The 461,373-nt window shown below is 63.3% G+C and carries 406 protein-coding genes, 2 tRNA genes, 1 other RNA gene, 1 pseudogene and 1 riboswitch (2 of these 411 cut by a window edge); of the genes and pseudogenes, 211 read left to right on the top strand and 199 right to left on the bottom strand.

Going from position 1 to position 461,373, the window contains the following annotated elements; translation table 11 throughout:
* The 3 genes from fabB to AC1DX6_RS04850 form a co-directional block, all read left to right on the top strand.
* On the top strand, positions 1-159 hold the 3' end of the coding sequence (fabB, locus tag AC1DX6_RS04860) for a beta-ketoacyl-ACP synthase I (protein ID WP_477311586.1). The gene continues 1,062 nt to the left of window position 1, outside the view; the window shows 159 of its 1,221 coding nt (coding positions 1,063-1,221); the start codon falls outside the window, past its left edge; it ends in the stop codon at positions 157-159.
* Between the two features lie 31 nt (positions 160-190).
* Positions 191-1,003, top strand: a complete 813-nt coding sequence (fabI, locus tag AC1DX6_RS04855; protein ID WP_477311585.1) for an enoyl-ACP reductase FabI — start codon at positions 191-193, stop codon at positions 1,001-1,003.
* A gap of 91 nt (positions 1,004-1,094) precedes the next feature.
* Positions 1,095-2,645 carry a putative bifunctional diguanylate cyclase/phosphodiesterase gene (locus AC1DX6_RS04850; RefSeq protein ID WP_477311584.1) on the top strand — a complete coding sequence of 517 codons (1,551 nt, stop codon included), beginning with the start codon at positions 1,095-1,097 and terminating at the stop codon, positions 2,643-2,645.
* Positions 2,646-2,665: 20 nt separating this feature from the next.
* Here the strand turns inward: AC1DX6_RS04850 and AC1DX6_RS04845 are convergent, their stop codons facing one another.
* The 10 genes from AC1DX6_RS04845 to rimP all read right to left on the bottom strand — a co-directional run bounded on the left by AC1DX6_RS04845 (position 2,666) and on the right by rimP (position 14,874).
* Positions 2,666-3,679 carry a class I SAM-dependent methyltransferase gene (locus AC1DX6_RS04845; RefSeq protein WP_477311583.1) on the bottom strand — a complete coding sequence of 338 codons (1,014 nt, stop codon included), beginning with the start codon at positions 3,677-3,679 and terminating at the stop codon, positions 2,666-2,668.
* Positions 3,680-3,757: 78 nt separating this feature from the next.
* The gene (pnp, locus tag AC1DX6_RS04840; RefSeq protein WP_477311582.1) at positions 3,758-5,905 is read right to left on the bottom strand and encodes a polyribonucleotide nucleotidyltransferase; all 2,148 of its coding nucleotides are present in this window, start codon (positions 5,903-5,905) and stop codon (positions 3,758-3,760) included.
* A gap of 279 nt (positions 5,906-6,184) precedes the next feature.
* On the bottom strand, positions 6,185-6,496 hold the full coding sequence (gene rpsO / locus AC1DX6_RS04835; protein WP_269470859.1) for a 30S ribosomal protein S15: 312 nt from the start codon (positions 6,494-6,496) through the stop codon (positions 6,185-6,187).
* Positions 6,497-6,648: 152 nt separating this feature from the next.
* Positions 6,649-7,743, bottom strand: a complete 1,095-nt coding sequence (corA, locus tag AC1DX6_RS04830; RefSeq protein WP_477311581.1) for a magnesium/cobalt transporter CorA — start codon at positions 7,741-7,743, stop codon at positions 6,649-6,651.
* Positions 7,744-7,786: 43 nt separating this feature from the next.
* Positions 7,787-8,764 (bottom strand): tRNA pseudouridine(55) synthase TruB, encoded by a 978-nt coding sequence (gene truB / locus AC1DX6_RS04825; protein ID WP_477311580.1) that lies wholly within the window; start codon positions 8,762-8,764, stop codon positions 7,787-7,789.
* Positions 8,764-9,201, bottom strand: coding sequence for a 30S ribosome-binding factor RbfA (gene rbfA, locus AC1DX6_RS04820; RefSeq protein ID WP_477311579.1), 438 nt, complete (start codon positions 9,199-9,201; stop codon positions 8,764-8,766). The genes truB and rbfA overlap by 1 nt, the downstream gene beginning before the upstream one ends.
* Before the next feature lie 127 nt (positions 9,202-9,328).
* Positions 9,329-11,899 carry a translation initiation factor IF-2 gene (gene infB / locus AC1DX6_RS04815; RefSeq protein ID WP_477311578.1) on the bottom strand — a complete coding sequence of 857 codons (2,571 nt, stop codon included), beginning with the start codon at positions 11,897-11,899 and terminating at the stop codon, positions 9,329-9,331.
* The gene (locus tag AC1DX6_RS04810; protein WP_477311577.1) at positions 11,896-12,546 is read right to left on the bottom strand and encodes an RNA-binding protein; all 651 of its coding nucleotides are present in this window, start codon (positions 12,544-12,546) and stop codon (positions 11,896-11,898) included. The genes infB and AC1DX6_RS04810 overlap by 4 nt, the downstream gene beginning before the upstream one ends.
* 38 nt (positions 12,547-12,584) lie before the next feature.
* Positions 12,585-14,180 (bottom strand): transcription termination factor NusA, encoded by a 1,596-nt coding sequence (gene nusA, locus AC1DX6_RS04805; protein ID WP_477311576.1) that lies wholly within the window; start codon positions 14,178-14,180, stop codon positions 12,585-12,587.
* 49 nt (positions 14,181-14,229) lie between these two features.
* The gene (rimP, locus tag AC1DX6_RS04800; protein ID WP_477311575.1) at positions 14,230-14,874 is read right to left on the bottom strand and encodes a ribosome maturation factor RimP; all 645 of its coding nucleotides are present in this window, start codon (positions 14,872-14,874) and stop codon (positions 14,230-14,232) included.
* A 282-nt stretch (positions 14,875-15,156) separates the two neighbouring features.
* On the opposite strand from rimP, the gene AC1DX6_RS04795 reads away from it, so the two are divergent.
* Complete coding sequence (locus AC1DX6_RS04795) at positions 15,157-15,321, top strand: hypothetical protein (protein ID WP_477311574.1); 165 nt, start codon at positions 15,157-15,159, stop codon at positions 15,319-15,321.
* Positions 15,322-15,418: 97 nt separating this feature from the next.
* Here AC1DX6_RS04795 and AC1DX6_RS04790 read toward each other — a convergent pair whose 3' ends face one another.
* From AC1DX6_RS04790 to AC1DX6_RS04775, 4 genes are all read right to left on the bottom strand, one after another.
* A complete protein-coding gene (locus AC1DX6_RS04790; protein ID WP_477311573.1) occupies positions 15,419-16,975 on the bottom strand; it encodes a tripartite tricarboxylate transporter permease in 1,557 nt (518 codons plus the stop codon).
* 27 nt (positions 16,976-17,002) lie between these two features.
* Complete coding sequence (locus tag AC1DX6_RS04785; RefSeq protein ID WP_477311572.1) at positions 17,003-17,488, bottom strand: tripartite tricarboxylate transporter TctB family protein; 486 nt, start codon at positions 17,486-17,488, stop codon at positions 17,003-17,005.
* Positions 17,485-18,429, bottom strand: coding sequence for a Bug family tripartite tricarboxylate transporter substrate binding protein (locus AC1DX6_RS04780; protein WP_477311571.1), 945 nt, complete (start codon positions 18,427-18,429; stop codon positions 17,485-17,487). The genes AC1DX6_RS04785 and AC1DX6_RS04780 overlap by 4 nt, the downstream gene beginning before the upstream one ends.
* Positions 18,430-18,738: 309 nt before the next feature.
* The gene (locus tag AC1DX6_RS04775) at positions 18,739-19,803 is read right to left on the bottom strand and encodes an ABC transporter substrate-binding protein (protein WP_477311570.1); all 1,065 of its coding nucleotides are present in this window, start codon (positions 19,801-19,803) and stop codon (positions 18,739-18,741) included.
* Positions 19,804-19,923: 120 nt separating this feature from the next.
* Between AC1DX6_RS04775 and AC1DX6_RS04770 the strand changes: the two genes are divergently transcribed.
* A complete protein-coding gene (locus AC1DX6_RS04770; protein ID WP_477311569.1) occupies positions 19,924-20,598 on the top strand; it encodes a response regulator transcription factor in 675 nt (224 codons plus the stop codon).
* The gene (locus AC1DX6_RS04765; protein ID WP_477311568.1) at positions 20,598-22,010 is read left to right on the top strand and encodes a sensor histidine kinase N-terminal domain-containing protein; all 1,413 of its coding nucleotides are present in this window, start codon (positions 20,598-20,600) and stop codon (positions 22,008-22,010) included. The genes AC1DX6_RS04770 and AC1DX6_RS04765 overlap by 1 nt, the downstream gene beginning before the upstream one ends.
* Here AC1DX6_RS04765 and trmB read toward each other — a convergent pair.
* The 18 genes from trmB to AC1DX6_RS04675 form a co-directional block, all read right to left on the bottom strand.
* A complete protein-coding gene (gene trmB / locus AC1DX6_RS04760) occupies positions 21,986-22,687 on the bottom strand; it encodes a tRNA (guanine(46)-N(7))-methyltransferase TrmB (RefSeq protein WP_477311567.1) in 702 nt (233 codons plus the stop codon). The genes AC1DX6_RS04765 and trmB overlap by 25 nt on opposite strands.
* A gap of 24 nt (positions 22,688-22,711) precedes the next feature.
* Complete coding sequence (gene metK / locus AC1DX6_RS04755; protein ID WP_477311566.1) at positions 22,712-23,977, bottom strand: methionine adenosyltransferase; 1,266 nt, start codon at positions 23,975-23,977, stop codon at positions 22,712-22,714.
* Positions 23,978-24,148: 171 nt separating this feature from the next.
* Positions 24,149-24,568 carry a helix-turn-helix domain-containing protein gene (locus AC1DX6_RS04750; protein WP_477241592.1) on the bottom strand — a complete coding sequence of 140 codons (420 nt, stop codon included), beginning with the start codon at positions 24,566-24,568 and terminating at the stop codon, positions 24,149-24,151.
* A gap of 138 nt (positions 24,569-24,706) precedes the next feature.
* Entirely contained in the window at positions 24,707-26,299 is a 1,593-nt protein-coding gene (gene lnt, locus AC1DX6_RS04745) for an apolipoprotein N-acyltransferase (protein WP_477311565.1), read from the bottom strand.
* A gap of 78 nt (positions 26,300-26,377) precedes the next feature.
* Complete coding sequence (locus AC1DX6_RS04740) at positions 26,378-26,848, bottom strand: VOC family protein (RefSeq protein WP_477311564.1); 471 nt, start codon at positions 26,846-26,848, stop codon at positions 26,378-26,380.
* Positions 26,849-26,862: 14 nt separating this feature from the next.
* Positions 26,863-27,951 carry a hemolysin family protein gene (locus AC1DX6_RS04735; protein ID WP_477311563.1) on the bottom strand — a complete coding sequence of 363 codons (1,089 nt, stop codon included), beginning with the start codon at positions 27,949-27,951 and terminating at the stop codon, positions 26,863-26,865.
* Between the two features lie 28 nt (positions 27,952-27,979).
* A complete protein-coding gene (gene ybeY / locus AC1DX6_RS04730) occupies positions 27,980-28,486 on the bottom strand; it encodes an rRNA maturation RNase YbeY (RefSeq protein WP_477311562.1) in 507 nt (168 codons plus the stop codon).
* A gap of 17 nt (positions 28,487-28,503) precedes the next feature.
* Positions 28,504-29,496: a PhoH family protein gene (locus AC1DX6_RS04725; protein ID WP_477311561.1), complete on the bottom strand. Its 993-nt coding sequence runs from the start codon at positions 29,494-29,496 to the stop codon at positions 28,504-28,506.
* Between the two features lie 83 nt (positions 29,497-29,579).
* Positions 29,580-30,989 (bottom strand): tRNA (N6-isopentenyl adenosine(37)-C2)-methylthiotransferase MiaB, encoded by a 1,410-nt coding sequence (gene miaB, locus AC1DX6_RS04720; protein ID WP_477311560.1) that lies wholly within the window; start codon positions 30,987-30,989, stop codon positions 29,580-29,582.
* A gap of 64 nt (positions 30,990-31,053) precedes the next feature.
* On the bottom strand, positions 31,054-31,854 hold the full coding sequence (gene olsA, locus AC1DX6_RS04715) for a lyso-ornithine lipid O-acyltransferase (protein ID WP_477311559.1): 801 nt from the start codon (positions 31,852-31,854) through the stop codon (positions 31,054-31,056).
* A 26-nt stretch (positions 31,855-31,880) separates the two neighbouring features.
* A complete protein-coding gene (gene rimI / locus AC1DX6_RS04710) occupies positions 31,881-32,375 on the bottom strand; it encodes a ribosomal protein S18-alanine N-acetyltransferase (RefSeq protein ID WP_477241576.1) in 495 nt (164 codons plus the stop codon).
* Positions 32,376-33,053 carry a tRNA (adenosine(37)-N6)-threonylcarbamoyltransferase complex dimerization subunit type 1 TsaB gene (tsaB, locus tag AC1DX6_RS04705; protein ID WP_477311558.1) on the bottom strand — a complete coding sequence of 226 codons (678 nt, stop codon included), beginning with the start codon at positions 33,051-33,053 and terminating at the stop codon, positions 32,376-32,378.
* Positions 33,054-33,194: 141 nt separating this feature from the next.
* Positions 33,195-34,301, bottom strand: a complete 1,107-nt coding sequence (locus AC1DX6_RS04700; RefSeq protein WP_477311557.1) for a DUF1513 domain-containing protein — start codon at positions 34,299-34,301, stop codon at positions 33,195-33,197.
* A 2-nt stretch (positions 34,302-34,303) separates the two neighbouring features.
* Complete coding sequence (locus tag AC1DX6_RS04695; RefSeq protein ID WP_477311556.1) at positions 34,304-35,383, bottom strand: imelysin family protein; 1,080 nt, start codon at positions 35,381-35,383, stop codon at positions 34,304-34,306.
* The gene (locus tag AC1DX6_RS04690; protein WP_477311555.1) at positions 35,383-36,987 is read right to left on the bottom strand and encodes a di-heme oxidoreductase family protein; all 1,605 of its coding nucleotides are present in this window, start codon (positions 36,985-36,987) and stop codon (positions 35,383-35,385) included. Before AC1DX6_RS04690 ends, AC1DX6_RS04695 begins: the two co-directional genes overlap by 1 nt.
* Before the next feature lie 12 nt (positions 36,988-36,999).
* Positions 37,000-37,485: a bacterioferritin gene (gene bfr, locus AC1DX6_RS04685; RefSeq protein WP_477311554.1), complete on the bottom strand. Its 486-nt coding sequence runs from the start codon at positions 37,483-37,485 to the stop codon at positions 37,000-37,002.
* A complete protein-coding gene (locus AC1DX6_RS04680) occupies positions 37,451-37,762 on the bottom strand; it encodes a (2Fe-2S)-binding protein (protein WP_477311553.1) in 312 nt (103 codons plus the stop codon). Before AC1DX6_RS04680 ends, bfr begins: the two co-directional genes overlap by 35 nt.
* Positions 37,763-37,817: 55 nt before the next feature.
* Positions 37,818-39,107, bottom strand: coding sequence for an imelysin family protein (locus AC1DX6_RS04675; RefSeq protein ID WP_477311903.1), 1,290 nt, complete (start codon positions 39,105-39,107; stop codon positions 37,818-37,820).
* 464 nt (positions 39,108-39,571) lie between these two features.
* Between AC1DX6_RS04675 and AC1DX6_RS04670 the strand changes: the two genes are divergently transcribed.
* Positions 39,572-40,825: an NAD(P)/FAD-dependent oxidoreductase gene (locus AC1DX6_RS04670; RefSeq protein ID WP_477311552.1), complete on the top strand. Its 1,254-nt coding sequence runs from the start codon at positions 39,572-39,574 to the stop codon at positions 40,823-40,825.
* A 103-nt stretch (positions 40,826-40,928) separates the two neighbouring features.
* On the opposite strand, the gene AC1DX6_RS04665 is transcribed toward AC1DX6_RS04670, so the two are convergent.
* Positions 40,929-42,206: a 4-aminobutyrate--2-oxoglutarate transaminase gene (locus AC1DX6_RS04665; RefSeq protein WP_477311551.1), complete on the bottom strand. Its 1,278-nt coding sequence runs from the start codon at positions 42,204-42,206 to the stop codon at positions 40,929-40,931.
* Positions 42,207-42,535: 329 nt separating this feature from the next.
* Between AC1DX6_RS04665 and AC1DX6_RS04660 the strand changes: the two genes are divergently transcribed.
* From AC1DX6_RS04660 to AC1DX6_RS04650, 3 genes are read left to right on the top strand one after another with little or no spacing between them, the layout of a single operon-like run.
* The gene (locus tag AC1DX6_RS04660) at positions 42,536-43,579 is read left to right on the top strand and encodes an efflux RND transporter periplasmic adaptor subunit (protein ID WP_477311550.1); all 1,044 of its coding nucleotides are present in this window, start codon (positions 42,536-42,538) and stop codon (positions 43,577-43,579) included.
* Positions 43,576-44,679 (top strand): efflux RND transporter periplasmic adaptor subunit, encoded by a 1,104-nt coding sequence (locus tag AC1DX6_RS04655; protein WP_477311549.1) that lies wholly within the window; start codon positions 43,576-43,578, stop codon positions 44,677-44,679. The genes AC1DX6_RS04660 and AC1DX6_RS04655 overlap by 4 nt, the downstream gene beginning before the upstream one ends.
* Positions 44,676-47,720: an efflux RND transporter permease subunit gene (locus tag AC1DX6_RS04650; RefSeq protein ID WP_477311548.1), complete on the top strand. Its 3,045-nt coding sequence runs from the start codon at positions 44,676-44,678 to the stop codon at positions 47,718-47,720. Before AC1DX6_RS04655 ends, AC1DX6_RS04650 begins: the two co-directional genes overlap by 4 nt.
* Before the next feature lie 243 nt (positions 47,721-47,963).
* Here the strand turns inward: AC1DX6_RS04650 and AC1DX6_RS04645 are convergent, their stop codons facing one another.
* The 11 genes from AC1DX6_RS04645 to ffs form a co-directional block, all read right to left on the bottom strand.
* Entirely contained in the window at positions 47,964-48,710 is a 747-nt protein-coding gene (locus AC1DX6_RS04645) for an ABC transporter ATP-binding protein (RefSeq protein ID WP_477311547.1), read from the bottom strand.
* Positions 48,707-49,549 carry an ABC transporter ATP-binding protein gene (locus AC1DX6_RS04640; protein WP_477311546.1) on the bottom strand — a complete coding sequence of 281 codons (843 nt, stop codon included), beginning with the start codon at positions 49,547-49,549 and terminating at the stop codon, positions 48,707-48,709. The genes AC1DX6_RS04645 and AC1DX6_RS04640 overlap by 4 nt, the downstream gene beginning before the upstream one ends.
* Positions 49,546-50,466 carry a nickel transporter permease gene (nikC, locus tag AC1DX6_RS04635; protein ID WP_477311545.1) on the bottom strand — a complete coding sequence of 307 codons (921 nt, stop codon included), beginning with the start codon at positions 50,464-50,466 and terminating at the stop codon, positions 49,546-49,548. Before nikC ends, AC1DX6_RS04640 begins: the two co-directional genes overlap by 4 nt.
* Entirely contained in the window at positions 50,463-51,530 is a 1,068-nt protein-coding gene (locus AC1DX6_RS04630) for an ABC transporter permease (RefSeq protein WP_477311544.1), read from the bottom strand. The genes nikC and AC1DX6_RS04630 overlap by 4 nt, the downstream gene beginning before the upstream one ends.
* 18 nt (positions 51,531-51,548) lie before the next feature.
* A complete protein-coding gene (locus tag AC1DX6_RS04625) occupies positions 51,549-53,192 on the bottom strand; it encodes an ABC transporter substrate-binding protein (protein WP_477311543.1) in 1,644 nt (547 codons plus the stop codon).
* Between the two features lie 261 nt (positions 53,193-53,453).
* Positions 53,454-54,653 (bottom strand): lytic murein transglycosylase, encoded by a 1,200-nt coding sequence (locus AC1DX6_RS04620; RefSeq protein ID WP_477311902.1) that lies wholly within the window; start codon positions 54,651-54,653, stop codon positions 53,454-53,456.
* Between the two features lie 76 nt (positions 54,654-54,729).
* Positions 54,730-55,335: a recombination mediator RecR gene (recR, locus tag AC1DX6_RS04615; protein ID WP_477241542.1), complete on the bottom strand. Its 606-nt coding sequence runs from the start codon at positions 55,333-55,335 to the stop codon at positions 54,730-54,732.
* A gap of 76 nt (positions 55,336-55,411) precedes the next feature.
* Positions 55,412-56,359 carry a cell wall hydrolase gene (locus tag AC1DX6_RS04610; RefSeq protein WP_477311542.1) on the bottom strand — a complete coding sequence of 316 codons (948 nt, stop codon included), beginning with the start codon at positions 56,357-56,359 and terminating at the stop codon, positions 55,412-55,414.
* A gap of 217 nt (positions 56,360-56,576) precedes the next feature.
* Positions 56,577-56,900: a YbaB/EbfC family nucleoid-associated protein gene (locus AC1DX6_RS04605; protein WP_477311541.1), complete on the bottom strand. Its 324-nt coding sequence runs from the start codon at positions 56,898-56,900 to the stop codon at positions 56,577-56,579.
* Between the two features lie 31 nt (positions 56,901-56,931).
* Positions 56,932-58,749: a DNA polymerase III subunit gamma/tau gene (locus tag AC1DX6_RS04600; protein ID WP_477311540.1), complete on the bottom strand. Its 1,818-nt coding sequence runs from the start codon at positions 58,747-58,749 to the stop codon at positions 56,932-56,934.
* Positions 58,750-58,954: 205 nt separating this feature from the next.
* Positions 58,955-59,051, bottom strand: an RNA gene (ffs, locus tag AC1DX6_RS04595) — signal recognition particle sRNA small type.
* Between the two features lie 154 nt (positions 59,052-59,205).
* Between ffs and AC1DX6_RS04590 the strand changes: the two genes are divergently transcribed.
* From AC1DX6_RS04590 to AC1DX6_RS04580, 3 genes are read left to right on the top strand one after another with little or no spacing between them, the layout of a single operon-like run.
* Positions 59,206-59,625 carry an HIT domain-containing protein gene (locus AC1DX6_RS04590; protein ID WP_477311539.1) on the top strand — a complete coding sequence of 140 codons (420 nt, stop codon included), beginning with the start codon at positions 59,206-59,208 and terminating at the stop codon, positions 59,623-59,625.
* 37 nt (positions 59,626-59,662) lie between these two features.
* Positions 59,663-60,631 carry an NAD(+) diphosphatase gene (gene nudC / locus AC1DX6_RS04585; protein ID WP_477311538.1) on the top strand — a complete coding sequence of 323 codons (969 nt, stop codon included), beginning with the start codon at positions 59,663-59,665 and terminating at the stop codon, positions 60,629-60,631.
* The gene (locus AC1DX6_RS04580; protein ID WP_477311537.1) at positions 60,628-60,933 is read left to right on the top strand and encodes a Dabb family protein; all 306 of its coding nucleotides are present in this window, start codon (positions 60,628-60,630) and stop codon (positions 60,931-60,933) included. Before nudC ends, AC1DX6_RS04580 begins: the two co-directional genes overlap by 4 nt.
* A 98-nt stretch (positions 60,934-61,031) precedes the next feature.
* Here AC1DX6_RS04580 and AC1DX6_RS04575 read toward each other — a convergent pair whose 3' ends face one another.
* Both AC1DX6_RS04575 and AC1DX6_RS04570 read right to left on the bottom strand, forming a co-directional pair.
* The gene (locus tag AC1DX6_RS04575) at positions 61,032-61,895 is read right to left on the bottom strand and encodes a prephenate dehydratase (protein WP_477311536.1); all 864 of its coding nucleotides are present in this window, start codon (positions 61,893-61,895) and stop codon (positions 61,032-61,034) included.
* 10 nt (positions 61,896-61,905) lie between these two features.
* On the bottom strand, positions 61,906-62,634 hold the full coding sequence (locus AC1DX6_RS04570; protein WP_477311535.1) for a 3-deoxy-manno-octulosonate cytidylyltransferase: 729 nt from the start codon (positions 62,632-62,634) through the stop codon (positions 61,906-61,908).
* A gap of 191 nt (positions 62,635-62,825) precedes the next feature.
* Here AC1DX6_RS04570 and AC1DX6_RS04565 point away from each other — a divergent pair, with 191 nt between their 5' ends.
* The 7 genes from AC1DX6_RS04565 (at position 62,826) to AC1DX6_RS04535 (ending at position 72,226) form a co-directional block, all read left to right on the top strand.
* Positions 62,826-63,473 (top strand): c-type cytochrome, encoded by a 648-nt coding sequence (locus tag AC1DX6_RS04565; protein WP_477311534.1) that lies wholly within the window; start codon positions 62,826-62,828, stop codon positions 63,471-63,473.
* 158 nt (positions 63,474-63,631) lie between these two features.
* Positions 63,632-65,506, top strand: a complete 1,875-nt coding sequence (locus AC1DX6_RS04560) for an extracellular solute-binding protein (protein ID WP_477311533.1) — start codon at positions 63,632-63,634, stop codon at positions 65,504-65,506.
* On the top strand, positions 65,506-67,368 hold the full coding sequence (locus AC1DX6_RS04555; protein ID WP_477311532.1) for an extracellular solute-binding protein: 1,863 nt from the start codon (positions 65,506-65,508) through the stop codon (positions 67,366-67,368). The genes AC1DX6_RS04560 and AC1DX6_RS04555 overlap by 1 nt, the downstream gene beginning before the upstream one ends.
* A gap of 30 nt (positions 67,369-67,398) precedes the next feature.
* On the top strand, positions 67,399-68,493 hold the full coding sequence (locus tag AC1DX6_RS04550) for a microcin C ABC transporter permease YejB (RefSeq protein ID WP_477311531.1): 1,095 nt from the start codon (positions 67,399-67,401) through the stop codon (positions 68,491-68,493).
* Positions 68,493-69,632, top strand: coding sequence for an ABC transporter permease (locus AC1DX6_RS04545; protein WP_477311530.1), 1,140 nt, complete (start codon positions 68,493-68,495; stop codon positions 69,630-69,632). The genes AC1DX6_RS04550 and AC1DX6_RS04545 overlap by 1 nt, the downstream gene beginning before the upstream one ends.
* Complete coding sequence (locus AC1DX6_RS04540) at positions 69,629-71,257, top strand: ABC transporter ATP-binding protein (protein ID WP_477311529.1); 1,629 nt, start codon at positions 69,629-69,631, stop codon at positions 71,255-71,257. The genes AC1DX6_RS04545 and AC1DX6_RS04540 overlap by 4 nt, the downstream gene beginning before the upstream one ends.
* 27 nt (positions 71,258-71,284) lie before the next feature.
* Positions 71,285-72,226, top strand: coding sequence for a 2-hydroxyacid dehydrogenase (locus AC1DX6_RS04535; protein ID WP_477311528.1), 942 nt, complete (start codon positions 71,285-71,287; stop codon positions 72,224-72,226).
* A 12-nt stretch (positions 72,227-72,238) separates the two neighbouring features.
* Here AC1DX6_RS04535 and AC1DX6_RS04530 read toward each other — a convergent pair whose 3' ends face one another.
* Together AC1DX6_RS04530 and AC1DX6_RS04525 are read right to left on the bottom strand one after the other, a co-directional pair.
* Positions 72,239-72,598 carry a hypothetical protein gene (locus AC1DX6_RS04530; RefSeq protein ID WP_477311527.1) on the bottom strand — a complete coding sequence of 120 codons (360 nt, stop codon included), beginning with the start codon at positions 72,596-72,598 and terminating at the stop codon, positions 72,239-72,241.
* A 112-nt stretch (positions 72,599-72,710) separates the two neighbouring features.
* Complete coding sequence (locus AC1DX6_RS04525) at positions 72,711-73,631, bottom strand: class I SAM-dependent DNA methyltransferase (RefSeq protein WP_477311526.1); 921 nt, start codon at positions 73,629-73,631, stop codon at positions 72,711-72,713.
* A gap of 107 nt (positions 73,632-73,738) precedes the next feature.
* Between AC1DX6_RS04525 and AC1DX6_RS04520 the strand changes: the two genes are divergently transcribed.
* Both AC1DX6_RS04520 and AC1DX6_RS04515 read left to right on the top strand, forming a co-directional pair.
* Entirely contained in the window at positions 73,739-74,746 is a 1,008-nt protein-coding gene (locus AC1DX6_RS04520) for a ligase-associated DNA damage response exonuclease (protein ID WP_477311525.1), read from the top strand.
* A gap of 3 nt (positions 74,747-74,749) precedes the next feature.
* Positions 74,750-76,345: a cisplatin damage response ATP-dependent DNA ligase gene (locus AC1DX6_RS04515; protein WP_477311524.1), complete on the top strand. Its 1,596-nt coding sequence runs from the start codon at positions 74,750-74,752 to the stop codon at positions 76,343-76,345.
* On the opposite strand, the gene AC1DX6_RS04510 is transcribed toward AC1DX6_RS04515, so the two are convergent.
* Positions 76,342-77,520: a hypothetical protein gene (locus tag AC1DX6_RS04510; protein ID WP_477311523.1), complete on the bottom strand. Its 1,179-nt coding sequence runs from the start codon at positions 77,518-77,520 to the stop codon at positions 76,342-76,344. The genes AC1DX6_RS04515 and AC1DX6_RS04510 overlap by 4 nt on opposite strands.
* A 333-nt stretch (positions 77,521-77,853) precedes the next feature.
* Here AC1DX6_RS04510 and AC1DX6_RS04505 point away from each other — a divergent pair.
* Positions 77,854-77,929 (top strand) — tRNA-Thr (locus tag AC1DX6_RS04505).
* Between the two features lie 945 nt (positions 77,930-78,874).
* Here the strand turns inward: AC1DX6_RS04505 and AC1DX6_RS04500 are convergent.
* The 6 genes from AC1DX6_RS04500 to AC1DX6_RS04475 all read right to left on the bottom strand — a co-directional run bounded on the left by AC1DX6_RS04500 (position 78,875) and on the right by AC1DX6_RS04475 (position 86,014).
* Positions 78,875-79,168, bottom strand: a complete 294-nt coding sequence (locus AC1DX6_RS04500; protein ID WP_477311522.1) for a GYD domain-containing protein — start codon at positions 79,166-79,168, stop codon at positions 78,875-78,877.
* Positions 79,169-79,327: 159 nt separating this feature from the next.
* A complete protein-coding gene (locus AC1DX6_RS04495; RefSeq protein WP_477311521.1) occupies positions 79,328-80,887 on the bottom strand; it encodes an indolepyruvate oxidoreductase subunit beta family protein in 1,560 nt (519 codons plus the stop codon).
* Positions 80,880-83,033: a thiamine pyrophosphate-dependent enzyme gene (locus tag AC1DX6_RS04490; protein WP_477311520.1), complete on the bottom strand. Its 2,154-nt coding sequence runs from the start codon at positions 83,031-83,033 to the stop codon at positions 80,880-80,882. Before AC1DX6_RS04490 ends, AC1DX6_RS04495 begins: the two co-directional genes overlap by 8 nt.
* A gap of 119 nt (positions 83,034-83,152) precedes the next feature.
* Complete coding sequence (locus AC1DX6_RS04485) at positions 83,153-83,635, bottom strand: MarR family winged helix-turn-helix transcriptional regulator (protein WP_477311519.1); 483 nt, start codon at positions 83,633-83,635, stop codon at positions 83,153-83,155.
* Positions 83,635-85,206, bottom strand: coding sequence for a phytoene desaturase family protein (locus tag AC1DX6_RS04480; protein ID WP_477311518.1), 1,572 nt, complete (start codon positions 85,204-85,206; stop codon positions 83,635-83,637). Before AC1DX6_RS04480 ends, AC1DX6_RS04485 begins: the two co-directional genes overlap by 1 nt.
* 16 nt (positions 85,207-85,222) lie before the next feature.
* Entirely contained in the window at positions 85,223-86,014 is a 792-nt protein-coding gene (locus AC1DX6_RS04475; RefSeq protein WP_477311517.1) for a cyclase family protein, read from the bottom strand.
* 121 nt (positions 86,015-86,135) lie between these two features.
* Here AC1DX6_RS04475 and AC1DX6_RS04470 point away from each other — a divergent pair, with 121 nt between their 5' ends.
* The 13 genes from AC1DX6_RS04470 (at position 86,136) to AC1DX6_RS04410 (ending at position 100,022) form a co-directional block, all read left to right on the top strand.
* On the top strand, positions 86,136-87,710 hold the full coding sequence (locus AC1DX6_RS04470) for a phytoene desaturase family protein (RefSeq protein WP_477311516.1): 1,575 nt from the start codon (positions 86,136-86,138) through the stop codon (positions 87,708-87,710).
* A gap of 112 nt (positions 87,711-87,822) precedes the next feature.
* The gene (locus tag AC1DX6_RS04465; protein ID WP_477311515.1) at positions 87,823-89,349 is read left to right on the top strand and encodes an ABC transporter substrate-binding protein; all 1,527 of its coding nucleotides are present in this window, start codon (positions 87,823-87,825) and stop codon (positions 89,347-89,349) included.
* A gap of 71 nt (positions 89,350-89,420) precedes the next feature.
* A complete protein-coding gene (locus AC1DX6_RS04460; protein ID WP_477311514.1) occupies positions 89,421-90,428 on the top strand; it encodes an ABC transporter permease in 1,008 nt (335 codons plus the stop codon).
* Entirely contained in the window at positions 90,421-91,269 is an 849-nt protein-coding gene (locus AC1DX6_RS04455; RefSeq protein WP_477311513.1) for an ABC transporter permease, read from the top strand. The genes AC1DX6_RS04460 and AC1DX6_RS04455 overlap by 8 nt, the downstream gene beginning before the upstream one ends.
* Positions 91,266-92,147: an ABC transporter ATP-binding protein gene (locus AC1DX6_RS04450; RefSeq protein ID WP_477311512.1), complete on the top strand. Its 882-nt coding sequence runs from the start codon at positions 91,266-91,268 to the stop codon at positions 92,145-92,147. The genes AC1DX6_RS04455 and AC1DX6_RS04450 overlap by 4 nt, the downstream gene beginning before the upstream one ends.
* Complete coding sequence (locus AC1DX6_RS04445) at positions 92,140-92,976, top strand: ATP-binding cassette domain-containing protein (RefSeq protein WP_477311511.1); 837 nt, start codon at positions 92,140-92,142, stop codon at positions 92,974-92,976. Before AC1DX6_RS04450 ends, AC1DX6_RS04445 begins: the two co-directional genes overlap by 8 nt.
* A 78-nt stretch (positions 92,977-93,054) precedes the next feature.
* Positions 93,055-93,654, top strand: a complete 600-nt coding sequence (locus tag AC1DX6_RS04440) for a VOC family protein (RefSeq protein WP_477311510.1) — start codon at positions 93,055-93,057, stop codon at positions 93,652-93,654.
* Positions 93,655-93,823: 169 nt separating this feature from the next.
* The gene (locus AC1DX6_RS04435; protein ID WP_477311509.1) at positions 93,824-96,118 is read left to right on the top strand and encodes a bifunctional salicylyl-CoA 5-hydroxylase/oxidoreductase; all 2,295 of its coding nucleotides are present in this window, start codon (positions 93,824-93,826) and stop codon (positions 96,116-96,118) included.
* Positions 96,115-96,888, top strand: a complete 774-nt coding sequence (locus AC1DX6_RS04430; protein ID WP_477311508.1) for an SDR family NAD(P)-dependent oxidoreductase — start codon at positions 96,115-96,117, stop codon at positions 96,886-96,888. Before AC1DX6_RS04435 ends, AC1DX6_RS04430 begins: the two co-directional genes overlap by 4 nt.
* On the top strand, positions 96,882-97,352 hold the full coding sequence (locus AC1DX6_RS04425) for a MarR family winged helix-turn-helix transcriptional regulator (protein WP_477311507.1): 471 nt from the start codon (positions 96,882-96,884) through the stop codon (positions 97,350-97,352). The genes AC1DX6_RS04430 and AC1DX6_RS04425 overlap by 7 nt, the downstream gene beginning before the upstream one ends.
* Positions 97,349-98,161 (top strand): enoyl-CoA hydratase family protein, encoded by an 813-nt coding sequence (locus AC1DX6_RS04420; RefSeq protein ID WP_477311506.1) that lies wholly within the window; start codon positions 97,349-97,351, stop codon positions 98,159-98,161. The genes AC1DX6_RS04425 and AC1DX6_RS04420 overlap by 4 nt, the downstream gene beginning before the upstream one ends.
* 228 nt (positions 98,162-98,389) lie before the next feature.
* Positions 98,390-99,538, top strand: a complete 1,149-nt coding sequence (locus tag AC1DX6_RS04415) for an acyl-CoA dehydrogenase family protein (protein WP_477311505.1) — start codon at positions 98,390-98,392, stop codon at positions 99,536-99,538.
* A gap of 88 nt (positions 99,539-99,626) precedes the next feature.
* Positions 99,627-100,022, top strand: a complete 396-nt coding sequence (locus AC1DX6_RS04410; protein WP_477311504.1) for a RidA family protein — start codon at positions 99,627-99,629, stop codon at positions 100,020-100,022.
* 1 nt (position 100,023) lies between these two features.
* Here AC1DX6_RS04410 and AC1DX6_RS04405 read toward each other — a convergent pair whose 3' ends face one another.
* Positions 100,024-101,115 carry an LLM class flavin-dependent oxidoreductase gene (locus tag AC1DX6_RS04405; protein WP_477311503.1) on the bottom strand — a complete coding sequence of 364 codons (1,092 nt, stop codon included), beginning with the start codon at positions 101,113-101,115 and terminating at the stop codon, positions 100,024-100,026.
* Between the two features lie 124 nt (positions 101,116-101,239).
* On the opposite strand from AC1DX6_RS04405, the gene AC1DX6_RS04400 reads away from it, so the two are divergent.
* From AC1DX6_RS04400 to AC1DX6_RS04375, 6 genes are all read left to right on the top strand, one after another.
* Positions 101,240-102,001: an HpcH/HpaI aldolase family protein gene (locus tag AC1DX6_RS04400; RefSeq protein WP_477311502.1), complete on the top strand. Its 762-nt coding sequence runs from the start codon at positions 101,240-101,242 to the stop codon at positions 101,999-102,001.
* Positions 102,002-102,148: 147 nt separating this feature from the next.
* Positions 102,149-103,345, top strand: coding sequence for a pyridoxal phosphate-dependent aminotransferase (locus tag AC1DX6_RS04395; RefSeq protein ID WP_477311901.1), 1,197 nt, complete (start codon positions 102,149-102,151; stop codon positions 103,343-103,345).
* 75 nt (positions 103,346-103,420) lie between these two features.
* Positions 103,421-104,218 carry an ABC transporter substrate-binding protein gene (locus AC1DX6_RS04390; protein ID WP_477311501.1) on the top strand — a complete coding sequence of 266 codons (798 nt, stop codon included), beginning with the start codon at positions 103,421-103,423 and terminating at the stop codon, positions 104,216-104,218.
* 155 nt (positions 104,219-104,373) lie between these two features.
* Positions 104,374-105,048 (top strand): amino acid ABC transporter permease, encoded by a 675-nt coding sequence (locus tag AC1DX6_RS04385; RefSeq protein WP_477311500.1) that lies wholly within the window; start codon positions 104,374-104,376, stop codon positions 105,046-105,048.
* Positions 105,049-105,093: 45 nt separating this feature from the next.
* Entirely contained in the window at positions 105,094-106,374 is a 1,281-nt protein-coding gene (locus tag AC1DX6_RS04380; protein WP_477311499.1) for a cysteine desulfurase-like protein, read from the top strand.
* A 1-nt stretch (position 106,375) separates the two neighbouring features.
* Positions 106,376-106,849, top strand: a complete 474-nt coding sequence (locus AC1DX6_RS04375; RefSeq protein WP_477311498.1) for a GNAT family N-acetyltransferase — start codon at positions 106,376-106,378, stop codon at positions 106,847-106,849.
* A 23-nt stretch (positions 106,850-106,872) separates the two neighbouring features.
* Here AC1DX6_RS04375 and AC1DX6_RS04370 read toward each other — a convergent pair whose 3' ends face one another.
* Genes AC1DX6_RS04370 through AC1DX6_RS04350 form a run of 5 tightly spaced genes read right to left on the bottom strand, consistent with a single transcriptional unit; the run spans position 106,873 to position 112,109 of the window.
* A complete protein-coding gene (locus AC1DX6_RS04370; RefSeq protein ID WP_477311497.1) occupies positions 106,873-107,703 on the bottom strand; it encodes a dipeptide ABC transporter ATP-binding protein in 831 nt (276 codons plus the stop codon).
* The gene (locus AC1DX6_RS04365; RefSeq protein WP_477311496.1) at positions 107,703-108,548 is read right to left on the bottom strand and encodes an ABC transporter ATP-binding protein; all 846 of its coding nucleotides are present in this window, start codon (positions 108,546-108,548) and stop codon (positions 107,703-107,705) included. The genes AC1DX6_RS04370 and AC1DX6_RS04365 overlap by 1 nt, the downstream gene beginning before the upstream one ends.
* Positions 108,548-109,432, bottom strand: a complete 885-nt coding sequence (locus tag AC1DX6_RS04360) for an ABC transporter permease subunit (RefSeq protein WP_477311900.1) — start codon at positions 109,430-109,432, stop codon at positions 108,548-108,550. The genes AC1DX6_RS04365 and AC1DX6_RS04360 overlap by 1 nt, the downstream gene beginning before the upstream one ends.
* 26 nt (positions 109,433-109,458) lie before the next feature.
* On the bottom strand, positions 109,459-110,466 hold the full coding sequence (locus AC1DX6_RS04355) for an ABC transporter permease subunit (RefSeq protein ID WP_477311495.1): 1,008 nt from the start codon (positions 110,464-110,466) through the stop codon (positions 109,459-109,461).
* Positions 110,467-110,510: 44 nt separating this feature from the next.
* Positions 110,511-112,109 (bottom strand): ABC transporter substrate-binding protein, encoded by a 1,599-nt coding sequence (locus AC1DX6_RS04350; protein WP_477311494.1) that lies wholly within the window; start codon positions 112,107-112,109, stop codon positions 110,511-110,513.
* A gap of 479 nt (positions 112,110-112,588) precedes the next feature.
* Here AC1DX6_RS04350 and AC1DX6_RS04345 point away from each other — a divergent pair, with 479 nt between their 5' ends.
* A complete protein-coding gene (locus AC1DX6_RS04345) occupies positions 112,589-114,571 on the top strand; it encodes a long-chain-fatty-acid--CoA ligase (RefSeq protein ID WP_477311493.1) in 1,983 nt (660 codons plus the stop codon).
* A 32-nt stretch (positions 114,572-114,603) separates the two neighbouring features.
* Positions 114,604-115,314: a class I SAM-dependent methyltransferase gene (locus AC1DX6_RS04340; protein WP_477311492.1), complete on the top strand. Its 711-nt coding sequence runs from the start codon at positions 114,604-114,606 to the stop codon at positions 115,312-115,314.
* A gap of 128 nt (positions 115,315-115,442) precedes the next feature.
* On the opposite strand, the gene AC1DX6_RS04335 is transcribed toward AC1DX6_RS04340, so the two are convergent.
* Positions 115,443-117,305: a TPR end-of-group domain-containing protein gene (locus AC1DX6_RS04335; RefSeq protein WP_477311491.1), complete on the bottom strand. Its 1,863-nt coding sequence runs from the start codon at positions 117,303-117,305 to the stop codon at positions 115,443-115,445.
* 256 nt (positions 117,306-117,561) lie between these two features.
* Positions 117,562-118,332 carry an alpha/beta hydrolase gene (locus AC1DX6_RS04330; protein WP_477311490.1) on the bottom strand — a complete coding sequence of 257 codons (771 nt, stop codon included), beginning with the start codon at positions 118,330-118,332 and terminating at the stop codon, positions 117,562-117,564.
* A gap of 210 nt (positions 118,333-118,542) precedes the next feature.
* Here AC1DX6_RS04330 and AC1DX6_RS04325 point away from each other — a divergent pair, with 210 nt between their 5' ends.
* Positions 118,543-119,505, top strand: coding sequence for a cupin domain-containing protein (locus AC1DX6_RS04325; RefSeq protein ID WP_477311489.1), 963 nt, complete (start codon positions 118,543-118,545; stop codon positions 119,503-119,505).
* 190 nt (positions 119,506-119,695) lie between these two features.
* On the opposite strand, the gene AC1DX6_RS04320 is transcribed toward AC1DX6_RS04325, so the two are convergent.
* The 3 genes from AC1DX6_RS04320 to pgi are packed head-to-tail and all read right to left on the bottom strand — an operon-like array spanning position 119,696 to position 122,703.
* Positions 119,696-120,289: a dienelactone hydrolase family protein gene (locus AC1DX6_RS04320; protein WP_477311488.1), complete on the bottom strand. Its 594-nt coding sequence runs from the start codon at positions 120,287-120,289 to the stop codon at positions 119,696-119,698.
* 42 nt (positions 120,290-120,331) lie between these two features.
* Positions 120,332-121,054 carry an HAD family hydrolase gene (locus AC1DX6_RS04315; protein WP_477241398.1) on the bottom strand — a complete coding sequence of 241 codons (723 nt, stop codon included), beginning with the start codon at positions 121,052-121,054 and terminating at the stop codon, positions 120,332-120,334.
* Between the two features lie 5 nt (positions 121,055-121,059).
* Positions 121,060-122,703, bottom strand: a complete 1,644-nt coding sequence (gene pgi, locus AC1DX6_RS04310; RefSeq protein WP_477311487.1) for a glucose-6-phosphate isomerase — start codon at positions 122,701-122,703, stop codon at positions 121,060-121,062.
* Between the two features lie 376 nt (positions 122,704-123,079).
* Between pgi and pdxR the strand changes: the two genes are divergently transcribed.
* Together pdxR and AC1DX6_RS04300 are read left to right on the top strand one after the other, a co-directional pair.
* Positions 123,080-124,573, top strand: coding sequence for a MocR-like pyridoxine biosynthesis transcription factor PdxR (gene pdxR / locus AC1DX6_RS04305; protein WP_477241394.1), 1,494 nt, complete (start codon positions 123,080-123,082; stop codon positions 124,571-124,573).
* 190 nt (positions 124,574-124,763) lie between these two features.
* Positions 124,764-126,353, top strand: a complete 1,590-nt coding sequence (locus AC1DX6_RS04300) for a trimethylamine methyltransferase family protein (protein ID WP_477311486.1) — start codon at positions 124,764-124,766, stop codon at positions 126,351-126,353.
* Positions 126,354-126,371: 18 nt separating this feature from the next.
* On the opposite strand, the gene AC1DX6_RS04295 is transcribed toward AC1DX6_RS04300, so the two are convergent.
* The 3 genes from AC1DX6_RS04295 to AC1DX6_RS04285 form a co-directional block, all read right to left on the bottom strand.
* Entirely contained in the window at positions 126,372-126,770 is a 399-nt protein-coding gene (locus tag AC1DX6_RS04295; protein ID WP_477311485.1) for a hypothetical protein, read from the bottom strand.
* Positions 126,771-126,834: 64 nt separating this feature from the next.
* Positions 126,835-127,263, bottom strand: a complete 429-nt coding sequence (locus AC1DX6_RS04290) for a hypothetical protein (protein ID WP_477311484.1) — start codon at positions 127,261-127,263, stop codon at positions 126,835-126,837.
* Between the two features lie 104 nt (positions 127,264-127,367).
* Entirely contained in the window at positions 127,368-129,173 is a 1,806-nt protein-coding gene (locus AC1DX6_RS04285; RefSeq protein WP_477311483.1) for an IlvD/Edd family dehydratase, read from the bottom strand.
* A 149-nt stretch (positions 129,174-129,322) separates the two neighbouring features.
* Here AC1DX6_RS04285 and AC1DX6_RS04280 point away from each other — a divergent pair, with 149 nt between their 5' ends.
* Complete coding sequence (locus AC1DX6_RS04280; RefSeq protein WP_477311482.1) at positions 129,323-129,775, top strand: SRPBCC family protein; 453 nt, start codon at positions 129,323-129,325, stop codon at positions 129,773-129,775.
* An 11-nt stretch (positions 129,776-129,786) separates the two neighbouring features.
* Here the strand turns inward: AC1DX6_RS04280 and AC1DX6_RS04275 are convergent, their stop codons facing one another.
* Positions 129,787-130,953: an Mrp/NBP35 family ATP-binding protein gene (locus AC1DX6_RS04275; RefSeq protein ID WP_477311481.1), complete on the bottom strand. Its 1,167-nt coding sequence runs from the start codon at positions 130,951-130,953 to the stop codon at positions 129,787-129,789.
* A gap of 244 nt (positions 130,954-131,197) precedes the next feature.
* On the opposite strand from AC1DX6_RS04275, the gene AC1DX6_RS04270 reads away from it, so the two are divergent.
* The 11 genes from AC1DX6_RS04270 (at position 131,198) to AC1DX6_RS04220 (ending at position 141,866) form a co-directional block, all read left to right on the top strand.
* The gene (locus tag AC1DX6_RS04270) at positions 131,198-131,575 is read left to right on the top strand and encodes a VOC family protein (RefSeq protein WP_477311480.1); all 378 of its coding nucleotides are present in this window, start codon (positions 131,198-131,200) and stop codon (positions 131,573-131,575) included.
* Between the two features lie 94 nt (positions 131,576-131,669).
* The gene (locus AC1DX6_RS04265; RefSeq protein ID WP_477311479.1) at positions 131,670-132,569 is read left to right on the top strand and encodes a LysR family transcriptional regulator; all 900 of its coding nucleotides are present in this window, start codon (positions 131,670-131,672) and stop codon (positions 132,567-132,569) included.
* Between the two features lie 133 nt (positions 132,570-132,702).
* A complete protein-coding gene (locus AC1DX6_RS04260; protein WP_477311478.1) occupies positions 132,703-133,182 on the top strand; it encodes a formate dehydrogenase subunit gamma in 480 nt (159 codons plus the stop codon).
* Positions 133,179-134,735 carry a formate dehydrogenase beta subunit gene (locus tag AC1DX6_RS04255; protein ID WP_477311477.1) on the top strand — a complete coding sequence of 519 codons (1,557 nt, stop codon included), beginning with the start codon at positions 133,179-133,181 and terminating at the stop codon, positions 134,733-134,735. The genes AC1DX6_RS04260 and AC1DX6_RS04255 overlap by 4 nt, the downstream gene beginning before the upstream one ends.
* A 10-nt stretch (positions 134,736-134,745) precedes the next feature.
* Positions 134,746-137,655 (top strand): formate dehydrogenase subunit alpha, encoded by a 2,910-nt coding sequence (fdhF, locus tag AC1DX6_RS04250; protein ID WP_477311476.1) that lies wholly within the window; start codon positions 134,746-134,748, stop codon positions 137,653-137,655.
* 3 nt (positions 137,656-137,658) lie between these two features.
* Positions 137,659-138,489 (top strand): formate dehydrogenase accessory sulfurtransferase FdhD, encoded by an 831-nt coding sequence (fdhD, locus tag AC1DX6_RS04245; RefSeq protein ID WP_477311475.1) that lies wholly within the window; start codon positions 137,659-137,661, stop codon positions 138,487-138,489.
* Positions 138,479-138,799 (top strand): formate dehydrogenase subunit delta, encoded by a 321-nt coding sequence (locus tag AC1DX6_RS04240; RefSeq protein WP_477311474.1) that lies wholly within the window; start codon positions 138,479-138,481, stop codon positions 138,797-138,799. The genes fdhD and AC1DX6_RS04240 overlap by 11 nt, the downstream gene beginning before the upstream one ends.
* A 122-nt stretch (positions 138,800-138,921) precedes the next feature.
* On the top strand, positions 138,922-140,475 hold the full coding sequence (locus AC1DX6_RS04235) for an alpha/beta fold hydrolase (protein ID WP_477311473.1): 1,554 nt from the start codon (positions 138,922-138,924) through the stop codon (positions 140,473-140,475).
* Positions 140,476-140,585: 110 nt separating this feature from the next.
* Complete coding sequence (locus AC1DX6_RS04230) at positions 140,586-141,065, top strand: carboxymuconolactone decarboxylase family protein (RefSeq protein WP_477311472.1); 480 nt, start codon at positions 140,586-140,588, stop codon at positions 141,063-141,065.
* 83 nt (positions 141,066-141,148) lie between these two features.
* Positions 141,149-141,511, top strand: a complete 363-nt coding sequence (locus tag AC1DX6_RS04225; RefSeq protein WP_477311471.1) for a nuclear transport factor 2 family protein — start codon at positions 141,149-141,151, stop codon at positions 141,509-141,511.
* Between the two features lie 40 nt (positions 141,512-141,551).
* Complete coding sequence (locus tag AC1DX6_RS04220; protein ID WP_477311470.1) at positions 141,552-141,866, top strand: hypothetical protein; 315 nt, start codon at positions 141,552-141,554, stop codon at positions 141,864-141,866.
* A 30-nt stretch (positions 141,867-141,896) separates the two neighbouring features.
* On the opposite strand, the gene AC1DX6_RS04215 is transcribed toward AC1DX6_RS04220, so the two are convergent.
* From AC1DX6_RS04215 to AC1DX6_RS04170, 10 genes are all read right to left on the bottom strand, one after another.
* On the bottom strand, positions 141,897-142,607 hold the full coding sequence (locus AC1DX6_RS04215; RefSeq protein ID WP_477311469.1) for a hypothetical protein: 711 nt from the start codon (positions 142,605-142,607) through the stop codon (positions 141,897-141,899).
* Positions 142,608-142,782: 175 nt separating this feature from the next.
* Positions 142,783-144,210 carry a gamma-aminobutyraldehyde dehydrogenase gene (locus AC1DX6_RS04210; RefSeq protein WP_477311468.1) on the bottom strand — a complete coding sequence of 476 codons (1,428 nt, stop codon included), beginning with the start codon at positions 144,208-144,210 and terminating at the stop codon, positions 142,783-142,785.
* A gap of 30 nt (positions 144,211-144,240) precedes the next feature.
* Positions 144,241-145,056 carry an ABC transporter permease gene (locus AC1DX6_RS04205; protein ID WP_477311467.1) on the bottom strand — a complete coding sequence of 272 codons (816 nt, stop codon included), beginning with the start codon at positions 145,054-145,056 and terminating at the stop codon, positions 144,241-144,243.
* Positions 145,046-146,014, bottom strand: coding sequence for an ABC transporter permease (locus AC1DX6_RS04200; RefSeq protein WP_477311466.1), 969 nt, complete (start codon positions 146,012-146,014; stop codon positions 145,046-145,048). Before AC1DX6_RS04200 ends, AC1DX6_RS04205 begins: the two co-directional genes overlap by 11 nt.
* Positions 146,011-147,009 carry an ABC transporter ATP-binding protein gene (locus AC1DX6_RS04195; RefSeq protein ID WP_477311465.1) on the bottom strand — a complete coding sequence of 333 codons (999 nt, stop codon included), beginning with the start codon at positions 147,007-147,009 and terminating at the stop codon, positions 146,011-146,013. Before AC1DX6_RS04195 ends, AC1DX6_RS04200 begins: the two co-directional genes overlap by 4 nt.
* Positions 147,010-147,205: 196 nt before the next feature.
* Positions 147,206-148,360: an ABC transporter substrate-binding protein gene (locus AC1DX6_RS04190; RefSeq protein ID WP_477311899.1), complete on the bottom strand. Its 1,155-nt coding sequence runs from the start codon at positions 148,358-148,360 to the stop codon at positions 147,206-147,208.
* Positions 148,361-148,562: 202 nt separating this feature from the next.
* Entirely contained in the window at positions 148,563-149,489 is a 927-nt protein-coding gene (locus AC1DX6_RS04185) for a LysR family transcriptional regulator (RefSeq protein WP_477311464.1), read from the bottom strand.
* Positions 149,490-149,568: 79 nt separating this feature from the next.
* Positions 149,569-150,180, bottom strand: coding sequence for a DedA family protein (locus AC1DX6_RS04180; protein WP_477311463.1), 612 nt, complete (start codon positions 150,178-150,180; stop codon positions 149,569-149,571).
* Complete coding sequence (locus AC1DX6_RS04175; RefSeq protein WP_477311462.1) at positions 150,177-150,776, bottom strand: class I SAM-dependent methyltransferase; 600 nt, start codon at positions 150,774-150,776, stop codon at positions 150,177-150,179. Before AC1DX6_RS04175 ends, AC1DX6_RS04180 begins: the two co-directional genes overlap by 4 nt.
* Before the next feature lie 149 nt (positions 150,777-150,925).
* Positions 150,926-151,690 carry a DeoR/GlpR family DNA-binding transcription regulator gene (locus tag AC1DX6_RS04170; RefSeq protein ID WP_477311461.1) on the bottom strand — a complete coding sequence of 255 codons (765 nt, stop codon included), beginning with the start codon at positions 151,688-151,690 and terminating at the stop codon, positions 150,926-150,928.
* Between the two features lie 411 nt (positions 151,691-152,101).
* On the opposite strand from AC1DX6_RS04170, the gene AC1DX6_RS04165 reads away from it, so the two are divergent.
* From AC1DX6_RS04165 to AC1DX6_RS04150, 4 genes are read left to right on the top strand one after another with little or no spacing between them, the layout of a single operon-like run.
* Positions 152,102-152,986: a phosphotransferase gene (locus AC1DX6_RS04165; RefSeq protein ID WP_477311460.1), complete on the top strand. Its 885-nt coding sequence runs from the start codon at positions 152,102-152,104 to the stop codon at positions 152,984-152,986.
* Positions 152,983-155,424 (top strand): GcvT family protein, encoded by a 2,442-nt coding sequence (locus AC1DX6_RS04160; RefSeq protein WP_477311459.1) that lies wholly within the window; start codon positions 152,983-152,985, stop codon positions 155,422-155,424. The genes AC1DX6_RS04165 and AC1DX6_RS04160 overlap by 4 nt, the downstream gene beginning before the upstream one ends.
* Before the next feature lie 10 nt (positions 155,425-155,434).
* Positions 155,435-157,852, top strand: a complete 2,418-nt coding sequence (locus tag AC1DX6_RS04155; RefSeq protein ID WP_477311458.1) for a GcvT family protein — start codon at positions 155,435-155,437, stop codon at positions 157,850-157,852.
* The gene (locus AC1DX6_RS04150; protein ID WP_477311457.1) at positions 157,849-158,757 is read left to right on the top strand and encodes a choline/ethanolamine kinase family protein; all 909 of its coding nucleotides are present in this window, start codon (positions 157,849-157,851) and stop codon (positions 158,755-158,757) included. Before AC1DX6_RS04155 ends, AC1DX6_RS04150 begins: the two co-directional genes overlap by 4 nt.
* Positions 158,758-158,774: 17 nt before the next feature.
* Here the strand turns inward: AC1DX6_RS04150 and AC1DX6_RS04145 are convergent, their stop codons facing one another.
* Together AC1DX6_RS04145 and AC1DX6_RS04140 are read right to left on the bottom strand one after the other, a co-directional pair.
* Positions 158,775-159,698: a DMT family transporter gene (locus AC1DX6_RS04145; RefSeq protein ID WP_477311456.1), complete on the bottom strand. Its 924-nt coding sequence runs from the start codon at positions 159,696-159,698 to the stop codon at positions 158,775-158,777.
* 112 nt (positions 159,699-159,810) lie between these two features.
* Complete coding sequence (locus AC1DX6_RS04140) at positions 159,811-161,091, bottom strand: amidohydrolase family protein (RefSeq protein ID WP_477311455.1); 1,281 nt, start codon at positions 161,089-161,091, stop codon at positions 159,811-159,813.
* 236 nt (positions 161,092-161,327) lie between these two features.
* Here AC1DX6_RS04140 and AC1DX6_RS04135 point away from each other — a divergent pair, with 236 nt between their 5' ends.
* Both AC1DX6_RS04135 and AC1DX6_RS04130 read left to right on the top strand, forming a co-directional pair.
* Complete coding sequence (locus AC1DX6_RS04135) at positions 161,328-163,082, top strand: ABC transporter ATP-binding protein (protein WP_477311898.1); 1,755 nt, start codon at positions 161,328-161,330, stop codon at positions 163,080-163,082.
* A 54-nt stretch (positions 163,083-163,136) separates the two neighbouring features.
* Positions 163,137-163,607: a hypothetical protein gene (locus AC1DX6_RS04130; protein WP_477311454.1), complete on the top strand. Its 471-nt coding sequence runs from the start codon at positions 163,137-163,139 to the stop codon at positions 163,605-163,607.
* Positions 163,608-163,618: 11 nt separating this feature from the next.
* Here the strand turns inward: AC1DX6_RS04130 and ilvD are convergent, their stop codons facing one another.
* Positions 163,619-165,463 carry a dihydroxy-acid dehydratase gene (gene ilvD / locus AC1DX6_RS04125; RefSeq protein WP_477311453.1) on the bottom strand — a complete coding sequence of 615 codons (1,845 nt, stop codon included), beginning with the start codon at positions 165,461-165,463 and terminating at the stop codon, positions 163,619-163,621.
* A gap of 197 nt (positions 165,464-165,660) precedes the next feature.
* Here ilvD and AC1DX6_RS04120 point away from each other — a divergent pair, with 197 nt between their 5' ends.
* The 3 genes from AC1DX6_RS04120 to AC1DX6_RS04110 all read left to right on the top strand — a co-directional run bounded on the left by AC1DX6_RS04120 (position 165,661) and on the right by AC1DX6_RS04110 (position 167,132).
* Positions 165,661-166,005 (top strand): ArsR/SmtB family transcription factor, encoded by a 345-nt coding sequence (locus AC1DX6_RS04120; protein ID WP_477311452.1) that lies wholly within the window; start codon positions 165,661-165,663, stop codon positions 166,003-166,005.
* 81 nt (positions 166,006-166,086) lie between these two features.
* A complete protein-coding gene (locus AC1DX6_RS04115; protein ID WP_477311451.1) occupies positions 166,087-166,614 on the top strand; it encodes an SRPBCC family protein in 528 nt (175 codons plus the stop codon).
* A 50-nt stretch (positions 166,615-166,664) separates the two neighbouring features.
* Positions 166,665-167,132 (top strand): VOC family protein, encoded by a 468-nt coding sequence (locus AC1DX6_RS04110; RefSeq protein ID WP_477311450.1) that lies wholly within the window; start codon positions 166,665-166,667, stop codon positions 167,130-167,132.
* 243 nt (positions 167,133-167,375) lie between these two features.
* On the opposite strand, the gene AC1DX6_RS04105 is transcribed toward AC1DX6_RS04110, so the two are convergent.
* Positions 167,376-168,968, bottom strand: a complete 1,593-nt coding sequence (locus tag AC1DX6_RS04105) for a peptide chain release factor 3 (RefSeq protein WP_477311449.1) — start codon at positions 168,966-168,968, stop codon at positions 167,376-167,378.
* A 139-nt stretch (positions 168,969-169,107) separates the two neighbouring features.
* On the opposite strand from AC1DX6_RS04105, the gene AC1DX6_RS04100 reads away from it, so the two are divergent.
* Complete coding sequence (locus AC1DX6_RS04100; protein WP_477311448.1) at positions 169,108-170,181, top strand: NAD(P)/FAD-dependent oxidoreductase; 1,074 nt, start codon at positions 169,108-169,110, stop codon at positions 170,179-170,181.
* Here the strand turns inward: AC1DX6_RS04100 and AC1DX6_RS04095 are convergent.
* The 3 genes from AC1DX6_RS04095 to AC1DX6_RS04085 form a co-directional block, all read right to left on the bottom strand.
* Positions 170,175-171,548 carry an amidase gene (locus AC1DX6_RS04095; RefSeq protein ID WP_477311447.1) on the bottom strand — a complete coding sequence of 458 codons (1,374 nt, stop codon included), beginning with the start codon at positions 171,546-171,548 and terminating at the stop codon, positions 170,175-170,177. The genes AC1DX6_RS04100 and AC1DX6_RS04095 overlap by 7 nt on opposite strands.
* Positions 171,549-171,722: 174 nt before the next feature.
* On the bottom strand, positions 171,723-172,523 hold the full coding sequence (locus tag AC1DX6_RS04090; protein WP_477311446.1) for a class II glutamine amidotransferase: 801 nt from the start codon (positions 172,521-172,523) through the stop codon (positions 171,723-171,725).
* Between the two features lie 14 nt (positions 172,524-172,537).
* Entirely contained in the window at positions 172,538-172,789 is a 252-nt protein-coding gene (locus AC1DX6_RS04085) for a DUF6356 family protein (RefSeq protein WP_477311445.1), read from the bottom strand.
* A 115-nt stretch (positions 172,790-172,904) separates the two neighbouring features.
* Here AC1DX6_RS04085 and AC1DX6_RS04080 point away from each other — a divergent pair, with 115 nt between their 5' ends.
* From AC1DX6_RS04080 to AC1DX6_RS04060, 5 genes are all read left to right on the top strand, one after another.
* The gene (locus AC1DX6_RS04080; protein ID WP_477311444.1) at positions 172,905-173,375 is read left to right on the top strand and encodes an Lrp/AsnC family transcriptional regulator; all 471 of its coding nucleotides are present in this window, start codon (positions 172,905-172,907) and stop codon (positions 173,373-173,375) included.
* A gap of 83 nt (positions 173,376-173,458) precedes the next feature.
* A complete protein-coding gene (gene dut / locus AC1DX6_RS04075) occupies positions 173,459-173,944 on the top strand; it encodes a dUTP diphosphatase (RefSeq protein WP_477311443.1) in 486 nt (161 codons plus the stop codon).
* The gene (locus AC1DX6_RS04070) at positions 173,944-174,600 is read left to right on the top strand and encodes an HAD family hydrolase (RefSeq protein WP_477311441.1); all 657 of its coding nucleotides are present in this window, start codon (positions 173,944-173,946) and stop codon (positions 174,598-174,600) included. Before dut ends, AC1DX6_RS04070 begins: the two co-directional genes overlap by 1 nt.
* 73 nt (positions 174,601-174,673) lie before the next feature.
* A complete protein-coding gene (locus AC1DX6_RS04065) occupies positions 174,674-175,528 on the top strand; it encodes a hypothetical protein (protein ID WP_477311439.1) in 855 nt (284 codons plus the stop codon).
* A gap of 79 nt (positions 175,529-175,607) precedes the next feature.
* On the top strand, positions 175,608-176,411 hold the full coding sequence (locus AC1DX6_RS04060) for an isocitrate lyase/PEP mutase family protein (protein WP_477311437.1): 804 nt from the start codon (positions 175,608-175,610) through the stop codon (positions 176,409-176,411).
* A 122-nt stretch (positions 176,412-176,533) separates the two neighbouring features.
* On the opposite strand, the gene AC1DX6_RS04055 is transcribed toward AC1DX6_RS04060, so the two are convergent.
* Positions 176,534-177,244: a sulfate transporter family protein gene (locus tag AC1DX6_RS04055; protein ID WP_477311435.1), complete on the bottom strand. Its 711-nt coding sequence runs from the start codon at positions 177,242-177,244 to the stop codon at positions 176,534-176,536.
* Between the two features lie 71 nt (positions 177,245-177,315).
* Complete coding sequence (locus AC1DX6_RS04050; protein ID WP_477311434.1) at positions 177,316-178,218, bottom strand: DMT family transporter; 903 nt, start codon at positions 178,216-178,218, stop codon at positions 177,316-177,318.
* Positions 178,219-178,421: 203 nt separating this feature from the next.
* On the opposite strand from AC1DX6_RS04050, the gene AC1DX6_RS04045 reads away from it, so the two are divergent.
* From AC1DX6_RS04045 to AC1DX6_RS04035, 3 genes are all read left to right on the top strand, one after another.
* A complete protein-coding gene (locus AC1DX6_RS04045) occupies positions 178,422-179,414 on the top strand; it encodes an adenosine kinase (protein ID WP_477311432.1) in 993 nt (330 codons plus the stop codon).
* A gap of 332 nt (positions 179,415-179,746) precedes the next feature.
* Positions 179,747-180,445, top strand: coding sequence for an antitoxin Xre/MbcA/ParS-like domain-containing protein (locus tag AC1DX6_RS04040; RefSeq protein ID WP_477311430.1), 699 nt, complete (start codon positions 179,747-179,749; stop codon positions 180,443-180,445).
* 370 nt (positions 180,446-180,815) lie between these two features.
* Positions 180,816-181,967: a porin gene (locus AC1DX6_RS04035; protein ID WP_477311428.1), complete on the top strand. Its 1,152-nt coding sequence runs from the start codon at positions 180,816-180,818 to the stop codon at positions 181,965-181,967.
* A 117-nt stretch (positions 181,968-182,084) separates the two neighbouring features.
* Here the strand turns inward: AC1DX6_RS04035 and AC1DX6_RS04030 are convergent, their stop codons facing one another.
* The 3 genes from AC1DX6_RS04030 to AC1DX6_RS04020 all read right to left on the bottom strand — a co-directional run bounded on the left by AC1DX6_RS04030 (position 182,085) and on the right by AC1DX6_RS04020 (position 187,034).
* Entirely contained in the window at positions 182,085-183,158 is a 1,074-nt protein-coding gene (locus AC1DX6_RS04030) for a PAS domain-containing protein (RefSeq protein ID WP_477311426.1), read from the bottom strand.
* A gap of 274 nt (positions 183,159-183,432) precedes the next feature.
* Positions 183,433-185,712 (bottom strand): NADP-dependent malic enzyme, encoded by a 2,280-nt coding sequence (locus AC1DX6_RS04025; RefSeq protein WP_477311424.1) that lies wholly within the window; start codon positions 185,710-185,712, stop codon positions 183,433-183,435.
* A 128-nt stretch (positions 185,713-185,840) separates the two neighbouring features.
* Positions 185,841-187,034: a glycosyltransferase family protein gene (locus AC1DX6_RS04020; RefSeq protein ID WP_477311422.1), complete on the bottom strand. Its 1,194-nt coding sequence runs from the start codon at positions 187,032-187,034 to the stop codon at positions 185,841-185,843.
* Positions 187,035-187,213: 179 nt separating this feature from the next.
* Here AC1DX6_RS04020 and mutS point away from each other — a divergent pair, with 179 nt between their 5' ends.
* The 3 genes from mutS to AC1DX6_RS04005 all read left to right on the top strand — a co-directional run bounded on the left by mutS (position 187,214) and on the right by AC1DX6_RS04005 (position 191,414).
* Positions 187,214-189,940: a DNA mismatch repair protein MutS gene (mutS, locus tag AC1DX6_RS04015; RefSeq protein WP_477311897.1), complete on the top strand. Its 2,727-nt coding sequence runs from the start codon at positions 187,214-187,216 to the stop codon at positions 189,938-189,940.
* Between the two features lie 452 nt (positions 189,941-190,392).
* Positions 190,393-190,857: a nuclear transport factor 2 family protein gene (locus AC1DX6_RS04010; protein ID WP_477311420.1), complete on the top strand. Its 465-nt coding sequence runs from the start codon at positions 190,393-190,395 to the stop codon at positions 190,855-190,857.
* Between the two features lie 2 nt (positions 190,858-190,859).
* Entirely contained in the window at positions 190,860-191,414 is a 555-nt protein-coding gene (locus AC1DX6_RS04005) for a TetR/AcrR family transcriptional regulator (RefSeq protein WP_477311418.1), read from the top strand.
* 6 nt (positions 191,415-191,420) lie between these two features.
* Here AC1DX6_RS04005 and AC1DX6_RS04000 read toward each other — a convergent pair whose 3' ends face one another.
* The 5 genes from AC1DX6_RS04000 to AC1DX6_RS03980 form a co-directional block, all read right to left on the bottom strand.
* A complete protein-coding gene (locus AC1DX6_RS04000; protein ID WP_477311416.1) occupies positions 191,421-192,230 on the bottom strand; it encodes an MBL fold metallo-hydrolase in 810 nt (269 codons plus the stop codon).
* Positions 192,231-192,266: 36 nt separating this feature from the next.
* Positions 192,267-193,112, bottom strand: coding sequence for an aldo/keto reductase (locus AC1DX6_RS03995; protein ID WP_477311414.1), 846 nt, complete (start codon positions 193,110-193,112; stop codon positions 192,267-192,269).
* Positions 193,113-193,210: 98 nt separating this feature from the next.
* Complete coding sequence (locus AC1DX6_RS03990; RefSeq protein ID WP_477311412.1) at positions 193,211-193,990, bottom strand: hypothetical protein; 780 nt, start codon at positions 193,988-193,990, stop codon at positions 193,211-193,213.
* 163 nt (positions 193,991-194,153) lie between these two features.
* Positions 194,154-194,543 (bottom strand): CopM family metallochaperone, encoded by a 390-nt coding sequence (copM, locus tag AC1DX6_RS03985; RefSeq protein ID WP_477311410.1) that lies wholly within the window; start codon positions 194,541-194,543, stop codon positions 194,154-194,156.
* Between the two features lie 44 nt (positions 194,544-194,587).
* The gene (locus tag AC1DX6_RS03980; RefSeq protein ID WP_477311408.1) at positions 194,588-196,960 is read right to left on the bottom strand and encodes a heavy metal translocating P-type ATPase; all 2,373 of its coding nucleotides are present in this window, start codon (positions 196,958-196,960) and stop codon (positions 194,588-194,590) included.
* 196 nt (positions 196,961-197,156) lie between these two features.
* Between AC1DX6_RS03980 and AC1DX6_RS03975 the strand changes: the two genes are divergently transcribed.
* The 5 genes from AC1DX6_RS03975 to AC1DX6_RS03955 all read left to right on the top strand — a co-directional run bounded on the left by AC1DX6_RS03975 (position 197,157) and on the right by AC1DX6_RS03955 (position 204,250).
* A complete protein-coding gene (locus tag AC1DX6_RS03975) occupies positions 197,157-199,958 on the top strand; it encodes a [protein-PII] uridylyltransferase (protein WP_477311406.1) in 2,802 nt (933 codons plus the stop codon).
* 46 nt (positions 199,959-200,004) lie between these two features.
* On the top strand, positions 200,005-201,612 hold the full coding sequence (gene murJ, locus AC1DX6_RS03970) for a murein biosynthesis integral membrane protein MurJ (protein ID WP_477311404.1): 1,608 nt from the start codon (positions 200,005-200,007) through the stop codon (positions 201,610-201,612).
* A 118-nt stretch (positions 201,613-201,730) separates the two neighbouring features.
* Complete coding sequence (gene trpS, locus AC1DX6_RS03965; protein ID WP_477311402.1) at positions 201,731-202,798, top strand: tryptophan--tRNA ligase; 1,068 nt, start codon at positions 201,731-201,733, stop codon at positions 202,796-202,798.
* Between the two features lie 104 nt (positions 202,799-202,902).
* Entirely contained in the window at positions 202,903-203,394 is a 492-nt protein-coding gene (locus AC1DX6_RS03960) for a universal stress protein (RefSeq protein WP_477311400.1), read from the top strand.
* Between the two features lie 286 nt (positions 203,395-203,680).
* On the top strand, positions 203,681-204,250 hold the full coding sequence (locus AC1DX6_RS03955) for a NifU family protein (RefSeq protein WP_477311398.1): 570 nt from the start codon (positions 203,681-203,683) through the stop codon (positions 204,248-204,250).
* 306 nt (positions 204,251-204,556) lie between these two features.
* Here AC1DX6_RS03955 and AC1DX6_RS03950 read toward each other — a convergent pair whose 3' ends face one another.
* On the bottom strand, positions 204,557-205,174 hold the full coding sequence (locus tag AC1DX6_RS03950; RefSeq protein ID WP_477275682.1) for a L,D-transpeptidase: 618 nt from the start codon (positions 205,172-205,174) through the stop codon (positions 204,557-204,559).
* 225 nt (positions 205,175-205,399) lie between these two features.
* Here AC1DX6_RS03950 and cueR point away from each other — a divergent pair, with 225 nt between their 5' ends.
* Entirely contained in the window at positions 205,400-205,822 is a 423-nt protein-coding gene (gene cueR, locus AC1DX6_RS03945) for a Cu(I)-responsive transcriptional regulator (RefSeq protein WP_477311396.1), read from the top strand.
* Between the two features lie 787 nt (positions 205,823-206,609).
* Positions 206,610-206,819 carry a hypothetical protein gene (locus AC1DX6_RS03940; RefSeq protein WP_477311394.1) on the top strand — a complete coding sequence of 70 codons (210 nt, stop codon included), beginning with the start codon at positions 206,610-206,612 and terminating at the stop codon, positions 206,817-206,819.
* 256 nt (positions 206,820-207,075) lie between these two features.
* Here the strand turns inward: AC1DX6_RS03940 and AC1DX6_RS03935 are convergent, their stop codons facing one another.
* Positions 207,076-207,345 carry a hypothetical protein gene (locus AC1DX6_RS03935; RefSeq protein WP_477311392.1) on the bottom strand — a complete coding sequence of 90 codons (270 nt, stop codon included), beginning with the start codon at positions 207,343-207,345 and terminating at the stop codon, positions 207,076-207,078.
* Positions 207,346-208,779: 1,434 nt separating this feature from the next.
* On the opposite strand from AC1DX6_RS03935, the gene AC1DX6_RS03930 reads away from it, so the two are divergent.
* The 3 genes from AC1DX6_RS03930 (at position 208,780) to AC1DX6_RS03920 (ending at position 211,297) form a co-directional block, all read left to right on the top strand.
* Positions 208,780-209,280, top strand: coding sequence for an MmcB family DNA repair protein (locus AC1DX6_RS03930; protein ID WP_477311390.1), 501 nt, complete (start codon positions 208,780-208,782; stop codon positions 209,278-209,280).
* Between the two features lie 184 nt (positions 209,281-209,464).
* Positions 209,465-210,211 (top strand): SDR family NAD(P)-dependent oxidoreductase, encoded by a 747-nt coding sequence (locus AC1DX6_RS03925; protein WP_477311388.1) that lies wholly within the window; start codon positions 209,465-209,467, stop codon positions 210,209-210,211.
* Positions 210,212-210,253: 42 nt separating this feature from the next.
* Positions 210,254-211,297, top strand: a complete 1,044-nt coding sequence (locus AC1DX6_RS03920) for an RNA polymerase subunit sigma-70 (RefSeq protein ID WP_477311386.1) — start codon at positions 210,254-210,256, stop codon at positions 211,295-211,297.
* Here the strand turns inward: AC1DX6_RS03920 and nhaA are convergent.
* The 5 genes from nhaA to AC1DX6_RS03895 form a co-directional block, all read right to left on the bottom strand.
* Positions 211,281-212,468, bottom strand: a complete 1,188-nt coding sequence (gene nhaA, locus AC1DX6_RS03915; RefSeq protein ID WP_477311384.1) for a Na+/H+ antiporter NhaA — start codon at positions 212,466-212,468, stop codon at positions 211,281-211,283. The two genes, AC1DX6_RS03920 and nhaA, sit on opposite strands and share 17 nt — an antisense overlap.
* A gap of 309 nt (positions 212,469-212,777) precedes the next feature.
* Positions 212,778-213,341 (bottom strand): ActR/PrrA/RegA family redox response regulator transcription factor, encoded by a 564-nt coding sequence (locus AC1DX6_RS03910; RefSeq protein WP_477311382.1) that lies wholly within the window; start codon positions 213,339-213,341, stop codon positions 212,778-212,780.
* A 64-nt stretch (positions 213,342-213,405) separates the two neighbouring features.
* Entirely contained in the window at positions 213,406-214,731 is a 1,326-nt protein-coding gene (locus tag AC1DX6_RS03905) for an ActS/PrrB/RegB family redox-sensitive histidine kinase (RefSeq protein ID WP_477311896.1), read from the bottom strand.
* Positions 214,732-215,074: 343 nt separating this feature from the next.
* Complete coding sequence (hrpB, locus tag AC1DX6_RS03900) at positions 215,075-217,537, bottom strand: ATP-dependent helicase HrpB (protein WP_477311380.1); 2,463 nt, start codon at positions 217,535-217,537, stop codon at positions 215,075-215,077.
* Between the two features lie 90 nt (positions 217,538-217,627).
* Positions 217,628-218,518, bottom strand: a complete 891-nt coding sequence (locus AC1DX6_RS03895) for a DMT family transporter (RefSeq protein WP_477311378.1) — start codon at positions 218,516-218,518, stop codon at positions 217,628-217,630.
* 26 nt (positions 218,519-218,544) lie between these two features.
* Between AC1DX6_RS03895 and AC1DX6_RS03890 the strand changes: the two genes are divergently transcribed.
* From AC1DX6_RS03890 to AC1DX6_RS03815, 16 genes are all read left to right on the top strand, one after another.
* A complete protein-coding gene (locus AC1DX6_RS03890) occupies positions 218,545-219,234 on the top strand; it encodes a PIG-L deacetylase family protein (RefSeq protein ID WP_477311376.1) in 690 nt (229 codons plus the stop codon).
* A gap of 277 nt (positions 219,235-219,511) precedes the next feature.
* A complete protein-coding gene (locus AC1DX6_RS03885) occupies positions 219,512-220,843 on the top strand; it encodes an ABC transporter substrate-binding protein (RefSeq protein WP_477311374.1) in 1,332 nt (443 codons plus the stop codon).
* A gap of 106 nt (positions 220,844-220,949) precedes the next feature.
* Positions 220,950-221,897 carry a carbohydrate ABC transporter permease gene (locus tag AC1DX6_RS03880; protein ID WP_477241872.1) on the top strand — a complete coding sequence of 316 codons (948 nt, stop codon included), beginning with the start codon at positions 220,950-220,952 and terminating at the stop codon, positions 221,895-221,897.
* Complete coding sequence (locus AC1DX6_RS03875; protein WP_477241238.1) at positions 221,894-222,844, top strand: carbohydrate ABC transporter permease; 951 nt, start codon at positions 221,894-221,896, stop codon at positions 222,842-222,844. The genes AC1DX6_RS03880 and AC1DX6_RS03875 overlap by 4 nt, the downstream gene beginning before the upstream one ends.
* Entirely contained in the window at positions 222,841-223,047 is a 207-nt protein-coding gene (locus AC1DX6_RS03870; RefSeq protein ID WP_477311372.1) for a hypothetical protein, read from the top strand. The genes AC1DX6_RS03875 and AC1DX6_RS03870 overlap by 4 nt, the downstream gene beginning before the upstream one ends.
* Positions 223,048-223,050: 3 nt before the next feature.
* Entirely contained in the window at positions 223,051-224,163 is a 1,113-nt protein-coding gene (locus AC1DX6_RS03865; RefSeq protein ID WP_477311370.1) for an ABC transporter ATP-binding protein, read from the top strand.
* Positions 224,156-225,169, top strand: a complete 1,014-nt coding sequence (locus AC1DX6_RS03860; RefSeq protein ID WP_477311368.1) for an ABC transporter ATP-binding protein — start codon at positions 224,156-224,158, stop codon at positions 225,167-225,169. Before AC1DX6_RS03865 ends, AC1DX6_RS03860 begins: the two co-directional genes overlap by 8 nt.
* A gap of 71 nt (positions 225,170-225,240) precedes the next feature.
* Entirely contained in the window at positions 225,241-226,884 is a 1,644-nt protein-coding gene (locus AC1DX6_RS03855) for a dihydroxyacetone kinase subunit DhaK (protein WP_477311366.1), read from the top strand.
* A gap of 79 nt (positions 226,885-226,963) precedes the next feature.
* On the top strand, positions 226,964-227,563 hold the full coding sequence (gene dhaL, locus AC1DX6_RS03850) for a dihydroxyacetone kinase subunit DhaL (protein WP_477311364.1): 600 nt from the start codon (positions 226,964-226,966) through the stop codon (positions 227,561-227,563).
* Positions 227,560-227,949, top strand: a complete 390-nt coding sequence (gene dhaM / locus AC1DX6_RS03845; protein ID WP_477241227.1) for a dihydroxyacetone kinase phosphoryl donor subunit DhaM — start codon at positions 227,560-227,562, stop codon at positions 227,947-227,949. The genes dhaL and dhaM overlap by 4 nt, the downstream gene beginning before the upstream one ends.
* A gap of 22 nt (positions 227,950-227,971) precedes the next feature.
* The gene (locus AC1DX6_RS03840) at positions 227,972-228,274 is read left to right on the top strand and encodes an HPr family phosphocarrier protein (RefSeq protein WP_477311362.1); all 303 of its coding nucleotides are present in this window, start codon (positions 227,972-227,974) and stop codon (positions 228,272-228,274) included.
* Positions 228,258-229,844 carry a phosphoenolpyruvate--protein phosphotransferase gene (gene ptsP / locus AC1DX6_RS03835; RefSeq protein ID WP_477311360.1) on the top strand — a complete coding sequence of 529 codons (1,587 nt, stop codon included), beginning with the start codon at positions 228,258-228,260 and terminating at the stop codon, positions 229,842-229,844. Before AC1DX6_RS03840 ends, ptsP begins: the two co-directional genes overlap by 17 nt.
* Positions 229,845-229,852: 8 nt before the next feature.
* A complete protein-coding gene (locus AC1DX6_RS03830; RefSeq protein WP_477311358.1) occupies positions 229,853-230,278 on the top strand; it encodes a hypothetical protein in 426 nt (141 codons plus the stop codon).
* A 33-nt stretch (positions 230,279-230,311) separates the two neighbouring features.
* Positions 230,312-231,298: a dihydroxyacetone kinase subunit DhaK gene (gene dhaK / locus AC1DX6_RS03825; protein ID WP_477311356.1), complete on the top strand. Its 987-nt coding sequence runs from the start codon at positions 230,312-230,314 to the stop codon at positions 231,296-231,298.
* A 274-nt stretch (positions 231,299-231,572) separates the two neighbouring features.
* Complete coding sequence (locus AC1DX6_RS03820; RefSeq protein WP_477311354.1) at positions 231,573-232,595, top strand: nucleotidyltransferase family protein; 1,023 nt, start codon at positions 231,573-231,575, stop codon at positions 232,593-232,595.
* Positions 232,592-233,539 (top strand): formyltransferase family protein, encoded by a 948-nt coding sequence (locus AC1DX6_RS03815; protein ID WP_477311352.1) that lies wholly within the window; start codon positions 232,592-232,594, stop codon positions 233,537-233,539. The genes AC1DX6_RS03820 and AC1DX6_RS03815 overlap by 4 nt, the downstream gene beginning before the upstream one ends.
* 49 nt (positions 233,540-233,588) lie before the next feature.
* On the opposite strand, the gene AC1DX6_RS03810 is transcribed toward AC1DX6_RS03815, so the two are convergent.
* The 5 genes from AC1DX6_RS03810 to AC1DX6_RS03790 form a co-directional block, all read right to left on the bottom strand.
* Positions 233,589-234,575 (bottom strand): serine kinase, encoded by a 987-nt coding sequence (locus tag AC1DX6_RS03810; protein ID WP_477311350.1) that lies wholly within the window; start codon positions 234,573-234,575, stop codon positions 233,589-233,591.
* Positions 234,572-235,006, bottom strand: coding sequence for a lasso peptide biosynthesis B2 protein (locus AC1DX6_RS03805; RefSeq protein ID WP_477311895.1), 435 nt, complete (start codon positions 235,004-235,006; stop codon positions 234,572-234,574). The genes AC1DX6_RS03810 and AC1DX6_RS03805 overlap by 4 nt, the downstream gene beginning before the upstream one ends.
* Positions 235,006-235,413, bottom strand: coding sequence for a PqqD family protein (locus AC1DX6_RS03800; RefSeq protein ID WP_477311348.1), 408 nt, complete (start codon positions 235,411-235,413; stop codon positions 235,006-235,008). Before AC1DX6_RS03800 ends, AC1DX6_RS03805 begins: the two co-directional genes overlap by 1 nt.
* 489 nt (positions 235,414-235,902) lie before the next feature.
* Positions 235,903-236,730 (bottom strand): DUF2259 domain-containing protein, encoded by an 828-nt coding sequence (locus tag AC1DX6_RS03795; protein ID WP_477311346.1) that lies wholly within the window; start codon positions 236,728-236,730, stop codon positions 235,903-235,905.
* 14 nt (positions 236,731-236,744) lie between these two features.
* Complete coding sequence (locus AC1DX6_RS03790) at positions 236,745-237,563, bottom strand: DUF2259 domain-containing protein (RefSeq protein WP_477311344.1); 819 nt, start codon at positions 237,561-237,563, stop codon at positions 236,745-236,747.
* Positions 237,564-237,709: 146 nt separating this feature from the next.
* Between AC1DX6_RS03790 and AC1DX6_RS03785 the strand changes: the two genes are divergently transcribed.
* Both AC1DX6_RS03785 and AC1DX6_RS03780 read left to right on the top strand, forming a co-directional pair.
* Entirely contained in the window at positions 237,710-239,617 is a 1,908-nt protein-coding gene (locus AC1DX6_RS03785) for a propionyl-CoA synthetase (protein WP_477311342.1), read from the top strand.
* Positions 239,618-239,836: 219 nt separating this feature from the next.
* A complete protein-coding gene (locus AC1DX6_RS03780) occupies positions 239,837-240,538 on the top strand; it encodes a metallophosphoesterase family protein (protein WP_477311340.1) in 702 nt (233 codons plus the stop codon).
* A 54-nt stretch (positions 240,539-240,592) separates the two neighbouring features.
* Here AC1DX6_RS03780 and AC1DX6_RS03775 read toward each other — a convergent pair whose 3' ends face one another.
* The 6 genes from AC1DX6_RS03775 to AC1DX6_RS03750 form a co-directional block, all read right to left on the bottom strand.
* Positions 240,593-242,971, bottom strand: a complete 2,379-nt coding sequence (locus AC1DX6_RS03775) for a polysaccharide biosynthesis tyrosine autokinase (protein ID WP_477311338.1) — start codon at positions 242,969-242,971, stop codon at positions 240,593-240,595.
* A gap of 176 nt (positions 242,972-243,147) precedes the next feature.
* Positions 243,148-244,044, bottom strand: a complete 897-nt coding sequence (gene galU, locus AC1DX6_RS03770) for a UTP--glucose-1-phosphate uridylyltransferase GalU (RefSeq protein WP_477311336.1) — start codon at positions 244,042-244,044, stop codon at positions 243,148-243,150.
* Positions 244,045-244,120: 76 nt separating this feature from the next.
* Positions 244,121-245,071 carry a glycosyltransferase family 2 protein gene (locus AC1DX6_RS03765; RefSeq protein ID WP_477311334.1) on the bottom strand — a complete coding sequence of 317 codons (951 nt, stop codon included), beginning with the start codon at positions 245,069-245,071 and terminating at the stop codon, positions 244,121-244,123.
* The gene (locus AC1DX6_RS03760; protein WP_477311332.1) at positions 245,061-246,005 is read right to left on the bottom strand and encodes a glycosyltransferase family 2 protein; all 945 of its coding nucleotides are present in this window, start codon (positions 246,003-246,005) and stop codon (positions 245,061-245,063) included. Before AC1DX6_RS03760 ends, AC1DX6_RS03765 begins: the two co-directional genes overlap by 11 nt.
* On the bottom strand, positions 246,005-246,985 hold the full coding sequence (locus AC1DX6_RS03755) for a glycosyltransferase family 2 protein (protein WP_477311330.1): 981 nt from the start codon (positions 246,983-246,985) through the stop codon (positions 246,005-246,007). The genes AC1DX6_RS03760 and AC1DX6_RS03755 overlap by 1 nt, the downstream gene beginning before the upstream one ends.
* A 13-nt stretch (positions 246,986-246,998) precedes the next feature.
* A complete protein-coding gene (locus tag AC1DX6_RS03750; protein WP_477311328.1) occupies positions 246,999-248,171 on the bottom strand; it encodes a glycosyltransferase family protein in 1,173 nt (390 codons plus the stop codon).
* Positions 248,172-248,655: 484 nt separating this feature from the next.
* Between AC1DX6_RS03750 and AC1DX6_RS03745 the strand changes: the two genes are divergently transcribed.
* From AC1DX6_RS03745 to AC1DX6_RS03735, 3 genes and pseudogenes are all read left to right on the top strand, one after another.
* Complete coding sequence (locus AC1DX6_RS03745; RefSeq protein WP_477311326.1) at positions 248,656-249,945, top strand: glycosyltransferase family 4 protein; 1,290 nt, start codon at positions 248,656-248,658, stop codon at positions 249,943-249,945.
* 285 nt (positions 249,946-250,230) lie between these two features.
* On the top strand, positions 250,231-251,025 hold the full coding sequence (locus AC1DX6_RS03740) for a family 16 glycosylhydrolase (protein ID WP_477311324.1): 795 nt from the start codon (positions 250,231-250,233) through the stop codon (positions 251,023-251,025).
* A gap of 328 nt (positions 251,026-251,353) precedes the next feature.
* Positions 251,354-252,403, top strand: a pseudogene (locus tag AC1DX6_RS03735) (polysaccharide pyruvyl transferase family protein); the annotation flags it as partial.
* A gap of 225 nt (positions 252,404-252,628) precedes the next feature.
* Here AC1DX6_RS03735 and AC1DX6_RS03730 read toward each other — a convergent pair.
* From AC1DX6_RS03730 to AC1DX6_RS03690, 9 genes are all read right to left on the bottom strand, one after another.
* A complete protein-coding gene (locus tag AC1DX6_RS03730) occupies positions 252,629-254,092 on the bottom strand; it encodes a lipopolysaccharide biosynthesis protein (RefSeq protein WP_477311322.1) in 1,464 nt (487 codons plus the stop codon).
* Positions 254,089-255,258 carry a glycosyltransferase gene (locus AC1DX6_RS03725; protein WP_477311320.1) on the bottom strand — a complete coding sequence of 390 codons (1,170 nt, stop codon included), beginning with the start codon at positions 255,256-255,258 and terminating at the stop codon, positions 254,089-254,091. Before AC1DX6_RS03725 ends, AC1DX6_RS03730 begins: the two co-directional genes overlap by 4 nt.
* Positions 255,259-255,478: 220 nt before the next feature.
* Positions 255,479-256,720, bottom strand: a complete 1,242-nt coding sequence (locus AC1DX6_RS03720; protein ID WP_477311318.1) for a glycosyltransferase — start codon at positions 256,718-256,720, stop codon at positions 255,479-255,481.
* 239 nt (positions 256,721-256,959) lie between these two features.
* Positions 256,960-258,039: a glycosyltransferase gene (locus AC1DX6_RS03715; protein ID WP_477311316.1), complete on the bottom strand. Its 1,080-nt coding sequence runs from the start codon at positions 258,037-258,039 to the stop codon at positions 256,960-256,962.
* A gap of 32 nt (positions 258,040-258,071) precedes the next feature.
* Positions 258,072-259,403 (bottom strand): UDP-glucose dehydrogenase family protein, encoded by a 1,332-nt coding sequence (locus AC1DX6_RS03710; protein ID WP_477311314.1) that lies wholly within the window; start codon positions 259,401-259,403, stop codon positions 258,072-258,074.
* Between the two features lie 60 nt (positions 259,404-259,463).
* Entirely contained in the window at positions 259,464-260,333 is an 870-nt protein-coding gene (exoK, locus tag AC1DX6_RS03705) for an endo-1,3-1,4-beta-glycanase ExoK (protein ID WP_477311312.1), read from the bottom strand.
* Between the two features lie 155 nt (positions 260,334-260,488).
* Positions 260,489-260,890, bottom strand: coding sequence for a hypothetical protein (locus tag AC1DX6_RS03700; RefSeq protein WP_477311310.1), 402 nt, complete (start codon positions 260,888-260,890; stop codon positions 260,489-260,491).
* A gap of 127 nt (positions 260,891-261,017) precedes the next feature.
* Positions 261,018-262,040, bottom strand: a complete 1,023-nt coding sequence (locus AC1DX6_RS03695) for a glycosyltransferase family 2 protein (RefSeq protein WP_477311894.1) — start codon at positions 262,038-262,040, stop codon at positions 261,018-261,020.
* Between the two features lie 65 nt (positions 262,041-262,105).
* Entirely contained in the window at positions 262,106-263,233 is a 1,128-nt protein-coding gene (locus AC1DX6_RS03690; protein WP_477311308.1) for a nucleotidyltransferase family protein, read from the bottom strand.
* A 521-nt stretch (positions 263,234-263,754) separates the two neighbouring features.
* On the opposite strand from AC1DX6_RS03690, the gene AC1DX6_RS03685 reads away from it, so the two are divergent.
* The 6 genes from AC1DX6_RS03685 to AC1DX6_RS03660 all read left to right on the top strand — a co-directional run bounded on the left by AC1DX6_RS03685 (position 263,755) and on the right by AC1DX6_RS03660 (position 269,489).
* Positions 263,755-263,907, top strand: coding sequence for a lasso peptide (locus tag AC1DX6_RS03685; protein WP_477241176.1), 153 nt, complete (start codon positions 263,755-263,757; stop codon positions 263,905-263,907).
* Between the two features lie 127 nt (positions 263,908-264,034).
* Positions 264,035-264,334, top strand: coding sequence for a PqqD family protein (locus AC1DX6_RS03680; RefSeq protein ID WP_477311306.1), 300 nt, complete (start codon positions 264,035-264,037; stop codon positions 264,332-264,334).
* Positions 264,335-264,359: 25 nt separating this feature from the next.
* Complete coding sequence (locus AC1DX6_RS03675; RefSeq protein ID WP_477311304.1) at positions 264,360-264,734, top strand: lasso peptide biosynthesis B2 protein; 375 nt, start codon at positions 264,360-264,362, stop codon at positions 264,732-264,734.
* A 3-nt stretch (positions 264,735-264,737) separates the two neighbouring features.
* Complete coding sequence (locus AC1DX6_RS03670) at positions 264,738-266,654, top strand: lasso peptide isopeptide bond-forming cyclase (RefSeq protein WP_477311302.1); 1,917 nt, start codon at positions 264,738-264,740, stop codon at positions 266,652-266,654.
* Positions 266,651-267,637: a phosphoenolpyruvate carboxykinase (ATP) gene (locus tag AC1DX6_RS03665; RefSeq protein ID WP_477311300.1), complete on the top strand. Its 987-nt coding sequence runs from the start codon at positions 266,651-266,653 to the stop codon at positions 267,635-267,637. The genes AC1DX6_RS03670 and AC1DX6_RS03665 overlap by 4 nt, the downstream gene beginning before the upstream one ends.
* A 7-nt stretch (positions 267,638-267,644) precedes the next feature.
* On the top strand, positions 267,645-269,489 hold the full coding sequence (locus AC1DX6_RS03660; protein WP_477311298.1) for an ABC transporter ATP-binding protein: 1,845 nt from the start codon (positions 267,645-267,647) through the stop codon (positions 269,487-269,489).
* A gap of 25 nt (positions 269,490-269,514) precedes the next feature.
* Here the strand turns inward: AC1DX6_RS03660 and AC1DX6_RS03655 are convergent, their stop codons facing one another.
* On the bottom strand, positions 269,515-269,862 hold the full coding sequence (locus AC1DX6_RS03655) for an exopolysaccharide production repressor protein (RefSeq protein WP_477241164.1): 348 nt from the start codon (positions 269,860-269,862) through the stop codon (positions 269,515-269,517).
* A gap of 532 nt (positions 269,863-270,394) precedes the next feature.
* Between AC1DX6_RS03655 and AC1DX6_RS03650 the strand changes: the two genes are divergently transcribed.
* The 3 genes from AC1DX6_RS03650 to AC1DX6_RS03640 all read left to right on the top strand — a co-directional run bounded on the left by AC1DX6_RS03650 (position 270,395) and on the right by AC1DX6_RS03640 (position 273,707).
* Entirely contained in the window at positions 270,395-271,072 is a 678-nt protein-coding gene (locus tag AC1DX6_RS03650) for a sugar transferase (protein WP_477311296.1), read from the top strand.
* Between the two features lie 95 nt (positions 271,073-271,167).
* Positions 271,168-272,445 (top strand): polysaccharide biosynthesis/export family protein, encoded by a 1,278-nt coding sequence (locus AC1DX6_RS03645; protein WP_477311294.1) that lies wholly within the window; start codon positions 271,168-271,170, stop codon positions 272,443-272,445.
* Between the two features lie 170 nt (positions 272,446-272,615).
* On the top strand, positions 272,616-273,707 hold the full coding sequence (locus tag AC1DX6_RS03640; RefSeq protein ID WP_477311292.1) for an acyltransferase family protein: 1,092 nt from the start codon (positions 272,616-272,618) through the stop codon (positions 273,705-273,707).
* A 67-nt stretch (positions 273,708-273,774) separates the two neighbouring features.
* Here AC1DX6_RS03640 and AC1DX6_RS03635 read toward each other — a convergent pair whose 3' ends face one another.
* Complete coding sequence (locus AC1DX6_RS03635) at positions 273,775-275,040, bottom strand: O-antigen ligase family protein (protein WP_477311290.1); 1,266 nt, start codon at positions 275,038-275,040, stop codon at positions 273,775-273,777.
* Positions 275,041-275,387: 347 nt separating this feature from the next.
* Between AC1DX6_RS03635 and AC1DX6_RS03630 the strand changes: the two genes are divergently transcribed.
* From AC1DX6_RS03630 to AC1DX6_RS03605, 6 genes are all read left to right on the top strand, one after another.
* On the top strand, positions 275,388-276,311 hold the full coding sequence (locus AC1DX6_RS03630) for a TIR domain-containing protein (RefSeq protein ID WP_477311288.1): 924 nt from the start codon (positions 275,388-275,390) through the stop codon (positions 276,309-276,311).
* A 189-nt stretch (positions 276,312-276,500) separates the two neighbouring features.
* Entirely contained in the window at positions 276,501-277,247 is a 747-nt protein-coding gene (locus AC1DX6_RS03625) for an SDR family NAD(P)-dependent oxidoreductase (protein ID WP_477311286.1), read from the top strand.
* A gap of 81 nt (positions 277,248-277,328) precedes the next feature.
* Entirely contained in the window at positions 277,329-278,639 is a 1,311-nt protein-coding gene (locus AC1DX6_RS03620) for a glucoamylase family protein (RefSeq protein WP_477311284.1), read from the top strand.
* A gap of 86 nt (positions 278,640-278,725) precedes the next feature.
* Positions 278,726-279,376: a bifunctional DNA primase/polymerase gene (locus AC1DX6_RS03615; protein ID WP_477311282.1), complete on the top strand. Its 651-nt coding sequence runs from the start codon at positions 278,726-278,728 to the stop codon at positions 279,374-279,376.
* 20 nt (positions 279,377-279,396) lie between these two features.
* Positions 279,397-281,526 carry a glycosyltransferase gene (locus AC1DX6_RS03610; RefSeq protein ID WP_477311280.1) on the top strand — a complete coding sequence of 710 codons (2,130 nt, stop codon included), beginning with the start codon at positions 279,397-279,399 and terminating at the stop codon, positions 281,524-281,526.
* A gap of 36 nt (positions 281,527-281,562) precedes the next feature.
* The gene (locus tag AC1DX6_RS03605) at positions 281,563-283,128 is read left to right on the top strand and encodes a glycosyltransferase (RefSeq protein ID WP_477311278.1); all 1,566 of its coding nucleotides are present in this window, start codon (positions 281,563-281,565) and stop codon (positions 283,126-283,128) included.
* 56 nt (positions 283,129-283,184) lie between these two features.
* On the opposite strand, the gene AC1DX6_RS03600 is transcribed toward AC1DX6_RS03605, so the two are convergent.
* The 4 genes from AC1DX6_RS03600 to AC1DX6_RS03585 all read right to left on the bottom strand — a co-directional run bounded on the left by AC1DX6_RS03600 (position 283,185) and on the right by AC1DX6_RS03585 (position 286,934).
* On the bottom strand, positions 283,185-284,177 hold the full coding sequence (locus tag AC1DX6_RS03600; protein ID WP_477311276.1) for a glycosyltransferase family 10 fucosyltransferase: 993 nt from the start codon (positions 284,175-284,177) through the stop codon (positions 283,185-283,187).
* 18 nt (positions 284,178-284,195) lie between these two features.
* On the bottom strand, positions 284,196-284,774 hold the full coding sequence (locus tag AC1DX6_RS03595; protein ID WP_477311274.1) for a DUF1349 domain-containing protein: 579 nt from the start codon (positions 284,772-284,774) through the stop codon (positions 284,196-284,198).
* Between the two features lie 41 nt (positions 284,775-284,815).
* Positions 284,816-286,255 carry an aldehyde dehydrogenase family protein gene (locus AC1DX6_RS03590; RefSeq protein ID WP_477311272.1) on the bottom strand — a complete coding sequence of 480 codons (1,440 nt, stop codon included), beginning with the start codon at positions 286,253-286,255 and terminating at the stop codon, positions 284,816-284,818.
* A gap of 193 nt (positions 286,256-286,448) precedes the next feature.
* A complete protein-coding gene (locus AC1DX6_RS03585; RefSeq protein WP_477311270.1) occupies positions 286,449-286,934 on the bottom strand; it encodes a hypothetical protein in 486 nt (161 codons plus the stop codon).
* On the opposite strand from AC1DX6_RS03585, the gene AC1DX6_RS03580 reads away from it, so the two are divergent.
* A complete protein-coding gene (locus AC1DX6_RS03580; RefSeq protein WP_477311916.1) occupies positions 286,879-287,082 on the top strand; it encodes a hypothetical protein in 204 nt (67 codons plus the stop codon). The genes AC1DX6_RS03585 and AC1DX6_RS03580 overlap by 56 nt on opposite strands.
* A 141-nt stretch (positions 287,083-287,223) precedes the next feature.
* Here AC1DX6_RS03580 and AC1DX6_RS03575 read toward each other — a convergent pair.
* Positions 287,224-287,299: transfer RNA gene (locus AC1DX6_RS03575), tRNA-Ala, on the bottom strand.
* Positions 287,300-287,471: 172 nt separating this feature from the next.
* Complete coding sequence (locus AC1DX6_RS03570) at positions 287,472-287,861, bottom strand: TIGR02300 family protein (RefSeq protein ID WP_477311268.1); 390 nt, start codon at positions 287,859-287,861, stop codon at positions 287,472-287,474.
* A gap of 194 nt (positions 287,862-288,055) precedes the next feature.
* Between AC1DX6_RS03570 and aroA the strand changes: the two genes are divergently transcribed.
* From aroA to rpsA, 3 genes are all read left to right on the top strand, one after another.
* The gene (aroA, locus tag AC1DX6_RS03565; RefSeq protein ID WP_477311266.1) at positions 288,056-289,414 is read left to right on the top strand and encodes a 3-phosphoshikimate 1-carboxyvinyltransferase; all 1,359 of its coding nucleotides are present in this window, start codon (positions 288,056-288,058) and stop codon (positions 289,412-289,414) included.
* A gap of 245 nt (positions 289,415-289,659) precedes the next feature.
* On the top strand, positions 289,660-290,310 hold the full coding sequence (gene cmk, locus AC1DX6_RS03560; protein ID WP_477311265.1) for a (d)CMP kinase: 651 nt from the start codon (positions 289,660-289,662) through the stop codon (positions 290,308-290,310).
* 205 nt (positions 290,311-290,515) lie between these two features.
* Positions 290,516-292,213, top strand: coding sequence for a 30S ribosomal protein S1 (gene rpsA / locus AC1DX6_RS03555; protein WP_127259581.1), 1,698 nt, complete (start codon positions 290,516-290,518; stop codon positions 292,211-292,213).
* Between the two features lie 99 nt (positions 292,214-292,312).
* Here the strand turns inward: rpsA and AC1DX6_RS03550 are convergent, their stop codons facing one another.
* The 4 genes from AC1DX6_RS03550 to AC1DX6_RS03535 all read right to left on the bottom strand — a co-directional run bounded on the left by AC1DX6_RS03550 (position 292,313) and on the right by AC1DX6_RS03535 (position 296,528).
* Entirely contained in the window at positions 292,313-293,020 is a 708-nt protein-coding gene (locus AC1DX6_RS03550) for an SDR family NAD(P)-dependent oxidoreductase (RefSeq protein WP_477311263.1), read from the bottom strand.
* A gap of 120 nt (positions 293,021-293,140) precedes the next feature.
* On the bottom strand, positions 293,141-293,938 hold the full coding sequence (locus tag AC1DX6_RS03545) for a capsular polysaccharide synthesis protein (RefSeq protein ID WP_477311261.1): 798 nt from the start codon (positions 293,936-293,938) through the stop codon (positions 293,141-293,143).
* 164 nt (positions 293,939-294,102) lie between these two features.
* Positions 294,103-295,683 (bottom strand): 5-guanidino-2-oxopentanoate decarboxylase, encoded by a 1,581-nt coding sequence (locus tag AC1DX6_RS03540; protein ID WP_477311259.1) that lies wholly within the window; start codon positions 295,681-295,683, stop codon positions 294,103-294,105.
* Entirely contained in the window at positions 295,680-296,528 is an 849-nt protein-coding gene (locus AC1DX6_RS03535; protein WP_477311893.1) for a dimethylarginine dimethylaminohydrolase family protein, read from the bottom strand. The genes AC1DX6_RS03540 and AC1DX6_RS03535 overlap by 4 nt, the downstream gene beginning before the upstream one ends.
* A gap of 219 nt (positions 296,529-296,747) precedes the next feature.
* Between AC1DX6_RS03535 and AC1DX6_RS03530 the strand changes: the two genes are divergently transcribed.
* The 5 genes from AC1DX6_RS03530 (at position 296,748) to AC1DX6_RS03510 (ending at position 301,193) form a co-directional block, all read left to right on the top strand.
* Complete coding sequence (locus AC1DX6_RS03530; protein ID WP_477311892.1) at positions 296,748-297,560, top strand: ABC transporter ATP-binding protein; 813 nt, start codon at positions 296,748-296,750, stop codon at positions 297,558-297,560.
* A gap of 52 nt (positions 297,561-297,612) precedes the next feature.
* The gene (locus AC1DX6_RS03525; RefSeq protein ID WP_477311257.1) at positions 297,613-298,407 is read left to right on the top strand and encodes a transporter substrate-binding domain-containing protein; all 795 of its coding nucleotides are present in this window, start codon (positions 297,613-297,615) and stop codon (positions 298,405-298,407) included.
* Between the two features lie 193 nt (positions 298,408-298,600).
* Complete coding sequence (locus AC1DX6_RS03520) at positions 298,601-299,266, top strand: ABC transporter permease (protein WP_477311891.1); 666 nt, start codon at positions 298,601-298,603, stop codon at positions 299,264-299,266.
* Positions 299,266-300,075 carry an ABC transporter permease gene (locus AC1DX6_RS03515; RefSeq protein WP_477311255.1) on the top strand — a complete coding sequence of 270 codons (810 nt, stop codon included), beginning with the start codon at positions 299,266-299,268 and terminating at the stop codon, positions 300,073-300,075. The genes AC1DX6_RS03520 and AC1DX6_RS03515 overlap by 1 nt, the downstream gene beginning before the upstream one ends.
* Positions 300,076-300,191: 116 nt before the next feature.
* Positions 300,192-301,193, top strand: a complete 1,002-nt coding sequence (locus AC1DX6_RS03510) for an Ldh family oxidoreductase (protein WP_477311253.1) — start codon at positions 300,192-300,194, stop codon at positions 301,191-301,193.
* A 57-nt stretch (positions 301,194-301,250) separates the two neighbouring features.
* On the opposite strand, the gene AC1DX6_RS03505 is transcribed toward AC1DX6_RS03510, so the two are convergent.
* A complete protein-coding gene (locus AC1DX6_RS03505) occupies positions 301,251-301,526 on the bottom strand; it encodes a hypothetical protein (RefSeq protein WP_477311251.1) in 276 nt (91 codons plus the stop codon).
* Between the two features lie 320 nt (positions 301,527-301,846).
* Here AC1DX6_RS03505 and AC1DX6_RS03500 point away from each other — a divergent pair, with 320 nt between their 5' ends.
* Both AC1DX6_RS03500 and AC1DX6_RS03495 read left to right on the top strand, forming a co-directional pair.
* Positions 301,847-302,128 (top strand): hypothetical protein, encoded by a 282-nt coding sequence (locus AC1DX6_RS03500; protein WP_477311249.1) that lies wholly within the window; start codon positions 301,847-301,849, stop codon positions 302,126-302,128.
* Between the two features lie 207 nt (positions 302,129-302,335).
* Positions 302,336-303,310: a complex I NDUFA9 subunit family protein gene (locus AC1DX6_RS03495; RefSeq protein WP_477311247.1), complete on the top strand. Its 975-nt coding sequence runs from the start codon at positions 302,336-302,338 to the stop codon at positions 303,308-303,310.
* 71 nt (positions 303,311-303,381) lie between these two features.
* Here AC1DX6_RS03495 and AC1DX6_RS03490 read toward each other — a convergent pair whose 3' ends face one another.
* Positions 303,382-304,749: a cytochrome P450 gene (locus AC1DX6_RS03490; protein ID WP_477311245.1), complete on the bottom strand. Its 1,368-nt coding sequence runs from the start codon at positions 304,747-304,749 to the stop codon at positions 303,382-303,384.
* Positions 304,750-304,928: 179 nt separating this feature from the next.
* Here AC1DX6_RS03490 and AC1DX6_RS03485 point away from each other — a divergent pair, with 179 nt between their 5' ends.
* The 3 genes from AC1DX6_RS03485 to gyrB all read left to right on the top strand — a co-directional run bounded on the left by AC1DX6_RS03485 (position 304,929) and on the right by gyrB (position 310,836).
* Positions 304,929-305,498, top strand: coding sequence for an NADPH-dependent FMN reductase (locus tag AC1DX6_RS03485; protein WP_477311243.1), 570 nt, complete (start codon positions 304,929-304,931; stop codon positions 305,496-305,498).
* 90 nt (positions 305,499-305,588) lie between these two features.
* A complete protein-coding gene (locus AC1DX6_RS03480; protein WP_477311241.1) occupies positions 305,589-308,219 on the top strand; it encodes a caspase family protein in 2,631 nt (876 codons plus the stop codon).
* A 145-nt stretch (positions 308,220-308,364) separates the two neighbouring features.
* Positions 308,365-310,836: a DNA topoisomerase (ATP-hydrolyzing) subunit B gene (gyrB, locus tag AC1DX6_RS03475; RefSeq protein ID WP_477311239.1), complete on the top strand. Its 2,472-nt coding sequence runs from the start codon at positions 308,365-308,367 to the stop codon at positions 310,834-310,836.
* A gap of 165 nt (positions 310,837-311,001) precedes the next feature.
* On the opposite strand, the gene AC1DX6_RS03470 is transcribed toward gyrB, so the two are convergent.
* The 10 genes from AC1DX6_RS03470 to AC1DX6_RS03425 all read right to left on the bottom strand — a co-directional run bounded on the left by AC1DX6_RS03470 (position 311,002) and on the right by AC1DX6_RS03425 (position 323,160).
* Positions 311,002-312,408 carry an NAD(P)(+) transhydrogenase (Re/Si-specific) subunit beta gene (locus AC1DX6_RS03470; RefSeq protein ID WP_477311237.1) on the bottom strand — a complete coding sequence of 469 codons (1,407 nt, stop codon included), beginning with the start codon at positions 312,406-312,408 and terminating at the stop codon, positions 311,002-311,004.
* A 6-nt stretch (positions 312,409-312,414) separates the two neighbouring features.
* Complete coding sequence (locus tag AC1DX6_RS03465) at positions 312,415-312,840, bottom strand: NAD(P) transhydrogenase subunit alpha part 2 (protein WP_477311235.1); 426 nt, start codon at positions 312,838-312,840, stop codon at positions 312,415-312,417.
* Complete coding sequence (locus AC1DX6_RS03460; protein WP_477311233.1) at positions 312,840-314,111, bottom strand: Re/Si-specific NAD(P)(+) transhydrogenase subunit alpha; 1,272 nt, start codon at positions 314,109-314,111, stop codon at positions 312,840-312,842. Before AC1DX6_RS03460 ends, AC1DX6_RS03465 begins: the two co-directional genes overlap by 1 nt.
* A gap of 84 nt (positions 314,112-314,195) precedes the next feature.
* Positions 314,196-314,420, bottom strand: a complete 225-nt coding sequence (locus tag AC1DX6_RS03455; protein WP_477311231.1) for an aa3-type cytochrome c oxidase subunit IV — start codon at positions 314,418-314,420, stop codon at positions 314,196-314,198.
* 181 nt (positions 314,421-314,601) lie between these two features.
* Positions 314,602-314,751: a DUF3096 domain-containing protein gene (locus AC1DX6_RS03450; protein ID WP_080680904.1), complete on the bottom strand. Its 150-nt coding sequence runs from the start codon at positions 314,749-314,751 to the stop codon at positions 314,602-314,604.
* A gap of 109 nt (positions 314,752-314,860) precedes the next feature.
* On the bottom strand, positions 314,861-315,622 hold the full coding sequence (locus AC1DX6_RS03445) for an N-acyl amino acid synthase FeeM domain-containing protein (protein ID WP_477311229.1): 762 nt from the start codon (positions 315,620-315,622) through the stop codon (positions 314,861-314,863).
* Between the two features lie 248 nt (positions 315,623-315,870).
* Positions 315,871-318,195, bottom strand: coding sequence for a putative bifunctional diguanylate cyclase/phosphodiesterase (locus AC1DX6_RS03440; RefSeq protein ID WP_477311227.1), 2,325 nt, complete (start codon positions 318,193-318,195; stop codon positions 315,871-315,873).
* 139 nt (positions 318,196-318,334) lie between these two features.
* Entirely contained in the window at positions 318,335-321,814 is a 3,480-nt protein-coding gene (locus AC1DX6_RS03435; protein WP_477311225.1) for an indolepyruvate ferredoxin oxidoreductase family protein, read from the bottom strand.
* 214 nt (positions 321,815-322,028) lie between these two features.
* Positions 322,029-322,559, bottom strand: coding sequence for a hypothetical protein (locus AC1DX6_RS03430; RefSeq protein ID WP_477311223.1), 531 nt, complete (start codon positions 322,557-322,559; stop codon positions 322,029-322,031).
* On the bottom strand, positions 322,552-323,160 hold the full coding sequence (locus AC1DX6_RS03425; protein ID WP_477311221.1) for a CGNR zinc finger domain-containing protein: 609 nt from the start codon (positions 323,158-323,160) through the stop codon (positions 322,552-322,554). The genes AC1DX6_RS03430 and AC1DX6_RS03425 overlap by 8 nt, the downstream gene beginning before the upstream one ends.
* A 149-nt stretch (positions 323,161-323,309) precedes the next feature.
* Here AC1DX6_RS03425 and AC1DX6_RS03420 point away from each other — a divergent pair, with 149 nt between their 5' ends.
* The 5 genes from AC1DX6_RS03420 (at position 323,310) to AC1DX6_RS03400 (ending at position 328,515) form a co-directional block, all read left to right on the top strand.
* The gene (locus AC1DX6_RS03420) at positions 323,310-324,215 is read left to right on the top strand and encodes a branched-chain amino acid ABC transporter permease (protein ID WP_477311219.1); all 906 of its coding nucleotides are present in this window, start codon (positions 323,310-323,312) and stop codon (positions 324,213-324,215) included.
* A gap of 174 nt (positions 324,216-324,389) precedes the next feature.
* Positions 324,390-324,995: a TRAP transporter small permease subunit gene (locus tag AC1DX6_RS03415; RefSeq protein ID WP_477311217.1), complete on the top strand. Its 606-nt coding sequence runs from the start codon at positions 324,390-324,392 to the stop codon at positions 324,993-324,995.
* Complete coding sequence (locus AC1DX6_RS03410) at positions 324,992-326,782, top strand: TRAP transporter large permease (protein WP_477311215.1); 1,791 nt, start codon at positions 324,992-324,994, stop codon at positions 326,780-326,782. The genes AC1DX6_RS03415 and AC1DX6_RS03410 overlap by 4 nt, the downstream gene beginning before the upstream one ends.
* A 19-nt stretch (positions 326,783-326,801) precedes the next feature.
* Entirely contained in the window at positions 326,802-327,830 is a 1,029-nt protein-coding gene (locus AC1DX6_RS03405) for a zinc-dependent alcohol dehydrogenase family protein (protein ID WP_477311214.1), read from the top strand.
* A 310-nt stretch (positions 327,831-328,140) separates the two neighbouring features.
* Positions 328,141-328,515, top strand: coding sequence for a VOC family protein (locus tag AC1DX6_RS03400; RefSeq protein ID WP_477311212.1), 375 nt, complete (start codon positions 328,141-328,143; stop codon positions 328,513-328,515).
* 54 nt (positions 328,516-328,569) lie between these two features.
* On the opposite strand, the gene AC1DX6_RS03395 is transcribed toward AC1DX6_RS03400, so the two are convergent.
* The gene (locus tag AC1DX6_RS03395) at positions 328,570-329,679 is read right to left on the bottom strand and encodes a TRAP transporter substrate-binding protein (protein ID WP_477311210.1); all 1,110 of its coding nucleotides are present in this window, start codon (positions 329,677-329,679) and stop codon (positions 328,570-328,572) included.
* 289 nt (positions 329,680-329,968) lie between these two features.
* Between AC1DX6_RS03395 and AC1DX6_RS03390 the strand changes: the two genes are divergently transcribed.
* Positions 329,969-330,742 (top strand): gamma-glutamyl-gamma-aminobutyrate hydrolase family protein, encoded by a 774-nt coding sequence (locus AC1DX6_RS03390; RefSeq protein ID WP_477311208.1) that lies wholly within the window; start codon positions 329,969-329,971, stop codon positions 330,740-330,742.
* A 15-nt stretch (positions 330,743-330,757) separates the two neighbouring features.
* Here AC1DX6_RS03390 and AC1DX6_RS03385 read toward each other — a convergent pair whose 3' ends face one another.
* The 6 genes from AC1DX6_RS03385 to AC1DX6_RS03360 all read right to left on the bottom strand — a co-directional run bounded on the left by AC1DX6_RS03385 (position 330,758) and on the right by AC1DX6_RS03360 (position 335,375).
* Positions 330,758-331,147, bottom strand: a complete 390-nt coding sequence (locus AC1DX6_RS03385; protein WP_477311206.1) for a hypothetical protein — start codon at positions 331,145-331,147, stop codon at positions 330,758-330,760.
* 87 nt (positions 331,148-331,234) lie between these two features.
* Positions 331,235-331,819: a hypothetical protein gene (locus tag AC1DX6_RS03380; protein WP_477311204.1), complete on the bottom strand. Its 585-nt coding sequence runs from the start codon at positions 331,817-331,819 to the stop codon at positions 331,235-331,237.
* Positions 331,820-331,848: 29 nt separating this feature from the next.
* Positions 331,849-332,832, bottom strand: a complete 984-nt coding sequence (locus AC1DX6_RS03375; protein WP_477311202.1) for a 2-hydroxyacid dehydrogenase — start codon at positions 332,830-332,832, stop codon at positions 331,849-331,851.
* A complete protein-coding gene (locus tag AC1DX6_RS03370; protein ID WP_477311890.1) occupies positions 332,829-333,851 on the bottom strand; it encodes a LacI family DNA-binding transcriptional regulator in 1,023 nt (340 codons plus the stop codon). Before AC1DX6_RS03370 ends, AC1DX6_RS03375 begins: the two co-directional genes overlap by 4 nt.
* A gap of 66 nt (positions 333,852-333,917) precedes the next feature.
* Positions 333,918-334,802, bottom strand: coding sequence for a DMT family transporter (locus AC1DX6_RS03365; protein WP_477275823.1), 885 nt, complete (start codon positions 334,800-334,802; stop codon positions 333,918-333,920).
* A 165-nt stretch (positions 334,803-334,967) separates the two neighbouring features.
* A complete protein-coding gene (locus tag AC1DX6_RS03360) occupies positions 334,968-335,375 on the bottom strand; it encodes a DUF2000 family protein (protein WP_477311200.1) in 408 nt (135 codons plus the stop codon).
* A 36-nt stretch (positions 335,376-335,411) separates the two neighbouring features.
* On the opposite strand from AC1DX6_RS03360, the gene AC1DX6_RS03355 reads away from it, so the two are divergent.
* Entirely contained in the window at positions 335,412-336,284 is an 873-nt protein-coding gene (locus AC1DX6_RS03355; RefSeq protein WP_477311198.1) for an AraC family transcriptional regulator, read from the top strand.
* 8 nt (positions 336,285-336,292) lie between these two features.
* On the opposite strand, the gene AC1DX6_RS03350 is transcribed toward AC1DX6_RS03355, so the two are convergent.
* Positions 336,293-336,763, bottom strand: coding sequence for a MarR family winged helix-turn-helix transcriptional regulator (locus AC1DX6_RS03350; RefSeq protein WP_477311196.1), 471 nt, complete (start codon positions 336,761-336,763; stop codon positions 336,293-336,295).
* A 218-nt stretch (positions 336,764-336,981) separates the two neighbouring features.
* Entirely contained in the window at positions 336,982-337,713 is a 732-nt protein-coding gene (locus AC1DX6_RS03345) for an intradiol ring-cleavage dioxygenase (RefSeq protein ID WP_477311194.1), read from the bottom strand.
* A 203-nt stretch (positions 337,714-337,916) separates the two neighbouring features.
* Here AC1DX6_RS03345 and AC1DX6_RS03340 point away from each other — a divergent pair, with 203 nt between their 5' ends.
* Together AC1DX6_RS03340 and AC1DX6_RS03335 are read left to right on the top strand one after the other, a co-directional pair.
* The gene (locus AC1DX6_RS03340; RefSeq protein WP_477311192.1) at positions 337,917-338,984 is read left to right on the top strand and encodes a CobW family GTP-binding protein; all 1,068 of its coding nucleotides are present in this window, start codon (positions 337,917-337,919) and stop codon (positions 338,982-338,984) included.
* Between the two features lie 368 nt (positions 338,985-339,352).
* Complete coding sequence (locus AC1DX6_RS03335) at positions 339,353-340,327, top strand: WD40 repeat domain-containing protein (protein WP_477311190.1); 975 nt, start codon at positions 339,353-339,355, stop codon at positions 340,325-340,327.
* 2 nt (positions 340,328-340,329) lie between these two features.
* On the opposite strand, the gene AC1DX6_RS03330 is transcribed toward AC1DX6_RS03335, so the two are convergent.
* Entirely contained in the window at positions 340,330-340,785 is a 456-nt protein-coding gene (locus AC1DX6_RS03330; protein ID WP_477311188.1) for a hypothetical protein, read from the bottom strand.
* 64 nt (positions 340,786-340,849) lie between these two features.
* On the opposite strand from AC1DX6_RS03330, the gene AC1DX6_RS03325 reads away from it, so the two are divergent.
* Positions 340,850-341,281 carry a MarR family winged helix-turn-helix transcriptional regulator gene (locus AC1DX6_RS03325; protein WP_477311186.1) on the top strand — a complete coding sequence of 144 codons (432 nt, stop codon included), beginning with the start codon at positions 340,850-340,852 and terminating at the stop codon, positions 341,279-341,281.
* 17 nt (positions 341,282-341,298) lie between these two features.
* On the opposite strand, the gene AC1DX6_RS03320 is transcribed toward AC1DX6_RS03325, so the two are convergent.
* On the bottom strand, positions 341,299-341,751 hold the full coding sequence (locus tag AC1DX6_RS03320) for a hypothetical protein (RefSeq protein WP_477311184.1): 453 nt from the start codon (positions 341,749-341,751) through the stop codon (positions 341,299-341,301).
* 167 nt (positions 341,752-341,918) lie between these two features.
* Here AC1DX6_RS03320 and AC1DX6_RS03315 point away from each other — a divergent pair, with 167 nt between their 5' ends.
* Together AC1DX6_RS03315 and AC1DX6_RS03310 are read left to right on the top strand one after the other, a co-directional pair.
* Positions 341,919-343,301 carry an aspartate aminotransferase family protein gene (locus tag AC1DX6_RS03315; protein ID WP_477311182.1) on the top strand — a complete coding sequence of 461 codons (1,383 nt, stop codon included), beginning with the start codon at positions 341,919-341,921 and terminating at the stop codon, positions 343,299-343,301.
* A gap of 11 nt (positions 343,302-343,312) precedes the next feature.
* Positions 343,313-344,713 carry a glutamine synthetase family protein gene (locus AC1DX6_RS03310; protein ID WP_477311180.1) on the top strand — a complete coding sequence of 467 codons (1,401 nt, stop codon included), beginning with the start codon at positions 343,313-343,315 and terminating at the stop codon, positions 344,711-344,713.
* Positions 344,714-344,731: 18 nt separating this feature from the next.
* Here AC1DX6_RS03310 and AC1DX6_RS03305 read toward each other — a convergent pair whose 3' ends face one another.
* The 4 genes from AC1DX6_RS03305 to AC1DX6_RS03290 form a co-directional block, all read right to left on the bottom strand.
* The gene (locus AC1DX6_RS03305) at positions 344,732-345,991 is read right to left on the bottom strand and encodes a glycerate kinase type-2 family protein (RefSeq protein WP_477311178.1); all 1,260 of its coding nucleotides are present in this window, start codon (positions 345,989-345,991) and stop codon (positions 344,732-344,734) included.
* Entirely contained in the window at positions 345,988-346,491 is a 504-nt protein-coding gene (locus tag AC1DX6_RS03300; protein ID WP_477311176.1) for a heme-degrading domain-containing protein, read from the bottom strand. The genes AC1DX6_RS03305 and AC1DX6_RS03300 overlap by 4 nt, the downstream gene beginning before the upstream one ends.
* 352 nt (positions 346,492-346,843) lie before the next feature.
* On the bottom strand, positions 346,844-348,160 hold the full coding sequence (gene guaD / locus AC1DX6_RS03295; protein ID WP_477311174.1) for a guanine deaminase: 1,317 nt from the start codon (positions 348,158-348,160) through the stop codon (positions 346,844-346,846).
* A 2-nt stretch (positions 348,161-348,162) separates the two neighbouring features.
* Positions 348,163-349,380: a urate hydroxylase PuuD gene (locus tag AC1DX6_RS03290; protein WP_477311172.1), complete on the bottom strand. Its 1,218-nt coding sequence runs from the start codon at positions 349,378-349,380 to the stop codon at positions 348,163-348,165.
* A 138-nt stretch (positions 349,381-349,518) separates the two neighbouring features.
* On the opposite strand from AC1DX6_RS03290, the gene AC1DX6_RS03285 reads away from it, so the two are divergent.
* The 3 genes from AC1DX6_RS03285 (at position 349,519) to AC1DX6_RS03275 (ending at position 352,762) form a co-directional block, all read left to right on the top strand.
* A complete protein-coding gene (locus tag AC1DX6_RS03285) occupies positions 349,519-350,439 on the top strand; it encodes a LysR family transcriptional regulator (protein WP_477311170.1) in 921 nt (306 codons plus the stop codon).
* A gap of 83 nt (positions 350,440-350,522) precedes the next feature.
* A complete protein-coding gene (locus AC1DX6_RS03280; RefSeq protein ID WP_477311168.1) occupies positions 350,523-351,515 on the top strand; it encodes an LLM class flavin-dependent oxidoreductase in 993 nt (330 codons plus the stop codon).
* Complete coding sequence (locus tag AC1DX6_RS03275; RefSeq protein ID WP_477311166.1) at positions 351,512-352,762, top strand: LLM class flavin-dependent oxidoreductase; 1,251 nt, start codon at positions 351,512-351,514, stop codon at positions 352,760-352,762. Before AC1DX6_RS03280 ends, AC1DX6_RS03275 begins: the two co-directional genes overlap by 4 nt.
* Before the next feature lie 13 nt (positions 352,763-352,775).
* Here the strand turns inward: AC1DX6_RS03275 and AC1DX6_RS03270 are convergent, their stop codons facing one another.
* From AC1DX6_RS03270 to uraH, 5 genes are all read right to left on the bottom strand, one after another.
* Positions 352,776-353,606: a PhzF family phenazine biosynthesis protein gene (locus AC1DX6_RS03270; RefSeq protein WP_477311164.1), complete on the bottom strand. Its 831-nt coding sequence runs from the start codon at positions 353,604-353,606 to the stop codon at positions 352,776-352,778.
* Positions 353,607-353,716: 110 nt separating this feature from the next.
* Positions 353,717-354,598 (bottom strand): xanthine dehydrogenase accessory protein XdhC, encoded by an 882-nt coding sequence (xdhC, locus tag AC1DX6_RS03265; RefSeq protein WP_477311889.1) that lies wholly within the window; start codon positions 354,596-354,598, stop codon positions 353,717-353,719.
* 74 nt (positions 354,599-354,672) lie between these two features.
* Positions 354,673-357,006: a xanthine dehydrogenase molybdopterin binding subunit gene (gene xdhB, locus AC1DX6_RS03260; protein WP_477311162.1), complete on the bottom strand. Its 2,334-nt coding sequence runs from the start codon at positions 357,004-357,006 to the stop codon at positions 354,673-354,675.
* Positions 357,006-358,487: a xanthine dehydrogenase small subunit gene (gene xdhA, locus AC1DX6_RS03255; protein WP_477311160.1), complete on the bottom strand. Its 1,482-nt coding sequence runs from the start codon at positions 358,485-358,487 to the stop codon at positions 357,006-357,008. The genes xdhB and xdhA overlap by 1 nt, the downstream gene beginning before the upstream one ends.
* Positions 358,488-358,490: 3 nt before the next feature.
* The gene (gene uraH, locus AC1DX6_RS03250) at positions 358,491-358,865 is read right to left on the bottom strand and encodes a hydroxyisourate hydrolase (protein WP_477311158.1); all 375 of its coding nucleotides are present in this window, start codon (positions 358,863-358,865) and stop codon (positions 358,491-358,493) included.
* Between the two features lie 174 nt (positions 358,866-359,039).
* Between uraH and puuE the strand changes: the two genes are divergently transcribed.
* The 13 genes from puuE to AC1DX6_RS03185 all read left to right on the top strand — a co-directional run bounded on the left by puuE (position 359,040) and on the right by AC1DX6_RS03185 (position 373,604).
* Positions 359,040-360,473, top strand: a complete 1,434-nt coding sequence (puuE, locus tag AC1DX6_RS03245) for an allantoinase PuuE (RefSeq protein ID WP_477311156.1) — start codon at positions 359,040-359,042, stop codon at positions 360,471-360,473.
* A 45-nt stretch (positions 360,474-360,518) separates the two neighbouring features.
* A complete protein-coding gene (locus AC1DX6_RS03240) occupies positions 360,519-361,367 on the top strand; it encodes a bifunctional allantoicase/(S)-ureidoglycine aminohydrolase (RefSeq protein ID WP_477311888.1) in 849 nt (282 codons plus the stop codon).
* Positions 361,364-361,864, top strand: a complete 501-nt coding sequence (locus tag AC1DX6_RS03235; protein ID WP_477311154.1) for an ureidoglycolate lyase — start codon at positions 361,364-361,366, stop codon at positions 361,862-361,864. Before AC1DX6_RS03240 ends, AC1DX6_RS03235 begins: the two co-directional genes overlap by 4 nt.
* 2 nt (positions 361,865-361,866) lie before the next feature.
* On the top strand, positions 361,867-362,460 hold the full coding sequence (locus tag AC1DX6_RS03230; protein ID WP_477311152.1) for a nucleoside deaminase: 594 nt from the start codon (positions 361,867-361,869) through the stop codon (positions 362,458-362,460).
* 85 nt (positions 362,461-362,545) lie between these two features.
* The gene (locus tag AC1DX6_RS03225; protein WP_477311150.1) at positions 362,546-364,531 is read left to right on the top strand and encodes a CocE/NonD family hydrolase; all 1,986 of its coding nucleotides are present in this window, start codon (positions 362,546-362,548) and stop codon (positions 364,529-364,531) included.
* A gap of 165 nt (positions 364,532-364,696) precedes the next feature.
* A complete protein-coding gene (locus tag AC1DX6_RS03220; protein ID WP_477311148.1) occupies positions 364,697-366,283 on the top strand; it encodes an ABC transporter substrate-binding protein in 1,587 nt (528 codons plus the stop codon).
* Positions 366,284-366,299: 16 nt separating this feature from the next.
* On the top strand, positions 366,300-367,259 hold the full coding sequence (locus tag AC1DX6_RS03215; protein ID WP_477311146.1) for an ABC transporter permease: 960 nt from the start codon (positions 366,300-366,302) through the stop codon (positions 367,257-367,259).
* A 9-nt stretch (positions 367,260-367,268) separates the two neighbouring features.
* Positions 367,269-368,093 carry an ABC transporter permease gene (locus tag AC1DX6_RS03210; protein ID WP_477311144.1) on the top strand — a complete coding sequence of 275 codons (825 nt, stop codon included), beginning with the start codon at positions 367,269-367,271 and terminating at the stop codon, positions 368,091-368,093.
* Positions 368,093-369,745: an ABC transporter ATP-binding protein gene (locus AC1DX6_RS03205; protein WP_477311142.1), complete on the top strand. Its 1,653-nt coding sequence runs from the start codon at positions 368,093-368,095 to the stop codon at positions 369,743-369,745. Before AC1DX6_RS03210 ends, AC1DX6_RS03205 begins: the two co-directional genes overlap by 1 nt.
* 60 nt (positions 369,746-369,805) lie before the next feature.
* Positions 369,806-370,645 (top strand): alkaline phosphatase family protein, encoded by an 840-nt coding sequence (locus tag AC1DX6_RS03200; RefSeq protein WP_477311140.1) that lies wholly within the window; start codon positions 369,806-369,808, stop codon positions 370,643-370,645.
* Between the two features lie 325 nt (positions 370,646-370,970).
* Positions 370,971-371,537, top strand: coding sequence for a sigma-70 family RNA polymerase sigma factor (locus AC1DX6_RS03195; protein ID WP_477240960.1), 567 nt, complete (start codon positions 370,971-370,973; stop codon positions 371,535-371,537).
* Positions 371,534-372,202, top strand: coding sequence for an anti-sigma factor (locus AC1DX6_RS03190; protein WP_477311138.1), 669 nt, complete (start codon positions 371,534-371,536; stop codon positions 372,200-372,202). Before AC1DX6_RS03195 ends, AC1DX6_RS03190 begins: the two co-directional genes overlap by 4 nt.
* Positions 372,192-373,604, top strand: coding sequence for a S8 family serine peptidase (locus AC1DX6_RS03185; RefSeq protein WP_477311136.1), 1,413 nt, complete (start codon positions 372,192-372,194; stop codon positions 373,602-373,604). Before AC1DX6_RS03190 ends, AC1DX6_RS03185 begins: the two co-directional genes overlap by 11 nt.
* Before the next feature lie 43 nt (positions 373,605-373,647).
* On the opposite strand, the gene AC1DX6_RS03180 is transcribed toward AC1DX6_RS03185, so the two are convergent.
* Positions 373,648-374,994 carry an NAD(P)/FAD-dependent oxidoreductase gene (locus tag AC1DX6_RS03180; protein ID WP_477311134.1) on the bottom strand — a complete coding sequence of 449 codons (1,347 nt, stop codon included), beginning with the start codon at positions 374,992-374,994 and terminating at the stop codon, positions 373,648-373,650.
* An 89-nt stretch (positions 374,995-375,083) separates the two neighbouring features.
* Complete coding sequence (locus AC1DX6_RS03175; RefSeq protein ID WP_477311132.1) at positions 375,084-376,106, bottom strand: LacI family DNA-binding transcriptional regulator; 1,023 nt, start codon at positions 376,104-376,106, stop codon at positions 375,084-375,086.
* Between the two features lie 364 nt (positions 376,107-376,470).
* Here AC1DX6_RS03175 and AC1DX6_RS03170 point away from each other — a divergent pair, with 364 nt between their 5' ends.
* The 5 genes from AC1DX6_RS03170 (at position 376,471) to AC1DX6_RS03150 (ending at position 383,045) form a co-directional block, all read left to right on the top strand.
* Entirely contained in the window at positions 376,471-377,826 is a 1,356-nt protein-coding gene (locus tag AC1DX6_RS03170; RefSeq protein ID WP_477311130.1) for an ABC transporter substrate-binding protein, read from the top strand.
* Between the two features lie 235 nt (positions 377,827-378,061).
* Positions 378,062-379,075, top strand: a complete 1,014-nt coding sequence (locus tag AC1DX6_RS03165) for a carbohydrate ABC transporter permease (RefSeq protein ID WP_477311128.1) — start codon at positions 378,062-378,064, stop codon at positions 379,073-379,075.
* A gap of 1 nt (position 379,076) precedes the next feature.
* A complete protein-coding gene (locus tag AC1DX6_RS03160) occupies positions 379,077-380,231 on the top strand; it encodes a carbohydrate ABC transporter permease (RefSeq protein WP_477311126.1) in 1,155 nt (384 codons plus the stop codon).
* Between the two features lie 4 nt (positions 380,232-380,235).
* The gene (gene bglA, locus AC1DX6_RS03155; protein ID WP_477311124.1) at positions 380,236-381,900 is read left to right on the top strand and encodes a beta-galactosidase BglA; all 1,665 of its coding nucleotides are present in this window, start codon (positions 380,236-380,238) and stop codon (positions 381,898-381,900) included.
* 32 nt (positions 381,901-381,932) lie between these two features.
* Positions 381,933-383,045 (top strand): ABC transporter ATP-binding protein, encoded by a 1,113-nt coding sequence (locus AC1DX6_RS03150; protein WP_477311122.1) that lies wholly within the window; start codon positions 381,933-381,935, stop codon positions 383,043-383,045.
* A gap of 77 nt (positions 383,046-383,122) precedes the next feature.
* Here AC1DX6_RS03150 and AC1DX6_RS03145 read toward each other — a convergent pair whose 3' ends face one another.
* The 3 genes from AC1DX6_RS03145 to AC1DX6_RS03135 form a co-directional block, all read right to left on the bottom strand.
* Complete coding sequence (locus AC1DX6_RS03145; protein WP_477311120.1) at positions 383,123-383,359, bottom strand: DUF680 domain-containing protein; 237 nt, start codon at positions 383,357-383,359, stop codon at positions 383,123-383,125.
* Between the two features lie 59 nt (positions 383,360-383,418).
* On the bottom strand, positions 383,419-383,619 hold the full coding sequence (locus tag AC1DX6_RS03140; RefSeq protein ID WP_477311118.1) for a DUF680 domain-containing protein: 201 nt from the start codon (positions 383,617-383,619) through the stop codon (positions 383,419-383,421).
* A 72-nt stretch (positions 383,620-383,691) separates the two neighbouring features.
* Complete coding sequence (locus tag AC1DX6_RS03135; protein WP_477311116.1) at positions 383,692-383,898, bottom strand: DUF680 domain-containing protein; 207 nt, start codon at positions 383,896-383,898, stop codon at positions 383,692-383,694.
* A 134-nt stretch (positions 383,899-384,032) separates the two neighbouring features.
* Here AC1DX6_RS03135 and AC1DX6_RS03130 point away from each other — a divergent pair, with 134 nt between their 5' ends.
* The 9 genes from AC1DX6_RS03130 (at position 384,033) to AC1DX6_RS03090 (ending at position 392,563) form a co-directional block, all read left to right on the top strand.
* Positions 384,033-384,410 (top strand): hypothetical protein, encoded by a 378-nt coding sequence (locus tag AC1DX6_RS03130; RefSeq protein WP_477311114.1) that lies wholly within the window; start codon positions 384,033-384,035, stop codon positions 384,408-384,410.
* Positions 384,407-384,608: riboswitch (cobalamin riboswitch) on the top strand. (Overlaps the previous gene by 4 nt.)
* 115 nt (positions 384,609-384,723) lie before the next feature.
* Positions 384,724-385,971, top strand: a complete 1,248-nt coding sequence (locus AC1DX6_RS03125; protein ID WP_477311112.1) for an aromatic ring-hydroxylating oxygenase subunit alpha — start codon at positions 384,724-384,726, stop codon at positions 385,969-385,971.
* A gap of 77 nt (positions 385,972-386,048) precedes the next feature.
* On the top strand, positions 386,049-387,149 hold the full coding sequence (locus AC1DX6_RS03120) for an FAD-binding oxidoreductase (RefSeq protein WP_477311110.1): 1,101 nt from the start codon (positions 386,049-386,051) through the stop codon (positions 387,147-387,149).
* A 158-nt stretch (positions 387,150-387,307) separates the two neighbouring features.
* The gene (locus tag AC1DX6_RS03115; RefSeq protein WP_477311108.1) at positions 387,308-387,736 is read left to right on the top strand and encodes a PqqD family protein; all 429 of its coding nucleotides are present in this window, start codon (positions 387,308-387,310) and stop codon (positions 387,734-387,736) included.
* Positions 387,737-387,781: 45 nt separating this feature from the next.
* On the top strand, positions 387,782-388,831 hold the full coding sequence (locus tag AC1DX6_RS03110) for a serine kinase (protein ID WP_477311106.1): 1,050 nt from the start codon (positions 387,782-387,784) through the stop codon (positions 388,829-388,831).
* Positions 388,828-389,580 carry a glycosyltransferase family 2 protein gene (locus AC1DX6_RS03105; RefSeq protein WP_477311104.1) on the top strand — a complete coding sequence of 251 codons (753 nt, stop codon included), beginning with the start codon at positions 388,828-388,830 and terminating at the stop codon, positions 389,578-389,580. The genes AC1DX6_RS03110 and AC1DX6_RS03105 overlap by 4 nt, the downstream gene beginning before the upstream one ends.
* An 81-nt stretch (positions 389,581-389,661) precedes the next feature.
* Positions 389,662-390,414, top strand: coding sequence for a glycosyltransferase family 2 protein (locus AC1DX6_RS03100; protein ID WP_477311102.1), 753 nt, complete (start codon positions 389,662-389,664; stop codon positions 390,412-390,414).
* Positions 390,399-391,091 carry a glycosyltransferase family 2 protein gene (locus AC1DX6_RS03095; protein ID WP_477311100.1) on the top strand — a complete coding sequence of 231 codons (693 nt, stop codon included), beginning with the start codon at positions 390,399-390,401 and terminating at the stop codon, positions 391,089-391,091. Before AC1DX6_RS03100 ends, AC1DX6_RS03095 begins: the two co-directional genes overlap by 16 nt.
* Complete coding sequence (locus tag AC1DX6_RS03090; protein WP_477311098.1) at positions 391,091-392,563, top strand: nucleotidyltransferase family protein; 1,473 nt, start codon at positions 391,091-391,093, stop codon at positions 392,561-392,563. The genes AC1DX6_RS03095 and AC1DX6_RS03090 overlap by 1 nt, the downstream gene beginning before the upstream one ends.
* Positions 392,564-392,585: 22 nt before the next feature.
* Here the strand turns inward: AC1DX6_RS03090 and AC1DX6_RS03085 are convergent, their stop codons facing one another.
* From AC1DX6_RS03085 to AC1DX6_RS03065, 5 genes are all read right to left on the bottom strand, one after another.
* Complete coding sequence (locus AC1DX6_RS03085; RefSeq protein ID WP_477311096.1) at positions 392,586-393,332, bottom strand: ferredoxin reductase; 747 nt, start codon at positions 393,330-393,332, stop codon at positions 392,586-392,588.
* The gene (locus tag AC1DX6_RS03080) at positions 393,329-393,940 is read right to left on the bottom strand and encodes a molybdopterin-dependent oxidoreductase (protein ID WP_477311094.1); all 612 of its coding nucleotides are present in this window, start codon (positions 393,938-393,940) and stop codon (positions 393,329-393,331) included. Before AC1DX6_RS03080 ends, AC1DX6_RS03085 begins: the two co-directional genes overlap by 4 nt.
* A gap of 119 nt (positions 393,941-394,059) precedes the next feature.
* The gene (locus AC1DX6_RS03075; protein WP_477311092.1) at positions 394,060-394,794 is read right to left on the bottom strand and encodes an MBL fold metallo-hydrolase; all 735 of its coding nucleotides are present in this window, start codon (positions 394,792-394,794) and stop codon (positions 394,060-394,062) included.
* On the bottom strand, positions 394,794-395,960 hold the full coding sequence (locus tag AC1DX6_RS03070; protein ID WP_477311090.1) for a diphosphate--fructose-6-phosphate 1-phosphotransferase: 1,167 nt from the start codon (positions 395,958-395,960) through the stop codon (positions 394,794-394,796). Before AC1DX6_RS03070 ends, AC1DX6_RS03075 begins: the two co-directional genes overlap by 1 nt.
* A 142-nt stretch (positions 395,961-396,102) precedes the next feature.
* Positions 396,103-396,873 carry a L,D-transpeptidase gene (locus tag AC1DX6_RS03065; protein ID WP_477311088.1) on the bottom strand — a complete coding sequence of 257 codons (771 nt, stop codon included), beginning with the start codon at positions 396,871-396,873 and terminating at the stop codon, positions 396,103-396,105.
* A 208-nt stretch (positions 396,874-397,081) separates the two neighbouring features.
* Here AC1DX6_RS03065 and AC1DX6_RS03060 point away from each other — a divergent pair, with 208 nt between their 5' ends.
* Entirely contained in the window at positions 397,082-397,705 is a 624-nt protein-coding gene (locus AC1DX6_RS03060; RefSeq protein WP_477311086.1) for a LysE family translocator, read from the top strand.
* 29 nt (positions 397,706-397,734) lie between these two features.
* Here AC1DX6_RS03060 and AC1DX6_RS03055 read toward each other — a convergent pair whose 3' ends face one another.
* The gene (locus AC1DX6_RS03055) at positions 397,735-400,581 is read right to left on the bottom strand and encodes an autotransporter family protein (protein ID WP_477311084.1); all 2,847 of its coding nucleotides are present in this window, start codon (positions 400,579-400,581) and stop codon (positions 397,735-397,737) included.
* A gap of 216 nt (positions 400,582-400,797) precedes the next feature.
* Here AC1DX6_RS03055 and AC1DX6_RS03050 point away from each other — a divergent pair, with 216 nt between their 5' ends.
* Both AC1DX6_RS03050 and xylB read left to right on the top strand, forming a co-directional pair.
* Entirely contained in the window at positions 400,798-402,120 is a 1,323-nt protein-coding gene (locus tag AC1DX6_RS03050; RefSeq protein ID WP_477311082.1) for a tetratricopeptide repeat protein, read from the top strand.
* Positions 402,121-402,202: 82 nt separating this feature from the next.
* Positions 402,203-403,657, top strand: a complete 1,455-nt coding sequence (gene xylB, locus AC1DX6_RS03045; protein ID WP_477311080.1) for a xylulokinase — start codon at positions 402,203-402,205, stop codon at positions 403,655-403,657.
* Between the two features lie 32 nt (positions 403,658-403,689).
* On the opposite strand, the gene AC1DX6_RS03040 is transcribed toward xylB, so the two are convergent.
* A complete protein-coding gene (locus AC1DX6_RS03040) occupies positions 403,690-404,052 on the bottom strand; it encodes a nuclear transport factor 2 family protein (protein WP_477311078.1) in 363 nt (120 codons plus the stop codon).
* A gap of 112 nt (positions 404,053-404,164) precedes the next feature.
* Between AC1DX6_RS03040 and xylA the strand changes: the two genes are divergently transcribed.
* The 3 genes from xylA (at position 404,165) to AC1DX6_RS03025 (ending at position 406,933) form a co-directional block, all read left to right on the top strand.
* A complete protein-coding gene (gene xylA / locus AC1DX6_RS03035) occupies positions 404,165-405,490 on the top strand; it encodes a xylose isomerase (protein ID WP_477311076.1) in 1,326 nt (441 codons plus the stop codon).
* A 213-nt stretch (positions 405,491-405,703) separates the two neighbouring features.
* Complete coding sequence (locus tag AC1DX6_RS03030; RefSeq protein ID WP_477311887.1) at positions 405,704-406,459, top strand: SDR family NAD(P)-dependent oxidoreductase; 756 nt, start codon at positions 405,704-405,706, stop codon at positions 406,457-406,459.
* 270 nt (positions 406,460-406,729) lie between these two features.
* Positions 406,730-406,933 carry a hypothetical protein gene (locus tag AC1DX6_RS03025; protein ID WP_477311074.1) on the top strand — a complete coding sequence of 68 codons (204 nt, stop codon included), beginning with the start codon at positions 406,730-406,732 and terminating at the stop codon, positions 406,931-406,933.
* Positions 406,934-406,943: 10 nt separating this feature from the next.
* Here AC1DX6_RS03025 and AC1DX6_RS03020 read toward each other — a convergent pair whose 3' ends face one another.
* Positions 406,944-407,924, bottom strand: a complete 981-nt coding sequence (locus AC1DX6_RS03020) for a GlxA family transcriptional regulator (RefSeq protein ID WP_477311072.1) — start codon at positions 407,922-407,924, stop codon at positions 406,944-406,946.
* Positions 407,925-408,002: 78 nt separating this feature from the next.
* Between AC1DX6_RS03020 and bcoG the strand changes: the two genes are divergently transcribed.
* The 7 genes from bcoG to AC1DX6_RS02985 all read left to right on the top strand — a co-directional run bounded on the left by bcoG (position 408,003) and on the right by AC1DX6_RS02985 (position 415,804).
* Complete coding sequence (bcoG, locus tag AC1DX6_RS03015; RefSeq protein ID WP_477311070.1) at positions 408,003-408,926, top strand: 3-dehydrocarnitine:acetyl-CoA trimethylamine transferase BcoG; 924 nt, start codon at positions 408,003-408,005, stop codon at positions 408,924-408,926.
* A 12-nt stretch (positions 408,927-408,938) separates the two neighbouring features.
* Positions 408,939-409,568 carry an HD domain-containing protein gene (locus tag AC1DX6_RS03010; protein ID WP_477311068.1) on the top strand — a complete coding sequence of 210 codons (630 nt, stop codon included), beginning with the start codon at positions 408,939-408,941 and terminating at the stop codon, positions 409,566-409,568.
* Positions 409,565-410,659, top strand: coding sequence for a carnitine 3-dehydrogenase (locus AC1DX6_RS03005; RefSeq protein ID WP_477311066.1), 1,095 nt, complete (start codon positions 409,565-409,567; stop codon positions 410,657-410,659). The genes AC1DX6_RS03010 and AC1DX6_RS03005 overlap by 4 nt, the downstream gene beginning before the upstream one ends.
* A gap of 4 nt (positions 410,660-410,663) precedes the next feature.
* Positions 410,664-411,827, top strand: coding sequence for an acyl-CoA dehydrogenase family protein (locus AC1DX6_RS03000; RefSeq protein ID WP_477311064.1), 1,164 nt, complete (start codon positions 410,664-410,666; stop codon positions 411,825-411,827).
* Positions 411,828-411,891: 64 nt separating this feature from the next.
* Positions 411,892-413,970, top strand: a complete 2,079-nt coding sequence (locus AC1DX6_RS02995; RefSeq protein WP_477311062.1) for an acetate--CoA ligase family protein — start codon at positions 411,892-411,894, stop codon at positions 413,968-413,970.
* The gene (locus AC1DX6_RS02990) at positions 413,963-414,745 is read left to right on the top strand and encodes a carnitinyl-CoA dehydratase (RefSeq protein WP_477311060.1); all 783 of its coding nucleotides are present in this window, start codon (positions 413,963-413,965) and stop codon (positions 414,743-414,745) included. The genes AC1DX6_RS02995 and AC1DX6_RS02990 overlap by 8 nt, the downstream gene beginning before the upstream one ends.
* A 123-nt stretch (positions 414,746-414,868) precedes the next feature.
* Positions 414,869-415,804 carry an alpha/beta hydrolase gene (locus tag AC1DX6_RS02985; protein WP_477311058.1) on the top strand — a complete coding sequence of 312 codons (936 nt, stop codon included), beginning with the start codon at positions 414,869-414,871 and terminating at the stop codon, positions 415,802-415,804.
* 12 nt (positions 415,805-415,816) lie between these two features.
* Here the strand turns inward: AC1DX6_RS02985 and AC1DX6_RS02980 are convergent, their stop codons facing one another.
* Together AC1DX6_RS02980 and AC1DX6_RS02975 are read right to left on the bottom strand one after the other, a co-directional pair.
* Positions 415,817-416,677: a hypothetical protein gene (locus tag AC1DX6_RS02980; protein WP_477311057.1), complete on the bottom strand. Its 861-nt coding sequence runs from the start codon at positions 416,675-416,677 to the stop codon at positions 415,817-415,819.
* Positions 416,678-416,687: 10 nt separating this feature from the next.
* A complete protein-coding gene (locus tag AC1DX6_RS02975) occupies positions 416,688-418,280 on the bottom strand; it encodes an ABC transporter substrate-binding protein (protein ID WP_477311055.1) in 1,593 nt (530 codons plus the stop codon).
* Between the two features lie 468 nt (positions 418,281-418,748).
* Between AC1DX6_RS02975 and AC1DX6_RS02970 the strand changes: the two genes are divergently transcribed.
* The 6 genes from AC1DX6_RS02970 to AC1DX6_RS02945 all read left to right on the top strand — a co-directional run bounded on the left by AC1DX6_RS02970 (position 418,749) and on the right by AC1DX6_RS02945 (position 430,113).
* Positions 418,749-420,716 carry a hypothetical protein gene (locus AC1DX6_RS02970; RefSeq protein ID WP_477311053.1) on the top strand — a complete coding sequence of 656 codons (1,968 nt, stop codon included), beginning with the start codon at positions 418,749-418,751 and terminating at the stop codon, positions 420,714-420,716.
* Between the two features lie 10 nt (positions 420,717-420,726).
* A complete protein-coding gene (locus AC1DX6_RS02965) occupies positions 420,727-424,572 on the top strand; it encodes a DUF7929 domain-containing protein (protein ID WP_477311051.1) in 3,846 nt (1,281 codons plus the stop codon).
* Positions 424,573-424,713: 141 nt separating this feature from the next.
* Entirely contained in the window at positions 424,714-426,672 is a 1,959-nt protein-coding gene (locus AC1DX6_RS02960; RefSeq protein WP_477311049.1) for a hypothetical protein, read from the top strand.
* 140 nt (positions 426,673-426,812) lie between these two features.
* Positions 426,813-427,490 carry a ribulose-phosphate 3-epimerase gene (rpe, locus tag AC1DX6_RS02955; RefSeq protein ID WP_477311047.1) on the top strand — a complete coding sequence of 226 codons (678 nt, stop codon included), beginning with the start codon at positions 426,813-426,815 and terminating at the stop codon, positions 427,488-427,490.
* 275 nt (positions 427,491-427,765) lie between these two features.
* Positions 427,766-428,506 (top strand): GntR family transcriptional regulator, encoded by a 741-nt coding sequence (locus AC1DX6_RS02950; protein WP_477311045.1) that lies wholly within the window; start codon positions 427,766-427,768, stop codon positions 428,504-428,506.
* An 80-nt stretch (positions 428,507-428,586) separates the two neighbouring features.
* Positions 428,587-430,113, top strand: coding sequence for a malonate--CoA ligase (locus AC1DX6_RS02945; protein ID WP_477311043.1), 1,527 nt, complete (start codon positions 428,587-428,589; stop codon positions 430,111-430,113).
* 61 nt (positions 430,114-430,174) lie between these two features.
* Here AC1DX6_RS02945 and AC1DX6_RS02940 read toward each other — a convergent pair whose 3' ends face one another.
* From AC1DX6_RS02940 to AC1DX6_RS02920, 5 genes are read right to left on the bottom strand one after another with little or no spacing between them, the layout of a single operon-like run.
* A complete protein-coding gene (locus AC1DX6_RS02940) occupies positions 430,175-431,287 on the bottom strand; it encodes an NAD(P)/FAD-dependent oxidoreductase (protein ID WP_477311041.1) in 1,113 nt (370 codons plus the stop codon).
* Between the two features lie 10 nt (positions 431,288-431,297).
* Positions 431,298-432,476: an N-acetylglucosamine-6-phosphate deacetylase gene (nagA, locus tag AC1DX6_RS02935; protein ID WP_477311039.1), complete on the bottom strand. Its 1,179-nt coding sequence runs from the start codon at positions 432,474-432,476 to the stop codon at positions 431,298-431,300.
* Positions 432,473-433,504: an SIS domain-containing protein gene (locus AC1DX6_RS02930; RefSeq protein ID WP_477311037.1), complete on the bottom strand. Its 1,032-nt coding sequence runs from the start codon at positions 433,502-433,504 to the stop codon at positions 432,473-432,475. Before AC1DX6_RS02930 ends, nagA begins: the two co-directional genes overlap by 4 nt.
* The gene (locus AC1DX6_RS02925) at positions 433,501-434,283 is read right to left on the bottom strand and encodes a GntR family transcriptional regulator (RefSeq protein ID WP_477311035.1); all 783 of its coding nucleotides are present in this window, start codon (positions 434,281-434,283) and stop codon (positions 433,501-433,503) included. The genes AC1DX6_RS02930 and AC1DX6_RS02925 overlap by 4 nt, the downstream gene beginning before the upstream one ends.
* Positions 434,280-435,161: a glucosamine kinase nucleotide-binding domain-containing protein gene (locus AC1DX6_RS02920; RefSeq protein WP_477311033.1), complete on the bottom strand. Its 882-nt coding sequence runs from the start codon at positions 435,159-435,161 to the stop codon at positions 434,280-434,282. The genes AC1DX6_RS02925 and AC1DX6_RS02920 overlap by 4 nt, the downstream gene beginning before the upstream one ends.
* Before the next feature lie 198 nt (positions 435,162-435,359).
* On the opposite strand from AC1DX6_RS02920, the gene AC1DX6_RS02915 reads away from it, so the two are divergent.
* The 6 genes from AC1DX6_RS02915 to AC1DX6_RS02890 all read left to right on the top strand — a co-directional run bounded on the left by AC1DX6_RS02915 (position 435,360) and on the right by AC1DX6_RS02890 (position 441,658).
* Entirely contained in the window at positions 435,360-436,316 is a 957-nt protein-coding gene (locus AC1DX6_RS02915) for an N-acetylmuramic acid 6-phosphate etherase (protein WP_477311031.1), read from the top strand.
* Between the two features lie 2 nt (positions 436,317-436,318).
* Positions 436,319-437,578, top strand: coding sequence for an ABC transporter substrate-binding protein (locus AC1DX6_RS02910; protein ID WP_477274452.1), 1,260 nt, complete (start codon positions 436,319-436,321; stop codon positions 437,576-437,578).
* Positions 437,579-437,805: 227 nt separating this feature from the next.
* On the top strand, positions 437,806-438,735 hold the full coding sequence (locus AC1DX6_RS02905; RefSeq protein WP_477311029.1) for a carbohydrate ABC transporter permease: 930 nt from the start codon (positions 437,806-437,808) through the stop codon (positions 438,733-438,735).
* A 10-nt stretch (positions 438,736-438,745) separates the two neighbouring features.
* Positions 438,746-439,585 (top strand): carbohydrate ABC transporter permease, encoded by an 840-nt coding sequence (locus AC1DX6_RS02900; protein WP_477311027.1) that lies wholly within the window; start codon positions 438,746-438,748, stop codon positions 439,583-439,585.
* Positions 439,582-440,643 (top strand): Gfo/Idh/MocA family protein, encoded by a 1,062-nt coding sequence (locus AC1DX6_RS02895; protein WP_477311025.1) that lies wholly within the window; start codon positions 439,582-439,584, stop codon positions 440,641-440,643. The genes AC1DX6_RS02900 and AC1DX6_RS02895 overlap by 4 nt, the downstream gene beginning before the upstream one ends.
* 16 nt (positions 440,644-440,659) lie before the next feature.
* Positions 440,660-441,658 (top strand): ABC transporter ATP-binding protein, encoded by a 999-nt coding sequence (locus AC1DX6_RS02890; protein WP_477311023.1) that lies wholly within the window; start codon positions 440,660-440,662, stop codon positions 441,656-441,658.
* Positions 441,659-441,722: 64 nt separating this feature from the next.
* Here AC1DX6_RS02890 and AC1DX6_RS02885 read toward each other — a convergent pair whose 3' ends face one another.
* The 5 genes from AC1DX6_RS02885 to AC1DX6_RS02865 form a co-directional block, all read right to left on the bottom strand.
* Positions 441,723-442,568: a fumarylacetoacetate hydrolase family protein gene (locus AC1DX6_RS02885; protein WP_477311022.1), complete on the bottom strand. Its 846-nt coding sequence runs from the start codon at positions 442,566-442,568 to the stop codon at positions 441,723-441,725.
* A 215-nt stretch (positions 442,569-442,783) separates the two neighbouring features.
* Positions 442,784-443,515, bottom strand: coding sequence for an SDR family oxidoreductase (locus AC1DX6_RS02880; protein ID WP_477311020.1), 732 nt, complete (start codon positions 443,513-443,515; stop codon positions 442,784-442,786).
* 178 nt (positions 443,516-443,693) lie between these two features.
* On the bottom strand, positions 443,694-446,066 hold the full coding sequence (locus AC1DX6_RS02875; protein WP_477311018.1) for an aldehyde dehydrogenase family protein: 2,373 nt from the start codon (positions 446,064-446,066) through the stop codon (positions 443,694-443,696).
* 101 nt (positions 446,067-446,167) lie between these two features.
* Entirely contained in the window at positions 446,168-447,217 is a 1,050-nt protein-coding gene (gene deoC, locus AC1DX6_RS02870; protein ID WP_477311016.1) for a deoxyribose-phosphate aldolase, read from the bottom strand.
* A 154-nt stretch (positions 447,218-447,371) separates the two neighbouring features.
* Entirely contained in the window at positions 447,372-448,199 is an 828-nt protein-coding gene (locus AC1DX6_RS02865) for a ferredoxin--NADP reductase (protein ID WP_477311014.1), read from the bottom strand.
* 220 nt (positions 448,200-448,419) lie between these two features.
* Between AC1DX6_RS02865 and AC1DX6_RS02860 the strand changes: the two genes are divergently transcribed.
* The 4 genes from AC1DX6_RS02860 (at position 448,420) to AC1DX6_RS02845 (ending at position 454,429) form a co-directional block, all read left to right on the top strand.
* A complete protein-coding gene (locus AC1DX6_RS02860; protein ID WP_477311012.1) occupies positions 448,420-450,504 on the top strand; it encodes a hydantoinase/oxoprolinase family protein in 2,085 nt (694 codons plus the stop codon).
* 1 nt (position 450,505) lies between these two features.
* Positions 450,506-452,248 carry a hydantoinase B/oxoprolinase family protein gene (locus tag AC1DX6_RS02855; RefSeq protein ID WP_477311010.1) on the top strand — a complete coding sequence of 581 codons (1,743 nt, stop codon included), beginning with the start codon at positions 450,506-450,508 and terminating at the stop codon, positions 452,246-452,248.
* A gap of 119 nt (positions 452,249-452,367) precedes the next feature.
* On the top strand, positions 452,368-453,144 hold the full coding sequence (locus AC1DX6_RS02850; RefSeq protein ID WP_477311008.1) for an ABC transporter substrate-binding protein: 777 nt from the start codon (positions 452,368-452,370) through the stop codon (positions 453,142-453,144).
* A gap of 169 nt (positions 453,145-453,313) precedes the next feature.
* Entirely contained in the window at positions 453,314-454,429 is a 1,116-nt protein-coding gene (locus AC1DX6_RS02845) for an aminomethyl transferase family protein (RefSeq protein ID WP_477311006.1), read from the top strand.
* A 159-nt stretch (positions 454,430-454,588) separates the two neighbouring features.
* Here AC1DX6_RS02845 and AC1DX6_RS02840 read toward each other — a convergent pair whose 3' ends face one another.
* The 6 genes in view from AC1DX6_RS02840 to AC1DX6_RS02815 are tightly spaced (each overlapping or abutting the next) and all read right to left on the bottom strand, a layout consistent with a single transcriptional unit that may run on beyond the window.
* The gene (locus AC1DX6_RS02840) at positions 454,589-455,050 is read right to left on the bottom strand and encodes a MarR family winged helix-turn-helix transcriptional regulator (protein ID WP_477311004.1); all 462 of its coding nucleotides are present in this window, start codon (positions 455,048-455,050) and stop codon (positions 454,589-454,591) included.
* Entirely contained in the window at positions 455,047-455,631 is a 585-nt protein-coding gene (locus AC1DX6_RS02835) for an amino acid synthesis family protein (protein WP_477311002.1), read from the bottom strand. Before AC1DX6_RS02835 ends, AC1DX6_RS02840 begins: the two co-directional genes overlap by 4 nt.
* The gene (locus AC1DX6_RS02830) at positions 455,624-456,508 is read right to left on the bottom strand and encodes a UPF0280 family protein (RefSeq protein WP_477311000.1); all 885 of its coding nucleotides are present in this window, start codon (positions 456,506-456,508) and stop codon (positions 455,624-455,626) included. Before AC1DX6_RS02830 ends, AC1DX6_RS02835 begins: the two co-directional genes overlap by 8 nt.
* Positions 456,508-458,049: a 6-hydroxynicotinate reductase gene (locus tag AC1DX6_RS02825; protein WP_477310998.1), complete on the bottom strand. Its 1,542-nt coding sequence runs from the start codon at positions 458,047-458,049 to the stop codon at positions 456,508-456,510. Before AC1DX6_RS02825 ends, AC1DX6_RS02830 begins: the two co-directional genes overlap by 1 nt.
* Positions 458,046-460,793, bottom strand: coding sequence for a molybdopterin-dependent oxidoreductase (locus AC1DX6_RS02820; RefSeq protein ID WP_477311886.1), 2,748 nt, complete (start codon positions 460,791-460,793; stop codon positions 458,046-458,048). The genes AC1DX6_RS02825 and AC1DX6_RS02820 overlap by 4 nt, the downstream gene beginning before the upstream one ends.
* Positions 460,793-461,373: the 3' portion of an FAD binding domain-containing protein gene (locus tag AC1DX6_RS02815; protein WP_477310996.1), read on the bottom strand. Its footprint extends 280 nt past the window's final position; the window shows 581 of its 861 coding nt (coding positions 281-861); the start codon falls outside the window, past its right edge — the gene reads right to left on this strand; the stop codon is at positions 460,793-460,795. Before AC1DX6_RS02815 ends, AC1DX6_RS02820 begins: the two co-directional genes overlap by 1 nt.

Here is a 461,373-nt window from a genome sequence, read left to right as displayed (position 1 = left end):
GGCGAAAGCGCTCATATCGAAAACCTCGATCCGGAATTCGAGGGCATGCCGATCGTGCGCAAGCGCATCGATGACGCCAAGATCGACACCGTTTTGTCCAATTCGTTCGGTTTCGGTGGCACCAACGCAACGCTCGTTTTCCAGCGCTATTCCGCATAAGACCAGCGTTTCTCTAAAAGGATTGCCTGCCATGGACGGACTGATGAAGGGCAAGCGCGGGCTTGTCATGGGTGTCGCCAACGATCATTCGATCGCCTGGGGCATCGCCAAAAAGCTGTCCGAACATGGGGCGGAACTCGCCTTTACCTATCAGGGCGATGCCTTCGGGCGCCGGGTCAAGCCGCTCGCCGAGAAGATTGGCGCGGCGCTAGTCGTGCCTTGCGATGTCGAGGACAGCGCCTCGGTCGCTGCCACATTCGAGACCCTGGGCAAGGAATGGGGCGGGCTCGACTTCATCGTCCATGCCATCGGCTTTTCCGACAAGAACGAGCTGAAGGGCCTCTACGCCGACACCAGCCGCGACAATTTCGTCCGCACCATGGTCATCTCCTGCTACTCCTTCACCGAAGTCGCCCGCCATGCCGCCGCACTGATGAAGGATGGTGGTTCGATGATCACGTTGACCTATGCCGGCTCCGTACGTGTCATGCCGAACTACAACGTCATGGGCGTCGCCAAGGCAGGACTTGAGGCCAGCGTGCGCTATCTCGCCAACGACTACGGTCCGCGCGGCATCAGGGTAAACGGCATATCGGCGGGACCGGTGCGCACGCTTGCCGGCGCCGGCATTTCGGACGCACGCCACATGTTTTCCTACCAGCAGCGCAACTCGCCGCTGCGCCGTACGGTGACCATCGACGAGGTTGGTGGTTCCGCGCTCTATCTGCTGTCCGACCTGTCGTCGGGTGTTACCGGCGAAATCCACTATGTAGATTCCGGCTATCACATCGTTTCCATGCCGACGCTGGAGGAGCTGAAGCAGACGGATGGCGGCAAGGACTAACCCTGCAATAGGTCCAGTAAAATTAGATGCATCGGCGGAAACTCATTTTAAGGAGATTTCCGCTAGAGTCCCGCAACCTGGGGACTCTGTAATGCTTGCCGTCAGCAATCCGAAGCGAACACCGGTATTCCGGCTGCTCACCGTGGCCAGCTCGGGCTTGGGGAGTTTCGTTCTCGGCCTCTGGGGCTTGAAACTCGGTTTCGGTGACCACCTTATCGGCATGCAGGCCGAAACGATGGCCGGCATCACCGCCGCGCTTTGCGCACTCGCCGCTGCGGGAGCTGCCCTGTCCTTCTTCGCCGGCGTCGATGAATCGGCGGAGTACGTCTTCACGGAAACCCATTTCGACAAGCTGACCGGACTGCTGGCTCGTCCGGCCATGGTCGGCAAGATTGCCGAAGCGGCATCGGCGACGATCCGGACCGGCGAGCCGGTGTTTCTGATCGACATCGACATCGACCGCTTCAAGCAGATCAACGACGCCATCGGCTACAGCCATGGCGACGAACTGATCCGCGCCTTCACCAGGCGGCTGAAGGCTTGCATGCCCGAGGGCACGATAATGGGGCGCATCGGCGCCGGCGAATTCGCCATTCTCCTGACGGACCGGGAGATCCAGGGGTCGATGGAAAGCCTGGTCGAGAAGCTTATCGACGAGATGATGGAGCCCTACGATCTCAATTCCCACCTGCAATCGGTGGCGCTGTCGGTGGGCATCGTGGCGATGCCCAAGGATGGCGTCGACCCTGTCCTCATTCTGCGCCGTTCCAATCTGGCGCTGCAGAATGCACGCGCCGGCGGGGTGGGCAACTGGTCGGCTTTCCATTCCGACATGGGCCGCGTCGCCGATTATCGCCAGTGGATCGAATCCGAGCTGCACATTGCCTTCGATCGCGGTGACTTCGACCTTCACTACCAGCCGCAGCTCGACCTGCCGAGCGGCCGCATCATCGGCTACGAGGCACTCATCCGCTGGAAGCATCCGGAACGCGGCATGATCCCGCCGATGGAGTTCATTCCGATCGCCGAGGAAACCGGCATGATCAACCCGATTGGCGAATGGGTGCTGCGCAAAGCCTGCAGCGATGCCCGCCATTTGCCCGAGGACTGTTTCGTTGCCGTCAACATTTCGCCGGTCCAGTTTATGACCAAGGATTTCGTCGGCATCGTGCGCGAAACGATGGCGAGCACCGGCATCAAGCCGTCACGGCTGGAGCTGGAGGTCACCGAGACGGCGATGATGCAGGACCGCGACCGCGCCGCCATCATCCTGAAGCAGCTTGCCGACATGGGGATCTCGGTGGCCGTCGACGATTTCGGCACCGGCTATTCCAATCTGAGCTACCTGATCGACTTCGCGTTCGGCAAGCTGAAGATCGACCGCTCCTTCGTCAGCCGCATCGACACCGATTCCAGCTCAGGCGCGGTGGTCTCAACCATAGTCGGGCTTTCGCGCGCGCTGGGTGTCAGCATCATCGCCGAAGGCGTCGAGACCGAGAACCAGGCGACGCTGCTCAGGGCAGCCGGCTGCGAAGTGGTGCAAGGCTATCTGTTCGGTCGGCCCGCACCGCTTAAGATGAGGCCTGGCGAAGTCCGCACCGTCGTTAGCGTGCGCGCACCGCGCCTCGCAAGCCTGCACTAAGCGGCAGCACTGCGTTTGCTTCAGCGGCGAGCCGCGAAAACCTTGAACATGCCGTCGCGGGCAATCTCGGCATGGCTGGAAAAGGCCGCGGCCAGCACCGGCTCGTAGGGAAGCTGGCGGTTCGCCACCATGAACAGCCGCCCACCCGGCTTCAGCGCCTTGCCCGCGGCGCGGATCATGCCGGCGCCGATCTCCGGCTCCGTCGCCCGGCTGCGGTGAAAGGGCGGGTTCATGACGATCGCATCGTAGCGCTGCTCGACGGCTTCGCTGAGCAGGTCGATCCAGAAGAAACGCGGTTCAACGGCGCCTTTGCCAACATTGCCTTTCGCCGCTTCGAGCGAGTCGAAGTCCGCCTCGTAGAGGTCGAGCCCGGTTACGCCGGGCGAGCGTGCTGAAACCTCGGCCGCGACATAGCCCCAGCCAGCGCAGAAATCGGCAATGTTGCCGCGCAGGTCCTTGGGCAGATTGTCCACCAGCAGCTTCGAGCCGAGATCGACCCTATCAAAGGAGAACATGCCGGGCGCGGTGTGGAAACGGCCGTCTACCAGCAAGGCGGGATTGGCGTCGCGTAGTTTCTCCGCAGCGCCGATATCCGCGGGACGGCGGAACCAGAAGGCAATGCCGTGATATTTCGGCAGATGGTCCTCAAGCGGCACAAGCTCGCCAATGCGCTTGCGCAGGCTGGCGACGCCATCGTCCTTGCTGCCGGCGACGACGATCAATCCGCCTGGTGCCACACGCTCCAGCGCTTCGGCGATGCGCAACTCGTTTCGTCCGCGATGGCGGCCGGCAAGCACGAATGCTGCATCAAAGCCGCTGTCTTGCCCCTGCGGGGTGACGGTAAATCCCGACGCCTGCAACGCACGCAGATGCGGCCGGAAGCCCTGCACCAGATCAAGCGCTGCCTCGAAGCCCTCGGGCAGGCGAAGACCCGGTTCTGCGCCCAGAAACAGCACACGCTCGCCCTTGCGCGGCAGAGGCAGGACCTCGACTTCGAAGGGGTGGAACAGCGTCTTCAGCGGCTCGGCAGACATTCTCGATCTCTCTTACCGTGAAAATGAAAACGGGCGCGACATCTGTCGCGCCCGTTTCGATTTATGACCTCAGGCCGTTCAGGCGGCGTGTTCTTCGCCTTCGGCCTTCTTGTCGCGGGCGAGTTCCTTGCCGGTGGCCTGGTCGACGACCTTCATCGACAGGCGGACCTTGCCGCGCTCGTCGAAGCCCATCAGCTTGACCCAGACCTTGTCGCCTTCCTTGACCACGTCCGAGGTCTTGGCGACCCGGTCGTTGGCAAGCTGCGAGATGTGGACGAGGCCGTCACGCGGACCGAAGAAGTTGACGAAAGCGCCGAAGTCGGCGGTCTTGACGACCGTGCCTTCGTAGATTTCGCCGACTTCCGGCTCGGCGACGATGGTGTGGATCCACTTCTTCGCCGCCTCGATCTCCTTGGCGTTGGACGAAGCGATCTTGACCGTGCCGTCGTCCTCGATGTTGATCTTGGCGCCGGTCTTTTCCACGATCTCGCGGATGACCTTGCCGCCCGAACCGATCACGTCGCGGATCTTGTCGGTCGGGATGTGCATGACCTCGATGCGCGGTGCGAATTCGCCGAGTTCGGGGCGGGCGCCGGTCAGAGCATGCGCCATCTCGCCGAGGATATGCTGGCGGCCATCCTTGGCCTGGTCCAGCGCAATCTTCATGATCTCCTCGGTGATGCCCTCGATCTTGATGTCCATCTGCAGCGAGGTGATGCCGTTGGCGGTGCCGGCGACCTTGAAGTCCATGTCGCCGAGGTGATCTTCGTCACCCAGGATGTCGGAGAGAACCGCAAAGCGCTCGCCTTCCTTGATCAGGCCCATGGCGATACCGGCGACGGGCTTGGCCAGCGGAACGCCGGCATCCATCAGCGCCAGCGAGGTGCCGCAGACAGTGGCCATCGACGACGAACCGTTGGACTCGGTGATCTCCGAGACGACGCGCAGCGTGTAGGGGAACTGGTCAGCGCTCGGCAGCATCGGACGGATGGCGCGCCAGGCGAGCTTGCCATGGCCGATTTCGCGGCGGCCCGGCGAACCCATGCGGCCGGTCTCACCGACGGAGTAGGGAGGGAAGTTGTAGTGAAGGAGGAACTTCTCCTTGTACATGCCGGTCAGCGAATCGACATACTGCTCGTCCTCGCCGGTGCCCAGGGTGGCAACGACCAGCGCCTGGGTTTCGCCGCGGGTGAACAGCGCCGAACCGTGGGTGCGCGGCAGGACGCCGACTTCGGAGACGATCTTGCGGACCGTCTTGAGGTCACGGCCGTCGATGCGCGAACCGGTGTCGAGGATGTTCCAGCGCACGACCTTGGCCTGCAGTTCCTTGAACACTGAACCGATCTGCTCGGAGGTGTACTTGGCGTCTTCGCCTTCGGCCGGGGCGAACGCTGCCTTGACCTTCGCCTTGACGGCGTCGACGGCGGCATAGCGCTTCTGCTTGTCGACGTTCTTGTAGGCATTGCTGAGTTCGTCGCCGACGATCTTCAGCATCTCGGCTTCAAGCGCGGAATAGTCCGGCGCAGTGAAATCGCGCGGCTCCTTGGCGGCAACTTCGGCCAGCTTGATGATGGCGTCGATCACCGGCTGGAAGCCCTTGTGGCCGAACATGACGGCGCCGAGCATCAGCTCTTCGCCCAATTCCTTGGCTTCGGACTCGACCATCAGCACGGCGTCGGCGGTGCCGGCGACGACCAGGTCGAGCTTGGATTCCTGCATCTCATCGACATGCGGGTTGAGCACATATTCGCCGTTGATGTAGCCGACGCGGGCGCCGCCGACCGGGCCCATGAAGGGAACGCCGGAAAGCGTCAGAGCGGCCGAGGTGGCGACGATCGACAGGATGTCCGGATCGTTCTCGAGATCGTGCTGGACGACGGTGACGACGATCTGCGTGTCGTTCTTGTAGCCGGCGGCGAAGAGCGGGCGGATCGGGCGGTCGATCAGGCGGGAAACCAGCGTTTCCTTCTCGCTCGGACGTCCCTCGCGCTTGAAATAGCCACCCGGGATCTTGCCGGCGGCGTAGGTCTTTTCCTGGTAGTTGACGGTCAGCGGGAAGAAGTCGAGGCCTGGCTTCGGCTCCTTCATCGAGACGACAGTGGCGAGAACCTTGGTTTCGCCGTAGGTGGCGAGCACGGCGCCGTCAGCCTGGCGGGCGATCTTGCCGGTTTCGAGAATGAGCGGGCGGCCGCCCCATTCGATTTCCACTTTGTGGTGATTGAACATGTCTTGTCCTTAATATGCGGAAAGGGCCGCGCCGTTTCACGGTGCGCGGATGCCCTTTCCCTGGCTTCCTTTCTCGGGCAGCCACGGGCAAGACAACGGGAAGCTCGGGAATTTCAGCGCTGGTCGAGCGCGCGAGCGTCCTGCAATCCTGCCCCATGACCGTCCATGGGCGGTTTCGAGTGGCCCTCTGCACGCTCGAAACCGGGTCTGGCCAATCGATGCGACTGGCCGAATGCGCGACCGGCGGGCTCTCCTTAAGAAAGCCCGCCGGTCAATTCGTCAACGGCGCAGACCGAGCTTCTCGATCAGCGTCTGATAGCGCGCGTCGTCCTTGCGCTTGAGATAATCAAGCAGGCTGCGGCGCTGGGAGACGAGAGCGAGCAGACCACGGCGGGAATGGTTATCCTTCTTGTGGTCCTTGAAGTGGTCGGTCAGGTTCTTGATGCGCTCGGAAAGGATGGCCACCTGGACTTCCGGAGACCCGGTATCGCCCTTGGCGGTTGCGAATTCACCCATCAATTCCTGTTTGCGCTCGGCAGTAATCGACATCGTGTTTTTCCTTATCTGTTTGAGGAAACGGGTCGCCCTCAGCCGGGATGTCGTCCAGCAGGGGCCGGTGCAAGCAAAGCGTCAGTGCGCTAAGCTGCGGCGCATATAGGGCAATTCCCCGGAAAACACCAGCCCCATTCACAAGCCGGCTTTGTCGCAGCCTTTTGCAGCAAAATCCGAGATTTTCGCTTTGGCTAGAGCCACTTCTTCCATCTGAAGAAGGCGATGAGGCCTATCGCCACCACCAGCATGAAGATGAGGGCGACGGGATAACCATAATAGGCCTTCAGCTCCGGCATGTTCCATGGCGAAGTATCAGGGTCGAAGTTCATGCCCCAGACGCCGACAAGGAAGGTCAGCGGCATGAAGATCACCGAGACGATGGTCAGATAGGAGATGACGTCGTTGGTGCGGGCCTGGCTTAGCGACAGATGCATCTCGATCAACCCGGTCAGCATGTCGCGCTGGGTTTCGACCAGCTCGATCAGCCGGAGCGAATGGTCAAGCGTGTCGTTGAGGAAGATCTTGGTCTCGGCCTTCACAAACGGCACATCGTTGCGGATCATCGTCGCCAGCGCATCGCGCATCGGCCAAAGCACGCCTTTCAGCACATTGGCATCGCGCCGCAACTCGTGCAGCTGCCGCATCTGGTGCTTGTGCGGTGTGTGCAGCATCTGGTCCTCGATGCTGTCGACCAGTTCACCGGCCGTCTCGATCGGCGGAAAATAGCTGTCGACGATGGCGTCGATCAGGGCATAGGCAAGGTAATCGGCGCCGCGCGCCCGCAGCCGGTTGGGCATCGAGCTTTCGATGCGCTTGCGCACCGGGTCGAACGGGTCGCCCTCGCGCTCCTGGAAGGTGACGACGAAATTCTTGCCGAAGAAGACGGCGATCTGTTCGTAGCGGTGCGCAGTGACGTCGTCGATCATCCTGACGACGACGAAGGCATGGTCTTCGAAGAAATCCACCTTCGGCCGCTGGCCGGTGTTGACGACGTCTTCCAGCGCCAGCGGATGCAGGCTGAAGATGCGGCCGATCTCTTCGATCAGCTCGATGTTGGCGAGACCGGTGCAGTCGAGCCAGATGACCGGCCATTGGTCGCAATTGATGGTGACGTCGTCGATGCTGGCATCTTCGATCGTCTTGAATTTGTCGGGCGAGATCAACGTCAGCCGCAGTTCGGAGCGTCGCGCCGCGGGATCGGCAATCAGCGTGCCCGGCGAGGCACCGACCGGCGGCCGCCGCGTTGTCACCGGCGCCCGCTTCTTCATCGTCCCAGTCTTTGCCATATGCCCCTCAAGCGCAAATCGAACCGAAACTAGATGAGAACCCTCACCCGGCAAAGACCCGCTTCGGCTTGAACATGCCTTGTTCGATGGCGCCGATGGCGACCAGCTTGCCGCGCGCGGTGGCGCAGGCTTCTTCGGCTTCCACCGGCGCGTCGCGGCCGCGGATGATGACCGGATTGCCAAGGCGGATCTTGGTCGCGGCGTCGTCGCTGATGGCTATCTGCGGCAAGCAGTCCAGCGCGGCCGACGTATCGACCAGCAGCGCGTCGATGGCGCTGAAGTCGACCGGCACATCCACCGCATCGGCAGCGTCCGCTTCTTCCGGCTTCTCGTCGCCCTGCTCGCCGAAACGGGCGGCTTCCAGTTCGGCGATGGTGACGAAGTCTTCCTGCGTGAACGGCTCGACCTCGATCCGGCGCAGTTCCGAAATGTGACCGAAACAGCCGAGGTCGCGGCCCATGTCGCGCGCCAGCGAGCGCACATAGGTGCCCTTACCGCATTCGACCTCGAAGATACTCCGGTCGGCACTATGCTCGACGAGGTCGAGGCGGCCGATTTCGACCTCGCGCTCGGGAATGTCGACCGTCTGGCCGTCGCGGGCAAGATCATAGGCGCGCTCGCCCGAAATCTTGATGGCCGAGAATTGCGGCGGCGTCTGCATGATGACGCCGGTATATTTCGGCATCAGCGCCCGCACATCGGCTTCCGCCGGACGCCGGTCGGAACTCTGGGTCACCGGGCCCTCGAGATCGTCGGTCGAGCGCTCGTCACCCCAGGCAACCGTGAAGCGATAGATCTTGGCGCCGTCCTGGACGTAGGGCACGGTCTTGGTGGCCTCGCCAAGCGCGATCGGCAGCATGCCGGAGGCCAGCGGATCGAGCGTGCCGGCATGGCCGGCCTTTTCCGCCTGGAACAGCCACTTGATCTTGGAGACGGCCTCGGTCGAGCCCATGCCGACGGGCTTGTCGAGCACCAGCCAGCCTGAGATCGGCCGGCCCTTCTTCTTACCGCGACGCCCCACTATTCGCTGTCCTTCTTGTCGTCCTGGTCGTTGTCTTTATCGCTATCAACGGCGCCGAGATCGCGCGCGACTTCGGGCGATTTCAGCAAATCATTGATCCTGGCGAAATTGTCGAACGAGGTGTCGAGCTTGAAGCGGAACTCAGGCATGAACTTCATCTGCCGTAGCGCGCCGGAGACACGGCCGCGCACGAATTTCGCATGCTTGTTGAGCGCGTCGATCACCGCGCCGGTATCCTTGGCTCCAAGCGGCGAAACGAAAGCGGTGGCGACCTTCAAATCGGGCGACATGCGCACTTCCGAGACCGAAACCACGGTGTTCTCGATCAGCGGATCGATGATCTCGCCGCGCTGCAAGGTTTCGGACAGCGCATGGCGCACCTGTTCGGCGACGCGCAGCATGCGCTGGGATGGACTTGATGTGGTTGGACGGGGCATGTTTTTTCAATCCTGAAATCGTGAAGCGCGGGATGGGACCGCGCCGCATGTCTCATATGGGTCATTCTCAATAGGACTGGGGCGGCGGTCTTTCGACCACCGCCCGGTCCCAACAGGATACTCGAACTCAGAGCGTCCGGGTCACCATCTCGACGCGGAAGCACTCGATGACGTCGCCGACGCGCATGTCTTCGTAGTTCTGGAAGGCCATGCCGCATTCCTGGCCGCCCGGGACTTCCGAAACTTCGTCCTTGAAGCGCTTCAGGGTCTTCAGCGTGCCTTCGTGGATGACGACGTTGTCGCGGATCAGGCGGACGCCTGCACCGCGCTCGACCTTGCCTTCGGTGACACGGCAGCCGGCGATCTTGCCGACCTTGGTGATGTCGAAGATTTCGAGGATCTCGGCATTGCCGATGAAGGTCTCGCGACGCTCCGGCGACAGCAGGCCGGAAAGAGCAGCCTTCACGTCATCGACGAGATTGTAGATGATCGAGTAGTAGCGGATCTCGATGCCAGCAGCGGCAGCAGCCGCACGCGCCTGGACATTGGCACGGACGTTGAAGCCGATGATCGCGGCACCCGAGGTTTCCGCCAGCGACACGTCGCTTTCGGTGATGCCGCCGGCACCGGCATGAACGATGCGGGCGCGCACCTCGTCGGTGCCGAGCTTGTCGAGCGCGGCATTGATCGCCTCGATCGAGCCCTGCACGTCGCCCTTGATGACCAGCGGGAATTCCTTCAGCCCGCTCGTCTGCAACTGCGACATCATCTGTTCGAGCGAGCCGCGCTGGCCGGCATGCTTGGCCACCGCCTTCTCGCGCGCCAGACGCTGGCGATATTCGGTGATCTCGCGAGCACGGGCCTCGTTGTTGACCACGGCGAAACGGTCACCGGCCTGCGGCGTGCCTTGCAGGCCAAGCACCTCGACCGGCATTGCCGGCGGGGCTTCCTTGATCTGTCCGCCACGATCGTTGACCAGCGCGCGCACCCGGCCCCATTCGTTGCCGGCGACGAGGATGTCACCCGGCATAAGGGTACCAGTCTGCACCAGCACGGTGGCAACCGGGCCGCGGCCCTTGTCGAGCTGGGCCTCGATGACGACGCCCTCGGCGGTGCGGTCCGGATTGGCCTTCAGGTCGAGGATTTCAGCCTGCAGCAGGATCGCTTCGAGCAGCTTGTCGATGTTGGTGCCCTTGGTCGCCGACACTTCGACGTCCAGCACTTCACCGCCCATCGATTCGACGAAGACCTCGTGACGCAGCAATTCCGAGCGGACCTTCTGCGGGTCGGCGTCGTGCTTGTCGATCTTGTTGATGGCCACGATGATCGGAACGCCGGCCGCCTTGGCATGGCTGATCGATTCGATCGTCTGCGGCATGACGCTGTCGTCGGCCGCCACCACCAGGATGGCGATGTCGGTGGCCTGGGCGCCGCGGGCACGCATTGCCGTGAAGGCGGCGTGGCCGGGCGTGTCGATGAAGGTGATCTTGTGACCATTCTTCTCGACTTGGTAGGCGCCGATATGCTGGGTGATGCCGCCGGCTTCGCCGGAGACTACGTTGGCATTGCGGATGGCATCGAGCAGCGAGGTCTTGCCGTGATCGACATGGCCCATGATCGTCACCACCGGCGGACGCGACTCGAGATCCTCCGCGTTGTCGGCGATGTTGAACAGGCCTTCCTCGATGTCGGACTCGGCAACGCGGCGGACCGTGTGGCCGAATTCGGTGGCAACCAGTTCGGCCGTATCGGCGTCGATGACGTCGCCCGGCTTCAGGATCTGGCCCTGCTTCATGAAGAACTTGACCACATCGACCGCGCGCTCGGACATGCGCTGCGCCAGTTCCTGGATGGTGATGGTTTCGGGCAGGATCACTTCGCGCATAACCTTCTCGCGCGGCTCATTGTGCAGCGCGCGCTTGAACTTCTCTTGACGGCGGCGCATCGACGACAGCGAGCGGGCGCGCGCGTCCTCGTCGGAAAGCGCTGTGTTGAGCGTCAGCTTGCCGCGACGGCGGTCTTCCTCGCCCTTGGTCGGCTTAGCCGGGCGCGCCACTTCGGGCGTGACCGGACGGCGCACCGGGGCACCGGCGCTGGTGCGCTTCGGCTTGGCCTCTTCTTCATCGTCGACGGTCGCCAGTTCGGCGGCCAGCGGCGCGCGACGGCGTGCCTCTTCCTCGGCGCGGCGGCGTGACTCGGCCTCGGTCTGCAACCGGGCTTCTTCCTCGGCCTGGCGACGCGCGGATTCCTCGCGCTCGCGCTTGCGGCGCTCTTCATCTTCGTTGCGGCGCTTGGCCTCGTCGATGGCGCGCTGGCGATCCTCGACATCGCGAACCTTGGAGCCTTCGAGCGCCTTGCGGCGGGCTTCCATCTCATTGCGCGACAGTTCGTTGAGCACCATGCCGCCGCGTCCGGCCGGCGGCGGAGGCGGTGGCGCCTTGGGCGCTTCCTGCACAACGGGCGCTGCCGCTACCGGCGGCTTCGGCGTGAACACTGACGCAGGGGCTGCGACCGGCTCCGGCTTGTCGCCAGGCATCGAGAACTTGCGCTTCTTGGTCTCGACCAGGACCGACTTGGTGCGGCCATGCGAGAAATTCTGGCGCACAATGCCCTGCTCCGTACCGGGGCGCTTCAGCGTCAAGGTCTTCTTGGGTGTAACACTCAACGTCTTGTCGTCGCCCGATTTCGTATCGCTCATTCCATATCCTCTGCGGCATCATCTTCGTCAGCAACGGCCGCAAGCATTGCCAGATCGTCCGGGGTACCGCCCCGATATCGGTCGAGCGCAACCATGCGCTTCTGGACCGCCTTGCCCGCGTCTCCCGCGAGAACGGCAGCATGTATCACATTTGTACCCCCCAATGCCAAGCTCAACTCGGCCTCGGAGAAAAGTTTGTAAGCAAGGATGGCAGGCCCGCCGAGATGGACGGTCGCCCGTCTCGCCTGGCTGATCTTGCGCACGCCATCGTCCGACGCTTCAGCGGCATGGAGCACGAAAAGCGCCAGCCCACCGCGCACCGCGCTCTCGACCTTGGTGGCGCCAAGGGAAATTGCGCCTGCCTTGCGGGCGAGGCCGAGCATGCCCAGAGCGGCTCTGGAAAGCAGTCCGTCGACCATGCCGCCGAGATCGGGCGGTACGGTCACTTGCGCCTTGAAGGCGCGGGCAAACAGGTTCTTCGCCGCCGCCTTGTCCATATGTAGGCGGTCGGCGGTCACCCAACAACCACGGCCGGGCAGGTTTCTCTTGATATCCGGAACGACGGCCGAATCCGGGCCGACGACGAAACGGATCAGATCATCCGGTTCGGCCTGCTTGCGGGTGACGATGCAGGTGCGATCGTTCATCTCGTCCTGGGGCGGGTTCGGTGCGATGCGGTTTCACCTCACGCACCAACGGCTTCGTCAGCCGGGACTTCTTCGGCTGCAAGCTCGTCTTCGGTGATCCAGCCGGCCTTGAGGCGGGCAGCCAGAACCATCTGCTCGGCGTCAGTGCGCGACACACCGTGATTGGCGAGCACGCCGGGGAATACCTTGGTCTCGCCGTCCTTGCGTTCCTTCCAGCCGGTCAGGTCGTCGGCGGCATAGCCGGCGAAATCCTCGATCGTCTTCACGCCGTCCTCGCCGAGCGTCACCATCATGGCGGTGGTGACACCGGGGATCTCGCGCAATTCGTCCGTCACGCCCAGCGCCTTGCGCTTGTCGTCGTGCTCGGCCTCGATCTTCTCCAGATATTCGCGGGCGCGGGTCTGGATTTCCGAAGCGGTGTCTTCGTCAAAGCCGTCGATGGATGCGATTTCGCCGGCGTCGACATAGGCGACTTCCTCGACGCTGGTGAAGCCTTCGGAGGCCAGCACCTGGCCGACCATCTCGTCGACATCGAGGGCTTCCATGAACAGCGACGAGCGTTCGACGAATTCCTTCTGGCGGCGCTCGGATTCTTCAGCCTCGGTCAGGATGTCGATGTCCCAGCCGGTCAGCTGCGAGGCGAGGCGGACGTTCTGGCCGCGACGGCCGATCGCCAGCGACAGCTGGTCGTCCGGAACCACGACTTCAATGCGCTCGGCATCCTCGTCGAGCACCACCTTGGCGACTTCGGCCGGCTGCAGCGCATTGACGATGAAGGAAGCGGCCGAGGGCGACCACGGAATGATGTCGATCTTCTCGCCCTGTAGCTCGCCGACGACCGCCTGGACGCGGCTGCCGCGCATGCCGACGCAGGCGCCGACCGGGTCGATGGAGCTATCACGCGAGATGACGGCGATCTTGGCGCGCGAGCCCGGATCGCGGGCAACCGACTTGATCTCGATGATGCCGTCGTAGATTTCCGGCACTTCCATGGTGAACAGCTTGGCCATGAACTGCGGATGGGTGCGCGACAGGAAGATCTGCGGGCCGCGCTGTTCGCGGCGCACGTCGTAGACATAGGCGCGGACGCGATCGCCATATTTGTAGTTTTCGCGCGGAATCAGCTCGTCGCGACGGATGATCGCCTCGCCACGGCCGAGATCGACGATGACGTTGCCGTATTCGACGCGCTTGACGGTGCCGTTGACGATCTCGCCGATGCGATCCTTGTATTCGTCATACTGGCGGTCACGCTCGGCCTCGCGCACCTTCTGCACGATGACCTGCTTGGCCGACTGGGCGGCGATACGGCCGAAATCCATCGGCGGCAGCTGTTCGGCAATGAAATCGCCGAGCTGGGCGTCGGGATTGCGCTCGCGGGCCGAAGAAATGGCGATCTGGGTCGCGTAATCGTCGACCTTCTCGACCACTTCCATCAGCCGCTGTAGCTTCATCTCGCCGGTGTTCGGGTTAATGTCAGCGCGGATGTTGGTTTCCTGGCCGTAGCGCGAGCGCGCCGCCTTCTGGATCGCATCGGCCATGGCGGCGATGACGATCGACTTGTCGATCGACTTTTCACGCGCGACCGCGTCGGCGATCTGCAGCAGTTCAAGTCTGTTGGCGCTTACAACCATCTTTTTTCTCCCGAGCTTGGTTGCCGAGCGTTTGGGCCCGGCTGCTCAATCATAGTTCCTGTTCGATTTCGTCTTCGGCGCCGTTTTCTGCACCCTCTGGCGCGTCGTCCGGTTCGCCGCGGCGTTTCTTGGCTTCCTTGCGCGCCCGGTTGTCCTTCGACAGCGCGTCACGGATGAGGTCGTCGGTGAGGATCAGCCGGGTCTCGGCGATCGCGTCATAAGGAATGCGCACCGTCGGCTCCTCGCCATAGGCGGCCTTGTCGCGCGCGATCACCACATCGTCTTCGCCGGCCTCAGTGATCTTGCCCTTGAAGCGTTTGCGGTCGGCGACGAGGATCGACGTCTCCAGCTTCACCAGATGACCGGTCCAGGTGACGAAATCCGACTTGCGCACCAGCGGCCGGTCAATACCCGGCGACGACACTTCGAGATGATAGGCCTTCTCGATCGGATCATCGACATCGAGCGCCGGCGACACCGCCCGGCTGACCTCTTCGCAATCCTCGACGGTCATGGTGCCGTCCTCGCGTTCGGCCATGATCTGCAAAGTGAGCCCGTTCTGGCCCGACAGATGCACCTTGACGAGACGGAAGCCGATGCCGCGCAGCACCGGCTGTACGATCAGCGCGATGCGCGCATCGATACCGCTTTCGCGGATGATGCGGTCGTCGCCTTCGCTAGCCGTTGCAGTCATTAGATCCCTGTCGTTTGATTGGTGGCTGACCGGCAGGTAATAAAAAAGAGCGGGACCGGGTGGACCCACTCTTCGTCATACCGACCAAGAATTTGAGGTTGATATAAACGAAGGTGGCCCGCCTTTCAAGTGCCGTGGCCGGCAGCGCCCGGGCGGAATTCCCAGGACGGTTGCAGCAGGCGCATGGCAAGCATGCGTCCGCACCCCTAACCGGCTGTCTTTCCAGCACCTATGTGCGTTGCGCCGCACGACTTCCTCAATGCAGCAGCAAGGACGAAAGACATGAGCACCTATAAGCCGCTTGGCGCCATTGGCGAACTGGTTCGCCTGTTTGGCAGCGCCATAACCGCATCCGCCGCTGTCGAGCGCGGTCGCCGCCCCGAGAATCAGGACCTGGTGGCGCTGGGCATCGACCCCAGCGAATTCCGCCGCATTCGGCGCTTCTAAAGCCTGTTCCATCCCGAGAAAATCGGGATGGGGTTCTCTCTTTGTTTAGGCATGATCTTTTCCGAAAAGCGGATTCCACTTTTCGGGATCATGCCTATCAGTCCTCGCTGGCGCCAAGCTGAGCCAGCACTTTGCCTCGGCCACGGGCGCGCAGATAGAGCGGCAGCAGCACGGCGGTCGCCGCAAGCAGCAACAGGACCAGTGCAATCGGCGATCCGACGAGGATAGACACATCGCCCTGGCTGATGGCCAGGGCGCGCCGCAATTGCTGCTCGGCCATCGGCCCCAGGATCAGCCCCACCACGACCGGCGCAATCGGATAGCCGAAGCGACGCAGGCCGTAGCCGAGCAGGCCGAACGCCAAAAGCATGCCCAGTTCAAAGGAAACGGGCAAGGTGAACAGCCCCAGCACATTGACCTGCGACACCGCTGCATTGGCGCCGATGGTTCCGAGCGTCGCAAACAGCAGGATGCCGGCGTAGAGCCAAGGCGTCGGTATGGTCAAAAGCTTGATCCAAACGCCGATCAACGGCAGGTTGAGCACCAGCAGCATAAGATTGGCGACGAGCAGGCTGGCGATCAAACCCCAGACAAGCTGCGGGTTCGTGGCGAAAAGCAGCGGACCGGGCTGCAATCCGAACTGCTGGAAACCGGCGAGCATGATCGCAGCCGTGGCCGTGGTCGGCAGGCCGAGCGTCAGCAACGGCACCAGCGTGCCGGCGGCCGAAGCGTTGTTGGCTGCTTCCGGGCCGGCAACGCCCTCGATCGCGCCGTGGCCGAACTCTTCCGGCTTTTCCGCCAGCTGCCTTTCCACCGAATAGGACAGGAACGTGCCGATCTCGGCGCCGCCGGCCGGCATCGCGCCGATCGGAAAGCCTATTGCCGTGCCGCGCAGCCACGGCTTCCAGGAGCGGCGCCAGTCCTCGCGGGTCATCCAGACCGAACCCTTGACCGCCTGGATGGTTGAACTGCTGCTCTTGCTGGCAGCAACGCTCAGCGCCTCGCCGATAGCAAACAGCGCCACCGCAAGCGTCGTCACCTCGATACCGTCGAGCAAATCGGGAATGCCGAAGGCAAGACGCGCCTGCCCGGTCTGCAGGTCAATGCCGATCAAGCCGAGCGCCAGCCCGACAAACAGCGCGGTCAGACCGCGCAGCGTCGAGTCGCCGAAGGCAGCCGAAACGGTCATGAAGGCGAGGATCATCAGCGCGAAATATTCGGCCGGACCGAAGGACAGCGCCATCTTGACGATGGTCGGCGCGATGAAGGCGAGGCCGATGGTGGCGATCAGGCCGGCGACGAAAGAGCCGATGGCCGCCGTTGCCAGAGCCGGCCCGCCGCGCCCGGCGCGCGCCATCTTGTTGCCTTCCAGCGCGGTGACGATCGAGGCACTTTCGCCTGGCGTGTTGAGCAGGATCGACGTCGTCGAGCCGCCATACATGCCGCCATAATAGATACCGGCAAACATGATCAGCGACCCCGCCGGGTCCAGTTTGTAGGTGACCGGCAACAGCAGCGCCACGGTGAGCGCCGGGCCGATGCCAGGAAGCACGCCGACAGCCGTGCCAAGCGTGACGCCGATGAGCGCATAGAGCATGTTCATCGGCTGGAGCGCCGTCAACAACCCGTTAGCCAGCAGACCGAACGTATCCATCTAGGGCCGAACTCCCATGAAAATCGCTCAGAACAGTCGTTCGAGCGGACCGGCCGGCAACGAAAGCTGCAGCCCCTTGGCGAAGATGATCCAGATGATGAACGACAGGACGATGCCGATGGGGACCGTCTGCCACAACGGGCCGCGGCCGAATGCGCGCGCGGTCGCGGCAAAGAGCAGCCCCGTGGCGATCCCGAAGCCCGCCACCTTCAGCAGCAGCATCTGAGCCACGAGGCCGCCGACGATCCACAGGATCGGGCTGATTTCCTGATGCTCGCGTTCGGGAAAATCGCCGCGAACGGCCTCGAAAGCCGTCCAGATGGACAGGCCGAAAAACACCGCGGCAATGAAATAGGGAAAGGTCGTCGGGCCAACACGGGCATAATTGGCGCCGGCGCCATGGCTGGCGGTGCTCCACGCAATCACCACAGCCACCACGGCCAGGATGGCGGCGATGACAAGCGCCGCCCGGTCCGGGCGGCGCTTCGCTTCGTTTTGGCCGGTCTGGCTCATTTCACCAGACCGATATCTTTCAGGATCACCGCAGTGGCTTCGGTGTCCTTCTTGAGCTGGGCGGCGAAATCGTCGCCGGCGAGATAGGTGTTGGCCCAGCCCTTGTCGGCGAGGATCTTCTTCCACGACGCCGACTGCACCATTTTGTCGACGTCAGCCAGCACGGCGGCTTTCTGGTCGGCGGAGAGGCCGGGAGCGGCAGCAACCATGCGCCAGTTCTGGATGGAAACATCCACGCCGCTCTCCTTCAGGGTCGGCGCATCGATGGTTTCGACCTTGGCATCGCTGGAGATGCCGATGATGCGCAACTGGCCGGCCTTGATCTGCGAGTCGAATTCGCCGTAGCCGGAAATGCCGACGGTCACCTGACCGCCAAGAATGGCGGCAAGTGCTTCACCGCCACCGGAGAAGGCGATGTAATTGATCTTGGTGGGATCGACGCCAACGGCTTTGGCAATAAGCCCGGCAGCAATATGGTCGGTGCCACCGGCTGAGCCGCCACCCCAGGAAACAGCGCCCGGATCGGCCTTGAGCTTGGCAACCAACCCAGCCATATCCTTGATGTCGGAAGCGGTTGGAACGACGATCGCTTCATACTCGCCGGTCAGGCGGGCGATCGGGGTGATCTGATCGAGCGTCACCGGCGAAGCGTTGGTGAGGATCGCGCCGACCATGACGTAGCCGCCGACGATGAGCTGGCTCGGATCGCCATTGGCCTGATTGACGAATTGCGCGAGGCCGATAGTGCCGCCGGCGCCTGGAACATTGTTGACCTGGACGCTGCTCGAGATCTTCTCGTCCTGGAGCGCGGTCTGCATCGAACGCGCCGTCTGGTCCCAGCCGCCGCCAGGGGCTGCGGGAGCCATGATTTTGTAGTCGGCCGCTGCGGCCGGCAGGGCGAGAGCGCCCGCGATGATGGATGCCAACACGAATTGCTTCATTGCCGTTCCTCCCTTGCGACCCGCTTGCGCGGGGCAAATGCTTGTTCAGTTTCGAAGCCCGCGTCAGGCTGCGTCTCGAAATAAACGGGGAAGGAACCGGCCGACTCAGGGTTCGGCCAATGTAGCTAAGCGTTTCCAAACCGCTCGCGCGGCGGCGGTGCCGCCGTCGGGTGGTCTTTGCGGAAACGTGTTCGAAGTCCTCCCGAACTTTCCGAGCCTCGCCGCCTCCACGGATGGGCCAAAACCTACCTAGCGCAGCAACCTGACATCAGACTGACGCCGATGCAACAGGATAGGAATATCGTACGATCAGGGACTGCGCAGCGCCGCATTCCAGCGTTCGATGAGGCGCATGCGCTTGACCTGGTCGAGATAGACCATCAGGCCCGGGCTGACCGGGACCGGGCGCAACTGTCCTCCGAGAACCTCCTGCATCCTGTTTGCCGTGTTCTCGCCCGAAACTTCCGGATTGACGGCGGCGATCTGCAGTTTGCGCGCCATCACCGTCTGTCCCTCGGCGGACATGAAATATTCGAGATAGCGGCGACCCAGGTCCGGCGAGCGGGAGGCGGTGGGCACCAGTCCGATGCGTGACATCACCACCGTGTAATCCTTGGGCAGCACGATGCCGACGTCGGGATCCCTGGCGGCCCAATCGGCGGCATAGGAGCCCAGGATGTTGTAGCCAAGTACGAAGCGGCCATCGGCAATGCGCTCGAGGATGGCGGAGCTGGTCGAGTAAAGCTTTACGCCAGACGCTCCCATGGCACGGATAACCGACCAGATGTCCGAGTACTGCTCCTGGTCGCGTGCCATGAACATGAAACCAACGCCGGATCGCTCGATGTCGTAGGTGGCGATGCGGCCATAGACCTTGTCGCCCTGAGTCTTGAGAAAATCGACGAACTGGCCGCGCGTGGCGGGCGGCGCAACGTCCTTGAAGCTCGGCTTGTGGTAGACGAACACCGCAGGCTCGAAGGTCAATGCGTAGGCCGTGTTGCGCCAGTTTGCCCAGCGCGGCCAGAGATCGGAAAGCGGCAGGCGGCTTTCCTGCGCGTAGCCGTCATTGGCGAGCTTGACCTGCAGGTCCATGGCCGAGGAAAAAGCGATGTCGGCGGTACCCTTGCCGGCGTCGGTTTCGGCAACGACGCGATCATAAATGTCGGTCGTCAACAGATCCTCGTAGCGCACGGCGACGTCGGGATTGGCTTTCTGGAAGCCGTCGATCATCGGCTTTGCCAAAGGCGCGTCCAGCGATGAATAGACGACCAGCGTGCGGGCATTTGAAGCCCCATCAAGTGCGGGAAAGAGGGTGACGTCCGCCCATGCGGGCGCCGAAAGACAAACCAGAACGGAGAGGATGGCCAGGCGCATGGTCGCGAGACCATGCCTCAACAATGGGTGCCGCACAACGGCGACACGCCACCGACGCCAAGTGACACGGCTCTGGACCTTTGCCTGTCGAATGGGCATCGTCGGAAGAGGGAGAACCCAGTGCGCATTCTGGTGGTAGAGGACAGTCAGACGTTGGCCGCCGGTCTCGCAGCGGTGCTGAAAGGCAGCGGCTATGCCGTCGACGTGGTCGGCGACGGCGCGTCGGCCGTGGCCGTCCTTGCCACCGAGCGGTTCGACCTCGTCATTCTCGACCTCAACCTGCCGCAGATGGATGGTCTGGAGGTGCTGCGCACCATGCGCGGCCGCCAGCACGACGCGGCAGTGCTGATCCTGTCGGCGCGCCACTCGCTGGACGAAAGGGTCAAGGGGCTCGACCTTGGCGCCGACGACTATATGGTCAAACCCTTCGATGTCGGCGAACTGGAAGCGCGGGTTCGCACACTGCTGCGCCGCCGCGCCGGCCTCAAGACTGCAACCGTTGCCTTTGGCGAGGTGGTTCTCGATCTCACCACGCGCAGCTTCTCTTCGCAGGGCGCAACAATCGACATTCCCGCGCGCGAACTGGCATTTCTCGAAACGCTGTTCATGCGCGCCGGGAAGGTGGTGGCCAAGCAGGCGATCATCGAATCGCTTGCCGGTTTCGACGAGGATCTGAGCGCCAACGCCATCGAGCAATATGCCAGCCGGTTGCGCAAGCGGCTGGCGCCTTACGGCCTGACGATCAGGACCGCACGCGGCATAGGCTACTACCTCGAAAAGATCCAAAGCGGCTGATGGTGCCGGCAAAGCCATATTCGCTGCGCAGGCGGTTGCTGGTCTGGCTGCTGGTGCCGCTGGTGATCATCGGTCTGATTGCGCTCGCCGACACCTATCGCGAGGCCGTGAATACGGCAAACGCCGTCTCGGACCGCGTGCTTGCCGGCTCGGCGCTGGCCATTGCCGAACGCATCGTCGTCGCCGAGAACGGCGCGCTGGAGGTCGACGTTCCCTACGTGGCGCTCGAAATGCTGACGTCGGCAGCACAGGACCGCGTGTTTTACCGCGTCGACGGCCCTGGCGGCTTCATAACCGGCTATCAGAATTTGCCGGTGATCGAAGGGCTTGCGCGCGAAGAAAGCGGCTATGCCGATGCCAGCTTTCGCGGCGAGCCCATCCGGCTGACATCGCTGTCGCGCGCCGCTTCGACCGGAGCTAGTTCGGTGCCTTTTGTCGTCACCATCGCCGAAACGACGATTGCCCGCACGCAACTGGCGCGGACTATCCTGTTGCGCTCGGCATTGCGCCTGGCCATCCTGATCGGCAGCGCGGCGGCGATCATGTGGCTCGCCGTCACCTTTTCGCTGCGGCCGCTCTATCGGCTGCGTGATGCCATTGCCGAGCGCAACCCAGAGGATTTGCACCCGATCGAACAATCGGTGCCGAAGGAGGTGCGCGGCCTGGTCGACACCGTCAATTCGTTCATGGGAAGACTTGGTTCGGCGCTTGGCGCGATGCGGCATTTCACCGGCAATGCCAGCCACCAGCTGCGCACGCCGCTGGCCATCATCCGCACGCAGCTGGCGCTTTCGGCGCGCGCGCAGTCGCTTGAAGAAGCCCGCCATGCCGCCACGGTCGGCGACGAGGCGGTCGCCCATGCCGAGCGCGTCATCGCCCAGCTGCTGCTGCTTGCCAAGGTCGACGAAGCGATGTCGGATCGGCTCAAGAGCCTTGGCGCGATCAATCTGACCGAGCTTGCGCAGACGCTGACCGCCGACTTTGTCGCCCAGGCCCACAGCGCCGGCATCGACCTCGGTTTCGAGGGCGAACAGGCGCAGTTTGTCCGCGGCGAGCCGATGCTGTTGAGCGAAATGATCCGCAATCTGATCGAAAACGTGCTCGCCTATGCCGGCAGCGGGACGGAGGCGACCGTCAAGGTTTTCGCCGACAGCGACGATGTCGTGCTGGAAGTCGAAGACAGCGGACCAGGGATCGCGGCGGACGAACTGGCAGGCGTGCGCCAGCGCTTCGTGCGCGGTCGTGCCGGCGGCAAGCCGGGAGCCGGGCTCGGCCTGCCGATCGTCGAGGAGATCGCGGCACTGTTTGGCGGACGGCTCGATCTGTCGGCGGGCAAGGACGAGCGCGGCCTGCGCGTCCGCGCCGCCTTTTCAAATGCGAACCAGGATCAGCTTCGCACGAAGGTGAGATAGGCCGGCCGCCGGCCCTCGCGAATGGCCTTCGCCTCGTAGCGCGTGCCCGGCCAACCATCGTAGGGCCGGTGCCAGTCGGTCGCTTCCCGCGCTTGCCACGCGAACGCGCCATGCGCCCGGCAGTGCCGCAGCGTCCAGTTCACATAGGTGTCGATATCGGAAGCGAAGCGGAATTTTGCGCCAGGCTTCAGAACGCGTGCAAAACGGTCGAGATTGAGCGGGCTGACGAAGCGCCGCTTCCAGTGCTTTTTCTTCGGCCACGGGTCGGGATAAAGCAGGTCGATGCCATCCAGCGAAGCCTCCGGCAACCAGTCGAGCAGGCGCGTGGCGTCGTCATCATAGACCTGAAGATTGGCAAGCGGCTTTTCCCGCACCGCCATCATCATCTTGGCCATGCCGTTGACGAACGGCTCGACGCCGACAAAACCGGTGGCAGGCGCCGCCGTCGCCCGGTGCAGCAAATGCTCGCCGCCGCCAAAGCCGATTTCCAGCTGAACCGCCGAAACATCCGCCGCGAACAGGTCACGCAGATCGGCAGGCGGTTTGGCCGTCAGGTCGAGCCTGTAGGTGCTGAAACCGCTTTCGAGTGCGGCTGCCTGCTGCGGGCGGATGGTCTTGCCGCGCCGGCGACCGAAAAAAGCTTCGGTCGCACGGCTTGGCCTGTCCTTGGGATCCATGGGCTGACGCGGGGTGGCCGCCGATCAGGCGGCAACCGCGTCCTTGAGCGCCTTGGCGAGATCGGTCTTTTCCCAGGAGAAAGAACCGTCGCGACCAGCCTTGCGGCCGAAATGGCCGTAGGACGAGGTCTTGGCGTAGATCGGCTTGTTGAGGTCGAGGTGACGGCGGATACCGGACGGCGACAAATCCATCACCGTGCGCAGCGCTTCCTCGAGCTTTGCCTCGTCAACCTTGCCGGTGCCGTGCAGGTCGACATAGACCGACAGCGGCTGGGCGACGCCGATGGCATAGGACAGCTGGATGGTGCAGCGGTCAGCGAGCTTGGCTGCCACCACATTCTTGGCGAGGTAGCGTGCCGCGTAGGCGGCGGAGCGATCGACCTTGGTGGTGTCCTTGCCGGAGAAGGCGCCGCCGCCATGCGGTGCGGCACCACCATAGGTGTCGACGATGATCTTGCGGCCGGTCAGGCCGGCGTCGCCATCAGGACCGCCGATGACGAACTTACCGGTCGGGTTGATGTACCACATGCAGTTGTCGGCGATCTTCAGATCGCCAAGCGCCTCGCGGATATAGGGCTCGACGACCTTGCGGACCTTCTTCGAATCCCAGCTTGCATCGAGATGCTGGGTCGACAGCACGATCTGCGTCGCCTCGGCGGCCTTGCCGTCGATGTAGCGGACAGTGACCTGGCTTTTGGCGTCCGGTCCGAGCTTGCCGGCCTCGCCGTTGTTTTCGTGACGGGCGGCGGCCAGCAATTCGAGGATCTTGTGGCTGTAGTAGATCGGCGCCGGCATCAGGTCCGGCGTCTCGCGGCAGGCATAACCGAACATGATGCCCTGGTCGCCGGCACCTTCTTCGCCCTGGCGGTCGGCGGCGTTGTCGACGCCCTGGCCGATGTCCGGCGACTGGCCGTGCAGCAGAACCTCGATCTTTGCCGTCTTCCAGTGGAAGCCTGCCTGCTCGTAGCCAATTTCGCGGATCGCCTTGCGGGCAACCGACTTGAACTTGGCCGGATTGATGATCGAATGTCCGGCCGCGTCCTTGAGGATATTGCCGGCCTTGTCCTTCTTCAGGAGAGTCTCGGGAACACGCACTTCGCCGGCAATGACGACGCGGTTGGTGGTTGCCAGCGTTTCGCAGGCGACACGAACCTTCCATGGGTCCATGCCGGTCTTCTTGGCTTCGCGATAGACCAGATCGACGATCTCGTCGGAGATACGGTCACAAACCTTGTCGGGATGGCCCTCGGCAACGGATTCCGAGGTGAAGAAGTAATTCTGCCGCGTCACGGGTGTCCCCTCTTGAAAAACGGATCGGCAGGGCTGCCGACTTTGGCGCGCCACGTGTTAGCGGTGCTGGGCGTCGCTCGTCAAGCGGTGCCGCAGTTCTGGCATGAATGTCGCAGCAGATAATCTTGTACCACCGGCGGCATGGCGCCGCCGGCAGTCAAGCCTCCTGGATCAGTCGGCACCTTCGGTGGAAAGAGACTTCACCAGATCTATGATCCGCCGGCGCACCTTCACATCAACGATCTTGACGAAGGCGCGGTTGAGCTGAAGCCCTTCAGGACTGCCGCAGAATTCGACGGCGAAAGCCATGGAGGCATCTTCGGCGAACCCGCGATTGCCCACGGGCTCCTGACCCGGGGCATCCTCGAAGAAGAAGGCAACGGGCACGCTGAGTATGGACGCTATTGCCTGCAGGCGGCTGGCGCCGACGCGATTCGTGCCTTTTTCATACTTCTGTATCTGTTGAAACGTGATGCCGAGATTCTCACCCAGCTTTTCCTGGCTCATCCCAAGCATATTGCGCCGAAGCCGAATGCGACTTCCGACGTGGATGTCGATCGGATTCGGTTTTTTCTTGTTTTCTTCTGTCATTTTTTCCTCGCCGAATTTTTCCGGCTTTTTCTATTTTTCTTGCCCAAACGAAGCCGGAGCCAACTGCCCCAACAGAACCTCCAACCGACTTCGAGAAATTTTAGGCGCGTACAGTATGAGTTTCTAATGTGTCGACTGTCAATTCACCCGTAGCCGTTGCCTTACGTTCAATGCGAGGGCGATCATGGCAAACAGCAACATGATCAGCATTCCGTTAATGCGCCTCTGGCCGGCGGAGACGAGAGCCTGTCCGGAGACCGGCACCCGTACGTCGATGGCGCCTCGCGCATCGACGGCCAAAGCGTCGACGATGCGTCCGTGAGCGTCGACAACAGCGGAAATGCCGTTGTTGGCGGCGCGCAACAGGGGCAATCCATTCTCGACCGCACGAATCTGAGCCTGCCTGAAGTGCTGGTACGGACCCGGCGTGTCGCCGAACCATGCGTCATTCGTGACGTTCACAATAAGCTCAGCTGACGCAGCGTCAACTGAAACCAGATCAGGAAAGATCACCTCGTAACAGATAAAGGGCAGCGCGCGGATGCCGCCTGGCAGCGCGATCGGGTGTCGTTCATTGCCGGCGGCGAAATTCATCGGCCCGGCAACGAGCTGATCGACGCCGAAACGGCCAAGCAGGTCGGCGAAAGGCAGATATTCGCCAAACGGCACCAGATGAACCTTGTCGACGGCATCGGTGATCTCACCCTTGTCGTCGATCGCCACCACGGCATTGTAATAGCGGCTGTCGGCATTCGCCGCCGAGCCGCCTTCCTCGCGCACGACGCCGGCGATCAGCACCTGCCCGGTCCCAAGCATCTCGCCCAGTGCCGTCAGCGCATCCGGGCGCTCGGTAAACAGAAACGGCACCGACGTCTCCGGCCACAGGATCAGCTGCGGCCTGCCATGGCCAGGCTCCGGCGCCTTGGCCGACAACCCCATCAGAGTGGCGAAGATACGGTCGCGCACCGAGGCGTCCCACTTCTCGCTGAGGTCGACGTCGGGCTGCACGATGCGGACACCGATGGTGCGGGTTGCAGGTTCGACCGCAGCGGTAAGCCTGACATAGCCGAAGCCGACATGGGCGCCGACAAGAACGACCAGCAGTGCGGCACCCAGGCGCAGATGCCTTTGCGCCGCAAGCAGCGCCGGCAGCGCGAAAACAAACACCGCCAGCGCGTTCATGCCGATCATGCCGGTGAGCGAGACGCTCTGCATCAGCAAGGGCACCGGCATCGCCGCATAGCCGACGGCATTCCAGGGAAAGCCGGTGAACAGGAAGCCGCGCAGCCATTCCGCCAGGGCAAAACCGAAGGCGAGCGCGGCGATGCGGCCGATGTCATTGCTCCACAGCAGCCGGGCGACGACCGTGGCGAAACCATAGAAAAAGGCGAGCGCGAAGGGGATGCCGATAACGGCGAACGGCAAGGCCCAGGCGAAACTGTCTGCCTCGACCAGAAGTGCCGAGCCGATCCACCACAGGCCGGCGAGAAAATAACCGAAACCGAACCACCAGCCGATGGCAAAGGCCGGCCGCAGGCGCCGCAGCCAGCCGTCCGAGGCTTCACCGGTGGCGCCATCGAGAAGCCAGACCAGCAGCGGGAACGAAACGAAACAGACAGCGAAAAAATCGTAGGGCGCCTGGGCCAGAACCGCCAACGCCCCAGCGAGAAACGCCACCAGCGCGCGCCGCCAGCCCCAAAGCAGAATTATCCGGCCGGCAAGGCGCTGCATCAAAGCTTCCGACTCGTGCGAATCACGGCAGAAGATTTAGCAGGCCGCAGTCCCCGCTCCAAACCGCTTAAACGTGATCTAGCGGTGCCAGCCTTCGATGCTGAGGCCGCTCAGCCGTTCCGCCTCCTCGCGTGGGACGGCGTGCAGAGTCTGTGTGAAAGTCCAGACATGGCCTTCGGCGTCGCGCGCCCGATACAGCCGCTCACCGTAGAACTGATCGGCGGGCTCCTGAAAGATGTCGGCGCCGGCCGCCCGCGCCCGCTCGCAATGGGCGTTCAGGCCGTCCTTTAGCCTGATATAGACCGATTGCGTGTTCCTGCCGCCGAGCGAAGCCGGACTGGCGATATGGTCAGCCCATTCGGAATCGACAATGATATAGCCATCACCGAAGCGCATTTCGGCATGGACAAGTTTTCCGTCGGCATCACTGACGACCATGCTTGGTTCGAAGCCGAAAGCGGCTTCGAGCCATCGTAATGCGGCGCGCGGGTCCTTGTAGAATATGCCGGAGCCGAGCGTCGCGTGCCTGAACGGATCGTCGACCGCCATCGGTCGGCGCTTCCTTACGCCTGCTCGGTGCGGGCGGCGCGCCGGCGGCGCTCGCCTTTCTGGCTCTGCACGATGCGCACCCGCTTGACGCGGCGCGGGTCGGCGTCGAGCACGTGGAACTCGAAGCCGGGTACGGCCTGCACCACTTCGCCACGCGCCGGCACGCGGCCCAGCGTGTTGAAGATCATGCCGCCGATGGTGTCGACATATTCGCCATGTTCGCCGGCGGTGAAATCCTCACCGATCATCTTGGCGACCTCGTCGATCTCGGCCTTGCCGTCGACGACGAACACGCCCTCGCCGGTCTGGGTGATCAGCGGCTCGTCGTCGTCATGCTCGTCTTCGATGTCGCCGACCACCATTTCGACGATGTCTTCGAGCGAGGCGAGACCATCGGTGCCGCCATATTCGTCGATGACCAGAGCCATCTGGGTGCGCGTCGTCTGCATCCGCCCCATCAGATCGGAGGCGAGCATCGACGGCGGCACGAACAGCACCGGACGGATCAGGCTCAAATCGCCGATGGTGCGCGCGAGATCGACCTGGGCGAGGTCGAGCAGCGTGGCAGCAGGGGTTTTCCTCGATGTCCTGCCCTTCTTGACGCGGGCGACCTTGGTGATGTGCGCCAGCACGTCGCGGATGTGGACCATGCCGCGCGGGTCATCGAGCGTCTCGGAATAGACCGGCATGCGGGAATGGCCGGACTGTTCGAACAGGCCGAGAAGATCGCCCAATGTCGTGGTGATCTCGACCGCCTCGATGTCGGCGCGCGGCACCATGACGTCCTCGACGCGCACTTCGCGCAGACGCAGGATGTTGTTGAGCATGGCGCGTTCGCCGGGCGAAAAGGCGCCGGCGTCGCTTGTCGTTTCAGCCAGCGCGCCAGCGATTTCCTCGCGCAGGCTGGTGCCGTTGCGTTGCCGGAACAGGCCGAGCACGCGGTCGAACAGGGAAGGACCGGCAGGCGATGGCTCGCTGGCAATGCTACCAGAAGCGGGGCTGCCGGTGATGGTACTGGGACTCGAGCCCTCTTCCGTCGTATCGGAAGGCTTGGTCGCACTGCCGGCGTCGGGGCGGGCGGCAGTTTCTGGTTTGTCGTTCATCGTCGTCCGGTCATTTGGTCTTTTGTAGTTACGCGTAGGGATCGGGAATGGCAAGCCTTGCCAGCGCTGCGCGCTCGATGGCTTCCATTGCCTCGGCCTCGGCGTCGGTCTCGTGATCGTGGCCCAGCAAATGCAGCAGGCCGTGGATGACTAGATGGGTGATATGGTTCTCCACCGGCTTGTCTTCCAGTGCCGCTTCGCGCGCGACGGTCTCGGCGGCCAGCACGATATCGCCCAGCATCGGCGGCAGCGGACCGCCCGTGGTGACCGGAAAAGCCGGGAAAGACAGGACGTTGGTGGGTTTGTCCTTGCCGCGCCAATCGGCATTGAGGGTGCGGATATGGGCATCGTCGGAAAAGACGATGCTGAGTTCGGAGCTTCCAGCCATGCCGGTTTCGGCGAAAGCAGCCGCGACGGCGCGATCGACCAGCCGCGTTAGCGCCGCCTCGTCGGGCCAGTCGCCGGCTTCGACCGAAATATCGATCTCGACGGGAACCAGAAGGTCCCCGCCGCCAGGTTCTTTGTCTTCAGGCATGAGCCCGCATCGTCACATCAATTCTCGGCGCCCAGACCACGCGCCAGCTTGGCGTCGCGGTCATAGGCCCTGACGATTTCGGCCACCAGCGGGTGGCGGACCACGTCGCCGTCGTTGAAGCGCACGGTCACCGCGCCGGCCACGCCATCGAGAACCCGCAGCGCTTCGACCAGGCCCGATTTGGTGTTGGAGGGCAGGTCGATCTGCGTCGGATCGCCGGTGACGATCATGCGCGAGTTTTCGCCGAGACGGGTGAGGAACATCTTCATCTGCATCGGCGTGGTGTTCTGCGCCTCATCGAGGATGACGGCGGCATGCGCCAGGGTGCGGCCGCGCATGAAGGCCAGCGGCGCGATTTCGATCACCTCGGCGGCAATGGCGCGCTCGACCTTGTCGGCGGGCATCATGTCGTAGAGCGCGTCATAGAGTGGCCGCAGGTACGGATCGACCTTTTCCTTCATGTCGCCGGGCAGGAAGCCCAGCCGCTCGCCGGCCTCGACCGCCGGCCGCGACAGGATGATGCGTTCGACCATGCCGCGTTCGAGCAGCATCGCCGCATGCGCAACCGCCAGATAGGTCTTGCCCGTGCCGGCCGGGCCGATGCCGAAGACAAGCTCGGACCGTTCCAGCGCGCGCATATAGGCGTCCTGGTTGAGCGAACGGGCATAGATCGTTTTCTTGCGGGTGGCGATCTGGGCGGCGGAGACCTTGCCCTTGCGCTCCAGCGTCGGCAGCGTCAGCTGGTCGTCGGCGGCAATCGCCATGCGCACGGCGCCATCGACGTCCGACTGGCCGATATCGACGCCTTTCTGGAGAATTCCGTAGAGATTGTCGAGCGCGCGGCGCGCCTGCTCGGCTGCCGAAGCGGAACCCTTGATGGTCAGCTGATTGCCGCGCGAGCGGATATCGATGCCGAGCTTTTGTTCGAGTCGGGCCAGATTCTCGTCGAACTGGCCGTAAAGGGCGCTGGCAAGCTTGTTGTTGTCGAAAGTCAGAACGATGTGCGCCATATCCGAGGCCCCAGACGTCAAACTCTGAGGCAGATTCTTCACTTCAGCAGCGCTCAACCGTCTCTCCTCATCTGCCGAGGCCGTCAGGCCAATTCGGCGAACAGGCTATTGTAGCCCGTCTTCGTGATTCGCACTTGAATAATGTCACCGATTTCGCCGGCCTTTTCATCAACAATAACCGGCTGCAGCCATGGCGAGCGGCCAACCTTCTGACCGGCCTGGCGACCGGGCTTCTCGATCAGCGTATCGATAGTGCTGCCGACCAGGCTCAAGCCGAAATCCTGCTGTTGTTTCACCAGCAGCGCCTGCAGCCGCTGCAGGCGCTCGTCCTTGGTGGCTTCCGGCACATGATCGGTCATTTCGGCGCCCGGCGTGCCGGGACGCGGCGAGTATTTGAACGAAAAGGCCGAGGCATAATTTACCTCGCGTACCAGCTGCATCGTCGCCTCGAAATCGGCTTCCGTCTCGCCGGGGAAACCGACAATGAAGTCGCCCGAAAGCGCTATGTCGCTGCGCGCGGCGCGGACACGGTCGAGCAGCGTCAGGTAATCCTTGGCCGTGTGCCGGCGGTTCATCGCCTTGAGAATGCGGTCGGAGCCCGATTGCACCGGCAGATGCAGATAAGGCATCAGCGCCGGCAGATCGCGGTGGGCAGCGATCAATTCGTCGTCCATGTCGCGCGGGTGGCTGGTGGTGTAGCGCAGCCGGGCAAGGCCAGGAATCTCCGCCAGCCGGAACAGCAGGCGGCCAAGGCCCCATTCCGCGCCGCTTTCGCCCTGGCCATGCCAGGCGTTGACGTTCTGGCCGAGCAGCGTCACCTCGCGCACGCCGGCTTCCGCCAGGCGCTCAGCCTCCGCAACGATCTGCGCTACCGGCCGCGACACTTCCGAGCCTCTGGTGTAGGGCACGACGCAGAAGGTGCAGAACTTGTCGCAGCCTTCCTGCACGGTGAGGAACGCGGTGACGCCGCGCTTGATCACTTCAGCGCGCCTGGGCTGCGGCAAATGCTCGAACTTGTCCTCGACGGCGTAATCGGTCTCGATGACCTTCTCGCCACCGCGCACCCTTGCCAGCACGCCGGGCAGCCGGTGATAGGTCTGCGGGCCGATGACCAGATCGACGGCCGGCGAACGCCGCAGGATCTCCGCGCCTTCCGCCTGGGCGACGCAGCCGGCGACGCCTATCAGCATCTCGCGCCCGGCCTGGGCGCGCTCGGCCTTCATCTCGCGAATGCGGCCGAGCTCGGAATAGACCTTTTCGGCCGCCTTCTCCCTGATATGGCAGGTGTTGAGCAGCACCAGATCGGCCTCGCCGATGATTTCGGTCGCGGTATAGCCGTCGGCGGCCAGCGCATCGGTCATCCGCTGCGAATCGTAGACGTTCATCTGGCAGCCATAGGTCTTGACGAAGACCTTCCTGGTCGCCGCAGCCGGCGCGACCGCGCTTTCGGCCGCTGTGGCGATGTCGTCCCGTTCTATCGTGTTCAAATCCATCCGGCGGCTTCTAACGCCTTTTGGTGACAAAAAACAGACGCTTTTGCCTCGGAGCCCTTATGGCTTACCGGCTTGGCTGCGGCGCGGCGAGTGCCGCCTGCATCATTGCGCGCACCTGGCTTTCCATCAGCCTCGACGTTTCCTTGCGGTTCGAGCCCTTGGAGAAGGCGACCGGCTCGCCGAAATGCACCTCGACATCGAGAGCGCCCTCGGCCAGCAACACCTTGAGATGCGGCATCAGGTCCTCGTCGCCAATCCAGGCGGCGATCGGCCTGTGCCGGCGGCCGAGCGGCACGCCATGCAGGCGCGTATAGACGATCGCCACCGGCTGAATGAACACCTGTTCGACCGCGCCTTCCGCGAGCGCCATCGAGGCGGCGCCGAACAGCGTGCTCTTGAACGGCAGAAGCAAATTGCCATCGCCAGTCGATCCCTCGGCAAACAGCACCATGGCGTCGCCCTTGGCCATGCGGTTGGCAATCTCGCTCGCCTGATCGCCCGACGAACGCTTGCGCTCGCGCTCGATGAAGACGGTGCGCTGCAGCTTCGACAGCATGCCGATCAAGGGCCAGCCTTCCATATCGGCCCTGGCGATGAATTTTACATCGACCATCGAGCCCAGCACCATGATGTCGGTCCAGGAGATGTGGTTGGACGCCACCAGCAGCGGACGCTGGTCGGACAGCGTGCCCTTGACATGGATGCGTATGCCGAGCGCCCTGACGATGATCCCGTGCCAGATCTTGAGGATGAACGTCTCGGGCCACCAGCCGGTCTTCATCGACAGGATCTGCAGCGGCGCAAGGACAAGCGTGGCCACGGCAACGAGGCCCAGCGCCAGGAAAATCCGGATTTTCTTGATCATTCGCCCTGGCCCTATGCGCGTTCTGGCTAGCGAAGATCGCGGCGCATGACAAGCGCGCCGGTCGGGCCGTGTTCCGGCGATTTGTAATAGTTGGCGCGCTTGCCGACCTCGCGGAAGCCCAGCCTCCGGTAGAGCGCGATGGCAGCGACATTGGTTTCGTCGACCTCGAGGAAAAGCGCTTCGGCGCGCTGCGCGTGCAGTTCGCGCAGCACGGCGTCCATCAATTGCCAGCCAAGCCCCTGGCGGCGGTGCGAGCGCGCTACCGCCACGGTCAGGATCTCGCCCTCGCCGGCCGCCAGCCGGGCCAGCACGAAGCCGACCGGCGGCTTGGCGCCGTGCCCGGTCTCACGCGCGGCGTAGCCGAACACCGTATCCTGCTCGAGCAATGCCGCGAATTCGCCGTCGGTCCATGGCCGCACGAAATCCTCGCGATGCAGAACCGACACCGCCGGGCTGTCGGCGATGGTCAGCGGCTCGAGCGCATAGTCCCTGCGGCGCGGCTGGAGGAAGGGAATGCGCATCTATTTATCTTGCCTTGAGAGGATAAAACCGGCCTGCGGCTTCGCGTCGGCACCCCGGAGATAAAGCGGTTTCGGCTTTTCGCCCTCACCCTTGGCGGCAGCGAGCCGTGCATAGACGGCGATGTCGGCAGTGGCAGTCGTTGGCCCGATGTCTAGGGCGTGCCCGACGGTCGCGGCGATCTGCATGGCCGCGGTGCCGGCGAGAACCGGAGACTTGTCCGCCGCCATGGTGGCGGCTTGCGAAAGCGTGGTCACCGCCGGACCATAGCGCAGAACCAACAATTCATCGTAAAGCGCTGCATGGATCTCATCGCGCCCGGCGTCGAGCGCGGCGAGCACGGCACGACCGGGAAATCCAGCTGCTGCTTCCGCGGCGAGCGCTTCCAGCGTGGTCACCCCGATCGCGGGGATTTTGAGCGCCAGAGCCAGGCCGCGCGCCGCCGAAACACCGACGCGCAAGCCGGTGAAGGAGCCGGGGCCGATGGAGACGGCGATGGCGCCGAGGCCGGCAAAGCCGGTTCCACCTGCCTTCAGCGCCGCATCGATGACGGCCATCAGGTGCTCGGCATGGCCTTTGCCGAGATCGAGCACCGAGCGCCCAAGCTCGGTCCCGGCCGCCGCGTCATAGACGCAGGCGGCACAGAGAGAGGCGGCACAGTCGATGGCAAGCAACTTCATGAGGCAGCCGGTTCGAGCACAGGATTCAATGTCCCTGTGCCCGCCATGGCCCGTGACCGCAAGGGCCAGCGCGCAAATTGTTATGCGGCTTCGCTCGGAGATTCCCTCCTCCCCCTGTGGGAGAATGGGGAGTGCTACGGCCTACGCCACCGCCTCGATGCGCAGCATATGATTGTCCCAGACATAGTCGGGTTCGGAGCGTGTGGTGCCGCCGGCTTCGACGATTGTGCCGGCGCCTGTGGTTGCCATGAAACTCGTCTTGTCGGGTGCGACGCCGCAGACCTCGGCCAGCGACCGGGTGGCGACGATGCGGCCGCTGGCCGCGTCGATCGTCGCCAGCGAATTGCCCTCCGGCGAGGACACGGCGACGATCCCGCTCGCAGGATTGGCAGCGACCGAGCCGATGTAATTGCGGAAGCCGGAGAGCACGTCCTGCGGCATGTCGAGCATCTGCAACTCCTTGCCGCGCGCCGCGCGGCCGACCAGCAGCGGACGATCAGTGCCCGGCCCCCGGTACTGGCAGCCGAACCAGACCGTGCCGGACTGATCGACATCCATGTGACGGATCGACAGCTGGTGCAGTGCGGCAGGCAATTCGTGCTTTTCGATGAGATCTCCGGTGACGCGGTCGACCAGCACGTAGGATGGCTTCATCGTCGCGATGTTGAGTTCGGCGCGGCCGAAATCCGGATGGGTCTCGATGCCGCCATTGGCGATGGCCAGCGTCCTGCCGTCGCCCAGCAGCAAAAGCTCGTGCGAGCCCATGCCGTAGGTTGGAAACTCGCCGATGCGGTCGAAATTCGCCCGCGCGTCATAGATGCCGACGACGCCGGCGGCCTTGTCGAAATCATTCTCGGTGGCATAGAGCAGCGCCCCATCGCCCGAGAACACGCCATGGCCGAAGAAGTGCCGGCCGGCGATACTGGCGATGGTCTGCGGCTTGTCGCGGCCGGTGTGGTCGAAGACCACGGCGAAGGTGCCGGGCTGCCGGGCAAAAACCACCGAGCGCTTCGATATGGGATCGAAAGTGACGTCATGGCCGCGATCAGGCAGGTCGATCGCATGCAGCACCTTGCCGGAATCGGACAGGATGGCCGCGCCATGCCTGCCGTCGCGCTTGACGAAAGCGGTGGCGAAGACGGCGTCGGCATCAAGCGTCTTTGCCCAGGCCGACGGCGCCATGGCGGCGGCAAAGCCAATGCCTGCGGCCCGGAGAAAATCGCGACGATCGATCAGCGGCGTCCTCATACTCAGTCCCCATCCAGCGAGGAAAAGCCGGCGGTCAGGCCGAATTCGGCGGTCAGGCGCGTGCCGATCAGCGTCGACAAGCTTGAGGTGATCAGCGCGAAATGGTCGAGTTTGTCGCGCAGCACCGGATCGGCGAGCGCCTTGTCGATCGGACCCTGGATGGACTTGGCGGTCGCAACCCCATTCACCAGCTGGATATGGATCGAGTCCGCCATCCAGCGCGCATCTTGCGGCAGCGCGTCGCCCAGTTGCGAGGCCTGGAACAGCGCATCGATGCCGGCGAGATTTCCAGCCAGTGACGTGGCCGTGTTTTGCGAGCGCCAGTAGATCGCCTGCTTGGGCTTGTCGCCCTCCGGCTTGCCGCCCAGAAAGCCTTTCAGGCGCACGTCGCGGATCATATCCAGCTCATTGATGAAGACACCGACCAGTTCGGTCACCGCTTCGGTGCCATCGCGGTAGAGCGCGTTTTGCGGTCCCGGATTGGCCCAGAGTGCTGCAAACCCATCCGGTTTGTTCCAGGCGTCGCTGACTTCGGCGGCCATGGTTTCGATGTTGCCGGCGACCGCCGCGCCATAAGCGCAGCGATAGGGATCGTCCTTGCCGGCGAGCACTTCTGCGCCGTCGCCGTAAAGCACGAATTCCAGTGCACCCAGGCCCTGCATGGCGACGCTCTTGCCGGCCAGTTGTGCCGGATCGGTCGCGGTCGGGTCCTTGCCGGCCAGTGCCGCCTGGACCTGCTTCAGGCCGATGCCCTTGCGATCCGGCCAATAGAGCATCCGCTCCAGCCGGTTGTTCTCCTTGATCGGCCCGAAGCCGATGATTTCGGCTGATGACCAGGCTTCGACCGTGGCCGAAAATTCGGCGCGTGCCGCATCGAGCTCGACTTGCGAGGGCGCGTCGCACAGTGCCCGCATCGACGTCGTCAAGCGGCCGGCATGGTCATGCAGGCTGGCATAGGCCGGGCGAACGAAGCCGTCGATCGCCCGCTGGATGACATCGGAGGCCTTCACCGTCGCGGATGCAGGCAAGACACCGAATAGAGCCAGCGGAAGAACGAGAACCAGCGCGGAACGCTTCAGCATCAGAGTGACTCCAGGAATTTGACCAGCGCTTTGCGGTCGGCGGCATTGGCGGCGGCGAAACGGTCACGTGCCTTCTGGCCCTCGCCGCCATGCCACAGGATGGCCTCATCAAGGCTGCGCGCGCGCCCGTCGTGAAGGAAGAAAGTGTTGCCGTTGACCGTCTTGGTCAGGCCGATGCCCCACAGCGGCGGCGTGCGCCATTCGCTGCCGGCGGCCTCGCCCACGGCCTGCCCGTCGGCCAAGTCCGGCCCCATGTCATGCAGCAGAAAGTCGGAATAAGGCCAGATCAGCTGAAAAGCCTGCGCCTTCTTGGGCGCATCGCGACGGGTGACGAATTTCGGCGTGTGGCAGGATATGCAGCCGATGTCGTAAAAGACCTTCTTGCCGGCCAGCACCTGGCGCGCGTCGACATCGCGCCGCGCCGGCACGGCAAGGTTCTGCGAATAGAAGGTGACGAGGTCCATGATCGGCGGCGGCGCCTCGACCGGACCGAGGCGTTCTTGCACGCCGTTCGGCATGGCCAGGCATTTCTGCTCGGCTGCGGTGCAATCGCCCCAGTGTTTCGGCACTTCGGGTGTCGAAATGCCGATATCGCCGGCGAAAGCGTCCGCCGCCTGCTGGCGGATCGACGGCGTTTGCGCCTTCCAGCCGAAACGGCCGAGCGTCAGTTCGCCACTGCGGATGTCGCGCACCAGGTTGGGCTTGCCGGAAATGCCGTCGCCGTCACGGTCGTCCGGGTCGGCATGGGCGAGGATGTCGGCCGCAGCGATCTGCTCGATCAGGCCCAACCCGATCATCGGCGGCGTCAGGCGCGGCGACAGGGTGGTGTGCGGGTCGAGCGATCCGTGGGCAAGATTGTCAACCGTATAGCTCGGCTTGCGCAGCGAAACGACGCTGCCGTCGCCGAGCGTCACCTTTTCTTCCCGGTAGTCGACATGCATCCTGCCTTCGCCTGGCAGACCCGGAACGGCCAAGTCCTGCAATTGCGTGCCGTAGACCGGGTCGGGGAAGTTGAGGGCCTTGCGGTCGGCGAGTTCGGCTTTCTCCTCCTCGGTGCTCGCTTGCCGCGCCAGCCGCAGGAACATCGAGGTGGTGCCGGCGTCGCCCTCCGGCGGATGACCGCGGCCGTCCTTCAAATGGCAGTTCTGGCAGGCCCGTTCGTTGAAGAATGGACCAAGCCCGTCCGAGGCTTGCGTCGACGAGGGCGACGACACCCAATTCTTGCGGAAAAGCGCATTGCCGAGCTTGAAGCTGCCTTCTTCCTCGAAGGTGATGTTGGCGGCGGATTGCGAGAAGGCGTCCCTGTCGATGCCCTTCCTCGACGTGCCGGCGCCGCCTTGCATCAACTCGAATGGCTCGGGCTTGGAGAAGTCTGACGTCGGCCGGGTGACGGTGATGACGCGCGCCTGGTCTTTCGGCGTGAGGTCCGTGCGGCTGGTGGCCAGGCCTGCCGTGTCCGGCGCGCCGCCCTGGGCCGAAGCCACCAATGTCACCACGACGGCAAGCGAAAGGCCCCGAAACATTTGGTGTCGTGGGTTCTTCCGGGGCGGCAGGCCGTCGTCGGCCTGCCTTAGGCGGCGCAGAACGTCTAAGGGGCGCCGCATTCCCGCATGTCCTTATTCCGCTTCGTCGGCCGATGTGGCGTTGAGCTGGCCGTATTTTTCCTCGCCGATCGAGGCGAGCAAATCGAGTTGCGTCTCGAGGAAGTCGATGTGACCTTCCTCGTCGGCCAGCAATTCCTCGAACAGTTTCATCGTCACGTAGTCGCCTGCCTCTTCACAGATCTCGCGCGAGCGCTTGTAGGCGGTGCGTGCGTCATACTCGCCGGCAAGATCGGATTCGAGCACTTCCTTGACGTTCTGCCCGATGCGCAGGGGCGCCACGGACTGCAGGTTCGGATGTCCTTCAAGGAAGATGATACGGGCCACCAGCCGGTCGGCATGGTGCATCTCCTCGATCGATTCCGCCCGCTCCTTCTTTGCCAGCTTGGCGTATCCCCAGTCTTCCAGAAGACGGAAATGCACCCAGTATTGATTGACCGCCCCAAGCTCCAGAAAAAGCGCCTCGTTAAGCCGCTCGATGATCTGCTTTTCGCCTTTCATGGGTTCTGCTCCCGTATTGGACGCGCAGGCCTCTGACGCGATCCAGATGTGAAACGATGTCCACGCCGCTCGCCTCCGAGCGGGCGTGGTAATTTTCGGTGACCCGAATGATCGTTTCGACCACATTTGGGAAGCAGCCGCAACAGCGGCCGCGCTTCTGCATGGCGTGATAGACCTTCGCCGGCACGATGAGCTGCCACGGATCCTGATCGAGCAGCCCGACAATCGTCTGCTCGATCTCCTTCTCAGTGATGATGTTGCAATGGCAGATCAGCATCGATTTGCTCTGGCTGACGGCGCCTCCCGCGCCGTGTGGCTTGTTTTCTTAGACCTTACTTGAACACCTTGTCCGGCGCATCAAGACTGTCGGAGCCCTCGAAAGCGATGTTGTTGAGCTTGAGGGCGCCAACGGCGCGTTCGATCGACTTGGTCTGGTCGATCAGCGCGTCGATCGCCGCCTGCACGGTGGCATTGCCTTGCGTGTTGCCCTCGGCGATCTGCTGGTCATAGGCCTCGCCGGCCAGGGCGCGGGCCTTGATGGCTTCCATCTTGGCGACCGTGACATCCAGCTTGTCCGACAGTTCCTTGTCGATCGCCGGATCGGCGGCCTTGACCATGTCGTGCGCAGACGGGCCCGAAACGACGGTGCCGTCGAGGCGCGTGTAGCTGGCGAGATAGGCGGCGCGGATGCCGATGGCGTCATAGAGATGCGAGTTATAGGTGTTGTCGGAGAAGCAGTCATGCTCCTCTTCCGGATCGTGCAGCAACAGGCCGAGCTTCATGCGCTCACCGGCCAGTTCGCCATAGGACAGCGAGCCCATGCCGGTGAAGATGATCGAGATGGCGGTGTTCGGCTCGCCATCGACGAGGTTCTTGCGGGCGGCGCCGTCTTCCTTCCAGTTGCCGACCATCTCCTGCAGGTCGGAAACCAGCAGATCGCTCGCCGACTTCAGATATTGCGCGCGGCGGTCGCAATTGCCGCCGGTGCAGTTCTTAAGGTCGTAGTCCGTGTAGGGCCGCTCGCCGGCGCCGGGGCCGGTGCCATGCAGGTCCTGGCCCCAGAGCAGGAATTCGATGGCGTGATAGCCGGTGGCGACATTGGCCTCGATGCCGCCGGCCTCCTGCAGCGTGCCCGACAGGAATTCCGGCGTCAGGTTGGTGGCGTCGACCTTCTTGCCGTTGATCTCGATCGACTTGTTGGCGATCACATTGGCGGTATAGAGCGCATTGGCGTCCGACTCTGTGCCGTAGCTCTTGGCGACATAGTCGATCAGGCCTTCGTCGAGCGGCCAGGAATTCATTCTGCCTTCCCAGTCGTCGACGATCTTGTTGCCGAAACGGTAGACTTCGGTCTGCTGGTAGGGGATGCGCGATGCCTTCCAGGCCTCGCGGGCGGCCGTCAGCGTTTCCACCGAAGGCTTGGCGATCAGCGCATCGACGGCCTTGTCGAGCGCCTGCGCCGTGGTCAGCGAATCCTCGTATTTGGCCAGCGCGATGTCGGAATAGGTCTTGATGACCGCCTTGGCATCGGTTTCCGCCTTGGCCGGCAGCACGAACACCGCCGCCGTCAGCACCGCAGTGGCGCCGATCGCTGCAAGCCTTGAGCCATACCGTGCCGTCATCATCGCTCTCATGATTGTCGTCTCCTCGGGAATTCAGTGAAATGCCGGCGCCGATGGCGCAGCAATGGATGATCGGCGCCGCGGCATGCATCTGCCATCGGGCGAAAAAGAGGCCGCGACACGGGCGCGATTTGGGAAGAAAGACACCGAAATGCCTCCAATCGAAAGGGTTCAAGGCCCAGACATCAAAGGGATGCGCTTGCTGCGCGAGCCTCCCATAAAGCGGCGAAGTAGCCGGAAGTCAATTGGCATCAGCGAGAAAATTCAATCGAAACAACAGTTTAGAATTATTCTAAACTATGATTGTCAACTTTAAGCGCCTCGCCCGTTGCACGGTTCCGGAATGCGGCGATTGACAGGTGGCCATTCCGGGTGCGACCCGGACCGGGGCTCCTGCGGCGGCGGCAGACAATCGCCACTTGGCCAGACGTCCTAGAATCGGTTGAGGAATTTGGGGCGCTGCGATGAAGAACGGTGTGGTCATAGTCGGTGCAGGGCATGCGGGCGTGCAAGCGGCCGCCAGCCTGCGCGAGGAGGGCTATGACGGGCCGGTGATCCTCACCTGCGACGAAAACGAGCTTCCCTACCACAAGCCGCCGCTGTCGAAGACTTTCATCAAGGACCCGGAGGCGAAGCCGCAGCCATTGCGCGGCGAAGCCTTCTACACCGGCAGCACCATCGACTACCGGCCAGGCATCCGCATCGACCGCATCGATGCCGGCGGCCGCAAGCTGGAGCTATCGGGTGGTGGCGAGCTGCCTTTTGACCGCCTCATCCTCGCCACCGGCTCGCGGCCGCGCATGCTGCCATTGCCGGGTTCGGATCTTTCCGGCGTCGTGTCGCTGCGCTCGATTGCCGATGCACGGTTGATCCGCGAGCTCAGCGCGCACAGCGAAGATGTCGTCATCCTCGGCGGCGGCTTCATCGGACTGGAAATCGCCGCGACGCTCAGAGCGGCCGGACGCAAAGTTACCGTCGTCGAAGCGGTCGACCGGCTGCTCGGCCGGGCGGTGGCGCCGGTCATCGCCAGCCATGTCCAGCAGCGGCTTGAGGCGACGGGCGTGCGCATCCTCACCGGCACCACGATTGCGCGGCTCGAAGGCCAGAACGGCCGTGTTTCGGCTGCGCTGACTTCGACCGGCGAAAAGCTGCCGGCGCAAATGGTCATCATCGGCATCGGCGTGGTGCCCAATGTCGAACTGGCTGCGGCCGCCGGCATTGCGATTGCCAACGGCATCCGCGTCGACCAGCAGATGCGCAGCTCATTGCCGGAAATCCTCGCCATCGGCGACGCCGCCTCCTACCGGCACTGGTTCACCGGCGCGGATGTGCGGCTGGAATCGGTGCAGAACGCCACCGACCAGGCGCGGCTTGCAGCGCGCACCGTCGTTGGCCATGCCGACGCCTTTGCCGCAGTGCCATGGTTCTGGTCGGACATCGGCGACATGAAATTGCAAATGGTCGGGCTGACCTCGGGCGGCGACAGCCATGTCGTGCTCGGCGATCTAGCCGACAACAAATTCTCGATCTACCACTATGCCGGAGACCGGCTGCTCGGCATCGAATCGGTCAATCGGCCGGGCGACCATATGCTTGGCCGCAAGATGCTCGGCGCCGGGTTTTCGCCGACGCCGCAGACGGTCGCGGAAGGCCCTGATGGGCTGAAGGCGGCATTGGCGGCCTTTCAGCAGGATGAGCCTGCACGGGCTGCGGGTTAGGTGGCACCCTGCGGATCAAACGTCTCCTAGACGTCTGCGCTGCCCCTCATCCGCCTGCCGGCACCTTCTCCCCGCATAGGGACGGGGAGAAGGCAAGCGCCTGTCAGGCAGCGCAGACTTCGCGGATCGAGCTTTCCAGAATGTCGAGCGCCTCGTTCATCACGTTGTCCTGAATGGTGATCGGGGCGAGGAAACGAATGACGTTGCCATAGACGCCGCAGGTCAAGAGGATCAGCCCCTTGTCGAGCGCCTTCAGCCTGATCGCATTGGCGATTTCGGCCGACGGCAGGCCCTTCTTGACGTCGTTGAACTCGACCGCGTTCATGAAGCCGAGGCCCCTTATGTCGACAATCTCGGGCACGTCGTCACGGATCGACTGCAGCCGCTGCTTCAGCCGGGCGCCCAGCGTGTTGGCGCGGTCGCAGAGCTTTTCCTCTTCGATCACGTCGAGTACGGCATGCGCCGCAGCGACCCCGATCGGGCTGCCGCCATAGGTGCCGCCGAGCCCGCCGGGACCGGGCGCATCCATGATCTCGGCGCGGCCGGTGACCGCCGCCAGCGGGAAGCCGCCGGCCAGGCTCTTGGCCATGGTGGTGATGTCGGCCGCCACGTCGTGGTGATCCATGGCGAACATCTTGCCGGTACGGGCAAAACCGGTCTGCACCTCGTCGGCGATCAAAAGCATGCCGTGCTGGTCGCAGATCTTGCGCAGCGCCGTCAGGAACTCACGCGGCGCATCGTAGAAACCGCCCTCGCCTTGCACCGGCTCCAGGATGATGGCGGCGACTCGGGCCGGATCGACATCGGCCTTGAACAGGCGATCGAGGGCGGCCAGCGAATCGGCAACCGAGACGCCATGCAGCGGCACCGGGAACGGCGCATGAAAAACATCGGCCGGCATGGCGCCGAAGCCGACCTTGTAGGGCACGACCTTGCCGGTCAGCGCCATGCCCATGAAGGTGCGGCCGTGGAAGCCGCCGGCAAAGGCGATGACGGCCTGGCGGCCAGTGGCGTTGCGGGCGATCTTGATGGCGTTCTCGACAGCCTCGGCGCCGGTGGTGACGAAGATCGTCTTCTTCTCGAACTTGCCGGGCAGCATGCCGTTCAGCCGCTCGGCCAGCCGCACATAGCTCTCGTAAGGCACCACCTGGTGGCAGGTGTGGGTGAAGCGGTCGAGCTGCGCCTTCACGGCCTCGATCACCTTGGGATGACGGTGGCCGGTGTTGACGACGGCAATGCCGGACGAGAAGTCGATGTAACGGCGCCCCTCGACATCCCAGATCTCCGAGTTCTCGGCGCGATCGGCATAAATCTGCGTGGTCATGCCGACGCCGCGCGAAATCGACTGGTTCTTGCGTTCGGAAATGGCTGAATTCTTCATGTTCGTCCCTCGCCGGGCGGCGCCCGTTCTCGTTTGATGACTGCCAAGGCCTCTTCTGACCTTATTTCACGTTTTCCTCAAGTCGGCACCATCGCCCGGCCATTGGGCCTGCCGTCCAGCCCTTAACCAGTCGACCCATACGCGCAGGAGACAGGTTCCCTTTTCCTTGGGATCGATTATCCTTCCGATCGTCTGTGACAGCTCGCCCGTCATGAGCATCCCAGGCTGGTGAGGGACCCCATGAGGAGGAACGCGACATCGCCCGCCACGCAGTCGTCGGTTCACAGCCTTTCGCCGTTTCGGGCAAGCCCATCATTGTTGCCTGCGCGATGCTGACCTTGCTGGCCGGCTGCCAGAAGCAGGAGGCGGCCGCGAAAAAACTGCCGGTCATGGTGCGCACCGAAACAGTGACGGTTGCCGACTATGCGCCACGGACCTCGCTGACCGGCGTGATCGCCGCGCGCACGCTGAACAATCTGTCGTTTCGGGTCGGCGGCCGCGTCGCCGAACGCCTTGTCGATGTCGGCCAGCATGTCGACAAGGACGCCGTGCTTGCCCGCATCGATCCGCAGGAACAGGAATCCGATTTGCGCTCGGCGCAGGCCGACCTCGATGCGGCACAGGCGCAGCTGACCCAGGCCACCGCGGCCTTCGAACGGCAGAAAACGCTGCTTGCCCAGGGTTTCACCACACGGCGCGACTATGATGCCGCCGACCAAGCGCTGAAGGTCGCGCAAGGCAGTGTCGATGCGGCGCAAAGCGCGCTTTCCAACGCCAAGGAGAACCTGTCCTTCACCGAGCTGAGGGCCGGTGCCGCCGGCGTCATCACCGCGCGCCAGGTCGAAGCCGGACAAGTGGTGCAAGCGGCACAAACCGTCTTCACCGTCGCCGAGGACGGCGACCGCGATGCGGTCTTCAATGTGCAGGAAACCCTGGTAGCCAAGACGCCGCCATCGCCGGCGGTGACCATCACGCTGTTGTCCGACCCGCAGGTCAAGGCGATGGGCAAGGTGCGCGAAATTGCGCCTGCGGTCGACCCGGTTTCGGGCTCGATCCGGGTCAAGATCGCCATTCCCGACACGCCCGCCGGCATGCCGCTGGGCGCGGCGGTCATCGGCTCGGTCAGCGCCCAGCCGTCGAAAGCCGTCATCCTGCCCTGGCAGGCGCTGACCTCGAGCGAGGGCAAACCGGCGGTCTGGGTCGTCGATGCGTCGAGCAAGGCAGTGGCAACGGCACTGGTCAATGTGCTGGCCTTCGATTCCGGCATCGTCGTGATCGACAAGGGGCTGGAGGCCGGACAAAGCGTTGTCACCGCCGGCGGCCAGTTGCTCAGCCCCGGCCAGACGGTCGAAATATCGGGAGCGGGTCAATGAGCCGGCCGCCGCGCATCCCCCTCTCGCTCAGCCCGCTTGGCCTGCTTGGCCTGCTTGCGCTCGCGCCTCTTGCCGCCTGCTCGCAGTCGGAGCAGAAGCCGCCCGAGATCGTCCGGCCGGTGCTGTCGGTGGTGATCGAACCGCAAACCAGCCAGACATTCGGTTTTGCTGGCTCGGTCGAGCCACAATTCAGCGCCGATCTCGCCTTCCGCCTGCTTGGCCGGATCGTCTCCCGTGACGTCAAGGTCGGCGACATCGTCACCAAGGGAACGACGATCGCCGCACTCGATCCGACGGCGCTGGAGCTTGCCGTGCAGGCGGCCAAGGCCGAACTCTCCAACGCCGAGGCGCAATTCGCCAATGCCGCCGCCAGCGAGGAGCGGCAGCGCCAGTTGCTCGCCGCCGCCAACACCTCGCAGGCCGTCTTCGATGCCGCGCAGCAAGCCAGGAAGGCAGCCGAAGCGGGCGTCGAAAAGGCCAAGGCAGCACTTGCCAAATCGCAGGAGCAACTGGGCTATGCCCGCCTGTTTTCGGACTTCGACGGGGTCGTCACAGCCGTCGGCGCCGAGGTCGGCCAGACGGTTTCGCCCGGCCAGACCGTCGTCACCGTGGCCCGCTCGGACCTGCGTGACGCGGTCGTCGATATTCCCGACCAGCTGACCGGCGACCTTGCGGCCGGCACGCCGTTCGACATCATCCTGCAATCGCTGCCGACGATCCACACCGAGGCCAAATTGCGCGAGATCGCGCCGCAGGCCGAAGGCTCGACGCGGACCCGCCGTGTCCGGCTGACGCTGACCGATCCGCCGCAGGCATTCCGGCTGGGTTCGACGGTGACGGCGACACGCGTCGCTACGGTTGCGCCAACGATCGAGCTGCCGCTGTCGGCACTGCTTGAGAAGAATGGCGCTGACAAGGTCTGGATCGTCGATGAGCAGACGTCGAGCGTGCGTTCGCGCGACATCAAGATCGCCGCCAAGGGTGCTGCCACCTTCATTGTCGCCGAAGGCCTCGAGGCCGGCATGCGTGTCGTCACCGCCGGCGTCCACAGCCTCGTGGAGGGCCAGAAGGTCAAGATCAGCCAAGGAGGGGCGACATGAAGGGGTTCAACCTTTCCGACTGGGCGCTCAACCACCGCTCGCTGGTCTGGTACTTCATGCTGGTCTTCGTCGTCGCCGGCGTCTTTGCCTATCTCAATCTCGGCCGCGAGGAAGATCCGGCCTTCACCATCAAGACCATGGTCATACAGGCCAACTGGCCGGGCGCCTCGGTCAACGAGACGGTGCGGCAGGTCACCGACCGCATCGAAAAGAAGCTCGAGGAACTCGACAGCCTCGACTTCACCCGCTCGGTCACCACTGCAGGCAAGACCGTCATCTTCGTCAACCTGAAGGACACCACCAAAGCGCGCGATGTCGTGCCGAACTGGACCCAGGTGCGCAACATGGTCAACGACATCCAGGTGCAGTTTCCGCAAGGCGTGCAGGGGCCGTTCTTCAACGACCGCTTCGGCGACGTCTTCGGCAATATCTACGCCTTCACCTCGGACGGGCTGACGCCGCGCCAGCTGCGCGACTATGTCGAGGATGTCAGGACCAGGATCCTGGCCGTGCCGAACGCCGGCAAGGTCGATCTGGTCGGCGCCCAGGACGAAGCCATCTATCTTGAATTCTCGACCCGCCAGATCGCCGCGCTTGGCCTCAACCAGCAGGCGATTGTGGCGAGCCTGCAGGCGCAGAACGCCATCACGCCGTCGGGCGTTATCGAATCCGGCCCCGAGCGCGTCAGCGTGCGCGTCGGCGGCCAATTCACCTCGGAGGAGAGCCTGCGCGCTATCAATCTGCGCGTTAACGACCGCTTCTTCCGGCTGAGCGACGTGGCAACGATCCGGCGCGGCTATGCCGATCCGCCGACGGCGCTGTTCCGCTTCAACGGCCAGGATGCGATCGGGCTGGCCATCGGCATGAAGCCCAACGCCAATCTGCTCGAATTCGGCGCCGCACTCGAGAAGGAAATGGACGAGGTGCTGGCCGACCTGCCGGTCGGCGTCGGCGTGCATCTGGTCGCCGACCAGCCTGTCATCGTCGAGGAGGCCGTTTCGGGCTTTACCCGGGCGCTGGCTGAGGCGGTCGCCATCGTGCTTGCTGTGTCCTTCATCAGCCTCGGCATGCGCGCCGGCTTCGTCGTGGCGCTGTCGATCCCGCTGGTGCTGGCCATCACCTTCACGGTCATGGCCTATCTCGGCATCTCGCTGCAGCGTATTTCACTCGGTGCGCTGATCATCGCGCTCGGCCTGCTGGTCGACGACGCCATGATCGCCGTCGAGATGATGGTGGCGCGGCTGGAGGTCGGCGACACTCTGCGCAAGGCGGCGACCTACGTCTACACTTCGACCGCCTTCCCGATGCTGACCGGCACGCTGGTGACGGTCGCCGGCTTCATTCCGATCGGCCTCAACAACAGCGCCGCGGGTGAGTACACGTTCACTCTGTTCGTCGTCATCGCCGTGTCGCTTTTGGTGTCATGGATCGTCGCGGTGCTGTTTGCGCCGCTGCTTGGCGTCACCATCCTGCCGGCGACGATGAAGCAACAGCATCACGACAAACCCGGCCGCTTCACCAGCCTCTTCCGGAGTGTGCTTCTGGGCTCGGTGCGCTATCACTGGCTGACCATCATCGCCACGGTGCTGTTGTTTGCCGGCTCGATAGCCGGCTTCGGCCTCGTCCAGCAGCAGTTCTTTCCGCCTTCGGATCGGCCGGAACTGATCGTCGACTGGAACCTGCCGCAGAACTCGTCGATCACCGAGACGCGCGACCAGATCGAGCGTTTCGAAGGCCGGGCGCTGGCCGGCAACCCTGATATCGACCATTTCAGCTCCTATATCGGCCAGGGCGCGGTGCGCTTCCTGCTCGCCTTCGACGTGCAGCCGGCCAATCCCTATTTCGGCCAGACCGTGATCGTCACCAAGAGCATCGAGGCCCGTAACCGGATCAAGCCGGTGCTGGAAAAATTGTTGCGCGAGGAGTTCGTCGGCACCGATGCCTTCGTCAAGCCGCTCGAACTCGGGCCGCCGGTCGGCCGTCCCGTGCAGTACCGTGTCGGCGGCCCCGACATTCAGACGGTGCGGGAGCTGGCGCAGCAAGTCGCCGGCCTGATCTCTGCCAATCCAAAGCTGGCGGCGCCGACTTTCGACTGGAACGAGCCGCAGCGCGTGCTGCGGGTCGACGTGCTGCAGGACAAGGCGCGGCAACTCGGCATCACCTCCTCCGACATTGCCAGCGCGCTGAACAGCACGGTTGGCGGCGCCACCATCACCCAGGTGCGTGACGCCACCTATCTGATCAACGTCATCGCCCGCTCGCGCGAGGCCGAACGCGGTTCGATCGACACGCTGCAGAACTTGCAGCTGCCGACCAGCACCGGCGAGGCGATCCCGCTCGCGGCGGTCGCCAACTTCCGCTACGACCTCGAACAGCCGACTGTGTGGCGGCGCAATCGCATCCCGACGATCACCGTGCGCGCCGGGCTGGTTGGCGATGTGCTGCCGGCCACCGTCGTCAACGAGCTGAAGCCATCGGTCGATGCCTTCATCGCCAAGCTGCCGCCGGGCTATTCGGTCGCAACCGCCGGTTCGGTCGAGGAAAGCGCCAAAAGCCAGGGGCCGATCGCCGCCGTGGTGCCGCTGATGCTGTTCGTCATGGCGACCATCCTGATGATCCAGCTGCAAAGCTTCCAGCGCCTGTTCCTGGTCGTAGCGGTGGCGCCGCTCGGCCTGATCGGCGTGGTCGCGGCCTTGGTGCCGAGCGGCGCGCCGCTCGGCTTCGTCGCCATCCTCGGCGTGCTGGCGCTGATCGGCATCCTGATCCGCAACTCGGTCATCCTGATCGTCCAGATCGAGGATCTGGTGCGCGAGGGCAAGAACCGCTGGGCGGCGGTCATCGAAGCGACCGAGCATCGCATGCGGCCGATCGCGCTGACCGCGGCCGCCGCCAGCCTGGCATTGATCCCGATCGCCCGCGAAGTGTTCTGGGGGCCGATGGCCTACGCGATGATGGGCGGCATCATCGCCGGTACGGCGATCACACTGCTGTTCCTGCCGGCGCTCTATGTGACGTGGTTCCGGATCAAGGAGCCGAAGTAGGAGCAGGACAACGCTCTGGTAGACAGAGCTGCTGTTGCAGAGAGTTGAGGCAAGGTCGAGTTCCTTCGCGCCCCCCTCTGTCCTGCCGGACATCTCCCCCACAAGGGGGAGATTGGCGGTTTCTGCACCGCGCTTCTTCTGCACGCCGGAGATTGGCGAAAGCTGTGATGGCACCAATCTCCCCACCCGTGGGGGAGATGGCCGGCAGGCCAGAGGGGGCGCGACAGAACGCGGCGTGAGCCGTTAGTCCCGCACAAACCCCTCACTCGCCCTGAGCAGGTTGCGCGTATAATCCTTGGTCACGCGGTGGCCGATCAGCTGGCTTGCGGTGAGATTTTCCACCGCCTCGCCGTTCTGCATCACCATGAGCCGCTCGCACATATGGGTGACGATGGCGAGGTCGTGGCTGACCATCAGGAAGGTCAGCTTGCGCCGCCTGCGGATTTCCTCCAGCAGGTTGAGCACTTCCGCCTGCACCGAAGCGTCGAGCGCCGAGGTCGGCTCGTCGAGCAAAAGGATCGAGGGCTCGAGGATCAAGGCCCGCGCAATCGCCACGCGCTGGCGCTGCCCGCCAGACAATTGGTGCGAATAGCGGAAGCGGAAACCGTTGCCGAGGCCGACCTCGTCCAGAGCCTGCTGGATGCGCTTTTCGCCGTCGGCGAAGCCGTGGATGGCGAGCGGCTCCTGCAGCAGCCGGTCGACGGTCTGGCGCGGATGCAGCGAACCATACGGGTCCTGGAAGACCATCTGCACTTCGCGGTAAAAGGCCTTGTCGCGGCGCACGCCGAGCTGCTTGCCGTTGACGGTAATGCTGCCTGAAGCGACCGGCGCGAGGCCGGCTATGGCGCGCAGCAGCGTCGACTTGCCGGAGCCTGATTCGCCGACCAGGCCGAAGGATTCGCCTGACTGTACTTCGAGGCTGACGCCCTTCAGCGCGCGAAAACGATCGAAGATCACTTCCAGCCTGTCGACGGAAAGGGCTGCGTTCATGCCGCCCACTCCGGCTTGCGGTCGAGCACCGGCAGGGGGTGGCGTTCGAAGCCTATCCTGGGCATGCAGTTGAGCAGGCCGCGGGTATAGGGATGCTGGGCGTCGCGGAGCTCCGACGCCTTCAACTGCTCGACCACCTTGCCGGCATACATGACGATGACCCGGTCGCAGAAGGACGAGACCAGGCGCAGATCGTGCGAGATGAAGATCAGCCCCATGCCGCGCTCGCTGACAAGCCGGTCGAGAATGCCCAGCACATCGAGCTGCACGGTGACGTCGAGCGCCGAGGTCGGCTCGTCGGCAATCATCATTTCCGGTCCGGCGATCAGCATCATGGCGATCATGGCGCGTTGGCCCATGCCGCCGGACACTTCATGCGGATGCAGGTCGAAGACTCGGGCGGGGTCGCGAATCTGCACCGCTTCCAGCATGGCGAGCGCACGGTCGCGGGCCTCCGCCTTGCCGACCTTCTCATGCGTGCGCAGCGTCTCGACGATCTGGCGGCCGATGCTCATCACCGGGTCGAGCGAATATTTCGGATCCTGCAGGATCATGGCGATGCGTTTTCCCCGCATGGCCCTTCGTTCGCGCGGCGAGACGCTGAGCAGGTCGATGCCGTCAAAAGCAAGCTTGTTGGCCGATATGCGGGCCTGCGGCGGGGTCAGGCCCATTATGGCGCGGCCGGTTTGCGACTTGCCCGAGCCGCTCTCACCGACGATGCCCAACCGTTCGCGGCCAAGCGAGAAGGAGACGCCACGCACCGCTTCGATCAGGCCGGTGCGGGTCGGGAAGGTGACGCGCAGGTCGTCGACCTCAAGAAGCGCACGGTCGCCGCTCATTGCTCGCCACTCCGGGGATCGAGCGCGTCGCGCAGGCCGTCGCCGAGCAGGTTGAAACCAAGGCTGACGATAAGGATGGCGAAGCCCGGCGCGCCAGCCACCCACCATTGGTCGAGCACGAAGCGGCGGCCCGAGGCGATCATCGCGCCCCATTCGGGCAGCGGCGGCTGCGCGCCGAGGCCAAGGAAGCCGAGACCGGCTGCGGTCAGGATGATGCCGGCCATGTCGAGCGTCACCCTGATGATCAGCGAGGAGATGCAGAGCGGCATGATGTGGCGCAGCACGATGCGGAAGGGCGAGGCGCCCATCAACTGCACCGCTTTGATGTAATCGGAGTTCCGCACAGTCAGCGTTTCGGCGCGCGCAATGCGGGCATAGGGCGGCCATGAGGTGATGGCGATGGCGAGCACCGCGTTCTCGATGCCGGGGCCAAGGGCGGCAACGAAGGCCAACGCCAGGATCAGCTTCGGGAAAGCAAGGAAGATGTCGGTGATGCGCATCAGGATCGCATCGGTCCAGCCGCCGGCATAGCCGGCGACCGTGCCGACCAGCAGGCCGATCGGGGCGGCGATGACAGCGACAAGGATGACGACATAGAGCGTCCATCGCGAGCCGAAGATGATGCGCGAAAGGATGTCGCGGCCAAGGTCGTCTGTGCCGAACCAGTGCGCAGCACTCGGCGCCAGCAGCCGCGCGTTCTTCAGGTCGCCGAATGTCGGGGAATAGGGCGCCAGCACATCAGCAAGGCCCGCAACCACCAGCAGAGCGATGATGATGAGCAAGCCAAGAAACGCCAGCCGGTTGGCGGAGAAGCGCCGCCAGGCTACGTAAGCGCGGCCGAGCCTGGCCTGCATGCGCGAGGCCGGCCGCTCGCTGAGCAGCCAGTCGCGACGGCTCTGGATCGCCTCGGTGCTCATCCTGCCTTGGTCCTTGGATCGAGCACGCGATAGAGCAGATCGGACAAAAGATTGATGGCGATGAACACCGAGCCGATGATGATGGTGCCGCCGAGCACGGCGTTCATGTCGGCGTTCTGCAGCGAATTGGTGATGTAGAGGCCGATGCCCGGCCATGAGAACACGGTCTCGGTCAGCACCGAGCCTTCGAGCAGCCCGGCATAGGAAAGTGCGATCACGGTGACCATCGGCACAGCGGCATTGCGCAACGCATGGCGCCAGATGATGCGGGTTTCCGACAGGCCCTTGGCGCGCGCCGCGACGATGTATTCCTGGGCCAGTTCGTTGAGCATGAACGAGCGCGTCATGCGGCTGATATAGGCGAGCGAGAAGTAGCCGAGCAGCCCTGCCGGCAGGATGATGTGGCGGAAGGCATCGTAAAAGACATCCCATTGCCGCTGCCACAGCGCATCCAGAAGATAGAAGCCGGTGATCGGCGTGAAGGTGTATTCGTAGACGACGTCAAGGCGACCGGGAAAGGCGACCCATTTCAACTTGGCGTAGAACAGCACCAGCCCCAGCAGCCCGATCCAGAAGATCGGCACGGAATAGCCGATCAGGCCGACGATGCGCACGATCTGATCGATGACGCTTCCGCGTCGCACCGCGGCCAGCACACCAAGCGGCACGCCGAGCAGCGAGCCGATCAAGGTGCCCAGCGTCGCCAGTTCGATCGTCGCCGGAAAGGTGCGGCGGATGTCGGTCATGACCGGATTGGTGGTCAGCACCGAGGTGCCGAAATCGCCGTTCAGGGCGCTTTTCACGTAGATGTAGAATTGCTCGACCAGCGGCAGGTCGAGACCCATCTCGCGGCGCGTGCGCTCGACGACATTGGCCGGCGCCCGGTCGCCGAGCACCGCCAGCACCGGGTCGATCGGGATGACACGGCCAATGAAGAAGGTCACCGCGAGAAGACCGAGATAGGTCGTTATCGCGATAACCAGGAAGCGGCCGATGAATGATGCGACAGCAACGGCGCGGGCGCTACCGCGCCGCGCCGTCACTTCGTTTTCAACCGCGCTCATGCGGCGCGTCCGCGAACGCTATTCCTTGGAGACCGGCCCGACGAAGTTGGTGTCGAAGCTCGGCCCGAGCACGAGGTTCTTGAGGTTCTTGCGCAGGCCAACCACTTCCATTTGCTGATGAATGATGACGAAGGGGCTAGTGTCGAGGACCTTCTTCTCGAGATCCTTGTACATTTCGGCGCGCTTGCCGGCGTCCTTCTCCAGGAGTGCTGCTTCAGTCTCCTTGGTCAGATCCGGAATGTCCCACGAGTTGCGCCAGGCAAGCGTATGGGATTTGCCGGCATCCGAATTGTCCGGGTTCGAGGCGAAGGTCTGGGCATTGGAGTTGGGATCGAAATAATCCTGGCCCCATTGGCCGATATAGATGTCGTGGTTGCGGGCGCGGTACTTGGTCAGCGTCTGCTTGCCGTCGCCGGGGATGATCTCCAGCTTGATGCCGGCCTGTCCCAGCGTCTGCTGGATCGATTCCGCCATGCCCGTGATGGGCTGACCGGTGCGCACGTCCATGGTTACGCTGAAGCCGTCGGCGAGGCCGGCCTTGCCCAGCAATTCCTTGGCTTTGGCGACGTCGAACTTGAATGGGTTCTCGTCCAGCTCGCCGAGCACGCCATCGGGCAGGAAGCTCTGGTGAATCTCGCCGATGCCCTTGAGGATGGTGGAGCCCAAGGCGTCATAGTCGACCAGATATTTGAACGCCTGGCGAACTTCGGGCTTGGCAAGATTCGGGTTCTTCTGGTTGAGGCTGATGTAAAAAACCGTGCCCTTCGGCGCGCTGGTGGTCGTGAGATCGGCGTTCTTGGCGATGGCGTCGAGATCGTTCGGCTCGAGGTTGCGGGCGACATCGATGTCGCCGGCTTCGAGCGCCAGGCGTTGGGCCGAACTTTCCTTCATGTTGCGATAGATGACGCGGGCAAGCTTGGCCTTTTCGCCGAAATAATTGTCGTTGCGTTCCAGCACGACCGCCTCGTTGGCACGCCATTCGCGCAGCTTGAAGGCGCCGGAGCCGGCATAGCCGGTCTTCAGCCAGGCATTGCCGAAGTCGTTGTCCCATTTGTAGTCGGCGCTCGGCGTCACCGCCGCGACATGTTCCTTGACCAGCTTGGCATCGACCACCGAAGCGACGGTTGCCGACAGGCAGTTCAAGACGAAGCTCGGCGCATAGGCCTTGTCGACGGTGAACGTGAAGGTCGCGTCATCGACGGCCTTGGCCTTCTCGGTGACGTTGTCGCCGCTGATGCCGAACTGGCCGATGATGAAGGCGGGGCTCTTGTCGAGCTTGACGGCGCGCTCGAACGAGTAGGCGACGTCGGCGGCGGTGATCGGATTACCCGAGGCGAATTTCAGGCCCGGCTTGAGCTTGAAGGTGTAGGTCAGGCCATCGTCGGAGACGGCCCAGCTTTCGGCGAGATCGCCCTTGACCTTGGACGTGTCGCTAAGGTCGAGGCGGACAAGAAGATCATAGGTGTTGCCGGTGACTTCGGCGGTCGAGAGCTCGAACGCCTCGCCCGGATCCATGGAGATGATGTCGTCGATCGCGAAACCTTCGACCAGCGTGTCGGCGGGGGTGACCGCGCCAGCCGGCGCGCCGGCCAGCAGCAGCGCGGACATGGCTGCACCCGCGAGCAAGACGCGCGAGCGTAGAGCAAACTTTTCCATCATCATTTTGATTGTTCCCTGTTTTGCTGGTTTGTTGACCTGAGTTCCCGGCTCAGGCTGCAGAATTATTTCCGGGCCGAACGACGGCTCTCTGACCCCTTACCGTCGTGGTTTTTGTCCAATTGGTCAACACCATATCCGGCAGCTTTCAAGCCGGCAACGAGCATTTGCACGACAGCCTATTGGACCAGAATGGGCAGGGCCGCGTCGACGCATATGCCGGCTAATTGAAGCCGCCAATCGGGAAAAATCTGCTAAGTTTTATGGCTACTTCAGCGCCGCGACCAGATCGGCGTCGGGGAAACAGGTGGCGGCGCGGCCGTTCTTGGCCTGCCACTCACCGATCGAGCGGCGCGTCTTGAAACCGGGCAAACCGTCGGCACTGCCGACATCATACCCCTTGGCCTCCAGCGCCCGCTGCAGGCCGGCAATGTCGGAGCGGTAGAGGCCGCCGACGGCGCCCCAGCTGCCGGAAAAATCGCTATCGCCATGGGCGATGCGGTCGGCGCCGTGGCCGATGAACAGGGCGTAGAGGTCGCTGGTGTTGTATTGCTTCAGCACGTAGAAATTGGGCGTGGCGATGAAGGCGGGGCCGCTGCGCCCGGCCGGCATCAACAGAAAGCCTTCGGCCTTCAATTCGCTGGCCGGAAACGGTTTTGCGCCGACGCGCTTGATGCCCATCGCCGCCCACTCGGAAATCTTCTTGCCTTGATCAGGGCCTTCAAGCGAACAAGAGACCGTTTCCGGCACGGTCACTTCAAAACCCCAGCCGCGGCCCTCCACCCAGCCGTAATGGACGAGGTAGTTGGCGATCGAGGCGAGCACGTCCGGCGTCGAATTCCAGATATCGACGCGGCCGTCGCCATCGAAATCGACGGCATGTTTCAGGAACGAGGTCGGCATGAATTGCGGCTGGCCGAGCGCGCCGGCCCAGGACGATTTCATCGCACCGACCGGGGCCAGCCCGCGCTCGACGATCTCGAGTGCGGCCAGCAGTTCGGTGCGAAAAAAGTCCTTCTTGGTCGACATGAAGGCCTTGGTGCCGAGCACCTCGAAGGCATCATAGGGCATTTTTGCGGCGCCAAATCCGGTCTCGCGGCCCCAGATCGCCAGCAGCACCTCACCCGGCACGCCATAACGGTTCTCGATAGCGGCCAGCGTCTTGGCATTGGCAGCCTCGCGCGTGCGGCCACCAGCGGTGACGGCGCGCACGGTCTTTTCGGCGAAATAGGCGCCGGGCGAACCGAACTCGGCCTGATGCTGCTTCTGCGGCGTCGTCGCCTTCTGGCCTGGCAGGACAAGATCGGGAAGCTTGAGGTTGGGTGTCACGCCATCGAAAGCGGCATCGAAGGTTTTTTTGGAGATGCCTTTCGTTTTGGCGTCTGGCCAGAGATCGCTTTGCAACCAGGCGCGGAACTGGTCGTCGATCTTTGCCGCGGAGGCGGGGGCGGCCGAGACGGCCACCATCAAAGCGAGGCAGAAAAAGACAAGGGCCGATTTCACGGAAGCAGGCTTCATTCGCACTCCCTGCCCGCCAATTGCGTCAAAACGCCGTCCGCGAGCGTAATGCGGCGGCCAGCGTGCCTTCGTCGAGATAGTCGAGCTCGCCGCCGACCGGCACACCATGGGCCAGCCGCGTCACCTTGATCTCGAAACCGGACAGTTGGTCTGTCAGGTAGTGCGCGGTGGTCTGGCCCTCGACCGTGGCGTTGACGGCGAGGATCACTTCCTTCACCTCGCCGCCGGCGACGCGGTCGACCAGCGAGCGGATGTTGAGCTGTTCGGGACCGATGCCGTCGAGCGGCGACAGCGTGCCGCCGAGCACGTGATAGCGCACATTCATGGCGGCCGCCCGCTCCAGCGCCCACAGGTCGGAGACGTCCTCGACGACGATGAGCGTGGCGGCATCGCGGCGCGGATCGGTGCAGATCATGCAAGGATCCGACGTATCGACATTGCCGCAGGTCGAACAGATGCGCACCTTGTCGACCGCCTCGCTCATGGCAGCGGCGAGCGGCGACAGCAACTGCTCTTTCTTCTTGATGAGGTGGAGGGCAGCGCGCCGAGCCGAACGCGGACCGAGTCCCGGCACTTTGGCCAGGAGCTGGATCAGGCGTTCAATCTCGGGACCGGCGATTCGCTTGGACATCGCACCGGTTTAGGATTTTTTGACGCGCTTTGGAACGTATCAACGCGCAAAGGACGCGGCGATCGAACGCCGCCGCCTAGTTTGCCTGCAGCGAAAGGTCCTGGCCGACGATCATCGCGCCGACGGCGTCGGTGTTCTCCGGCGTCGATTCAAATGCCATCGCTGCCTGCTGCGGCGCGGCCGGGAACGAGGTGATGACCTGCGGGCTCGCGGGTCCGCCGAAACGGGCGGCGTCCGGTTCCTGCATGGGCTCCTGCATCGCCACCATTGTCGGCTTGGCGGTGGGCTTGACGAGAGCCGGCTTGACAGGGCTCACCCTTGCGGACTTTACCGGCTGCGCCACGGCGGCGGTCATATAGGCTGCCTTGGCGGCTGTCGTTTTGGCAGGCAATACCGGCTCAGCTGAGGCGACAAGCGTGACCGGCGCGGCAGGCACCGGCGCCTTTGGCTCGGCAGAGGCAACCATGGTCGTTGGCTCGTCCGGCAGCGGCTGCCAGTTGCGGCCGCGCTTTTCGTAGAAGGCATTGCCGCCGGCAACCATGGTGTAGTGCATGTTCTTGTAAGGGAAGCGCAGGCCTGCGGTGTGGAAATACATCGTGTTCTTGAGCTTGGCCTTGCGCTCGCCCTTGAGCACCGCCTCGGCGGCTTCCTCGACATCCGGCATCGCCTTGGAGTTCATCGGCCGCGTCATCACGCCGGGCGCGAACTGGCCTGGCTCACCGACGACGTCGCAAATGGTGCTGCCATGCTGGCCCGAGCGCAGCCGGTTCATGACGACGGTGCCGACGGCAATCATGCCGTCACGGCTCGAACGGTTGGACTCGAAGAACATCGCCCGTTCCAGGCACTCCTTGTCCTTCGGCGTGTGGCCGTACGGGCGGCTCAGAAAACTGGGCGTGATGGCATCCGTCAGGCTGGCGACCGATATGCCGTGCGAAGACGTGGTCTGGCTGCAACCCGCCAGGAACAGAGGGGAGAAGATAATGCCGAGTAAAAGCGGCGTCTTCCATCGCGTCGCGATCAACAAAAAAGCCTCATGTCCAGATGCCAGCCCGCCCCGAGATGTGGCAAGAATGAGACTCTTAAAGGCAAAAAGATGGCTAAAGGATTAGCATTCGTGCAGCTTGGGTAAAACTTTATGAATGCTTGGAAACAACGCCGTGAACACTGCCGGGAAAACCGTTAACACTGGGGCCAACGGCAAATTTCCGTTCATAATCAATTAACTGGTTGCCACCGGCTTAGAACGGCAGTTTCATCCCCGGCGGTATCGGCAAGCCTGCCGTCAGCGCCTTGGTCTTCTCCTGCATGATCTGCTCGACCTTATTTTTGGCGTCATTGTGGGCGGCCAGAAGCAGGTCTTCGAGAATCTCGACCTCGTCTTCCCTAAACAGCGACGGATCGATCTTCAGCGACTTCATCTCGAACTTGCCGGTCAGTGTCACGACGACCAGGCCACCACCGGCCACACCGGTGGCCTCCAGCGTGGCGATCTCGTCCTGCATGGCCTGGAACTTGGCCTGCATTTCCTTCGCCTTGCCCATCAGGCCGAGAAGATCTTTCATGGTCAGGTCCTTTGCGGATTAGCGCCTGCTATCAGGTTTCGTCGTCGTCGGTGGGCGGCTCGACCGGCACTTCGGTCTTGTCCGTGTCGACTTCCGGCGCGTCGGGAATGCGCACGTCGATGATCTTGGCGCCGGGAAAGCGGGCCAGGATGGCAGCGACGGTCGGGTCGCTCTTGGCATCGAGGAAAGCGTTCTCGCGCTTGGTCGATTCCATCTCGGCCAGCGTCTGGCCGCCGGCTTCCTTCGACAGCGACACCAGCCAGCTGCGCCCGGTCCAAGCGCGCAGCTTGGTGGTCAGATCGTTGAGCAGCATTTTCGGCGCATCGTCGGTCAGGCTGAGGTCGATGCGGCCGGGCTCGATGCGCACCAGGCGCATGCAGCGCTTGACCAGCACCTTGAAGGCGATGTCGCGCTGGGCGTCGGCAAGGGCGGCGATGTCGGCCAGCGATTTCAGCGACACCGGCGGCACGTCCGCGACAGGCTCGGGCGGTGCGACAAAGGCGGCAGGCATCGGCGCGGTCTCGACCAGCCGCATCGTCTGCGCACCACCACTGGGCGTCGGCATCCGCGTCTGCGCTACAGCGCTGGCGCCGCCGCCATTGCCCGGGCTTGCCGGTGTGCCGTTCGAGCGCGGCGCGCTATTTTGAGCCGGCGCCGTGCCCTCCAGCGATCTCAAGGCCTCGTCCAGCGTCGGCAGGTCGGCGGCATGCGCCAACCGGATCAGCACCATCTCGCCAGCGCTGACCGGCCGGTTGGACGACTGCACCTCGGGAATGCCTTTCAACAGCATCTGCCACGTCCTGGACAGCACCCGGACCGAGAGCGCCTTGGCAAAATCGGCGCCACGCGCACGCTCGTCCTCGGACAGCGAGGCGTCATCGAGCGCCGTCGGCACGAAACGCAGCCGCGTGACGAGATGGTTGAATTCGGCAAGGTCTGTCAGCACCGCGGCCGGATCGGCGCCGGTGTCGTATTGATTGCGGAATTCGGCCAAGGCGGCGGCCACGTCGCCCTTCATCACATGTTCGAACAGGTCGACGATGCGGGCGCGGTCGGCCAGGCCCAGCATGGCACGCAACGCTTCGGCGGTGACCGCGCCGCCGCCATGGGCGATCGCCTGGTCAAGGATGGACAGCGAATCGCGCGCCGAGCCTTCGGCGGCCCGCGCAATCATCGCCAGCGCATCGTCGTCGACGGCAATGCCTTCCTTGGCCGAAATCGAGGCGAGATGCGCGACCAGCGCGCCGGCATCGATGCGCCGGAGATCGAAGCGCTGGCAGCGCGACAAAACGGTGATCGGCACTTTGCGGATTTCGGTGGTGGCAAAAATGAATTTGACGTGCGGCGGCGGCTCTTCCAACGTCTTCAGCAGGCCGTTGAAGGCCTGGGTGGAGAGCATGTGCACTTCGTCGATGATGTAGACCTTGTAGCGCGCCGACACCGGGGCGTAGCGCACGCGCTCGATAATGTCCCTGATGTCGTCGATGCCGGTGTGCGACGCCGCGTCCATCTCGATGACGTCGACATGGCGGCCTTCCATAATCGCCTGGCAATGCTCACCCAGCACGGCAAGGTCGATCGAAGGCTGATCGACAGTTGATGTCTTGTAGTTGAGCGCCCGCGCCAGAATGCGCGCCGTTGTCGTCTTGCCGACCCCGCGCACGCCGGTCAGCATCCAGGCCTGGGCGATGCGGCCGGTGGCAAAGGCATTGGTCAGCGTGCGGACCATCGGCTCCTGGCCGATCAGTTCGGAGAAATTCGAGGGACGGTATTTGCGCGCCAGAACGCGATAGGCGCCGGCCTTTTGCTTATCCAGGTTTTCTGGGCCCGAATTTCCGGCTTCGCTCATTCGCCCGTAAAGCTCCAAAAGGCCGCGTCCGAGGGTGGCCGATTCCTGTTAGAGCGTTTCACCGTTTCTGGAAACGGCGAACCGCTCTATCTCTTTGCTTTAACGCAATTCCGGACGGGAAACCGCTCACACTTTCCCTGGAATTGCTCCAATAGTCTCGCCCGCGCTGCAATGCGTCGTCAATGTCGCGAGAGGGGCCGATGAGGTGGGAGGCTGGAACAATGACCCGTTCCGGGCTCGTTAGGGCTGCTTCCTTCCGGACCTGACCCGGTTGGCGAGTGGATCGTCCACCACCAACCTCCCGCTTTCCATATCGGCAATTGCGCGATGAAATGCAAGTGCGCATGAGAATCCGCAACGCAGGCCGGCGCGGGACAAGGATTCGCTTGCAGCCCCCTTGCAGCCGCTCTAGCGTTCACAAGTTTGAAAAAAGCCGCAAAAGTGAGGGAAACGCCAATGCTGCCGGGCCTCAAGGCCGGATTCACGCTCGACTCCAGGCTGGAGGCGGACAGCGATCAGCTGATGTGGCTCGGGCTGTGCGAATTGCGCGTGATGAACGACCGCCGCTGGCCATGGCTGCTTCTGGTGCCACAGCGGCCGGGCTCGGAGGAAATCCACGAACTGACGCCGCTCGACCAGGCGATGCTGACCTTCGAGACCAATATGGTGGCGCAGGCGCTGAAAAAGGTGACCGGCTGCACCAAGATCAACACCGGCGCGCTCGGCAATATCGTGCGCCAGCTGCATGTTCATGTCATCGCCCGCTCGGAAGGCGATCCCGGCTGGCCGGGGCCGGTGTGGGGGCACGGCATGCGTGAACCCTATCAACGCTCCGACATCCGCAAGTTTGCGCAACAGATCAAGGCGGCGTTATAAGCCTGTCCGTGCCAATCCCAGCCTTCGAGTCCCCTGCATGACCTTCCGCCTGTTTGACGCGCCCTTGCGCGAGCCGAGCCAGTTCGTCGGCTTTGCCGGCAACACCATCGACCGGCAATCCGAAAACCGTGCCGACGATTCCGTCGAGAAGGCGCTGGCCGAGCCCTCGGCAAGGCTTTTGCTGATGCATGGCGGCCGGCTTCACTTGAAGCTGAGGGATGGCAGCTTCGACCCGTGGTTCCATCTGGCCGAGAGCCAGCCGCTTACAGCCTCGCCCGAACAGGGCGTACTGCTCGGCTTTTCCGAGAGCGGCCCGGTGTTGGCGGTGCCGGTCGCGATCGAGCCTGAGCAGCTTCCTGAAACCATCAAGGCCATCGACTATCGCTCGGTCTACATGCAAGGGCTGATCGACGAGACGGCTGCCGGCGCGCTGGCGCAAGGGGCGGCCTTGCTCGCCTGGCATGCCAGCCACCGCTTCTGCAGCAAATGCGGCACCCAGTCGGAAATGCGGGCCGGCGGCTACAAGCGCCATTGCCCCGATTGTGGCACCGAGCATTTTCCGCGCACCGACCCCGTGGCGATCATGCTGACGGTGACCCCGGAAAAGTGCCTGCTTGGCCGCGGCCGGCATTTTGGACCGGGCATGTATTCCGCCCTTGCCGGCTTCATCGAGCCGGGCGAGACGATCGAGGCGGCGGTGCGTCGCGAAACGCTGGAGGAAGCCGGTATCCGGCTTGGCCGCGTCGTCTATCACGCCAGCCAGCCCTGGCCGTTTCCCTATTCGCTGATGATAGGCTGCTTCGGCGAACCGCTCGACGACGACATCCAGTCCGATCTCAACGAACTCGAAGACTGCCGCTGGTTTTTCCGTGACGAGGTGCGCCTGATGCTGGACAGGACGCACAAGGACAATCTGGTCACGCCGCCGAAAGGCGCGATCGCGCATCACCTGATCCGTGCCTGGGTCGATAGCGAAACGAGAGATATCGCAGGAGTACGAACATGATCCGTCACACCGTCATCTTCACGCTGAAGCATCCGCCCCACTCGCTGGAGGAAAAAAGATTCCTCACCGACGCCAAGAGAATCCTCAGCGCGATCAAGGGTGTCACGCATTTCGAGCCGCTGCGGCAGGTCAGCCCGAAGAACGACTACCACTTCGGCTTCTCGATGGAGTTCGTCGATCAGGCCGCCTATACCAGGTACAACGACCACCCCGACCACGTCGCCTTCGTGCGCGACCGCTGGGTGCCGGAGGTCGAGGCGTTTCTCGAAATCGACTACGTGCCGCTGGGCCTGCTTGTTTAGAGCATGATCCCGAAAAGTGGTCGCCGGTTTTCGGAAAAGATCATGCTCAAAGACAGAGGTAGAGCCCCATCCCGATTCCATCGGGATGGAAGAGGGCTCTAGTCCGCGACTTTCCACTCCTCGCGCGAATTGGCGGCGGGATAGACACCCAGGATCCGCATTTCGCGGGAGAAGAAGCGCAGTTCCTCAAGCGCGAGTTTGACCAGCGGATCGTCGGGATGACCCTCGATATCGGCATAGAACAGCGTCGCCGTGAAGGCACCGAGCTGATAGCTCTCCAGCTTGGTCATGTTGATGCCGTTGGTGGCAAAACCGCCCATCGCCTTGTAGAGCGCGGCCGGCACATTGCGGACGCGGAAGATGAAGGTCGTCATCATCTTGGTGTCCGGCGACGGGCGTTCGGCCCACTGCTTGTTCTTGGTCAGCACGACGAAGCGGGTGACGTTGCTATCGGTGTCCTCGACATTCTCCTCGATGATGTCGAGCCCATACAGCGTTGCGGCCAGCGCCGGCGCCAGCGCCGCCATGGTGCGGTCCTTGACCTCGGCAACCAGCTTGGCGGCACCCGCCGTGTCGCCAGCGACGATCGCTTTCCAGCCGTTCTTGCGGATGTATTTGCGGCATTGGCCAAGCGCATGGATGTGGCTGTGCACGGTCTTGATCTCTGCGCGCTTGACGCCCGGCAGCACCATCAGCTGGAAATGGATCGGCAGGAAATATTCGCCGACGATGTGCAGCTTCGATTCCGGCAACAGATGGTGGATGTCGGCGACACGGCCCGCGATGGTGTTCTCGATCGGGATCATGGCGAGGTCGGCCTTGTTGGTCTCGACCGCGTTGAAGGCATCCTCGAAGGTCGGACACGGCAACGGCACCATGTCAGGGAACATGTTGCGGCTGGCGGTGTCGGAATTGGCGCCCGGCTCGCCCTGGAAGGATATTCTGTTGGTTTTTTCAGGCATGACGCAATTCTCAGGTTGAAAGGATCGATCTGGCGCGTTCGAGATCGTGCGGCGTGTCGACGCCGAGCGGCAGCGACTGCACGATCTCGGCATCGATGCGCATGCCGGCCTCCAGCGCCCGCAACTGCTCCAGCCGCTCGCGCCGCTCCAGCGGCGACGGTTTCAGCGCCACGAAGCGCTCGAGCGCGGCGCGGCGATAGGCGTAGAGGCCGATGTGGTGATAGAGCGGCCCGTCGCCCCAGGGGGCGGTGGCGCGGGTGAAATAGAGCGCCTTGAGCCGTGTCGGAGACAGTGGCGAGCCGACGATCTTGACGACGTTCGGGTTGGTCTTTTCCTCGTCGCGGACGATCTCGACGCCGAGCGTGGCGATGTCCACCGCCGCATCCACGAACGGCTTCAGCGACGCGCCGATGATCTCAGGGTCGATGGTCGGCAGGTCGCCCTGGACATTGACGATGGTTTCGACCTTGCGGTTGGGGTCGAGCGTGGTCAGCGCCTCGAAGATACGGTCCGAGCCCGACTCGTGGTCCATCCGCGTCATCACCGCCTCGAAGCCATGCGCGCGCACCGCTTCGGCCACGCCTTGCGTGTCGGTTGCCACCACCACCCGGCCGAGTCCTGCCTCGGCGGCGCGGCGGGCGACATGGACGATCATCGGCGCGCCGGCGATGTCGGCCAGCGGCTTGCCCGGCAGGCGGGTCGAGGCCATGCGGGCCGGGATGAGGATGAGCGTGGACATGAAGTCAGCAGGCGTTCGAAAAGAGGATGGGGAAAGTGGCAAAAGGTCTCACTGGAAGCGCCCTTATAGGTGTTGCAACGCCTGAGCAAAAGACCTAGTTTCCGCCCGATTTGACCGGCTCCGCGGGGTGGGTCGCGATACCGACGGACGCGTGGACGGAGAGGTCCGCCGGAAAAGGGAGCCTGGGGCGTATGGATTCCAACGAAGTCAACAAACTGCTCGCCGGATTGCTCGGAACCTGTTTCGTGGTCTTCTCGGTCGGTTTGGTGTCTGACGCACTGTTCGCCTCGCCGGCGCCGGAAAAACCCGGATTCGCCATCGAGGCGGCCGAGCCCGCCGAAGGCGGCCCGGCGGCGCCCGCCGAAGCAGCCAAGCCGATCGCCGACCTTTTGGCCACTGCCAATGTCGAGCAAGGCGCTGCCGTCTTCAAGAAATGCCAGGCCTGCCATTCCGGCGAAAAGGGCGGCCCCAACAAGGTCGGACCCGATCTGTGGGACCTCGTCGACCGTCCGGTGGCCGCGCATGAGGGCTTTGCCTATTCAGCCGGCATGAAGGATTTTTCCAAGGGCGGCACCGAGAAGTGGACCTATGACAACATCAACCACTTCATCACCTCGCCGAAGAAGTTCGTAAAGGGCACGGCAATGGGCTTCGCCGGCCTGCCCAAGGACGAGGACCGCGCCAACGTCATCGCCTATCTGCGCACGCTTTCGGACAGCCCGAAGCCGCTGCCGGCGCCGGGTGCAGCCGCCGACGCAACGGCGCCGGCCAAGCCGGCCGAAGGTGCAGCGCCAGCCAAGCCGGCCGAGGCTGCGGCACCGGCAGCGCCGGCCAACTAACGAAATTGTAATAGACACTTCCTTGAAAAAGCCGGGTTCAGCCCGGCTTTTTTGTTAGGAATGATGCATATGCGGCGACAAAGCCGGTCTGTCGCGGTTTTCACGGACGTCAAATCATCTAGATTGTCCGCTGGTATGGATCGCAAAGAGGAAGACGCATGACGGTTGGCCGAACGCTTCTCAGATCAGCGCTGATCGTGGCCGCTCTTGCCGGCGGCCTGCAGGCGGCCTTGTCTGACGAATGGCGAACCTCCTCTTCGCTGATCGGCAAGTCGAAATACGGCGACAATTTCCAGCACTACGACTACGTCAATCCGGACGCGCCCAAGGGTGGCACGTTGAATTCGGTGGTGCTCGGCACGTTCGACAGCTTCAACCCGTTCATTGCCCGCGGCACCCCTGCCGCAGGGTTGAACTATCAGGGCGGCCTGCTCTACCAGTCGCTGATGGCGAAATCCATTGACGAGGGCAGCACCAATCACCCTGAGATCGCCGAGGCCTACAAGTACCCGGACGATTTTTCATCCGCGACGTATCGGCTCGACCCGCGCGCCAGATGGCACGATGGCCAGCCGATCACCGTTGACGACGTGATCTGGTCATTCAATTTTCTGAAAAAGGAAAGCCCGCAGTTCAACCGCTATTTTGCCAATGTCACGGAAGCGGTCGCCGTTTCAGATCGAGAAGTCGAGTTCCGCTTTGACCAAAAAGGCAATCGTGAGCTGCCACTGATTATGGCGGATGTGGTGGTGTTGCCGAAGCACTGGTGGGAAGGCACCGATGCCAGCGGCAAGAAGCGTGATATCACCCAGCCAAGCCTCGAAATCCCCCTCGGCTCAGGACCTTACAAGATCGAGAGCTTCAAACCCGGCTCGGAAGTCGTCTGGCGGCGGGTCCCCGATTACTGGGCGGCGGACCTTGGCATCAATGTGGGGCGCAACAATTTCGACCGCGAACGGTTTACCTATATCCTCGACGACAATGCCGCCTGGCAGGCATTCACCAAGGGCGGGTTCGAAGACATCAACCGCGAGTATAGTTCGCGCAAATGGGCGACGGCCTATAATTTCCCGGCAATCCAGGCCGGCGACGTCATCAAGAAGGACTTCCAGAACCAGTCGCCAGAACCGATGCAGGGCTTCGTCCTCAACCAGCGGCGGGCGCTGTTCCAGGACCGCCTGGTGCGCCAGGCCCTGACCCAGCCGTTCGATTTCGAGACGATGAACCGCACCCTGTTCTTCGGATTCAACACCCGCACATCAAGCTATTTCCAGGGCACCGAGCTGGCTTCGAGCGGGCTGCCACAAGGCAAGGAACTGGAAATCCTAGAGCCGTATCGCGACAAGCTGCCACCCGAACTCTTCACACAGGACTTCAAGCTGCCCGTCTACGATACGCCGCAAGCGGAACGGAAGTACCTCAAACAGGCGATAGATCTCTTCGCCAAGGCCGGCTGGGTGATCAAGGGTGGCAAGATGGTCAACGCCAAGACCGGCGACCCGTTCAAGTTCGAAATCCTCGGCTGGAACGACACCGACCAGGTGATCGCCAGCCCCTACATCGCCAATCTGCGCAAGATCGGCGTCGAAGCGACACTGCGCATCGTCGACCAGTCCCAGTACATCAACCGCGTCACCAATTTCGATTTCGACGTCGTGACGGGCCTGTTCGCCCAATCGGATTCGCCCGGCAACGAGCAGCGCGAGTTCTGGGGTTCGAAGGCTGCCGACACACCAGGCTCACGCAACCTGGTGGGCATCAAAGACCCCATCGTCGATGCGCTGGTCGACCGCATCATCTTCGCCACCGACCGCGACGACCTTGTCGCCGCCACCCATGCGCTCGATCGGGTGCTGTTGTGGAGCTATTATGTCGTGCCGCAATGGCACCGGCCGGTGGTTTGGCTGGCCTACTGGAACAAGTTCGGTATCCCCGACAAGCAGCCCGCCTATGTTGGCGCCGACACGGATTCCTGGTGGATCATTCCTGAGAAGGAAAAGGCGCTGGCGGCCAAATACAAGGGCGGAAATTGATGGCCTCTCGCCGCGACTTCCTGGCCCTGGGCGGCGCGGCAGCCGCCGTCGCGCTTCTGCCCGACCGGGCCTTTGCCACCATCCCGACCGGCGTGAAACTGCACGGCCTGTCAGCCTTCGGTGACCTGAAATACAAACCGGACTTCACGCATTTCGACTATGTCAATGTCGACGCGCCGCTGGGTGGCACCTTCAATTTCTCGCCGCCCAACTGGGGTTACAACCAGAGCCCTTTGACCTTCAACACGCTGAACTCTTTCTCGGTCAAGGGCGACGCTCCACCACGCATGGGGATGTGCTTCGATTCCCTGATGGCGAGGGCGCTGGACGAGCCGGATGCCGTCTACGGCCTGATCGCCGATGGCGTGACGATCGCCGATGACCGCAACAGCTTCGCGTTTTCGCTCAGGCCCGAAGCACGCTTCCACGATGGCACGCCGCTGACCGCCGAAGACGCCGCCTTCAGCTTCAAGCTGTTCAAGGACAAGGGCCATCCCGACCTGTCGCTGTCGCTGACGCATCTCGAGGATGCCGTTGCCGTCGATACCCACACGCTGCGGCTGACCTTTTCCGGCAAGCAGTCGGCTCGCACCATCCTGAATGTCGTCGAGTTCCCAATTCTGTCGAAGGCATTTTACACCGCCAATCCGTTCGATTCCTCGCAACTGAACCCGCCACTCGGCTGCGGTGCCTACAAGGTCGGGCGCTGGTCGGCAGGAGCCTGGATCGAATATGAGCGCGTGGCCGATTATTGGGGCAAGGATCTGCCGGTCAATCGCGGCCAGAACAATTTCGAGCGCATCCGCATCGAGTTCTATCAGGACCGCACGGCCGGCTTCGAAGCCTTCAAGAAAGGCGAGATCACCTACCGGGAGGAATTCACCTCGCGCGTCTGGGCGACGGGTTACGATTTTCCGGCCTTCACCGCCGGCAAGGTGGTCAAGCACGAATTCCCCGCCGAGACATTGCCGTCGATGCAGGCCACCGCGGTCAACCAAAGGCGCGAGCATTTTCGCGACGCGCGGGTGCGGCAAGCCATCGCGCTGTGCTTCGATTTCGAGTGGACGCGGCGCAATTTCTTCTACGGCTCTTACGAGCGCTCGCAATCCTGCTTCGAGAAATCGAACTATCGCGCCGAAGGACTGCCGTCGCCGGAAGAACTCACTTTGCTGGAACCGCTGCGCGACCAGCTTCCCGCCGAAGTCTTCGGCGAAGCCGTCGTGCAGACGGTTTCCGACGGCTCCGGCCGCGACCGGAAACTGCTGGGCAATGCAGCGAAACTTCTGGCCGATTCCGGCTGGAAGCGGTCCGGCGATTTCGTCGCCAACGACAAGGGCGAAAGGCTTTCGGCCGAATTCCTGGTCGACGACGAGACCCTCGCGCGCATCTACTCGCCTTGGGTGGAGAATATGAAAGCCGTCGGCATCGACGCCACCATCCGGCTGGTCGATGCGGCGCAATATCAATTGCGGCAGTCGACCTTCGATTTCGACCTGATCTCGGCCGCCTTCTCGCTTTCGGCGACGCCAACCCGTGACGATCTCGAAATCTTCTTCCATTCGAGCACTGCGGCCATTTCCGGCTCTCGCAACCTGCCGGGCATTTCGAGCCCCGCCATCGACGTGCTCATCGACGCCGTCGGCGCCGCCAAGGATCGTGAAAGCTTGACGGTTGCGGTCCGGGCGCTCGACCGGGCCTTGCGTGCGCGGCGCGATTGGATTCCTAGTTGGTTCCTGGCGAATCACCGAAGCGCCTATTGGGACATGTTCGGTTTTCCCGAGCAGAAACCCGATTTCGGCTTTCCGGTCGAAGCGCTGTGGTGGGTCGACAAGGGCAAGGCGGCAAAAATTGGCAAAGGCTGAGATTTTCGCTCTCGCAGGGCAGAGAACCTGATGGGCGCTTATATACTGCGCCGCATCCTGCTGATGATCCCGACGCTGTTCGGCATCATGGCGGTGTCCTTCGCGGTCGTCCAGTTCGCACCGGGTGGCCCGGTCGAGCAGGTCATCGCCAAGCTGACCAACCAGGGTGGCAGCGATCGTCTCGGCAGCGGCGGCGGCGATTCGGGCGGCGCCAATTTCGATCCGGCCGGCGACGTCAGTTCGAAATACCGCGGCGCACAAGGACTCGATCCGGAATTCATCAAGAAGCTGGAAAAGCAGTTCGGCTTCGACAAACCGCCGCTCGAGCGATTTGGCTTGATGCTGTGGAACTACGCCCGTTTCGATTTCGGCGACAGTTATTTCCGCGACATTTCGGTGCTCGACCTGATCCTGGAAAAGATGCCGGTATCGATTTCGATCGGGCTGTGGATCACGCTTTTGTCCTACCTGATCTCGATCCCGCTCGGCATCCGCAAGGCGGTCAAGGACGGCACGCCCTTCGACATATGGACCAGCGGCGTCGTCATTGTCGGCTACGCCATTCCAGGCTTCCTGTTTGGCATCATGCTGATGGTGCTGTTTGCCGGCGGATCGTTCTGGGACTGGTTTCCGCTGCGCGGAATCACCTCCGACAATTGGGACCAGCTGTCCTGGTCAGGCAAGATTCTGGACTATTTCTGGCACATGACCTTGCCGCTGACGGCGCTGGTGCTGTCGGCCTTCGCCACCACCACGCTCTTGACCAAGAATTCGTTCCTCGAGGAAATCCGCAAACAGTATGTGGTGACGGCACGCGCCAAGGGCCTGTCGGAGCGGCAGGTGCTCTATGGCCATGTCTTCCGCAACGCCATGCTGATCGTCATCGCCGGCTTTCCCGGCGCCTTCATCTCGGCCTTTTTCACCGGCTCGCTGCTGATCGAAAACATCTTCTCCCTCGACGGCCTCGGCCTGCTTGGCTTCAAGTCGGTGATCGATCGCGACTATCCGGTGGTGTTCGCCAATCTCTACATCTTTTCGCTGCTCGGCCTGTTTGTCGGGCTGCTGTCCGACCTGATCTACACCTGGGTCGACCCGCGCATCGACTTCGAGCGGAGAGACGTCTGATGGCGCAAGCTGCCACTGATACGGTGCCGGCGCGGATCCCGCGGCCGTGGCTGTCGCCGCTCAACCAGCGGCGCCTGCAGAATTTCAGAGCCAACCGGCGCGGCTACTGGTCGTTGTGGATTTTTCTCGTCCTGTTCGTGCTGTCGCTGTTTTCAGAACTGATCGCCAACGACAAACCAATCATCGCCTCCTACAAGGGCGAGATCCTGTTTCCGGTTCTGGTCGCCTACCCGGAAGAGAAGTTCGGCGGCTTTTACGCAGTTACCGACTATCGCGACCCGATCATCCAGGACGAGATCAACGCCAATGGCTGGATGATCTGGCCGCCGGTGCGCTACTCCTACCAGACCGTCAACAACGCCATTCCCGAGGCGGCACCGACCAAGCCGTCCTGGCTCTATGATGCCAAGACCCGTTGCAACCAATATCCGCAAGGCGCCGCCGACCCCAATTGCGTCATCGGCAACTGGAACTGGCTCGGCACCGACGATCAGGCGCGCGACGTGCTGGCGCGCGTCATCTACGGATTTAGAGTGTCGGTGCTGTTCGGCTTGATCCTGACCGCCGGCTCGTCGGTGATCGGTGTGATGGCCGGCGCATTGCAAGGTTATTTCGGCGGCTGGACCGACCTTCTGTTCCAGCGCTTCATCGAGATCTGGTCGGCGATCCCGGTGCTCTATCTCTTGCTGATCGTCGCCGCCATCCTGCCGCCCGGCTTCTTCATCCTGCTCGGGCTAATGCTCTTGTTCTCCTGGGTGGCGCTGGTCGGTGTGGTGCGGGCCGAGTTTCTGCGCGCCCGCAACTTCGAATATGTCAACGCAGCCCGCGCGCTCGGCGTACCCAACCGCACCATCATGTTCCGGCACCTTTTGCCCAACGCCATGGTGGCGACGCTGACGTTCATGCCTTTTCTGCTCAGCGGTTCGATCTCGACGCTGACCTCGCTCGACTATCTCGGCTTCGGCCTGCCGCCCGGCTCCGCCTCGCTCGGCGAACTCTTGAAACAGGCGCAGCGCAATCTTAACGCTCCGTGGCTGGGCATTTCCGGCTTCGTCGTCATTTCGCTGATGCTGTCGCTGCTGGTCTTCGTCGGCGAAGCGACCCGCGACGCCTTCGATCCACGCAAGGCGTTCAGATGAGCGAGCTCCTGCTCTCCGTCCGCGATCTCAGCGTTGCCTTCACCCAGGGCGGCAACCAATCGATTGCCGTCGACCACATCTCCTTCGACCTCGCCAAGGGCGAGACGGTGGCGCTGGTCGGCGAATCCGGCTCCGGCAAATCGGTCTCGGCACTGTCGGTGCTGAAGCTCTTGCCCTATCCGACGGCCAGCCATCCGTCGGGACGGATCCTGTTCCAGGGCGCCGACCTGCTGGCGATGAACGAGAAGAAATTGCGCAGCGTGCGCGGCAACAAGATCACCATGATCTTCCAGGAGCCGATGACCTCGCTCAACCCGCTGCACACGATCGAGCAGCAGATCGTCGAGATCCTGAAATTGCACCAGGGCCTCGGCGATCGCCAAGCCAAGGCGCGCACTCTGGAACTGCTCAACGAGGTCGGCATCCGCGAACCGCAGAAGCGGCTCGATGCCTATCCGCACCAGCTTTCCGGCGGCCAGCGCCAGCGCGTCATGATCGCCATGGCGCTGGCCAACGAGCCTGAGCTTTTGATCGCCGACGAGCCGACGACGGCGCTCGACGTCACCGTGCAGGCGCAGATCCTCGAATTGCTGGCGGGGCTGAAGAGCCGCAAGGGCATGTCGATGCTGTTCATCACCCACGATCTCGGCATCGTCCGGAAAATCGCCGACCGGGTCTGCGTGATGACCAAGGGCAAGATCGTCGAGACCGGGCCGACCAAGGATATTTTTGCCAACCCGCAGCACGCCTATACGCGCCATCTGCTGGCCGCCGAACCGAAGGGCAAACCGCCGGTCGCCAACGATGCCGCCAAGCCGGTGATGACGGGTCACGACATCAAGGTCTGGTTTCCGATCAAGAAAGGCTTCTTCCGCACCACCGTCGACAATGTGAAAGCGGTCGACGGCATCGACGTCACCGTGCGCGCCGGCCAGACGCTAGGCGTCGTCGGCGAATCCGGTTCCGGCAAGACGACGCTTGGGCTGGCGCTGGCCAGGATGATCTCGTCGACTGGAGCCATCCAGTTCAACGGATGCGACATCAACCAGCTCTCCTTCAACGCCATGCGGCCGCTGCGGCGCGAGTTGCAGATCGTCTTCCAGGACCCGTTCGGGTCGCTCAGCCCGCGCATGTCCATCTCCGAGATCATCGAGGAAGGGCTAAAGATCCACGAGCCGAAACTTTCGCCCGACCAGCGCGACAAAAGGGTGGTCGACGTGCTTGGCGAGGTCGGCCTCGATGCCGCTACGCGCAACCGTTATCCGCATGAATTCTCCGGCGGCCAGCGCCAGCGCGTCGCCATCGCGCGCGCCATGGTGCTCAATCCGCGCTTCGTCATGCTGGACGAGCCGACCTCGGCGCTCGACATGAGCGTGCAGGCGCAGGTGGTCGACCTGCTGCGCAGCCTGCAGGCGAAGCACGACCTTGCCTACCTCTTCATCAGCCACGACCTGAAAGTCATCCGCGCCCTTGCCAACGACGTCATCGTCATGCGCAATGGCAGGATCGTCGAAGCCGGCCCGTCCGAACAGATTTTCGAGCGGCCGCAGACCGACTATACCAAGGCGCTGATCTCGGCCGCCTTCAGGATCGAGACGGCGCCGGTTGGCATCGTGAGCGAGTAGACTGCGCAAGAGGAATAAAATCTGAATATGGAAAAAGGCCGCATCCTGCTTGCCGTTACCGGCTTTCATCCGCAGCGCTGGCGCGAACTTTTGTCGGCCGAGCGTGAGGTGGTGCTCGAGCCGGACGGCGCCAGCGATCCGTCGATCACCTATGCGGTGGTGTGGAAGCAGAAGCCGAACCTTCTGGCGTCGCTGCCCAATCTGCGCGCCATCTTCTCGATCGGCGCCGGCGTCGACCATATCTTCGCCGACCCCGGCCTGCCCAAGGTGCCGATCGTCAAGGTCGTCGCCGACAACCTCACCCAGTACATGACCGAATATGTCGTCTGGCGGGTGCTCGATCATCACCGCCAGGGCATGCTCTACCGGTCGCAGCAGCCGAAGAAGATCTGGCACGAGCCGCCGCAGCGGCCGGCCGGCGACATCTCGGTCGGCATTATGGGGCTCGGCAATCTCGGCCGCGCGGCGGCGTCGGTGCTGTTGTCGCTAGGCTTTCCGGTCAATGGCTGGTCGCGCACCGACCGACCGATGAAAGGTGTTTCGACCTACGCGGGAGAGGCCGGGCTGGTTCCGTTCCTCAACGCCACCGACATCCTGGTGGTGCTGTTGCCGCTGACTCCCGACACGAAAGGCATCATCAATCATGGCGTGCTGAAGGAGTTGCGCAGGCGCAACGGACTTGGCGGCGCGGTGCTGATCAATGCCGGGCGCGGCCGGCTGCAAAAAGATGCCGACATTTTGCGCGCGCTGGACGACGGCACGCTGAAGGAGGCGAGCCTCGACGTGTTCGAGGTCGAACCGCTGCCGAAGACCAGCCCGCTCTGGGGCCATCCGAAGGTGTTCGTGACCCCGCACGCGGCGGCAACCTCCGATCCCGTCCATCTGGTGCCGATCATGCTTCGGCAGATGGCCGCCTACGAGCGCGGCGAGAAGCTCGACAATCTGGTCGATCGCGACGCGGGCTATTGACGCAAGCGAGGCTTAGCCCGGCAAAGCGAACTTGGTTTTCTTGCCCGGCTGGCCGCAATCGCGGCGGTCGATCGAGCGGTTCATGGCGTCGATCCTGCCCGTTGCCTGGTCAATATCGCGCCGGTTCTTCGAGCGCATATCCGGCGTGAACGGGCCAAAACCCAACGCCGGATTGGAGAAGGTCGGCTTGGCATCCACCGCCAAATGATATTGCTGCGCCAGGCCGTTTCGCTGTGCCAGCAATTGATCGCAAGGCACGGTGTCGAACTGCAGCGAGGATTCGACATTGGCGTCCTGCCGCTCGGACATCGACGAGCCCATGCAGCCGGCCATCGCCAGGCAAGACGCCAAGACAATCATGTTCCAGCGCATTGGTTTTGCTCCTGCCGATATCAGCCCCCTGTCATCCGCGCATGCGATTCGGGCTTTTTCACAGCAAAGGCAGACGGGACGGCACCACCGCCTTGGTCACCATTGTGAGCATTCAGCCTGTGCTGATTTTCGCCGCCACCACCGCCAGCCCCTCGACCGCCTGACGGCGATCCTGCCGGATGGTTGTGGCTTCCAGCGACAGGATCGAAAACCCGTTGGCGGTGAGAACCCGCCTGACATAGGGTTCCGAATGCGCAAAGCGGCGTGACGGCTGCAGCGCGAAATCGCCGGCCGGGTCAGCCAGACTCTCGACCGAGAACGCAAACAAGCCGTCGCCGGCCAACAGCCCGGCAATCGTCCTCACCATGGCTTCGAGCCCACCGACATAGATGAACACGTCGGCCGCCACCACCAGATCGGCTTTCGGGCCGCCATAGGAAAAATCCCGCAAGTCGGCCTTGCCCAGAAAATCGTAGATGGCTTTGGCTCGCGCCTTTTTCAGCATGCTGGCCGAGATATCATAGCCCTCCAGCCGGTCGGCGATCGGCCGCAGCCTTTGCCCCATCAGCCCGGTGCCGCAGCCGAGATCGAGCACCAGCCCGAAACGACCCGGCCTTGCCGCCCGAATGGCCTGATCGAGAAACTCGGGCAAGCGGTAGCCGAGCTTGTCGACCAGCGATTGATCGAACGTCTCGGCATAGTGATCGAACAGCGTTTCGACGAAGGCGCTGGGCAGCGCGTCTGTCGCCGGCGCCTTGCCGATCAATTGCAAATTGAGCGCGGCGCCCTGGCGATCCGCCGGGTCCAGCTGCAACGACATGGCCCAGGCCTGCGCCGCCGGACCCGACGCACCTGCCGCTTGCTGCATCTCGCCGAGGCGGAACCATCCCATCGCCCATTGCGGCGTCAGTTCCAGCGCGCCAAGCAGCAATTCCGCCGCCGCCGCATGATCGCCATCGGCGTGCAGCATCTCGGCATAGTCGGCGCGGCGATCGGCGTTCAAGTCGCCGGACGAGGCCTGGAGCGGTTTCATGGCGATGGGTCCTGCCGGCAAGCGAAGCCGGCGGTGCCGTGTATGCGGGAGTCAGCAGTGAGTTACAACAGGCTTCCCGCGCCGGAATTAGTGCCTATCTTGCAACCATGCGCGCCAGCGACCTGCTTCATCCGCGGCCGGAAGGCCTTTATTGCCCGCCCGGCGATTTCTTCATCGACCCGGTGCGGCCGGTCAACCGGGCGCTGATCACGCACGGCCATTCCGACCATGCGCGCTCCGGCCACCGCTCGGTGCTGGCCACAAGGCAGACGCTCGACATTATGGGGCTGCGCTATGGCGAGGACTTTGCCGAGGCCCGCCAAGCGGCTGCGCTCGGCGAGACGATCGCGCTGAACGGCGTGACCGTCACCTTCCATCCCGCCGGCCATGTGCTTGGCTCGGCACAGATCGCGGTCGAACACCAGGGCACGCGCATCGTTGCCTCCGGCGACTACAAGCGACAGAAGGACGCCAGCTGCGCGCCGTTCGAACCGGTGAAATGCGACGTGTTCATCACCGAGGCAACCTTCGGCCTGCCGGTGTTCCGCCACCCGCCCGACACCGAAGAGATCGCCCGGCTGCTAAGATCAGCCGCACAATTTCCCGAGCGCTCGCATCTGGTCGGCGCCTATGCGCTGGGCAAGGCGCAGCGGGTGATGCGGCTGCTGCGCGACGCCGGTTACGACAGGCCGATCTACATCCACGGTGCGCTGGCCAAGCTCAGCGACTACTACCAGAGCCAGGGTATCGACCTCGGTACGCTGGAGCCGGCAACGGTGGAGGGTGGCAAGGGTGATTTCGCAGGCGCTATTGTCGTCGGTCCGCCATCGGCCTTCGCTGACCGCTGGGCGCGGCGCTTTCCCGATCCGATCTCGTGCTTTGCCTCCGGCTGGATGCGCATCCGCCAGCGCGCCAAGCAAGGCGGCGTCGAACTGCCGCTGATCATTTCCGACCATGCCGACTGGGACGAGTTGACCGCCACCATCAAGGAGACGGGCGCCGGCGAAATCTGGGTGACGCATGGCCGCGAGGAAGCACTGGTGCGCTGGTGTGAACTCGAAGGCATTGCCGCGCGGCCGCTGCATCTGGTGGGGTATGAGGACGAGGGCGACTGAGGCATGAACCGCTTCGCCGAACTTCTCGACCGCCTTGTGCTGACGCCGTCGCGCAACGGCAAGCTGACGCTGCTGACCGACTATTTTCGCAACGTCGAGGATCCCGACCGCGGCCTGGCGCTGGCTGCGATCACCGGCGATCTTTCGATCGCGGCGGTCAAGCCGGCGATGCTGCGCACGCTGGTCACCGAGCGCATGGACCCGGTGCTGTTCGGCTACTCCTACGACTATGTCGGCGACCTCGCCGAAACCGTGTCGCTGGTCTGGCCGCAGTCATCCGCCAATATGCAGAACCGTGAGCCTACGCTTGGCGAGGTCGTCGAAAAGCTGCAGGCGGCGAGCCGCTCCGACGGGCCGAAGGTGCTGGCCAGGCTGCTCGACAGCGCCAGCATCTCGGCCCGTTTTGCCATCATCAAACTGGTCACCGGCGGCTTGCGCATCGGCGTCTCGGCGCGGCTGGCGAAACAGGCGCTGGCCGAATTCGGCAAGGTTGACGTCGCCGAGATCGAGGAGCTGTGGCACGGGCTGACGCCACCCTATATCGAGCTGTTCGCCTGGCTGGAAGGCAAGGCCGAAAAGCCGGCGAGAACCGCGCTGGCGCTGTTCCGGCCGGTGATGCTGTCCAACCCGGTTGGCGACGGCGATCTCGAAAAACTCGACCCGGCCGACTATGCGGCCGAATGGAAATGGGACGGCATCCGTGTTCAGGCAACCTGCGAAGGCGGCGTTCGCCGGCTCTATTCACGCACTGGCGACGATGTCTCCGGCGCCTTCCCCGACCTCGCCGACGCCATGCATTTTTCAGCCGCCCTCGACGGTGAGCTTCTGGTCGGCGAGCCCGCGGCGACCGGCACGTTTTCTGACCTGCAGCAGCGGCTCAACCGCAAGAGCGTGACGCCGAAGATGCAGCAGCAATACCCAGCCTTCATGCGCTGCTACGATGCGCTGCAGATCAACGGCGAAGATCTGCGCGCGCTGCCTTTCGCGGAGCGTCGGAAGCGGCTTGAAACCCTCGTCAAAAGGCTGGACCCGGGCCGCTTCGATCTTTCGCCATTCGTCGAATTCCCGGATTGGCAAACGCTGGAACAGCTGCGCCGGGTGCCGCCGCATCCAATCATCGAAGGCGTAATGCTGAAGCGCTGGGATTCGCCCTATCTCGCGGGACGGCCGAAGGGCCCGTGGTTCAAGTGGAAGCGCGATCCGCACACCGTGGACGCGGTGCTGATGTATGCGCAGCGCGGCCACGGCAAGCGCTCGAGTTTCTACTCGGACTATACGTTCGGCGTCTGGTCAGGGCCGGAGGGATCCGAGGAGCTGGTGCCGGTCGGCAAGGCCTATTTCGGCTTCACCGACGAGGAACTGAAGCAGATCGACAAATATGTCCGCGACAATACGGTCGAGCGTTTTGGCCCGGTCCGTTCGGTGCGGGCCGACCGCAAGAACGGCCTGGTGCTGGAGGTGGCGTTCGAGGGGCTCAACCGCTCGACACGGCACAAATCCGGCGTTGCCATGCGTTTTCCCAGAATTTCGCGGCTGCGCTGGGACAAGCCGACGGCTGAGGCCGATCGCATCGAAACGCTGCAGGCGCTATTGGATTAGGGCGCGATCGAGACGCGGATTTCGTAGATGTCGACCGCCTTGCCCTGCTTGTCGAAGTCGGAATTGATGGCGATGGTGCCGGCTGCACCCGGATGCTTCTGCGGGAACTGTACGTCGAACAGATATTCGTTGCGCTGCTGGCCGACCGCGTAACGCTTGCGGCCGCAATCGCCGAGATCGCCGAAATTGCAATCGACCGAGATCTGCGTCTCCTTGCCCTCTTCGGAGCGGGCGAGGACATCGAACACGGCGTGCTTGCCGGCGAGCTTCTCCAGCACGCCTTGCCCGACATCGAAGGCGATGGCCGAGCCGGAGGCGCCGGAGCGGATGCGCAGGAAGGAACCGGTGTCGTCCTGCATCACCTCCGCCTTGGCATCGGACGGCGCGCTGACATGCGTCGGATCGGCAGGCGAAAACACATTGATCCAGTCGCGCGCCTGATCGGCGGCGCCGGGCTTTTGCGGCGAGCCCGTGTCGGCCGGCGGCGTGAAATCGTCACCGTCGACCGTCGGCGGTGCCTCGGGCGGGGCGGTGTCGAGCTGGGCCGGCGTTTTGAAGACGCCGGTCTGTATGCCGAAATAGAGGCCGATGCCGGCGGCGGCGAGCAGCGTGACCGTGAGGAAGATCGCGGTCAGCGGTAAGCGGCGCCCCCTCACCCGCCTCTCGTCACGATCGGGCGCCACCTCTGTTGCGGCATCGGTGGGAGCTGAGGTGAACATGTCGATTTCCGGCACGCCGGGAAGAACCGCGTCGGGCATGATATCGGGGACGACCGGCAAGACGCGCGATTGCGGCGCATCGGACGCCGGAGGTTGCTCCGGCCGGTCGACAACGACCTCAGGCGACGGCGCTGATACGACCGCTTCGCCCACAGGTTCGGTGTTCGTCGGAAGTTCCACTGCCGGCGCAGCCGCGGCAGGTTCCGCCTGCGCGGCAGTTTCTGCCTGCGGAGCAACACCGGCAACCGCCGGCAAATACTCGGATTCGATCTCGGTGATCTTGGCCTGCACCGCCTTGCGGCGCTTGATGGCGGCTTCCACCGTCACGCCGGGATTGGCCTGGAGGACGCGGTCAAGCGCGGCGAAGGCCGATCGATAGACCTTCTCGCGAAACGCCCGGTCCTCGGCATTGCCCTTTTCGAAGGCGTTGCGGATCGCTTTTTCGATCGCGTCCAAGCGAATTCCCTCTGCATGTTCGCTCACATCGCCATGATCGTTAGCCGCAGGCGACCAATCAATCAACGGGCGAGCGGCCGCATTCTGCCTCGGCAGGGCGTCCAAGGCTGATTTCGGAGGTTTTCGGCAAAGAAATCAACATATGTCGCCGATTTTTCCGGCGCCATCGCGGGCGAAGCGCCCGGCAACGGTCGCGCAGGCGTCAAGCGGACCGGTGTGCCGGCTCCTTTTGGACCGGCAGCCAAGGTCGGCACGAAATGCCAAGTCCTGTCTTGAATTTAAACCCGGTTGCGTCTATCACCCAGCCCATCTTGGAGGCCCTAGGCTTCCCGGGCCGCTTTAGCTCAGTTGGTAGAGCACATCATTCGTAATGATGGGGTCAGGTGTTCGAGTCACCTAAGCGGCACCATTTTTCCCAGGCATTTGCTCGAACGTTAAGCGCTCAGTCGACAGGCGCATTGCCGGCCGACAACAATACAGCAGCACGCCCGCGCCAGTCCTACCCTTTTTCTCATTCTTCGACAGGCGCGCTCATTCCCAGCAGGCTGCTCTGGACGCCCCCATTCATCGACGACAGCAAAATAGCGGGCAGCGGCTTGCGCCGGGCGCCGATTGGCAGGATGTTGTACAAGGGAAACGGGAGGCGAACCGGCACGCTGGCGCCAAAACGGCTGCTGGAATTATCCGATGTCGCGAGCTTGCTTTGCCTTTCTTGCTCTGATTGCTGCCTTCATCAAGCCGGTGGAGGCAGGCAGGCGGATTTCTCATCTGCTTGACCGTTCGGCCATGGCTTCAGCCTATGCGGCAGAATCCGACCTTGTAACCGCATACACGACAGGGATGGCGCGCATTCGGCTAAAGCTCGCCGGACGTTCAGGCGAAACTGACCTTGCGGTCCCTCTCGAACCAACGCTCTTGCGAGCGGAATTCCGGGCACGGACATGGCGCGCGGCGGACGGCAGTCTGTTGCAGGGCTTCGCAGGGACTGGCGGCTTCCGGCTGACACTCGGAAATTGCCTTGCCCGCATCTGCGCTGCCAGCGAATGCAGCGATGCCGGTTGGCCGGTTTTCAGCTGCAGCGACGGCCGCAAGCGCAAGATGTCGGCTACGGACTTTGCCATCGCAGTTTTCGACGGCGTCCCCTACCGACGATTGAGCGCTGCCCCTTCTCAGCAGTAAGGTCGATGCCACGACAGGATTAACGACCTCGTCCCAGCAAGGTCTGCACCTTCGCGAGATCACCAAAAACCCCGGCCTCGCGCCGGGGTTTTCGCTTCCTGGAAAACAAACAAGCTTGCCGCCGTTCGGCTCAGCGGCCGGCTTCAATCGTCTGCGCAGGGCAGCACAGTGGCGGTCAGGCCATCTTTGCCAGGATCTTGGCCATGTCCGCGGTGTCGAACGCCCTCAATGTCTGGGTTCTGATGTTGCCCATCGATGCGATCGATAAGGCCAGGGCGGTCGCAGCAATGTCGTCGTCGGCTTCTGCAATCGCCACGACATCATACTGACCAAGCGTCCACAACAGCGTGTGAACCTTGATGCCGCTCTTGCTGGCCATCGCCTTGAAAGCGTCAGCACGCTTCTGCGTGTCCTTGATGCTCTTGATACCTTGATCTGTGAAACTCGACAGCAATACGTAGTAAGCCATTGGTTCCTCCCACAATAGGGAGCGTACGGGCGCTCACGGCGCGTCCGCCGTCTCCCACAATTACGATAGCACGAGCCGGGCGCGCGAACCACAGAAGGCCTGTGCGGCTGCGGCACCGGCTATTCACCGGTCAACTGGGGGAAGCACGGAATCCGTTCGCTACAGCGACGCCACGGTCTTCAGCGCACCGTCGAGCATGTCGCCCTTCTCGTCCTTCAGCGCCATCTCGCGCAGGCGGCGGATCCAGTCGGCGGCATCCGGGCGACCCTTGACCAGATCGAGCGCCGACAGCACGCGGTCGAATTTCGACTGGGCACGGAGATGGGTGTCGCTATAGCCCTTGATCAGCCGGCGGCAGTTGAGGATCTCGACGGCAAGCGCGTAATCAGCCGGCACATAGCCAAGCGCCAGCGCGTACCAGCGCTCGAGATGCTCGACCTCGACCTTGTGGCGCAGCAGGCTGCGACGCCAGCGGCGCAGGCCGCCGATGAACCACAGAGCGGCAAAGCCGGCGAAGCTGTCAGTGCGGATGCGGCGGCCATGGTTGATGCGGCGGTCAAGGAAGGCGGCGAGCTTCGGCCGATCTTCGATATAGCTGCCCAGCCCTGCCGGCAGCGTGCCGCAGAACTCCTCGATGCGCGGGTGGAAATATTCGGTCACCTGCAGGATCGAGCCATCCTTGACACCGACCTCGCGGCGCACGCGCTGGTCACGGGTCGAGCGCGTTTTCAAATCGGCAACGCGGATCATGTCGTCGTAGCACAGGGCGTTGGCCAGATGCTTGGCCGCTGCGATCGACAACGTATAGGCATGTTCGGCATTGTCCAGCGCGACGGCCCGATCTAGCCGGTCGAGATACTCGCCGCCATAGGCGATGTCCTGATAGTCGACGACCTTTCGCAAACCACGAAGCGCCATGTCGCGCAGCGGCTCCGGCAGCGCGCTGACATGAGTTGCTAACGCCTGCCAACCTTTTAGCAGGCCCTCCGGACCGCTGACTTTCCCCGCCGCATCCAGACCGACCTCGGCAACCGCCGGCTCGGCGGCCGGAGGCGCTGGCGAGGCTGTGCCCCGCGCGCGATCAAAGGCAGCACCGAAGGCGGCGAGGCTGGCCTTGACGCCTCGACCACCGGCGCCGATCGCCTGCTCGTAGCTTTCACGGGTGAAGGGCAGCGCGTCGGACCCCGCCAGTGCGCCGAGCAGGCTGGCCGAGATCATCGAGCCGTTGTCGGCGGCGATTTTTTCCATGTCGAAGGCGATGAACCGCTTGGCCGCGGCTTCCGCCGTCGCATGCACCTTTGAGGACGATGCGCGACCGTCGCCGGGCTCGATCTTCTCCGACACAGCGGCGATGCGGTGCGACGAGGCGATCAGCGTGGTGCGCTCGGGCGTAACAAAACCGCGGATGATGGCGCGGCCGGCCTCCATCAGTTCGGCGGCGATCAATATGTCGACGTCGCCTTGCGATGGCGACAAAGCGAGGACCGGCGGGCGGCCGGTGTCGCGGCACATCTCGACATAGTAGATGGTGGCGCCGGTGCGCTGGGCGACGCCGGCGACCGAGGTCGATTGCGCGACGTAGCCATTGCGCTCAGCGACGTCGGTGATCCAGTCGGCCAGGACGCCACCGCCCTGGCCGCCGACCGCCAGCACGGCAAGCTTGATGACGCGCTCGTCATGCTGCACATCCGCCCGGGCGTGGGATGAAGACTCAAGCATCGGCGAATGTCAGGCGCCGGCTTTCACGGCGGCGCTGCAAGAGGCCGATCGTGGCGCGTCGCGCCGTTTCCAGGAAACGATCCCAGCGGCCGGGGTTGTGCACGACGTCAGCACGGTAGAAGGACGGGCAAAGCACCGCCGCATCGGCGACCTCGCCGCAATTGCCGCAGCCGACGCAGCTCTGATCGATATGCGCCACCGGATCGTCACGAAGTGGATCGTCGAGCGACTTGACCGACAGCGACGGGCAACCGGACAGCCGCATGCAGGCGTGGTCGCCGGTACAGATGTCCTCGTCGACGCCGAATTTCGGTTTTACGACGCGCTCGCCACCCTTGATCGCCTTGTCGACCAGCGGCTTTTCGCGGCGCTGGCGGTTGAGCATGCATTCGGACGAGGCGACGATGACTTTTGGTCCCTTCTCCTCCGTCGTCAGCGCCTCACGCAGCGTGTCCTGCATCTTTGTGACGTCATAGGTGCGGTCGATGTGGCGCAGCCATTTGACGCCCATGCCTTTCACCGCCTCGGTGATCGGGTGCTTGGTCGATTTGGTCTTGTTGCCGGCGCGGGATGAGAGAATGTCCTGGCCACCGGTGGCGGCCGAGTAAAAGTTGTCGACGATGACGATAACGCCGTCATTTTTGTTGAACACGGCGTTGCCGATCGAGGAGGTCAGGCCGTTGTGCCAGAAGCCGCCATCGCCGACGAAGGAGATCGAACGGCGCTTGGCGTCCGGCGAATTGAATGCCGAGGCCGAGGCCGGCCCGAGCCCATAGCCCATGGTGGTGGCGCCGAGCTCGAAAGGCGGCATGATCGAGAACAGATGGCAGCCGATGTCGGAGGCGATGTGGTGCTTGCCAAGCTCCTGCTCGACCAGTTTTGTCGCGGCAAAGATCGGTCGCTCCGGACAGCCAACGCAGAAGCCGGGCGGACGGCCCGGCACGACGTTGATCAGGTCGGCAATGTCGAGCCCGTCGCCAACCTTGTTGGGGGCGCGCACCTCGCCCGGCAAAAGATGCGGAGCGGTGGCGCGCAGGAAGGAGCCGATGCCGTCGAGCATGACCTGGCCGGTGTATTCGCCGGCCATCGGCAGATGCTCCTTGCCGACGATGCTGGTGCCGCGCCCGGCCTTGTGCAGCATCGAGGCAAACGCCTGCTCGATGTAGTTGGGCTGGCCTTCCTCGACGACGAGCACCGAGCCTTTGCCCTCGCAGAAGGACAGGAACTCGTCATCAACAAGGGGATAGACGGCATTCAGGACATAGAGCGGCACGTCGGTGCCGCCAAAGGTGTCGGCAAGGCCAAGACGCTGCAGCGCGCGGATGACCGAATTGTACATGCCGCCCTGCAGGACGATGCCAACCGAGCCATGGTCCGGCCCGAAGATTTCGTTGATCTTGTTCTTGCGGATGAAATCCACCGCCGCCGGCCAGCGCTTCTGCACCTTCTCCTTCTCGTGCAGGAAGGAGGCTGGCGGCAGCACGATGCGGCCGGTGTCGCGGCGCGGCGCCTCGAGCGCGTCGGCCACCGTCATCGGCGGCCGCTTGTTGTCCTTGGCGATGAAATGGCCATGGACATGGCAGCAGCGGATGCGGACCTGGAGCATGACCGGCGTGTTGGAGGCCTCGGACAATTCAAAACCGTCCTCCACCGCCTTGACGATCGACGGCAAATTGGGCCGAGGATCGAGCAGCCAGACCTGGCTCTTCATGGCGAAGGCGTGGCTGCGCTCCTGCATGATCGAGGAGCCCTCGCCATAGTCCTCGCCGACGATGATCAGCGCGCCGCCGGTGACGCCGCCGGAAGCGAGGTTGGCCAACGCATCGGAGGCGACGTTGGTGCCGACGGTCGACTTGAAGGTGGCCGCGCCGCGGATCGGATAATGCACCGAGGCCGCCAGCATGGCGGTGGCGGTGGCTTCGGAAGCGCTGGCCTCGAAGTGCACGCCGAGCTCGCCCAGAATGTCCTGCGCGTCGGCCAGCACATCCATCAGATGGCTGATCGGCGCGCCCTGATAGCCGCCGACATAGCCGACGCCGCATTGCAACAGCGCCTTAGTGATGGCGAGAATGCCTTCGCCGGCAAACTCCTCGCCGGCACCGAGGCGGAGTTTTTCGACTTCCTTGGCAAAAGACCGTTCGGCCATTTTTGTCTCCTTCCGTTACCGCCGGCCCGTTATCGGCTGGATTGGCGGCGCGTAGGTCTAGAGTCTTTGTTTATGCATGTCGTTTCCCCAAAACCGGATCCACTTTTGGGCGACATGCATTAGATGTCGTGCTTGCGAATGTTCTTCAGCATCTTCAAAAGCGTGGCGATCAGCGCGGCATATTCGGCATCGTCGACATCGTCGAACATCGCCTCGAACGCGTCGTGCATGGCCGGCCAGGCGCGGGTGAACTCGGCGCGGCCTTCGTCGGTCAGAAATACATGGCGGATGCGGCTGTCAGTGACGCCCTGCTCGCGACGCACAAACCCTTGCCCCTCCAGCGTGTCGAGCGTGCGGCTTAGGGTGGACTGCTCGATCACCGTATAGACCGAAAGGTCGTTGACGGTGACGCCGTCGGCGACTGACAGCACCGCCAGCGTGCGCACCTGCGGAATGGTGAGGCCCTGCTTGCGGAAATCATCGCGCAAAGTGGCGTTGTAGCGGCCCATGATGCGGTTCATCAGATAGGGCGCAAATTGCTGCAGGCCGATCTGGCCGAGGGTCGAAATGCGCTGGCGTTTTTCCGGAGGCTTCTGATCCATCACAGCCTCCCCGCCAGGAGAAAGCCGGAGCCGCCGCCCAAGCCGGCGCCCGGGTGGGTCGAGGCACCGATATGATAGAGGCCCTTGACCCCGGTATCGTGATTGCGGCTGGCCTTGAACGGCCGCCACAGGAACGACTGGTCGATGGTCGACGAGCCGCCATAGGGATCGCCGCCAACCAGATTGATGTTCATCGCTTCAAGGTCGGCTGGCGAATAGGCGCGGCGTGCGATGACGCTGGCCTTGAAGCCGTCGATGTGGCTGGCAAGGATCGCTTCCGCACGATCGGCATAGGCCTCGCGCAGCGCATCGGTCCAGCGGCCGTCGGCCGGCGCCTGCAGCGCGCCGGCCGCATCGCCCTTGATATGCCGGGGCGCCTCGGGCAGTTGCAGCCACAGGATCGCCTTGCCCTGCGGGCAACGCGACGGGTCGAGCGCGTGCGGCTGGCCGACACAGATGGTCGGCACCTCGGGCAGCAAGCCGCGCACCGCTTCGTTGCAGGCCTTCGATACACCGTCGAGCCCCGGCGTCAGGTGCAGCAGCGCGACCTTGTCGAGACCGTCGCCGCGCCATGCCGGCAGCTTGTTCAGGGCATAGTGGATCTGGAAGTTGCCTTTGCCGTAGCGATATTTCTGTGTCGCTTCGACATCGTCCTTGGGAGCATCTGCGCCAAGCAAGCGGCCGTAAAGCTGCGTCGGCGTGACAGAGCAGATCACGCTCTTGCTTGCCGTGATGGTTTCGCCCGAGGCCAATCGCACGCCGGTGGCGCGGCCGGTGGTCTGGACGATGGCAGCGACATCAGCGCCGGTGCGGATTTCGCCACCGCGTTCCCTGATCAAAGCCTCGAACGCCGAGAGCAGGTTCTTCGCACCGCCCCTGACGATCGGCGCCCCGGCGGCTTCCAGCGCGAAGGCGATGACCTTGGCGATCTGGCCGGAGAACGCGTCTTCCGGTCCAAGCCCGGCATGCAGCACCCACGGCGCCCACAGTGCGCGGATGGTGTCGGATCGATAAGTGCTTTCCAGCCAGCCGCGTGCCGGCACCAGCGCTTCGCCGAGAAAGGCAGCGAGTTTGCGCGGGCTTCGCCGCCATGCCTCGCCCGCCAGCAGCTTGGTGGTTGGATAGGACCACAGGCTGCCACCGAGCAGGCCGAACAGCAGGCCGGCATTGCGCTCGATCTCGCCGACATCGTTTCCATGCTTGTCGCCGTCACCCGCGGCAAGCGCGTTGATCGACGCGACATTGGCGGCGCGGTCGGTGCTGAGCACGGCATGGCTGCCGTCCGGCCGCAGCACGCCGGTCGGCGTGCCGGTGTGGCAGAATTCCAGCCCGTGCCGCGCCAGGTCCTTGCCGAGTGCGGCAAAGGCCGGCGAGGTGATGAACAGGACAAAGGTCGTCGCCATTACATCATGGATGAAGCCGGGCGCGGTGATCTCCTCGGTGCGCACACAACCGCCGATGCGGTCGTTGCGCTCGAGGACGAGCACCTTCGCGCCCTTGCCGCCGAGCATCGCCGCGCAGACCAGCGCGTTGATGCCGCTGCCGACGATGATGTGATCCGGCTGGCTCACCTCAAACCGCTTTCGATCAGCCCTTCGACACAAGCGCCAGCGCGCGGATCGGGCTGCCGGTGCCGTGCTCGATCTTGAGCGGTGCCGCGATCAGGATGGCGCCCTTCGGCGGCAGCTGGTCGAGGTTGCACAGGCTGGCGAGACCGTAGCGGTTGGCCTTGTGCATCAGCGTGTGCGCCGGGAATGGCGGCTCCATGCCGCCGGCCTTGCCGGCGTCGGTGCCGATCGTCTCCGAGCCCCAGCCCTTGATGTCCTTGCTGATCAGGAACTGGATGGCTTCGGCGGTCGGACCGGGCGTATGCGGGCCGGTCTCGTTGGCGTTGAGGAAGTCGGCTTCCGAACCGTTGCGCTTGTACCAGTCGGTGCGCATCACCACCCATTCGCCGGCATTGATCGCGCCATGCTTGGCTTCCCAGGCCTTGATGTGGTCGACGGTGAGCAGAAAGTCATGGTCGGCGGCGGCTTCCTTCGAGCAGTCGATGACATTGACCGGGCCGACGAAGTTCTGCGCCGGAATGGTGTCGGTGGCGCCGTCCGGATAATCCTTGCCGGTGATCCAATGCTGCGGCGCGTCGAAATGCGTGCCCGAATGCTCGCCGAGCTTCAGCCAGTTCCACGCCCACCACGGGCCGTTCTTGTCATAGCGGGAGATCGAGTGGATCTCGACCTTCGGCGTGTCGACGGCGAGTTCCGGTGGCAGCTTGATCAGCGGGGTGTCGGGTCCAAGCTGCGCCGACAGGTCGACCACTTTGATGGCGCCTGAAAGAAGCTGGCCGGCAACTTCGCCGAGGAGTTTTTGGGTGTCCATGGTCTCTGTTCCCTCTTTCGTGATGATGATCAAGGCTCGTCTCGGCCCTTAATATCCTACTAGACGAAAACATATGCATCTGCAATTATCTTTAAGCATAAAGGAAATGGGTTGGGTGGGCGTGAGCGAGTTTGACGCCATATTCGTCGGGGCAGGCCACAACAGTCTGGCATGCGCCGCGCATCTGGCGCTCAAGGGTTGGAAAACCGGGATTTTTGAGCGCAGTGCAGCAATTGGCGGCGCCGTCCAGACCCGGGAATATACGCTTCCCGGCTTCCGCCACGATTTCGGGGCGATGAATCTAAGCCTGTTCGCCGGCTCCGCCTTTCACCGGAAATATGCAAATGAATTGAAAACCCACGGACTGGAATTCGCACCGGTTGCGGATTGCTTCGCCAGTGCCTTCCCCGACGGCCGCTGGTTCGGGGTCAGCAACGACTTGGAAAAGACCGCTGCGCGCATGGCCGCCTTCTCGGCCGCCGACGCTGCAAACTGGCGCCGACTGGTCGCGGCTTTCCCTGGCGAGGCCGAGCATCTGTTCCGACTGCTGGGTTCGCCGATGAGCGGCCGGGCGCTCGCCGGCACCGCGTGGAACCTGTGGCGCAAAAAAGGATTTTCCGGCGCGCTCGATACTGGCCGGCTGCTGCTGTCGTCACCCCGCGCGTGGCTTGAGGAAAACTTCGAGTCCGCCCATGTCAGGGCGACGCTTGCCACCTGGGGCATGCATCTCGATTTCGCCCCCGACATCGCCGGGGGTGCGGTGTTCCCCTATCTGGAATCGATGGCAAACCAGTCGTTCGGCATGGTGATCGGCAAGGGCGGCGCCGATACCATCATCCGCGCCCTTTCTGGCATGATCACATCAGCGGGCGGCAAGATCGTCACCGGGGCTGAAGTGACCGAAATCACGGTTGCCGCCGGCAAGGCGACCGGCGTGCGGCTCGCTTCCGGCGAGACGCATACTGCGACCAAAGCGGTCATCGCCGGCGTCGCTCCTGATGCGCTCGCCGGCAAACTGCTGCCCAACGGTTCCGGTAATGCCGGCTTCGACACGGCGATGAAAAAGTTCCGCCACGCGCCGGGCACGATGATGATCCACCTGGCGCTGGACGATTTGCCGGACTGGCGCGCCGGCGCCGAGCTCCGGCAATTCGCCTATGTGCATCTGTCGCCGTCGCTCGACGCCATGTCGCGCACCTACCAGCAGGCGATGGCAGGCCTGCTGCCCGACGAGCCAGTGCTGGTCGTCGGCCAACCCACAGCGATCGATCCGTCGCGTGCGCCTGAGGGCAAGCATGTTCTGTGGGTGCAGGTGCGCATGCTGCCCGCCGAAATCTGGGGCGACGCAACCGGCACAATCGCGCCGGATCATTGGGACAAGGTCAAGGACGCCTACGCCGAGCGCGTCCTCGACATCATCGAACGCTACGCGCCCGGTCTTCGCCAGAAGATCCTTGGCCGTGCGGTGTTCTCGCCCCTCGACCTCGAGCACGAAAACCCCAATCTCGTCGGCGGCGACCAAATCTGCGGCAGCCATCACCTGGCGCAGAATTTTCTGTTTCGCCCGGCACGCGGCTTTGCCGGCTGGAACACGCCCGTCGGCAATCTGCATCTCACGGGTGCTGCCACGTGGCCGGGCGCCGGCACCGGTGCAGCCTCGGGCTTCATGCTCGCGCAACAGCTTGGTGGGAGGTAGCATCACGATTTCTTCCGGGGTGAAGGAGAGGCAAGGCGCGGTTGCCCAAGGAGCCTGAACCCACTGATTAGACAGAGACGCCGCGCAAAGAAAACCAAACAGGGGAACGACCATGACAATCAACAGACGTGAATTGCTCGGATACAGTGCCGCAGCGCTTGGTGCGGCCGCCATCGGCCTGCCTCAGATCGCCAAGGCAGCGGGCGAACTGACCATCGCCTACAACGTCAACCTGCCGTCCTGGGATCCGACCACCGGACCTTCGGCGGTCAACCCGACCATCCAGGGTCTCTACCAGTCGGTGTTCGATCAGTTCATCCCGCAGAAGCCGGACCTTTCCTTCGCGCCCGGCCTGCTCACCGAATGGGGCTGGAACGACGACCGCACCAAGATCACGATGACGGTGCGCGAAGGCGTCACCTGGCATGACGGCTCGCCATTCACCGCCGAGGACGTGGTCTGGTCGCTGCAGCGGGCGGGCGACGAAAAGACCGGCAACCCGATCCAGTTCGTGTGGAAGAACGTCACCAACTTCAAGATCGACGGCAACAAGATCACTGGCGACGTGGCGCAGTTCGACCCGACCTATTTCAAATGGATGTCGTTCCTGACCGGCTACATCATGCCGAAGGCCTACTATGAAAAGGTCGGCGCCGAGGGTTTCGAAAAGGCTCCGATCGGCACCGGCCCCTATATGGTCGAGAAATTCGAGCGCAACGCCTTCCTGCGGCTGAAGGCCAATCCGAACTATTGGGGCGGCAAGCCGGCCTTCGAGAATGTGACGATCAAATTCGTCACCGATGCGGCGAGCCGTGTCGCCGAGGTGGAGTCCGGCTCCTCGCAAGTGACGCTTGAAATTCCCTATGAGGAGTATGACCGCCTGATCGCCAAGGACGGACTTGCCGGCTCGTGCAAGAACGTGTCCGACATCGGCATGATCTTCTTCAACGACATCGAGGCGATGCTGGACAAGAACGTCCGCCAGGCGGCGGTGATGGCTGTCGATAAGAAGCTGCTGGTCGAGCGCCTGCTGCACGGCTACGGACAGCCCATCGACACGCTGGAAACGCCGGAATACACGGCGTTCGATCCATCGATCAAGGTCGAGCACAATCCGGAAAAGGCCAAGGAATTGTTGGCCGCCTCCGGTTTTTCGCCGGAGAAGCCGGTCAAGTTCACCATACAGACGACCAAGGGCTTCAAGCCTAAGGACTATGAGATGATCCAGGCCATCGTCGGCATGTGGCGCAAGGTCGGCATCGAGGCGACGATCGAGGTCTACGAGATCGCCAAGCACTACGAGTTGCGCGCTGCCGACAAGCTGGCGCCGGCCGCCTTCTACAATTGGGGCAATGCCATCGGCGACCCGACGACGTCGACCGGCTTTGCCATGTACGGCCCAAGCCCGCATTCGGTGTGGGACAGCCAGGACCTGATCGACATGATCAACCCGCTATGGGGCGAGAAGGACGAGGCCAAGCGCATCGCCGGCTGGAAGGCCGTCGACAAGTACATTGCCGAGCAGGCCTATGTGCTGCCGCTGATCCAGTATGCGCAGCCGATCGTGCATGCCAAGGGCGTCAATGTCGTGCAGCATGTGTCCGGCGCGCTGTTGCCGGCCCTGATGACCCCGGCCTGACATCGGCATAGACTGCGTGCGCGCCACCGCAACCGGTGGCGCGCCCCTTTCCGCCAGGCTTACAGGCGACCATGCTTCTGCAAAGATTTCTGATCCGTCTTCTGACGATGGCGATCACGCTGTTCGGCGTGGCCGTCGTGGTCTTCGTTGTCATTCGCGTCGCGCCCGGCGACCCGATCGCCATGATGCTGCCACCAGGCGCAACCCAGGAGGACATCGACCGACTGCGCGCGCTCTACGGGCTCGACAAGACCATCGTGCAACAGTTCTTCATCTGGCTGTCCGGCGTCGTCAGGGGCGATTTCGGCACCTCGATCTCTTTGCGGCAGGACGTGCTGGGGCTGGTCTTCAACCGGTTGCCGGCAACGCTGGAACTCGCCATCGTCGCGCTCATCATGGCGGTAGCGATCGGCGGCACGACGGCGATCCTCGGCGCGCGCGAACGCGGCACCGCCGTCGAGGCCGGCATCGACATTGCCAGCGGCGCGGCGCTTTCCATTCCCGATTTTCTCTGGGGCCTGGTGCTGATCCTTTTGTTCGGCGTGCTGGTGCCGGTATTCGACATTTCCGGCCGGGTGTCGCCGCAGCTCGACCTGCCCTTCGTCACCCAGTTCTATCTGTTCGAGAGCATCGTGCGGCTGCGCTTCGACCTGACGAAAGACCTTCTGGCGCACATGCTGATGCCGGCGATTGCGCTGGCGCTACCGCTGGCGGCGATCATCGCGCAGCTGCTGAAACAGTCGCTGAAGGAAGTGCTCGACCTCGACTATGTCGTGCTGGCGCGGGTCAAAGGGTTTTCGGAAACGCAGGTCATCCTGCGCGAGGCGCTGAAGAATGCCGCCCTGCCGACGCTCACTCTGGTCGGCGTGCAATTCACCTTCCTCATTGGCGGCACGGTCATCGTCGAGCGGCTGTTTTCCTATGAAGGCCTCGGCAACATGGCGATCGATGCGGTCATCAACCGCGACCTGCCGCTGATCCAGGGCATCGTGCTGGTCTTTGCGCTGCTGTTCGTGCTGATCAACCTGGCCGTCGACATGATGTATGCGCTGCTCAATCCGAGGCTGCGCCATGGATGACGGCCGCATCTCAAGACATGGCTCGGGCGCAAAGCTGTGGCTGGCCGGCGGCTGGCTGCTGCTGGCGCTGCTGGCCGCGATCTTCGCGCCGTTGGTGGCGCCGCAGGACCCGCTGGCGCAGGATCTGATGCTCGAGCGCCTGCCGCCATTCTGGATGAGCGGCGCCGAACCCGGCTATTGGCTCGGCACCGACAGCCTCGGCCGCGACCTGCTGTCCCGGCTGATCTTCGGCGGCCGCATCGCCTTCATCGTCGCCTTCGCGGCGGCCATCGCCGCGTGCCTGGTCGGCTCGACGCTGGGTCTGGTCGCCGGCTATTTCGGCGGCTGGGCCGACCGCATCATCTCGCGCATCGTCGATGTCTGGATGGCGTTTCCGCCGGTGCTGTTCGCCATCCTGCTGGTTGCGGTGCTCGGCACGGGCCTCAGCTCCGTCATAATCGCCATCGCCGTCATCGACTGGACGCGTTTTTGCCGGGTAATCCGCGCCGAAACGATGGGCCAGTCGCGCATGGACTATGTCGAGAACGCCCGCATCGCCGGCTATGGCCGCATCGGCATCATGCTGCGCGAAGTGCTGCCCAATGTGGTGCCGTCGATCGTGGCCCTCTTGTCGCTGGAAATGGGCATCGCCGTCATCGTCGAGGCGATCCTGTCCTTCGTCAATCTGTCGATCTCGACCGACGATCCGACCTGGGGCGGCATCATCGCCGAGGGCCGGCTGTCGATCCATCAGGCCTGGTGGGTGCTGGTGTGTCCGCTGATCACGCTGATCCTGACCGTGCTGTCGTTCAGCCAGTTCGGCGAGGGGCTGAAGGCGCGTTTCGATCCGGTGCTGCGATGAGCGCGGCTTGCCTCGACATCCGGGACCTGAGCGCCGTGCTGCCGAACGGCCAGCGTGTGCTGCGCTCGGTGTCGCTTGCCGTTCAACCCGGCGAAGTGCGTGCGCTGGTCGGTGAGAGCGGCGCCGGCAAGACGATGATCGGCAAGGCGGTGCTCGGCGTGCTGCCGCCAAGCGTGCGCATTGTCGAAGGCGATATGCTGCTCGAAGGCGAGGACCTCGGCAGGCTTCAACCAAAGGCGCGGCGCACCCTGATCGGCGCCCGCACGGCGCTGATCCCGCAGGACCCGCTGACCGCGCTCAACCCGTCGCGCCGCATCGGCCCGCAGATGACCGACCGGCTGGTGCGCATCCTCGGCTGGAGCGGCGAGAGAGCCGATCAACGCATCCGCCAATTGCTCGACGAGGTGCAGATCCGCGACCCCGACCGCGTGCTAAAATGCTATCCGCACGAGCTGTCCGGCGGCATGCGCCAACGCGTGCTGATCGCCGCCGCCTTTGCCGCCGAACCCCGGCTGATCGTCGCCGACGAGCCGACGACGGCGCTCGACGTCACCGTACAGAAGCAGATCCTGCGGCTGATCGCACAATTGCAGCGCGAGCATGGCACCGCCATCCTGTTCGTTACCCATGATCTCGGCGTCGTCGCCAAGATCAGCCAGAAAGTGTCGGTGCTTTACGCCGGCAAGGTGGTGGAGGAGGCCGAGACGGCGGCCCTTTTCGCCGCCCCTGAGCATCCCTACACGCGGGCGCTGATGGCGGCGACACCGCGCTACAACGACCCGTTCGCCTCGCTGAAGCCGGTTGATGACGCGGTGCTGGCCGGGCTGGCCACGGAAATTGCCGCTGCCGACCAGGCGTGGAGGCGGCCGCATGATTGAGCCGCTCATCTCCGTGCGTGGGCTGAAGGTCGCGTTGCCCGACATGACGCGCAAGCCGCTGATTGGCCGCGCGCCGCTGGCCGAGATCCTGAAGGGCCTGGATTTCGATCTGCCCAAGGGCTCGGTGACCGGCATCGTCGGCGAATCCGGATCGGGCAAATCGACGCTCGGCCGCGCTCTCGTGCGGCTGCTGGAACCGAGCGCCGGCTCAATCAGCTTCGACGGCCGCGAGATCACCCATCTGCCGGAGGCGGAGCTCAGGCCGCTGCGCCGCAATTTGCAGATGATTTTTCAAGATCCGATGTCGTCGCTCAATCCGCGCCGCACCATTGCCAGCATCATCGCGGCACCGCTCAAGCAGAACGGTCTTGGCGACAATCTCAAGAGCCGCGTCGCCGAGGCCTTGCTGCGCGTCGGCCTGCCGCAAAGCTTTGCCAGCCGCTACCGCCACGAACTGTCGGGCGGCCAACGCCAGCGCGTCGGCATTGCACGCGCGCTGGCGCTGTCGCCGAAATTCGTGCTCGCCGACGAGATCGTCTCCGGCCTAGACGTCTCGACCCAGGCGCAGATCCTGACGCTCTTGGAAAAGCTCGCTGCCGAGATGGGCCTGACCGTCGCCTTCATCAGCCATGACCTCTCGGTGATCCGGCGGCTGTGCAAGCAGGTGATCGTCATGCGCGAAGGCGTGATCGTCGAAGCCAGCGCGACGGACGCATTGTTCGACAGGCCGCAGCAGGCCTACACGCGCGACCTGATATCAGCCATTCCGCTTCCCGAAATCGATGCCGGCTGGCTGGACATCCATCCTGCGGCAAAGCCACCGGCATGAACCATCCGCACGCCGAACAGCGGGCCTTTGGCGTGCGCCGTGCAACTCACCGATGTCCCGCGACGGAGGATGACTGACATGAAAAGTGCGATCCTGACCGCAACATTCGCTGCCGCCGTCCTGGGAAGCATCGGCGCGGCTTCCGCCGATTCCATTCCGGGCATGCGCGGCCACGACCACACCGGCATCACCGTGCCCGACATGAAGCAGGCGGTCGATTTCTTCACCGGCGTCGTCGGCTGCAAGAAGGCGATGGCCTTCGGCCCGTTCGCCGACGACAAAGGCACGTTCATGCAGGATCTGCTCGGTGTCGACCCGAAAGCGGTGATCGAGGAGATCACCATGGTCCGCTGCGGCTACGGCTCGAACATCGAACTGTTCAAATACACCGCGCCCGACCAGAAGGATCTGACGCCGAAGAACAGCGATATCGGTGGCTTCCACATCGCCTTCTATGTCGACGATGTCGCCGCCGCAAGAGCCTATCTCGATGCCAAGGGTGTGAAGACGCGATTGGGGCCGCTGCCGGTCAAAGAGGGGCCGGCCGCCGGCCAGACCATCCTCTATTTCCAGGCGCCCTGGGGCCTGCAACTGGAAGCGATCAGCTATCCCGACGGCATGGCCTACGAGAAAGGCGCCGAGACAGTGCTGTGGAGCCCGAAGAACCCGGAGAAGTGACTTGGGGAAGCGTGCTTGCGGGACCAAACGCAAGCACGCCATAAGCCTTTGAAGCAAATCGTCTCAGCATGAAACTTTAAGCTTGAAATAATTTGCTTCGGGCGCGATACTGGCTGTCGGGATCGCCGCCTTTGCCGGCGACCCGGAAAGCGAAGAGGAGATCGCAGGCATGAAGGTTGCGGTTCTCGGCGGTGGACCAGCCGGCCTCTACTTTGCCATCTCGATGAAACTCAGGGACGCCGCGCACGAGGTGACGGTGTTCGAGCGCAACCGCGCCGACGACACATTCGGCTGGGGCGTCGTGTTGTCGGCCGAGACGCTCGACAATCTGACCCGCAACGATCCGGTCAGCGCCGTCTGGATCAAGAAGCATTTCGCCTATTGGGACGACATCGCCGTCATCCATGACGGCGTGCGCACGGTTTCGACCGGCCATGGTTTCTGCGGCATCGGCCGCAAGCGGCTGTTGGTCCTGCTGCAAAGGCGAGCACGCGAACTCGGCGTCAAACTCAACTTCGAGACCGATATCGCCGATCCCAAACCCTATATGGCGACATACGATCTGGTCGTCGCCGCCGATGGGCTGAACTCGAGAGCGCGCAACACTTTCGTCGACGTGTTCAAGCCCGACATCGACACCCGCAAATGCAAGTTCGTCTGGCTCGGCACCGAGCAGAAATTCGACGACGCCTTCACCTTCATCTTCGAAAAGACCGAGCATGGCTGGGTGTGGGCGCACGCCTACCAGTTCGACAGCGATACCGCGACCTTCATCGTCGAATGCAGCGAACAGACCTGGGCTGGTTTCGGCTTCGGTTCGATGTCGCAGCAGGAATCGATCGCCGTCTGCGAGCGGATCTTTGCCAAGCATCTCGGCGGCCACGCGCTGATGACCAACGCCAACCACATCAGGGGTTCGGCCTGGATCAATTTCCCGCGCGTGCTGTGCGAGCGCTGGTCCTATCAGAATCTGGCGCTGATGGGCGATGCGGCGGCATCGGCGCATTTCTCGATCGGCTCCGGCACCAAGCTGGCGCTGGAAAGTGCTGTGGCGCTGGCCGACTATGTCGAGTCGGAGCCTGACCTCGAGGCGGCGTTCCGCAAATATGAGGATGCGCGCCGCACCGAGGTGCTGAAGCTGCAGTCGGCGGCACGCAATTCGCTCGAATGGTTCGAGGAGGTCGAACGCTATCTCGGCCTCGATCCGGTGCAGTTCAACTATTCGCTGCTGACCCGTTCGCAGCGCATCAGCCACGAGAATTTGCGGCTGCGCGATGCCGAATGGCTGGCCGGCGCCGAAGAATGGTTCCAGCGCCAGGCCGGCGCCGGCGGCAACAGCTTGCGCCGCGCGCCGATGTTCGCGCCGTTCAAGCTGCGCGACATGGCGCTCAACAACCGCATCGTCGTCTCGCCGATGGCGCAGTACAAAGCCGTCGACGGCTGTCCGACCGACTGGCATTTCGCCCATTATGCCGAACGCGCCAAGGGCGGCGCCGGCCTGCTCTATATCGAGATGACTTGCGTCAGCCCGGAAGGCCGCATCACGCCCGGCTGCCCGGGATTCTATGCGCCCGAGCACGAGGTGGCGTGGAAGCGTTTGGTCGATTTCGTCCATGGCGAGACGGAAGCAAAAATCTGCGCCCAGATCGGCCATTCCGGCGCCAAGGGCTCAACCCGGCTCGGCTGGCAAGGCACCGACGTGCCGCTGCCGTCCGGCAACTGGCCGGTGATGGCGGCATCGGCTGTCGCCTGGTCGCCTGAGAACCAGGTGCCGAAGGCGATGGACCGTGCCGACATGGACCGCGTGCGCGACCAGTTCGTGGCTTCCGCCGAGATGGCCGAGCGTTGCGGCTTCGACATGCTGGAGATCCATGCCGCGCACGGCTATCTCTTGTCGTCCTTCATCACGCCGATCACCAACCGGCGCACGGACGCCTATGGCGGTTCGCTGGAAAACCGCATGCGCTATCCCCTCGAAGTGTTTCGCGCGGTGCGCGCCGCATGGCCGGCGGAAAAGCCGATCTCGATGCGCATCTCCGCCAATGACTGGGTCGGTGTCGAAGGCGTGACCCCGGCCGACGCGGTCGAGATTGCAAAGCTGCTGCATGAGGCCGGCGTCGACATTTGCGACGTCTCGGCCGGCCAGACTTCGGCGCTGGCCAAGCCGGTCTATGGCCGCATGTTCCAGACGCCGTTTTCCGACCGCATCCGCAACGAGGTCGGCATGGCGACGATGGCGGTCGGCAACATCTATGAGCCGGATCATGTCAATTCGATCCTGATGGCCGGCCGCGCCGACCTTGTGGCGCTGGCACGACCACATCTCGCCGATCCCTACTGGACGCTGCATGCGGCGGTGACGCTCGGTGATCGCGGCGTCAAATGGCCGGATCCCTATTTGCCGGGCCGCGACCAGATCTACCGGCTCGCCGAACGCGATGCGGCTGCGGGGCTGAAAGTATGAGTGGCGGGGCGACCACCGCTGGCAAGCATGCGCTGGTCACCGGCGGCGGCTCGGGCGTCGGCCGGGCGATCGCGCTTGCGCTGGCCGGTGCCGGGATCGACGTGACCATTTGCGGCCGGCGCGAAGTGGAACTCGCCAAGGTGGCCAAGGAAAGCAGCCGTATTTTCGGCATCGCCGCCGATGTCACGGACGAAGCCTCGATGGCGTCTCTCTACAGCCAGGCGGAAGCAGCGCGCGGACCGTTCGGTATCGTCGTCGCCAATGCCGGCATGTCCGGCAGCGCACCGGCGCACAGAACCGCGCTCAGCGACTGGCAGCGGACGCTCGGCGTCAACCTCACCGGGGCGTTCCTGACGATGAAGCCGGCGCTGGCCGGCATGGCCGCGCGCAAGGCAGGCCGGATCGTCTTCGTCGCCTCTACCGCTGGCCTGAAAGGCTACCCCTATGTCGCCGCTTACGTCGCCGCCAAGCATGGCGTCGTCGGGCTGATGCGGGCACTCGCCGCCGAGACCGCCAAATCCGGCGTGACCGTCAATGCGGTATGCCCCGGTTTCGTCGAGACCGAGATGCTGGAAGCGTCCATCCAGCGCATCGTCGACAAGACCGGCCGCTCGGCTGAGGACGCGCGGACGAGCCTGTCTTCAACCAATCCGCAAGGCCGCTTCATCCAGCCGGAGGAGGTCGCCGCCGCGGTGCTGTGGCTGTGCGGCGATGCTGCTCGCTCGATCACCGGGCAGACAATCTCGATTTCAGGAGGCGAGACATGGTAGCCGGACCCTTGCCCGCACCATCGGGACCCGGCAAGGACCGGCTGCGCCTGTGGATACGCCTGCTGCGGGCGTCACGCACCATCGAGGCCGAACTGCGCGAGCGGCTGCGCCAGGAGTTCAACACGACGCTGCCGCGCTTCGACGTGATGGCGGCGCTCTACCGGGTGCCGGAAGGCATGCTGATGAGCGACCTGTCGCGCTTCCTGCTGGTGTCCAACGGCAATGTCACCGGCATTGTCGACCGGCTCGTGTCGGAAGGGCTGGTGGCCCGCGCGCGCCGCAATGGCGACCGCCGCACCTCGATGGTGCGCTTGACCGAAGAAGGCTCCTCAGCTTTCGCCATCATCGCCGCCGCGCATGAGACATGGATCGCCGAGCTGCTGGGCACTGTCAGCGAGGACGAAGCGCGCCGGCTGACCGGCATGCTGACCTCGTTCCGCAGCAATTGGGAGGGACGGGAATGACCGAGATGGCCGGCCGCAAGCCGAAGCATTTCCTCTGGCAGGTCGAGGGCAAGGTCGCAAAGGTCCGGCTCGACCGGCCGGAGCGCAAGAACCCGCTGACCTTCGAAAGCTATGCCGAACTGCGCGACACATTTCGCGACCTTGTCTATGCCGACGATGTCGATGCGGTGGTGTTCCTGTCCAATGGCGGCAATTTCTGCTCCGGCGGCGATGTCCACGACATCATCGGGCCGCTGGTCAAGATGGACATGAAGCAGCTGCTCGCCTTCACCCGCATGACCGGCGACTTCGTCAAGGCGATGCTGAATTGCGGCAAGCCGATCATTGCGGCGGTCGACGGCGTGGCGGTCGGCGCCGGCGCCATCATCGCCATGGCGTCGGACATTCGCATCGCCACGCCGGAGGCCAAGACCGCTTTTCTCTTTACTCGCGTCGGCCTCGCCGGCTGCGACATGGGCGCCTGCGCGATCCTGCCGCGCATCATCGGCCAGGGCCGCGCCGCCGAACTGCTCTACACCGGCCGCACGATGACGGCGGCCGAGGGTGAACGCTGGGGGTTCTACAACCGGCTGGTCGATGCCGCGGCTCTCGAAGCCGACGCGCTCGATATGGCGGCGCGCATCGTTTCCGGCCCGACCTTCGCGCACGGCATCACCAAGACGCAGCTGAACCAGGAATGGTCGATGGGGCTCGACCAGGCAATCGAAGCGGAGGCCCAGGCGCAAGCGATCTGCATGCAGACACGCGATTTCGAGCGCGCCTACAAGGCCTTCGTCGCCAAGGGAAAACCGGTGTTCGAGGGCAATTGAGGATGGGTGGGCAACTGGAAACGTTGGTGGGACAGCACCCCCCTCTGTCCTGCCGGACATCTCCCCCTCAAGGGGGGAGATTGGCTGTCACCGCTGTTTTCGCAAACCTTCAACGTCGCAGGGAAAGCGCCGACGCCGGAACTGCTGATCTCCCCCCTAGAGGGGGAGATGCCCGGCAGGGCAGAGGGGGGCGCCGTAGAGCACGAGGCCTGACTAGCGGAGGCAGAAATGCCTGATCGCTCTTTCCTCAACTGGCCGTTCTTCGAGGATCGCCATCGCGACCTGGCCGAGCAGTTGGACGCATGGTGCGCAAAAAACCTCCCCGTCGATCACCATGATGTCGACGCCGCCTGTCGTGAGTTGGTGGCGAAGCTGGGCCGAGACGGCTGGCTGAAACCGACGGCGGTCGACACCGACAATCCTGGGCCGCTCGACGTACGTGCGCTGTGCATCACCCGCGAGACGCTGGCCCGGCATGACGGGCTGGCCGATTTCGCCTTCGCCATGCAAGGGCTGGGCACTGGCGCGCTCAGCCTGTTCGGCTCTGCCGAACAGCAGCAATGGCTGGCGAAAACCCGCGCCGGCAAGGCGATTTCCGCCTTTGCCTTGTCGGAACCACGCTCGGGTTCGGATGTCGCCAATATGGAGATGACTGCTGTCCGCGACGGCGACAACTACGTTCTGTCGGGCGAAAAGACGTGGATTTCCAATGGCGGCATCGCCGATCTCTATATCGTTTTCGCCCGCACCGGCGAGGCGCCGGGCGCCAAGGGGCTTTCGGCTTTCATCGTGCCGGCCGACAGCAAGGGGCTGAGCGTCGCCGAGCGCATCGAGGTGATCGCGCCACATCCGCTGGCGCGCCTGTCCTTCGACAACGTTCGCGTTCCGGCGTCGGCGCTGATCGGCAAGCCCGGCGATGGCTTTCGCATCGCCATGTCGGTGCTCGACGTGTTCCGCTCGACGGTGGGTGCCGCCGCCCTGGGCTTTGGCCGCCGGGCATTGGATGAAAGCATCGCCAGGGTGGCCGAGCGTGAACTGTTCGGCGCGCCGATGGTCGAACTGCAGATGGTGCAAGGCCACATCGCTGACATGGCGCTGGATGTCGATGCCGCCGCCTTGCTGGTCTATCGCGCTGCCTGGACCAAGGACATGGGGGCACCGCGGGTGACGCGCGAGGCAGCCATGGCGAAACTATACGCGACAGACCGCGCGCAAGACGTGATCGACAAGGCGGTGCAACTGCATGGCGGCGACGGTGTGCGCAAAGGCCATATCGTCGAAAGCCTGTATTGCGAGATCCGGGCGCTGCGCATCTATGAGGGTGCGTCGGATGTGCAGAAGGTGGTGATTGCGCGGCAAGTGATGGGCGCGGCCTGAAGCAAGGTTCGCGCGAGGAAATTGCAGACTGAACTGTTTTCGAACTTAGACATTGCGAACAGGGCTTTAGAGAATCGGGAGGCTTGAAATGCACACCATCCTGCAGCCGGAAGGCTGGGCGAAACCCGTCGGCTACGCCAATGGCGTCGCGGCGCGCGGCCGGTTGGTCTTCGTCGGCGGGCAGGTCGGCTGGAACGGGCAATGCCAGTTTGAGACCGACGATTTCGCCGGCCAGGTGCGGCAGACGCTAGAAAACATCGTCGCCGTGCTGGCCGAGGCCGGCGCCGAGCCAAAACACATCACCTCGATGACCTGGTATTTTACCGACAAGGCCGAATATCTGGCCAACCTCAAAGGCATTGGGGAGGCCTATCGCGAGGTGATCGGCCGGCATTTTCCAGCGATGGCCGCCATGCAGGTGATGGCGCTGGTGGAGGACCGCGCCAAGGTTGAGATCCAAGCTACCGCAGTCATCCCTGACTGAGCTAGGTGCGGTAGCCCGCTTGTTTCAGAAGAGGCAGCACGCGGTCGCAGAAATAGGGCAGTTCTTGCGTGTAATTGACGAAGGACAGCGCGATGCCCTGGTAGCCATGTTCGGCAATGGTGATCATGTCCGCGGCGATCGTTTCCGGCGTTCCAATCAAAGGATAAGTGCCGGCGCCGCCGGCGAAGCGCTGGCGGTAGCGGTCATAGGCGTGCGGGTCGTGCGATTGCGAAAACTCCTTCTTGCCCGCCATATGGGCATCGACCGCATCGTGGTCAGCCATATCGACCGCGTAGCGGGTGTAATATGCCTGCGCCTCTTCCATGGTTTCCCGGCAGACGACATGCGCCACCGTATAGACGCCGACGTCGCGCCCCAGTGTTTCGGCGCGTTCGCGGATGTCGGCGACGTGCTTGCCGGCGTCAGCCATTTCGGAAAAGGTGGTGAACAGGTAGTCGCATTTGGCGGCGGCGAAATCGCGACCCGGCCCGCCGAAAGCGGCATTCATGGTCACCGGGCGTGGAGCCTGCAGGCTGGCGGGGCGGCTCACCGCCTCTTTCAGGCGATAATAGGTGCCTTCATAGTCGAGCGGCTCGCTCGATGCGTAAAGTTTTTCCAGGATTTCGATCCATTCGGCGGCCTGGTCGTAGCCCTTCTCGACCAAAGGCGTGCCGAACATGCCGAATTCCTTCGGGTTCCAGCCGCAGACGATGTTGAGCCCGGCGCGGCCCTGGCTGATGTGGTCGACCGTCGCCAGTGCCTTGGCGGCATAGAGCGGATGGACGAGCGGCACGTGCACGGTCATGAACAGGCCGATCTGCTCGGTCGCCACGGCAAGGGCGGCGGCCCAGGTAAAAGTCTCGAACGACCATTCGCGCACCTTGTTGCGGCCGCCAAAACCGCGCCAGCGTGCGATCGGCAGGATGAACTCCAGCCCGGCGCGGTCGGCGATCTGGGCTGCCGTCAGATTGTCCTGCCAGCTTGCCGTCCAGCGCTCCGGCACATCGGTAATGGCAAGCCCGCCATCGGCATTGGTCGAAAAGACGCCGAGTTTCAACCTGTTCGGGCCGTGCAGGGGATGGGCTTTGATCATGTCTGAAAACTCGCTGCGGAAGAGGGCAGGCTACGGTTCCGCGAAAATATTTCAAGCCTGAAATAGCTTCGCCCGGCCGTGGTTTGCGGCTATGAATTTGGACAGGACGAAAAAGGGGATCGGCATGAGCGAATTCCGCCAGAAATGCATCGGCAAGCAAAACCTCATCGGCTCATTCGCCGCCATACCGCATGCCGTTGCGGTGGAAGTGATGGCGCTGTCCGGCCTCGATTTCCTCTGCATCGACTGGGAGCATGCGCAGATATCCAGGGACACGATCGAAAACATGGTTCGGGCGGCCGATAGTCATCGCGTGCCCGCCATGGTGCGCGTCCCCGGCCACCAGCCGGAAGCCATCGCCGCCGCACTCGACAGCGGCGCGCAAGGCGTGCTCATCCCGCGCATCTCGACGGCCGCCCAGGCGAAGGCGGCGGTCAAGGCCTCGCGCTATCCGCCTGAGGGCGAGCGAGGCGTCGGCCCCGGCCGCGCCGCCGGCTATGGCTACCGCATCCCGGAATATCTCGCTGCCGCCAATGCCGGAACAGTCGTCGCGGTGCAGGTCGAGACCGCCGAAGGGCTTGCCAATATCGAGGCGATTGCCGCCGTCGAGGGCATCGACGTGGTCTTCGTCGGTCCTGGAGATCTCTCGGTGTCGATCGATGCAATCGGTCCGAAAGGCGCCGACAAGCTCAATGCGGCGATCCGGACGATCATCGGTGTAACGATCGCGCACGGCAAGGCCGCCGGCATATTCTGCGCCAGCCCGCAGCCTGTCGGCCAATGGGCAGCGATCGGCGCCAGCTTCTTCATCTTGGCCAGCGATACGATGTTTCTCGGCGCCGGCGCTGCCGCCAATTATGCCGCGGCACGCGACGAGCTGGCTTAGCGGAAAACTTTTTAAGCTTAAAACTTTTGTCTTGAAATGTCCGGCGCTTTGGATAAGCATTCAATATCGATCTGACTGCCGTGCCGGACGGGCTTGCCGGCGGTCCTGTCGAGGCGTTCAGGGTGCGAGGTTCAGTCCTTGTCGTTCATGCTGCCCCAGTCATCTTCTCTGGCCAGCGCGCGTTACGCTTTCGATGGCGTGCGCGCCCAAATTCGCGATCTGCACACCGAAAACATCGCCAACCTTGCCGTGCGCGCCCGTGAACTGGGTGACGTGATCGCGCTCTGGTACGGCGAAGGCGACATGGTGACGCCGGCCTTCATCCGCGACGCGGCCAAGGCGGCGTTCGATGAGGGCCTGACCTTCTACGTTCCCAACATGCGCGGCCACGGCCCGTTGAATGAAGCGTTGTCGGAGTACCAGACGCGCATCCACGGCAGGCCGATCCCGATCGCGCGCACCACGGTGACGCCGGGCGGCATGCAGGCTCTGTACCTCGCGCTGGAACTACTGGTCGATACCGGCACCAACGTCGTCTATGTCGCGCCGCAATGGCCCAACATCCACAACGCCATCCATTTGATCGGTGGCGAGCCGCGGCCGTTTTCGCTGGATTTCAAGGGCGACTGGAAGCTCGATCTCGACCGGCTGTTTGCGACCTGCGATGCGCGCACACGGGCGATCTTCCTGTCGACACCGTCCAACCCAACCGGCTGGACCGCGTCGCGTGAGGAAATGCAGGCGCTGCTCGATTTCAGCCGGCGCACCGGCATCTGGATCATCTCCGACGAGGTCTATGGCCGGCTCTATTTTGATGGCGTGGTGGCACCGTCCGTGCTGCAGATCGCCGAGGATGGCGACCGGGTGCTGTCGGTCAACAGTTTTTCGAAAGCCTGGGCAATGACCGGCTGGCGCGTCGGCTGGCTGACGCACCCCTCCGGCGTCGCCGACCAGCTCGGCGCCATGAGCCAGTATATCAACAGCGGCACGGCCGCGCCGATCCAGGCCGGTGCCGTCGCTGCGATCCGCCAGGGCGAGCCGCTGGTCGAAGAGATCCGGCAGCGGATCAAGACCGGTCTCGACCTCGCCTATGACAGGCTGGCGCAGATTCCGGGCATCGTGCTGCCGACAAAACCGCGCGGCGGCATGTATGCCTTCTTTGCCCTGGAAGGCGAAGACGATGCGCGTCGCGCCTGCGCCAAGATCCTGGAGACGGCACGCGTCGGACTGGCGCCCGGCCATCTGTTCGGAAGCTCGGCGACGGCCTTCCTGCGGATGTGCGTCTGCCGCGACCGCGACCAGATAGCGACTGCGCTCGAGCGCATGACAGCTGCCATGAATTGACGCCCTGCCGAAGGTGGGGCGGCAAAAAACCGTGCGGGAGCAAACCCGCCCGATCAACAACCAGAGGGAACAAAAATGAGCTTCACTCGTCGTAATCTGCTTCTTCTCGCTGCCACGATCGGCATCGTTGCCGGCCCGGCCGCCGCCTATGCCGCCGACGTGCTCAATGTCGGCGCCTACCCGACCAATCCGCCCTTCGAATACAAGAACGAGAGCGGCACCTTCGAGGGTTTTGAAGTCGACATCGTCAACGAAGCGGCAAAGCGCGTCGGCATGACCACTGAGATCGCCGACCTCGGATTCCAGGCGCTGTTTGCCGCCACGACCTCGAAGCGCATCGACGTGGCCATCTCGTCGATCACCATCACACCGGAGCGGCTGAAGTCGCAGTCGTTCACGCAGCCCTACTATGATTCCGACATGGGCATCGCCACCAAGACCGACAGCGCGATCAAGGCCGAGGCCGACCTCAAGGGCAAGATCATCGGCGTGCTGTCCGGCTCGACCGGCGAAACCTGGGTCAAGGAGCACCAAGCGGCCGACGGGTTCAGCGATGTGAAGGGCTATGACACGCAGCAGAACCTGCTGCTCGATCTCAGCGCCGGCCGCGTCGACGCCGCCGTCAGCGACATTCCGGGCATGGAATACTCCTTCACCAAGATGAAGGACCTCACCGTCAAGGAGCGCATCAAGACCGGCGAACAGTACGGCCTGATGATGACCAAGGACCACCCGCTGCTCGGCAAGCTGAACGACGCGCTGACCGCGATGAAGAAGGACGGCACGATCGCCGCGATCCACAAGAAGTGGTTCGGCAGCGATGCACCGGCCGATTCGTCGACCGTCAAGGAACTGCCGTTGCCGAAGGGCTGAGCGGCAGTTTTTGCCAAGATCGTGCCGGCTGCCATGCCGGCACGATTTGACGGCGTCCTTCGATTTTTGCGCATGACCCTGCCTGGAAACCGATTTCGGTTTTCCGGGATCATGCTTTAGCGTCGCGGGACGCCAACCGTTTCGGGAATGCTCCCATGTCGCTGATCGACACCTTCTTCAATCCCGATGTCATCATGTCCAGCCTGCCGGCGCTGCTGCGCGGCTTCCTGAACACGCTGCTGCTCGGACTGCTCAGCATCGGCATCGGCATCCCCGTTGGCCTGGTGATCAGCCTGCTGCGGCTTTATGCGCCAAAGCCGCTGCGCTGGCTGGCGATAGGCTACACCGACATCTTTCGCGCGCTGCCGGTGCTGGTCGTGCTGATCCTGATCTACTACGCGCTGCCCTTCCTCGGCATACGCCTGTCGTCCTGGGCCTCGGCCGTGACGGCCTTTGCCATCATCATGTCGGCCTATTCGAGCGAAGTGTTCCGCTCCGGCATCGAAAGCATTCCAACCGGCCAGTTCGAGGCCGCGCACGCGCTCGGCCTGCCGTTCCTGCTGACCTTGCGCAAGGTGGTGCTGCCGCAGGCGGTGCGCGTCGTCATTCCGCCGATGACCAGCAACTGCGTCTCGATGTTCAAGGACACGTCGCTCGCCTCCACCGTGGCGCTGCCGGAACTTTTGAAGGAAGCGACCAACGCACAGTCGCTCTACGCCAATCCCTCGCCGCTGATCGGCGCGGCATTGGTCTATCTCATCTTCCTCTGGCCGATGGTCCGTCTCGTCAGCCTGCTGGAACGCCGCTTCAAAACCGAAAAGACACGCTGACCTCGCCAACAATTTCCATCTGCAAGCACTGCGCAGGAGACGACCTTGAACAAGCACCAGACCGACAATGTGAGCGACGCCGCCGGCGCGTTCCCCGTCGAAACCATCCGCGCCATGTTTCCCGCCTTGCAGCGGGCCGGCGACTTCATCTTCCTGGACAACGCCGCCGGCGCGCAGATCCCGCAAAGCGTGCTCGACGCGGTGACCAACCATCTGGTGGCGCACAATGTGCAGCGCGGCGGCCGCTATGGCCGCAGCGTCACCGTCGACCAGTCGGTCGCCGATGCGCGGGAAAGTGTGGCGCTGCTGATCAACGCCTACAGCCCGGCCGAAATTTGCTTCGGCATGAACGCCACCTCCTTCATCCGCCTGGTCAGCCTCGGCATCGGCCAGATGCTTCAGGAGCGCGATGAGATCGTCATCACCGACATGGACCACGACGCCAACATTGCGACATGGCTGGCGCTGGAGTCCGCCGGCGCCAAGTTCAAATGGTGGCGCATGCGCGAGGACGGCAATCTGCATGTCGACGACCTCAAGCCTCTGGTCTCCGACCGCACAAGGCTTGTCGCCTGCACAGTGACGGCGCATTCGATCGGCTCGATCGTCGATGTTGCTTCCGTGGCGAAGATTGCACACGCGGCCGGCGCCGAAGTGTTCCTCGATTGCGTGCATTATGGACCGCACGGGCTGATCGACGTGCAGGCCTGGGATTGCGACTATCTGGTCTGTTCCGGCTACAAGAATTTCTCGCCGCATATGGGCTTCCTGTGGGGCCGCTTCGAAACGCTGAAGCGGCTGCCGACCTTCCGCGAGGATTTCATCCCCGACGAGCCGCCCTACAAGGTCGAGGCCGGCACCTTCATCTACGAAAACGTCTCCGGCATGGACGCCGCGGTGCAGTATCTGGAGCTGATCGGCCGCAATCTTGCGCCGGCAAACAACCGCTCGCGCCGCGACAACATCGTCGCCGGCATGGGCGCCATCCGCGACTACGAGCTGGTGCTGGCGCGCGAGATGCTGGCCGTGCTCAAGGGCTGCAACGCCACCATCTACGGCGTCACTGAGGAAGCCCGCATCAACGAGCGCGTACCGACCTTCTGCTTCAACATCGGCAAACTGTCGCCGCAGAAGATCGTCGAGGAGATGGCCGAGATGCAGATCGGCATCCGCGACGGCCACATGTACGCGCCGCGGCTGATGAAGCGGCTCAACCTCTCGATGGACAGCGGCGCCATCCGCGCCTCGCTGGTGCACTACAACACGGTGGACGAGATCGGGCGCTTCGGTGAGGCACTGCGCGCCATCATTGCCAAATTGTCTTGAAATGGTTGATCCCGGCGACTCCGATCCGAGCACCGACGGTGCGACGTCTCTAATTGTGCTCAGTGAACCCACGCCAGAAGACATCGTCGCGCTCGAGGATGGCCTCTATCGTTTCAACGTCGTCGCGACCGGCGTCGATGACGGTCTGTATTTGTCGATCGTCCTGAAGAGAAACGACGGGACGATCTATGCCGGCCTTCATGGGCACAGTTGGGCCGGCGTGTGCGAAATCAAGACGCTGTGGATTGCCGACAGCGAGCGCGGCAAAGGCCTTGGCACGCGCCTCCTCGCAGCCGCTGAGCAGGAGGCGCGTCGGCGCGGATGCCATGTCATCCATCTTGCGTCCTTCACCTTCCAGGCGCCGGACTTCTACGAGAAGCATGGATTTCAGCGGCTGACGCAGCTCGAGGACTTTCCGCGCGGCCACGCCAATGTCCTGCTCGTCAAGACGCTGGCGCCGAACGCTTCAGTTTGACTGTACTGTCGCGATAGCCAGGATCAGGCAGCCTTCTTCTTCGCCAGCCTTGCTTTGATCGAGGCAACGTCGGCGCGCGGTGTGGCCGCGAACAGCGTCTTCGTGTAGGGGTGCTTGGGGTCCGAAAAGACCTCGTCGCGCGGGCCGTATTCGACCGCCTCGCCGAAATACATCACCATCACATCGTCGGCGATGTAGCGCACCACGGACAGGTCGTGGCTGATGAAGACATAGGTCAGCTTGAACTCGTCCTGCAGGTCGGCAAGCAAATTGAGCACCTGTGCCTGCACCGACAGATCGAGCGCGGAGACCGGCTCGTCCAGAACCAGCAGGCTCGGGTTCAGCATCAGCGCGCGGGCAATGGCGATGCGCTGGCGCTGACCGCCCGAGAACATATGCGGGTAGCGATTGTAGTGCTCGGTTCCGAGGCCGACTTTCTTCAGCATCTTCATGGCCAGGTCGCGCCGCTCTTCGGCCGGCTTGTCGGTTTTGATGAGCAGTGGTTCGCCCAGCACATCGCCGATCTTCTGGCGCGGATTAAGCGACCCGTATGGATTCTGGAAGACGATCTGCACCTTGCGGCGCATCTCCTTGGTCAGGCCGTTCCTGGCGATATCGACCTTGTTGCCGTCGATGAACAGCTCGCCCGACGTTGCCGGATCGATCAACGTGATGATGCGCGCCAGCGTGGACTTGCCGCAACCGCTCTCGCCGACGATAGCCAGCGTCTTGCCCTTGTCGACGCTGAACGAAACGCCCTTGACCGCATGCACGGTGCGCGCGCCGCGAAACAGGCCGCCACCGACGTGATAATCGCGCTTGATGTCCTTGCCTTCGACGACCTTGATGCTCATCAGGCGACTCCGGCGGCCGGTTCGAACAGCATGTCTGAGACAGTCGGCAGACGGTCGCCGACAGCGTTGTCCGGCAGCGCCGACAGCAGCGCACGCGTGTAGTTGCTCTTTGGCGACTCGAACAGCGACAGCACGTCGGCCTCTTCCATCTTGCGGCCCTTGTACTGAACGATGACGCGGTCGGCGGTCTCGGCGACGACGCCCATATTGTGGGTGATCATGATCAGGCCCATGCCGTATTTGGCCTGCAGCGAGACCAGCAGGTCGAGGATCTGCTTCTGGATGGTGACGTCGAGCGCGGTGGTCGGCTCGTCGGCGATCAAAAGCTTCGGATTGCAGGCGATGGCGATGGCGATCATGACGCGCTGGCACTGGCCGCCCGACATCTGGTGCGGGAAGGAGTTCAACCGTTCCGCCGGCTCGGCAATGCCGACCTGCGTCAAAAGCTCGATGGCGCGCTCGCGGCGCTGGGCCTTGTCCATGCCCATATGGAAGCGCAGCACTTCCTCAATCTGGAAGCCAACCGTGAAGCAGGGATTGAGGCTGGCCATCGGCTCCTGGAAGATCATCGACATGTCCTTGCCGACGATCTTGCGCCGCTCGGCCGGACTCAACTTCAGGAGGTCGCGGCCATTGAAGCTCATCTTGTCGGCGGTGACCGTTGCGGTCCACGGCAACAGGCCCATCACCGCCAGCATCGACACCGACTTGCCGGAGCCGGATTCGCCGACAATGGCGAGCACCTCGCGCTCTTCGACATGGAGCGAGACACCGTCGACCGCACGGAACGGGCCGGACGCGGTCTGGAATTCGACGACGAGGTTCTGGATGTCGAGCAGCGCCATCACGACCTCCTCAGCTTGGGATCGAGTGCGTCGCGCAGGCCGTCGCCGATCAGATTGATGGCGAGCACGGTGATGAGGATGGCTAGGCCGGGGAAGGTCACCACCCACCAGGCGCGCAGGATGAATTCGCGCGCCGTGGCAAGCATGGTTCCCCACTCCGGCGTCGGGGGCTGGGCACCAAGGCCGAGGAAGCCGAGCGCAGCCGCCTCGAGGATTGCGTTGGAGAAGGACAGCGTGCCCTGGACGATCAGCGGCGCGAGGCAATTGGGGAGGATGGTGCGCAGCATCAGCCTAATGTGGCCGGCGCCGGCAACCTTGGCGGCGACCACATATTCGCGGTTCTTTTCGGCCATCACCGCGGCGCGCACCAGGCGGGCGAAATGTGGCTGCAGCACCAGCGCGATCGCCAGCATGGCGTTGAACAGGCCGGGACCCAGGATGGTCACCAGCACCAGTGCCAGCAGCAGCGACGGAAAGGCCAGGATCAGGTCCATGACGCGCATGATCGCCACGTCGACCCAGCCGCGGAAATAACCGGCGAGCAGGCCGAGCGTGATGCCGCCGACCAGGGCAAGCGTAACGACGACGGCGCCGATCAGCAGCGAGAAGCGCGCGCCATAGAGCAGCCGGGAAAGTATGTCGCGGCCGACGGCGTCGGTGCCGAGCAGATACTGGCTGCTGCCACCGGTCTCCCATGCCGGCGGCCGCAGAAACGCGGTCTTGTCCTGGACGTCGGGCGCATAGGGCGCCAGCACCGGCGCAAGGATCGCGGCCACCACCAGCAGGATGAAGACGAACAGGCCGATGACGGCGCCGCGGTTCACCGAGAAATAGTGCCAGAAGGTCCTGAAGCCGGTCAGCCTATCCGGATTGCCGGCGGCCATCGGGGCGGTTTCGGTTGACTGGCTCATCATGATGCCCGTATGCGCGGGTTGATGACGGCATAGAGCACGTCGACGATCAGGTTCACGGCCATGACGATAAGGGCGATCAAGAGCAAGCCTGATTGCACCACCACATAGTCGCGCTTGCCGATGGAGTCGACCATCCACTTGCCGATGCCCGGCCAGGCAAAGATGGTTTCGGTGAGGATGGCGCCGGCGAGCAGCGTGCTGACCTGCAGGCCGATGGTGGTGACCACCGGAATCAATGCATTGCGCAGCGCGTGCACGCCGATGACGCGGGACGACGACAGCCCCTTGGCACGGGCGGTCCGCACATAGTCCTCGCCCAACACCTCAAGCATGGCCGAGCGCGTCTGGCGAGCGATCACCGCCAGCGGGATGGTGCCGAGCGCAATTGTCGGCAGCACCAGATGGCTCAATGCCGAGCGGAACGCGTCCCATTTGCCGTAGAGCAAGGTGTCGATGGTCATGAAGCCGGTGATCGGCTTGAAGAAGTACTGCAGGCCGATGCGGCCCGAAACCGGCGTCCAACCGAGGTAGCCGGAGAAAAAGATGATCAGCAGCAGACCCCACCAGAAGATCGGCATGGAATAGCCGACGAGTGCGGTGCCCATCAGCGACTGATCGAACCAGGAGCCGCGCTTGACCGCCGCGAATATGCCGGCCGGAATGCCCAGCGCCATGGCAAAAATCATGGCGAAGAACGAGAGTTCCAGCGTTGCCGGAAACAGGGTCTTGAACTCTTCGAGAACCGGGCGCTTGGAGGAGATCGCAACGCCGAAATCGCCTGTCAGGACCTCGCCGACATAGCGTGCGTATTGCTGCCAGATCGGCAAATTGTAGCCGAACTGTTCCTTGAGCTCGGCGTAACGCTCGGCCGACACGCCATGCTCGCCGGCCATGGCAAGGATGGGATCGCCGGGCAGCAGCCTGACGAAAGCAAAAGCACAGATGGTGATGCCGATCAGCGTCGGAATCAAAAGCGCTATTCTGTTGAGGATATATTTGATCATGATGAAGGGGGCGGCGCTTTATCGCGCCGCCCCACTCTAATGTCTTATTCGGCTTTGTCGACGCCGTCGAAGCGGTGAATGCCGAGCGGATCCATCATGTAGCCGCTGACATTCTTGCGCACGACCGAGTAGACTTGGCTATGTGCCAGAAGGAAGGCCGGGGCCTGCTTCTGGAAGACCACCTGGGCCTGTTCGTAAAGCTTGGTGCGTTCAGCCTGGTCGCTGGTCTTCTTGGCCTTCTGGATCAGGTCCTCGAAGTCCTTGTCGCACCAGCTCGAGTAGTTCGACACGCCGATGGCCGAGCAGGCGAACAGCGTGGCGAAGAAGTTGTCCGGATCGCCATTGTCGCCGGTCCAGCCGATCTGGAAGGCGCCTGGACGATCCTTCTTCTTGCCCTCCGAGCGGTACTTGGTCCACTCGTAGTTGACGATCTCAGCCTTGACGCCGACCTTGGCCCAGTCGGCCTGGATCAGTTCGGCGGCACGCTGGAAGTTCGGGTTGTAAGGACGGACGCGATCGGAAGCCCAAAGCTGGATTTCCGTGAGACCGGCAGCAGCCAGCACCTTCTTGGCAGCTTCCGGATCGTAGCTGTCGGACTTCACGTCCTTGTCCCACGACCACATGGTCGGCGGGATCAGGTTTTCAGCCGGCGTTGCGCCGGCATCCTGGAACAGCGACTTGATCAGCGATTCCCGATCGATCGCCTGGTTGAGCGCGTGGCGCACTTCAGGCTTGTCGAGCGGCGGGATGGTCGTGTTGTAGCTCATATAGCCGATGTTCAGGCCGGCCTGATCCATCAGGGTCACGTCGGCGTTGGCCTTGATCGTGCCGATGTCGGCAGGATTCGGATACGGAGCGATGTCGCATTCGCCAGCCAGCACCTTCTGGATACGGGCAGTCGCGTCAGGCGTGATGGCGAAGACGAGATCGTCGATCTTTTCCTTGCCCTTGAAGTAGTCCGGGTGAGCCGCATAGCGGATAACCGAATCCAGCTGGTAGTCGACGAACTGGAACGGGCCGGTGCCGATCGGTTTGGTCGAGAAGTCGGCCATCTTGCCGTCCTTCTGAAGCTGGTCGGCATATTCCTTCGAAACGATCGAGGCGAAGTCCATGCCGAGATTGGCGAGCATCGGCGCATTCGGCTCGGTCAGCGTCAGCTTGACGGTCAGGTCATCGACCTTTTCCCACTTGGCGACATATTTCGGCATGTCCATGCCGGTGTAGTAGTCCCAGGTCAGGTTCGGCAGATACTTGTCGCCGTTCCAGGGATTTTCCTTGTTGAACTGGCGATCGAAGGAGAAGACGACGTCGTCGGCATTGAGGTCGCGCGTCGGCTTGAAATAATCGGTGGTCTGGAACTTCACGCCCGGATGCAGGTGGAAGGTGTAGACCAGGCCATCGTCCGAGATTTCCCACTTGTCGGCGAGGCCGGGCTCGACCTCGGTGCCGCCATGCTTGAATTCGACCAGCCGCGAATAGACGGTACGCGACGAGGCGTCGAAATCATTGCCGCCAGTCGTGGTACCCGGATCGAAATTGGCCGGCGATGCCTCCGAACAGTAGACCAGCGTCTTTGCGCTGGCCACGCCGCCGAGGACGCTTGCAGCCAGCAACGCGGCTGCAAAAGTCAGTTTCTTTTTCATTGAGCACTCCCTGATGTTCTGCCAAGCCCCTCTAGCAGGCTCGCGAAGGGCGCATATAAGCACCGTTTTCCCGGCTTTGGAACTCCCTGTTTGCCTACCCCACCGTAAGCAGAAAATGATTCTCGTGTTTTGCTCAATTTCAGAAAAAAATAGCAAAACCTGCTAATCACAGGATTGTTAACGACCGCATTTTTTTATTGATCGCCGGTCTCGCGAATACAATCATCCACAGGCCCGGCCTTGCCACCCGCATGACAGGAAGCAGGTTCCGAAGGCCGCGCCGCCGGAAAGATTTCGACGGCAAATCTTTCCGGTTCTGCCGCAGGGGCAAGACTTGCACGGCCGCCGCTAGTCGCAATACATAGACTGCGTACCGGATTTCTTGGGGAATCCGCACCATCGCTGCAGGAGAGGACGTCTCGGTCATTCAGAGGCGGTGCGGCGTGGGGCATGCAGTGGAACGACCGAGGGAGGCACGGATGGCAAAAGCAACAAAGACAACGGCCGCGAAAGCGGGGGCCAAGACAGCTCCCAAAGCGGCTGCTGCCACGGCCAAGCCAAAGGCGCCATCCGTCAAAGCCGCTGTCTCGGCCAAGCCAAAGGCGGCACCTGTAGCTGCCAAGGCAAGCGCAAAGCCCGCCGCGAAAACCGCGGCCAAGCCTGTGGCTGGAAAGCCGGCAGCCGCATCAAAACCCGCAACGACCAAGCCTGCGGTGAAGGCGGCGGCGGCAAAGCCCGCAGCGGCTCCGGCCAAGAGATTGCCGAAGGCGCTGACGGCGCTGGCCGCCGGACTGCCGGAAAGGCCGTGGCTCAAAAGCTATCCGAAAGTCGTTCCGGCAGAGATCGGCGCCCTGCCCTACAGTTCCATCGGCGACTTCCTGGTGGCCGCCTGCAAACAGTTTGCCGCGCAGCCGGCCTTCGTCTGCATGGGCAAGTCCATCTCCTATGCCGAACTCGACCGGCAGTCGGCTGCCTTTGGCGCCTATCTGCAGTCGAAGGGGCTGCAGCAAGGCGCGCGCGTCGCGCTGATGATGCCGAACGTGCTGCAATATCCGGTGGCGATGATGGCCATCCTGCGCGCCGGCTATATCGTGGTGAACATCAACCCGCTCTATACGCCGCGCGAACTCGAGCACCAGCTCAAGGATTCCGGCGCGCAAGCCATCGTTATCCTCGAAAATTTCGCCAACACCTTGCAGGCGGTGATCGCCAGGACGGCGGTCAAGCATGTCGTGGTCGCCGCGATGGGCGACATGCTGGGCAGCCTGAAAGGGACGATCGTCAATTTCGTCGTGCGCCGCGTGAAGAAGATGGTGCCGGCCTGGTCGCTGCCCGGCCATGTCGCGTTCAACGCCGCCTTGAAGGCCGGCACGGGTATCGCCTTCAAACCCGCCAAGATGGCGGCCGAAGATGTCGCCTTCCTGCAATATACCGGCGGCACCACCGGCGTCTCCAAGGGCGCGACGCTGCTGCACAGCAATGTGCTGGCCAATGTCGCGCAGAACACGCTGTGGATGGACGACGCCTACGCGATCAAGCCAAAACCGGCGCATCCCAACTTCATCTGCGCGCTGCCGCTCTACCATATCTTCGCGCTGACGGTGAACGCGCTGATGGGCATGCAACAAGGCGCCCAGAACGTGCTCATTCCCAACCCGCGCGACATTCCCGGCTTCGTCAAGGAACTGCAGAAATACCCGATCCACATCTTTCCCGGTCTCAACACGCTGTTCAACGCGCTGCTCAACAATGAGGATTTCCGCAAGCTCGACTTCAAGCCGCTGATCCTGACGCTGGGCGGTGGCATGGCGGTGCAAAAAGGCGTTGCCGAGCGCTGGAAGGCGCTGACCGGCTGCCCGGTGACCGAGGGCTACGGACTGTCGGAGACGTCGCCGGTGGCCACTGCCAACAAGTTCAGCGCCGGCGACTTCACCGGCACGATCGGCCTGCCGCTGCCCTCGACCGAGATCGCTATCCGTGACGATGACGGCAACAATCTGCCGCTCGGCGAGGTCGGCGAGATCTGCATCAGGGGACCGCAGGTGATGGCCGGCTATTGGAACCGGCCGGACGAGACCGCCAAGGTGATGACGCCCGACGGTTTCTTCAAATCCGGCGACATGGGCTTCATGGACGAGCGCGGCTACACCAAGATCGTCGACCGCAAGAAGGACATGATCCTGGTCTCCGGCTTCAACGTCTATCCGAACGAACTCGAGGAAGTCGTGGCGATGCATCCGGGCGTGCTCGAAGTGGCGGCGATCGGCGTACCGGACGAGCATTCGGGCGAGGTGCCGAAGCTGTTCGTGGTCAAGAAGGATCCCGCTCTGACCGCAGAGGTGCTGATCGCCTATTGCCGCGAGAACCTGACCGGTTACAAGCGGCCCAAATACATCGAATTCCGGACCGAGCTGCCGAAGACGCCGGTGGGTAAGATCCTGCGGCGGGCGTTGCGAGGATAGGCGCGGTTTTGGGTCTTGCTGTCAAAGACGGGATGGACGCGCACTCGCGTCCCGATCCAGCAGCGTTCATCGCGGCAAACATGCGCATCGCCCCGGTGCCGTCGGTTCCCGAAATCCAGCTCTACACGACCCATCCTGGCAGTGGACTGAGGCGGCTTGTCGAGTGGGAAGAAGACGCGGGCGAGCCGGACGACGGGACCGACGCTGACGACGACAGGCCTGAACCGCAGCCGCCCTACTGGGCCTATGCCTGGGCTGGTGGTGCGGTGCTTGCCCGCTACATTCTCGACCGGCCGGAGACCGTGGCGGGCCGCCGCGTGCTCGACCTTGGCGCCGGTTCGGGCCTGGTCGGCATCGCCGCCGCGAAGGCCGGCGCCAGCGCGGTGATCGCCGCCGAGATCGACCGCAACGGCGTTGCTGCAATCCGCCTCAATGCCGCGGCCAACGACGTCACGATCACCATTGTCGACAAGGATATCACCACGGGTCCGCCACCGGCCGTCGACCTCGTGCTTGCCGGCGACGTCTTTTACGGCCATGAGGTTGCTCTGCGAGTTATCCTGTTCCTCGATCGCTGCCTGGCAGCTGGCATCGAGGTGCTGGTCGGCGATCCCCGTCGCAACGATCTGCCACTGTCACGGCTGCGGTTGCTGGCCGAATATCAGGTGGCGGATTTCGGCGACGCGAAGGGTGCTGTGACCAAGCCGAGCGGCGTCTTTTCCTTCGAGCCGGAAGATCGCTGACGCTGAATGAGCGGGTTCGACCGATTCCGGTCAGAGCGCCGACAGCGTGCCGGCTTCGTCAAGCCCCATCAGCCTGGAATAGCCGACCACGTCGGCGGCGAATATGGCGGTCAGGCGGCGTTCCATTGCTATCTCGCAAGCTCCAGCACCGTCTGCCAGCGCGGAAGGCTGTGCAGCGGATCAAAATCCGAGTCTTGCAGAACCCACGCTTTCATCTCGTGGTTGGCGCGCGGCATCACCCTTTCGAGCATGTCGAACGTCCGGTCGAAATCACCGAGGAAGCAGTGGAAGCAGGCAAGGTTGTATTGGGTCAGGACATCGTCGGGGTCGATCGCGAAAGCGCGCGCGGCCCACTCCTTCGCCCGATCGAACTCGCCAAGTCCGGCGAGCGCGTTGGCGCCGAGGTAGGCAGGCCGGGGATTTTCCGGATTCCTTGCAAACTCGCGCTCGGCTCGTTCAACACCCCTGCGAGCCGTCTCCCCTTGTTCCTCATGCCGTCCCAACGTGCGATAGATCTGAATCAGCAGAAGCTGGGATTGGTAGTCGTTGGGGTCTATCTCGGCGGCGCGCTCCCAGTGGACGGCGGCCTTTTCGAGCTTTCCCCGCGCATAACAGCTGCGGGCGTAGAAATAGTGGGTTTCGAACAGGTTGGGATTGCCCGCGATCGCCTGCTCGAATTCTCGATCCGCTTCGTCGTACCGCTGGCCGATCGAGAGGGCCAGTCCGCGCGAGGCATGCGCTTCGGCCAGTCCGCTTTCGATCTCGAGCGCCTTGGCGGCGTTGGCCAGTATGCCGTCGAGCGACACCTCCTCGCTGTAGTCGAGGAACAGGAAGGAGTCGCAATCGGCGCTGCCGGCATAGGCGCGCGCATAGAGCGGGTCGAGCTCGATCGCCATCGTGAACATTCGTCTGGCGAGACGGTAGTTCAGCTTTGTGCCGCGGTGGAAAAACTCACGGCCTCTCAGATAGTAGGTGTAAGCCTCGACACTCTCGGTCGGCGACGCCTCGATCGCCTTCTTTTCTTCCGGCAGCAGCCTGACCTTGAGCTGGTCGACGATCGTTTTTGTGATCTCGTCCTGAATCGCGAAGATGTCAGTCAGGTCGCGGTCGTAACGATCGGCCCACAGATGCGTGCCGTCCTTGCCGTCGATCAGCTGCGCGGTGATGCGCACGCGCTGGCCGGCCTTGCGCACGCTGCCTTCAAGCACCGTTGCGACATTGAAGCGCCGGCTGACCTCCTGCACGTCGACAGACTTGCCCTTGTAGGTGAACACCGAATTGCGGGCGATCACCGACAGGCCGGAGATTTTCGAGAGATCGGTGATGATGTCTTCGGTGATGCCGTCGGAGAAATACTCCTGCTCCGGGTCGCCGCTCATGTTGTTGAACGGCAGAACAGCGATCGACGGTTTTTCCTTCGCCGGCGCTGGCTTCGGCGACGCCGCGCCGTTCGTCACGCGCGGCGCCGGAGCGCCGGCGAAGAGGTCGACATTGTAGACTCGAACCGGCCGGTCGATGTTCTTCAGCGTCTGCTCGCCAGTGTCCTCGAAGGAGAGATCGAGCCGGTTGCCGACATTGTCGCGGACCGAGCCGGACACCGCGACGCCGCCGGGCTTGGCGATGCTTTCGATGCGCGCCGCGATGTTGACGCCGTCGCCATAGATGTCGTTGTCCTCGAAGATGATGTCACCGAGATGGACGCCGATGCGGAACTCGATGCGGCGCTCCTCCGGCACGTCGACATTGCGCTCGTGCATCCGGCGCTGGATGTCAGCGGCGCACGCCACTGCGTTCACCACGCTCGGGAACTCGACAAGCATGCCGTCGCCGGTGAGCTTGACGATGCGGCCCTGGTGTTCGGCGATCTTGCCGTCGGCCATCTCGCGCCGATGCGTCTTGAGCGCCGACAGCGTGCCGGCTTCGTCAAGGCCCATAAGGCGGCTGTAACCGACGACGTCGGCGGCCAGTATTGCGGTCAGGCGGCGTTCCATACTCGGTTGCCCCGCTTCCTTCGGAAGCATACCTTAGCAGTTTCCCCGCGTCGCAAGCAGCTTTTCGCCGACCAGAGGAAGAATACCGACTTCCGCACAAGGGCAAACGGAAAAACCACACCGCAGCACTCGCTCTAGGCGCTTGCTCGACACCTACCGTTGCGGGTGTGGCCCCGCCTCTCGAAAGCGCAAGGCATTCTGTAGCCCGCCGAGCACGCGTGGTGCTCCCGGCACGAAAGTGCCGGGAGCGGTATTGTCACTTCACCAGTGCGGCCTTTTCAATCACCGCCGCGACTTCCTTCGCGTGGACGACGAGGGAGGCATGGCTGCCGGCGACCTCCGTCGTCTGGGCCTTCATCCTGTTGGCGAATATCTTCTGAACCTCGGGGGCGATGACCTTGTCCTTCGTGCTGATCACATAGAACGTCGGCTTGTCGTGCCAAGCTGCCGTGTCGACGGGCGCCTCGAACGCCGTGTGGTTCAACGGAAGCTGATGGTTTGCCAGGGATTCGGCGATCTCCAAGGGAAGGTCAGCCGCGACCGCCGAAGGAAACACTTTGGGGTCGATGTAGAGGTTGCCGTTTTCGTCGGGATGGATCGCCGCGCCGCCTTCGGTTGCCGGACCGCTCTTTGCCAGGGTGGCCAGGGATTGTCCTACGTCGGGCGCGAATGCGGAGACGTAGACGAGCGCCGAGACCTTTGGATCGTCACCTGCTTGCGTGATGACCACACCGCCCCAGGAGTGGCCAACGAGAACGGTCTTGCCGTCCTGTTTCGCCAGCGCCTGTTTGGTGGCATCGACGTCCGCTGCAAGCGAGGTGAGCGGGTTTTCGACGAGCGTAACGTTGTAGCCCTTCTTCGTGAGGATATCGGCAACCGGCTGCCAACTCGTCTGGTCGACGAAAGCGCCATGGACGAGCACGATATTGTGCGCCGCCCCCTTGGGCAGTTGAGCTGATTGGGCGGGGGTGGCAACTGCCGCTCCGGCCATGAGGACGGTGGCGACTGTGAGTAGAAGATTTCGCATTCATTGCTCCTGTTGGGATGACGGACGGGGTCCGGGGAAGGGCAGGCGTGTCGGCAAAAGTCTTGGGCTTCCCATCTGCCGTTTGGGTGATGGTTTGCCGTGCGACCCGTTGGCCCGACTTGCGACCAAGTAGTACGTGGAGCATGTGGACGTTAGGCCTCGATCGTCCAAATATTGTGTCTGATCGTCCGTCGTGCTAACATCGGGAGGATGGACATACTCGGCCAAGTGCTCGATCGCGTCCGCCTCGGTGGAACTCTGCTGTTCCACTTCGAGCTCGGCCATCCATGGAATCTGGCATTGCCAGCGCGCCCCTACGCCCTGTTCCATTATCTCAGCCGTGGCTCAGCTACCCTCGCGCTCGATCAGGGACGAGAACTCCACATCAGCGCGGGCGACTTTGTCGTCATCACACGCGGCGAGCCTCACTTGATTTATTCGGATCGCCGGACGAAGCCGTTACCGATCCCGGACCTCGGTCGATTGCCCGGACGTCTTGGCGTCGTTCGTCATGGAGGCAACGCGCAGCCGCTCTCGTCGATGATCTGTGGCAATTTCACTGTAGAGCGGCCCTCGCGCGGCAGCGTGTTGGAATTGCTTCCGCCCTTGCTTCTCCTGAAGCCGACGGAAGACGGCGGATGGCTCGAGGCTATACTGCAACGCATGGTGAGCGAGTCGGCGCTTGCGCGTCCCGGCCAGGACGTCGCACTCTCACGACTGACAGAAGTGCTCTTCGTCGAGGTGCTGCGAAGCTGGATCAAGTCGCTCGGCCCCGGAGAAGGCGGGTGGCTGGGGGCGATGGCGGACCCGCACATAGGACCGGCGCTTCAGTTGATCCACGAACGACCGGATCGACCCTGGACGCTTGGCGAGCTCGGGCAAAGCGTGGGACTTGGTCGTTCGGCGTTTTCGGCCCGCTTCACCAAGCTCGTCGGCGAGTCCATGTACCGTTATCTGATCGCACGCCGGATGTCGGAGGCCGCATTTCTGCTCGAAACAAGCGACGAGGCGATTGCACGGATTGCGACCCGTGTCGGCTACGAGACCGCAGCCGCGTTTTCGAAGCTGTTCCATCGACATCACGGCCTGTCGCCTGGCCGTTATCGAGCAGTTCGCCGGTCTGACGGTGGCCGAAGGCAAGGCGGCGTTCTGGAAGCAGAAGTCGCCGATTGACCTCGACCAAGCTGGCTTCTGGAAGGTCTGGCGATGGGCGGCGCGGCGGCCCCGGCAGGAGTACCCAGTTTTGTTCACAAATGGCGCGCCCGGAGAGATTCGAACTGTCGTCGAGTTTTGGCTTGATCACAGGCGAGACGACTGCTTTCGCGAGGTTGCCTTTTAGTAGTGGACAGTCTGCTTGCGGCCCTTAGCGCTCTTCGTGACGCTTGGTGATCGTGATGGCGTTCAGGAAGCTTAGCACTCGCTCCCAAGTCTGGTCGGTCGCGGCCGCATCGTAGTCAGGCAAAGTTTCGTCGGTAAAAAAATGTCCCACATTCGGATATGCGAACACATCGGCGACGGCGCCAGCCTTCTCGGCTACCGCCGTCCACACTGCGAGTTCTTCGGGGGGCGCGAACTGATCCGGATCGGCGACATGAACGGCAATCGGGATCCCACGACGCACATTTTGCGGGATTTCCGCCAGTCCGTGAAGGAGGACAATACCGCTGGACAAAACCCTATCGGGCCATACGCTGCTCACAACGCCCGCGCCCATGGAATGCCCGGCCAGGACGACCGTTTCAGGGAGGGGTTCAAGGGCAGCTCGCGCACGGCCGCAGATGGCTTCCCATCCGACCGTGCTCATGAGCTCAAAACCTTCTTCAATCGTACTCGCCGCAAGGCCCGCGTAAAGATCGGGTGTAGCTACTGTATGACCAGCTCGACGCATTCGGTCGGCGGCCGCTCTTTCGACATTTCTGAGACCAAGAACCGAATGAAACAATGCGACCGTCGCCATGGCGCTTCTCGTCCGCGAGGTTCTGTTTGCCCGGGCCTCCCGTCAGATCGTCTCCTTGACCCGCTCGGACAGAAACGCCGGAAGATCGGCAACCGAATCGAGAACCACGTCGGCGATCGACGACAGCGATTCACGCGTGCCGGTGCCGGAGAGCACGCCGACCGCCAGGCCGCAGCCGCCGGCCCGCGCCATTTCGAGATCGTGACGGTTGTCGCCGACCATGGCGATCTGCGCCGGCCTCAGGCCGGTCAGGTCCGAGAAGGCGAGGATCGTGTCCGGCGCCGGTTTCGGATTGGCCACGGCGTCGTAGCCGTAGGCGGCATCGAACAGTTGGGCGACGCCCAGTGTCAGCAAGGTTTTTTCCGCACCACTGGTCGAATCGTTGGTGGCGACGCCGAGCCGGTAGGATTTCCTGTGCAGCGCCGTCAGCGACTCGACGATACCCGGCAACGCCACCGCCATTGCCGACCCCTTTACCGAGGTGATCTCGTTGAAGCGGGCGACGGCCAGCATCTGGTCTTCGTCGGACAGGCGCGGAAACCACAGCTCGACGACATCCATGTTGGTGCCCGACGCAAAGATGGAATCGGGCTTGAAACGCTTGGTGGCAAAGTCGAAACCCGCCGCCGCAAGCAGCCTGTCGGCCTTCCAGCGATCGCCTTCGGAGGCGTCCATGGCCATGAAATCGGCGATCCCGAGCCATGTCGCGTTGAAGTCGACGAGCGTGCCGTCCTTGTCGAACAGAATTCCCTTGATGTCCGCCAAATTTTTCACTCCGAGCCACGCAATTGGTGGATATGTCCCACCAGACCGGCCGTCGAAGCGTCACGCTTTGCGGCATTCTCCTTGCCTTCCACGACAGGCAGCAGCCCGGTCGCCAGTTCCTTGCCGAGTTCGACACCCCATTGGTCGAAGGAATTGATGTTGAACAGCGTGCCTTCGACGAAGACGCGGTGCTCATAGAGCGCGATCAGCCGGCCGAAGGTGCGCGGGTCGAGCTTCTTGTAGAGGATCGTCACCGAGGGGCGGTTGCCGGAGAAGACACGGTGCGGGGCGATCTTGTCGACATCGGCCGGCTTCATACCTTTGGCCAACATCTGCGCGCGGGCTTCCTCCAGCGTGCGGCCCTTCATGAATGCTTCCGACTGCGCCAGGCAGTTGGCCAGCAACAGATCATGGTGATGCCTGAGGTCTGGTTCGTGGCCGATGGCCGCCGCGAGGAATTCGACCGGGATGACGTCGGTGCCCTGGTGCAGCAGCTGGAAGAAGGCGTGCTGGCCGTTGGTGCCGGGCTCGCCCCAGACCAGCGGGCCGGTCGGCGTGGTGACAGCACCGCCGTCGAGGGTGACGCTCTTGCCGTTCGATTCCATGTCGAGCTGCTGCAGATAGGCCGGCAACCTGGACAGACGCTGGTCGTAAGGAATGACCGCGCGCGCCGGATATTTGCAGATCACCCGATGCCACCAGCCGATCAGCCCCATCAGCGCCGGCAGGTTTTTTGCCAACGGCGCGGTGCGGAAGTGCTCGTCCATCTCATGCGCGCCATCGAGAAAGGCGCGAAAGTTCCTTGGCCCAACGGCGATCATCACCGGCAGGCCGATCGCACCCCAGAGCGAATAGCGGCCACCGACCCAGTCCCAGAAGCCGAACACGCGGTCCGCTGCGATGCCGAACTTCGCCACCAGGTCGAGCGCGGTGGAGACGGCGGCGAAATGCTTGCCGACGGCGTCCTTGCCAAGTGCCTTCTGTACCCATTTGCGCGCCGTCTCGGCATTGGTCATCGTCTCGACCGTGGTGAAGGTCTTCGAGGCGATGATGAACAGGGTGGTTTCGGCGGACAGGCCCTTCAGCGTGTCATGGATATGGGCGCCGTCGATGTTGGACACGTAGTGCGCGCGTGGACCATCGTGATAGGGCGCCAGCGCCAACGTCGCCATGGCCGGGCCTAGGTCGGAACCACCGATGCCGATGTTGACGATATCGGTGATCTTCTTGCCGGTGGCGCCGGCAGCCTTGCCCGAGCGCACTGCGTCGGCGAAAACGCCCATCGCGTCGAGCACGGCCAGCACATCCGCTTTGACGTCCTGACCGTCGACCGTGACGCCCTTGCCGCTGAGGTTGCGCAGCGCGGTGTGCAGCACGGCGCGGTCTTCGGTGATGTTGATCTTCTTGCCGGAGAACATCGCGGCACGGCGGCCCGCAAGGTCGGCCGCACCCGCGAGCCTCTCCAGCAGCTCCATCGTTTTCGCGTCGACGGCGCATTTCGACCAGTCCAGCAACAGGTCGCCGTCAGTGGCGGAGAATGTCTCGAAGCGCCTGGGGTCGGCGGCGAAAGCCTCACGCATGGTGCCTGACGCCGCCGCGCGATGGTCGCGCAAGGCGGCGAGCTGCTTGTCGAAGGACGATTGATCCACTGGCGGGGCTCCTGGGCTTTTTGACACATTCTATCAGACCGGATGTTTCCGGCGCGTGTCGGCGCGTCAATCTATTGAGCCGAATTCCCTTCGTTTCAATGCGCGCGATGACGCAGTGCAGCATGATGGGATGACACGAGCGTCGGAAGGCGCGACGACGCTGCGCGTCGCGCGGGCGGGATGACGCAAGCGTCACCCGGGGATGGGATGCATCACGAAGCGATGACGCTACGCGTCACGCTGGGCGCGTCGCGCGATGGATCACTGGCATAAATCCCAGAGATCAGAAAAATTGATTGGCGCAACCCCTTGTGCCACGGTTACGTTCGGCTGGTCCAACCAAGCAAAAAAGGTTGGCCATCGAGGAACATCTTCCATGCCACAGCGTAACGACACGGCCATATGGTCCGGCCTGTTCCGGATTTCGGCGGAATCCGGTCAGACCCTGCAGGCGCAGATCCGCCAGGCGATCGTCGCCGCCATCCTCGACCGGCAAATTGCCGCTTCGATGCCGCTGCCGTCGTGCCGCATCTTAGCCGAAAAACTCGGTGTCGCCCGCGGCACCGTGGTACTGGCTTTCCAGCAGTTGGTCGACCAGGGCTTCCTGGTGGCGCGCGAACGGCGTGGCCATTTCGTCAATCCCGACGTGCTGGCGACACCGGCCAAGCCGCATCAGAAGGCGCCCGACCAGGCCAACGAAATCGACTGGAAGGCGCGCCGGCAGATCGCCGCCAGCGACATGCCACCGCCGGCCAAGCACGACAACTGGATCAAGTCGTCGTACCCGTTCGTCTACGGCCAGTTCGATCCGGCGCTGTTCCCGACCGCCGAATGGCGCGAGTGCAACCGCATGGCGCTGGCCGTGCTCGAGATCCGCAACTGGGCTTCCGACATGGTCGACCGCGACGACCCGCTGCTGATCGAGCAGATCCAGGCGCGGCTGCTGCCGCGGCGCGGCATCTTTGCCAATCCCGACGAGATCATCGTGACCTTGGGCGCCCAGAATGCGCTCTACATGCTGGCCACGCTGCTGATGACCAAGGGCTCAAAGGTGGCAATGGAAGATCCCGGCTATCCCGATGCGCGCAGCATTTTCCGGCTGGCGGGCGCCGAGATACAGCCGGTTCCGGTCGACCAGTCCGGCATCGTAACCTCTTCCATTCCCAACGATTCCGGCTTCGTTTTCGTCACGCCGAGCCATCATTGCCCGACCATGGTGCCGCTGTCGGCGGAGCGTCGGCAGGACCTTCTGGCGCGCGCCAACCGCTACAACCAGATCATCATCGAGGACGGCTATGACAGCCAGCTTCTCGACGAGGCGCCGCAGCAGGCGCTGAAGAGTCTCGATCGCTCTGGCCGTGTCGTCTATGTCGGCTCGATGTCGAAGACGCTGGCTCCCGGTCTGCGGCTTGGCTACATCGTCGCCTCCGCCGGGCTGATCTCCGAGCTGCGCGCGTTGCGCCGCTTCATGCTGCGCCATCCGCCGGCCAACAACCAGCGCGCCGTTGCGCTGTTCCTGTCGCTTGGCCATCACGAGGCGCTGGTGCGGCGGCTGTCGAGCGCCTTCGACGAGCGGCGCAAGCGCCTGGTCCATGCGATTTCCGCCTTCCTGCCGGAGTGGCGTTCGACCGATTCTGCCGGCGGCACATCGCTCTGGCTCGAGGGGCCGCGCGGCACTGATTCACGCGGGCTGGCCGAGGCCGCGGCCTCGCGCAGCGTCATCATCGAGCCCGGCGACCGCTTCTTCGACCGCAACGAAAAGCCGTCGCGTTTCATGCGCTTAGGCATTTCCTCGATCGCGCTGCAGCACATCGAGCCCGGCATCCGCGAACTGGCGACCGCAGCCGGGCGTCGACCAGCAGCGGCCTGACAACCTGATTTGTGACGGGGCCGGAAACGGCCCCGTTTTTCTTTTAGCACTCTGGCATATGCGACGGGGGTCGTTGGCCCATAGGCTGTGCCAATGCCGGCGGCATAGTCGGAGGCATAAAGGGGACGAAGCAGGCCGATGGTGGACCAACCGCCGCCGCCCGCTTCGCAGCTAAAGGTGGAGTGCCTCCATGTCAGTGGCTCTTGAGAAGCAGGATGCATCGACGGACCAACGTTCGCGACGCTCCGGCGGGCGCGAAGCGCGCCGCGCCATGCGGGCGGCACCGCTCGCCGACGACATCAGGCCGGTACGTGCCGGCCTTGAAGGCGGCAGCTACGGACCGCTGACCGAGAACGACCAGGAGCGCATCCACGAAGCGGTGCTGACCCTTCTGGAGACGGTCGGCTTCGCCAACGCCATCCCCTCCTGCATCGAAGCCCTGACCAAGGCCGGCGCGACGCTCGGCGACGATGGCCGCCTGCGTTTCCCCCGTGGCCTAGTCCTCGACACGATCAAGAAAGCGGCACGGCATTTCACCCTGCACGGCCAGGATCCACGGCACGACATGCTGATCAAGGGCAAGCGCGTGCATTACGGCACGGCCGGTGCCGCGGTGCACCTGGTCGATGTCGAGAAGCGCGAATACCGCGAGTCGCTGCTGCAGGACATCTACGACGCCGCTCGCATCGTCGACGGGCTCGACAACATCCATTTCTTCCAGCGGCCGATGGTGCCGCGCGACATTCCCGATCCGCTCGATATGGATTTCAACACGCTCTACGCCTGCGTGATGGGGACGTCCAAGCATGTCGGCACGTCGTTTACGGTGCGCGAGAACGTCCAGCCGGCGCTGGAGATGCTCTACGCGATCGCCGGCGGTGAAGAGAACTTTCGCGCCCGGCCGTTCGTGTCGAACTCGAACTGCTTCGTCGTGCCGCCAATGAAATTCGCCGAGGACGCCTGCGGCGTGCTCGAGGCCTGCGTCGAGGGCGGCATTCCGATCCTTCTGCTCTCGGCCGGCCAGGCCGGTGCGACAGCGCCGGCGGCGATTGCCGGTGCGGTGGTGCAAGCGGTGGCGGAGGTGCTCGTCGGCCTCATCTATGTCAACGCCATCAAGCCGGGACATCCGGCGATCTTCGGCACCTGGCCGTTCGTTTCCGATCTCAGGACCGGCGCCATGTCCGGCGGGTCGGCCGAGCAGGCGGTGCTGACCGCGGCCTGTGCGCAGATGGCGCAATACTACGATCTGCCCGGCGGTTCGGCCGCCGGCATGACGGATTCGAAACTGCCCGACATCCAGTCCGGCTACGAAAAGGGCATCACCGATGTGATGGCCGGCCTTGCCGGGCTCAACCTGGTCTATGAATCGGCCGGCATGCACGCCTCGCTGCTCGGCTTCTGCCTGGAAAGCCTGATCATCGACAATGACATGCTGGGCCACTGTCTGCGTTGCGTGCGCGGCATTGAGGTGACTGACGAAGCGCTGTCGATCGACACCATCGCCGATGTCTGCCTGAAGGGACCCGGCCACTATCTCGGCAACGAGCAGACGCTGCGGCTGATGCAGACGGAATATTTCTACCCGGCTGTCGGCGACCGCTTTTCGCCGAAGGAATGGAACGAAAAGGGCAGGCCCGACATCTTGCAGCGGGCGATCATCGAGAAGAAACGCATTCTCGCCGAGCGCTTTCCGCGCCATGTGCCAAAGGCGATCGACGACAAATTGCGCGCCCGCTTCGGCGAGATGATCAAGCTGCCGCGTGGCAATATGGGCGGCTGAGCCCGTCCTGCCGGATGGTCAGTCGGCGCTCAGGCCGTAGCGCTCGACGATTTCGGCGCTGATCAGCTTGGCGTGCAGCGTCATCAGCACGATTTGCGCATCGAAACTGTCGCCGGCCTCGAGTGCTGACTCGATCCGGCGCTCCGCCTCAAGCCGCCGCTCGGTGCCATTGGCCTGCTCGAATGTTTCCGGCCCGGCGATGCAGTAGCTGAACAGTTGCGCCACGGATCGGTAGGCGTCGGGTGATGGCTCTTCGGGCCAGTGATCCTTCATCAGGTTGACTATGGTGAGCTTTACGCCTTCCGGCACCAAAGCGGGATGAAGGTCGGCGCCACGCAATGCCGCGTCGAGCTCCCTGAGATCGCCCGAGCGGCCGAACATTCCGAGGAATCCAAGGGAAGAGCGCCGTTTCGTCATGGTGGTCCTGTCCGTTTCCCAATCAATATGGGAACGGCGCGTCAGAAAGGAAACGGAATAGGACTCACCCCTGTTTGATCGTCCTGGCACATTCGTCGAGCAGCTTCAGCACACCGGCGAGACCCTCGGTGCGAAAGGTGAGCGGCTGCTCGACGCCGGTCACGCGCACCGTCATCGATCCGGCATCGGCGATCGCCTTCCGCTCCTCGGCCGTCGGATCATTGTCGATGTCGGCGATGTAATCGACGGTGGTCATGCCCGCCATTTCCAACGGCCTGTCGACGCCCTTGAGCTGCAACGTCACCGTGACCGGCATGTCCTGCTCCTTGAAGGCGCCCGGCCACAGGAAGACGCGCATGGCGATGCGCGAGGAGTCGCGTGTGCGTGCAAAGACCAGACCGTTGTAGGGCGTCGCAGCGAATTCGACCGGATCGCGGTTGGTCGCGTTGCACCAGCGTCCCGCGACGGCGACGGTCCAGCCGTTCGCCGTCACGGGAAAGTCGGTTGCTGAGGCGCCCGAGGGCAAGAGCCAGGCGGCCAGGGCGATTGCCGCCCATAACCGCCTTGCCAGCCGGCTTGAGCGGCGGAACCCGCTGCTCAGTGGTTGTCCCTCGGCACGCCGCGCGTATGCGCCACATCCTGGTATTTCACCGCCGGCTTCAGCACCATTCCCTGATCGAACTGGTCGACTATGCCGCGCTGGATCTCCTGCCACGGCGTCTGGTGCAGCGGATAGTGGAAGCCGCCATTGCCTTGCAGCGCGGCGCGCCGCTTGGCGATCTCGTCGTCGCTGACGAGGATGTTGGCGGTGCCTTTGCGCAAGTCTATGCGCACACGGTCGCCGGTCTTCAACAGCGCCAGCCCGCCGCCAATGGCGGCTTCCGGCGAGGCGTTGAGAATCGACGGCGAGCCCGACGTGCCCGACTGGCGGCCGTCGCCGATGCAGGCCAGCGCGTGGATGCCCTTCTTAATGAGATAGGCTGGCGGCTGCATGTTGACCACCTCGGCGCCACCGGGATAGCCGATCGGGCCGGCGCCGCGCATGAACAGGATGGTGTGTTCGTCGATGCCTTGCGCCGGATCGTCGATACGGGCGTGGTAGTCCTCCGGACCGTCGAAAACCATAGCGTTGCCCTCGAAGGCCTCGGGATCCGCAGGGTTGGACAGATAACGCTCGCGGAATTCGGGCGAGATACCGCTGGTCTTCATGATCGCCGAATCGAACAGATTGCCTCTAAGGTTGATGAAACCGGCATTGGTCTTCAACGGCTTGGCGACAGAGCGGATGACGTCGGCGTTTTCGTTGACGACGCCCTCGCAATTCTCACCGATCGACTTGCCATTGGCAGTGCGCGCGCCGGGATGCGGCAACAGCCCACCCTTGATCAGTTCGGCCACCACGGCCGGCACGCCGCCGGCATGGTGATAGTCCTCGCCGAGATACTCGCCAGTCGGCTGCAGATTGACCAGCAGCGGCACGTTGAGGCCGATCGCCTGCCAATCGTCATTGTCGAGCTTGACGCCGAGATGGCGGGCGATGGCATTGAGATGGATCGGCGCGTTGGTCGAGCCGCCAATTGCAGAATTGACGACAACGGCGTTCTCGAACGCCTCTCTGGTCATGATGTCCGAAGGCTTCAGATCCTCATGCACCATCTCGACGATGCGTTTGCCGGTCTCGTAGGAGATCTGGCCGCGCTCGCGATAAGGCGCCGGAATGGCAGCCGAGCCCGGCAATTGCATGCCAAGCGCCTCGGCCAGCGAATTCATCGTCGTGGCGGTGCCCATGGTGTTGCAATAGCCGGTGGACGGCGCCGAGGACGCGACGATGTCCATAAACTCGTCATAGCCGATCTCGCCGGCCGACAGCCGCTGGCGCGATTCCCAGACGATGGTGCCGGAGCCGGTACGCTTGCCCTTGTGCCAGCCGTTCAGCATCGGGCCGACCGACAGCGCGATGGCCGGAATATTGACGGTGGCAGCAGCCATCAGCAGGGCCGGTGTCGTCTTGTCGCAACCGATGGTGAGCACGACGCCATCTAGTGGGTAGCCGTAAAGCACCTCGACCAGGCCGAGATAGGCAAGGTTGCGATCGAGTGCCGCGGTCGGCCGCTTGCCGGTTTCCTGGATCGGATGGCAAGGGAATTCGAAAGGAATGCCGCCCATCGAGACGATGCCCTCGCGCACGCGCTTGGCCAGTTCGATGTGGTGGCGGTTGCAAGGCGACAGGTCCGAGCCGGTCTGGGCAATGCCGATCAGCGGCTTGCCCGACATCAGCTCGGCGCGTGTCAGCCCGTAATTGAGGTAGCGCTCCAGATAAAGCGCGGTCATCCCGGGATTGTCCGGGTTGTCAAACCACTCCTGCGAGCGAAATTTCTTCTTTCTGGTAGGGGCGCCGGCCATCATGGTCTCCATATTTGTAGGACAAATCGATATGGCAACGCGCGAGAGCAGGCAAGAGGCACGCGCTGTCCGAACCCACACTTTGGTGCGATAGACATATCCGCACCCCTGCGCTAGGGCTTCAGACCTGTCTTTTCGGGGAGATTTTGATGGCTTTGGTGATCGAAGGCGAGGAACGCATCGCCGCACCCCTGCAAAAAGTATGGGAAGCGCTGAACGACCCCGAGGTGCTGAAGGCGACAATTCCCGGCTGCCAGAGCCTCGACATGAAGTCGCCGACCGAAATGACGGCAACCGTGGTGCTGAAGATCGGGCCGATCAAGGCGACGTTCAACGGCGAAGTGACGCTGAAAAACCTCAACCCGCCGAACTCCTACACGATCCAGGGCGAAGGCAAGGGTGGCATCGCCGGCTTCGCCAAGGGCGGCGCCGACGTGACGCTGACCGCCGACGGACCAGATGCGACAATCCTCAAATACGCGGCCAAGGCCGATGTCGGCGGCAAGATCGCCCAACTCGGCAGCCGGCTGATCGAATCGACCTCGAAGAAACTGGCCGGCCAGTTTTTCTCGAGCTTTGGCGAGAAGGTCGGCGCAGCCTAGGTCGTCAAAACTTATTCGAAGACGATGCTCGGCACGGCAGCTGCCGCCGCGCCGCGTTCTTCATTAATCCGCTCCCAGACCCTTCCGGCAATATCGCGGTAGATTTTCGCCTCGGGACCATCTGGCTTCGAGGCGACCACCGGGGTGCCGGCGTCCGAGCTCTCGCGGATGCCCATTTCGAGCGGCACTTCGCCCAGGAAGGTGACGCCGAGACGCTCGGCCTCGCGCCGCGCCCCGCCATGGCCGAAAATGTCGTAGCGTTTGCCGGTATCGGGGGCGATGAAATAGCTCATGTTCTCGACGATGCCGAGCAGCGGCACGTCGACCTTCTTGAACATGTTCAGCCCCTTGCGGGCGTCGATCAGGGCCAGATCCTGCGGCGTCGAGACGATGACGGCGCCGGCCAACGGCACCTGCTGGGCCATGGTCAGCTGGGCATCGCCGGTGCCGGGCGGCATGTCGACGACCAGCACGTCGAGCCGGCCCCATTCGACCTCGCGCAACATCTGCGTCAGCGCCGACATCACCATCGGCCCGCGCCAGATCATCGGCGTCTCCTCATCGACGAGGAAGCCCATCGACATCACCTTGAGCCCGTAATTCTCCATCGGTTTCAGGATCTTGCCGTCGACGGTCTGAGGCCGGCCATGGATGTTGAGCAGCCTTGGCATCGACGGCCCGTAGATGTCGGCATCGAGCACGCCGACCCGCAGGCCGTTGGCGGCAAGGCCAAGCGCGATGTTGACAGCGGTGGTCGACTTGCCGACGCCGCCCTTGCCGGAGGCTACCGCGATGATCGCCTCGATGCCGGGCACGCCGCGCTTGCCCGAGCTTTGCGATGCAGGTGCGTGGGGAGCTGGCCGAGGAGCTGCCGGCGGCGCGGGCCTGGAGGCAGGGCGCGGTGGGACCGAGGCCTCCATGCCGCCGCCCTTCTTTTCCGCCGTCAGTGCGACCACGGCGCCGGCGACACCGGGTATCGCCTTGACGACCCGCTCGGCGGCGGCGCGCAGCGGCTCCATCTCCTGGGCGCGGGCGGCGGGGACGGTGATCGAGAAAAAGACCTTGGAATCGGCAATGAAAATCTCGGAAACCATGCCAAGGTCGACAATGTTGCCGGTGAAGTCCGGCCCATTGACCGTCTTCAGACGCTCGGTGACGATTTCCTTGGTGACTGACATGGTAGTTTTTCCTTACGCAGCTTGCGCCTGAGATAATGCAGTTCCCCGACAGAACCAAGCCGTGGAGCAATGGCTGCCTCGTCGCGCTCGCAAAAACGACGGGTCTTGTCGGACTTCATCCCCGCCAAACGTCTTCCAGATGTGCCGGTGCGGCCAGCAATTGGGCCAGCCGACGTCGTCAAACAATCGGAGCGACCTATTTCAACGACCAGCACAGGACCGACGACCAAAGAAGGAGGCGACCATGCTCGCAAACAGCAACGCGACGGCCAATCTGGCGGTGAAAGACCTGGCAAGGGCCAAGGCCTTCTATGAGGGGACACTTGGCCTGAAGCAGGTGCACGATGAGGGCGGCGAACTGATCGTGTACAAAAGCGGCGACACCGCCATCAACGTCTATCATTCCCAATTTGCCGGAACCAACAAGGCGACGGCGGTGACCTGGATGGTTGGCGACGAGATCGGCAATGTGGTCAAGGCGCTGAAGTCGAAAGGCGTCACTTTCGAGCGCTACGACATGCCCGGCCTGACGCTGGAAGGCGATATCCATGTCGGCTACGGGATGAGGGTCGCATGGTTCAAGGATCCCGACGGCAACATCCTGAACCTGGTGGACAGGTAGGCTTCGGCCGCTATCCCCGGAGCACAAGGCGATTTTGGGTACGGGGCGCCAGCACCGGCTGGCGTAGCCGCCTCGCGCCGGTTAGCTTTCGCCCATGATCGACAAGCTGGAATTCTTCATCGCGCTGGCCCGGGAAGAGCATTTCGGGCGGGCGGCGGAGCTGTGCGGCGTCACCCAGCCGACGCTTTCGGCCGGAATCAAGCAGCTGGAAGGCCAGCTTGGCGTGATGCTGGTTCTGCGTGGCTCGCGCTTCCAGGGGCTGACGCCGGAAGGCAAGCAGGTGCTGGCGTGGGCGCGCCGCATCGTCGGCGACAGCCGTGCCATGAAGGAAGAGATGCGCGCGGCGCGGCACGGCCTTTCCGGCCGCATTCGCATCGCCGCCATTCCGACCGCACTGGCCATGGTGGCGCGGCTGACGACACCCTTTCGGGCAAAGCATCCGGGCGTCACCTTTTCGGTGCTGTCGCGCACGTCGATTGAGGTGCTGTCGCTGCTCGGCAATTTCGACATCGATGCCGGCATCACCTATCTCGACAACGAACCGCTGGGGCGCGTGACCAGCGTGCCGCTCTATGACGAGCGCTATCAACTGATCACCGCGGTCGGGAACCCCTATTCCGACCGCGACAAAGTGACATGGGCCGAACTCAGCCAGTTGCCGCTGTGCCTGTTGACGCCGGACATGCAGAACCGCCGCATCATCGACCAGCATCTGGCCGAAGCCGGCGTGCAGGTTCGGCCGACGCTGGAATCCAATTCGATGATCGTTCTGTTTTCCCATATCCGCACCGGAAAATGGTCATCGATCATGCCGCTCAACCTCGCGGAAACGTTCGGCTTTTCCGAGCCGATCCGGGCCATTCCTATCGTCGAGCCCGACGCCAGCCACACTGTCGGGCTGGTGGCGACGCCGCGCGAGCCGCACACGCCGCTGGTCTCGGCGCTGCTGGACGAGGCGATGGCGCTGGCGGACGATTTCCACACCCGACGTTGAGCTAGACAATGCTGGCTGGATGAAATCGATAGAAGATTTCTATCGAGCAACGGAACAGCTTTATTGATTCCGCGGGTTTCCTCTGATTTTGTAAAGACTTAGCGAAAAAAGCTACCATCAGGGAGGGCGCTGCATGACGATGCAGCCTGCAAGTACCGAGATCGCGTCGCGCACGGCGGCGATCATCCAGGAGTTGAAGGACCTCGAAGGTCCTCTGTTGCCGATCCTCCACGGCATCCAGGAAGAGTTCGGCCATGTGCCGCACGACGCGCTGCCGATCATCGCCGATGGGCTGAACCTATCCAGGGCTGAAGTGCACGGCGTCGTGACCTTCTATCATGATTTCCGCGCCAAGCCGGCCGGCCGGCATGTGCTCAAGCTCTGCCAGGCGGAAGCCTGCCAGTCGATGGGTTCGGATGCCGTCGCCGCCAAGATCAAGCAATTGCTGGGCATCGGTTTCCACGAGACCTCACGCGACGGATCGGTTACACTCGAGCCGGTCTATTGCCTCGGGCTTTGCGCCTGTTCGCCGTCGGCGATGCTGGACGGCGAGGTGATCGGGCGGCTCGATGACGAAAAGATCGAAGAGATCGTCGCGGAGGTACGCTCATGATCCCGCGCATCTACATTCCGGCTGATTCCGGCGCGCTGGCACTCGGCGCCGAGAAGGTCGCCAAGGCGATTCGAGCGGAACTGGCCGAACGCGGCATCGAGGCCAAGATCGTACGCAATGGTTCGCGCGGCGCTTACTTCCTCGAGCCGATGGTCGAGGTGGCAACCGCCGAGGGCCGCGTCGCCTATGGGCCGGTGAAGCCTTCCGACGTCAAAAGCCTGTTCGACTGCGGTTTCCTCAAGGGTGGCCATCACAAGCGCTGGCTGGGCGCGCCCGACAAGATCCCGTTCCTGGCCAAGCAGACGCGCCTGACCTTTGCGCGCTGCGGCGTCATCGACCCGCTGTCGCTCGACAATTACAAGGCGCATGGCGGGCTGAAGGGCCTGCAGAACGCGGTGGCCATGGCGCCCGCCGACATCGTCAAGCAGGTGACGGACTCGGGTCTACGCGGGCGCGGCGGCGCCGGCTTCCCGACCGGCATCAAATGGAAGACGGTGCTGGATACCGCCGGCGACCGCAAATACATCGTCTGCAACGCCGATGAAGGCGACAGCGCCACTTTCGCCGACCGCATGATCATGGAAGGCGACCCCTTCGTGCTGATCGAAGGCATGGCGATCGCCGGTATCGCCACCGGCGCGACCAAGGGTTTTGTCTATATCCGCTCGGAATATCCGCATGCGGTGGCGACGATGAACAAGGCTGTCGAGGTCGCCCGCAAGGCCGGCGTGCTCGGCGTCAATGTGCTCGGCTCCCCCAATGCCTTCGACATGGAAATCCGCGTCGGCGCCGGCGCCTATGTCTGCGGCGAGGAAACCTCGCTGTTGAACAGCCTGGAGGGCAAGCGCGGCGTGGTACGCGCCAAGCCGCCACTGCCGGCGATTCAAGGCCTGTTCGGCAAGCCGACGGTGATCAACAACGTCATCTCGCTGGCGTCCGTGCCGATCATCATGGACAGGGGTGCCGCCTTCTACAAGGATTACGGCATGGGCCGCTCGCGCGGCACCATCCCGATCCAGATCGCCGGCAACGTCAAGCAAGGTGGCCTGTTCGAGGCGGCCTTCGGCATGACGCTGGGCGAGATCGTCGACGATATCGGCGGCGGCACCGCCAACGGGCGTCCGGTGAAGGCGGTGCAGGTCGGCGGACCTCTCGGCGCCTATTTCCCGCGCGCGCTGTTCGACACGCCGTTCGACTACGAAGAGTTTGCAAAGCGTGACGGCCTGATCGGCCATGCCGGCATCACCGTCTTCGATGACACCGCCGACATGCTGAAGCAGGCGCGCTTCGCCATGGAGTTCTGCGCCATCGAAAGCTGCGGCAAGTGCACGCCCTGCCGCATCGGTTCGACGCGCGGCGTCGAGACCATCGACAGGCTGGCGGCCGGCATCGAGCCGGAGAAGAACCTCGCGCTGGTCACCGACCTCTGCAACACGATGAAGTTCGGGTCGCTGTGCGCGCTGGGCGGCTTCACGCCTTACCCGGTGATGAGCTCGATCACCCACTTCCCCGAAGATTTCAAGCCCGCGCCGGCGCGCGTGGCTGCTGAATAGGAGCTGGCAGATGAACATCAAGGCCGACTTCCCGCCACTCGTCGAAGAGATCGACTACGGAACCCCGCAATCGAATGCGGAGAAGCGGATCACGCTGACCGTCGACGGCCGCAGCATCAGCGTGCCGGAAGGCACGTCGATCATGCGGGCGGCGATGGAAGGCGGGGTCGAGATCCCCAAGCTCTGCGCCACCGACATGCTGGACTCGTTCGGTTCGTGCCGTGTCTGCCTCGTCGAGATCGAAGGGCGCGGCGGCACGCCGGCGTCCTGCACGACGCCGGTTGGCGAAGGCATGGTGGTGCGCACGCAGTCCGATCGGCTCGACGCCATTCGTCGCGGCGTCATGGAGCTCTATATCTCCGACCATCCGACCGGCTGGAACGAGAAAGCCGGCACCGGCGCCAGCGAGTTCGACGCGGTGGCGAAGTCGGTCGGCCTGACCGAGAACCGCTTCGGCGTCGAAGGCCGTAACCACGTCAAGGAAAACGGCGTTGCACCCGGCCATGGCTCGCTGGCGGTCGACTACATCGCCCGCGATGAGTCCAACCCCTATTTCACCTACGATGCGGCGCAATGCATCGTCTGCTCGCGCTGCGTGCGGGCCTGCGAGGAGGTGCAAGGCACCTTCGCGCTGACCATCGAGGGCCGCGGTTTCGAATCGCGCATGGTCGCCGGCATGCACGAGGATTTCATCGCCTCCGAATGCGTGTCCTGCGGCGCCTGCGTGCAGGCCTGTCCGACCGATGCGCTGCGCGAGAAGACGGTGCTCGAGAAGGGCATGCCGGAGCGCTCGGCCGTCACCACCTGCGCCTATTGCGGCGTCGGCTGCTCGTTCAAGGCCGAGGTGAAGGACGACGAAGTCATCCGCATGATGCCGTACAAGGACGGCAAGGCGAACCACGGCCATTCCTGCGTGAAGGGCCGTTTCGCCTATGGCTATGCCACCCACAAGGACCGCATCCTGTCGCCGATGATCCGGGAAAAGATCAGCGATCCCTGGCGCGAAGTGAGCTGGGAAGAAGCGATCGCCCATACGGCCAAGGAATTCCGCCGTATCCAGTATCAATACGGACGCACCGCCATCGGCGGCATCACCTCGTCGCGCTGCACGAACGAGGAGACCTATCTCGTCCAGAAGCTGGTGCGGCAAGGCTTCCGCAACAACAACGTCGATACCTGCGCACGCGTCTGCCATTCGCCGACCGGCTACGGTCTCGGCCAGACCTATGGCACCTCGGCCGGCACGCAGGATTTCGACTCCGTCGACTTCACCGACGTCGCCGTCATCATCGGCGCCAATCCGGCTTCCGCGCACCCGGTGTTCGCCTCGCGCCTGAAGAAGCGGCTGCGCCAGGGCGCCAAGCTGATCGTGCTTGATCCGCGTCGCACCGAGATGGTCAAGTCTGCCCATATCGAGGCGGATTATCACCTGCCGCTGAAGCCCGGCACCAATGTGGCGGTGCTGACGTCGCTGGCGCATGTCATCGTCACCGAAGGTCTTTTCAACGAAGCCTTCATCCGCGAGCGCTGCGACTGGGTGGAGTTCCAGGATTGGGCTTCGTTTGTCGCCTTGCCGGAAAACAGCCCCGAAATCGTCGGCAAGCTGTCCGGCGTCGATCCCGAGTTGATCAGGGGTGCTGCGCGGATGTACGCCACCGGCGGCAATGGCGCGATTTACTACGGCCTCGGGGTGACGGAACACAGCCAGGGTTCAACCACGGTGATGGCGATCGCCAACCTCGCCATGGCCACCGGCAATATCGGCCGTCCAGGCGTTGGCGTGAACCCGCTGCGCGGCCAGAACAACGTGCAAGGCTCGTGCGACATGGGCTCCTTCCCGCACGAACTGCCCGGCTACCGCCACATCTCCGGCGAAGCCGTGCGCGACATCTATGAGAGCCTGTGGGGCGTGAAGCTGGACGACGAACCCGGCTTGCGCATTCCCAACATGCTCGATGCCGCCGTCGACGGCACTTTCAAGGGCATCTACATCCAGGGCGAGGACATTCTTCAGTCCGATCCTGATACCAAACATGTTGCCGCCGGCCTCGCCGCGATGGAATGCGTCGTCGTGCACGACCTCTTCCTCAACGAGACGGCGAACTACGCGCATGTGTTCCTGCCGGGCTCGACCTTCCTGGAGAAGGACGGCACTTTCACCAACGCCGAGCGCCGCATCAACATGGTGCGCAAGGTTCTAGAGCCCAAGGCGCGCTACGCCGACTGGGAAGCGACGCAGGAGCTTGCGCGCGCCGTGGGGCTGGACTGGAACTATCAGCATCCCTCAGAGATCATGGACGAGGTCGCCAAGACGACGCCGAGCTTCGCCGGCGTCTCCTTCGAGCTGCTCGACCGTGTCGGATCCGTGCAATGGCCCTGCAATGAAAAGGCGCCGCTCGGCACTCCGATCATGCATGTCGATGGTTTCGTGCGCGGCAAGGGCAAGTTCATCCGCACCGAATATGTCGCGACGGACGAGCGGACCGGGCCGCGCTTCCCGCTGCTGCTCACCACCGGCCGCATCCTGTCGCAGTACAATGTCGGTGCGCAGACCAGACGCACCGACAACGTCATGTGGCATTCTGAGGACCGGCTGGAGATCCACCAGCACGATGCCGAAAATCGCGGCCTGCGCGACGGCGATTGGGTTCGGCTGACCAGCCGCTCTGGCGAGACGACGTTGCGCGCCCTGATCACCGATCGCGTGTCGCCCGGCGTGGTCTACACGACGTTCCACCATCCGGACACGCAGGCCAACGTCATCACCACCGACTTCTCCGACTGGGCGACCAACTGCCCGGAATACAAGGTGACGGCGGTGCAGGTCGGCGCCTCCAACGGCCCGTCGGACTGGCAGCGCGACTATGACGAGCAGGCCAAGCAGAGCCGGCGCATCGCAAAGCTGGAAGCGGCGGAGTAGGTCTTGGCCGCGCGCCGCAAAGCCACGACGCAAATCTCGCGCCTTGCCCGCCGCGCCGGCGGCACTGCGGCGGCCAACCGCATGGTGCCGGAAGAGACGCCGGTGGCGTTCTCCTTTGCCGGCACCACGCACGCGGTGATGATGGCCAGCCCGGCGGATTTCGAGGACTTCGCACTCGGCTTTTCGCTGACCGAAGGCATTATCGCAAAGCCTGACGAGATCGAGGCCATCGAGGTCGAGGATCATGGCGCCGGCATCGACATCCAGATCCGTCTCAAGGATCAGGCCAATACGCGCTTCGAGGCGCGGCGGCGCCGGCTGGCCGGGCCGGTCGGCTGCGGCCTGTGCGGCATCGAATCGATCGAGGAAGCGATGCGCTCGGTCGATGCGGTTGGTGCGTCGAAACTTACACTTGAGGCGGACGACATTGTTCGTTCCGTCAAATTGCTGTCGAAGGTGCAGCCGCTGCACGCCGAGACTGGCGCAGTGCATGCCGCCGGCTTTTACATCCCCGGCAAGGGCATTGTCATGGCGCGCGAGGATGTCGGCCGTCACAACGCGCTGGACAAGCTGGCCGGCGCCCTGGCCAAGGTCGGCATCGACGGCGCGTCGGGTGCCGTCGTCGTCACGTCGCGCGTCTCGGTCGAGATGGTGCAGAAGACGGCGGCAATCGGCTCGGCCTTCATCATCGCGGTATCGGCGCCCACATCCCTTGCCATCCGCACGGCCGAAGGCGCCGGCATGACGCTGGTGGCTTTGGTGCGCGGCGACGATTTCGATATTTTCACCCACCCCGACCGGGTGGTCTCCGGAGTTACCCAGCATGTCGCATGACGAAGAGCACATCATGAGCACCAGCGAGAAGCTGGTGATCATGGCCAACCAGATCGCCGCCTTCTTCCACTCCAAGCCGCGCGAGGAAGGCATCGCCGGCATCGCCGAGCACATCAACAAGTTCTGGGAACCGAGAATGCGGCGGCAGCTGTTCGAGATGCTGAACAGTGGCGGTGAGGGCTTCAACGAACTCGTCGTGGCTGCTTCCGCCAAGATCAAGCGGCCCAAGACGCCAGAACAGGCCGATACGAGTATCGGTTACACCGGGCGCGAGCCTGCGCAGGCCGAGAGCGCCGCTCCGCAGAAATAGCCCGACAACCGCCCCCGGCCGCCAAAGGTCTTATATTTCAGCCCTCTAAAGTTTGGCTGCCGCAAGCGGCGCGCCTCTGCTATGGTCGGCGATCAGAACGTCTGGCCGGGTGGAATGCACTCGTGAGGCCGATCGAGACCCGATACGCCCGGAGCGGCGATGTGCGGATCGCCTATCAGGTGATCGGCCAGGGCTCGTTCGATCTGGTGTTCGTGCCGGGCTTCATTTCCAATCTCGACCTGCATTGGGAAGACGAAGGCTATACCAGGCTTTTGCGGCGGCTATCGGTCTTCTCACGGCTGATCCTGTTCGACAAGCGCGGCACCGGACTTTCCGACCGCGTCGATGCCCATCATTTGCCCAGTCTCGAAACCCGCATGGACGATGTGCGCGCGGTGATGGATGCCGCCGGCAGTGGCCGGGCGGCCTTGCTCGGGGCTTCGGAAGGCGCGCCGATGGCGATGCTGTTTGCCGCCACCTATCCGCAGCGGACGCGGGCGCTGGCGCTTTACGGCGGCTATGCGCATTTCCACAAATGGGTGATGTCGCCGGAGCGCCTCGACACTTTCATCGAGACAGCCGAGACCGCATGGGGCACAGGCGCCACGCTGCAGCATTTCGCTCCTGGCCGGGTCGACGATTCGCGTTTCGCCTTGTGGTGGGGGCGTTTCGAGCGGCTGTCGGCGAGCCCGACTGCTGCAGCCGCGCTGGCGCGCATGAATGCCGGGATCGACGTGCGCGGAATACTTTCGGCGATCAGCGCGCCGACCTTGCTGATTCATCGCCGCAACGATGTGCGGGTCGACCCCGATGCCAGCCGTTTCCTGGCCAAGAAAATCGCCAATGCGCAGCTGGTCGAGGTGCCCGGGCGCGACCATCCGATCTGGACCGGCGACGTCGACCGGGTGGCCGACCTGATCGAGGAGTTCCTGACCGGCGCGCGTGCCGTGGCGGAGGTGGAACGCGTGCTTGCCACGCTTGTGGCAACACGCATCTACGACACGGCGCGGATCGGCGACCGCATGTGGAGCGAGCGCAGCCAGCGCTTCCAGGAAAGCTTGCGGCTGCTGGTCGGGCGCTATGGCGGCCGCTCGGCAGGCACGCATGGCGAGATGATGATGTCGCGCTTCGACGGTCCAGCCCGCGCCATACGCTGCGCGGCCGCACTGCGCGAGGCGGCGCAGGAAATCGGCGTCGCCAGCGGGCAAGGCGTGCATGTCGGCGAGGTCGAATTGCGCGGGCCACCGGTCGGGCTGACGGCCCGCGTGACGATGCAGCTTGCCGCCCATGCGGGACGCGGCGACATCCTCGCGTCGCGGCTGGTCGCCGATCTCGCAGCCGGGTCGGGCCTGCATTTCACCGATGCCGGGCGCATCACGCTGGACGAACAGGACGAACCGTTGGCACTGGTACGGGCGACGTCCGAACAGCATCTGGAGCCCGCCTGCCGCGCCAAGACCAAGGCGAGCGAACCGGCCGTACTGACAGCGCGGGAGAGCGAGGTGGTGAGCCTGATCGCCGACGGCAAGAGCAATGCAGCGATCGCCGCAGAGCTGAGGCTCAGCGAACACACGGTCAAGCGTCATGTCGCCAACATATTGCTCAAACTGGACCTGCCGTCGCGAGCGGCGGCGGCGGCGTTTTCAGCCAGGCACACTGGCCCGGACGGGCCATGAGAGCCATGGCGCTTTCGGGTGAAGCGGCCCAGGGCATGTAGGCGCTATCAATTCTTCCCATGCAGGCCAGGCGGATGTCGCCAGAAAGGGCGCTGCGAACGGAGGATGAAATGTTGAAGTCGAACCGGACACTCATATCGCTGGCAATAGCGGCGAGCGTCGGCGCGCTCTTTGCCATGGAACCTGCCAAGGCCGAGGACGCTTCGGCGACGGCCGCCTACAAGGACATTCAGGCAACGCTCGGCTCGGTGCCGGACATGTTCAAGACCTTGCCCGACGTCGCGGTCGCCGGCGCCTGGGCCGAGATCAAGGCCGTGCAGCTCAATCCGAACACCGCGCTCGACGGCAAGACCAAGGAACTCATGGGCCTCGCCGTCGCCTCGCAGATCCCGTGCCAGTACTGCATCTATTTCCACACGCAGGCGGCCAAGCTCAACGGCGCCAGCGACGAGGAGATCAAGGAAGCCGTGGCGATGGCGGCGATCGTGCGCCACTGGTCGACGATGCTTAATGGCAGCCAGATCGACCTCGCGACCTTCAAGAAGCAGACCGACGACGTGTTCGCGGCCGTCAAGGCCAAGTCGCAGTGAAAAACCACTGCCCGTCGATCGGCGCCGGGCAGCGCTTCTGATCATCAACCGCCCGATCGGGAAGACGGGCCATGGAGGATAAAATGCTGACGAAGACTCAAGTCGTGGACGGCGCGGCGATCAAGAAAGCAATCGAAGGCCGTGATGGAAGGCTGCTGGCGAGCTTCTATACCGACGACGCGCTGGTGCGGGTGTTCGACCGCAACAACCCGCCGAGCAAGCCGCGCGAAATCCGCGGGCGCGCGGCGATCACTACGTTCTGGGATGACATCTGCAGCCGGGCGATGACCCACAAGGTCGACACCACGATCGCCGACGGCAACAACCTCGCCTTCACCCAGGCCTGCGCCTATCCGGACGGCACCAAGGTGTTCTGCGCGGCGATGCTGGAACTGAAGAACGGGCTGATTGCACGGCAGACCGTCGTGCAGGCCTGGGACGAGTAGATCAACGGCGGATTGCGCCGCAAACCCAGAGGAGAAGAAGATGTTCAGCGCCAGATGGCAGATCGACGCCAAGTTCGGGCACAAGCAGACTGTGCTTGACCTGTTGAAGAAATGGGAACGCGAGATCGGCTCGCAGGTCGGCCTCGCCGACCTCAAGTTCCAGATCATGACCGGATCGATCGGCGCGCGGGAAGCAACGGTCGAGTCGCATCACCAGGTGGAAAGCCTGGCCCAGCTGGAGGCGATGTTTGCCAAGATCGGCAAGATCGACGCGCACGCCAAATGGGGCAAGGAGATCGAGCCCTATGTGGTCTCGGGCACCAGCCTGTGGAACATCTATCGCATCGTCGAATAGCAGCTACACAGGTGCCGCAACTTTCGGCCGTCAGCTTCGCCGGCCGAAGCTTGTTCGTGGCCCCGCGTAGCGCGCTTGCCTGGCCTGTTCGGCGGCCGCCATGCGCCCCGCCGGAGCGCTTTGGCCGGGCATGGCACCCTGTTTGGCCAACGCCGCTGCTATCATGGCATCCGCCTTGCGGGCGCGTTCGTCGGCACCGGCCGCATCGTCTGCAAAGCTCGCGGTCGTAGCGCGCGCCGCTGCCGGCCTGCTGCCCCGGAAAGCGATGAACAGAAACAGCGCGCCGAGCAGTCCGGCGCCGACGACTATGGTTATACGCGTGCCGGTCATGCCGGTAGGCTCGATCTGCGTCGGATTGGCAGGGTTCTGGACGACGGTGAGCGTGTCGCCGACCTGCGGTTCACGGGCGCCGTTCTTGTTCAGATCCATCGTCGTCTCGACGGCACCGGCGCCGGTGCCAACGCGCAAGGTGCCGGTGAATTTCTGGGTCACCTTCCACTCTTTGTCGGCGTGGACTGTCTTGAACGCCTCAACCAGATCGCATGGGATCGTGGCGGTGCTCACGGTCTTGTAGACGATCTTGTGCGCGGTCGATTCCATGTCGCATTCGACGTTGACCGCGAGGACTTCGGCCGGCGCCTCAGGCCAGCCGCTTTTCTTGATGATGTCCTTGCCGCCGAAGACGGCGATCAGCACGCAGAAGCCGCCGATTACCGTCAACTTGATCTTGGCCGTATTCATGAGCGAACCCCCTCGCCGCCGGTTTTGCCGACCGGAAGGCTGCTCGCTCAGGTTGAATATTCAGTAAATTGTGATCTGTCGCTGGGCCGCGAAAGTTACTCACGCTTAATATACAGAAAACGGCACGGTGGATATTTTAAGGAGTAGTGATGGCCGCTGCCCTATTCGGATATCACTAACCGTGGGCCACCATCACGTGGCGCACGGCGGTGTAGTCCTCCAGCGCATAGAGCGACATGTCCTTGCCGTAGCCGGACTGCTTCAGCCCGCCATGCGGCATCTCATTGGTCAGCATGAAGTGGGTGTTGATCCAGGTACAGCCATATTGCAGACGGGCGGCTGTTGCCATGGCGCGTGAGACATCCTTGGTCCAGACAGATGACGCCAGACCGTAGTCGCTGTCATTGGCCCAGTTGACGGCCTCGTCGACTTCCGTGAAACGGGTGACCGAGACGACGGGCCCGAACACTTCGCGGCGCACGATCTCGTCTTCCTGCAGCGCGCCGGCAACGACGGTCGGCTGGTAGTAGAAGCCGGAGCCCTCGCCCGGTCTGCCGCCGGTGGTGATCTCGATGTGCTTCAGCTCGGAAGCACGCTCGACGAAGCTCGAGACGCGGTCACGCTGGCGGCGCGAGATCAACGGTCCGATCTCGTTCTCGGTGTCGTCGGGGCGGTTGTACTTGATGGTCGAGACGGCCGAGGAGAGGTCGGCGACGAGCTTGTCGTAGATTTTCTTGCCGGCATAGATGCGGCAGGCTGCGGTACAATCCTGGCCGGCATTGTAGTAGCCGAAGGCGCGCAGGCCGTTGACCACGGCGCCGAGGTCGGCGTCGTCGAAGACGATGACCGGCGCCTTGCCGCCGAGTTCGAGATGCGTGCGCTTGACCGACTTGGCGGCGGCCTGCAGCACCTTCTTGCCGGTGGCGACATCACCGGTGATCGAGATCATGTTGACCTTGGGGTGGTTGATCAGCGTGTTGCCGACGCTGTCACCGCGGCCAAGCACGACATTGACGACGCCCTCCGGCAGGATTTCGGCCAGGATCTTCGCCAGTTTCAAAGCTGTCAGCGGCGTCTGTTCGGATGGCTTGAAGACGACGGTGTTGCCGCCGGCAATCGCCGGTGCCAGCTTCCATGCCATCATCATCAGCGGATAGTTCCACGGCGCGATGGAGGCGACGATGCCGATGGCATCGCGGCGGACCATCGAGGTGTGGCCCGGAATGTATTCGCCGGCGACCACACCCGGCATGGAACGCACCGCGCCGGCAAAGAAGCGGTAGCAGTCGACGATTGCCGGTATTTCGTCGTTGAGCACGGCGTTGATCGGCTTGCCGCAGTTGAGCGCCTCAAGTGCTGCGAACTCCTTCGCGTCGACCTCGATGCGGTCGGCGATCTTCAGGAGATAGCCGGAGCGCTGCGCCGGCGTGGTGCGCGACCACAAGGCGAACGCTTGTTCGGCGGCAATGACAGCCGCCTCGATCTGCGCCTGGCTGGCTTCAGGCAGGTTGAGAATGGTCGCCCCGGTCTTTGGATTGAGGATCGGCTCCTCGGTCTCGGTGCCCTTCTCGAACTTCGAGCCGATCAGCATCTGGGTGTCCATGGAGGTCTCTCCCTTACGGATTTTTTGAGGTTATTTGCCTGAACCGGCGATCTGGTCGCCGTCGCGGGTCAGGTAATAGGCAAGCAGGATGGGCAGCAGCGTCACCAGCACGACGACCATGGCTACGACATTAGTGACCGGGCGCTGGCGCGGACGGATCAGCTCTTCCAGCATCCAGATCGGCAGCGTCTGCTGCTGGCCGGCGGTGAAGGTGGTGACGATGACCTCGTCGAAGGACAAAGCGAAGGCCAGCATGCCGCCGGCCAGCAGTGCGGTGGCGATGTTGGGCAGCACGACATGGCGAAAGGTCTGAAAACCGTCGGCGCCGAGATCCATCGAGGCCTCGATCATCGAGCCGGAGGTGCGGCGGAAACGAGCGACGGCGTTGTTGTAGACGACGACGACGCAGAAGGTGGCGTGGCCAAGCACGATCGTCCAGAACGAGAAGGGAATATCGGCCAGCGAAAACGCAGAGCGCAACGCGATGCCGGTGATGATGCCGGGCAGTGCGATCGGCAAGATGACCAATAGCGAGATGGTTTCGCGGCCGAAGAATTTTGTCCTGGAAACCGCGGCTGAGCAGAGCGTGCCGAGGATGAGCGCAATTGCGGTCGAGATCGCCGCGACCCGGACCGACAACGACAGGGCCTGCCAGACATCGGGCCGGCTCCAGGTGACGGCGAACCACTGCGTCGTCAGGCCGGGCGGCGGCCAGACGAAACTCTTCTCCTCGGTGGTGAAGGCGTAGACGAAGATCAGCAGGATCGGCAGGTGCAGGAACAGCAGGCCGCAGGCTGCGGCTACCTTGAGGCCGAGCGGTGCCGACTGCGAGCCATCAGAGCGCATCGAAGGCCCCCATGCGCTTGGCGCCCCACAGGTAAAAACCCATGATGACGATGGGCACCACGGTGAAGGCGGCGGCGAGCGGGATGTTGCCGGCGGTCCCTTGCTGCGAATAGACGGCCTGGCCGATGAACAGCCGCGACGTCCCGATGATCTGCGGGATGATGTAGTCGCCCAGCGTCAGCGAGAAGGTGAAGATCGAGCCGGCGACGATGCCCGGCAGCGCCAGCGGGAACAGCACGTTGCGAAAGGTCTGCCCTGGCGAGGCGCCGAGATCGGACGAAGCTTCGACCAGATTGCCGGGCACACGCTCTAGAGCCGCCTGAACCGGCAGGATCATGAACGGCAGCCAGACATAGACGAAGACGATGAAAGTGCCGGTTGCCGAGACCGACAGCGAGTTGCCGCCGACGACCGGCAACGACAGCCAGCCATCGAGCAGCCACAAAAGATGCAGCTTGGCGAGCAGCCAGGTCAGGATGCCTTCCTTGGCCAGGATCAGCTTCCAGGCGTAGATCTTGACTAGGTAGCTCGACCATAGCGGCAGCATGATGCCGAGATAGAACAGCGCCTTCCAGCGACCGCGGGCATAGCGCGCCGCGTAGTAGGCGATGGGGAAAGCGAGGATCGCGGAGGCAAGCGTGACCAGGGCTGCCATCGTCACCGTGCGCAGGATGATGTCGAGATTGGCGGCCTGGAACAGGTCGCCATAGGTTTTCAGCGTGAACTCGCGGTTGATGAGGCCGGAGAATTCGTCGATCGAGAAAAAGCTCTGCGCCAGCAGCGCAAACAGCGAGCCGATATAGACGATGCCGAGCCACAGTACCGGCGGCATCAGCATGAGCAACAGCAGGACCTTGGGCCTGCGCCAGAAAAGATCCGACAGCGCGCCGCGCAGGCCACCGCTTCCCGGCAGGATCGCAGGGGCATTGGCGCGCGGCATGGCGGCATCGAGGCTCATGCCGGCTCGTCCATCAGGTGCAAATGTTCGCGGTTGAAGGTGAGCACCACCGCCTCGCCTTCTGCCGGCAAGGCGGTGCCGGCCGGCACGATGGCATGCAGCTTCAGCCCGTCGGCATCGAGGGCCAGTTTGGTCGTGGCGCCGAGATAGTTGGTGGAGACGAGGCGAGCGGCAACGCCGTCGCCTTTCGCGGCACGGCCGACGCGAATGGATTCAGGTCGCAGGCTGCCCCAGCGATGCTGGCCGGCATAGCGCTGGACGAAATCCGGCGGCAGGACATTGGACGAGCCGACGAAATCGGCGACGAAGCGGGTCTTGGGTCGCTGATAAATGTCTTCCGGCGTGCCGATCTGCATGATCTTGCCGTCGTTGAAGACAGCGACGCGGTCGGCCATCGACAGCGCCTCGCCCTGGTCATGGGTGACGAAGATGAAGGTGATGCCGAGCGCCTTCTGCAGCGATTTCAGCTCTTCCTGCATGTTCTCGCGCAGTTTGAGGTCGAGCGCGCCGAGCGGCTCGTCGAGCAACAGCACCTTGGGCTGGTTGACCAGTGCGCGGGCGAGCGCCACGCGCTGGCGCTGGCCGCCGGAAAGCTGGCCGGGGCGACGGGCGCCATAGCCGGGAAGCCGCACCAGCGACAGCGCCTCTTCCGCAGCCTTCTGCTGCTCGGGTTTGCCGACGCCCTTGACCATCAGCCCATAGGCGACGTTGTCGAGCACGTTCAGATGCGGAAACAGCGCGTAATCCTGAAACACCGTGTTGACGTTGCGACGATAGGGCGGAACGCCCTCGGCGCGTTCGCCGAAGATCGAGATCGAACCGGCCGTCGGCTGCTCGAAGCCGGCGATCAGGCGCAGGCAGGTCGTCTTGCCGGACCCCGAGGGACCAAGCATGGCGAAGAACTCACCGGGCACGATATCGAGGTCGACCGCATCGACGGCGCGCACGCTGCTGAAATGGCGGGAGACCTGTTTGAAGGAAACGGCTGGTGTCATGGGCTGTCAATCTGTTGCCGGTTTAGCTTTGTCGAATCGCTCTCGCCTCCCGACTGGGATGGCGGATTGGCACAGCGTTGCGGCGAAGCCGCGGGTGGGGGTGATCCGGCATGACCTGCCGAGCAGCCCCACCTCGCAGACCCCACCCCAACGGTACGCGTCGACCCTCCCCATCAGGGGAGGGCAATGGGCAAAATCACCGGCCGCCGATGACGCCGATATAGTCCGACACCCAGCGGTAGTAAGGCACGCACTGGTTGTTCTCGCTGGCGCATTTCGACACCGGCGTCTTCCAGAACTTGATCTTGTCGAAATTGTCGTAGCCGTTGGTCTTGCAGCCTTCGTCGGTCAACAGTTCGTTGCCCTTGCAGGCGGCGGGCACCACCGGGAGCGAACCGAACCACGCGGAGACATCGCCCTGTACCTTGGGCGACAGCGAATGCTCCAGCCACATATAGGCGCAGTTCGGGTTGGCCGCGTCGGCCTCCATCATGGTCGTGTCGGCCCAACCGGTGACGCCTTCCTCGGGAATGGTCGAAGAGACAGGCTTCTTGGCGGCAACCAGCGCGTTGACCTGATACGGCCACGAACCCGAAGCAACCACGCCCTCGTTCTGGAAATCGTCGACCTGGATGGCGGCATCGTGCCAATAGCGGCCGACCAGCGTACGCTGGACACGCAGCAGATCGAGCGCCGCCTTGTACTGGTCCTCGGTTAGTTCGTAGGGATCCTTGATGCCGAGTTCCGGCTTGTGGAACATCAGATAGTTGGCGGCGTCGGCAATATGGATCGGACCGTCATAGGCCTGGACGCGCCCCTTGTTCGGCTTGCCGTCGGGCAGGTCCATCGCCTCGAAGACGACGTTCCAGCTCTTCGGTGCTTCCTTGAACACGTCGGTGTTGTACATCAGCACATTCGGACCCCATTGATAGGGAACGCCGTAGTGCACCTTGTCGACCGTGAACCAGGGCGCATCCTTCAGCCGGTCGTCGACCGTCTTCCAGCTCGGGATGAGATCGGTGTTGATCGGCTGGACGCGCTTGCCGGCGACAAGGCGCAGCGACGCATCGCCCGAGGCGGTGACGAGATCGAAGCCGCCTTCGTTCATCAGCGAGACCATTTCGTCGGAGGTGTTGGCGGTCTTGACGTTGACCTTGCAGCCAGTGTCCTTCTCGAAGGACGAGACCCAGTCATAGCCCTTGTCGGTTTCGCCGCGCTCGATGTAGCCCGGCCAGGCGACAATGTTGACCTGTCCTTCGCCCTTGCCAAGTTCCTTGACCTGGGCGACAGCCTGGCCGGAGAAGGTCAGCGCAACCGTCAATGCAGTGCATGACTTGAGGAATGAATTCATCATCGATCTCCCATTTTGGCGCCTGACCCCGAAGCCGGTTTCGGTCTTCGCCAGGGCCACGCGCGGACTGAAAAAAGTCAGCTCGTCCGATGGACGCATGCCGCTCTGACGGCGGCTTTGGTTCCTGACAGACAAAGTGCTGTTAAATTGCCGGTTTCGCAAATTCATTTATCAGAAGGGCGATATCGGTTTTTCCGATAGATCAGCGGCCGATCTTGTCGGGCCGTTGACGCACCATGCGCTGCGACTGGGCGAGGCCGATGAAGTCGCGCGCCGCCTGCGGCAGGCCGGAGCCGCGACGCCAGACCATGCCGACCTGCACGACCGGCAAGGAGCCGGAGATGTCGCGCGATTCGATGCGGTCGCCTTCAAGCGACCATGGCCGGTAGACGAGGTCGGGCAGCAGCGCGACGCCGGCGCCGGTGGCGACTAGGCTGCGCACGGCCTCGACCGAACGGGTGCGAAAAGCGACATGCGGCTTGGCGCCGATCGCCGCCAGCAGCTTGCCGGTGTTTTCCTCGATTTCGTCGACGGTGAGCATGATCAGCGGTTCGCCGGCAATGTCGCCAATGCCGATGATGTCGGCGCCGGCCAGCGGATGGCTGAGCGGCAGCCACAGCCGATAGGCTGAGACTTCGAGGATTTCCGACTGCAGCGCGGTACGGTCGCGCAGGTTCGAGGTGACCATCACGGCGATGTCGAGTTTGCCACCGATCAGCAGATGCTCGAGATAATCGCCATTGTCCTCGATAGCCGAAACCTCGACGCCCGGATATGCACGACGGTAGCGCGCCAGCAGGTCGGACAGCACATAGCCGGCAACCAGCGAGGTGACGCCGAGCTGCAGCCGGCCGCCCGCCACCATCTGGTCGCCGGAGAAAGAGCGGCGCGCATCGGAAACGTCGGCAAGGATCTTTGTCGCGTGGCGTAGGAACTGATGGCCCTTGTGGGTGATGTTGAGGCCACGCGGGTGGCGCTCGAACAGTTCGACGCCGAGATCGCTCTCAAGCTCCTTGATCGCCTCGGTGACTGACGATTGCGAGATCGACAGGTTCTGGGCCGCCCCCGACACCGTGCCTTGCTCGGCGACGGCGATGAAAAACTGCAACTGGCGGATGGTGAAAGCCATGGCCGGACTAAACACCGGCGCAGCGAGGAAGGAAAGCGACGGCGGCGCTTATCCCGTGACGGCTTACGGCGCCTCCTGGTCAGCCGAACCCGAGGCGCCGCCGGCAGGCCGGACCATAGCGCAGCGCGAGCATGAATGCCGTCTCCAGCGCCAAGACGATGATAATGATGCGAAAGCCGATGGCATAGGAATCCCGGCCACTGCCGCGCATGAGGTAGCCGGTGATGAGAAAGCCCGTGTTCCACAGCGTGGCGCCGAGCAGCGTCGCCCCTGCAAAAGGCAAGAGCGGCAGACGCAGCGCGCCGGCGGCGATCGGCAGGTAGTTGCGCACCGTCGGGATAAACTGCGCCAGCAAGGAGACCCGCATATGATGGCGGCGATAGGCCTCGCCGAGCCTGGAATAGGTCGCATAGCGCAGGCAGACATATTTGCCGAAACGCTCGACCAGCCTGTCGGCACGATCCAATCCAATGCGGCGGCCCACACTATACCAGACGAGGCAGCCTGAGATGGCGGACAGCGTCGTCAGCAGGAGCAGGATCGCCAACGCCGGGAGATCGGGCGCCGAGGTCATGCCAAGGAACAGCAGCAGCACATGCGAGGGCGGCAGCGGAAGTATCTTTTCAGTGAAGGCGAGGCAGGCGACGCCGAGCAGGCCGAAGCCCAGAATCGCCGACAGCGGATCGGTCATGAAAAGCGCCAGTCGTAGGTTTTGAGGTTCTTGATCCTGGATACCTTATACACCGTCGCGGGCGGGAAGGTACGGAAGGTGCGGCCAAGTCGGACCGCTTCCAGGTCGAGCCTGTCGAGCAATGTCTGGTCGAAAGGGCAACGGCTGCCCAATGTGTACTGGTAAAGTGCCGCGCCCGGCCGCAGAGCGTCGAACACGCCTTCCAATATTGCGAAGGCCTTGCGCGGGTTCATCCGCCGAAAAGGCAAACCGCTGATGGCAGCGCCCACGACCGGCCCATCGAACAGCGGCGGAAAGCGTAGGCCAACCGCATCCATTTCGAAGATGCGCGCGGCCGGAAAGCGGCGCGTCAGCAGCGTGGCAAAGTCAGGGTCGGCCTCGACCAGCGTCAGGTCATTTTCGCTGACGCCGCGTTCCAGCAGCGCCCGCGTGAACGGACCGGTGCCCGGCCCAAGCTCCAGCACCGGACCGGTCCCGGGGCCGATTTCGCGCGTGATCAGCGCCGCCAGACTGGAGCTGGACGGCGTGACCGAACCGATCCGGAGCGGCGCCAGCGTCCAGGCCATGAGGAAAGACAAGGCATCGTTTGCAGGCATAGCGACCTCACTGCTGATGCGGGCGATTCGCCTGGCCCGCATTTCGATGAGGCGCTGTTTGCGGCGGCCGGGTTGCGTGAACATTGCGAAGAGCCGGCCCAATCGAAAAGATTCCAGCAGAGATCGATGGTGTTCGGCCTAACCTGCTTTCAGGCCGCCGCGATGCTGAGCCGCGCACCAGCCTGGGCAAGGGCGGCGGCAATGTCGCGCGGCGGCGGCCGGTCGGTCGCGAGTTCCGAAAAGTCGTCGAAGCCGCAGACCTGGACCAGACCCTGGCGGCCGAATTTTGTGTGGTCGGTGATGACCAGCGAGCGCTGGCCGCGCGACAGCACCATGCGGGCGAATTCCGCCTCTTCCAGATCATAGTCCATAACGCCGGTGACGGCATCGACCGCACCGGTGGAGATCACCGCATGGCTGACGGAAAAGCGGCTGACGAATTCGATGGCCGAGACGCCGAAGGCAGCGCCGGAATCGCTGCGCAATTCGCCGCCCGCCATATAGACCTTGTTGTCGTTGACGGTGGCCAGCGTGCGGGCGATGTCGGACGAATTGGTGACGACCGTCAGCCGCCGGTGGCCGAGCAGTTCACGGGCCAGGAAAGACGTCGTCGTGCCGGTGTCGAGCATGATCGATTCGCCGTCGCGGATGGTGGCGGCGACCATGCGGGCGATGATGCGCTTGGCGTCGGCATTGTCGCGCATGCGTCGCTCGAACGGTGCTTCGCCGGCCATCGACGGCAGGCCGATGGCGCCATGCATCTTCAGGATCGAGCCATCGCCGGTCAGTGGCTTGACGTCGCGACGCACGGTTTCCAGCGACACCCCCAGCCGATCGGCCAGGCTGGCGATGCTGATTGTGCCTTCCTCCTTGAGCAGGCGCAGGATTTCGCCATGCCGCTTCGAATGGATCATTCGGCTTTCCCGTGTTTTTTGAGCTTTTGACCGATTCTAAGGTAATTCAAGCGGTTTTAAAGCAATTGCTTGTGCTTTCGGGCAAAACACCCAAAAAAAGTCACAACTTTTTATTGACAGCCGGGCAACACTGACGTGAGATCAGAGTGTGACAGGCTCGGAACTGCCACGAGAGGGTGATGGCAGAGCCGCAACTTACGGACCAGATCGTCTGGAACATGCCTGGTGCAAGGATTTTTCAGATCCGCGGGGGCGGATGTCGGGTATCAAGAACCTGGCAAAGGGGCTCGTCGGTGCGGTGCGGGATACCAATCCTGGCGTCCCGCACCGACGAGATGTCGCGTTTCTCCCCACCTTCGTCGCGCTGTCCGTGGCGCTTTGTCGAAGCTCAGCCAAACCAGGGATGGTCCCGTGACTGCTGAAGACCGCATCCGCGCCCTGCCCTGCTGGACCGGCAGCATCGACATCGCGCCGCTGCCGGGCGGCCTCAGCAACGCCAACTATCTGGTCAAGGACGCGGCCGGGCGTCATGTCGTGCGCTTCGGCCAGGACTATCCGTTCCACCACGTGTTTCGCGAGCGCGAGGTGATGACGGCGCGGGCCGCGCACGCCGCCGGCTTTGCGCCGGCCGTGCGCTATGCGGAGCCGGGCATCATGGTGACCGAATTTATCGGCGCCAAGACTTATGTCGCCGAAGACGTACGCAGCAATATCGGCCGTGTCGCGGCCCTGATGCGCGGTTTTCACCGGGAGATGCCCAACCACATCTCCGGCGCCGGCTTCATGTTCTGGGTGTTCCACGTCATTCGCGACTATGCGCGCACGCTGGAAGAAGGTGGCAGCCGCAAGCGGGGCGACCTGCCGCGCCTTCTGACGCTCGCGGACGAACTCGAACGGGCGCAGAAACTGCTGCCGATCGTCTTTGGTCACAATGATCTCTTGCCGGCTAATATTCTCGACGACGGCAGCAGGTTGTGGCTGATCGATTTCGAATATGCCGGCTTCAACACGGCGATGTTCGACCTTGCCGGCGTCGCCTCGAATGCCGAGATGAGTGACGAGGTATCCTTCGCCTTCCTCACCGCCTATTTCATGAAGGAACCGGACGAGGCGATCCGTCGCTCGCACGCGGCCATGCAATGCGCGTCGCTGCTGCGCGAGGCGATGTGGAGCATGGTTTCGGAGCTTTATCTCGACGCGCCCGGCATCGACTATGTCGCCTACACCGAAGAAAACCTGACCCGGCTCGACGCGGCGCTGGAAAACTACAGAACAAAATACGGGATACACGCATGACTTTGCCCACGCATGCCGGGATCGTCGTCATCGGCGGCGGCATCATCGGCTGTTCGACGGCCTATCATCTGGCGCGCGACCACAAGGCCGATGTCGTGCTGCTCGAACAGGGCAAGCTGACCTCGGGCTCGACCTGGCACGCCGCCGGGCTGGTCGGTCAGTTGCGCTCGTCGGCCTCGATCACCCGCGTGCTCAAATATTCGGTCGACCTCTACAAGGGGCTGGAGGCCGAGACCGGACTTGCCACCGGCTGGAAGATGACCGGCTGCCTGCGGCTCGCCACCAATGCGGATCGCTGGACCGAATACAAAAGGCTGGCGACGACAGCGAAAAGCTTCGGCATGGACATGCAATTGCTGTCGCCGGCAGAGGTGAAACAAATGTGGCCGCTGTTGGAAACCAGCGACCTCGTCGGCGCCTCATGGCTGCCGACCGACGGGCAGGCGAGCCCCTCCGACATCACGCAGTCGCTGGCCAAGGGCGCGCGCATGCATGGCGCCAAACTGTTCGAGGATGTCCGCGTCACCGGCTTCGAGATGAAGGACGGCCGCATCACCGCGGTGAAGACCAATAAGGGTGATATTGCCTGCGACAAGGTGGTGAACTGTGCCGGGCAATGGGCGCGGCAAGTGGGCGCCATGGCCGGCATCAACGTGCCGCTGCAGCCGGTGAAGCATCAGTACATCATCACCGAAAAGATCGAGGGACTGTCGACCGATGCGCCGACGATCCGCGACCCGGACCGGCGCACCTATTTCAAGGAAGAGGTCGGCGGACTGGTGATGGGTGGGTATGAGCCAAACCCGCAGCCCTGGACGACCGGTGACGTGCCCGACGACTGGGAGTTCCGGCTGTTCGACGACGACTACGATCATTTCGAGCAGCACATGACCCAGGCGATCGCACGGGTTCCGGCGCTCGAGACCGTCGGCGTCAAGCAGATGATCAACGGGCCGGAAAGCTTCACGCCAGACGGCAATTTCGTCCTCGGCACAGCGCCTGAATGCGCCAACATGTTCGTCGGCGCCGGCTTCAACGCCTTCGGCATCGCGTCCGGCGGCGGCGCCGGCTGGGTGCTGGCGCAATGGGTGGTCGACGGCGAGGCGCCGCTCGACCTGTGGGTGGTCGATATCAGGCGCTTCTCCAACCTGCACCGCGACCGGCAATGGGTCTGCGACCGCACGCTGGAAGCCTATGGCAAGCACTACACGATCGGCTTCCCGCATGAGGAGTATTCCTCAGGCAGGCCGCGCATCGTCTCGCCGCTCTACGAACGGCTGAAGCAGCATCGCGGCGTGTTCGGTTCGAAGCTGGGCTGGGAACGGCCGAACTGGTTCGCACCGGAAGGCGTCGAACCAAAAGACGTCTATTCGATGGGCCGGCAGAACTGGTTTGCTCCAGTCGGCGAAGAGCACCGGCATGTGCGCGAAAAAGTCGGCATTTTCGACCAGTCGTCCTTCGCCAAATACGAACTGACCGGCCCCGACGCGCTGAAAGCGCTGGACTGGATCTGCGCCAACGACGTCAACAAACCGGCCGGACGGCTGACCTATACGCAGTTGCTCAACACACGCGGCGGCATCGAGGCGGATCTCACCGTGGCGCGGTTGGCCGAGGAAAAATTCTACATCGTCACCGGCACCGGTTTTCGCACTCATGATTCCTCATGGATCAGCGATCATATCGGCGATGGGCTCGACGTGACACTGACCGATGTCACCGAGGCGTTCGGCACGCTGTCGCTGATGGGTCCCAGGGCACGCGACGTGCTGGCCGCAGTGACCGACGCCGATGTATCGAACGCGGGCTTCCCCTTCGGCCATGTGCGCGAGATTGCCATTGCCGGTCATACAGTGCGGGCGCTGCGCATTACCTATGTCGGCGAGCTCGGCTGGGAATTGCATGTGCCGATCGCGGCGACCGGCGAAATCTTCGACGCGCTGATGGCGGCCGGGGAGAGGCACGGCATCCGCCCGGTCGGCTACCGCGCACTTGAATCGCTCAGGCTGGAGAAGGGTTATCGCGCCTGGGGCTCAGACATCACGCCCAACGACACGCCACAGGAGGCCGGCCTCGGCTGGGCGGTGAAGCTCAGGAAGAACACCGATTTCGTCGGCCGGCGGGCACTTGAGAAGGTCAATGGCGACGTGTTGAAGAAACGCTTTGCCGGCTTCACCGTCGACGATCCCGAGATCGTGCTGGTCGGCCGCGAGACGATCCTGCGCAACGGCGAACCGGTCGGCTATCTCACCAGCGGCGGCTATGGCTACACGTTGGGCAAGAACATCGGTTTTGGCTATGTGCGCAACGCCGACGGCGTGAGTGACGATTTCCTCACCACCGGCGACTACGAGCTGGTGGTGGCGATGGAGCGGACGCCGGCAAAAATCCATCTCGAACCGCTGTATGATCCGTCGATGAGCAAGATCAAGGCATAGTGGTGCAGTGATGAGTTTTCATGCGGATCGCCACGTCCATATCCTGGTCATCGGCGGCGGCGCCATCGGTACCTCGGTCGCCTATCACCTGGCCCGCGACGGCGCCAAGGACGTGCTGCTGGTCGAGAAATCCCTCCTCACCCATGGCTGCACATGGCATGCAGCCGGGCTGGTCGGGCAGCTTCGCGGGAAACGAAACCTCACCCGGCTGATGCAGAATTCGGTTGCCGTCTTCGACCGGCTGGAAGCCGAGACCGGACAGGCGATTTCGTGGAAGAAGGTCGGCTCGCTGCGGCTTGCCGGAAGTGCCGCGCGCTGGAGCGAAATCCGCCGCTCGATGACACAGGCCAAGAGCTTCGGCGTCGAGTGCCATTCGCTGTCGGCCGATGAGGCCGCCAAGCATTTTCCTTACATCGTCAAGGACGGCATCGAGGGCGCCGCCTACATTCCCGGCGATGGCTATATCGATCCCTATTCGCTGACCATGGCCTATGCCAAGGGGGCGCGGCAAAACGGCGCCAAGATAGAGGAAGGCGTCACCGTTGAGGAGATCGTGATCGAGGGGCGGCGCGCGGTCGGCGTCGTTACCAACGGCGGCTCGATCTCTTGCGACATTCTCGTCAACTGCGCAGGGCTGTGGGCCAAGCGGGTCGGCAAGATGGCCGGCGTGCCGCTGGCGGCAGGCGTCGTCGAGCACCAGTATTTCCTTACCGAAAAGACGTTGAAGCTCGATCCGAACCTGACCACGCTGCGTGATCCCGACCACAATTTCTACCTCAAGCCGGACACCGGAAGTTTTGCCATTGGCGGCTGGGAAGACGGCTCTAAAGGCTGCTGGCGCGGCATGCCGCCGCTCGATTTCGGCCGCGAGCTTTTCCCGCCCAACATGGAGCGGCTGGAGCTCTTCGCGCTGCCGGCGGCGGAGCGACTGCCGGTGCTCAATGAGATCGGCATCCAGACCGTCATCAACGGGCCGATCCCGGTGTCCTTCGATTGCGAGCCGATCATGGGGCTGGCCCCGGAACTCGATAATTTCTTCGTCGCCTGCGGGTTTACCGCCGGCATCGCGGCGTCCGGCGGCGCCGGGCTGGCGCTATCCAACATGATCCTGCATGGCGACGCCGGCATGGATCTGTGGCCTTTCGACGTGCGCCGCTTCGGCGCGGTGCAGGCGCAAGGCCGCTATCTGGAAGCGCGCGCCATCGAGGCCTATGGCGCCTATTACAAGATCCATTGGCCGGCGGAGGAATCCCACGCCGGGCGCGGTCTGCGGCTTTCGCCGCTGCATGACAAGCTGCGCGACAACGGTGCCGTTTTCGGCTCCAAATTCGGCTGGGAGCGGCCGAACTGGTTCTCGGTCGACGACGGCAAATCGGTGGAGCTCGGCAGCTTCGAGGGCAGGCCCGGCTGGTTCGACGCTGTCGGCGAGGAGGTGCGCGCAATCCGTGAACGCGCCGCCCTGATCGACCAGACGTCGTTCTCGAAATTCGAGATTGCCGGCAAGGGCGCGCACGCCGCGCTGCAGGCGATTGCCGCCAACGACCTCTCGGGTCCGCCCGGCAAGGCTGTCTACACCCAGCTGTGCAACCAGAAGGGTGGCATCGAGGCCGATGTGACAATCGTTCATGCCGATGAGGATCGTTTCCTGCTGGTCACCGGCTCCGGTTTCGGCGTGCGCGACAGCAACTGGGTGGCGAGGCACCTGCCGGCCGGCGTGGCATTGCGGGACGCAACCAATCAGTACGCCACGATCAATCTGTGCGGGCCACAGGCCCGGGATATCCTGCAGTCGGTCACCGACGACGATGTTTCCAACGACGCTTTGCCCTTCCTGGCGGCGCGCCGGATCGAGGTCGGCAATGCCACCGCGCTTGCGGTGCGCATCGGTTATGTCGGCGAACTGGGCTACGAGCTCTACGTGCCGCAGGACTATGCCGTGCATGTCTACGAGACGCTGCGCGAGGCGGGCGAGCCGCACGGCATCGCCGACGCCGGTTATCGCGCCATCGACGCCTGTCGCATGGAGAAAGGCTATCTCTACTGGTCCGGCGATATCACCCCCGACTACAATCCCTACGAAGCCGGGCTCGGTTTCGCGGTGGCGCTCGACAAGGGCAACTTCATCGGCCGCGAGGCGCTGGCCAGGATCAAGGCCGAAGGCGTCAAGCGCAAGCTGTGCTCCTTCACTGTCGATGGTTTCGCGCCTTTCCATGGCGGCGAGGCGATCCTGTTCGGCGGCAATGTCGTCGGCTCCACCTCGTCCACCGGCTACGGCTACACGCTCGGCAAAACCATCGCCTTCGGCTACCTTCCCGCAGAACTGGCCGGCGAGGCTTCATTTGAGATCGAGGCGTTCGGCAAAGCCTATAAGGCGACGCGGGGACCCCGCACGCTCTATGATCCAAAGATGGAGAGGCTGAAGGCATGAGCGACGACCTTGCCATTGCCCGGCAAGCCATGGCGACGATCCCGCTGTTCAAGGATTTCAGCGGCAAGGTAGAACGGCTTGGCGGCCTCACCAATCTTGTCTTCAAGGCCGGCGACTTCTGCCTGCGCATCCCCGGCAAAGGCACCGAAGAGTATATCAACCGCGCCAACGAGGCAGTGGCGGCGCGGGAGGCGGCAAAGGCCGGGGTCAGCCCCGAAGTGCTGCATGTCGACCAAGGGACCGGCGTGATGGTGACACGCTTCATCGCCGGCGCCGAGACGATGTCGCCGGAAAAGTTCAGGACACGGCCAGGCAGTCCCGCGCGGGCAGGCAAGGCCTTTCGCACACTGCATGGTTCGGGAGCGGTGTTTCCGTTCCGCTTCGAGCTGTTTGCGATGATCGACGATTATCTGAAAGTGCTGTCGACCAAGGATGTCGCCTTGCCCTCCGGTTACCACGACGTCGTGCGCGAGGCCTCAACCGTACGCGCCGCGCTTGCCGCCCATCCGCTTGCCCTCGCCGCCTGCCATTGCGATCCGCTGTGCGAGAACTTTCTCGATACGGGCGAAAGGATGTGGATCGTCGACTGGGAATATTCGGGGATGAACGACCCGCTGTGGGATCTCGGCGACCTCAGCGTCGAAGGACAATTCGATCCGGCACAGGAAGAAGAGCTGATGCAGGCCTATTTCGGTGGCGAGGCCAAATCGGCCGAGCGCGGCCGCATCGTCATCTACAAGGCGATGTGCGATCTGTTGTGGACGCTGTGGGGGCTGATCCAGCTTGCCAACAACAATCCGGTCGACGACTTTCGCGCCTATGCCGACGGCCGGTTTGCGCGCTGCAAGGCGTTGATGGAGACGCCGGAGTTTTCCCGCCATCTGGCGGCGGTGCGTCGGGGTTAGGTACCAATATTCTGGACCTAATTCACGCCCTTCGGCACGTTTTCGGGCGGCACGACTGTCTCGACCACCTTCTGGCGGTGGAAGATGAACAGACCGGCGAACACGACGATGGCCGAGCCGATCAGGATCCGCGGGCCGGGAACGTCGCCAAAGAACACCAGACCGAAGACGACCGCCCACAACAACAGCGTGTAGTGCAGCGGCGCCAGCGTCGAGGCCGGCGCCAGCTTCAGCGCCCTGGTGATCATCAGATGCGCGCTACAGGAGACGATGCCGAGCAACAGCATCGCGCCGAAATCGAGCGCCGAGGGCGTGCGCCAGGCGCCGATGGCCATCACGCCGCCGACCAGCAGCGTGCCGATGGTCTGCCACGTCACCAGCGTGGTGTCGCTGGTGCCACGCAGACGGCGGTTGAGGATGATAGCGAAGGCAAACGCAATGCTGCCGACCAATGCGAACAGCGACGACTGCGAGAATGCCGCCGAGGACGGCTTCAGTATGATCAGCACGCCACAGAAGCCGACCAGGATCGCGGCCCAGCGGCGCCAGCCGACTTTTTCCCCGAGCAGGAAATGCGACAGAGCCGCCACATAGATCGGTCCGGCCATATAGAAGCTCATCACATCGGCTAGCGGCAGATAGACGACGGCGGCATAGAACAAGGCGGTGTCGAGCGTCGTCGCCACCACGCGCAAGACCTGCAACTCCAGCCGTTCCATGCGAAACAGCTTGCCGGCGCCCTGATTTGCAATCATCGGGCCGAGCACGAAAAAAGCGCCGACCGAGCGGATCAGCACCACCTGGCCGACGGAAAAGCTGGCGACCAGCCATTTGCCCATGGCGTCGTTCAATGCAAACAGGAAATCGCCGGCCAGCATCAGCAGGATGCCGGCCACCAGCACGTTCCTGATCGTCGAATTCTGGGCTGTTGGCTGCGCCATGCCTTACCGGTTCCTGCCAAGCGTAGGGTGAACCGCGTCGTAGACACAAGCGGCAGCCTTGACGAGGCGGAAAGCGAAAAATCGGTAAGACCAGCGCCGGAAATGGCTGATCTCAGGCGGATTTGTGCCTGCGGTTCACCATTGCCGGCCGTCCGGCGATGGAAAGCCGGGTGTCCTGTTTGGTGCGCTGCGCCACCACCTTGCCCCTGGCGATGACGCAAAGCCGTTCGGCGCGCAGGCGCAAGGCTTCGATCGGGTTGCCGGCGTCGAGGATGACCAGGCTGGCGCGCTTGCCGACGGCAAGGCCGAGATGATCGAGGCCCATGATGGCGGCGTTGACATTGGTGACCATGTCGAAACAGCGCGCCATGTCGGCCGGGCTCGACATCTGGGCGACGTGCAGCCCCATGAAGGCAACGTCGAGCATGTCGGCGGTGCCCAGCGAATACCAGGGGTCGAGCACGCAATCCTGGCCCCAGCCGACGCGGATACCCAGCGCCAGCATCTCCTTGACGCGGGTCAGGCCACGGCGCTTGGGAAACGTGTCGTGGCGGCCCTGCAGCATGATGTTGATCAGCGGATTGGGAATGGCCGACACGCCGGCCTCGGCGATCAGCGGCAGCAGTTTGGAGACGTAGTAATTGTCCATCGAATGCATCGAGGTGAGGTGCGACCCGGCCACCCTCCCCTGCAAGCCGAGGCGCTGCGTCTCATAGGCGAGCTGTTCGATGTGGCGCGACAACGGGTCGTCGGTCTCGTCGCAATGCAGGTCGACCATCAGCCCGCGTTTTGCCGCGATCTCGCAGAGTTCCGTCACCGAGCGCGTACCGTCGGCCATGGTGCGCTCGAAATGCGGGATGCCGCCGACAATGTCGACGCCGAGGTCGAGCGCCCGCAGCGTGTTCTGGCGCGCCGTCGGCGATCGGTAAAGTCCGTCCTGCGGGAAGGCGACCAGTTGCAGGTCGATATAGGGCGCGACCGTCCTCTTCACATCGAGCAAGGCTTCCACTGCCAGCAGGCGATCGTCGCAGACATCGACATGGGTGCGGATGGCAAGCAGGCCCATCGACACTGCCCAATCGCAATAGGCGAGCGCGCGGTCGCGCACCGCCTCATGCGTCAGCAGCGGCTTCAGCTCGCCCCACAGCGAAATGCCTTCCAACAGCGTGCCTGAAACGTTGATGCGCGGAATGCCGTAGGAGAGCGTCGCATCCATGTGGAAATGCGGATCGACGAAGGGCGGCGAGACCAGATTGCCCCGGGCGTCGATAGCGGTACCCGCCGTAACGTCGAGGTCCGGCCCAATCGCAGCGATGGTCTCGCCGATGATGCCGATATCGGCAATGGTGCCGTCGGGCAGCGTGCCGCCGCGCACAACAAGGTCGAAATTCATCTGTCGTCATCCCTTTTCAGAATCACCCGGCCATGGTGACGCAAAAGACAGGTTGCCGCAGCCGTTTCTTTCGGTCGTGGCGAAAGGTTCCATCCTGATGCAAGTGGCTCTATAAGCCGCCTTTCGTCCTATGCGGCGAATCCGAAGTTCGCACCAGTGTGGCGCAGTGCAGCGACGAATTTCGGGATCATGCGCAGCAAACCATGGAATCCCGTGTGGCTCTGGATTTGAAATTCCTGAAACGCGACGAGCGCTCGATGGAGAACCAGCGCCTTATCGTCAGGCTGCTGCAGGAATCGTTTCGCCAACACAGGTTTGGTTACGCCGCCGCCATCGCTTCGATGCTGGTGGTAGCCGGCATGACCGGGGCAAGCGCCTGGATGATGCGCGACATGACCAATGAGTTCATGGTCTCGAAACGGATGTCGCATATCTATCTGATCGCCGCCGCCGTCGCCGCCATCTTCACCATCAAGGGCGTGGCTACCTTCCTGCAAACTTATTTCATGAGCCGGGTCGGCAACGCCATCATCGCCGAGCGGCAGCGCAAGATTTATGATCGCATCCTGGCGCAAGGCATCGAATTCTACCACTCGACGTCGTCGTCGGACCTGATCAACCGCATGACCAACAACGCGCAGGCCGCGCGCAATGTCCTCGATCTGGTCGTCACATCCTATGTCAGGGACCTGGCCACGCTGGTGATCCTGTTGCTGGTCATGTTCGTCGGGCAGCCGGTGCTGTCGCTGGTGTCGTTGATTGTCGGGCCGATCGCCATCTACAGCGTCAACCGGATTCTCAAGCGAGTCCGCAAGGTTTCCGAATTGGAGTTCCGCTCGATCGGCCAGATCGTGCAGATCATGCAAGAGACCGCGATCGGCGTGCGGGTCGTCAAATCCTTCAATCTCGAAGGGGCGATGCGCGGGCGCATGTACAAAGCGGTGTCCGACGTCGAGAGCCGCGCCAACAACATCGCCACGCTGGAAGCCGCCACCAGCCCCGTCATGGAAACGCTCGCCGGCTTTGCCATCGCCGGCGTCATCCTGGTCAGCGGCTTTCTTGTCGTGGAGGGCGGCCAGACGCCGGGCGGAATAACGGCCTTCATCTTCGCGCTGTTGCTTGCCTATGAACCGGCAAAACGCCTTGCCCGCGTGCGCATCTCTCTGGAGACCGGCATCGTCGGTGTTCGAATGATGTTCCAGTTGGCCGACCGGCCGTTGACGCTTGCAGAATACCCAGACGCCAAACCGCTCTATGCCGGGCCGGGCGAGATCCGGTTCGACGAGGTGAGTTTCGGCTACAATGAGGACCAACCCGTCTTCGAGCGACTTGAATTGACCCTCGCGCCCGGCAAGATGACGGCGCTGGTGGGTCCCTCGGGCGGTGGCAAGTCGACCATCCTCAACCTGATCATGCGCATGTACGATCCGCAAAGCGGCAAGGTGCTGCTGGACGGCCAGGACATCTCCCGTGCGACGCTGGCCTCGCTGCGGGCAAAGATTGCTTATGTCAGCCAGGATACGTTCCTGTTTGCCGGCACGGTCATGCACAACATCCGCCTTGGGCGGGAGGATGCGACGGATGCCGAGGTTTTCGCCGCCGCCAAGGCCGCCAACGCGCACGACTTCATCAGCGCCATGGCGAATGGCTACGACACCGAGGTCGGCGAGAATGGCGGCCTGCTGTCCGGTGGTCAGCGCCAACGGATCTCGATCGCCCGCGCCATGCTGCGCAATGCGGAGATCCTGCTGCTGGACGAGGCGACCAGCGCGCTCGACGCCGAATCCGAAGCGCTGTTTCGCGACGCGCTACAGCAGCTGACGGTGGGACGCACGACGATCGTCATCGCCCACCGGCTGTCGACCGTGCACCAGGCCGACACGATCGTGGTTCTGGAAGCCGGCAAAGTGGTTGAAAGCGGCCCGCACCGGACACTGCTCAAGCAGGGCGGGCTTTATCAGAAGCTTTATGAGTATCAGTTGATGCCGTAACGGAGAACGATGATGCGCGCTGCTCGGCTCACGTCCTTTCTACGATCCGTCTTGTTGGGCACCTTTGCCGTGCAATCTCCTGCTATGGCCCTCGACTACGACAAGGCGCATCACCTCGACGCGGAGAACCTCGCCGAACAAGGAATCGCAAAGACCTACCAAGAAGTTTTGCCCGAGCTTCGGCAATATGTGAAAAACCCAATCGCAATCGAGGAGAGCGTAGACACATACGCTTCACGATACGCCGTGCGCGCGGCTGGCCAAGAGTTAGTGATATACAGCCCGGATAGTGTGGGCAGCGAAGACAAAAGCTGGGGCACGGCCACTTATGTCTTCTTCAAGATCATCAATGACCAACTCACCCATTCGGGCGTGCGATACTACGCGCTCAACGGTGGAAATGACCTTTTCGGCATCTTTTTGACGCCGCAGCAGGCTGAGGATGCAAAGCGTTCACTGCCAAAGCGAACAGATTGGCCCTATCTGCCCCAGCTCCAATATCCTGCGTACGGCCAGTACCACTAGTTTGCTTCAAATCAGTCCGGCACGAACCTGACCGCGCCCTTTGCCGCGCTCGTCGCCATCGCGGCGTAGGCGCGCAAGGCGGTCGTCACCTTGCGCTTGCGCTTTTCCTCGGGCTTCCAGGCAGCAGTGCCCTTGGCCTCCATCGCCGCGCGGCGCGCAGCCAGTTCGGCATCACTGACGGCAAGGCGGATGCTGCGGTTGGGGATATCGATCTCGATCGTGTCGCCCTCCTGCACCAGCCCGATCAGACCGCCTTCCGCCGCTTCCGGCGAGGCATGGCCGATCGACAGGCCCGACGTGCCGCCGGAGAAGCGGCCGTCAGTGACCAGCGCACAGGCTTTACCGAGGCCTTTCGACTTGAGATAGCTGGTGGGGTAGAGCATTTCCTGCATGCCGGGGCCGCCGCGCGGTCCTTCGTAGCGGATGACGACGACATCGCCGGCCTTGATTTCGTTGGAGAGGATCGCCTTGACGCTGGCGTCCTGGCTTTCGAACACGCGGGCCGGGCCGGTGAATTTCAGGATCGATTCATCGACGCCGGCGGTCTTCACGATACAGCCGTCGAGCGCCAGATTGCCCTTCAGCACGGCTAGGCCGCCGTCCTTGGAGAAGGGATGCTCGACTGACCGTATAACGCCCTTCTCGCGGTCGAGATCGAGGTCGTCCCAGCGGCGGTCCTGGCTGAAGGCGACCTGCGTCGGCACGCCGCCCGGTGCGGCCAGGAAGAAGTCGCGGACGCTCTGGCTCGAAGTGCGGGAGATGTCCCAATGGTCGAGTGCTTCGCCGAGCGTTGAGGTGTGCACCGTCGGCAAATCGCGGTTGATCAGGCCGGCATTGTCGAGCTGGCCAAGAATGGCCATGATGCCGCCGGCGCGGTGGACGTCCTCCATGTGCACGTCGGACTTGGCCGGGGCGACCTTGCACAGCACCGGCACCTTGCGCGACAGCGCGTCGATGTCATCCTGGTCGAAATCGATCTCGCCCTCATGCGCCGCAGCCAGGATGTGCAGCACGGTGTTGGTCGAGCCGCCCATGGCGATGTCGAGCGTCATGGCGTTCTCGAAAGCGCCCTTCGAGGCGATGTTGCGCGGCAGCGCGGTCTCGTCGTCCTGCTCGTAGTAGCGCTGGGCGAGATCGACGATCAGATGGCCGGCCTCGACGAACAGCCGCTTGCGGTCGGCATGCGTCGCCAGCGTCGAGCCGTTGCCGGGCAGCGAAAGCCCCAGCGCCTCGGTCAGGCAATTCATCGAATTGGCGGTGAACATGCCCGAGCAGGAGCCGCAGGTCGGACAGGCCGAGCGCTCGATGACCTTGACGTCCTCGTCCGAAATCTTGTCGTCGGCGGCAGCGACCATGGCGTCGACCAGGTCGAGCGCCTGCGTCTTGCCGGCGAGCACCACCTTGCCGGCTTCCATGGGCCCGCCGGAGACGAAGACGGTCGGGATGTTGAGGCGCAAGCTGGCCATCAGCATGCCGGGCGTGATCTTGTCGCAATTGGAGATGCAGACCATGGCGTCGGCGCAGTGCGCATTGACCATGTACTCGACCGAGTCAGCGATCAGCTCGCGCGACGGCAGCGAATAGAGCATGCCGTCATGGCCCATGGCGATGCCGTCATCGACGGCGATGGTGTTGAATTCCTTGGCTACGCCGCCGGCCTTTTCGATCTCGCGCGCAACCAGCTGGCCAAGGTCCTTGAGATGGACGTGACCCGGCACGAACTGGGTGAAGGAATTGACGACAGCAATGATCGGCTTGCCGAAATCCGAATCCTTCATGCCGGTGGCGCGCCAGAGGCCGCGGGCGCCGGCCATGTTGCGGCCATGGGTGGTGGTGCGGGAACGATAGGCAGGCATATTTTTTCCTTGGTGGCTGGCTGCGCTCGATGGGCGGCGCGGCGGCGCTGAATTCGGACCGCAGGCGTTATAGACGCCACAATCTGGTATGGCCACAATTTTACGATGCGCCAGAACGCAGGCGCTAGCAGGTTGACGAGGGTGGCTCAGCCGTATATAGCCGAATGGGTATATACCTTATTGGCTATGGACGTAAAATGAACCAGCTCGACGCTACCTTTGCCGCGCTTGCCGATCCGACGCGGCGCGCCATCCTTGCCCGCCTCATCCAGGGGGAGGCCTCGGTGATGGAGCTGGCCGAGCCGTTCGCAATGAGCCAGCCGTCGATCTCGAAGCACCTGAAAGTGCTGGAAGCCGCCGGGCTGATTTCACGCGGCCGCGACGCGCAGCGCCGGCCGTGCCGGCTGGAGGCGAAGCCGCTGGCCGAAGCCAATGACTGGCTGGAGCGCTACCGAAAGATCTGGGAAGGCAATTTTCAGCGCCTCGACGCGCTGCTGGGCGCCATGCAGGCCGAAAAGGCTCCCGGCGAGGCAGACCAATAGCCGAAAGAAAATCAGAGGCCGTGTCGGATCGCCAGTTGGCCGGACGTCCTTGGGCAAACAGACAAGCGCAGGAGGACCATCGTGAGCACCACCACCTTGCCCGGCTCTACCGTAGCGACATTGACCGTGACCACACCGAGCGACCGTGAAGTCCAGATCACCCGCATCTTCGATGCGCCGCGGCCGATGGTCTTCGACTGCTGGACCGTACCGGAGCTGCTGAAAGGCTGGCTGCACGGCCCCGACGGCTGGCGTTTGGCAGTATGCGAAATCGACCTCAGAGTGGGCGGCGCCACGCGCTATGTCTGGCAGCACCGCGACGGTCGCAGCATGGGCATGAGCGGTGCCTATCGCGAGATCGTGCGCCCGAGCCGGATCGTTGCCACCGAGCTGTTCGACGAGGACTGGACCGGTGGCGAGACCGTCGGAACGGTGACCTTCACCGATCACACCGGCAAGACCCTTTTGACGCAGACGGTGCTTTATGCCTCGCAGGCGGCGCGCGACGGCGCGCTCGGCACCGGCATGACCAGAGGCATGGCCGAAAGCTACGCCCAGCTCGATGCCTATCTTGCTTCCCTGCAGCACGCCGCCAAGGGCGCCGCCTGACCCTTCCCCCAAGAAACCGCCGCAACCCTAAAACACCGAGGAGAACGACGATGCAAAAGATCACCACCTTCCTGTGGTTTGACGACCAGGCCGAAGAGGCCATGAACCACTACATCTCCATCTTCAAGAATTCGAAGGTGCTGAGCACGACGCGCTGGCCCAAGGGCCACGCTCTCGAAGGCAAGGTGCTGGTGGCCTCGTTCGAGCTCGACGGCGTCCCGTTCCTGGCGCTCAACGGCGGACCGCAATACAAATTCACCGAGGCGATCTCGCTGTCGATCGACTGCAAGAACCAGGAAGAGGTCGACCATTTCTGGGACAGGCTGACCGAAGGCGGCGAACCCGGGCGTTGCAGCTGGCTGAAGGACAAGTTCGGCGTTTCCTGGCAGGTCGTGCCGGAACAGCTGCCGCGCCTGCTTGGGGATGCGGACCAGGCCAAGGCCGGCCGGGCGATGAATGCGATGATGCAAATGGGCAAGATCGACATCGCCAAGATCGAAGAGGCGGCGAAGGGGTGAGAAGCGGTCCGCGCAGCGGCCGAGGCTTTCGCCCTACGAATACCCCACCCCTAACCCCTCCCCACAAGGGGGAGGGAGACTCTCGTAGACGCTGAACTCGGCAAACGGCCGAAGTTCGACGCTGAGCAAGGCGCGCGGCAGCATTCCCTCCCCCTTGTGGAGAGGGTTAGGGTGGGGGTCCTTCTTCGCAAGAATCCATATGCGATGACCCCGCCGTGAGCGGGGAGAAGGGAAGAGCCTGCCTTACGCCGCCTTATCGCGGACCTGATAGTCCTTGATCGCGGCAAACCGGATCGCCTTCCAGCGCTCGGCTTCATAGTTGAGCGAGAAGGCGTGCTGGGCCAGAAACACCGGGTCATTGTCGAGGTCGCGGGCAATGTCGCCGCGATGCGCTTCGATGAAGCGGTGGACCTCGGCCTTGTCGTCGGCCGAAATCCAGCGGCAGACGGAAAAGCGCGACATCTCGAACTCGACCGGCAGCGTATATTCGAAGTTGAGCCGCTCCTTCAGCACGTCGAGCTGCAGCGCGCCAACGACACCGACGATGGCCGGCGAGCCGTCCTCCGGCGAGAACAGCTGCACGACGCCCTCCTCGGCCATCTGGTGCAGCGCTTCCTTCAGCTTCTTGGCCTTCATCGCATCGCCAAGGCGAACGCGGCGAAGGATTTCCGGGGCGAAGTTCGGCACGCCGCGGAACAGGATTTCCTCGCCCTCGGTCAGCGTGTCGCCGATGCGCAACGTGCCGTGGTTGGGGATGCCGACGACATCGCCGGCAAAGGCCTCGTCGGCGGTGACGCGGGTGCGGGCAAAGAAGAATTGCGGCGCCGACAGGCTCATCGGCTTTCCAGTGCGCACCAGCTTGGCCTTCATGCCGCGCTCCAGCTTGCCGGAGCAGACGCGGACGAAAGCGATGCGGTCGCGATGGTTGGGATCCATGTTGGCCTGGATCTTGAAAACGAACGAGGTCATCTTGTCCTCGGTCGCCTCGACCTTGCGGGTGTCGGCCTCCTGCGCGCGCGGCGGCGGCCCATAGTTGCCGAGCGCCTCGATCAGGTCGCGGACGCCAAAATTGCGCAGCGCCGAGCCGAAATATACCGGCGTCAGATGGCCCTCGCGGAAGGCTTCGATGTCAAGCGGTCGGCAAGCCTCCCGCGCCAGCTCCAGCTCCTCGATGAAGGCTTCGCGCTCGTTTTCCGGCAGCAGACCGGCAACGCGGTTGGAGTCCGGGCCGTTGACCGGCGTGCGTTCCTTCTCCGCGTCGCCGCGGCGCACGGCGTTCTGCGCCAGATGATAGGTGCCGGAAAAGGTTTTGCCGCGGCCGATCGGCCAGGTGATGGGGGCGGTGTCCAGCGCCAGCTTCTGCTCGATCTCGTCGAGGATTTCGAACGGGTCGCGGCTTTCGCGGTCCATCTTGTTGATGAAGGTAATGATCGGGATGTCGCGCAGGCGGCAGACCTCGAACAGCTTCAGCGTGCGCGGCTCGATGCCCTTGGCGGCATCGATGACCATGACGGCAGAGTCCACCGCCGACAGGGTGCGGTAGGTGTCGTCGGCGAAATCCTCATGGCCGGGCGTGTCGAGCAGGTTGAAGACATTGTCCTCATACTCGAACGTCATCACCGAGGTGACGACCGAAATGCCGCGCTCGCGCTCGATCTTCATCCAGTCGGACCGGGTCTGGATGCGATCCTTCTTGGCCTTGACCTCACCGGCAAGCTGGATGGCGCCGCCGAACAGCAGCAGCTTTTCGGTGAGCGTCGTCTTGCCGGCGTCGGGATGCGCGATGATCGCGAAGGTACGGCGGCGTGATACCGCCTGTTCGATGTCTTCTGCCAATTTCTGGAATCCTGTCTGTGGCGCGGGCTTCTAGCAGCGCTTTCCCGGCCTGTCGACAGTTTCGGGTGGGCGGAGCCCGACCGCACTTGAGCTTGACCCGCTGCGGTGGCATCAGGGAAGCCCATTCTGAGAGGTCGGCATGAGCAGCACGAAACAAGTCATCGTCATCGGCGCGGGCATCATCGGCGCGTCCATCGCCTGGCATCTTAGCAAGGCCGGAGCGCGAGTGACGGTGGTTTCGGACAGCGGCGCCGGCGGAGTCGCGACGCCAAACTCCTTTGCCTGGATCAACGCCAGCTGGGGCAACCCGGAAACCTATTTCCGGCTGCGCATCCGTGCCATGGCCGAGTGGAAACGGCTGGCAAACGAGCTGCCTGGACTGCCGCTCGCCTGGTGCGGCGGGCTATGCTTTGATCTGCCGGCCGACAGGCTCGAAGCCTATGCGGCGGAACACTCTGCATGGGGCTACGGCATCGAACGCGTTGGCCGCGACCGGGCGGCGCAGATCGAGCCCAACCTGGTCGAGCCTCCAGAATTCGCTGTTTATGTCGCTGAGGAAGGTGTGGCCGAGCCGGTTGCGACGGCCAAGGCGCTGCTGGCTGACGCGGAACGGCGCGGCGCACGGGTGGTCAGCGGAACCATCGACAGGCTTGCTCTCTCCAACGGCAAAGTTACAGGCGTGGTCATTTCGGGCGAGACGATGGCCGCCGACGAGGTGGTGATCGCAGCCGGCGCTGGCGCACCGGCCATCGCGGCGACCATCGGCATTACGCTGCCGGTCGAGACGCCGGCTGGCCTGATTGTCCACTCGCGGCCTTGCAAAAAGCTGCTCAACGGCCTGGTGCACGCCGAGAAGCTGCATATGCGCCAGACAGATGAAGGCCGCATCATCGCCGGCTCGGATTTCGCCGGCGGCGATCCAGGCGAAAACCCTGACGCCACGGCGCGCGACTTGTTTGCGGCAACGAAGGCAGCCTTGCGCGGCGCCGACGGACTGGAACTGGATTTCCATACGATCGGCTATCGCCCCAATCCGGTCGACGGTTTTCCGATCATCGGCCGCGCCGAAAGTGTCGCCGGCGTCTATGTCACGGTCATGCATTCGGGCATCACACTGGCGCCTGCCGTCGGCCTGTTCGCCACCCGCGAAATCCTCGAGGGTGAGCGCGACTCGCTGCTTGAGCCTTACGGCCTTTCGCGTTTCGCTCAATAGCCGGGCGGACGGCGAAAGCCGCCGGTCAGCGGCTCGATTGCCCGGGCAATGCCAAGCAACCGCGATTCCGACCAGCGCTTGCCGACCAGTTGCAGGCCGATCGGCAGGCCGTCGCGATCCTGCCCGCAGGGCAGGGTCAGCGCCGGATGGCCGCTGTAGTTGAACACCGCGCCATAGGCCGACAGCATCCAGTAGCTCTGCTCCTGGCCATCGACCGCGATCGGCGTCCCCGGTTCGCAATGCGCAAAGGCCGTGGTCATGGCGACCGGGCACAGCAAGGCGTCGCAACCGTCGAAAAACCGATCCCAGGCAAGGATCGAGCGGTCGCGTCTGGCGAGCGCTTCGAACCATCGCGAGATCGGCGTCGGCTGCTCGGGCGACTGCGGCTGTGCTGCCTCCAGCATCATGCCGATCAGCGCGCCGCCCTCGGCCAGATCGTCTTGCAGGTCGAGTTTTGGGAGTTCTGCTTCCTCGACGGTCGCGCCTGCCGACACAAGTTGCTTGGCCACTTTTTTTACAGCGGCACTGATCTCGCCGGCCACCGGAAAGCCGGGAAAGGACGGCGCGAAGGCGATGCGTAGCTTGTTGAGGTCGACCGCTGGGATGTCCTCGACCGGCACAGCCGCGAGATCGGTGTCGCTTCCATCCGGCCCGGCGATGATTTTATAGATCAACGCCAGATCGTCGATGGTGCGCGCCAGCGGACCCAAGCAGGACATCAGCCGCACGCTGCGCGCAGCACCTCCCGGATCGGGAAAGGCGCCGGCCAGCGAGATACGGTGCTCGGTGGGCTTGAGGCCGTAGACACCGCAGAAGGCAGTCGGCAAGCGGATCGAAGCCTGCATGTCGGTTCCGATCTCGAACGGCGTCATGCCCGAGGAAAGTGCTGCCGCCGCGCCGCCGCTGGAGCCGCCGGCCGTGCGCGTGAGATTCCACGGGTTGTTGGTGCGGCCGAACAGCGGATTGTTCGACTGCCAGTCGGAGAGCATCGTCGGCACATTGGTCTTGGCCATCAGCACCCCGCCGGCCGCCTTCAACCTGGCAACCACCGGACTGTCCTGCCTGGCGGCATAGCCTGCAAAGGGTGGAAAACCGACTGTGGTCTTCATGCCCGCGGTCTCGTGTGAGTCCTTCAGCGTGAACGGTACGCCGTGCAATGGACCGAGAACGTCGCCACGCGCCATGGCCGCGTCGGCTTTTTTCGCGCGCTCGTAGGCACCTTCCCGGTCGAGCATGATGACGGCATCGACCGCTTCGTTGTGCCTGTCGATCTGGGCCAGGTGAGCATCGAGCGCTTCGAGGGCGGAGATTTTTCGCTTGGCGATCGCGGCAGCCAATTCAATGGTCGAGGAAAAGGCGATGTCCATGATGACTGCTCCGGCTTGCATCGGCGCCTGTCACTGAGATGGCGGACAGCGGCGCGGCTTCAAGCCAAGTTCAGCATTCGAGGATAAGCAGCGCTTGATCGGAATTGCGTTGCGGAGGTCGTTAAGGTCGGCGCTGTCCCGCGACATTGCAGTGATTTGCGATCCGGCGCAGGATTACCCGACCAACGCCAGCTTGGCTGCGGCGGGCACAAAGGGGCGGATGGTCATCCCTGATATCGTCATGGTGACGAAGCTCGATGGCGGGATTGCCTGCCAGTCGCCGCCGTCGCGGTCGAAGGGTTCCGAGACGATGCAGCGACCGGTGCCTTTGCCGAAGGTGGAGGTGTAGAGCGTCGGTGCGTGGTTATCGCTGGCATAGCGGACGGCATAGAGCGACATGCCATCCGAGAAGGCGGCGGTGAGTTTCAAAGCCGGCTCAATTCCGGCGCGGCGCGAGGCGTCGACGACGCGGCTGGTGGCGCGCGACACCGCGCCCTGCGGATCGTCCGACAGGCCCTCGTCGATCATCAGGAGAAAAAACAGCTCGGAATCGGTGGTGCCCTCGCGCTGGTCGAAGACGGCGTCGGAGAGCGAATTTTCCAGCGTGCGGCGGATTTTTTCGAAGCCGCCGATCTGGCCGTTGTGCATGAACGACCAGCGGCCGGAGATGAAAGGGTGGCAGTTCATACGGCTGGTGGCGCCGCCCGTCGAGGCGCGGACATGGGCGAGAAACAGGCCTGATTTGATCTGCCGGCACAGGCTCTTCAGATTAGGGTCCGACCAGGCCGGCAGGATGTCCCTGTACAGGCCCGGCTCCGGTCGGTCACCATACCAGGCAAGACCGAAGCCGTCGCCATTGGTCGGCGACTTCGCTTCCTGGGCGCAGTGGCTCTGGGCGATCAGCGAATGGCAGGGCGCGGTGACAATGTCTTCAAGGAAGACATCTTCACCAAGATAGGCCGCCCACCGGCACATCGCTTTATCGTCCTCTAGGCACGATCCGGAAGAGCTGTCGGCTCCTCGATCGCGCGTGTGCCTCTGTTGTGCGTCCGCTCGTAGAGTTCGCGAACGATTCGGCTTGCCGTAGAATCGAACAAAAACGGCAAGAAAGCGTGAATGAGCGCGGCACCAGCCGCCAGGAACAGTCGCGACGAGAACCACGCGGCAAAAGCCATATGGCCGAAATAGGTTTCGCCCACCTTGGCCGGGTGCGAGGTGAAGAGCTTCGAAAGCTGCGTCATGGTGATCCCTCCTGCCGGGATAAGCCCCGATGCTGGGTATCCTGCCACGGGGCAAAGGTTCATTTGTCTCAATTCGTCCTTGCCATAGGCAGCAACTTGGGACATTCATCCCAAGATGACGCCAGAAATCGATGAAATAGACCGGAGATTGCTGGCCGAGCTGCAACGCGACGGCACGCTGTCGGTCGACCAGCTGTCGGAAAAGGTGGCGCTGTCACGCAATGCCTGCTGGCGGCGGGTGAAGCGGCTGGAGGAAGACGGCGTCATCACCGGCCGGGTGGCGCTGGTTGATGCCGACAAGCTCGGGCTCGGTCTCTCGGTGTTCATCCTGATCCGCACCTCCAGCCATGACCCGGACTGGCTGCAAAAGTTCCGGGCTGCGGTGACCGGCTTTCCCGAGATCACCGGCGTCTACCGCATGTCCGGCGATCTCGACTATGTGCTGCGGGCTCGCGTCGCCGACGTGAAGGCCTATGACCGGCTCTACCAGCGGCTGATCGCCAGGGTGGCATTGTCGGACGTCTCGGCGTCCTTCGTCATGGAAGAGATCAAGGAGACGACGGTTGTTCCCGTCGAACTGCGCTAAGGGGAACTGCGCTAAAAGAAAGCCGTTGATAGCATTGTAGCCGAGTTGACCGAATCGCCGTTCGCGCCGATAGGATCGATTTTATGCGCGCAGCCCTCCAAAACTCCTCCGTCATCGGTCCCGCCGTCGGCTTCGTCAGGTTGCCGCATGGAGAGGGTTTACCGCTTCCAGCCTATGAGAGCACCGGCGCCGCCGGCATGGATCTGCGGGCCGCCGTGCCGGACGACCGGCCGCTGCTGATCCTGCCGGGAAAACGCGCGTTGGTGCCGACCGGGCTGATCCTGGAAATCCCCGAAGGCATGGAAGGCCAGGTGCGGCCGCGTTCGGGCCTCGCCTTCAAGCACGGGCTGACTGTTCTCAACACGCCCGGCACCATCGACAGCGACTATCGCGGTGAGGTGAAGGTGCTGCTGATCAATCTCGGCGACGAGGATTTTGCGGTGACGCGCGGCATGCGGATTGCCCAGATCGTCTTTGCGTCGGTGGTGCAAGCGGCTGTCGAGGAGCGCACGTTGGCCGGCGGCACGGCGCGCGGCTCCGGCGGCTTCGGATCGACCGGCACGGCCTGATGTCCCTACCCAAACTGGTTATCTTCGATTGCGACGGGATCCTGGTCGATACCGAGAATCTCGCCAATCGATGCCTCGCCGAATGGCTGACCGCCGCCGGCTATCCCACAAGCTTCGAATATTGCCGCAAGAATTTTTCCGGCCACAGCATGGTGTCGGTGCAGAAAGTGGTCGAGGCGACCGGCGTTAGCCTCGGCGCCGATTTCGTCGACCGCTGGAATGCAGGCCTGCCGGATCTGTTCGCGCATGGCGTGGAAGCTGTCCCCTATGTCAGGGAGTTTGTCGAAGCCGTGCGGGCTGCCGGCATCGCCTATTGCGTCGCCACGTCGGCGCGGGTGTCGAAGATGCACATCACGCTTGGCCAGACCGGGCTGCTGCCGCTGTTCGAACATGCGCTGTTCAGCTCGACCATGGTCGGCCGCGGCAAGCCGTTCCCCGACCTGTTCCTGCATGCTGCGAAAACGATGGGTTTTGCGCCCGCCGATTGCATCGTCATCGAAGACAGCGTCGCCGGCACGCAAGCCGGCATCGCCGCCGGCATGCGGGTGTTTTCCTATCATGGCGATCCGCTCTCCGACCGCGACGGGCTGGCTGAGGCCGGCGGCATCCTGTTCGACGACATGCGCGAACTGGCCGGACTGGTGCCGATCCACTGATCTGATCGTCAGCCCCCGGCTGTACGCCTCGATTGTCCGTGCTAGCGTGCCGCCCGCCAACCTGAGGCCACGCATGAAACCCGCCCTGCTTCGCTTCCTCCTCGCCCTTGTGCTGCTGCCGTGCCTGTGGAACGCCGCCGGCGCGCAAGCCGATGACTATCCGGAGCTCGGCAGCGCCATCCCCGGTCACGGCAAAACCACCTATCTCGACCTCGCCCGGATGATCATTCCAGACCTGACCGTGGACAGCAACGGCTTCTACCGAGGTGGATTGCCGATCGAGATGCGCCATATCGAGGGCCCGGATTCCGGCGGCTCGCCGCCCGAGACGGCGGGTTTTTCCGGTGCCGGCGCGCTCGCCATCAAGGCCGGCGGCAAGGACCGGCTGGCCATGCTGTTCGACCTCGGCGACTCTTCCGACAGCGCCGAAGGCTATGCGGTGCTGGCGCTGTACGACATCACCGGCAAGCCCATCCTGCTCGACGCCGTCAATGTCGCCGTCGACCGCAGCACGTCCTTTCGCGAACCTGGCAAGCTGTCCGTCGACGCCGGCGATGACGTGCTCATCACCACCAGCACGCATTTCAATTCGAGCCAGGGCTACGTCATCACCCCGCTGATCATGATCCGCAACGACAAGTTCGAACTGATCGACATGATCTATACGTTCGATGAGAACCTGTGCGCCTACCGCCGCCAGCAGGAACCGACTTTCCAGACGATCGCCGATGGCCAGCCCCGCAATGCCATCCAGGTAACGGTGACCGACGCCACTTTGCCGAGCGAAGAAAGCTGTGACGAGGCGCCGCCCGCAGCCGTCTCGACCGCCATTTCCGTCACCTATCACTGGGACAAGGCGGCATCGCGCTACGTCAAGGATTCCGACGCGCTAGACAAATTGGCAGGAGAGAACGCCAAACGCTTCTGAGCCAACCGCATTCGTTTGCTCGGGGCAATTCGGCACGCTAGAATCGGCTTCACAATTCCAAAGATGAAGGGAAGCGTTCATGGACAAGGGCAAGATCTTTCGCGACCTGCACGCCTCGACCTTCGTGATGCCCAATCCGTGGGATGTCGGCACGACCAAGCTGTTGGCCTCGTTCGGCTTCCAGGCGCTGGCGACGACCAGCGCCGGCTTTGCCTTTTCGCGCGGTCTGCCCGACGGCGCGGTGACATTCGACCAGATGATCCACCATTGCCGGGACGTGACGGCGGCGACCAGCCTGCCGGTTTCGGCCGACCTCGAGAAAGGCAAGGGCGACAGCCCGACCAGTGCCGCCGAGACCATTTTCGCCGCTGAAGCGGCAGGCCTTGCCGGCTGCTCGATCGAGGACCACACCGGCGATCCCGACAAGCCAATCTATGATTTCTCCCACGCGGTCGAGCGTGTCGCCGCGGCGGTCGAGGCGGCGCGGGCCTTGAAGCGCGATTTCGTCTTCACCGCGCGGGCCGAGAATTTCCTGTGGGGCAAGCCCGACATCGACGACACGATCAAGCGGCTGCAGGCTTTTGAGAAGGCCGGCGCCGACGTGCTTTATGCACCGGGGCTCGGCGACGTCGAGACGGTGCGGACCATCTGTTCGGCGGTGAGCAAGCCGGTCAATGTCATGGCAAAGCCCGGCTTCACCACTGCCGATCTTGCCATGGCAGGTGTCAAGCGCATCTCGCTCGGGCCATGGCTTGCCAATTTCGCTTTCGGCATGCTGGAGACGGCGGCGCGCGAAATCCAGCAGGACGGCACTTTCGGCTTCACCCGCGCCGCTATGCCGTTCGGCAAATTGCAGGCGCTGTTTTCGAAATCCTCGGGTTAAAGCAGGCTCCAACGCATGACGGCCCGCATCGGCGACCGTGCCTATTATTGCGGACGGACGGAATTCATCGTCGAGCCCGTCGATGAAGTAGGGCGCGACTTGCTGTTGCGTTGAAGAAACGTTTAGCGCCGCGACGAGTGGGCTATTTCCCGCGCCGAGACGGCCTTGTGCAGATGCACCATCATGGCGGCGGCAAACAATGGCGTCAAAAGGTTGAGCAGCGGCATGGCGAGGAAGGCAGCGATGACCAGACCGGCGAGGAACACCGTGCCGGCGTATTTCTTGCGCAAGGCGCGAGCGTCGACCTCCGAACGAAAGCGCATGGCGGCGAATTCGAAGAACTCGCGCCCGAGCAGATAGCCGTTGACGATGAAGAAGGCGGCGATGTTGATGCCCGGCACCAGCAGAAGCAGCAAAGCAACGATGTTGCCTGCTATAACGACGCCGAAGAACCGTATCGACAGCACCAGCGAGCGCAGCGCCGGCATGGCGCGGCCGGGCGGATCGCTGGGATAGTCGGTGCGCTCGACCACTTCGGCGACATCGTCAAGGAACAGGCCGGCGACGATCGCCGTCACCGGCGCGATCAGCAGCGCCATCCCGAAGGCAAGAGCGATGGCTGCAATGATACCGCCCAGCCATCCGGCCCAGGTCGGCAGGCCGGGTATCAGCGTCTCGAGCCATGGCAAGGCCAGCCATTCCACGAGGCTGGTCAGGCTGAACCAGAGTGCTGCCAGCGCCAGCAGGGTCAGCCCCAGCGTCTTCAGGAACACCGAGCGCAGTTCAGGCGAGAACAGCCGGCTGGCGGCGGCGCGGGCGGCATCGAAAATCACGGCGTTTCCAACCCCTTGTCGAACGCAATGTCTCCGAGATAGGCAGAGACACGACAAGTCACAAGCGCGACCTACCGCGCCAGCACCGGCTTGCTGGCGGGAATGGTCATTGCTGCCACACCGGCGACAACGAAGGCCATTCCCCACCATGCCGTCGGGCCAAGGCTTTCGCCGAGGAAAAGAGCGCCGATGCCGACGCCGATCGGCACCCTGAGATAGGCCTGCGACGTCGTGCCGACGGAACCCAGTGTGTGGATGAGGCGGAAATAGATGCAGAAGGCCAGTGCGGTCGAAAAGACCGAGAGGCCTAGCAAGGCGAGTATAGAAGCCGTCGACGGCGCCAGCGTCCATGGCCGGTCGAAGACGAGGCTCAAGGGGACGAGCATGACAGCGCCGCAAAGCATGGAGCCGGCGGCCGGCAGCATCGGGTCGAGCCCTTTGAAGCTGCGGCCGAAAATGGCAGCACCGGCATAGCAGATGGTCGCCGCGACGATGGCAAGCTGCGCCCACAATTGATGGCCAAGGCCGCCAAGCGCCTGAGCGCCGATGATCAGGCATATGCCGGCTATGCCGGCGCCAACGCCGAACAGCTTGCGCATGGTCACCGGCTCGTGGCGGGTGATGAGGGCGGTCAGCAGAAAGGTGAAGATCGGCGAAGTGGCATTCAGGATCGTCGCCAGACTGGCGTCCACCGAGCGCTCGGCCGCGGCGATCAGCGTGAACGGCACGACGCTGTTGAGGCAAGCCTGGAACGCAAAGCGGCGCCAGCTGGCCGCATCGCCCGGCAGGGCCAGGCCGCGCCAGCGGATGATGGCGAGAAGAATGCCACCCGCGATCAGCGTCCTGGCTGCGATCAGCGTTACCGGCGGGATCGTCTCGACACCGATCTTGATGAAGCTGTAGGACGCGCCCCACAGCACCGCCAGCACGAGGAGCAGCGTCAGCTCTGTCTTCATATCGGTTTTTGCGGACATGGCTGGTTCGCGCCTTCGGAAGTGATCGACCATGCTTTTAGGCAACGCCGGGGTGAAATGCTTCTGCCACGGTCGAATTGTCGCTGCGCCTCGAAGCGTGGCCGATCCCTGTATTTGTCGGCTAGGCAAAGCCGCGCCAAATCGCTAGACCCGCGCCGGGTCGGCGTGGCAGAAAGCCGGCAGGGTTATTGGCGGAGACATTGATGCCGGATTATGACGTGCTTTGCATCGGCAATGCCATTGTCGACATCATCGCCCAGTGCGACGAGGCGTTTCTCGAGACGAACGGCATCATCAAGGGCGCGATGAACCTGATCGACACCAGGCGCGCCGAATTGCTCTACAGCCGCATGGGCCCGGCGATCGAAGCCTCCGGCGGCAGCGCCGGCAACACGGCGGCCGGCGTCGCCAGCTTTGGCGGGCGCGCCGCCTTCTTCGGCAAGGTGTCGAACGACCCGCTCGGCGAGATCTATGCCCACGACATCCATGCGCAGGGCGTTGCCTTCGACACCAAGCCGCTCCAGGGCCAGCCGCCGACGGCACGTTCGATGATCTTCGTCACCCCCGACGGCGAGCGTTCGATGAACACCTATCTTGGCGCCTGCGTCGAACTCGGCCCCGAAGACGTCGAGGCCGACAAGGCATCTAGCGCCAAAGTCACCTATTTCGAGGGTTACCTGTGGGATCCGCCGCGCGCCAAGGAAGCGATCCGGCAGACGGCAAAGCTGGCGCATGCCGCCGGACGTGAAGTGTCCATGACGCTGTCGGATTCGTTCTGCGTCGACCGCTACCGGGACGAGTTCCTCCAGCTGATGCGCTCCGGCACCGTCGACATCGTCTTTGCCAACAGCCACGAGATCAAGTCGCTCTACCAGACCAAGTCCTTCGACGAGGCGCTGGCCCAGATCCGCAAGGACTGCAGGATTGCCGCCGTGACCCGGTCCGAAAAAGGTTCGGTGATCGTCCGCGGCGACGAGACCGTCACCATCCAGGCGACGACGATCCGCGAACTGGTCGACACCACTGGCGCCGGCGACCTCTATGCCGCCGGCTTCCTCTATGGCTATACGGCCGGGCGCAGCCTGAAGGATTGCGGCGATCTCGGTTCGCTGGCTGCCGGGCTGGTGATCCAGCAGCTCGGGCCGCGACCGCGGCAGAATCTGCGCAGCGCGGCCCAACTGGCGGGGCTGCTGTAGGCAGCGGGACGCTTCCGGCCCTGCCTTGCCGGGGCCCGTTGCCTCCGGCAAGCGTTCGCGTGCTTTCATCGTGCCACTGGCACGATGAATTTCGCCTTCGGCGAAACCGATCGCTCACCTGTCGTGCGCCTGTCACACATCGCACCTACATGCAAACTGAGACGTCCTGCGACTGACATTTCGGGACGTCGAGAGTCTAGTTGGGGTGTTCGGTGCAAGACAGCAACCTGCCGGGTCGCTGTGTTTGTCGTTGTCGCCATTTGCGCTTCCTGCAGTAGCCATTTCAATCGGCTGCAGCTGGGAGGAGAGCGCGTGGCCCGCAAGGCAGATACATGACCAGATTTCAAAACCCGACGGATGGGATCTCGCAGGATGCCTTGGCAGGCCTGGTGGCGGAAGCGGTGCAACAAGCGCTGATCCGGCATGGCGTCGTCCTTGACACACAGACCCTGGTTTCAACCAGCGCCCTTGCCGGCAGCGTCGCCGCCAGCCTGCCTTTCCTGCCGCAAGCACAGCGGATCGCGATCGGCTCCTACAAGGGCGAATGGGGCGCTCTGGCTTCGGAGTTCGTCCATACAATGGCGGCGGCACCTCGCGACCCGGCGGTGGGTGAAAGCGCAGCCTCGGCATCGGCAATCGACAGCCGGAAACCCGCTTCGCCGCGCGAGCGGACCGACGACCTTCAATCGGTGCTGATCGAGGATTGGGCGGGCGAAGTCGCCGGATCGACCTATCTGGAAGAGAATTTTCGCATTCCGCGCTCGACATTGCATCGCTGGCAGAAGCGCAACGAGGTTATTGCCTTGCGCAAGGGCGGCCGCAAACACGTTTTCCCGCTCGCCCAGTTCGTCGACGGCAGGCCGGCTCCCGGCATAAGCGAGGTGCTTTCGCTGATCACCACTCCAAGGGTTGCGTGGTCATGGCTGAACCGTCCTTCACGCGAGCTCGATGGCCGCGTCCCCATTGAAATGCTCAAGCAGGACATGGTGCAGGATGTTGTGAAGGCGGCGCGGAGATTCTCTCCGGCTTGATTTCTGGCATGAAATCAATGCATTAGGCTAACACTCCAGAAATGTATTAGCCAACTAACGTTTCATAATTTTGTAATATTGGTCAAACCTATCTGGCAGCAGGTTTGGCACATAAATTTGTGCAAGATGTGCCATATGTCCCAATTTATTTCTATTTTCGTGGCATTTACGCAACAATACTTTTGGAAGAATCCAAAAACCACTTTTCCGCCACGATCTATGTTGTACGCCACCGCCGCTTAGGTCATGTCAAAGTCGAAGAAGCGGCGCGGTGCGCGTCTTTTTCGATGGTGGGGATGGGGTAGAAACACTGCGAATGAGCAGGATGCCCGACCTGTTTTGAACCTTTGACTGACTGGAGATTCAGAAAATGAACATCAAGAGCCTTCTTCTCGGCTCCGCTGCGGCCCTGATCGCAGTTTCGGGCGCACGCGCCGCCGACGCGGTCGTCGTCGCCGAGCCGGAACCGGCCGAATACGTCAAGATCTGCGACGTCTACGGCGCCGGCTATTTCTACATTCCAGGCACTGACACCTGCCTGCGCATCGGCGGCTATGTCCGCTACGACATCGGCGCCGGCGACGTCGGCTCGTTCGACGGCGTCAATCGCGTTCCGGACCACATGGGTGACGGCACCCACGACACCTGGAAGAAGAATGCGCGCTTCACGCTGAAGACGTGGACCGGCCAGGAAACCGAGCTCGGCACCTTGAAGACCTACACCGAGACCCGGTTCAACTTCGGCAACAAGAACGTGTATGGCTCGGACCCGGATGGCGCCGGCCCGTTGGGGAGCAGCTCCGATTGGCAGGCTAGCAGCAGGACACCCTCGCTGAACTTCGCCTGGATTCAGCTCGGTGGTCTCCGCGTCGGTAAGGACGAATCGGCCTTCGATACGTTCATCGGCTACGCTGGCAGCGTCATTCAGGATACGCTGGTTCCCTACGGCGCGTTCGACACCAACGTCATCCAGTACTACTTCGACGCCGGCAATGGCTTCTCGGCCGTGGTCTCGCTCGAAGAAGGCGCTGGTGTCGACACGATCGACAGCTACGTTCCGCATGTCGTCGGCGGCGTGAAGTACACGCAGGGCTGGGGTGCGATCACTGGCGTGATCTCCTATGACAGCAACTATGAAGAGGTTGCCGGCAAAGTTCGCCTGGACGTGAAAGCCAGCGATGCACTGTCGCTGTTCCTCATGGCCGGTTACGGCAGCGACGACAACCTCGTCACCTTCAACGGCGGCCGCGGCTTCTACAAGCAGTGGGGCGGCAAATGGGCCGTCTGGGGCGGCGGCACCTACAAGTTCAACGAGAAGACCTCGTTCAACGTCCAGGTGTCGGCGGACGACGACAAAAACGTCGGTGTCGCGGCCAACGTTGCCTATGAAATTGTCAAGGGCTTCAAGGTTACGGGCGAAGTGGACTACCTCCATGCCGGCAGCTTCCCGGCGTCCAACTGGACCAAAGCCGACAGCAAGAACAGCGTCGGCGGCATCCTCCGCTTCCAGCGTTCGTTCTGATCGACCTTACGATCTCCAAGGAAAGGCCCGCAGCGCATCGCTGCGGGCTTTTTCATTTGAGGCGGAGGATGGCCTCACCGCGGGGTTCGCGCAGGATCAGGCTATCCGGCGCTCCGCTCAGGCAGTGCGGCGAAGGTCGTCGGACGTCGGCGCGAGTTCCAACGCCTCGGCGGTGACCAGCCGGTTGCGGCCGCTCTTTTTGCCGATATACATCAGCCGGTCGGCGAGCGTTATCAGCGCCTCCGGATCGGGCGCTTCCGACGGATAGATGGCGACGCCGACGGTGCAGCCGACATGGATGGCGCCAGTCGACGTCGGCACCTTGATGCGCAGCTTCTCCAGTATGCGTTCGGCGACACGCATGGCCTTTTCCCGAGCCTGGTCGGCCGCGCCCGAAAACAGGAAGGCGAACTCGTCGCCGCCAAGCCGCGCCACGAAATCGGCGCTGCGCAGGATCGTGCGAAGCTGGCCCGACACCTCCTGCAGCAGCGCGTCGCCGGCCTCGTGGCCGAGCGTGTCATTGACCTTCTTGAACCTGTCGAGATCGATGAACAGCAGGCCAGCCGCCTGGCCGGTGTTGTCGCAGCGCTCGATGACCGATTTGAGCTCGTTGTGGAAGGCGCGGCGGTTGGGCAGGTCGGTCAATGCATCGTGGTTGGCCGAGTGGTCGCTATGCTGCTTGGCCAGCTCGATCTCGCGCTTTTGCACGGAGAGCTCTTCATTGGCGGCCTTGAGTTCGAGCAGAAGTTCGGCATTGAGGTCCTCGACAACCTTGCGGTCGCTGATGTCGACGACGAAACCCTCGAGGAATTCGAGCTCGCCGGCATCATCCCAGACCCCGCCGCCGATCTCGCGGACCCACAGCGGTTCGCCGACCTCCGGCACGATGCGGTAGTCGACGTTCCAGTTGCAGCGCGCCGCAAGTGCTGCGTCGACGGCGGCATAGACGGCGGCGAGATCGTCCGGATGGATGGCCGAGACATAGTCGCGCACCGCGTTGTGAATGAAGTCGCTCGGCCGATAGCCGCTGACGGTGAAAATGCCGTCGCTGATATAGAGCATGGTGTAGGACGAGTCGTTGCGGCAACGGTAGAGATAGCCGTCCATGCGGCCGGTGATGCTGAGCAGCGCATCCAGGCGCTCGTCGTGATAGACCCCCTGGCCGACCACAGATACCGTGTCATGCTTCATGGCCGCACCCCCGTTTTGGCGGTCTGAGCGCGCCGCAAATGCCTTGGGGGCATAAGGGCAAGAACCTCCCTTATAGCAGCCGAATATTATCAATCTCTTATGGAATCGGTCGATTTAGAGCCAATTCGGCTGGAATCGCGAGATTCCCGCGACTGCGCGCGCGCCCTGCGGACGGCTCGTCAAGCTGCCCTCCGCCATGGCTTCGGGCCTTGCCTCACTCGAAAAGCGTTCGCGGGCTCACCGTTGGCTTTTCGTCCGCTGCGCGGACCGTTCGTCAAGCCCCCGCGCTATACGCCGCGATCGCCGCCATGTTGACGATGTCGGAATCCTTGGCGTTGAGCGAGACGATCTGCACCGGCTTGTTGAGGCCGACCAGCAGCGGGCCGATGACGGTGGAGCCGCCGAGTTCCTGCAGCATCTTGGTCGAGATCGAGGCCGAGTGGAAGGCCGGCATGATCAGCACATTGGCCGGGCCGGTGAGGCGGATGAACGGGTATTGCGCCATGGCGCGGGCATTGAGCGCGACGTCGGCGGCCATTTCGCCGTCATATTCGAAATCGACGCGGCGCTTGTCGAGGATGCGCACCGCTTCCTGCACGCGCTCGGAACGCTCGCCCTGCGGGTGGCCGAAGGTGGAATAGGCGAGCATGGCGAGCCGCGGCTCATAGCCCATGCGGCGGGCAAAACCGGCGGCCTCCTCGGCGATGTCGGCGATCTGCTCGGCGTTCGGCATATCGTGCACGGCGGTGTCGGCGACGAGCACGGTGCGGCCGCGCGCCAGCACGATCGAGACACCGATGACGCAGTGGCCCGGCCTGGCGTCGATGACGCGGCGGATGTCGTCGAGCGCGGTGGAGTAGTTGCGGGTAACGCCGGTGACGATGCCGTCGGCATCGCCCAGCGCCACCATGCAGGCGGCAAAATGGTTGCGGTCGTTGTTGATCAGCCGCTGGCAGTCGCGGAACAGGAAGCCTTTGCGCTGCATGCGTTCGTAGAGATAGTCGGTGTAGATGCCGTTGCGGCGCGACAGCCGGGCATTGATGATCTCGATGCCTTGCTTGTCGAGCTCGATGCCGGCGTTCCGGGCGTTTTCCTTGATGACATCGTCGCGGCCGAGCAGGATGGCGGTGCCGAGCCGCTGGTTCACATAGGAGACGGCGGCGCGCATGACCTGCTCTTCCTCGCCCTCGGCGAAGACGATGCGCTTGGGCTGGCGGCGTACGCGGTCGTAGATGCGCTGCAAGGTCGAGGCGATCGGGTCGCGGCGGGCGGACAGTTCCTGCTGGTAGCGGTCGAGGTCGAGGATCGGCTTGCGGGCGACGCCGCTATCCATCGCAGCCTTTGCCACCGCGATCGGGATGGCCGAGATCAGCCGCGGGTCGAACGGCACGGGGATGATGTAGTTGGGGCCGAATTTCGGCCGGTTGCCCTGATACGCCGCGGCGACATCGTCAGGCACGTCCTTGCGCGCCAGTTCGGCGAGCGCGCGGGCAGCGGCGATCTTCATGTCGTCGTTGATGGTGGTGGCCCGCACATCCAGCGCGCCGCGGAAGATGTAGGGGAAGCCGAGCACGTTGTTGACCTGGTTCGGATAGTCGGACCGGCCGGTGGCCATGATGGCGTCGGTGCGGATCTCGGCCACTTCCTCGGGCGTGATTTCCGGATCGGGGTTGGCCATGGCGAAGATGATCGGGTTCTTGGCCATCGACTGCACCATGGCGGTGGTCAGCGCGCCCTTGGCGGAGAGGCCGAGGAAGACATCGGCGCCATCTAGCGCCTCGGCGAGGCTGCGCGTCTCGGTCTTGACCGCATGCGCCGACTTCCACTGGTTCATGCCCTCGGTGCGACCCTGGTAGACGACGCCCTTGGTGTCGCACAGGATGATGTTGTCAGGGGTAAAGCCCATCGCCTTCATCAGTTCGATGCAGGCGATGCCGGCAGCGCCGGCGCCGTTGCAGACCATTTTGGTGGTTTTCATGTCGCGGCCGGTGATTTCCAGCGCGTTGATCAGGCCGGCGGCCGAGATGATGGCGGTGCCGTGCTGGTCGTCGTGGAAGACCGGGATGTCCATCAGTTCGCGCAGCCGCTGCTCGATGATGAAGCATTCCGGCGCCTTGATGTCCTCGAGGTTGATGCCGCCGAAGGAGGGCCCAAGAAAGCGCACGCAATTGATGAACTCGTCGGCGTCCTCGGTGTCGACTTCAAGATCGATGGAATCGACATCGGCAAAGCGCTTGAACAGCACCGCCTTGCCTTCCATCACCGGCTTGGAGGCCAGCGCGCCGAGATTGCCGAGGCCAAGAATGGCGGTGCCGTTGGAAATGACGGCGACCATGTTGCCGCGCGTCGTGTAGTCGAAGGCGCGGCTGGGGTCCTCGGCGATGGCCAGAACAGGAACCGCGACACCCGGCGAATAGGCGAGGCTCAAATCGCGCTGCGTTGCCATTGGCTTGGTGGCGACGACCTCCAGCTTGCCGGGGCGGCCCATGGAGTGGAACTCCAGCGCTTCCTGCGCGCTGACGGAGGGACCGTTGTTTTCGGTTTTCCTGGCCATGATGCTTTTGATTTCCTCGCCCATCCGGCACCCTTGAGACGGGCGCGTGTTTTTTGAAGTTCCCTAAGGCTACACGGCGCCGCTGTAAACCGACAAGCGATCTCGTGCATCTCCGGGAATTTATCCGGTCAGCCGCAGTTCGACCCGCTGGCGAGCTCGGCAATTTCCCGGGCCTGGTCGCGCACCTGTCTCCATCGCATCAGGCCTTGCGTGCCTGAAAACGGCCATGTCTCGATCGGCGGGGCGCTGCTGCCCTTGCGTTTCAACAGCGCCGACAGATAGGCCATCAGCTCGATGCGCTGGGCGCGAACCTTCTCGAGTGTCCTTTCGCGAACTTCCTCGCGGGGAATGGCGCGGTCGCGCAAGGTCTCTACGGCGCGGCGGATGGCCGCCGGTTCCGGCTCGACGATGATGCAATAATCCGGATCGAAATAGACATCGCGGCCGCCGAGGCTCGGCGTGCTGACGATCGGCAGCCCGGCCATCAGATACTCCATCGAGGAATACATCGCGCCTTCGCTTGCCGAGAGGCAGAGCCCGACCGCAGCCTGGTTGTAGGCGCGGTTGACCTCGGCGGATGTCAGTCTTCCGGGCAGGCCATCGACGATCGGATTGACGATGCGGTGAAGCGGCGACTGTGCCTGCAGACGCCGGACGAAGGCCCGGGCGGCGGCGGGAGGCAGTTCGCCGATCGAGTAAGTGACGTGCGCCAGCCGCTCGATTTCGAAGGCAAGATGATGACGCTTTATCGGTGAGATGCGGCCATTGTAGATGGCGTCGAACTCGACCGGCACATCCGGCAGCGGTCGAAAGACATTTTCCGATATCATCAGGTTGTGATTGGAGAAAATGGCATTGCCGCCGACTCCGCTGATCAGACGGCGCTCCTCCTCGGTGTTGCACAGGAAGATGACCTCATGCAGGGGAAAGTGCCGGGCATACCAGTCGAGGTCACGGCCCATCCGGGTGACGACATCAGGCCTTTCGAACGTCCAGCTCGGCATCAGCAGGAAAGTGACCTTGCGTGATGCCAGGCGCCGGCCAATCGCCGCCAGCGGATAGAGTGGGCAAGAACCGCCAACCGGCATATACAGCACCAGCGGATCGCGATTGAACACATGAGCCGCGATCTCGATGCCGCCATCGAGATCGGACAGCGGGCCACGCGCTGGGAGGATGAAGGGAAGACGCTTGCGTGCCGCAACCCTCAGTTTGTTCGTGGTTCTGTCGGCGCGTCGTGCCGCCAAAAGCAACAGACGCCTGGTCGTCGACTCGACGGGACCAACCATCTCATCGAACGTCTCCTGATTGTCCTGATCCAACCCGATCCCCTGTGATTTCGCCGCTGGAGATCATAGGGCTTGGCCCCTGCCCGGCGCAACCTGAGTGGGCTTTGGCGCTGAGATCCGTTGCGAGCGCTTGCAACCGCCGTCGTCCCCTGTTTTCCACAGCCGCCGGCATTAAACCGCCCGGCCACATCTGCTAGCGTGCGGCCATGGATATGATCTCTTCCGACAACGATACCGCTGCGCCCCTGACGCCGACGCCGGTCGCCGCGCCAGGCGCAACGCCAATGATCGAGCAGTTCATCGAGATCAAGGCGGCGAACCCGGATTCGCTGCTGTTCTACCGCATGGGCGATTTCTACGAGCTGTTCTTCGACGACGCCGAGAAGGCAAGCCGGGCGCTGGGCATCGTCCTGACCAAGCGCGGCAAGCACCAGGGCCTCGACATTCCGATGTGCGGCGTGCCGGTGCATGCCGCAGACGACTATCTGCAGAAGCTGATCGGCCAGGGTTTTCGCGTTGCCGTCTGCGAGCAGATCGAGGATCCGGCCGAGGCGAAAAAACGCGGCGGCAAATCGGTGGTGCGCCGCGACGTGGTGCGGCTGGTGACGCCCGGCACCATCACCGAGGACAAATTGCTGGCGCCATCGGAATCGAGTTTCCTGATGGCTTTGGGCCGGGTGAAGGGCGGCAGCAGCGATCACACCTTTGCACTCGCCTGGATCGAGATCTCGACCGGCGTCTTTCGCGTCGCCGAGACCACCGCCGACCGCTTGCTGGCCGATGTGTTCCGCGTCGACCCGCGCGAGCTGATCGTCGCCGAACCGGTGTTCTATGATCCGGAGCTGAAACCGGTGTTCGACGTGCTTGGCCGCGTCGCCAACCCGCAGCCGCCATCGCTGTTCGATTCGGCGTCGGCCGCCGGCCGTATCGCCCGCTTCTTCGAGGTAGCGACGCCGGACAGTTTTGGCACGTTTTCGCGCGCCGAGCTGTCGGCGATCTCCGGTGCCATTGCCTATGTCGAGAAGACGCAGAAGGCCGAACGGCCGCCATTGTCGCGGCCGGAGCGCGAGGAGCAAGGTTCGACGCTGTTCATCGACCCGGCGACGCGCGCCAATCTGGAACTGTTGCGCACACTGTCGGGCAGCCGCGACGGCTCGCTGTTCAAGGCGATCGACCGCACGGTGACCGGCGGCGGGGCAAGGCTGCTGGCCGACCGTCTGATGGCGCCGCTGACCGACCCCGCACACATTACGGCGCGGCTGGACTCGGTGTCGTTCTTCCGCACGGAAACGCGCCTCTGCCAGGCGGTGCGGGCGAGCCTGAAGAGCGTCGCCGACATGCCGCGCGCTCTGTCCAGGCTGGCGCTCAACCGTGGCGGCCCGCGCGATCTCGGCGCGCTGCGCGCCGGCTTCGAGGCGGCCGGCGCCATTGGCGAATTGTTTGGAGCGACCGCCCTGCCCCAGGAATTGGCAGCAGCGCTGGCGGCGATCAAGACGCTGCCGCGCGCGCTGGCCGCGCATCTCACGCAAGCGCTCGGCGACGAATTGCCTTTGCTGAAGCGCGACGGCGGTTTCGTTCGCGCCGGCTACCATGTCGAACTCGACGAGATGCGGGCGCTGCGCGATGAATCGCGCAAGGTAATCGCCGGGCTGGAGCGCTCGCTGATCGACGAGACCGGCATCCGCTCGCTGAAAATCCGGCACAACAATGTGCTCGGCTACTATATCGAGGTCACCGCCAACCATCACGCGATCATGACCGGCAGCGATGGCGCCAAGGCGCGTTTCATCCACCGCCAGACCATGGCCAACGCCATGCGCTTTACCACCACCGATCTGGCGGCGCTGGAATCGAAGATCGCCAACGCCGCCGACCGGGCGCTGAGCGTCGAGCTTGCCGCCTTCGACACACTGACTGCGGAAGCCGTCGGCCAGGCCGACGCCATCCGCTCCGGCGCCGAGGCGTTGGCCGTGCTGGACGTGTCGGCGGCACTCGCGCTGCTTTCAGAAAGCGAGGCCTGGTGCCGGCCGATTGTCGACGCCAGCCTTGCCTTCGACATCTCGGGCGGCCGCCATCCGGTGGTCGAGCAGGCGCTGCGTCGCTCCGGCGACGGGCCGTTCGTCGCCAATGATTGCGATCTGTCGCCGGAAGGCGGTACGAAAAACGGCGCCATCTGGCTGCTGACCGGCCCCAATATGGGCGGTAAGTCGACCTTCCTGCGGCAGAACGCGCTGATTGCCATCCTCGCCCAGACCGGCTCGTTCGTGCCAGCGACATCGGCTCATATTGGCGTCGTCGACCGGCTGTTTTCGCGCGTCGGCGCCTCGGACGATCTGGCGCGGGGACGCTCGACCTTCATGGTCGAGATGGTCGAGACGGCGGCGATCCTCAACCAGGCCGGCGAACGCGCGCTGGTCATCCTCGATGAGATCGGCCGCGGCACCGCGACCTTCGACGGCCTGTCGATCGCCTGGGCGGCGGTCGAGTATCTGCATGAGAAGAACCGCTGCCGGGCGATCTTCGCCACCCATTTTCACGAAATGACGGCGCTGGCCGGCAAACTGCCACGGCTGCACAACGTCACCATGCGGGTCAAGGAATGGGAAGGCGACGTGGTCTTCCTGCACGAGGTCGGCAAGGGTGCCGCCGACCGCTCCTATGGCGTGCAGGTGGCGCGGCTGGCCGGCCTGCCGGAAGCGGTGGTGGGCCGCGCCAAAGAGGTGCTGCACCAGTTGGAAGCAGGCGAAGTCTCCGGCAAGGCGAACCGGTTGGTCGACGATTTGCCGCTGTTTTCGGTGGCGGCAAGACGGGAAGCGCCTAAGCCGGTCAAGAACGATGCGCTGGGTGCGGCGCTCGGCGACATCAATCCCGACGAGATGACGCCGCGCGAGGCGCTGGAAGTGCTTTACCGGCTGAAGGGGCTAATCGGCAGCCAGTGAGAAAAAGTCCCAACTCAAAGGGATCTCGGGTGTCCCCCACCTTGGTGATTTAATATTTCTTCACAAGAAGAAATAAGCTCCCTTACATTTTTTTCCGATAGAATGTGGGTTCTCACGACTTCATCTGATAGATACATGAAAAGAATACGACCCTCCCCATCAACTTCGCTTACGGTACTTATCGATGCATAGTTAGTACTTTTTGTATCGTACAGATTTTCTGTTTTTAAAAATTTGTACCCGTACGTTTTGAACATTGACCTGATAACTTGTTTAAGCACAACTGCGCTCCAGCGCTCCAGACAGATAGACAGGCAAATTTATTTCTCATCCGGGTCGGCTGACAAGAGCCCCCGACGAGAAGTGACAAAGCCATAGCACGCTATCCGACTTGACGCCATTGTACCGATTGGTACAATACCTCTCATCGCCTTTTCTGATGGGAGAATTCCATGAGCCGTCCGCCGCTGCCGCCCTTTACCGCCGAGACCGCCGCGCAGAAGGCGCGTATGGCCGAAGACGCCTGGAACAGCCGCGACCCCGAGCGGGTGTCGCTCGCCTATACCGAGGACAGCGTCTGGCGCAATCGCGCCGAATTCGTCGCCGGCCGCGGCGAGATCGTCACTTTCCTGACGCGCAAATGGGCACGCGAGCTCGACTACCGTCTCATCAAGGAGGTCTGGGCCTTTACCGACAACCGCATTGCCGTGCGCTTTGCCTATGAATGGCGTGACGACAGCGGCCACTGGTTCCGCTCCTACGGCAACGAGAACTGGGAGTTCGACACAGCCGGCTTGATGCGCCGGCGCCTGGCCAGCATCAACGACCTGCCGATCACTGAAGCCGAGCGCAAATATCACTGGCCGCTCGGCCGCCGGCCCGACGACCATCCGGGCCTGTCCGAACTCGGACTGTAGGGATGCGCCGGATCGCGCCCGATCGCGACAGCTTGCTGGCCATCCTGGCCGAGGTTTTTCGCGAGCACGGCTATGAGGGCGCCAGCCTGTTGCTGATCGGCGAAGCGACGGGGCTCGGCAAGGGAAGCCTCTATCATTTCTTTCCTGGAGGGAAGGAAGAGATGGCGACGGCCGTCATCGCCCATATAGACGGCTGGTTCGAGGAGAATGTCTTCGTGCCGATGCAGGACAAGGCTGATCCGCAGGCCGGCATCGCGCGCATGCTGGAGGCGACCGACAGCTATTTCCGCTCCGGCCGCCGGGTCTGCCTGATCGGCGCCTTCGCGCTGGACGAGTCTCGCGACCTTTTTGCCAAGGCAATCAAAAGCTATTTCGGCCGCTGGGTGGCGCATCTCTCGGAAGCGCTGACGCGCGCCGGACACGGCCAGGCCAGGGCAGACGAACTCGCCGAAGAGACGGTCGGCGCCATCCAGGGCGCACTCACGCTGGCGCGCGCCTTCGACGACACGGCGGTCTTTTCGCGTGCGCTGCAGCGGGCGCGGGCGGCGCTCGGCTAAAGTTCATTACATGGGCTCGAAGCGGAAGGCTGTTTTGGTGCGGGAAACCCTACCGACGCCTGGTGAATCGAGATGCGCGCCCGCGACGTAGCAGCCTTTGCCAGCGGCAAGCGCCAATATCTGCAGCCTGCTTTTCCTCGCCTGCTCCTGATCGGCGTCGAATTCCCACGCGATCTCCGGGTGGTCGAATTGAAGCGACGGCACATGCACGATATCGCCCCAGATGAGCAGCGTTTCGCCGTCGCTCACGAGGCGAAAGCAGGTGTGACCGACTTCATGGCCGGGGGTGGCGATCGTGTCAATGTCAGCACTGAGGCGCTGTCCGGCGTCGAGAGGCTGGGCGCGATCGTGGAAGCGTTCCAGCCTCGCCACCTCGCGAAACATGCCGAGTTCAGCTCGCGGGACCAGCAGGCGCGAGAGTTGCGGAAAACCGTCGCCACCATCGGCAAGGACAAGCCCGTGTATATGGTCGAGATGGGTGTGGGTGAAGGCAACAGTGCGTATCCGGCCGACCGCGATCTTCGCCTCGCGCAGCGCGGCGGGCAGATGCCCCATTGTCGGGTGCCAGGCGTTCGAAGACCCCGTGTCGATCAGCGTTATGTCGTCGCCGTCATCGATGGCAAAGGCGTTGACCGATAGCCTGAGCGCGCCGTCGACGAGCGGCACCTGCGAGGGCAGATCATCGCCGAACGGCCGATCTCCGGGCTGGCGCAGCCGTCTGATCGGCATGTCGACATAACCGTCACGCAGCGACGTGACCGTCGTCGTTCCGATTTTATAGGTGGTGTGACGAGGCCCGGCTGAAATTCGTTCCAATGCTTATTCTCTGTCCTTTTCCGAAAACCGCTTCCTCTAGATCATCTCCAGCCCGCGCTTGCGCGTCGGCGGCGGAAAGGCGCGGTCGAGCTCGGCGAGGTCTTCGCCGGTGAGCTTGATGTCGAGGGCCGCAACATTCTGGCGGACGTGCTCCTGGCGGCTGGCCTTTGGAATGGCGATGACGCCCGGTTGCGCCATCACCCAGGCAAGCGCGATCTGTGCCGCCGTGGCGTTGTGGCGGGCAGCGATAGCCTCCAGCCTGGCGTTGCGCGCCAAGGCGCCCTGCTCGACCGGCGAATAGGCCATCAGCGGAATGCCGCGCTGACGGCTCCACGGCGCGAGGTCGAATTCGGGGCCGCGCCGCGACAGATTGTAGAGCACCTGATTGGTCTGGACGTTGCCGCCGGCCGGAAATCCGGTCAGTTCGTCCATCTCGTCGGTGTCGAAATTGCTGACGCCCCAGTGGCGGATCTTGCCGGCTTTTTTCAGCGCCTCAAACGCCTCGACCGTTTCCGCCAGCGGCACGCTGCCCGGCCAATGCAAGAGATAGAGATCGATGCGGTCGGTGGAGAGCCGCCGGAGGCTTTTCTCACACGCAGCAGGCACGCCGGTGCGCGAGGCATTGGATGGCAGCACCTTGGAGACGAGAAAGAGTTCGTCGCGGCGCCCGGCAATGGCTTCCGCCACCACTTCTTCGGCGCCGCCGCTGGCATACATTTCGGCGGTGTCGATCAGCGTCATGCCGAGATCGAGCCCGAGCTTCAGGGCGTTGACCTCATCGGCACGGCGACGGGCATCCTCGCCCATCTTCCATGTGCCCTGGCCAAGCACCTGAACGGCTTCGCCCGAAGGCAGCGTGGTGGTTCTGATTTTGGATGACATGGACAGCTCCGTGTGAAGTCAGATCGCAGCATAGCCGCCGCCGGAAATCCAGACTGAAGCTCCTCGTCTTCGCCCGGGCGATTGTCCGACAAAACCCGCTATGCAGCAGATTCGGTAGAACGGTGGAGGATCAGATAGACCATTCCACTTACCGTTGCACTCGCGAGAGCCGCGGCTGCGTAGGTGGTAGCAATGCCAAGATCAGTCAGCCAGACTGCCACCACGGCGAAGAACGCGGCAAACGAAAACGAGCCAATGATCACGCCTCTAACAAGATTCGATGCGGCACCCCGTCCCATCTGATGGTGCGTAAAAACGCTCAGGATCAGAACGAAAACCGGAAATGGCGCAAGCAGGCCGCTTAGCTTTGCACCGACATGTCCTGTCAAGAAAGTGATCAGAAGCACGAAGGCAGCTGATACCAACATCCGCAGAGTGAGATCAAAACGGATTGTAACCTTTGCAGCGGCATCAATGTTTACAGGCTTCAACAGGGTCATAAAAAGCAGGATTGTTGCCAGCACCAGCCCCAATCCGGATGCGACAGTCCATTCGAATTCATTCCAGATCAATGTCGCTGCAAAAAAAGCGCCTACGCTGCACAGGACGGTCATGGCCACATTGAGCCGCTTTGCCAGCAGCGCATAGGTAAAACAGAAGATGCAGGTCGAAACCTGGCCGACGAAGTTTGCCACCGCTGCATGCTGTGCAAAGGAAGCGCCATGCTCCAGGGCCGTGAAGACCGAGATCGGTCCGGTTATCAGCGGAACGCCCATAAGCATTCCGCCTATAGCGGGGCCGTATTTACGGCTCAGCAGTGTAAGGCAAAGGATAAGAACCGGCGCGGTGGCAAGTTTAAAGGCCAGGATCAGGGGCAAGATGGAGACTGCCTGGCACTATCCATCATTCAGGCCCCTTGCCGCATTTCTTCACCGCCTCGAACGCTTCGGCCGTCTTGACGACATGCCGGAGTCGTGGCCGCCGGCACTATAGCGGGTGGGAGACATCCGGAAAGGATATTCCGCCGCGGCCGCCGGTACCCTACTTCACCGGGTGAGCGGCGAGCCAGCCTTGCATCTGCTTGATCTCGGCTTCCTGCGCGGCGATGACGCCTTCGGCCAGCTTGCGGATTTCCGGATCCTTGCCGTTGGCAAGCTCGACCTTGGCCATGTCGATCGCTCCCTGATGATGCGGGATCATGCCACGGACGAAATCGACATCGGCATTGCCGGAATGTTCGATCATCATGTCGGTGTGCATCTTGTCCATCGCCGCCTTGTAGCCATCGGTGGAAGGACCTTGCGCGCCCATCGCCATACCGGCCATGTCATGTTTTATCTCCTCGCTCTGCGCGGGAACGCTTTCGAGGAAAACGGTCAGCAGCATTCCTGCCGCCATCAGCAAAAGCACGATCTTTTTAGCCAAGGTCATTCATGGTCTCCTGTTGATTGGGATTTCGTATTTGGGGGCTTTGCTCAGAGTTTCAACGTCCTGAGCCGCAATGCGTTGGCGATGACCGAGACCGAGGACAGGCTCATCGCCGCCGCCGCCAGCATCGGCGACAACAGTGTGCCGGTCAGCGGATAGAGCACGCCGGCGGCAACCGGCACGCCAAGCACATTGTAGAGGAAGGCGAAAAACAGGTTCTGGCGGATGTTGCGGATCGTCGCCTGGGCAAGCCGGCGGGCCCGCACGATGCCGTTGAGGTCGCCCTTGACCAGCGTGATCCCGGCGCTTTCGACCGCGACATCGGCCCCGGTTCCCATGGCGATGCCGACATCGGCGCTGGCCAAGGCCGGCGCATCGTTGACACCGTCGCCGGCCATGGCAACGCCGGCGCCTTTGGCACGCAGTTCCTCGACGAGGGCTGCTTTCTGTTCCGGCAGCAGGCCGGCGCGCACCTCGTCGATGCCGAGCTTGCTGGCAATCGCCGTCGCCGTGCGCTCATTGTCGCCGGTCGCCATGATGATCCTCAAGCCACTGTCATGCAGTGCCTTGATCGCCTCGACCGTCGTTGCCTTGACCGGGTCGGCGACGGCAACGATGCCGGCCAGCTTTTGCTCCACGGCAACGAACATCGCCGTCTTGCCTTCGGCCTGCAGCGCCTCGGCCTTGGCAGTGACGGATACGATATCGATGCCGAGATCGGCCATCATCGCCGCGTTGCCAAGCGCCACCTGCTTGCCCGACACCATGCCGGTGACACCCTTGCCAGTGACCGCCGCGAAAGCGCCGGCGTCGGCTATCTTCAAGCCGCGTTCGCCGGCGCCCTCGACGATCGCCTCGGCCAGCGGATGCTCGGAGCCTTTTTCCAGTGCTGCGGCGAGTGCCAGCAATTCATCTTCCACCATGCCTTCGACAGCGACGACGTCGGTCAATTTCGGCCGGCCTTCGGTCAAGGTGCCGGTCTTGTCGACAATCAACGTGTCGACGGAAGCAAACCGTTCGAGCGCGGCGGCTTCCTTGATCAGCACGCCGGCATGCGCCCCGCGCCCGGTGGCGGTCATGATCGACATCGGCGTCGCCAGACCCAGCGCGCACGGACAGGCGATGATCAGCACCGACACCGCCGAGACGATGGCGAAGATCAGGCTGGGCTCGGGGCCAAGAAACGCCCAGGCCGTGAAAGCTGATATCGCGACCAGCACCACGGCCGGGACGAAATAGAAGGAGACGCGATCGGCCAACCCCTGGATCGGCGCGCGTGAACGCTGCGCCTTGGCGACCAGTTCGACAATGCGCGAAAGCGTCGTCTCGGCGCCAACCTTTTCGGCGCGCATGATCAGCGAACCGTGTTTGTTGAGCGTGCCACCGGTCAGCGCGTCGCCTTGCGTCTTTTCGACTGGCAGCGGCTCGCCTGTGATCATCGATTCGTCGATGGCAGAGCGGCCCTCCAGCACAATGCCGTCGACCGGAACGGCGTCGCCGGGTCGGATGCGCAGCCGGTCACCCGCCTTGACCGCGTCGAGCGGCACGTCATTTTCGGCGCCGTCCGCGCCAATCAGCCGCGCCGTCTTCGGCGCCAGATCGAGCAGGGCGCGGATCGCAGAGCCGGTTTGCTCGCGGGCCCGCAGTTCCAGCACCTGGCCGAGGAACACCAGCGCCACGATGACGGCGGCCGCCTCGAAATAGACCGGGACAGTGCCGTCATGACCGCGGAACTGGTGCGGAAAAATATCCGGAAACAGCGTGGCGACGACGCTGTAGAGATAGGCAGCGCCGACGCCGAGCGAAATCAGCGTCCACATGTTGGGGCTGCGGTTGACGAGCGAGTCCCAGCCGCGATGGAAGAAGGGAAGTGCTGCCCACAGCACCACCGGGCTCGCCAGCGCCAGTTCCAGCCAGACCAGCGTCCGCTCATCGATAAGGCTTGCGAAGCTCAGGCCGAGCATCGGCGCCATGGCGACGATCAGCAAAGGCACCGACAGGATGGCGCTGACCCAGAGACGTCGCGTGAAGTCGACAAGTTCCGGATTCGGACCCTCGTCGCCGGTCGGCACCCCCATCGGCTCCAGCGCCATGCCGCAGATCGGGCAGGATCCGGGCTTGTCGCGGATGATTTCGGGATGCATCGGGCAGGTGTATTGCGTGCCTTTCGGCATCGCCTTCGGCTGCGGCCGGTCGCCAAGATATTTTGCCGGCTCCGCCTCGAACTTCGCCTTGCAGCCGGCCGAGCAGAAATAGAAATCCTGGCCCTCGTGCCGCAAAGAATGCTTTGCCGTGGCAGGGTCGACGCTCATGCCGCAGACCGGATCGCGAGCCACAGTGTCCGCGACAGGCGCAGCCTGCTTGGCCGAGCAGCAGCCGGCGGCGGCGTGCGCGTGATGATCATGGTCGGAATGCGCCATTGAAAAAATGCCTTTGTGTCTCGATGCTGTTTGAGAGGTAGTGCTTCCAGTAACTGGAAGGTCAAGAGCCTAATTCGGCTTTTCTCGCTGTGCGGCGCTTGTCGGACGGTTGTCTGCTCGCGTCCGTCCGCCCCATACCCACCACCGCGAAAACGCGCTATAGACGCCGCCGAAAAGGCAAGGCCGACCCGCGCATATGGCAAAAATCTCTCTGAAGCTCGATGAACTGATCGACGGCGAAGCCTTGCGCCGCGAGATGACCGCGCTGACCGTGGCTAGCGCAGGCGACGGCTCCGGGCAGGTGGTGCGCAGCGGCGTGCTCCAGCTTCTCAAGGGCCGGCTCGCCGAGGGCCGCAGAACTGCCGAGGCGATGCTGCGGGATGACGGTAGCGGCAATGCCTGCGCCGCCCGGCTGTCGCATGTCATGGACGAGATCATCCGCGCGCTCTACGATTTCGCCGCGACCCATGTCTATCGGGTGAAGAACCCCTCGACGGCCGAACGCATGGCCGTCGTCGCCGTCGGTGGTTATGGCCGCGGGACGCTGGCGCCGGGGTCCGACATCGACCTGTTGTTCATGCTGCCCTACAAGCAGACGCCGTGGGGCGAGCAGACCGTCGAATATATGCTCTATATGCTGTGGGACCTCGGCCTGAAAGTCGGCCACGCCACCCGCAACATCGACGAATGCGTCAGGCTGTCGCGCACCGACATCACCATTCGCACCTCGATCCTGGAAGCGCGCTTCCTGTGGGGCGAGCAAAAGCTCTATGACGAGCTTCTGCTGCGCTTCGACCACGAGGTGGTGCGCACCACTGGACCCGAATATGTCCAGGCCAAGCTTGCCGAACGCGACGAGCGCCACGCCAAGGCCGGCGAAAGCCGCTATCTCGTCGAACCCAACGTCAAGGATGGCAAGGGCGGCCTGCGCGACCTGCAGACGCTGTTCTGGATCGGCAAATATTTCTACCGGGTGCGCACCGGCGAGGAGCTGGTCGAAAAGGGCGTCTTCACCGAGGGTGAATACCGCGAGTTCCAGAAGGCCGAGGATTTCCTGTGGGCGGTGCGCTGCCACATGCATTTCCTCACCGGCAAGGCCGAGGAGAGGCTGCATTTCGACATCCAGCGCGAAATCGCCGAACGGCTGGGCTACACCACCCATCCGGGTCTTTCGGCGGTCGAGCGCTTCATGAAGCACTACTTCCTCGTCGCCAAGGATGTCGGCGACCTGACCCGCATCTTCTGCGCCGCGCTCGAGGAGGAGCAGGCCAAGCATGTGCCGGGCTTCAACCGCATCTTCCTGACTTTCTCCAGGCGCAAGCGCAAGCTGGCCGGCACCTCCGATTTCATTGTCGACAACCACCGCATCAACATTGCCGACGACACGGTGTTCGAGCGCGACCCGGTCAATCTGCTCAGGCTGTTCTGGTTTGCCGACAAGCACGGGCTGGAATTCCATCCCGACGCGCTGAAGCTGCTGACCCGTTCGCTCGGCCTGGTCAACAAGTCGCTGCGGCGCGACGAGGAAGCCAACCGGCTGTTCCTCGACATCTTGACCTCGGACCGCAACGCCGAACTTAACCTGCGGCGCATGAACGAGGCCGGATTGCTGGGCAGGCTGATCCCGGATTTCGGCAAGATCGTCGCCATGATGCAGTTCTCGATGTACCACCACTATACGGTGGACGAGCACCTGATCCGCTGCATCGGCGTGCTGGCCGAGATCGAGCGCGGCGACGGCGAAAAAGTCCATCCGCTTTCGCACACGCTGATGCCGGGGCTGAAGAAGAGCCGCGAGGCGCTCTATGTCGCTGTGCTGCTGCACGACATCGCCAAGGGCCGGCTGGAGGACCACTCCGAAGCCGGCGCCCGGATCGCGCGGCGCATCTGCCCGCATATGGGGCTGTCGCCGGCCGACACCGAAACTGTCGCCTGGCTGGTCGAGAACCACCTCGTGATGTCGATGACGGCGCAGACCCGCGATCTCAACGACCGCAAGACGATCGAGGATTTTGCCGCGATCGTGCAGTCGGTCGAACGGCTGAAGCTGCTGCTCATCCTCACCGTCTGCGACATCAGAGGCGTCGGGCCGGGCGTCTGGAACGGCTGGAAGGGCCAGCTGCTGCGCACACTCTACTACGAAACCGAACTGCTTCTGACCGGCGGCTTTTCGGAAGTGTCGCGCGCGACGCGCACCGCCGCTGCCCGCGAGCGGCTGGCCCAGGCGCTGGCCGATTGGCCGGAAAAGGCTCGCAAGCGTTATGTCGGCCAGCACTACGAGAATTACCTGCTGACGGTCGATCTCCCCGACCAGCTACGCCATGCCGAATTCATCCGCGAGGCGGATCAAGCCGGCAAGAAGCTCGCCACCATGGTCAAGACCCACCAGTTCGAAGGGGTGACCGAGATCACCGTGCTGGCGCAGGATCACCCGCGTCTGCTCTCGGTGATCGCCGGCGCCTGTGCGGGAGCCGGCGGCAACATCGTCGACGCGCAGATCTTCACGACCTCCGACGGCCGGGCGCTGGACACCATCCTGATCTCGAGGGAATTCGACCGCGACGAGGATGAGCGCCGCCGCGCCGAGCGCGTCGGCAAGCTGATCGAGGATGTGCTGTCGGGCAAGAGCTGGCTGCCGGAAATGATCGAGAAGCGCACCAAGCCGCGGCGCGGCGCCAAGGTCTTCAAAATCCCGCCGCGCGCCGAAATCCGTAACGCGCTGTCGAACCGGTTCTCGGTGATCGAGGTCGAGGGGCTGGATCGGCCGGGCCTGCTCTCCGAGATCACCGGTGCGCTGTCCGACCTGTCGCTCGACATCGCCTCGGCCCACATCACCACTTTTGGCGAAAAGGTCATCGACACCTTCTATGTCACCGACCTGACCGGCCAGAAGATCGACAGCCCGGCGCGCATTACGGCCATCCACAACCGGCTGATCGCGGCACTTGAAGGCATCGCGCCCGAGCGCGGCGGCAAGGCCAAGGCGGCCGCCGAGTGATCGTCACCATCACTTTGTCCCAATCCCACAGGCAGTCTTCACACGCATGAGCCTTGTCAGAAAATTCGCGACGGTCGCTTCCGGCACGCTGATGAGCCGTGCGCTCGGTTTTGGCCGCGAGATGCTGATGGCCGCCGCACTCGGCACCGGGCCGATCGCCGACGCCTTCAACGCCGCCTTCCAGTTTCCCAACACCTTTCGCCGGCTGTTTGCCGAAGGCGCCTTCAACGCCGCCTTCGTGCCGCTGTTTGCCAAGGAGATCGAAACCCACGGCACCGAGGGCGCCAAGCGCTTTTCGGAAGAAGTGTTCGGCGTGCTGTTTACCGCGCTTTTGGCGCTGACCATCGCCATGGAACTGGCGATGCCGCTGATCGTGCGCTATCTGGTGGCGCCCGGCTTTGCCGACACACCGGGAAAATTCGAGACGACCGTCCTGCTGGCGACGATCATGTTTCCCTACCTGATCTGCATGTCGCTCGCGGCCATGATGGCCGGCATGCTGAATTCGCTACGCCGCTATTTCGCGGCTGCCGTCGCGCCCGCTTTCCTCAACATCATCCTGATCAGCGTGCTCGGCTATGCGTGGTACCACGGCATGGATGCGCATGACGTCGGTTTCAGCCTGTCCTGGGGCGTGCTGGCGGCGGGCATCGTGCAACTCGCCATCGTTTGGGCGGCGGTGCGCAATGCCGGCATCGTGCTCGGCTTTCGCCGGCCGAAGCTGACGCCCAATGTCAAGCGGCTGCTGATCCTGGCGCTGCCGGCGGCGATCACCGGCGGCATCACCCAGATCAACCAGCTGATCGGCACGGCGATCGCCTCGGCGCAGGACAGCGCGGTCTCCTCGCTTGCCTATGCGGACCGCGTCTACCAATTGCCGCTCGGCGTCGTCGGCGTTGCCGTCGCCATCGTGCTGTTGCCGGAACTGTCGCGGGCGCTGAAGTCAGGCAATCTGATCGAGGCGGCCAATCTGCAGAACCGCTCGGTCGAGTTCACGCTGTTCCTGACCTTGCCGGCGGCAGCGGCACTCTGGGTCATGTCCGAGCCGATCGTGCGGCTGGTCTATGAGCGCGGCGCGTTTGCCGCCAACCACTCGACGCCTACGGTCGCGGCAATCCTGGCGATCTTTGGCCTCGGCCTGCCGGCCTTCGTGCTGATCAAGGCGTTCACCCCCGGCTATTTCGCCCGCGAGGACACGCGCACGCCGATGATCTTCGCCGCCATCTCGGTGGCGGTGAACGTCACCACGGCACTGACGCTGTTTCCGTCGATGGGCGCGCCCGGCATTGCGGTGGCTTCGGCCGTCGCCGGCTGGGTCAATGCGATGATGCTGCTGGCCGTGCTGATCCGGCGCGGCCATTGGGGCCGCGACGTGCCGCTGCTGAAACGCATTCCGCGGCTGGTGCTGTCGGCGGTGGTGATGGGGGCGGCGCTCTACATTGCCGAGCACTGGTTCGCCGTCAGGCTCGGCCCAGGCTCGCCGCTGGTGATCAAGGCGGTGACGCTGCTGTCGCTGGTCGCAGGCGGGGCGGCGCTCTATTTCCTCACCACCTTCGCCACCGGCGGCGCCGATTTCGGCATGATCCGGCGCAATGCGACGCGAGTATCTGCGAAGGCACCGCCCTCCGCTGCAAAATCCGATCCGGACGAATAGTTCCCGCAGGCTCACGGCGACGGCGGTCTTGATCAGATCGCCGCTCTCGTCCATAAGCGCGCCGTCGAAAGACTTTCGCCGCGCGCGAAACGGCCCTCCACAAGCCAAGGGAACAACAATGACCGCCTTCAAGCCACTCGTCTTCTCAGGCGTCCAGCCGACCGGCAATCTGCATCTGGGCAACTATCTCGGCGCCATCAAGAAATTCGTCGCCCTACAGGACACCTCCGACTGCATCTATTGCGTCGTCGACCTGCATTCGCTGACCGCCCAACTCGTCCATGAAGACCTCGCCGACCAGACGCGGTCGATCACCGCTGCCTTCCTCGCCTCCGGCATCGACGCGAAGAAGCACATCGTCTTCAACCAGTCGCGGGTGATGCAGCACGCCGAACTTGCCTGGATCTTCAACTGCGTGGCGCGCATCGGCTGGATGAACAAGATGACGCAGTTCAAGGACAAGGCCGGCAAGGACCGCGAGAATGCCTCGCTGGGCCTGCTTGCCTATCCCTCGCTGATGGCGGCCGATATCCTGCTCTACCGCGCCACCCATGTGCCGGTGGGCGAAGACCAGAAGCAGCATCTGGAGCTGACCCGCGACATCGCGCAGAAGTTCAACAACGACTTTTCGAGCCGCATCGCCAGCCTTGGCGTCGGCGTCGAGATGCAGGTTCGCGAAGAGACGGTGAACGGCTTCTTCCCGATCACCGAACCGGTGATCGGTGGCCCAGCGGCGCGCATTATGAGCCTGCGCGACGGCTCGAAGAAGATGTCGAAGTCGGATCCGTCGGACCTGTCGCGCATCAATCTGACCGACGATGCCGACACCATCTCGAAGAAAATCCGCAAGGCCAAGACCGACCCGGAAGCCTTGCCGAGCGAGCTCGACGGATTGGAAAGCCGGCCCGAGGCGGAAAACCTGGTCGGCATCTATGCCGGTCTCGCAGAGATGTCGAAGGCGGACGTGCTGAAGGCGTTCGGCGGCCAGCAGTTTTCGGTGTTCAAGCCGGCGCTGGCCGACCTTGCGGTGGAGAAGCTGGCGCCGATCGCCGGCGAGATGCGCCGCATTTCCGACGACCGTGCCTATGTCGACGCGGTGCTCAAGGACGGCGGCGAACGCGCCGGCGTGCTGGCCGAGGCGACGATGAAGACGGTGCGCGACATTATCGGCCTGCTGCAGGGCTGATCTGCATCGACTTGATCTGCACCAACACCCGACTTCGGCCGGCCGCTTGCGGCCAGCCGGTGCGGATGGCAGATTGCGGACCGAAACCATCGAACAGGTAGGACATGGTCTCCAAACGCCTTAGTCGCGAAGCCGGCCATCGCCGCAAGTTCCTGGCGATCATCGACGACACGCCGGAATGCGAGCGCGCCGTCGCCTACGCCTCGAAGCGAGCGCAGAGCACCAGCGGCGTGCTGGTGCTGCTCTATGTGATCGAGCCGGACGACTTCCAGCACTGGCTGGGCGTCGAAAAGATCATGCGCGAGGAGGCCAACGCCACGGCACGTACCGCGCTCGACAGCTACGCCAACAAGGTACGCCAGAAGCTCGGCATGGAGCCGGAACTGGTGGTGCGCGAGGGCAAGCCGACCGAAGAAATCCACAAATTGATCGAGGACGACCAGGACATCGCCATCCTGGTGCTGGCGGCCGGCGCCGGCAAGGAAGGTCCGGGGCCGCTGGTCGGCGCTGTCGCCGGCAAAGGTGCCGCTTTCCCGATCCCGGTGACGGTGGTGCCGCAGAATCTATCCGACGAGGAGATCGACAGCCTCGCCTGAGATGTATTGGTATTCAGGTGAGGCCGGCCTGCGAATGGCGGCTTCCTGCGCTTCCTGCGCTTCCGGTGCTCACGTACTTCAAGTATGCTCCGCTCCGGTTCTCGGAAACCACCATTCTCGACTCAGCCTGATCTGAATCTCAACACACCTCAACGTGGGGTGCAGGCCTGCAAAAACATTCCGCCAGCCAGCCATTTGGGCGACGCGTTTCGCTTGAATGTCCAGCCAATAGAGCCTATTTAGAACTATTCCAAACTATCTGCCCGGCATGGGCACGGAGACGGCCATGTTCATCCAGACCGAATCGACGCCAAACCCGGCAACCCTGAAGTTCCTGCCCGGCAAGGAAGTGCTTCTCGAAGGCACCGCCGATTTTCGCGATGCCGACAGTGCCGCAGTCGCTTCGCCGCTGGCCGGCCGGCTGTTCGAGATCCCCGGCGTCACCGGCGTCTTCTTCGGCTATGATTTCATCACCGTCACCAAGGACGGTCCCGACTGGCAGCATCTGAAGCCGGCGATCCTCGGAGCCATCATGGAGCATTTCATGTCGGGCGCGCCCGTCATGGCCAAGGCCGGCCCCGCCGCCGAAACCAGCCAGACCGGCGAGTTCTACGACAAGGCCGACGAGGAACTGGTCATCACCATCAAGGAACTGCTCGACACCAGGGTGCGCCCGGCGGTCGCCCAGGATGGTGGCGACATCACCTTCCGCGGCTTCGAGAACGGCACCGTGTTCCTGCATATGAAGGGCGCCTGCGCCGGTTGCCCGTCTTCGACGGCGACACTGAAGCACGGCATCCAAAACCTGCTCCGGCATTTTGTCCCGGAAGTGCAGGCCGTCGAGCAGGTCTCCTGATAATTCTGCTCCGCCGGTCGCCTGACGCGGTTTTCTGCGCTTCCGGTGCTCACGTACTTTAGTACGCTCCGCTCCGGTTCTCGAAAACCACGCCATCCGACTCGGCGCAGCGAATTCTCGGCGCCACAACCTATCCAAACGACAACAACAAAAAACCGGGCCGAATTGCCCGGTTTTCTGTTTGGGACGTCCGTTGTTGCCTAGACGGTCCGCGTACGAAGGTAATCTTCTACTTTGACCATGATCTTTCCCGAAAACCGGTTTCCACTTTTCGCTGACGCGGTCCTCCGGTTCGGGATCATGGTCCTACATCACTATGACCTTGGCGCCGACCGAGGCGCGGTCATAGAGGTCGATAATGTCCTGGTTCATCAGCCGGATGCAGCCTGACGACATTGCCTTGCCGATCGAGTTCCACTCCGGGCTGCCATGCAGGCGGTAGCCCATGTCGCCGCCCTTGTTGAACAGGTACATGGCGCGGGCGCCGAGCGGGTTCTTCAGGCCGGGCTCCATGCCGTCGGCAAACTTGGCCAGTTCCGGCTGGCGCTGGATCATCTGCTTGGGCGGCGTCCAGGTCGGCCATTCGCGCTTCAGTGCGATATGGGCGGTGCCGTGCCACTCAAAGCCTTCGCGGCCGACGCCGATGCCATAGCGTATCGCCCGGCCGTCGCCCTCGACGAAGTACAGGAACTTGTTCTGCGTATCGACGATGATGGTGCCCGGCTTTTCCGAGGTGTCGTAGTTGACCTCCTGCCGGTGATACTTCAGCGGCACCTTTTCGATCGGAATGCGCGGCAATTGATAGCCGGCATCGGTGACCGCGCCGTAGTTGTTGGTGAACAGTTGCGCACCGATGGTGCTGCAACCCGAGATCGCGGTCGACAACGCAAGAGCGGCAACGATTGCAAGTGACTTCATGCGCATGAAAATGTCCGATGCCCGACCCTGATGTAGCGGCACGAGTCGGCCGCTTTTGTCAGGAGCATTCATGCTGGCATTTGCTTTGCTTGCCAAGCGCGCGATGCCTATATGCGAGAGCTTACGCGCCGGTAAGCTCACAACTATGGCATTTTGGCAACAGGCCTCACAGGATTGTGAAGGAAATTCAATGGGTGGTCCCGCCAGACACCTGAGAATCGAGGAACCACTATGAATGTCGGTGATGCCGCCCAGCGTTCCGGCCTGCCGGCCAAGACCATCCGCTACTATGAGGAAATCGGCCTGATCGCGCCGGCGCGTGCCGGCAATGGCTACCGCGAGTATTCAGGCGACGACATCCACCGACTGGCCTTTTTGCGCCGTGCCCGCAATCTCGGCTTTTCAATCGATGATTGCCGCCAGCTGATGGCGCTGTACCAGGATCGCAGCCGCGCCAGCCACGACGTGCGCGAAATCGCCGCCGCCCATGTCAGCGCCATCGAAGAGAAGGTGCGCGAGCTGCAGTCGATGCGCTCGACTTTGCAAACGCTGATCCACGCCTGCCACGGCGACGACAGGCCGGACTGTCCGATCTTGGATGATATGGCGGGGGCGGTGTTGCTCAACGATAAAGGCGCATCGGCGTCGGCATAAGGACCGCCTCGACGCGGCTTGGCACCGCCGATTGGCTTAATTGCGTAATTGCTAATATGCCTATAGTTTAATCAATGCGGGGGGTGGCCCAACCCCAACCCGCGGTGGCCGGTGCGGCCTCCGCACCCCCGAGGTACCCGCACCGGCCATTACCCTAAGGCGGGCAGGTGGAGTAGGCTGGCAAACCCAACGCCTTCGCCAGAGCAGAGTCGTGGGCGAACCGCCGCATGAAGCCTTTTAGCGCGCGCTAACCATATATGATAATTGACTAAAATGCGGAACGTCCAATGGACATTCGCGGAACCAAAGCGGTAACGTCAGACCTTTGCGGTTAGAGCGCAAGACTTTAGTCCCCTGCCGTCTTCTGGTGAAAACGGAAGTTGATCGGCACGACATGGGGCCGCTCCCGGATCAATACCAGACTGAACCCAGCCGAATAAGGTGCGATCACGGAAGGTCGAACCGGTCTGTCAAACATATGATCGCCCCTACAGAGGACGCGGAACGGCTGCACAAGAGCATTGTGGGGCCGCCGCTATCACCAAGTTGCGATCACTTCCGAGCGCTTCAGGCGGCTCATGAGGCCATGCTGAAGGCGGTTCGGGATATCACAGGCAAGGATGCGCCGTTCATTCGGTGGAATGGTACAGGGCCGGTACAGCGACCCAGCGATAGCTAATATAGGTACGAACGGTTGATGGACGTTTCACGAACGAAAGGCCGCCAGCCTGGCTTGAATGTGCCATCGTGCTGCGCGATGGTCGGACGCTCATGATGTGAGTATCCGATGAAGCGTAGGAACAAGGCGCGGCCTTTCGTGCCTACTGAAATCCATGTCGGCACGGTAACGGACGAGATGGGTGTGATTGGCGTTCTCTCAATTTACACAACTGAGGGTCTTGTCGACATCGCGCTGGACCTTCAATCCGCCGATGCCATCGTGGACGCCATCAACACAATACGGTCAAGGCTGGATTCGGAAGGCGGCGGAATCTAACTGCGGCTGCGAGCGCCTAAAAAGAAGCCCGGTCAAGCGCCGGGCGAATACGGAGGTCTTGGGAACCACGCCGAATCCCATCGTTCGGCGTTAGACTAGCTTCGCTCATTCTCATGACGACTGGATGAAACCCCGGATGCAGGGTCTGGGGTCTGTCAAATATACAATCGCCCCTATAGAGGCGATTATGTACTTCGCGAACACAAGCCATAGAGCGTCCCAGCGCTAGACCTTGTGGGTTAGCATTGCTGCGAACTCATCCGGGTTTCTCGGCGTGATCGCTAGGAACCTGGGCCACCACCGCTTTTCGACTAAGACCACCTTCCGAGGCCAACGATTGATGATGCTGATGGGTATTCCAAGGATGCGAGCCTAGATTCAAGATAGCGGCGAAATTGAAACGACCTTCAATGACGTGAGCGGCGACGATGTTCGTCGCTTTTAGCCGATAGATTGGCAGAAACCGAAAGAGTCGAATCTCAAAGCATTCGGGCGTCGCATAGAACTCCCAGAGCAGACCCCACATTTCTCATGTCCGCCACTTGGCTACCGCATCAGGCGCCTTCGGTGCGGCCCCCTTAGATTTCCTGCCGCGCTTCTGTTGCGCCGGCACGCCTATAGGTGCCATGCTCTTCAACGGAGCGGGGGGCGTATTCACGGCTGACTTAAGCGGTCGCCGAAAGCGGTCTTCTGCTTCGTTGTCGCCGTAGCGATCCTGATCCAGGTCGCCGTTTTTGGTTTTAACCATGTCGGACAATAGCACCGAATCCCAAGAACGTGACTTTTTCGCTTCTCTCGGCCGCCTTGTTGTCGAGTACAACGGAGCCGAAAACGCGCTCCGAAACCTACTCGCATCAACCGTCACCGCCAAGCCGGCTGACGTTGAAGAAATCGCGCTATCCCACATATTGACCGCCGAACTAGGGAACATGGCGCTTACGCAGGCTTTGCGATCTTATGCGACCGATGTTGGACCACAGGAAATGGAGCAGCCCCTCAAAGATGCCGCAACGTATCTAGATACGATCCGAGAATATAGAAACTTCTACGTACACGCCATTACACAGGTGTTGACCTTTTCCGACACAGGCACATTCGGACAGCTGTATGGCCTCTCTGCAAAGGGATCTATTCGCGAACATAGGACTTCGATAACCAAGGACGATATTTACCGAACTGCGCACCACTGCACCGTAGCTAAGCAGTTCTTCCGTGATTTGACGTTCCGCCTTGAGTATTTGCGCGGCAGTCGAGAATACACATACGTGCCACCACTTCCTCACACACCGCCTGCGCCAAGTAGGTTATCGAAACCTGCCCTGCACTGGCGAGAATATTTTCCACGGCCTCCATCATCTCAGGGGTAACGCGGCAATCGTATTTGTCGGGATCGGGCGCGCCACAGGAGATCGCTATGGCTAGGACCAAACTTTCCAAACAGCTTTCACAGACTGAAATCGAGCACTTTCTGGTGGCGACAACGGGCGGCAACCCAAAGAGATGCCGCCCGCCATTTCCCTACGGCTGGGTAGCGCCCAAAGCGGCGGCTACTAGCTCAGAGCAGTAGTAGGTGAATTGCCAGAAGTTCGATGATCAGCAAAACGGCGCACACCGCGCCCCCAAGGGCATAGCCTCGCCAATACTGGCGGATATCCCGATCGGTTTGGAATGCTTCTATCCAGTGCCCGTCAGGGGCGACGCTAAGGCAAATGGGGATCGGCATCGTGGCTGGCACGATTGTATCAGGCGCTAAAGCAGCTCGGCCCGACATGCACGCGACCCCTCTCGACCGCGAAGAAGTCTGCATATTAGTCCTCGCTAACCAATAGCGAAAGCCCTGATCGAAAAGGTGCCGGCCTGTCACAGGCAGGAATGAATTTATTCGTTGGGTTTGTCAAAGATACAATCGCCCCTACAGAAGGGGTTCAAACCGTGAACAAACTCTGTCATGGTGCCGGCCATGCCGATCATTTCCCCGATTCCGCTCAACCCTCTGATCGACGGCCGCCAATCGGAACGCGCCATGCTGGTGCGGCGCGGCGTGCAGCGGCTGCTGATGCAAATGGGCATGCATGTGCTGCCGGAACTGTCGCTGGCCACCGGCCGCCGCGCCGACCTCGTGGCGTTGACCCGGCAGGGCGACATCTGGATCATCGAGATCAAATCCTCGATCGAGGATTTCAGGGTTGATCGCAAATGGCCAGATTACCGGCAGCACTCCGACCGCTTCTTCTTCGCCACCCATCCAGGCGTGCCCGCGGAGATTTTTCCCGAGGAATGCGGGTTTGTCCTCTCCGACGGCTACGGCGCCGAGATCATGCGCGATGCGCCGGAGCACCGCATGGCGGCGGCAACGCGCAAGGCACTGATGCTGCGGATCGCGCGCGCTGGCGCCTCGCGGCTGCTGGCGGCAGAGCTCGCCGGCGTCTCGGTGCCGGCGCTGGAGGGTGAGAGCGAATAGGGTCCGCCGCAAATGTGCGTCGCGCCGATGCGCGCCGCCCGTCGATCTCGCCCGATCGCGGTTTTGCGCTGGCGATGCCGATAATTGCGAAGATTTTTTATCCCGTACCGATGATTTCCGGTCGCCTGCGCTGTCCTGATCAATAGGCGCTGGATGGTCCAGTGACCGGAAAGCGAGGTGATCCATGCGATCGTTACAAGGTCAAAATGTCGTTGTCGTCGGAGGCAGCCGGGGTGTCGGCCGCTCAATCGTGGAGGCAGCACTCGGCGAGGGTGCGACAGTTCTTGCCGTTGCCCGTGGCGCAGCGGCCCTGAAAGAACTCTCCTGGGAAAGACCCGGCGTGAAGACTCTAGCGGTCGACGCGACGGTGGAGACCGCACCCGAAGCGGTTTTCGAGGCGCTTGCGCCGGACGTGCTGGTGATCTGCGCAGGCGCCCTTGCCCCTTCCGCGCCTTTGCCGGAACAAAGCTGGGAGGTCTTCTCCGCAAACTGGGAAACGGACGTCAAGGCAGCGTTCCTGTTTTGCAAAGCCGCGCTGAAAGATCCGCTCAAGCCGGGGACCCGGGTAGTGCTGATCTCCAGTGGCGCGGCCTTGAGCGGCGGACCACCATTCGCCGGCGGCTATGCCGGTGCAAAACGCATGCAGATGTTCCTGGCCGGTCACTGCCAAAAGGAATCGGATCGGCTTGGCCTAGGCCTGCGCTTCATGGCGCTCGCACCGGCTCGCATCATGCCAGGGACCGGCGTAGGCGATGCCGGGCTCGATGGCTTTGCGGCCTATCTGGGCATCCAGCCTGCGGAAATCCTCGCGAGCATGACTGACCTGCAGACGCCAGCCGATGTGGGCCGTGCGGTGGTCGCGCTCGCCACCGGGAAACCGGAAGGCAGCTCCTTCACGGTCAGCGGCAGCGGACTTGCGGCGGCGGCCTGAGGCGCTCAGGATGCGAGGCGATTTCAGCACCGAAGGCTGCCTATGACAGATGCTCCTGGCCCTGTTGAGCCACTGGGCCGGCCGATCCTCGATCGGCCGGCCTTCGAGCGTCTCACGGCTGCCCACCGCCGTGAACTCAAGCTGCATTGCTACCGGATGATGGGCTCGCTGCACGAGGCGGACGACCTTGTCCAGGATACGTTTCTGCGGGCCTGGCGCGGGCGGTCGCAATTCGACGCGCGCGGCTCGCTGCGCGGCTGGCTCTACACGATCGCCACCAACAGCTGCCTCAACGCGCTCAAGGCGAGGTCGACGGCGCATCGCCTTCTCCAGCAGCCCGAACGGCCGCCCTCCGATGGACGCGCCACCGGCGGGCAGGCAGCCGAACTCACCTGGCTGGAGCCCTACCCGGACGCCGAGTTCCCAGACGTCGCTGACGGCGAGCCCGGTCCGGACGCGCGCTATGAAACGCGCGAGGCCGTGCGACTGGCCTTCGTCGCCGCGATCCAGCTTCTGCCGCCAAGGCAGCGGGCCGCCCTTTTGCTGTGCGACGTGCTGGGATGGTCGGCGCTCGAGACGGCGCAATTGCTGGGCGGCTCGACCGCCTCGATCAACAGCGCCTTGCAGCGAGCCCGCGCAACGCTGGCGGCGCAATATCCGAGTGGACGTCCCATGGAAAAATCGCCGCCTAACGCACAAGAGAGCCAACTGCTCGAACGCTACATGCGGGCCTGGCAGGACGCCAGTCTCGACGGCTTGGTCGAACTGCTGCGCGAGGATGCCACCTATCACATGCCGCCTTGGCGGGACTGGTACCAGGGACGCGAGGCGATCCGTGGTTTCTTCGCGACCGTCTGGGGCAATTTCGCCGGCTATCATGCGGTCGCCACCGGCGCCAATGGCCAGCCCGCATTTGCGGTCTACGCGCGCCGCCACCAGGATCACGTGTGGCGAGCCCAGTCCCTGCATGTCATCGAGCCTGCCGATGACAGGATCGCCTTGCTGACGGTCTATGTCGGTCCGCTCGGCCAGGACTTGTTTACGGCCTTCGGCCTCCCGCTTGTCTGGCCTAATCCTCGTCAGTAGCCTCGCTTGCGGCCGGCGCCATCAGCAGCACGGCGGCGCCAAGCAGCGCGGCGATGAAGGAACCGGCGAGGATGCCGACCTTGACCGCATCCTGCAGCGCCACGTCATTGGCGAAGGCGAGCAGGCCGATGAACAGGCTCATGGTGAAGCCGATGCCGCAGAGCAGCGAAATGCCAATCATGTGCAGCCAGCCGGCATTGACCGGCAGGTCGGCAAAGCCAAGCCGGATGGCAAGTGCCGAGGAGCCGAAGACGCCGACCAGCTTGCCGGCGACGAGGCCGGCGGCGACGCCCAGCGTCAGCGGCTCGACCAGGGCGGCAGCGCTTAAGCCCGCGAGCGAAACACCGGCATTGGCAAAGCCGAAGATCGGGATGACGAAGAAGGGCACCAGTCTGTGCAGACCATGTTCGAGCCGATGCAGCGGCGAATGGTCGAGATCATGGCCGCTGCCGGGGGAGACTTTTAGCGGGATGGTCAGCGCCAGCGCCACGCCGGCGAGTGTGGCGTGCACCCCCGATTTCAGCACCAACACCCACAGGATGATGCCAAGAACGATATAGGGCATCAGGGTGAGCACACGCATGCGGTTGAGCACGACGAGCACGGCGATCACCGCGAAGGCAGCGCCGAGATAGGCGAGCGACAGGCCGTTGGTGTAGAAGATGGCGATGATGATGACGGCGCCGAGATCGTCGATGATGGCGAGCGCGGTGAGAAAGATTTTCAGCGATGCCGGTACGCGACTGCCGAGCAGCGACAGCACGCCGAGCGCAAAGGCGATGTCGGTGGCGGTCGGGATCGCCCAGCCGGAGAGTGCTGCCGTATTGTTTCGATTGATGGCCACATAGACCAGCGCCGGCACCAGCATGCCGCCGGCCGCGGCAATGCCGGGCAGCGCGCGGCGCGGCCAGGTCGAGAGCTGGCCGTCGAGCATCTCGCGTTTGATCTCGAGGCCGACCAGCAGGAAGAACACCGCCATCAGGCCGTCATTGATCCAGTGCGAGACGCTGAGCGGGCCGAGATAGGCGTGGAGGGCAGCGAAATAGGTTTGGGACAGCGGCGAGTTGGCGACGATCAGGGCCAGCGCCGCCGCCACCATCAGGATGATGCCGCCCGCCGCCTCGCTATCGAGGAATTCGCGAAGGATGGATTTTGGCCGCTCGTCCCGCATGTGTTCTCCGTTGCCAGATTCTCGGCCAGCATTGTTGGCGATGATGCGCAAAGCTCGGCGGCTGGGCAAGCGTCACTCTCTCCAAGCGTTGGCGCTGCCCCTCACCTGCCTGCCGGCATCCTCTCCCCGTATAGTGACGGGGAGAGGGGCGCTGTCATCTATGATTTCGCCAATCACTAAGGTTGCAAGAAAAGCGCGAACGCCGCGGCCAGCCCTTTCTCCCCGTCACTATACGGGGAGAAATGCCCGGCAGGGCAATGAGGGGCGGCGCTGACGTTCGGCGATTGGTCGGCGCCGCTGTCGGTGAACCTAACGCGGTGCGCGCTTGGCCAGTATGCGCTGCAGCGTGCGGCGATGCATGTTGAGCCTGCGCGCTGTCTCCGAGACGTTGCGGTCGCACATTTCGTAGACGCGCTGGATGTGTTCCCAGCGCACGCGGTCGGCCGACATCGGATTTTCGGGCGGTGCGGCGCGTTCGCCGGCGGTGCGGGTCAGCGCTGCAAAAATGTCGTCGGCATCGGCCGGCTTCGACAGATAGTCGATGGCGCCAAGCTTCACCGCCGTTACCGCGGTGGCGATGTTGCCATAGCCGGTGAGGATGATGGCACGGGCGTCGTCGCGCTTCTCGCGAATGGCGGCGACGACATCGAGGCCGTTGCCGTCGCCGAGCCGCATGTCGACCACCGCATAGGCCGGCGGATTGGCGCGCGCCTTGGCCACCGCCTCCTCGACGCTCTCGGCGGTCTCGACCACGAAACCCCTGGTTTCCATGGCGCGGGCAAGGCGCGTGAGGAATGGCTTGTCGTCGTCGACGATCAGCAGCGAGGTGTCCTCGCCCTCGACCATTGCACCAATTATCTCGTCGCCTGTCATCGTCTTTGAAAATCCTGCTGCCTTAATTTTACGCAGATATCGTTCCGGAGCGCCATTGTCCAATTTATGCAGTGTCAAACATGCTGGCCGAGGCCGATTCAGGATTGAGGAAGACGCTGCGCGGCCACGCTATATGCACGACGGCGCCCTCGCCCAGCCCGCTCGAATTGCGAAAATCGAGCGTCGCGCCCGAGCGTTCGAGCAAGGTCTTGGCGATGAAAAGCCCGAGGCCGAGGCCGCCGCCGGCCTCGGTGCCGTGGCGGGTCGACATATAGGGCTCGCCGATGCGGTCGATGATTTCGGGCGGAAAACCCGGCCCGTCGTCGATGATAGAGAAGGTAACGGCAGCCTCGTCCCAATCCCAGCGCACGGTGACGGTCTTGCGGGCGAAATCGACAGCGTTCTCGACCAGATTGCCGAGGCCGTAGATGACGCCGGGATTGCGCCGCCCGACCGGTTCTGGGCCGGTGCGCTCGCCCGGCCGCAGTTTGATCGAGATGCCGAAATCGCGGTGCGGGGCGGTCACCTCCTCAACCAGCGAGGTCAGCGGCAGACGGGAGAGATGCGCCTCGCCCTCGGATGACAGGCTGGTCAGGCGCTTGAGGATTTCGCGGCAGCGCTCGCTCTGCGAGCGCAGCAGCGTCACGTCCTCGCGGTATTTCGGGTCATTGCCAAGCGCCTTTTCCATCTCCTTGGCGACCAGCGTGATGGTGGCGAGCGGCGTGCCCAGCTCGTGCGCGGCGGCGGCGGCCAGACCGTCCAGCGCCGACAGATGCTGCTCGCGCTGCAATACCAGCTCGGTGGCAGCGAGCGCGTTGGCCAGCAAGCGTGCTTCCTCGGCGACGCGGAAGGCGTAGATCGCAGTGAAGGCGATCGAGGAGAACACCGCCATCCAGATGCCGGCGACATAGACGAACGGCATCGCCAGCGGCGTGTCCTCGTGCCAGGGCAGCGGCGAATGGAAGAAAACCAGCAGGCTCGCCGCCGCGATCACCAGCGCGCCGAGGACAGCGGTAAGACGCAGCGGCAGCGATGCCGCCGAGATGACGACAGGCACGGTCAGCAGCACAGAAAACGGATTGGTGAGACCGCCGGTCATGTAGAGCAGGCCGGCAAGCTGCAGGCTGTCGAAGGTCAAGATGCCGAACGCCGAGAGCGGGGTCAGCCGATGCGCCGCCGGGTAGCGGAAGGTGAGCAACAAGTTCATCCAGGCCGAACAAGCAATCAGCGCAAAGCAGATGCTGACCGGCAGCGGGAATTTCAAGCCGTAGGCGACCACAAGCACCGCCAGGCTCTGACCGACGATGGCCAGCCAGCGCAGCCGGATCAGCGTGTTGAGGCGCAGCCGCTGGCTTTGCTGGAAGTCGGGTGTGCGCAGGATCTTGATCATAGCCAAGGATTATAGCCGCTGGATGGCAAGCGCTAGTAGCGCTGTGCCGGGGAATTATGGTTGGGACCGTTGATGGGATTGGCCTAAGTCTCGCGATTTCGTCATCCTATGGCGAAGCAAGGAGCGCAGCGACGCAGCGCAGACCATAGGATCCATGCCGTGAGGTTGGAGCGTTGCAGCTGTGCAGAATTCTGCTCCGCTGCACCTTACGGCGAAGGTCGCGGCATGGATCCTCGGGTCTGCGCTGCGTCGCTACGCTCCTTGCTCCGCCCGTGGATGACGAAGTGACGGGTGTATTACGCCAATCACCATGTGTACCGTCCGCTCCATAAACAAGCAGAAATTAGGTGCCTCTTGGCTTCGCTCTTGCAGTCGCCGCGGCAAGCAGCGGATTTTCCGGCCAGACATGCCTGGGGTAGCGGCCGCGCATGTCGGCTCGCACATCGACCCAGGAGCCGCGCCAGAAGCCGGGCAGGTCGCGCGTGGTCTGGATCGGCCGGTGCGCCGGCGACAGCAGTTCGAGTGTCATCGGCACGGTGCCGTTGGCGATCGCGGGATGCCGGTCGAGGCCGAACAGCTCCTGGACGCGGACCGCCAGTACCGGCCATTCACCGTCATAGCGGATCGGCACATGGCTGCCCGACGGGGCATCGAAATGGGTCGGCGCCAGTACCTCGATCTTGCGCTGCAAGTCGTGCGGCACCAGGGCCATGAGGCCCGACGAAAGCGCACCCGAATTGATCGCCGAGAACGACGCCGCGCCCGAGAGAAACGGCAGCAGCCAGTCGTCGAGACGTTCGAGAAGTGCAGCATCTGAAACATCGGGCCAGGGCGCGCCGAGGCCGCGATGCAGCCAGCCGAGCCGCTGGCGCAGCGTCTCGGCGTCCTTGCCCCACTCCAGCAGCGACAGCCCATGTTGGCGCAAGGCGTCGAGGATGGCGCGATCGGCATCGGCGCCGTTAGGCGCCGGCAGCATGCGTTCGGACAGCGTGATGGCGCCGAGACGAACGGTTTCGCGCACACGCACCGCGCGCCTGTCGCGGTCGAAACTCGCTTCGCGGCGGGTCTCGATTTTTTCCGCGAGCGCGGCGCGAATGTCGGCTTCGTCAACCGTCACCGCGGCGGTGATGCGGGCGTTCTGCGCCTTGCCCTGCAGGTCGGCGACGACAAGCCAGGTCTCGCCGGCCAGCGGATCGGCGGCGTCGAGCATGGCGCCAGAGCCGTTGGCCAGCACGAAACGGCCGCGCTCGCCGCGCGCCTTGGCGACGCGATCCGGCCAGGCATGGATCAGGAGGGAGCCGGCGGACGCCGGCTCATTGTCTTTGCCGCCACCAGCCTGTTTGGCCAGCCGTTCGGCAAGCTGGCGCGCAGCGGCAGCGCGTGGCGATCTGTCGGAGCGAAACCGCATCAGCCGGCGTTCGAGGTCGGCGCCGTCGCCACCCAGTCCGCGCTCGGTGAGCAGCATGGCGAGCATGGCCGCCTCGAAGGCATGGCCGGCCTTTGCCGCTTCGGCGACCATATGCGCCAGCCGCACCGGCAGCGCCAGTCTGCGCATCGCAGCGCCTTGCTCGGTCAGGCGTCCTGCCCCGTCGACGGCGCCGAGCGCACGAAGCAGCGCGACTGCCTCATTGAGTGCCGGGACCGGCGGTGGATCGAGGAAGGACAGGCTGGCCGGATCGGCGACGCCAAAAGCGGCGCAATCAAGCACCAGCCCGGAGAGGTCGGCCTCGAGGATTTCCGGCGGCGTGAAGGCGGGAAGTGCCGCCGTCTGCTCGGCTCGCCAGAGCCGCACGGCAACGCCCGGCTGCGTGCGCCCGGCCCGGCCGGCGCGCTGGTCGGCGGAAGCTCTGCTGACACGCACCGTCTCCAGCCGCGTCAGGCCGCTGGCCGGCTCGTAGCGCGGCAGCCGCGACAGGCCGGAATCGATGACGACGCGCACACCATCGATGGTGATCGAGGTCTCGGCGATCGACGTCGCCAGCACCACCTTGCGGCGGCCCGCTTGCGCCGGTTTGATCGCGGCGTCCTGCGCCTTGCCATCGAGCATGCCGTAGAGCGGCACGATGTCGGTATCGGCACCGATGCGGCCCAGCAAGCGCTCGGCGGTGCGCTCGATCTCGCGTTGGCCGGGCAGGAAGGCGAGCACGCTGCCGCTCTCGTCAGCCAGCGCCGAACGGATCGCCTTGGCCATGGCATCTTCGATGGCAATGCCCGCAGGCCGTTCGTCGTAGCGGATGTCGACCGGAAAGGCGCGGCCCTCGCTCTCGATCACCGGTGCGCCGGAAAGCAGTTTCGCGACACGCGCTCCATCGAGCGTCGCCGACATGACCAGCAGCCTGAGATCCGGTCGCAGCGCGCCTTGCACGTCGAGCGCCAGCGCCAGACCGAAATCGCCATCGAGCGAGCGCTCGTGGAACTCGTCGAAGAACACCGCCGAGACGCCGGGCAGTTCGGGATCGTCGAGGATCATCCGCGCCAGCACGCCTTCGGTGACGACGAGGATTTTCGTCCGCGCCGAGGTGCGGTTTTCCATACGCATGGCATAACCGACCGTGTCGCCCGGCTCCTCGCCGAGCAATTCGGCCATACGGCGGGCGGCGGCGCGGGCGGCGAGCCGGCGCGGCTCGAGCAGGATGATTTTTCCGGTGCCGAGCCAGGGTGCGTTAAGCAGCGCCAGCGGCACCAGCGTCGTCTTGCCAGCACCCGGCGGCGCCACCAGCACGGCGCTGTTGCCACGACCGAGCGCATGGCTCAGCGCCGGCAGGACGGCGGAAACCGGAAGCTCCGGCAGAGGTTTTCTGGTCATCGTCCCACGGACGTGTTCATCCAATCGCACATAAGCAGCGTCCGCATATCAGCGGCAATGGCTGCCGTGCAACCGATCGAGCTGGCTGGATCAAAGCCGGGTCCGCGAAAACGGGTTCCAGCGCACCGTGCCCAGCCTCGCCTCCTCGCGCACCATGGTCAGCAGGCCGGAGCCGCCGACGATGGCGAGACCGACCAGCGACAGGACATCGGGATACTCTTGGAAGAACAGTGCGCCGAGGATCACCGCCCAGACGATCTGCGAATAATGCGTCGGCGCAATCCGGTTGGCGGGCGCGTATTTCGCCGCCAGCAATTGCAGCAACAGACCACCGGCGGCAAAGCCGCCGGCAAGCACCAGCCAGGCCAGTTGCCTCGCGTCCGGAAGCGAAAAAGACGTCGCCGCAGCACCAATGCCGTTGAACAACAGCCCATAGCCGACCAGCACGCCGAGCATGGTCGTGCGCTTTTCCTGGGCGGCCAGCGAACGCATCAGGATGATGCTGGCTGCGGCGAGGAAGGCGATACAGAAGGCGGCGAGATGGCCGAGATGCAGTTCGCGAAAGCCCGGGCGAACGACCAGCATGACCCCAACAAAGCCGGCAAACACAGCGAACCATCGCCACGGGCCAACCTGCTCCTTGAGAACCAGCGTGGCCAGGATGGTGACGAACAGCGGCGCCAGAAAGACCAGCGCATAGACTTCGGCCAGCGGGATGGTGGTGAAGGCATAGACGCTGAGCACGCCTGACGCGATGCCCGCCCAGGCACGAGCCTGCACCGCCCAGGGCCGCCTGGTGCGCCAGAAATCGCGCCAGCGTTCGCCGTCTGGCCGGGTGAAGAGAAGGAAGAAGCCGGCAAACAGCGTCGAGAAGAGCCCGATCTCGAACACTGTGAGCTGCCCGCCCAGGCTTTTGACAACGGCATCGCAGCACGAATAGCTTGCATAGGCGATGAGGGCGAGCAGGATTCCGTTCGTCACGTTTTTCCATTTCCAGGGAGAGTGAAGTGAAGGTACTGGCGCTCGGTGCGCATCCTGACGACATCGAGATTTTCATGTTCGGTACGATGGCCGCCTATGCCACGCAAGGCGCAGAACTGATTTTCGCCATAGCCACGGATGGCGCCAAGGGCGGCAAAGGTGATCCCGGCTCTCTGGCCCGTGCGCGCCGTGAGGAGGCGACTGCGGCCGCCGCCTTGCTTGGCGTGACGCCGCTCTTTCTCGACTTTCCGGATGGCGAACTGGTTGCCGATTCGGCATTGATCGGCGCTCTCAAGACGCTGATTGGCGAGGTGCAGCCAGACCTGGCGATCACCCACGCGCCAAATGACTATCATGGCGACCATCGCGCGCTGTCGGATGGCGTGCGCATCGCGACGTCATTCGCGGTGCCGGTGCTGCATGCCGACACGCTTGGCGGCACCGGTTTTTCGCCGACACACTATGTCGATGTCTCCGCGCATTTCGATCTCAAGGCAAAGGCGATCCGGGCGCACCAGTCGCAGGATCCCGAGCGCTTTGTCGACGCGGCGCGCACGCAGAACGCTTTTCGCGCCGGCCAGTGCAATGGCGCGGCCGGCTCTTTTGCGGAGGCTTTTCGCTTCGAGCCGGTGTTCCCCTTCGCCGATATCCGCGCCTTGTTGCCGCCGGCGCCGCCGATCCGGACGGTGATGGTCAGCACCAAAACGATCACGTGATCGGTTCGCAAGCGAGCCGACACATCTGACTGCGCTGCCGTCCTCACCGAGCCTCGCCTTGTAAATCAAAGGCTTTTTCCGGCCAGCAACCGGCCTCGCCGTAACATGCTGCGGTGCAGCGACGAATTCGCTTGCGTTGTTTAGTAAAAATTGCATCACTAAACAAATTACTAAACATCTGCCGCGCCGCTGCGTCGCCATGTTTAGGCCCCGGAGGAGAGGGGTTGAAGGCTCTTGAAACCGTCATCCGGACGCGTTTCGCAAATGGGAGGAAGGCATGAAATCGACTTTGAAACTGGCGTTGGGACTGGCCTCGGCGATGTCTGCCTCGGCGGGCTTTTCGAACGCCGCGCATGCAGAAGATCTGACGCTTTGCTGGGCCGCCTGGGATCCGGCAAACGCTCTTGTGGAACTGTCCAAGGACTTTACCAAGGAAACCGGCATCGGCATGAAGTTCGAGTTCGTGCCGTGGACCAACTATGCCGACCGCTTCCTCAACGAACTGAATTCGCACGGCAAATTGTGCGACCTGATCATCGGCGACAGCCAGTGGATCGGCGGCTCGGCCGAGAACGGCCACTACGTCAAGCTGAACGACTTCTTCGACAAGGAAAAGATCAGCATGGACGACTTCGTGCCGGCCACCGTCGTCGGCTATTCGGAATGGCCGAAGAACACGCCGAACTACTGGGCGCTGCCGGCCATGGGCGACGTCGTCGGCTGGACCTATCGCAAGGACTGGTTCTCCAAGCCGGAACTGCAGAAGGAATTCAAGGAAAAGTACGGCTGGGATCTCGGCCCACCGACGACCTTCGACCAGCTCAAGCAGATCGCCGAATTCTTCCAGAAGCGCGAGATCGACGGCAAGACAGTCTATGGCGCCTCGATCTATACCGAGCGCGGCTCCGAAGGCATCACCATGGGCGCCATGGACGTGCTCTACAGCTTCGGCTTCAAATACGAGAACCCCGACAAGCCCTACGAGATGGAAGGCTTCGTCAACTCCGACAAATCGGTCAAGGGGCTGGAGTTCTACAAGGCGCTGTATGATTGCTGCACCCCTCCGGGCGCATCGAACAGCTACATGGGTGAAGGCGTCGATGCCTTCAAATCCGGCCAGGTGGCGATGCACATGAACTTCGCCTTCACGTGGCCGGGCCTGCAGAAGGACGAGAATGTCGGCGGCGACAAGATCGGCTATTTCGTCAATCCCAAGGGTCCCGATGGCGACCAGTTCGCCCAACTCGGCGGCCAGGGCATCTCGGTGGTGTCCTATTCCGACAAGCAGGAATCGGCGCTGAAATACATCAAGTGGTTCGCCAACAAGGACGTACAGGCCAAGTGGTGGTCGCTCGGTGGCTATTCCTGCCTCAACGCGGTGGTCAAGGATCCCGGCTTCCCGGCCAGCCAGCCCTACGCGCAGACCTTCCTCGACTCGATGGCCATCGTGAAGGACTTCTGGGCCGAGCCGAGCTACGCGCCGCTGCTGCAGGCGTCGCAGAAGCGCTTCCACGACTATGTCGTCGCCGGCCAGGGTTCGGCCAAGGATGCGCTGGACGGCCTGGTCAAGGACTGGACGCAGGTCTTCCAGGACGACGGCAAGATGTAAGGCTCCTCCCGAGCCCGACCGGAGCGTCCCGTGCCACCCTTGGCACGGGACGCAGTTCAGATAAATTCCATTGTCGAGACTTGACGTGACCGAAGCAGGACTCACCATGCTTAATCGGACTGCGGACAGCGTTGCCCGGGCGACCCCGGAGCCGTTGGCGCGCAAGGTCCGCGGCATCAGCGACAAGGGCCTCGCCTGGCTGTTCATCTCGCCGACGATGCTTTTGCTTCTGGCCATCAACATCTTCCCGCTGTTCTGGGCGATCTATCTGTCCTTCACCAACTACCGCGCCAATCGGCCCAACGAGGTGGTGAAGAACCTTGGCTTTGCCAACTACCAGCGCATCCTTGGCGACAAGGACATCTGGATCGCCATGCAGACGACGGCCCATTTCGTGTTCTGGACCATCCTGCTGCAGACGGTGATCGGCTTCACGCTGGCCTGGCTGATCGACCGCAAGTTCCGCGGCCACGCCTTCTGGACGACCATCATCCTGGTGCCGATGATGCTGTCACCGGCGGTGGTCGGCAATTTCTGGCGCTTCCTTTACGAGCCGCAGATCGGCCTGTTCGCCTATGCCGTGTCTTTTGTATCAGGCATTCCGCCGACAGAGATCAGCATGCTCTCCAACGTGTCGCTGGCGCCATGGTCGATCGTCATCGTCGACACCTGGATGTGGACGCCCTACGTGATGCTGATCTGCCTCGCCGGCTTACGCTCCATCCCCGAATACATCTATGAGGCAGCCGAGGTCGACCGCGCCTCCAACTGGCGGCAGTTCTGGTCGATCACGCTGCCGATGGCGCTGCCCTTCATCATGCTGGCGGTGCTGTTTCGCGGCATCGAGAATTTCAAGATGTTCGACATGGTCAATCTGCTCACCGGCGGCGGACCGGGCTCGACCACCGAGGTCGCCTCGATCACACTGAAGCGGCAAGCCTTCGAAAGCTGGCGCACCGGCTATTCCTCGGCCTTCGCCATCATCCTGTTCGTCGCGGTGTTCGGCCTTGCCAACATCTACGTCAAGGCGCTCAACAAGGTGAAGCAGAGATGAGCCTGACATCAGCCCATTCGGTCGTCGCGCCGTCGGCAAATTCGAAGCGGATCGCCGGCGCCATCATCGTCGCCTACGCGCTGATCTCGATCGTGCCGTTGCTGTGGATCTTTGCCACCAGCTTCAAGACGCCACCGGATTCGATCGCCTATCCGCCAAAAATCCTGTTTCAGCCGAGCCTGGAAGGCTACTGCAACCTGTTCACGACGCGGACGCGGCAAACGCCGGAATACATCAATTCGCTCGGACCGGCGACCGGCTTCTGCGACGAGACCACGCGCAAGCGCAACATGGTGATCGCGGGCCCCTCCAACTTCCTGCCGCGCTTTCTCAATTCGCTGATCATCGCCTTCGGCTCGACCTTCTGCGCGGTGTTTCTCGGCACGTTGTCGGCCTATGGCTTCTCACGCTTCAAGGTGCCGCTGGCCGATGACCTTCTGTTCTTCATCCTGTCGACGCGCTTCATGCCGCCGATCGCGGTCGCGATCCCGATCTACCTGATGTACCGCGAGCTCGGCCTGTCGGACACCGCGCTCGGCATGATCCTGCTCTACACCGCGGTCAACGTCTCACTCGCAGTGTGGCTGCTGAAGGGCTTCATCGACGAGATCCCGCGCGAATATGAGGAAGCGGCGATGATCGACGGCTACACGCGGCTGCAGGCATTCTGGCGCACGGTTTTGCCGCAGGCGACCACCGGCATTGCCGCAACCGCCATCTTCTGCCTGATCTTTGCCTGGAACGAATATGCCTTCGCCGCACTGCTGACCTCGGGCACGGCGCAGACCGCGCCGCCCTTCATCCCGACCATCATCGGCGAAGGCGGTCAGGACTGGCCGGCGGTGGCCGCCGGCACGACGATCTTCCTGGTGCCTATCCTGGTCTTCACCATCCTGCTGCGCAAACAATTGCTGCGCGGCATCACCTTCGGCGCGGTGCGCAAATGACAATGATCAAGCCTCAGAAACGCAAGTCGCGCTGGCCGGTCTGGGCCAGGCGCGGCCTCATGGAAAACATAGCGACGGCGCTGATCGCCATCGGCTTCCTGATGCTGTTCCAGCCCTTCGCGCTGTCGCTATACACCTATTCCTTCATCACCATGCTGGCCGGCACCGTCATGTTCATCATCGTATCGAAGTTCCCGGAGTAGACGATGGCTGAGATCAGGGTTCAGCATCTGAGAAAGGCCTTCGGCGATTTCGTCGCCGTGCAGGACTCCAACTTCGTCGTCGAGGATGGCGAGTTCTTTGTCATGCTGGGGCCGTCAGGCTGCGGCAAGACGACCACGCTCAGGATGATCGCCGGGCTCGAACTGCCGACCGGCGGCGAGATCCTGCTGGGTGGCGACGACGTCACCATGCGCCGCGCCCGCGAGCGCGACATCGCCTTCGTGTTCCAGCTGTTTGCGCTCTATCCGCATATGAATGTGCGCAAGAACATCGGCTTCCCGCTGCTGGCGCAAGGCATGCCGTCGGCCGAGATCCGCCAACGCGTCGAGGAGACGGCAAAACTGTTGCGCATCGACCATCTGCTTAACAAATCCGTCTCAGGTCTCGCCGGTGGCGATCGCCAGCGTGTGGCGCTCGGCCGCGCCATCGTGCGGCGGCCAAAATGTTTTCTCATGGACGAGCCGCTGGGGACGCTCGATACCGAATTCCGCGATTTGATGGTGCATGAGCTGCGCGAGCTGCACAACCGCATCCACGCCACCACGGTCTATGTCACGCACGACCAGATGGAAGCGATGTCGATGGCCGACAAGATCGCGGTGATGAACCACGGCGTCATCGAGCAGTTCGGCACGCCGCGTGAGATCTACGACCGGCCGGCAACCATGTTCGTCGCCGACTTCATCGGCTCGCCGCCGATGAATTTTTTGGGGTTCGGCGGCGGGCTCGCCAAAGGCGCCAGGGAGATCGTGGTGCAAGGCGCCAAGGTGGCGGTGCCGCAGGTGCGCGAGGATATCGCCCCGACCGACATGGCGCTGGGCATAAGGCCCGAACACATCCGCTTCGACGACGCTTCGAAACTGCGTGGTGCCATTTACGGCACCGAATATCTCGGCACCACGCAGATCGTCGCGGTGGAGACGGCCGACGGCATCATCAAGGCACGGGTGCCGGCCGAAATCCGGCTCGCGGCGGGCGATCATGTCGGCCTGACGCTGAGCAGCGCGCGGCTGTCGCTGTTCGAGAAGGGATCCGGCCGCGCGGTGCGCACGGCGATCCATGATTCAGCCTCTCAAGGGAGAGCGCAGCATGGCTGACGTGCACATCAGAAGCGTGAGCAAAAGTTTCGGCGAGCAGGTCGCCGTGGACAATCTCGATCTGCACATCGCCGATGGTGAATTCGTCGTGCTGCTCGGGCCGACTGGGGCCGGCAAGACGACGACGCTGCGGCTGATCGCCGGGCTGGAGCGGCCGGACAGCGGCACCATCCATATCGGCGGCCACAATGCCACGATCCTGTCGCCGGCCGAGCGCGACACCGCTTTCGTGTTCCAGCAATATTCGCTCTATCCGCACCTATCGGTCTTCGACAACCTCGCCTTTCCGCTGCGCTCGCCGGCGCGAAAAATGCCGGAGGAGCAGATCCGCCGCCGCGTCGAGGATGTCGCCAAGATGGTGCGCATCCACCACAAGCTGAACAACCGCTCGACCAAGCTCTCGGGCGGCGAGATGCAGCGCGTCGCCATCGGCCGCGCGCTGGTGCGCAAGCCGTCGATCTATCTGATGGACGAGCCACTGTCGTCGCTCGACGCCAAGCTGCGCGCCGATCTGAGGCTCGAACTGAAGCGTATCCAGACCGAGCTTGGCGCCACCATGCTCTATGTCACGCACGACCAGATCGAGGCGATGACTATGGCCGACCGGATCGGCATCCTCAATGAGGGCGTGCTGGTGCAGATCGGCACGCCGCGAAATATCTATTCGGAGCCGGCAAACCTTCATGTCGCGGCACGGCTCGGCCAGCCGGCGATCAACCTGCTGCCGACCGGACTGCTGCCCGATGGTGGCACGCCGGCGGGAACCAAGATGATCGGCGCCCGCACCGAACATCTGTCGATCGAGAAGGCGGCGAATGGCCATTCTGATGGCGTCGTCGACTGGGTCGAACATCTGGGCGACCAGAACCACCTGCATGTGACGGTGGGAAGCAAGAAGCTGGTAACGCTGACCGATCCCGATACGGATCTGGCGCAAGGCGACAAGGTGATGATCCGCTACCGTTCGCCGCTGTATTTCGGTGCGGATGGGCAACGGCTGATGTGAATGGCTAGCGGGCATTGCCCTTGGGGGTAATGCCGATTTCTGACTGACGATTGCAGGACTGGACGAATTCGATGAAGCATTTTTTCAATCGCAAGGAAACGATCGTCACCGAGGCGCTGGACGGCTTTCTCGGCACGATCGGCGCCGGTGACCTTGCCCGCCTGGATGGCTATCCCGAGATAAAGGTCGTGCTGCGCGCCGACTGGGACAAGTCGAAAGTCAGCGTCGTCTCCGGCGGCGGCGCCGGGCACGAACCGTCGCACGCCGGCTTCGTCGGCAAGGGCATGCTGACAGCGGCGGTTTCCGGAGAGATCTTTGCCTCGCCGAGCGTTGCAGCGGTGTTGGCGGCCATTCGCGCGGTCACCGGCCCTGCCGGTTGCCTGCTGATCGTCAAGAACTATACGGGAGATCGCCTCAACTTCGGACTGGCGGCCGAGAAAGCGCGCGCCGAAGGCCTTCTGGTCGAGATGGTGATCGTCGCCGACGACATCGCCCTGCCCGACATTGCGCAGCCGCGCGGCGTCGCCGGCACCTTGTTCGTGCACAAGATCGCCGGTTATCTCTCGGAAACCGGCGAAGACCTCGCGGCCGTTGCCGCGGCAGCGCGCGCTGCTGCGGCGGACATCGTTTCCCTCGGCCTCTCGCTGTCGTCCTGCTCGATTCCCGGTCAGCCGCACGAAGAAAGATTTGGCGACAATGACGGCGAGCTCGGCCTCGGCATTCATGGCGAGCCGGGGGTTGAGCGGATTGCCGTGCAAAGCGCCGACAGGCTTGTCGCGGTCATGCTGGAACGCCTCGCGGCACGGCTGGACCCTGAGGCCGACTATGCCTTGCTGATCAACAATCTCGGCGCCGCGCCGCCGCTGGAAATGTCGCTGCTCGCCAACGCTGTGCTGGTGTCGCCACTGGCCAGGACGGTGACGCTGACGATCGGGCCGGGGCCGCTGATGACGGCGCTCAACATGAACGGCTTCTCTTTGTCACTAATCCGGCTCGATGCGGCGCGCGAGGCTGCCTTGCGAGCGCCTGTCGGCCCGCATGCCTGGATGCCGGCAAAGCCTGTTACTCCGCTGATCGTGGTGCCGGCGGCGAAGCCGGTCTCTCAAGGTGGGGCAAAAAACGCCAGCGCGGATGCTCGCACCAGGCGCCTCGTCGCCACGATCTGCGAAAGGCTGGTCGCGCTGGAAGAGACGCTGAACGCACTGGACGCCAAGGCGGGAGACGGCGACACCGGCTCGACAATGGCGACCGGCGCGCGCAGCGTTCTCGAGCGGCTCGATACACTGCCGCTTGCCGACCCGGCCGCCACGCTCGCCGCGCTGGGCGACATATTGAGCGCATCCATGGGCGGCTCCAGCGGGGTGCTGCTGTCGATCTTCTTCACGGCGGCGGCGCAGGCGCTGGATGGCGGCGCGGCGCTGCCTAGGGCGCTGCTTGCGGGGCTTGAACGGATGACCTTCTACGGTGGCGCAAGGCTTGGCGACCGCACCATGATCGATGCCCTGGAGCCAGCCCTGAAAGCGCTCGACGCCGGCGGTCTGGACGACGCTGCGGCAGCGGCTCGCAAAGGCGCCGAGGCGACCGCCGCCATGCGCAAGGCAAAGGCCGGGCGGTCCGCCTATATCGGCAGCCAGCTTTACGGTGTTGTTGACCCCGGCGCTTGTGCCGTGGCCGAAGTCTTCGCGGCCGTCTCCGCGTTGCACGAAGCGGCCTGACGGGGGGACTATGCTTGGATTGTCGGAAAGGGCACCTTCCCATACTGCCGAAAGAGCAGGAACCAAGAGCACAGGTGACATGACATTAGACCTTTCCAGGCTGGTCGTGGCCGCGGCGGACACGATCGCGGCGCATGCCGACGAACTGACCGCGCTCGACCAGGCGATCGGCGACGGCGACCATGGGCTGAACATGAAGCGCGGCTTCGAGGCACTGCGGGCCGAGGCCGACGCGTTCGCGGCAAAGCCATTGCCGGAAGCGCTGAAGGCGATCGGCACCAAGCTGGTGATGACCGTCGGCGGGGCTTCCGGACCCTTGTTCGGCACGCTGTTCATAGCGCTCGGCAAGGAGATTTCGGCGGAACCGGACCGCGCCAATTTGACGGCTGCCTTCGGCAAGGCAATCGAAGCGGTGGCAGCCAGGGGCAAATCGCAGGTCGGGCAGAAGACCATGCTCGACGTGCTGCAGCCGGTGCATGACGCGCTGCTGCGGGGAAAGACTGCGGCGGAGATCGTCGATGTCGCCGACGGAGCCGCCGAGGCCACAGTGCCGATGAAGGCCCTGCGCGGGCGCGCCTCGTTCCTCGGCGACCGCTCGATCGGCCATATGGACGCCGGCGGGCGCTCGACAGCGCTGCTGGTGCGGGCTGTCGCGACAAGCATCGAGGGGCACGCATGAGCAATGTCGGCATCGTCATCGTATCGCATTCACCGCTGGTCGCCGAAGGCACGGCGGACATGGTGCGCCAGATGGTCGGCGACGAAGTGCCGCTTGCATGGTGCGGCGGAAACGGCCATGGCGGGCTGGGAACCAGTGTCGAGGCAATCATGGGCGCCATCGACAAGGCCTGGTCGGAGGCGGGTGTGGCCATCCTCGTCGATCTCGGTGGCGCCGAGACCAACTCGGAGATGGCGGTCGAGATGATCGGCGAGCCGCGGGCGCAGAAGATTATCGTCTGCAATGCGCCGATTGTCGAAGGCGCGGTGATGGCGGCGACGGAGTCCTCCGGCGGCGCCTCGCTCAGGGAAGTGGTGGCGACGGCGCACGAATTGTCGCCGTCGTGAAGTAACAGGAATTCTTGACAGCATGTCCGCATCTGCCGAAGCCACCGTCCTGATCACCCACGAGGTGGGTTTGCATGCGCGCCCTTCGGTGAAGTTCACCAAGCTCGCCAAGACGTTCGCGGCCGAAGTCGAAGTGGCGCTCGCCGCCAACGGACCGTGGTTCGACGCCAAGAGCATCGTCAAGGTGATGGCGGCCAAGGCGCCCAAGGGCACGATGCTGCATATCAGGGCCAAGGGCGACGGCGCCGGCGAAGCGGTCGGTGCGCTGGTCGAACTGGTGCGGCGCGATTTCGACGAGGGCGCGGACCATGCCCGAACCGCTTAGGTTGCAAGGCATTTCGGCCTCGGCCGGCTATGCCGAAGGGCCTTTGTTCGATCTCGACCGGACCACCGCACCCTACGCCGGCAAGGCGACCGCGGCGGAAGAAAAGGCCGCGCTCGAGACGGCGATCGGCGCTGCGACTGGCCGGCTTGCGGCGCTGATCGAGGCCAGCGAAGGCGATGCAGCCGATATTCTCGAATTCCAACTCGCCTTGCTCGAGGACGATGCGCTGACCGGCCCGGCTTTTGCCGCGATCCCGTCCGGTATGCCAGCGGATATGGCGTGGCGGCAGGCGCTCGACGCCGAGATTGCCGGCTACGAGACGTCAGACCAGGATTATTTCCGGGCTCGCGCCGCCGACATGCGCGACATCCGAGACCAGGTACTGCGCGCGTTGACCGAGGACGGCGACATTCCAGTGCCGGCCGGCGCCATCTTCTACGGCGACGACATCGCACCGACGCGCTTTCTCGAAACCGACTGGAGTTCCGGCGGCGGCATCGCGCTAAAAGCCGGCAGCACGGCCAGCCATGTCGCCATGCTGGCGCGCTCACGCGGTGTGCCGATGATTGTGGGGCTCGGTGCTTCGCCGGCTCATCTTGCCGGGGTGGCACTGCTCGATGCCGAGCATGGCGGCATCATGCTTTCGCCGTCCAAGGCCGAGATCGAGGCGTTCCGCCGATCGTCGTCGTCCTTCGCCGCGCGCCGCGACAAAGCGGAAACCTATCTGGCGAAGCCGGCGGTGACGAAAGCCGGCACTTCGGTACGGGTGCAGGTCAACATCGCCGATCCGTCCGATGTCGACGGCATGGATATTTCGACCTGCGATGGCGTCGGGTTGATGCGCACCGAGTTCCTGTTCGGCAAGACGCTGCCTGACGAGGAGACGCAATATCGCGCCTATCGCAAGGTGCTGGAATGGGCCGGCGACAAGCCGGCGACGATCCGCACCGTCGATGCCGGCGGCGACAAGCCGGTGCCTGGGTTCACGGTGGAGGAGACCAATCCGTTCCTCGGTCTGCGCGGCATCAGGCTGTCGCTGGCGCGACCCGAGATCTTTCGGGTGCAGATCCGAGCCTTGCTGCGCGCCGCTGTCCACGGCAATCTGAAGGTGATGTTCCCGATGATCACCATTGCTGACGAATATGCGCGCGCCACCGCCCTGTTTGCGGAAGAGCAGGCCGGGCTCGCCGCGCGCGGTATCGCGCAAAAAATGCCACCGCTCGGCATTATGGTGGAAGTGCCGTCGGTGGCGATCGCGCCGGAGGCGTTTGCCGATGTCGCCTTCTTCTCGATCGGCTCCAACGACCTCACCCAATATGTGATGGCGGCTGCCCGCGACAATGCCGCGGTCGCGCATCTGAATTCGGTCCGGCACCCGGCCGTGCTGCGGCTGATCGCTTCGGTCGCCGCGTTCGGTCGCACGCACGCAATTGCGGTCAGCCTGTGCGGCGACGCCGGCGGTGATCCGGCGTCGATACCGGCGCTGCTCGACGCCGGCCTGCGCGACCTCTCCGTTGTGCCCGCCCAGCTCGCCATGGCCAAGGCGGCCATCGCGGACGCCGCGATCTAGGCGCCGGCATGGCCGAGACAATTCCCGAACCCGGTTCCGAAGCGGCGATCCGCGCCTACAAGACGATCCTGTCGCAAGTCATCGACCAACGCCCGTCCGGCATGCGCCAGCGCCTTGCCGACGCGCTGGGAAAACACCGCAGCTTCGTCACCCAGATTTCCAGCCCGGCCTACTCGGTGCCAATACCCTCAAAACATTTGCCGGCTATTTTTTCCGTCTGCCATTTCAGCCCGGCCGAGCGCGACCATTTCCTCGCCGCCTATCATCAGGCGCATCCGGGAAAGATGTCGGTGGCATCAGGCTTGCGCAAGACGCGGCATGTCTCGCTGATCGTTCCCGACTTCGGCGACGACAAGCAGAATGCCGCGCTCGACAGGGCGGTCAATGATTTCATCCAGAAGATCACCAGCATCACCGGCAAAGGTGGCGGCTGATCATCTCGTGCGCATTTGTGTCGGGAGGACACCATGAAGAAATTCCTGAATTCGGTGGACACGGTGCTGACCGAAAGCCTCGATGGCTTCGTCGCCGCCCATGCCGATATTCTCGTGCTCGGCGACGAGCACAAATTCGTCCGCCGCAGGGACTTGAAGCCGGGCAAGGTGGCGCTGATCTCGGGCGGCGGCTCGGGTCACGAGCCGCTGCATGGCGGCCTGGTCGGGCACGGCATGCTGGACGCCGCCTGCCCCGGCCAGGTGTTCACCTCGCCGACGCCGGACCAGATGCTGGCGGCGGCGGAGGCCGTCAACACCGGCGCCGGCTGCCTGTTCATCGTCAAGAACTACGAAGGCGACGTGATGAATTTCGAGATGGCTGCCGAAATGTCGGAAGGCATCCTGCAAATCGTCACCAATGACGATGTCGCGGTGGAGAATTCGTCCTACACCACCGGCCGGCGCGGCGTCGCCGGCACGCTGGTGGTCGAGAAGATCGTCGGCGCCGCGGCCGAGCAAGGCATGGCGCTGGAGCCTTTGAAGACGCTGGGCGAGCGCGTAAACGCGGCTACACGCTCGATGGGCGTGGCGCTGACCAGTTGCACGGTGCCGGCGGCCGGCAAACCGACTTTCGCCATTGGCGACGGTGAGATGGAATTCGGCGTCGGCATCCATGGCGAACCGGGCCGCCGGCGCGACACATTGAAGAGCGCCGATGCCATTGCCGAGGAGATTTGCGCCGCGATCGTCGGTGATCTCGGCAACGCCGCGAAAGGCCCGGCGCTGCTGTTCGTCAACGGCTTCGGCGGCACACCGCTGATGGAACTTTACCTGATGTACAACAGCGCCCGCAAAATCTTCGAGACGCATGGGATTCAGGTCACCCGCTCACTGGTCGGGTCGTATGTGACGTCGCTCGACATGGCCGGCTGCTCGATCACGCTGACCGTGCTCGACGCGGAAACGACCGCCTTGTGGGATGCGCCCGTGTATACGGCAGCATTGCGCTGGGGCATGTAGCGGGAGCGCCGAGACGCTGGCCGAGCAGCCCTTACGGACCTATCAGCCCGCGGGTCCCGACGGACCGCCACCCGCTGTAACGCCGGACAATTTTCCGGCTTTGCGCAGGACGGGCGCCTCATATTTCTTCTTGCTCATATCAATACCCCCTTGTTTTGTAACGGCGAGTGTAAGAATGGACCTGTCAAAGTCAACTCGGGCGCACTGGCTTCCGCCGTGCTTTTCTGCGACCATCTCTGAATAATCCCCGTAATTCCTACCGCTGCGCGGGTTCATGCTGCCACCACTTACGCCTGCCGAAGAAAAGCTGCTGCTGAACTATGCGGACCCGGAGGCGCCGTTGGCCGGCGTCGACCCTGGGGCAAAGACCCTGTCGGCCCTGCTGGCCAATGCCGAATTCCACGGCATCCTGCCGATCATGCTGCGCAAATTGCAGAAGCGTGGCGACGCGCATCTGCCCCAGGACGCTGGATTGATGGAGACGCTGTCCGACCTGCGCCAGAAGTCGACGCTGGTCACCGGCCAGTCGATGCTGCTGCAATACCATGGCGACCGCATCATGAAGGCGCTGGCCGCAGGAGACATTCCGGCACGCATCGTCAAGGGCCCGGTCTTTGCGCGGACGCTGTACAGGCACGTCGCCGACAGGCCCTTCACCGATATCGACATCCTCGTCGACCCGGCGCATCTGCCCGACGCCAACCGAGTGATCGCGGCAAGCGGTTTCGAGCTTGGCAGCAACGAAGCAGAATCCAATGAGCTGCAGGAGTTCAAATGGCTGGAGAAGGAGAATTCGAGCCTGATGATCGAACTGCATGGCAATCTGGTGCATGATTCCGGCATGCGGCGGCGGCTGTCGCTGGGCTTTAGGGAATTGCGCACGATCGACGGCGACGCGACCGACACGCCAGCCGCCATGCTGACCATCGCCATCGTCCATGCCGCCGGCGGGCACAAGTTCCACCGGCTGCAGCTGTGCGTCGACGTGCTGCAAGGCGTGCGGGCCCTGCAGTCGCCGGACGCGGAAGCGCGGCTGCTCGAGGCTGCACGGATGACCGGCATCGAGCTCGAACTGGCCACGGTGCTCAACGTCACCGGCCGCCTGTTCAATGAAAGACGCGCGCTCGACATTGCCGACCGGATCAAGCCGGACCTCGGCATCCGGCTCGCCAGGCGGCTGATCACCCGGGACACGCTGCTCGGCGTCAATTCCAGGGACAAGATGCGCTCGCGCCTGCGCCGCGACGCCTTTCGCTGGATCCAGAGACTGGCCAAAGCCAAGCCGCATTTTGCATGAACCCGGCCAAGCCGATTTCGGCGGTTTTCATTCTCGAAATCACGGCCATTACGGGACCGATGCTGGCCGGTTGGGTGGGGAGAGGCCATCGCATCGCCGCCATCATTGTGCCTGCGCCGCGCCGCAACAAGCGCTTCAGCGTTGGCACCTGGCGGCGGCGCCTGAGGCGCAAGCTTGCGCTCATGAGCAATCTCGGCGGCACACAAGTCCCGTTGATCGAGTTCGGCCGGCCGCACGACTGGGACGCGCTTGCAGGGCAACTTGCCGGTCTCGGAGCCGACGTTCTTGTCTGCTTCGGCTTCAACACCCTCATCCCTGACACTGTGCTGAACCTCTTTCCCAAGGGCGGGCTGAACCTGCATCCGGCGTTACTGCCGCACTACAAGGGGCCGCATCCTATCCATCGGCTGGTCATCGACCAACAGCATGAAATCTATGGCGGCGTGACGCTGCACAAGATGACGTCCGGCTTCGACGAAGGCGACATCCTGGCCCAGATTGCTTTTTCCGGCGAGGATTGGAGTTCAGCGGCGACTGTTTCGCGGGCACTGGCGAGCGGAATGAAGACGCTGGTAACGGAGTTCGCGCCTGAACATTGCACGGGCGCGCTTCTCGGCAAGCCACAGCCGACGGGGGATTTCACCTGGGCGCAACTCGCTCGCGCACCGCTCGTCATCGACAACAAATGGTCGAGCGGCCATGTCGCGCGTGTGTGGCGTATTGCCGGACGCAACGTTGCCATCCACGTCCTGGTAAGTGGCAGGCTGGTGCGGCTGGCGCAGCCGATCCGCCGGCTTGGGCCGGTGACAGGCGAACCCCCGGTCAGACGCTGGGGGTGGGTCGAATTCGATTGCGCCGACGGCCGCTTCGCCTACATCGTGTACAATGACTTCTCCAAATTGCTGGTGCAATCGCAGCGCATAGTGAGCCGGCTTCGCACCTGAGCCGATCCTTCGAAAGGCTCCGGCGCAGAGAAGATTGGAGCGCTTGGCCCTATACCGCCAACGCTGCGCGGATCAGTTGCGCGGCGTCGGCCGGCGTCGCTCCCACTTGCAGCGTAAAGGTTGGAACAGCCAGAACCAATTTGGTGATCGTCGCCATCCGGCGCTTCTGCAGCGGCAGCAGGCCGGTCATGCCGGTTCTGACATTGTCCGCGGCCAGGGCCACCATCGCGTCGGTTTTGGCCATGGCGACCAGCCGGTTCTGGCCATCGGCCGAGCGCGCGAGGTGGAAGAGCGCCGCGACCGGCCTCGGGCCCGTGTCCTCGACGCGTATGATCTCGCGCAGGCGTTCGAGCGAGACGGCCTGCTCGCCATTGCGATCCCACGAGGGACCGAGACATGGCTGGACAAGCGGGATCATCTCCGCGGTTTTGCGATGGATCTTGGCAGCCCGCGGCAGGCCCCAGGCGAGAGCCTTGCCCGAAGCGAGGCTCAGCACCATGGCATCGTCCGAACACAGGCCGAACCCTTGTGAGGCCAGCGCCAGCGACGTCGTGCTCTTGCCGGTGCCGCTCGGCGCATGGATCAGCACAAGAGCATCGCTGCCCGGCAGCGTCAGCCCGGCAGTGTGCAGCATATGCTGGCCGCCGGCATCAAGTGCCGCGTCGAGCACCAGCATCCACAGCGTCCAGACGATCTTCGTATCCGGGTGGACGTAGATCCTGGCCCAGCCTTCGCCGGCATGGATCGAGCAGGTCTGGCTGCCGGGGAAAATCAGATGGATGACGGCGCCATTGTCGATCATCCGGCAATGACCGTCCTCGGGCACCTCGCCATCGAAAGCGAGCGAGCCGTCCGGCGATTCCGGCAAGGATTTTGTCTCGACGATATCGATGCGAAAGCCCGGCTCGGCCGATTCGCTGACGAGCAGGCTGGCAACCATTTTGTCGAAATCCCGCCAAAGATCAGGGCTTTCAGCGGTGATGCCGATGACCTGTCCGTTGAGGGCATAGCGGCCGGACGCGGCGGGTCTGGTCAAGCGACGTGCGCCTTTCCGGCGTCAGCATGGTGACGATAGATTTCCACCATGCCGGGAAGGCTATCGCTGACCACCGGCTTGCCGTCGAGACAGACCCAGCAATGCGCCGCAATGCGCGGCGCATGCATCGACTTCGGGTCGACGCCGAAGCGCAGATCCGGATCGAAGCCGGCAAAGCGCAGGAAGCGATGCGCCAGCAGTCCTTCCCGCAGGCATCGGCGATCACGCATCAGCCATGGATGCCGGACCGTGCGGTTGACACGGGCGACGATGTAGGAAGACGGCAGACCCCGGTAAGGGGTCGATGAGCTGAGCGGCGCCCATTTGAGCACGGCCTCAAAATTGCGATGGCCTATCAGGACCGGCATCAGCCGGGCGCTTGCCCACAAATGACCGCGAAACAGCGCTCGCAACAAAGGACCGTCTGCCATCATGCGCCCGGGTCGGCAAGGATACCTTCCGAGACAAGCTCGGCCGCCAGTTCTGCCATGTCCTGATCGAGCGTACCCTTGTCGATCTCGAACTCGTCGGCGAGCAGGGCGACAATCTGGTCGAGGCTGCGGTCGCCGTCCACCTTGTCAAGGAAGGCCTCGGTCGTGCTGTTGCAGGTGTAAAGCTGGCCGCTGCGCGCCAGGAGCACGACGGCGCCGTCGCCGACATGCTGGACCGAGGCGTCGTCCACCAGCCGCAGAACCGTCTCAGATGCAATTTCGACCACGGACCCGCTCCAGATAGGCAAGTTTTGCTGGAGAGCAATTAGCGCGGCAATGCTGCGCTGTCCATTGTCCAGCGGCATCGCGGCACGAGCAGCGGCAGTTTCGGTCAGAATCGGATCCATTTGATCCAGCAAATCAAAAGCCCGCCTCGTTTCAACGAAGCGGGCTTTTGGAATGGGGATTTGATCTCAGCGTGCTGAACTGGGAGACGCTACCGTCTGGGACAGTTTCTCGCGCTTGTTCAGCGCAGGCTTTTCATAAGTCTTCTTCACAAGATCCCCCTGAAAATAGTTCACGATTTCACGAGACAGCCGGCACCGCGCATTGTCAAGCCGCCGAAGCGGATTGGGGCGCGGTGTTGCTTTTCTTACCCAGAGTAAGCTATGGAGTCGGCCGAGTGTTTGGGGGACTGAGTATGCGTTACAATTGGGATCGGGCCCCGACCGGGTTCGAACGGCACAGGAAAGCCTTGGCTGCAGCCATACTGATCGCCGGCGGTGTTGGCCTTATGCTCGCGGCATTGCCGCTCTAGGACGATCAAGAACCATTGACCGCCCGGGTGCCGCCCCGTTCAGGGGCGGCCTGAGATTGCGCGGATGCCTGGCGCTTTTTCAGCGCGGTTGCCCGGTCACGGCGATGAAGCGGCGGTCGCGCCCCTCGAATCCCTGGCTGAAGCGCTGCACCAGCACGGCAATCACAGCCGGCTTGCCTTCCGGGGTGAATTCATAGGATTCCGACAGGCTGTAGGAGGTCGGGCAGTTGCGCGACCCGGGCACTGCCTTGTCCTCGTGCAGCAGCTTGAACGGCTTGCCATCCTGCCCTTGCAGCGTCAGGCGGAACCCAAGCGCCTTGCCGGTTTTGTCGCCTTGAAGCGCTGAGTCGCCTGGCTTCGTCTCGTCGAAACTTGCCGAGCAATCCGTTTTGCTGTCGGCCAGGATTTGATCGAGCTGAATGGTCGAAATGCCGGTTTCATCATAGAGCGGCGAGAGCCATTTCTGCGAAACCTGCTCGAGGCGGGAAATGTCGTTGTAGTCGACCGTGTCGTCGGGAAAGGTGAATTTGTCCGAAGCGGTGCGTTCGCCGCGCGCCGCAATGGCATATTTGGCAAGGATCGGCGCCGCCTGTGCCGCGGCCTGCGCCCGCGCCTGCTCCAGGGTCAGTGTCGACTCCTCCGACTCGTCGACGACGAGAATGGGCTTGCCGCCGACGAACTGGTCGGTGCGGGTGTCGATGATGTCAATCTCCGAATACCCTGAATCCGAAGCGCCGGCGTCAAGCGTGCCGTATTGCTCGAAGGCGAAGTAGGTGCCGTCGGGCGAAAAGCCGACGATGCGCCGTGCCGCGGCATCGCCGGCCTGAGCGGTTCCGGCAGACAATGCCAGACCTGCGCCGAGAACCGCCACGAACAGCGGCGATGTGATGATTCGCCGACGAAGCATGTCCTCCCCCTCCTTCATTTCACCATCGCGGTCACCGCCATGAAGCGGCGGTCAGGGTCTTCCATGACATATTCGAAGCGTTGCACGAGCACCGCAAGCGCGATCGAATTATCGGCGAGCTGCAAGGCATGCACCTCCGCCAGACCGAAGCCGAGCGGGCAGCCGTCACCTGCCTGCGGAGACGGGCTGGCACCAAGCGCAAGCGACTGCTTGCCAACGCGCTCCAGAGTTAGCGTGAAACCTTTGGCGCTGTAGCCATAGTCGGCGCACGTGCCGGCGGCCAAATCCACGGCAAATTCGTGCAGGTCGATATGCGCGCCAGCCCCGAACGCCGCGGCATCGAGCAGCATTGTCGCGACCGCTGCTTGCTGCAAAGCCTTGACCACCGGCGATTGCCGGCCGTCGGTCTCGTCGGCGATGGCAAGCGTGGTCTCGCGCGAACGGCTGGCGGCGACGATGCCAAGCTCGATGCCGGCAGTGTCGATGCCGAATCGCGCGAGCAAGGGCGCGGCCTGTTTCTTCGCTTCACGCCGGACGATGGCGAGCGGATCCTGGTTGGGATCCTGCAAAAGACTGTCGTCGACCGTCGTGGTGTCGACAACCAGCGGCGTGCCGTCGACGGGCCTGCTCGTGGTAATGTCGAACAGGTAGGTTTCCGAGTAATCCATGCCGGCGACGCTTTCGGTGCCGTATTGCTCGAAGGCGAAGTAGCGACCGTCGCTGGAAAAGCCGAGCGGATCGACGGCGGCGCCATCGCCCGCTTGAGCGGGGGACGCCATCACCGAAAACAGCGCCGCGAATGCAGCCCGCCCGATCCCGCAGCGCAAAATCATCGTGTGCCAGCCCCAATTCCAACCCTGGACATGCTGCCTTGCATTTGCGGCCAAGGCGAGGTCGGCCAAAGACGAAATTGCACATGGCCGGGAAAAACAGCTAGGCTCTTTCCAAAGACGGCAAATCGTTCGCGGAAGGAAGTTGGATGGCGTCACGCTATCACGAGGTCTATGAGAGCTGGCAACGCGACCCGGAAAAGTTCTGGGCCGACGCCGCCAAAGCCATCGACTGGTATTCGCCCCCCGACAGCGTGTTCGATGCCAGCGCAGGCGTCTATGGCCGCTGGTTCAACGGCGCCACCTGCAACACCTGCTTCAACGCCATCGACCGCCATGTGGCGGGCGGCCGCGCCGACCAGGTCGCGCTGATCCATGACAGCGCCATCACCGGAACGGTCAAGAAGTTCACCTACGCCGAGCTGAAACGCGAGGTGGTGGCGCTGACCTCGGTGCTGAAGAACCGCGGCATTCGCAAGGGTGACCGCGTCATCATCTACATGCCGATGGTGGCGGAAGCGGCCTTCGCCATGCTGGCCTGCGCCCGCATCGGCGCCGTGCATTCGGTGGTCTTCGGCGGCTTTGCCTCGCACGAGCTTGCCACCCGCATCGACGACGCCAAGCCGAAGCTGATCATTTCCGCCTCCTGCGGTCTGGAGCCGGGACGCGTCGTTGCCTACAAGCCGCTGCTCGACACCGCCATCGAGCTGTCGCGGCACAAGCCCGACGGTTGCCTGATCCTGCAGCGCGACCAACTGCGCTGCGAGTTGAAGGAACACTACGACATCGATTTCGCCGACGCCGTTGCCCGCGAGCGGGCGGCCGGCGCCAATGTCGACTGCGTTACGGTGCTGGCCACCGATCCGCTCTACATCATCTACACATCCGGCACGACCGGCCAGCCAAAGGGCATCGTGCGCGACAATGGCGGCCACATGGTCGCGCTGAAATGGACGATGGAAAACGAGTTCGGCGTCAAGCCGGGCGAGGTGTTCTGGGCGGCCTCCGATGTCGGCTGGGTGGTTGGCCACTCCTACATCGTCTACGGACCGCTGCTACATGGCGCGACAAGCGTGCTGTTCGAGGGCAAACCTATTGGCACGCCCGATGCCGGCACCTATTGGCGGGTGATCGCCGAGCATGGCGTGGTGGCTCTATTCACCGCGCCGACCGCCTTCCGCGCCATCAAGGGACAGGACCCCAAGGGCGAATTCGTGCCGAAATACGACCTGTCGAAATTCCGCACCCTGTTCCTTGCCGGCGAACGCGCCGACCCCGAAACCATCAAGTGGGCGGAGCAGAAACTGAACGTGCCGGTGATCGACCATTGGTGGCAGACCGAGACCGGCTCGCCGATGACCATCAACCCCGCGGGCCTCGGCCTCTTGCCGGTGAAATACGGCTCGCCCGGCGTGCCGATGCCCGGCTACGACATTCGCGTGCTCGACGATGCCGGCCATGAGGTGCCGCGCGGCACGCTCGGCAATGTGGTGGTGAAGCTGCCCCTGCCGGCTGGCTGCCTGCCGACACTGTGGAACGCCGATGCCCGGTTTCGCCAAGCCTATCTCGACGAGTTCCCCGGCTTCTACAAGACGGCCGATGCCGGCATGGTGGATGCGGACGGCTATCTCTATGTCATGGCGCGCACCGACGACATCATCAACGTCGCCGGCCACCGGCTGTCGACCGGGGCCATGGAAGAGGTGCTCTCGGCACACCCCGACGTTGCCGAATGCGCCGTCATCGGCATCGCCGATGCGATGAAGGGGCAAGTCCCGCTCGGCTTCGTCGTGCTGAATGCCGGCGTCGACCGCGATGTCGGCGCTATCGAGAGCGAAGTAGTCGCCCTGGTGCGCGAACGGATCGGGCCGGTCGCCGCGTTCAAGACGGTGGTGACGATCAAGCGCCTGCCCAAAACGCGCTCCGGCAAGATCCTGCGCGGCACCATGCAGAAGATCGCCGACAAGGAGGCATGGACCATGCCGGCAACCATCGACGATCCGGTCATCCTCGACGAGATCAGCGCGGCGTTGAAGGGACGTGGGATAGGGATTTAGGAAACCGCCCGGCCGCCATGCATGACACGCCGGCTTTCGATGGCGGCCTGTCGCTGTTATGGAATTTCCAACACCCGGCATGGTATCGACGTTTCGCAAGCGCGGGGTAGCAGCGCGCTTCAACACCGAGATCCATTTCAGCAGGTATCGAGCCCTCAATCCGTGGCCTTGTTTCAGCGAAAACCCCGAACCGCGGCGCGCGAGCGCCTGGAAATGGACATGCAGAATACGGTCGTCTACGCGATCGGCGACGTGCATGGCTGCTACAAGGAGCTGCTGGCGCTGGAGCAGAAGATCCTGCTCGATGCGTTGCCCTTCCGCGGACGCAAGATCATCATCATGCTTGGCGACTACATCGACCGCGGCATCCAGTCGGCACGCGTGCTCGATCACCTGATCGCCCCGGCGCCGAAGGGATTCCTGCGTGTCTGCCTGGCGGGGAACCATGAAGTCGCGATGCTGAACTATCTCGACGGCTATCTTTCAAGAGAGCCGTGGCTGGCGGCAGGCGGCCTCGAAACCCTGTTTTCCTACGGTGTCGACCCGACGCGACTGGTCAATCTCTATGGTTCGAGCGAGGAGGTCGACCAGCATATCCGAGAGGCTATTCCCGCCGGCCATGTCAGCTTCATGCGCACGCTGCCGGTCCTGATCTGCTCGCAGAAATTCGTCTTCGTTCACGCCGGGATCAGGCCCGGCATCGATCTCGCCGCGCAGGACGAGGACGACCTGCTCACCATCCGCTCCGAGTTCTTTGAGGCCGCGCATCTTCTCGACCGCTGGGTGGTGCATGGGCACACGGTGGTCGACACTCCAAGGCTCGAAGGGCGTCGGCTCGACATCGACACCGGCGCCTTCCAAAGCGGAAGGCTGACCGCCGTCAGGATCGCCGGCAAGCATGGCAAGCTGATATTTTCCTGAGCAACTGCGCTTGCAGCGTTGCGGACGCTGCAAGCATTTTTAACTCGCGCGGGGCTAGGCGGCGGCCCTCGTCCGCACGTCCGATTTCTCCAGATAATAGCTCGAATATTTGTCGAAGAATTTTTCCGAACCGCCGAGCGATCCGTATTTTGCCAGCTTCTTCAGATCGACCTTGTTGAGGACGACACCAACGATCTTGTTGGCAACATAGGGTTCCTGCTCCAGCATCGACCGCACCATGGCGCGCGGCGTGCGCCCCCATTCGGTCACCAGCACGAAACCGTCGGCGAGCGGCGCGAAGGCCTTGGCATCGACCACGGGACCCAGCGGCGGCAGATCGACAACGATATACTCGAACGTCTCCTTGGCGTTCTCGATGAAACGCCGCATTCCCGCCGACGAGAGAAGTTCGCTCGTATGCGAGAATTGACCGCGCAGGACGGCCGGAATGATGGCCAGCTTTGTCTGCCGGTCGATCTTGCCTACCGATTGCCAGGTCTGGCCGTTGACCACCGCTTCCATCAGTCCCTGCTCAGCTTCCATGCCAAGGTTGCGGCTGAGGCCGGGATTGCGCAAATCGCCGTCGATCAGCAAGGTTTTCGCGCCGTTGGCGGCAAGCAATCCCGCCAGATTTGCCGCGATCGTCGACTTGCCTTCGCCAGGCAGCAGCGAGATGACGCCGATGACCCGGCTGCCTTGCCCTTCCATCACCACATCGAAGGCGATCTTGGCGTTGCGGAGCGTTTCGGAGAACATCGACGCCGGAGCGTCGACACTCACCCGCATGCGAGCCCGCCTTTCGGCGGCTGACAGCGTGTTGGCGCCTTTGACATCCGTCTCAGCGTCGTCAGTCTCCTTGCCGAGCTTGCCGCCGATCGTTGGCAGGTAGCCGAGGAATTTGAGGCCGACGCGGTCGCGAACATCCTCGCCTGTTCTGAAGAAGCGTTCGTTGAATTCGTTCAGGCCGCCGAAGCCGGCGCCGAGCAGGAGGCCAAGCACGAGTGTGAGCGCCAGCACCTTGGAAGTGCGCGGGCCCGACGCCGACATCGGCGTTGTCGCATCGGAGATGATGCGGACCTTGCCGACCGGGAAGGACTGCTGCTGCGAGGCTTCCTCATAGCGGCCGAGGAAGGTCTGGTAGAGCGTGGTGAGCGCGGTTGCCTGCTGGTCCAGTTCGCGCAATTTGACCTGCGACTGGTTGTCGACGGAGCTCTTGCCTTGAGCCGCCGCGACATTGGCCCTGAGCGCGGTCTCGCGAGCCAGCGCGACTTCGTATTCGTTGCGGTAGCTTTCGGTCAGCTGCTTCAGCTCACCGAATATCTGCGCCGACAGATCGGCCTTCTCCTTGGACAAGGCGACAGCCTGGGGATGTTCGGCACCGTAGTTGGCGGTGACATCCTGCAGCCGCTTGGTGACGGTCAAGTAGCGGGTCTTGAGCGTGGCAATGACCGAACTCGCCGGCTGATCGCTTGATATCGCGGAATCGTTGAAGGCGTTGTCGGAGCCGCTCTCGACGATCGTCTTGTACTGCTGGTAGCGGGCGCCGGCACGAGCCGTATCGGCCTGCGCAACAATCAGCTGGGCGTTGAGTTCGGCAATTTGCTTGTCGCTGATCAGCTGGCCATCGCTGCCGGCGGCCAGGCCATGCTCGGCCCTGAACTTCTCGACCGCCAGCGATGCCGCCTGCGAACTTTCGCGGAGTTCGGTCAACCTGCCCTGCAGCCAGACTGCCGCCCGTTCGGTGGCGTCGAAGCTCGCATTGAGCTGGTCGGCGAGATAAGCCTCGGAATAGGCCTTGGTGATTGCGGTCGCGAGCGCCGGGTCCGTCGACTGGTAGCCAAGGTCAATCACGTAGCTGCGGCCGTTGCGCTGCGCCACTATCTCGCTCTGCAGCTTGAGGGTCGCGTAGTCGCGGCGTGCGGTGACCATCATGGCCTCACGCGTCGCCGCGTCGACATTTTCGAGACCGGGGATATCCGGGCCAGAACTGCTTCGGAAATAGCCAACCAGCCCGCGCGCAAAGCCGACGCCCTTCGCCAGGGCCGACACTGGAGGGTTCATGAACGCGTCGTTCTGGTCAAGCTTCAGCTTGTCGACGACCACCGCCGCCAGCCTTGCCGAGCTGATGATCTCGATCTGGCTGAGCAGGGCGGCGTCGGTCTGCATGCTGACAGACGCGGCAGAGACTTCATCAACGACCTTGTTCAATCCCTCATCGATCAGAACGCTGGCAACCGACACGTAGGTTTTGGGCGTCGTCTGCAGATAGAGCACGCCTAGAAAAAGACCGATGACCGCACACACCGCCACCACCTTGGCCTGCCGCATAGCCATGCCAAGCAGACGCTCGATGTCGATGAAGTCCTCACCGTTTCCCGTATCTGAATTCGGCAATGGCATCCTCTTGTCGAGAGGAAAGTTGGCATAGTTCATCTTCGGTCCAATTCTAAGTTGCAGGCGCTAGAGCAAGATGGGGTCGGGCCCCATCTGCTCCGAGGCCTCGAAGATCGGGGGCAAAGCATGCGACGCAAACTTCATGCCAGACAGAGCGCCGGCCAGGCGCGGCAGCATGTGTAGCGTCGACACGCTATGCTCCCAAAAGATGGGCATTATGCGGCTTCTTCCTGGCGCTCATGCGACCGCACGAACTCCTGCAGCATTGCGAAGATCGGGCCCTTCATGTCGTTGCGCGCCAGCGCGAAGGCGATGTTGGCCTCGATGAAGCCTTCCTTCGAACCGCAGTCGAACATGCGGCCGTTGAAAGGTTGGGCAAAGAAGGACTGGCTCTGCGCCAGGCGAACCATGGCGTCGGTAAGCTGGATTTCATTGCCTGCGCCGCGCTGCTGGTTGCTCAGCAGCGAGAAAATCTCGGGCTGCAGGATGTAGCGGCCATTGATGTAGTAGTTCGACGGCGCATTAGCGGGCGCCGGCTTCTCGACCATGGCCGTCACCTCGAAGCCCGTGCCGACCTCGGCGCCACGGCCGACGATGCCGTATTTGCTGGTCTCACTCGGTTCGCAACGCTCGACAGCGATGACGTTCCCGCCAGTCTGCTGGTAGAGATCGACAGTTTCGGCGAGGCAGCCGCGGCCGCCAAAGGACACCATGTCCGGGAGCAGCAAGGCGAAGGGCTCATTGCCGATGACCTCGCGCGCGCACCACACGGCATGGCCGAGTCCTTGCGGCGACTGTTGCCGGATGAAGCTGGTGGCGCCGGCCACCGGAAGCAGGCTTTCAAGCGACTGCAGCTGTGCTTTCTTGCCGGTCTGTTCCAGGGTCCCGATCAGTTCAGGGTGCAGATCGAAATAGTCTTCTATGACAGCCTTGTTGCGGCCGGTGACGAACACGATGTGCTCGATGCCGGCTTCGAACGCTTCGTCCACAGCGTACTGGACCACAGGCCTGTCGACGACCGGCAGCATCTCCTTCGGCATCGATTTGGTCGCCGGCAGGAACCGTGTTCCAAGCCCCGCCACCGGTATGACTGCCTTCCTGACTTTCTGCATCGCATATTCCTTTTGAGAGGATCGACTTCAACTATCGCTGGCTATGAAAAACCATTTCTTCACCTGCCCGCATTCTTCACCTCCCCATACCCACGGCGAACTGTGCCGCTACCCTCTTCAGCCGGACAGCGATCGGCATGCTCATATGCCGGACCGCTGCCGGATCACTGAGCGCGGTCCGGATCGCCTTGAGCGGCGACCGCGCCTTGATGTGCTGGACCAGCGACAGAAACGATGCCGCCTTGCGCAAGCTGCGGCTGCGCCTGGCGAAGGCGGCTTGCGCCTCCGGGTCCATGGAATGGGTTTGGGCGAAGACGGCGTCGGCCTTGCGCATCGCCTCGACGTGGTGAAGCTCGAGCACACGGGAAATGGAGCCGGTTCGGATATGGTAGACATAGCCGGTCGTCGGCTCGACCACGCATGTGCCGCCCTTGGCCAGAGCGTTGGCCAGCAGGATGTAATCTTCGCCGATGATCAATTTTTCATCATAGCGAAGCCCGTTTTCGTTCAGAAACCGGCGCTGGAAGATCGGCTTGAGATAGCCGAAATTGAATTTCGATTTGAAAACCACATTGCCGCCGATGAAGTCGGCCAGCGAGATTTCCCCCAAACCTTCCAGATAGTCGGCCGGAAACATGGTGTCTTCGGCGACACCGTCCTCGCGCACGACCTGGAGGTTGTCGACAGCGATCTCAGCACCCGCCTTTTCCGCGCGCGCGATCATGGCGGAAATCCGCTGGGGATAGACGGCATCGTCGGAATCGAGAACCGCGACCCACCTGCCGCTGGCAAGCTCGAGGCCGGCATTCCTGGCGCCGCCGGGACCACGATTTGCGCGAAGCGCCACGACCCGCACGACATCTTGCGGATAGGACCGCGCCACATCGAGGGTTCTGTCGCGCGACTGGTCGTCGACGACGATGATCTCGACGGCGACACCCTTCTGCGCGATGGCGCTGTCGATCGCCCGGCCGAGTGTTGCCTCGGCGTTGTAGGCGGCGATGACAAAGCTGATGTCAGGCTGCACGCTTGCCCCCTTGCTGCGGCGAGGACAGGCCGTATTGGCGAATTTCGCGGATACCGACGAGACCGCTGACGACACCGACATGCATAATGCCGCGCAGCACGCTGCGGTTCCGGCGCACCGGACTGACGGCGGTCACGATTGCGGCTGCGAAACAGAAAGCCGCCTTCGCCGACGCAAGGCCAACTTGCCCAACGCGCCGGACGCCGTGTGCATTGCTTCCCAACAAATGGCCATGCGTCTGCCCGAAGCGGAAGCGGCGGCGGCTGAGCCAGTCGAAGGCGGCCCTGGCGCGCGGCACCACCTCTTCGACCCAGGCCTCCGGCGCAAAGCCGATCGTGCCGCCGGCCTTGACCATGTGATCGAAAAACTCGGTGTCCTCGCCGCCGGTCTGGCCACGTGCCAGGCTGAAGCGACGGCCGGCAAGGCTGTCGTCGCCCATCCTGAGCAGGACATTGCAGGTGTAGCCGGTGCGGATCTCGCCTTGCACCCAGACTGGCAAGGTTGAGTGAAAATCACCGTTGCGCATCCAGTCCGGCGCGTCCGGCCCGTAAAGCGCCCGCACCGGACCGAGCACGGCGGTAGCGTCGTCCACTTCGGCCGTCACGACCAGTTCGGCGAGCCATCCGGACGATGCAGTTTCGTCGTCGTCGATGAAGGCGACGAAATCCGAAGCGCTGGCGTCAAGGCAGGCGTTGCGTGCGATCGAGATGTTGCGCGCCGGGGCATGCCGATAGCGGATCGGCAGCTTCAATTCCGCAGCCAGCGTCGTCACCAGCACCTGCGCCGTCGGCGTATCGTCATTGTCGGCGACAATGATGCTGATATCGAACCCCGAAGGCATGTTCATGGCAGCGATCGAATGAAGCGTGGCGGCAAGCTCCGGCCGCCGAAACGTGCAGACGCAGATATCGATCGAGCGGTTCTTCGCGGCCATCATGCCACCCCGCGTTGCAATCTGGCGCGGAGAAGCTGCAGCCAGAAGCCGACCGACCAGCCGAAATGCATGACCATCGCCGAGACGCCGACCAAAGCGAGGCCAGGATTGCGCTGGCGGATGGCCGTAACAGCGCCATAGCCGAGGCAGACCGCCGCCCAAAGCAGAAACGGCACCGCCGCCAGCCAGTGGATGAAGGACAAGGCCGCAAGCAGGACGACGGGGAACACCAGCAGCGGTATCATCTGCCGGACTTTCGGGATCATGCGGTGCTTGAGCACATTCTTGGCGCGGCCGCGGCCATAGCCGAGATACTGGAAATAGAGGCCCTTCAGCGACGAGCGCGGATAGTAGATCATCTGCGTCTTGCCGCTCATCCAGATGCGGTGGCCAGCCTGGCGCAGCCGATAGTCGAGTTCGGCATCCTCATTGTGGCTGAACGTCTCGTCATAGCCGCCCACCGCGGTGAAGGCCGAGATCCGGATCAGCGCGTGGTGGCCGTGGTCGACCCATTCTCCGGCCGACAAATGCCGGTGCTTGGAGCCGCCGGTGCCGAGCTTGGAGTTCTGCGCCGCGGCAACCGCTTTCTGCACCGCGCCGCTGCCGCTGGTCAGCATCGAGACGACGACCGAATCCGCACCTGTTGCCAGCGCCTCCTCGACCAGCAGATCGCAGAAATCCTGGGGATAGCCGCCATGCGCATCGATGCGGATGAGATAGTCCGCACCATCGCCGAATGTGGCGACGGCGAGATTGATCGCGGCGCTCTGGATGCGCTTTGGGTTGTGGAGAAGGACGACCTTCGGATCTTGCGCGGCAACCGCCTCGACGATGGCCAAGGTGCCGTCGGTGCTGCCGCCATCGGCGACGACGATGCGGGCGCCGAGCCTTTCGGCCGCAGGCCGGAGCTGACCGAGCAGCGCACCGATATGCGCAGCCTCGTTCAGGCACGGTATGACGATCAGGTTTGAGGGGAGCATATTCTTCGCCATCCTATGCCAACGCCTCGGCAGCAAAAGAGTTCGGCACGGCAGCCAGTCCGCGGAGCTTGTCGACGAAGGCCCGGCAATCGCTGCGATCGTAGCTCCATGTCCGCGGGTTGCGGGCAAGCACGCGCGCCTTCAACTTGCCGAAACGCTCCTCTTCCATCTTGCCAAGCGCTGCCACGAGCGCTTCGGGCGTCGCCTGCGGCAGAAGGATGCCGATGTCCTGCCGGTCGAGGAACCGCCCGGTTTCGGTGTTGCCCATCGAGATCGGCACGGCGCCGAAGCGGCAGCCCTCATAAAGGCGGTTGGGAAGCAGCCATTCGGAGTTCTGGCCTTCCTCGAAGAAGTCGATCGCCCAGGAAAAATGCACCTCGTTGTAGATCGCCGCCATATCCTCCGGATTGCGGTAAGGGCCGCGAAACGAGAGCCAGGGTTCGGCCTCAACGAAAGCGTGAAAATCCGGAAATTCCGACAGGGCCGGGCGGCCCCGGAGGACGATCTCGAAACGTCCGTCGAGCTGGCGGGTGAATTCGGCCAGCAGCTCCAGCGAGCGGCGGCAGCGCAACGCGCCGAACCAGCCGATGCGCCAGGGCGGGGCGACAGGGTTTTCTGCCTTGAACCGATCATCCACCAAGGCCGGTGCGGCTTCGAAATATTTGTTCTCGATCAGCTCCACAGGGGCTGCGACCTGGCCAAAGGGCTTGAAATAGTTGGCGATGAAGGCCGGCGAACTGGTGACGAGCAGCTTCACATCCCGGGCCAGATAGCGCTCCGCGCCGCGCATCGCCTTGCCCAAAGTGTCGTTGCGCAGCACCAGGCGATGAATATCGAGACATTCGTAGACGATCGGCACGGCCGCCCGGAACGCCGACTTGGCACGCCGGGCAAGCGCCAGCATTTCGAGATTGCGGGCGATGATCAGGTCCGGCCTTTGCATGGTTGCGAGTTTCGCGCCGATCGCGACCGCCGCCTTGGCGACCGCCGCCAGACGCTGACCGAATCGGCCATCACGCGTCGCGCCAAGGTCGATCGGCTGCAGCCCCTCGACATCGGCAATCGGGTTCGCGGTTCGACGGAAGCCGGCCAGGGTGACCTGGGCGCCGCCTGCCCTGAGCATTATGATCCGTCGGCGTACCGCCGGGTCGGAGACATCGTGCACAAGGTACAAGACATGCAGCATTAAAACTCGATCGCTGTTGGCCCACCCACTTGAATGGTAGTACAGCTCTTGCTGCATCGCAACATTTTTGGTGCAGCGTAGCAAAATTAGCCACCTCTACCGCACCGCACAAACATATCGCGGGAAGGCGGTAACGCGCAAAAGTGGCCGCGCAGGTGGAGCCGCACGAAATGGCACGACATGCGGAGCCAGCAATTTCGGGCAATTTTGCCCCGTACGCGGCAAAATCACGATCCGATCACGCCGACCATCAAAACTCCTATACCGGCGATCATGGTAAACCAGTTGCTAATATTGTGTTGCACCGCAACAAAAAATGATGTTGAATTCACCCTAGGGAAGTTGGGCTTTTGAATTGGCTTGGGGATCCTCGCTTGCATTCTATTGCAGTGCGGGATGACGGGTGCACGGCAGCTCTGCTGCACCTTTGGAATAGCTTGCGAAGACCCCTGATGCCAACTGTTTGAATACGGGTGGGTGCTGTATGGGCAAGTCTCTTCGTATTGCCGTCTATGACGACAAGTATCCGACCAGTTTCGTTACGCCGCGAGCGTCCCGACATACGATCCTGCGACAGCGATTTCTGCCGTTCAACCTGGTCTCGTCGAAGCTGGAAGGCGTGACGTTGATCGAACCTGCTCTGTCCGTTGACATGGTGCATGCGTTCAACCGGATACCTCTCAATTCCTCGAAGTACATCATGTCATTCGAATCCCATTTGCCGCGGCAGTTCGCGCTTCGCAAACGCGGGCTGATGGCGGGTTACCTGGTCTCGCGTATCACGAACCCGGGCTGCCGCCGTATTATCGCCTTATCGCATTTTGCCCGCAGGTGTTTTCTGGCCCAGCATGCCGAAAATCCGCGGCTAGACCTCCTGACCGCAAAGCTGATGGTCCGTCACCCGAACATCGTCGTGCCCGAGGTGGAAGATGCGATGTCCCAAGACACTGCCGCGGAACTGGTGCTGACATTCGTCGGTGCCCATTTCGGCCGCAAGGGCGGATGCGTTGCGGTCAAAATCGCGGAAAAGGCGTTGGAGCAGAATTTGCCAATCCGGGTGAACATCGTTTCCAGTCTCCAGGTTGGCGGCCCCATATGGACAGATCCGACAACTACGGGGTTCTTCGATTCCTATCTCAAGCTGCTCGAACTTAAGAACGTCCAGCATCACGGGGCGCTGCCAAACCAGGAGGTGCGGAAATTGCTGCGCAATTCGCATTTCGGCATCCTTGCCACGTTCGGCGACACGTTCGGATATTCGGCGCTGGAATCGATGTCCGAGCACACTCCGGTTCTTGGAACGAGGGTCTGCGCTCTGCCGGAATTCCTCGAGGACGGAATCAACGGGATTTCATTACCGGTGAAACTGAACAAGGTCGGCGATTGGTGGAATCCTGGATACGACTTCCGCGGCGACGAGAATTTTGCCCAGTATTTCCGCGATGAAGTCGAGCGCCTTGCCTGCCTGGCCATTGAACGGTTGAAGACCTATATCGGCCACCCTGAACTGATGGCCCCGCTGCGGCGCCAAGCCCGCAGGACTGCGGAAACCATGTTTGCGGCCGGGCCTGCAGGCGCATTTCTCGATGAGCTTTACGATCGTGTGGCGCTGGAACGCGCCACGGATCCGGCGCAACTCGATCCGACTCTTGACGTTTCCTCTCCCCAATCCTTGCCGGCTGAATCCTTGCCGTCCGTATCATCGCCGTTTGTGCCGAACCGGCAGAATGCACCGGGGCGGGCCCGCCGCATCCGTAGAGCCTCCGCGGCTTGAGCGCCCGGGGCACCGCTCCGAAAGTTGCGACCGCGGTTCCTTTGTCATTGCGCATTGGCCGCCGATCGGAAGGGGTCGGTTTGTTCCTGGACGGTACGGCAAGGAGAGCGCTTTGCTGCTTCGCAACATTTTTGATGCAGTGCGGCGAAAAATTGCCATACCCTTGATGCACAGCTCAACCATCAAGGTGGCGCGTAAGCTGCTACATGCCGAAGAGCCGCATTAAACGGCCGGCTTGAATATCGTCGCCGCCGAAAGACTAAAGGCGGCCAACGGAGGCCATGCATGAATTGCACACGCAGAAAACTCCTGGCGCTTCTGGCTGCCTCCACGGCAGTGCAAACGGTTGCTGGACAGGTGCTGGCTGAGAGCGTCGTGGCAGGAGCTGGGGACGCTGCCCTCGACAAGCTTCCCGACTGGTCGGCAGTCAAGCTCCAGCTCTGGAAATACACCAATCCCTTCGTGCCGTCGCAGTGGAGCGAGCCCAAGCTCGGAGGCTATGACTGGAAGGCCGCGAACGTCAAAATCGTCGACGGCGAACTTCAGCTTACTGTCAGCGAGAAAGCGTCCGCTGAGGTGATATCCGGCGGCAAATCCGATTTTTCATCGGCAAAGTGGGAAGTGGACGTAACGCTCCCGACGATGAAGCCAGGGCTGATCGCAGCACCGCTTTGGACATTCAACGACAAAGCCCATGAGGAAATCGATTTTGAGATCGTCGGCACGAAAGGGTTGCAGCTCACCGTCTGGGCGAATGTCAACAACCAGCACAAGAGCGTTTGGGTAAAATGGATCCTGCTTGGCGATCTGTCGGGCAAGAGATACCGCCTTGGCATAGAGTATGAGGCCGGGAAACGTGTTGCCTTCTTCATCGATGGCAAAGAGGCTGCTGTGGTTACGCCGGCTGACACCGCCGACGGTGCCTTTCCAAGCCAGCCCATGAAGCCGTATTTCGATCTATGGGTTGCGGCAGGCGCTGTCATGGACACACGCTGGGCCGGCAAATGGGAGCCAATGGCTGCCTCGGACAGATTGGTCATGACACTTCACGGATACAGGCGAAGCGATATCGGGCCGTGAGGGCAAAGAACAGGCAGCGAAAGCTGCTGATGTCGAACATCGAGCGGATGGTTGGTCGTGCCGGTGCAACTTAATGCTGCATCGCAACATTTTTGGTGCAGCGTAGCAAAAATCCACGGTTTTTTGTTGCGCTGCAAAATTGATGCGTTAATCTCGGCCTTGCTTGAGTGCCGCTCGGGCCGTGCGTTGGCCACCAGCCCGGTGCAACGCCTAAATCGTGACGCGGACCGCATAGGGATCGTCCTGGCGTGCAGCATTTTCGGTCACTATTCCCGTCCTGAGCACCGCTGGCCTGGCCGCGGACCTGCTGACGAAATGAGGTAATTCCATGAAGATCGTCGTCGAAAACACAGTCTGCCTGAACACCGGGGACGCAGCGATTTTCCTGGCGATCCGACACATCCTCAAGACAGTCGCCGGCAGCGACCTGCAGTTCTTCATTTTTGACAGCCAGCCCGAGGTTGCGGCGCGGCTCTACCCGAAAAAGGCCTATCCGGACCTCGAATTTCACAAGCTGCTGTCGGAGTCGCTGTTCAAATACAAGAATGGCGATGGGCTGAAGAACCGGATCAAGCCGATCTACAACAAGCTTGTCCTTCGGGCCCTGCGCTGGTTGGGCAGCAGCGCGCTTGGCACTTTTTTCGGCGCGAGCGACCGCCGCAGCCTCGATATCTACACGGGCGCCGACCTCGTGGTCACGACGGGCGGGACCTATCTCGTCGAGAACTACAATCTCGAAAGACGCCTCAATCAGTTCCGGCTCGATGCCGTGCTCGGCAAGGATCCGGTCTTCTTCACGCAATCCCTCGGCCCGTTCGATAAAAGTTACAACCGCCAGGAATTGGGTCCGATCTTTGACCGCAGCCCGCTCATCCTGCTGCGTGACGAACGATCCAGAAACCACATCCAGGATCTGGTGAAGGACCTTGGCAAATGCCACGTGGTGGCCGATGCCGTCTTTGCCCTGGCCGAAACTGACAGGATCGAAAAAATACTGGCCGCCAGCCAGCCGCCGGCGCCGACGGGCCGCGTCGCTATTTCCGTCCGCCACTGGAACTATGTCAGCGACGGTGAAGGCGGCATGCGCCGTTATCTCGATTCGATCCGCGAGATCGCGGCGATTCTCGTCAGGGACCATGGCAAGGAGGTGACCTTCGTCTCCACCTGCCAGGGCGTGCCGGAATATGCCCATGACGATTCCAAGACCGCGCGGGCGATCGTCGCCGAACTCGCTCCGGAGATCGCCAAACATGTGACCGTGGATGCGGCGTTCCACACGCCGGACCAGTTGATGGCGCTGGTCAAAGGCTTCGACTTCGTGGTCGCCACACGCATGCACATGATGATCATGTCGCTTTGTGTCGGCACGCCGGTGCTGCCGATCGCCTACGAGTTCAAGACCAAGGAAGTGGCCAAGCGAATCGGTGTCGCCGACGTGCTGCTCGACATCGACACGGTGACGGTTGAGGAAGCGAGCGAAAAGCTCGGCAGATTTGCCGGAAACCTCGACCGCTATCGCCAGACCAGCCTGCAGGCCGTGCTCGAAGAGCATGCTTCGGCAATGTCTGCCACAAACCTGCTGGCGCCGCTGATCGGCGGCCGCTCAGCGGATGTTGCGCGCGGCGTTGGACAAGGTGGTGGACAACGCGCGGCGCGACTGGGGGAGGGCAAGCATGAGAATGAGACCGATCCCGTAGTTGAGGCCAACCGCCAGAAAGACCGCGAGCAGGTCTGACTGGCCGGTCAGCGACGCCGGCAGCCAGTGGTAGGTGAGCCAGGCGAGCAGGGACGAGGCAATGAAAAGCCCCTGCATGACCAGGAAGTCGGCGGCCGTCACCGGACCGACGCGATGGACCAGCACGGCAAGCACGGGAACGCGCAGCACGTAGCCGCTGATGGCATAGGCCGCGGCAACGCCAACGGCACCCCAGTGCAGGCCGACGATGAAGGCGGCGACGGTGGTCAGTGACGAATAGATGCCCCAGTGGAACATGGTCTTGGTCTTGCCCTGACAGATGAATATCCAGCCTGTGGTGCTTGAGACCGACTGGATCAGGCTGGCGATGCCCAGCCAGGCGAAAATCGGCGCCACCGGCGCCCAGCCCGGGCCGAAGAGAAGCCCCACCACCTGATCGGATGTTAGCGTCAGCGCCGCGATGCCGGGCATGGTAACGGCCGCCAGCATCCAGTTGGTCCGCACATAGATGTCGCGAAACCGAGCCTTGTCCTCATGGATGCGGCTGAGCAGAGGCACCATCACGCGTGTCAGCGGCTGGTTGATGTTCTGCAGCGGGAACAGCAGGAGCTTATAGGCACGGTCGTAATAGCCGAGTTCGATGGCGCCGGAATATTTTCCGATGAGAATGTTGTCGAGATTGCGCGAGAAAAAGTTGGCAAGATTGAAGCCGGTCAGATTGGCGCCGAACGACAATATGTCGGCATCGACCTTTAGATCCGGCCGTTGCGGCGTCCACCGCGCCACCTGCCAGGCGGCGGCAAGCGCGACAACCGCCGAAACAGCCGGGCCGATGACCAGCGACCAGTAGCCAAGCCCGGCATAGGCAGCGATCGTGGCGGCCAGAAGTCCAGCGGCAGCACTTATCACATCGTTCATTGCCAGCTGGCCGAATTGCAGGTGGCGGTTCATCAACGCCAGCGGCACTGCGGCAAGACTGCCGAAGAGCAGCGGCAAGGCGGAGCCAAGGGTGATGCCGGACATGCGCTGATCGCCGTAGAATGCGGCGATGGCGGGCGCCAGGCCGGCCACCACCACGGCACTGCCCAGCCCGACCAGCGCACTGATCCAGAACACCTGGTTGAGCTGCTGCTCGCTGATGTCCTTGCGCTGAACCACCGCCTGCTGGAGGCCGAGGTTCTGAAGCAACCCGACAAAGGCCACGATCGGCCCTACGGAAGCCACCAGGCCGAAATCCTCGGGAACGAGCAGACGGGCGAGCAAGATGACGGAGAGAAACTGGATCACCATCTTGAAGCCTTGCGCGCCGATGGTGACCAGCCCGCCGCGCAGGGCGACACGACCGAACTGGGGGGGCGGGTTGGCATTCATGAATTGAACCTCGTTTCGCCAAGCTTGATGGCGATCTGTGCGAAACGTTCGTTCAGCACATCTGCGTTGAAATCCGCCTCGATCTTCTTGCGCGCGGCGAGGGCGATCTGCTCGCAGGCCTCAGGATTCTCGGCGATCCAGGAAAGTTTGCTTGCCAGCGCTGCACTATCCCGCTCGGGCGCGAGAAAACCCGTCTTGTGATCCTCGATCAGTTCGGGAATCCCCGAGTGATAGGTGCTGACCACTGTCAGGCCGGTGGCCATCGCCTCCATCAGCGAAACCGGAATACCCTCCAGATCGCCATCGCGCGCGCCGACGCTGGGCAGCAGGAACACATGGGCATCGCGCAGACGCTGCTTGACTTCGCTGTGCGGGCGGGGCCCGAGAAAAGTCACCCTGTCGGCAATGCCGAGATCTGCGGCGATCCCCTTCAGCTCCTCCAGCAGTTCCCCGCCGCCGATCACCGAATAGACCCAGTCGCGCCACGGCAGGCTGGCGAGCGCGCGCAGCGCATATTCGATGCCCTTCTTTTCGGTCAGGCGGCAGACCGAGATGAAAGACAGCGTGGCCTGCTCCCACGACCGCCACCGATAGTCGATCTCACTCGGCCGCACGCCCATATGGTGAACCGTAATTTGCGCCGGCGGTGCCCCAACCTCGATCAAGGCATCGCGGAAAAATGCGTTCACCGGCAGCTGAAGAGCGCCCTTTTCGAACACAATCTTGTAGCGCGCGAGCGTGTTGTCATGCAGCGGCTCGCCGACATCGCGGCCGTGAAATATCGTGACCAGAGGGGCGGAAATCCTGCCTCGCTTGATGGCGCGGGCGACGCGCATGCCGTTGTTGCCAAAATGGGCGACGATCACGTCGGCGTTCTGCAATTTTCGCGCATGAGCGATGTCGATGGCGGTCGAGAGTTTATCCCAGAACCTGCCGGACCACTTCCTGAGCAGCGGGCGATAGCGACCGAGGCCACCCCACCAGCACACGACCTTACCAGGCAGCGCCTGCCAGCGCGCATCGTCGATATTGCTGTCCTTGCCAAAGGATGTCTCGTTGCAGACGACGCCGACCTCCATACCGCGCTCAAGGCACCCGGCTATTTGGTCAAGAACGAAAGTCTCGGACAATGAGGGAAATTTGTCGACTACGAAGCAAATCTTCATCGGCAGGATGCGCTCGCGCGGCGGGCCGATTTGCCCCTGACAAAAGCCGGGCGGAAAACGTGGTGCCCGAGGCACAAGACATGCAGCATGAAACTCTACCGCTGTTGGCCCACCCACGAGGACATTAGTACAGGCCTTGCTGCACTGCAACATTTTTGCTGCAGCGTAGCAAGATTTCCCTCGACGCGGCGAGGATGCCGATCAGTCCCGAGGAGCAGTGTCAGCCGGCAGATGAAGGATCCACCAGACCCTCGGCAACGCCGGCATGCCTGGCAGGCTGAGGTGCAAGGCTTGGTGCGGCCAGTTGGGTAACGATCTGCGCAAAACGTTCATTCAGGACATCTGCGTTGAAGTCGTCCTCGACCTTGCGGCGTGCGGCAAGCGCGATACGCTGGCATTCCTGCGGATGTTCGGCTGCCCAGGCAAGCTTGCCGGCAAGTGCTGAAACGTCTCGCTCGGGGGCAAGCAACCCCGTCTCCCCATCCTCGATGAGCTCGGGGATTCCCGAGTGATGCGTGCTGACCGCAATCAATCCGGCGGCCATGGCCTCCATGAGCGCGACCGGAATGCCTTCCATGTCGCCGTCGCTGGCGGTGACACTTGGCAGCAAAAAGAGATGCGCCATGCGAAGCCGTCGTTTCACCTCCATGTGGGGGAGGCTGCCAAGGAATGTTACGCGACCGGTCAAGCCCAGCTCTGCGGCCAGCTTCTCCAGATCCGTCCGCAATGGACCGTCGCCGACAATGTCGTAGCGCCAGTCCAGCTCAGGATGGGACGCCGTCAGGGAGGCCAGGGCGCGCAAGGCGAACTCGACGCCTTTCTTCTCCACTAGGCGGCAAACCGTCGTCACGATCAGCTGACTGCCTTCCCACGATTCCCAGCGATAGCTGATTTCGCGGGAATCAATTCCCATGTGGTGGACCGTGGTGTTCGCCTGGGATGCACCGGCTTCCAGCAGCATCCTGCGGAAGAAATCGTTGACCGGCAGGTTCAAGCTGCCATGCTTGATAAGCCCGGCATATTGCGTTGCAAGAACTGCCTGACGCGACGGGATCGCGACGTCTGCGCCGTGAAAGATGGTTATGATCGGCGGCTTGAGGGACTTCCATTTCTTCAGCGCGGCGGCTCTCTCGCCGTTCTGTCCGAAGTGAGCGACAATCACGTCGCAGCGGTTCAGGCGGCGTGCAAAAACCATATCAAGAACGGTCGAAGCCTTGTATCGCAGGCGCGGCGGCAACCGGCGTACAAATGCGCTCAATCCACCGGCCCATCGCCACCAATGCTGGGTTCTGGCGACCAGCGTCGCCATCGGCTCGCTCTGCCGGTCTATCCGGTCGTCACCTTTGGTCTTGTCGCACACGACCTCAATGTGAAAACCCCGGGCCAGCAGCCCGGCCATCTGGTCGACAACGAAGGTTTCCGAAAGGAGTGGGAATTCGCCCACGACAAAGCCCACGCGCATGACCCGCCCATAAGGTTGGGGCTTGCCCAGACCCCCAAGCGGTCCGCGTCGCACAAGCCCTAATGTAGACGGATAGAATACACGTTGATTGCTGCGTTGCCACAAGAATGTTGCACCGCACAATCAAAAGTGATCCGGGCGAACAGCCAGGCGGAACCCGGAACCGGCTCATGGAACGTTGTGCAACTGCCGTCGCCCGGCGGAGTAGCGCGTCAGCCGAATCGTATTGCTTGACGCGTTTACGCGGCACGCTCCAGGCCGACCCGCCTGGCGCTGTCGAGAACGTCCATGAACGTTGCAAACTGACGGTCCGGATTCATTTGCGAGCGCTGCGAAAACTGAAGCGCCGCCGCCGACAAAAGCTTGTACTCGGCCTCGTCGCTCCACAGTTGCCTGACCGCTGCGATCCAGTCGGCGAGCGGGGCGTCGTAGTCCAGCATCACACCGCCGGAGCCGATCGCTTCCGGCAGACCGCCGCGCCGCGAGCCGACCACGGGAATGCCGCTGCAATGCGCTTCCGAGGCCACCCTGCCCCAAGCCTCTTCCCATTTGCTGGGCGCAAGCAGGATCTTCGTGCGGCCGTAGACCGTCTTCATGTCGCTGGTGCGGCCTTCCAGCTTGACGTTTTGGAGAGGAGAGATCGTTGCTTCGATCTGGGCCCGATGTTCGTCGTCGAGCTTCCAGCTTTCGACGAACAGGAACGGGATCTCGGGACAGGCGGCAGCGATGCGCACTGCAAGGTCGAAGCCTTTTTCCTCATAGGGGTTGATGAGCGTGACAAACTCGCCGGTCGTCGGCGTGCTGTAGAATGCAGGATTGATGGTCGGCGGAATGACCGTCGAATCGATATCGAACTTTTCCTTGTAAGTGCGCGCAGTGAACTCGGAATTGGCGATATAGAGCGCTGAGCGGAGTTCGCGCAGGTCACCGGCCAGTTCGTGGAATTCGACATTCCTCAGATAGACGACGACAGGCACGCCTTCAGCCTGCAGCGCCTTGCCGATCGGAACCGAGTTATGGCATTGCACCACGGCGACATCCGGCCTCAGCTTTTCGACCGCGAAGCCGGCCGCTTCCCAGGGAAACCACGCCCGCACCACCGGATAGCCGGGAAAATTGTCGATGACGGCGCGCTGACGAAGCAGCTTCATCTTGGCGCGCGCCCTGAAGCCGAACATGCCTTCGCCGAACAAAGCTGCCAGGACGGAAGCCTCGTGACCGTTCTCGCGCAATTGTTCGACCAGATGGTGGGTGCTCGACTGGACGCCGCCGCTGAATTGCGGTGTGTAGCCAGTGCCGCCTGCAAACAGAACTTTCATGGACCTGGTTCCTTGTTGTGCCGCCCCTGCCGTCAGGCCGCCACCCTGCCGATCGAATGGTACTCGATGCCGTGACGGGCGATGACCTTGGGGTCGTACAAATTGCGGCCGTCGAAGATGATCGGCGTGGTCAGCGCATCCTTCAGCGCGTCGAAGGACGGCGCGCGGAAGCTCTTCCATTCGGTGGCAATGAGCAGCGCATCGGCGCCGCGCAGTGCCGCTTCCTTGGTCCCGCACAAAAGCAGGTCGTCGCGCAGCCCGTAGATGGCCTGGCATTCCTGCATCGCCTCGGGGTCGAAGGCCTGCACATGGGCGCCAGCCTTCCACAGCGCTTCCATCAAGACGCGCGCCGGCGCCTCGCGCATGTCGTCGGTGTTGGGCTTGAAGGCGAGGCCCCACAGCGCGAAGGTCTTGCCTTTGAGATTGCCCTTGAAATAGCGGTTCACCTTGTCGAACAACACCGACTTCTGCTCGTTGTTGCGCTCCTCGACGGCGCGCAGCAGCTTGGCATCGAACTTGACGCCTTCGGCGGTCTTGATCAGCGCGCGCACATCCTTCGGAAAACACGAGCCGCCATAGCCAAGCCCGGGGTAGATGAAGTGGTAGCCGATGCGCGGATCCGAGCCGATGCCCTTGCGGACCTCCTCGATGTCGGCGCCCAGTTCCTCGGCCAGATTGGCCATCTCGTTCATGAAGCTGATCTTGGTCGCCAGCATGCAATTGGCCGCGTATTTGGTGAACTCGGCGCTGCGCACATCCATCACGATCATCTTCTCGTGGTTGCGGTTGAACGGGGCGTAGAGCTCGCGCATGACCGCCTCGGTGTCCTCGCTGTCGGTACCGACGATGATGCGGTCGGGCTTCATGCAGTCGGCCACCGCGGAACCTTCCTTGAGGAACTCCGGATTGGAGGCCACGTCGAAAGCCAGATCCTCGCGCCCGCGCGCCTTCAGCGTCTCGGCGATCCTGGCCTTTACCTTTTCGCAGGTGCCGACCGGCACGGTCGACTTGCCGACGATGATCTTGGGTTTGTCCATTTCCCGGCCGATGGTCTCGGCGACCGCCAGCACATATTTCAGGTCCGCCGAGCCATCCTCGCCGGGCGGCGTGCCGACCGCGATCATCTGGATCTCGCCATGCTTGACCGCGGCCGCGGCATCGGTGGTGAACTTGATGCGGCCGGCGGCGTGGTTCTCCTTGACCAGGTTTTCGAGCCCGGGCTCGAAAATCGGCACGAGGCCCTGGTTGAGCCGCTCGACCTTGTCCGCATCGATATCGACACACACCACCTGGTGCCCGACTTCCGCCAGCACCGCGGCCTGCACGAGGCCGACATAGCCTATTCCAAAGACGGTCAAATTCATTCGGTTTGGTTCCTGTTCATGACCTTGGACCGTGTCTGGTCGACCGGTTCAGATGCTCTTTTACTTTATGCTGCACGCCAGCGATTCCGGGAACTGGCACGGCTCACCCAATGCCGTGAACGCGACGCGATCGACTTGCATAGTGACCTTGCGGCCCGGATCCGAAAAGGGACCCATCCAACTGGTTAGCGTATCGCTGCCCCAGAGGCTAAAGAAAATCTTTTGCGGATGGGTCGGCAGTTCGGCGGGGTTCGTGACTTCCTGGACGAGCTTGCCGTTGACGTACCAGCGCAGCCGGTCCTTTTCCCAGACGAAGCCGTAGTCGTTGAAGGCCTTGTCGGTGCCGCCTTCGACCTCGGCAAGCTTCTCGTTTTTCGGCTTGCCCAGAATGTAGCTGTTCACCTGAACCTTGGACGTGTCCTTGGTCAGGACCTCGAAGTCGATCTCATCCCAGGGCTGCTTGTCGGCGGGGCCGATGTAGGAGAAGAACGCGGCATTGAGGCCGGAGCCGGTGTCGGTCTTCATCCTGGCTTCATAGACCCCGTAACCGAAGCGCTTCTTGGTCTGGATCTCGGCGCATGCAAACTCGCGATCCTTCAGTTTCCGCTTCTCGAAACCAAGCGCCAGCATGCCGTCGGATAGGCCAACCAGGCTTTTCGACCAGATGCAGTTCTGATGAGCGCCGTTCGTCCAGCCGTCGGAAACATACCAGCGCGCATGATCGAAACTGCTGAAATCATCGACGAATGATGGTGAGCTCGGCATATCCTGAGCGTGAGACGGGATGGGGCCTGCAACCACGCCAGCGAGAGCGACCAGTAGAAACGCTGCACCCGAGCACAGTCGCCGCAGGGGGCCCTGCTGGATCCGGTGCCAGAACGGCATACCGCCGGCCAAGGTGATCGAGGTCTTCTTCGGATCTGCGTTCATACCAAACTTACCTTTGCGTTGTGTGCCCCCAACCCAAAGTCTCCAGTAGGCCCGCTTGCAAGGCGGGCCGCCCTTGATCCTCCGTCCCCTAAATTCTTGTGTTTCCGTGCCAGATTTTGGCGGCCCGAGCGGACGCCGACACAGGATCTACACCGTCAAACCGCGCCAACGCCGGTACTCTTGCCGAATTCGGCCTCCGCCGTCGAACCTTGCGGTCCGTTGTCGACGACCATCGCATCCAGCGAATGGCGCAGCTCCCTCATCAAGCTGTTCTGATGCGCCAGCGCCGCGATGCGCCGTTCGCAGTTCAGGATCGAGTTCGTCAATTCGCTGACTTCGGACGCCCTTGAGGTGGACGCCGAACCGTTCTCCATCGCCTCGACCAGAAAGGCCGCGTTGGTGGCCTTGGTGCGATAGCGATTCTCAAGCCCGGTCTTCTCCGCCGCGATCTCGGCGGCAATCTGGTCGAACAGCCTTGCCAGGCGATCGAAGCGTGAGAGATCGGTCTGCCGGTCCCGGGCCGGGTCCCTGGACCTGAAGCCAAATATCGAAGCCATCCGGTTGGCCTCCCAAAATTGCTGCAACGCAACATACAGTGCCATTCCCAGGACAAGTAGGCAACCTCCCAGTTTTGGAAAGGCAATTTTTTCGACGTTGCGGCCACTGTTGCTGGCGACGCGAAGGTTACTTTTCCGCAGGCGCGCTGGTCCCGGCCATGAGGAAGCGCATGGGCTGCACCTGTTTTTGGACCGTGGCAAAACCGGCGCGACGAAACAGCGCGTCCAGCTTGTCGGAGGCCACGCCGCGAACGATGGGAATGAGGTTTGATTGACTGGCGAAGGCATAGGCCGCGGCCGACGCCAAACCGCGCTCGGCCTTGACGTCGAGGAAGTTGCGCAGCCGGTATTTGTCGCGCACATGCCGTTCGTGGCGTCTCAGCACAGCCTTCGAGCCTTCCGGCAAACTGCCCATCTGAAGCAGCGCCAGGTCCGCATCGGCCAGACGCTTCAGATCCTGCGTCTTGTGCCGGCCGCTCAGCGAATCAGCGCGCACGATGGCGCCGTAACCGCAGGACCGGATGACCTTGAAACGCGCGCCGCGGGCGACCGCGCGCGCATAGAGCTCGTAGTCTTCGCCCAGACGCAGGTTTTCGTCGTAACGCAGCCCATGCCGGTCCAGGAAGGCCCTTGATATCACCGGCTTGAGGAAGCCCAGTTCACCGCGCTGCACACGCCGACTGGAGATGTTACCTTCGATAAACTGTTCGAAGTCGAGAAACTCCGGATCGGCTGAAAAAGATGGGGCGACGATTTTCGAGACATCCGTGGCCGCATCGTCCCTGATGAGCATGATGTTGTCGGCGGCGAAATCCCAGTCGGCGCTGGCAAACAGGGTGCGAAACCTGCCCTTGAGGAAGAAATCATCGGCGTCCAGAATGCTGATGAACGGCGACTTCGACCCGGCAATCGCGGCGTTGCGGGCAAAGGAGGGGCCTCGATTGACGTCGAGACGCATGACCGAAAGCCTGCCGCTGCCATCGTCGGCGGCGCCGGCCACTTTGGCGGTGTCATCGGTGGAGGCGTCGTCGACGACGACGACTTCCGCCACCTCCGGCTCACGCAACGCCGAGGCGATGGCGGCCGGAATTGTCCGGGCCGCATTGCGGGCGGCGATGATCACGCAGACCTGGGGTTCTGTCGGGGACATGGATTCACCTTTCGATTGCAAGTCGTTCCGTACCCCCATAGCCGAGCCCGGCTTGATGCCCATGCTCATAGACGCTCCGGCCGCTCGAAAAGACGCCGGCTGAGATCAGCGGACGCAGCCCAGCCGGCCTCGGTAAGATAGCGAACAGGTTCGCGACCACACAGTTCCCACAGCACCGTGCGCCGCTGCGGCCATCGCAAGGACGACAGCCAGGGCGCAATGACCATGTGGAACAGGTCTTCATTGCCGATGCGCGACAGAATGCGGGTGGCCCGCTCCGACAGAAGCGTACCGGTGCCGCCAAGAAGCACGTCGGCAGCGCGCAGACCGAGTAGCAACGTGTCGGCCAGTCCCTGCTCCGCAGCGTAGTCGAGCACATTTTGCTGCTCGGCTTCGCTCAGGCGGCTGGCGCTGGCCCTGATATCGCAGACATAGCCTGCACAGGGTTCGCGATTGAAAAGCGCCTTGGCGACGCTGATGCAGGAAAGCAGCAAGGTGTCAGAAGCCGAGATGAAAGGCATGCTGGCGCCGGCGATGGCGACCGAGCGCTTGCGCCGCAGAAAGCCATCGGTATCGCGCGGGCTCGGCGAACCGGGCTGCTGGAGCCGGTAGTGGAGGTCGACGGTGGACGGCTTTGGCCCGCTGTCGCGCACCATATGCTGCTCGCCCAGAAAGCGAACCCACCAGACGGAACGGGACTTGCCGGCGACCTCGTAGCCAATCGAGCGGAGCGCTTCACGGGCTTTGAAAAAGCCGGTCGGCGACACCAGGATGTCGACGTCTCCCGAGGGCTTCATGAAATGATCGCCATAGAGCAAATGCTGCTGAAACGGACCCTTCAGGAAGACGAAATCGATATGCTTGTCGCGCAGCACCTTGTCGATCGCCATCGAGTCCATGATGCAGGACGAGTTCATTGAAACCGTGCGCCTGCGATAAGTGTCGAGCCATTCAAGCAGTCCGGGAGGCGCTTCGCTTGCCGGCGTGCGCGACAATGCCTTCAGAACGAAGGTCGCGACCTTGTTGAGCCTGGCGATGTCGGCGACGCTGGCAGCGGAGATAGCCGGCACAGACGTTGTGCCGGCACCCGACCCCGAGGCGAAATAAAGCCTCAGGCACGCCTGCACATAGGCGACTTCATCGGCGCAGTCAGCGGCACGCAGTCTTTCGTAGGAACCTTCCTGCAAGGCCATTCTGCGCAAAGTCTCCGGAAAAAATTAGCACGCCGTGTTATATTGCACGTGCGAAGGAAAGCATCGCCAAAATCGTCCCCGGCGTCCAGCCTTTCCTTCAGCGCGCATTTCCTTGCAACCAGAGCGTTTACAGACACAACCCCGTAGACGGGCGGAAAGCGCGGCCAAAATCCCGACCGCTGCGGGAGATGCAACCGCAAATCGACCGGCGTTTGCACTATTTTGGCGCATATTTCGAGTTGCTTAAAAAGTAATCACTTTTAGAGGAAACATTTATCGTAATTAAATCAGATGCTTATTTAGATAGCACGGATGCGCCGTTGAATTCGTTTGTGAGGCGTGGCTAGGATGTGACTGCCAACGGTTTGATCAACTGTTGGAGGCAAGCGCAACCAACAATTGATTAACCGTTGGTAAATCAGGCTTGACTCATACACAACGCACATGCAGCTATTGCAATGCAGCATAGAATGCGCTGCCGGCACTCGACAGGCCGTTTCCAGTCCTTATTGGAGAGTAACATGGAACAGAATGTTGAAAAGCAAGAGTACGAAACGCCAAGCCTGACGGTTCACGGTTCTATTGAAACCATCACCCAGGGCGGCGGCGGCAATACGGCGATTGACGCGGCATTCCCCGCGCACACGCCGATCAGCCAACTTACGTTCTCTTGAACTTACTTTCGTCTCAGGGTGACGTTGGGGCTCTGGGCGCAAGTGATAATGGAGGGCCGGGGACAAGATCACCCGGCCCTCTACCTCCCCTGGAACTCCCGAAGCGTAGCGTAAACGAGGTTTTAGGATGAGCTGGAACCCAACAGACGACGATCGCGTCCGTGCGACCGAAGATGCCGTAGCCTGCGAATTCGGCACCGGGCTGGCGATCCTCGATCTGAAATCCAACATCTACTACAGCCTGAACAGCGTCGGAGCCTATATTTGGGAGCTGATCCAGGAGCCAAGGCCAATCTCTGAAATCCGTAGCGCCGTGCTTGCGCGCTACAATGTCGACCCCGCGCGCTGCAAGGCCGATGTCGACGGATTGCTGAAGGGTCTGGCCGATTCAGGACTTGCGAGGCTCCACCATGAGGAACTTGCCTAGGGTTCTCTCCCTGAGTGATTCGGAAATGCTGTTTCTCGCCCGCTGCCTTCTGGTGGTCGCTGCGGTACGGCTGGGGCTGACGCTGCTCTCCTACAATCATGTTCGCCGCATGGTGACGCGGCTGGATGCGCAGCAGCCGGCCGGCATCGGCGATCTGCGGCGCGTCGCCTGGGGCGTGGCCGCAGCGGCCCGTCTCGTCCCCTATGCCAGCTGCCTTACCCAGGCGCTTTCCGGGCAATACCTTCTTGCCCGCCAGGGCAACGCTTCCAAAATACGCATCGGCATCGAGCGTGATACCGGCACGCAACTGAAAGCGCATGCCTGGCTGATGAGCGGCGACCAGATTGTGCTCGGCGGTTCCATCGACCGGTTCGCCCATCTCGTCGACCACGGTCAGTAGCCGATGAGCGGCGTCGCCGGAATTCTGCTCAGGCAGGGGCAAGCGCCCACGGCAGCCGCGGCCGACATCCAGCAGATGCTTGCACGCATGCATCACCGGGCTCGTGACGGCAGTTCGTGGTGGACCGACCCAAGCGTCGCTCTCGGCCACGCATGGCTCAACACAACGGACGAAGCCGGCCCCGGCCCGCTGACCATGGGCGGCGGCAAACTGGCGATCACCGCCGACTGCCGGCTGGACAATCGCGACGAATTGCTGGCGAGGCTGGGCATCAGGGACAGCTCGGTTGCCGATGCAACATTGCTGATGCGTGCCTATCTGCGGTGGGGCGAGGCCTGTCCCGTGCATCTGCAAGGCGACTTCGCGTTCGCCATCTGGGACAGCGAACGCCAGACGCTGTTTTGCGCCCGCGATCATTTCGGGGTCAAACCCTTCTACTACCATTCGAGTGACCGGCGTTTCGTCTTTGCCTCGGAGATCGGGCCGATCCTCGGCGTCGACGGTGTCAGCTCGCGCGTCAGCGACCATCAAATTTCTGGATTTCTGGCAGGGCTTCCGGACGATCCGCAGTCCACCCACTACAGCGAGATCTTCCGCTTGCCGGCCCGCCACAGCCTTACAGTTACCGGCAGCCAGGTGGTGCTGCGCCGGTACTGGCAGATCGAGCCGTCGCAAAGGCCGATGCGATCGGATGCCGCCGAGGAATTTCGCCATCTGTTTTCACAATCGGTCAGCAACCGGATGCGGGGAACCTCGGCGGTCGGCGCGATGCTGAGCGGCGGCCTCGATTCCTCCTCGATCGCCTGTGTGGCCGGCCTGCAGAACGCCAGCGAGCGAAAGCCGAGACTGCCCACCTTCTCATTGATTTTCGAGAAGGGCTCCTCGATGGATGAACGCCCCTTCATCGATGCCGTGCTGGAGCAGAAGAAGGTCGACGGGACGCTGATCGCCGTCGGCAACTACGCGCCATTCGCGGAGTTCGACCGCATCCTTGAAGAGCAGGAAGGGACCTTCCTGGCGCCCGGCCTGTCGCTGACCCGCAGCATTTACAGGACCGCGGGGGCGAAGGGCATCAAGGTGCTGCTGGACGGCCATGGCGGCGACGAAGTCGTTTCGCAAGGCCATGGCCATCTGCACGAACTTGCCAATGCCGGCAAATGGATGGAGCTGTGGCGGGAGATGCGCGGCGCCGCCAACACCTATGGCGACGGCATGCTCGGCCTGTATTTCCAGTTCCTGACCATTTACGGGCCGGCATGGCGCATCGCCAAGCTCAGACATGCAGCTAACCGTATCCTGAACCGGATTCGCACGCCGGCGCCACGCGGCGGAAGCTGGCGCGACCTGATCAATCCGGACCTGGCCAGGCGAACCGATCTTGTCGAAAGATTTCACCGGGCGGGCTATATGCCGCCAAGCGTCAGTGCCAGTGAGTCCCTGACCCATCGCTGGATCCTTTCAAACGGCTATGTGCCGCATGCCTTCGAGGTTCTCGACAAGGCCGGGGCCAATTTCGGCGTCGAGCCACGCTATCCGTTCTGGGACAAGCCGCTGGTCGAGTTCTGCCTGGCACTGCCGGGTGAGGAAAAACTGAACCGCGGCTTTGGCCGCTATGTACTGCGCCGCGCCATGGAAGGCGTCTTGCCCGCGGCGGTTCAGTGGCGGCGCGACAAGATCGATTTCACCGCCAATCTCGTCAACGGCATGCTCGGCAACCACCGCGATCTCCTGGAACAGGTGCTCGTCTCGGATGCCAGGCGCATCGCGCCCTATGTCAACCTGCCAGCGGTGACTGCTGCATATGCACGGCTGTTGCGCCAGCCGGACCAGGCAGCGCCGCTGGATGTCCAATATGTCTGGCGCTCGGCGTCGCTGTCTCTCTGGCTGCGGCAGCTCCAGCACGGTGGGAGTCCCGCATGATGCCTCGCAACACATCGCTTGCCGCTGACCTGCGACATAACCAGGTCCATTCGCAAGGCCGGGCAGTGCGACAACGTCGCTTCTACAAGGCCTACGGCCTGACGATCAGTTCGGACGTGGCGTTGCCCGAACTGGAGCCGGCCGAACCGGCGACGGCCGATATCGTGATCGCGGTGGGTCCGATCGACTTGCCGGCGCCCTTGCTGGAGGCCGGCACCGCCTTTCGGTTCGAGCCAGACTGGCAATATCTGGCATGGCCGGCGGTCGGCGCGTTTCTGATCAGCGATGCCTGCCGGATCGACGTGGAGCCGGCGCCGGGGATCGACGACCAATTGATCGCGTTTCCGCTGCTGGGACCGGTGCTGGCGCTGCTGCTGCATCAGCGCGGCCTGCTCGTCCTTCACGCCAGCGCCATTGCCGTCGGCGGCAAAAGCGCGATCTTCATGGGCGACAAGGGCGCCGGCAAATCAACCACAGCGGGCGCGATGATCCGGGCCGGGCATGGCTTGCTCACCGACGATGTCGTGGCGCTCGATCTGGTCGCCGAGCCGATGATCGTTCCGGGCTTTCCGCAGCTGAAGCTGGCCGCCGACGCCGCCGCCGCCATCCCTATCCGGCAGGCGGAAGTGCGCCCGCAGGTGCATCCCGCGATCGACAAGACACAGCATCGCCTGCATGGCGGATTTTCGAGCGAGACGGTACCGGTGACGAGGATCTACATCCTCGAGCGCGGCGAGAAGGCAGCAATATCGCCACTGCCAGGCCTCGGTGCCTTGCCGGCAATCATCAAATTTTCCTACGTAACACGCTTCGGCCGCCCGGCCCTGGTCGGCGACTTTGCAGCAACGCACCTTCGTCAATGCGCCCGGCTGGCCGACCATGTCGGCGTATGTCGCCTTGAAGTGCCAACCGGCCTCGATCGTATCGGCGAAGCCGTCGATCTGATCGAGAAGGATCTGGCGGCCGACAATCGGCGGCGGTGAGCAAGGCATGGCTGGATCATCACCCTTTCGCCTGTCACTGTTGCGGGAAGTCGCCGGTTTCGGCGCTGTCGTCGCTCGGATCGGCGGGAGGAGGGCCTGGACGGCATTGATCTTCCTGATCCTGGGAAGCCTGACCGAAGGCATCTCGATCCTGCTTCTTGTTCCCCTGCTGCATCTGGTGGGGCGGCCCGATCAGAATTTCGCGATCAAGCTGCCTGACAACGACTTGGTGCGCTGGCTGGTGCCGGACGGGACGCTGCAATTGACGACGGTGCTTTGCATGCTCGTCGGGCTTGTTGTGCTGCAAGCGGCTTTCAACCGCTTCAAATCCGTCTACATGGCCAGGCTTCTGCTCGATTTCATCAACCGCCTGCGCATGAACCTGTTCGAGAGCATCGGCAGGGCGCGGTGGGGAATATTTGCCCGCATGCGAAGTTCCGATCTCGACCATGCCCTGACCGGCGACATCGACCGTGTGCAGGCCGCCGCCTTCTCGCTGATGATGCTGGTGCAGATCGCCGTGCTGCTGGCCGGCTACCTCGTGGTTTCGCTGTTCATTTCGCCGATAATGACATCGGTCGCCATCGTGATCGGCGTGCTGACGTTCGTGGCACTGCGACCGTTTCGAGCCCGGGCTACCGCATTCGGCCGGGTCTTGACGGCCAACCGCCAGGATCAATACCGCACGGTCTCGGAGTTTATCGGCGGCATCAAGGTGGCCAAGAGTCTGAATGTCGAGGCGAGCTACTACGCGCAGCTCCAGTCGACGCTGGAAAGGATGAAGACCGACAATATCAACTATGTGCGCAACAGCTCGATCGGCACCGCCCTGTTCCAGGTGGCCAGCGTCGTCGGCCTGAGCCTGTTCGTCTACATCGCGCTGGTCCGCTTCCACCTCTCGCTTGCCGAGATCGTCGTCCTGCTGCTGGTTTTCATGCGCATTGCGCCGCGTTTCATGGACATGCAGACGCAGGCCCAGCAGGTTTTGATCAATTTGCCGGCCTATACCTCGATGCGTGACTTGCAGACGCGTTTCGACGCCGAGCGCGAACCGGCGAATGCCGAGCCGCAGGCGAATGGAAAACTGTCGCTCGATAAGGGTCTGAACATACGCAATGTTTCGTTTGCCTATGGTGACGGCACCGGCAAGCCGGTGGTCAGCGACATCACCTTCGGTCTTCCCGCCGGCAAGGTGACGGCGCTTATCGGCCCTTCAGGATCGGGCAAGAGCACGATCGCCGACATGCTGCTTGGCCTGCTCGAGCCGACGCAAGGCAGCATTCTCGCCGACGGCGTCGAGATCAATGCCGCCAATCGCCGGCGCTGGCGCGATCAGGTGGCGTATGTGCCGCAGGATGTGTTCCTGCTGCACGAAACGATCGCCGCAAATCTGCGCCTTGCCGCGCCACAAGCCAGCAATGACGATCTTTGGAAAGCACTTCGATCGGCGCATGCCGCGGAGTTTATCGAACGGCTTGAACACCAGTTGGACACGGTGGTCGGCGACCGCGGCGTCCGGCTCTCGGGCGGTGAGCGCCAGCGTATAGCGCTGGCGCGGGCGCTGCTTCGCAAGCCGTCCCTGCTGATCCTGGATGAAGCGACCAGTGCGCTCGACTGGCAGAACCAGTCGTTGATCGCCAAGTCGATCGACGGGCTGCGCGGTTCGATGACGATCCTGACCATTGCGCACCGGCCATCGATGATCGCCTTCGCAGACCGGGTCGTGGCCATGGAAAACGGCCGGATCGTCGAGGTCGGGCAGTATCAGCGGTTGAAGGACAAAACCGGAAGCCGATTGTCCCAGATGCTGTCGGGCGAGCAATCCGAGCGGGAGCCGGCCGACGCGACCTGAGGTCAATGCACAGGCTGACGCAAAATCAGTGAAGGCTTCGCCGGGCGGTGAATTTCTCGCCTTCGGTGGCTTTGTCCGCGCTCAGGTTTCTTTCGGCTTCGCGGGCCTTGTCGGCCGACGTCGGCGCGCTCCTGGCAACCATGACGTAGACCATCAGGAAGTAGCCGACCTGGATGATGACCGCGCAGATGACAACGCGAATCAATGTTGTGGCAAGCGACGCGCCGTCGGCATAGGACCATGCCACCACGATCGCGAGGGCGAACAGCATTCCGACGATGAATTTTGGCAGTGACATGACCGGCGGTCCGTCAACCAGCCCGAGCATGCAAAAACGACGACTTACCCACCCGAGTATCTCCCCATTCGCCATGCGGGCTTATCAGTTTGCCCGCTGTCGGCCGGTTGCTTCCGGCCTTTCCAACCTATCGAGACTCTAACAGAAATAATTTGCGACTCTATTAAGACGGGAAACTGACGGCAAGGCCACACGCAACTAATTTTGAATCGGTTTCCGGGTTGGACTCTGCCATGCTGCGACGCACACACAGGCATCATGGCCAACCTCCGGATATCGATCCCGCACCAGTAAAAGCCCCAATATTTACTAGTATTTTATGCGAATTGCCTGGCACTTTGCGCCACATTAGAGCGACTTTATGCTTCTCGGCCAGCGTCGAGGAACGATTCGCCCAAAAATGGCCTTGAAAAGACACTAGATTTCCTGATTTTGCTCACATATTGTCACAAACGTGCCGCAAAGGCGAAATTTTGTGCACAGCGCGTTTATTATTTAGTCAATTCATGACGTGACTATTTCAGCGGCATGGGAAATTGTGTGTTGCGCTGCAGCATTTTTTTGATATCTTGCCGTAAACCATTCGTTGAACGTATGGAGTTTCGGCATGAGGGATATCGCTAAGTCGGCCAATGCGGGCTTTTCGCAGGTCGGCATTGATTTTCCGCCACCAATCGGCGGTCTACTCAAGCGCAGTTTTGATATTTTTGGTTCACTGGTCGGCCTGCTGGCGCTCAGCCCGCTGTTTGTAATGGTCGCACTTCTCGTCAAGCTGTCAGATGGCGGCTCGATTTTCTACGGTCACAAGCGGATCGGTCGTGGCGGGCGTATCTTCCCGTGCCTCAAGTTCCGCACCATGGTCCCGGACGGCGATCGGGTGCTGGCCGCCTATCTTGCGGCCAATCCGGACGCCAACGCGGAATGGACGGCGACCCGCAAGCTGAAGAATGATCCGCGCGTCACCCGTGTCGGAGCCGTGCTGCGCAAGCTCAGCCTCGATGAATTGCCGCAGATCATCAACATCCTGCAGGGCGATATGAGCCTTGTCGGGCCTCGTCCCGTTGTGCGCGACGAGCTTGAGATCTATGGCAGTGCAGCGGTCTACTACCTGAAGTCACGCCCCGGCCTGACCGGGCTTTGGCAGGTCAGTGGACGCAACGACGTTTCCTATGACAGCCGGGTCGCGTTCGACCGCCACTATGTCGAGAACTGGTCGTTGTTCGAAGATGTTCGCATCATCATCAAGACCGTACCTGCCGTCTGGATGTCACGCGGATCCTACTGACCGGGCGGCAGCCGCCCTGAGCCGCCCATTCCGGCGCGGCGATGCCGACAGCAAGCTCATCGGGCGATGGGGCCAAAGCGGATCGGAACGTTCAGTTGAAAAAAGATACCTTCGACCTTTTTCGCACCGGCAGGACTGCCGGTCGTTTGGTGCCGGCCCGCCTCACAGCCGCCTGCCTCGCACTGTCCCTCGCCTTCCCGCACATGGCCGCAGCAGACGAGTATCGTCTCGGCTCGCAGGACAAGCTCAATATCCGCGTCGCCGAATGGCAGACCGTCGAGGGCACGTTCCGCGACTGGGCGGCTGTAAACGGAGAATATTCGGTCGGCCCCGCCGGAACCTTGTCGGTGCCGTTCGTGGGCGAACTACCGGCAGCCGGCAAGACCACTTCGGAGATAGCCGCAGCCATCGGCCAGGCATTGCAGCGTAAGCTGGCGCTTGCAGACAAGCCGGAAGCGTCAGTGGAAATGGTGCAGTTCCGGCCGTTCTACATTTCAGGCGAGGTGCAGACACCCGGCCAGTTTCCCTACGTGCCCGAGCTGACCGTGCTCAAGGCAATCAGCGTTGCCGGCGGCATAAGGCGCAATGCCGATTACGGCCCCCAGATCGGCAAAGACCTGGTTACAGCCAAGGGCAATTACGACATTTACGAGGACCAGCAGGTTCGCCTGCTTGTTCGGCGGGCCCGCATCGATGCCGACATTGCCGGCAAATTGAGCTTCGATGTGCCGAAGGAGATCGCGGACGATCCGCGCCTGCCGGCTATCGTCGCAGATGAAATGGCGATTCTGAAGTCCGACCAGAACAAGCTGAAGCTGAAGTTGCAGGCGCTCGATGAGCTGAAGGGCGTTTTGCAGGCCGAAATCGAATCGCTGCAGAAGAAGATCGTCAACCAGCAGCGACAGGTCGACCTGGCCAAGCAACAACTCGACAGCATCGGTCCGCTGGCGCAGAAGGGCTTGATCGTCAACACGCGCCTGCTGACTTCGGAGCAATCGATCGCCAATCTGCAGGGTCAGGTCCTGGACTATGAAACGGCGATCCTGACCGCCAAGCAGTCGATCAGCAAGGCGACGCAGGATGCCATCGATGCCCAAAACACCCAGAGTTCGAGCCTCGCCGCCGACCGCCAGCAGACCGAGACGGATCTGAACGAAGCCACGCTGAGGGTGGGCATGCAAAAAGGCCTGATGGCCGCGGCATCGGATCCGGCAACGACGGCTGCCATCACCAGCGGCGGAGAACCGACCTTCCTCTATTCGCTGGTACGCGTTGTCGACGGCAAGACGAGTGAGATCGCCGCCAAGGAAGACACGCCAGTGCTGCCGGGGGACGTGATCAAGGTCAAGCTGGCGCCGATGGCCAGCCAGTAAGCAAGACAATGGTCAGGCCTGTAGGCATGACGATTGTCAGCCTGTAGGCAACGCCCGGCGTCATCGACGCCGGCCGGCAGGAATTGAGAAGGCAGCATCGAGTGCCGCCCAGCCGGGCGCAGGAGACCAGCTGTCGACCTCGCGCAGCGATCCGCTGATGAAAGCATAGAATGCAGCCGGCACCCCGCCACGTATACCTCAATCTCGACGCCCTGCGCGGCGTGGCGGCGATCAGCGTCATGCTCTATCATTTCTCGCCGTTCATCACCGACGGCAAGGTGCTGCCCTCGAGCTATCTCGCGGTCGACCTGTTCTTTCTGCTGAGCGGGTTCGTCATCGCTCACGCCTATGACAGGAAGATCGAAACCGGGATGGGGTTCGGCACTTTCCTCTTGATCCGGCTGATCCGGCTCTATCCGCTTTACCTAGCCGGTACGCTGCTGGGTTTTTTCTATCTGCTGATCAAGAACCGGCTTATTCCCGCGGAGTACATGCCGCTTTCGGACATCGCCGTCATGCTGACGACGGGCATGTTTTTCATTCCGCTGGTCGGCAGCGCCTATCACACGATCTTCCCGCTCAACCCCGCCTCCTGGTCGTTGTTCTTCGAGCTCATCGTCAACATCGCCTATTTCCTGCTGTTCTTCGTGCTGCCGAAAAGGCTGCTGACAGCACTCATCGCCGGCAGCCTCGCGCTGCTGGTCGTGGCGGCGGCCGTGGCCGGCACGCTCGACTTCGGCATGACCGGACAAACCATCATCAGCGGCCTGCCGCGCGTGTGCTTCTCATTCTTTCTCGGCGTGCTCCTGTGCCGCTCGATCGGACGCTACCAGGGCAGGCTGGGTTTTCTGCAAACCGGCTACTGGGCCGAGATCGCGCTTGTGCTGACGCTGGTGGTTTTTGCCATCGCACCGCATGGCGCCTTGCGCCCGATCTATGATCTGGCCTGCATCGTGTTTTTGTTTCCGATGATGGTCGTGGTTGGAGCCCTGGCGCCAACCCATCAGCGCGTCTCCAGGCTCTACAGCTGGCTCGGGCGGATCTCCTATCCGATCTATATCATCCACACGCCACTGCTGATGATCATCGCCGGAGCCGGCAAGGCCGTGTCCATCGATCCGTTCGCAAACCACCCCTGGTTCGGCATCGTCATGGCCCTCGCCGTGATCGTCATCGGCGACATCGCAACCCGCATCTTCGACGAACCGGTACGCCGGTTTCTGCAGCGGCAGATGCTGCGGCGCGCCAGCGCCATTGCGTAGAACGCCGGGCTTCTTTCAGGCCTGATAGCGCCAGACCGAACCCGCCTCGATCAACAGCAACAAGCCTTCAGCCGCTTGCGGCTTTCGCTTCCTGGATGGCAATCCGGGTTCGTTGCGGCTGGACCTCGGGCACACGTCGCAACTTGAACAGGCTGTAATAGACGACGAATGAGGCCATGAAATACGGGCCCAGGATTTCGACTTCGAAGAAGGAGCGGATGAACATCAGGCCGACCACGCCGGCAAGCACGACCGAGTCGGCCTGCCAATCGCGGAAGATCACCGCCGATATGTGTCCGTAGAGAGCGCGCAGGATGATCATCGAAATCATCGCCACCCCGACAAAGCCGAGTTCGACCAGGGTCTCGATATAGGTGTTGTGGAAATGGAAGCCGGTGCGGGTCGAGATGTAGAACTCGGCCCACAGCCGTTCCGCCTCGGCAAAGCCCTGCACCCAATAGCCGGCATAGCCGACGCCAAGGATTGGCGATTTCTGCGCGGCCTCCCAGCCTTGCTCCCACAGATAGGTTCGCCCGGTGAGGGTCGAATCCTTGCCGAAGATGCCAAGCACGAAATCCAGAACGCCGAGGTTCAAGGCGGCAAAGACCGCTACAACCAGCGTGCACGCGCCGACTACGAAAAGCACCCTACGATAGCGGCGCGACACGACCTTGCTCATCGCAAGCAGGGTCACGATCGCCAGAGCTACCGGCAGCGACGCCACCGACGTGGCGGAATGGGCGATGGCCAGCATGTAGACCGACAACAGGCCGATGACAGCCGTCCAGACCAGGCTTAGCCGGTCGCGCCTGAAAAAGATGACGAAGACAAAGCAGAAATAGATGCCAAGCGACGAGAAGAACCCGACCTGGTTCTTGGAGCCGAAGGCACCGACGAAATTGTAGGTTCCGTCGAGAACGTCCTCGGCGTAAGCCCCGACCTTGAGCGAATAGAGCAGGACGAGAAAAATCCCGATCAGGGAGCCAAGCACCAGGGTGCGGACGCTAACCGTGCGCGCGGCGATGTAGGCGCAGACGAGGTGCGAAAAGTACTGGACTGCCGCTCTTGCGGTGATGCCGGACGCATCCGACCAGAAGACCGAGAAACAGACATAGGCGGCAAACACCAGTGGCAGCCAGGCGCTGGAAAGGCCTTTCAACAGGCGCCGGTAGTCGACGAGGACGAGGGGAAGCCAGACCGCATAGTAGGCCAGGATCAGTATCTGACCGAAATTGGAGGAGTAGGCAAAGGCGATGACCGAAACGGCCACAGCGAAGCTGCCATAGACAGCATTCTTTTCCGGTTCCACCAGCAGGGATTTTGGAATCTTCATATCTGTATCGGATTTCTCATCCACGCAGCCTTTCAGTCGGGCGCAAGCGCCGATCGGCTATTTATCCACGAGATGCCGGTTCGACAGGCATCCATTGTGCAGTGCAATATAACCTACCGCCGTATCGCCTGTCACTCAATGACAAAAGTGTCACGGGCAATGCGCGGAGACCATGAACCATGGAAATGGCGCGAATGCGGCCCGCCTGGTGCAAAGATCAGTCGGTGCCGCCTCGCCGACCGATGCCTGAACCAACCCCGTCCGCGATCATGGTGTTTGCTGTCACCAATGAGATGAATACAATGGGCGAAAAGTGATCCGCATGTGCAGCCCGCTGGAGAGAACTGATGGACAAACCTCGAATCTTCCTTGGTTCGTCAGGAAAGCAGCAGAAGCTGCTACAGGCGCTGACACGCGGGCTTGAAGACGTCGCGCATGTGGAACCCTGGACGACGTCTTTCAATCCCGGGACCTCCACCCTGGATCGCCTCCTCGAGCTCACGCGTGAAGTCGACTTTGCCGCTTTCCTGTTCGCCCAGGACGACTGGACGAGCGCGAGCGTGCCGGCATCGGCGGCGCCGGTCTCTGCTCAAGCGTCCCCACGCGACAATGTGGTCTTCGAAGCCGGTCTCTTCGGCGGAGTCCTCGGAATGCGCCGAACGTTTATCCTGCATGCGAACGGCTCCAAGCTGCCAAGCGATCTCCTCGGCCTGACCTCTGTCCGGTATGGCGACGCGACGACTGCCGCGGAGATGAGGGTGGTCAACCAGAAGCTGCGCAAGGCAATCGAGAACGAGAGCCGCCTCGCTCGAATCGAGGGCCTTTGGTGGCAGTTTTCCCTGTCGGAGCGCACTGCCAAGGAGCCATCCGCTGTGAGCCTTTTGCGGATCTCGCGAGACCGCGACGGTGCGCTGGAGCTCACCGGTCGCTCATGGCAAGAGAATGGCAGTCTGTCCGCCAGATACTGGAGCGAAGCGACGAAGGAGAGAAAGCAGACTCCCGGCATCTTCTACTACTGGAACGGAGAGCGGCCGATGGACGCGAATGCGACGCAGTTGCACGGGACCGGGGAGATCCTGCTTGAGTCCGCCGAGCGCGCGTCCGGCTACTTCACCACGCGAGCCGACACAAACCCGGAGCTGAATGCGCGCACCTCCGGTGTCTATCTGCGCGCCGAACCGGAAGATCTGGCTATTCTGGACGGGCGCGACAATCAGCGGCGGGTGGAGTTGATCGCCGAGCGGCTGAGCGATTGGAAATCGATCGCCTGAAAATTCAGTGCGTTTGGGAGCCCTGGCGCTTGGGCTGAGCCCGGACCCAGCGCCGTATGGAGAGAGGTGTCGCCAGGAGCGCGCCTCTCGATCGCTGGCCCACCAGTATCCCGTTTGGCGGCTCCAATCCCCGGCTTGAACTTGTCCGCCGGTGACTTCACAGTCGCCGCCGATCGGGAGGGTGATCGCATGCGTTTTGCTGGACGGTTTGCCGGACGCTCGGCGGTGATCACCGGCGGCGCCTCCGGCATCGGCCTGGCCGTAGCCAAGAGAATTGTCGAAGAGGGCGGACGGGTTTGCGTCTGGGACCGCGACCCCGACCAGATCGAGCGGGCCCAGGCCACCGTTGCCGGCCTGCATGGCATGACCATCGACGTTGCCGATGCATTGGCGGTTGAAGACGCCGCGAAACACACGATCAAGGCCCTTGGCGCGGTCGATATCCTGGTCACCAGTGCCGCCATCACCGGACCGAACATGACGACCTGGGAGTACTCGGTGGAGGACTGGCGCCGGGTCATCGACATCAACATCAACGGCGTCTTCTTCTGCAACAAGGCGCTGGTGCCGCACATGCTCGAACGCAATTACGGCCGGATCGTCAACATCGCTTCGATTGCCGGCAAGGAAGGCAATCCCAACGCGTCGGCCTACAGCACGTCGAAAGCGGCGGTGATCGGCATGACAAAATCGCTGGGCAAGGAGTTGGCCAAGACCAGGGTGACGGTGAACTGTGTCACCCCCGCCGCGGTGCGCACGGCGATCTTCAACCAGATGAGCCAGCAGCATATCGACTTCATGCTGTCGAAAATACCGATGGCGCGGTTCGGCGAGGTCGAGGAGGTGGCGGCGCTGATCTCATGGATCGCTTCCGAGGAATGCTCGTTCACCACCGCTGCCGTGTTTGACGTTTCCGGCGGCCGGGCTACCTATTGAAGCAAGTGAGGCGCGATTTGCCACCGAGAGCTGTGGCCGTCCGCCCGGAGTTTGCTTCCTTTGCCTGGCGTTGAATCTCCCTTGTCCGACGAAGAGCTGCTCGACCGCTTCCAGCACGCGGCCTTCGGCTATTTCCTGGAGACCGTGAACCCTGAAAACGGGCTGGTCGCCGACACGTCGCGGCCGGACTGGCCGGCAAGCATCGCCGTCGTCGGCTTTGCGCTGTCCTGCTACCCGGTCGGGGTCGAACGCGGCTGGATGACACGCGAAGCTGCGATAAAGCTGACACTTGCCGCCCTGCGCTTCTTTCGGGACAGCCGGCAAGGCACTGGCGACGACGTCACCGGCCACAAGGGGTTCTACTACCATTTCCTCGACATGCGGACCGGCCTGCGCACATGGCGCTGCGAATTGTCGATGGTCGATACGGCGCTGCTGATGGCCGGCGTGCTGGTGGCAAGCGCCTATTTCGGCGGCGACAGCGAGGATGAGGTCGAAATCCGCCACCTGGCCGACGTGCTCTACCGCCGCGTCGACTGGCGCTGGGCGCAAGGCCGCCGCCCAACCTTGCGGCAGGGCTGGAAGCCAAAGAGCGGCTTTCTGTATTCCGACTGGGAAGGCTACAACGAAGCGACCATCCTCTATGTGCTGGCGATGGCTTCACCAGACCGCCCGGCCTCGGACGACAGCTATGCCGCGTGGACGTCGACCTATCAGTGGGAAACCATCTACGGCTACGACGTGCTCTATGGCGGACCACTGTTCATGCATCAGTTCTCGCATGCCTGGATCGACTTCGCCGGCATCCGGGATGCATTTATGCGCGACAAGAACTCCGACTATTTCGAAAACAGCCGCCGTTCGACCTATATCCACCGCGACTATGCGCAGCAAAACCTGCTTGGCTATGACGGTTACAGCGACGAGCTGTGGGGCCTTTCAGCCGGTGACGGACCCGGCAATTTTCGCGCTGGTATCGCGCGGCGGCCGCTTAAGTTTTTGAGTTATGCGGCGCGTGGCGCCCCCTTCGGTCCCGACGATGGGACGATCGCGCCGTGGTCTTGTCTGGCATCGCTGCCGTTCGCCCCGGAAATCTGCCTGCCGGCGCTGCGTCACCTGCAAGAGCGCCACCCCCAAATGATCAACAATTTCAGGATGCCGAGCGGCTTCAACCCGACGCTGGCGAACCGGCGAAATTTCGGGCCGAGCGGCTGGATATCGCAAGGGCACTACGGCCTGGACCAGGGAATCGTCGTGTTGATGATCGAAAACCACCGCTCGCGCCTGATCTGGGAGCTGATGCGATCAAGTCCGCCCATTCGTCTCGGCCTCAGCAAGGCGGGTTTCACAGGCGGCTGGCTGTCGCAGCCGGCGCGCGCGCCTCAGGGGTAGCCGATCACCATGTCGGCGCTTGACGGCGGCGTGGTTCAGCTAAAGAAGATTGAGATGAGACTTTCACGACCGCGGAACACAGGTGAATGCAGCCCCCGATAGAGATCGACTATGCCGTCCGGCTGCTGGCGAAGGGCTACATATGCCTGCCGCTTCGTGCCGGCGGCAAGCATCTCGATCTTGCGGCCATGGAGTACGATCCTCTGCATTTGCGAAACCAACGCAAGGATTTGAAGGAACTCGCCTTCTGTTCCATCGCGTTTCAGTTGTCGCAGAAACCACCAACCAGCGATGACATTGAGCGCTGGTTTCGTAATTTTTCCGGAAACGTCGGCATCCTGGGAGGATTTTCCAACCTGCTGGTCCTGGACTTCGACGACGCCGCTGCATATCGGAGTTGGGTGCGCCGCCACGGTGCCATTGCCGGCCGCACACCGATGGCAAGGTCGCCAAACGGGTTTCATGTCTATCTGAGGACACGTGAGCCGACCGTGTCATCGAGCCTGCATTTCGGCATGCGCCGCGTCGGCCACGTCAAGGCGCTTGGCGGCTATGTGGTGGGCAGTCCGTCGGTGCTCAGGGATGGTTCCTCCTACAGCTGGCTGGAGAACCAATCGCCGTTCGATATCGAGCCACAACCGATCGACAGCCTCGCCAGCCTTTCGCTGCGGCCGGTCTCGCCGCTCAAGCATTATTATGACCGCATGCGCAACCGCGGCTTCTTCGAGGGGCAGTGAGCAAATCCGGGGAGACGCGGTTGAACGTCACGGTCGTCATTCCGGCACGCAATGCCGCCGCGACGATTGATGCCGCACTGCGCAGCCTGATGCCCGACAGCAGGCTGATCCGTGAGATCCTGCTGGTCGACGATGGTTCCGACGATCAAACCGCCTCGATCGCGCTGGACAGCGCGCAGCGACATGGCCTGCCGCTCGAGGTCGTGAGTGTCCGCCTGGGCAGCGCCGGTGCGGCGCGCAACATCGGCATCGCGCGGGCGAGCGGCAACGCCATCTTCTTCCTCGATGCCGATGACGAACTGATCGAGGGCGGCTTGTCGTTGCTGCACGAGGCGCTCCTGCGCAGGCCCGAGGCTGGCCTGTCGATCGGCGCCAGCATTCGTCGCACGGACGGACGGCCGGACAAGCTCAAGGCGCCGCATGGCTACACAAGCGACAGGACCGAGAACACCAGGCGATATCTGCTCAATGAGCTGTGGCCGATCGCCATGGGCAGCGCATTGGTGGCGACATGGGCGACGGCTAGCGTTCGCTTTCCGGAGGCGATCGGTCTCGACGAGGACACGTGTTACTGGGTCGCCCTGCTGGCGCGCGTCGACGCGGTCACCGTCTCGGCGCCGGTGCTGCTCTACCATCACGACGAAGCAAGGATGGCGCGGCGTTTCATTCAGGCACCACGCAGGACGTTTCTCGCCATTGCACTCGAACTGGACAGGTTGGCTGCGCTGGGCGTTGCCAGGGATGCGCTTCAATGGCGAAAGGCCTGGATAGCGCAGCGGATTGCACGCCAGCTCATCAAGCACCGAAAATACGCCGATGCAGCGAGCATGATGCGAGCCGTCGACGCCCACAAATTGACCGGCCGGAGCTGGAAGGCCTTGCAGTACGACACCCGGATCCGCCTGGGGCGTCTGGTTCATGGCGCGGGCGTATCGCATACGGCGCGAGGCTCCGCCGGGGAGCACCGCACTCTGGTGCTGTCTTACGATCCGGCCTCGCCTCCGACCTCGGGCGCGGATCTCCGGAATTTCGGCAATGCGGTGGCCGCGGCTCAGCTCGGACCGGTCTGTCTGGTCTCGATTAGACCGCAGGCGGACCAGCCGGCAGCGCTTGACCCTCATATCCGCACAGTTGCCCTCACGACAGAAGGCGATGTCCGCACGGCTTCGATCGGCTGGTGGCGGCGCAAAGGCGAGAACCGAATTCCGCGTACCGCGCTGGTGCGGCTCGAGACGCTTGTGCGCACATTTCGTCCCGACACGATCGTGGTCGAGGGTATCGGCTTGTTCAAGCTGCTGCGGCCTTTGCGGCCGCTGGCAAGCCAGCTGATCCTCGACATGCACAATGTTGAATCCGATCTGGCAGGGCAACTCGATCGCGCCGGGGACAGGAGCTCGATAGCGGCCATTGCCGCTGCCGCCACTGGCGTCAGGCGCCTCGAAAGAAGAGCGCTGGCCATCGTCGACAGGGTCTGGGTTTGCTCGCGGCAGGACCGGGAAAGACTGACCGCACTGTCCCGGCGCACCGTGCCGATCGATATTGTTCCCAACGGCATCCCCCGTTTCGAAACCATTCCCGTGGAGTTGCCGGCGCAGGCCAGCCCGTCCGATGGCTTTCCGGTCATTCTGTTCATCGGCCATCTCGGCTACCAGCCGAACATCGACGGCGCCGAACGGCTGGCCGGCGCCATCCTGCCGCGCATCCGGCAAAGCCTGCCAGACGTCAGACTGGTTCTTGCCGGCCGATACCCCAAACCTGCGGTGAAGGCCCTGACAAGATTGGAAGGGGTGGAGCTGGTCGAGAACCCTAGCGATGTCGGGCCGCTGCTGGCGCGCGCGCATCTCAGCATCATCCCGCTTTCGGCGGGCGGTGGTACGCGCATCAAGATTCTCGAAGCGATGGCGTGGGGCATTCCGGTGATCGCCACGCCATTGGCCGCCGAAGGACTGGATCTGGCCGAAAATGACGAGATCCTTCTTGCGGATTCGGATGAAAGGCTTGCCGAAATGGCGATAGAGCTTTGTCTTGATCGCACGCGCATGGCAAGGCAGCGTAGCCGCACGCATGAAGCCGTTTGGTCGAGGTTCGGCCCGCAAGCCATCCGCAAGGCCGTCCGCAACGGTTTCGGGCCGGACGATGCCGGCGCATGACGATGCTTTCCACAGTGACCAATCGATGAGCAGCCGATGATCCCGCCAATCCTGCATCAGACCTGGAAGACCGACAGCGTCCCTGCCCGCTTCCAAGGCTATGTCGAGAGCTGGAAACGGCACCATCCTGACTGGACGATGATGTTCTGGAACGACCGGATGCTGCTCGAATTCGTCGCCGAGCACTACCCGGATTTCCTGGCCACCTTCTGCGGCTATTTCAGCGGCGTGCTGCGCGCCGATGCCGGGCGCTACCTGCTGCTTTATCATTTTGGCGGGGTCTATGCCGACATCGACTGCGAATGCGTCGCGCCCTTCGATCCGCTCCTGGACGAGGACCGGATCGTGTTCTGCAAGGAGCCGGACACGCATACGCTCGTCCAGGCGGATTTTCGTGGCCTGCCCTACCTGTTGTTCAACGGCACGATGGCCAGCCCGCCCCGCCACCCCTTCTGGCTGGAGGTCTTGTCCCTGCTGCCTGGACTGGCGCATGCCAAGGAGGCGCTCGATGCAACCGGCCCTTGCCTGCTGACATCAGCCCAGCTCGGCTATGGCGACCAGGCGGCGTTCGCCATCCATCCGGCCGCGCTGTTCACGCCCGTGGACTCGGCAGGACGAAAGGGCGGCAGCGGAGCGCCGACGCTGTCCATCCATCACTGGGCGGGCACATGGTGGAGCAAACGGCCGGAGCCGCGATGGCGCGACAGGTTTCGCGACCATTTCTACCGGACCTGGCACCATCTGACACGCGGCGCGCATCTGGACGAGGCGGCGACGAAAGCAAGCGTCAACCCGGCGGCGCTTTCGGCGCCGCCTCCGTCCGGCCAGAATATCGCCATCCTGGTGCCGCTGCGCGATGCGGCCGACCACATCCAGCCGTTCCTCGATTTGCTGCAGGCGCTCGACTACCCCAGGGACAGGATTAAGCTGGCCTTCTGCGAAGGCGACAGTTCGGATGGAAGCTGGGAGAGGCTGCAAGCGGCAGTAGCGCCGCTCGCCGACAGCTATCGCGGGATCGTCCTGCTGCAGAAGCATGTGGGCACCAGCCTTGACCGATCGAAGCGAACGAAGCCGCGACAGCAGCTGGAGAGGCGGGGCGCCATTGCCAAGGTGCGCAACCATTTGATCGATCACGGGCTCGACGCCGATGACGACTGGGCGCTGTGGATCGACATCGATGTCTGGAAATTCCCAAGGGATATCGTAAGCCGGCTTATCACAAGCGGACACCGCATCGCTGTCCCCCACTGCGTAAAGATCGCCGGCGGCGACAGCTTCGACCTCAACAGCTTCGTCACCATCCGTCCGCAAAGGGACTATCGCTATTATCGCGACATACGCGGTGGGCTCTACCAGCCTCCTGCCCGCTCGATGAGCCGGCTCCATCTCAGCGATGTCAGGCACCTCGACAGCATCGGTCTCGATGGCGTCGGCGGAACCATGCTTCTGGTCGACGCCGCACTGCATCGCGGCGGGCTTCGCTTTCCGGAGATTCCCTATCGCGACCTGATCGAAACCGAAGCCTTCGGCGTGCTGGCCAACGATCTCGGCATCAGACCGGTCGGGCTTCCCAAACTTGAGATATTGCATGTCCCGTGGTGATCGGTGCCCGGGGATCAAAATCAGCGCAGGGCAGGCTCCTGCCGGACCGGGTGCAGCTAACGCAGTCGACGATTTCTGCGCCAGCGATACAGCCGGGCCTTCACGTAAGCGACGTGACCGAAGGGTAGCGATGAACGGCCCGATGGCTGGCCAGAACGATCCTGCAAACGCTGATGCACAAGTGCGGCCAGGCGGCACTTTGGCGCTGTCTCAAGCTGTTGCAGACGGCAGGCGAGAGGCTCAGGCAACGGCTTTGCGCGCCAGGCAAAATAGGCTTCATAGGCTTGCGGCGTTTCCGTGAGATGGCGCAGGTAAGAAGCGAGATCCGCCGGGCTGCCGAAGGTCGCCGCGTCGATATACGAACCCGCGGGGACGAAGTCGGCGACATTCGGAGATCCTAGATAAATCGGCACCGTGCCGGCAAGCAACGGATCGAAGATTTTTTCGGTTACATAGTCCGGTGCGATGGAATTCTCCAGGGCGAGGCAGAAGCGATAGCGCGCAATGGTTTCGAGCTTGGTTTGCCGGCCAAGATCGGGGCCATCAAGCGAGCGGTTGGGACGATGCCGGCCATAGGAATCGACGCCGATATGCCGGGCGAGCTCGGCCGCAAATGCAGCGCGGCCGCTGCGGTCGATCGCCGAGGATTGGAAATGCGCAACGGGAGCGCTTTCCGTTTTCGACGGCGTTGCGCGCCTCCGCGCGTCTTCCCACCAGCCCGCCTCGGGAAGATAGGGGGTCCAGACATCCGACCCGGATTCGTAGGTCATGGTGATGTCGAAGTGCTTCATGAATTGGGGATCGGTCATGCAAGGGTAGTTGCGGTTGCTCTCCATCGACCACGCCACCCAGTACTGACCCGGATATTTGCGGGCATCGCCGCTTTCGCGCGCATCCGGAAGGTGGAAGACAACCGCAGCCGCCTCGGGAAGGCGAGCGCGGTCAGTCGTCCATCGCACCGGCGAGGCGCATTGCGGGATCGCCGCGATATCGACGGGTTTGCCGAACACGGACGTGTAGAAGAGGATCAGCGGAGCGTTCGGTGGCATCGGGGTCTCTGGACCTCCTCAGTCGTGAAGATCCCTGGGGATCGCCGGTCCGACCGAAAAATCCGTGAAAGTGACCTCGAAGCCCTCGCGTTGCGGCGAACAGCACATCATGCCGACATCGACCGACTTCGAGGGCGGGAAATAGGCAAGCCGCACCGGCTTCCAATGGCTGTCGGCCAGATATTGGACACGGATGGTCTCGGCATGGCGGGTCAAGCGGATCCTGACGCCGTTCGGATCGGCCGCAATGCTGACCAGCGACCAGTCGGAAGCATTGTTGGTGACGACGACGGAAAAGTACGCCAGCCCGTCGGTGTACTCGATACCGGCCTTGATCCAGTGCGTTTCGCTCAGCCGGACCATCAGCCCGGCCTGGTCGTAGAGCACCTCATAGTGCCCCTTGACCGTGACTTCGGCGCTGAAATCGCCCTCGACCGGCCGATAGAGGAAGTGGCCATTGTCGCGCCGGAAGCCGTAGAAGGTTTCGCGCCAGAAGTCAGTTTCCTTGCCGGTGCGCACATGAACCGTATGGTCGCCGAAAGCGTGATGCGGCGGCGGATTGAGCCAGGTCAGGTCCGCATGGTGAGATGATGTCATCCGTTTGCTTGCCTGCCTGGTCCGTCCTGCCGCCGGATTGATCAGCCGGCAAATGTGTAGGCGGTCTTCACCGTGGTGTAGAATTCCACCGCATAGCGACCCTGTTCGCGCGGGCCGTAGCTCGACCCCTTGCGGCCGCCGAAAGGAACATGGAAATCGACGCCCGCCGTCGGCAGATTGACCATCACCATGCCAGCTTCCGAATTGCGCTTGAAGTGGTTGGCATGCTTGAGGCTCGAGGTGCAGATGCCCGAGGTCAGCCCGAACGGCGTGTCATTGGCCACCGCCAGCGCTTCGTCATAATCCTTGACGCGGATGACGTTGGCGACCGGCCCGAAAATCTCTTCGCGCGAGATCCGCATAGTGTTGGTGGTTTCGGTGAACAGCGTCGGCTGGAGATAGAAACCGGGCGTTTCGCGATCGAGCCGCTCGCCGCCGAAGGCAAGGGTGCCGCCCTCCCTGCTGCCGATGGCGATGTAGTCTTCATCCTGCTTCAGCTGGCTGCCGTCGACGACGGGGCCGATCTGGGTTTTCGCATCCAAGGCATCGCCGACGACCAGCTTGCTCATGCGATCCTTCAGCGCCTCGACGAAGCGGTCGTGGATGCCGTCCGTCACCACCAGGCGGGACGACGCCGTACAGCGCTGACCGGTCGAGAAATAAGCGCCGTTGATGGCGCAGTCGACAGCGACAGCAAGGTCGGCATCGTCGAGCACGACAAGCGGGTTCTTGCCGCCCATTTCGAGTTGGAACTTGCGCATGTGCTCGACACTTGCCGCGGCGACGCGTTTTCCCGTGCCGACCGAGCCGGTGAAGGTGATGGCGTTGAGGTCGGGGCTGTCGAGCATTGCCTGGCCGACCACCGAGCCCTTGCCCATGACAAGATTGAGAACGCCCTTGGGCAGGCCGGCGCGGTGCAGAATGTCGACGATGGTCCAGGCGCTTTCCGGAACCAGTTCGGCCGGCTTGAAGACGATGGTGTTGCCGTAGGCGAGCGCCGGCGCAATCTTCCAGGCCGGAATGGCGATCGGGAAATTCCACGGCGTGATGATGCCGACCACGCCGACGGCCTCGCGCGTGATCTCGACCCCGACGCCCGGCCGCACGCTGGGGACCAGTTCGCCCGCCAGCCGCAGCGTCTCGCCGGCGAAGAAATCGAACAGCTGGGCGGCGCGAATGGTCTCGCCGATGCCCTCGACCAGCGTCTTGCCTTCCTCGCGCGCCAATGACCGGCCGATTTCATCCTTGCGCGCCATGATCTCGTCCGACGCCTTCTTCAGCACCGCATGGCGCACCAGCGGCGCCGAGCGCGACCAGGCGGGAAAGGCGGCTTTCGCCGCGGCAATGGCTTGCAGGGCCTGTTCGGCGCCGGCCGAGGCATATTCGCCAACCACGTCGCCTGTGTTCGAAGGGTTGATGTTGCGCGAGCCGGCCTCGCCCACCCACTCGCCGTCGATCAGATTTTTACGAAACAGGGTCATGGTCTTTCCTTGTAGGTTCGCTGGTGGCGCCGTCTGCCGGGGTCATCTATCACCCAGTCATCTGTCGCCCAAGTCATTTATCAGACAAATAGCGATAGTGTGATGACGTTTCAAATCTCGATAGCCGATGACGCGCGCCGGCGAAAGCCTGCGTGTCACTCCGGCTGGAAGGTCAAAACGAGATCGGTTCCCGTCAGCCCGCAAAAGACCAGAACAGGCAGGCCAGCGTCGCGACAGCAAAGACAACAAAGAACAGGCTTCTGAGCAGGACATTGCGCCGCAGCTCATTCATGATGAAATGGCAGCCGACGATGGCGGCGACGAACAGGAACCGCCAGTTCAGGAGTGCCCACAGGGCACCGCTCTGACCGAAAGCCCATCTGGTGACAAGGCAGCCGACAATGGTCGCGAACAGGGCGATCGTCGCCCAGAAGATCACGTCCGCGGCATTGGTCAGGACGACACCGGCGGCTCGAATGGGCAGGATCATCATCAGCATGGCGCTGAAAAAATAGACGGCGGCGAGCGGGATAAACGACCCGGCGTCGGCAATGCCGTCCAGGCGTTTCACGCCGATCACGCCGTATGGGTAGCCATGCCTGGCGACAGCCAGGCTCAGCGCCATGAGCAAAGCCGTCAGCACGGCAACCAATGCGAATGAAGTGAGGGCCTTGCTCATGTCGTTCCCTGCCGAGGCGAATCAAACAAGGACGTTTTTAGCCCACGACAGCGTCGCCCGCTCTGGAAAAGAGCGACCTTGGCTACCTCTCGACATTCTCAAAGGCGCCCATGCCCTGGGCGATGAGGTTGGTCGCCATGACCAATGAAACGATTGCCGCGGAATTGAAGACGACGACCCACCATTTGCCAGCGGTCAGGAAGCCGGCGCCGTCGGCAACCGCCAGCCCGCCTCCGCGGCGGGGGGTGGCAGGCCGCGAAGCCTAAACCACTGCAATGCTAGAGAAATTTGGTGGAGCCAATCGGAATCGAACCGACGACCTCTTGAATGCCATTCAAGCGCTCTCCCAACTGAGCTATGGCCCCACTTCCGGCAGTCCGCCGGTGCCGTTTCCGGCGAAGAGATCCGGCGCGGGTTGAGACCGCGCCGTTAGTGCAGGCGGCTTCTAACCCCGCCTTCCCTGAATATCAAGCCTGCAAGAACCGCTTTTTCGTCACAGCCCACAAAAGCAGGCAAGTGCTTGCATCAGAAGGCGGATCAGACTTCGTCGTCGTCGTCGCCAACGCCGATCATGTCGGCGACATCGTCGTCTTCTTCCTCTTCGTCGGCAAGGAAAGTGTCATCCTCGTCGTCGCCGAGGTCGACCTCGTCTTCGTCGTCGCCAAGATCGGGAAGATCGTCGCCCTTGACGTCGTCGTCCGCCTCTTCAAGCGGAACGATCTCGACGCCCTCTTCCTCCTCGGCATCGACTTCCTTCTCGGCGACTTCCTCTTCCTCTTCGATGGCGGCGATCTTGCCTTCCTCGAAATAGGAGCGCGGATAGCTCTTGCCGGTATAGGGCGAGACGATCGGGTCCTTGTTCAGGTCATAGAATTTTCGGCCCGTCTCGGGGTCGACGCGTTTTGAGCCAAGTTCGGATTTTGCCACGGCAAGCCTCGTAGATAAAAGAGTGGTCCCCTTAACCACTGTTTACCGCGCTGTCAAAGCGAAAAGCCGGCGTCACAAAACCAAGCACTGAAAGGCCTCGCGCGAGGGGATGACCATTTGCGCTCGCCGTGATACGAGACCGCCGCAACAAATGAAAAGCGCCGGCATGCCGGCATTCCGTCCAGGGAAATTCCATGTCTCACGCCGCCGCTGCCAAGCCGGCCACCGCCCGCAAATCATCAGCCCTTTCCGGCGCGGCGCGCGTGCCCGGCGACAAGTCGATCTCGCACCGCTCCTTCATGTTCGGTGGTCTCGCCTCCGGCGAAACCCGCATCACCGGGCTGCTGGAGGGCGAGGATGTGATGCGCACGGGTGCCGCCATGAAGGCAATGGGCGCCCATATCGAGAAGCATGGCGCTGAGTGGGTCATCCGCGGCACCGGCAATGGCGCGCTGCTGCAACCGGAAGGCCCGCTCGATTTCGGCAATGCCGGCACCGGCTCGCGTCTCACCATGGGCCTGGTCGGCACTTACGACATGGAAACCACCTTCATTGGCGACGCCTCTTTGTCCGGCCGGCCGATGGGCCGCGTGCTCGAACCCTTGCGCCAGATGGGCGTGCAGGTTCTGAAGGCGACCCCCGGCGACCGCATGCCGATCACGCTGCGCGGCCCCAAGCACGCCGCCCCCATCACCTACCGGGTGCCGATGGCCTCGGCGCAGGTGAAGTCCGCGGTGCTGCTGGCCGGGCTGAACACGCCCGGCATCACCACCGTCATCGAACCAGTGATGACGCGCGATCACACTGAAAAGATGCTCAAGGGTTTTGGCGCCAACCTGTCGGTCGAGACCGACGAGCGCGGCGTGCGCCACATCTTCATCGAGGGCCAGGGCAAGCTTACGGGACAGACCATCGCGGTGCCGGGCGATCCGTCTTCGGCCGGCTTCCCGCTGGTGGCGGCACTGATCGTGCCGGGCTCCGACATCACCATTGAAAACGTGCTGATGAACCCGACCCGGACCGGGCTTTTGCTGACACTGCAGGAAATGGGCGGCAGGATCGACATTCTCAACCCGCGCAATGAAGGCGGCGAGGACGTCGCCGACTTGCGCGTGCGCTATTCCGAGCTGAGGGGCGTCACCGTGCCGCCGGAGCGGGCGCCGACGATGATCGACGAATACCCGGTGCTTGCCGTCGCCGCCAGCTTCGCCGAAGGCGAGACGCTGATGCAGGGGCTGGAAGAGCTGCGGGTGAAGGAATCCGACCGTTTGTCGGCGGTCGCCAACGGGCTGAAGCTCAATGGCGTCGACTGCACCGAGGGTGAGGCGACCCTTGCCGTGCGCGGCAGGCCGGGCGGCAAGGGATTGGGCAGACACCCTAACGGGCCGGACACGACCGTGCAGACGCATCTCGACCACCGCATCGCCATGAGTTTTCTCGTCATGGGGCTGGCGACGGAAAAGCCGGTGACCATCGACGATCAGGCGATGATTGCGACGAGTTTTCCGGAGTTCATGGGGCTGATGAAGGGGCTCGGCGCGGAGATTGAGTGACAGTTGATGGCAAACAATAGGGGCCAGACTGGAACGCCGGAGGGACAGCGCCCCCCTCTGTCCTGCCGGACATCTCCCCCACAAGGGGGGAGATTGGCAGCTTTGGCGCTCCTCGCAATCCTGCAACGTGGACAATTGGCGAAGGCTGCAATGACGGCCAATCTCCCCCCTCGTGGGGGAGATGTCCGGCAGGACAGAGGGGGGCGCGAAGGATCGCGGCGCCTGCACTTTTCGTTGGTCCGCCAATGACACACACCTTCACCATCGCCATCGACGGCCCTGCCGGCGCCGGCAAAGGCACCCTTGCCCGTCGTCTTGCCGACCACTACCGGCTGAACCTGCTCGACACCGGCCTCACCTATCGAGCTGTGGCCTATGCGCTACTCCAGCACGCGCTGCCGCTGGACAATGTCTCGGCGGCCGAAACGGCAGCGCGCCAGGTCGATCTGGCAAAGCTCGACCGTGCCGTGCTGTCGGCGCATGCGGTCGGCGAGGCCGCCTCTAAGGTCGCGGTGTTTCCAACGGTGCGGCGCATCTTGGTCGAAAAGCAGCGCGACTTCGCCAAAACGCCGCCGGGCGCGGTGCTCGACGGCCGCGACATCGGTACCGTCGTCTGCCCCGATGCCGACATCAAGCTCTATGTGACGGCGAGCGCCGAAGTGCGGGCGCAGCGGCGGCTGGCCGAGATCGAAAGCATTGGCGGCACCGCCAATTTCGCTGAAATCCTTGCCGACATCGTGCGCCGCGACGAGCGCGACATGGGCCGCGCCGACTCGCCCTTGAAGCCCGCCGCCGACGCGCACTTGCTTGATACCAGCGAAATGGCTATAGAAGCCGCGTTTCTGGCGGCGAGAGCGATCATCGACGACGTTTTGGCCAAGAGAGACAAAGCCTGAGCCGGGTTTCCCTCGCGCTGCCGATTGCCGGCGGCGAAAAAGATACCCATATCGGGCACGAACCAGCCTGCCAGCATTCTTCATGCGCCGGAATTGCCGCTTAGAAAGCGGCCAAGGGCTTTTTGCCCGGAACGCCGGCAGGCTAACGCAACGCTAACCCACGGCGCCCGTCCCGCGACAGATGCGGGGCACTCCAGGAGAAACTATGTCAGCTGCAAATCCCACTCGCGACGATTTCGCGAGCCTGCTCGAAGAATCATTTACCGCCGGCCATTCCGGCGAGGGCCAGGTCGTCAAGGGCATCATCACCGCCATTGAAAAAGACATGGCGATCATCGATGTCGGCCTCAAGGTCGAAGGCCGCGTGCCGCTGAAGGAATTCGGCGTCAAGGGCAAGGACACCACCCTCAAGGTCGGCGACACGGTCGAAGTCTATGTCGAGCGCATCGAGAACGCGCTTGGCGAAGCGATGCTATCGCGTGAAAAGGCCCGCCGCGAAGAGAGCTGGGTCCGTCTCGAAGAGAAGTTCACCAAGGGTGAGCGCGTCGAAGGCGTCATCTTCAACCAGGTTAAGGGCGGCTTCACCGTCGACCTCGACGGCGCCGTGGCCTTCCTGCCGCGCAGCCAGGTCGATATCCGCCCGATCCGCGACGTCTCGCCGCTGATGCACAACCCGCAGCCCTTCGAGATCCTCAAGATGGATCGCCGCCGCGGCAACATCGTGGTGTCGCGCCGCACCGTGCTCGAAGAGAGCCGCGCCGAACAGCGTTCGGAAATCGTGCAGAACCTCGAAGAAGGCCAGGTTGTCGAAGGCGTCGTCAAGAACATCACCGATTACGGTGCGTTCGTCGACCTCGGCGGCATCGACGGCCTGCTGCATGTCACCGACATGGCCTGGCGCCGCGTCAACCATCCGACCGAAATCCTCAACATCGGCCAGACGGTCAAGGTGCAGATCATCCGCATCAACCAGGAAACCCACCGTATCTCGCTCGGCATGAAGCAGCTCGAGAGCGATCCGTGGTCCGAGATCGGCACCAAGTTCCCGATCGGCAAGAAGATCAAGGGTACCGTCACCAACATCACCGACTACGGCGCGTTCGTCGAGTTGGAGCCGGGCATCGAGGGCCTCATCCACGTTTCGGAAATGTCGTGGACCAAGAAGAACGTGCACCCCGGCAAGATCCTGTCGACGACGCAGGAAGTCGACGTGGTGGTGCTCGAGGTCGATCCGGCCAAGCGCCGCATCTCGCTCGGCCTCAAGCAGACGCTGGAGAATCCGTGGCAGGCTTTCGCCTCGAGCCATCCGGTCGGCAGCCAGGTCGAGGGCGAGGTCAAGAACAAGACCGAGTTCGGCCTGTTCATCGGCCTCGAAGGCGACGTCGATGGCATGGTCCATCTCTCCGACCTCGACTGGACCCGTCCGGGCGAGCAGGTGATCGAAGAGTACAATCGCGGCGACATGGTCAAGGCGCAGGTGCTCGACGTCGACATCGACAAGGAGCGCATCTCGCTCGGCATCAAGCAGCTGGCCAAGGATACGGTCGGCGAAGCGGCGACTTCAGGCGAACTGCGCAAGAACGCGGTCGTCACCTGTGAAGTCACCGGCATCAAGGATGGCGGTCTGGAAGTGCGACTGGTCGACAGCGGCATCGAGACCTTCATCAAGCGCAACGACCTCAGCCGTGACCGTGACGAGCAGCGCCCCGAGCGCTTCTCGGTCGGCCAGAAGCTGGACGCCCGCGTCATCGCCTTCGACAAGAAGACCCGCAAGCTGCAGGTCTCGATCAAGGCGCTGGAAATCGCCGAAGAGAAGGAAGCAGTCGCACAGTACGGCTCGACCGACTCCGGCGCTTCGCTGGGCGACATCCTGGGTGCCGCGCTGAAGAAGCAGGGCAGCTAAGACCAACGACGCCGCGCTCGTCGCGCGGCCGTCATTTGAAAATGAAAAACCCCGCCGGAGCGATCCGGCGGGGTTTTTCTTTGAACTATGTTTCTAAGTTCAGGCCCTGCCGTAAAGCGGCACCAGCGTGCCGCTCATCGCCAGATTGGCCGGCGAGGCGAGATAGGCGATGGCCTCGGCGGCCGCTTCAAGGCTGACCCATTTGGTGAAGTCGGCATCCGGCATGTCGGCGCGGTTGGCCGGCGTGTCGAGGGTGGATGGCGCAACTGCATTGACCAGGATGCCCTTGTGCTTCAGTTCCTCGGCCATCGCCACCGTCATCGCTGCCACCGCTGCCTTGCTGGCGGCGTAGGCCACCGAGCCAGCGCCCTTACGCGGTTCCAATGCCGCCCGCGCGGCGATGTTGACGATGCGGCCCGCCGTGCCTGACGCGAGCATCGAGCGCACCGCCGCGCGACAGCACAGGAAAGCGGTGCGGGCATTGGTGTCCATCATCTCGGCAAAGGACGCCGACTCGATCTTCTCCACCGGTGCTGCGGTAAAGCCGCCGGCCAGATGGATGGATCCCCACAGACCCGGAACCTGGCTGTAAAACGCCTCGACCTTGGCGGGGTCCGAGAGATCGACATTGTGCACCAGCCGGACGCGATCATCGGCGGCGAAGGGGAAGTGCGATGGTGCTGCGGCATGGGCATTGGGCACATGGCAGATGGCGCCCTCACCCAGCAGCTTGCCGACAACCGCGCCGCCGAGCGCCCCGGTGCCGCCGGTCACCACGATATGCTTGCCATCAAGTGTTTGCGTCATCTTCGACCGCTCCTGTCATTATTTCTTCATGCTCATGCCGCGCCGGCGGCAAACGTCGCGCCTTTAGCACGATTGCTCAACTGAAATATCGACATGGCAGGGTCGCGTCTTTGCATCGCTTCAGGTCGTCGGCCAGCCGCCGACGATCGCGTCCCAAAGCAGATGCTTACTGGACGCCGGGCGCTCGGCTCTGTGGGTCAGTTTGTGCAGCCAGAAGCGATCGAAGACGGCGCGGTGGGCGATGTCGTCGAAAGGCTCAAAGAGCAGCCATTGCAGCTCGTGCGGTCGGTCCGCGCCGACCTGGGGCATGCGCAGGAAATCATGCCGAAGCTGACGGTGCAGGAGAAGCGAAGCCTCGAAATGGTACGGGAACATAAAATAGTGATGAAGCGTGTCGTAGGTTTTCCAGTAATCCGCCAGGCCGTGCAGCACGGTCTCGACCAGCGGATGTCCCTTGCGGGCGTGAATGAACCAGGTTTCCACAAGCCGGGCGGGGCGATTGGTCTCGCGCAGGATGTAGAAATCCTCACACTCGATTTCGGCGGGAATGGGCTGCCGCAACAGGATCGTGGCGTCGAGCCATGTCCCGCCATGCCGGTGAAGCAGGCTCAGGCGAATGAAGTTGGAAAAGTGCTGGCTGTTCATCAGCTCTCGTCGGCGCTTGTCCCAGACATGGCCGGGCAGGTCGATATGGTTTTCGATGGTCCCGTCGTCGAGCACGACGAGTTCGCGGTCGCCCTGGTGACGCTCCACGGAGCGCAGGCATGCTTTGACCACCGGTGGCGCCGCGTCGACGCCTTGCGCCCAATATTGCCATATCGGGCCCAAGCCGCCGGTCGGCTGGCTGGTGGAACACCACTGCGAATGGTCGACGGCGATATGACGCGAACGCCAGTCCCGCTTTCGCGCGTAGCTCATGCAAAACTTTGCGGCACGCTTTCGCAACGGCCAGGGCAAGGCGCGTGAGGACGCCACCCAGCGCGGCGCGGCTAGATACGGAATTGTCAGCGGATCGTGGATCGGCCTCGGTTCGCTGAAAAACGAACGCGCCGGCCGGTCATCGCCCTCCCCTGTCACAGGGCTCAATCCACGGTGATTTCTATCATTTGCGGTTTTCCGGTTGCCCGCGCGCGCTTGAGGGCGACCGCCAGGCCATTGATGTCGGCAAGCCGCTCGGCGGCAATGCCATAGGCTTCGGCCAGCTTGCAGAAATCCGGCGGCGCCGGCGACACACCGACAGGCTCGACGCCGACGTCGAGCATCGAGGTTTCGATCTCGCGGTAGCCGCGATTGTTCCAGACGACAAAAATCACCGGCGCCGCCGCATCGAGTGCTACACCCAGTTCCGGCAAGGTGAACTGAAAACCACCGTCGCCGGTGAGACAGACGACGGGGACACCGGGCATGGCAAGGGCAGCCCCGATCGCCGCCGGCGGCCCATAGCCGAGCGCGCCAAAACCGGTGGCGGCGTTGAACCAGCCGCCCGGGCGGTCATGGTCGTAATAGAGGTTGGCGGCGTAGATCGGCTGTGTGGAATCGCCGACGATGATGGCGCCCGGCAGCGCATCGCGGATCGCCTCGACGGCGTGCGTCTGCGCCTGCAGCGTCGGGCTGAGTTCGGCAAACGCCGCTTGCCGCGTGGCCGCGGCGCGGGCCGCACCGTCGCCGGTCCCTGCCGGGGCCGCGCCGATTTCGGCAAGCAGCGCTTCGAGAGCGGCACTGCAATCGGCCTGGATCGAAACCGTCGCCGGCCGGCGGGCAAGCTGGTCGGCGCCGATGTCGATGCGGATGAGATTTGGCGGCAGGACAAAGCCGCCGTCGCTGTATCCGTCATAGTCGGTCGGGCCGAACTCGGTGCCGGCGGCTATCACCAGATCGGCATCTGCCATCAACGCCCGCACCGCCTTCAGGCTGGGGCTGGCCGGCACGCACAATGGATGGCGATGCAACAGACCGCGGGCATTGGCCGTCTGGACGACCGGCGCGCCGAGCAATTCGGCCAGGCGCTGCAGCGGCGCCTCGGCCCCTTTGGCGCCACCGCCGGCCAGGATCAGCGGGCGGCGCGCAGCCGCGACAAGTTTTGCCGCCTTGGCAATGGCAGCACTATCTGGCGTGGGTGACGCTGCATTGCTCAGCAACGCGACGAGACCGTCGGCCGGCTTGACCATGACATCGGTCGGGATCTCGATATGAACCGGGCCGGGGCGCGCGGACGAAAACAGCGCGAAGGCACGGGCGAGCGCACCGGGCAATTCACCGGCATCGGTGACCCGCTGCGAAAACAGCGCCACCTTCTCCATCATGCCGCGCTGGTCGGGCAGTTCGTGCAGATGGCCGAGCCCCTTGCCCAGTGTCGGCGTCGCGTTGACGCCCGAGATCACCAGCATCGGCACCGAATCGGCGCGCGCCTGGCCCATGGCCGTGATGGTGTTGGTCAGCCCCGGTCCGGTGATGACGAAGGCAACGCCCGGTCTACCGCTGGCCCGCGCATAGCCGTCGGCCATGAAGCCGGCGCCCTGCTCGTGGCGCGGGGTGACGTGGCGGATGTTCGACCGCGCCAGTCCGCGATAGAGCTCCACCGTGTGCACGCCGGGAATGCCGAAGACGGTGTCGACGCCATGGGCCTCGAGCAGGGAAATGAGCGCTTCGCCGACAGTCGTCATTGTCTGAGCACCGGGCGCGTGAGGCAGGTTGGGCCGCCCTCGCAGGCGATGCAAAGCGCATCCGCCTCGAAGGTCGTGACCGTGCAGCCGGCGGCCTGCATGGCTGCCGCGGTCTTGGGAAAACCGGCAACGGCGATCACCTGGCGTGGCGCAGTCGGCAGCACATTGAGGCTGAGTCCGTTGGAGGCGTGGAACTCGCCGGCGTCCCCTTGGACCAGCTTGATGCCGCGCGCGTTCAGCATCTGGTAGAAGGCGGCGGGCAGAAGCGGCGCGTAGACCAGCGCCAGATCGTCGGCGAGCGGGCTGATCACCGACATCAGATGCAGGCAGGCTTCCTCACCGTGCCACAGCGGCAGGTCGAAGCCAAAAACCTGGATACCTTTGGGCGAGAGCAGGTTCGAGAGCTGCTGGATACCGTCCTGGTTGGTGCGTACGCCGCGGCCGACGGCCAGCGTGTTGGCATCCACCCAGACGCAATCGCCGCCTTCGACCTGGCCGGGAGGATCGATGCGGCCGAGGACGGGCACGCCCATCCTGATGTAGGCGGCTTCGTGCAGGCCGGGTTCGGGCCGGCGCAAGGCCTTGCCCATGGCCAGAATGATGGCGCCGTGATCGGTCATTAGCGATGGATCGTGGGTGAAAACGGAATCGGCAAGCCCGTCATCGGCATCGGTCAGCCATTCGATCTCGGCGCCCGATGCCGCGACCAGCCTCGTCAGCACCTGATGCTGGGCGGCAGCCTTGTGCGGATCAAAACCCGGACCATAGTGCCACTGCGACGCCTTGGCGTGGCGCATGGCACTGGCGGCGGAACGCATCAGCACGCGCTGCAGCGTCCCGGCCATGGACTGTGACCCGTAAGCTTTGCCCACTAAACTCTCCTGAAATTCCCCTTCCTGCCAATAGCCACTCAGCCAGCCGTGATCAATGGTCCAAAAACCATGGTTGACGGAGGCAAGCGGAACGGTCCATCTTGATATCGGGAACTCTGTCCAGTGACGGGTAATGGGTAAAAAAATCGAGCAGCGACGAATCCGGCCACTCCGCGGAGCGCCGGCAAGATGATGGCGCAGGGTGCTGCATCCGCACTGAAACACACCGCGCAGGACGGCGCCGCAGAAGCCATCCATGTCGAGAACCTGCACAAGAAATTCGGCCAACTGCATGTGCTGAAGGGCGTTTCGCTGTCGGCGCGCGACGGCGAGGTGATCGCCATCATCGGCGGCAGCGGCTCCGGCAAGTCGACGCTTTTGCGCTGCATCAACTGCCTGGAAAACCCGACCAGCGGCATCATCCGCGTCAATGGCGAGGAAATCCGGCTGAAGGCAGACAGCCACGGCCACACCATTCCGGCCGACCGCAAGCAGATCGAACGCATCCGCTCCAAGCTCGGCATGGTGTTCCAGAATTTCAATCTGTGGAGCCACATGACGCTGATCGAGAACGTCATCGAGGTTCCGGTGCACGTGCTGGGCGTGAAGCGCGATCTGGCAATCAACGAAGCCGAAAAACTGCTGGCCCGCGTCGGTCTGGCCGAAAAGCGTGACGTCTACCCGGCCTATCTCTCAGGCGGCCAGCAGCAGCGCGCGGCGATCGCCCGGGCGCTCGCCATCAACCCGCGCGTCATGCTGTTCGACGAGCCGACCTCGGCACTCGACCCAGAACTGGTCGGCGAGGTGCTGAGGGTGATCGGCGATCTGGCGCGCGAAGGCCGCACCATGGTGCTGGTCACGCACGAAATGAAATTCGCCCGCGAGGTCGCGACGCATGTCGTCTATCTCTACAACGGGCTGGTCGAGGAAGAAGGGCCGCCGGAGCAGATCTTCGGCGCCCCGAGATCCGAAAGGCTCAAACAATTCATCCGCAACATCGGCTAAGCCGAGGCGGACGAAAGACCGGGGAACCAACAACAAACTGGGAGTTTACCAAATGAAGACCGTTCTGAAGACATTTGCCGCAGCGCTTCTGGTCGGCGTCGCCGCAATGGGCGTGGCCAAGGCCGATCCGGTCAAGATCGGCGTCGCCGCCGAGCCCTATCCGCCCTTCACCTCGCCGGACGCTTCCGGCAAATGGGTTGGCTGGGAAATCGAGTTCATCGACGCCGTCTGCGCCGAAGAGAAGCTCGACTGCGTCATCACCCCCGTGGCCTGGGACGGCATCATCCCGGCGCTGACGACCAAGAAGATCGACATCATCGCCAGCTCGATGTCGATCACCGCCGAGCGCGAGAAGACGATCAGCTTCTCCGACAAATATTACAACACGCCGACCGCCATCATCGGGCCGAAGGACCAGAAGTTCGGCGCCACGCCTGACGACCTCAAGGGCAAGGTCATCGGTGTGCAGGTGTCGACGGTGCATGCCGTCTACGCCAAGAAGCACTTCACCGGCGCCGCCGAAATCAAGGAATATCAGACGCAGGACGAGGCCAACCAGGATCTTGCCGCCGGCCGTCTCGACGCGGTGCAGGCCGACTCGATCGCGCTTGGCGAGTTCCTGAAATCCGACCAGGGCAAGGCGTGCTGCGATCTGAAAGGCATGGTCGAGCAGGATCTCGAGGTTCTTGGACCAGGCGTCGGCGCCGGCATCCGCAAGGAAGACACCGAGTTGAAGGACAAGATCAACGCCGGCATCAAGGCCATCCGCGCCAACGGCAAGTATGAAGAGATCTCGAAGAAATATTTCGATTTCGACATCTATGGCAGCGACGCGCAGTCGAACTGACGGCCCCTGCGCTTGAGCGAATGACCATACGGCACGCCGTATGGTCATCGAAGAAAGCTTTCCGCTGGCGGGTGTCGCCAGCGGTTGAGCCAGCCATTCGGGGGCGACGCTGATCGACGCATTTCTTTCGGCCTCGGCGGCCGGCATCATCGAGCTTCTCTCGCCCTACCCGCCTGGCTGGGGCGGCAATCTTCTGCGTGGGCTGCTCCACACTGTCGAGATAGGGCTCGGCGCCACCTCACTTGGCTTGCTGATCGGCACCGGCGGCGCCTATGGCAAGCTCTATGGCGGCCCGGTGGTGCGCGATCTGATGGCCGTCTATACGACCGTCGTTCGCGCCGTGCCGGAACTGGTGCTGATCCTGCTGCTCTATTATGCCGGCACCGACCTGATAAATCAGATGCTGACGGCGATGGGCTACCAGCGTGTCGACATCAGCGGCCTGGCGGCCGGCATCTTCGTGCTCGGCTTCGTGCAAGGCGCCTATTCGACCGAGGTCATACGCGGCGCGATCCTGGCCATTCCGCAGGGGCAAATTGAAGCTGCCCGCGCCTATGGCATGTCTCCTGGCCTGCTGCTGCGGCGCATCACGCTGCCGGCGATGCTGCCTTTTGCCATACCTGGCCTAGCCAATCTGTGGCTGATCTGCACCAAGGATACCGCGCTGCTGGCGGTCGTCGGCTTCAACGAGCTGGCGCTGGAAACGCGGCAGGCGGCAGGCGTCACCAAAGCCTATTTCATGTTCTACGTCGCCGCTGGTGCGCTCTATCTGCTGTTGTCGCTTGTCTCCAACTTTTTCATCGGCCGGATCGAGACCTGGTCGCGGCGCGGCATGCCTTCGGTCAAGGAGGGGCGTTGATGGCCGGTGAAGCGACGATCATCAACGTGGCAGCACGGACTTCGCTGTGGCTGCAGCCGCACCGCATCGTGCTGATCCTGATCGCGCTGGCGCTGGTCTTAGGCTCCGCTTTCTTCATGCGCTGGGACTGGCTGCCGCAATATTACGAAATGGGATTGCTCGGCATCTGGCGCGCGCTGTGGATCCTGGCCGTCACTTGCACATTGGGCTTCCTGCTCGCCGTGCCGCTCGGGCTGGCGCAGGCCGCCGGCTCCTTCTGGTTCGCGGCACCCGCCAAAGCCTTCTGCACCGTCATCAGGGGCACGCCGCTGCTGATCCAGCTGTGGCTGCTCTACTACGGACTGGGCTCGCTGTTTCCGCAATATCCGTGGATTCGCGAGTCCTGGATGTGGCCGTATCTCAGGCAAGCCTGGCCCTATGGCGTGCTGGCGCTGACCTTGTCTTTCGCCGGCTACGAAGGCGAAGTGATGCGCGGCGCCTTTGCCGGCGTGCCGAAAGGCCAGCTGGAAGCGGCCCGTGCCTTCGGCATGAGCCGCTGGAAGACTTTCCGCCGCATCTGGCTGCCGCAAGCCATCTACCGGGCGCTGCCGACGCTGACCGGCGAAACCGTGCTGCAATTGAAGTCGACGCCGCTGGTGGCGACAATCAGCGTCATCGACATTTTCGCCGTCTCGTCCAAGGTGCGGCAGGATACCTACCTGACCTACGAACCCTTGCTGCTGCTGGCGCTGATCTACATGACGATCACCGGCATCCTCGTCTTCGCCTTCAGCAGGATCGAAGCGCGGATCCCCAACAAAATTGGGTAGAAGCGAATAGCCAATAGCGAGTAGTAATCGGGGCCCCGGGGACGGGCGATCGCCGACGGCTTGCCATTTCCCTATTCGCCATTCCCTATTCGCTACTCAGTTAGGAACTCATTGCGATGCAACTCAGTCTCGACCAGGCAAAAGGACTGTGCCGGATGGCAGCGCTCGGCGCCGGCGCCAATGAGGAAGCGGCGCAATCGCTCACTGCCTCGATCATATCAGCCGAGGCGGAAGGGCTGTCTACGGTCGGGCTGTCGCATTTCATCGATTATCTCGAGGCGCTGGAAGCCGGCCGCATCGATGGCAAAGCCGACCCGGTGATCACCCGGCCGGCGCTGGCGGTCTATCTTTCCGATGCGCGCGGCGGCCTGGCGCATACCGGCTTCGATCGCACCATCGACGACCTCGCCAAGGCGGCAAAACTGTTCGGCGTCGCCATCTTTTCGCAGAAGAACGCCTATACGTGCGGCGCGCTCGGCTATTTCACCGGGCGGCTGGCGGCACTGGGGATGGTGTCCTTCGCCGCGACCAACGGACCGGCCGTGCTTGCCGGCTCGGGTTCGATCAAGCCGGTCTACTGCACCAACCCGATGTCCTTTGCCGCTCCCGCCGCCGACGGGGCGCCGCTGGTCATCGACCAGTCGTCGAGCGCCACCGCCTTCGTCAACATCCGCAAGGCGGCCGAGGACGGCAAGAAAATTCCCGAGGGATGGGCGCTGGACGTCAGCGGCAATCCAACCACCGATCCGGCGGCCGCCATGAAAGGCGCCATGCTGGCCTTCGGCGGCCAGCGCGGGGCCAACATCGCGCTGATGGTCGAGGTGCTGGCAGCCGGCCTGTCGGGCGCCAACTGGTCGCTCGACGCGCCGTGGTTCAGCGGTGGACCGGACAGCCCCGGAACCGGCCTGTTCGTGCTTGCCGTCGAGCCCAAGCTGCTCGACCCGAACTTCGAACAGCGCATGAAGGACCAGCTCGACCGGCTGCGCCGGCGCTATGGCGTGCACGTGCCCGGCCGTGCGCGGGCCGAAGCGGCGGAGAAGGCACAGGCGCGAGGCATCACGGCCCCCAAGGCGGTGATCCAGCGTATTTCCGAATTCGCCGAGCGCTATTCCGCCTGAAGAAGAAACCCATTTACCGGATGATCGGTTGACGTCTGCCCATCCGGCCGCGCGACCCTATTTGCCGCAGTGGTGATCGTTGATCTTGTTCAACGCATTCGCATCCGGTCCTACCCTGTCGTAGGAGCACGCTCCAGCCGCCGTCGTGAACAACTGCTGATCATAGTAGCGCGGGCCGCCGAACAGGATGTCGATGATATCGCCATCGGCGGGAACGTAGCGTTCAGGTTGAGGTTTTGGGTGGTGATGCCGTTCGCCCGCGAATGCCGAGGCACAAACGCTGCTGCCTATTGCGAAAGCGAGAGCGAAGGTCGCAACGCGTTTGGTCGTCATCGGCAATATCCTCCATTCGGAATCACACCATACATCCAAAATCGCCAGCCGGACAAAAGTTCCGAGGGCACCGGCTTGGCCCGCTTCCATGGCTGACTGATTTCGATCGGCAGGACCAGCCGAGCCCCGCGGCAAGGCGGCGTAGATTTTTGCGCATAGCGCTTGAACCTTTCCGCGGGTAGCGGCGACCCATCCTTGTCCAGGGCGAGGTGAGCTCGCCCGATCACCGAGGGGAACAACAAGATATCGAGATCCTGCTTGCCGTGAAGGGTGCATCCCTTCGCGCCTCGGAAACCCACTCACAATCAAAGGAAATCATCGTGACCAACACCAAGACCACCATCCTGACCGCTGTCCTTCTGCTCGGCTCCTTCATGGGCGCCACCCAGGCCGCAACGCTGAAGAGCGCACCGGTCAAGCCGTCGGCGCCAGGCATCATCACCGCGCCAAGCGGCGGCGCCACCGAGGATCACTATTGCAAGAACGGCCACGCCAAATTCGCCAATTGCAGCGCCGACTTCATCGCGGCTTGCAAGCAGGTCGGTGGCACCATGTCGGATGTTCAGGGTTGGGGTGGGCGTACTTGCTTCACGCCCTCCTGATACCGTCTCAGGTCAGGCCCGTCGGCCCCTGACACCATATGGAGTCATCCGGAAAACCCCGCTTCGGCGGGGTTTTCTGCATTTTGCAGGTCCTCGGGAAGGAATGCTCCAAGCCAGGCTGCCGGCGACCTCTGGTCGCTCTTTGCCTTTGACGCGAAACGGATTAAGAAACGGCTTCAGCCAAGCTTTCGAGCGCCGGAGCCAGCCATGACCGAAATCCTGCAGACCCCCAAGCTCGTCGTCGTCTTCGGTGGCTCAGGCTTTGTCGGCCGCCACGTCGTGCGGGCGCTGGCCAAGCGCGGCTACCGCATCCGGGTCGCCTGCCGCCGGCCCGATCTCGCTGGACATCTGCAGCCGCTCGGCAATGTCGGCCAGATCCAGCCGGTGCAGGCCAATGTGCGCATGCGCTGGTCGGTCGACCGCGCCGTGCAAGGCGCCGACCATGTCGTCAACCTGGTCGCCATCCTGCATGAGGGCGGCCGGCAGAAATTCGGCGCCGTGCATGAGTTCGGCGCCCGCGCCATCGCCGAAGCCGCGCGCTCGGTCGGCGCAGGGCTCACACACATCTCGGCGCTGGGTGCGGATTTGCATTCGCAATCGCACTATGCACGCACCAAGGCGCTAGGCGAAAAGGCGGTTCTGGAGACGGTCGCGAATGCCGTCATCTTGCGGCCGTCGATCAATTTCGGACCGGAGGATGGCTTCTTCAACCGCTTCGCCAACATGGCGCGCTATTCGCCGGTGCTGCCGCTGATCGGCGGCGGTGGGACGAAGTTCCAGCCGGTCTATGTCGGTGATGTCGCCGAAGCGGTGGCACGCTCGGTCGAAGGCAAGGTCAAGGGTGGCCAGATCTACGAGCTCGGCGGACCGCAGGTGCTGACCTTCAAGCAGTGCATGGAAGAGCTGCTCACCGTGATCGAACGCAAGCGGCTGCTGGTGCCGGTGCCGTGGTGGGTGGCCAACCTTCAGGCGTCGATCCTCGGCCTGTTGCCCAATCCGCTGCTAACCAAGGACCAGGTGATGCAGCTGCGCGAACACAACATCGTCTCGGATGCGGCCGCCAAGGACAACAGGACGCTGACCGGGCTCGGCATCCAGCCGCAGTCGATCGGAACGATCCTGCCGAGCTATCTCTGGCGTTTTCGTGCCGCCGGCCAGTTCCAGCGCCGGCCTGCGGCTTAATTCAGTATCCGCCTGAAGGTGTGTTGAGATTCAGGTCAAGAAGGCCGGCATCACCTTGAATATCGGCACGCCTAGCGGGGCGTGACCTGCATCGGCAAACCACCCTGCGGCTGTGTCGTCAGTTTCTGCACCGGCCACGGCTTGGTGTCGGCCGTGCTGTCGAAGCGGAAGCGCGACAGCATGATGGCCAGCGCGATAATCGCCTCCTGCATGGCAAAGCTGGCGCCGATGCAGACGCGAGGCCCGGCGCCGAACGGCAGATATTGGAAGCGGTCGATCTTTTCGCGGTTTCCCGGGTGGAACCGCTCCGGCATGAAGGCGTCGGGCCGATCCCACAATTTCCTGTGGCGGTGGACGACCCATGGCATCACCAGCACGGCAGCGTGCTTCGGGATGTAGAGCTCGTTCCACGTCTCCGGCTCGATCGGCTCGCGGTTGATCGACGGCGCCGGCGGATAGAGCCTGAGCGCCTCGTCGAAGGCAGCGCGGGTGAAGGGCATGGCATCGAGCCACTTCGTCGGATCGGGCTCGCGTGCCAGCACCTGGTCGATCTCGCGTTCGACCCTATCGCGCTCCCACGGTGACTCCGCGAGACAATAGAGCGTCCAGCCGAGTGCGCGGGCGGTGGTCTCGTGACCGGCGCCGATGAAGGTGATGATGTTGTCCTCGACCTCGGCCCGCGTCAGCCCATCCGGTCCCTCTGCCTTGAGCAGAAGCGTCAGGAAATCCTGCGGCACCGCGTCGGGATCACGCTTGAACTTCGCTTCGCGCAGCTTGACGGTGTCGGTGACGATCTTGCGGAAATAAGCCATGGTCTTGCGGCCACGGATGCGGGTCAGCCGCGGCAGCCAGTCGGGCGCCCGCAACAGGTCGAGCGGATCGACGCGGCCCATGGTCTCGAACAGGCGGTCGATCTCGTTGGCAAAGCTGCCCGGCTCGCCTGCGATCTCGCCGGAAAACAGCGTCTCGGCCAGGATGTCGTAGGTGAGCAGCGTCATGTCATGGGCGATGTCCGAGGTGGCGCCACCCTCGTAGCGGGTGACGAATTCCTGCGTGCGCTTCAGCATCGGCGTGGCGAAGCCAAAGATGTGGCGCGGCGTGAACACCGGCGCCATCGCCTTGCGCGAGCGCTTCCACACCTCGCCCTCGGCGGTCAGCAGGCCATCGCGCAGGATCGGCCGCAGGATTTTCTGGCGCACCGTCGCCATCTTGTAGTTTTTCGCATTGTCGACCAGCACGTGGCGGATCAGGCCTGGATCGTTGGCGACGATCAGATGTCCGCCAACGCCATTGGCCGAAATCCAGGGCTCGTTGTAGGTATGCTCGCCCCACAGTTCGAGCGGGTTGCGATAGACGATGCGGATCATCTCCAGCGTCGAAGGCGGCGTCGTGCGCGGCTTCGGTGCGGGCGGGACGAAGGGGGCGGGCTGACTGTCCATGCTGTGCTCCGCTGATCACCTAATGTAGTGGGCCGCAAAGCAGGCGTCCATGTGACCGAACAGCAAGGCCTCTGCTCTCCTAGATGTGACCCGGTTACCGCGAGGTGCCTTCTTGTTGGCGCCAGCGGCATGGCTTAGGTGGCGGTCACCAACAGATGCCGCTACCGCAGGAGCTACCCATGAAGCACCGGTTGAACATCATCATCGGCAGCACGCGGCCAGGCCGCGCCGGGCCGGTTTTCGCGGAATGGCTGGAGGGTTTTGCGCGCCAACACGGAAAATTCGAACCGGTGCTGACCGACATCGCCGCGTTCCACTTGCCGGTTCTGGACGAGCCGCATCATCCAAAACTCGGCAAGTACGAGAAGGACCATACGAAGGCTTGGTCGAAGGCAATCGACGCCGCCGACGCCTTTGTTTTCGTGGCGCCGGAATATAATTATTTCGCCGCTCCGGCGATCGTCAACGCGATCGATTATCTGCTCAGGGAATGGCGCTACAAGCCGGCCGCCATCTTCAGCTATGGCGGCGTTTCCGGCGGCCTGCGCGCGGCGCAGGCGTTAAAGCCGCTGCTGACCTCCGTCGGGGTGATGCCGATCCCCGAGGGCGTAGCGCTGCCGATGTACCAAAAACTGCTCGACGAGAACGGTGTTTTCAACGCCAGCGAACAGGTGGTTGGCGGAGCCAAGACCATGCTGGACGAGCTGTTGCGCTGGAGCGAGGCGCTGAAGCCGATGCGGGCTGCCTGAATGAGCCAATTTTCTGCCAAAGGCTTGGCTTGCTCACGCCATAAAGAGATGGAATGTTCGCGCAAATGAACGAGCCGGGGGCGGTTCGACTTGCGCTTGCTGTTTGCCTTGCTGCTGATCTTGTCGGCGACCGCCACGGCCGTGGCGGAGCGGCGCGTTGCGCTGGTCATCGCCGATGACGACTACCGGCTGGTGCGGGCGCTCGCCAATCCGGTCCATGACGGCGAGGCGATGGAAGCGGCGCTGAAGAAGCTTGGCTTCGAGGTGGTTCTCGAAACCAATCGCGACCTGCGGCGCATGCGCCGCGCGCTCGACGATTTTCGCGAGGACGCCAAGGGCGCCGACGTGGCGCTGGTGTATTTCTCCGGCCATGGCGTCGAGATCTCGGGCGACAACCGGCTCCTGCCGATCGACGCCGACGCCTCCTCGCTCGATCAGTTGGAGAAGACCAGCCTGCCGCTGGAAGAGGTGCGCGACGCCGTCGCCGCCACGGCCAAGGTGGGGTTGATCGTGCTTGACGCCTGCCGCAGCGATCCGTTCACGGGCGGCAGCGGCGAAGGGCGTGGCGCGACATCGCTGGCCAAGGATGTCATCGACAAGGTCAAGCCCGGCCTCGGTCGCATCGGCAAGGCGGAAAACATACTGTTTGCCTTTTCGGCGGCGCCCGGCGAGACGGCTGCCGACGGCAGCGGCGCGAATTCGCCCTTCACGGCGGCACTGACCAAGTATCTCGGCACTGACGGGCTCGAAATCCGCTCGGTGCTGACCCTGGTCCAGCAGGAGGTCTATGACCTGTCGCGCGGCAAGCAATTGCCCTATGTCGAGAGCGGCCTGCCGCAGCTGTTCTTTGCTTCCAAAGCCAGAGAACAGCTGCCGGAGCGCGAACGGCTGCTGCTGGCCATGGCCGATGTGACGCCTGAGATGCGTGGCCAGGTCGAGCAGATTGCCAGCGACGCCGACATGCCGCTGGCGCCGCTCTACGGCGCGCTGATCAGTTCCGACACCGGCCACCTCTCCGGCGAAAGCCTGGACGCCAAGCTTCGCGAGGCCGCCGACGCCTTCGTCAAGGTGCGCGCGGAGATGAAGTCGCTCGCCGCCGATGACCCGAAGGTGGCCGAACTGCGCCGGCAGGCCGAGGAGCAGTTGTCGCTCGGCGCCTTCGACGGCGCTCGCGTGATCCTTGCCAAGGCAGCCGACACCGACAATGCCTCGCGCCAGGCATTGAAGGCCAATTTCGTCAGCCGCACCCTTTCCGAGGCAGCCACGCGGTTCCTTTCCGGCGGGGCGGCCCGCGCCAACCTCGACTACGCCACCGCCATCAAGGACTACGAGTCCGTGCTGGCGTTGTATGGCGAGGCTGGGCAGACCTCTCTCAGCCTGGAACAGGCCGACCGCCAGAGCCGTACGCTGGACGAGCTCGGCAAGCTCTACACCACCGTTGGCAACATCACCGCCGCCGGCCGAGCCTACGAGGCGCTGCTGGTCAACCTCGAGCAGCGCGCCAAGCAGGAGAGCGATCCCAAAGTGAAGCGCGACCTCGCCATCAGCCATATCAAGGTCGCCGACGCAAAGATGGCGCAAGGCGATCTGTCGACCGCTCTGGAAAGCTATGCGACAGCCAGGAGCATGCTGGAGGGCCTGACCACAAGCGTGCCGAACGAGAAGGACTGGCTCGGTGATCTTGCCAGGACCAATGACAAGATCGGCAATGTGCTGGCGACACAAGGCGATGTGGGCGCCGCCGCCCAGGCCTATCAGCAAAGCCTGGCAATCAAGCAGCAATTGTCCGATGCGGATCCGGGTCGCGCCTCTCTGCTGCGCGACCTGACCATAACCTATGACGAAATCGGCGACCTTGCCCGCACCGCCGGCCAACTGGATGGCGCTGAGACGGCCTTTGAAGAGAGCCTGAGAATTCGGCTGGCGCTGGCCGAGAACAAGCCTGATGACCCTGCACGCCAGCGCGCTGTCTCCGTCAGCCACGACAGGATCGGCGACGTGCTGCGCGAGCGCGGCGACCCCGCCGGTGCGCTCGCTTCTTTCAACAAGAGCCGGGCGATCGCCAAAGAGCTGGTGCGCCGCGACCCCAACGATACGGACTTGAAGCGCGACCTGTCGATCAGTTACGCCAAGATCGGCAATGCGTACGGCGATCAGAAGGATTGGCCGCCAGCGCTTGCCTCTTATCAGCAGGCGCTGGGCATAGCGCGTGATCTTGCCGCGAGCGACCCCGGCAACACCAACTGGCAGCGCGACCTGTCGGTCTGTCTCGACAGGGTTGCGAATGTGCTGGATGCCCAAGGCGACGTCACCGGCGCATTGCAGAACTATCAGGAAAGCCTCGCCATAGCCGACCGGCTGGTCAGGCTGGACCCGGCCAATTCCGACTGGCAACGCGACCTGGCGATCACCCTGCAGAAGATCGGTTACCTGGAGACCGATCGGCGTCACTTTGAGGGTTCCAAGACGGCTTTCGAAGCCAGCCTCGCTATCGCTAAGAAACTGGCCCAGTCCGATCCCAACAATGCGGTCTGGCAAGCCGATCTGGCACGCGCCTATGTCGCCTATGCTTATGTGGCGAAGGATCCGAAGGCGGCGCTGACCAAGGCGCTGAACCTGACGCTGGAGCTCGACCGGACGGGGCGGCTGGCGCCCGGAGACAAATTCATGATCAAATATTTGCGCAACCTTCTCGCCAAATCCGGGGCCCGGAAGAAATAGCCGGCTGCCAGCTCGGGATTCGGCCCGGAAATGCCCGCAAACCTTGGAAAAACCGCCTTTAGCGCCTATATCTAGACGATATCAGAGGCGCGATTCGGGGCCGATTTTTCGCGCTGCACAAGCGGCATCTAGACAATAGGTTTTCATGAGCGACCAGACCGAGAACACCAACGGCGCCGAAGCCGAATACGGCGCCGATTCCATCAAGGTTTTGAAGGGGTTGGACGCCGTGCGCAAACGGCCCGGCATGTACATCGGCGATACCGACGACGGCTCCGGCCTGCATCACATGGTCTATGAGGTGGTCGATAACGCCATCGACGAGGCGCTGGCCGGACATGCCGACCTCGTCACCGTGACGCTCAACCCCGACGGTTCGGTGACGGTTATCGACAATGGCCGTGGGATTCCGACCGATATCCACACCGGCGAAGGCATTTCGGCGGCCGAAGTGATCATGACGCAGCTGCATGCCGGCGGCAAATTCGACCAGAACTCCTACAAGGTGTCCGGCGGCCTGCATGGCGTCGGCGTTTCCGTGGTCAACGCGCTGTCGGCCTGGCTGAAGCTGAAAATCCGCCGCAACGGCCAGATCTTCGAGATGAGCTTCACCCATGGCAATGCCGATGCGCCGTTGAAGGCGACCGGCAGCTACGAGCAGGACAAGCAGCCAGGCACCTATGAGGGCCGCAGCGGCAGCGCGATCACGTTCTTCCCGTCGTCCGAAACCTTCACCATGGTCGAGTTCGACTTCGGCACGCTGGAACACCGGCTGCGCGAGCTTGCCTTCCTCAATTCCGGCGTGCGCATCATTCTGACCGATGCCCGTCATGCCGACATCGTGCGCCATGAACTGCATTATGATGGCGGTCTGGAAGAGTTCGTCAAATATCTCGACCGGGTCAAGAAACCGCTGATCGACAAGCCGATCGCCATCAAGGCCGAGCGCGACGGCATCACCGTCGAAGTGGCGATGTGGTGGAACGACAGCTACCACGAGAACGTGCTGGCCTTCACCAACAACATCCCGCAGCGCGACGGCGGTACCCATCTGGCCGGTTTCCGTGGCGCGCTGACGCGCCAGATCACCGGCTATGGCGAATCCTCGGGCCTGACCAAGAAGGAAAAGGTGGCTTTGATCGGCGACGATTGCCGCGAGGGGCTGACGGCTGTGCTGTCGGTCAAGGTTCCCGATCCGAAATTCTCCTCGCAGACCAAGGACAAGCTGGTTTCCTCCGAGGTCCGCCCGGTGGTGGAAGGTCTCGTCAACGAGGCGCTCGGCACCTGGCTCGAGGAACACCCGTCCGAGGGCAAGGTGGTGATCGACAAGGTCATCCAGGCCGCCGCCGCCCGCGAAGCCGCGCGCAAGGCGCGCGACATCACCCGCAAGAGCTCGCTCGGCGTCACCTCGCTGCCCGGCAAGCTGGCCGACTGTCAGGAACGCGACCCGGCAAAATCCGAAATCTTCATCGTCGAGGGTGACTCGGCCGGCGGCTCGGCCAAGGGTGGCCGCTCGCGCCAGAACCAGGCCATTCTGCCGCTGCGCGGCAAGATCCTCAATGTCGAGCGCGCCCGTTTCGACCGAATGCTCGGCTCCGAGATGATCGGCACGCTGATCACCGCGCTCGGCACCTCGATCGGCAAGGACGAGTTCAACGCCGACAAATTGCGCTACCACAAGATCATCCTGATGACCGACGCCGACGTCGACGGCGCCCACATCCGCACCTTGCTGCTCACCTTCTTCTTCCGGCAGATGCCGGAGTTGATCGAGCGCGGCCATCTCTACATCGCCCAGCCGCCGCTCTACAAAGTGACGCGCGGCAAGAGCTCACAATACATTAAGGACGAGAGCGCCTTCGAGGAGTTCCTGATCGGTTCGGGGCTGGAAGAGGCGTCGCTTTCGCTCGGCTCGGGCGAAGTGCGCACCGGACAGGACCTGCGCAGCGCCATCGACGATGCGCTGGCCGTGCGCCAGCTGATCAACGGGCTGCACACGCGCTACAACAGGGGCGTGGTCGAGCAGGCGGCGATTGCCGGCGGCCTCACCCCGGATGTGTTCACCGATCTCGGCCGCGCCAACGCCATGGCCGAGCGTGTCGCCAAGCGTCTCGACATCATCGCCGAAGACACCGAGCGCGGCTGGACCGGCCGCATGTCGACCTCGAACGAGGGAACCGGCGGCTATGTGTTCGAGCGCACGGTGCGCAGCGTCAAGGAATTCGCGCATCTCGATCTTGGCCTGATCAATTCGGCCGATGCGCGCCAACTCGACCGCTACGCGCCGCGCCTCACCGAGGTCTATGGCGAGCCGCCGGTGCTGCGTCGCAAGGACGTCTCAGAAACCATCTCGGGACCGCTGGCGCTGCTCAACGCGGTGTTTGCCACCGGCCGCAAGGGCCTGACCATGCAGCGCTACAAGGGTCTTGGCGAAATGAACGCCGAGCAGCTCTGGGAAACCACGCTCGACCCGAATGTGCGCTCGCTGCTGCAGGTCAAGGTCAATGACGCCACCGACGCCGACAGCCTGTTCTCGCGGCTGATGGGCGACGAAGTCGAGCCGCGGCGCGAGTTCATCCAGGAAAACGCGCTGTCGGTCGCCAATCTGGATATCTGATATCTGCACTGGATTTTGAGCATTGGCGTGCGCGGGCGCGCCAATGCTCTTCGAACTCCAACAAAATCATTTTGAGAACCAGCCGGAACAGAAGGCCATCCGAAACAAAAAGCCCGACTTGAAGCCGGGCTTTTTGTTTCGAGGAGTTGGCTGACCGAAAGCGGCTCAGTGATCCATGGCCTTGACGATTTCTTCGGTCATCTTCTTGGCGTCGCCGAGCAGCATCATGGTGCCGTCCTTGTAGAACAGCGTGTTGTCGATGCCGGCATAGCCGGAGCCGAGCGAGCGCTTGACGAACAGGCAGGTGCGCGCCTTGTCGACATCGAGGATCGGCATGCCGTAGATCGGCGACGACTTGTCGTCGCGCGCGGACGGGTTGGTGACGTCGTTGGCGCCAATGACGTAAGCGACGTCGGCCTGCGCGAATTCCGAGTTGATGTCCTCGAGCTCGAACACTTCGTCGTAAGGCACGTTGGCTTCGGCGAGCAGCACGTTCATGTGGCCCGGCATGCGGCCGGCGACGGGGTGGATAGCGTATTTGACGTCGACGCCATTGGCCTTGAGCTTGTCGGCCATTTCGCGCAGCGCATGCTGCGCCTGGGCGACCGCCATGCCGTAGCCGGGCACGATGATGACCTTCTGCGCGTTCATCATCAGATAGGCGGCATCGTCGGCCGAACCCTGCTTGACGGTGCGCTCGATGCCGTCATCGGCAACTGCTGCCGTCTCGCCACCGAAGCCGCCGAGAATGACCGAGATGAAGCTTCGGTTCATGCCCTTGCACATGATGTAGGACAGGATCGCACCGGATGAGCCGACCAACGCCCCGGTGATGATCAGCGCCAGATTGCCGAGCGTGAAGCCGAGCGCCGCCGCTGCCCAACCGGAATAGGAATTCAGCATCGAGACGACCACCGGCATGTCGGCGCCGCCGATCGGGATGATGAGCAGGATGCCGAGCACCAGCGAGGCCGCGACGATCAGCCAGAACACCAGCTTGGACTCGGTGGTAACCAGCAGGATGATCAACACAATCAACGCGATGCCGAGGGCGGCGTTGATGAAGTGACGGCCGCCGATCATGATCGGCTTGCCCGACATGCGGCCGTCGAGCTTGAGGAAAGCGATGACCGAGCCGGTGAAGGTGATGGCGCCGATGGCGACGCCAAGGCTCATCTCGATCAGCGCCTGGGCATGGATGTCGGCAACGGTGCCGATGCCGAAACTTTCAGGCGCATAGATGGCGGCAGCCGCCACCATGACCGCGGCAAGGCCGACCAGCGAGTGGAAGGCGGCGACCAACTGCGGCATCGAGGTCATGGCGATTCGCCGTGCGGTGACCGCACCGACCGAGCCGCCGATAGCGAGGCCGAGGACGATCAGCCAGTAGCGGCCGGCCGACGGGACAGACGGGGCCGCCAGTGCCAGCGTGGTGGCAATGGCGATGCCCATGCCGATCATGCCGTAGAGATTGCCCTGGCGGCTGGTGGTCGGATGCGACAGGCCGCGCAGCGCCATGATGAACAGGACGCCGGAGACCAGATAGAGGAAGGACGCGAAGTTGGCGTTCATGGCGCTCTACTTGTCCTTCTTCTTGTACATGGCCAGCATGCGCTGGGTGACGAGGAAGCCGCCGAAGATGTTGACCGAAACCAGCATCAGCGCGACGAAGCCGAAACCGGCGGCAATACCGGAGGCGGCAATGCCGACGGCAAGCAGCGCGCCGACGACGATGACAGAGGAAATGGCGTTGGTGACGGCCATCAGCGGCGTGTGCAGCGCCGGGGTCACCGACCAGACGACATAGTAGCCGACGAAGATCGCCAAGATGAAGATGGCGAAGCGGAAGACAAAGGGATCGATGGCGCCGCCGGACAGTGCGTGCGCGGCGTCACCCGCGGCACCGGCGCCGCCGGGAGCATTGGCCATGTTCTGCACCGCAAGCCGGACGGCGGCGGACGCCTGATCGAGCTGGTCGAGGGCTTTCTGCAAGGTCTGATCCATCACGCGATCCCCTTCGGCTTGGCAGCGGGCGACTTGGCGGCGGCCGATTTCTTAGGCGCTGTTTTCTTCGGCGCGGCGGCGGCGGCAACCATGGTCTTGGCCGGGATTGCTGCCGGCTCGACATGAGGCTGTTCCGCCGCTTTGGCAAAGGCCGGATGCACGACCTTGCCACCGTCGGTCAGCATGGTCGCCTTGACCAGATCGTCGTCGCGATTGATGGCGAGCGTCTTGGTGGTCTTGTCGACCAATGTCTCGAGGAAGGCGAACAGGTTGCGGGCGTAGAGCAGCGAAGCGGAAGCGGCGACGCGGCCCGGCACGTTGAGATGGCCAACGATCTTGACGTTGTTGGCGGTTGTCACGACCTGACCCGGCACCGCGCCCTCAACATTGCCGCCGCGCTCGACCGCGAGGTCGACCAGCACCGAACCCGGCTTCATCGAGGCGACCATGGCCGCCGACACCAGCTTGGGCGCCGGACGGCCGGGGATCAGCGCCGTTGTGATGACGATGTCCTGCTTGGCGATGTGCTCGGCGGTCAGTGCAGCCTGCTTGGCCTGATATTCCCTGGACATTTCCTTGGCGTAGCCGCCGGCTGTCTCGGCCGCCTTGAACTCGTCGTCCTCGACGGCGAGGAACTTTGCGCCGAGCGAAGCGACCTGTTCCTTGGCGGCGGGACGCACATCGGTGGCGGTGACGACAGCACCAAGCCGCCTTGCCGTGGCGATGGCCTGCAGGCCGGCGACGCCGACACCCATGATGAAGACCTTTGCCGCCGGCACGGTGCCGGCCGCGGTCATCATCATCGGCAGGGCCCGGTCATATTCCGAAGCGCCGTCGATCACCGCCTGATAGCCGGCCAGGTTGGCTTGCGAGGACAGGACGTCCATCGACTGGGCGCGGGTGATGCGCGGCATGAATTCCATCGAGAAGGCGGTGACGCCGGCCTTGGCCAGTGCGGCGACAGCGGCATCGTTGCCATAGGGATCCATGATGGCGATGACGGTGGCGCCTGATTTGTAGCCTTTGAGCTCCGCTTCGCCCGGCCGGCGCACTTTCAGCACCACATCGGCCTTGGCGGCATCGCCGGCCTTGCCGATTGTGGCGCCCGCCTTGGCGAACTCCTCGTCGGGGATGCGCGACCGCGTGCCGGCACCGGTTTCGACAACCACGTCGAGACCCAGCGCCGCCAGCCGCTTCACCGTATCGGGCGATGCCGCAACGCGCGGCTCGTTGACGTCGAGCTCACGAGGGATGAAAACCGTCTGTCCCACCGCATGATCCTTTCGGCTGGAACCTGTTTCCGCAAGACGTCGTCCGGATAGCCGGCGACCTCCCCGGCAAAGGGTCTGAAAAGTCTATCGGAGAATAAAGGCGCCGACGGCCAGGATCACGGCGAACAGGATGGTTCCCGAGAAGAAGCCGCCCGCAAAGAAGCCGAAAGCCATCGCCAAGAGCAGGGCGAGGCAAAACAGCGAGCCGTATTTGGCGAGCGTGATGAAGCCCGCATAGGTGCGGTCGTGCTCGGCATAGTCCATCTTCGCGCCCAGTTCGACAGGACCGGTCGGCGTGTGATCAGCCATAGGAATTCCCCTTCGAAGACATCTTTGAGGCACATAGCGAAAAGCCGGGCCGAGGGCAATGGCGCTATTGCCGCATCGCCGGAGACAACAGCCTCAAATGAAAATTGAAAGCCGACCATGAGGCATGGCTGGCTGGCGCGCCTAGTGCCGTGGGGAAACGGATCCTGGGGGGCGCGGCGCCTCAGCCGGCGAGGTGCGGGAACAGCCCGAGCAAGCCGACGACGATCAGGTAGAGCGCGACGATGTAGTTAAGCAGCCGCGGCATCACCAGAATGAGCACGCCGGCGATGAGCGAAATCAGCGGGGTGAGCGCGAGCTGGGAAATGTGCATGTCGGGTTCCTTTGACAAATCCGTCGAAGACGCGGAGCGTCAACGCGCCGCCGTCATCAGAACGCGTATCCGGTCCGAAAGCTCGAGGCGCCTCGCAAAAATCAGCGCCTCAGGCGGCGTCGCGGTAATATTTCGCTGTCGGCAGGATGGACAGGGGCTGCAGCCGGTTGATGGCCGGATTGGCAAACATCATCCTCTGCTCCAGCGGCGTCGACCTGAAGAACGGGAAGCGTTCGAGTGTCAGCCGCAGATTTTCGCCGCAGGGGATTTCGAACAAGGCGATCGGGGCAAGAACGCCCGGGAATACCTTGGCCTCGGTCCTCTGCTTGGCATGGAAGATGCGGGCATAAAAAGCGGAGTGCTCGATCTTGACCGGCGTAAGCACCGCGGTCTGGCCAAAGTAGCTGGAGGCCACCATGCCAAGCCTGAGTGTCAGGAACGGCAGCACGCCGGGTGCCGGTGCACTGTCGGGGTCGGTTGCGAACCGGGTTCCGTCGATGAAGGTCTCGCCGCGGGCAAGCCGCTCGGCCAAAATTTCCGGATAGGCATCGACGGAGGGCGAATACGGGTGTTCGCGAGAGATGTAGTGAATGCGCAGCGTGCTAACCAAATGGCCATCGAAATAGACGCCGAACCGGTAGGAATTGGGCAGATTGTCCCAGCGGTCCTCGAACATCCCGCTGGCGATCGGGCCGGACATGCCCGAGCGAAAGTAGGATTGATAGCGAAGACGGTAGATTGCCTCGAGATCCTCGCCGCCGGTAATGAGACGGTACTCGACATGCTCCAGCAGCTGCATCATCGAGCGGTTCAGCACCGATCCGCCGCTCGTGTGAACCCCAGCCGACGCATCCTGCGTTGCAGCATCCATTGTCTATCCTCGAAAATTCCGCCTGCGGATAGGCTATTCGAGTTGAAATGGGACACAAGCTGAAAGTTAGATGTTGTTGATTTACCTTTCGTTAACCTTAACAGCCGCGGAAAGCGCTTTCAGCGTGCAAAGGCAAAATCAGGTGGGGCAACATCCCGATTCTGAAACCCGCATGAGTTCGATATTATGTCGGAGGCGAATTTAGATCTCGAAAGATACTGGCGATCTATTTCCAGTGAACTTCGAGATCACGACACCAGCTGGCTGCCCCGTTTGGCGGGGAGACGCAGGTCGGCCGCGAATGGCCAGGTGACGTTCGACATCGTCTCGATGCCCGACGCACTGAGCGCGGCACCGAAGAGGAAGCCCTGGACAAGGTCCGGCTTCACCGAATGGACCAGAACCTTGAGCTGCTCGAAGGTCTCGACCCCTTCGATGGTGACGGTCAGGCCCAGGACCCGGGTGAGATCGACGATGCCCTTCAACAGGTCCAGCGAGCGCTGGTTCTGGGTTACGTCCATCAGGAACGAGCGGTCGATCTTGATCTTGTCGAGCGGCAGCTTGTGGAGATAGCTCAGGCTGGAATAGCCGGTGCCGAAATCGTCGAGCGCGATGCGCACGCCAAGCTGTTTCAATTCCTCGATATACTGGCGTGTCAGCGACTTGTCGTCGAGCAGCGCGGTCTCGGTGACTTCGATCTCCAGACGGCCGGCAGCAAGCCCCGAACTGATCAGCGCATCACGGACCTTCTGGATAACGTCGCGACTGCGGAAATCCCTGGCGGAAAGGTTGACCGAGACGCTGGTCTGGTCGGGCCATTTGGCGCATTCGGTGCACGCAGCCTGCAGGACGAAGGTGCTGATCTCGGAAATGATGCCCATTTCCTCGGCCAGCGGAATGAAGATGCTGGGCGAAATCGGCCCGAGATCGGGATGGTCCCAACGGCACAGCGCCTCGCAGCTGGCGATGCGCATCGTGCTCATCGCCACGATCGGCTGATAGACGACACGCAGCGCCTTGGCTTCGACGGCGTTGCGCAGGTCCGCCTTCATCAGCTGACGGCTGCGGAAAGCCGCATCCATCGACGCCTCGAACAGCCGCCAGTTGTTCTTGCCGAGTTCCTTGGCCTTGTAGAGCGCCAGGTCGGCCTTGACGATCATCGCATCGACATCGGTGTCCTCGACCTTGGACAGCACCGTGCCGGCGCTGGCCTGGATGCGCAGCCCATGGCCGGCGACATCGACCTCGCCCTGCAATTCGCCGAAAATCTGGTCGAGCAGGCCGGTCAGATGGCTTTCGTCCTCGACGCGATCGAAGAAGATCATGAATTCATCGCCGCCGAAACGGCTGACGGTGATGCTCGGCCCGGCGATGGCGGCCAGCCGCTCGGCGACGGCGTAGATCAGCCCGTCGCCGACAGGATGGCCGAGCGTGTCGTTGACGCTCTTGAAATCGTCGAGATCGAGCACGGCGAGCCCACACAGACGATCGCGGCTGCCGGACGCCATCGCTTCGCCGACCAGCTCGTGGAAATAGGCACGGTTGGGCAGGCCGGTGAGGTTGTCGTAGCGCGCCATGAAGCGGATTTTCTCTTCCGACTCGACGCGGGCGGTGACATCCTCAAACGTGATGACGCCAAGATCCTGACTGCCTTCGCGAGCCGAAAACTCGTAATGCTGGCCCGTGGAAAACGAAACCAGCACCTTGCGGTCGCGGCCCTCGCGCAGCGCGCGCGTCAGCTGCGCCTCGACGTAACGACAGTCCTTCGGCGCCAGCATGCCGCCGGCGACACCGCGCATCAGCAGGCTGTGAATCGACCGCCCAAGCAACGCGTCCGGCGATTTGAGCGCCATCAGATGCGCGGCTTCGGCGTTGGCGACGATGACCTTGCCGTCGGGGCCAAGCATGACCAGGCCATGCGACATGGTGTTGAGCGCGCGATCGAACCGGTGCGCGAGCTTCTTGGCCTGCTGGTGGCCGATGACTGCAGAGAAAAGCACGTTGCGGACGTGGTCGGCGCTGTTGATGGTGATGAACGTCATCGGGATGATCATCAAGCCGAGGACGACCGAGGGGGCATCCATGCGCAGCAAGAGTGCAAGTGCTGCCGGACCAATGAAGGTCACGGAAAAAATCCGCACCATGCGCGGCGATCCGTAGTTTCGGCCGACAACCGTGACCAGGGTCGCCAAAGTCAACGACATCGCGGCCAGTTCGGCAAACGGATCTGGATAGACGTAGATCGATATGAAGCACAGCGAGCCCAGGCCGAGGCCCTGCAAGGAGCCCTTGAGGATATAGTTGCGCTCCCACTGCTGCGCCTCTTCGACACTGGCTATGGTGCCGCCCGCCTTGCGGAAGCTGCGAATGCCCAAGTAGCGGAAAAGGCTGACGGACAGCAGAACAAAAGAAAAGCCAATAAACAGTGGATTGTGCGTGCGCAGGTAGATCATGAATCCGAGGATCCAGTAGCACGCGCCGCCAATCACCAGCATGTGCGCGTTGTCGAACAACGAGCGCACAAACTGGATATAAACATCCGCCGGGATGTTTTCGGTCTTTGTTCTGCCCATACCGTCGGCCCAAAGCTGCGCCTTGTCATGCCACACTCGCCTTAAGAAAGGCTTAGAACAGCGGCTTGGGCCCGGTTGATCAGGGCGAGAAGCGCGGTAAAGACCGGAAAAACTGGCTTCCGGCAATCCGTTGGTGCGATCACTCCGCGGCGTGGAGTGCCGGCTCCGGCAAGGCCTGGCTCAGCCGGTTGAGAAGCCTTGCGCGCTCCCCCGCCGCCTTTTCGGCACTGGCTTGCCTGACATGGCCATAGCCGCGAACGAGCGCCGGCACCGAGGCGAGCGCGACAGCGGCCTCGACCTTGCCCGGCGCCAGTGCTGCGCCAACAAGCTCCAGATCGGCCTCATACTGGGCCAGAAGCTGCCGTTCCATGCGCCGCTCGGCGCTGTAGCCGAACAGGTCGAAAGCGGTGCCACGCAGGCCCTTGATCGCCGCCAGCAGGCGAAATCCCTGCATCATCCACGGGCCGAAGCTCGATTTCCGCGGTTTGCCGTCATTGCCGCGCCTGCCCATGATCGGCGGCGCGAGATGGAATTCGAGTTTTTCGTAGCTCTGGAACTGTTTTCCGAGCTCGGCGGCGAACGAGCCGTCGGTATAGAGCCGCGCCACCTCGTATTCGTCCTTGATCGCCATCAGCTTGAACAGATTCTTGGCGGCAGCCTCGGTAACCGCGGTCGAGCCGGGCACAGCCTTGGCCTCGGCGGCGCGCAAGACGGCCAGCTTGTCAGCATAGCGCTTGCCATAGGCGGCGTTCTGATAGGCGGTCAGGAAGGCGACGCGGCGGGCAATGATGTCGTCCAGCGTCTCGGCAATGGCGGCAGTCTGCTGGGCCTGGCCCGGCTGGGCGATGAGGCCGCGCACGAAATCCGGCTGGTGCGCTGCGCGGCGGCCCCAGCGGAACGCCGCGACATTCATCGCCACCGCCTCGCCGTTCAATTCGATGGCCTTCTCAACGGCTTCAGCCGACAGCGGCAGGCCGCCATGCTGGAAGGCGAAGCCGAGCATGAACATGTTGGCGCCGAGCGAATTGCCGAACAGCGCGGTGGCGGTGCTTGTGGCGTCGAAGAAATGCGCCTTGTCGTCGCCGGCAGCGGTGCGGATCGCTTTCTTCAACCGCTCGACCGGCAGCGAGAAATCGGCGGAACGGGTGAAATCGCCGGGCATGATCTCGGCGGTGTTCGCGAGAAAAATGGTGTGACCTTCGCGCACCGCCGCCAGCACCTTCTTGGCGCCCGACACGACGAGGTCGCAGCCCAGCACCAGGTCGGCCTTGCCCGCCGAAACGCGGATGGCGTGGATATCGTCGGGCGTGCGGGCAATGCGGACATGGGTGAACACCGAGCCGCCCTTCTGGGCGAGGCCGGCCATGTCGATCATGCCGCAGCCCTTGTCTTCGAGATGGGCTGCCATGCCGAGCACAGCACCGATGGTGACGACGCCGGTGCCGCCGACGCCGTCGATTATGGCGGCCCAGCCCTGCTCGCCCAGCTGGAATTCCGCCGGCGCCGGCACGCCGTCCAGCGGATTGGTCCTGCCGGCGATGCCCTCGGCCTTCCGGATCTTGGCTCCATGCACGGTGACGAAGGATGGGCAGAAGCCGTTGACGCAGGAGAAATCCTTGTTGCAGCTCGACTGGTCGATCTTGCGCTTGCGGCCGAATTCGGTCTCGACCGGCTGGATCGAGACGCAGTTGGACTGCACGCCGCAATCGCCGCAGCCTTCGCAGACCAGTTCGTTGATGAAGACGCGCTTGTCGGGATCGGGGAAGGTGCCGCGCTTGCGGCGGCGGCGCTTTTCGGCAGCACAGGTCTGGTCGTAGAGCAGTACCGATATGCCTTTGACGTCACGCAATTGGCGCTGGACGAGGTCGAGGTCGTCGCGGTGATGGATGCTGGCCCCGGTGGGGAATTCGGCCTTGCCCGCATATTTGTCGGGCTCATCAGTGACGATGGCGATGCGCTCGACACCTTCGGCGCGCACCTGTCTGGCGATCATGTCGACGGTCAGGCCGCCATCATGCGGCTGGCCGCCGGTCATGGCGACGGCGTCGTTGTAGAGGATCTTGTAGGTGATGTTGGCATCGGTCGACAGCGCGAAGCGGATCGCCAGCGCGCCGGAGTGATTGTAGGTGCCGTCGCCGAGATTCTGGAAGATGTGGTCGCGCTTGGAGAACGGCGCCTGGCCGACCCATTGCGCGCCCTCGCCGCCCATGGCGGTGAAGCCGACGGTGTTGCGGTCCATCCATAGCGCCATGAAGTGGCAGCCGATGCCGGCGGCGGCAATCGAGCCGTCCGGCACCTTGGTCGAGGAATTATGCGGGCAGCCGGAGCAGAAGAACGGCGTGCGGGTGGCGATGTCGGCGGTGTCGGCGAGCATCGCCTGGAACTGGCGCAGTTTTGCCACCCGCGCGGCGATCTCTTCGGACGGGCCGACGGTTCGCAAAATCCGCTCGCCGAGCGCGATGGCGATGTCGTTGGGATCGAGCGCGCCCTTGGCCGGGAACAGCCAGTCGCCGCGCTCGTCCTTCTTGCCGACGATGGCCGGCTGTGTGGCGGTGCCGTAAAGGCTTTCGCGCAGCTGCACTTCGATCAGCGAGCGCTTTTCCTCGACGACGACGATGGTGTCTAGGCCGCGGGCAAAGTCGGCGATGTGCTGCAGGTCGAGCGGCCACGGACAGCCGACCTTGAACAGCCGGATCCCGATGCGGTTGGCGGCCGCTTCGTCGACGCCGATGTCTTCCAGCGCCTGGCGAACATCGAGATAGCTCTTGCCCAGCGTGATGATGCCGAGCTTGGGGCTGCGGCCGCCCGAATAGACGATCCGGTTCAGCCCGTTGGCGTGGATAAAGGCGGAAGCGGCGGCGCGCTTGTGCTCATGCAACCGCTCCTCCTGGCCGAGCATGTCGATCTCGTGGCGGATGTTGAGGCCGCCGGGCGGCATGTCGAAGTCGGGGACGACGATGTTCAGCCGTTCGAGCGAGGCATCGACGGAAGCCGTCGATTCGACATTGTCCTTGACGCATTTGATCGCCGCCCAGGTGCCGGCAAAGCGCGACATGGCAAAGCCGTAGAGGCCGTAATCGATAATTTCCTGGACACCGGCCGGGTTGAGGATCGGCACCATGGTGTCGACGAACAGGAATTCGGTGGCATGGGCGTTGGTCGAGGATTCGGCCATGTGGTCATCGCCCATCAGGGCAAGGACGCCGCCATGTTTTGACGACCCTGCAAGGTTGGCGTGGCGGAACACATCGCCGGAGCGGTCGACGCCCGGCCCCTTGCCGTACCAGACCGAAAACACGCCGTCATGGGTGCCTTCGCCCAGCAATTCGGTCTGCTGCGAACCCCAGCACGCCGTCGCGGCGAGCTCTTCGTTGAGGCCCGGCTGAAAGACGATGTCCGACTGGGCGAGCTGCTTCTTGGCCTTCCACAGCTGCATGTCGAGGCCGCCGAGCGGTGAGCCGCGATAGCCGGAGACGAAGCCGGCGGTGTTGAGACCAGCGCGGCGATCGCGCTCGCGCTGCATCAAAAGCAGGCGGATGACCGCCTGCGCGCCCGACAGGAAGATGCGCTCCTTGCCAAGATCGAACTTGTCGTCGAGCGCGACATCGTGCAGCGTCATCAGGCATTTCCTCTGCGGAGGCCACGCCAGGGGCGCAGCCAACGTCGGAGTCGGACGCCCCAGTGTTTCTCCCCTTGCCGGAGAGGTCAAACAAAATCGAAGATGCCAGGCAATGCGCAACGAACGGTTCGGCGCGCATCGGCCGGCGTATGAAAATTACACGGCTACAGGCTTCGCGGCACAGAAAGTTCCGGCCGCGCAGATAGAGGCCGCGTCAGGCGGCCTTCGAGCAATCGGGCTTGGGCTCGCCCGGCAGCTTGCCGTCGGCATGGCCGACCATGTCCTTGTTGAGTTCGTAGACCGGCCCGACGACAAGCGGCCTGTCGGGCAGAACCGACTGATCGAGCGAGGATGTCAGCGTCGTCTCGAAGCTCTGCAGCAAGGTGCCGCTGGCATCCTCGATGCGGATCGACACCGCATAGGGCTTGCCCTTGACCACGCAGGTGAGCGGTGGGCTGGTGAGCGTTATATGCGCGAGTTTCGGCCATATTTTCTGGTTGACGATGATCGGATCGCCACCGGCCGGGTTCTGGAAGCTGACCACCGCGACCTGCCCCTCACCCATCGGCCGTAGCGGATTGAGGGTGATGACATAGGTGGCAATGCCCAGCCGGTAGTTGAACTCGAACAGCTTGCCGGAAATGGCGAAAAGCTGGTCCTGGCCGGAGTCGCGGCAGGCGCCAAGGGCAGCGGCCGCAAACAAGGCTGCACCCAGAACCATCGAACGCGAAAACTGTCTAGACATTCGAGACCTCCCTGGCCGCGGTCCGGCGGCGATAATGTCGACTTGCCTTCTGACGGTTGCCGCACACCGCCATGTCGCACCAAAGGCGGCTGGAATTGCGGCTTCGGTCGACGAACAGCCAGCTGCAGTTGGGGCAGATTCTCAGCCTCGCAACGGTATCGTCGCGCAGCAACGACAGCGCCGAGACGGCCAGTGCCGCCTCGAAGGCGATCGGCGTCGCCGGATCGCCGAACGGTCGCCCCGGCGCGCCGATTTCGGTGCGGCTGCGCGCAAGACCGTCGGCGCAGGCCTCCAGGAAACCGGGCAGATCGCCGGTGGCAACCGCACCTTTGGCCACCGCGCCGCGAAACAGCCGATCGGTTGTCTCGCGGATCGACAGTACGACCGGTGCGATTGCATCCGGCAACGGCGCCTCCAGCCGCCTGCCGCCAAGCTCGGCGGCACGAAAGCCGCTTGCGGCATCGGCAAAGCGGGCGATTTCCGCCGGGTTGTCGAAACGGTCGAAGGTTTTCTCCGGATCGTCGCGCAGCACGACGGTGTTCGCCGTGTCGAGCGCAAGAATACCGCCGGTGAAGCGGTGCGGGGTCCAGGATACCGTCATGACACAAATCTAACCGATAAATCGCGTTTGACAAGTTAGATTCTACGATGCAAACCTTGGCTGGGTGCCCTTGCGGCGACCTTTTGTTGAGCATGTCGTCGTCCCAAAACCGCCTCGCACTTTTGGGCGACATGCTCTGAGGATCTTGCATGCTCTATTTCTTCCAGCAGGTTCTGAACGGGCTGCATTCGGGCGCGCTCTATGCGCTGCTCGCTTTCGGCTATGTGCTGACCAACGGCATCCTGCACCGCACCAACCTCGCCTATGGGGCGGTGTTCGCCTTTTGCGGGCAGACGATGATCCTAACCGCGGCTTTCGGCTACCAGACCCTGTGGCTGACGCTGTTCGCATCGGTTGCGCTCGGTGTCGTCGCGGCATTGCTGTATGCGGCGCTGATCAGCCATGTGTTGTCGCGCAGCGTCTTCGAACCGCTGGCCGACCGCACGCCCAACGCCGTCGTGGTGACGACGCTCGGCATCTTGCTGGTGCTGTCGGAAGCAAGCCGCATCGCTGCCGACACGCATGATCTGTGGCTGCCGCCGATGCTGGCCCAGCCCATCATTTTCGCGCAGAGCCCCACATTCACGGCAACACTGACACTTATCCAGGTGCTCGACTGCGCCTTCGTGCTGGCAACCATAGTGTTCGCCGCATGGGCATTCGCCCGCTCGAGTTTCGGCCGGCGCTGGCGCGCCGTATCCGACGATCCCAAGGCAGCCGCCATGTGCGGCGTCGACGTGCGCGCCGTCTTTCGCGGCGCGGTGCTCGCAGGCGGCTTCTGCGCGGCGCTGGCCGGCATACTGGCCGGCCTCTACTACGGCAATATCAGCTTCGGCACCGGTCTGGTCTACGGGCTGAAAATCCTGTTCGTGACCGCGGTGGGCGGCTATCTCTCGCCGCCGCGGGCAGCCCTTGGCGCCGCATCCTTCGGCATGGGCGAATCGCTGTGGGCCGGCTATTTCCCGCTCGAATGGCGCGATGCCTGGATGTATCTGTTCCTCGTCGCCATGCTGTTGCTGATCGGCGCCGGCCGCGACCAGCAGAAGATCGTCTGAACCATATCAGACTTTGGTTGCATGCCGCGCGGTCAGGCAGCGGGTTTGGCCTCACAACAGCGTTTACCCACGCACTCCATGTTGACCCGCCGGACCACGCACGGCATACCGTTGGGCCACGGCAGCGTGACGGAAAGGGGAGCCCGGCACGCCTCTGACATAAGGGAGGAATGCATGGCAGGGCTTCTGGCTCTATCCAGAACGATTGACCGTATGAACGAGTTCATCGGCAAATGGGTGTCGTGGCTGATCCTGCTGGCAATCCTGGTCAGCGCCGCCAATGCAATCATCCGCAAGGTATTCGACATGTCGTCGAACGCCTGGCTGGAACTGCAGTGGTATCTGTTCGGTGCCGCCTTCATGCTGGCCGCCGCCTACACGCTGAAGCAGAACGACCATATCCGCATCGACATCGTCTACGGCATGTTCTCGCGCCGGGTGCAGCACTGGATCGACCTTCTCGGCCACCTCTTCTTCCTGATGCCGTTCGTGACGCTGATGGTGATCTATTTCGTTCCCTATGTGTCGCTGTCGTTTCGCAGCGGCGAAATGTCGAACAATTCCGGCGGGCTGATCATCTGGCCGGCCAAGGCCATCCTGCTGGTCGGCTTCTTCCTGCTGGCGCTGCAGGGCATTTCCGAGATCATCAAGAAGATCGCCATCATGCGCGGCCATATGGACGATCCCAATCCGTTCATATCGGCGCATGAGCAGGCCGAACTCGAGGCGAAGGCGCTCGCCGAAGAAGCCAAGGCTCTCGCCGGGCAGGTGCGCTCATGATGGAGTTCATCGCCCAGAACATGGCGCCGATCATGTTCGCCTCGCTGATCATCTTCCTGCTGATCGGTTATCCCGTCGCCTTTTCGCTGGCCGCCAACGGCCTGATGTTCTTCTTCATCGGCGTTCTGCTGTCGCCCTACTCCGGCGGATCGATCAACCTCGCCTGGCCGCTCTTGCATGCCCTGCCGGACAATTTCTACGGCAGCCGGGTGATGTCGAACGACACGCTGCTGGCCATTCCGTTCTTCACTTTCATGGGCATCGTGCTCGAACGCTCCGGCATGGCCGAAGACCTGCTCGACACGATCGGCCAGCTGTTCGGGCCGATCCGCGGCGGCCTCGCCTATGCGGTGATCTTCGTCGGCGCGCTGCTGGCGGCGACCACCGGCGTCGTGGCGGCTTCCGTCATCGCCATGGGGCTGATCTCGCTGCCGATCATGCTGCGCTACGGCTATGACCGTAGTGTCGCTGCCGGCGTCATCGCGGCGTCGGGCACGCTCGCCCAGATCATCCCGCCGTCGCTGGTGCTGATCGTGCTTGCCGACCAGCTCGGCCGCTCGGTCGGCGATATGTATGCGGGCGCGCTGATCCCCGGCCTGGTGCTGACCGGCCTCTATGCGCTGTACATCCTGATCATGTCGATCGTCCGGCCGAAGTCGATGCCGGCCTTGCCGCTGGAAGCCCGCACCCTCGGGCACGGTGTGCTTTCGCTGCTGGCGGCACTGCTGGCGGCGGTGGTGGTTTCCTACGCGGCGTATCGCTATCTCGTGCCGGCGCATGGCGACAATGCCGACATCCTCGGCGCCAGCGTCGGCGTCATCTTCATCTATATCGTGGCCATCGCCGACAAGCGCCTGAACATCAACATGATGTCCAGGCTGGCGCAGCAGGTGATCATCGTGCTGATCCCGCCGCTGACGCTGATCTTCCTGGTGCTGGGCACCATCTTCCTCGGCATTGCGACGCCAACCGAAGGCGGCGCCATGGGCTCCGTCGGGGCGCTGATCATGGCCGCGGTAAAGGGACGGCTGTCGCTGGATGTGATCAAACAGGCGTTGACCTCGACGACGCGGCTGTCGTCCTTCGTTCTGTTCATCCTGATCGGCGCGCGGGTGTTTTCGCTCACCTTCTATGGCGTCAACGGCCACATCTGGGTCGAGCATCTGTTGATCTCGCTGCCGGGCGGTGAAGTCGGCTTCCTGATCGGGGTCAACATCCTGGTCTTCTTCCTCGCCTTCTTCCTCGACTTCTTCGAGCTTGCCTTCATCATCGTGCCGCTGCTGGCGCCGGCCGCCGACAAGCTCGGCATCGACCTGATCTGGTTCGGCGTGCTGCTCGGCGTCAACATGCAGACCTCCTTCATGCACCCGCCCTTCGGCTTCGCGCTGTTCTACCTGCGCTCGGTCGCCGCCCGCGTGCCTTATCTCGACCGCCTCACCGGCAAGCAGATCGCGCCGGTCACCACCGGCCAGATCTATTGGGGGGCGGTGCCCTTCGTTTGCATCCAAGTCATCATGATCGGACTGACCATCGCCTTCCCGCAGATGGTGATGCGCTACAAGGGCGCGGCGGTCGATCCCGGCACGATCGAAATTCAGCTGCCGGACATGCCAGGTCTGTCGCCGCTCGGCACGGCGCCGGCGGATGGCGCCGCCCCGGCCAATGGCGGCGCTGCACCAGCAGCTCCGACCAATGACCTGTCGCAACCACCGAACTTTGGCGATGCGCCGCCCGCCAAGCCGGCTGCGCCGGCGACTGACCTCTCGCAGCCGCCGAACTTCAACTGATGCCGATGGGTGAGCAGTCATGAAAGCAGTGCGTCTGGAGGCGATTGGCAGCATCGCGCTGCGCGAGGTCGACAAACCGTCTGCCGGCCCCGACGATCTTCTGGTGCGGATCGAGGCCTGCGGTGTGTGCGGCACGGACCGGCATCTTCTCCATGGCGAATTCCCCTGCACGCCCCCGGTGACGCTGGGGCATGAATTCTCCGGCATCGTCGAGACGGTGGGCAGTTCCGTATCCGGCTTTGCCATTGGCGACCGGGTCACCGGCAATCCCAACATCGCCTGCGGGCGATGCGCGCATTGTCATGCCGGACGGGTCAATCTGTGCAAGAATCTGCGCGCCATCGGCATCCATCGCGATGGTGGCTTTGCCGAATACGTCGTCATGCCGCAGACGCAGGCCTTTATTCTGCCGGGCGATCTCAAGCCGACGCATGGCGCGTTTTGCGAACCGCTTGGCTGCTGCCTGCATGGCGTGGACCTGGCGCAGATCAGGCCCGGCGCCTCGGTCGTCGTGCTTGGGGGCGGCGTGATCGGCTTGCTGACCGTGCAACTGGCCAGGCTGGCGGGGGCGACGACCATCATCCTGTCAACGCGCCAGGCCTCGCGGCGCGCGCTTGCCGAGGAATTGGGCGCGACAGCGACGGTCGACCCCAATGCTTGCGACGTGATCGACGCGATCGCCGGACCATCCGGACTGGTGCCGGGCGGTGTCGATGTGGTGTTCGAGTGCGCCGGCGTCAGGGAAACCGTCGAGCAGTCGATGCGGCTGGCCAGGGCCGGCGGCACGATCGTTGTCGTCGGCGTGATGCCACAAGGCATGAAGTCGGAGTTCGAGCCCTTCGACCTGTTGTTCCGGGAATTGAAGGTTCAGGGTTCTTTCGTAAATCCGTTCACCCATCGCCGGGCGGCCGATCTCATCGCCTCGGGCGCAATCGAGATCGACAGGCTGATCTCCAGGCAGGTGACATTGGAAGAGGCGATCGCGGTGATCGCCAATCCGGCTGCGCCCGGCGAAGTCAAGGTGCTGGTGGTGCCGAGCCTAAGCTGACGCTTGCCGAGGGTTCGCCGATCGGCTATCCAATGCGCGCCGAAAAAGACATGACCGGTTCGGTAGTCCGGTTTCTTCCGTCCTTACTTTTCGAGCATGATTCTTGTCCGAAAACCGGGCGCCACTTTTCGGGATCATGCTCAACGGAGGCCTGTTCACCGCATGATTTGCGGGAGAACCCGCGGCCGGCAAGCGAGGCGAAGCCCGCGGGCCGGTTGGGTCATGGCCAGATTTTCGGTTTCAACGGTCCCGCCGGTTTCACGGTCTTTAGCCACGCCTGTCCGCATCTCAAACCGGAACAGGAACGACCATGAGACTGAACCACGCAAATCTCGTTACACCGGAAGTCGCCGCCCTTGCCGGCTTCTTCACCAGCCATTTCGGCTTCGAACTTGTCGCCATGCGCGGCAAGGATGCCTTCGCGGTTCTACAGGGGACCGACGGCTTTGCCCTCAACCTGATGAAGCCCGGCAAGGGAGAGGCAGCCACCTATCCCGACGGGTTTCATGTCGGTTTCTTCGTCGGCAAAGCAGATGGCGTGCGCGCCAAGCATGCCGAACTTGCCGATGCCGGCCGGCAGCCGGGCGAGGTCCAGGAGTTGACGCGCGGCGGCATCAAGTCGACCACCTTCTATTGCCATGCACCGGGCGGCCTCCTCATTGAGGTCAGCGCTTCCGAAGCCTGACGAAAAAGGACCCCGGGCGGAAAAGCCCGGGGTCTCTCCAAGAACTTTCAGGGCCTACAGCTTGCCGTTGCGCTGCTGGACCATCATGAAGGTGTCGTAATTGTATTCGGCCACCTGCGCCCAGAGATAGTGCTCCTTGCGGAAGCCCTTGATAGAATCCCAGATCTTCTTGAAGGGTGCATTGGTGGCTTCCATTTCGGCGTAGACCTCGTTGGCCTTTTCGAAGCAGGCCGCCATGATGTCCTGGGTGAACGGGCGCAATTTCGCGCCACCGGCCACCAGCCGCTTCACCGCCGCCGGATTGAGGAAGTCGTATTTCTGCAGCATGTTGGCGTCGGTCGCCTGGGCGGCTGTGCGCACCAGCGACTTGTAGGCGGGCGAGAGCTCTTCGTATTTCGCCTTGTTGAACATCAGATGCACGGTCGGCCCGCCTTCCCACCAGCCGGGGTAATAATAGTAGGGCGCTACCTTGTAGAAGCCGAGCTTCTCGTCGTCATAGGGGCCAACCCATTCGGCAGCGTCGATGGTGCCTTTTTCCAGCGCCGGATAGATGTCGCCGCCTGCGATTTGCTGCGGCACGACGCCAAGCTTCGAGACAACTTTGCCGGCAAAGCCGCCGATGCGCATCTTGAGACCGGAGAGGTCGGCGACCGTGTTGATCTCCTTGCGGAACCAACCGCCCATCTGCACGCCGGTGTTGCCGCCGGGCAGGCCGAAAAGCCCCTGCGTGGCGAGAAACTCGTTGAACAGGTCGATGCCGCCGCCATGATAGTGCCAAGCATTCATGCCGCGCGCGTTGAGCGAGAACGGCACCGCGGCACCCAGCGCCCATGTCGGGTCCTTGCCCCAGTAATAATATGCCACCGTATGGCAAGCCTCGACGGTGCCGGCAGTTGTCGCGTCCGCGGCCTGCAGGCCAGGCACGAGCTCGCCAGCGGCAAAGACCTGGACCTGAAAATTGCCGTCCGTCGCATCCGACAGCATCTTGGAGAACACTTCGGCGCCGCCATAGATCGTGTCGAGCGATTTCGGGAACGATGACGCCAGCCGCCACGTCACTTTCGGATTGGATTGAGCGATGGCTGGCGCGGCGAGCGTGGCGGCAGCCGCCGCGGCGCCAACGCCGGTCGCGCCGGCCTTGCGGATGAATGAACGACGATCCATGAAGTTCCTCCCTTTTGGATCAACTGACCGACATCAGGGCATCCTCGGCACCCCGGATCGGCTCGCGCCAAACAATACACGGGCAACAAGTCGAGTCCAGCACGGCGGGCCGATTTGGCGACGGCATTTCCGGGAAATCCGCCGGTCGGCCGCATGTCCTGCAACTATAGTCTAACGCCCACTCCGTGGCCCATGCGACAACCTGAAACTTGTCATGGAAAAGCGCCTTCAGATCGCCTATTTTGCAGGCAGAATAGTTATTCGCACCAAATGGAACCCGGATCCAAAAATGCATCAGCCGCTCGTCGCTATATCGACCGACGTCCGTCAGTTCGACAATTACACTTGGCATGCCGCCCCGCAGCAATATCTCGAGGCGGCCCTTTCGGGTGCCGGCGTGTTCCCGCTTTTGGTGCCGTCCTTCGGCGACCGGCTCGATTTCGATGAGCTGCTGTCTTCGGTCGACGGCGTCATGGTCACCGGCTCGAAATCCAATGTGCATCCCTCGCTCTATGGCGGCGACGCCAGCGAGGCCAACGGGCCCTACGATCCCGACCGCGATGCCACGACGCTGCCGCTGATCCGCAGGGCGATCGAGCGCGGCGTGCCGCTGCTCGCCATCTGCCGCGGCATCCAGGAGCTGAACGTGGCGCTGGGCGGCACGCTGGGCACCGAGATCCAGGAGCGCGAGGGCTCGCTCGACCACCGCGCCCGGGTGAGCGACAAGCAGGATGAGCGCTTCGCCATCCATCAGACCATTTCGATCAAGCCCGGAAGCTGCCTCGCCGGCGTCTTCGGCGCTACTGAAATCGAAGTCAATTCGTTGCACCGCCAGGCGATCGATCAGCTCGGCTCGAAGCTGCAGGTCGAGGCGGTGGCCACCGACGGCACCATCGAGGCGGTGTCTGTCAGGGACGCCCGCGCGTTTGCCGTCGGCGTCCAGTGGCATCCCGAATACTGGGTCAAGTCGGACAGCGTCTCGGCAAAGATATTCCGCGCCTTCGGCGACGCGGTTCGCCTGCATGCGGTGGCGAAATCCGGGGCGCGCGCAGCCGCGGAATAACCCAAGCGTCAGAAATCAATTGTCCGTGGCAGCCAGCGACAGCAGCGGCAAGGCCGGCGTGTAGGATTCATAGCCGTCGCCGTCGGCGACGCCGAAGGTGACGATCGGATCGACACCGTTGACGCTGAAGGCAACCGTGCCGTCATTCTGTTCGCGCCAGAATTTCGCACGCTCGATGCCCGGCAGAAGACGGCGGCAATTGGAGGCGACCGTCAACAAGGACAGGCCACCTGAAACTTCGGCGCCACGCCGGATAGCGCAAGCCGCTTCGTCGCCATTGGCGACCAGCCTGTAGTTGCTGGTCGGCCTCGCTTCATTGGCGGCACTTTCACTGCTGCCGCCGTGAAACAGCTGAACGCCGGCGAACAGCGCCGCGACCGCAATCAATGCCGGAAGCTTCTTCATCTTGCACTCCACGCCCCCGGGCGCAGGATACAGAATGATTTCAAAGCGTTAAGCCGACGTTAATAGGTGTGGCGGCGCCGGACCTGTCTATTTTGGAGTGGCCAGCGCGTAACGATCCGAGAGGACTTTCCACAGCCATTCGCGCTCGACATCGGTGGCAGCCGAAGCGAGCTCGACCCTCTGGGCACCCGCGTCGACTGTCAGACGGTTGCGGGTGTCGCCCTCGCGAAGGCGCAGCGTATCGAGCTGTCTGCGGTCGATCGTCTGCGTAATCCGTTTCGGAAAAACACTCTTCCAGGGGAGCGTTCGCGAAGCTGGCATTCGAAAAGGCGCGATGCCGGTATCGTGGGTGACGCCCGCGGCGCCGACTTCGATGGTTTCGGGGATGGACCGCTGAAAAATCCGCCGAAGCTGGGCAATGACGAGGACGAGACCCACCGCCCACGCGCAAAGCCAAAACACCAAAAAGGCAGAGCCCGGGCCGGCTGGCGTCGAAACCAGCTGCCCGGCGGCCGAGACACCCCCGGCCACCCACGCCACCAGCCAGAAAGTCAGAAAAGCGGCAACAAAATAGGGCGCCGAGCCCTGCCTGGCGAAAGGGATCGAGATGATTTGCTTGCCGCCGCTGCTTGTGACGGAGATCGTCGATCCCTGCGGCGGTTGGGTCAGCATGGTTGAGCAACCGAAATCATGCCAGTCCCCTAGTTTGGCGCCTTCACATGCACCGTCTCCGGCACCGGGGTCACCGGCCGGCGCTCGGTGAACCAGGAAACCAGATTGTCGACGCACAGATCGGCCATGGCGCGGCGCGTGTGGTGCGAGGCCGAGCCGACATGCGGCAACAGCGACGCGTTAGGCGCGGCGAGCAGTGCTGCCGGCACGTTCGGTTCGTCAGCAAAGACATCGAGCCCGGCGGCGGCGATTGTGCCATTGGCAAGCGCTGCCGCAAGAGCCGGCTCATCGACGGTGCTGCCGCGACCGATGTTGACGAAGACGCCATTGACGCCGAGCGCCGACAGGACTTCGGCGTTGACCGCCTTTTCCGTCGAAGCGCCGCCGGGCGCCACGGAAATCAACGTATCGACCGCTTCGGCGAGACCCTTCAGGGTGGGGTGGTAAGCATAGGCCAGGCCTTCGACCTGGCGCCGATTGTGATAGGCGACCGGCAGCCCAAAGGCTTCCAGCCGCCGGGCAATGGCTTGGCCGATGCGGCCCATGCCGAAGATGCCGACGCGGCGGCCACGCAAGGTCAACCGGCTCAGCGGATAGTTACCCTTGCGCGCCCAGCTGCCATCGCGCAGCCAGTTTTCGGCGCGCGGCAGGTCGCGAATGGTGTTGATGAGCAGTCCTATCGCGGTGTCTGCGACCTCCTCGGTCAACACGTCGGGCGTGTTGGTGACCATGATGTTTTTCGCGGCGGCGTGGCCGACATCGACCGAATCATAGCCGACGCCGAAGGAGGCGATGAGTTCGAGGTTGGGCAATGCATCCATCATCGCAGCGTTGATGCCGGCGAAGCAAGCGATGCCGCGCACAGTGCTGCGCATCTCGTCGGTGACCAGCGCCGCATCGGCGCGCTCGATCCTGACCCGATTGAAGGTGCGGTCGATGCGCTCAACCGCGTGGTCGTTGAAATGCCCCGGCACCAGAATGGCGACGGTCTGCAACTGGTCGGCCTTGGTCATGCACGTTCCACCGGCTTGCCGGTCGACTGGCGCACATGCAGTTCCGGCTTGATCAGTTCCTGCGACGGCCGCACCGTCTGCCCGTTGAGCTTGTCGAGCAGCGCGCTGGCGGCGCGACGGCCGACCTCGCGCTGGCCATTCCAGACCGTGGTCAGCGCAGGCGTCGCGATCGCAGCCTCCTCGAGATCGTCATAGCCGGTGACGGAAATGTCGACACCCGGCACGAGGCCCGCGCGGGCAATGCCGTTCATCAGTCCGATGGCCACCAGATCATTCCAGCAGCAGGCGGCGGTTGGCTTGTCCTTCAGCGCCAGAAACTGTCCAGCCGCCTCGAACCCGCCCTGCTTGGTGCGCGGGCCGGCGATGCGCCAGGACGGCTTGACCTCAAGCCCGGCCGCCTCCATGGCATTGACATAGCCCTGGTAGCGGTCGCGGCCGGTCGAGGTCTGGTCGGTGCCGCCGATCATGGCGATGCGCTTGTGGCCAAGCGAGATCAAATGGTTGGTGGCAAGGCCGGTGCCATAGGAATCGTCGCCGCGAAACACCGGCACATCGGCGCCTTCGACGGTGCGCGCGATCAGCACTGCCGGCAGGCCATTTTCCTCGGCCATGACGATGTCGGACGCCGGCGTGCCGATGGCCGGCGACATGATGACGCCGTCGGCACCGAGCTGCAGCAGCGTGTCGATGAAGGTGCGCTGCTTTTCGAGCTGGTCGTAGTGGTTGGAGAGGATGAAGGTCTGCCGGCTGCGGTCGAGTTCGCTTTCGATCGAACGCAGGATCTCGGCAAAGAACGGGTTCATGATGTCATGCACGACGACGCCGACGATGCCCGAGCGCGAGGTGCGCAGGCTTGCGGCACGGCGGTTGTAGATATAGCCGATGGCGCGCGCATGTTCCTTGATGCGGTCGCGCGTGGTGCCGGCCACCAGCGGGCTGTCGCGCAGCGCCAGCGAGACCGTGGCCGTGGACACGCCGAGCGCATCCGCGATCGTCGAAAGCTTGATCTTCTGTGCCAGCGACCTGTGCTCCCCGACCGGCTTAAACAGTTTAAACGCGGCCTTATGCCATCGATCGGGTGCAAATCAAAGTTTTTTTGCCAGCGCTTCCATCTCGACGTCGAGCGCGGCGCGATTGCGCACGCGCAGCCGGTGCTCGCGATGGACGATGTAAAGACCGCTGGCGACGATGATTGCGGCGCCCAGAAGCGTCCAGCGGTCGGGGAACTGGTTGAAGAAGAACCAGCCGGAAACAATCATCCACACCATTTGCGAATAGGGATAAGGCGCAAGCGCCGTGGTGGTGGCGATGCGATAGGCCTGCACCAGCAGCCAATGGCCGATGGCGCCGAACACGCCAAGCATCAAAAGCACGACCCAGTGCCAGCCATCCTGCGGCAGCGACAGCGAAAACGGCAGCAGCGGCAGAAGCAGCACCGCCGGCGCCAGTGCCGAAAACAGGATGAGGCTCTCGGAGGTTTCGCTGGCCGACATGCGGCGCGTCATAATGACATAGAAGCAGTTCGACAGCATCGAGCAGAGCGCGAAGAGATGGCCGATACCGAAAACGCCGACGCCGGGCCGGGTGATGATGAGGACGCCGACAAAGCCGGTCAGGATCGCCAGCCAGCGCCGCCAGCCGGCCCATTCGCCGAGCAGCGGACCGGCAAGGGCGGTGATCACCATCGGCGCGAAGAAGAAGATCGAGGTGGTTTCGGCCAGTTGCAGTGTCCGCAGCGCCAGCACGTTGAATATGGTCGATCCGAACAGGAACAGACCGCGCAGTATATGCGCCGGCAGATTGTTGGCGCGAAAGCGCGACGGATCGCGCCAGCCGCGCAGAAAGACGCCGACGATCAGCACGTGGACGGTGAAGCGAGCCCAGGCGACGATCAGCGCCGAGACGCCAGCCAGAACGAGGTATTTGCTGCTGGTGTCGAGAAAGGTGAAACACACATAGACCGAAAGCATGCAGACGATCGCCGCCGGGGGCGTCGCGCTTTCGTCCTGTCTTTGGGGAGCACTCAATTTCGGGCCGGATGGAAGGTAAGGCGGAAGCCCACCTTTGCGGCAATTGCCGCCAGCCGGCAAGCCAAAAGCGCCTGGCACAACAAGCCGGGCCGACAGGCTTAGGCATCAGGCATGCATGCGGGCGCCCTTGGTGATCTTGTCGACGAGTTTCTTCTCGGCGCGCAGTGCGATGCCGACGACCTTGGCGTCCTCGGGCGCGAATTGCGCAAAGACGGCGCGGTTGGCGACGTCGTGGCCGGTCGAAAACATTTCCTCGACATAGAGCGAGGTTTCCACACCGCGCTCCAGCGCCCGCCGGTGGATCGCGCCAAGCGTCGCGCGGTCGGCTGAAAGCACGATGACCGGCTGGATCGACAGCGGGTTGTAGATATTGCCGGCGCGGTCGCGGTAGGGCTCGCCGATGATCTCGGGACACTGCGCGACGATGCCGCTGGTCAGGAAGGCGGTGACGTTGAGCTTCTGCCAGACGGGAAGATCGTCCTGCAGCACGATTGCGAACTTCGTATCGAACATGAGAGACTTGACCAATTCGGGTTGTGAAATGAGGCGATGCCGCACGATCTAGACAGGCAGGCCCTGCAGGGTCTTGGACGTTTGTGCGTAGATGAGCGCGAAAGCTGCATCGTCGCGGCCCCTGGCCCTGCCGGCATGGAGCGCATCGAGGCGCGGTTTCACGGCAACGCCTTCGATCTCCATCGCCACGACACCTATGCGATCGGCGTGACGCTGCATGGCGTGCAGAGCTTCCGCTATCGCGGCGCGACAAATCACAGCCTGCCCGGCCAGATCATCGTGCTGCATCCCGATGAATTGCACGATGGCGGCGCCGGCACCGAAGACGGGCTGCGCTACCGGATACTCTATCTGGAACCATCGCTCGTTCTGGACTGCCTCGGCGGGGCAGCGCTGCCGTTCGTGAGGGATGCCGTGGTGAGTGACTGCGCCTTCTGCACCACGCTGCTTTCGGCGCTGGGGCCGCTGGACCAGGAACTGAACGAGCTGTTCGTCACCGATTTCATCGCACAGTTGACGCAAAGCCTGGCGCGGCATGCCGGCCAGCCGGCAAAACCGGTCTTGAGAACGGCTTGGCGCTCCGCCAGCCTGGCGCGCGACTATCTCGAGGAGAACGCGGAGCGAAGCGTGCGCTCGGAAGAGCTGGAATCAATCACCGGGCTCGACCGCTACGCCCTGTCGAGGCATTTCCGCGCCGCCTTCGCAACCAGCCCGCATCGCTTTTTGCTGATGCGCCGGCTGCAGCGGGCGCGCCGGATGATCGAGGCTAACGAGCCGCTGGCGCAGATCGCCATCGCGGCCGGCTTCAGCGACCAGAGCCATTTCAACAGGCATTTCAAGAAGGCGTTCGGCGTCACGCCGGGACGCTGGTCGGCCCTGATCCACGGACCGGCGAAAGCGGCCGCCTGATAGCGAGATCAGTCGTCGACGTCGACCTCGTCGTCGATGAGCACCATTTCCTCGTTGGAAAGGTTTGCCTCGATGCGAGCCAGCAGCTTGAACAGCGCCTTCTGGTCCTTCTTGTCGAGGCCCTTCAGCGCCTGCTTCTCGGTCTTCTTCACCGATTTCTCGATGGCGTGGATGATGTCGCGGCCGGTCTCAGTGAGGAAGATGTGGGCCTGGCGGGCGTCGGCCGACGAGGCGCGCTTTTCCAGAAAACCCTGCGCCTGCAGCCGGTTGATGGTCTTGGTGATGGTCGGCGGGCGCACGCCGAGACGGCCGGCAAGATTGCCGGGCGTCTGGCCATCCTCGCGGTCGAGGGCCAGCATGATCTGGTCCTGCCCGGCATAGAAGCCGTGCGCCAGAAGCCGTGCGGCGAGCGCCGTACGCGCCAGCCGCGCCGCCGAATGCAGCCGGCTCATTGTCGCAGTCTTGTCCGCCTTGGCCATGGTCATCCCTCTTCGGCCGAACCGGTGCGGGCAGCATAGACGCAGCCGCCCGGTTGGCAATGACGATCAAAAAAGATTCCGGCTTTGCAAAACAGCTTTGCCGGCAAGCATTGCGGTGTCCGCCGTGAATGCCAGATGTTTATTTCAGTTAGATGACAAACGACTTTTCGGCGCTAGGGTTCTTTCAGCAGGACCCCTGATGCACAAAACGAGGCCGCTCAACCGGCCTTCACCGCGACGACCAACAGCGCCTGATAGGCGTCCGCCACTTCGCGCAATGCCGCCTGCGACAGCGGCCCGGCCTGCCGCGCGATGCCGTCACGTGCGTTCGACGTGTCGCGCTTGCCGGGGCGGTCATTATAGGGGGCGACCGTGGTGAATATCTGCTCGCTGAGGCTGTCGGGGAAGAACAGCTGACCGGTCATCACCGAATTGTCGTTGGGGAAGACCTTGAAATGGATGTGGGTGGTGCGACCATGATACCAGCCGGGATAGATGGTGGCGAAGGAGACGATGCCGCTGGCGTCCGTCTTCTGCCAGCCGCGCAGAAAGCTCTGGCCGGAGGTGTCGACATCCTGGCCATCGCCTTGGCCGGGATAGCCGGAATAGGCGCCTTGCGCGTCGCAATGCCAGATATCGACGCGGGCGCCGGCAAGCGGGCGACAGGTGGCATCGACGACTTGCAGCCGGACATTGAGGCTGACGCCCTTTTTGCCTTCAGTGACATCGGCGCGTTCGAGCTTCGGGTCGAAGTAGAACGGCCCTTCGGTCACCTCTGGCGTAATCGCGCAGACCCCGGCGCCACCGTCGAACAGAGCGAGCCCGGCATAGGGGGAAGCCTGCGCCGCCCTTGCCGCGGCCGGCAGAAAGACACCGCCGCCAGCGGTGACCGCGATGAGGCCGAGCGCCCGGCGCCGGCTTAGCACGAAGGGAGATGACTTGTCGGGCATAGCACGCCTCTTCAATTCAGTTCGAGCAGCCTCCCGCGTCGATATCTAGGCGGCCTGATCGGCCGGCGCCAATGACAATTCGGTAAGGTCGGCAGGCTCATTGGCCCATTGGTTTGCCACGTGCAAAACCGGCAGGGGCATCCTATATGGAACCAACAATCCTTTTCGAGGCCCGTCGCGGCCCAAATTCTTCGAGGCATGACATGAGCGATGCACAGACGCAGATCCCCGTAACCGTTCTCACCGGCTATCTCGGCGCTGGCAAGACGACGCTGCTCAACCGCATCCTCTCGGAAAACCACGGCAAGCGCTACGCCGTCATCGTCAATGAGTTCGGCGAAATCGGCATCGACAACGAGCTGATCGTGGAATCCGACGAGGAAATCTACGAGATGAACAATGGCTGCGTCTGCTGCACGGTGCGCGGCGACCTGATCCGCGTCGTCGAGGGCCTGATGCGCCGCCCCGGCCGCTTCGACGCCATCGTTGTCGAGACCACTGGGCTCGCCGATCCGGTGCCGGTGGCGCAGACCTTCTTTATGGACGACGACGTGCGCTCCAAGACCAGGCTCGACGCGGTGGTGGCGCTGGTCGACGCCAAGCATCTGCCGCTGCGGCTGAAGGATTCGCGCGAAGCCGAAGACCAGATCGCGTTTGCCGACGTCATCGTTCTCAACAAGACCGATCTGGTGACGCCGGAAGAGCTCGCCAAGGTCGAGGCGACGATCCGCGCCATCAACCCGGCAGCGAGGATCCATCGCACCACGCGCGCCGGCGTGGCACTGACAGAAGTGCTCGACCGCGGCGCTTTCGATCTTTCGCGGGCGCTGGAGAACGATCCGCATTTCCTCGAGGCGCATGACGAGCATGATCATCATGACCATGACCACGATCATCACCACCATGATCATGACGGGCACGACCACGATCACGATGGGCACCATCATCACGCGCACCCGTCCGACATTCATGACGTGACAGTGCAATCGGTGTCGCTGCGCGGCGGCGAGATGGACCCGAAGAAATTCTTCCCCTGGATCGAGAAGATCACCCAGATGGAAGGCCCCAACATCCTGCGGCTGAAGGGCATCATCGCGCTCAAGGGCGACGACGAACGCTATGTTATCCAGGGCGTGCACATGATCATCGAAGGCGACCACCAGCGTGCCTGGAAAGATGGCGAGAAGCATGAGAGCCGGCTGGTGTTCATCGGCCGCGAGCTCGATGGCGAGCGGCTGAAGAAGAGCTTTGACGCCTGCCAGGCGGCTTGATTATGAGGCACTGGCGCCGGGCAATCTCGTTTCTGCGTCGCAACTCCTGTTTTGACGGTTGGCGCTGCCCCTCATCCGCCTGCCGGCACCTTCTCCCCGTATGGTGACGGGGAGAAGAGGGCTGGCAGCAACGCCGACGCCTATTCTGCAGCGCTGGAGATTGGCGAAACCATCCGCGACAGCTGCCTTTCTCCCCGTCACTATACGGGGAGAAATGTCCGGCAGGACAATGAGGGGCAGCGCCATCATTGGCGATCAGAGACAAGCGACTGCTCCGACTTGGCGACCCTCACGGTTGCCGGAACTGCAAACGTCGAGTAAGCCGCGCAGATGCCTCCGCACTCTCATCCAGCTGAACAAAGATAGTCATGCCCACAGTTGCCCCCCTTGATCTCGATGGCCATTGCGTCGCCGCCGTCTTCCTCGACAACGTGCCGCATTTTGCGCAGGCCGATGGTACGGTTCATCGGCTCGACCATGGCCACAAGACTATCCAGGCCAATGACGGGCTGCTCGCAGCGTTTCACGACGCGGCCAACGACCGGCTGATCACCGGCGGCGAGGATGGCAAGGTTTTCGCCGTCACCGCAGGCGGCAATGCCAGCGAACTGGCAACGGCCGGCAAAAAGTGGATCACCAGCGTTGCCGCCGGACCGCAAGGTGCCATCGCCTATGCCTCGGGCAAGACCGCCTTCGTGCGCTTTGCCGATGGCCGGACAAAAGAGTTTGCGCATCCGCGCTCGGTCGAGGGGCTGGCCTTCTCGCCCAAGGGCATGCGCTTCGGCGTCGCCCGCTACAATGGCGCGACGCTGCATTTCCCGGCGGCCGAGGGCAAGCCGGTGGAACTCGAATGGGCCGGCGCCCATACCGGCATGACCTTCTCGCCGGACGGCGCCTTCGTCGTCACCACGATGCAGGAAAACGCGCTGCATGGCTGGAAGCTCGCCGACGGCAAGCACATGCGCATGACCGGCTATCCCGGCAAGGTGAAAAGCCTGTCGTGGAGCGCCAAGGGCAAATGGCTGGCCAGCTCCGGCGCGCCGGCGGCGATCGTCTGGCCGTTTTCGGGCAAGGACGGGCCGATGGGCAAGGCGCCGCTGGAGCTCGGCACGCGCGGCAACGCCATGGTAACCGCGGTCGCCTGCCATCCGAGCCAGGATGTCGTTGCCGTCGGCTATGATGACGGCATGGTGATAGCGGTGCGTTTTGCCGACGCCAAGGAGGTGCTTTTGCGCCGGCCGGGCAAGGGCGCCATCACGTCGATGATGTGGGACAAGGAAGAGCGCCGCGTCGCCTTCGGCAGTGCGACCGGCGACTGCGGCGTCATCGACATTTCGGCCTAAACTCACCGCGCCCGCGCGGCCAGCCCGGCAGTCTTTCGCCGCAGCGACAGCCCGTCGCGCATGTTGCGCGACAAGAGCGCAATGTTGACGGCGCCGGCCGTCAGTTCGATCGCCTGGACGATGGTGAACAAGGTGTCGAAGCGACCGGCATCGGCAAGGCTGCTGAGCAGGAAGGCCGAGGGCACCAGCACCAGCAGCCCGTTGGCGGCGATGATGCGCATACGCTGCTTCTTGCGTGCGACGACCGGGCTTTTCCAACCCTTGCCGAGCGAGAGACCGGACGCGCCGGCGACGATCATTGCCGGGATGAGTACAGCCATGCCGGCCAGCACACAGTCTTTGACCGTGGTGATCGCAGCCTCGTCGCCGAGCAGTTCAACTGTCGCCGTCGACAGCCAGAAGGCCGAAACCGTGAGGAGCGCGATGGCGCCCGCCGCTGCGTGAATCAAGGTTTTCATTTTCATCTCCATAGCAAGCTATATATCATTGCATAGCATGCTATTCAACTGCTATCTCGCGGGCATGGCATTTCAGAAGGAACGCTCCGCAGGATTTCTGGCCAACCACATGGCGCGGCTGTTCGCCAACGGGTTGCAACAGCGCATCCGGCCGCTGGGGCTGGCGCCGGCGCAGTTCATGACGCTGCTGGCGCTGTGGGATGAAGATGGCCTGACGCAACGCGAACTCGTGCAGCGGCTCAGCGTCGAGCAAGCGACGATGGCCAACACGCTGATCCGCATGGAGCGCGACGGGCTCATCGAACGACGCTCACACCCCGAAGACGGGCGCTCGCAGTCGATCCATCTCACCCCAAAAGCCATTGGCCTGCGCGAACCCGCGACGCAGGCGGCGCGCTTACAGAACGAGGCAGCACTGGCCGGCTTCAGCGAGGACGAACGGCTGCTGTTTCTCGACCTGATGCGGCGCGCCATCGCCTCGATGCAGGCAGACTGATTTCCGATCGAGAAGAGCTACTCGGCCCCGCAGGATACTTTGCCGGTGACTTCAACCGGCTTGCCGTCCTGGTCCGTATCCGCCGCGGCGTCGTAGATGGCGAGGGTATAAAGCCCGTCATAGACGCCCTCGTCACTGGTCTTGGTCAGGATCGTCAGTTCGACCGAGTTGATGCGTTGCGCGACCTCGTGCTCGTGGTAGATGTTCAGCCGCAATTCCTTGTCGTCGAGCCAGTATTGCGTCAGGTTGGAATCCTCGAACACGGTCTTGCGCAGGCTGTCGCCGGCAGGCCTGCCGAGAATTTCCAGATCGCCGCGAAAGTTGAAGGTCGGCCCGCCCATGCCCCTGGTGACACCGGCTTCGACCTGGAATATCGCCGCCGCATCCTCGGTGGTGCACCAGATACCGCCACTCGCAAAGGCGGCGCCGGTCGACATAAGCAACGTCGCAGTGCAGATGATCGCCCGCATTTTTTCTCCCCCAAAGACCTAAGTCCAACCACATTGATGCCAGTCCGCACCCTGAGGTCAAGCGCCGGCTGCGTCTGCCGTGGCTGCTGAACCAATGCAGGGCAGCCAGGCGGCCAATTGCGGTTGCGGACCGCTGACGTCTACAGTGCCGGGCGAGAGGGTTCTTCATGCATTCAATCGACCATTCAACGACTTCCATTGGCGGCATCAGCCCCGCCCGCATCGCGGAATTGCGTGAGGCTGAGGCCTCCGTCTTCCGCAAGGCGCGGCCGAAATCGCTGTCCAAGGCCGGCAACGGCCTGCCCGGCTTCTTCGGCGGCGTGCCGATGCACTGGATGAACGACTGGCCGACGCCGTTTCCGATCCTGGTCGACAGCGCCAAGGGCGCCACCATCACCGATATCGACGGCAACAAGCTCGACGATTTCTGCCTCGGCGACACCGGCTCGATGTTCGGCCATTCGCCGCCACCGGTGGCGCGCGCGATCCGCCGCCAGGCCGGGCGCGGCCTGACCTACATGCTGCCTTCCGAAGATGCACTGGCCATCGGCCCGTTGCTGCAGCAGCGTTTCGGCCTGCCCTTCTGGCAGATCGCGACGACGGCGACCGACGCCAATCGTTTCGCGCTGCGCGTCGCCCGCGCCGTCACCGGAAGGGAAAAGATCCTGGTGTTCAATGGCTGCTATCATGGCTCGGTCGACGAGACGATGGTGCGGCTGGTCGACGGCATCCCGGTCAACCGGCCGGGACTGGCGGGGGAATTCCGCGACCTGACGCGGGCAACCAAGGTGATCGAATTCAACGATGTCCCGGCGCTTGAGGCCGCACTGAGGGATAAGGACGTCGCCTGCGTTATTGCCGAGCCGGTGCTGACCAATTCCTGCATGGTGCTGCCCGATTCTGGCTTCCACGACGCACTGCGGCGTCTCACCCGCGCGACCGGCACGCTGCTTTTGATCGACGAGACGCATACGATCTCGACCGGCCCCGGCGGCTACACAAAAAGATACGGGCTGGAGCCGGACTTTTTCGTGCTGGGCAAGCCGATCGCCGGCGGTGTGCCGGCCAGTGTATGGGGCATGAGCGACGACGTCGCCACGCGCTATGCCGCCTACAACAGGACCAAGGAGCCGGGCTATTCCGGCATGGGCACGACGCTGTCGGCCAACCCGCTGCAATTCGCAGCCATGCGCGCCACGCTCGAAGAGGTGATGACGCAAGAAAATTATGAGCGGATGGACCATCTGGCGCGGCGGCTCGACGCCGGGCTGACCGGCGTCATCGACCGCTACCGCTTGCCCTGGCATGTTTCCCGGGTCGGCGCCCGCGTCGAGTTCATCTGCGCGCCCGGCCCGCTCAGGAATGGCGGTGAGGCGGAAGCCGCGCACGCGCCCGAACTCGAAGCCGCGATCCATGTCACGCTGGTCAATCAGGGCGTGCTGATCGCGCCCTTCCACAACATGATGCTGATCTCGCCGGCGACCACCGGCGCCCAGGTCAACCGGTTGATCACCGCCTTCGCAGCGGTTGCGGCAAGGCTTGCGGCATGAGACAAGCGCGCATGCCGACAGCCACAGCGACCTCACCTTCGGGCTCGACTCCCAGCGAAGCCAAAGCCTTCCTCGCCGCGCATCCTGAAATCGAGGCCTTCGACATCGTGCTGACCGACGCCAATGGCGTCGGCCGCGGCAAGATCGTGCGCCGGCACGAGTTGATGAGCATTTTCGAGGGCGGCCGCCATATGCCGATCTCGATCCTCGGCCTCGACATCACCGGTGAGGATGTGCACGAGACCGGCTTGATCTGGACGACCGGCGACGGCGACCTCAGGGCATGGCCGATCCCCGGCACGCTGGTGCCGCTGTTTGGCACGCAGCCACCGCGCGGCCAGTTGCTGATGGCGATGTACATGCTCGACGGCCGGCCGATGTCGTCCGACCCGCGCCTGGCGCTGGCCCGCCAGGTCGACATACTGGCGGCCAAGGGCCTCTATCCCGCCGGCGCTTTCGAGCTCGAATTTTTTCTGCTGGCCAACGAACGCGACGCCGACGGCAAGGTGAAGCCGGCGGACGCCGTGCTCGACGGCCGCGTCTCGGGCAAGACCGAAGTCTATTCCGTCGACCATCTGCACGGCATGGAGCCGCTGTTTTCCGACATCTACGCCGCCGCCAAGGCGCAAGGCATCCCGGCTGAGACGGTCATTTCCGAATATGCGCCCGGCCAGTACGAGCTGACGCTGAATTACCGCAAGGACGTCATGCGGGCGGCCGACGACCTCGTCATGCTGAAGCGGCTGGTGCGGGCGCAGGCGCGCCGCCATGGCGTCACCGCCTGCTTCATGGCCAAGCCGATCGAGAAATATGCGGGATCGGGCATGCATTTCCATGTCTCGCTGCAGGACAAGGCCGGCAGGAACGTGTTTGCCGAAGCCGGCGGCGAAAGCTGGTCGCTGCCGTTGCTGCAGGGGCTCGGCGGCCTGATCCAGACCATGGCCGAATCGATGCTGGTGTTTGCGCCGCATGCCAATTCGTGGCGGCGCTTCGTTTCGCAATCCTATGCGCCGGTGGCGCCGACCTGGGGTGTCAACAACCGCTCGGTGGCGCTGCGCGTGCCGGCAGGCGATACTAAAAACCGGCGCATCGAGCATCGGCCATCGGGCGTCGACGCCAATCCCTATCTGATCGCGGCGACGGTGCTGGCCGGCATCGTCAAAGGTCTCGACGAAGGCCTCGACCCCGGCCCCGAAACCACCGGCAATGGCTATGAATCGGCAATCACCCGCACGACGATGCCGGTGGACTGGCGCGCCGCGATCGAAGCGGCAAGGGCGTCGACCTTCCTCAAAGGCGCGCTCGGCGAAGACCTGCACCGGACTTTCGTGGCGATCAAGCAATCCGAATATCTGCGCGTCGCGCGCACCGTCAGCGAGCTGGACTACCACCTCTATCTGCACGAGGTGTAGGCGGTCCGGCGCACAACTTCAGCGAATCAGGATCGCCCTGAGATCGTTGACATTCGTGCCCGTAGGCCCCGGTACAAACAGATCACCCACCGCATTGAAGGCCGTCCAGGCATTGTTGCCGGCCAGCATCGCCTTGGCGTCGACTCCCACTGCGCGCATCCGCGAAACGGTCGAACCGTCGGCGAAGGCGCCGGCATTGTCCTCCGAACCGTCAATGCCGTCAGTGTCTGCGGCCAGCGCATGGATGCCATGCGTGCCACTGATGCCGATGGCGAAGGCCAGCAGGAATTCGGAATTGCGGCCACCCTTGCCCTTGGCCCGCAAGGTTACAGTCGTTTCGCCGCCCGACAGGATCAGCACCGGCTTTTTGAACGGCCGGTTGCGAGTCGCCACTTCGCGCGCGATCGCCGCATGGATGCCACCGACCTCGCGCGCTTCGCCCTCGATGGAATCGGAGAGGATGACCGCTTCAACGCCCTGGCGCTTGGCTTCCGCTGCTGCTGCCTCCAGCGACACGCCGGCCGAAGCGATCAGATGCACTTCATTGCGAGCAAAGCGCGGATCGTCCTGCTGAGGCGCATCGGCAGCCGACGAATTGATATGCGCCATGACTGAGGCCGGCAGTTTCATGCCAGAGGCTGATATCGACGCCAGCGCGCCCGCGCGGCTGCCGGTATCCGGCACCGTCGGGCCGGAGGCAACCAGCGCCGGATTGTCGCCGGGGATGTCGGAGACGACCAACGAGACCACCCTGGCCGGATATGCTGCAGCTGCCAGCCGGCCGCCCTTGATGGTGGAGACGTGCTTGCGGATGGTGTTCATCGCCGCGATCGGCGCGCCGGAGGCAAGCAGTGCCTCGTTGACGGCGATCTCGTCCGCAAGCGTCAGGCTACCGGCAGGCGACGGCAGCAGCGCCGAGCCGCCGCCGGAAATCAGCGCCACGACCAGATCGTCCGCTGTCAGCCTCTGGACCTTGGCGAGCAGCCGCCGCGACGCTTCGAGGCCGGCGGCGTCCGGCACCGGGTGCGCCGCCTCGATGATCTCGATGCGCTCGCATTTCGCGCCATAGCCGTAGCGGGTGACGACCAGCCCTTCGATCGGCCCGTCCCACACTTTTTCGAAAGCCGCCGCCATCTGCGCCGAACCTTTGCCGGCGCCGACGACGATGGTGCGGCCCCTGGGCTTTGCCGGCAAATGATCCCTGATGGTTCGCTCGGGATCGGCGGCAGCCACAGCGGCATTGAAGATCGAAATGAGGAAGGGCTTGGGCTCGGTCATTTGGCTTCCGGCGGCAGTGTCAACTCGGCAGCGTCAAGGCGCAGGTAGTTGCAAATCGCTTCGACGACGACGCCATGGTCGTCACGCTCCGGCAGGCCGGAGACGGTAATCGCGCCGATGACGCCGGCGCCCTTGACATTTATGGGAAAGCCGCCGCCGGCCAGCACATAGTCTGCAATATCCAGACCCTCGCCAACCTTGAAGGTGCGGTCCGGGCGCTGCTGCTCCAGCACCATTCGATAGGTGCTTTTGAGAAACCGCTTCACCACGTTGATCTTGCGCCGCGCCCAGTCCGGATTGGAGGCGTTCGAGCCCGGCATCGCCGCGTAAAACAGCGGCCGGTCGAAGGTCCTGATGTCGACGATGATGGGGAAGTTCTCGGCCAGCGCACGGTCGCGGATGGCTGAACCGATCTTGAAGGCGACAGCCTCGTCAAAGGCCGGGAAGATCAGCGTCTCTTCCTGTTTCTGGATCAGAGCAATGTCGTCCGCAGCGGCCATTTTCTTTCTCCGAAAATCGTCACCCGTCGTTTGTACGACAAGCTTCGCCCGGTCAAGCTCCCGTCGCAGCGGTCGTCTTGCCCCGTCAGGGTCGACCCCCACTCCGTCGAGCTTCGCTCGACACCTCTCCCACGATCGACGGGGTAGAGGAAGGGCGCCAAGCTGTCCGAACCGGCGCCCGTCCTGCGAAGCCGAGGCCCTCTTCCTCTCCCTCCGGAGGGAGAGAGGTGGCGCCGCGAAGCGGCGACGGAGTGGGGGACCACTTGGCAACCAGGCGCAATGATCATCTTGTCCCGCGCGAAGATCGACCCCACTTCGTCGAGCTGCGATCCTCTCCCCTCGGGGTCGGGTCTCACCCCGCAATCATGTCGCTCTTCGCCGGTCTTCCCGCCACGTAAACCTCGTGCACGGCACGGTCGTCGCCCAGCGTCTGCAGCAGGAACAGTTCCTGCGCCAGCGTCTCCACCGTCTCCATGCGCAGCCGCATTGCCGGCGTGGCGCGGGCGTCGAGTACGACGATGTCGGCGTCAGTGCCTAGGTCCAGCGTGCCGACCTTTTCCGCCACCGACAGCGCCTCGGCATTGCCGCGGGTGAGCTGCCAGAAGGACTGGAAGGGATTCAACTTCTCGCCGTTCAGCGCGATCACCTTGTAGCCTTCGTCCATGGTGCGCAGCATCGAATAATTGGTACCGCCGCCGACATCGGTGGCGGCGGCGATCCGTAGCGGCTTGTCGCGGCGGCGAAAGCGCTGATAGTCGAACAGGCCTGAGCCAAGAAACAGGTTGGAGGTCGGGCAGAACACCGCCACCGAACCCGTATCCGAGAGAGCATCCGCCTCGCGTTCCGACAGATGGATGCAATGGCCGAATAGGCTCTTTTTGCCCAGCAGCCCATAGTGCTCGTAGACATCCGTGTAGTCGCGCGACCAGGGGTAGAGCTCCTGGGTGAAAGCGATCTCGGCGTGGTTTTCCGACAGATGCGTCTGCATATGCAGGTCGGGGTGTTCGCGGCAAAGCGCGCCGGCCATTTCCATCTGCTCGGGCGACGAGGTGATGGCGAAGCGCGGCGTGATGGCGTAGTGCTGCCGGCCCTTGCCGTGCCATTGTGCGATCAGCGCCTTCGAGTCGTCATAGCCCGATTGCGGCGTGTCGAGCACGCCGTCGGGCGCATTGCGGTCCATCATCACCTTGCCGGCGATGTTCAGCATGTTGCGGTCATGCGACTCGGCAAAGAACGCTTCGGCGGAAGCCTTGTGCACGGAACAATAGGCGGCGACGGTCGTCGTGCCATGGCGCAGCATCTCGTCGAGGAACAGCCGGGCGATGCGGCGGCCGTGCTGCGCATTGCTGAACTTCGTCTCTTCCGGGAAGGTGTATGTGTTCAGCCAGTCGAGCAGTTCGGCGCCATACGACGCAATGACCTGCATCTGCGGAAAATGCGCATGCGCGTCGATGAAACCAGGCAGCAGCAAATGCGGCCGATGGTCGATCTTTTTGACGCTCTCGCCGGCCTGCTTCTCGATTTGCGCAAAGGCGCCGGCAGCAACGATCCTGCCATCGCAGATCAACAGGCCACCATCCTCCTCGTAGCGCCAGGCGGCATGGTCGTCGATGCTTTCGGGCCAGCGCAGGAAGGACAGCGTGCGGCCGCGCAGAAGTGTTGATGTCATGCTTATTTACCTGCGCCTTCGAACCATGCCACCAACAATGCCCGCTCCTTGTCGGTAATCCCTGAGACATTGGCGGGTGGCATGGCGTGGCTGCGGCCGGCCTGCAGGTAGATCTCGCGCGCGTGTTCGGCGATGGCCGCATCGGTATCGAGCATCACGCCCTTGGGTGCGTGGTAAATGCCTTCGTAGCCCGGCTCCTCGGCATGGCACATGGAGCAGCGGCCGAGCACGGTGTCGCGCACCGCCGGGAAATGTGCGGAGGCGATGTAGACTTCTGCGGCGGCGGACGCCTTGGGCTCACCGGTCAGCACCTTCGGCGCGGTCGACAGCCAGATGATGATGACGAACAGCACGGCGGCTGCCATCCAGGTCCAGTGCGGGTTGCCGGCACGCTTGTGCACGGTGTTGAAATAATGCCGGATCAAGACGCCGATGATGAACACCAGCGAGGCAATGACCCAGTTGAACTCAGTGCCGAAGGCCAGCGGATAGTGGTTCGACAGCATCAGGAACAAAACCGGCAGCGTCAGGTAATTGTTGTGCAGCGAGCGCTGCTTGGCGATCTTGCCGTATTTCGGATCGGGCTTGCGGCCGGCGATCAGGTCGGCAACGACGATCTTCTGGTTGGGGATGATGACCATGAAGACGTTGGCCGACATGATCGTGGCGGTGATGGCGCCCAGATGCAGGAAGGCGGCGCGGCCGGTGAACAGGTGCGTCAGACCCCAGGCGATGAACACCAGCACGCCGTAGAGCACCAGCATCAGGCCGGTGTCGCTTTTTCCCAATGGCGAGCGGCAGAGAAGATCGTAGACCACCCAGCCGACGCCAATCGTCGCCATCGACAGCAGAATGCCTGTCGGCACCGACATCGGCAGCACATTGGGATCGATCAGGAACAGGTCGGCGCCGGCGTAATAGACGACGCACAGCATGGCGAAGCCGGACAGCCAGGTGGCGTAGGATTCCCATTTGAACCAGGTCAGGTGCTCGGGCATTTCGGCCGGCGCCACCAGATATTTCTGGATGTGGTAGAAGCCGCCGCCGTGCACCTGCCATTCCTCGCCGAACGCGCCGGCGGGCAGGCCCGGACGCTGGCGCAAGCCGAGATCGAGCGCGACGAAGTAGAAGGAGGAGCCGATCCAGGCGATGCCGGTGACGACATGCAGCCAGCGCACGGCGAAACTCAGCCATTCCCAGAAAATTGCGAAATCCATCATTGAAGTCGTCCCTGCCGATCGGCTGACTTTACGGACTGGGGCGCAAACGGAAAGGGGCGAGGTGCACGATGACTTTCAAAAAAAAATGGAAAATACTAAGCTGATCCCACGCAGCTGCATGAGAGCCACGGAATCCGCATGGCCTATCTCGATAACATCGCCGTCTTCGTCCGCGTCGTCGAACTCGGCAATCTGTCGGCGGCGGGCCGCGATATGCGCATTTCGCCGGCGGTCGCCTCCAACCGCATCAAGGAACTGGAAAAACACCTGGGCGTCAGGCTGTTCAACCGCACGACGCGGCAATTGATGCCGACCGAACACGGCACGGTGTTTTACGCGGGCGCCAAGCAGGTGCTGGAGGCGATTACCGAGGCGGAAGCCGCCGTCTCAGCATTGTCAGGCCAGCCGCGCGGCACGATCAAGGTGACGGCGCCGCTTGGCCTCGGCCGCCGGCTGGTGGCATCGGGCATTCCCGACTTCCATGACAAATACCCCGACATCGAGGTGCGGCTGCGGCTCTCCGACCACAATGTCGATATCATGAAGGAGGGCATCGACGTCGCCTTCCGGCTCGGCATCATCGAGGATTCCAGCCTGCGCATGCGCGGCATCATGGAATGCGAACGGGTGCTGGTGGCGGCGCCGAAATATCTGGAGGCGCGCGGCGAACCCGCCGTGCCGCAAGAGCTGATCGGCAAGAAGCATGACTGCCTGATGCTGCGCTACTCCGGCGCGCGCGAATATGTGTGGACGCTGCAGACGCCGACCGGCCCACAGAAATTCGAGGTGCACGGACCCTACGACACCGATGATGGCGACGTGCTGACCGGCTGGGCGCTGTCGGGCCGCGGCATCATCAACAAGCCGCGCTTCGAGGTCGAGCCGTTCATCCGCGACCAGCGACTGAAGGTGATCCTCGCCAACACGCCGCCGACACCGGTCCAGTTCGCCGCCGTCTACCCGCACAAGAAGCTGCAGGACCCAAAAGTGCGGCTGCTACTCGATTTCATGGCCGAGCGCTGCCAGCGGCTGATCAAGGATTTGCTGGCCGGCAAGTGAGGGGCGGTTGGCCCAGCGCCGCCGGTTGCCATCCCCTGATGTGGCGAACATAGTTCCGGCATATCGTCTTGCAGGGACCATCGATGAACAACGGCACCAAAATGCATCTTGCCGTTTCGCCGGTCCCTGACACTTCATCCGCAACCGAGCCCGCATTCGATCAGCTGTCTCGCTTCGTGCAAAAGGCCGAAGCAGCCGAGCTGGACATGGTGCTGCTTGCCGATGCCGCGCCGGCCGCAGGCAGCGACGCATCGAACCGGCAAGTGCCCTTTGAAGCGACGACCTTGCTGGCGGCACTGGCGACAGTGACGAGCCGGATCGGGCTCGTTGCCAGCGCCTCGACGCTTGCCCACCAGCCCTACAATCTGGCGCGCCGTTTCGCTTCGCTCGATCTCATCAGCCGTGGCCGCGCCGGTTGGCACGCGACCATGGCGCAGGCGGCACGCGAGGCGGCCAATTTCAGCCGGCCGGAAGGGTTTTCCGGCGACGATTTTCGTCGCCGCACGGAGGAATATATCGGCATCGTTCAAGGCTTGTGGCATGGCTGGGATGCGGACGCGCTGTTGTTCGACAAGAGCGGCGGCCGCTTCCACGACCCCGAAAGGATGCACCTGCTCGACCACAAGGGCGCGTTTTTCTCCGTGCGCGGGCCGCTGAACGTCGCGCGCTCACCACAGGATACGCCGGTGCTGGTGCTGTCCGGCGTGGCGGAGCCCGAGATGAATATTGCTGCCCGCACCGCCGATGTCATCCTGCTGAACGAGAGGCCGGCCGAGCGTACGAAGGCAATTTATGACGATCTGAAGCGCCGTGCGCTGGCGTTCGGTCGCGATCCCGGCGCGGTGAAGGTGCTGATGACTACAGGGCTGGATATCAACGGCACCGACGTCTTCGCGGACAGGCTCGAATCGGGCTTTCGGTCGAAAAGCTGCGATGGTTTCAACCTTCTGATGCCGCCGTCGGCCCTCGACGATTTCGTCGATCTCGTTTTGCCGGAGTTGCGGCGACGCGGCCTTGTTAGGTCGAGCTATCGTGGAGCGACGCTGCGGTCGCATCTCGGCGGAGGCGACCAATGATCCGCCAGATGAAGCTCGGCGCCTTCCTCTGGGCGACGGGCCACCACATTGCCGCCTGGCGCCACCCCAAGGCGCATGTCACAGCGGGCATCGATATCGATCACTACATCCAGCTGGCGCGCACAGCGGAGGCGGCGAAATTCGACATGATCTTCTGCGAGGACGCCGCCGGCCTGCGCGAGGCCAACGTCGGCATCGCCAGCCAGACCTCGCGCTCGATCGGTTTTGAACCGATCAGCCTGCTTTCGGCACTGGCGGTCCAGACCAGCCGCATCGGCCTCGTCTCCACGGCGTCGACGAGCTACAACGAACCTTACGGGCTGGCACGGACCTTCCTGTCGCTCGATCATCTGAGCGGCGGCCGCGCCGGCTGGAACCTTGTGACGTCGGCCAGTCCCATCGAAGCCGCCAATTTCGGCTCGACCGGCCTCAAACCCCATGCCGACCGCTATGAGCGGGCGCGAGAATTCGCCGAAGTGGTCACCGGACTTTGGCATGGCAAGCTGGACGGCGGTCACAACGGTCAGAGTTTTTCGGTGCACGACCCGCTCGACCTGCCGCGCTCGCAGCAGGGCGCGCCGGTGACGGTGCAGGCCGGCGCCTCGGATGTCGGCCGCGACCTGGCCGCCCGCAGCGCCGATGTCGTGTTCACGGCGGCGCAGACTTTTGAAGAAGCCAAGGCCTTCTACGATGACCTGAAGGGGCGCATGGCGGCCTATGGGCGCGAGCCGGACGACATCAAGATCATGCCGGGCGTGGCGCCAGTGGTGGCGGAAACGGAAGCCGAAGCCCGCGAGAAATATGAGGAATTGCAGGAGCTGATCCCCGACGATGTCGGCGTAGCACTGCTGTCCAGTTATCTCAGCATTTCCGATCTGTGGCGCTACCCGATCGATGGGCCGCTGCCGGAGCTGCCAGAGAGCGAGGGGATGAAAAGCCGGCAGGCGCTGGTCGTCGAGCAATCGCGCCGCGACGGCCTTTCCATCCGTCAGCTTGCCCGTCATTTCGCCGGCGCGCGCGGCCATTGGCGCATCGTCGGCACGGCGGCACAGGTCGCCGACGAATTGCAGGCGCGGTTCGAAGGTGGGGCGGCCGACGGCTTCAACGTCATGCCGTCCTGGTTCCCGGGCGAACTCGATGCCTTTGCCACGCTCGTTGTGCCGGAACTGCAGCGGCGCGGCCTGTTTCGCAAGGAGTATGAAGGCCGCACGCTGCGCGACCATCTCGGCTTGAAGCGGCCGGCGTGAGGTCCGGCAGCGTCTACGCCATCATCCGGGCGGTTCCCGAGACCCTGATCGAGCTGCCTGGCTGAGGCGGAATGTCGGCATGCAAACGCGAACGCATGCCCATATCCTCGCCCTGGACGATATCAATCGCGCCGCCATGCGGCCAGCCAAGGTCGCGCAGATAGCCGGCAAACGCCGCCGTCGAGGCACCGGTCGCCGGATCCTCATAGACGCCGCCGGAGGCAAACGGGTTGCGGGTGTGGAACAGCCGCGGCGTTTCGGCGTATGCGAGCAGGATGGTAACCAGCCCTTCGCGCCGCATCAGAGCCTGACCGGCTTTCAGCTCATAGGCCATGGCGGCCAGAGCCTGGCGCGACTTCAGCGCCAGCACGAGGTGGTCGGCACCGCCATGGATCAGCGCCGGTGGAATGGCCGGATCGAGATCGCTTGCGGAATAGCCGAACAGCGCCACCGCCTCGGCGACCAGTTTCTGCGGAGCAGGTTTGCTGTGGGTCGGCGGCGACTGCAACGCGGCGGCGACATTCGCACCGTCGCGAAAACCTTCCACAGTGATTTTGGCCTGGTTGAGGATCAACGCGAAAACGCCGCCGCCAAACTGCCGGACCAGCGCCGCGCCCAGGGCGATGGTGGCGTGCCCGCAGAACGGAACTTCCGATTCCGGCGAGAAATAGCGGACGCGCCAGCTATCGCCATCGGGAGCGGCAAAGGCGGTTTCGGAGAAACCGACTTCAGCCGCGACGCTCTGCATCTTGGCGGCATCGGGCAGGACATCGCCAATCAGCACTCCAGCGGGATTGCCGCCGCTGTCGCCATCGGAAAAGGCCGCGATTCTCAATACGTCCATGTGTCTCTGCCTCATGCTGCAAGGGAGGCAGGAAACACCTTCTCAGCTCATTTGAGAACCTGGGAAAGCGAGGAGCTGCTGTGACTTTTGCTCACAGCCTGCAAACCGCGTCAACCAGCCATCGCCTTGTCGTGAGACGCCGGGTACGAGACGGCTGATGCGGCCGCGTGGGTGACCAGCGCCGTCATGATCTCGGCGGCCGCGAGCGCCGCGATCACCTGCGGCCGCTTGTCCTTGACCGTATCGCCGCCGATCGGCGAGACGAGCCGGGCAAACTCCGCCTCGCTGCCATCCGCCGACTTCAGGAACCAGCTTTTGAACGTCGCCTTTTTGGTCTTCGAGCCGATCATGCCGACATAGGCGGCATCGTCACGTTTCAGCGCCTCGGCGACGATCAGGAAATCCAGCGCGTGGTCGTGGGTGAGGATGGCGAAGGCGGTTCCAACAGGGGCCTTGCGCACCATCGCTTCGGGCATCGGCGTCAGACTGGTTTCGACCGTTTCCGGCATGCCCTCCAGCGCTTCGGCTCGCGTCTCGATGACCACGACATGCACCGGCAGCAAGGCCGCTGCCGAGGCCAGTGCCTGGCCAACATGGCCACCGCCGAAGATGTAGACGTGCGGCAGTTGCGCTTCCTCGGCTTCCGTCGCCGCAACCAGCTCCTGCGCCAGCGCCGCGTCGACCAGCCGGATCAGCACTTCGACCCTGCCGCCGCAGCACTGGCCGATTTCGGGCCCGAGCGGCACATCGAGGGTGGCGCAGATTTCGTCGACCTCGATGCGGGCTTCTTTACCCACCATCTGCCTGGCCTTGTCGATCGCCATATATTCGAGCTGGCCGCCGCCGATCGTGCCTAAAATCGCCGATGCCGAGACGAGCATGAAGGCGCCCTTCTCACGTGGCGTCGACCCTTTCGTCCCGGCAACCTCGACCAAAGCGACGCGGCCTTGACCGGCAAGGAAGTCTTTCAGGCTTTGCACTTTCGAGTTCATCATTCGCATTCCCGTACGGGAAACATAGGCTTTTTCGGCCCGATTTGCACGCATTGCCAACTCTGGGGCCAGACTCAGGCCTTCAGCCGCTCGATCGCCATCAGCACGCGTTCCGGTGTTGCCGGGGCGTCGAGGCGCGGACAGACCTTGTGGTCGGCGACGCTCGCCACCGCGTCCGACAGCGCATGCAGCACCGACATGCCGAGCGGGAACGGCGGCTCGCCGACCGCCTTGGAGCGGTGGATCGTCGGCTCACCGGCTTCCGGCCAGTCGGCCAGCGTCACATTGAAGATTTTCGGCCGGTCGGAGGCGAGCGGGATCTTGTAGGTCGACGGCGCATGGGTGCGCAGCCGACCCTTGGCGTCCCACCAAAGTTCCTCTGTCGTCAGCCAGCCCATGCCCTGGATGAAGCCGCCCTCGACCTGGCCGAGATCGATGGCGCGGTTCAGCGAGCGGCCGGTCTCGTGCAGAATGTCGGTGCGCTCGACCATGTATTCGCCGGTCAGCGTGTCGACCGAGACTTCCGAGCACGAGGCGCCATAGGCGAAATAGTAGAACGGGCGACCCTCGCCCTTGTCGCGGTTCCAGTGGATTTTCGGCGTCTTGTAGAAGCCCGCCGCCGACAGCTGGATGCGGGCCATATAGGCCTGCTTGACCAGATCGGCGAAAGGGATCTCCTGGTTGCCGATGCGCACGCGGTTGGGCAGGAACACCACCTGATCGCGCGGCACCTGGTATTTTTCGGCGGCGAAATTGGTCAACCGGTCCTTGATCTGCCGCGCGCCGTTCTGCGCCGCCATGCCATTCAGGTCGGTGCCGGACGATGCTGCCGTGGCCGAGGTGTTCGGCACCTTGCCGGTCGTCGTCGCAGTGATCTTGACCTGGTCGAGATCGATCTGGAACTCTTCGGCCACCACTTGCGCCACCTTGACGTAGAGGCCTTGCCCCATCTCGGTGCCGCCATGGTTCAGATGCACCGAACCATCGGTATAAACATGCACCAGCGCGCCGGCCTGGTTGTAATGGGTGGCGGTGAACGAGATGCCGAACTTGACCGGCGTTAGTGCCAGGCCGCGCTTGATGTAGCGGCTGTTGGCGTTGAAGGCCTCGATGGTGCGGCGGCGCCTGGCATAGTCGGAACTCGCCTCCAGCTCGGCGACGATGCGGTGGATGATGTTGTCCTCGACCGTCTGGTGGTAGGGCGTGACGTTGCGGTCACTGGTGCCATAGAAATTCTGCTTGCGGATTTCGAGCGGGTCCTTGCCGACGGCGAAGGCGACCTCGTCGATGACGCGCTCGGCGCCGACCATGCCTTGCGGGCCGCCAAAGCCACGGAAGGCGGTGTTCGATACGGTGTTGGTGTAGAGCGGCGCCGACTGGGCGTGCACCGCCGGCCAGAAATAGGTGTTGTCGCAATGGAACAGCGCGCGGTCGGTGACCGGGCCGGACAGGTCCGACGAGAAGCCGCAGCGCGCCGCGAACATGAAATCGACGCCTAAAATGTTGCCGTCATCGTCGAAGCCGACCTCGTAGTCGACGAGGAAGTCGTGGCGCTTGCCGGTGGCGATCATGTCGTCGTCGCGGTCGGGCCGGATTTTCACGGCGCGATGGTGTTTTTTCGCGGCGATGGCGGCCAAAGCGGCAAACTGGTTGCCTTGCGTTTCCTTGCCGCCGAAGCCGCCGCCCATGCGGCGGATCTCCACCGTGATGGCGTTGCTCGGCACACCGAGCGCATGGCTGACCATGTGCTGCACTTCGCTCGGATGCTGGGTCGAGGAATAGATGGCGACGTCCTGGTCCTCGCCCGGAACGGCCATGGCGATATGGCCTTCGAGGTAGAAGTGTTCCTGGCCGCCGATGCGCATTTTTCCCTTGAGCCGGCGCGGCGCGGCCTTGATCGCGGCCGCGGCGTCGCCGCGCCTCAGCGTTAGCGGCGGCGTGACCAGCTTGTCCTTTTTCGGGTTGAGTTCCCCGATGTCGGTGACGAAGGGCAATTCCTGGTATTCGACCTTGGCCAGCCTTATCGCCCGGCGGGCCTGCTCGCGGGTTTCGGCAATGACGCAGAAGATCGGCTGGCCATAGAATTGCACCTTGCCGTCGGCAAGCACCGGCTCGTCGTGACGGCCGGTCGGCGAAATGTCGTTTTCGCCAGGTATATCCTTGGCCGTCAGCACATCGACGACGCCAGGCGCCGAGCGCACCGCCGACAGGTCCATTTTCGTGATGGTGGCATGCGTGGCCGTGCACAGCCCGAGGCAGCCATGCAGCGTGCCGGCCGGTTCCGGCATGTCGTCGATATAGATCGCGGTGCCGCTGACATGCTTGTGCGCGGAATCATGGCGCTGGTCGGAGGCAACGCCGCCGGAGATTTTTTGCGCCTTGAGATTGGGGGTGGCGTGCTTGTTCATCAGGCCGCCTCGTTCCGTGAAACCTGAAATGGCGCTCCGGTATCGCTGGTCTCGGCAAAGAAGCGCAACAGCAGGTTCTTTGCCGCCAGCGCCCGGTATTCGGCGCTTGCCCGCATATCGGTCAGCGGGGTGAAATCATTTGCGTATTCGGCCATCGCCGCCTCGACCGTGGCCTCCGTCCAGGGCTTGCCGAGCAGCGCCTGCTCGACACCGAGGGCCCGTTTCGGCGTCGCCGCCATGCCGCCATAGGCGATGCAAATGTCAGCCACCGTACCGTCTTTTGCCAGATCCAGGAAAAACGCGCCGAGTGCCGCGGTGATGTCCTCGTCGCGGCGCTTGGTGATCTTGTAGACGGCAAACTTTGTCCCTTTGGCCGGCACAGGGACATGCACGGCCTCGACGAATTCGCCGGCTTTACGGTCCTGCTTGCCGTAGGCGATGAAGAAGTCCTCGAGCGGGATCGTGCGCCGCTTCTTGCCCTTGCGCAGCGTCAGCTGCGCGCCGAGTGCGATCAGCGGCGGCGGGGTGTCGCCAATCGGCGAGCCGTTGGCGATGTTGCCGCCGATGGTGCCCATGTTGCGCACCTGCTCGCCGCCGATGCGGTCAAACAGCGGCCCGAGCGCCAGAATGCGCTTCGCCAGCGTCGCAAAGGCATCGCTGTAGGTGACACCGGCGCCGATCGAGATCACGCCCTTGTCCTCGGAGATCGTGCAGAGACCGTCGAGATTGCCGATGAAGACCACTGGCGAGATATCGCGCATGTGCTTGGTCACCCACAGGCCGACATCGGTCGAACCGGCGACGATGGTGGCGCCCGGCTGCTTGTCGAGCACGCTGGCCAGGTCATCGGCATCGGCCGGTACGATGAGCCGCGCCTTGCCGGCGCCGATCTCGACGCGCGACCCGTCTTTCATCGCCGCAAGCTTTGCGGTGATCGCCTTGCGCTCCGCCGCCAGCGGGTCCTTTGCCGCCTTGCCGTAGCCGGAAATGGCGCGTGCGGCGCGCATGATCGCCTCGTAGCCGGTGCAGCGGCAGAGATTGCCTTGCAGCGCCTTTTCGATTGCCGCATCCGATGGCTCCGGCGAGCGCATCCACAGGCCATAGAGCGACATGACGAAGCCCGGCGTGCAGAAGCCGCATTGCGAGCCGTGGAAATCGACCATCGCCTGCTGCACAGGGTGTAGTTTTTCTCCGTCGCCGCGAAGATGCTCGACGGTGACGACATGGGTGGCGTCGAGCGAGCCGAGGAAGCGGATGCAGGCATTCACGCTTTCGTAGACCAGTTTGCCGGTGCTGAGCCTGCCGACCAGCACGGTGCAGGCGCCACAATCACCTTCGGCGCAGCCTTCCTTGGTGCCGCGCAGCGAACGGTTCAGCCGCAGCCAGTCGAGCAAGGTCTCGTCGGGCGCAACCGTGGTCAGCGCGACATCCTCGCCATTGAGGATGAAGCGGATCTCGTTGCGTATCTTGGCCTTGGCCATGCCTCAACTCCCCCTGTAGGTCGAATAGCCGTAGGGCGAGACCAGCAGCGGCACGTGATAGTGCACCGGCTCGGCCATGCCGAAGCGGATCGGCACGACGTCGAGGAAGGCCGGTTCCGGCAGTTTTGTCCCCTGTTGGCGCAGATAATCGCCAGCGGCAAACACCAGTTCATATTCGCCGGCGCGGAATTCCGCACCGGCCAGCAGCGGCGCATCGCAGCGGCCGTCGGCGTTGGTCACGACCGTCTTCAGATGCGTCCGCGCCTGGCCATCGAGATGATAAAGTGCAATCGACAGGCCCGCCGCCGGTCTGCCGGTCGCGGTGTCGAGGACATGCGTCGTCAGACGCCCGCCATCGGCTTTCGACGTTTCAGCCACTGGCTGTCTCCCATTCGGTACAATCGAACATGCTGATGAATTGTGCGCCAATTAAAGGCGATGCATAAGTCCCGGTCGAGCGGAGCAGGACAAAAACACTTTCAAAAATTTTCGGGGGAATGCGCAGGCAACCCTTTCGACTATCCTCATCACAACATCGGGGCAGGAGTGACGATGCGTTACATGAGAGACATGCGCGGCTACGGCGCCAATCCGCCGGATCCGAGATGGCCCGGCGGGGCGCATGTCGCAGTGCAGTTCGTCGTCAACTACGAGGAAGGCGGTGAGAACTGCGTGCTGCATGGCGACAAGGCTTCGGAAGCCTTCCTGTCCGAGATCGTCGGCGCCGCACCCTGGCTTGGCCAGCGCCACTGGAACATGGAATCGATCTACGAATACGGCGCCCGCGCCGGTTTCTGGCGATTGCTGCGCCTGTTCACCGAAGCGCAAGTGCCGATCACCTGCTATGGCGTCGCCTCAGCCCTTGCCCGTTCGCCCGACCAGGTCGCGGCAATGCAGGAGGCCGGCTGGGAAATCGCCTCGCACGGGCTGAAGTGGATCGACTATCGCGACCATGCCGTGGAAGACGAGCGCCGCGACATGGAAGAAGCGATCAAGCTGCACTACGAGGTCACAGGCGCACGGCCTACCGGCTGGTACACCGGCCGCACCTCGATCAACACCGTGCGGCTGGCTGCGGAAGAAGGCGGCTTCGACTATGTCTCCGATACTTATGACGACGAGTTGCCTTATTGGTTCGAGCATGACGGGCCGGACGGTGCCGGCAAGCCGCAGCTCATCATCCCCTACACACTCGACGCCAACGACATGCGCTTTGCCACGCCGCAAGGCTTCAATTCGGGCGACCAGTTCTTTGCCTACCTGAAAGACAGTTTCGACACGCTCTATGCCGAGGGCAAGGCCGGGCGGCCGCGCATGATGAACATCGGCCTGCACTGCCGCCTTGTCGGGCGGCCGGGCCGGGTGGCGGCATTGAAGCGCTTCGTCGACTACGTCAAATCGCATGACAAGGTCTGGCTGGCGCGGCGCGTCGACATCGCAAAACACTGGCAGGCGACGCACCCGTTCCGGTTGCCGGCGCTGCGCCCGTCGAAGATGGAGTTCGAGGCCTTCGTCCATGCCTTCGGCGGCGTCTTCGAACATTCGCCATGGATCGCCGAGCGCGCCTATGAGCTGGAGCTTGGCCCGGCGCATGACAGTGCCGGCGGGTTGCACAATGCACTGTGCCGCATCTTTCGCGCCGCCAGCGAGACCGAACGCCTTGCGGTGCTCAACGCCCATCCCGACCTTGCCGGCAAGCTGGCAAAGGCCAGGCGGCTGACGGCGGAATCGACAAAGGAACAGGCATCGGCCGGGCTCGATGCGCTGACCGACAAGGAGCGTGAGCTGTTTTCCAAGCTCAATGCCGCTTACGTCACCACCTTCGGCTTCCCCTTCATCATCGCGGTGAAAGGCAAGACCAAGGAGGAGATCCTGGCGGAGTTCGAAGCGCGTATCGGCAACAACCGCGCCACCGAATTCGAAACCGCCTGCAAACAGGTCGAGCGCATCGCATTGCTTCGGCTCAAGGACATGCTTCCGCAATAGGTTTGAACTCAAATGGATACGATCAAGATGGCGGATACAATCAAGATGGCTGGCCGAACCTATTACGCGCCGCAGGGCGGCCACCCCGGCCAGAGCGAACTTTTGACCGGCCGCGCCGTCTTCACCGAGGCCTATGCCATCATCCCTCGCGGGGTGATGCAGGACATCGTCACCAGCGCCTTGCCGTTCTGGGACAAGACCCGCGTCTGGATATTGTCGCGCCCGCTGTCAGGCTTTGCCGAGACGTTTTCGCAATACATCGTCGAGATCGCACCCGGCGGCGGCAGCGATCGGCCTGAACCCGATGAAGTCGCCGAGGGCGGCCTGTTCGTGGTCGAGGGCGAACTCAGCGTGTCCGTCGGCGGCAAGACGCACGTGATGCGTCCCGGCGGCTTTGCCTTCCTGCCGCCGGCCAGCGGCTGGACGGTTCGCAACGAAAGCAAGGAGGCTGTCCGTTTCCACTGGATCCGCAAGGCTTACGAGGCGGTCGAGGGCATCGAGACGCCGGAAGCCTTCTTCACCAACGAGCAGGACATCGCGCCGACGCCGATGGCCGGCACCGAGGGTCGGTGGGCGACGACGCGCTTCGTCGATCCGGCCGATATGCGCCACGACATGCACATCACCGTGGTGACGCTGGAGCCGGGCGCGGTCATCCCCTTCGCCGAGACCCATGTCATGGAACACGGCCTCTATGTGCTGGAGGGCAAGGGCGTCTACCGGCTCAACCAGGACTGGGTCGAGGTCGAGGCCGGCGACTATATGTGGCTGCGCGCCTTCTGCCCGCAGGCCTGTTATGCCGGCGGGCCGGCCAAATTCCGCTATTTGCTCTACAAGGACGTCAACCGCCACGCCAAGCTTGGCGGGGCGGGCATTGGCGGTCGCGCGCGGTGACCCGCATCGTTGCGCGGCCGCTGACCCGCGAGAGCTTTGCCGAGTTCGGTGATGTCATCGATATGGGTGGCGACAACCACTACCCGATCAATGGCGGCCGGGCCGAGCGCTATCACGATCTCGCCACCGCAGAGGCCCAGGGGCCGAACGCGCGCGTGCTGATCTCGATGGTGCGCGGCACGCCCTACGACATGCCGCTGAAGCTGACCATGGTCGAGCGCCATCCTTTCGGTAGCCAGGCCTTCATTCCGCTGTCTCCGCGCCCGTTCCTGGTCGTCGTCTGCCATGATGGCGCCGAAGGCCCCGGCGAACCGCATGCCTTCATCACCGCGCCAGGCCAAGGCATCAACTACCCGCGCAATCTGTGGCACGGCGTGCTGACGCCGATCGGCGAGGCGCAGGACTTCCTGATCGTCGACCGCGGCGGCGACGGCTCAAACCTCGAAGAGTGCCATTTCTCGCACGCCTACGAGATCCATCTTCCCGACGGAAAGTAACAATGACCGACATTTCGCTGATCGACCGCCTGCTCGACGTCATCGAGCACGACATCGTGCCGAAGACGGCTGAGGGTGTCGCCCATGGCAACAAGCTGTTCGGCGCGGCGATCCTGAGGAAGGACGACCGCTCGCTGGTGCTGGCCGAGACCAACAACGAGATGGAAAACCCGCTCTGGCATGGCGAAGTGCATTGCCTGAAGCGCTTCTACGAAATGCCCCGGGCCGAGCGCGTCGATACGAAAGACGCCATCTTCATTGCCACGCACGAACCTTGTTCGCTTTGCCTGTCGGCGATCACCTGGACCGGCTTCGACAATTTCTACTATTTGTTCAGCCACGAGGATTCGCGCGACTCCTTTGCCATCCCGCACGATCTGAAGATTCTGAAAGAGGTCTTCACGCTCGACCCCGGCGGCTACAATGCCGAGAACGCCTATTGGAAGAGCTTTTCGATTCGCAGGCTGGTGCGAACGCTGCCCGAGGCAGAACGCCGGCGGCTGGAAGCCCGGGTCGGCGCAATCTCCACCCGTTACGACGAGCTCTCCGGCGTTTATCAGGGGAGCAAGGCCGAGAACGACATTCCGCTGAACTGACGCGGATTGACCAGCCGAATTCGTTGGCTGGCCCATGACGCGATCCGGCCGCCTCCATCATGTGACGCTCCTGGAGTGCGTTCGCATGAAAATCGTCACCGAGTTCCCCCGCAAAGTCGTCGAATTTCCAGCAATGGGGATTGTCATGCCGGATGGATGCCGGCTGTCGGCGCGGGTGTGGATGCCGGAGGATGCCGGCGACGATCCGGTGCCGGCGATCCTCGAGCACCTGCCCTACCGCAAGCGCGACGGCACCATCTTTCGCGACCAGCTGACGCATCCGTATTTCGCAGGCCACGGCTATGCCTCGATCCGTGTCGACATGCGCGGCAATGGCGATTCCGAAGGGCTGATGGACGACGAATATTCCGAGCAGGAATTGCAGGATGCCTACGACGTCATCGCCTGGGCGGCATCGCAGCCCTGGTGCAACGGCAATGTCGGCATGATGGGCATTTCCTGGGGCGGCTTCAACTGCCTGCAGGTGGCCGCGATGCAGCCGCCGGCGCTGAAGGCGGTGATCAGCATCTGTTCGACGGTCGACCGCTATGCCGACGACATCCACTACAAGGGCGGCTGCCTGCTGATCGAGAATTTCGGCTGGGCCTCGACCATGCTGTCCTATTCGTCGCGGCCGCCGGACCCGCTCTTCATCGGCGACAAAAGGTGGCGCGACCTTTGGCTGACCCGGCTGGAGAACCAGCCTTTTCTCGCGCCGCTGTGGCTGAAGCACCAGCACCGCGACGCCTATTGGAAGCGTGGCTCGATCTGCGAGGACTATTCCGCCGTCAAGGCGGCGGTGCTGTCGATCGGCGGCTGGCATGACGGCTATCGCAACACGATCTCGCATCTCGCCGCCAACATCGAAGCGCCCGTCAAGGGCATTGTCGGCCCGTGGATCCACAAATACCCGCATTACGCAGCACCAAAGCCCGCCATCGGCTTCCTGCAAGAAGCGTTGCGCTGGTGGGACCGCTGGCTGAAGGGCGTAGACACCGGCGTCGAGGGCGACCCGGCCTACCGCGCCTATGTGATGGACAGCGTTCGCCCCGCGCGCTGGCATCCCGAGCGGCCGGGCCGCTGGGTCGCCGAACAGGAATGGCCGTCGCCAAACATCAAGACGCAAACGATCGAGCTGATCCCCGAGGGCAGCAAGCCGTCCATCGTCGCCTCGCCGCAAAGCTGCGGTCTGGCCGGCGGCGAATATTTCCCCTTCACCTTCGGCCCGGAACTGCCCGGCGACCAGCGCCCCGACGATGCGCTGTCGGTGTGTTTCGACCAGCCGGCGCTGACCGAGGCGATCGACATCGTCGGCGCCCCGGAAGTTCTGGTCAGGGTTTCTTCGGACCGGCGCCAGGCCAACATCGCGGTCCGGCTGTGCGACGTGCACCCGGACGGCGCCTCGGAGCTGATCTCCTACGGCGTGCTCAACCTCACGCACCGCAACTCGCATGAATTCCCCGAGGCGTTGGTAGCAGGGGAAACCGTGTCCGCTCGCGTCGTGCTCGACCAATGCGCCTACCGCGTGCCGGCCGGCCATCGCCTGCGCATTGCCGTTTCGAACGCATACTGGCCGATGATCTGGCCATCGCCGGAGCCGGTCCAGCTGAACCTGTCGGCCGCGACGCTCATGCTGCCGCAGCGCCCGCTGGCGAAAGGCGACGAAGTAACCTTCCCTTCGCCGGAGGCAGCCTCGCCCTGGGCGACGAAGTTAGTCCGTGCCGCCAATTCCGAGCGTCACGTCGACCGCGACGAGAAGACCGGGGTCGTCTCGCTTTCCATCGTCGACGATTTTGGCGCAGTGCACGATCTCGAGCATGGCCTGGAAAATGGCAGCGTCGCCCGCGAGACCTGGACGATCCATCCTGACAAGCCGCTGTCAGCCTCGGGCAAAACCCACTGGACGCAGACATTGTCGCGAAATGGATGGTCGGTACGCACCGAAACCTTTGCCGAAATGCGCTCCGATGCACAAAGCTTCACGCTTAGCGCCAGAATCGAAGCCTACGAGGGTGAAATCCTGGTTTTCGAACGCGATTTCAAAGAGACGATCCCACGCGCCCTGCTCTGAGCGCCCATTCGGGGTTTCAAGGTTGGTCCAATTGCGACGTGCGATTTACGCCACGGCATGTCGCATTCGGTCTTGCTTACGGCTTTCCCTTGCGGTCATTATTCCCCCGATAATAATCAACAAAAAACGACCACAAGGTCGAACCAACAGAGTGAGGAACTCAACATGTCAAACGAACTGGAATTCCTTAGCCGACGCGTCGCTTCCGGCAAGCTGAGCCGTCGCGATTTTCTCGGCCGGGCGGCAGCGCTCGGCGTGACCGCGCCCTTCGCCAACTCGCTGCTTTCGAGCGCGGCGCGCGCGGCAGGTCCGGTCAAGGGCGGCACGCTGAAGGCCGGTCTGGTCGGCGGCGAGTCCACCAACAGCCTCGACCCGGCGCTGATGATGACGCAGGTGCCGTTCGCCTTCGGCAAGATGTGGGGCGAAATGATCGTCGAGCTTTCGCCGGAAGGCAAGCTTGAGAACCGCATCGCCGAGGAGATCGGCGCGTCGGACGACGCTAAGACCTGGACGCTGAAGATCCGTGACGGCGTCGAATTCCACAATGGAAAGACGGTGACCGCCGAGGACGTGGCTGCCACGCTGGAACGCCATTCTGACGAGAAGTCGAAATCCGGCGCGCTCGGCTACATGAAGGGCATTGCGACCATCAAGGCCAGCGGCAAGGAAGTCGTGCTGACCCTGAAGGAGCCGAACGCCGACCTGCCCTATCTGCTCAGCGACTATCATTTGATCGTCCAGCCCAATGGCGGCAAGGACGGAGCCGACGCCGGCATTTCGGCCGGCCCCTACAAGGTCAAGACCAACGAGCCCGGCGTGCGCCATGGCGGCGAGCGTTTCGCCAACTACTGGCAGGGCGACAAGATGGGCCATGCCGACCAGATCGAGATCATCGTCATCAACGATGCGACGGCGCGCACCGCAGCCCTGCAGGGCGGCCAGGTCAACATGATCAACCGCGTCGAGCCGAAGATCGTCGACCTGATCAAGCGTCTGCCCGGCGTCACCATCCGCAACCATGCGGGCCCCGGCCACTATGTCTTCATCATGCACTGCAACACGGCGCCGTTCGACAACGCCGATCTGCGCATGGCGTTGAAGCTGGCGATCGACCGTGAAGAGATGCTGGACAAGATCCTGCGCGGCTACGGCTCGCTCGGCAACGACTTCCCGATCAATGCTTCCTACCCGCTGTTCACCGAGATCGAACAGCGCAAGTACGATCCCGACAAGGCCAAGTTCCACTTCAAGAAGTCGGGCCATGACGGGTCCGTGCTGCTGCGCACATCGGATGTCGCCTTCCCCGGCGCCGTCGATGCCGCACAGCTCTACCAGCAGAGCGCGGCCAAGGCCGGCATCACGCTGGAGATCAAGCGCGAACCGGGCGACGGCTACTGGTCGGAAGTCTGGAACAAGCAGCCCTTCTGCGCTTCCTACTGGGGCGGACGTTCGACCCAGGACCAGATGTACTCTACCGCCTATCTGTCGACGGCCGACTGGAACGACACGCGTTTCCTCCGTCCGGACTTCGACAAGATGGTGCTGGCGGCGCGCGCCGAGCTCGACGAGGCCAAGCGCAAGGCGATGTACCACGACATGGCTGTCCTGGTGCGTGACGAGGGCGGCTTGATCCTGCCGATGTTCAACCAGTTCATCGACGCGACGGGCGCCAAGGTTGGCGGCTGGGTTGACGATCCGCATCAGGAGCTGATGAACGGCTACGCACTGGCGAAGTGCTGGCTCGAAGCCTGAGCCCGGCTTTGCGGATATGTCCTCACCCATCCTGAAACTAATTGCCCAGCGCATTGCGCTGGGCATCGTTCTCCTGTTGGCCGTTTCGGTCCTGATCTTCGCCGGCACCCAGATTCTGCCCGGCGACGTCGCGCAAGCCATTCTCGGACAATCGGCGACGCCGGAGTCGCTCGCCAATCTGCGCGAGCAGCTCGGTCTCAACGACCCGGCCTATATCAGGTATTTCCGCTGGCTCGGCGGCGTGGTGACCGGCGATCTCGGCACCGCCATGTCGAGCGGCCAGGATATTGCGACGTCGATCAAGGGACGGCTGTGGAACACGCTGTTCCTGGCCTTCTGGGCGGCGGTCGTTGCCGTGCCGCTGGCGATCATCCTCGGCCTGATTGCGGTGCGCTACCGCAATGGCTGGGTCGACAAGCTGATCTCTGGCCTGGCGCTGGCCTCGACATCGTTTCCCGAATTCTTCATCGGCTATGTGCTGGTCTATTTCTTCGCCGTGAAATGGCAGATTTTTCCCGGCATTTCGACCGTCTATGAAGGCATGCCGTTCGGCGAGCGCATGCAGGCGATCGCCTTGCCGGCGACGGCGCTGACGCTGGTGGTGCTCGCCCACATGATGCGCATGACGCGCGCGGCGATCCTCAATGTCATGCAGTCGGCCTATGTCGAGACGGCGGAGCTGAAAGGCCTGTCGGCCTTTAATGTCATTCGCAAGCATGCCTTTCCCAATGCCATCGCACCGATCATCAATGTCGTCATGCTCAACCTTGCCTACCTGATCGTCGGCGTCGTCGTGGTCGAGGTGATCTTCGTCTATCCCGGCATGGGGCAGTATCTCGTCGACCACGTCACCAAGCGCGACGTGCCTGTCGTGCAGGCGGTCGGCCTGATCTTCGCCGCCGTCTACATCAGCCTGAACATCATTGCGGACATTGCGGCGATCGTCGCCAATCCGCGTCTCAGACATCCGAAATAGGGGGCGGGCATGCTCGATATCAAACGCATCCCCATCCCCGCGCTGATCGGCATCGTGCTGACGACACTGTTCGTTCTGGCAGCGATCTTCGCGCCCCTGATTGCACCGCACGGCAATGGCGAGATCGTCGGCGACGTCTGGGAACCGATGTCATCAGCGCACTGGTTCGGCACCGACAATCTCGGCCGTGACCTGCTATCGCGCATGATCTACGGCGCCCGCATCACGCTGTTCATCGCCGTGCTGGCCACGGCGCTGTCGTTCTCGCTCGGCGCCATTCTCGGCTTCTCGGCGGCGGTGTTCGGCGGCTGGTTCGACACGCTGCTGTCGCGGCTCGTCGACCTCTTGATGTCGATCCCGACGCTGATCATGGCGCTCGTCGTGCTCTCTGTGCTGCCGACCAATCTGGTGACGCTGATTGTGGTCATGGGCGTTCTCGACTCGACCCGCGTCTACCGGCTGTCACGCGCGGTCGCCGTCGACATCAACGTCATGGACTATGTCGAGGCGGCCAAATTGCGTGGCGAGGGCAGCGGCTGGATCATCTTTCGCGAGATCCTGCCCAATGCGCTGTCGCCGCTGGTTTCGGAACTCGGCCTGCGCTTCATCTATGCTGTGCTGTTCCTGTCGACGCTGTCCTTCCTCGGCCTTGGCGTGCAGCCGCCGGATGCCGACTGGGGCGGCATGGTCAAGGAAAACAAGGACGGCATCGTCTTCGGTATTGGCGCTGCCCTCATTCCGGCAGCGGCGATCGCGATGCTGGCGATTTCCGTCAATCTGGTCGCCGACTGGGTGCTCAACCGCACGACAAGCCTGAAGGGAGGACGCGGGTGATGGCTGACCAGCAGAAGAAATCCGTGCTGCTCGACATCCGCAACCTGCGCATCGAAGCGACGGTGTTCCCGCCGGGCGAGCCGCCGAAGAACATCGTGCTCGTCCATGACGTCTCGCTGACGCTCGAAAAGGGCAAGGTGCTCGGCCTGATCGGCGAGTCCGGCGCCGGCAAGTCGACCATCGGCCTGTCGTCGATGGGCTATGGCCGCGGCGGCGTGCGCATCACCGGCGGCGAGGTCATCCTCAACGGCCGCGACATCCTCAAGGGCGGCAAGGAAGGTTTTCGCAAGCTGCGCGGCCGCGAGGTCTGCTATGTCGCGCAATCGGCAGCCGCGGCCTTCAACCCGGCGCACAAGCTTATGGACCAGGTGGTGGAAGCCACGCTGCTGCATGGCACGGCGACACGGGCCGAGGCCGAGAAACGCGCCGTCGCGCTGTTCAAGAAGCTCAGCCTGCCAAACCCCGAAACCATCGGCGAGCGCTTCCCGCACCAGGTCTCCGGCGGCCAGCTGCAGCGCGTGATGACGGCGATGGCGCTGTGCTCGGAACCCGACCTGATCGTTTTCGACGAGCCGACAACGGCGCTCGACGTGACGACGCAGATCGACGTGCTGGCGGCGATCAAGGACGCCATCCGCGATACTCATGTCGCCGCGCTTTACATCACCCACGACCTCGCTGTCGTTGCCCAGGTCTCGGACGAGATCATGGTGCTGCGCCATGGCCGGCTGGTCGAATGGGGCGGCACAAGGCAGATCATCAAGGAACCGCGCCAAGAATACACCAATGCGCTGGTCTCGGTGCATGAGATCGAGCACCACGAGCAGAAACCCGGCACGACGCCATTCCTGTCGGTCAAGAACGTCACAGCTGCCTATGGCCGCAGTCACATCAAGGTGCTGAAGAACGTCTCCGTCGACATCTATCCGGGCCAGACGCTGGCCGTGGTCGGCGAATCCGGCTCGGGTAAGTCGACGCTGGCACGCGCCATCACCGGGCTTTTGCCGCCGGAAGAAGGCACCGTCACCTTCGACGGACGGCCGCTGGCCAACCGGCTTGCGGACCGGCCGAAGGAGGATCTGCAGCAGCTGCAGATGATCTACCAGATGGCCGACGTGGCGATGAACCCGCGGCAGACGGTTGGCACCATCATCGGCCGGCCGCTCGAATTCTATTTCGGCATACGCGGCCGCGAACGCGACAAGCGGGTCGCCGAGCTGCTCGACAAGATCGAGATGGGCAAGGGCTTTTCCGACCGCTACCCGGCCGAGCTTTCCGGCGGCCAGAAGCAGCGCGTCTGCATCGCCCGCTCGCTCGCCGCCAAGCCGAAGCTAATCATCTGCGACGAGGTGACCTCGGCACTCGACCCGCTGGTCGCCAACGGCATCCTGAAGCTGCTGCTCGAGCTGCAGAAGGAAGAAAACGTCGCCTACCTGTTCATCACCCACGACCTCGCCACGGTGAAGTCGATCGCCGATTCGATCGCGGTGATGTATCGCGGCGAGGTGGTGCGCTACGGGCCGAAGAGCAAGGTGCTGGCGCCGCCCTTCGACGCCTATACCGACCTCCTGCTTTCCTCCGTCCCCGAAATGGAAATCGGCTGGCTGGAAAAGGCGATCAAGGGAAGGCGCATGGCCAGCGCGGGAAACTAGCGGTTTCGCGGCGCCAGCCGCGAAGACGTCCTTCAACGACAAAGCCTTTCGGAGCCGCCCTTGGCGCTCGAGACAAAACTGTTGCTGATCGTTCTCGACGGCGTGCCGTACCGGAACTGGCGCCGGCTGATGGGCAATCTCGAAGGCTGGGTGCAGTCTGGCGAAGCGCGAGTGTGGAAGATGCGCTCGGTGCTGCCGTCGACCTCGGCCTGCTGCTACGCCTCCATCCATACCGGCGTGTCGCCGCAAGTGCACGGCATCCTGTCCAACGAGAACCGCTTTCGCGTTACCCAGCCGGATATTTTCTCCGAAGTCAGCAAAGCCGGTGGCAAGACGGGTGCCGTCACCCATTCCTACTGGTCCGAATTCTTCCGCGCCTTTCCGTTCGACCTGGTCGAGGACGTGGAATATGACGAGCCCAACGGGCCGATCACGCATGGCCGCTTCCACACCATGACCGGCTACAATCTCAGGAACCAGATGACGCCGAGCGACGTCGACCTGTTCGCGACGCTGACCATGCTGACCAAGCGCCACGGCATCGACTACGGCATCCTGCACACCTGCACGCTGGATTCGATGGGCCATCGCTTCGGCCATGACTGCCACGAGATGGACCATGCCGTCTACGCGATGGACGGGATGCTGGCCGCCTTCCTGCCGCGCTGGCGGGAGGCCGGCTACGAAGTGATCGTCACCGCCGATCACGGCCAAACCGACCGCGGCCACCATGGCGGCCATGATGACGAGATGCAGGATTTCGCGCTGTATTATTTTGGGGAAGGCAAAGGGCCGGATGCGGATACGTTGCTCGACCAATTGCAGTTGGCGCCGACGGTGTTGAAGCGGCTCGGGGTGCCGGCGCCGGCGACGATGAAGGCGAAGCCGTTTTTGGATTAGCGCGACGTTGGCGCCCCCTCTCCCCGTCCCTATACGGGGAGAGGGTAAGGGTGAGGGGCAGCGCTAACGTTCGGTCGTAGCAGCGAGCCCTGGCGCCGCCCCTCATCCGCCTGCCGGCGTTCGTCACTCAGGAAGCCAAGCAATTGGCTTTCTGTCCGCTACGCGGCCGCTCCTCAACTCCCCGTATAGTGACGGGGAGAAGGGAGACACACTGGCAACACTTCCCTTCTTCGGTTAGCCTCCCGAAAATTCCTTTGGCGGAAGGATGAACCTTTTTGGATCGATCGGCGACAGAGCAGACAGGAGCCAGGCGGCTCGACCGGCCATGACGGCAGCGACGGAGACCGATCGCGCGCTTGTCGACCGGGTCGCGAAGGGCGACCGTGCCGCCGTTCGGCTCCTGTTCATGCGCCACCACGCGCGGGTCTACCGCTTCGTGGCGCGCCAGACGGGATCGGAAATGATGGCTGACGATATCGCAAACGAGGTCTTTCTCGAGCTCTGGCGCCAGGCCCCTGGCTTCGAGGGACGCTCGGAGGTCTCGACCTGGCTGCTCGGCATCGCCCGCTTCAAGGCGCTGTCCTTGCTGCGCAAGAAAAAGGAAGACTGGATCGATGACGATGATGCGGCGCAGGTTCCCGACAGCGCCGACACGCCGGAAGTCGCCACCATGAAGGAAGACAAGGGCGCCGCCTTGCGGCGCTTTGTCGATGCCTTGCCGGAAGAACATCGCGTGGTCATCGACCTTGCCTATTACCACGGGCAGTCGGTGACCGAGATCGGCGAGGTGCTCAGCATTCCGGTGGCCACGGTCAAGACCAGGATGTTCTACGCCCGCAAGAAACTCGGCGAAGCCCTCAAGGCCGCCGGTTACGACAGGGGGTGGCCATGAGTGCCGCTGAAAAGATGTCGCGCCGCGACGAAATGGAGACGCTGCTGCCGTTCTATCTGAACGGCTCGCTGGAAGGTTCGGAACTCGAAGCCATCGAGGAATGGCTGGCGAGCGACCCGGCGGCGCTTGCCGCATTGGGCGAGGCCGAGGCCGAGTTCTCCGGCACCACGGCGGCCAACGAGATGATCCGCCCGCCGGCCGATGCGCTCAGCCGCTTTGCCAGGGCGCTCGACGCCGAGGCCGGTCCGGCACGCGCGGCACAAGGGTCGTCCTGGCTGGCGCAGGCGTGGGGCCGCTTCATGGCGGTGCCGGTCGGCGTCGCCTGGGCCGCGGCGGCAGTGCTGCTTGCCCTGGTCATGGTGCAGTCTTTCGTGCACCCCGGCGGCAAGGGTGGTGATTTCGAGATTGCCGGTCAGGAAGACGATCTGGCGAAAATGCCGTTCGCGCTGGCCAAGTTCAAGCCGGATGCGAAGATGTCCGACATCGCGACATTTCTTGGCCAAAATGGACTGAAGATTGTCGGCGGGCCAACCGCCGACGGCGTCTTTCGGCTCGGCATCCCGGCCAAGACCGCCGCCGATTATGAAAAGCTGCTCGGCCTTATTGCCGCCCAGCCTTTCGCGGAAACTGTGATCGAGGGAAGGAAACCGGTTGATGGCGGCTAAGGCGGTCATTCGATATGCGGCACTTCTTGCGGCGGCGATGACAATCGTCGCCGCGCCTGCCTTTGCGCAGACCAATGATCCGAACCTCAGCCAGACAGAGATCGACTGCCTCAACGGCAAAAATGCAGCCGGCGCCGATTGCGCCAAGAGTGGCGGAACGGCCGGCGGCGCAACACAGGCGGGGGCCGTCTTTCTGCCGGAGCTGATCGTCGACCTGTTCCCCAATCCGGTGGACGCTCCCGCGCCGGCGCCGGCGCCACCCGCCGATGCACCGGTGGTACCGGCGGCGCCAGGCGGTCCGATCGTTCCACCGACCGATCTGGTGGCAACCGAGCCGCCGCGCGCCGTCATCGGCGATTTCGTGCCCGACGAGGTGCTGGTGACGGTCGATGGCGACGCCGGCGCCGTCCAGCAGATCGCCACCTCTTTTGGCCTCCAGGTGCGCTCGCAGCGCCAGTCGCGGCTGCTCGGCACCACGCTGGTGCGCTTCGGCATTCCCGATGGCCGTCCGGTGGGCGTCGTGCTGGCCCAGCTTGCCGCCGATGGCCGCACCCAGCGACGCGAACCCAACCATGTCTATTCGCTGCAACAGGCGGCTGGCATCGTCAACTATGCCTTCGATCACATCGCCCTCGATGAGAAACAGGCGAGCGGCGAGAATGTGCGCATCGCCGTCATCGACACCGGCATCGACGACACCAATCCGGCGCTGTCCGGCGTCATTGCCGAACAGTTCGACGCCATGCCCGACGTGCCGGTCGAAAAGCGCGATCACGGCACTTCGATCGACGGCCTGATCGCCGGCGTCGGTGCGCTGCAAGGCATGGCACCCGGCGCCAAGATCTACCACGCCCGTGCCTTCGAGGGCGGCAAGTCGACGATGGACGTGATCCTTTCGGCGCTCGACTGGGCGGCGAACCAGGATGTCCGCATCATCAATATGAGCTTCGTCGGCCCCAAAAACGATTTGCTCGGCACCGCTTGCCGCAATGCGAGGGCGCTCGGCATCGTGCTCGTTGCCGCCGCCGGAAATAACGGGCCGAAGGCGCCCTACGGCTATCCGGCCGCCTTCGACGGCGTCATCGCGGTGACCGCCACCGACGCCAAGGACGGGCTGATGCCGCAGGCCAATCGCGGCGCCTACGTCTTCATCTCGGCGCCCGGCGTCGAGATGGTGGCGCCGAGCGGCGCCGGCTCGGATGTGGTCACCGGTACCTCGTTTGCCGCGGCCATCGTCAGCGGCGCCGTCGCCAATCTGATCCACGCCGCGCCCGACCGCTCGGCCGACGAGATCGAGAAGGCGCTGGCTGATACAGCCAGGGATCTCGGTCCCAAGGGGCGCGACAATGATTTCGGCTATGGGCTGCTGGACACCAAGGCGGCCGAAGCGGCGAAGGAGTGATCCCGGGCGAAAGTCGAATTTCAGTCGACTTCGTGCGACCGGTTCAGAGGCTCGGACCTAACCGGACAGGACTTCCATCATGGAAGCGTGACAGTCGAAAGCGGCTGAGGTCGTGGCCCGTCTCATTTCCCTGAATGAGGTCGGCAACGACGCGGCCGATTCCAGGCCCGATACCGAAACCGTGACCGCTCATTCCCGTCGCGACGAATAGACCGTCGACCGCCCGTACCTGATCCACGACAGGGACGACGTCGGGCATGGCGTCGATCATGCCGCCCCAGCCGGCCTTCAAGCGAACCGTCTCGAACTGCGGGAAAAGCCGTTTGAAATTGCGTTCCACCGAACGCAGACCGGCGGGTTCAGGGGCCGGGTTGAGCACCCGCATTCTCTCGAAAGGAGTCTGGGCATCCGGCGCCCAATAGCGCGGCGTCGACCAGCCGTCCGGGTAGCCTGATGGGGCGAACGGGAAATAGCGCGTCCCGAATGGATTGGCCCTGAGGGCGGGTAGGTATCGGGTCGCGTGCCGGAACGCGTCAGGCCCCAGGTAAAGCAAATTGCTGCCGCCCGGGGCGAGCGTGTATCCGCCATCCTGTCGGCGCCTGAAAGCGATGTGATCGTCGGCCGCCGCACCCGGATAGATCTCGGGCAGGGGCTCCGTCGCGGCCACAGTTACCCTGACGCTGAGTTGGGGGACGGAAACGCCATGTCTCGCCAAGAACAGGGATGACCAGGCGCCGCCTGCGACCAGCACGCTGGAGGTCTCGATGTATCCCGCCTCGGTCCACACCCCCTTGATCCTGCCGCCTGAGATTTCGAGGGTTCGCGCCGCGCAATTCTCCACTATCCTGACGCCCTTTCGGACGGCAAGCCGGGCAAGCGCAGGCACGGCCAGCCAGGGTTCCGCACGCATATCGGAGGGCGTCGTCATCGCGCCCTTGAATTTGCGCGACATGCCCTTGATGAGCTTCGCGGTTTCATCTCCGTCCAGGAGGCGCGTGTCGAGATCATGGATCGCGGCGATCTTCATGAACGCTTCGAAGCGGGCCATGTCCTTGTCCGAGTTCGCCAGATAGGTCACGCCTGCCTGGGTCAGGCCGATGTCTTCGCCGCATTCCTCGGCCAGCTGCCGCCACAGGCGAATTGCCTCGATGACAACAGGTAGTTCATCCGCGTCTCGTCCCTGCTTTCTGATCCAGCCCCAATTGCGGGAGGACTGTTCGGCAGCAACGCGCCCCTTTTCCAGCAGCGTCACCGGAATGCTCCGCATCGCAAGGAAAAGAGCTGTCGTTATGCCGATAATCCCGCCACCGACGATGACCACCTCCGAAGCCTTCGGCGGTGGGCCAGGATGCTGGATTGGATCCGTTTCGGAGAACGGGAATGTGGGCAAATGGCGCATCCCTAGGGGATTGGTCGATGGCTGTGGGCTACTGGTTGCCATCCTGTAGAAGCCAAATCAAGAGCGCCTGCAGGCAGATGCTAACCCGGCGCTCCGGCGACCGAGCCCCTGATCACAAGGTCGACCGGCCAGACCTCGCCACGGGCGCCCTCCTCCAATCCGGAAATCCGCGCCGCCAGCCGCTCGGCGACGCGCGCGCCGGCAAGCCTAATCGACGAACGCGTCGTCGACAGCGGCACGGAAAAATTCTCCGGCTTCAGCCATGGAAAAACGTCGTCATGGGCGATCAGCGACAGGTCGCCCGGAATGGTCAGGCCGAGATCGCGCACCGCGCGCACGACGCCGAGCGCCATGATCAGGCTGGAGCAAGCGATCGCCGTCGGCGCGTCGCCCTGTTCGAGCAGCCGCCTGGCGGCGCGGTAGCCATTCTCCTCGGTCATGGCGACAGAGCAGACATGGCGCTCGCCAAGCGTCAGGCCACTTGCTGCGAGTGCCCGGCGCACGCCGCGCTCGCGATGGATGGCGAAGGTCTCGCGGTCGTCGCCGTTGATCAGCGCCAGCCGGCGATGCCCAAGCTGGATGAGAAGTCGTGCGGCCTCATGGAAGGCGCCCTCATTATCGATGTCGGTGAAGGGATAGTCGAAATCGAAGCCGTCGCTGCGGCCATGGACGATGAAAGGAATGCCAAGCGTGTTGACCAGCGCCACGCGCCGGTCCGCCGGCCGCGGCGACGAGATGTAGACGGCGTCGACCTGCCGGTTGGCGACGATACGCCGGTAGGTGGTCTCCTGGTCGTCGGCATCGGCGGGCGACAGCACCAGGTCGAGCTCGTGCGAGCGGGCATAGTCGCCGAGGCCGGAGAGGAATTCGACGAAATGCGGATCGATGTCGACGCTCGTTCCGGTCGGCAAGACATAGCCGATCATGCCGGTCTTGCCGGTCGCCAGCCGGCGCGCGCTGGGGTTGGGGCGGTAGCCGTGACGCTTGGCGGCATCCATCACCCGCCGGCGCGTTTCCTCGTTGACTTCGGGGTAGCCGTTCAGGGCGCGGCTTACCGTGGTCTGCGAAAGCGCCAGCATATGAGCGAGCTGTTTGAGGTTCACCGGGAGGCCTCCAAGCCTCAAAGCGCTTTTAAATTTGAATCGATCTAGGCGCCGAGGGTAGCGCTGCCAAGCGCTCCGACCATAAGCACCGTTTCGGATGGGTTTGAAGTAGAATTTGCTGATGCACTGCCAAAAAAGCATGCTGCACTGCACTTTCGCTGCCTTTCATTGCAAAAATTAAATCGATTAGCTTATCGCCCTCTTGACTTCCGACCGATTCAATGGCGAGATCAAAAAAGCCAAAGCGCTTTGGAAGACTCTCCGAGAGGTTGCGGTTCCTTTCTGACTGAGTCACAGTCCTGCAGCGTCGGCGGACGGAATGGAGGTTCCGTCCGGGTGTTTGTGACCACTGGGAGGAATACCGATGAAGAAAATGCTTCTGCTGGGCGCCGCGTTTGCCACGCTCGCCCTGAGCGCCCCGGCGCAAGCCGAATTGAAGTTCAAGCCGGGCGAAGACCCCCGCTTCAACTGGGCGAATTTCGAAGAGCTCAAGAAAGTCGACCTCAAGGGTGAGACGCTGACGATCTTCGGACCGTGGCGTGGCGAGGACGAGGGCCTCATCCGCACCGTTCTCGACTATTTCTCGGAAGCCACCGGCGCCGAGATCAAATACTCCTCGTCGGAAAATTATGAACAGCAGATCGTCATCGACACGCAAGCCGGCAGCCCGCCCAACATCGCCGTGCTGCCGCAGCCGGGCCTGATCCAGGATCTGGCATCCAAGGGCCTGTTGACGCCGCTCGGCGATGACACCGCCAAATGGGTCAAGGACAATTACGGCGCCGGCCAGTCGTGGGTCGACCTCGGCACATTCAAGGACAAGGATGGCAAGCCGGGCTTCTTCGCCTTCCCCTACAAGGCCGACGTGAAATCGCTGGTCTGGTACTCGCCGGACAATTTCGAGGAAGCCGGCTACAAGGTTCCGAAGACGCAGGAAGAGCTCGCCGAGCTTGAAAAGAAGATCATCGCCGATGGCGGCACGCCGTGGTGCATCGGGCTCGGTTCGGGCGGCGCCACCGGTTGGCCGGCGACCGACTGGGTCGAAGACATCATGCTGCGCACCCAGACGCCCGACGTCTATGACAAGTGGGTGAAGAACGAAATTCCGTTCAACGATCCGGCCGTGGTCAACGCCATCGACATTTTCGGCAAGATCGCTACCGACGACAAGATGGTCGATGGCGGCGCCAAGGCGGTTGCCGCGACCGATTTCCGCGACAGCCCGAAGGGTCTCTTCTCGGTGCCGCCGAAATGCTACCTGCATCACCAGGCGTCGTTCATCCCGACCTTCTTCCCGGAAGGCACGAAAGTCGGCCAGGACGCGGACTTCTTCTACTTCCCGCCCTACGCCTCCAAGCCTGACCTCGGCACGCCTGTGCTTGGCGCCGGCACGCTGGCTATGATCACCAAGGACTCGAAGGGTGCGCGCGCCTTCATCGAATTCCTGAAGATGCCGCTCGCCCATGAGATCTGGATGGCCCAGGGCGGTTTCGTGACGCCGTTCAAGTCGGTCAACAAGGACGCCTATGCCAGCGACGCGCTGAGGAAGCAGGGCGACATCCTCGCCAATGCCTCGACCTTCCGCTTCGACGGCTCGGACCTGATGCCCGGCAAGATCGGCGCCGGCGCGTTCTGGACCGGCATGATCGACCTGGTCGGCGGCAAGTCCGCCCAGGATGTCGCCACCGACATCCAGAAGAGCTGGGACGCGATCAAGTAGGCAGCCGATTATCCGGCTGGACGTTCACCTACCCGATCCGGGCCATTGAGGCCCGGATCCGACCGGCGGCCCGTGCCGCGGCGATTGTCATGAGCACATAGACATTCCGGCATGAAGCGCGATCGGCAAAGGGGGGACCCGCTTTGCCTGGCGATTGCGCTCTGAACAACTGAATCGGCGCATCTCACAGCCAAGGGCGTTCGACTTTGGCCGATGCTGCGCAGGGGAGGAACCCATGGCGGCTCAGATTTTCTCGGCCATATTCGTCATCATCGTCGGCGTCGGCGGCTGCGTCGCCTATTTCTGGGGCGCCAACAAGCTGGTGGACCTCATTTTCCCGTCGCGCGGCGTCCAAGGCGCAGCAGCTATCGACAATCTGCGCCGGCAAGGGCTGGTGCGGCCATGGCTGTTCGTCGGCCCGGCCATGATCATCCTGACCATCTATCTGATCTACCCGGTGGTCGAGACGCTGCGGCTGTCGTTCCTCGATCGCGGCGGCATCCACTTCGTCGGCTTGGCCAATTATGAATGGGCGTTCGGCGACCGCGAGTTCCGCAACTCGATCCTCAACAACATCATCTGGCTGGCGGTGGTGCCCGCGGCCTGCACCTTCCTCGGGCTGATCATCGCCGTGCTCACCGACAAGATCTGGTGGGGCACGATCGCCAAGAGCCTGATCTTCCTACCGCTGGCCATCTCCTTCGTCGGCGCCAGCGTGATCTGGAAATTCATCTATGAATATCGCGGCGAAGGTCAGGTGCAGATCGGCCTGCTCAATTCCATCATCCAGTATTTCGGCGGCCAGCCGCAGGTCTGGATATCGCTGCCGTTCTGGAACAATTTCTTCCTGATGATCATCCTGATCTGGATCCAGACCGGCTTTGCCATGGTCATCCTGTCGTCTGCCTTGCGCGGCATTCCCGAAGAGACACTCGAGGCCGCGGTCATCGATGGCGCCAATCCGTTCCAGATCTTCTGGAAGATCATGGTGCCGCAGATCTGGGGTACGATCGCCGTCGTCTGGACCACCATCACCATCCTGGTGCTGAAGGTGTTCGACATCGTGCTGACCATGACCAACGGCCAATGGAACAGCCAGGTGCTGGCCAATCTGATGTTCGACTGGATGTTCCGCGGCGGCGGCGATTTCGGTCGCGGCGCCACCATTGCCATCATCATCATGATCGCGGTCATCCCGATCATGGTCTGGAACATCCGCCAGGCGAACAAAGAGACGGGAGGGCATTGAAATGGCCGTCGCAACCGGAAACTCCTTCGCCAGCCGCTTCGGCGTCCACATCGCCGTCCTGATCTTCGTCGCGATCTGGACAGTGCCGACGCTCGGCATTCTGGTCTCGTCGCTGCGCGACAAGGACCAGATCATCGCCTCGGGCTGGTGGAATTCGTTCTCCAGTTCCAGCCAGACGGAAGCCGGCCGGCTGCCGGCCGCCTCGGCGCAGGTCGAGAAGGACGGCAAGTTCGTGCTTGCCGGCAATATCTTCGGCGACGGCGCCGCCCGCAACATCAGCGCCTTCGGCGTCAAGTCGGCCGCGCCGACGCAATATCCGGCCGGCACGACAGCCGATCTCGGCGACGGCGTGACCTTGCAGCTCAACGCCGACGGCACGTTCGTCATGTCCTCGCCCAAGGCATTCGAGGGCGACCGCGGCCAACGCGTCTACTACGCCTCGTCGGCGCCGCCGAAATTCACCACCGACAACTACAAGACCGTGCTGTTTTCGGAAGGCATCGGCCGCTCGTTCATGAACTCGCTGACCGTCACCATTCCGGCCACAGTCATCCCGATCCTGATTGCGGCGTTCGCCGCCTATGCGTTGGCCTGGATGCGCTTTCCCGGCCGTGCCTTGCTGATCGCGGTGATCATCGGCCTGCTGGTCGTGCCCCTGCAGATGTCGCTGATCCCGCTCCTGAAGCTCTATAACGGTGTCGGCTCCTTCTTCGGCATGCCGTCGAAAACCTATCTCGGCATCTGGCTGGCACACACCGGTTTCGGCCTGCCCTTCGCCATCTACCTTCTGCGCAGCTACATTGCCGGCCTGCCGCGCGAAATCATGGAATCGGCACGCATCGACGGCGCCAGCGATTTCGAGATCTTCGTCAAGATCGTCCTGCCGCTGTCGTTCCCGGTGCTGGCCTCCTTCGCCATCTTCCAGTTCCTCTGGGTCTGGAACGACCTTCTGGTGGCAATGGTGTTCCTGGGTACGGAAGCGGACCAGATCGTGCTGACCGCCAAGCTTAATGCGTTGCTCGGCTCACGCGGTGGTGATTGGGAAATCCTGACGACATCGGCTTTCGTCACCATCATCGTGCCGCTGATCGTGTTCTTCTCGCTGCAGCGCTATTTCGTCCGCGGGCTGCTTGCCGGCTCGGTGAAAGGAGGCTGAGACAATGCAATCCGCTTTGAAGGCGACCTCGAAGCCCGATCTCGCCGTCGATCGAGACTGGTGGCGTGGTGCAGTGATCTACCAGATCTATCCGCGCAGCTATCAGGATTCGAACGGCGACGGCATCGGCGACCTCAAGGGCATCATCGGCAGGCTGCCCTACATCGCCTCGCTCGGCGTCGATGCCATCTGGATCTCGCCCTTCTTCAAGTCGCCGATGAAGGATTTCGGCTACGACGTCTCGGACTATTGCGACGTCGACCCGATGTTCGGCACGCTGGCCGACTTCGACGCCCTGACCGCCGAGGCGCACAGGCTCGGCCTCAAGGTGATGATCGACGAAGTGCTGTCGCATACGGCCGACAGCCATCCGTGGTTCAAGGAAAGCCGCTCAAGCCGCACCAATGCCAAGGCCGACTGGTATGTCTGGGCCGATGCCAGGCCCGACGGCACACCGCCCAACAACTGGCTGTCGATTTTCGGCGGCTCGGCCTGGCAGTGGGACACCAGCCGCCAGCAATATTATCTGCATAATTTCCTGGCCGAGCAGCCCGATCTCAACTTCCACAGCCGTGCCGTCCAGGACGCGCTGCTCGAGGTCACCCGCTTCTGGCTGGAACGCGGCGTCGACGGCTTCCGCCTCGACACCATCAACTTCTACTTCCACAGCCAGGGGCTGGAAAACAATCCGCCGCTGCCGCCGGAAGAGCGCAACGACCAGACCGCTCCGGCGGTCAACCCCTACAATTACCAGGACCATCTCTACGACAAGAGCCGGCCTGAAAACCTCGCTTTCCTCGAACGCTTCCGCGCGCTTCTCGACGAATATCCGGCGACGGCCGCGGTCGGCGAAGTCGGCGATTCGCAGCGCGGGCTGGAAGTGGTGGCGGCCTACACCGCCGGCGGCAAGCGCGTGCACATGTGCTATTCGTTCGACTTCCTGGCGCCCGAAAAGATCAGCGCGGCAAAGGTGCGCTCGGTGCTGGAATCCTTTGGCAAGGTCGCCAGCGATGGCTGGTCGTGCTGGGCTTTCTCCAATCATGACGTGATGCGTCCGGCTTCGCGCTGGGCCGCCGGCGAGGCCGACGAGACCGCCTATCTCAAGGTCATCTCGGCGCTGCTGATGTCGCTGCGCGGCTCGGTCTGCCTCTATCAGGGCGAAGAGCTCGGGCTTGGCGAAGCCGAACTGCAATTCGAGGACCTGCAGGATCCCTACGGCATCCGCTTCTGGCCGGAATTCAAGGGTCGCGACGGCTGCCGCACACCGATGGTGTGGGATGCCACGGCCAAGAATGCCGGCTTCTCCTCGGCAAAACCCTGGTTGCCGGTGCCGGGGAAACACCTTTCGCAAGCGGTTAACGTGCAGCAGGGTGACGACAGCTCGCTGCTCGAGCACTACCGGCGCTTTCTCAGCTTCCGCCGCCTGCACCCGGCGCTGGCCAAGGGCGATATCGAGTTCATCGAAAGCGAGGGCGATACTGTTGCCTTCACGCGGCGCGAAGGCAACGAGCAGATCGTCTGCGTCTTCAATCTTGGACACGAGCCAGCAGCGATCGGTCTCGGCGACCGATCACTGCAGCCTCTGCCTGGACACGGATTTTCGAAGCAAGCCGGGGCCGGCACCATCCGCCTCGGTGGCTACGGGGCCTGGTTCGGGCGTATCGACTGAAATTTGCCAAAGAAATTCACTGGGAGGAAATCATGGCCGATGTCACGCTAAGACAAGTGAAGAAATCATACGGCAATCTGCACATTCTGCACGGCATCGATCTCGACATAAAGTCGGGCGAATTCATCGTCTTCGTCGGCCCTTCGGGTTGCGGCAAGTCGACCTTGCTGCGGTCCATCGCCGGGCTGGAGGAAATCACCTCCGGCGAGCTGAAGATCGCCGGCGAGGTGGTCAACGACGTGCCACCGTCGAAGCGGGGTATCGCCATGGTTTTCCAGTCCTACGCGCTCTACCCGCATATGACCGTCTACGACAACATGGCGTTCTCGATGAAGATCGGCAAAGAGAACAAGGCCGAGATCGACCGGCGCGTGCGCCAGGCGGCGGAAATCCTGCAGCTGACCAAATATCTCGACCGCTTGCCGAAGGCGATGTCGGGCGGCCAGCGCCAGCGCGTCGCCATCGGCCGCGCCATCGTGCGCAATCCAAAAGTGTTCCTGTTCGACGAGCCGCTGTCCAACCTTGATGCGGCACTGCGCGTCGCCACCCGCATCGAGATCGCCAAGCTCAAGGAATCGATGCCCAACACGACGATGATCTACGTCACCCACGACCAGGTCGAGGCGATGACGCTGGCCGATCGCATCGTGGTGCTGAAAGAGGGCCATATCGAGCAGGTCGGCACGCCGATGGACCTCTACAAGAAACCGGGCAATCTGTTTGTTGCCCAGTTCATCGGTTCCCCGGCCATGAACATCCTGCCGGCGACGATCGAAACAACCGGCAATTCGACTGTCGTCAGCCATGTCGGCGGCCGCAAGGCGACGGTGCCGATCGCCACGCCGGCTTCAGCGAAAGGGGCGGCGGTGAGCTTCGGCGTGCGGCCGGAGGATCTGGTGGTCTCCACCGGCGCCGATTATCTCTTCGAGGGCAAGGTGGACTATGTCGAACAACTCGGCGAGGTCCAGCTCATCTATGTCGACATCGGCCGCGCCGACCTGCCCCTGGTGACCAAGCTGCCCGGCAATGTCGAGGTCAAGCGCGGAGCGACGCTGCGGCTGAGCGCCGATGGCAGTGACCTGCATATCTTCGATGCCGACGGACATTCTTTCGCGCTGCACAGGCCGGAAGCAAAGGCGGCTTGAGGCCGACCGGTCCGTAACAACAAAAAGAGCGGCGGGCCAGGCCCGCCGCTCTTTCGTCTGGATATCGACTTCGGCTGTTAGCGGCCGAAGAGGTTCCGGTCGCTGCCCTGCGGCGCAGACTTCTGGACGTCGCCCGACGAGTTCAGCAGCTTGTAGACCGGCGAGCCGGTGTTGCGCACCGAAGACGTCTGCGTCTTGTCGACGTTGACGGTCGCCTGCTGGTTGATGTCGGTCCCGCCAACGCTGTCGTTGTGGGCATAGGCGCCGCCGGCGGCAATCATGAGAGCGGCTGCGGCAAGAACAATCTTCTTCATTTCAAGTCTCCTGAATTTTCGTATTCCAGCAAGCGGCGAAGCGCTTTGCCGGGATCGGCCTAGTTGTGGCCGAAGAGGTTGCGGTCGCTGCCCTGAACGACGGGCTGCTTGTCAGCCGGAGCCGACTTCTGGATGGAAGCCGTGTACGAGCTGTCGACAGCCGGGACGGCCTGGTTGGCGCCGAAGTGGTCACTGCCAGTGGCAAAGGCGCTGCTGGTGATGGCCAGAACGGCCGCTGCGGTAAGAACGATCTTTTTCATTTTAAGTACTCCTGAATGTCTGAATTCCACCAAGGCGGCAGGGCAAACCCGCCGTCCGTTGGGAATCGGCTGTTAGTTATTGCCGAAGAGATTGCGGTCGCTGCCCTGAACGACGGGCTGCTTGTCAGCGTGCGCCGGCTTCTGAATGGAAGCCGTGTACGAGCTGTCGACCGAGGCGGCAGGCTGGTTCGCACCATTGGAACCAAAGTTGTCGCTGCCAGCGAAGGCGCTGCCGGTGATGGCCAAAACGGCGGCGGCAGTGAGGATGATCTTTTTCATTATTGGTACTCCAGTATCTTAGTTCATCAGTCCGTCTAGCGGCGTGTCTTGGAAGGAATTCGCGTCGTTCGGACAGCCCCGATGTGGGCGAGGCCAGTGCCCGTTTCCAATCACGAAGTTGTTCCGCGTGGACCATGGCTCTGCACCTTGAAATTGTACCAAAGCCTCCTACACTTTCTATTTTAGCTAATAATTTCAATATGTTATTCTATTCCATCCATGAGCCAGCTGACGAATTGGCAAACCAGCGTTCACACCGTCCTGCACGCTCTGTCAACAGAAACGAACCGTTCGGTTCGATTTTAGAAACCGCTAATAGTCACTTTTCGAAACTGTTAACTGTTTTTGACCCTGCCGCCGGGCGAATCAGATGCGCGGAGCGGCGGGTCACGACCGGTGAAAGGCTGGGTTCGCGTCACAAATCCTGGCCGGTGCGTTTTTCACCTATGGTGTCGCGCCGCATGGATGCGATGTCGCTTTCATGCCGATGGCGCGTCGGCCGTCGTGATTAGATGATGGCATCTCAGGTGCCGCTTCGTGACGATGGAGCGGAGAATTGGGAAGCCGGTCAAAACCCGGCGCTGCCCCCGCAACGGTGGTGGAGTTCAAGTCGCAACGGGAGACCACTGGGCCACAAGCCTGGGAAGGTGTCGCGACCGTCCGCAAGGACACTCCAGAGCCCGGAAACCAGCCCGAGATAGCTAGACTCGACTGATCGCGGTGGGCGGTCAAGAGGTGGATGGTGCGTGCCGGCCGTGGTGCCGGATTGCGACCGGTCTTTCCTCCATCACCACCAAGTTCAGTCCTTAAACACGAGGACAGGACATGGATGCGCGCAACGACATGCTGAGGCTCTTGCACAGCCGCAGGGAAGGCTATTCGCTCGAACAGCCCTTCTACACCGATCCCGACTACTTCAAGCTCGACATGGAGCTGATCTGGTATCGCGACTGGCTGTTCATCGGTCATGATTGCGAATTGCCGAAACCGGGCAGCTACATCACCGCCCAGGTCGGCGACTATCCGGTGGTGCTGGTGCGCGACCAGCAAGGCAAGATCAACGCTTTCCACAATTCCTGCCGCCATCGCGGCAGCCGCGTCTGCAACGCCGAGAAAGGCACGGCGGCCAAGCTGGTCTGCCCCTATCACCAGTGGACTTATGAACTGGACGGCCGGCTCCTGTTCGCACGGCAGATGGCCGATGGTTTCGACAAGAGCCAGTTCAGCCTGAAGCCGGTGGCTTGCGAGAGTGTCGGCGGTTACATCTTCATCTGCCTGGCCAGGGAGCCGGCGGACTTCGCGCCGATGCGCGCCATGATCGAACCCTACCTGTTGCCGCACCGGCTGCGCGAGGCAAAGGTCGCCTTCGAATCAACCATCGTCGAAAAGGGCAACTGGAAGCTGGTCTGGGAGAACAACCGCGAGTGCTATCACTGTGCCGGCAACCATCCGGAACTGTGCAAGACTTTCCCGGAAGCGCCGACCGTGACCGGCGTGCAGGGCGCCGATAGCGACCCGGAAATGCTGGCGCATTGGGCGAAGTGCGAGGCGGCGGGCCTGCCGAGCAAGTTCCGCATCGATCCCGCCGGACAGTTTCGCGCCACCCGCGCGCCGCTGCTGCGCGACGCCGTCAGCTATACGATGAACGGCAAGCGCGCGGTGAAGAAGAACCTTTCCGACGGCGTTTCGGCCGACCGCATCGGCACCTTGATGCACTACCACTATCCGACCACCTGGAATCACATCCTCATCGACCACGCCGTCACCTTCCGCGTGCTGCCGATCAGCGCCACGGAAACGGCGGTGACGACGAAATGGCTGGTCCACAAAGACGCGGTCGAAGGCGTCGACTACGACCTCGCCGAGCTCACCCATGTCTGGATCGAGACCAACGACCAGGACCGCCGCATCGTCGAGGAAAATGCCTTCGGCATCCTGTCGCCGGCCTATGAGCCCGGTCCCTATTCGGAGTTGCATGAAGGCGGCGTCATCCAGTTCGTCGACTGGTATGCCCGCTTCATCGAGCCGCGCCTTGCCGAAGGCGGCCGGCCCGCGCTGCGCAGCGTCGCCTAGCACATGGCGCCCAAAAGTGTTGAGCGGTTTTGGGATCACGACATGTGCAGAACAAAAAGGGTGAAGGGATGAATGCGATGACGGACCTTGGCCTCTACCGCCACCTCGACGAGATGGCGCCCTGGAACGACAGGCTCCAGGTGCTGGAAGTAATCGGCGTCAGCGACGAGGCGCCGGAGGTGAAGACCTTCACCTTCCGCTCCGACAACCAGACCTGGTTTCGCTACAAGCCGGGCCAGTTCGTGACGCTGGAACTGCCGACCGCCGAGGGCCCGCTGATGCGGACCTACACGCTGTCGTCCTCGCCATCGCGGCCGTTCTCGATAGCGGTGACGGTGAAAGCCCAAGCCGGCAGCATCGGCACGCGCTGGATGTTCGACAATTTGAAACCCGGCGTTCACGTGAAGGCTTATGGGCCGGCAGGCGACTTTTCGCTGCACAGCCACCCCGCGGCCAAATATCTGTTCATTTCGGCCGGCTCCGGTGTGACGCCGATGATGTCGATGCTGCGCTGGCTGAACGACTGCGCGCCGTGGACCGATGTCGGCTTCGTCAACTGCGCGCGGCGGCCTGAGGAGATCATCTTCCGCAAGGAGCTCGAACTGCTGGGAAGCCGCATGCCCGGCCTGTCGCTCGGCTTCATGATCGAGGAGCGGTCGAGCCGCGAAGGCTGGTTCGGCCATATGGGGCGGATCGACGCCATAAGGCTGCCGCTGCTGGCGCCGGACTTCCGCGAACGCGAAATCTTCTGCTGCGGCCCGGACCCGTTCATGCGCGCGGTGCGGCAGATGCTGGAGGCCTCCGGCTTCGACATGGCCTATTACCATCAGGAGAGTTTTGCGGCCCCGGCTGTGGAAGAAGTCCCGGCTCCGTTCGCATCGCCGGCCGGCGGTGGAATCGAAGTGCCCGCCGACACTGTTACGCCGGTCCGCTTCTCGCTTTCGGATGTCGACGCCGAATGCGTTGCCGGCCAGACCGTGCTGCAGACGGCGCGCGCTTCGGGGGTGAGAATTCCTGCGGCCTGCGAATTTGGCTTGTGCGGAACCTGCAAGGTTAAGAAGGTCTCAGGCAAGGTCGAAATGAGCCACAATGGCGGCATTCTCGATCACGAGATCGATGACGGCTTTATCCTCGCCTGCTGCTCAAGGCCACTGTCGGCGCTCGAGATCGAGGCCTGACAGGGCGGCGGATTGGCCGCCTGTTTTGCGTGTCGGCCTGGCCCTGGCCGGCGCTCTGTCTTGCCAAAGAACGGCCAAGTGGCTAGACGCTTTTCCAGGGCAAGGTGGACTGCGGCGACCGGTGATCGCTTCAGGGCAGCCTGTTGTGGGGACGTTCAATGGAGCAATCGGTCTACGCGGTCGCAAGCAAGGACATCGTTTTCGAGTCCTTTGACGGCGAAGCCGTAGTCCTTGATCTTTCGAACGGGAAATATTTCGGCTTCTCCGATTCAGGCAGCGGGGTCTGGCAGGCGCTGTCGTCCGGTGTTGGCGCCCACGCACTGGTCGGACAAGCAGCCGGCGGGGCCACAATAAAGTCAGCCGAGCTCGACGGCTTCATTACCCAACTGCTCGATTTCGGCTTGCTCGTGCGTGCGGCCGATGCAGCCGCGCAACCCATTTCGGGCGCGCTGCTTGCCCAACTCGCCGGCAGCAGCGAGCCGCTCAAGGTCGACATCCACGACGACCTTGCCGATCTCATTCTGGTCGACCCGATCCACGAGGTCGAGGAACCTCTCGGTTGGCCGGCGGTCAAGCCGGCGCCCTGAAACCACCCGAGCGGCCCAGTCGGGCAACGCTGGAACACGTCAGCCATGCCACGCGTCACTCTTCAAACCTTGGCCGACTATGCCCGTCATGTGCTGGCGACGGCGGAAAGCGCGGCTGAACGCTATCTGGTCACCACCACGGTCCACTTGCCGCGACTGGACCTGACCGCGCATCTCAGCCCCGGCGCCCTGGCCGATGCTGTCGGCTATGGCTTCGTCCCTGCGCCCGACAACCAGCCGACCGTGGGCGACTGCCGCATTTTCGTCGCCGATCCGGATGTTGAGGGCATCCCCGCCCCAGCGACATGGGGCCAAGCCGACTACACGCATCACGGCTTCGCCACGCAGTTGGCCGAAGCCGGATTGCGCGGCAGCTATTTCCACGATCTGGATTTCTGGCAGTTCTACGATCCCGAACGTCGCGTCGGCGCACAGTTGATGAGATCCACCAGCGCTTTCCCGCCCTGGGAGGAAGCAGCGCCGCTGCGCGCCTTCCTGCACTGGGAGTATGCCGCGCGCGGCATGCGGCTTACCCATGCCGGTACGCTGGGCATTGACGGCAAGGGTGTGCTGCTCGCCGGCGCAGGTGGGGCGGGAAAATCGGGAACCGTTGTCGCCGGACTGCTCAACGGGCTCGACAGCGTCGGCGACGACTATGTGCTGATCGATACCGACAATGGGGTGACTGCCCGCCCCTTGTTTGCCACGCTCAAGCAGGACCCGGAAGGTTTCCGCCGGCTGCAGCTCGAACGAAGGTTGAAGTCGCATGGTCCGCTGAACTGGCAAGGCAAGTATCCGTTCCACATCGATGACATCGCAGTCCGGCCAGTACCTGCAAGTCTGGACATCGTCGCGCTGGTGGTGCCACATATCAGCGGAGGTGAGGCAAGCTCGATCGTGCCGGTGTCGCGCAAGGACGCCATGATTGCGCTGGCCCCGTCTGGAATTGCGCAGATGCCGGGCGAGCGGGAGAGCGGCTTTCGCTTTTTTGGCGAACTGACGCGCCAGCTGCCGTGCTATCGCCTGTCGCTGGGGACACGGCCCGAGGAAATCGCCGGCACGATTTCGGGGTTTCTCGCACGAGGCATTTTATGAAACTGAGCATAATCGTGCCTGCCTACAACCGTGAGCGCTATGTCGTTTCGGCGTTGCGGTCGCTGCTCAGGCAACGCGATGCCGCCGACCTCGATATTATCGTCATCGATGACGGCTCTACCGATGGCACGGCCGAGGCGGTGCGCACCGTTATGGGCGAGACTTCGTGCATTCGCCTTTTCAGCCAAGTCAATATGGGCATCGCCAAGGCGCGCAACGCCGGGCTCAGACAGTTGCTGCCTCAAACGCGATTCGTGTCGTTTCTGGATTCGGATGACATTTCGCCCGCAGGACGATTCAAAGCCGATCTTGCCTGTTTCGAGACCGATCCCGGCCTTGAGCTGACCTATTCGCTGATCATGCAGGCCGACAGGATCGATGAAGAAACCCTGGAGCCGGCCGCCGATCGTCCTTGCCCGACCGTTCGAGGCATCTCCATGGCCGCCGGCATATATAGAAGGGACCTTGTCGACCGCATCGGCGGCTTCGATGAGGAGTTCACACAAGGCGAAGACATCGACTATCTGTTGCGTATGTTCGAACGCAGCTCAAGATACGTGCTGCCCGACACTGTCGCTGTCTACTACAGGCGCCACGCCGGCAACGTCACCAAAGAGCACGACGCCAAGCTTCGCGGATATTTGCGTGCCATGCACAAATCGATGAAGCGCCGAAAGGCCGACCCTTCGCTGCGACCAGTCGAAGGTATTTTCGAACTTAGGGATTCCGCCGACTGGCGGTCTGCGTAAGATGTGGAGCCAGAGGATCGTCATTGCCGGGAACCCGGCCAGATCGGATCGCCCGGCACAGTTGCCGAGCAGGAGCGGCCGGTGAAGCTGAGCGTGATCATGCCTGTCTACAACCGCGAACACTATGTCGGTTCGGCGTTGCGCTCGCTGCTCAGGCAGCGCGACGCCGCCGATCTCGACATCATCGTCATCGACGACGGTTCAACCGACGGATCGGCTGACGCGGTGCGCTCCTTCATGGCCGAAATGCCCTCGATCCGCCTTTTCCAGCAAGCCAATGGTGGCGTCACCAAAGCACGCAATGCCGGTCTCAGGCAGCTTCTGCCGGAAACAGAGCTTGTGTCATTTCTCGATTCGGACGACATCTCGCCCGCCGGGCGTTTCAAGGCCGACCTTGCCTGCTTCGAAACCGATCCAGGTCTCGAACTGAGCTATTCGCGCATGACACTGGTCGATCTCATAGACGACGAGACCCTGGAACCGGCGACCGAAAGCAACTCCGTGACGGTTCGCGGAATTCATCTGTCGGCGGGGATTTTTGCTCGCAAACTTGTGGAACGCATCGGCAGTTTCGACGAGGACTTCAACCAGGCCGAGGACACCGACTATCTGCTGCGTGCCTTTGAATGCGGTCCGAGATACACTATGCCCGATACAGTGGCCCTCTATTACAGGCGTCATCCCGGCAACATGACAAGGGAGGCCGATGTCCCCCGTCGCGAGTTCATGCGCGCCATCCTCAAATCGATGAAGCGCCGCAAGGCCGACCCGTCCTTGCGTCCGATCGAAGGGATCTTCGATTTCAAAGAGCTCGCGCATTGGCGCTTCATGTGATGGGCGGCTATGGCGTCGTCATCCCGACCTTCAATGCGGCAGCCACCATTGCCGAGACGCTGAGATCGATCGCGGCTCAGACCGTGCAGGCCGAAACCATCGTCGTTGTCGACGACGGCTCCACCGACGACACCGTGGCGGTGATCGAGGCGCTGAAGCTGCCGGTGCGGCTTTTGCGCCAGGAAAACGCCGGCCCCGGCAGTGCCACGACAAGAGGCATCGCGGCGCTGTCGACCTCCTTCATAGCGACGCTTGATGCGGATGATCTGTGGCTGCCGACCAAGATTGAAAGACAGCTTGCGCATCTCGACCGGTTCCCGGCGACATCGGGCGTTTTCACGCACTGGCGTACCTTTCGCGACGATCGACCCGAAGCACCGGAAGCCGCCTCTCTCGCAGGCTGGTCGCGGACCACAATGATGATCCGCAGGGAGGTCGCCGATGCCGTCGGGCCGATCATCGACCCGCAAGGCGGGCGTGGCGATATGGTCGACTGGATCGCTCGGGCGCGCGAGGCAGGTTTCGTTCTCGATATGATGGATGAGGTGCTGGCGCTCAGGCGCATCCGGCCCGGCAGCCTGTCCTACGGGCGCGATCCGGCGCGCGACCGGGGCTATCTCGAAGTCGTGCGGCTCGCCATGCAGCGCCGGGCGCGCAACAAGACGGATCCCGATTGATGGCCAGGTCGATCCGCCCTATCGGCCGCCGGTTTCCGGACTATGGCTGGTCCTGGCCGACCGGCAAGCTCGACCAGCTGCTCAAGGCAGCCCTTCTTCCCGACGAGGAAGCGGCCTGCCAACACGCGGCGCGCTGGCTCGACGAGAACGATATCGATCTCGTCTCCTTTCGCGAGCATCGGCTGCTGGCCGCGATTTCCGACAGGTTCGGCCGAAAACTCGCCGCCCATCCCGCCTATCCACGCCTTGTCGGCCTGCAAAAGATGCTGTGGACCAAATCGCGCATGGCAATGCGCGAGGCCGAACCGGCGCTGCAGGCAATGGTGGAGGCCGGCTGCGCCGTCATGCTGATCAAGGGCGCCAGCCGCATCGCCGTCAACGCCTCGGCGCAGCGCGGCCGGGTGGCGCACGACATCGACATCTTGGTGCGTCCGCAGGACATGACCGCCGCTTTCGACGTGTTGCGCGAGCGTGACTGGCAGATCGCCACCGGCGTCAGCCCGCACTATCTCAGGACCAGGCTGGCGTCCGTGCGCTCGATGAACTTCTTCAAGGGCAGTTTCGGCGACATCGACCTGCACCAGCTTGCCTATGACGGGTCGCAGCAAAGCACGGAAGACGATCTGGCGATCTGGCAGCGGGCGGTGGCGGCCGAATTCAGCGGCGTCAGCGTCTTTGTTCCGTCGCCGGCCGATCGTATGGCGCTGGCCATCGGCCATGGTGGCCTCGATGCCCACACCCACAGCGACTGGCTGGTTGACTGTGCCGTGGCCATCCATGGCGGCGCGGTCGACTGGGGTGTGTTCAACGACATCCTTGCCAAGCGCGGTCTTGCCGTTGCCGCGGCGGTGGCACTCTCCTATCTGGCGCTCGAGATCGGCATTGCGGTGCCTGACACAGTTCTTGCAGGAACAGTGGACAGGGCCGATCGCGCCGGCCTGTCGCGATGGTCCTCGGTTCTACAGGCCAAACCGCGCACGGATTTCGGCGGCCTCTCCTGGCTGTCGCGCGGGTTCGCCAAGCAGTTGCGACTGAAACGCAAGCAAGGCCGGCTGCAGCAATCGGCGCCGGATGTCGTCTGGCGTGGCAAGACGACCAGGCGCGAGGTCGAGCCGACGCCGACCCCCTTCGTGCTGTCGCAGACCATCCCCTGTCCGGATAGAACCGGAGAGATGGTCCTGGATGTGACCGTCCGGATCGCCGTTCCCCCAGTGCGGCGGCGCATCGAGATGGAAATCAATGCCGCCGGCCGGCATGTCGCGCGCTTGCGCTCGATGGTCATCAGCCGTGTCGGCGGGCAAAGAGTGCTGCACTTTCGCGGCAAGGTGACACTGGACGAGACGCGGCAAGCGCTGGTGCTCGAGGCACGGCCTTCCCGCCAGTTCCGCACATGGGACGATGAAGCTGCCGTCGCCAGCTATGGCGCACTGCCCTTCCAGCTGCTCTCCGCGAAGTTCTCACCGGCCCGATGACGGCTGACGACAGTAGGTCCGCTCAGACCCCGTAGCGTTCAGTGCGAATGAGACCCGCCGGAACGCCGGCATCGATCAGCGCCTGGGCAGCGGCAGAAACGAAGGCGTTCGAGCCGCAGACGAAAGCGAGCCTTGGCGCCTCGGGCAGCCGCGCCATCGATTGCATCATCATGGCGGCATCGACACGCCGCGAATAGTCCGCCGGCCGCCGGGCGGCCTCGCGCGTCAGCGTCAGCACGAGGTCGAACCCATCGCGGCGGTCGTCGAGGCCGATCAGTTCGTCGCGAAAGATCACCTCGTCCCAGACCCGCACCGAAAACACCAGCGCGACGGGCACTGCCGACTTCAACGCAACGCGATGGCGCACCATTGCCATCAGCGGCACCACGCCCGAACCGCCGCCGACCAGCAGGATAGGGCCGCCCTCGCTGTCGGACCAGACGAAGTGACCGCCGAGCGGCCCGCGCAGCTCAACCTCGTCGCCGACCGCTGCCACTTCGTGAAAGAACGGCGAGACCTCGCCATCGTCGAGCTTTTCGATTGCCAGCTCGATCGTCGCACCGGCTTCCGGCGCCGAAGCGATGGAGTAGGAGCGGCGCGCCTGATAGCCGTCCGGCGCCGTCAGCCTGACATCGACATGTTGTCCGGCCCGATAGGCGAAGGGCCGCGACAGCTGGAAGAAGAAACTGGTGACGCGCGGCGTGCGCTTTTCGATGCGGGTGATTTTCGCCGTCTGCCAGGGCGATTGCACTGCTGCCGCATCGCTCATGGGTCGTTCGTGTAGCGCTGCTCGCGCCACGGGTCGCCATAGATGTGGTAGCCGCGCAACTCCCAGAAGCCCGGTTCGTCACGCTCGGTGAACTGCAGCCCGTTCAGCCATTTGGCCGATTTCCAGAAATAGAGATGCGGCACCAGCAGCCGCGCCGGGCCGCCATGGTCAGCGGTAATCGGCTTGCCTTCATAAAGCAGCGCCACCATCGCCTTGCCGACGGTGAGATCGGCTGTCGGCACATTGGTGGTGTAGCCGTCGAACCCATGCGCCAACGTGAAGCCGGTCGGCGGCTCGATGCCGGCGTCGGCAAGAATGTCGTCAACCAGCACGCCTTGCCACGGCGTGTCGAACTTGGTCCATGCGGTCACGCAATGGATGTCGCGCGTCATCTTGGTCAAAGGCAGCGCGTTGAACTCGGCCCAGTTCCATTTCTTGATCGGGCGCGGCCCGTGCTTCAGCGTGAACGACCAGTCCTCGGTGCGCACGCGCGGCGTCGGCCCGGCCGACAGGACCGGAAAGCCCTGTTCAAGATACTGGCCAGGCGGAATGCGCGCGTCCGTATCCGTCGGGGGCTTTCGCCCGGAAAAGAAGCCGCGAGTGACCATCGGGGATAATCCGTTCGAAGGGGGCCGCGTATCGGCCCGCGACAGTCTTCCAGAAAGATGCTCCGGCCGGCAACAGAAATCTTGCGGCGGCGAGGAAAGTCCTGCGCCGGCCAGCGGCATCAGACCCCGCCGGTTCGCCTGAGATAGGCCGTTGCGATCTCGCGCATGCGCTTGCCATCGAAACTCGGCCCATGGCCGCCATGGCCGATGCGGATCGGCAGGTCGAGCAGCCGCTGCATCGTGCGGCGATAGGCGCCACGGTCGGAATCCGGCAGGTCGTCGATCAGCATGCTGTCGTAGATGGCGTCGCCGGCAAAGAACAACCCGTCAGCCTCATCGAACAGCGCAATCGAATCCGGGGAATGGCCGGGCAGATGCAGCACGCGGAACTTCCGGTCGCCGAGATCGACGATGTCGCCCTCATCGAGCGTGCGCGTCAGCGGCGCGGGCGGGATCTTGTAGTCGGTGGCTTTCCAGCCCGGCGCCGGCAGCTTGGAAACGGCGCCGTCGAGATTGTGGAACATGTAGGCGTAGGTCACCGCTTCATCCATGGTCTCGAACGTTGCGGCGCTGTGCCTGGGCCCTGCCCGCAACGGGAATTCGTGCAGCGAGCCGACATGGTCGAGATGGATATGGGTGGCGACGGCGAGTAGCGGCTTGCCATCAGGCGTGTCGATCTCCGGCGCCAGCGGGCAAATGCCCATGCCGGTGTCGACCAGCAGGTCGACATCGCGGCCTTTGAGATGCCAGATGTTGGCGCGCACAAAATCATGCACGAAAGGTTCGGTCAGCATCGTTGTGTTGGCGTCGACGACGGTCTTGCCGAACCAGTCGCCGATCACACGGTCTGCCATCAGACGAACGGCTTCCCGACCTTGTACTTCTCCGGCACCAGCCGCTTGAGATAGGCCATTCCGGCTTCCGAGAGCTGGTTGACATCAGGCTTCATGAAACCGTCCGGCATGTGGCGCGTCTTGCCGGCGACATTCTTCAGCGGCACCTTCTTCAGCACGGTTTTCGTGCCGTCAAATTGCAGCGCCACCGAGCCGCCGCCCTGTTCGGCGACGGCAACGGCAAAGGCGCCGGCATCGAAGGCTTCCTGCGCGTCCACGGCGTTGATGGCGCCGACATAGCCGCGCGGCATGTAGCCGAGCGCATCGACACGCGCCCGCTTGCCCGGCAGTCCCTCGGCCAGCGCCCGCTCGAGCGCTGCCGGCAGATCGCTGCCCGACAGCTTGACGTTGCCATGCGCGTCGCGCTCGAGTCTTTCCGGCGGCACCAGGCTTTCGACCAGCGCCTTGCCGTCAGCGGTGCTGACGCCTTCGGAGACGGCGACGATGCAGCGCTTGTGGCGATCAAGCGTGGCGCGCACATCGTCGATGAAGCCGGCAGCCGAGAACGGCCGCTCCGGCACGTAGACGAGATGCGGGCCGCTGTCGGGGTCAAGCTGCCAAGCTGCGGCCGCGGCGGTGAGGAAGCCGGCGTGGCGGCCCATGACTATGCCGACATAGATGCCCGGCAAAGCACGGAAATCGAGATCGACGGAGAGGAAGGCGCCGGCGACGAACTCGGCCGCGGAAATGAAGCCCGGCGTGTGATCGTTTTCCTCGAGATCGTTGTCGATGGTTTTTGGCGCATGGACGAAGGCGATCTTGCCGCCGGCGGCGTCGGTCAGGATCTGCTGCGTGCCCGAGGTGTCGTTGCCGCCGATGTAGATGAAGGCGTCGGCGCCGGCCTTCTTCAGGCCGTTGAGGATGACTTCGCAATAGGCGGCATCCGGCTTGTCGCGCGTCGAACCCAGCGCCGCACTCGGCGTTGCCGCGATCAGCCGCAGCCGGTCTTCTGATATCGCAGAGAGATCGGCATAGTTGCCGTCACGAATGCCGCGCACGCCGTGGATGGAGCCGAGAACCTTGGCGCCGGGATGCCGCTTGCGGATCTCGAGCGCGGCGCCAACCATGGTCTGGTTGATGACGGCGGTGGGGCCGCCGCCCTGCGCGATGACAAAGGTTCCTGACATTCTTCTTCTCTCCGGGATGGTGGCTTCGCAGGCACATTCGCCTGTCTTGGCGCATCACGCAACGGGAGAAACCAGAGCATGATCCCGAAAGATCATGCTCAAACAGGAAGATCGCGCAGCGGCCAGGCGGGCTGCTGCGACATCAGACGACGACGACCGGGTTTTTCTTGGAAACGCGGCTGTAGAGGTCGATAATGTCCTGGTTGATCAGCCGCACGCAGCCCGACGACATCGCCTGGCCGATGCTTGCCCACTCCGGCGAACCGTGGATGCGGTAGCCGGTATCCTTGCCGTCCTGGTAGATATAGAGCGCCCTGGCGCCAAGCGGATTGGTGAGGCCGCCGGGCTGGCCGCCCTGCCACTTCACCAGTTCCGGCTTGCGGGCGATCATTTCGGGCGGTGGCGTCCAGACCGGCCATTCCTTGCCGTACTGGATGTTGGCGCGGCCGGACCAGCGGAAACCGTCCTTGCCGATGCCGACGCCGTAGCGGATGGCGTCGCCGCCGGGCTGGACCAGATAGAGCATGCGCTCCTGCAGGTGGACGACGATGGTGCCGGGCGCTTCGCCGGTCTGATCGACGACGATCTGGCGGCGGAACTCCGGCTTGACCTTCTTGTAGGGCACCGCGGGCACGACGAAGCCGCCATCGGTGAGCGAAGCATACATCACATCCGGGCCAGTGATGTTCTTGTCGACGCTGATAGCGGGACGGACGGGACGCACCGAGCCGGTGGTTAGGTCGTCGAGCTGCAACTGCGGCAGTTCGAGCGTCTGGGTGCTGCAGCCGGCAACGCCGAGCAGCGCCATGGCGCCGGCGCCGGACAGCATGGTGCGGCGGGAAAGCTGAAATTCGGGATTTTCGATTGCGTCGCCCTGATGTGGCGGCGTCGGACTTTGCGGCAACTCACGCATCTAACCCAAACCCTACGCTATCGGCGGGAAACACAGTCCTACCGGATAGAGGCATTTTCACCAATCATGGTTGAAAAAGCGTGAAGACGCGCCGCGCCATCTTAACCTTAGCGGACCGAACCGGCGCGCTGCAGATTTTCGAACTTGCCTCTTTACATCTTCACGGGGCCAAGGATTTATCCTCTTCTTTAAGCTCAAGGAGACGACCATGTCCTTCGAAAACTGGGCTGCCTTTGCCGCCGCCTCGGCCATCCTCCTCATCATTCCGGGTCCGACCATCCTGCTGGTCGTGTCCTATTCGCTGGGCCAGGGCTGGCGCACCGCGCTGCCGATGGCCGTTGGTGTTGCGCTTGGCGACTTCACCGCCATGACGCTGTCGATGCTGGGCATCGGCGCGCTGCTGGCGGCGTCGGCAACGGTGTTCACGGTGCTGAAGGTGATCGGCGCCTGTTACCTGATCTATCTCGGCATCAAGCTGTTTCGCGCCGGCGGCGCGCTGACGGCCGAACCGCGCACCGATGCGGTGTCCGCGGCCAGGATGGCGGCGCATGCCTGGCTGGTCACCGCGCTCAACCCGAAAAGCATCACCTTCTTCGTGGCCTTCCTGCCGCAGTTCCTGGACCGGCACGCCGATTTCTGGACACAGATGCTGATCTTCGAAACCACGTTCCTGGCGCTCGCCTTCGCCAATGCCTTCGGCTACGCGCTGATTGCGGCGAGAGCCCGCAACGTGGTGCGCAATCCCAAGGCGATCCGCATCTTCAACCGCACCGGCGGCACGCTGCTGGTCGGCGCCGGCATCGCCACGATGGCGATGCGTTCGGGCAATTGAAGGTCGTCAGGCGATAACTGTCGCCTGACTCACCATTTGACGCTCAAGCCGAGATTGCCTTCGAGGATGCGTCGCTTGTCGCCGCCGAGATTGGTGGTGTATTCGCCGGTGGCAAAGACGCTGACCTTGTCGGTCACCCTGGCGACCACGCCGCCACCGAGTTCCAGCGAGGTGGACCCGCCTTCGGTCGAGATATCGGTGCCACCGAAATTGACGTGATCGGTGCCGCCGAAATCGTGCCAGAGATTGGCCTTGAGGTAAGGCTGCAGCGCGATGCCGTTCAGCGTCGTCTCGCCCTGCAGCCGCAAGCCCAGCCTGCCGTTCAGGCTGTCGTCGAGGTTGAAGGAAACGCCTGAGAAGCTGTCCCTGGCGTCGTCGAGCGACAAATGCTGCCAGACCAGTTGCGCCTGCGGTTCGAGTGTCCATCCCTGGGCCAGCGCCAGGGGATAGCCGCCTTCGAGCGATGCGGTGAGGCCGGTTCCCCCGACATCGAGGCCGATATCGCGCGACGAGGTGGCCGAGCCGCTGAAGAAGATGCCCATGAGAACACCGTCGAGATACCAGCCGCTCGGGCCGATCCGGGTCCAGTAGCCGCCGATGCTGGTGCCGCCGAGGTCGATGCCGCCGACGGACAGATTGTTCCAGCCCAGCGCCTGGCCATGAACGTCACCGTTCATGCTGCCATAGGCGATGAACAGGCCGGCGCGGTCGACCTGGCCTGAGCTGGCTTCCCGACCGAAAACGTCGAAGCCGGCCTGCAAGCCGAACAGGGTGCCATCGAAGGACGGCGAGACGGTTCCCGACCACGCCATCTTGGCGTCCTGGCCGAAGATACGGCCCCAGACCGGCGACAGCTCGGTGTTCGACAACAGGCTCTGTTCGCCGCGCCGCTCGTGGAAGGTGCCAAGCGTCGCCATTGCCAGATGCTCGGCCACGGGCGGCACCGCTGAATAGACCGGCACCTCGATGCGATAGAGCAGGATCTCGGATGCCTGCACCGGCGTCGCCCCAGGTGTCGGCGGGTCCGGCTGTACGGGCGGCGGGCCGGGCAGCGTCGGCACCGGAAGATCGGGTACCTCCGTTGGCGGTGGCGGCGGTGGTGGTGGCGGATCCGCCGGCGGCGCCGGTGGCGGTGGCGGCGGTGGCTCGGGTTCCGGATCGGCGGCCTGCACCGGCGGTGTCGGGTCGACCGGCGGATTGTTGATGTCGCCCTCGGTCGGCGGCGGCGTCGGCGGCAATTCGGATGGCGGCGGCGGTGGAGGCTCGACCGCCGGCGGCTCAGGCTCCGGCGGCGGCGTCGGTTCGAGCGCCGATGGCGCTGGGGCGGGTGGAGCCGGGGTGTTCAGCGTCGAGCGCAGGTACCAGTTCTCTTCAGTGCCGGCGGTGACGCCACCCTTGAACAGATAATATTCAAAGGCGCCGGCGGCGACCGGCGCATCGAGAGCGAAGGTGCTGGCGCCCGAGGTGGCGCCGTTGACCGCCTGGACCACCATGATGCCGTCCTGCGTCGTCGCAGCGCCGGTGCCGCCGAAATTGACCACCGTAATGCCGGTCGAACCGGAGGCCGTGCCGCCGGACAGGACAAGCCTGTCCGAATCGGAGGAATCGTCGTCCAGTTCAGTCTGGATAAGCAGCAGGCCGCCGAGGCCGACATAGTTGCCGGCAATCGTCAGCCGGTCGGTCGCGCCGGTGGCTCCGTTGGTCAGATCGATGCGCCCGGCATTGCTGACCGACGCCAGTTGGCCTGCGGCAAAGGCCTGGATCGAGGCGTTGAAGCCGCCGCCGAACAGGGTGCTGGAGGCATCGACATTGAGCGCACCGGTGCCTGTGCCGCTGTCACCAAGCACCAGATTGCCGTCCAGCATCAGTTCGGTGTCGTCGGTGGCGTTGATGGTCTCCCAGTTCTGGACTCTGGCGATGCCGTCGAGCTTGACGTTGTCGAAGGTCAGCGCATCGGTGCCGAGACCGCCGTTCAGCGCATCGGTGGCGCCGAGATTGGCGTTGGTGAGATTGCTCAGCCTGGCAGTGTCGTTGTCGGCGCCGAGATCGACCGCGCCATAGATGATGCCGCCATTGTTCCAGACGAAATTGTCGGCGCCAAAACTCATCAGCACATCGCCGCCGATGGTGCCGCCGGTCACCGTGACGCTATCATTGCCGCCGCTGACGCTGATGTTGCCGCCAATGGTGCCACCCGAGAGGATGACCGTGTCTTCGTCAAAGCCGGTGACGAGGTTGCGGTCTATGATGCCGCCGGACATGTTGAAGTAGTTCTTGTCGAGTTTCATGTTGACGCGGCCAATGCGGCCACCGGTCATCACCGCGCGGTCGCCATCGTCGAAGAAATCGACGATGCGCCCGCCCGTCATCATAAACGTGTCTAGGCCATCGCCCTGGTTGAGCGAGCCGATCTGGCCACCGCTCATGGCAAAATCGTCAATGCCGGCGCCTTGCTGGACATTGCCGCCGACAGTGCCGGCGCCGATGGCGAAGAAATCGGTGCCGCCGCCCTGATCGACGGTGCCGGTGATGGCGCCGGATTGCATGTCGATGCGGTCGGTGCCGACGCCGAAAGTGACGTTGCCGCTGATCTGCCCGGTGCCACCGGTTGGAAAAGTCAGAGTGTTGTCGCCGCCAGTATCGGTGAGGCTGCCGCCCAAATTGCCGCTGTCGCAGATGAAATTGTTGTTTCCCGGAGATGGAACCAGCACACAGGCGGCGAAGGCCACAGAATTGGGCAGAAACGTCAGCGGGGTAGTTGCAAGAATGCTAATATACAAGAGATGCATTTGAGATGGCTTTCGCCAAGGCAAAGCAACCATTTCCTGCTTGTCTTCCGAATGGTGGTTCGGAAGCTTGCCCCTCAGGTGCCGCATCGCGCCCTCGTCTATTCGCGATTTCAAGCGCCCCGCCCGATGCCGCAATGAAGCCACAGTTCATCTGGTTTTACAAAGCCTAATCTGCAGCTCATGGTTGATGAATTGCGAAAAATACTGGAGCAGACCAGTGCAGCGCATGGTTGGCGCGCCTGTGGCCCATGCTTTATGATCGCATTGGACCCAGAGTCCGAGAAGCCAACCAGAGGACGAGACATGGCAGTCAGGGATACATTCGGCCTGACGTTTTCAGGCGCGACAGAGGCCGGGTTCTCGCCATACAGCCAGGCGGTGCGCGAGCTGCAGTGCTTCATCGGCGACCCGGTCGGCTCCGTCGAGCGGGCCATCGCGCAAGATCCCGATTTCGTCATGGCGCATGTGTTCAAGGGCTATCTGTTCGGTCTCGCTACCGAGCGTGAGGCAACGGCGGTGGCCAAGGCTTGTCACCAGGCGGCGTTGCCGCTTGCCGCCACGGCGCGCGAGCAGGCGCATGTCGCCGCCCTTGGCCATCTCGCCGGCGGACGCTGGCATGACGCCGCCCGTATCCTCGAGGATATCGCAATCGAGTTTCCACTTGACATGGTGGCGCTGCAGACCGGCCACCAGATAGACTTCTTCACCGGCAATGCCCGCATGCTGCGCGACCGCATCGGCCGCGCGCTGCCATCCTGGCAAAGCGGCATGCCCGGCTACCACGCCATTCTCGGCATGCAGGCCTTCGGGCTGGAGGAGATGGGCGACTATGCGCGCGCCGAGAAGCTCGGCCGCACAGCGGTCGAGATCGAGCCGCGCGACGGCTGGGCGCAGCACGCGGTCGCCCATGTCATGGAAATGCAGAGCCGGCAAAGAGACGGCATCGCCTGGATGCGCGCCAATCCCGAAGCATGGACCAGGGAAAGCTTCCTGCAGGTGCACAATTGGTGGCATCTGTCCCTGTTCCACTACGATCTCGGCGAGACCGACGAGGTGCTGGCGCTCTATGACGGTCCCATCTACGGCACGCCGTCGACGCTGGCGCTCAACATGGTCGATGCCTCGGCGATTCTGTGGCGGCTGCATCTCGGCGGCGCCGATGTCGGCGACCGCTGGGCAGCGCTCGCCGCCAACTGGCCCAAGGCCGGTGCCGGCGACTATGCGTTCAACGATGCGCACGCGATGATGGCTTTTGTCGGCGCTGGACTGGATGCGCCGGCCAAGACCCTGCTCGAAGCGCAGCGCGAGGCCATGCGCGCCGACGACGACAACGCCGCCTTCACACGCGATGTCGGCCATCCGCTGACGCTCGCCATCAAGGCATTCGGCGACGGCAATTATGCCGAGACGGTGCGCCTGATCCGGCCCATCCGGGCAATTGCGCACCGCTTCGGCGGCAGCCATGCGCAGCGCGATGTCATCGACCTGACGCTGATCGAGGCGGCGCTGCGGTCGGGCGACCAAGCCCTGGCGCGGGCGCTCGCGGCGGAGCGCGCGCTGGCGCGACCGGACAGTCCGCTGTCGGCGCTGTTTTCCCGGCGTGCCGCCGATTTGTCAGAGAATTGACCGCAAGCGGATCTTGTTTTAAAAACTGGCCAAGCCAGATTTTTTCGAGACCCGAAAAAATTACCGGCATGGGAGGAAAAACATGTATCTCGGGCTCGATCTCGGTACGTCGGGAGTCAAGGCGCTGCTGATCGATGCCGGGCAAACTGTCGTCGGGTCAGGCCACGCGTCGCTGGACGTGTCGCGGCCGTATCCCGGCTGGTCGGAGCAGAACCCCGCCGACTGGACCCGCGCCTGCGAGGCGGCAATCGCCGAGTTGAAGGTTTCGCATCCCAAAGAGCTTGCCGCGGTCAAAGGCATCGGCCTGTCCGGTCACATGCATGGCGCAACCTTGCTCGACGCCGGCGATCAGGTGCTGCGCCCCTGCATCCTGTGGAACGACACGCGCAGCCACGCGGAAGCCGCCGCACTCGACGCCGACCCGCGCTTTCGCGAACTGACCGGCAACATCGTTTTCCCCGGCTTCACCGCGCCGAAGCTGGCCTGGGTGAAGAACAACGAACCCGCCATTTTCGCCAAGGTGGCAAAGGTGCTGCTGCCGAAGGATTTCCTGCGGCTCTGGCTTTCGGGCGAGCACATTTCGGAAATGTCGGACTCGGCCGGCACCTCCTGGCTCGATGTCGGCAAGCGCGCCTGGTCTTCCGAGCTGCTCGCCGCCACTGCGCTCGATGAGAGACAGATGCCGTCGCTGGTCGAGGGCACGGCAAAAGCCGGCGGCTTGCGCAGCGACCTGGCCTCGAAATGGGGCATGGCGTCAGGCATTCCGATCGCCGGCGGCGCCGGCGACAATGCGGCCTCGGCCTGCGGCATGGGTACGGTGGGTGCCGGCCATGCCTTCGTCTCGCTCGGCACGTCTGGCGTGCTGTTTGCCGCCAATGCGGCCTATCTGCCCAACCCGGCAAGTGCGGTGCACACCTTCTGCCACGCGCTGCCAAACACCTGGCACCAGATGGGCGTCATCCTGTCGGCGACCGATTCGCTCAACTGGCTGTCGGAGATCACGGGGAAAGGCGCCGGCGAACTGACATCAGAGCTCGGCGAGACGCTTAAGGCGCCGACCGGCGTGTCCTTCCTGCCCTATCTCTCGGGCGAGCGTACGCCGCACAATGATTCCGCCATTCGCGGCTCGTTCACCGGCCTGGCGCATGAATCGAGCCGCTCGGTGCTGACGCAAGCGGTGCTCGAAGGCGTTGCCTTTGCCTTCCGCGACAGTCTCGAAGCGCTGGCCAAGGCCGGCACGACCTTGACGCGGGTCACCGCCCTCGGCGGCGGTTCGCGCTCGCGCTACTGGCTGAAGGCAATTGCCACCGCGCTGCAGGTGCCCGTGGACATTCCGGCAGACGGCGATTTTGGTGCTGCATTTGGCGCCGCCAGGCTTGGCCTGATTGCAGCGACGGGTGCTGATCCGCTGGCCGTGTGCTCCGCACCCAGGACGGATGCCACGATTGAACCGGATGCCAAGCTCGGGAGCGCCTACGCTGATGCCTATCAGCGCTATCGGGCGCTGTATCCTGCGATCAAAGGCGCCACGGCGTGAGCAGTTTCTCGCCCACGCCGCAGCTTCGCGCCTCACTGCGCCGGCACCTTGTCGAGGAAGCCGGTGACGCTCTTCAGGCGACCGTTCTCGATGATGCCGATATCGGTGCCTTCGATGACGGAGTCCGTGCCATCGGGCCCGAGATTCCACGAGAAGCGGATCGTGTCGGCGAAACCGTCCGGCTTGCCCTTCAGCGAGAACCGGAAGCCGACAAAGCGCTGCTGCACGCCGTCGATGAGTGCGGCAACGCCGTCATGGCCGTCGCCCTGCATGAGCGGGTCGCGATAGCTGACATCTTCGGTGAAGGTCGCCTCGAGCAGGGCCTGCCGACGGGCGGCATCGCTCTCGTTCCAGGCGGTGATGTAGTTCTGGGCGATCGTGGTGAGGTCGGTCATGGTCTGTCTCCTTCGTTGAGTGGCTTTGACATGACCCTTTTCGGTCAGCGGAAGAACGAAACCAATTACGCCTGAGGTAATCAGGGCGAACTATTCGAGAGAGGAAAAAATCATGAGCAGCGGATTTTTCGGCGACATCAAGACGATCAAATATGAAGGGCCGGATTCGACCAATCCGCTGGCCTACCGGTTCTACAATCCCGACGAAGTCGTCGCCGGCAAGCGGCTGGAAGATCATCTGCGCTTTGCCGTTGCCTACTGGCATTCCTTTGCCTGGCCGGGCGGCGATCCGTTTGGCGGCCAGACCTTCGACCGTCCCTGGTTCCCCAAGGCCGGCGGTATCGACACGATGGAGCTGGCGAAGCTCAAGGCCGACGTCGCCTTCGAGATGTTCTCGCTGCTCGGCGCGCCCTATTTCTGCTTCCACGACGCGGACGTGCGCCCGGAAGGCAAGGATTTCTCCGAGAGTGCTGCGCGCCTCGACGAGATCGCCGACTATTTCGCGGACAAGATGAAAAAGACCGGCGTCAAGCTGCTCTGGGGTACGGCGAACCTGTTCTCCAACCGCCGCTTCATGTCCGGTGCGGCCACCAATCCCGATCCGGATGTCTTCGCCTATGCGGCGGCGACGGTGAAAAGTTGCATCGACGTCACCAAGCGGCTGAAGGGCGAGAACTATGTGCTGTGGGGCGGGCGCGAAGGCTATGAGACGCTGCTCAACACCGATCTTGGCCGCGAGCAGGAGCAGGCCGGCCGCTTCCTCAGCCTCGTCGTCGACTACAAGCACAAGATCGGTTTCAAGGGCACGATCCTGATCGAGCCGAAGCCGCAGGAGCCGACCAAGCACCAGTACGACTACGATGTCGCGACCGTCTACGGCTTCCTCAAGCGCTTTGGGCTGGAGAAGGAAGTAAAGCTCAACATCGAGCAGGGCCACGCCATCCTCGCCGGCCATTCCTTCGAGCACGAACTGGCGCTGGCCAATGCGCTCGGCGTCTTCGGCTCCATCGACATGAACCGCAACGACTACCAGTCGGGCTGGGACACCGACCAGTTCCCCAACAATGTGCCGGAGATGGCGCTGGCCTACTACCAGGTGCTGCAGGCAGGCGGCTTCAAGACCGGCGGCACCAATTTCGACGCCAAGCTGCGCCGTCAGTCGCTCGATCCGCAGGATCTGCTGATCGGCCATATTGGTGGCATGGACGCTTGCGCACGCGGGCTGAAGGCCGCCGCACGCATGGTCGAGGACAAGGCGCTGTCGGGTCCGCTGGCCGAACGCTATGCCGGCTGGAACTCGGCCGAGGCCAAGGCAATGCTCGCCGGCAAGCGGACGCTGGAGGAGATCGCCGAGCGCGTGGTGAAGAAGAAGATCGAGCCGCAGCCAAAGTCCGGCCGCCAGGAATTGCTCGAAAACATCGTCAACCGCTACGTTTGAATCCTGACCTCTGGACTGACATCCGCCGCGCTTGGCTGAAAGCCGCCGCGGCGGGTGTTCCCCTGAAGCGGGCCCTGCACGAACGTTTGAAGCCACCCTGGGTGCGCCCAGCGATCATGCGGCGCGGAATGGTGCAGGGCAACTCTTCGCAGCACGGTCGCCAATGTGCGTGGTAGGACCGCGACGGCGCAACCAGCGGAGTCTGAGTTGACCATGCCTTCTACCACCAAGCGTGCTCTGATCACCGGGGCGGGGGCTGCTGATGGCATCGGCTTTGCCATTGCGCGGCAGCTCGGCCTTGCCGGTCATGCCGTTTTCTTGAACGGTGCCAGCGCGCGTGTACTCGATCGCGCCGCCGAGCTTTGCGCCGAAGGCATCAATGCCAAGGCCGCGGTCACCGATCTTACCGTCGCAGCCGAAGTCGCGCGGCTGCGGGCCGATGTCGGTGCCATCGACATCCTGGTCAACAATGCCGGCATGGGCTCGCTGGCATCGCCCTCGGTCGATAAGGCGTTTCTCGCCATGAGCGAGGCCGACTGGGACCAAGCGATCGACGTCAGCCTGAAGACCGTATTCCTGGTTACCCGCGCGTTTTTGCCGGCGATGGTAGAGGCGGGCTATGGCCGCATCGTCAATGTGGCGTCGGTTACCGGGCCGCTGGTGTCTTTCGAAGGCACAGCAGCCTATTCCGCCGCCAAGGCCGGCATGGTCGGCCTGACGCGCACGCTGGCGCTCGAAGTGGCAAAAAGCGGCATCACGGCCAATGCCGTGGCCCCCGGCTGGATCGAAACGGGCTCGTCGAGCGCAATGGAGCTGCAAGCTGCGCTGCACACGCCACCGGCGCGGGCCGGGCGACCGGACGAGGTTGCTGCAGCGGTGGTGTTCCTGGCATCGGAAGGTGCGAGCTACGTCAACGGCGCCCTGCTGGTGGTCGATGGCGGCAACAGCCTTCAGGAGCGCAAGGGCTGAAATCCGAAACGACCGGCAGCCGAAGTCCGGCCGCCGGGAATATCTGGAGAACATCGTCAACCACTCCGTCTGAGGCGGAAGGACGATTCGTTGAGGGACGACGGGATAACATCCGGCCGCCCCGGAATTGGTTTGCGCAGGACCCTGTCCGACGACAAGGTTTTGCCTCGTGCCGCCCCTCAATCACCTCGCTCTTGCCTTCAAACAGCCGTCACGGAAGTCGTATAAGATGGCTTCTGTGGCGGGTGAAAAGGAAGGAGGCGAACCGATATGCAGCACGAACGCGAAATCGACGCCCTGCTCTCATCCGGCGAGACCGGATCGATCATCGATCGGCTGATGGCGTTGCCGAGACCGACCGACGATGTGAAAAACGAATGGGACCGCGCTGTCAGCAGCCGGTTCGAAGTGCGTCTGGCGAGACAGATGCGCTCACAGATCGACAATGGCGGCGATCGCCGGAACGCCGCGTAGTTCACTGGAACTACCCTCGGCGCAGCCTAACGGGTGCTTCGCCGAAAGCTCTTGAAAACGCTCTGGAAAATGCCGCGGCGGACGAAAATCCGGTCCGCCCGGCAATGTCGGCCATGGCCACCCTTGTGTCGACCACCAGCCGGCGCGCCGCCCCCAGCCGCAGCCTGAGATAATAGGCGCCGGGCGTCTCGCCGATCGACTTGCGAAAAATGCTTTCCAGCGTTCGCGCCGTCACCCCGGCGCGCTTGGCCACAGCGGCGATGGTCAGCGGCTGGTCGACATGCGATTCCATCAGCCGGATGGCTTGCGCCAGCCGTGGGTCATAGCCGTCGAGACGGCCGAGCGAGACCAGCGGCTGTGCGTCGGTGGCCGCGCGGGCCTGATCGTAGATAAAGACGCTGGCGACATCGAGCGCCACCGCCATGCCGAGCCGGGTGCGAATGAGATGCAGCATCAGGTCGAAGGTCGGTGACGCCCCGCCCGAGGTGAAGACCGGTCCGTCGATGACATAGCGGTCGGGGCGGACATCGACGCCGGGAAAGGCCGACGAGAAATCTTCCATGTCCTCCCAGTGGGTGGTGGCACTTCGCCCTTCCAGCAGGCCGGCGCGGGCCACCAGCCAGGTACCGGCCTCGACGCCGCCGCAGGCGCGGGCCGCGCGGGCCGCGCGGCGCAGGCCGGAAAGCAGCGCTGACGTGGCATAGTTCTGGGTGCCAAAGCCGGCGACGACGACAAGCACGTCGGTCACCTCCGCCGCATCGAAGCGGCCGCTGACCGCCACTGGCAGGCCGCAGGTGGTGACCGGCGCCTCGCCGGTGACCGAGACCAATTTGAAGTCGAACAGCGTCTCGCCGGAAATGCGGTTGGCGGCGCGCAGCGGATCGACAGCGGAGGCCACGCACATGATCGACGAGCCGGAAAACACCAGCAGCGTTACCTTGAGCGGCGAGCGCTCGGCGCGAAAGATCGTTTGCTTTTCGCTTTTGATCATGGCGCCTTCGTAAAACGCAAAACAGTTTCCTGCAAGTCGGTCATTGTTAGGGTCTGATCGAACTTGGGAGAGAGACCGATGCCGCTCGCGATGAACCGTGAGGTTTTCATTACCTGTGCCGTGACCGGGTCCGGCGGCTCGCAGGACCGCTCGCCGCACGTGCCACGTTCGCCCAAGCAGATCGCCGATTCGGCGATCGATGCGGCCAAGGCCGGAGCGGCGATCGTCCATTGCCATGTCCGCGACCCCGAGACCGGCAAGCCCAGGCGCGACGTGCATCTCTATCGCGAAGTGACCGAGCGCATCCGTGACGCGAATGTCGACGTGGTGCTCAACCTGACCGCCGGCATGGGCGGCGACATGGTGTTCGGCTCGCCCGAAGCGCCGCTGCCGCTGAACGAAAAAGGCACCGACATGGGCGGCGCCACCAACCGCATGGAACATGTGCGCCAGTGCCTGCCGGAGATCTGCACGCTCGACTGCGGCACCATGAATTTCGCCGAGGCCGACTATGTCATGACCAACACGCCCGGCATGCTGCGCGCCATGGGCGGCATGATGACGGCGCTTGGCGTCAAGCCGGAGATCGAGGCCTTCGACACCGGCCATCTGTGGTTCGCCAAGCAATTGGTCGAGGAACAGGTGCTGAAGCCGGACGCGCTGGTGCAGCTCTGCATGGGCGTGCCGTGGGGCGCGCCGGACGACCTCAACACCTTCATGGCCATGGTCAACAATGTGCCGTCGACCTGGAACTGGTCGGCCTTCGCCATCGGCCGCAACCAGATGGCCTACGCCGCCGCAGCGGTGCTGGCCGGCGGCAATGTCCGCGTCGGGCTGGAAGACAATCTGTGGCTCGACAAGGGCGTGTTGGCCACCAACGCGCAGCTGGTCGAGCGCGCCGCCAGCATCGTCACCAATCTCGGCGCCAGGATTTTGGGCCCCGAGGAAGTGCGCAAGAAGCTGAACCTGACCAAGCGGGCGCCGATCGCAGCTGCTGCATAGGCGGGGTTTGAGATGACCACCGTCAAATTCACCGCGATGAAGGATGGCGACAGGGACGACTACGAGTTCCTGACCGCGCATGAGATCGACTATGCGGCGAAAACCGGCGAGCGGCTGCTCGACGCTTTGGTGCAGCTCGACGAGGGCCTTTCCGGCTACAAGATCACCCGGCTTGGCCACTCGCTGCAGGCGGCAACGCGGGCCTGGCGCGATGGCGCCGATATCGACTGGATCGCCTGCGCCCTGCTCCACGACATCGGCGACATCTACGCGCCCTACAATCACGACGAATACGCGGCTTCGATCCTGAAACCCTTCGTGCGCGAGCAATGCACCTGGGTGGTGGAAAAGCATGGCGACTTCCAGCGCCTCTATTACGCCCACCATCTCGGCGGCAACCGCCACGCCCGCGACCGCTTCGCCGGCCACGCCTATTTCGACGATTGCGACCAATTCTGCGAACGCTGGGACCAGTCGAGCTTCGACCCGGATTACGAGACGCTGCCGATCGACTTCTTCCGGCCCTTCGTGCTCGAAGTCTTTGCCCGCAAGGCTTACGACGCGTCGGTGATCCGCGCCGGCGAGCGCGTGCCCCTCATCGACCCCCAAACAGCCAAGACAAGAACCGGAGCTTCCGCATGAGCATCATCAACAAGGCGGCCGCCGTTGGCGGCGGTGTCATCGGCGCCGGCTGGGTGGCGCGGCTGCTGCTCAACGGCATCGACGTGTCGATCTTCGATCCCGATCCGGAGGCCTCGCGCAAGGTCTCGGAGGTGATGAAGGGCGCACGCCGCGCCTATAAGCAGATGGTGCCCGGCGGCCTGCCCAAGGAGGGCAAGCTTACCTTCGCCAAGACCATCGCCGAGGCGGTGGCCGATGCCGATTTCATCCAGGAAAGCGTGCCGGAACGGCTCGACCTCAAGCACCGCGTGCTGGCCGAGATCGACAACCACGCGCCGGCCAACGCCATCGTCGGTTCCTCGACCTCCGGCATCAAGCCGACCGACATGCAGGTGGCGATGAAGAAGCATCCCGAGCGGCTGGTCGTCGGCCATCCGTTCAACCCGGTCTATCTCCTGCCGCTGGTCGAGATCGTCGGCGGCGAGCAGACTTTCCCAGAGGCGATCGAGGTCGCCAAGGAGATGTATGCCTCGATCGGCATGAAGCCGGTCGTCATCCGCAAGGAGATCGAGGCCTTCGTCGGCGACCGCCTGCTCGAAGCGGCTTGGCGCGAGGCGCTGTGGCTGATCAAGGACGGCATCTGCACGGTCGAGGAACTCGATGACATCATGCGCTATGGCTTCGGCCTGCGCTGGGCGCAGATGGGCATGTTCCAGGTCTACCGCGTCGCCGGCGGCGAAGCCGGCATGCGCCACTTCATGGCGCAGTTCGGACCGTGCCTGAAATGGCCGTGGACCAAGCTGATGGACGTGCCGGAATTCAACGACGAGCTGGTCGATCTGATCGCCACGCAGTCGGACGACCAGGCGCATGGCCTGTCGATCCGCGAGCTGGAAAAGATCCGCGACGACAATCTGGTCGCCATCATGGATGCGCTGTCGAAGCAGAACAAAGGCAAGGGCTGGGGTGCCGGCGCCTTGCACAAGGATTATACCAAGCAGCTCGCCAAGCTGGCGGCGAAGAAGCCGACCGCCTCCAAGGCGGCCGAAAAGGCCAAGGCTTCGAAGCCGGTGAAGAAGGCCGAAAAGCCGAAGAAAAAGAAGAAGGGATGACCCCATGGATTTCGGTCTGTCGGAAGAACAGAAGCTCATCGTCGAGACGACGCGGGCGTTTGTCGAAAACGAACTCTATCCGCATGAGCGCGAGGTCGAACGCACCGGCGTGCTGCGCCGCGAGCTGATCGAGGAGATCAAGGTCAAGGCGATCGAGGCCGGGCTCTACGCCGCCAACATGCCGGCCGATGTCGGCGGCGCCGGCCTGGATACAGTGACTTGGCTGCTTTACGAAAAGGAGCTTGGCCGCGCCAACTACGCGCTGCACTGGACCTGCGTGGCGCGTCCTTCCAACATCCTGCTCGCCGGTACGCCGGAGCAGCGCGAAAAGTATCTGTTCCCCTGCATTCGCGGCGAGAAATGGGACTGCCTGGCGATGACCGAGCCGGGCGCCGGCTCGGATTTGCGCGGCATGAAGGCGACCGCTGTGCAGGATGGCGACGACTGGGTGCTGAACGGCACCAAGCACTTTATCTCGCATGCCGATCTCGCCGACTTCGCCATTTGCTTCATGGCTTCGGGCGAGGAAGAAACTGCGCGCGGCAAGCGCAAGAAGATCACCGCCTTCTTCGTCGACAAGGGCACCAAGGGTTTCACGGTGCGCGACGGCTATCGCAATGTCTCGCATCGCGGCTACACCAACGCCATCCTCGAATTCGACGATTGCCGGCTGCCGGCCTCCCAGGTTCTGGGCGAAGTCCACAAGGGTTTCGAAGTCGCCAATTCCTGGCTGGGCGCCACCCGCCTACAGGTCGGCGCCACTTGTCTCGGCCGCGCCGAGCGGGCGCTCGGCCATGCCATCGAATACTCCGCGCAGCGCCAGCAATTCGGCCAACAGATCGGCAAATTCCAGGGCGTGTCGTTCAAGCTTGCCGACATGGCGACGGAATTGAAGGCGGCGGACCTGATGGTGTTCGAAGCCGGCTGGAAGTACGATCAGGGCACCGTCACCGATCAGGACATGGCGATGGCCAAGCTGAAGGCTACCGAAATGCTTGCCTTTGTTGCCGACGAAGCGATCCAGATTCATGGCGGCATGGGGCTGATGGACGATCTGCCGCTGGAGCGCATCTGGCGCGACGCCCGCGTCGAGCGCATCTGGGAAGGTACTTCGGAGATTCAGCGACATATTATTTCGCGGGCGCTGCTGCGTCCGTTCGGAGCTTAGAGCATGATGGACGCCAAAACCGGTACCGGTTTGGCAGAGATCATGCTCAAACGAAAAGATGGCCATGCATAAACTCGAACGTCTCCTGCGCCCGAAGTCGATTGCCGTGTTTGGCGGGGCGCAGGCCGCCGCCGTCGTCGCACAGTCGATCAAGATGGGCTTTGCCGGCGAGATCTGGCCGGTGCATCCGACCAAGGATGAGGTCTCCGGCCGCAAGGCCTACCGTTCCGTCGCCGATCTTCCCGGCGCACCGGACGCTGCCTTTGTCGGCGTCAACCGGCATCTGACCATCGAGGTGATCAAGGCGCTGGCCGAACGCGGCGCCGGTGGCGCCGTCTGTTTTGCCGCCGGCTTTCTCGAAACCGAGGCCTATGACGCCGACGGCGAGCGGCTGCAGGACGAACTGGTGGCTGCCGCCGGCGAAATGCCGATCATCGGGCCGAACTGCTACGGGCTGATCAACTATGCCGACGGCGCGCTTTTGTGGCCCGACCAGCATGGCGGTATCCGGTTGCCCGAGAGCGGCAAAGGCGTCGCTATCATCACGCAATCGTCCAACATCGCCATCAACATGACGATGCAGAAGCGCGGCCTGCCGATTGCCTTTCTGATGACCGCCGGCAACCAGGCGCAGACCGGCCTGTCGGAAATGGCGCTCGGGCTGATTGAGGATGACCGCGTCACCTCGCTCGGACTGCACATCGAAGCCTTCGATTCGGTAGCCGGCTTTGAAAGGCTGGCGGCGCGAGCACGTGAGTTGAAAAAACCGATCATCGCCATGAAGGTCGGCCGCTCCGAGCAGGCCAGACAAGCGACCGTCTCGCACACCGCTTCGCTGGCCGGTTCCGATGCGGCGTCCGGCGCCTTCCTGAGGCGGCTCGGCATTGCGCGCGTCGATTCCATCCCCGCCTTCATCGAGGCGCTGAAGCTGCTGCACATCACCGGGCCGCTGCCCGGCTACCGGCTGTCATCGATGAGCTGTTCGGGCGGCGAGGCTTCGGTGATGGCCGACAGTGCCGAAGGTCGCTGGGTCAATTTCCCCGTACTGACGGACCAGCATCGGCGGCATGTAAAATCGACGCTCGGGCCGCTGGTGGCTGTCGCCAACCCGTTGGACTACCACACCTTCATCTGGAACAACGAGCCGGCGATGACCGCCACCTTCACCGCCATGGTGTCGGGCGGCTTCGACCTCAACATGCTGGTGCTCGACTTCCCACGCCCCGACCGCTGTTCGGACACCGACTGGTGGGCGACATTGCGCGCCTTCGAATCGGCTCTGAAGACCAATTCGGCGCAAGGCGCGATCGTCTCCTCGTTGCCGGAGAACCTGCCGGAGGAATACACCGCCGGGCTGATGGCGCGCGGCATGGTGCCGTTGTTCGGCATTTCCGAGGCCATGGACGCCGCGGGCGCGGCGGCCTTCATCGGCTGGGCCTGGGCCGAGCCGCAGGCGCAGTCGATCGATACATCGGCTGCCGGCGCTTCCGAAGGCGGCCATGTGACGCCTGACGAGGCCGAAGCAAAGGAGCGGCTGATCAAGGCCGGTTTGCCGGTGCCGAAGGGCGAACGCGCCGCCAATGCGGTCGAGGCCGTCATCTCATCGATGGCGCTCGGTTTCCCGGTGGCGCTGAAGGCGCTCGGCGTGACCCACAAGTCGGAAGTGGGCGCTGTCAGGCTGAGCCTCAAGGACGCCGAATCCGTCAGCACTGCGGCGCACGATCTGCTGCCGCTCGGCACCGGGCTCTATGTCGAGCGCATGGTGCGCGATGGCGTCGCCGAACTGATCGTCGGCTTCACCCGCGACCCGATGTTCGGCGCCGTGATGACGCTGGGCACCGGGGGCGTGCTGGTCGAGCTGTTGCGCGACAGCGTCACCCTGATGCTGCCGGCGACGCGCGACGATATCGAGGCGGCGTTGCGCCGCTTGAAACTGTTCCCGCTGCTCGAGGGCTATCGTGGCCGGCCGAAAGCCGATGTCCAGGCGGCCATCGAAGCCATTTCGGGCATTGCCGCCTTCGTGCAGAAGAATGCCGGCGAGATCGAGGAACTCGACATCAACCCGCTGATCGTCTGCACCGAGGGCAAAGGCGCCTGGATCGCCGACGCGCTGCTGGTGCTGGGAGACAAGAAGAATGTCTGACGTCATTTCGACCCGCCGCGAGGGCACCATCCTCGAGGTCACGCTCGACCGGCCGAAGGCCAACGCCATCGACCTGAAGACCTCGCGGCTGATGGGCGAGACGTTCAAGGCATTCCGCGACGATCCGGGGCTTCGCGTCGCCATCGTCAGGACCGCCGGCGACAAGTTCTTCTGCGCCGGCTGGGACCTGAAGGCGGCGGCCGGCGGCGATGCCGTCGATGGCGACTATGGCGTCGGCGGGTTTGCCGGCCTGCAGGAGCTGCGTGATCTCAACAAGCCGGTCATCGCCTGCGTCAACGGCATGGCGGTTGGCGGCGGTTTCGAACTGGCGCTGTCCTGCGACCTCATCTACGCCTCCGACCATTCCTCCTTCGCGCTGCCCGAAATCCGGGCTGGCACGCTGGCCGATGCGGCGACAATCAAATTGCCGAAGCGCATTCCCTATCATGTCGCCATGGACCTTCTGCTCACCGGCCGCTGGATGGATGTCGCCGAGGCGCATCGCTGGGGCCTGGTCAACGAGGTGCTGCCCAAGGACAAGCTCGAGGACCGCGTCTGGGAGATCGCTCGGCTGCTAGCAAGCGGCCCGCCGCTGGTCTTCGCGGCGATCAAGGAAACGGCGCGGGTGGCCGAGGCGCTGACCTTCCAGGACGCGATGAACAAGGTGACGCGCCGCCAGTTGCCGACGGTCGATGCCCTCTACGGCTCCGAGGACGGTATGGAAGGTTTTCGTGCGTTTGCGGAAAAGCGCGAGCCGGTGTGGAAGGGGAAGTAGCCTCTTTACCCTCCCCTCGATGGGGAGGGTCGGACCGAAGGTCCGGGGTGGGGTGACGCGCCGCCACCCCCACCCGCCGCTTTGCGGCGACCTCCCCCATCAAGGGGGAGGTAAAGGAGTTTCATGACCGACTACAAAACCCTCATCGATGCCGAGACCTGGGCCTTCATCGAGCGGACCAATTCCTATTATCCGCCCGACGCGATCGACTACACGATCGCCGAGCAACGCAGCGTTTACGACCGCATGTGCCGCGAGTTCTTTGCCGGCTATCCCGAGGGCGTGACGGCGGAAACGACCGTCATTGCCAACCTCGACATCCCGATACGCATCTACCGCAGCGCGACGCCGAGCAAGGCGGCCATGGTGCTCTATGTCCATGGCGGCAGCCACATCCTCGGCGGGCTCGACAGCCATGACGATGTCTGCGCCGAGCTGTGCGCCCGCACCGGCCACGAAGTCGTCTCCGTCGACTACCGGCTGGCGCCTGAGCACCGGCATCCGGCCGCCTTTGACGATGTCATGGGAGCCTTCGAATGGGCGGCCACGACCTACAAGTGCCCGGTCCTGCTATGCGGCGATAGCGCCGGCGGCAATCTCTGCGCCGCCGTCAGCCACGCGACGCGCGGACACACGAAGAAACCCGTCGGCCAGATGCTGCTCTATCCCAACCTTGGCGGTGATCGTTCGCGCGGCTCTTACGTCGCGCATGCCGAAGCGCCTTTGCTCACTATGCGCGACCTCGACTTCTACAGGAACATCCGCACCGGAGGCGTGGACCAGACTGGCGACATCACGCTGTCGCCGCTCGCCGACGCCGATTTTGCCTATCTGCCACCCACGGTGCTGATCACCGCCCAGTGCGATCCGCTGTCGTCGGACGGCGAGGCCTATCGCGACCGCGTCCTTGCCGCCGGCGGGCGGGCGTACTGGTTCGAGGAGCCAGGCCTGGTGCATGGCTATCTCAGGGCCAGGCACACGGTCGGCCGGGCGCGCGCCAGCTTTACCCGGATCGTCGACGCAGTATCGGCGCTCGGCAAGGGCGCATGGGTCTGGTGACAGCCTGCCTTTTCAGCCGCGGACGAACCTTGTCAGCGCCGCTCCCATGCGATCGTTGAATTCCTGGCGGAAACGGTTCTGCTTCAGCCAGTCGGGGTTGGAGCCGACGGTCTTGTTGGCGTCGACGACGATGCCCTTGCCGTCGATGATGAAGTAGTCGATGGCGCCAAAATCAAGCCCGAGCCGCTGCCTCAGCGCCGCCACTTCCGGTGGAACCGGGCCACCCTCTTCGTTGCTGAGGATTTTCGACCCGGCGCATAGCACGTCATTGTAGGCCTGCCGCATATTGACCTCGGCATCCAGCAGGAACATGTAGCGGTGCTTGACGATCGGCAGGTCGAGGTTTTCGAGGGCGAACTTCTCGACCATCAGCCGATCGTCTGACCAGACCTCCGCGGGAACCTGCCCCATGGTCTCGTAGACGCGATAGGGTGGGCACAGGCGCTGCTTGTAGCCGGGCTCGAAGGTCTTGCGGACGAAATGCGCCGCCCGTGTCCAGCCATTGCGGTACTGCTGCCAGCGCAGTTCGGGCCGGCCCTTGCTGTTGAGCACGGTCTTGACGACGACCGGACCGGCATGGCTGTCGCCGGCCTTCAGCCGCAGCGTCGAATAGAGGTGCCGATGGATGGACAGCGCACGGCCGTTGATGGTGCGGTCGTAGAGTTCAGGGATCTCGTGGTAGAGTGGCGGCACCACGGTCAGGTCGATGTGCAGCAGGGCCGCCGGCGCCCTATCTGCACGCGCCGGGCGATCGAGCACGCGCACCGTCATGCCAGCCTGTTCCAGATAGGGCAGCAGCGATTGGACGGAATACTCCTCGCCTGAGCGAAAATTGCCCAGGCTCTCCACGTAAACATCGAGATCCGCGCGCATGGACGGCACGCTAGTCCTGGACGTCGACACTCGAGAAGTCGTGATGATCGAAAGGGTCCATCACGTAGCCCTTGACGCGTTCGCGCATCGGTACCGACACCACCGAATGGGCGATCACCACCCAAGGTGTCTGTTCCCTGAAAATCTGCTGCGCCTTGGCATAGAGCTTTGTCCGGGCATCGGGATCGACGATCCCGGCTGCCTGCTTGAGCACTTCGTCGAAGGCGGGAAAACACCAATTGGCGCGATTGGTGGCGCCGACACCGGCGCAACCCAGCGGCACCGAGAGGAAATTATCGGGATCGCCATTGTCGCCGGTGAAGCCGAACAGCATGGCGCCGTCGCGGTCGAGTGCCTTTGAGCGGGCGAGATACTCTACCCACTCATAGGTGACGATCTCCACGGTGACGCCGATCTTTGCCAGATCCGACTGGATCATTTCGGCCATGCGCTGGGCATTCGGGTTGTATGGACGCTGCACCGGCATCGCCCAGACCTTCATATGCATATCCTTGACGCCGGCGGCGGCGAGCGCCTGCCGGGCAGCAGCCGGATCGAAAACAGCGTCGGGAGTCGTTCCGTCATAGGCCCAGGAGGTTGGCGGAAGCGGATTGCGGGCGACCTTGCCGGTGCCGCGGAACACCGCATCGACAAGCGCCTTCTTGTCGATGGCCATGTCGATCGCCTTCCTGATGCGGGGATCGTCGAAGGGCTTCTGCAAGGTGTTGAAGGCGAGATAGCCGGTGTTCAGGCCTTCCTGCTGCATCACCTTGATGCCGGGCGTCGCCTTGATCGCCTCGAGATCGGCCGGATTGGGATAAGGCATGACATCGCACTCGCCGGCGCGCAGCTTCTCCATGCGGACGTTGGCGTCGGTGGAGATAGCGAAGACCAGATCGTCGATCTTCGGCCGACCGCGCCAGTAGTCGGGATTGGCCTTGTAGCGGATGACCGCATCCTGCTGGTAGTCGACAAGCTGGAACGGACCGGTTCCGACCGGCTTCACCGCCAGATCGAGCGGCCGTTTTTCGGCGAGCAGCCTGTCGGCATATTCCTTGGAAACGATCGAGGCAAAATCCATCGCCAGGCTGGCAAGCATCGGCGAATGCGGCGCCTTGAGCGTCATGACGACGGTGTAGTCGTCGAGCTTGCGCCAGCCGGCGACAAGGCGCGGCATGCCCATGCCGTCAAAGTAGGTGTAAGGGCGGTTGGCATAATTGTGGAACGGATTCTGCGCATTTTCCTGACGGTCCAGGGTGAACAGCACGTCGTCGGCGTTGAAGTCGCGGCTCGGCGCAAAACCCTCGATGGTGTGAAACTTCACGCCATGGCGCAGATGGAACGTGTAGGTGAGACCGTCGTCGGAAACCTCCCATTTTTCCGCCAGGCCGGGGCGCACTTTGGTGGTGCCCAGCTCGAACTCGACAATGCGATTGTAGAGCGTGGTGGCGGAGGCGTCGCGGGTGCCGGAAGCGAGCGCCGGGTCGAACGTATCCGGACTGGCCTCGGTGCAATAGACCAGGGTCTTGGCCATGGATTGATGGACGGGCAACGCACATGGAAAAACCGCGGCCAGCAACAGTACGAAGTGCCTGCGTGTCATGATACCCCCCAGGGTTGGGATGACGCTAGCAGAAGCCGGCACTGACGGTAAGTAAGCCGGTCGGTGTTTTGCGCCAGGCTGCCTGACGGCAAAGAATTAGTCGCCGCTTCTGTGAAATGGCAAACAGACCCAGCCGCCGTTTTGCAATGAACCTTTCCGCTCCAGCCTGCGACTGACGCTCAGGTGCCGCATGGTGCGGCCCGGAAAGGAACGTCCGCCATGACCAGAAACCCAGAGACTCCACGGTCTCCGGGAACAACAGGAGCTCAGCGCGATCACCGCCTTCGGGAACGGGTGGACGCGCTGGGCTTCTCGCTGATTCCGTTGACCCTGCGTAAGAGCCGGCGTATCGTGAATTTGAGGAAAGCAGACAATTCGATCGGGGACGAACGAGCCGGAACGCCGCGCCTTGCGCTAGTTCGCGCGGCAAAGCTGGACGTTTCTCCCGTAGGCTACGGGGGTAGTTTCATGTCTGGCAACCACGGCTCGTTCGTGTCCAACACTGCTGGCCGTTGGCGCCGCGTAATCCAAATATCGAGTGGTCTTGTGGCACTGGCGCTGGCCGCCAGTCTTTGGCTCGGCAGCTCCGCCCAGGCACAGGATCAGCAAACCCAGATCATCTATCCCGGCTCGATGGCGGTGACCGGATTTTCCGGCACCATCATTCCCGGTTTCGAGGAAGGCCTGCCGCCGGGCGTCGATCCGGTCGACGAAACCTTCATCGACACGACGCGCGCAACCTTGCGCATTTTCGACGTTTCAGCGCTGGGTGGGCCGGCCTCCGGCCAACTCGTCTACACACCGCCGCCTTTCGAGGTGACAGCCGAGCAGATCGGCCAGGTCTTCGGCATCACCTATGATGACGGCGTGCGCGACGGCGTCCCCTCCGGCATTCCGAACCTCTATGCCGGCGCCACTTCGCTGCACGGCGTCCGCATCGTCACCCCTGACGAAGACGCGGACGGCCGCCCCGAGCGGCGGCGCCGCGGCACGGCGGGCGCCACCTTCATGGACGGCCAGTTCGGCACTGAAAACGGTGGCGGACCGGGCACGATCTGGAAGATCGACGGCATATCAGGCGCCGTTTCGAAATTCGCCGACATCGACACCAACAGCGGTCCCGGCATTGGCGACGTCAGCTTCGACAGCATCCATCGCCAGTTCTTTGCCTCGGATCTCGACACCGGCCTCATCCACCGCATCGACGCCAACGGCACGCTGATCGACACGTTCGATCACGGCGTCGCCGGACGCCCGGCGCACGGGCTCGCCCCGCTCGCCGACGATGGCGCGGTGATGGACATCCAAGGCGCCGCTTTCGATTCGGAAGACCCCGACACATGGGGCTATACGCAGGACGAACGCCGTGTCTGGTCCGTCGCCTATCATGGCGGCCGACTCTACTATTCGGTCGGCGAAAAGGCGGAGATCTGGTCGGTGGGCATTGCCCGCGACGGCAGCTTTGCCGGCGACCCGCGCTGGGAACTGACGGTCAGTGCCGACAAGGACTACGCGGTCACCGATATCGCCTTCGACAATAACGGCTTCATGTACCTGGCCCAGCGCGGCCCGGTGGAAAACCGGCACGATTACAGCCAGTTCGCCGATTCCGGCAAAGGCGAGGTGATCCGCTACTGGCTCGAAAATCCGGACGATCCGGCGACGGAATCGGTCTGGGTGGAAGTGCCGCAGGAATATGCGGTCGGCTTCCCGCAAGGCAACCGGCAGTCGGCCGGCGGCCTCGACCTGCAATATGGCTATGATGCCGACGGCAACCTCGACACCGGTGTGTGCACGCAGACGCTGGTCAACACCGGCGACAAATTGCGCGACAACCCGGCACTTGCCGAACAGCTCGCCGCCGGCGGGCCGCTGGCCGTGCATGGCGTGCAGATCACGCCGAAGGAACTGGTCAAGCCGGCTAACGTGCCGCCCTTCGGCTCGTGGTTCGTCGACTTCGACGGCTATTTCGAAGACCCCGAAGTCGAAGGTCATGTCGGCGACGTCGAGGTCTGGCACCCCTGCGAGGGCCGTGCCGGCTACTATGAGGAAATACCGGGCGGCTATCTGCCACCTTTCTATCCGCCGGACTTCCCACCCCCCGGCGACCTGCCTCCTTGCCTCGATATCGAGGACGTCCAGTATTACTGCACGCCGTCGGGCCTCGAGGCCGATCTCTATCTCCATGACCATGCCGGCTTTGGCGGCGATTCGATCAAGGCTCAGTCGAGGACACCGGGCGTCGGGGTGACATCATCCCAGTCGCATGTTCCCGGCGCGCCCTACACGGTCAACATCACCGGCCATTACCCTGGCGACACCGTCGATGTCGGGCTTTGCTTCTACAGGCAGTCCGACAAGGACAAGGGTGGTTATTACCCTTGCTGCAAGATGACCGTGCCGCTCAGAACGCCAGCCATCAGCTGTGAACGTTGAGGAGGGGAAGATGAACATTTCAACCCTCTCCCCGCTCGCAAACAGCAATCAGTCAACCGTCATGGAGACGATCATGAAACCCCTGTCATACGCCAGGCGCGGCGCGCGCTGGCTGATGGCGGCCGGTATCGCGGTCGCCATGTACACTCCCGTGCTCGCCCAAGCGGAAGACGCCGCTCCGATAACCCCGGAGCTGCGGCTCGACCTCGACAATCCGCGCGTCATCAATCCGCGGCCCGAACGGGTCGTGCCGTTCTTCACCAAGAAGGGCGTGCAGAGAAGCTGCGACTATGTCGTCTATTCCCTGAGCTTCGGCCTGCGCGGCAATGCGCAGAGCTTTGCCGATCCAGGCTTGGCCGATCTCCTGAAGAAGCTCAAGATCGAGTTCAAGGACCAGCTTCCGCACGGCCTCTCGATCGTCGGCGCGCACGTGTCGGGCGACGGCACGGACGCTTCCGGCGGCCCGCTGCCCGGCGTTTCGATCACCACCTCGGCTGATCCGAACGATACGGCAACGGTGTCCGACTTCCGGCTTTCCGCCACCGATCTCGACGGTGCGGGCGCTCCTAATGAACGCGTCATCAACTTCCAGATCACCGCCAAGATCGACCGTGCGGCGTTTCCCTCGCCGACGGTCGTCGACAATCAGGGCCTGATCAAGGTGACGAACGGAGCCGGCACCGGGACCATCATCCCGTCGCAGGATCCGAACAAACCCGACGATGGTGACTATAAGACCGGGGTGAAGACCTCGATCCGGATCGACCTCACCAACTGCGACAAGCGGCCGCCACCGCCCGACCAGGAATGCTTCAAGGTGGAACGCGGCACGGTCGATTGCGTGCCCGGCGGCGGCGCCTTCATCTACCATATGCCGGTCGGCCCGGAGATGGGCGGCAAGTGGGTGCAGGTGTCGACGACGACACCCGGCATCACCATCATCCCCGACACGCAGTTGGTGCCGGCGGGCGGCGGTGTGCTCAACTGGAAGATCGTCGGCGCATCGCCCGGCGACGTCATCCACCTCATCGTCACCGGCATCGAAACCTATGCCGGGCCGAAGGAGGGCTGGGGCCTGTGCTGCACGCAGACCATCGACATCGTCATCCCGCGTGACCTCAGATGCCCGCCCAAGGACCCGGATCTCAAGGTCGAAAAGCGTGCCGAGGTGCAGCGTTGCACGATGGCCGGCGGCTGCAAGTTCACCATCAGGGTCACCAATGTCGGCACAGGCCCCTATCACGGCAAGATCGTGCTCGACGAAGTGACGCTGCCCGCCGGCTCCACCCTCGATTCAGGGCCGAACCCGCCCTGGGTCTGCGTGCCCGGAACCACGCCGATGACGTGCACCTATCCGGTGACCACGCTCAATCCGGGGGCCTTTGTCGACCTCAAGCTCGGCTTCAAGCCGACCGCAGGCTGGCAAGGCAAGGTGTTGCGCAACTGCGCCACCTACAATTATCCGGCCAGCGGCAAACCGCTGTTCGGCAGCCAGCAAAACGACAGGGGCTGCGCCTCGATCCCGATCTGCCGGCGTGGCGATCGTGACCGCGACTGCCAGCCGCCAGTCGAAAAGAAAGTCGACCTGATCCTGAAGAAGCGTGCTCGCATCCCGGTCTGCACGGCCGACGGCATCTGCTACTTCGTGATCGACATCTTCAACAACGGCAGCGTCCCCTATATCGGGCCGCTGACGGTCATCGACAACTACCCGGGCGGCGCGCCGGCATCTTCGACCTTCGGCCCGTCACCACCCTGGACATGCGGACCGACAGGCCCCGGCCAGTTCCGCTGCGACAATGCCGGCATCGTGCTTATGCCGGGCGCCTCGACGGCGATCGTCGTCAAGGCAGTGATGCCGGCCGGCTACCAGTCGGACACGGTCGAGAACTGCGCTGCGCTGAAGCCCATCCCCGGTGAGGTCGACCTCACCAACAACAAGGCCTGCGCCAAGGAACGCTTCCGTCATCCCAATGGCGGCAAGCCGACCCTGCGCATCACCAAGGTGTGCAACGGCTCGCTGGCCGGTGCGGCGGTCGTCTCTTGCCGCATCACTGTCATCAGCCTTGGCACCGCTGCCCCCACCGGTCCGGTGCGGGTCAACGATGCCGCAAAGCTGGTGGCTGGCGGAGCGCCGGTCCAGATCCAGACCGTCACCCCTGACGGCGCGGAATGGGCGTGCGGACCGGTTCCGGCCAATGCGCTGTCATGCCAGATTCCCGGCGCCGTGATGACGCCCGGAACCAGCCGTCACTTCGACGTGACGGTGTCGGCCAACGGCGAGTTCGAGAACTGCGCACGCGGCTCCTATGGCCCGGCTCCCGGAGACGACATCGTCTATCCGATCGGCCAGGCCTGCGCCAAGGGCGGTGGTGTCTCGACGATCCGTGTCGAAAAGACCGGTGACAGCGAATGCAAGCCCGGTCAGCCCTGCTCGTTCGAGATCACCATCACGAACGACGGGACGAGCCCCTTCTCCGGTCCGGTTCGCATCGGCGATGCGATCGGCGTGGAAGGCCTCGGCCGGCTGGAAGGCGTTGAGATCACCTCGATCGACCCGCCCTTCGGCTGCTCGCCGGAGCCGACAAGCTTGCCGTTGTCCTGCATTGCCAACCTGACGCTCGGCGCCGGGGAAAGCCACGTCCACACGATGACGGTGGTCATTCCCGACGACGGCCGCCTGGCCAATCTGCAAGGCAGCGTCAACGGCCGGAACTGCGTGGGCGTGCTGTCTCCCGACACCAAGGTGCAAGGCGGAGGCGACGTGCTGCCCCGTGATGCAACCAACGTGCAGGGCGACCGCGGCAAGGCCTATGCCTGCCACCCCTTCAGCATCAAGAACGAGGTGAAGAAGGAGTGCTCGGCGGGCTTCGTGATGAACGATGCCGGCAGGTGCGTCTGTCCGGAAGGCACCACCTTCCGCAACGGCCAGTGCTCGCCCGACGGCGGTGTCATCGTCGAGCCGAAGCCAAAGCCCTGCGTGCTGCTCAAGGGCCAGATCCGCACCGAGGACGGACGCTGTGTCTGTCCGCGCGGAACCCAGCTCGAGAACGGCGCCTGCGTCAGGACCGACAAACCCGAGCAGTGCACCATTCGCGGTCAGATTCACGACGCCAATGGCGATTGCGTCTGCCCACGGGGTACTGAAGTGAGGGACGGCGCCTGCCGCAAGAAGAGGCCAGACGTTGAGCAGTGCACCATCCGTGGCCAGATCCACGATGCCAACGGCGATTGCGTCTGCCCGAGAGGTACTGAAGTGAGGGACGGCGCCTGCCGCAAGAAGAGGCCAGACGTTGAGCAGTGCACCATCCGTGGCCAGATCCACGACGCCAACGGCAATTGTGTCTGCCCGCGGGGTACGGAAGTGAGCGACGGCGCCTGCCGCAAGAAGAGGCCCGACGTGGAGCAGTGCACCATCCGTGGCCAGGTCCACGACGCCAACGGCAATTGTGTTTGCCCGAGGGGTACGGAAGTGAGCGACGGCGCCTGCCGGCGCAAGCGGCCTGACGTGGAACAATGCCAGATACGCGGCCAGGTCCACAACAAGCGCGGTGAGTGTGTCTGTCCGCGTGGCACCCAGGTGATCAACGGCGCTTGCCGCAAGCCACAGGCGGACTGCGCGCCGGGTTCGCATATGGTCAACGGACAGTGCGAGCCGATCATCACAATTCGACCCTGCCCGGACGGGACCCATGGGCGGTTTCCGAACTGCAGGCCGAACCGCAGGCAGCCGACGCTCGATCCGACCCAGTTGCTGAACCCCAACGTCCTGCAGCAGCTGCTGCCAAGGCGCCAGCCGCAGGTGCAACTGCAGCAGGACCCGACAAGCAATAACATCCAGGGCCTCAAGCCGTAATCTTGTCTACTGAGGAACAGACCCCCGCCGGAGCAATCCGGCGGGGTTTTCTTTTGGCTCGGCTATTTCTTCTGTAGCCAGATGAACCTTAATGCTGCAAGCGGTGACCAATTCCTGAAGGAACACTTCAGGAGAGAGAGAATGTCTTCTGCTAAATATGTCTTCGGTAACACGGCGACGGCTGTTGCTCTGATCGCAGCCGCACTCGCCACCACACCGGCCTCCGCCAAGCAGGCGAACATCAAGTCGATGTCGTTCCACACCGAAAGCGCCAATACGACAATCCACGTCGGCTCGAGCGACAAGCAGAAATGGGACACGCTGAAAGGCGGCAATGTCCAGTTCTGGGGCCATATGAAGATCGATACGCGATGGCCAGGCTATGTCGCGGAGGTCGGCGTAGCCTTGGGTACATGCGGACCCGGCCAATGTGGCGCCTTCCCGCCGATCTGGAGTGCTACGCCTGAGAGCCGCGACTATGACCACCAGGAGAATTTCTCCTTCAATCCCTCCATCATCCCGCTGTCGTCGAATACAGGCATTGCCGTCGTGCCCTACGGTGACCAGATCGTCGCCAAGTGCAACCAGCATCTCCAGCCCGATGGGCCGACGAAGTCCTATTCGTTCACGCAGACCTTCCACGCGAGCTTCTCGGCACTGACCGATACGGCGCTCGACATGGACAACGCGGCGACAGAGGCGACGGGCGGCAGTTGGCCCTATCCGCTCTCCGAGTCGCATTATGCCGAACACGGTTCGTTCGACGTCCAGGTCGTCTGCGATCCCGTCGTCAAGCCGAACACCCAGGACATCGCCACCGACTTCGGCGAGTTCGAGACAGAGAACGTCAAGCTGTTCCTGACCACCTACCAGTCGAACCAGCCCGGTTCGACACCCGGAACAGTGTGTCCGGCGCTGAAGGTGACCAGCCGCGCGCAAACCAATCAGGCCGGACCGGTGTCGATGCGCATCTGGCGGCAGAAGGACAACGGGCCGATCACATCGGAGTTCAAACAGGCCTGGGCGTCCTATGATGCGAACAAGAACGGCTACTTCGCCACCTACGAGAAATGGGAGAATGTCGGGGCGACCGCGTACTTCCAGTACAAGACCGAGATCGTCGGCAACGACCCGTTCGAGCCTTTCGACGGCTGGAAGGACATCACCGTCCACTGCGCCGGCGCCGGCGGCGGTGGCTTCACCGACACACCGCAGGGCAACCCCGACAACCCGCCGGCGCATTCGGACTGGCATGGCGAGGTTACCGTGTCCGACAGCGCGGGTTTCAAGAAGCTCTGCCCGCGCAAGGGCCAGGTGGCGTTCGAGGTCGAACGCGATGCGCCGGGCGCCTTCCACTATCGGATTGGCTGCTCGAATGGTGCCTTCTTCACCGGCACGACGGTCGCGTTCAATCAGGGCGGCTCCTTCAAGGCGAGCGCGATGCATGATCTCAGCATCTCGAGAACACGCTCGATCCAGTGCACGCTGCAGGAGATCAAGCAGGGTGGGGCGATCGCGACCGTCGACAAGGACAGCGAGGATTTTACCTGTATCAAGCGAATCTTCGACCCTAGTGCCGATGATTTCACCGTCGATACGCGTCCCGATCCCGGCAAGCCGGAGCCGAAACGTCCTTCGGTCACTACCGATCCCGGTCGCGACTGTCTGCCGAGCCAGAAGTTGATCCGTGGCAAATGCGTTGACAGGCCGCTTGTGGCTGCATGCCGCAGCACCGAAAAACTCGTCAACGGCAAATGCATCGGCGTCAGCATCCACTGCCTGCCGGGCTTTCATCAGGTCGGTCTGAAATGCGTCAGAAATCCTGTGATCGCCGACCGGTGCAAACCCAATGAACAGCGCGTCAACGGGGTGTGCGTGAGGACGCCTCCGATCATTATCGACTGCAAGCGCGGCTACCATCTGGTTGGCAAGGCATGCGTAAAGGACAAGGTCATCGGCACTGCCTGCCGTGCAACGGAAAGACTGGTGCGTGGGCAATGCGTGCCCAAGCAACCCCTCAAGACGTTCAATCTGCCAGGATTGAAGCAAGGCAAGCCGTTTGCGCCGGGATTGGCCAGACCGCGGTTGCACGTGAACTGAACGTCCGGCACTGCAAAATCTGGAGAGGCGGCCATGTGCCGCCTCTCCTGCGTTGCACAGACAGGCTGTTCGCGCAGGATTCCTGTCGACAAGCAGCGCCGAGACGATTAGGGCGGAAGCAACTCAAGGGGAAAGCGGACATGGCCAGGAAGACCCTGATCGCGCCATCGGTGCTGGCGTCGGATTTTTCGAAGCTCGGCGACGAGGTCGAGGCGGTGGTGGCGGCCGGCGCCGACTGGATCCATCTCGATGTCATGGATGGGCATTTCGTGCCCAACATCACCTTCGGTCCGCCGGTGATCAAGGCGATCCGCAACCGCACCAAGGCCTTCTTCGACTGCCATTTGATGATCGCGCCGGCCGATCCCTATTTGGCGGCCTTCGCCGATGCCGGCTGCGACGGCATCACCGTGCATGCCGAGGCCGGGCCGCATCTCGACCGCTCGCTGCAGACAATCCGCAATCTCGGCAAGAAAGCCGGTGTTTCGCTCAACCCGGCAACGCCGGAAACGATGATCGAATATGTGCTTGATCGGCTCGATTTGATCCTGATCATGACCGTCAACCCCGGCTTCGGCGGCCAGGCGTTCATTCCCGGCATCGTCGACAAGGTGAAACGGGTGAAGGCGCTGATCGGCAACCGGCCGATCCGCATCGAGATCGATGGCGGCGTTTCGCCTGAAACCGCGCCTTTGGTCACTGCCGCCGGTGCCGACGTGCTGGTGGCGGGTGCCGCCATCTTCAAGGGTGGCAGCGTCGAAGCCTATCGGGCAAACATCGAGGCGATCAGGACAGCAGCGGACCAGGCTGCCAGCTGACGCAGCGTCGAGAACAAGTTGTGGACAATTCAGAAACTCCTTGCCGGACGTGGTGATGCGCGCAGCTCAGCTGCACAAAGTTTCTTGAGAAGAACAAGATTTTCACCGCAGTCGTTACTTGGCAGAGCCTGACAGGGCGATCCTTCCTCTTAAAGTACAATACCATAATCTTTCCCTTGGGGCTGGAAGCCTGACGGGGTAGAGTACATGTACGGGGATTCGCAACGCATTGGGGACAGGATTTGCCAGAGTCAAAATAGACGACAGGAGTCAACTTGACCTATGGAACCGCCGATCTAGGCGACGAAGGCACGGGGTCGAAGGGCACGCTTGCCAGCGCCGTCTACAGTCAACTTCGCGACGACCTCCTGCGGGGCGTGCTTGAAAGCGAGAGCAAGCTGCGGGTCGAATGGGTGGTTTCCCGGTATGGCGCTGGTGCCTCGCCCGTTCGCGAAGCCCTCAACCGGCTTGCGTCGGAAGGTCTTCTGGGCAGGCACGACCAGCGCGGCTTCTTCCTCATGCCGGTCAGCGCGGAGGAATTGGAGGAGCTGACGCGCACCCGCTGCTGGTTGGAAGAGCGGGCGCTTCGCGAATCCATCGCCCGCCGCACCGGCGAATGGGAAGAACAGCTGGTGCTGGCGCTGCATCGGCTGGCGCGCGCGCAACGCCGCTTGTCCGAGGATTCCTCGTCGAACGATCCGGAATGGGAGAAGTTACATCGTGCCTTCCACCGCGGGCTGATTTCGGCCTGCCGGTCGCACTGGCTGATTGGTTTCTGCGACCAGCTTTCCGACCAGGCCTCGCGCTATCGGTTGATCTCGCAGGATAACAGCGATCGCGATGATCTCGGCGAGCACCGTCTGATCGCCGAACGCGCCCTGGATGGCGATGCCGATGGCGCTGTTGAAGCCTTGCTCAACCACTACCGCCTGACGGCGGCCATGTGCATGGAGCGCTTCAGCCAGAGCGGCGATCCAAGGGCAAGCGCCACCAAGGCGCTGCGTGCCCGGAAATAGTTGACGGAACACGATAATTTTGTGGCGCATGCCCCTGAAGTCAGGATTCCCCTTTTCGGGATCATGGTTTAGGGAAGATCATGAGCAATCACCTGTTTGACGCGTTTCGGGCCCGGATGCCCGCGCCCGAGCGGCTCCTTATGGAGACGGATGACGGGCGATCGATCAGCTATGGCGATATGCTGGCGCGATCAGCGCAACTGGCGCAGGCGCTGACGCTATTGGGCGTCAAAGCGGGCGACCGCGTTGCCGTGCAGGTCGAGAAAAGCCCGGAGTCCGTTTTTCTCTACCTCGCCTGCCTGCGCGCCGGCGCCGTCTTCCTGCCGCTCAACACCGCCTACACGCTGACGGAACTCGGCTATTTTTTCGGCGATGCCGAACCGCGGCTGGTCGTCTGCGATCCGGCGCGGGCGGCCGAGATCGGGCCGTTGGCCGAGGCATCGGGCGCCATAGCGGTGACCCTCGGCCGCAACGGCGAAGGCTCGCTGACCGACCGCGCCGCGCAACAGCCGGCGGATTTCCGCGATGTGGCGCGCGGACCTGACGATCTCGCGGCGATCCTCTACACATCGGGAACGACCGGCCGTTCGAAAGGCGCCATGCTCAGCCATGAGAACCTAGCGTCCAATGCGCGCGTGCTGGTCCAGCAATGGCGCTTCACCGGCGCCGATGTGCTGATCCACGCGCTGCCGATCTTCCACACTCACGGTCTGTTCGTCGCCACCAACGTCATCCTGACGGCTGGCGGCTCGATGCTGTTCGAAAGCAAATTCGACCCGGCCCGGATTGTTTCGCTTTTGCCTCGCGCCACCGCGCTGATGGGCGTGCCGACCTTCTATGTCCGGCTGTTGCAGCAGGAAGGGTTGAACCGGCAAGCGGCGAAAACCATCCGCCTGTTCATCTCCGGGTCGGCGCCGCTGCTGGCCGAGACGCATGCGGCGTGGCGCGAGCGCACCGGCCACGCCATCCTCGAGCGTTACGGCATGACCGAGACCAATATGAACACGTCGAACCCCTATGAGGGCGAGCGGCGCGCCGGCACGGTCGGTTTTCCCTTGCCAGGTGTCGCGCTTCGTATTGCCGACCCCGACAACGGCGAAACGCTTGCCCAGGGCGAGATCGGCATGATCGAGGTGAAAGGCCCGAATGTGTTCTCCGGTTACTGGCGCATGCCGGAGAAGACCAAGGCGGAGTTCCGCGACGACGGCTTCTTCATATCAGGCGATCTCGGGCTGATCGATGCCGATGGCTACGTGCACATTGTCGGGCGCGGCAAGGACCTGATCATTTCCGGCGGCTATAACATCTATCCCAAGGAAGTCGAAAGCGAGATCGACGCGCTGCCCGGCGTTGCCGAGAGTGCCGTGATCGGCGTTGCCCATCCGGATTTCGGCGAGGGCGTCACCGCAATCGTGGTGCGGGCGCCGGCCTCGACCATCGGCGCTGCCGAGATCCTCAGTGCCATCGCCGGCCGGATCGCAAAATACAAGCACCCGAAGCGGGTGATTTTCGTCGAGGAGCTGCCGCGCAACACGATGGGCAAGGTGCAGAAGAACCTGTTGCGCGACACCTACAGGGATATCTACGCTCCTTCAAAAGCCGGCTAATTATCTGAGCCTGACGTCGCGACTCAATTGGCAGCCGCCAACCCTGGTTCTCCGGCGTTGGTCAGCTCGGATACAAAATTTCGCAGACATGCTCGGCAATGGCCAGGCTCGACGTCAGTCCCGGGCTCTCGATGCCGAACAGATTAACGATCTGGCCGGCGCCGTGGTCGGCCGGACCTTGCACCATGAAATCGGCGGCGGGCTGACCCGGACCGGAGAGTTTTGGCCTGACGCCGGCATAGGCCGGTTGCAGCGCGCCATCCGCGAGGCCCGGCCAATAGCGCCTGATCTCATCGTAGAAGACGTCGCTGCGGCCGGGATCGACCGAATAGTCGACGCGGTCGATCCATTCGACATCCGGGCCGAAGCGGGCGCTGCCGCCAAGGTCGAGCGTGAGATGGACGCCGAGGCCGCCATCAACAGGGACCGGGTAGATCAGCCGCGAGAAGGGCGAGCGGCCCGACAGCGCAAAATAATTGCCGCGCGCCAGCCATAGCGGTGGGATCTTGGCTTGCGGAAAACCCTCGATGCGGCCGGCCAAGGCCTGCGCGTCAAGGCCGGTCGCGTTGACGAAAGCGCCGGCCTCCAGTTCGAAGGCTTCACCGTCGGCATCCTGTGTCAGGATTTCCACCCCGTCGGGCGAAACCGCCGCACCCGTGACAGCGGTCAGGAAGGCGAAGGAGGCGCCGGCGGCTTCAGCATCGCCGCGCAGCGAAAGCATCAGTGCCTGGCTGTCGATAATGCCGGTCGACGGCGACAGAAGCGCGCCGGCGCAATGCAGCGCGGGTTCGAGGCTTTCGGCCTCGGCGCGTGTCAGCAGTTCGAGGTCGGCGACACCGCAGCGTTCGGCGTTGGCCTGGATCGTCCGCAGCCGGTCGAGTTGGGTCGGTTCGACAGCGACGATCAACTTGCCGCTGCGCGCATGGGCGATGTTTCGGTCACGGCAATAGGCATAGAGACGCTGGCGGCCTTCGACACAGAGACGGGATTTCAGGCTGCCTGGCGCATAGTAGATCCCGGCATGGATGACTTCCGAGTTGCGCGAACTGGTCGCGGTGCCGATGGCATCAGCCTTTTCGATCACCAGCACCTCGCGCCCCGACAAGGCAATCGCCCGCGCGATGGCGAGGCCCACGACACCTGCCCCGGCGACAACGCAATCGACTGCCTGCATAGGTTCGCTCTCAGTGCAGAGTGCCGGCGGCGACTCCAAAAACCTTGTTGCCGCCGATCCAGACATCCCTGACGTCCAGATCCTCCGACAGCGCGACAATATCGGCTGCGGTGCCGTTGGCAAAGCGGCCAAGGCGGTGCGACTGGCCGATGGCTTGCGCCGGATAGAGCGAAGCCATACGCAACGCTTCCGACAGGTCCAGCCCGACAATGCGGTGGACGAACTTCACGGCGGAGATCATATCGAGATCCGCGCCTGCCAGCGTTCCGTCGGCAAGCCGCAGGCTGCCGTCCTTGCGGTAGATGATGCGGCCGTTGAGCGTGAACGAGGTCATATCGGTGCCGATCGTGGCCATGGCGTCGGTGACCAGCACAATCTTGCCCGGACCCTGCTTGGCGCGCAGCGCGATCACTATGGTGGCCGGATCGACATGGATGCCATCGGCGATGATGCCGGCGAAAAGCGTGCCGATGTCGATGGCAGCGCCCGCCAGCCCGGGTTCGCGATTGCCGATCTGGCTCATGGCGTTAAACAGATGCGTGACCACCGAGGCGCCCGCCTCCGCGAAGGCGCGCGCATTGGCGTAGCCGGTGTCGGAATGGCCGAGGCTGACGACGACGCCTGCCTTGGTCAGCGCCGAAACACGCGCGGGCTCGACCGATTCGGGCGCAATCGTCGTCAGCAGCACCGGCAGTTTTTTCCGCGCCGCGATCAGCGCCGCCTGGTCGGCGTCGAGCATCGGCCTGATCAACGCCGGGTCGTGCGCGCCCTTGCGGGCGACCGACAGGTGCGGACCTTCGAGATGCAGGCCCAGAAAGCCCGGCAGCTTTTGCCGCGCAGCCTCCGCTCCGGCGGCAATCGCCGCGGCGGTGATATCAGGCGTGTCGGTGATCAGTGTCGGCAGCAGCGCCGTGGTGCCGAACGGCACGTGCGCACGGCAGATGGTTTCGATCGAGGCGACATCGGGATGGTCGTTGAGCATGACGCCGCCGCCGCCATTGACCTGCAGGTCGACGAAACCAGGCACCAGCATGCCACCGCCGGTCTCTACCCTGCGAACGCCGGACGGAATGGCGCCGGCGGCAATGATGGCTTCGACCAGGCCGTCGCGCACGACAAGGGCCGCGTTGTCGTGCCAGTCATCGCCATCGAATATGCGGGCGCCAGTCAGGGCAAAACGGTCGCTCATACGGTTTCCGTCACCTTGCGCAGATTGCGCGGCACATCGGGATCGAGGCCGCGATGGCGGGCAAAAGCCTCGACGAAACCATAGAAGGACACGATCAGTGCCAGCGGGTCGGTCAGCGGATGGCCGGTGGCGACATGCGGCAATGGCCGCGCGCTCCTGGACTTGTCCGACGTCACGAAGACGGCGGCGCCCTTGCCGGCAAGGCTGTCCGCCGCCTCGGCCACGGACGGCTCCGAGGCATCGCGGGCAGCCAGCGCCAGCACCGGAAAGCCCGGCCCGACCAGCGCCAGCGGGCCATGCATGACTTCGGCGGCGCTGTAGGCCTCGGCATGCATGCCGCAGGTCTCCTTGAACTTTAGCGCCGCCTCGTTGGCCATCGCCGCGGACGGGCCACGGCCGAGTATGAACAGCGACTGCGGTGTCTCCAGCGCGCCGGCCAGCGCCATCCAGTCGCAAGCGATCGCCCTGCCGAGTTGCTCGGGCAGGCGGGCAAGAGCGGCCAGCAGCTTGTCGTCGCCAGTGCAATGCGCCATCAACGCCAGACCGGCCACCGCCGAATTGACGAAGGTTTTCGTCGCCGCGACGCTGCGTTCGGGCCCGGCCAGAATGTCGATCGCGTAATCCGAGGCTTGTGCCAGCGGCGAAGCGGCGGTGTTGGTGATCGCGACGGTGAGCGCGCCGCCGGCCCGCGCGGCTTGCGCCATCGCAACGATGTCCGGGCTCTTGCCCGACTGCGAAATGGCCAGGCAAGCGGAGCCGCCGAGCCTGAGTTTGGCGCCATAGATCGAGGCGATCGACGGACCGACGGAAGCGACGGCCAGACCGGCGGTCAGTTCCACCGCATATTTCATGAAGGTCGCGGCATGATCGGAGGAGCCGCGTGCTACGGTGACAATAAAATGCGGATTGCGTTCGCGAATGCCGCGCCCGGCCTCGGCCAGCACGGCTGCCGAACCGTCGAGCAGGCGGGCGACGGCCTCCGGGATCTCCTCGATCTCGCGCCGCATATGGGTGGTGGTTGTGCTCATGGCCGGCCCTCTTCGCCCGGCCCGCTCAGCCGGAGTTCGGCGACGAAATCATAGGCGTCGCCCCTGTAGATGGAGCGGGTGAATTCGATCACCTTGCCGCTCGCCAGATAGGAAATGCGTTCGATGTGCAGGCCGGCGATGCCTGGCGGCACCTCCAGAAGGCGCGCATCACTGTCGCCGAGATTGGCGGCCGAGATGCGCTGTACCGCCCGCACCGGCCGGTTGCCCGTCGTCTCCAGCGCCGCGTAGAGCGACGAGCCAATTGCAGCGGGATCCGGCAGCACGCTGGCCGACAGCGAGGCGCGTTCGATCGCTAGTGGCGTGTCGTTGGCGATGCGCAGGCGGGCCACGCGCGCCACGAGTTCGTTCGACGACAGGCCAAGCACCATCATCTCGTCGGGAGACGGCGCATAGAGGCCACGGTCGAGCCAGGCGGAACGCACATCCATGCCGCGCCGCGCCATGTCTTCGGTAAAGGAGGTGAGCCGGGACAGCGACTGCTCGACGCGTTCCATGCGCGGCGCCACGAAAGTGCCGGAGCCATGGCGCTGGACGAGGATGCCGCCCTTGACCAGATCCTGCACCGCCTTGCGCACGGTGACGCGCGAAATGTCGGCCTTGGTGGCGATATCACGCTCCGACGGCAGTGCGTCGCCCGGCCCGATCAGGCCGCGATTGACCGCGTCCTCAATGCTTTTCCTCAGCTGCAGATAGAGCGGCGCGCCGCTTTGCGACGACTGTCTCAGCGTGGCAAAAATCTGGTCGGCGGCCTCGCTCATCGCGCCGCCTCCGACGCTTTGGCGAAAATACGTACCGCCATCTGCACCGCGCCGCCCAGCGCATCGTCGAGCGGCGGCTTCAGCAGCGCCCGATAGCGCGTCGACAGGCGGGGCGCATAGAGCGGCGCCAGCCCGCCGAGCAGGCAGAGCGGGGCTTCGCCCGAGAGATCGAGCGCACCAAGTGCTGCCGCGACATCGGCAACCGCTTTGTCGAGAATCCAGTTGGCGACGGCGTCGCCCTTTTCGGCATGGTCGAAGACCTTTGGCGCGAAGCCACCGAAATCGCCAGGCTTGGCGTTGGTGGTGAACTCGACCACGTCTTCGGGATTGTTGCGGAAGATGGCGAGCATGGCTTGCGTCAGCGGCGACCCTTCGCGGATGCCGTCATGGGCGAGCAGCGTCTGCTCGAGCAGGTCGCGGCCGATGCGAGCGCCGCTGCCCTGGTCGCCGACCTGAAAACCCCAGCCGCCGATGGCGCGCGACTTGCCGTTCTTGCGCGCCATATAGGCGGTGCCGGTGCCGAGGATGGCCATGGCGCCGTCGCCGGAGCCGACAGCGCCTTCTAGCGCGATCTCGGCGTCGGTCTCGACGCGGCTCTGGCTGAACGGCAGGATGGCTTCGAGCTGCTGCCTATAGGTGCCGACATTGGCGCCGGCGAGGCCGAGAATGGCGGGGGTTTGCGGGATCAGTTCGGGATCCTGCCCGGCGGCGACAAAGGCCTGGCGCGCCGCATCGACGATGTTGGCCCTGGCGCCGGTGAGATCGGTGCGGATGTTGGCAGCACCACTCTTGGCGCGGCCGACAACGATGCCGTCTGCCGTCGCAAGGGCTGCCCTGCAGCTGGTGCCGCCGCCATCGATACCGAGCACGAAATTCACGCGATTTCTCCTCCGGGCGGATAATACCAATAAAATACCAATAGCCAAGGATTAATTTCCGTTTCAAAAAGATTATGCCGTATTTTATTGAAAACTCAGCGAATTTTGTCGTGAGGTCGACTCCGACGCAACGAATTCGTTAATGCGTGTAGACAAGTGGTATTTTTTTGGTATTGTTCCCCAATCGGAGGGAACGGGATGGCCGACACGCGCACCGAAGCGCTTCATCAGAATGCCGAGGGACTGGACATCCAGGCCCCGGACGCCATCCTTTCCTCTCTGGCCAATGCGCAGATCGAGGCCGCCAAGGCCGTGCGCGGCGCCATTCCCGCCATCGCCAGGGCAGCAGAGCTCATCGCGAGCCGCTTGAAGAGCGGCGGCAAGCTCGCCTATGCGGCGGCCGGCAGTTCAGGCCTGATGGCACTGGCCGATGCGCTGGAACTGCCCGGCACTTTCGGCATCCAGCGCGAGCGCATCGCCATCCTGATCGCCGGCGGCGACGCAGCCTTCAAGGCGCTGGCCGGCGGGCCGGAGGACGACACCGAAGAAGCTTCCGCTGCGGTTGCCAGCGCCGGCATCGGCAAGGATGACTGCCTGATCGCCATCTCGGCCAGCGGCTCGACACCCTATGCCGTCATGGCGCTCGAAGAGGCCAGGCGCCTGGGTGCGGCGACCATCGCCATCGCCAACAACAAGGACACGCCGCTGCTGCGGCTGGCCGATGTTGCGATACTGCTCGAAACACCGCCAGAATTGATTGCCGGCTCGACGCGCATGGGCGCCGGCACCGCGCAGAAGATCGCCCTCAACATGCTGTCGACGCTGGCCGCGATCCATCTCGGCCATGTCCACGATGGCTATATGGTCAATCTCACCGCCGACAACATCAAGCTGCGCGACCGCGCGGCGCGCATCGTCGCCGCCATCAGCGGGCGCGACAAGCAAGACGCCGCGCGCCTGCTCGAAAAGAGCGGCGGCGTTGTCAAGACTGCCATTCTGCTCGCCGCCGGCGCTGCCAACGCCGATGCGGCCGAGAAGATACTGGAAGGGACCGGCCAGAAGCTGCGGCCAGCACTTTCCGCGATTGAGGGGAACAAGGGCACGAAGGCCCCTGTTCTCAAAACCGAACCTGAAAAAGGTCAACAGGGAGACTAAGCATGACTACGAAACTACTGACGGCACTGCTTCTCGGCACCAGCATTCTCGGCACCGCCGGGTTGGCTCACGCCGATGACGTAACGCTCAACATCGAAAGCTGGCGCGGCGACGACCTTGCCATCTGGAAGGACAAGCTGATCCCGGCTTTCGAAGCCAAGAACCCGGGCATCAAGGTGGTGTTCGCACCGTCGGCGCCGACCGAGTATGACGCCGCGCTGGGCGCCAAGTTGGCCGCCGGCTCGGCGGGCGACCTGATCACCTGCCGCCCGTTCGACAAGTCGCTTGAACTCTACAAGAAGGGCAACCTCGCCGACCTGTCGGCGCTGCCCGGCATGGAGAACTTCTCGCCCGTCGCCAAAGCCGCCTGGCAGACCGACGACGGCAAGGCGAGCTTCTGCGTACCGATGGCCTCGGTCATCCATGGCTTCATCTACAACAAGGACGCCTTCGACAAGCTCGGCATCAAGATTCCGACGACCAATGAGGAGTTCTACGCCGCGCTCGACAAGATCAAGGCCGACGGCACCTACATTCCGATGGCGATGGGCACCAAGGATCTCTGGGAGGCCGCGACCATGGGCTACCAGAACATCGGCCCGAACTACTGGAAGGGCGAGGAAGGCCGCGCTGCCCTGATCAAGGGCGAGCAGAAGCTGACGGACGCCGACTGGGTCGCGCCCTATGCCGAACTCGCCAAGTGGAAGCCCTATCTCGGCGACGGTTTCGAAGCCCAGACCTATCCGGACAGCCAGAACCTGTTCACGCTCGGCCGCGCCGCCATCTACCCGGCCGGCTCGTGGGAAATCGGCCTGTTCAACACCCAGGCGCAGTTCAAGATGGGCGCCTTCCCGCCGCCGGTGCAGAAGGCAGGCGACACCTGCTACATCTCCGACCACACCGACATCGGCATGGGCCTGAATGCAGCGTCGAAGAACGCCGATGCGGCCAAGACCTTCCTGTCGTGGGTCGCCTCGCCGGACTTCGCCACCATCTACGCCAACGCACTGCCGGGCTTCTTCAGCCTGAATTCCACCCCGGTGAAGATGGCGGACCCGCTGGCGCAGGAATTCGTCTCCTGGCGCGACAAGTGCAAGTCGACGATCCGCTCGACCTATCAGATCCTGTCGCGCGGCACGCCCAACCTCGAGAACGAGACGTGGGTTGAATCGGCCAACGTCATCAACGGCACCGATACGCCGGAAGCTGCCGCCAAGAAGCTGCAGGACGGCCTCGACAGCTGGTACAAGCCGGCAAAGTAAAAGCTCAGACAACGGACCGGCCGGGCATAGGCCCGGCCGGCTTTCAGATTTCAGATAGCGATTGTCGGCACCGCCTCTCGGCCTTACCCTGCTCTGCGTGGGAAAGGCTGGCTGACCTGTCGCAAGCCTTTGTTCTTCCCGTTTCGGGCAAGGACATTCGGGCCGTGCATCGAGGCATCATCTAGCATCGCACCCTTTGGAACCGAGAGACGGCGGGGACCGAACTCATGGCCGCAGACACACGACCGAAACGACCCTTTCGCTGGCATATCGGCGTCTTCCTGGCGCCGGCGCTGCTGGTCTATACGGCGATCATGATCCTGCCGCTGGCCGGCACGCTGCAGCTGTCGCTGTTCCGCAACATCGACCAGAACCAGGTCTTCGTCGGGCTGCAGAATTTCCGCACGCTGTTCGGCGATCCCAACTGGTCGGTGAATTTCTGGAACGCGCTCAGGAACAACACCTGGTTCTTCATCATCCACATGCTGGTGCAGAACCCGATCGGCGTGCTTCTGGCGGCTCTGCTGTCCAGCCCAAGGCTGAGATTCGCCGCCTTCTACCGCACGGCGATCTTCGTGCCGACGATCCTGTCCTTCGTCATTGTCGGCTTCGCCTGGAAGCTGATCCTGTCGCCGCTGTGGGGCGTGGCGCCGCATATGCTCGATCTCGTCGGCCTGAAAAGCCTGTTCACGCCGTGGCTCGGCAAGGAGCAGTACGCACTGACCACACTCAGCCTGATCTCGGTGTGGCAGTTCGTCGGCATCCCGATGATGCTGATTTATGCCGCGCTGCTGTCGATCCCCGAGGAGGTCATCGAAGCGGCCGAATGCGATGGCATCACCGGCATGTCGCAGTTCTGGAAGATCAAGCTGCCGTTGATCCTGCCGTCGATCGGCATCATCTCGATCCTGACCTTCGTCGGCAATTTCAACGCCTTCGACCTGATCTACACCGCGCAAGGCGCGCTGGCCGGGCCGAACTATTCGACCGATATTCTCGGCACCTTCCTCTACCGCGCATTCTTCGGCTTCCAGCTGCAGGTCGGCGACCCCAACATGGGCGCGGCGATCGCCACGATGATGTTCCTGATCATCCTTGGCGGTGTCTGCGTCTACCTGTTCCTCGTGCAGACGCGCCTGCGTCGCTACCAGTTCTGAGGGGCGTAAGATGAGCCTAGCAACCCGTTCCCTGCCCCGCACCATCGGCGCCCACGCGATCCTGTTGACCTACACGGTGATCGCGCTGTTTCCGGTGATCCTGGTCATCATGAATTCGTTCAAATCCCGCGCCGGCATCTTCAGCGAGCCGCTGACGCCGCCGACGCCAAAAACCTTCGACCTGATCGGCTACACCACTGTCATCGGCCAGGGCGACTTCATCCACTATTTCCAGAACAGCCTTGTCGTCACCGTGGCGTCGCTGTTCTTCGTGCTGCTGTTCGGCGCCATGGCCGCCTTTTCCCTGTCGGAATACCGCTTTCGCGGCAATTCGCTGATGGGGCTCTATCTGGCGCTCGGCATCATGATCCCGATCCGCCTCGGCACCGTCGCCATCCTGCAATTGATGGTGGCGAGCGGGCTGGTCAACACGCTGACGGCGCTGATCCTGGTCTACACCGCGCAGGGCCTGCCGCTTGCGGTCTTCATCCTGTCGGAATTCATGAAGCAGGTGTCCGACGATCTGAAGAATGCCGGCCGCATCGACGGGCTGTCCGAATACACCATCTTCTTCCGGCTGGTGCTGCCGCTGGTGCGGCCCTCGATGGCAACGGTCGCGGTCTTCACCATGATCCCGATCTGGAACGATCTGTGGTTCCCGCTGATCCTGGCGCCATCGGAAGAGACCAAGACGGTGACGCTCGGCGCGCAATTGTTCCTCGGCCAGTTCGTCACCAACTGGAACGCCATCCTGGCCGCGCTGTCGCTGGCGATCATGCCGGTGCTGGTCCTCTACGTCATCTTCTCGCGGCAGCTGATCCGCGGCATTACTTCCGGAGCCGTCAAGTGAGTTTCGAAAAGCCTCTACGCGTCGTCGTCGCCGGCCTCGGCAATATGGGCCGCAGCCATGCGCTGGCCTATCACACCAATCCGGGGTTCGAGATCGCGGCACTGATCAATCGTTCCGACGTACCGCTGCCGGACGGGCTGTCGGGCTATGGCATCAGGCGTTCCTTCGACGACGCATTGCGTGACGAAAAACCCGATGTCGCCTGCGTCGCTACCTATTCCGACAGCCATGCCGACTATGCGGTGAAGGCATTCGAGGCGGGGTGTCATGTCTTCGTCGAAAAGCCGCTGGCAACGACGGTGGCCGACGCCAAGCGCGTCGTCGCGGCGGCCAAGGCCAACGGCAAGAAACTGGTGATCGGCTACATCCTGCGCCATCACCCGTCCTGGGTCAGGCTGATCGCCGAGGCGCGCAAGCTTGGCGGCCCCTACGTGTTCCGCATGAACCTCAACCAGCAATCCTCGGGCCATACCTGGGACACGCACAAGCAGCTGATGCAGACGACGTCGCCGATCGTCGACTGCGGCGTGCACTATCTCGACGTGATGCTGCAGATCACCGATGCCAGGCCGGTCGAGGTGCGCGGCATGGGGCTGCGGCTGACCGACGAGATTGCGCCGTCGATGTACAATTACGGCCATCTGCAGGTGCTGTTCGATGACGGTTCGGTCGGCTGGTACGAGGCCGGTTGGGGGCCGATGATTTCGGAAACGGCCTTCTTCGTGAAGGACGTGATCTCGCCCAAGGGCTGCGTGTCGATCGTCATGAAGGAGGGCGTCAAGTCCGACGACATCGACACCCACACCAAGACCTCGACCATCCGCCTGCACAGTGCGGCGACCGGGCCTGACGGCAAGTTCGTCAGGCAAGACGAGATGCTGTCGATGCAGGGCGAACCCGGCCACCAAGATCTGTGCGACCTCGAACAGGCCTTTGTGCTGAAGGCAATCCGCGAGGATATCGACCTGACCCGCCACATGGACGATGCGGTGAAATCGCTCGCCGTCTGCCTTGCCGCCGACGAGAGCGTGCGCAGCGGCGCCGCCGTCAAACTCTAACGATAGGAACGACGCCGTGGGCTCGCTGATAATCGAGAATGTGAAGAAGGCTTTTGGGCCGGTCGAGGTGCTGAAGGGCATCAACCTCGAAGTGAATGACGGCGAATTCGTCGTCTTCGTCGGCCCTTCGGGTTGCGGAAAGTCGACGCTGCTTCGGGTCATCGCCGGGCTGGAGGACTCTACCTCAGGCCGCGTGGTGATCGACGGCGCGGATGTCTCGGCGACGCCGCCTGCGAAACGCGGTATCGCAATGGTGTTCCAGACCTACGCGCTCTACCCGCATCTGACGGTGAAGAACAATATGGGCCTTGGCCTGAAACAGGCCGGCACGCCCGCCCCGGAGATCGAGCGGCGCATCGGCATCGCCTCGTCGATGCTGTCGCTGGAGCCTTATCTGGAAAGGCGGCCGGCCGAATTGTCCGGCGGCCAGCGCCAGCGCGTCGCCATCGGCCGCGCCGTGGTGCGCGAGCCAAAACTGTTCCTGTTCGACGAACCGCTGTCGAACCTTGATGCCGCGCTGCGCGTCAACACGCGGCTGGAGATCGCGCAGCTGCATCGCCGGCTGAAGGCAACGATGATCTATGTCACCCACGACCAGGTCGAAGCGATGACCTTGGCCGACAAGATCGTGGTGCTGAATGCCGGCAGGATCGAGCAGATCGGCGGACCGATGGAGCTCTACAATTCGCCGGCGAATGAATTCGTCGCCGGCTTTATCGGTTCCCCGAAAATGAACTTCGTCGACGGCGCCCGTCTGGGCGAGACGGCCAAGACCATTGGCGTGCGGCCTGAACACCTGACCGTCGATACGAAATCCGGGGCGTGGAAGGGAACGGTGGTGCATGCCGAGCATCTCGGCGCCGACACCAACCTCTATCTCGACTGCGAAAAGGCCGGGCTGATCACCGTGCGCATCTTTGGCGTCTACAATGCCGAACCCGGCTCGACGCTGTACGCGACGCCGGATCCGGCGAAGACGTATCGGTTTGGAGCGGATGGGAAGGTGTTGAAGTAGGCTGGGCGCGGCTCCCTTCCTCTCCCTCCGGAGGGGGGAGAGGAAAGAACGGAGAAGCCGCGCCTTACACGTCCGCCTTAAACGTCTGCTTCTGCTGGCCCAGGCCCTCGATGCCCAGTTCCACCACGTCCCCAGCCTTCAAAAACACCGGCGGCTTCATGCCGAGGCCGACGCCGGGCGGGGTGCCGGTGGAGATAATGTCGCCGGGGTGCAGCGACATGAACTGGCTGAGGTAGGAGACGAGATAGGCGACGCCATAGACCATGGTCTTGGTCGAGCCGTTCTGCATCGTCTTGCCGTTGACCGTCAGCCACATTTTGAGGTTCTGCGGATCGGCAACCTCGTCCTTGGTGACCAGCCAGGGTCCGGTCGGGCCGAACGTGTCGCAGCTCTTGCCCTTGGTCCACTGGCCCTGACGCTCGGCCTGGAAGGCGCGCTCGGACACGTCATGGGCGACGGCATAGCCGGCGACATAATCCAGCGCGTCGGCCTCGCTGACATATTTTGCCGTCTTGCCTATGACCACGGCGAGTTCAACCTCCCAGTCGGTCTTCTCGGAGCCGCGCGGGATCAGCACGTCGTCGTCCGGGCCGACGATGGCCGAGCTTGCCTTCATGAAGATGATCGGCTCCGGCGGCACGGTGGCGCCGGTTTCGGCGGCGTGGTCGGAATAGTTGAGGCCGATACAGATGAACTTGCCGGTGCCGGCAACGCAGGCGCCGAGGCGCGGTTTGCCGGAAACGGCCGGCAGCGACTTCGGATCGAGCTTCGACAGCGCGGCGAGCGATGCCGGATCAAGCGCCTTGCCGCTGATGTCGGTGACATGAGCGGAAAGATCGCGGATGGTGCCATCGGCATCGAGCAGACCCGGGCGTTCGCTCCCGATCTCGCCATAGCGCAGCAGTTTCATCTAAATCATTCTCCTACTTGCGGCCTCATGGCCGTTTGCAAACTCTCCGCCGAAGCGATGGCTCCTGCGAGGAACCGGGCGGACCATACCCATCAACCCGATCCCGGCAAGCGTGGCCAGCCGGCGAACGAGATTTTCAGACTTCTCGATCCCTATTAACGTCGGAACGGGAACCGATCTTCCTGTTCGCCCACGATCTTTTCCGAAACCCGTGATCAGATCGACCAGCCGCCGTCGATATTATAAGCCTGTCCGGACGTATAGGTTGCACCGGCGAGGTAGACGGCGAGGTCGGCGATCTCCTCGGGCGTGCCGAGGCGGCCCATCGGCTGGCGAGCGATGAAGGCGGCGCGGGCGGCATCATAGTCGCCTTGCGCGTGCATGCGATCCTGCAGGGATGGGCTTTCGACGGTGCCGGGGCAGATGGCGTTGCAGCGAATGCCCTTGCCGACATAGTCGGCGGCAATCGCCTTGGTCAGGCCGATGACCGCCGCCTTGGTGACGCCATAGGCGAAACGGTTGGGCACGCCCTTGCCGGCGCCGGCGACCGACGACATGTTGATGATCGAGCCGTCACCACGCTCCAGCATGCCGGGCAGCACCGCCCGGATGGTGCGGATCATGGCGCGGACATTGAGGTTGAAGGCAAAATCGAGATCGGCGTCCTTCATTTCGAGGATCGAGCCGGAATGAACGAAGCCGGCGCAATTGAACAGCACATCGACCGGGCCGATCGCCGCAAATCCCGATGTCACCGCCTCGTCGTTCAGCACATCGAGCTTGCGTATCTTGATGCCTGAAGTCTTGCCGAGTTCGGCGAGCAGCGCTTCGTTGATGTCGGTGGCATGGACGACGGCACCCGCTTTGGCGAAAGCCAGCGCGCTCGCCCGGCCGATGCCTTGCGCCGCAGCCGTGACGACAACGGTTTTGCCGGTCAGATCCGCCATTCGTCTTCTCCTCGTCCATTTGCGATCAGCCGGGTTCTACCGGCGGATGGTCGCCACGCATTGTGCCAGGCGAGCACTATTGTGCCGCCTGCGTCCAGCCAAAATGTTTTTTCTCGTTAAAGAACATTGCTGGATGCGTCAAGCCCGAACGCCCGCTCCCGACATGGAGCGCAAACGCTCAGTCGCCGTACGGCACCCAGACGTTCTTGACCTCGACGGCATGGCGCAGGAAAGCATCGCCGGCGGCTTCACCCGAGGCCCAGTCGAGGCTGCGGCCATGACCGGTCCAGACGCGCTTGAGGTTGCCGATGGACTCGGCTTCTGCCTTGGCGCAGGTCTCGGCATCGGCGAAGACCCAGAGCCCGTCGACATCATCGTGCTTGGCCAGCACACCGGTGAGTTCGGCGGTGCGCCCGGTGACGATGTTGATGGCGCCGGCCGGAACGTCGGAATATTCGATGACCTGATAGAGATCGGTGGCGAGCAGCGGATGCTTTTCCGAAGGCACCGCAACCACGGCGTTGCCCATGGCAAGTGCTGGCGCCACCAGCGAAATCAGGCCGAGCAAGGGCGCATTGTCCGGCGCGACGATGCCGACGACGCCGACCGGCTCGTGCAGCGCCAGCGTGACGGCGCGGGCCGGCGGCTGGTGAACCCTGCCCTCGAATTTGTCGGCGAGGCCGGCATAGAGGAAGAGGCGCTCGATCGACTGTTCTACTTCTTCGCGCGCGGCCTTGGCGGTGGCGCCGGTGAGTTCTGTGAGGCGCGCGGCAAATTCGTCGGCACGGCCCGAGAGGTTCTCTGCAAGGTAGTAAAGAACCTGGCTGCGGTTGTAGGCGGTCGCCTCCGGCCAGGCCTTGCAGGCGCGGGCCGCCGAGACGGCGTCGCGGATATCCTTGCGGCTGCCGAGACCGACCTCGCCGGCGAGCTTGCCCTTGGCGGTGGAGACAGCAATCGAGTAATTGCCGTCGGGCCGGACCTGCTTGCCGCCGATGAACAGCTTTGCCGTACGGTCGATGGCGTCGCCTTCGGTCTGCTCGATCGCCTGGACTGATGCCGTTGCCGGCTTGATGACAGGACCGAGCGGCAGTTTTGCCGCGAGATATTCGAACATGCCTTCGCGCCCGCCTTCGCGGCCAAAGCCGCTCTCGCGGTAGCCGCCGAAGCCGCAGGCGGCGTCGAACATGTTGGTGCCGTTGACCCAGACGACGCCGGCCTTCAATTGCGGCGCGACGTGGAGGGCTAGATTGACGTTTTCGCTCCACACCGAAGCGGCCAGCCCGTAGCGGGTGTTGTTGGCGAGTTCGATCCCTTCCTCGGTGTTGCGGAAGGTCATCGTCGCCAGAACGGGCCCGAACACCTCTTCCTGCGCCAATATGTTAGCCGGCGCAACACCTGTGGCCAGCGTCGGCAGATGATAGTAGCCCGAGGACGGCAGTGCCACATCCGGCTGCCAGCAAACGGCGCCCTGCCTGGCGCCTTCGGCGACCAGACCCTTGACGCGGTCCAGCTGGGTCAAATCGACCAGCGGGCCGATATCGGTGTTCTTGTCGAGCGGGCTGCCTACGCGCAGCCGGCTCATCCGCGTCTTGACCTTGGCGATGAAGGCATCGGCGATGCCTTCCTGCACCAACAGGCGCGAGCCGGCGCAGCAGACCTGGCCCTGGTTGAACCAGATGCCGTCGACCAGCCCCTCGACGGCGCTGTCGAGATCGGCATCCTCGAAGACGATGAACGCCGACTTGCCGCCGAGTTCCAGCGACAGTTTCTTGCCCGAGCCGGCGGTGGCCTTGCGGATGATCTTGCCGACTTCGGACGAGCCGGTGAAGGCGATCTTCTGGACGCCGGGATGGTTGACGATGGCAACGCCTGCCTCAGGTCCGCCCTGAACGATGTTGACGACGCCCTTTGGCACGCCGGCGCGTTCGCAAATTTCGGCAAACAGGATGGCAGTGAGCGGCGTGAATTCGGCCGGCTTCAGCACCACGGTGCAGCCGGCGGCGAGCGCCGGCGCGATCTTCCAGGCCAGCATCAGCAGCGGGAAATTCCACGGGATTATCTGGCCGACGACCCCGACGCCCTTGTGACCCGGAAAATCCTTGTCCAGTGCCTGAGCCCAACCGGCATGATGGATGAAATGGCGGATGGCCAGCGGCACGTCGATGTCGCGGCTTTCGCGGATCGGCTTGCCGTTGTCGATTGTCTCGAGCACCGCGAACAGGCGCTGGTGGCGCTGCATGGCGCGGCCGATGGCATAAAGCACTTTGGCTCTGACATAGCCTGACGAAGCAGACCATTTCGGCAGTGCCTTGGTGGCGGCGGAAACCGCGGCATCGACATCGGCGGCGCTGGCGTCCGACACCTTTGCCAGCAATTTGCCCGAGGACGGCTCGCTGGTGTCGAAAGTCTTGCCACCCGTGGCTGCCTTCCAGCCGCCGCCGATGAACAGCGCCTTGCCGAAATCGCGCGCGGCCAGCCATGCATCGGCCTCGTTGCGGGCTTCCGGGGCCGGGCCGTATTCCATGGCGTGATAGCGTTCGAGAATGTTCATAGGGCTGCTCCCGTCGGAGGAGATTATTGTTTTAGGAAGCACTCCTTCGCGCCCCCCTCTGTCCTGCCGGACATCTCCCCCACTAGGGGGGAGATCGGCCTTCAAGCCATCGCGTGGCGGTGATTGGCCGAATAGTGGCCCGTCAGATGATGCTCGAGCTGGCGCTCGATGTCGGTCAGCAGACTCGAGGCGCCGAAGCGGAACAGGTCGGGCTCCAGCCATGGACGGCCGAGCTCTTCCTTCATCAGCACCAGCCAGTCGAGCGAAGCTTTTGCGGTGGAAATGCCGCCGGCCGGCTTGAAACCGATGAGATAGCCGGTCTCTTCGAAATAGGCCCTGATAGCGCGCACCATGGCGAGGCCGACGGGCAACGTGGCGTTGACGCTCTCCTTGCCGGTCGACGTCTTTATGAAATCCGCGCCCGCCATCATCGCCACCATCGAAGCAAGCATGACATTGCGCAGCGTGGCGAGATCGCCAGTGCCGAGGATGACCTTCAGATGCGCATCCCCGCAAGCGGCGCGCATCGAGACGATCTCATTGTAAAGCTCCCGCCACTTGGCGCCAAACACCAAGCCGCGCGGAATGACGACGTCGATCTCGTCGGCGCCGTCCTTCACCGAGGCCTCGATCTCCTGCAGGCGCGTCGACAGCGGGGCAAGGCCATGCGGAAAGGCGGTGGAAACGGCGGCAACGTGGATGCCGGTGCCGCGCACGGCGTCGACGGCGGTGGCGACGAAGGGATGATAGACGCAGACCGCCGCCGGGCGGATCTTTTCGCCTGCAATGCCGAGGCCTTCGACGATGTCGCGGCGGAACGGATTGACCGCCTTGGCGCAGAGCCGGCGCACGCGCTCCTCGGTGTCGTTGGAATTCAGCGTCGTCAGGTCCATGCAGGCGACGGCGCGCAGCAGCCAGGCCGCCTGGTTGTCGGCCTTGATCGAACGCCGTTTGGTCAGGCTGGCGATGCGGCGTTCGAGCGCCGAGCGGTTGACGCTGCGCATCGATTCCATGAAGCCGAGATCGAGCTTCATGCCGGGATTGCGGGCAATGCGATGGTCGTGCGGGAGGGCGGTGTTGGCCGCGGCGCGCGCCGGCAGCGGCGTCACCTTGGACGAGCCAAGGTCGGCTTCGCGGATTGTGCTGCTCATCTCCTGCCCTTTCATTCAACGACTTGCGCCGAAGATAGCTCGTGAATTGACGCTTCACGAGTCTTTCAAAGGGTCATAGCTGAAAAAGGCTGCGAAAACAGCTGATTTTTGACCGCGTGGTCAAAAGTGCTGGTTTTGAGATGTCTGGGTCTGCTCAGCCGACGAAGGCGCGCTCGACGACGAAGCTCGCAGGGTGATGCAGCGAGCCTTCCTGGAAGCCGAGGCTTTCGGCCAGTTCCTTGACGTCCTTGAGCATATGCATCGAGCCGCAGATCATGATGCGGTCGGTCTCCGGATCGAGCTTGTCGATGCCGAGATCGCTGTAGAATTTGCCGGAGCCGATCAGCGCCGTGATGCGGCCCATGCGCTCGGACTCTTCGCGCGTCGTCGAATTGTAAAGGGTGACGCGGCCGCCGGTCAGTTCGCCGATCAGCGGGTCGCTCTCGAGCGCCGCCACCAATTCCCTACCATAGGTCAGTTCGGCGATATCGCGGCAGGTGTGGGTCAGGATCAGCTGGTCGAACTTTTCATAGGTATCGGGATCGCGCAGCAGGCTGGCGAAGGGTGCGATGCCGGTGCCGGTCGAGATCATGAACAGGCGCTTCGCCGGGGTCAGCGCGTCGACCACCAGCGTGCCGGTCGACTTCTGGCGCAGGATGACGGTGTCGCCGACCTGGATCTTCTGCAGCTCCGAAGTCAGCGGGCCGTCCGGCACCTTGATCGAGAAGAATTCCAGCTCTTCGTCCCAGGCCGGGCTGGCGATGGAATAGGCGCGGAACACCGGCTTCTCGGCATTGGGCAGGCCGATCATGACGAACTCGCCGGAGCGGAAGCGCAGCGACTGCGGGCGGGTGATGCGGAACGAAAACAGCCGGTCGGTATAGTGCTTCACCGAGACGACGGTCTCGGCATAGACGTTGGCCGGAATCGGGAACTGCAGCGGACGGGCGCCGGCGGTGTTGAGAGCGGATGTGGTGTTCATCAAATCCAACTTTCTGGCCCAACTGCTGACGCGGGCGCTAAACTTTCACCTGCGCGCCCGAACCGATCAGGTTCCGGCGTGCCGTTTGCACACTGTGAAGCGGTAAGCTCTTGTGTCCGGAATTTATTAGTATACAAACGATATTTGCGTCAAGATGCCAGCGTGAAACAGCTTTCCAAACTGAGACGTATCCGTAGTCCTGATATTTCGGGTTTCGACAATGAAAGAGAATTTTTCGGCGCAGACGCATGATTCCCTTGGCAAAGTCGTCGCCGGCATCGATGTCGGCGGGACCTTTACCGACCTGCTTCTGATCGATGGAAGCGACGGCGGACGGGTGCATATCGCAAAAACCCCGACCACGGTCGACAACCAGGCCTTCGGTGTGGTTTCGGCACTCGGCGCCACCGGATTTCCGATCAACGGCATCGACCTAATCGTGCACGGCACGACGACAACCACCAACGCAGTTCTCGAACGGCGCCTGGCAAAAACCGGCATGATCACCACGCGCGGCTTTCGCGACGTGATCGAGCTTGGCCGCCGCACGCGGCCGCAGGCTTACGGCATGACCGGCACTTTCGTGCCGATCATTCCGCGCAATCTGCGGCTCGAAGTGTCCGAGCGCGTCGAGGCTTCTGGGGCGGTGCGCCTACCGCTCGACGAGGCCGAGATGCGAGCGGCGCTTTTGCAGTTGATCGCCGATGGCTGCGAATCCCTCGTCATCCATTTCCTGCACTCCTACGCCAATCCTAGGCATGAGCGGCGCGCGGCGGAAATCGCCGCCGAACTCTGGCCGAACGGCTACATCACCACGGGCCATGCGCTGCTTTCGGAAGCGCGCGAATTCGAGCGCGGCGTTACTGCTTCGGTCAACGCTTCGGTGCAGCCGATCCTCGAACGCTATGTCGAGCGGCTGCGCAAGGAACTGGGCGCCAAAGGCTACGCCCGCGACTTCCTGATCATGAACGGCAATGGCGGCATGATCTCGGCCCGCTTTGTCACCCGTGAGTCGGCAAAGACGGTGATGTCGGGGCCGGCCTCCGGCGTCATCGCCGCCGCCTATACGGGCAAGCGCGCCGGCTTCGAAAACCTGGTGACCTACGACATGGGCGGTACCTCGACCGACGTGGCGCTGATCCGCAATGCCGAGCCTGCCGTGTCGAACGAGATCGAGATCGAATATGCGATGCCGATCCATGTGCCGATGGTGGCGGTGCACACGGTCGGCGCCGGCGGCGGCTCGATCGCCCGCGTCGATGCAGCCGGGCTGATCCAGATCGGCCCGGAAAGCGCCGGCGCCAATCCCGGTCCGATCTGCTACGGCCGCGGCGGCCTGGAGCCGACCATCACCGACGCCAATCTGGTGCTGGGACGACTGGCGCCGAAGAAATTGCTGGCGGTCGAAAATCCGGTCACAGTCGAACGCGTCACCGGAATATTCGAAGACAAAATTGGCAAGGCGACCGGCCTGTCCGGCGTCGAGGCGGCGGGTGCGGTGCTGCGGCTGGGCAACATGAAAATGGCGGGCGCCATTCGCATGGTGTCGGTGTCGCGCGGCCACGATCCACGCGATTTCGCGCTGTTTGCCTTTGGCGGCGCCGGACCGCTGCACGCGACCGCGCTGGCGCGTGAGCTCGGCCTGCCGAAAGTGCTGGTGCCGGCGCGTCCGGGCATTACCAACGCACTCGGTTGCGTCGTCGCCGATCTGCGCCATGATTTCGTCAATACGGTCAACCAGCCGGTCAATGGGCTCGACGAAGCTGCGCTTCGCGAGGTATTGGAACGGCACCTAAACGAAGGTGAGGAGCTGATCGGCAAGGAAGCGGTGAAGCCGGAGACGATCCGCGTCACGCATTCCGCCGACATGCAGTTCATCGGCCAGACGCACATCATCAACGTGCCGCTGCCGTCGTCTTCGGTGACGCGCGCAACGCTGCAGCAGCTTTTCGAAAAGGCCTATTTCGCCCGCTTCAAGGTCGAGCTGCCGGAGATCCGCGCCAATCTGGTCAATCTCAACACTTCGGTAACCGGCGTCCGGCCGGCGATCGATCTGTCGCGACTGATCGACCCGGCAGGGCGCGCCAAAACGCCAGACGAGGCGCGGCGCGAGATACGGCCGGTCTGGTACGCAGGGACCTGGCACGACACGCCGGTGTATGCGCGCGAAAAACTACCGCTCGACGCGGTCATCGAAGGGCCGGCGATCCTCGAACAGATGGACGCGACCACCGTTCTCGAACCCGGCGACCACGCACGCTCGGACGCCGACGGCAACATCATCATCGACATCGGCGAGGCCTGAGATGCAAAAGCTCGACGCCATCACGCTTTCCGTCCTCCAGGCGGCCCTGCAGCAGGTCTGCGACGAGATGGACCTGACCTTTTCGCGCGCCGCCTTCTCGCCTGTTATCGCCGAGGCCAATGACCGCTCCGACGGCATCTACTCCGCCGTCGATGGTTCGCTGATCGCACAGGGATCACAAGGCCTGCCGGTGTTTGTCGGCGTCATGCAATATTCGACCAAGACGGTGATCGAGATGATCGCCGACGGGCGATGCCTGCCACCGGAGCCTGGCGACATCTACATCGTCAACGACCCCTATCTCGGCGGCACGCATCTGATGGATGTGCGCTTCGCCATGCCGGTCTATCGAGACGGCAAGATATTTTGCTGGCTATCGAACACCGGCCATTGGCCCGATATTGGCGGCTCGGTGCCTGGCGGCTTCTCGGCTTCCGCGACTGCGGTCGAGCAGGAAGGCCTGCGGCTGCCGCCGGTCAAACTGTTCAAGAAAGGCGTTCTCGATCCAGAGATTTACGCCATCATCTGCTCCAACATCCGCGTCGCCGACCAGCGCATCGGCGACATTCGCGCGCAGGCGGCGGCGCTGCTGATCGGCCAGGACAGGCTGAATGGTATCCTGGACCGTTACGGTGACGAAACGGTTGTCGAGGCGATTGCCGAACTGCGCCGCCGTGCGGCCGAACAGATGCGCGCCAACATCGCGGCCATTCCCGATGGCACCTACAGCTCGAAGGCGTTCGTCGATTCCGACGGGGTGGTCAACGAGCCGCTGACCATCGCGCTGGCCATCGAAAAACAGGGCGATACGCTGAGCTTCGATTTCACCGGCTCGTCAAAGCCCTGCGCCGGGCCAATGAACAGCGTGCTGGCGACGACCTTGTCCTCGGTCTATCTCGCCATGCGCCATATTTTCCCCGACGTGCCGATCAGCGCCGGCGCTTTCGAGCCGCTGAACATCAAACGACCGGAAGGCACTTTCCTCGACGCGAAGTATCCGCGCCCGGTGTCGGGCTGTGCGGCCGAAGTGTCGCAGCGCATCGCCGAGGCGGTGTTCGCCGCGATGGTGCAGGCGCTGCCCGAGAAGGTTACGGCGGCCCCGGCCGGCTCCAGCGGCAATTTCGCGCTCGGCGGCAACGATCCGGCGCGTGGCCGCGACTACGTCATGTACCAGATCTCCGGCGGCGGCTATGGCGGCAATGCCGGCCATGACGGCCTGACCAATGGCTGCTCGACCATCGGCATTTCCAAGTCGCCGCCGGTCGAGATCATGGAACAGGCCTTTCCCGTGCTCTACCGCCACTATGCCTTGCGCGAGGGCTCGGGCGGCGCCGGCAAGCATCGCGGCGGCTTTGGGCTCGCCTATGAGGTGGAGATCCTGCGCGGCGATGCCCGTGCCTCCTTCGTCATGGACCATGGCCGTTTCGGCCCGCAAGGCGCGCTCGGCGGCAAGGACGGCGCGGTCAACACAGTGACGGTGTTCCGTGGCGGCGAGGAACATGTGCCGCCGCATCTGTCCAAGGAACAGGACATCGCGCTGAAGGCCGGCGACCGCGTTCGCGTCGGCACGCCAGGCGGCGGCGGTTATGGCGATCCGTTCGAGCGCGACGCCGATCTGGTGCTACGGGATGTGGGTTTGGGCTACTACACCTCCGCAGAGGCCGCCGAAAAATTTGGCGTTACGCTTTCGGCTGATACGCTTGCAGTCGACCGGGCGGCAACAACAAGAACGCGCACCGGCTGACCGCCCGCCGCGAGATGCCGATCGTTCGGTGCGCCGTGATCGGCGCATGACATGTCGCTTCCGTCTCCGACGAGGGCATAAAAGACCGTAGACTTCCCGGGTCAACGGAGATCAGGATCATGCGTCTTTTCGGTCGTTTCGTGCTTGCCGCTTCTGCTGCCTTGGTGCTCGCCACGGGTGCTGCCTCTGCCGAGGGCAAGAAACTCAAGCTCGGCACCGAGGGCGCCTATCCGCCCTTCAATTACGCCAATGCCGACGGCACGCTGGGCGGCTTCGACATCGATCTCGGCAAGGCATTGTGCGCCGAGATGAAGACCGAATGCGAATTTGTCGTGCAGGATTTCGACGGCTCGATCCCGGCGCTGCAGGCCGGCAAGTTCGACGCGATCATCAACATCACCATCACGCCGGAACGCGCCGAGAAGGTGGATTTCACCCACAAATACTATCAGACGCCGCCGGCCATTGCCGTGCCGAAAGATTCGGCGCTCGCCGGCACCTCGCCAGAGGATTTGAAAGGCAAGGCGCTGGGCGTGCAGAGCGCGACCATCCACCAGAATTTTGCCGAGCAGAAATACAGCGGCTCGACGATCAAGGCGTACCCGACCGGCGACGACGCCCGCGCCGATATGGTCAACGGCCGCCTCGATGCGGTGATGGACGGCTCGATCATCCTGACCGAATGGCTGAAGAAGCCCGAAGGCGCCTGCTGCAAATTGCTCGGCACCTTGACCCCCGACCCGGCCATCCATGGCCCCGGCGTCGGCATCGCGCTGCAGAAGGGCAACAAGGAGTTGACGGATAAGCTCAATGCCGCGATCGACGCGCTGCGCGCCAACGGCAAATACAAGGAAATCAACGATAAATACTTTTCGTTCGACGTCTACGGCAGCTGAGACCGCTTGGAAACTCAACTCTGGCGGCCATCTGAAGGCGTTTTCTGCGCTTCCGGTGCTCACGGACCCAAATGTCCGCTGCGCTCCGGTTCTCGAAACCACCATCATATGACTCGCCAGAGCGAGTTTCGAAACGGTCTCCAGGCAGCAATCAATAATGGAGACTTTCTTGGTTGAGCGGCGCTCCCCTTTCTACAACAGCATCGTCGGCCTGGGCGCGACGATGGGCCGGGTCGGCGGCGAGTTCGTGTCGGCCAAATACTATTCCGGCATTGCCGATGAGCATCTGAACACCCGCGCGAATGTCGGCGTCCAGGACCTCAGCACCATGGGCAAGATGGACATCAAAGGCCCCGACGCCGAGGCGCTGGTCAATCATGTCATCGTCAACGATGCTGCCGCCATGAAACCGGGACAGGTGCGCTACTCCACCGTGTGCCGCGACGATGGCGGCATCATGGATGACCTCACCGTGTTCCGCCTGGCGCCCGAGCATTTCATGCTGGTGACCGGCTCGGTCAACCGGCTCAAAATGCTGCCATGGCTGCTGCATCATGCGCAGGGGCGAAAAGCCTATGTCACAGATATCACTGCGGCCATCGCCTTCCCGACCATACAAGGGCCGCGCTCGCGGGCGCTGCTGAAGGCGCTGGTGCAGGACGCCGACCTGGATGGGCTGAAACGCTGGGCGTTCGCGTCAGGGCGCATCGGTGAGACGAAAGTGCTGATTTCGCGCACCGGCGTGACCGGCGAGCTCGGCTTCGAGCTGTTCGTGCCGGCCGACGAAGCCACTGCTGTCTGGGAGGCACTGATGCGGACCGGCCGGGATTTCGGCCTGAAACCCTATGGCGTGCTGGCGATGTTCACGCTTGGGTTGGAAAAAGCCTATCCGGCGCATGGCATCGACATGGATGAGAGCCGCACGCCGTTTCATGTCGGCCTTGACCGCTGGATCAAGTTCGACAAGGGCGATTTCATTGGCCGCGAGGCGCTGCTCAGGGTGCGCGACAAAGGCCTCGACGAGCGCTGGACCGGGCTGATCCTGGATGGAGATACGCCGGCGGCCACAAACGCGCGGGTTCTGGCCGATGGCGTGGACGCTGGCGTCGTCACCTACAGCGATCACGGCTATTCGCTGGGCAAGGTGCTGGCGACTGCGCATCTGCGGCTGCCGTTCGCCGCGATCGGCACCGAACTCAGCATCGACATTGACGGCGTACCGACGCGCGCGGTGGTGGCGCCGATACCGTTCTTCGATCCCGAAGGGGCGCGGCTTCGCGCCTGAAGGCAATTTGGACCCCAGGGTGTGTTGAGATTCAGGTCAGGCCGAGTCGAAAATGGCTGATACCGAGAACCGGAGCGGAGCGTACTTTTGGGTACGTGAGCAACGGAAGCGCAGGTATCAGCCATTTGCAGGCCGGCATCACCTGAATATCAACACACCCTAGGCCAGTTTGGCCAAGAGCTTCATAAAGGTGGTGGCCTCCTTGGCCGAGAGCGGCGCCAGCGTTTCCTGGGTGATGGCTCGAGCCAGCGGGATCAGCCGCTCGATGGCGTCGCGGCCCGCGGCGGTCAGATTGACCAGCAGGCGCCGCTTGTCGACCTCGTGCTTGGTAAGGTCGACCAGGCCCCGCGCCTTGAGCCTATCGATGACCCCCTTCACCGTCGCCGCATCCATGGCGATCAGCGTGCCGAGCTGGTTCTGCGAGGTCTCGCCAACGTCGTGCAGTTTGGCCAAAGCGGCGAATTGCGGCGGCGTCAGATCGGCGATACGCGCGGCAAAGATCGAGACATGGCGCTGGTGCGCCTTGCGCAGGATGAAGCCGACCTGCTCCTGCAGATGATAGTCGTTTTCCTCAGGCGTTTCGGCCTCGACCAGCTTGAGCAATTTGTCCTCGCCGCTCACCGCAACCCATCCCAGACCTTGATGTCCTTCGCGGCAAGCCCGCCCATGCGGTCGTGCACGCGCGGGCCGCAGGTCATGGCGAGACAGAACAGGATCTCGTCGGCCCGGGGGCCGTCGCTGATGCCGACTTCCATGGCATCGAAATGGCTGCGCACATAGGCGGCGTTGATGTGGCCGAGCGGCACGTCGAGCCGCGACCCGAAGGCACCGACCTTCTTCGCCGACGGGACGATCGCCTTGGCGTCGCCGAGCCGCTCGCGCATGGCGTAGCCGCCCGGCACATGCCACAGCGCGCCATGCTCCAGTTCGCCCGACGTGCCGACGATTGCACCCTTGCCATAGCCGTCGATCTGTTTCACGTCGCCACCGAGCGCCGCGATCAGCCGATCGGCGAGCAGCAGTCCGAGCGGCTTCAGATCGTCCATGGCGCTCTGCAAATCTTCGACATAGCGGCCGGCGAACGGGTTTTTGACCAGCGCCATGGCTGCGGCGCGGCGGCGCGGCACCTTCGCCGACGGTCCGCCGTCGTGAAAGATCTCTTCGGTCAGCACCGCGATCTTGCGGATCGGAAACTCAGGCATGGGCAACTTCCCTCCCAAAGATTTTGTTGGGCGCGGCAAGCGCCATGGAACCACTGATGCGGGCCTCACCGCCAAGAAACAGCGCCGACGCGGCAATCAGGCCGCGCCGGCGAAAATCTTCGGCGACAGCAAGGCCATTGTCCAGCGCCCGCGCCACCTCGCCAAATGCAAGCGTGCCGACGGCTTGTGTCACCAAGCGCGAGCCGAGATCGCTGTCGGGCGAAAGTTCGTGTGCGGGAACGCGCTTGATGGCGGGATTGCCGGGCAGGTCGACGGCGTTGGCAATGAGCGTCGCCGCCGCATCGGCTTCGGCTCCGGTCTTGGCGAGCACGGTGACGGCATCGGCAATGCCGAGCGAGAAGGAGCGCCCACGCCAACCGCTGGTGGCGACGCCGCAGACGCCGTCTTCGGCGCGGATGGTGATGCGGTCGGCCATACCGTTGCCGGTGCCAGCGATCGCCAGGTTCATCGACTGGCCGTTGCCGATATGAAGAGCGCTGTCGCCGCCGTTGTTGACATAGGCGCGATCGAGCTTGCGACCGGCAAGCAGCGCCACCAGCATTTCGTCGGCTACCGATCCGGCCACAGCGGCCATCGGCGTGATGAAGCATTCCGCCAGGGGCGCGACCGCCGCTTCCATGCGGCGCGGCGTCGGACCGTCAAAAGTGCGCGGCGCCAGGAAAAACGCCGGGAGCCGCAATTCGGGAAGCTCCTTGACGACCTCCATCAGGATGGTCTGGAAACGCGCGACGGCCTGGGCGTAGGCGGCACGGCATTCATCCGCCTCGCCAAAGACTTCGACGATCAGGTCGATCGGCCCGTGGTTGAGATGCAGCCGCTTGCCGTCCTGCAGCCAGTTTGCTTGCGGGCCCTGCATCAGCCGGCCCCGTTCGAACCGGTACGATGCAGCTGCGCCAGCGGCGGCCAGGGGTTCTGCGCTGCAGCGCCTGCGCCGCGGCGCGGATTGAGGTATTCGCCACCCTTGGCGACGATGTCGTCGACGCTGCGGATCTCGGCTTCGTAGCCGCCCAGCCTGACATAGTCGTCGCGGCGCAGCGTGAACTCGATCGGCGCCACCAGCGCCGGGGTCGGCACATAGCCGAAGGCGCCTTCCGGCACCCTTGTGACATCGACCATCAGCGTGATGCCGCCGCCCGGCCAGACATAGACCGGCGCGCCGCCGACGGTGACATAGGTGGTCAAACCTTGCACCGAGCGGGTCAGGTTGACCGGATTTTCGGTGACGCCGGCGCGCAGCGAACCGCCCGCGCCGCCGATGAACAGCACGGTGCACAGCGCCGGTTCGCAATTGTCCTCGATCAGCCCGACCGACTTCTGCAGTCGCTCCGGAAACGGCTTTTCGACCGGCTTCAACTCGTCATCGAGCTCGTAATAGGCGAACTGCTCGCCGGTGGTCGAAACCATCAGCAGCGACAGGCCGGGACGCGCCCCTTTCTTGGCATTCCACTCGCCAAGGATCGACAGCGGGTCGGAAATCGAGGTGCCGCCCCAGCCGAGGCCGGGTTCGGAGACCTTGAAATAACGGCCGGGCGTCGACCGGCGGCCGATGATCTTGATGCCGGTATCCTGCCAGCCCAGCACCTTGCCGGCCTGGTGCTCGGAAACGACGCCTGTGATGTGATCGTCGACCACCACCACTTCGTCGACCAGGCCGCGCCATTGGGTGGCGAACATGCCGATGGTTGCCGAGCCGCAGCCGACCCGCATGCGATGTTCAACCTTGCCGTCGATGACAGGTGGTTTGCCGGCTTCGACGATGATCGTCGCACCGCCGTCGATGGTCAGTTCCACCGGCTTGCGATTGCACAGGTTGAGCATCGCGTCGCAAGTGGCGCGCCCCTCCGCCTTGGAACCGCCAGTCAGATGATGCACGCCGCCCAGAGACAGCATCTGCGAACCGTATTCGCCTGTGGTCACATGGCCGATCGCTTCGCCCTGGGCACGGACGATGGCGGTCTCGGGACCAAGGTGGCGGTCGGTGTCAATCTTCACCTTGACGCCGCAATAGGAGAAGATGCCCTCGGTAACCACGGTCACCAGATCGACGCCCTCGACTTCCTGGCTGACGATGAACGGCGCAGGCTTGTAATCGGGATAGGTGGTGCCGGCGCCTATTGCCGTGACGAAGCGGCGGCCGGTGTTGACCAGTTCGCCGTGCCATGCCTCGTTTTCGGCGACGAAAGGCATCACCGCGCCGCCGGCCTCGGCGGCATGGTCGAGAATGGTCAGCGGATCCATGCGCACGATGCGGCCGTCGACATTGCCGTAGCGGTCGCAGGCGCCGGTGCGGCCGTCGGCGATGTAGCACATCACCGGACAGGCATCGCAGCGTATCTTTTCCGCCACCTGTTTTTCGCCGGGATCGTGGGTTTCGAAACGTTCGGCAAGCTCGCTCATTGGCGTGCCTCCTTCTCGCGGATAGCGGCGCGAATGCGGGTCGGCGTCGCCGGGACCTTGGTGACCAGCACGCCGGTGGCATGGCGGATGGCGTTGAGGATGGCCGGCGCCGTCGGGATCAGCACATGCTCGCCCAGCCCCTTGGCGCCAAACGGGCCCTCGGGATCGGGAACCTCGATCAGGATGGTCTCGATCGGCGGCACGTCGCCGATCGTCGGGATCAGATAGTCGTGCAGGTTCTCGGTGCGGCCGGGGATGTATTCCTCCATCAGCGCCATGCCGATGCCTTGAGCGATGCCGCCCTCGATCTGGCCTTCGGCCAGCAGCGGATTGATCGCCCTGCCGACATCGTGCGCGGCGGTGATCTTGATCAGCTTGACCGTGCCGAGCTTGAGGTCGACCTCGAGTTCGGCGATCTGCGCGCCGTAGCCATAGAGGGCATAGGGTTTGCCCTGGCCCTTGGCATCGAGCGGCAACGTCGGCGGATCATAGGTTTCTTCGGCACGGAAGACGAAGCCGCCGGCGTCGACATCAAGGGCGGCGAGGTCGATGCGGCGGGTGGCCTCGCCCTCGCGAATGACGATTGCCGATCCGTCGAGATTGAGGGACGCCTTTTCCGACACGTTGGCAAAGCGCAGGATGGTTTCACGCAAGGCGCGGCCGGCCTTTTCGGCGGCCTTGCCGGTGACAAAGGTCTGGCGCGAGGCCGATGTTTTGCCGGCGTCGGGGCTGATCGCGGTGTCGGCGCTCTTCAGCCGGAATGTGTCCAGCGGCAGGCCGAGCGCGTCGGCGCAGATCTGAGTTATGACGGTGTTGGAGCCCTGGCCGATATCGACGGCGCCCTGATGCAGGATGACCTCGCCCGCGGGCGAAATACCGACCCTGATCGTCGAGGGATTGGGCAGCGAGGTGTTGCCGCAGCCATACCAGCAGGACGCAACGCCGACACCGCGCTTTTCCGTCTCATTGGCAGCATTGAAGGCAGCGGCATCGGCCAGCGCGCGCACCCAATGGGGCTGCAAAGCCTCGAGGCACTCGGCGATGCCGACGCCCGACTCCAGTTTCTGGCCAGTAACCGTTTCGGATCCGTTACGAAGGCAGTTGTTCAGCCGAAACTCCAGCCGATCCAGCCCAAGCTTTTCGGCCAGCTCGTCATAGAGGGTTTCCTGCATGATCGTCGCCTGCGGCACGCCGAAGCCACGAAAGGCGCCAGAGATCGGACCATGCGTGTGGATGGCGCGGCCCTCGGCGCGGTAGTTCGGCGTCGCATAGGGACCGGAGGCGTGCACCGGAACGCGGTTGGCGACGGTCGGCCCCCAGCTGGCATAGGCGCCGGTGTTGAAATCGCCTGTAAAGACCATGCCGGTGACGAGGCCATCGGCATCGACGCCGATGCTCGCCTTCATCTGAGCGGGATGACGCTTGGTGGTCGAGATCATCGATTCATTGCGGGTGTAGGTGAGTGCCGCCGGCCGCCCGGTCTTCATCGCCACCAGGCCGATCAGCGGCTGCAGCGAGACATCGAGCTTGGAACCAAAACCGCCGCCGGTGGCGGTCGGCACAATGCGCACCTTGTCGACGGAGAGACCAAGCACCTTTGCCGTGTCGCCGCGGTCCATATAGGGCGCCTGCGTGCAGGCGACGACGACCAGCGTGTCGCCGTCCATATAGGCGTAGCCGGCTTCAGGCTCGATATAGGCGTGCTCGACATAGGAGGTGTCGATGGCGCCGGAAACGGTGAAAGCAGCACTGGTGAGCGCCGCGTCGGGATCACCACGCTCGACAAAGCCGGAGGTGAGCAGGTTTGCCGGTCGGTGGTCGTGGATCAGTTGCGCGCCACCCGCTTGTGCTTCGCCAGGCTGCAGAAAATGCGGCAGCTCGCTCCAGCGAACCGGGAAATCCGTGAGGTCGAGATCGAGCATGGCCTCGCGCTCGCCGGCAACCAGCGCCACCGCCTCGCCGCGAAACCGCGCAAACCCTTCGGCGAGTGCCGGCTGGTCGGCGAACGGGCCGATGACGCCAAAACAGTTCTTTCCCGGAATGTCGGCGGCGGTGAAGACACCGACGATGCCGGGACGATTTCTTGCCCAGGCGTCGAGGTCGCCGAAGGTGAAACCGGCATGATAGTGCGGCGAGCGGACCACCAACACGGCGAGTGCATCAGCCGGGAACGAATCGCCGCCGAATTTCTCGCCGCCGGTGACTTTTGGCTGGCCATCGAGGCGGATCGGCGACGCGCCGACGGCATGGCCGGATTGCGGCATGCGGTGGTCGAGGCCATTGACGTGGCGCGACGCGTCCATGACCGCGGCAATGATCTTGCGGTAGCCGGTGCAGCGGCAGAGGACGCCGCCCAGCGCATCCTGGGTCTCTGCTTCGGTCGGGCTGGGTTTCTCGTCCAGAAGGGCCGTCGCGGCGACCAGCAGGCCGGGCGTGCAGATGCCGCATTGCGCCGCGCCATGTTCGAGGAACGAGGCCTGCAGCGCCGACAGCCTGCCATTGGCGAGGCCCTCGATGGTCGTCACCGTCGCGCCGGCCACCGAGGCCGCCGGCACCAGGCAGGCGCAGACCGGATTGCCGTCGACCAGCACGGTGCACGCGCCGCAATCGCCGGCGTCGCAGCCGACCTTGGTGCCGGTCAGGCGCAATTCATCGCGCAGCACCGAGGAGAGACGGCGGACCGGCGGCACGCAGACGGAAACGGCGGCGCCGTTGACCTCGAAGGCGATGTCGGCGCTTTCCATCATGCCGCCACCTTGTCGCTTGGTGCATGGCCGGCAGCGGCGAGCACGGCGCGGGCGACGATCTCGCGCGCTGCATCCAGCCGGTATTCGGCACTGCCGCGCACATCGCCGATCGGCGTCAGCTCATCCATCGGCGCGGACAGGACCGCATCGGCGAGCTTATGACTGGCAGGTTTGCCGCGCAGGGCGGATTCGACACCGGCGAGACGCTTGGCGACCGCCGAGCAGGAGCCGACGGCGACGGCTGCTTCGCTGACAATGCCGTCTTTCACAACCAGCCGCGCTGCCACCATGGCGATGGAGATGACGAGATAGCGCCGGGCGCCGAGTTTGACGAAGGCCGACGTGCCCAAGCCTGCGTGTTTCGGCACGCGGATGGCGGTGACCATTTCGCCCGGCTGCAATTCCGTGCGGCGGTTGCCGAGGATGAATTTTGCCAGCGGCAGGGTGCGGGTTGCCGCTGCGGAGCGCAATTCGATCTCAGCATCGAGCACAAGCAAGGGCGGCACGCCGTCAGCAGCCGGCGAGGCGTTGCACAGATTGCCGGCCATGGAGGCGGCATTCTGGATCTGCACCGAAC

It is taken from the genome of Mesorhizobium sp. P2_C4 (genome assembly GCF_056404575.1).
This window is presented reverse-complemented; position numbering and strand designations above follow the sequence as displayed.

Bases quoted from the DNA above. Each gene is read 5' to 3' on its own strand.
- fabI (WP_477311585.1), top strand. From the start codon at position 191: ATGGACGGACTGATGAAGGGCAAGCGCGGGCTTGTCATGGGTGTCGCC.
- AC1DX6_RS04850 (WP_477311584.1), top strand. From the start codon at position 1,095: ATGCTTGCCGTCAGCAATCCGAAGCGAACACCGGTATTCCGGCTGCTC.
- AC1DX6_RS04845 (WP_477311583.1), bottom strand. From the start codon at position 3,679: ATGTCTGCCGAGCCGCTGAAGACGCTGTTCCACCCCTTCGAAGTCGAG.
- pnp (WP_477311582.1), bottom strand. From the start codon at position 5,905: ATGTTCAATCACCACAAAGTGGAAATCGAATGGGGCGGCCGCCCGCTC.
- corA (WP_477311581.1), bottom strand. From the start codon at position 7,743: ATGGCAAAGACTGGGACGATGAAGAAGCGGGCGCCGGTGACAACGCGG.
- rbfA (WP_477311579.1), bottom strand. From the start codon at position 9,201: ATGCCCCGTCCAACCACATCAAGTCCATCCCAGCGCATGCTGCGCGTC.
- infB (WP_477311578.1), bottom strand. From the start codon at position 11,899: ATGAGCGATACGAAATCGGGCGACGACAAGACGTTGAGTGTTACACCC.
- AC1DX6_RS04810 (WP_477311577.1), bottom strand. From the start codon at position 12,546: ATGAACGATCGCACCTGCATCGTCACCCGCAAGCAGGCCGAACCGGAT.
- nusA (WP_477311576.1), bottom strand. From the start codon at position 14,180: ATGGTTGTAAGCGCCAACAGACTTGAACTGCTGCAGATCGCCGACGCG.
- rimP (WP_477311575.1), bottom strand. From the start codon at position 14,874: ATGACTGCAACGGCTAGCGAAGGCGACGACCGCATCATCCGCGAAAGC.
- AC1DX6_RS04795 (WP_477311574.1), top strand. From the start codon at position 15,157: ATGAGCACCTATAAGCCGCTTGGCGCCATTGGCGAACTGGTTCGCCTG.
- AC1DX6_RS04790 (WP_477311573.1), bottom strand. From the start codon at position 16,975: ATGGATACGTTCGGTCTGCTGGCTAACGGGTTGTTGACGGCGCTCCAG.
- AC1DX6_RS04785 (WP_477311572.1), bottom strand. From the start codon at position 17,488: ATGAGCCAGACCGGCCAAAACGAAGCGAAGCGCCGCCCGGACCGGGCG.
- AC1DX6_RS04780 (WP_477311571.1), bottom strand. From the start codon at position 18,429: ATGAAGCAATTCGTGTTGGCATCCATCATCGCGGGCGCTCTCGCCCTG.
- AC1DX6_RS04775 (WP_477311570.1), bottom strand. From the start codon at position 19,803: ATGCGCCTGGCCATCCTCTCCGTTCTGGTTTGTCTTTCGGCGCCCGCA.
- AC1DX6_RS04765 (WP_477311568.1), top strand. From the start codon at position 20,598: ATGGTGCCGGCAAAGCCATATTCGCTGCGCAGGCGGTTGCTGGTCTGG.
- trmB (WP_477311567.1), bottom strand. From the start codon at position 22,687: ATGGATCCCAAGGACAGGCCAAGCCGTGCGACCGAAGCTTTTTTCGGT.
- AC1DX6_RS04750 (WP_477241592.1), bottom strand. From the start codon at position 24,568: ATGACAGAAGAAAACAAGAAAAAACCGAATCCGATCGACATCCACGTC.
- lnt (WP_477311565.1), bottom strand. From the start codon at position 26,299: ATGCAGCGCCTTGCCGGCCGGATAATTCTGCTTTGGGGCTGGCGGCGC.
- AC1DX6_RS04740 (WP_477311564.1), bottom strand. From the start codon at position 26,848: ATGGCGGTCGACGATCCGTTCAGGCACGCGACGCTCGGCTCCGGCATA.
- AC1DX6_RS04735 (WP_477311563.1), bottom strand. From the start codon at position 27,951: ATGAACGACAAACCAGAAACTGCCGCCCGCCCCGACGCCGGCAGTGCG.
- ybeY (WP_477311562.1), bottom strand. From the start codon at position 28,486: ATGCCTGAAGACAAAGAACCTGGCGGCGGGGACCTTCTGGTTCCCGTC.
- AC1DX6_RS04725 (WP_477311561.1), bottom strand. From the start codon at position 29,496: ATGGCGCACATCGTTCTGACTTTCGACAACAACAAGCTTGCCAGCGCC.
- miaB (WP_477311560.1), bottom strand. From the start codon at position 30,989: ATGGATTTGAACACGATAGAACGGGACGACATCGCCACAGCGGCCGAA.
- olsA (WP_477311559.1), bottom strand. From the start codon at position 31,854: ATGATCAAGAAAATCCGGATTTTCCTGGCGCTGGGCCTCGTTGCCGTG.
- rimI (WP_477241576.1), bottom strand. From the start codon at position 32,375: ATGCGCATTCCCTTCCTCCAGCCGCGCCGCAGGGACTATGCGCTCGAG.
- tsaB (WP_477311558.1), bottom strand. From the start codon at position 33,053: ATGAAGTTGCTTGCCATCGACTGTGCCGCCTCTCTCTGTGCCGCCTGC.
- AC1DX6_RS04700 (WP_477311557.1), bottom strand. From the start codon at position 34,301: ATGAGGACGCCGCTGATCGATCGTCGCGATTTTCTCCGGGCCGCAGGC.
- AC1DX6_RS04695 (WP_477311556.1), bottom strand. From the start codon at position 35,383: ATGCTGAAGCGTTCCGCGCTGGTTCTCGTTCTTCCGCTGGCTCTATTC.
- AC1DX6_RS04690 (WP_477311555.1), bottom strand. From the start codon at position 36,987: ATGCGGCGCCCCTTAGACGTTCTGCGCCGCCTAAGGCAGGCCGACGAC.
- bfr (WP_477311554.1), bottom strand. From the start codon at position 37,485: ATGAAAGGCGAAAAGCAGATCATCGAGCGGCTTAACGAGGCGCTTTTT.
- AC1DX6_RS04680 (WP_477311553.1), bottom strand. From the start codon at position 37,762: ATGCTGATCTGCCATTGCAACATCATCACTGAGAAGGAGATCGAGCAG.
- AC1DX6_RS04675 (WP_477311903.1), bottom strand. From the start codon at position 39,107: ATGACGGCACGGTATGGCTCAAGGCTTGCAGCGATCGGCGCCACTGCG.
- AC1DX6_RS04670 (WP_477311552.1), top strand. From the start codon at position 39,572: ATGAAGAACGGTGTGGTCATAGTCGGTGCAGGGCATGCGGGCGTGCAA.
- AC1DX6_RS04665 (WP_477311551.1), bottom strand. From the start codon at position 42,206: ATGAAGAATTCAGCCATTTCCGAACGCAAGAACCAGTCGATTTCGCGC.
- AC1DX6_RS04660 (WP_477311550.1), top strand. From the start codon at position 42,536: ATGCTGACCTTGCTGGCCGGCTGCCAGAAGCAGGAGGCGGCCGCGAAA.
- AC1DX6_RS04655 (WP_477311549.1), top strand. From the start codon at position 43,576: ATGAGCCGGCCGCCGCGCATCCCCCTCTCGCTCAGCCCGCTTGGCCTG.
- AC1DX6_RS04650 (WP_477311548.1), top strand. From the start codon at position 44,676: ATGAAGGGGTTCAACCTTTCCGACTGGGCGCTCAACCACCGCTCGCTG.
- AC1DX6_RS04645 (WP_477311547.1), bottom strand. From the start codon at position 48,710: ATGAACGCAGCCCTTTCCGTCGACAGGCTGGAAGTGATCTTCGATCGT.
- AC1DX6_RS04640 (WP_477311546.1), bottom strand. From the start codon at position 49,549: ATGAGCGGCGACCGTGCGCTTCTTGAGGTCGACGACCTGCGCGTCACC.
- nikC (WP_477311545.1), bottom strand. From the start codon at position 50,466: ATGAGCACCGAGGCGATCCAGAGCCGTCGCGACTGGCTGCTCAGCGAG.
- AC1DX6_RS04630 (WP_477311544.1), bottom strand. From the start codon at position 51,530: ATGAGCGCGGTTGAAAACGAAGTGACGGCGCGGCGCGGTAGCGCCCGC.
- AC1DX6_RS04625 (WP_477311543.1), bottom strand. From the start codon at position 53,192: ATGATGATGGAAAAGTTTGCTCTACGCTCGCGCGTCTTGCTCGCGGGT.
- AC1DX6_RS04620 (WP_477311902.1), bottom strand. From the start codon at position 54,653: ATGGTGGCCGTCTCGGCCGCCCCCGCCTCCGCGGCAAAGATCGACGAC.
- recR (WP_477241542.1), bottom strand. From the start codon at position 55,335: ATGTCCAAGCGAATCGCCGGTCCCGAGATTGAACGCCTGATCCAGCTC.
- AC1DX6_RS04605 (WP_477311541.1), bottom strand. From the start codon at position 56,900: ATGAAAGATCTTCTCGGCCTGATGGGCAAGGCGAAGGAAATGCAGGCC.
- AC1DX6_RS04600 (WP_477311540.1), bottom strand. From the start codon at position 58,749: ATGAGCGAAGCCGGAAATTCGGGCCCAGAAAACCTGGATAAGCAAAAG.
- AC1DX6_RS04590 (WP_477311539.1), top strand. From the start codon at position 59,206: ATGCTGCCGGGCCTCAAGGCCGGATTCACGCTCGACTCCAGGCTGGAG.
- nudC (WP_477311538.1), top strand. From the start codon at position 59,663: ATGACCTTCCGCCTGTTTGACGCGCCCTTGCGCGAGCCGAGCCAGTTC.
- AC1DX6_RS04580 (WP_477311537.1), top strand. From the start codon at position 60,628: ATGATCCGTCACACCGTCATCTTCACGCTGAAGCATCCGCCCCACTCG.
- AC1DX6_RS04575 (WP_477311536.1), bottom strand. From the start codon at position 61,895: ATGCCTGAAAAAACCAACAGAATATCCTTCCAGGGCGAGCCGGGCGCC.
- AC1DX6_RS04570 (WP_477311535.1), bottom strand. From the start codon at position 62,634: ATGTCCACGCTCATCCTCATCCCGGCCCGCATGGCCTCGACCCGCCTG.
- AC1DX6_RS04565 (WP_477311534.1), top strand. From the start codon at position 62,826: ATGGATTCCAACGAAGTCAACAAACTGCTCGCCGGATTGCTCGGAACC.
- AC1DX6_RS04560 (WP_477311533.1), top strand. From the start codon at position 63,632: ATGACGGTTGGCCGAACGCTTCTCAGATCAGCGCTGATCGTGGCCGCT.
- AC1DX6_RS04555 (WP_477311532.1), top strand. From the start codon at position 65,506: ATGGCCTCTCGCCGCGACTTCCTGGCCCTGGGCGGCGCGGCAGCCGCC.
- AC1DX6_RS04550 (WP_477311531.1), top strand. From the start codon at position 67,399: ATGGGCGCTTATATACTGCGCCGCATCCTGCTGATGATCCCGACGCTG.
- AC1DX6_RS04545 (WP_477311530.1), top strand. From the start codon at position 68,493: ATGGCGCAAGCTGCCACTGATACGGTGCCGGCGCGGATCCCGCGGCCG.
- AC1DX6_RS04540 (WP_477311529.1), top strand. From the start codon at position 69,629: ATGAGCGAGCTCCTGCTCTCCGTCCGCGATCTCAGCGTTGCCTTCACC.
- AC1DX6_RS04535 (WP_477311528.1), top strand. From the start codon at position 71,285: ATGGAAAAAGGCCGCATCCTGCTTGCCGTTACCGGCTTTCATCCGCAG.
- AC1DX6_RS04530 (WP_477311527.1), bottom strand. From the start codon at position 72,598: ATGCGCTGGAACATGATTGTCTTGGCGTCTTGCCTGGCGATGGCCGGC.
- AC1DX6_RS04525 (WP_477311526.1), bottom strand. From the start codon at position 73,631: ATGAAACCGCTCCAGGCCTCGTCCGGCGACTTGAACGCCGATCGCCGC.
- AC1DX6_RS04520 (WP_477311525.1), top strand. From the start codon at position 73,739: ATGCGCGCCAGCGACCTGCTTCATCCGCGGCCGGAAGGCCTTTATTGC.
- AC1DX6_RS04515 (WP_477311524.1), top strand. From the start codon at position 74,750: ATGAACCGCTTCGCCGAACTTCTCGACCGCCTTGTGCTGACGCCGTCG.
- AC1DX6_RS04500 (WP_477311522.1), bottom strand. From the start codon at position 79,168: ATGGCTTACTACGTATTGCTGTCGAGTTTCACAGATCAAGGTATCAAG.
- AC1DX6_RS04495 (WP_477311521.1), bottom strand. From the start codon at position 80,887: ATGCTTGAGTCTTCATCCCACGCCCGGGCGGATGTGCAGCATGACGAG.
- AC1DX6_RS04490 (WP_477311520.1), bottom strand. From the start codon at position 83,033: ATGGCCGAACGGTCTTTTGCCAAGGAAGTCGAAAAACTCCGCCTCGGT.
- AC1DX6_RS04485 (WP_477311519.1), bottom strand. From the start codon at position 83,635: ATGGATCAGAAGCCTCCGGAAAAACGCCAGCGCATTTCGACCCTCGGC.
- AC1DX6_RS04475 (WP_477311517.1), bottom strand. From the start codon at position 86,014: ATGGACACCCAAAAACTCCTCGGCGAAGTTGCCGGCCAGCTTCTTTCA.
- AC1DX6_RS04465 (WP_477311515.1), top strand. From the start codon at position 87,823: ATGACAATCAACAGACGTGAATTGCTCGGATACAGTGCCGCAGCGCTT.
- AC1DX6_RS04460 (WP_477311514.1), top strand. From the start codon at position 89,421: ATGCTTCTGCAAAGATTTCTGATCCGTCTTCTGACGATGGCGATCACG.
- AC1DX6_RS04455 (WP_477311513.1), top strand. From the start codon at position 90,421: ATGGATGACGGCCGCATCTCAAGACATGGCTCGGGCGCAAAGCTGTGG.
- AC1DX6_RS04450 (WP_477311512.1), top strand. From the start codon at position 91,266: ATGAGCGCGGCTTGCCTCGACATCCGGGACCTGAGCGCCGTGCTGCCG.
- AC1DX6_RS04445 (WP_477311511.1), top strand. From the start codon at position 92,140: ATGATTGAGCCGCTCATCTCCGTGCGTGGGCTGAAGGTCGCGTTGCCC.
- AC1DX6_RS04440 (WP_477311510.1), top strand. From the start codon at position 93,055: ATGAAAAGTGCGATCCTGACCGCAACATTCGCTGCCGCCGTCCTGGGA.
- AC1DX6_RS04435 (WP_477311509.1), top strand. From the start codon at position 93,824: ATGAAGGTTGCGGTTCTCGGCGGTGGACCAGCCGGCCTCTACTTTGCC.
- AC1DX6_RS04430 (WP_477311508.1), top strand. From the start codon at position 96,115: ATGAGTGGCGGGGCGACCACCGCTGGCAAGCATGCGCTGGTCACCGGC.
- AC1DX6_RS04425 (WP_477311507.1), top strand. From the start codon at position 96,882: ATGGTAGCCGGACCCTTGCCCGCACCATCGGGACCCGGCAAGGACCGG.
- AC1DX6_RS04420 (WP_477311506.1), top strand. From the start codon at position 97,349: ATGACCGAGATGGCCGGCCGCAAGCCGAAGCATTTCCTCTGGCAGGTC.
- AC1DX6_RS04415 (WP_477311505.1), top strand. From the start codon at position 98,390: ATGCCTGATCGCTCTTTCCTCAACTGGCCGTTCTTCGAGGATCGCCAT.
- AC1DX6_RS04410 (WP_477311504.1), top strand. From the start codon at position 99,627: ATGCACACCATCCTGCAGCCGGAAGGCTGGGCGAAACCCGTCGGCTAC.
- AC1DX6_RS04405 (WP_477311503.1), bottom strand. From the start codon at position 101,115: ATGATCAAAGCCCATCCCCTGCACGGCCCGAACAGGTTGAAACTCGGC.
- AC1DX6_RS04400 (WP_477311502.1), top strand. From the start codon at position 101,240: ATGAGCGAATTCCGCCAGAAATGCATCGGCAAGCAAAACCTCATCGGC.
- AC1DX6_RS04395 (WP_477311901.1), top strand. From the start codon at position 102,149: ATGCTGCCCCAGTCATCTTCTCTGGCCAGCGCGCGTTACGCTTTCGAT.
- AC1DX6_RS04390 (WP_477311501.1), top strand. From the start codon at position 103,421: ATGAGCTTCACTCGTCGTAATCTGCTTCTTCTCGCTGCCACGATCGGC.
- AC1DX6_RS04385 (WP_477311500.1), top strand. From the start codon at position 104,374: ATGTCGCTGATCGACACCTTCTTCAATCCCGATGTCATCATGTCCAGC.
- AC1DX6_RS04375 (WP_477311498.1), top strand. From the start codon at position 106,376: ATGGTTGATCCCGGCGACTCCGATCCGAGCACCGACGGTGCGACGTCT.
- AC1DX6_RS04370 (WP_477311497.1), bottom strand. From the start codon at position 107,703: ATGAGCATCAAGGTCGTCGAAGGCAAGGACATCAAGCGCGATTATCAC.
- AC1DX6_RS04365 (WP_477311496.1), bottom strand. From the start codon at position 108,548: ATGGCGCTGCTCGACATCCAGAACCTCGTCGTCGAATTCCAGACCGCG.
- AC1DX6_RS04360 (WP_477311900.1), bottom strand. From the start codon at position 109,432: ATGGCCGCCGGCAATCCGGATAGGCTGACCGGCTTCAGGACCTTCTGG.
- AC1DX6_RS04355 (WP_477311495.1), bottom strand. From the start codon at position 110,466: ATGATCAAATATATCCTCAACAGAATAGCGCTTTTGATTCCGACGCTG.
- AC1DX6_RS04350 (WP_477311494.1), bottom strand. From the start codon at position 112,109: ATGAAAAAGAAACTGACTTTTGCAGCCGCGTTGCTGGCTGCAAGCGTC.
- AC1DX6_RS04345 (WP_477311493.1), top strand. From the start codon at position 112,589: ATGGCAAAAGCAACAAAGACAACGGCCGCGAAAGCGGGGGCCAAGACA.
- AC1DX6_RS04340 (WP_477311492.1), top strand. From the start codon at position 114,604: ATGGACGCGCACTCGCGTCCCGATCCAGCAGCGTTCATCGCGGCAAAC.
- AC1DX6_RS04335 (WP_477311491.1), bottom strand. From the start codon at position 117,305: ATGGAACGCCGCCTGACCGCAATACTGGCCGCCGACGTCGTCGGTTAC.
- AC1DX6_RS04330 (WP_477311490.1), bottom strand. From the start codon at position 118,332: ATGCGAAATCTTCTACTCACAGTCGCCACCGTCCTCATGGCCGGAGCG.
- AC1DX6_RS04325 (WP_477311489.1), top strand. From the start codon at position 118,543: ATGGACATACTCGGCCAAGTGCTCGATCGCGTCCGCCTCGGTGGAACT.
- AC1DX6_RS04320 (WP_477311488.1), bottom strand. From the start codon at position 120,289: ATGGCGACGGTCGCATTGTTTCATTCGGTTCTTGGTCTCAGAAATGTC.
- pdxR (WP_477241394.1), top strand. From the start codon at position 123,080: ATGCCACAGCGTAACGACACGGCCATATGGTCCGGCCTGTTCCGGATT.
- AC1DX6_RS04300 (WP_477311486.1), top strand. From the start codon at position 124,764: ATGTCAGTGGCTCTTGAGAAGCAGGATGCATCGACGGACCAACGTTCG.
- AC1DX6_RS04295 (WP_477311485.1), bottom strand. From the start codon at position 126,770: ATGACGAAACGGCGCTCTTCCCTTGGATTCCTCGGAATGTTCGGCCGC.
- AC1DX6_RS04285 (WP_477311483.1), bottom strand. From the start codon at position 129,173: ATGGCCGGCGCCCCTACCAGAAAGAAGAAATTTCGCTCGCAGGAGTGG.
- AC1DX6_RS04280 (WP_477311482.1), top strand. From the start codon at position 129,323: ATGGCTTTGGTGATCGAAGGCGAGGAACGCATCGCCGCACCCCTGCAA.
- AC1DX6_RS04275 (WP_477311481.1), bottom strand. From the start codon at position 130,953: ATGTCAGTCACCAAGGAAATCGTCACCGAGCGTCTGAAGACGGTCAAT.
- AC1DX6_RS04270 (WP_477311480.1), top strand. From the start codon at position 131,198: ATGCTCGCAAACAGCAACGCGACGGCCAATCTGGCGGTGAAAGACCTG.
- AC1DX6_RS04265 (WP_477311479.1), top strand. From the start codon at position 131,670: ATGATCGACAAGCTGGAATTCTTCATCGCGCTGGCCCGGGAAGAGCAT.
- AC1DX6_RS04260 (WP_477311478.1), top strand. From the start codon at position 132,703: ATGACGATGCAGCCTGCAAGTACCGAGATCGCGTCGCGCACGGCGGCG.
- AC1DX6_RS04255 (WP_477311477.1), top strand. From the start codon at position 133,179: ATGATCCCGCGCATCTACATTCCGGCTGATTCCGGCGCGCTGGCACTC.
- fdhF (WP_477311476.1), top strand. From the start codon at position 134,746: ATGAACATCAAGGCCGACTTCCCGCCACTCGTCGAAGAGATCGACTAC.
- AC1DX6_RS04240 (WP_477311474.1), top strand. From the start codon at position 138,479: ATGTCGCATGACGAAGAGCACATCATGAGCACCAGCGAGAAGCTGGTG.
- AC1DX6_RS04230 (WP_477311472.1), top strand. From the start codon at position 140,586: ATGTTGAAGTCGAACCGGACACTCATATCGCTGGCAATAGCGGCGAGC.
- AC1DX6_RS04225 (WP_477311471.1), top strand. From the start codon at position 141,149: ATGCTGACGAAGACTCAAGTCGTGGACGGCGCGGCGATCAAGAAAGCA.
- AC1DX6_RS04220 (WP_477311470.1), top strand. From the start codon at position 141,552: ATGTTCAGCGCCAGATGGCAGATCGACGCCAAGTTCGGGCACAAGCAG.
- AC1DX6_RS04215 (WP_477311469.1), bottom strand. From the start codon at position 142,607: ATGAATACGGCCAAGATCAAGTTGACGGTAATCGGCGGCTTCTGCGTG.
- AC1DX6_RS04210 (WP_477311468.1), bottom strand. From the start codon at position 144,210: ATGGACACCCAGATGCTGATCGGCTCGAAGTTCGAGAAGGGCACCGAG.
- AC1DX6_RS04205 (WP_477311467.1), bottom strand. From the start codon at position 145,056: ATGCGCTCTGATGGCTCGCAGTCGGCACCGCTCGGCCTCAAGGTAGCC.
- AC1DX6_RS04200 (WP_477311466.1), bottom strand. From the start codon at position 146,014: ATGAGCCTCGATGCCGCCATGCCGCGCGCCAATGCCCCTGCGATCCTG.
- AC1DX6_RS04195 (WP_477311465.1), bottom strand. From the start codon at position 147,009: ATGACACCAGCCGTTTCCTTCAAACAGGTCTCCCGCCATTTCAGCAGC.
- AC1DX6_RS04190 (WP_477311899.1), bottom strand. From the start codon at position 148,360: ATGAATTCATTCCTCAAGTCATGCACTGCATTGACGGTTGCGCTGACC.
- AC1DX6_RS04185 (WP_477311464.1), bottom strand. From the start codon at position 149,489: ATGGCTTTCACCATCCGCCAGTTGCAGTTTTTCATCGCCGTCGCCGAG.
- AC1DX6_RS04180 (WP_477311463.1), bottom strand. From the start codon at position 150,180: ATGACCGATCCGCTGTCGGCGATTCTGGGCTTCGGCCTGCTCGGCGTC.
- AC1DX6_RS04175 (WP_477311462.1), bottom strand. From the start codon at position 150,776: ATGCCTGCAAACGATGCCTTGTCTTTCCTCATGGCCTGGACGCTGGCG.
- AC1DX6_RS04170 (WP_477311461.1), bottom strand. From the start codon at position 151,690: ATGATCCATTCGAAGCGGCATGGCGAAATCCTGCGCCTGCTCAAGGAG.
- AC1DX6_RS04160 (WP_477311459.1), top strand. From the start codon at position 152,983: ATGACTTTGCCCACGCATGCCGGGATCGTCGTCATCGGCGGCGGCATC.
- AC1DX6_RS04155 (WP_477311458.1), top strand. From the start codon at position 155,435: ATGAGTTTTCATGCGGATCGCCACGTCCATATCCTGGTCATCGGCGGC.
- AC1DX6_RS04150 (WP_477311457.1), top strand. From the start codon at position 157,849: ATGAGCGACGACCTTGCCATTGCCCGGCAAGCCATGGCGACGATCCCG.
- AC1DX6_RS04145 (WP_477311456.1), bottom strand. From the start codon at position 159,698: ATGGCGCAGCCAACAGCCCAGAATTCGACGATCAGGAACGTGCTGGTG.
- AC1DX6_RS04140 (WP_477311455.1), bottom strand. From the start codon at position 161,091: ATGAATTTCGACCTTGTTGTGCGCGGCGGCACGCTGCCCGACGGCACC.
- ilvD (WP_477311453.1), bottom strand. From the start codon at position 165,463: ATGCCTGCCTATCGTTCCCGCACCACCACCCATGGCCGCAACATGGCC.
- AC1DX6_RS04120 (WP_477311452.1), top strand. From the start codon at position 165,661: ATGAACCAGCTCGACGCTACCTTTGCCGCGCTTGCCGATCCGACGCGG.
- AC1DX6_RS04110 (WP_477311450.1), top strand. From the start codon at position 166,665: ATGCAAAAGATCACCACCTTCCTGTGGTTTGACGACCAGGCCGAAGAG.
- AC1DX6_RS04100 (WP_477311448.1), top strand. From the start codon at position 169,108: ATGAGCAGCACGAAACAAGTCATCGTCATCGGCGCGGGCATCATCGGC.
- AC1DX6_RS04095 (WP_477311447.1), bottom strand. From the start codon at position 171,548: ATGGACATCGCCTTTTCCTCGACCATTGAATTGGCTGCCGCGATCGCC.
- AC1DX6_RS04090 (WP_477311446.1), bottom strand. From the start codon at position 172,523: ATGTGCCGGTGGGCGGCCTATCTTGGTGAAGATGTCTTCCTTGAAGAC.
- AC1DX6_RS04085 (WP_477311445.1), bottom strand. From the start codon at position 172,789: ATGACGCAGCTTTCGAAGCTCTTCACCTCGCACCCGGCCAAGGTGGGC.
- AC1DX6_RS04080 (WP_477311444.1), top strand. From the start codon at position 172,905: ATGACGCCAGAAATCGATGAAATAGACCGGAGATTGCTGGCCGAGCTG.
- dut (WP_477311443.1), top strand. From the start codon at position 173,459: ATGCGCGCAGCCCTCCAAAACTCCTCCGTCATCGGTCCCGCCGTCGGC.
- AC1DX6_RS04070 (WP_477311441.1), top strand. From the start codon at position 173,944: ATGTCCCTACCCAAACTGGTTATCTTCGATTGCGACGGGATCCTGGTC.
- AC1DX6_RS04065 (WP_477311439.1), top strand. From the start codon at position 174,674: ATGAAACCCGCCCTGCTTCGCTTCCTCCTCGCCCTTGTGCTGCTGCCG.
- AC1DX6_RS04060 (WP_477311437.1), top strand. From the start codon at position 175,608: ATGGACAAGGGCAAGATCTTTCGCGACCTGCACGCCTCGACCTTCGTG.
- AC1DX6_RS04050 (WP_477311434.1), bottom strand. From the start codon at position 178,218: ATGTCCGCAAAAACCGATATGAAGACAGAGCTGACGCTGCTCCTCGTG.
- AC1DX6_RS04045 (WP_477311432.1), top strand. From the start codon at position 178,422: ATGCCGGATTATGACGTGCTTTGCATCGGCAATGCCATTGTCGACATC.
- AC1DX6_RS04040 (WP_477311430.1), top strand. From the start codon at position 179,747: ATGACCAGATTTCAAAACCCGACGGATGGGATCTCGCAGGATGCCTTG.
- AC1DX6_RS04035 (WP_477311428.1), top strand. From the start codon at position 180,816: ATGAACATCAAGAGCCTTCTTCTCGGCTCCGCTGCGGCCCTGATCGCA.
- AC1DX6_RS04030 (WP_477311426.1), bottom strand. From the start codon at position 183,158: ATGAAGCATGACACGGTATCTGTGGTCGGCCAGGGGGTCTATCACGAC.
- AC1DX6_RS04025 (WP_477311424.1), bottom strand. From the start codon at position 185,712: ATGGCCAGGAAAACCGAAAACAACGGTCCCTCCGTCAGCGCGCAGGAA.
- mutS (WP_477311897.1), top strand. From the start codon at position 187,214: ATGATCTCTTCCGACAACGATACCGCTGCGCCCCTGACGCCGACGCCG.
- AC1DX6_RS04010 (WP_477311420.1), top strand. From the start codon at position 190,393: ATGAGCCGTCCGCCGCTGCCGCCCTTTACCGCCGAGACCGCCGCGCAG.
- AC1DX6_RS04005 (WP_477311418.1), top strand. From the start codon at position 190,860: ATGCGCCGGATCGCGCCCGATCGCGACAGCTTGCTGGCCATCCTGGCC.
- AC1DX6_RS03995 (WP_477311414.1), bottom strand. From the start codon at position 193,112: ATGTCATCCAAAATCAGAACCACCACGCTGCCTTCGGGCGAAGCCGTT.
- copM (WP_477311410.1), bottom strand. From the start codon at position 194,543: ATGACCTTGGCTAAAAAGATCGTGCTTTTGCTGATGGCGGCAGGAATG.
- AC1DX6_RS03980 (WP_477311408.1), bottom strand. From the start codon at position 196,960: ATGGCGCATTCCGACCATGATCATCACGCGCACGCCGCCGCCGGCTGC.
- AC1DX6_RS03975 (WP_477311406.1), top strand. From the start codon at position 197,157: ATGGCAAAAATCTCTCTGAAGCTCGATGAACTGATCGACGGCGAAGCC.
- murJ (WP_477311404.1), top strand. From the start codon at position 200,005: ATGAGCCTTGTCAGAAAATTCGCGACGGTCGCTTCCGGCACGCTGATG.
- trpS (WP_477311402.1), top strand. From the start codon at position 201,731: ATGACCGCCTTCAAGCCACTCGTCTTCTCAGGCGTCCAGCCGACCGGC.
- AC1DX6_RS03960 (WP_477311400.1), top strand. From the start codon at position 202,903: ATGGTCTCCAAACGCCTTAGTCGCGAAGCCGGCCATCGCCGCAAGTTC.
- AC1DX6_RS03955 (WP_477311398.1), top strand. From the start codon at position 203,681: ATGTTCATCCAGACCGAATCGACGCCAAACCCGGCAACCCTGAAGTTC.
- AC1DX6_RS03950 (WP_477275682.1), bottom strand. From the start codon at position 205,174: ATGCGCATGAAGTCACTTGCAATCGTTGCCGCTCTTGCGTTGTCGACC.
- cueR (WP_477311396.1), top strand. From the start codon at position 205,400: ATGAATGTCGGTGATGCCGCCCAGCGTTCCGGCCTGCCGGCCAAGACC.
- AC1DX6_RS03940 (WP_477311394.1), top strand. From the start codon at position 206,610: ATGAAGCGTAGGAACAAGGCGCGGCCTTTCGTGCCTACTGAAATCCAT.
- AC1DX6_RS03935 (WP_477311392.1), bottom strand. From the start codon at position 207,345: ATGTGGGGTCTGCTCTGGGAGTTCTATGCGACGCCCGAATGCTTTGAG.
- AC1DX6_RS03930 (WP_477311390.1), top strand. From the start codon at position 208,780: ATGCCGATCATTTCCCCGATTCCGCTCAACCCTCTGATCGACGGCCGC.
- AC1DX6_RS03925 (WP_477311388.1), top strand. From the start codon at position 209,465: ATGCGATCGTTACAAGGTCAAAATGTCGTTGTCGTCGGAGGCAGCCGG.
- AC1DX6_RS03920 (WP_477311386.1), top strand. From the start codon at position 210,254: ATGACAGATGCTCCTGGCCCTGTTGAGCCACTGGGCCGGCCGATCCTC.
- nhaA (WP_477311384.1), bottom strand. From the start codon at position 212,468: ATGCGGGACGAGCGGCCAAAATCCATCCTTCGCGAATTCCTCGATAGC.
- AC1DX6_RS03910 (WP_477311382.1), bottom strand. From the start codon at position 213,341: ATGACAGGCGACGAGATAATTGGTGCAATGGTCGAGGGCGAGGACACC.
- AC1DX6_RS03905 (WP_477311896.1), bottom strand. From the start codon at position 214,731: ATGATCAAGATCCTGCGCACACCCGACTTCCAGCAAAGCCAGCGGCTG.
- hrpB (WP_477311380.1), bottom strand. From the start codon at position 217,537: ATGACCAGAAAACCTCTGCCGGAGCTTCCGGTTTCCGCCGTCCTGCCG.
- AC1DX6_RS03885 (WP_477311374.1), top strand. From the start codon at position 219,512: ATGAAATCGACTTTGAAACTGGCGTTGGGACTGGCCTCGGCGATGTCT.
- AC1DX6_RS03880 (WP_477241872.1), top strand. From the start codon at position 220,950: ATGCTTAATCGGACTGCGGACAGCGTTGCCCGGGCGACCCCGGAGCCG.
- AC1DX6_RS03875 (WP_477241238.1), top strand. From the start codon at position 221,894: ATGAGCCTGACATCAGCCCATTCGGTCGTCGCGCCGTCGGCAAATTCG.
- AC1DX6_RS03870 (WP_477311372.1), top strand. From the start codon at position 222,841: ATGACAATGATCAAGCCTCAGAAACGCAAGTCGCGCTGGCCGGTCTGG.
- AC1DX6_RS03865 (WP_477311370.1), top strand. From the start codon at position 223,051: ATGGCTGAGATCAGGGTTCAGCATCTGAGAAAGGCCTTCGGCGATTTC.
- AC1DX6_RS03860 (WP_477311368.1), top strand. From the start codon at position 224,156: ATGGCTGACGTGCACATCAGAAGCGTGAGCAAAAGTTTCGGCGAGCAG.
- AC1DX6_RS03855 (WP_477311366.1), top strand. From the start codon at position 225,241: ATGAAGCATTTTTTCAATCGCAAGGAAACGATCGTCACCGAGGCGCTG.
- dhaL (WP_477311364.1), top strand. From the start codon at position 226,964: ATGACATTAGACCTTTCCAGGCTGGTCGTGGCCGCGGCGGACACGATC.
- dhaM (WP_477241227.1), top strand. From the start codon at position 227,560: ATGAGCAATGTCGGCATCGTCATCGTATCGCATTCACCGCTGGTCGCC.
- AC1DX6_RS03840 (WP_477311362.1), top strand. From the start codon at position 227,972: ATGTCCGCATCTGCCGAAGCCACCGTCCTGATCACCCACGAGGTGGGT.
- ptsP (WP_477311360.1), top strand. From the start codon at position 228,258: ATGCCCGAACCGCTTAGGTTGCAAGGCATTTCGGCCTCGGCCGGCTAT.
- AC1DX6_RS03830 (WP_477311358.1), top strand. From the start codon at position 229,853: ATGGCCGAGACAATTCCCGAACCCGGTTCCGAAGCGGCGATCCGCGCC.
- dhaK (WP_477311356.1), top strand. From the start codon at position 230,312: ATGAAGAAATTCCTGAATTCGGTGGACACGGTGCTGACCGAAAGCCTC.
- AC1DX6_RS03820 (WP_477311354.1), top strand. From the start codon at position 231,573: ATGCTGCCACCACTTACGCCTGCCGAAGAAAAGCTGCTGCTGAACTAT.
- AC1DX6_RS03815 (WP_477311352.1), top strand. From the start codon at position 232,592: ATGAACCCGGCCAAGCCGATTTCGGCGGTTTTCATTCTCGAAATCACG.
- AC1DX6_RS03805 (WP_477311895.1), bottom strand. From the start codon at position 235,006: ATGGCAGACGGTCCTTTGTTGCGAGCGCTGTTTCGCGGTCATTTGTGG.
- AC1DX6_RS03800 (WP_477311348.1), bottom strand. From the start codon at position 235,413: ATGGATCCGATTCTGACCGAAACTGCCGCTGCTCGTGCCGCGATGCCG.
- AC1DX6_RS03795 (WP_477311346.1), bottom strand. From the start codon at position 236,730: ATGCTTCGTCGGCGAATCATCACATCGCCGCTGTTCGTGGCGGTTCTC.
- AC1DX6_RS03790 (WP_477311344.1), bottom strand. From the start codon at position 237,563: ATGATTTTGCGCTGCGGGATCGGGCGGGCTGCATTCGCGGCGCTGTTT.
- AC1DX6_RS03785 (WP_477311342.1), top strand. From the start codon at position 237,710: ATGGCGTCACGCTATCACGAGGTCTATGAGAGCTGGCAACGCGACCCG.
- AC1DX6_RS03780 (WP_477311340.1), top strand. From the start codon at position 239,837: ATGCAGAATACGGTCGTCTACGCGATCGGCGACGTGCATGGCTGCTAC.
- AC1DX6_RS03775 (WP_477311338.1), bottom strand. From the start codon at position 242,971: ATGAACTATGCCAACTTTCCTCTCGACAAGAGGATGCCATTGCCGAAT.
- galU (WP_477311336.1), bottom strand. From the start codon at position 244,044: ATGCAGAAAGTCAGGAAGGCAGTCATACCGGTGGCGGGGCTTGGAACA.
- AC1DX6_RS03760 (WP_477311332.1), bottom strand. From the start codon at position 246,005: ATGGCCGCGAAGAACCGCTCGATCGATATCTGCGTCTGCACGTTTCGG.
- AC1DX6_RS03755 (WP_477311330.1), bottom strand. From the start codon at position 246,985: ATGCTCCCCTCAAACCTGATCGTCATACCGTGCCTGAACGAGGCTGCG.
- AC1DX6_RS03750 (WP_477311328.1), bottom strand. From the start codon at position 248,171: ATGCTGCATGTCTTGTACCTTGTGCACGATGTCTCCGACCCGGCGGTA.
- AC1DX6_RS03745 (WP_477311326.1), top strand. From the start codon at position 248,656: ATGGGCAAGTCTCTTCGTATTGCCGTCTATGACGACAAGTATCCGACC.
- AC1DX6_RS03740 (WP_477311324.1), top strand. From the start codon at position 250,231: ATGAATTGCACACGCAGAAAACTCCTGGCGCTTCTGGCTGCCTCCACG.
- AC1DX6_RS03730 (WP_477311322.1), bottom strand. From the start codon at position 254,092: ATGAATGCCAACCCGCCCCCCCAGTTCGGTCGTGTCGCCCTGCGCGGC.
- AC1DX6_RS03725 (WP_477311320.1), bottom strand. From the start codon at position 255,258: ATGAAGATTTGCTTCGTAGTCGACAAATTTCCCTCATTGTCCGAGACT.
- AC1DX6_RS03720 (WP_477311318.1), bottom strand. From the start codon at position 256,720: ATGCGCGTGGGCTTTGTCGTGGGCGAATTCCCACTCCTTTCGGAAACC.
- AC1DX6_RS03715 (WP_477311316.1), bottom strand. From the start codon at position 258,039: ATGAAAGTTCTGTTTGCAGGCGGCACTGGCTACACACCGCAATTCAGC.
- AC1DX6_RS03710 (WP_477311314.1), bottom strand. From the start codon at position 259,403: ATGAATTTGACCGTCTTTGGAATAGGCTATGTCGGCCTCGTGCAGGCC.
- exoK (WP_477311312.1), bottom strand. From the start codon at position 260,333: ATGAACGCAGATCCGAAGAAGACCTCGATCACCTTGGCCGGCGGTATG.
- AC1DX6_RS03700 (WP_477311310.1), bottom strand. From the start codon at position 260,890: ATGGCTTCGATATTTGGCTTCAGGTCCAGGGACCCGGCCCGGGACCGG.
- AC1DX6_RS03695 (WP_477311894.1), bottom strand. From the start codon at position 262,040: ATGTCCCCGACAGAACCCCAGGTCTGCGTGATCATCGCCGCCCGCAAT.
- AC1DX6_RS03690 (WP_477311308.1), bottom strand. From the start codon at position 263,233: ATGGCCTTGCAGGAAGGTTCCTACGAAAGACTGCGTGCCGCTGACTGC.
- AC1DX6_RS03685 (WP_477241176.1), top strand. From the start codon at position 263,755: ATGGAACAGAATGTTGAAAAGCAAGAGTACGAAACGCCAAGCCTGACG.
- AC1DX6_RS03680 (WP_477311306.1), top strand. From the start codon at position 264,035: ATGAGCTGGAACCCAACAGACGACGATCGCGTCCGTGCGACCGAAGAT.
- AC1DX6_RS03675 (WP_477311304.1), top strand. From the start codon at position 264,360: ATGCTGTTTCTCGCCCGCTGCCTTCTGGTGGTCGCTGCGGTACGGCTG.
- AC1DX6_RS03670 (WP_477311302.1), top strand. From the start codon at position 264,738: ATGAGCGGCGTCGCCGGAATTCTGCTCAGGCAGGGGCAAGCGCCCACG.
- AC1DX6_RS03665 (WP_477311300.1), top strand. From the start codon at position 266,651: ATGATGCCTCGCAACACATCGCTTGCCGCTGACCTGCGACATAACCAG.
- AC1DX6_RS03660 (WP_477311298.1), top strand. From the start codon at position 267,645: ATGGCTGGATCATCACCCTTTCGCCTGTCACTGTTGCGGGAAGTCGCC.
- AC1DX6_RS03655 (WP_477241164.1), bottom strand. From the start codon at position 269,862: ATGGCGAATGGGGAGATACTCGGGTGGGTAAGTCGTCGTTTTTGCATG.
- AC1DX6_RS03650 (WP_477311296.1), top strand. From the start codon at position 270,395: ATGAGGGATATCGCTAAGTCGGCCAATGCGGGCTTTTCGCAGGTCGGC.
- AC1DX6_RS03640 (WP_477311292.1), top strand. From the start codon at position 272,616: ATGCAGCCGGCACCCCGCCACGTATACCTCAATCTCGACGCCCTGCGC.
- AC1DX6_RS03635 (WP_477311290.1), bottom strand. From the start codon at position 275,040: ATGAAGATTCCAAAATCCCTGCTGGTGGAACCGGAAAAGAATGCTGTC.
- AC1DX6_RS03630 (WP_477311288.1), top strand. From the start codon at position 275,388: ATGGACAAACCTCGAATCTTCCTTGGTTCGTCAGGAAAGCAGCAGAAG.
- AC1DX6_RS03625 (WP_477311286.1), top strand. From the start codon at position 276,501: ATGCGTTTTGCTGGACGGTTTGCCGGACGCTCGGCGGTGATCACCGGC.
- AC1DX6_RS03615 (WP_477311282.1), top strand. From the start codon at position 278,726: ATGCAGCCCCCGATAGAGATCGACTATGCCGTCCGGCTGCTGGCGAAG.
- AC1DX6_RS03605 (WP_477311278.1), top strand. From the start codon at position 281,563: ATGATCCCGCCAATCCTGCATCAGACCTGGAAGACCGACAGCGTCCCT.
- AC1DX6_RS03600 (WP_477311276.1), bottom strand. From the start codon at position 284,177: ATGCCACCGAACGCTCCGCTGATCCTCTTCTACACGTCCGTGTTCGGC.
- AC1DX6_RS03595 (WP_477311274.1), bottom strand. From the start codon at position 284,774: ATGACATCATCTCACCATGCGGACCTGACCTGGCTCAATCCGCCGCCG.
- AC1DX6_RS03590 (WP_477311272.1), bottom strand. From the start codon at position 286,255: ATGACCCTGTTTCGTAAAAATCTGATCGACGGCGAGTGGGTGGGCGAG.
- AC1DX6_RS03580 (WP_477311916.1), top strand. From the start codon at position 286,879: ATGAGCAAAGCCGTCAGCACGGCAACCAATGCGAATGAAGTGAGGGCC.
- AC1DX6_RS03585 (WP_477311270.1), bottom strand. From the start codon at position 286,934: ATGAGCAAGGCCCTCACTTCATTCGCATTGGTTGCCGTGCTGACGGCT.
- aroA (WP_477311266.1), top strand. From the start codon at position 288,056: ATGTCTCACGCCGCCGCTGCCAAGCCGGCCACCGCCCGCAAATCATCA.
- cmk (WP_477311265.1), top strand. From the start codon at position 289,660: ATGACACACACCTTCACCATCGCCATCGACGGCCCTGCCGGCGCCGGC.
- rpsA (WP_127259581.1), top strand. From the start codon at position 290,516: ATGTCAGCTGCAAATCCCACTCGCGACGATTTCGCGAGCCTGCTCGAA.
- AC1DX6_RS03550 (WP_477311263.1), bottom strand. From the start codon at position 293,020: ATGACGCAAACACTTGATGGCAAGCATATCGTGGTGACCGGCGGCACC.
- AC1DX6_RS03545 (WP_477311261.1), bottom strand. From the start codon at position 293,938: ATGAGCTACGCGCGAAAGCGGGACTGGCGTTCGCGTCATATCGCCGTC.
- AC1DX6_RS03540 (WP_477311259.1), bottom strand. From the start codon at position 295,683: ATGACGACTGTCGGCGAAGCGCTCATTTCCCTGCTCGAGGCCCATGGC.
- AC1DX6_RS03535 (WP_477311893.1), bottom strand. From the start codon at position 296,528: ATGGCCGGGACGCTGCAGCGCGTGCTGATGCGTTCCGCCGCCAGTGCC.
- AC1DX6_RS03530 (WP_477311892.1), top strand. From the start codon at position 296,748: ATGGCGCAGGGTGCTGCATCCGCACTGAAACACACCGCGCAGGACGGC.
- AC1DX6_RS03525 (WP_477311257.1), top strand. From the start codon at position 297,613: ATGAAGACCGTTCTGAAGACATTTGCCGCAGCGCTTCTGGTCGGCGTC.
- AC1DX6_RS03515 (WP_477311255.1), top strand. From the start codon at position 299,266: ATGGCCGGTGAAGCGACGATCATCAACGTGGCAGCACGGACTTCGCTG.
- AC1DX6_RS03510 (WP_477311253.1), top strand. From the start codon at position 300,192: ATGCAACTCAGTCTCGACCAGGCAAAAGGACTGTGCCGGATGGCAGCG.
- AC1DX6_RS03505 (WP_477311251.1), bottom strand. From the start codon at position 301,526: ATGACGACCAAACGCGTTGCGACCTTCGCTCTCGCTTTCGCAATAGGC.
- AC1DX6_RS03495 (WP_477311247.1), top strand. From the start codon at position 302,336: ATGACCGAAATCCTGCAGACCCCCAAGCTCGTCGTCGTCTTCGGTGGC.
- AC1DX6_RS03490 (WP_477311245.1), bottom strand. From the start codon at position 304,749: ATGGACAGTCAGCCCGCCCCCTTCGTCCCGCCCGCACCGAAGCCGCGC.
- AC1DX6_RS03485 (WP_477311243.1), top strand. From the start codon at position 304,929: ATGAAGCACCGGTTGAACATCATCATCGGCAGCACGCGGCCAGGCCGC.
- gyrB (WP_477311239.1), top strand. From the start codon at position 308,365: ATGAGCGACCAGACCGAGAACACCAACGGCGCCGAAGCCGAATACGGC.
- AC1DX6_RS03470 (WP_477311237.1), bottom strand. From the start codon at position 312,408: ATGAACGCCAACTTCGCGTCCTTCCTCTATCTGGTCTCCGGCGTCCTG.
- AC1DX6_RS03465 (WP_477311235.1), bottom strand. From the start codon at position 312,840: ATGGATCAGACCTTGCAGAAAGCCCTCGACCAGCTCGATCAGGCGTCC.
- AC1DX6_RS03455 (WP_477311231.1), bottom strand. From the start codon at position 314,420: ATGGCTGATCACACGCCGACCGGTCCTGTCGAACTGGGCGCGAAGATG.
- AC1DX6_RS03450 (WP_080680904.1), bottom strand. From the start codon at position 314,751: ATGCACATTTCCCAGCTCGCGCTCACCCCGCTGATTTCGCTCATCGCC.
- AC1DX6_RS03445 (WP_477311229.1), bottom strand. From the start codon at position 315,622: ATGGATGCTGCAACGCAGGATGCGTCGGCTGGGGTTCACACGAGCGGC.
- AC1DX6_RS03440 (WP_477311227.1), bottom strand. From the start codon at position 318,195: ATGGGCAGAACAAAGACCGAAAACATCCCGGCGGATGTTTATATCCAG.
- AC1DX6_RS03435 (WP_477311225.1), bottom strand. From the start codon at position 321,814: ATGACGCTGCACGATGTCGCGCTCGACGACAAGTTCGATCTTGGCAAG.
- AC1DX6_RS03430 (WP_477311223.1), bottom strand. From the start codon at position 322,559: ATGTCTAGACAGTTTTCGCGTTCGATGGTTCTGGGTGCAGCCTTGTTT.
- AC1DX6_RS03425 (WP_477311221.1), bottom strand. From the start codon at position 323,160: ATGACGGTATCCTGGACCCCGCACCGCTTCACCGGCGGTATTCTTGCG.
- AC1DX6_RS03420 (WP_477311219.1), top strand. From the start codon at position 323,310: ATGCTCTATTTCTTCCAGCAGGTTCTGAACGGGCTGCATTCGGGCGCG.
- AC1DX6_RS03415 (WP_477311217.1), top strand. From the start codon at position 324,390: ATGGCAGGGCTTCTGGCTCTATCCAGAACGATTGACCGTATGAACGAG.
- AC1DX6_RS03410 (WP_477311215.1), top strand. From the start codon at position 324,992: ATGATGGAGTTCATCGCCCAGAACATGGCGCCGATCATGTTCGCCTCG.
- AC1DX6_RS03405 (WP_477311214.1), top strand. From the start codon at position 326,802: ATGAAAGCAGTGCGTCTGGAGGCGATTGGCAGCATCGCGCTGCGCGAG.
- AC1DX6_RS03400 (WP_477311212.1), top strand. From the start codon at position 328,141: ATGAGACTGAACCACGCAAATCTCGTTACACCGGAAGTCGCCGCCCTT.
- AC1DX6_RS03395 (WP_477311210.1), bottom strand. From the start codon at position 329,679: ATGGATCGTCGTTCATTCATCCGCAAGGCCGGCGCGACCGGCGTTGGC.
- AC1DX6_RS03390 (WP_477311208.1), top strand. From the start codon at position 329,969: ATGCATCAGCCGCTCGTCGCTATATCGACCGACGTCCGTCAGTTCGAC.
- AC1DX6_RS03385 (WP_477311206.1), bottom strand. From the start codon at position 331,147: ATGAAGAAGCTTCCGGCATTGATTGCGGTCGCGGCGCTGTTCGCCGGC.
- AC1DX6_RS03380 (WP_477311204.1), bottom strand. From the start codon at position 331,819: ATGCTGACCCAACCGCCGCAGGGATCGACGATCTCCGTCACAAGCAGC.
- AC1DX6_RS03375 (WP_477311202.1), bottom strand. From the start codon at position 332,832: ATGACCAAGGCCGACCAGTTGCAGACCGTCGCCATTCTGGTGCCGGGG.
- AC1DX6_RS03365 (WP_477275823.1), bottom strand. From the start codon at position 334,802: ATGCTTTCGGTCTATGTGTGTTTCACCTTTCTCGACACCAGCAGCAAA.
- AC1DX6_RS03360 (WP_477311200.1), bottom strand. From the start codon at position 335,375: ATGTTCGATACGAAGTTCGCAATCGTGCTGCAGGACGATCTTCCCGTC.
- AC1DX6_RS03355 (WP_477311198.1), top strand. From the start codon at position 335,412: ATGCCGCACGATCTAGACAGGCAGGCCCTGCAGGGTCTTGGACGTTTG.
- AC1DX6_RS03350 (WP_477311196.1), bottom strand. From the start codon at position 336,763: ATGGCCAAGGCGGACAAGACTGCGACAATGAGCCGGCTGCATTCGGCG.
- AC1DX6_RS03345 (WP_477311194.1), bottom strand. From the start codon at position 337,713: ATGCCCGACAAGTCATCTCCCTTCGTGCTAAGCCGGCGCCGGGCGCTC.
- AC1DX6_RS03340 (WP_477311192.1), top strand. From the start codon at position 337,917: ATGAGCGATGCACAGACGCAGATCCCCGTAACCGTTCTCACCGGCTAT.
- AC1DX6_RS03335 (WP_477311190.1), top strand. From the start codon at position 339,353: ATGCCCACAGTTGCCCCCCTTGATCTCGATGGCCATTGCGTCGCCGCC.
- AC1DX6_RS03330 (WP_477311188.1), bottom strand. From the start codon at position 340,785: ATGAAAACCTTGATTCACGCAGCGGCGGGCGCCATCGCGCTCCTCACG.
- AC1DX6_RS03325 (WP_477311186.1), top strand. From the start codon at position 340,850: ATGGCATTTCAGAAGGAACGCTCCGCAGGATTTCTGGCCAACCACATG.
- AC1DX6_RS03320 (WP_477311184.1), bottom strand. From the start codon at position 341,751: ATGCGGGCGATCATCTGCACTGCGACGTTGCTTATGTCGACCGGCGCC.
- AC1DX6_RS03315 (WP_477311182.1), top strand. From the start codon at position 341,919: ATGCATTCAATCGACCATTCAACGACTTCCATTGGCGGCATCAGCCCC.
- AC1DX6_RS03310 (WP_477311180.1), top strand. From the start codon at position 343,313: ATGCCGACAGCCACAGCGACCTCACCTTCGGGCTCGACTCCCAGCGAA.
- AC1DX6_RS03305 (WP_477311178.1), bottom strand. From the start codon at position 345,991: ATGACCGAGCCCAAGCCCTTCCTCATTTCGATCTTCAATGCCGCTGTG.
- AC1DX6_RS03300 (WP_477311176.1), bottom strand. From the start codon at position 346,491: ATGGCCGCTGCGGACGACATTGCTCTGATCCAGAAACAGGAAGAGACG.
- guaD (WP_477311174.1), bottom strand. From the start codon at position 348,160: ATGACATCAACACTTCTGCGCGGCCGCACGCTGTCCTTCCTGCGCTGG.
- AC1DX6_RS03290 (WP_477311172.1), bottom strand. From the start codon at position 349,380: ATGATGGATTTCGCAATTTTCTGGGAATGGCTGAGTTTCGCCGTGCGC.
- AC1DX6_RS03285 (WP_477311170.1), top strand. From the start codon at position 349,519: ATGGCCTATCTCGATAACATCGCCGTCTTCGTCCGCGTCGTCGAACTC.
- AC1DX6_RS03280 (WP_477311168.1), top strand. From the start codon at position 350,523: ATGAACAACGGCACCAAAATGCATCTTGCCGTTTCGCCGGTCCCTGAC.
- AC1DX6_RS03275 (WP_477311166.1), top strand. From the start codon at position 351,512: ATGATCCGCCAGATGAAGCTCGGCGCCTTCCTCTGGGCGACGGGCCAC.
- AC1DX6_RS03270 (WP_477311164.1), bottom strand. From the start codon at position 353,606: ATGGACGTATTGAGAATCGCGGCCTTTTCCGATGGCGACAGCGGCGGC.
- xdhC (WP_477311889.1), bottom strand. From the start codon at position 354,598: ATGAACTCGAAAGTGCAAAGCCTGAAAGACTTCCTTGCCGGTCAAGGC.
- xdhB (WP_477311162.1), bottom strand. From the start codon at position 357,006: ATGAACAAGCACGCCACCCCCAATCTCAAGGCGCAAAAAATCTCCGGC.
- xdhA (WP_477311160.1), bottom strand. From the start codon at position 358,487: ATGGCCAAGGCCAAGATACGCAACGAGATCCGCTTCATCCTCAATGGC.
- puuE (WP_477311156.1), top strand. From the start codon at position 359,040: ATGCGTTACATGAGAGACATGCGCGGCTACGGCGCCAATCCGCCGGAT.
- AC1DX6_RS03240 (WP_477311888.1), top strand. From the start codon at position 360,519: ATGGCTGGCCGAACCTATTACGCGCCGCAGGGCGGCCACCCCGGCCAG.
- AC1DX6_RS03230 (WP_477311152.1), top strand. From the start codon at position 361,867: ATGACCGACATTTCGCTGATCGACCGCCTGCTCGACGTCATCGAGCAC.
- AC1DX6_RS03225 (WP_477311150.1), top strand. From the start codon at position 362,546: ATGAAAATCGTCACCGAGTTCCCCCGCAAAGTCGTCGAATTTCCAGCA.
- AC1DX6_RS03220 (WP_477311148.1), top strand. From the start codon at position 364,697: ATGTCAAACGAACTGGAATTCCTTAGCCGACGCGTCGCTTCCGGCAAG.
- AC1DX6_RS03215 (WP_477311146.1), top strand. From the start codon at position 366,300: ATGTCCTCACCCATCCTGAAACTAATTGCCCAGCGCATTGCGCTGGGC.
- AC1DX6_RS03210 (WP_477311144.1), top strand. From the start codon at position 367,269: ATGCTCGATATCAAACGCATCCCCATCCCCGCGCTGATCGGCATCGTG.
- AC1DX6_RS03205 (WP_477311142.1), top strand. From the start codon at position 368,093: ATGGCTGACCAGCAGAAGAAATCCGTGCTGCTCGACATCCGCAACCTG.
- AC1DX6_RS03195 (WP_477240960.1), top strand. From the start codon at position 370,971: ATGACGGCAGCGACGGAGACCGATCGCGCGCTTGTCGACCGGGTCGCG.
- AC1DX6_RS03190 (WP_477311138.1), top strand. From the start codon at position 371,534: ATGAGTGCCGCTGAAAAGATGTCGCGCCGCGACGAAATGGAGACGCTG.
- AC1DX6_RS03185 (WP_477311136.1), top strand. From the start codon at position 372,192: ATGGCGGCTAAGGCGGTCATTCGATATGCGGCACTTCTTGCGGCGGCG.
- AC1DX6_RS03170 (WP_477311130.1), top strand. From the start codon at position 376,471: ATGAAGAAAATGCTTCTGCTGGGCGCCGCGTTTGCCACGCTCGCCCTG.
- AC1DX6_RS03165 (WP_477311128.1), top strand. From the start codon at position 378,062: ATGGCGGCTCAGATTTTCTCGGCCATATTCGTCATCATCGTCGGCGTC.
- AC1DX6_RS03160 (WP_477311126.1), top strand. From the start codon at position 379,077: ATGGCCGTCGCAACCGGAAACTCCTTCGCCAGCCGCTTCGGCGTCCAC.
- bglA (WP_477311124.1), top strand. From the start codon at position 380,236: ATGCAATCCGCTTTGAAGGCGACCTCGAAGCCCGATCTCGCCGTCGAT.
- AC1DX6_RS03150 (WP_477311122.1), top strand. From the start codon at position 381,933: ATGGCCGATGTCACGCTAAGACAAGTGAAGAAATCATACGGCAATCTG.
- AC1DX6_RS03145 (WP_477311120.1), bottom strand. From the start codon at position 383,359: ATGAAGAAGATTGTTCTTGCCGCAGCCGCTCTCATGATTGCCGCCGGC.
- AC1DX6_RS03140 (WP_477311118.1), bottom strand. From the start codon at position 383,619: ATGAAAAAGATCGTTCTTACCGCAGCGGCCGTTCTGGCCATCACCAGC.
- AC1DX6_RS03135 (WP_477311116.1), bottom strand. From the start codon at position 383,898: ATGAAAAAGATCATCCTCACTGCCGCCGCCGTTTTGGCCATCACCGGC.
- AC1DX6_RS03130 (WP_477311114.1), top strand. From the start codon at position 384,033: ATGGCTCTGCACCTTGAAATTGTACCAAAGCCTCCTACACTTTCTATT.
- AC1DX6_RS03125 (WP_477311112.1), top strand. From the start codon at position 384,724: ATGGATGCGCGCAACGACATGCTGAGGCTCTTGCACAGCCGCAGGGAA.
- AC1DX6_RS03120 (WP_477311110.1), top strand. From the start codon at position 386,049: ATGACGGACCTTGGCCTCTACCGCCACCTCGACGAGATGGCGCCCTGG.
- AC1DX6_RS03115 (WP_477311108.1), top strand. From the start codon at position 387,308: ATGGAGCAATCGGTCTACGCGGTCGCAAGCAAGGACATCGTTTTCGAG.
- AC1DX6_RS03110 (WP_477311106.1), top strand. From the start codon at position 387,782: ATGCCACGCGTCACTCTTCAAACCTTGGCCGACTATGCCCGTCATGTG.
- AC1DX6_RS03105 (WP_477311104.1), top strand. From the start codon at position 388,828: ATGAAACTGAGCATAATCGTGCCTGCCTACAACCGTGAGCGCTATGTC.
- AC1DX6_RS03090 (WP_477311098.1), top strand. From the start codon at position 391,091: ATGGCCAGGTCGATCCGCCCTATCGGCCGCCGGTTTCCGGACTATGGC.
- AC1DX6_RS03085 (WP_477311096.1), bottom strand. From the start codon at position 393,332: ATGAGCGATGCGGCAGCAGTGCAATCGCCCTGGCAGACGGCGAAAATC.
- AC1DX6_RS03080 (WP_477311094.1), bottom strand. From the start codon at position 393,940: ATGGTCACTCGCGGCTTCTTTTCCGGGCGAAAGCCCCCGACGGATACG.
- AC1DX6_RS03075 (WP_477311092.1), bottom strand. From the start codon at position 394,794: ATGGCAGACCGTGTGATCGGCGACTGGTTCGGCAAGACCGTCGTCGAC.
- AC1DX6_RS03070 (WP_477311090.1), bottom strand. From the start codon at position 395,960: ATGTCAGGAACCTTTGTCATCGCGCAGGGCGGCGGCCCCACCGCCGTC.
- AC1DX6_RS03065 (WP_477311088.1), bottom strand. From the start codon at position 396,873: ATGCGTGAGTTGCCGCAAAGTCCGACGCCGCCACATCAGGGCGACGCA.
- AC1DX6_RS03060 (WP_477311086.1), top strand. From the start codon at position 397,082: ATGTCCTTCGAAAACTGGGCTGCCTTTGCCGCCGCCTCGGCCATCCTC.
- AC1DX6_RS03055 (WP_477311084.1), bottom strand. From the start codon at position 400,581: ATGCGGCACCTGAGGGGCAAGCTTCCGAACCACCATTCGGAAGACAAG.
- AC1DX6_RS03050 (WP_477311082.1), top strand. From the start codon at position 400,798: ATGGCAGTCAGGGATACATTCGGCCTGACGTTTTCAGGCGCGACAGAG.
- xylB (WP_477311080.1), top strand. From the start codon at position 402,203: ATGTATCTCGGGCTCGATCTCGGTACGTCGGGAGTCAAGGCGCTGCTG.
- AC1DX6_RS03040 (WP_477311078.1), bottom strand. From the start codon at position 404,052: ATGACCGACCTCACCACGATCGCCCAGAACTACATCACCGCCTGGAAC.
- xylA (WP_477311076.1), top strand. From the start codon at position 404,165: ATGAGCAGCGGATTTTTCGGCGACATCAAGACGATCAAATATGAAGGG.
- AC1DX6_RS03030 (WP_477311887.1), top strand. From the start codon at position 405,704: ATGCCTTCTACCACCAAGCGTGCTCTGATCACCGGGGCGGGGGCTGCT.
- AC1DX6_RS03025 (WP_477311074.1), top strand. From the start codon at position 406,730: ATGCAGCACGAACGCGAAATCGACGCCCTGCTCTCATCCGGCGAGACC.
- AC1DX6_RS03020 (WP_477311072.1), bottom strand. From the start codon at position 407,924: ATGATCAAAAGCGAAAAGCAAACGATCTTTCGCGCCGAGCGCTCGCCG.
- bcoG (WP_477311070.1), top strand. From the start codon at position 408,003: ATGCCGCTCGCGATGAACCGTGAGGTTTTCATTACCTGTGCCGTGACC.
- AC1DX6_RS03010 (WP_477311068.1), top strand. From the start codon at position 408,939: ATGACCACCGTCAAATTCACCGCGATGAAGGATGGCGACAGGGACGAC.
- AC1DX6_RS03005 (WP_477311066.1), top strand. From the start codon at position 409,565: ATGAGCATCATCAACAAGGCGGCCGCCGTTGGCGGCGGTGTCATCGGC.
- AC1DX6_RS03000 (WP_477311064.1), top strand. From the start codon at position 410,664: ATGGATTTCGGTCTGTCGGAAGAACAGAAGCTCATCGTCGAGACGACG.
- AC1DX6_RS02995 (WP_477311062.1), top strand. From the start codon at position 411,892: ATGCATAAACTCGAACGTCTCCTGCGCCCGAAGTCGATTGCCGTGTTT.
- AC1DX6_RS02990 (WP_477311060.1), top strand. From the start codon at position 413,963: ATGTCTGACGTCATTTCGACCCGCCGCGAGGGCACCATCCTCGAGGTC.
- AC1DX6_RS02985 (WP_477311058.1), top strand. From the start codon at position 414,869: ATGACCGACTACAAAACCCTCATCGATGCCGAGACCTGGGCCTTCATC.
- AC1DX6_RS02980 (WP_477311057.1), bottom strand. From the start codon at position 416,677: ATGCGCGCGGATCTCGATGTTTACGTGGAGAGCCTGGGCAATTTTCGC.
- AC1DX6_RS02975 (WP_477311055.1), bottom strand. From the start codon at position 418,280: ATGACACGCAGGCACTTCGTACTGTTGCTGGCCGCGGTTTTTCCATGT.
- AC1DX6_RS02970 (WP_477311053.1), top strand. From the start codon at position 418,749: ATGTCTGGCAACCACGGCTCGTTCGTGTCCAACACTGCTGGCCGTTGG.
- AC1DX6_RS02965 (WP_477311051.1), top strand. From the start codon at position 420,727: ATGAACATTTCAACCCTCTCCCCGCTCGCAAACAGCAATCAGTCAACC.
- AC1DX6_RS02960 (WP_477311049.1), top strand. From the start codon at position 424,714: ATGTCTTCTGCTAAATATGTCTTCGGTAACACGGCGACGGCTGTTGCT.
- rpe (WP_477311047.1), top strand. From the start codon at position 426,813: ATGGCCAGGAAGACCCTGATCGCGCCATCGGTGCTGGCGTCGGATTTT.
- AC1DX6_RS02945 (WP_477311043.1), top strand. From the start codon at position 428,587: ATGAGCAATCACCTGTTTGACGCGTTTCGGGCCCGGATGCCCGCGCCC.
- AC1DX6_RS02940 (WP_477311041.1), bottom strand. From the start codon at position 431,287: ATGCAGGCAGTCGATTGCGTTGTCGCCGGGGCAGGTGTCGTGGGCCTC.
- nagA (WP_477311039.1), bottom strand. From the start codon at position 432,476: ATGAGCGACCGTTTTGCCCTGACTGGCGCCCGCATATTCGATGGCGAT.
- AC1DX6_RS02930 (WP_477311037.1), bottom strand. From the start codon at position 433,504: ATGAGCACAACCACCACCCATATGCGGCGCGAGATCGAGGAGATCCCG.
- AC1DX6_RS02925 (WP_477311035.1), bottom strand. From the start codon at position 434,283: ATGAGCGAGGCCGCCGACCAGATTTTTGCCACGCTGAGACAGTCGTCG.
- AC1DX6_RS02915 (WP_477311031.1), top strand. From the start codon at position 435,360: ATGGCCGACACGCGCACCGAAGCGCTTCATCAGAATGCCGAGGGACTG.
- AC1DX6_RS02910 (WP_477274452.1), top strand. From the start codon at position 436,319: ATGACTACGAAACTACTGACGGCACTGCTTCTCGGCACCAGCATTCTC.
- AC1DX6_RS02905 (WP_477311029.1), top strand. From the start codon at position 437,806: ATGGCCGCAGACACACGACCGAAACGACCCTTTCGCTGGCATATCGGC.
- AC1DX6_RS02900 (WP_477311027.1), top strand. From the start codon at position 438,746: ATGAGCCTAGCAACCCGTTCCCTGCCCCGCACCATCGGCGCCCACGCG.
- AC1DX6_RS02885 (WP_477311022.1), bottom strand. From the start codon at position 442,568: ATGAAACTGCTGCGCTATGGCGAGATCGGGAGCGAACGCCCGGGTCTG.
- AC1DX6_RS02880 (WP_477311020.1), bottom strand. From the start codon at position 443,515: ATGGCGGATCTGACCGGCAAAACCGTTGTCGTCACGGCTGCGGCGCAA.
- AC1DX6_RS02875 (WP_477311018.1), bottom strand. From the start codon at position 446,066: ATGAACATTCTCGAACGCTATCACGCCATGGAATACGGCCCGGCCCCG.
- deoC (WP_477311016.1), bottom strand. From the start codon at position 447,217: ATGAGCAGCACAATCCGCGAAGCCGACCTTGGCTCGTCCAAGGTGACG.
- AC1DX6_RS02865 (WP_477311014.1), bottom strand. From the start codon at position 448,199: ATGAACACCACATCCGCTCTCAACACCGCCGGCGCCCGTCCGCTGCAG.
- AC1DX6_RS02860 (WP_477311012.1), top strand. From the start codon at position 448,420: ATGAAAGAGAATTTTTCGGCGCAGACGCATGATTCCCTTGGCAAAGTC.
- AC1DX6_RS02855 (WP_477311010.1), top strand. From the start codon at position 450,506: ATGCAAAAGCTCGACGCCATCACGCTTTCCGTCCTCCAGGCGGCCCTG.
- AC1DX6_RS02850 (WP_477311008.1), top strand. From the start codon at position 452,368: ATGCGTCTTTTCGGTCGTTTCGTGCTTGCCGCTTCTGCTGCCTTGGTG.
- AC1DX6_RS02835 (WP_477311002.1), bottom strand. From the start codon at position 455,631: ATGCCTGAGTTTCCGATCCGCAAGATCGCGGTGCTGACCGAAGAGATC.
- AC1DX6_RS02830 (WP_477311000.1), bottom strand. From the start codon at position 456,508: ATGCAGGGCCCGCAAGCAAACTGGCTGCAGGACGGCAAGCGGCTGCAT.
- AC1DX6_RS02825 (WP_477310998.1), bottom strand. From the start codon at position 458,049: ATGAGCGAGCTTGCCGAACGTTTCGAAACCCACGATCCCGGCGAAAAA.
- AC1DX6_RS02820 (WP_477311886.1), bottom strand. From the start codon at position 460,793: ATGGAAAGCGCCGACATCGCCTTCGAGGTCAACGGCGCCGCCGTTTCC.